The sequence below is a fragment of the Williamsia muralis genome (assembly GCF_002735905.1).
GTDB classification, from domain to species: domain Bacteria; phylum Actinomycetota; class Actinomycetes; order Mycobacteriales; family Mycobacteriaceae; genus Williamsia; species Williamsia muralis_A.
On the sequence record NZ_PEBD01000010.1, the window covers coordinates 1 to 461,373 of the forward strand.

A 461,373-nucleotide genomic window follows, 5' to 3' on the forward strand; every position below is an offset into this window, starting at 1 on the left:
GGTGGACGCCGGCGCGAATACCCCCGGCCGCCCGGCGGAGGTACTCCGGTGGCGCGTCGGGCCTGAACTCGAGCGCACCGGCGTGCACGGACAGCAGGCTCATCCGGTGGGCTAGCACGTCATGCATCTCCCGTGCGAGCCGTTCGCGTTCGGTGGCCCGCGCATTGGCGATCCGCTCGCGCTGCTCGGCCTCGACGGTTCGCGCACGCTCGGCCAGGGAGATCAACAGCTGCCGGCGGTTGCGGACCATGGTTCCCCACCCGACCGCCACCGCAGCCATCAGCGCCCAGAACACGAGCACCGCGAGCAGCGACTCCTGCCCTTCCGGGTACAGCCAGCGGTTTGTCATAGCTGCTACAAAGCTGGCCAGGGCCACCGAGGCCGCGTAACGCATCGGCTTGTGGACGGCGAGCGAGAAGACCGCCAGCAAAGCCACCCCGCCGATGGCAGAGGTGAATCCGGAGGCGACCGTCGTGAGAACTGCCAGAGCCAGCGGCCATCGGCGCCGCCACACCATGGCCACGCAACCCGCCACCCCGACCGCAAGGTCGGCGACGATCATGCCGGAGATGTCGTCCAGGCGTGGGCTGATGGCGACCACACCGATCGCGGCGGCCAGCAGGATCATCAGTACGTCGATCGCGATGTCGCGTTTGCTCCGGCGGCCGATCAAGGGGTGGGGATCGGTTTCCAGTTCGGCGCGTACCGCCCCGGGCATCCAGGCGCCCCGAGCCGTCAGATCATCCCATCCATCCGTCACAGCAGCCCACCGGTTCGCATGGCCCGATCATGCGCGTCGAGGTGGCACCGCGGCATCAGGCAAAAGGCGGAACTTCCGCGGGCGATGAGTTTTGCTTGCAGACGATGTCTGTTGTGGTGTCCGCTCGATGCACAAAACAACTTTGGATCGGAGTCATCATCATGTCCCGCATGCTGTTCCTCAACACAACCGCCACCGACATCCCCGCGACACGCAAGTTCTTCGGAGAGCTCGGATTCGAGTTCAACGAGACCTTCAGCGACGAGAACACCCTGTGCCTGGTGATCAACGAACTCACCGTCGCCATGCTGATGACGCCCGCCCGCTTCCAGGAATTCATCACCGGAGGCATCGCCGACACCAGCAAAGAGCGTGAGGTGCTGATCGCCATCTCCGCCGAATCCCGTGAGGCCGTGGACACACTCGTCGACAAGGCACTGGAGATCGGTGGCTCCAAGTGGATGGACGCGCAGGATCACGGGTTCATGTACGGCCGGAGCTTTCTCGACCTCGACGGCCACGTGTGGGAGGTCACCTGGATGGATCAGTCCGCCATTTCGGGTTAGGACGACATTTCGGGCTAGCTCGGCATCTCTGGCTGAACCGGTTCTTTCACCGACTCCGACGGGCCGGGAGGCACGGCAGGCAGTCCGAACCGGGCGAAGTCGGCCTCCATGGTGTCGGAGAAGAAAGCCACCACATGACCGACGCCGTCGGCGGTGATGTCCAGGACCTGCAATTGGAAGGGCCTGTGCACACCGTCGGCGTCGAGCATGTACAGCCCGAACGCGGGCTGTCCGTTGGCCACCGCCGGCAGCAGCACCATGTCGCCCGCTGCGGTGGCCGGGCAGTTGGAACCGATGAGCGTACCGATGACCTCCGGTCCCTGATACCAACCGGTGAACGGCGGCATCTCCCAGATGGCCTTGTCGGTGAACAACGCGACGATGGCGTCGATGTCGTAGGCCTCGAAGGCCTCGACCCACTTCTGCAAGAGTTCTCGCTGGGCGGCGTCTCCGGGTTCGACCACGGAATCACGCTCCGGTGCAACCTCTTTGAGCTGGGCTCGGGCGCGCTGGAGGAGACTGTTCACCGTTGCGGTGGTCAACCCCAGCGTCTCGGCGACCTCGGCAGCGCGCCACTGGAGTACATCACGGAGGATCAAGATTGCGCGCTGGCGCTCGGGGAGGTGCTGGAGCGCGGCGATGAACGCCAAACGGATGGATTCACGGGACCCCACGACGGTGGCGGGGTCCGCGGTCTCGGACAACGTCTCGTCCGACCCGGCAAACGGCTCGAGCCACGGCACCTCGTGGTCCTCGAGGAGAGCGCCCTGGGGATCCGACGACTCGCCGCCGAGCCCCGAGGGCAGCGGCCGACGCTGCTTGGACCCGAGAGCGGTGAGGCAGGTGTTGGTGGCGATCTTGTAGAGCCATGTACGCACCGAAGCGCGACCGTCGAACCGGTCGTAACCACGCCAGGCGCGGATGAATGTCTCCTGGAGAAGGTCCTCGGCGTCGTGATGTGAACCCATCATCCGATAGCAATGTGCAAGCAGTTCACTTCGGTACGGTTCGGTGACTTCCAGGAAGTCAGAATCTACCGCGGCCTCGATAGTCATGGGGAAAAGGTTACGGGAGCGGTCTGACAACAACCAGGGTTCTTCGGCCATCGACTGCGCCAGGTTGGGAGGTTTTCGGGTGTCCGGTCGAGCGATGGCCGCCGCTCGTGTAGAGGTTGGGGAATGATTCGAGTCGGCACCTCGGGGTGGGTGTATCCGCCCTGGCGAAAAACTTTCTATCCGGAGGGCCTGGCCCAACGCCGCGAACTCGAGTACATCTCCCGGGTTCTGAACTCGGTCGAACTCAACGGTTCCTTCTATTCTCTGCAACGGCCGACCAGCTACCTGAAGTGGGCAGAGCAGACGCCCGACGACTTCCTGTTCTCGGTGAAGGGCCCGCGCTTTGTCACCCATATGAAGCGGCTCGTCGACGTGGACCAGCCGCTGGCCACTTTCTTCGCGTCGGGCGTGCTGGCACTCGGACCCAAACTGGGGCCGATCCTGTGGCAACTGCCGCCCAATCTGCCGTTCGATGCAGACGCACTCACGGCGTTCGCGCATCTGCTGCCGCGAACCACCACGGAAGCAGCCGAACTCTCTACGGGACACAGTGACCGGATCGCCGACCGGGCCTGGACCACAACCGACGCGGAGCGGCCGATCCGTCACGCCCTCGAGGTCCGGCATCCGAGCTTCATGACACCCGAGTTGCCCGACCTGTTGCGCGAGCTCGACATGGCGCTGGTGCTCGCCGACTCGGCGGGCAAGTTCCCCGTGATCGACGAGGTGACCTCCGACTTCGTCTACGCCCGTCTGCACGGCGACACCGAGCTCTACACCAGCGGTTACACCGAGGAGGCGCTCGATTCGTGGGCCGAGCGGTTCCGGGCGCGCGCAGTCGACCGTGATGTGTTCGTCTACTTCGACAACGACGCAAAGGTCAGGGCGCCGTACGACGCGAAAGGGCTGCTCGACCGCTTACTGTGACCTGGCTCGGGTAGCGTTGTCGCTGCGCTCAACAAGCGACGGCGCGCCAGGCAACGACTGGGGTGCATGATGATCGAGCGTTTGGACAAGCTGCAGAGGCGGCACCCCGTCTTGGGTTTCGGCATCGCGGTGATCTACAAGTACGCGGACGATCAGGGCGGATATCTCGCCGTTCTCATGACGTACTACGCGTTCCTCGCGCTGTTCCCCTTGTTGCTGCTTTTGACCACCGGCGTCGGCATCGTGCTCGACGACAATCCCGAGTGGCAGGCGAAGGTACTCGATTCGGCGCTCGGCCAGTTCCCGGTGATCGGCCCGCAGCTCGGCGAACCGCAGGAACTCAGCGGTGGCACAGCGGGAATCGTGATCGGCATCCTCGGCGCCCTGTACGGCGCCTCGGGTGTCGGCCAGGCGGCCCAGAACGCGATGAACACCGTGTGGCAGGTGCCGCGTAACAACCGGCCCAACCCGATCTTCTCCCGGTTCCGCAGCCTGCTCCTGCTGACAGTGCTGGCGATGACCTTGGTGGGTACTGCTGTGTTGTCGACGTTCGCCGGATTACCCGGATTCCTCGGACCTTTGGAGGGGGTGACCATCGGTCTTCTGGCCGTGGTCATCAACTCGGCGGTGTTCACCATTGCCTACCGCCTGAGTACCAGCAACGATGTGAGCTATCGCGATGTGTTGCCGGGCGCGGTCGCGATGGCGATCGTCTGGCAGCTGTTGCAGACATTCGGAACGGTGTACGTCACCCAGGTGGTGAAGAACGCGAGCACCACCAACAGTGTGTTCGCCGTGGTGCTGGGCCTTCTCGCGTTCTTCTATCTCACCTCCATCGCCGTGGTGTTCACTGCGGAGATCAACGTGGTGCGAGTGCATCACCTCTACCCGAGGGCGTTGCTGACCCCGTTCACCGACGCCGTGGACCTCACCCACGGTGACCGGAAGACATACACCCGTCAAGCAAAGGCTCAGCGAGCCAAGGGTTTCGAACACGTCGATGTCACGTTCCGCAAGAACGACGACACCTGAGACCTGTTCGGCGCTTCTGGCGTCAGATGACCCCGTGCAGCGGCGGTGGTGTGTCGTGCAGCATCGAGCGACCGATGTGCTGATACTTCCACCGCACCGGGTCGTGCAAGGTGTGCGTACGCGCGTTGCGCCAGAAGTGATCCAGGCCGAGATCTGCTGCGGCGCTTCGCGTCCCTGACACCTCGAAGAGTGCACTCGACACCTCGTTGGAGGCCCGGTCGGCAACGATCTTCGCCGTCGCCACCGCAATCGAAGCCGCGGCAGCTCGCTCTGCTGTCGCGTCGGCCTCAGCAACGAACGTGGCGTCCACCGCCTCGCCGGCGCTCTTCAGGGTTGCCTCGGCAGAGATCACCTCCACGGCCAACTCGCCGACGCGTTGAATCACCAACGGGTCGTCGATGGCGCGATCGACACCTGCCTCGAACCATGGGCGGCTGCGGTTCCGGACGAAATCTGTTGCAGCAGAGAGAGATCCGCGAGCGATGCCGGCGTCGATGGCCACGTGCAGCAGCTGGGCAAACGCGCCGTACCCGGCTGGGGCGCCCACCGCGCGAGCCCGGGCGACCAACTGGTCGCGGCGCAGGGACACTCCTTCGAACGTGATGGTGCCGCTGCCCGTGGTGCGTTGGCCGAGTCCGTTCCAGTCATCGACGATGCGGACACCGGCGGCGTCGGCGGGGATGAATGCCACGTACTCGCCTTCCTCGAGCCCCGTCTTGTGGTCGGGATCGTCGAGCCGTGCCAGCACCGCGAGCGTATGGGCGTACAGCGATCCCGTGCAGTAGTACTTCGAGCCGTCGAGACGGAGTACGCCGCGGTCCGCTCTGACCGTGGTGGTGATGTCGGCGACGGTCTTGCCGCCCCGCTCGGACTGCGCGTTCGCGATCCGGCTTCCGCCCAGCACCGCCTCGAAGAGATCGCGCTGTTGTGGTGGATCAGCCGCCAGCCGAAGCAGGTTCAAATACACGAAGTGGCTGTGCGGGATCTGCGCGATGTTGGGATCGGCTGTCGCAAGGATGCGGACCACCTCGGCCACGATGCTCGGCGACAGATCTGCACCACCGAAACGGCTCGGCACCGTGATCGCCAGCAGTCCGCTGGCCGACAGCTGATCGATCTCGCGATAGGGCAGTTTGCGGTCGCGATCGCGTGCCACCGCGCCGGTGGCGAAATGTGCTGCCAGGTCGTGGGCCACCGACAGTGCCTGCTCGGCAGTGTCGATGCGAGAAGCGATCGCGGTGCTCACGATGCGCCGACGCCGGCTTCCGCGTCGGCCGCTTCGAGTTCACGAACCAGCGGCAGCACCTTCGCACCGAAGTATTCGATCTCTTCCTGGAAGTGCAGGAAGCCGCCGAGGACCAGGTCGACGCCGAGTCGCTTGTAGGCGACGATCCGCTCGGCGACCTGTTCCGGCGTGCCGATCAGCTTGGTCTTGAACCCATCGTTGTACTGCACGAGGTCCTCGAAGCTCGACTCGGCCCACATACCCTTGCCGTCCGAGGTGGACGCGCCGGCCTGCTGCACCGAATCCCGGAAACCCTCCACTGCAGGACGATTGGCCTTCTCGATGATCTCCCGGAGGGTGTCCCGGGCCTCGGCCTCGGTGTCGCGGGCGATGATGAACCCGTTCAGCCCGAACTTCACCTCGCGGTCGTGCGCCCTGGCGACCGCACGCAGGTCGTCGACCTGTTCGGTGACACCGTCGAAGTCCTTACCGTTCGAGAAGTACCAGTCGGCGAAGCGTCCGCCATTGCTGCGGGCCGCAGTGGAGTTACCTCCCTGGAACAGTTCGGGATTGGGGCGCTCGGGCGTGTTCAGTGGCTTGGGTTTGAGGGTGAAGTCGCGGATCCGGTAGAAGTCGCCACCGTAGTCGACATTGTCCTCGGTCCAGATCTTGCGGATGACCTCGAGGAACTCGGCACTTCTCCGGTAACGCTCGTCGTGCTCGAGCCAGGGCTCACCCAGTGCCTTGAACTCTCCGGCGAACCATCCCGACACGACGTTGATGGCGAACCGGCCGCCCGACAGGTGGTCGGCGGTGGCCCCGAACTTGGCCAGCACCGCCGGATGCCACAGGCCGGGATGGATGGCGGCGATGACCTTGAGCCTTTCGGTGGCCCCCAACAGGGCAAGGCTGAAAGCTGTTGATTCGTGCTGGAACTCGGCACCGTAGGACGCCATGTACCGCACCTGCGACAGTGCGTACTCGAAGCCGTTGTTCTCGGCGGTCTGTGCAAGCTTCTTGTTGTACTCGAAGTCCCAGCTCGTTCGCTGTTCGATGTCACTGGTCACCAGGCCGCCACTGACGTTGGGGACCCAGTAGGCGAACTTGATCTGATCGGCGATGCTTTCGGTGCTCACGGTGCTCCAATGGTTCTGCGAGAGGGGACAATCGGGTTGGGTGAAGGCGGGTTGGGTGAAAGGCGCAATCCGTCAGGACGCGCCGGCCGGCGACAACGACGGCAGGAAGGCTCCCCGGACAGGCTCGGACACCCGGTCATCGGCACTGAGCAGGCCGCGCCGGATGAGCCTCGGGCGCACGCCCTCTCCGAAGTGGTAGGCCTCTTCCACGTGGGGGTAGCCGGACAAGATGAAGTGATCGAGCCCCAGAGCCGCGTACTCCGCGATGCGGTCGGCCACCTCATCGTGCGAGCCGACCAGCGCCGTGCCGGCTCCGCCTCGGACGAGCCCGACGCCTGTCCAGAGGTTCGGGTAGATCTCCAGCGAACGGGCATCGGTACCGCTGCTGAACGCGGCGCCTCCGCCGTGCAGTTCGAGCATTCGCCGTTGCCCTTCTGATTCCGAGCGGGCGAGGTTCTGCTGGGCTCCGGCGACCACCTGAGGGTCGAGTGCACCGAGGAGCCGGTCGGCTTCGGCCCAGGCCTGTTCTGCGGTGTCCCGCGAGATCACGTGCAACCGGATGCCGTAGGAGAGTTCACGACCCTCGTCTGCGGCGAGCCCGCGGATCCAGTTGAGCTTCTCGGCGACGGCGTCGGGTTTCTCGCCCCACGTCAGGTAGGTGTCGGCGTATTTGGAGGCGACGGTTCCCGCAGCCGGGGACGAACCCCCGAAGAACACCGGGGGAAGCGGGTCGGGCTTGCGGGCCAGATGAGCGCCCTCGACCCGCAGATGCTTGCCCGTGAAGTCCACCGGGCCGTCGGAGGTCCACAACTGCCGGATGATGTCGAGGTACTCGCCGCAGCGCTCGTACCGGGCCTCCTTGGACAGGAAGTCGCCGAAAGCGCGCTGCTCCGACGATTCACCTCCGGTGACCACGTTGAGCAGTAGCCGTCCCTTCGACTGCCACTGATAGGTCGCCGACATCTGTGCCGACAGGGTGGGGCTGGTCAGCCCCGGTCGCAGGGCGACGAGGAATTTGAGGGTGTCCGTTGTCTCCAGCAACATCGCGGTGGACAACCACGCGTCCTCGCACCACAAGCCGGTGGGCGTGAGGACGGCTTCGAATCCGTTGACCTCAGCAGCACCGGCAAGCTGGTTGAGATAACGCAGATCGGCGGGCCGGTCTCCGGACATGTCAGAACCGTGACCACCTGCCATCAGGTTCCGTGAGTCGCCATACGTCGGCAGGAACCAATGGAAATGCAGGGACACGGAGGACGCCTTTCTGTCTGTCTGGCGGTTCGTCTGGATCGATCCGAGATCGACGACGCCAAAAACCCGGAGTTTCGAACACAGTGTGGGCGGCGTCGCCGCGGCGATCCCAGGGTTCGGATCGGTGTGATTCCAAGTCGGCGATCGCCGCTGTGGCGGGGCTATTCTCGCCGGTGAGCGCGGTGTCGACCTGCGCTCAGATCGTCACGTCCGCGACCCTGGTCCGTTGGACAGGTGTCGGCGCCGCTGCTACTTTGACCTTCATGACGAGCAACGGCCACCACATCCCGGAGGTCACCTATGTGACCACCGCGCTGGGATGTCGTCTGCCTTTCGCTCGTGTCCTCTGTTGTCGAATGTCCTGACCCGAACCGCCGCGATCGCGGCATCTCTCTCAGACATCTCCCCGCCCCGGCCATCGTTGGTCCTGGAGGCGACAACTCGATGAGGACCTTCGATGACTGCAACACTTGACCACCGCATAGCAACATCTGTTCGCCCGTCCGCTCGGCCGAATGGCCCGACCGGGTCTCGGATCGCTGCGCCTGTTCGGCCGGCTCATCCCCAGTCGGCGCCCGGCCAGACGAAGGCGCCCACCAAGTTCGGCGGAACCCGCGCCGGTACCCACGTCGCGACACCTCAGCTTCATCTGTCGACCAAACCGGCAGCAGTTGTCCTGCGAGCGGCCCGGCTGCACGGCCCGGTGTTCCGCGACGCGGCATCGGCCGCATCGGGGTTGAGTATCTCGACGGTGAACCGTCAGGTCAGCGCCCTGCTGAAGGCCGGGCTGCTGCGCGAGCGCGCCGACCTGGCACCTGCAGGCGCAATTGGTCGTCCCCGCCTCCCGTTCGAGCTGAACACCGCCGAATACCTGACGGTGGGCATCCACATCGGTCTCAAGGTCACCTCGATCACCACCCACGACCTGTTTCACCGGGTGGTGGGCGCGATTCAGATCCCGACCCCGGCTGCCGACACCCCCGAGCAGACCCTCACGTCGATCGGATTGAGTGCGAAACGTTTCCTCTCCCGCTGGCAGAACAAGCGCGTGCTCTGGGCCGGGGTGGCGCTGGCCGGCCGGGTCGACAACGGCGGACGTGTGAGCCATTCCCGTTTGACCTGGCAGTCTGCACCCGTCGGTGAAGTACTGGCGTCGGTGATCGGTCTGCCCATCTCGGTGGCGTCGCACGTCGAGGCGATGGCTGCCGCGGAACTTCTGCTCAACCCGCAAGCGGAATTGCTGGTCGATCCAGGTCAAGAAGGCGGCAGCTTCGTCTACTTCTACGCCCGGGAAACAGTTGGTATCGCCTTCACCGTCGGTGGAAGCGTGTACACCCCCACCGCCGGGCCGCCGGAGATCGGACATTTCCCCGCGGGCCGCACCGAACTGCTCGACCCCCACCGCACCGGTCGCCTGGAACCGACCGTGAGCGACACCGGTGTGGTCGACGCCGCGGTCGCTGCGGGGTTGACCATCGAGACCGTGGATGACGTGCACCAGCTCGCTGCCGCAGGCAACGACGTGGCCCGCGCCATCCTGACCGAGCGGGCCGAAGTACTCGGCCGTGCGGTCGGACTCATCTCTGACATCTTCAACCCCGACCACGTTGTCCTGGGCGGGCAGGCGTTCACGGATGCGCCGTCGACACTCCCTGTGGTGGCCAGAGCTGTTCGCGAAACCTCCGTGTCCGAACGGCGCGACGTGCGCGTGTCACGGTCGGGTGCCACCGTGCAGCAGCAGGCCGCCGGCGCGGTTTCGCTCGATGCGATCTACAGCGACCCGATCGAGGCCTTGGCCCGAACGGTGTAGTTGGCTCGCTGGCGCTCGCGGGCGGGTGGCCCCAGGTCGCGTGCTCTTCCTTCGTCGACTCAGTCGCTGCGCTCCCTCGCTCCTCTGTCCAGAGCACGCGGGGCCACCCGCGACAATCGCTCGCTTTGCTCGCTCACTCAAGACTCCCGGGGGAGCACTGGCGGCGAGCCGTTATCGCAGGCGGGCTCGCGTGTTCTGGACTGACGATGAACGAGCGTCAGCGATGTGAAGAGGAGGGAAGAACTCGCGACCTCAGGCCGCCAGCACGCGAGCGAAGCGAGCCAAAACACAAGCGCAGACTAATCCGTGGTGCGCTTGCGGTAAGCACGCAGCGCGAACGGCGCGAAGATCAGCGTGAGTGCCACCGACCAGAGCACCGTGGAGAGCTCCGGGTTCTGAAGTGGCCACGGGGCACCGGCCGGCGCCGCCGGTCCGTTGCCCCACAATTCGCGCATCGCCTGGACGAGTGACGAGATCGGGTTCCACTCCGCGATGGTGCGCAACCAGGTGGGCATGGGCTCTGTGGGCACAAAAGCGTTGGACAAGAACGTGATCGGGAACAGCAAGGTGAACATCACGCCGTTGACCGCTTCTGGCGAGCGCATCACCGAACCGATCAGGATGCCGAACCAGATCATGGCGAACCCGAATACCAGCACCAGAGCAAAAGCCAACGCAGCCTTGGCGATGCCTTCGTGAATGCGCCATCCGATGAGCAGTCCCGTGATTGCCATGACCACGATGCCGATCGACGAGTGGATCAGCGCTGCGACCGAACGTCCGACCAGAACCGACGAGCGTGCCATCGGCAACGACCGGAAGCGGTCGATGATGCCCTTCTCCAGATCGTTGGTGAGACCGAGCGCGACGATGAATGCGGAGAAGGCAATGGTTTGGCCCATGATGCCGGGCAACAGCCATTCTTTGTAGTCGAATCCGGAGCCAGGACTGATCGACGCACCGAACACGTACGCGAACAGCAGCACGAACATGATCGGCTGCACCGTGACGTCGGACAGCATCTCTGGCTGGCGCTTGGTGTGTAACAGGTTGCGCCGCACCATGACCAGGGATTCCCGGACCAGATCGGGCCGGCCTGCAGCGGATTTCGGGGTGGAGCGGCCGGTGTCGGCCGGTGAAGTGGTGGTGGTCATGACTTGTTCTCCTCGTTGTCGGCGTCCTCGGCGCGGTGTCCGGTGAGGGAGAGGAAGACGTCGTCCAGGCTCGGGCGGGTGAGTCCGATGTCGTCGACTGCGATCTCACTGCGTTCGAAGATCCCGGCGATCCGGGTCAGGTCGGCGAGTCCATCGGCGCTTGCGGTGAGCTGGCGTGCGGACTCCTCGACGAACACCTCGCCACTGTTCTCGCGCAGCAACCTGGTGGCTTCTTCGAGATCGTCGGCATGCGAGACCGTGATGACCAGACTGGCCTGCCCGGCCTGTTCCTTGAGTTGTAGTGGCGTGCCGGCGGCAATGATCTTGCCCCTGTCGATGACGACGATGTCGTCGGCGAGCTGGTCGGCCTCTTCGAGATACTGCGTGGTGAGCAGCAGTGTGGTTCCGTCGTTCACCAGCGATCGCAGCACGTCCCAGAGTTCCTGGCGGCTGCGCGGGTCGAGGCCGGTGGTGGGCTCGTCCAGGAAGAGCACCGGCGGCGAGGCCAAGAGGCTGACCGCGAGGTCGAGCCGCCGGCGCATACCTCCCGAGTAGGTCTTGACCACGCGGTCCGCAGCGTCGGTCAGCGAAAACTGCTCGAGCAGTTGGTCGCCGGACCGGCGTACGTCCTTACGGGGAAGACCGTAGAGGCTGCCGATCATCCACAGGTTCTCTCGGCCGGTGAGCAATTCGTCGACCGTCGCAGCCTGACCTGTGAGGCCCATGTTGCTGCGGACGAGATCCGGGTTCTCCCGTACGTCATATCCTGCGATGCGAGCAGTGCCCGACGTCGGTTGACTCAGTGTTGTCATCATGCGGACCGTGGTGGTCTTGCCCGCGCCGTTGGGCCCGAGTAGTCCCAGGACGGACCCCGGTGGAACTGAAAAACTAACTCCGTCGACGGCGCGGACACCGTCGAATTCTTTGACCAGGTCGATGGCTTCGATCGCCAGGTCGGTGGCCCCCGTGGCAGTTGTCATGCGGGTAACCGTATCCACCGACTCTGACATCGGGCCAGCGCTTTTATCGCCGAGCTGGGTCACGGAACACTCCTCTGGTGCATGGATGCCGGATCGGACAAATCCGGCTTCTGGTGGTCTTCTGTCTTGATCAGGTGATCTGATGGTTCATGTTCAAGTGCGGTTGAAGTCAAGGGCTTGTCCCCCGGTGGTCGGTTCATCTTGTAGTCGTCTGCGACGGCGACTTTCCGTCGCCCTGTGCGGACTTCGTCGCCGAGGCCCGCACCCGGCAGTCGTTTCAGACGACCTGCTGCAGTTTGATCATTGCCCCGAACGGGTCGCCGATCGTGGCGAGTCGTCCGTACGGGGTGTCCTCGGGCGCGGCCACCACGGTCCCGCCGAGTTCGACGGCCTGGGTAACGGTTGCGTCGATGTCGTCGGTGCCGATGTAGATGGTCCAGTGCGATGGGACCTCGGACGGCAGGTAGCCGGAGGCGTCCATGATCCCGGCATAGCCCTCGCCCGGCGCCCTGTCGGGAAGACTCAGCTGGCTGTAGCGGAACTCGTCCGTGTCCCCGAGGCTGACGACGGGGTTGCCGAGCACCTCACCGTAGAACTCGACGGCTCGTGGATAGCCGGTGGTCTGGAGCTCGAAATACGTTGCTGCACCGGCTTCCATGTGCAGCTCGAAACCGGTGTGCTGCCCTGGTTGCCACAGTCCGAACACCGCGCCGTGCGGGTTTGCGCCTGTCTCAGGGTCACCGCCCGGATCCATCACGATCGCCATGGTGCCCTGCTCTGGTATCTCCATCGGGTCCTGGAACACGCTGCCACCCGAAGCGGCGACGGTTTTGACGGCGGCCGCGATGTCGGAGGTCTGGAAGTACGTGCACCAGAAGTCCGGCATTCCCGGATCAGGTTTCGGACCGAGGCCGGCGATCAGCTTGCCTTTGTGGGTGAACTGCGAATACCCGCCAAAGCGCGCGTCCATCTCGGTGTTGTCCCAGCCGAACAGTCGGCCGTAGAAGTCCGCGGCAGCGCCGGGGTCGGTACTCGACAGGTCGAACCAGACCGCAACGCCGTCGGAGTGGGTGGGAACTGGCATTTTTGGCTCCTCGGAAGTGTTGAAAAGGATCTCGGGAAGGTAGACACCCGGCGCCGCCAGAACTCATCGCGTCCGCGCCGAACCGGTTCTTTATCCGCAGATGCGGCTGTGAATGATTGACAGCGCCGCACGCGCGGCGGATCATCGTCAGGTGGGTGATCTCAAGATTCGACAGGCGGCAGAACTCCTCGGCATCAGCGACGACACGGTGCGCCGGATGATCAGCGGGGGCCAGCTACCCGCCCACGTCGACGGCAGCGGCCGTCAGGTGGTCGACGGCACCGACCTGGCCAAGGTCGCGCGAGACCGCGCACCCGAGGTCGTGTCGACCGATGCACCGGTGGCGCGCTCGGCCCGCAACCGATTCGTGGGCCTGGTCACCGACGTTCGATCCGACCCGGTGATGAGCCAGGTGACGTTGCAATGCGGCCCTTTCGAGGTGACCTCGCTGATGAGCACCGACGCCGTGAACGAACTCGGACTACGGCCCGGGGAGGTCGCGACAGCGGTGGTCAAGGCCACCACGGTCATCGTCGAGACCAGGACCAGGTGATGGGTCGGCGCAGATCCACGACGACGGGCCGACTGGCCGAGTCGCTCAGCGTGGTGTTCGCTGTTGCCCTGGTACTCGCAGGGTGCTCGACGAGCGGCTCAGAAGGCGGGCAAGACGGCGAAGCGGGCCTCACCGTGTTCGCCGCAGCCTCGTTGAAGAACAGCTTCACGGCGTTGGCCGACGAGTTCTCCGAGACGCACGGCGGCGTCGATGTCTCCCTGAACTTCGACGGCTCGCAGGCGCTGGTCACCCAGATCGAACAGGGCGCCGACGCAGACGTCGTGGCCACGGCCGACGAGAAGAGCATGGCAAAACTGGGGGAGAAGGTGGTGGATCCGCAGATCTTTGCCACCAATGTGCTCACCATCGTCACCGCGCCGGGGAATCCGAAGAACATCCGTACCCTGGCCGACGTGACGAAAAACGGTGTCACGACGGTGATCTGCGCGGTGAGTGTGCCCTGCGGCAGCGCTACGACCCTGGTCGAGGAGAACACCGGAATCGACATCAAGCCGGTGAGTGAGGAAACAGCGGTGACCGGGGTGCTCAGCAAGGTCCAGACGGGGCAGGCCGACGCGGGACTGGTGTACGTCACCGACGCCGTCGGCGCGGGTGACTCGGTCGCCACTGTCGCCGATCCAGCCCTTGCCGCGGTGGTCAACGCGTATCCCATCGCGACAGTTGCCGCGTCGCGGAACGCGCCTCTGGCACAGCAATTCGTCGACATGGTCACCGGTACGCAGGGGTTGGCGGTACTCGAGCGAATGGGCTTCGGGCCGGCGAGGTGACGGCCTCGCGTTCGGGGCTCAAGGCCGTGCCGCCATGGTTGTACCTGCCGGCCGCCCTCGGCATCGCACTGGTGATCCTGCCGCCCATCGCATTGGCGGTGAACACCCCCTGGGACGACTTCTGGGACAACATCACCTCTGAGTCGTCCGTGGACGCACTGGCGTTGAGCGTGCAGACGGCCGCGATCAGCACCGTTCTTTGCATCCTGCTGGGCGTTCCGATGTCCATCGTGTTCGCGCGGCGCGGTGGCAGCACCGTGCGCGTGGTGCGTTCGGTGGTGCTGCTGCCTCTGGTCCTGCCGCCGGTGGTCGGGGGAATCGGTCTCCTCTACGCCTTCGGGAAGTTCGGCCTGGTGGGCGAACATCTTTCGGCCATCGGAATCGACATCGCATTCACCACCTCGGCAGTGGTGCTGGCCCAGACCTTCGTGGCACTTCCCTTTCTCGTCATCAGTCTGGAGGGAGCGCTGCGCACCGTCGGGGCGCGATACGAACAGGTGGCGGCCACGCTCGGGGCGTCGCCCACCCGCACCCTGTGGAAAGTGACCATGCCACTTGTGTTTCCGGCGCTACTGTCCGGGATGGTGCTGGCGTTCGCCCGTGCGCTCGGCGAGTTCGGCGCGACGATCACGTTCGCGGGTAACCTCCAGGGTGTCACCCAGACTGCTCCGTTGGCGATCTACGTGGAGTCGATCAGTGAACCGGAGCAGGCCCTTCCGCTCTCCGTGGTCCTCGTCGTGGTCGCGTTGCTCGTCGTGGTGGCCGTGCACGTGCGCGATTCGCGGCGGACGGCTGTGCTGTGACCGGCGATCTGGTCGCGTCGCTGCGCAATGAGCTGCCGGCCATCGACGTCGAACTGACTGTTCCGCAGGGGCATACCGTCGCCGTCATGGGCCCCAACGGTGCCGGCAAGAGCACACTGATGAATCTGCTGGCCGGATTGTCGAGGCCGGGTGCCGGACGAATAACCCTGGGATCGCGAGAATTGTTCGGCAACAACACTTTCATGCCTCCACACCGACGAGACGTGTCGATGCTGACGCAGCAGGGACTGTTGTTCCCACACCTCACCGTGAGGCAGAACGTGGCGTTCGGACCGTCGGCGAGGCGCCTGCCAAGAGCTCAGATCAGGGCTCGCACCGACAAGTGGCTCGATGCCGTCGGCGCCACCGAACTCGCGGATCGCAAGCCGGCGCAACTGTCCGGAGGTCAGTCGCAGAGGGTGTCGCTGGCGCGCGCGCTTGCCACCGAGCCGTCGGTGTTGCTGCTCGACGAGCCGTTCAGTGCACTCGATGTGGATGTGGTCCACCGCATCCGGTCGATGCTCCGACAGATTCTCGCGGACCGCGCGCGGATCACGGTGCTGGTGACCCACGATGTCGCTGACGCCGTGACGCTCGCCGACTCGGCGATCATCTTGGCCGAGGGCAGGGTCGTGGCGCGTGGCCCCGTCCGTGACTTGCTGGCCAGCCCGATCAACCAGTTCTCGGCGCAACTCGCCGGACTCAACCTGGTGAGCGGAGTCTGGAACGGTGACGTCCTGGAAGCCGCCGGCTTTGCGGTCTCCGGATTGCTCGACGCGCCGATTGCACCGGGAAGTGCTGTGATGGCGGCCTTTTCGCCGCGCGCTGTCGCCGTCTATCGCGAGCGGCCCAGCGGCAGCCCGCGTAACGCCGTGAAGGCCGTTGTTGTGCAACTCGTTCCGCAGGGCGATCTCGCGCGGATCGACGCCCGGGTTGCTGACGGGACGGTCCTCACCGCGACCGTCACCTGGTCGGCCGTCACCGAGTTGGGACTCGTTGCCGACGACGAGGTGTTCCTGGTGATCAAGGCGAGTGAAGTGACCGTGTACGAGAGTCGGCACTGAAACGCTCACTCTTTCGCGTTGGTAATGAATTGGTTTCCGGCAGCTTGAGTGTTCGGTGGTCGCTTGCCGATGGCCTAGATGCGCCCACACCGATTCTCGGGCATCAGAATATCCCGACACTCATCGGTGATGCATCGAAAGGTGTTACGTTCACTCGACCGGAGAGAACGATGAGACTGCAGTAGCCGGGTGGGTGGCATGGCGTTCGTCGGCGGGGAGGGTACCTGCGTGTCGGCGACTGCCTGTCTGCGCACCCGACAGTGAGCGGAAGGCCAGGCAGATGGCGTTGAACGTGTTGAGCAAGCGTGTAACCAGTAGGTGTGCAATCACATTCGCCGTGGTCACCCTCACTGCGGGAACCATGGCGGCGTGCACGTCGACCGATTCCGGTGACGACTCGAACCACCTGCAGGAACTCAAGGACAAGGGTGTTGTCACCGTGGGGTTCGCGGGTGAGGCGCCCTACTCGTTCGAGCAGGACGGCAATCTGACCGGTGCCACCGTGGCACTGCACCGAGAGATCTTCGGCAACCTCGGAATCGAGACCGTCGAGGGCGTGAACGCCGATTTCGGTTCTCTCATACCCGGATTGCAGGCCAATCGGTTTGATGTCGTGAGCGCCGGCATGTCGATCTTGCCGCAACGCTGCGAGCAGGCCGCGTTCGGCGATCCCGAGTTCAACTACACCACCGCATTGATGGTCACGCAGGGCAATCCCAAGGCGCTCAAAGACATGCAGTCGGTGAAAGACAGCGGCGCCCGATTGGCCACAATGACCGGTGCGGTCGAGTCGGATTACGCCGAGTCCCTGGGGATCGAGAGCACGCAGGTGGCCACGCCGCAGGACGGAATGGATGCCGTCACGTCGGGTCGGGCGGACGTCTTTGCGCTGACCGCCATCTCGCTCAACTGGATGAAGACCAACAACCCGGGCGCGCCGGTCGACGTCACCGAGTCCTTCGTGGCGAACATCGACGGAAAGCCGCAGGTGGGCGCCGGAGCCACGGTGTTCCGCACCGATGACAAAGAGTTGCTCGAGGCGTACAACGCCGAACTGGCGAAGATCACGTCGGATCCGCAGAAGTATCTGGATCTGGTCGGCGAGTTCGGCTTCACAGAAGAAGAATTGCCCGATCCCAACCTGACCACTGCCCAACTGTGTGAGGGCGTTTGACCCCCACCGGAGCGGTATCCCTCCGTGGGTGAGAACTTCGACACCTTCCTGGATGCATGGCCTCGCATCCAGGAAGGCATCCTCACGACGATCTACCTGACGGTCGGCGGCGCTGCGCTTGCCTTTGTGCTGGCCCTCCTCCTCGGTCTTGCCGCGGGGAACAAGTACGTGCTGGTCAGGGGTGTATCCCGCGCCATTGTGGAGTTCTTTCGAGGCACCTCCCTGCTGGTCCAGTTGTTCTGGCTCTTCTACGTGTTGCCACTGCTCGGGTTCCAGCTCGAAGCGATGTTCTGTGGGATTCTCGCCTTGGGCCTGAACTATGGCGCGTACGGCGCCGAAGTGGTCCGTGGATCCATTGCGGCGGTACCTGCCACCCAGTGGGAAGGCGCTGTGGCGCTCAACTTCTCACCGTGGCAGCGGCTGCACCGCATCATCTTCCCGCAGGCCTGGGTCCAGATGTTGCCGCCGCTGAACAACCTGCTGATCCAGTTGCTGAAGGGTAGCGCGCTGGCCAGTTTCGTTCTGCTGCAGGATCTCACGTATCAGATCGAGCAGCTTCGACGAGGGACCGGAGACACGGTGTTCGCGTTCGGGATCGGTCTGGTTCTGTATTTCTGCATCGCCTACGTGCTGACGCTGGTGATGAACTTGCTGGAGGTCCGCGCGAAGTCGCGTCTCGGGGCGGGCCCGTCGATGCGCGAGGTTCTGCGGCTGCGCCCTGAGCGGCCCGGCGAGAGCATCGGGGTGGGCCGATGAATGCGCAATGGAGCTGGGAGCGGGCGTTCGACTCGCTGCCGGTGCTGCTCGAAGGGTTCCGGATCACGTTGCTGGCCACCGTGCTGGGCTTCATGATCGCGGCGGTGTTGGGATTGGTCATTGCGGTGGTGCGGCACAGTGCTCCCAAAGCGGTGACGGTTCCGTTGCGCATGGTCACCGAGTTCATCCGGCTCACGCCACTCGTGGTGCAACTGCTGTTCGCCTATTACCTGCTGCCGCAGTTCTCGGCGTTGCAGATCGGCATCGTTGTACTCGGTATCCACTACTCCACCTACATGGCCGAGGTCTATCGCGCGGGGATCGACGCGGTACCACCGGGCCAGTGGGAGGCAGCGCACGCACTGTCGCTGCCGACGGTGCGCAAGTGGCGGGCTGTGGTGTTGCCACAGGCGATCCGCAAGACCACACCCGCACTGGGGAACTACGCGATCTCGATGTTCAAGGACACCCCGTTCCTCTTCGCCATCACGGTGGTCGAGATGGTCACCGCGGCGCAGCAATACGGCGCCAAGACCTTTCAGTACCTCGAACCGATCACCATGGCCGGGGTCATCTTCCTCATCGCCAGTTACCCCACATCCGTCCTGATCAGAAGACTGGAGAAGCACCTTGCCTACTGAGGGCACGTCGGGCTCGGCGCGCGACAACAACACACCGATGATCCTGTTCGACAAGGTCGTCAAGAAATACGGCGACCATGTGGTGCTCGACCATCTCGACTTCCGGGTCACCCGAGGCGAACGGGTGGCCCTGATCGGCCCCAGTGGCTCCGGCAAGACGACCATCCTCAGGTTGCTGATGACCCTGGAGACGCTGGACGGCGGAGTGATCTGGGTCGACGGCGCACCGCTGACCCACCAATACAAGGGGGACAAGCTGGTTCGTGCGTCCGAGAAGCACCTGCGTGTGGTGCGCGCCAAGATCGGCATGGTGTTCCAGCATTTCAACCTGTTCCCCAACATGACTGTGCTGCAGAACATCACCGAGGCCCCGATCCATGTGCTGGGCCTGAGCAAATCGGAAGCGACCAGCAGGGCGCGCGAACTGCTCGAGACCGTAGGACTGTCGGACAAGGAGGACGCCCACCCGACAAAGCTCTCCGGCGGTCAGCAGCAGCGTGTGGCGATCGCGCGCGCACTGGCCATGGATCCCGACGTCTTGCTGCTCGACGAGGTGACCTCGGCGCTCGATCCCGAACTGGTGGCCGATGTGCTCGGGGTGCTTCGCACGATCGCCGAGACGACGGAGATCACGATGTTGATCGTGACCCATGAGATGGGTTTCGCCCGCGATGTGGCCGACCGCGTCCTGGTGTTCGACGCGGGCAAGATCGTGGAAGAGGGCGACCCTGTCGACATCTTCACCAATCCCCAGCAGGAACGGACCAAGACGTTCCTCAAGGCAGTCCTGTCCAAGTGAAGGCGGCGACGTCGCGAACCGTCGAACGATCAGGACTCGGTGATGTTTGCCGGTTTCCGGTTCGGTTCCAGGCTGCGCGCACGTAACCGCTTGTAGCCCCGCACGTTGAGCGGGCCGACGGACTTGAAGAAGAACCGCTCGTCCTCGACGGCGTTCGCGAACGTCGTGTCGGTGAGTACGGTGCCCGGGCGCGCCGAGCTGGTGAGGCGTGCGGCGATGTTCACCGGCTCGCCGAAGACGTCGCCGAGTCGTGTCAACACGGTTCCGAGGGCAACACCCACCCGTAGCGGCGGCAGGGCGTGTTCGGCCGAGAGGTGTTGTAAGGCAACGGCGATCTCGGCGCCCGCCACCGGATCCTCGGTGGAGAACATCACCGCATCGCCGAGCGTCTTGACCACGTGACCACCGCGCGAGTTGATGACCTCGAACGCGTTCGTCTCGAACGTCTCGAGGAGATCGTCGAGTTCTTCCATCCCGATCTTGCGTGAGAGGCTGGTGTAGCCGACGATGTCGACGAAACCGATTGCCATGGTGCGATTTTCGCCCTCACTCATCGAGAGCGCATTCTGCAGTGCGGCAGACAGGTGGCGGCGCCAGATCAGGATCTGCACCCGCTGGACTGCCTGGAGCATCTGGGCGAGGTCCGGACTGTCGGCGGCCCGCATCCGTTCGGCGATGTGGTGTGCCTGCCATTCGGCCAGCCGGGACATCGTCTGGCCGAGAGCACGTGCCATCCCGATCTCGAAGGCCTCGGGCTGTGCCTCGTCGAGGCCGTGGACGAGTTGTAAGGCCTGGACGTCGTCGGCGGTGAAGAGGGGTTCGTCGGTCTTGTCCATGGCGAACCCGAAAGCGGTCCACACCCGGTCGGCGAACTCGGTCGGGATGTTGAGTGCGGCGGTGACGTCTTCACGGGTGAACAGTCGCTTACCGCCGAGCAGCAGCGATTCGATCGCTTCGGCGGAGACATCCGACTCGTCGGTCATGACACCGGCGTCCGAGAGGGATCGGTTGCCGGAACCAAGGGCAGGCCCAGTACGCCTTTCATCAGGTACGCGAGCAACGCAGGCATCTCGGGTCGAGTCCAGTTGCGACGCAGGCGCATGGCGTCATTGGCGATGGTCAGTGCTGCGTGCACGGTCAGTGCGGCCTCCGGGCCTGGAAGGTCGGTCTCGATCTGCTCGACCAGGTTCACCCATCGTGCCACGTACCGGCGTTGGTAGAGGATGAGTTCGCCATTGTCGAAACCTTCGAGGACGCTCCGGCTGTTGAACGAGACCGACAGGTCCGGAGTGGACGTGAGGACCTGGATGTAGGAATCGACGAGCAGGGAGAGAAGGGCTGCGGGGTTCTCGGCCACCGAGTACACGGCGATCGCGCTGGCCTCGAGGCGGTTGGCGCTGCGCTGGCTGATCGCGATCAGAATCGCTTGTTTGCTCGAAAAGTGCTTGTAGACACTGGGTCCGGTGATACCCACGGCCTCGCCGATCTCATCGACACCCACTGTGGCGAACCCGCGCCGCTGGAACAGTTCGGCAGCCGCGTCGAGGATCTCGTCGCGTCGGCCGGCGGGCTCGGCGAGACCCGCAGGCAGCGGTGCGATCGCGGTCGCGTGATCGGGGGTCATCTCCACCACCCGGCCGACAAGCGTCACCAGGCGTGCGATGGCGCGTGAGTTCGAGATGCGGGTGCGGTGCACGGACACACTGCCGTTGACGCTGAGGATGGTCCACGCCAGTTGGTCGACATCACGTGGGGACAGGTCGGTGCGGTGACCGAAGACCGCCCCCGACCACCGGTGCAGCACCGTGCGTGTGCGCCGGGCGACCTCGTCGTTCTGTTCTGGGGTCAGGTGGGCGGTGGACCAACGCCAGAGCGCTGCCGAGTTCGGATTGGTTACCCCGAGCGCACACAGCTTCTCGATGGCCTTGCCGATCGGGATCTGGCCGTCCGCCGCGGGGGAGAGTGCGGCGTCGGTGCATTGCTCGATGTCCTCGACGCCCGACATCACCGCGGCGAACAGGATCGCCTGTTTGTCGGCGAAATGACGGTAGATGGAGGGGCCCGTGACACCCGCGGCCTTGGCGATGTCCGCCACCGAGACGTGGTCGTACCCGCGCGCCAGGAACAGTTCGGCCGCGCGGTCGACCAGCTGGCGCTTGCGATCGGCGGGCCGACTCTGGCGCTGGGGGCGCGAGACGGGCGTGACGTCGGGGTTGGTGGACATTGTGAATCCACCCTAGCTCATGAAGGCGCTATTGAATGCTGCTCTGTACTCGGGGTATGGTCAAATAAGTTACAGCGCGTTAGCCTCATGTAGCTGGAGGAATATCAGCGAGGCGAGCGCCCGCGAACATCGCAGTTCATTTGAAAGGAAACCTCAGCGTGACTGATGCATACATCTACGAGGCCATTCGTACGCCTCGTGGCAAGCAGCGTAAGGGCTCGCTGCACAGCGTGAAGCCCGTCGACCTCATCGTCGGCCTCATCAACGAACTCAAGGTCCGCTTCCCGGACATGGATCCCGCCGACATCGACGACGTGGTCCTCGGTGTGGTTTCCCCCGTCGGCGAGCAGGGTGCGGTCATCCCGCGTACCGCCGCCCTCGTGGCAGGACTGCCGGACACCGTGCCGGGCACCCAGATCAACCGCTTCTGCGCCTCCGGCCTCGAAGCCACCAACCTCGCGGCCCAGAAGGTCGCATCGGGCTGGGACAACCTCGTCATCGCCGGCGGCGTCGAGTCCATGTCGCGCGTGCCCATGGGCAGCGACGGTGGCGCGATGTTCACCGACCCCGCCACGGCATACGACCTCTACATCGCCCCGCAGGGCATCGGCGCAGACCTGATCGCCACCATCGAAGGCTTCTCCCGTGAAGACGTCGACGCGTACGCCGCCGAGTCGCAGGCGCGCGCCGAGGCCGCATGGTCGGGCGGATACTTCGCCAAGTCGGTTGTGCCGGTCAAGGACATCAACGGCGTCACGCTGCTCGACCACGACGAGCACCGTCGTCCCGGCAGCACCGTCGAGAGCCTGGGCAAGCTGAAGTCGGCCTTCGAGGGCCTGGCCGCGATGACCGGCTTCGATGACGTGGCGCTGCAGAAGTACGTCAACGTGGAGAAAATCAATCACGTTCACACCGGCGGCAACTCGTCCGGCATCGTCGACGGTTCAGCTCTGGTGCTGGTCGGCAGCGAAGAGGCAGGCAAGCGCGCCGGCCTCACCCCGCGCGCCCGCGTCGTGGCCACCGCGCAGACCGGCAGCGACCCCACGATCATGCTCACCGGACCCACCCCGGCCACCGAGCTGGTACTCAAGAAGGCCGGACTCACCGTCGAGGACATCGACGTGTTCGAGCTGAACGAGGCGTTCGCCTCGGTTGTCATGAAGTGGCTCAAGGATCTGAAGATCCCGCACGAGAAGACCAACGTCAACGGCGGTGCCATCGCGATGGGCCACCCGCTCGGCGCAACCGGCGCAATGCTGGTGGGCACCGTGCTCGACGAGCTCGAGCGCACCGGCGGCCGCTACGGCCTGATCACCCTGTGCATCGGTGGCGGCATGGGTGTTGCCACCATCATCGAGCGTGTCTGACCTTCCGGACTTCTTCCCCCTTCGCCAGAAAGAGCTTTGAATACCTATGACTGACAACATGATCGGCTGGGAGCAGGACGGCGACGGCGTCGTTGTGCTCACCATGGACGACCCGAACCAGGGCGCCAACACGATGAACGACCTCTACACCTCGTCGATGGCCGCGACCGTCGACCGCCTCGAGGCCGAAAAAGACAGCATCACCGGTGTTGTGCTGACCTCGGCGAAGAAGACCTTCTTCGCCGGCGGCGACCTCAAGGACATGACGTCCGACCGTAAAGGTGCGGACAAGGCTGAGCTGGCCACCCAGATCACCAACCACACCAACGGGATGAAGGCGGTGCTGCGCCGGCTCGAGACCCTCGGCAAGCCCGTGGTCGCGGCCATCAACGGTGCCGCACTCGGTGGCGGCCTCGAGATCGCGCTGCACACCCATTACCGCATCGCCGCCGACGTCAAGGGCATCAAGATCGGTCTGCCCGAGGTCACCCTGGGTCTGCTGCCCGGCGGCGGTGGCGTGGTCCGTACGGTACGTCTCCTCGGCCTCCAGAACGCGTTGATGAACGTGCTGCTGCAGGGTCCGAGTTTCAACGCCACCAAGGCGAAGGAAACCGGTCTCGTGGATGAGGTCGTCGGTTCGGTCGACGAACTGATCCCCGCTGCGAAGGCGTGGATCTCGGCGAATCCCGAAGCGGCACAGCCGTGGGACACAAAGGGCTACAAGATGCCGGGCGGCTCACCGACCAGCCCGTCGCTGGCCCAGATGCTCCCGGCCATGCCCGCCCTCCTGCGCAAGCAGCTCAAGGGTGCCCCGATGCCGGCGCCGCGTGCCATCATGGCTGCCGCGATCGAGGGCGCCTACGTCGACGTCGACACCGCGGACATCGTGGAGACGCGCTACTTCGTGTCGCTGGTGACCGGCCAGGTCGCACAGAACATGATCAAGGCGTTCTTCTTCGACCTGCAGGCCATCAACGGTGGCGCATCCCGTCCCGAGGGCTTCGAGAAGTACACCGCCAAGAAGGTCGGTGTCATCGGCGCCGGCATGATGGGTGCTGCCATCGCGTATGTCTCGGCCAAGGCCGGCATCGAGGTCGTCCTCAAGGACATCAACATCGAGGCCGCCGAAAAGGGCAAGAACTACTCGGTCAAGCTGGAGGAAAAGGCGCTCTCACGTGGGAAGACCACCCAGGAGAAGTCCGACGCGCTGCTCGCCCGCATCACCCCGACCACCGATGCGGCCGACTTCAAGGGTGTCGACCTGGTGATCGAGGCTGCCTTCGAGTCGGTCGAGGTCAAGCACCAGGTGTTCCAGGAGATCGAGGACATCGTCGAGCCCGACGCGATCCTCGGATCCAACACCTCCACGTTGCCCATCACCAGTCTCGCCGAAGGCGTGAAGCGGTCCGAGGACTTCATCGGAATCCACTTCTTCTCGCCGGTCGACAAGATGCCGCTGGTGGAGATCATCAAGGGTGCCAAGACCTCTGACGCCGTGCTGGCCAAGGTCATCGACTACACCCTGCAGATCCGCAAGACCCCGATCGTGGTGAACGACAGCCGTGGGTTCTTCACCTCGCGTGTCATCGGCACGTTCGTCAACGAGGCCATCGCGGCCGTCGGCGAAGGTGTGGAGCCCACGTTCATCGAGCAGGCGGGCGCACAGGCCGGTTACCCGGCCCCGCCGCTGCAGCTCATGGACGAGCTCACGCTCACCTTGCCGCAGAAGATCCGCAAGGAAACCGAGAAGGCACTCGCGAACGAGGGCAAGCCGGTTCCCCAGCACGGTTCGAATGCGGTGGTGGACAAGATGGTCGACGACCTCGGTCGTCCCGGGCGCTCCGGCGGCAAGGGCTTCTACGAGTACGACGAGAACGGCAAGCGCGTCCGCATCTGGCCGGGTCTGCGTGAGGCGTTCAACTCGGGCACCAAGGAGATCCCCTTCGAGGACATGAAGGAGCGGATGCTCTTCGCCGAGGCCCTAGAGACCGTCAAGTGCTTCGACGAGGGTGTGCTGGAGACCGTGGCCGACGCGAACATCGGCTCGATCTTCGGTATCGGATTCCCCGCCTGGACCGGCGGCGTGATCCAGTACATCAACCAGTACGAGGGTGGCCTGCAGGGCTTCGTCGACCGCTCACGCGATCTGGCATCGAAGTACGGCAAGCATTTCGAGCCGCCGCAGTCGCTCGTCGACAAGGCAGCCAAGGGCGAGAAGTACTGACGCTCCGAGTGATCGAGGGCTGACCGACAGGTCAGCGGCTCAGCTCGTCACGGCCCGGTTCCCGCAAGGGGGCCGGGCCGTTGTCGTACCCGCCGGTGGGTGGGCGGACGGGGGCCAACTCGGGTCGTTTGGGCGACAATCCGTCGCCAAGTGACCTACCTCGCGTGCGCCGGATGATCCAGGGAATGAAAAACGTTCGGGCCCAGAGTGCTTCGCGAGCAATGACCTGGGCTGCGGTCAGCTGAGGGCGTGGCGGCAGCGGTGCGCCCCAATCAGGTTCGCTACCAGCGAGATTCAATGCATGCGCTGCGCCGGCCGCAAACCGGTCATGACCGAAGGGTGATGCGTGCAACCGATCGGGTGACCAGGACCGCGGGTCGAGAAGCACTGGGGCGCTGACGAGGTCGACAAGAACGAAGTCGTAGCCGTCGGCGAACTCGCGCATCATCTGATTGACCGCCAGGAGTCGTGACTCGATCCGCCGCGCGATGGGAACGGTCCTGGCCATATTGGGATAGGTGGAGATCAGCACGGTCGCCGAGGTCCGGGCGAGTTCACGATAGATGAAGTCGAGATCGCGGCGGACCTCTGCGAGTCCGGTGCTGGCAAGCACGTCGTTCATGCCGAGAGGTGCGGCGATCAGGTCCGGTTCCATCGCGAGCGCGGGGTAGAGCTGCTGATCCCGGATCTGGCGCGTTCGGCGTCCGCGCACAGCGAGATTGGCGTAGCGGAAATCGGGATTGTCCCGGGACAGGCGTTCGGCGAGCCGGTCGGCCCATCCGCGGTATCCGGTGACATCGTCACCGTCGCACATTCCTTCGGTCTGGCTGTCGCCGATGGCCACAAAACGTGAATAACTCACCGTGACATTTTATGTGGCGACCCAGCTCTTTCCAGTGCGCCGCTCCGCGCGCACCGCGTCAAGCTGCACGGTTATAGCTCAGAGTCGGGCATTTCGGGCGGGTTCGCAGTTTATCCACAGGCCTATTTCTGCTCCCGAATTGCTCCTGAATTCACCTTGACACCGTTGTAAGGCAAGGGCTACTTTTCGAGTGGCCCAGATCACACCCCGGACTGGGCACGCCGAATGCATTCGCATCCGGCGCACATCCCGTGTAACTCGGAGGGCCTGGCCCGGGCTTGTCAGCCGTGGCCACATGCCGCCGGGAAAGGCATTGAAATGCGCAAGAGAACCAGCCGGATGGCGGCAATGTTTGTCGCGGCGGCGTGTGTCTTTTCCGTCGTCTCCTGTAGCGACGACAGCGGGTCCGACGAAGGCGGCACCACTGCGGCCGCCCCGTCGGAGAGCGGTACCAAGGCGACGGGCACCCCGATCAAGGTCGGATTCCTCAACCCATCGAACGGTCCGATCACCCAGCCAGGAGTAGAGGTCGGCCAGAAGGCCGCGGTCAAGTACATCAACGATTCGCTCGGCGGTGTCGACGGCCATCCGATCGAGGTCACCAGTTGCGCGGTGGACGTGTCCGCGCCCGAGTCGACCATCGGTTGCGCCAATCAGCTTGTGCAGGCGGGTGTCTCCGCGGTCATCGACGGCTACGACGCCGCGTCCAGTGCTGCACTTCCCATCCTCAAGTCGGCGAACATCCCACTCGTCGGCCAGATCCCATTCGATTCGGTGACCGGTTCGTCGGCAGACAACCGCGTCTACTTCGGTCCCCCGCAGGCGTCCTTCCTGGTGGGCGTGATGCAGTCGCTCAAGGCGCAGGGAAAGAACTCCCTGACGCTGGCGAATGTGGACGTCGCAGCCGCGCGGCAGACATTCGAACGCATCCTGATGCCGCTGGGCCAGCAGCTCGGCCTGGACGTGAAGAGCGTCTACTACTCGCCGACCAACCCGAACTACACCGCGCTTGCATCCACGATCAACTCCGGTAACCCCGATGCGGGTGGTCTGATGACGTCGCAGACCGACGCAAACTGCACCAAGCTCGCGCAGTCGCTGAAGTCCGTCGGCTTCAAGAACACCATGTTCCTCGCTGCATGCACCGAGTTCATCGAGACGATGGGTGCACAGGCTGTCGGCGCCCAGACCTACTCGCCGATCTGGCTCGAGCCGGCAAAGGACTCGGCCCCGGCCGAGATGCAGGAGAACCTGGACATCACCAAGAAGTACGTGGATGAGGCAGGCGACTCCGGCGGCTTCTACGCCTACGGCACCTTCTCGACGTTCGTCGACTTCGCCCGGACGCTGAACACCGCCAAGCCGGCCGAGTACACCGGACCTTCGATCCTCGCCGCACTCAAGGGCGTGACCGACTACCAGAGCTGGTTGGGCCCGAAGCTCAGCTGTGGCAAGGCGACCTCGCCGAACTGCACCACCGAGATGTTCGTCTTCGAGGTGGTCGGTGACAAGAAGACCGAGCCCGTCGGCGGCGGACTGACCCAGCCCAACCCGGCTGCACTGCAAGCTATCCCGGGCGCCAGCTAGTCGAAGCCGCTACACGACAGCACAAACCACTGGGGGGTGGATCGCTCGAGACACTCGAGTGATCCACCCCCTGGCCTCGATGCCTTGATCACGCGCATATTCGCCTTGTCACGCAGATCCACACAGTGAGGTGGGCAACGACCCATGAGTCAATTCCTTCAATTCGTCGTCCTCGGCCTGGCGGTCGGGTCGGTCTACTCCGTGTTCGCCACATCGCTGGTGGGCATCTACGCAGCCACGGGTGTCATCAACTTCGCGCAGGGTTCCATCGCCCTGTGGGCGGTGTACGTGGTTGCCGCACTGCGCACCGACGGAACGTTTGTTCTCCCGATCGGGAGCATCAGCCTCGGCAGTGAAGACAGTCCGACGCCGATGGTCCTCGCCATCGTGATCGGTGTGGCCTCTGCTGCGCTGTGGGCGCTGATCGCGCACTACCTCATCTTCCGGCCTCTGCGCCGCGCCCCGGTGCTGGCGCAGGTCGTCGCGTCGGTCGGCCTCATGCTGTTCCTCCAGGCGCTCGTGGACCTGCGATTCGACACCGAATCGCTGATGGCACTGCCGATCCTGCCGCAGACCACCTTCGAGCTGGCCGGGGCCGTCATCAACCTCAGCGACCTCCTGCTCGCAGTCGTGGCGATCATCATCGCGCTGCTCTTCTGGGCCTACTTCAGTCTGACCACCTTCGGGGTGGCCACCCGCGCCGGCTCCGAGGACGAACTCGCGGCACGACTCGCGGGGTACTCGCCCGACCGGCTTGCCGCCATCGTGTGGGTCATCACCGGTGCGGCCTCAGGTCTCATCGTGGTGCTCGGTGCGTACACCATCGGCTTGGATGCGACGAGCTACACGTTCTACATCATCCCGGCACTAGCCGTCGCACTCGTCGGAAGGCTGACGTCGTTCGGGGTCGCCTGTGTCGCAGGCCTTGTGCTCGGTGCGTTCCAGGCCGTCATCCTGTGGGCCGGCACCCTGGAGTGGTGGCCGACATGGGCACAGACCGGTGTCGGCGACGCCGTGCCGTTCATCGTCGTGGTGATCGCGCTGTTCCTGCTGGGCGGCAAGATCCCGTCTCGTGGCTCGCTCGGTGAAGCCAAGATGCCTGCGGTCTTCATTCCGAAGATCCGTCCGATCCCTGTTGTGCTGACGATCGGTGCCGTGGTGGCGGCGGTGCTGTTGACATCCGGCAGTTGGCGTTTCGGAATCGTGACGTCGATGATCCTGTCGCTGATTGCGCTGTCGCTGGTGTTGCTGACCGGCTATCTCGGTCAGATCTCGCTGGCGAGCATGGCGTTCGCGGGTTCGGCAGGGTTTGCCCTGTCGAAGGTGACGACGAACTGGGGCGTTCCGTTCCCGCTGAGCATCCTGCTCTCGGCGCTGATCGCCACCGCGCTCGGAGTGGTCGTCGGCGTTCCCGCCCTTCGCATTCGCGGTGCCCAGCTCGCAGTGGTGACGCTGGCGGCGGCGCTGGCGATCCAGAGTTTCGTGTTCAACAACCCGTCGATCACCCCGTTCGAAGGCAACCTGATCTCCGATCCGAAATTGTTCGGCTGGGACCTGTCGGTGCGCCAAGGTTCGGAACTCACGACCATCGAGTTCTCGATGATGGTCCTCGTGGTGGTTACCGTACTGACCCTCATCGTGATGCGTTTCATGGCAGGCGCCACCGGACGCGCCTTCCTGGCCGTGCGTTCGAATGAGCGGGCCGCCGCGTCGGTCGGAATCAATGTCGCCGCAACGAAATTGCTCGGCTTCGCCCTCTCGGCGTTCCTGGCCGGGGTGGGTGGATGCCTCATCGGGTACAGCCGCGGACAGCTGTCGGCGGCGTCGTTCACGGTGATCATCGGGCTGACCCTGTTGGCGATGACCTACGTCGGCGGGATCACGTCGGTGTCCGGTGCCTTCATCGCCGGCATCATCGGCCCCTTGGGCGTGGGGTATGTGTTCCTCACCCAGACAATCGATTTCGGTCAGTACTACCAGATCATCGCCGCTGGCAGCCTGCTGCTGATGGCGGTGCTGAACCCCGTCGGCGTCGTCGGTGCCGTCAGGGAGACCGTCGACCACATCAAGGCGAGGGCCGGGAAGAACCGGAACAACAACACATCCGGACCGGACACGTCGTCGGTCGCAACATCCGAACCGAAAGCGAGCTCTCATGTCGGCTGAAGCACAGGGCGCACTGCTGCAGGCCCGCAATCTGTCGGTGCGGTACGGCGGGGTCGTCGCCAATGACAACATCACCCTCGAGGTAGGCGCCGGCGAAATCGTCGGACTGATCGGTCCGAACGGCGCGGGCAAGACGACCTTCGTCGACGCCGTCACCGGTTTCACCAAGTCGACCGGTGAGGTGTCGATGGCGGGCGTCCGGATCGACGGACGCCCTCCACACCGGCGACGGGGAACAGGAATGGCCCGAACCTGGCAGGCGGGTGAGCTGTTCGCCGACCTGACCGTCGCGGAGAACCTCGCGGTCGCGGTGCAGAAACCGGGACTCAAGGCGCTCGTCACCGACGTACTCACCGGCTCCAGGCCGCCCGCCGACACGATCGGCGACGCGCTCGCGATGGTGGGTCTGACCGAAGCCGCCGACAAGCGTCCGAGTGAACTGGCTCTGGGCCAGCAAAAGTTGGTCGGTGTGGCCCGGGCGCTCGTCGGAGGCACCAGCATGGTGCTCCTCGACGAGCCCGCCGCAGGTCTGGACACCCATGAGAGTCGAGACTTCGGCAACGAGTTGCGCCGGATCGCCGCCAGCGGAATCGGTGTCCTGCTCATCGACCACGACATGTCACTGGTCCTCGATGTGTGCCACCGCTTGTACGTGCTCGACTTCGGCAAAGTCATCGCTGCGGGACCCCCTCAGGAGATCCGCGACGACCCCAAGGTCGTGTCGGCATACCTGGGCAGTGCCGAGGTGGAGGCCGAAGTAGAGATCGACGAAAACGGACAGTCCGCGGCTTCGCCTGTACTGCAGAAAGGTACGGCACAGTGACACATTCATCTGGGACACATTCATCTGGGACACATTCATCCGGGACAAATCCATCTGAAACCAACCCTTCTGGGACCGAACCCCCGATGCCCGGGTCTTCCGCGACGCACCCTGCCGGGGCGCATGCAGCCGGAACCGACAAGCGCGCCCCGACAACCGGATCCGGCGACCCGGTGCTGACCATCGAGGGCCTCAACGTCGGATACGGCGGTGTGCCGGCCGTGCGCGATTTCAATGCCAGCTTGCGCGCGGGGGAGATACTGGCGCTGCTCGGGCCCAACGGCGCCGGAAAGACCACCACCCTGCTCGCGACGATCGGTGCGTTACCCGTGCTGTCGGGCAAGGTCACCGCACTCGGGCAGCCGCTGGACAAACGCGTCGAGCGCAACGCCCGCCGCGGGGTGACGATGGTGCCGGACAACCGTGGTGTGTTCCACAAGCTCACGGTCTCGGACAACCTCCGATTGTCCAAACGCAAGAACGGTGCCGAGCTGAGTGACGTCTTCGAGTACTTCCCGAAGCTCAAAACCCTCAAAGGTCGGCGCTGCGGCAATCTCTCGGGTGGGGAGCAGCAGATGCTGGCCCTGGCCAAGGCGCTCCTGGCCAGACCGAAGGTGTTGCTCATCGACGAACTCAGCCTGGGTCTGTCGCCGATCGCGGTGAAAGATCTGCTGCCCCGTCTGCGTACCATCGCCGACGAGCAGGACATGGCAGTGGTCCTGGTGGAGCAGCACATCGACCTCGCGCTCGCTATCGCCGACTCGGCGATAGTGCTGCACCATGGCCGGGTTGCACTGTCCGGGCCCGCAAGTGACCTCCGAGGACAACGAGACAAGGTGGAGGCGGCATACTTCGGCCGGGTCGACGGCGACGTCGCGGCCACGCACTAGACACCGATTCGGTGGATGCTGCGTCAGATTCGCGTGGAGGAGGGGCAGTGCCGAAGGCGAGCAGCCAGAAGCGTGGTGGATCTCCTGCCGCGCCGAACCCAGCGAAAGCCGCTGCCCGCAGCACGCGGAACCGTCCCACCGATTCCGAATTGCTCGACGCCGCGCTGTCGGTGATCGCGGACGTCGGCGCCGAACGCGCAACGATGGACATGATCGCCGACCGCGGTGGCACCTCGCGGGTGACCCTCTACGCGCACTTCGGTTCTCGTGACGGGCTCGTGGACGCAGTCATCGACCGGGAGCTGGATGCGCTGACCGCGTGGATGTTCGCCGCGTACGACAAGGGTGAAACCATGGCCTACGGTGACCGGGCGAAGTATTCGGTCGAGTCGCTGTTCGAGTACGCCCGGAAACAACCCGAGGGTTTCCGGGTACTGCTCACCAACCGTGCCGACGACAACGTCCCCGGGCGCAGGCTCTTCGCAGCCCTGGAACCGCGGATTGCGGAACGACTCCGGGCCAACTACGCCGAACGAGGGGTGCAGGTGCAGGCCAGTGCCGACACCCTGGCCTCGCTGCTCCTCGGGATGAGCCTGGACGTGGCCTACCGCGCGGTGATCGTGTCCGGCGCGGGAATCGACGCGGCGTGCGATCTGGCGGTGACGGCGTCACTCGCGGTATTGCGTTCGGTGGAGGTCCGCCAACTCCATGCGATCGACGAGTCGCTCGCAACGCGATGATCCGGCGCGACGAGAACTGACCGTGCGCTCCCCCGAAACAGGAACACGTTCTAATCTAGAGCGGTGGACGTGACATATGAAGAGAGCAAAAGGGAACTGCAGACCGACCAAGGGGTACTGCGATACCACGAAGCGGGGTCGGGTCCGCCGCTGATCCTGCTGCACGGTTCGGGACCGGGTGTCACCGGCTGGCGCAACTACCGCGGCAACATCGGCGTCTTCGCCGAGACCCATCACTGCTACGTGCTCGAGTTCCCGGGCTTCGGGGTCAGCGACGCGGTCAAAGGGCACCCCGTGCTCACCGCCGGATCGTCGGTCATCCGGTTCATGGACGCTCTCGGTATCGAGTCAGCGCCGGTGATCGGGAACTCCATGGGTGGTGTGGTCGGGGTCAACCTCGCCATCAAGAAGCCCGAGCGGGTCAGCAAGCTCGTGACGATCGGGGGCGTCGGCCCGAACGTCTTCAGCTCCAGCCCCAGCGAAGGACTGCGGCTGTTACAGGAGTTCACCGACGGGCCCGACCGGGACAAGCTGGTGCGGTGGCTGACCGCCATGGTCTACGACCCCGCGCTCATCACCGAGGAGCTCATCGAGGAGCGCTGGGAAGCGGCCATCAACCCGGACGCACAGGAGACCGCGCAGATGATGTACGGCTCCGCAGCTTTCGCCATGCAGCAACAATTCATGGCCGCATCGGACACGCCGCCCTACTGGTCCATGATGCACAAGGTGTCCTGCCCGACCCTGCTCACCTGGGGTCGCGACGATCGGGTGAGTCCGCCGGACATGTCGATGGTGCCCATGCGGCTGATCCCGAACGCCGAACTGCACATCTTCCCGAACTGCGGCCACTGGGTGATGATCGAGGCGAAGAAGGCCTTCGAAGGAGCGGTGCTCGACTTCCTGGGTCGGTGAGTCGAGTCGCGCGGCCGGTCGCCGCTGTTGGGTCAGTGGGCGTCAGGTCCGGCGGTGACCACCTGAAGGGCGACCTCCGCGAGCTTGACGTTGGCATCCTGTGACAGTCGTGCCAGCAGGCGGAACGCCTCGTCCGGGTCGAGTCCGTACCGTTCCATGATCATGCCCTTGGCCTGACCGATGATGTCGCGGTTGGTGAGAGCGGCACGGATCTGGTCCCGTTCGCGAACAGCCGAGAACGCGATCGCCGCGTGTGCGGCGAACAGTGAACCGATCGATACAGACTCGTCGTCGAACGCATTCGGCGTCGAACTGTGCAGATTGAGGGCGCCGAAGTTCTCGTTCTCGATGTAGAGGCAGAAGCAGATCATCGACTTGATGCCGAGCTCGTTGGCGCCGGCGGCGAATGCGGGCCAGCGGGAGTCGGTTGCCATGTCGTCGATGCGCACGGTTTCTTCGCTGAGGGCCGAGCGAATGCAGGGACCTTCTCCGAGCTCCTGCTGCAACTCGTCCGACTTGCCTGCCAGGTCACCGATCATCACGGGTGTCTGGACCTGGCCTTTGCCCGTCACGAGCGTGACGCTGGCGTACTCCGCGCCGGGAACCGACTCAACGGCCGACTTTGAGATAGCATGCAAAATGGACTCGGTGTCTTTACTCTCCGACCGCAAAAGCCGCGCCACGTCGGCCATCTGAGCCGACAAGGCGGTGGACGGTGGGTAGATCTGTTGTGACTCCATGTGACCTCATCCTCGCAATGCCGTTTCCCGACGACAGGGAAAGCCTACTTTCCGATGTCAAATTGCCGCGTCTCGACTGACGTGATCATACTGCCCCGCAAATAGCTGCGACGTGGGAATACGTGGCGAGATGGCGATGTGAACGACGACTCTCGCATTCGGTTGTGGCCGTTGAACAAAGGACACCCTGTCGAGTATGTTGGGCGTTCTGGCGCGCGGGGGGATCAACCGAAGGAATTACATGCAGATCAACGCAACCAGCCGTCGCGGCCTCGGCCGACTGACGGTCGCCGTGGCGGGGGCGGTTCTGTATGTGGGCTTTTCTGCGTCCCCGATCGGAGCCGACCCCCTGTGGCCCGGTGGGCCCGAGGTCCCGGGCGTTTCCGCGCCATCGGCCCCCAGCACGAGCCCGAGTACCTCGCCGAGCGAAGACCGCCCACTCGGCCGGGCGAACTTCTCCACACCGACGCTCGATCCCGCTGACGGTGAGACCGTCGGCGTGGCGCAGCCCGTGGTGATCAGGTTCCAAAACGCCATCGACGACAAGAAGACGGCCGAGAAGGCCATTCGCGTCACCACCAGTCCGGAAGTGAAGGGTCACCTCTACTGGGTGGGCCACAAAGAGGTTCGGTGGAAGCCTGAGGAATTCTGGCCCGCCGGCACCGAGGTGACTGTCGAAGCCGGTAGTGCCACATCGAATTTCACGATCGGCAAGTCGTGGGTGGCCACGGCCGACGACAACACCCACACCATCACCGTGGCCGTCGACGGTGAGGCGGTACGCACGATGCCGATGTCGATGGGGTCGAACGACAACCCCACACCCAACGGGATCTACACCGTGGGCGAACGATTCGCCGACATGTACATGGACTCCTCGACCTACGGGGTGCCGGTCGATTCGCCCGACGGCTACCGCACCTACGTCGAGTACGCGACGCGCATCTCCAACAGCGGCATCTTCGTGCATGCGGCGCCCTGGTCGGTGGGACAGCAAGGCAACACCAATGTCTCGCACGGTTGCCTCAACGTGAGCACCGAGGACGGCCGCTGGTTCTTCGAGAACGCACCCAAGGGCGCACCCGTCATCGTGCAGAACACCATCGGCGGAACCGTCGATCCCGCCGACGGCCTCACCGACTTCACCACGCCGTAGACCCCGATCTTGGTGGGTTCGGGCGAGTGAACCCGCAGGTCGCGCTCACCGGAACCCACCAAAAGCGGGGATGCTGGGGTCACCAGATGCGGACGCGGTCCCCGTCGTCGAGATACAGGCCGTCATCGGGGCTGACATCAAAGGCCTCGTAGAAGGCGTCGATGTTGCTGATCACCCCGTTGCAGCGGAACTCCGGCGGTGAATGCGGGTCGATCGACAACCGGCGGATGGCCTCGGCCTCACGGGTTTTGGTGCGCCAGACCTGAGCCCACCCGTAGAACACCCGCTGCAGACCGGTCAGTCCGTCGATCACCGGGGCCGGCTTGCCGTCCAAAGCGATCTGGTACGCCACCAACGAGATCGACAGCCCGCCTAGGTCGCCGATGTTCTCGCCGATGGTGAACTCGCCGTTGACCTTGTACTTCTCGTCGAGGCCCTTGGGGGTGAAGTTGCCGTACTGGTCGATGAGTTTGCGTGTGCGGGTACCGAACTCGGCACGATCGTCGTCGGTCCACCAGTCGACCAGGTTGCCGTCGCCGTCGTACTTGGCACCTTGATCGTCGAACCCGTGCCCGATCTCGTGACCGATGACCGCGCCGATGCCGCCGTAGTTCGCCGCATCGTCGGCCTCGGGGTCGAAGAACGGCGGTTGCAGGATGGCCGCGGGGAAGACGATCTCGTTCATGCCAGGGTTGTAGTAGGCATTGACCGTCTGCGGGGTCATGAACCACTCGTCGTGGTCCACCGGGGCGCCGATCTTCGCGAACTCCCGGTCTTCTTCGTAAGCGCTAGCGCGAGCGATGTTGCCGAACAAGTCGTCCCGTTCGATGCGTAGCGAAGAGTAGTCGCGCCAGGTCGCCGGATAACCGATCTTCGGGGTGAACTTCTCGAGCTTGACCAGTGCCTTCTCGCGGGTCTGCGGGCTCATCCAGTCGAGGTCGCTGATGTTACGGCGATAGGCTTTGACGAGGTTGTCGATCAAGACGTCCATCCGGGCCTTGGCCTCGGGCGGGAAGTGCTTGGCCACATACAGTTTCCCGACGGCGAAGCCCAGGCACTGCTCCACCAGCCCGACCCCGCGCTTCCAGCGGTCGCGGATCACCTCCGAACCGGTCAGGGTCTTGCCGTAGAAGGCGAAGTTCTCGGCGACGAACTCGTCGGACAGGTACGGCGATGCCGAATGCAACAGACGCCACTGCGCCCATGTCTTCCACTCGTCGAGGTCGCGGTCGGCCCACAACGCCGCCACACCTTCGACGAAAGTCGGCTGCCCGACCACCACTTCGCCGAACGTGGTCGCAGGTTCGGTGTGCAGCCCCGAGATCCAGGATTCGACGTCGAAGCCTGCTGCCTGGTCGGTCAATTCGGCAAAGGAGCGCAGGTTGTAGGACAGGTCGGCGTCGCGGCGACGAACCACGTCCCAGTGCTGCGCAGCAATGGCCGTCTCCAGATCCACAACCGTTGCCGCACGCGCTGCCGCGTCGTCGAAGCCGGCGAGTGCAAACATCTTCTCCACGTGTGCGCGGTAGGCGGTCACGGTCTCGGCGTGGTTGTCCTCGCGGTAGTACGACTCGTCGGGCAGACCGATCCCGGACTGCGTGATGTGGATCAAGTATCGATCGGATTGCTTGGCGTCGGTGTCGACGTAGTATCCGAAGAGCCCGCCGATGCCCCGGCGTTGCTGCGCACCGACGAGGCGGGCGAGCTCGGTGCGGTCCGCGGCAGCGGCCAGATCGTCGAGGTCGCCGCGAATCGGCGAGATGCCCACTTCGTTGATGCGGGACTCGTCCATGAAACTGGCGAAGAGGTCGCCGATCTTCTGGGCGTCGCTCCCCGGCGCCGGATCGTTCTCCGCGCACTCGGTGATCAGGTCGCGGACGTTCTCCTCGGCGCGGTCGCGGAGCACATGGAACGCGCCGTCGACGGGACGGTCGTCGGGGATGATGTGCTCGCGCAACCATGCCCCGTTGACGTGCTCGAACAGGTCATCCTGCGGTCGCACCGATTCATCGACCCAGCTGAGGTCGATCCCGGACCTGGGGTCCGACGCGTCGGCGGTGATGGAGGGGGTATCGGTGGAAGAAGTCACCAGACCATCCTGGCACTTGAGCCACTTTTCGTCAGCCGACGGCCGGTGCGGCGTCCTGATGGGCATTGAGCAACAGGTGGTCGAAGCTCTGGCGAGCCGTGTCGTCGATGCTCACCGTGCCCGAGGCAGCAGCGACGATGTTCTGTGCCAGGGTGCGCAATTTTGTGTTCGTCTGCTGGGAGCGCCAGGTGAGCACGTCGAAAGCCCGGTCGGCCGGGATGCCGTAGACCAGCATCAACATGCCCTTCGCCTGCTCGATCACGGCCCGTGATGCTGCGAAGTTCTTGACCGCCGCATCCATCGTCTCTTTGAGCTCGTTGTCGTGACTGTCGGAGAGATCGACGTAGAAGCCCTCGGTGCCGGTCACGGCGCCCGACTCGTCGAGCATCTGGTCGCCGATGACCAGCACGTGCCGAACCCGGCCCTCGCGGTCGATGATGCGGTGACGGCTGCTGAAGGGTCGTCCGTCCCGGACCAGGCCATCGATGGCCTGGGCGACCCGCTCGCGGTCGTCGGGATGTTTGTGGTCGAGCAGGAACTGCGTGGTGGGATTCACCTCGCCGGGACGGTACCCGTGAATCGCGGCGACCTCATCGGACCACTCCCAACGCTGGTCTCTCGCATAGAAGCGGAAACTACCCACCGTGTGGGGGGTGCCACCCAGGACGTGTTCGACGGACTGGCCATCGGTGGGGTTGTTTTCCATGTAGAAGCTCCTCGGCCAACATGCGGACAGGTTTGTAGAACCGTCGCGCTGTGTTGCAGGTTGGCGGCTAACTGAGGCCCACTATCTGGAGCTAAAGATTTTTTAGCATGAAGATGCGATCCATCGCCACACGCCCCGCGGTCGAGTCGCAATTGCGGACACACCCCCGCTCACCGCCTGTGATGCCGAGTGTGGACCACTTGAGAGCCGTCGTCGGCCGATGTCGGGCCTACTACATGCCCGCCAGGGCGTAAAGAGTTGCGAGCGGGCGAACTGTATCTCGTCCTGCCCGATGTCGGCGGGGCTACTGTGGCGCAGTGTTCACGACGACCCTGGTGCGACGGCTTGCGGTGGATCTGTGCCGCGTCGGCGCCCAGAGCTGTTGTCGATAGCCATGTTCGAGCTCGGTTGCGGCTTGTCGGCCGGTGCCTGAGCACGTTCTCCCGTCCCACTTGATCGATTCTTCGGCGCCCCCCGGCCGCCTCGGGGATCAATCGTCTTCCGCTCGATACGAGCCTCCATGTCACCAGGGGTTTTGCAGTGTCAGTAGTGCCAGCCATCTCCGAACCGACCGATCAGGACGGCGACCGGGCCATCACTCCGGCATCGTCGCCCCGTGGGCGGCGCAGCTCGAAGGTGTTGTCGCGCATCGGCTTGCCGGTTCTGTCGCTGATCATCTTCATCGCGCTGTGGCAGCTCGTGGTGAGCCTGAAGATCTGGAACGAGACCCTGGTTCCGGCCCCGAGTGCGGTATGGGATGCCTTCGTCCAGACCTCGACGACCAACGACGGGGTGCGGGGCTACGCCGGCAAATACCTATACGAGCACCTCCTGATCAGCCTCGAACGAATCGCGTACGGCACCGTGATCGGCATCGCCGTCGGTATCGCCTTCGGCTTGCTGATGGGCACGTTCGGCAAGGTCCGCGCGGTCTTCGAACCGTGGATCACGTTCCTGCGCACCCTGCCGCCGCTGGCCTACTTCTCCCTGCTCATCATCTGGCTGGGCATCAACGAAGAACCCAAGATCACCTTGCTGGCCATCGCTGCGTTCCCTCCCGTGGCCGTCGCCACCACATCTGCAGTGCTGGCAGCACCCCAAAGCCTCACCGAAGCAGCAAAAGCGCTGGGCGGCAGCAAGTTCGATGTGATCAAGGATGTGGTGGTGCCGTCGGCATTGCCGGAGACCTTCACCGGGATCCGTCTCGCTGTCGGCGTCGCCTACTCATCGTTGGTCGCGGCCGAGTTGGTCAACGGTCTGCCGGGAATCGGCGGGATGGTGCGAGATGCCGCCAATTACAACAACACTCCGGTGGTGCTGGTGGGCATCGTCGCGATCGGGACCTCGGGGCTCATCATCGACGGTCTGCTGCAACTCATCGAGCGCAAGACCGTGCCCTGGCGTGGTCGCGCCTGACCGACGCCACCTGAACTCCATACAGCAAGTCCCACAGAGAGAAAGAACCCGAACGAACATGAGCGATACAGCCCTGCCCGGACGCCTGCGTCGACGATGGACAACCGTGGTCGCCGCGCTCGCGGCGCTGACCCTGACGCTCGGCCTCGCCGCCTGCTCCGACGACAGCGACAGCGGCAAGACCATCACCATCGGATATCAGGCCTTCCCCAGCGGCGACCTCATCGTCAAGAACCAGAAATGGCTCGAGCAAGCGCTGCCAGACCACACCATCAAATGGACGAAGTTCGAGTCCGGAGCCACCATCAACCAGGCCTTCATCGGCAACTCGATCGACATCGGCGCAATCGGTTCGAGTCCGGTGGCCCGTGGACTCTCCGGTGCCTCGCCGATCGGATACAAGGTCGCGTTCGTCCTGGATGTCGCCGGTGACAACGAGGCGCTCGTCGCCCGGAACGGCACGAACATCAACAGCGTCGCCGATCTGCGCGGCAAGACCATCGGAACCGCGCTCGCATCCACAGCTCACTACAGTCTGCTGGTCGCACTCGAGCAGGCCGGTCTCAAAGCGAGCGACGTCAAGATCGTCGACCTGCAGCCCCAGGCGATCCTGGCGGCCTGGGAACGCGGCGACATCGACGCCGCCTACACCTGGCTGCCGACGCTCGACGAGCTGCGCAAGACCGGCAAAGATCTGGTCACCAGCCGGGCCATCGGTGAATCAGGCAATCCCACACTGGATCTCGGCGTGGTGTCGAACAAACTGATCGAGAGTGACCCGGAAGCGGTCAACGCATGGCGCAAGGTGCAGGCCCGCGCTCTCGAACTCATCAAGTCCGATCCCGCCGCAGCAGCCGGGTTCATCGCACCCGAACTGGGGATCAGCGCCGATGAGGCACTCGGTCAGTTGAAGCAGGGTGTGTACCTGACCCCGGAATCGATAGCGTCGCCGCAGTGGCTCGGCACCCCGGGGGCTGTCGGCAACCTCGCCAACAACCTGCTCAGTGCCGCAGAGTTCCTGGTGGAGCAGAAGCAGATCGACAAGGCGCCCACCCTCGAGCAACTGCAGCAGGCGATCTACGTCGAAGGTTTGCCCGGTGCCTTCGCACAGTGACGCCTCGACGTCGGGTGCGATCCGTCTCGACAACGTCTCGCACCGCTACGGCAAGGGTTCGGACACCGTCACCGCGGTTGGTCCGGTCTCCCTCGATGTCCCGGCCGGGGAGTTCCTCGTCCTCGTCGGGGCCTCGGGGTGTGGCAAGAGCACCCTTCTGCGGCTGATCGCGGGATTCGAGAGGCCCACCGAAGGTCGCGTCGATGTGCTGGGCCGACCACCGACCCCGGGCGACTCGGCGGGCGTCGTGTTCCAGCAACCGCGCCTCTTTCCCTGGCGAACCGTCGGCGGCAACGTGGACCTGGCGCTGAGATACGCCGGTGTCGCCAAGTCGGACCGGCCCGGCCGACGGGACCAGCTACTGGAACGGGTCGGTCTGGAGGGCACCGCCGATCGGCGGATCTGGGAGATCTCGGGCGGACAACAACAGCGGGTGGCCATCGCCCGCGCGCTGGCCGCTGAGAACCCGCTGTTCCTTCTCGATGAGCCGTTTGCCGCGCTCGACGCTCTCACGCGGGAGCGTTTGCAAGAAGACGTGCGTGCGGTGAGCACCGAAACCGGCCGTACCTCGGTGTTCGTCACCCACAGTGCCGAGGAAGCAGTGTTCCTCGGGTCCCGGATCGTGGTGTTGACCAGGCGTCCGGGCCGGATAGCACTCGACATCGAGGTCGATCTACCGCGAGGCGACGTCGACGTCGAAGCACTCAGGAGTTCCTCCGAGTACAACGCATTGAGGTCGGAGGTCAGTCACGCGGTGAAGGCGGCGGCTGTGTAATGGGCTCGCTTCGCTCGCGGGCAGACGGCCTGTGTCGCGTGCTCTTCCTTCGTCGACTCGGTCGCTGCGCTCCCTCGCTCCTCTGTCCAGAGCACGCGGGCCGTCTGCCGGGCGGTGCCACGGCGGTGAGCATTCGGGGAATTGTCTTGCTGGCGCACGGCTTTGTGCCTCGCGCCCGTGTTCAAACATGGGCGTGAGGAACAAACACGTGCGGGAGGTTGGCGCCGATGATGACAGGGTGGTGCGTCGTGCTCGCGGGCGGTGCAAACCTCCAGGTCACCGCCCCAAAGCCGTGTGCATCTCCCAGATGAGGACTTCGGCGTCGGTGTCGGCGGTGAGTCTCTCACCGCCGCCATCGGTGATCCGGACTGCGTCGCCGGCGTGCGCCTGGCCGGTGGATTCGAGATCTACAGACCCCGACGCCACGAAGACGTGGCCCCACGGGAGGTCCGGCAAGGTGATCGATTCGCCGGCCGAGAGCCGCGCCACGTGCAGGGCAGCCGAGCGGTTCGCGATCCGGATCGCCGAGTCGTACTTCGGCATACCCGACGCCACGGTGACGAGCCCGCCCGACTGCAACTGATCGCCGATGTCGAGTTGGTCGTAGCCGGGCTCGATGCCGGGCTCGTCGGGAAGCACCCACATCTGCACGAAGTGCACAGGATCGGCGCCGGTTCCCTGGTGTAGCTGCCAGTTGTCGTTGCGTTCGGAATGCCGGATACCGGTGCCCGCACTCATCCGCTGGGCGAGCCCCGGGTAGATGACGCCGGAATGGCCCATCGAGTCCTGATGCACCAGCGACCCCGACAGCACCCACGTGACGATTTCCATGTCCCGATGAGGATGGGTGTCGAAGCCCTGCTGCGGGGCGACGCGGTCGTCGTTGTTCACCAGCAGCACCCCGTGATGTGTGTTGCCCGGGTCGTAGTTGTCGCCGAACGAAAAGCTGTGCCTCGAATCGAGCCAGTCGATGCGGGTGGTGGGTCGGTCGGCAGCGCGGACCAGTTGATGGAGACTCACCCCAACTATCTTCCGCCTGCTCGGTCGTCGTCGCAAAGGTGGACGAATAGGGCCGAAAAGCAGCTGTTTTAAGGGTAGTTACTCGATTGTGACGGTCTCGTAAGCAAGTCGGAAACTACATTGGTGCCATTCACCCTGTTACAGGAGTGAAAATTGTGACTATGCGTCGTTCCCCCGGCCGTTCCGCGGCCATTGCAGTTCTTGCGCTCGTCTGTGCGCTTGCCGCCACGTCTTGTGGCGCCTTCGGCAAGGAACTCGACACCGGCGCCGCCGCGATGCTGAACCGGTTCGCCGCCGCGATGGAAGACCAGGATTCGGCGGCTGCGGCCGGGTTCACATCGGCGCCGGGACCGGCGGGCACCGCGCTGCAAGCCACCCTCACGGGGATGTCGGCACAGAAGGTCGACGTGAAGGTGGGGCACGCCCAGGAGTACACCGACGGCACCGCGACCTTCGACCTCGAGACCACCTGGCAACTCGGCAACGAGCGCGAGTTCACCACGAAGACGGCCGGCTCGGCGCGCAAGCTGTCCCTCGGCTGGAGGGTGAACTGGCAACCCGAACTACTCGCCGACGACATGCCCGCCGGGGGAAGCCTCCGGAACATCCGCACCGACGCACGGCCCTCCCCGGTGGTACTCGACCGCTCCGGCAAGCCGATGCTCAACCTGCAGACGATCAACGAGATCGTTCTCGATCCCGGCGCCACCCGTAATCTGGGGGCGGCGACCACGGCACTTGCCGGGATCATCGCCCCGCTCGCGCCACTGGTCACCCCGGCCGTGATGACCCAGCAGCTTCGCGATTCGGGTAATCAGCCCGTCACCGTCGTGTCCGTACGCGAGTCGGACATGGTGGCGCTGGCCGGCGACCCGAAGTCGGTGCCCGGTGTGTCGATCCGGAAGGTGCCGCAGCTGGTCCTGATCGACCGGCGACTGGACTCGCCGGTACTCGACGGCGTCCACGACTACTGGCAGGCCATCCGCGACGCCACATCCGGATGGGCGGTCCAGATGCTGGCGCCCGGCCAGAAGCCGCTGCAGCTCGCCGGTGAGCAGGGGCCCGCCGGTCCGAACGTGCCCACCACCATCGACCCGACCACCCAGTTGGACGCCCTCGATGCCGTTGTCGAGGTCGCACAACCGGCGAGCATCCTGGTGCTCGACGCCAAGACCGGGGCGATCCGCGCGTCCACCCGCAACGACCTGGCCACCGAACACGGCATCACGATCGGCAGGCAGTACCCGGCGGGCACGACGTTGGGCCCGGCCGCCAAGGTCATCAACGAGGTTGCCGGATCCGATGATTCGAAGGCGGCCGCGTTGCTGGCCCAACTCGGCCTCGACGTGGACTTCACCATCCCGGGTGTCCGCCCCGAGGGCGGAGGGCAGGGCATCGACGCCAAGCCGGTGACCTTCCGCTCCGAGGACCTCACCGTGTCCGCGCTGAACATGGCGACGCTCGGGGTGGCGATAGCCCGCGGCAGTTCGATCGCCCCGTCCATCATCGTGGGGCAACCGGGCCGGGTCTCCGGGGGAGAGCTCGGGACCGTAGATCCTGCGGTGCTCGGCACGGTCGGCAAGGCCATGCGCGACACTGCGACCACGGGTGATGCCAGCGACCTGACGAATGCGTCCGGAATGCGAGCGCTCGTGGGCACCAACGGCCCGCAGGGTCCGGGCTGGTTTGTCGGCATCTCGGGCAGCAAGGTCTTTGTTGTCTACTGCGAGGGCGAACGGTCGGGTACTGCGGCTCTTGCTGTGGCGCAACGATTTCTGACCCCTCGGGTACATCCGCAGTAGCCCTGCCGCCACCGCGTACTGCAGGCAGTGTCGTTACCCGACGCAGGCCCTACATGTTCAGATACCGGGGATTGGCCACCATCAGACGATCCGTGACAGCGGCGCGTGTGGCGGTGACCACGGCCGGATCGTCGGCACCGATCGACCCGGAGCGGATCGCCAGGGCCAACTCGGCCTCGGTGTCGAAGCCGAGGTCGGAGAGGCGAGTCCGCCGACGTTGCTGCTGAACACCCCCGTATGTCAATTCACGCTCGACGATGTCGAGCACATTGGCGGCGACCCGAGCCTGGAATGCGAGAGCCGGGTCGGAGGCGGTCATCACGGACGCGCGGAGGAACTCGGTGACGGCACCGACGAGTTCCGGGGTGGTCGGTCTGCCGTGCAACTCGGTCCACGGCAGTTCGGTCAACTCGGTCGGAGCGGGGTCGGCCGGGTGACCGAGGGCGAGCAACAGGTCGTGCTCCTGCTCGCAGACCCGCCGGCCGATGGCAGCGAGTTCCACCGACCGGACCTCGCCCGACAGGTGTCGCTGCGCCATCTGGGCGCAACCGATACCCCACCATGCCGTGCGGTAGATCTGCCACCAGCGAACCGCGTCCTCATCCGGCCGCGACCCGCTGACCTGCGCATAACCGTCCAGCAGTTCGTCGATGGAACCGAAACCACCGACCTCGGGTTCGGTACCGAAGCGCCAGCACTTGACCAGCAGCCAACCCAGGTCTTCCCTGGGATCGCCGATGTGGGTGAGCTCCCAGTCCAGGACGGCGGCCAGCCCTCCTTCGTCGACGATCAAGTTGCCGTTGCGGAAGTCGCCATGCACCACTGCTTCCCCGACCGGTTCGGGTTGGTGAGCGGCCAGCCACGCCAACGCGATCTCGGTGACGGCCGACGGTGTGTCCAGGTCGAGGTAGAGAGCGCGCAGATGGTCGAGATCCGCAGTCGGGGCACTGCGTAAGGCCGGTACCGAGCCGAGTGGGATGGAATGGATGCGGGCCAGCGTCCGACCGAGCTCGGACGCCATCGAGGTGCGGGCATCGACATAGCGGTTGTCGCGCAGTATTTTCCGTGGAATGGTCTCGCCGTCGATGTGGTCGGCGATCAGGTACGGCGCGCCCAGTGCTGCACCGTCATCGGCGAAATCCACCACCCGAGGTACCGGAACGCCGGCATCGTGCGCAGCCGCGATGGCCTCGGCCTCCCTCGTCATACCCATCGGGCCGTGACCACCCCCGGGTTGACGACGCAAAACCATCCGCTGCACATGCGCGCCGTGGTGCGCCTCGAACGACCACGTCTCACTGTTCGCCCCGGCTGTCAGTCGCTGCAGATGATCGATCCGGACTCGTTGGCCGAGAACAGTTGTCAGTCGTTCGGTGAGGCGCAGCCCGATGTCGTCGATGCCGGGTTCCATCGGATTCACTCCTGCTTGTCGGTCTTGATCTTGCCGGGCCCGGCGAATCCGAACAGGTAGCCGGCCACCTTGCGGATCTGAACCTCTTCGGAGCCTTCGGTGATCCGGTACCGACGGTGGTGCCGATAGATGTGTTCGAACGGCATGTGCCGGGTGTAACCCATCCCCCCGTGCACCTGGATGGCGCGATCGGCGGCGTCGCAGACCAGCCTGTTGGCCCGGTAATTGCACATCGACACCTTGTCGCTGATCTGCATGTGCGGCAATCGGTCCAGCTCCCAGGCCGTCTTGCGGACGAGGCCGCGAACCATCTCGGCCTCGGTGTGCAACTCGACGAGTGGGAACTGGATGGCCTGCCTGCTCGACAGGGGAGCTCCGAACGTGATCCGCTTGCGGGCGTACTCCACACTGCGGTCGATGCAGTACTGGGCCGCACCGACTCCGGAGGCCGCCTGCCGGATCCGATTCTCGTGGACGAACGTCTGTGCGACCGCAAGGCCTTCGCCTTCGACACCGAAGATGGCCGAATTCGGTACCCGCACATCACTGATGGTGACCTCGGCGTGGTCTGTGGGCATGTTGAACGTCCACCACTGGAAATCGACGGAGAAGCCGGGCAGGTCGGTGGGAACGAAGAACGCCGTGATGCCGCGGGCATCGCCGTCCTTGCCCGAGGTGCGCGCGAACACCACATCGTGGGTGGCGTTGTGCATCCCGGAGTTGAACCGTTTGCCGCCGTTGATGACCCAGTCGTCACCATCGCGCCGGGCGGTGGTCTCCATCCACGTGGCGTCGCTCCCGTGATCGGGTTCGGTGAGACCGAAGCCGATGCGGGCTTCCCCGCGGATCATGGGTTCGAGGAACTCCTCACGCTGCTCAGGAGTGCCGAACTGCATCAACATGTGGGCGAACGGGAAGTTCCCGACGATGGACGACTCGTTCTGGAGATCGTTGTGCAGACCCAAACCTTTGTGCGCCAGATGCTCCCGGATGACTGCCATGACGAAGTTCGACCCGTCACGACCACCGACCTCGGCGGGCAACGCATACCGCAACCACCCGGCGTCATCGGCGAGCCGATGCATCTGGCCGAGCAGCTCTTCCCACTCGCGGCGGGGCACCCCACCGCCCTCGAAATCCGTGCGTGCGTACTCGCGCCGATGGTCGAAGAACCGCATGTTGTCGTCGGCTTCTTGCAGAGGCTTGATCTCCGCCTCGATGAACTCGTCGATCTCCCTGAGTGTCTGCGTGATCGATTCGGGCAGGTCGAAATCCACTGAATTGTCCTTGCTGATCGGTGAGCGGGCGGTTACAGGATCGCGATGGGGTTCAACGGGGAACCGACGGCATTGGTGACGTTCAGCGGCGGGGCGGACAAGAAGAACTCGTAGCGGCCCTCGGCAGCACATACCTCGGCGAGGTCGTCGAGCCACCACACCTCGCCCAAGGTGAGTCCGAGGTCGCGGATCAGCCGGATGTGCAGTGGATACAGTCGGTCGCTCGGGTCCTCGGCGGGCTCGACCTCGGTGGCGATGTTGTCCACTGCCACAGCGGCGATCTCTTTGTGGTGGATCCACTCCACGCAGTCGCGTCCGAGCCCGGGCGATCCGGCCGCCCAGAACTCGGATTTGTCTGCGAGCGAATAGAACCAGGGGACATGCCCGGTACGCAGCAGCAAGATGTCGCCGGTGCCCACCGTGACCCCTTGCTCGGTGGCGCAGGCGTCGAGGTCGTCGGGGGTGATCACGACCCCGGGTTCGAGCCGCTCCACGCCCTGCCACCGGGCTAGGTCGAGCAGGACACCGCGGCCGGCGAGGGAGGTCTTCAGCTGGTGGATGGAGTTCCGGCCAGCACCGCCGCCGGACTCGGTGTTCCCGATCCAGTAGCCGTTGTACATGACATCGTCAGAACAGATGTGGGCCAGGCTGTCCCACTGGGTGCTGCCCTGCAGTGGCATGAAGATGTAGTCGTCGGCGCCCTGGATGCGAGGCGCGATCAGCTGGAGCTGTGAGCCGACCGTGAAGTCGGCGCCGGTGTAGCCGAACAGGTGCACCACCCCAGGCCGACTCGGGTGGACCGGGCCGGAAGCGTCCAGCGGAATTGCACAACTGATCGTCTGTCCCGTACGAATCAGCGCCGCAGCGGCTTTGACCATGTCCGGGGTGATGAAGTTGGCGGTTCCGCGCTGATCGTCCTCGCCCCAGCGACCCCAGTTGTTGGGCGCGGAGGTGTTGACGTAACCAACGCGTTTGCCTTGTTCGTCGACGGTGTAGTCCGGCGGGGTCCAGGCCAGTGACCAGTTGCCACCGTCTTGTGTGCGTCCCATGGTGCTCCTGTCGGGTCGTGAGGTGTCTAGGGTTGCGCCAACTGATCGCGCAGTTTGAATTTCTGCACCTTGCCCACGGCGTTGCGGGGCAAGGCATCGACCACCAGGATCTCTGTCGGCTTCTTGTACGACGCGATCAGCGACTTGCAGTGCTCGGAGATCTCTTCCAGGGTGGGCGGGTCTGCGGGGTCCGAGGGAACGATGACTGCCACAGGGGTTTCGACCCATCGGGGGTGAGGCTTGGCCACCACAGCGACCTCGGAGACCTTGCTGTGTGAGTCGATGGCGTCCTCGACCTCGGCGCAGTAGATGTTCTCCCCGCCGGAGTTGACCATGTCCTTGGTCCGATCGACCACCTTGATGTAACCCTCGTCGTCCATCACGCACAGGTCGTCGGAATGAAACCAGCCGCCCCGCATGGCATCTGCGGTGGCATCGGGGTTGCGCCAGTATTCCTTCAAGACGGTGGGGCCGCGGTACACGATCTCACCGACCTCGCCGACCGGCACGTCGTTCATGTCGGGGTCCACCAGACGTACTTCGACATTCATCAGGGGCTTACCCACCGAGCCGTTCTTCCTGAGTGCGTCCTCTCCGCGCAGAATGCAGGTGGCAGAACTCATCTCGGTCTGGCCGAACACGTTGAAGACCGGCACGTCGCCGAAGGCGTCGGACATCGCCTGCAGCACCGAAGGAGGAGCGGCCGAGGCGCCCCAGGCGATCCGTTCGAGCGAGTAGTCGAGGTCTTTGGCCAGTGCGGCCTCGCAGATGGCCTTCCACTGTGTGGGGACGAAGTAGCCGGCGACCACCCCTCGTTCCGACATGGTCTCGAGCGCCTTGACCGGGTCGAAGTTCAGGACGTCGATGAGAATCGATGTGCCACCGACGAAGACGTAGGCGAGCATCCCCGACAATCCGCCGATGTGGAACAGTGGCAAGCCGGACAACCCGACTTCGCCGTCACCGCTCACCCCTTGCTCGAGGCAGACGTTGATGGTGTTCATCAGCAGGTTCATGTGGGTGAGTACCGCACCCTTGGGCTTCCCGGTTGTTCCCGAGGTGTACATGATGAAAGCGGGCTCGTTCTCGTCGATGTCGATGTCCAGCGAGTCGTCGTCGGACTCCAGGAGGGTGTCGTAATCGATTGCCTGCTCGCCATCCTCATGGTCACCACCGCAGACGACAAGGGTGCGCGATCCCGTTGCCTGCGCTGCCCTGGGTGCCAGCAAGTGGTCGGCGAACAACACCGTGGCGTCCGAATCGTCGAGAACGTAGACGATCTCGGCCACCGACAGCCTGAAATTGACCGGCACGACGATCGCGCCGAGCTTCAATGCGGCGAAGTAGGTCTCGATCAGCTCGAGCCGGTTGAGCATCAGCACGGCGACCCGGTCGCCACGTTCGACTCCGAGGGTCTGTAGTCCCCGGGCCAGCCGGTTGGTGCGGGCATCGAGTTCGCGGTAGTTCAGAAAGCGGCCGTTGTACTCGAAGGCCAGGCGGTCGGGAACTTTCCTTGCGTTGCGAGCGAGCTGATCTCCGTGGGACATACGCCGCCCGGGGGCCGCCGCCACCGTCGTGGTCTCGAAAGTGCTCATGCTGCTCCTCGACGTCGAGCTGGTGAACAAGCGTTCAGCGGCACCGTAACCGATGTCGCGATGAGCGCGCAGCCGTTTGCCGGACTGGCGCTGACGCGCTGCTTCGGCGGCCTTTTCGCATGTGATGGTTGCTAGTGTTGCTATCGCCGGGTTGTTGCCGCCGCCAACTTGGTGCTGACTGAACGTTCAGTGGTGGCCTGTTGTCATCGATGCCCGGCCGGGACGGTGGGCGAGAGATCGGCGGTGAAGGGAGCCTGATGACCGAGCGTCCGAGGGGAAACGACCCCCGCTTCACCATTGACCCGCACTTCACCACGGCTGCGGTCCGGCAGGGTGATGACCCCACAGCGCAGGCGATCCTCAGTGCTGCGGTGCAGATGATCGCTGCACGCGGCTACCACGGGACGTCGGTCCGGGACATCGCAGGATTCGCGGGGCTCAGCGCCGGGAGCATCTACAACCATTTCGGGTCGAAACACGATCTGCTGGTGACCATTTTGGTCCGCGGTGGTGAGGCGCTGGTGGAGAGCACCGAGAAGGCGCTGCTCGACGCCCCGGCGAATCCGGCGGACCGGCTCGATGCGATCGTCCGCACGCATGTGGGCGTGCATGCCGAGAACCCACTCGAGAGTTACATCGGGAACTCGGAGCTGCGCAGCCTCGACGCCGTGGCCCTCGAGCGCGTCATCGCGAGTCGTGATGCGCAGCAACGAATCTTCGATCGGGTGGTGGCGGACGGTGTGAAGCGCGGGGTCTTCCTCACCACCAACCCGACCGAGGCGTCCCGATTTGTCGTCACCGCTTGCACTGCGGTGGCGATGTGGTTTCGGCCCACGGGGCCGGCGAGCGAGGAGCAGGTCATCAAGCGATATCAGGCTGTGGCCCGCGACGCGGTGGGCTACCGCCCCTAAGCCGACAACTGAACGCCGCCCGGGGTCAGCTGTACTTGGTCGCCAGGTATCGAGAGAACGTCTCGCGGCCGAAAGGTGTTCCGGGAACCAGGTTCTCGCCGTCCCTGAACGCCCCGAAGGTCTTTCCCGGAAGCCGCACCGGGAGGTCGGGGCGACGACGACCCGTCACGCGTTTCCACTCGGCCAACAGTTCGCGCGCCGTCCGCTGCTCCGGTCCGCCGATGTCATCGACGCGTCCCATCGGATCGCCGGCCGCCAGGTCCACCAGCCGGGCTGCGACCTCATCGGTTGCGATGGGCTGAAAACTGATCGACGGACACAGCAGAACCGGCGAGAAACGCTGGGCCAGGAACATCTGCTCGACGAACGGATGGAACTGGGTGGCCCGCTGGATTGTCAGTGGGACCGGACCGGCGGCGGCGATCGCCTCGATCTCGAGTCGCTGACGGTAGAAGCCGAAGGGAATCTTGTCGATGCCGACGATCGACAGCAGAACGATGTGTTCGACGTGCGCCTCGGCCGCCGCACTCACGAGATTCCGCGCGACCTCGATGTCATCGCCCCCGTTGGTGGTGGCCAGGTGGATGACGGTGTCGACCCCGTCCATGGCCTCGGCGATGCCGACGCCGGTTTTGAGATCGCCGGCGACCATGCCGTCGCCCGCGCGCCGGCTGAGCGCTCTCACGTCGTGCCCCGCTTGCCGCAGTCGGTTGGTGGTGGGGACACCGATCCGGCCGGTTGCTCCGGTGACCAGATAAGTCGTCATGCTCAAGCCCTTCGTCGTGGTGATCCTCTCGCATCAAAGACCGGCAGCCACCGGCGAATGTGACAAGCTCATGCGGGCAGAAGGGCCGCGAGCGTTCACCAGCAGAGAAACGGCCTGGCACGAAAGGGTGACGTCATATGGTGCAGGAAGCGGGACTGGCCGAGTTCGAGCAGGTCAGACCTCGTTTGTTCGGGATCGCCTACCGGATGATGGGTACGGCATCGGACGCCGATGATGTGGTGCAAGACACATGGTTGCGGTGGTCTCGAACCGATCGATCGACTGTCCGCGACCCGGGGGCATTCCTGGCGACCACAGCGACCCGATTGGCCATCAACGCCCTGACGTCCGCGAGGGCGACCCGGGAAACCTACGTCGGACCGTGGCTGCCCGAACCCGTATCGACCGCCGACGATCCCGCACTCGGCGCCGAACGAGCAGAGGCGCTCGAGATGGCCGTCGTGCGCTTACTCGAACGTCTGGCTCCCAAGGAGCGCGCGGCGTACGTCCTGCGTGAAGCGTTCGACTACCCGTATCGCGACATCGCCGAGCTGCTCGACACCAGCGAGGCCAATGCCCGACAACTCGTGCGCCGGGCCCGCGACCACATCGCCGTCGAGAGGGCGGTACCGGCGGACCCGGACCAGCAGGCGCAGATCCTGGGCGCATTCCTCACCGCTGCGCAGTCGGGGGATCTGGCCGCACTCGAGTCGGTGCTCACCGCGCAGGTGACGGCGGTCAGCGACGGAGGCGGTCTGGTCAGCGCAGCGCGGGTACCCATCATCGGTCGCGTCAAGGTGGCGAGGTTCGTCCTCGGGACACTCGAGAAGTTCTCCGCCGGCGCCTACTCGACGCTGGTGGAGGTCAACGGGTCACCGGCTGTGCTCACGATTCGGGATGGCCGACCCGACACCGTGTTGTCGTTCGACATCGGGGCCGACGGGATCAACACGCTGCTGTTCGTCAGGAACCCCGGCAAGCTGCACGCGGTCGCTGCGTTGTCGTCGTCGATATCCCCCGACGAGGCTGTCAGGTGGTGACCGTCTGGCGACGTCGGGTGAGCACCATGCGTGCCGCGCGCCAGCCGAGCAGGAAGACACCGAGCACGATGGTCGCCACGATGATGAAACTGAGCGCCACACCCTGATGGAACTGCTGGCGCAGGATCATGCCGATGGCCACGGCGCCGACCCACACCAGGACTCCGTCCGGGAACACGCGCTCGGGGTGGAACGGGTAGTCGAAGCCGTGATCGGCGCGCATGTGCGCATACAGGTAGGCGAGCGACCATCCGATCGCGGCGCCCAGGGCAAAGGGCCAGGTGGTGCTGAACAATCCGTGAAGCGACAGGCCTTCGGCATGGTTCATCCGACCGATGAAAGCGAAGACCAGCACCGCGAAGAAGTCTGCTGAGGCGGTGAACAATCGGCGCATAGAGGCCACCGTAGCGTTTTGCCGAGCGGCTCAGCGAACCGAATCGGGGGAATCGGGCTTGTCGTCGGACGGATGGACGACAGGCGGGTCGGGGTCAGAAGTGCCCAGGTTGCGGTCCGTCGACGTGCTGTCCTGGAGCTGGGCGTCGACCTCTTTCTCCATCAGATCGACGTTCTCTTCATCGCGATAGGTGCCCCGGAACATAACGAAGATCACCACCCAGCCGATCAGGGCGACCAGCAGGTAGCTGACCATCCGGTAGACCAGCACCGCGGTCACAGACTCCGCGGCGCCCATGCCGGCGGAGGTCAACGCGGGAACCAGCACGCCGTCCACCACCCCGAGTCCACCCGGGAGAAGGGGGATGGCGGTCCCGACCGCCTTGCTCGCCGCGTAGGCGACCATCAGACCGGCAATGCTCGGCTGTCCGCCGACGGCGTAACAGGCGAATGCCAGACACGCGACGTCGGCGACCCAGTTGAACAGCGACCAGCCGAAGGCGATCGAGGTGTCCTTGGGTTTGAGTTGCACCGCACGCAGTTGCACCAGGATTTCGCGCCATCGGACCACCCCGTGGTCTGCGGCTTTGTCGCGCAGATGATTGATCCACCGCAGGATCGAGACACCGATTCCCTCGATCGACTCCGGATGCCGGGCGATGTACTGGGCCACGAGAGCGAACGCGATGAAGCCGCTGATCGAGAAGATGATGGAGAACGGGCTCGTCTTGGCGCCGGCAAGCAGGGCGCCGCCCAGCCCGAGAACCGCCAGGCCCACCCCCATGAGCAGTCCCGACATCACAACCTGCCAGGAGGCCACGACAGGCGTGGCTCCCCACTTGCGGGTCTGGCGGTAGGTGAAGGCCGGGGCCATCACCTGACCCCCGGGCATGGTCTGACTCAACGAATTGGCGGCAAGGATCACTGAAAGCGATTGCCACTGCTTGATCTTGAGGCCTGCGGACCGCAGGAGTGCTCGTTGGACCTGCGCGAAGCTGTCCATCGACAACATGGAGGCGAGGATGCAGAGCACCACCCATTCCCACTCGATGTCATCGATGTGGACCCAGGTTTCCTTCAGTTTCGGCCACACCAGGTAGGCCTCAACGGCCAGTACCAACAGGACGAGGGCGAGAACCACCCAACGCACCCACCAGAACCGGCGGCGGGCCCCGCGCGTCGCCGTCATGTCCAGCACCTTATCGGGCGGGTGTGCCACGGTTCGGAAATGGTCGGCCAGACGGTGTACTGCCGACGACTTCAGTTGCCCGCGTAGACGGTGTTTCGGGTCTAGTGTTGCCCGGATGAGCGATGGAAAGACCCAGGACAGCGGTGTGCTCGATCGTCATCAGGTACATCCGGTCGTCCGGGCTGCTGCGGAGTGGGCTTGGCGCCTGTTGGTCATCGGTGCCGCCATCTACGCCCTGATGTGGGTGATCAAGTCTTTCGAAGAGGTCTTCGTCCCGATCGGGCTCGCAATCCTGGGCACCGCGCTGCTTGTTCCGGTGGTGGACTGGCTCAACAGGAGGGGGATACCGCGGTCCTTGGCGGTGGTGGGAACCCTCATCGTCGGGATCGGCGCCATCGCCGGGATTCTGACCTTTGTGGTGCAGCAGTTCATCGACGGTGTGCCCCAACTGACCGACGAGGTCACCAAAACGATTGACGACAGCCGAGGTTGGCTCGTCGACGGACCACTGAACTTGAGCCAGGACCAGATCGACCACCTCGGCGACGACGCGATCAAGGTCCTGCAGGACAATGAGGACAAGGTCACCTCCGGCGCGCTGGCCACCGCCACCACGGTGAGCGAGATCGTCACCGGCGCACTGCTGATGCTGTTCCTGATCATCTTCTTCCTCTACGGCGGCGGCCAGATATGGCGTTTTCTCACCCTCGCCATCCCGCAGGCATCACGGGAAAAGGTCTGGGAGGCAGGGCAACGCGGGTTCGGCTCACTGGTCGGCTATGTTCGGGCGACCGTGGTGGTGGCGGCGGTAGACGCGATCGGGATCGGCGTCGGCCTGGCTATCCTGCAGGTGCCCTTGGCATTACCGCTGGCCTCGTTGGTCTTCATCGGTGCGTTCATTCCCATCGTCGGCGCGTTGGTGACCGGCAGTCTGGCGGTGCTGGTCGCGTTGGTCACCCAGGGCTGGGTCGCCGCTGCGATCTCGCTCGCGATTGTCGTCGCGGTCATGCAGGTGGAAAGTCATGTGCTGCAACCATTCCTGCTCGGGCGGTCGGTTCGCCTGCACCCCGTCGCCGTAGTGCTCGGTATCGCGGCCGGCCTGGTGACGGCAGGGATCATCGGTGGGCTCCTCGCCGTGCCGATCATCGCCTTCCTCAACACGGCGGTACGGACGTTGCAGGAGCGGACGGCAGAGGCGCATGGTGTTGCTGCGGCGCGGGAGGCCGCATTGCGAAAACACGGCGATGCCGAGCGTATGTATGAGGCCGAGCCCGATGGCCCACTGTGGGACCAGAAGGATGCTCCCGGTGTCCGCGGCGATGTGGTCGACGAGTCGCCGGTGCCCGGCACGTCCGGTGGTCGTGGCGACCCCGAAACCGGTGGGACAGCGGGCAGTACCGCCGATTCGAGCTGAGTTCGGTGATGACGTACCGTCCTGGGCGGCTCGAATCCCTCACCCGGCGTGACGCCACCACCGACGACGCCGACCCGGTGGCGCCGATGTGGCGGGCGGCGCAGGTTTTTCGCCTCTTGAGCTACATCTACGCCTTGGGTTTCCAGCTCGCCGTGTTCGGGGACTACGAGCGCGTCGCCTGGAGCTGGTTCCTCTTCGCGATCCTGACCTTCTGGACCGGTGTGAGCACCATCCTCTATCTCAAGGGCACCGGCCGCCGATGGCTCTGGGTGGGGATCGAGCTGGTGGTGGTGTGTGCGCTGATCGTCGCCACGAGGTTCATCGCCTCTGCCGACTGGGCGGCGTCGAACCAGTCGTTTCCGACCACGCTGTGGGCGACCAACGCGGTGGTGTCCGCGGCCATCCTCGGCGGACCCCTGATCGGCGCAGCCTTCGGGCTGGCGGTGCGGGTCGCCAGCGCGGTGGCCAAAGGGGGCTACGACCTCAACGTCGGGCGGGACGCGACCGTGGTCGTCCTGCTGGCCGTGGGAGTGGGGGTGGGTCTGGCATCGGTGACCGCCCGCCGCAATCACGTCCGGATCGAACAGGCCATGCGCGTGGCAGCCGCCGCCGACGAGCGCGCCAGACTGAGCCGCCAGGTACACGACGGCGTACTCCAGGTGCTCGCGCTGATCAGTCGGCGCGGGGCCGAGATCGGCGGCGAGACAGCTCAATTGGCGGAGCTCGCCGGCCGGCAGGAGCGATCGCTGCGCCGCCTGATCGCCGACATCGAACCGGCCTTGGTCCCCGGTGAGCCTGCGGAGATCGATCTACGTATGTTGCTCCGGCCCCATGCGAGCGACCTGGTCACCATCAGCGAGCCGGGCGAGCCGGTACCGGTGGATCACCGGCTTGCCGTGGAGTTGGAGGCCGCCGTGGTCAACGCCCTCGACAATGTTCGCCTGCACGCAGGCCCCGGTGTGCGCGCCTACGTGCTCGTCGAGGATCTCGGTGAACAGGTTGTGGTGAGTATCCGCGACGACGGACGAGGCATCGCCGAGGGCCGGCTGTCGCAGGCTGTCGCGGAGGGGCGGATGGGTGTGTCGGAGTCGATCGTGGCGCGGATCCAAGCGCTCGGGGGCACGGCCCGGCTCGACACCGCACCGGGGGAGGGAACCGAATGGGAACTCGAAGTGTCCAAACGGATGGCAGACGGGAACGCGAGCCGGTCCGCAGACGATCAACGGAGGGGTTCTGCTCATGCCTGATGTGTTGCGGGTGATGGTGGTGGACGACCACCCGATGTGGCGAGACGGGGTGGCGCGTGACCTCTCCGACGCAGGATTCGAGGTGGTGGCCACCGCGGACAGCGTGGATTCGGCTGCCCGGCGCGGGGAGGCCGTTCGCCCGGATGTGGTGCTGATGGACATGCAGCTGCCCGACGGCAACGGCGCTCAGGCCACGGTGCGTCTCATCGAGGCGTCACCAGCCACGCGGGTTCTTGTGCTGTCGGCGTCCGATGAACGCGACGACGTCCTCGAAGCGGTCAAGGCCGGAGCCAGCGGGTATCTGGTCAAGAGCGCGTCGAAGGAAGAACTGTTGTCGGCGGTGCGGGCGACAGCCGCCGGCCAGGCAGTCTTCACCCCTGGGCTGGCCGGCCTGGTCCTGGGCGAGTACCGGCGAATAGCACGAGACCCAGACCGCGGCGTTGACGCACCTGCTCTCACCGACCGTGAGACAGAGGTGCTCCGATACGTCGCGAAGGGTCTCAGCGCCAAGCAGATTGCGTCGAAACTGTCGCTCAGCCACCGCACGGTGGAAAACCATGTGCAGGCGACGCTGCGCAAACTGCAGTTGGGCAACCGGGTCGAGCTGACGCGCTACGCCATCGAGAACGGTCTGGACACAGAACCCGGCTGACCTCAGAGTTGGTGTGTCCGAGCCGTCACCGTTTGACGCGGTAGCGCAGGTGGGCCACTCCGGGAGCCTCCAGGACGCGCTCGAGTTCGAGCTGGGGGGTCCCGGCGTCGAAACCGTCGAACAGCCGCTCACCCGAACCCAGGATGACGGGGCTCACCTGTAGGTCGATCTCATCGACGAGGCCCGCCTGAATCGCCTGCCGGGCACACGAAGCACCGCCCGCGATGCTGATGGGGCGTCCATCGGCGACTGCCACGGCCTGCGCGTACGCGGACTCGATGCCGTCGGTGACGAAGTGGAAGGTTGTGCCCTCGAGGGCGATCGGATCATGGGCGTGGTGGGTGAGGACGAACACCGGGCAGTGGTAGGGCGGCTCATCGCCCCACCATCCGGTCCAGTCCGAATCGCCCCAGTCGCCCCGAACCGGCCCGAACATGTTGCGCCCCATGATGGTGGCGCCCATCCCGTCCATCATCTCGGAAACGATCTGCTTGTTCACGGGATGGTCGCTGGCGGGCCCGATGTGCCAGCCGTGCAGCAGCTGACCGCCGACACCCAACGGATGTTCTTCACTCTGATCCGGGCCGGCGACATAGCCGTCCGCCGACATGGACATGGACAGGTTGGTGCGCGGCATGAGTGGTCCTTCTGGTTTCAGGAGCTGACGTGAAGTCAGACTCGTGTGGGCGACAGAACTCATCGGCAAGGTACCGCGACACCTTCCCCGGGCGGTGCCTTCTCGGGCCGCGACTTCTGGCCGGGGTGGTCGCCGGGTCGTGGTAAGTCCCTATGAGTAATGAGTAGAGTTACTCATCCGCCGGGGCGGGGCGTTCGCGACCATCGGTACATGACCGAACCGAATCAGGCCGTCATCAGCCGGCTCTCCGCTGACTTCAACTCGTTGTCGGGTCAATTCGCCCGGGTATCAAGCGAATTACTCGAGCTGGGCAGCGTTCTGGCCCGTTCGTCGCTGGCCGAGCCCACTCACCGTCCAGCCGCAGAGGCGGCTGCTGCACCTGAGGCCGGTGTCCCGGAGGCCGCTGTGCAGTCGCACACCCAGCCCTCACCCAACCCGCAACCACCCCGTGGCGCCCAGACGCCTCGACCGCCCCAGTACCCACTGCCGGGCATGCCAGCCGGCTCGTACGTACCCGGCCGTGCGCAGCAGGTTCCGCCGCAGCAGGTTCCCCCGCAGTATCCGTCGTGGATGATGCCGCAACCCCCGACAACCCTGATGCAACCGACCGCGCAGTTCCAGAATCCCGGAGGAACTCGCCCGGCATCCCAAGGTCCGGCGCCCCAAGGTCCCGCAGCCCAAAGTCCCGCAGCCCACAGTGCCGCAGCCCAGCATCCCGGAGGCCAGAACCTCGCGGCTGCGACGGCGGCGCACTATCGAAGCGCTCTACAAAACCCTGCCGGTCCGCCGCCACCGGCGACGCCGTCGCTCTGGCAACGAATGACCGCTGACCCGGGCGGGGGACTGATCGGGAAGATCCTTGCCGTTGCCGGTGTCGCAGTCACGTTGATCGGTGTGGTGATGATGCTGGTGCTCGCCGCTCAGGCGGGAATCCTGCGCCCGGAGATCCGGGTGGGTGCCGGTGCCGGGCTGGCTGTCGCTCTGGTGGTCATCGCGATGAGGATGTCTACCCGGTCCGGTGGCCGTGTCGGTGCCATCGCGCTGTCGGCAACGGGAATCGCGGCGGCATACCTCGACGTGGTGGCGGTGACACGTTTCTACGACTGGCTCCCGGACTACGGGGGACTGTTGCTGGCCGCCGCGGTCACCTTCGGTGGGCTGCTGCTGGCCCGGCGCTGGGATTCGCAACATCTGGGGCTGCTGGTGCTCATCCCGGTGTTCATCCTCGCCCCGGTGCTCACCGACGGTGCATCACTTCTGCTCATCGGTTTCATGCTCGCGATGTCGATCGCTGCCTTCCCCGTCCAGCTCGGCAAGGACTGGCCGTTGCTGCACGCGGCACGGGTTGTCGCGAGCACATCGGTTCTCACCCTTTGGATCTGCACGATCGCATGGGATGGCGGAAGTCATCTCGCTCTCACCGCCGTGGCGGTCGCTGTGAACGCGGTGTTCGGCGTGGCGTCGTCAGCAGTGTTGTTGCGCACCACTGCCCTTCCCCATCTGGGTGCTCTCCTGGGCTGCGTCACGGTGATCCCCGTGCTGCTGTCCCCGATCGCCTTGAGCAGGCCCGTTTCTGCGGGTCTCATCGCCGGAGCGTCGTTGGCGCTGCTGGCCCTGGCGACGCTAGACCGCACGTTGCCGGTGGTGTCGCGGCACATCTACGCAAGCACGTCGGCTGCCGCAGCGGTCATCGCCGTCGTGGTCGCGTTCGAGGGCCCGGTGGTTGCCCCCGTACTGCTGGCGATGTCAATGGTGGTTGCCGTCGGTGCACGCCGAGACCACGTGGCGCGTTTGATCGCTGTGGTGATCGGGTTGATCGGCGGTATGGCCTTCCTCGTGATCTGCACGCCGGCCGATGTGGTGGAGGCGCCGACAATTGATGGGGGACAGGCCATCTCGGTGATCGTGGGCAGCGTGCTCCTGATCGCCGCCGTGTGGACCAACTTCTGGGCCTGGTACCGGTCGAGCAGTACCCGCCCGTCCGCGGACAATGTTCAGGCCTTCGGCATTCTGTCGGCGCTCATCTCTCTGTATGCGCTCACTGCGCTGACCGTCACCGCAGGCGTCGCGCTCGGCGGACCCGACGGCGGATTCCTCGGTGGCCACGTCGCCGCGACGATCTGCTGGATGGTGGTCGCGGCCACCCTCTTGATCGTCTCGGTCTCGATTGCACGGGGGCACAAGAGTTTCGGTGGACTCAGCCGGAACATGGCCGTCGGCGCGGGGCTCGGCTTGACCGCCGCCGCCGTGGCGAAGCTGTTCCTGTTCGATCTGGCGACCCTGGACGGTATCTTCCGGGTCACCGTGTTCATCGTGGTCGGATTGATCCTGCTCGCAGTGGGTGCCGGCTATGCCCGGGCACTAGGGCAGGGAGCCGCTGAACCCGGCCGACCCGACAGCGAACCCGCGCCCGCCCGGCACTGATCAGAAGCCGGGCGCAGCAACGCGCACAAAAGGGTGACCGTCACCGAACCGGTGGCGGTCACCCTTCGTATGGGCAGGTCAGTTGTCTGACTCGGAGCCGGACGCGGGACCGGGGCCATCGGTGCGGCGGCGCAACAGATCTCGCACGCTGATCTGGCCGTCGCCGGCACCGCGGACGCGTCGGCGCCCGCTCGAGGAGTCGTCCTCATCCGGTGCCGATGCCGGTGCCGATGGCGCCGGCCGTGGCGACGGCGGTGTCGGTGCCGGCGCGGGGTTCTGCGGACGTTGCGCCTGCTCGGGGTTGAGCGAGGCGATCAACGGCTGACCAGCCGGGGTTGCCGGGCCCAGGTCGGGCCGCCGGCGCAGTGGGCTGCTCGGGTCGCCGTCGGATCGGCCCGCGCGCTCTTGCCGGCCCGCGGGCACGCCGCGCGGACTCGACACCGGTGGACCACTGGGCCGCGGTTCGGCCGGGCGAGGGTCCTGTTGCGGTCCGATGCGGTCGGAACGGATCGGCTGCGGACGCGGTGGTCGGCCGGGTTGGCGATGCTGCTCAGAGCCGTTCTCGGAAGGCCCGGGGGTGCCGTTCGCAGGAACGGGGTCACCCAGGCGGATTCCGCCGGCGCCGAGACTCCAACCGCCGGTGTCCGGACGGTTGCGGCGGGCGTTCTCGCGATTGGGTGTGCGCGGCGCAACCGGGTCCGAATCAGGGGCCGGCCTGCTCGGTGCCCGGCGGACGGCGCCGCCCACCGGGGGTTCGCTGGGTCGACCTGGCTGCTGGGGCTGCCCTGGCCGGGCCGGGTCAGGCCTGCGGACCTGGCCGATGCGCCCATTGGTGTCGGCCGGCCTGGAACCGGCATCCGACGTGCTGTCGGTCCACGACGGCGGCTTGCGAACGCCACCCATCGCCGGAACCGGTGTGGCGCGTGGCTGCGGTTCGGAATCCTGCTGTGGCACAGCCCGATCAGGCTTCGGACGGGGAATGGGGCCGGAAGGCCTCGGAGCCGGGGGACGTCCGATCGGACCGGAGGGGCGCGCTAAGGGGGCACCAGCTGGAACCGGTCGACGACCGTCCGTGGCGGGTTGCATCCGCATCGCCGACGTGGGTGCCTCGGCGACCACGGTGCCGGCGCTGCGGGTCCCGCGGACAGCTCGCGCCGCACGACCCGGGTCGTTCTCGTCGTCGAGGATGGTCTCGCCCAGACCGATCTTCTCCTGGATCGCCTTCATCCATTGCGGGGCCCACCAGCAGTCGTCGCCGAGCAGCTTCATGATGGCCGGCACCAGCAGCATGCGGATGATGGTGGCATCGAGGATCAGTGCGGCGATCATGCCGTACGCGATGTACTTCATCATCACGATCTCCGAGAGCCCGAACGCACCGGTGACCACCACCAGGATGGCCGCGGCCGCGGTGATGATCCGTCCGGTGTGCGCGGTGCCGCGGCGGATCGCGTCGGTGGTGCTCGCGCCCTTCTGCCGTTCCTCGACCATCCGGGAGAGCAGGAACACCTCGTAGTCGGTGGACAGGCCGTAGATGATGGCGATGATCAGGACCAGGACCGCAGACATCAGCGGGCCCGGCGTGAAGTTGGCGATCGACGACCCGTGACCGTCGATGAAGATCCAGGTCAAGATGCCCAGGGTCGACCCGAGTCCCAGCGCCGAGACGAGTGCCGCCTTGATGGGCAACACCACCGAGCCGAATGCCAGGAACATCAGCAGGCTCGTCACCAGGATCAGCAGCGCGACCATCAGGGGTAGGTCGTCGAGGAGCGCGTTGATCGAATCCTGCGTCAGGGCAGGTGTTCCCGCGACGTACATGTTGAGGCCCTGCGTGTCGATGTCACGCAATTCCTTGACAGCTTCACCTGCGGTGTTCTGGTCGATGAGACCGGCAGCCAACTCGACGACGTTGCCCTCGGCCTGTGCGCCGTCGAGGGTGAACTCCTTGGTGAAACCGGGGATCTTGTTGGCTTCGTCGGCGATGGTCTGCAGCTTGGCCGCGTCGTCGCTGCTCTCCGGGTTGTACTCGATGACGAGCTTGATCTCTTCGGTGCGCTCGGTCGGGAAGAACTTGTCGAAGTTCTGCTGCGCGATGCGGTTGTCGTTGTTCGGCGGCAGGTACTTCTCGGTGATGCCACCGAACTGGATGTTGGCGAACGGGATGACCAACGCGAGGAGCAAGAGAACGACCGGGATCGCGGTCTTGAGCGGGTGGCGCATCACCCAGCCGGCAAGGCGGCCCCAGAAACTGTCCTCGACCTCTTTCTTGGTCTTGGTACGGCGCAGGAACGAGAAGCCCCACATGTCGATGCGTGGGCCGAGGATGGCCAGGATCGCCGCGAGCACGGTGATTGAGCAGATGGCGGCGAGACTGACCGACGCGATCGCGCCGTAGGCGACCGATTTGAGGAAGCCCTGGGGGAACAGCAAGAGGCACGCAAGCGCGGCGACAATGATGGTCGCCGAGAACACCACGGTCTGGCCGGCCGTCATGACGGTCCGGCGCACCGCGTCCTTGGTGGTGTATCCCTCGGCCAGCTCCTCGCGGAAACGGCTGACGATGAACAATCCGTAGTCGATGGCGATACCCAGCCCGATGAGTGTCACCACCGATTGGGCGAAAATGTTGAGTTCGGTGACGTGGGTGAGCAGCTTCATGATGCCCAGCGAGCCTGCGATGGTCAGGCCACCGATCACCACGGGCAGACAGGCAGCGATGACACCGCCGAAGATGAAGAACAACATGACGGCGACCAACGGCAGCGCGATGATCTCGGCGCGCTTGATGTCTTCGTCCATCCCCGCCGACATCGCGCCGGCCACGGGCTGCAGCCCGGCCATCTCGATGGTCGTGCCGGGTAGGTCGTACTTTTCCGGGAGGTCGTCGAAGAAGGACTCGATCTTCTTGTAGTTGTTCAAGATGGTGGTGTCGTCGTCACCTCGGACACCGATGCTGACGAACCCGTGTTCGCGTGAGGCGTCGAAGAGCCGTGCCTGCACCTGCGCCTGGGTGGCCTTGTCGAAGTCGTTCGCGGCCGGTTTGAACGGGTCCACAATGCCGGGGTCGGTGCGGTCCACAACGTCACCGTGCTGTGCGATCAGGTCTTCGACGATTCGCTCGACCTTGGTGGCGAACGCGGGGTCATCGACCTTGGTGCCCGCCGGCGGCGTCACCAGCATGATGACGTCCGACTTGTGGTCGCGGCCGAGCACCTCGTCACGCAGCTGCGAGCCCTCGACCGAGGGGGAGCCCGGATCGAACCATCCGGACTGACTCAGATGCTTGTTGAGGTCGAGCCCGTAGAGGCCGAGCCCGGCCATCAGGGCAACCATGACCGCGATGACCACAAAGCGCAGCCGGTACACGAAGTTGCCTATGGCACCAAACACCGCAGGTTCCTTTCCGTACTTGCTAGTTCGTCACTCGCTGGTTGAGAGTGGTCGCGCGGGGGACGTCCGTGACGTCGCCGATCGTGCGTCGATGTCACAGCTCGCTCGTCGCTCTCAGGTGGGGCGGCCGGACAGCAGTGCCGACAACGGCCGGAACGGAGCCAGCCACGCGCCTTCTTCGGGCAACGAGTCCAGACTGATCCGGGGCAGGGGCTCCCGGAACACACCTGGAATGTCTTCTAGATCTACAAACTCCAAACTCTCCGACGTCAGTGCCCACGCTGCGTGCTCGCGGAATCCGAGCACCTGCACCGGGACCCCATCGGCGGCGACGTCCTCCAGAAGCTCCCGGAAGGCCTGCCCGTCCGCCGAGGCGACGATCAGACCCGCCAGCCCCACAGTGTGCCTGCGCATCTCGATGTGGTCGAGCATGTCCGAATCCACGTCGCTGTCTTCGTCCACTTTGGGCTTGGCGAAAACAGCGAAACCAACATTACGCAACGCCTCGACCCAGGGGCGCACGACTTCGGCCGTACCAGGGGCGATGTTGGTGAAGACGGTCGCCTCGGGGACCGCGGCGAAGCTCCTGCGGGAACCTGCGGCGCCGTCGACCGACGGCGTGGTGGACGCTGAGATGTCGGCTGTGCGGCCCAGCAGCCAGCGCCCGAGGGCGTCGAACCTGGGCCGGTGAGCTGCGGTGGGCCTGCCGCCGAGGATCGACCCGAGACCCATGTCGAGGTTCGGCGCGTCCCAGATCAGCAGCACCCTGGCTTCCTGGCTGGCCCCCGAGATGGTGTGGGCGACCGAGTTGTCGGGTGCGCTGACGGGCTCGTCCGAATTGGATGCAGGACTCATCGCGGAACCCTTGTGAGAACGAACTCAGTGACCGGGCGGCCTTCGCGTTCGGCGCGTCCCTCGAACTTCGTGACCGGCCGGGCCGTGGAGAACGGCACGGCGGTCTCGGCCGGCACCAGCAGGGACTGACTGCCGAGCACCTCCGCGATCGAGTGGGCGTAGTCGGCATGGTCGGTGGCGATGTGCAGCGCACCGTTGTCCCGCAGCACCTCGGCGATCAGCTCGATGGTGCCCGGTTGCAGCAGACGCCGCTTGTGGTGCCGAGCTTTGGGCCATGGATCGGGGAAGAACACCCGGACGCCGGTCAGCGAGGCGGGCGCGATCATGTGTCCCAGCACGATCACGGCGTCGCCTCGGATGACCCGGATGTTGGTGAGGTTCTCCCGGCCGATCATCCCGAGGAGTTGTGCGATCCCTGGCCGGTAGACGTCGACGGCGATCACGTCGATGTCGGGCTCCTCGGCCGCCATCGCGGCGGTCGAGGTGCCCGTTCCGCAGCCGATCTCGAGGATCAGGGGCGCGTCACGTCCGAACCAGGCCTCGGCATCGATCCGGTCGTTCTCGCTGACCTCTCGACCCACCGAAGGCCACAGCCGCTCCCAGTTGTCCTGCTGAGCGGGCGTGAGACTGCCGCGGCGCGACCGGAAGCTGGTCACCCGAGGGTAGAGACGCGCGCGTTCACGGCGGGCCGCGTCGATCTCGGCCTTGTCCTCAGGAGCCGACCGCTCGTCCGGCGCCGGCAACACACTGCGTTGGGCCTTCGGGTTTGGGCTAGTCACCCGGCCATAGTCCCGCATTACTCACCGATGTGACAGCAGGGGTTTACCAAACCGCGATCAAGCCGTGTTGCGGCGAGGCGGAACCGGGCACCGCAATCGTGCGTCTGACCAGGTGGCAAGGCTCTTCGGGGGAGGAATCACATGTATCGGCACGATGATGGGCCGGCCGACTCTCGGATCGGCGAGTTGATGGACCGACTGCACGCTCTGTGCGACCACCTGCCGGGGGCCGTCGCGTTGCGCCGCGCGGTCGACGATCTGCAGGGTCCGCTCCGGGTGGCCGTCGTGGGCCGATTCGGTACCGGCCGCGACACCGTGGCCCGTGCGCTGAGGCAGTCCTACGATGTCAGCCCGATCGGACCGGGCGACGATGCGGACGACGCCGATGCATGGCTCCACGTGCTCTCGGGCTGGCCCCGGCCGGACGACGTCGCCGCGATCGAGGACCTCGATCCCCGTCGAAGCCTGGTGCTTCTCGGAAAAGCGGACTCGCTGGGGTCATGGCCGGCCGCACGTGATCGCGCAGCGCAATGCGCTGCATCGTTGGGCAGGGCGGTGGTGCCTTTGATGCCGTTGCTGGCGGTACCGGATCTGCGGATGGACGACGTCGACTTCATGGCCGCCATGGCCGCGGCAGGTGAACAGGTGCCGCCGATGCAGGCCGAGTTCCTCGACGCGGGCGGGCTGCACCAGCGCCTGCAACGGCTGTCGTTGCTGCGCAGGCTCGATGCGTACGGCATCGCCAGTGCGCTGGCTCTGCTGAACGGCGGACCCCTGACCGCCGAGGAACTCGCCGCCCGGCTCCACCAGCGCAGTGGACTCGACGCGCTGGCCGACCCGTTGACGGAGTTCGCGTCCCTTGCCGAGCACAGACGTGTCGGACGGGTGGTCGATGAACTCGAGATCATCGCGGCCCAGGGAATCCTGCGGGACGAGATCGAACACATCCTGTCCGGGTCCATGCTGTCGGGAGCGCTGACATGACCACGACCGCGGACCTGCGTGAGATGCGGGCCGTGGTGGCCGGTGTCTCGGCGCTGACCGGATCGTCTATCGGCCAGGTCGATTCGGACGTGGTGATGGTGGCGGGGCTCGGTCGCGTCGGAGTCACCTCGATCGCCGCGGCGTTGGATGCCACAGGCATCCAGGCCTCCGAGTGGTCCGGGCCGGATCAGGTGGATCGGCTGGACGGTGATGTCCACGGAAGCGGCGGCGTCGCGGCCATCGCCCTGCTGATCGTGGATCCCTCATCAGGAGTGGGGGAACCGGAGGTCGAGCTGCTGCGAGCCCTGACCGCCACCGCGCCGATCGTTGCCCTGGTCTGCAACAAGATCGATGCCTTCTGGGATTGGCCCACGTTGCTCAAGGCCAACCGACAGCTACTCGATCCACACGGGCGACTCCCGATCTTCGCCGTGTCGGCCGCGGCCGCGCTCGCCGGTCATCACTCCGGCTCAGGATTCGAGGCGCTGACAGGCTGGCTGCGCGAGCAGATCCATCCCGCCGATCGGCGCGAACGGTTGGCGACCGTGGCCGCTGATCGCACTCTCGAAGCGTTTGTCGAGGACCTGGCCACTGTCGACCACGGCTCGGACCCCGCCGCTGCATTGCTGGACGAGCGGGCAGCGCTCGCCGGCACCCGCGACCGCGGTCGGATGGACCGGTTGGCTGCACTGCGCGCCGGTGCCGGCCAGATCCGCGGTGACGTGACGGGTGCACTCAACTCGACGACACGAACCATCGACGCGGGGGCGACAGCAGCTGCCGCACGACTGAACCGTTCCGGGGAAACGTCGTTCGTGCAGTGGCTCGCGGCCGTGCTGACAGAGCTCCGCACCGGCATCCTCCACCGGCTCGACGACGAGCTCGACGGCCTGCAGGCACGCACGATGCTCGGGCTCGAGGACTCGGCCCCCGCGGCGCCGGCCCGTTCCTGCGAGACGGTGACCGTTCCCGCCCTGCCAGGGCCGCGCCGGGGCGCCGAGGAGGCGTTGCTCGTGGTGTTCGGGGCCTCGGCAGGTCTGGGTCTCGGCCGTCTGGTGGTCACCCCGATGGCGTCGGTCGACACGTTGCAGTGGATCTCGATGCCGCTGACGCTTGTCCTCGGCGTGGTGATCGCGGTGGGGATGGTCCGGATACGTCGGCTGTCGACCCGACGGGCGGCTATGGCGACGTGGGCCCACGACGCGGTCGGTGATGTGCGGTCACAGATCGAGCGGGAGATAGTTCGGCAGGTCTCCAGTGCCGAGTCGGTCATCGGCGGCAGACTCACCCGCCACTACGAGAGGCGGTCGCAAGGGGCGGTCGCCCGGATCGCCGAAGTGGACCGCGAGATCAGGCGGGTGCGGCAGGCGGCGGTCGGTCGTCGCGACGGCGACCTCGCGAAACTTGCAGCTGCGGGCGAGGTACGGGATCGACTCGACCCACTCCTCGAGTCGATCGGACACTGATTCGACTCGACTTCTCTCACTCGGCCCTCGGTGGGCGGAACCGTGCCGACGTGTTCTGCGTCCAACCCACCGGGATACTTTTCTTCGAGGGGCGGGTGGGTGCACGTTATGGACAACGACTTCCTTGCCGGATGCGGCGACGACCAGAATGAGCCGGTGTTCGTCCATCCGGCCTCGGCGCCGCCCATCGACGGCGACTACGACAACCTCTGGATCGTCGAGAACGACAGGGTCTGGGATCTGGGGCCCGCCGACATCGACACCGACGCCGACGGGGTCGCTGATTCGCTCACGAGGCCAGGACCAGCTGGTTTGACCGTCTACACCGATAGTGATCGTGACGGTCAGGTGGATCTGATCACAGAGGTGCGTGGCGACGGCGGTTACAGCTCGCATCGGCTGGACCCGGCGACCGGGGAATGGACAGCCACCGACGCCGGTCGTCTCCGGTAGTTCGGCTGGTCAGCGCGTTGATGGGCCGACTACAATGTTCGTCACTCACACGGTGAGATGTGCCCTGATACACGCCCCGATTGATGCCAGCGGGTACGCCCGAAGTAATCTGAATAAAAGGCCGCCACGGAGGGGCTGACCGGCGCAGACGATGAGCCCATGCGGTTCCTGTGCCCGTCGGTCACCGGTAGGAGAGATGAACATGACTTCAGCAACCATTCCTGGTTTGGATCCCGACAGCGCGCCGACGTCGCACGCCGAACTGTTGGCCTGGGTGCGAGAAGTCGCAGAACTCACCGAACCGGAGCGGGTTGTCTGGTCTGACGGTTCCGACGACGAGTGGGATCGCCTCACCACCCAGCTCGTCGCCGCCGGGACCATGACCAAGCTGGACGAGAAGAAGAAGCCCAACTCGTTCCTGGCCAACTCCGACCCCGCCGACGTCGCACGCGTGGAATCGCGCACCTACATCTGCTCGAAGAACGAGATCGACGCCGGTCCCACGAACAACTGGGTCGATCCGACCGAGATGCGCGCGACGATGACCGAGCTCTACCGCGGCAGCATGCGCGGCCGCACCATGTATGTCATCCCGTTCTGCATGGGACCGCTCGGCTCCGACGACCCCAAGCTGGGTGTCGAGATCACCGACTCCGAATACGTCGTGCTGTCGATGCGTGTGATGACCCGGGTCGGCCCCGAGGTCGTCGCGGCACTGGGCGAGGACCGCTTCTTCGTCAAGGCGTTGCACTCACTGGGTGCCCCACTCGAGGCCGGCCAGGAAGACGTGCCGTGGCCGTGCAACGAGACCAAGTACATCACCCACTTCCCGGAAGACCGCGAGATCTGGTCGTACGGCTCGGGTTACGGCGGTAACGCCCTCCTGGGCAAGAAGTGCTACTCGCTGCGCATCGCGTCGGCCATGGCCCACGACGAGGGCTGGCTCGCAGAGCACATGCTGATCCTCAAGCTGATCAGCCCGGAGGACAAGGCGTACTACATCGCCGCTGCGTTCCCGAGCGCCTGTGGCAAGACCAACCTCGCGATGATCCAGCCCACCATCCCCGGGTGGCGTGCCGAGACCCTCGGTGACGACATCGCCTGGATGCGGTTCGGCGAAGACGGCCGCCTGTACGCGGTCAACCCCGAGTTCGGCTTCTTCGGTGTCGCGCCCGGTACCAACTACAGCTCCAACCCCAACGCCATGAAGACCATGGAGGCGGGCAACACCATCTACACCAACGTCGCGCTCACCGACGACAAGGATGTCTGGTGGGAGGGCCTCGAAGGCGACCCCCAGCACCTCATCGACTGGCGCGGGAACGACTGGACCCCGGACTCGGACACGCAGGCGGCGCACCCGAACTCGCGGTACTGCACCCCGATGAGCCAGTGCCCGATCATGGCGCCCGAGTGGGATGACCCGCAGGGTGTGCCGATCTCGGCGATCCTGTTCGGTGGCCGGCGCAAGACCACCATCCCGTTGGTGACCGAGGCCCGCAACTGGCAGCACGGCGTGTTCATGGGCGCCACCGTCGGCTCGGAGCAGACCGCAGCAGCCGAGGGCACCGTCGGCGCCATCCGCCGCGACCCCATGGCGATGCTGCCGTTCCTCGGCTACAACGTCGGCGACTACCTCAACCACTGGATCGACCTCGGCAAGAACGCCGACGAGTCCAAGTTGCCGAAGGTGTTCTACGTCAACTGGTTCCGTCGCGGCGACGACAAGCGCTTCCTGTGGCCAGGATTCGGTGAGAACAGCCGCGTGCTCAAGTGGATCGTCGAACGCATCGAGGGCAAGACCAGCGGTGTGGAGACCCCCATCGGCATCGTGGCAACGCCCGAAGCGCTGGACCTCGACGGCTTGGACGTCTCCGAGGCCGACGTCGCCGAAGCGCTCGCGGTGAACCCCGAGGAGTGGCGCGGCGAGATCCCGTCCATCGAGGAGTGGTTCGACTTCGTCGGCGAGAAGCTGCCGTCGGGCATCCGGGACGAGTTCGAGGCGCTCAAGCATCGGCTCGGCGCCGATTCTTGATCCTTCAAGTCACTTCTGAACGCGCGCAGGCGAGGCCGCGCCGGTAACATCCCGCGCATGAGGCGAGCGAAGCTGCGCGGTGTATTGGCAACGGCCACAGGAGTTGTCGCGGCCACGCTGGCGGCAGGTTTGATTGCACCCGTGGATGCGGCGGCAGCGCCTGTGGTGTCCGCGAAGTTCCTGTCGACGACAAACCTGCCGTTCGACTGGATTCCGGCGCCCGCCCGCTTCGGGGGCATCTCCGGCATCGACGGTGACGGTCGTGGCAACTACTCGGTCATCACCGACGACACCGGCGCCAACGGACCCGCCCGTTACTTCGACGTCAGCGTTCGGATCAACCGCGACGGCATGTCGGTCGGTGCCCCCGCGCTGGTCGGCGGTGGTGTGGTGCTGGGGCCGAACAACATTCCGATGCTGCCCGGCTCCGGCTACGAGTTCGAGGCCATCAGGCACTACGGCAACTCGTTGATCGTTGCCAGCGATGGGCCCGAGCCCTTCATCCGAATGCTCTCTGCCCCGGGGCTGCACCAGCGGGACCTCGCGCTCCCCGCTGCGTATGTTCCCAAGAAGGGCAGTGGGCTACGGGGGCACCTGGGTCTGGAATCCCTGGCGGTGAGCGAGGGCGGCCTGATCAGCACCATCACCGAGAACTCACTTGCCCAGGACGGCCCACGGCCCACCCTTGCCGCAGGCACCAGCTCGCGGCTGCTGCAGCTACGTGGCGACGGCAGTGTGAGCGGCGAGTTCGTCTATCGCACCGACCCGCTTGCCCCGGGTTCGTCGGGCCGGGCGTTCAAGGGTGTCTCGGAGGTGTTGGCCGTCAACAAGACCGACTTCCTGGTGCTCGAACGCGGCTACGATCCCGCTCGCAACTCCTACGACATCAAGATCTTCTGGACCACCACCAACGGCGCCGACCGGGTCACGGGTAAAGCCGCCCTGGCAGGGCGAGAGAAGGCGATGCCGAAGCACTTGGTCTACAACCTGAGCGGTTTGACGAATCTGAGGCCCGGCAACGTCGAAGGTCTGGCGTGGGGGCCGAGACTCTCGAACAATCGGCGCGCTCTACTCGCGGTATCCGACAACGGCTTCAACTCGCCTGCCGTACCCAACAAGCTGCACGTGATGGCCGTGCAATTCCCTGGCTGACCAGTATTCGCTGGACCGCGACCTCACTCTGCGGTACTACTGCGAGGGGGCCAAATCATCCTCACGGCCGATTCGTCGGCGGGATGTAAGGGGAAAGATCAGGGTGGTCCCCGATGATTCGGCGATGGCATGGCAGTCAGTATTTGTACTGCCGGTAGCCAGGCATCGTGCATTAACTGACCGTGAATGAGAAAGGCCAGACATGACCGCCCCACCCACCGCAGTTGCGGCCCGCGCGACCGATCTGAAGAAGATCTACGGATCCGGAGACACCCAGGTGCATGCATTGGCGGGTGTCACCGCGGAGTTCGTCCGAGGTGAGTTCACGGCCATCATGGGCCCGTCCGGGTCCGGCAAGTCCACTTTGATGCACTGCCTGGCCGGACTCGACACCGCGAGCAGCGGAACGGTGAGCATCGGCGACACCAATCTGACCGACCTCTCCGACAAGCAGATGACGCTCCTTCGCCGGGACCGGATCGGCTTCGTGTTCCAGTCCTTCAACCTGGTGCCGACCCTGACGGCCCGGGAGAACATCACGCTGCCGCTCGACATCGCCGGTCGCAAACCCGATCAGCAATGGTTCGACACCGTGATCGGGCGCCTCGGTATCGCCGATCGTCTGGGCCACCGCCCCAGCGAGCTGTCCGGTGGCCAGCAGCAGCGCGTGGCGTGTGCGCGGGCACTGGTCGGGCAACCCGAGATCATCTTCGGCGACGAGCCCACCGGCAACCTCGACTCCAGGTCATCGGGCGAGGTGCTCAGCATTCTTCGCGCAGCGGTCGACGAGTTCGGCCAGACCGTTGTCATCGTCACCCACGACCCCCGTGCGGCGAGCTATGCCGACCGGGTGGTATTCCTCGCCGACGGCCAGATCGTGCAGGAGCTCCGCAACCCCGATGCCGACGAGATCTTCGAGTACATGAAGAACCTCGACGAGACCCCGTCGACCGGAGGCTTCTCGCGCGCTCCCAAGGAACTGTGATGGCATCGAATGCGATGCGCAAGGTCTCACTGAGAAACCTTGGCGCGCATAAGCTTCGCCTTGTCCTGACTGTTCTGTCGGTCGTGTTGGGTACCGCTTTTGTGGCCGGTTCGATGATCTTCACCGCGACCGTGTCAAGCGCGTTCGACGGGATCTTCGACAAGGTCGCACTCGGTGTGGACACCCAGATCTCACCGGAGGACTCCAATTCGTCGGGTGTGCCCGATTCGGTCCTCACCCAGATCGAGGACAACAAGGCCGAGCTCGGAGTGGCAAAGGTGTTGCCGCAGTACAGCGGTCCGGCCACAATCGCCAAGGCCGACGGGAAGGCATTACAGACGGGCGGCGCCCCCAGTGTGGGCAGCGCCTTCCAGTCGCCGGACCAACGGCTGTCCGACACCGAGAGCAATCTCATCGACGGCCGTGCTCCGGCTGCCCCCAACGAGATCGCCCTCAACGATTCGTCCGCCGACGAGGCAGACCTGAAACTCGGGTCGACCACCAAGGTGGCGGTGGGCCGTGGCAGCGGGGCGCCGATGGAGGTGACGGTGGTCGGCATCCTCGACGTGCCGGGCGCCACCAGCGGATTCACCAGCATCCAGTTTCAGGAGGACACTGCCAAAGACCTGTTCACCGACGGCTCGCATTCTCAGGCGATCGACCTGCAGGCGGTGCCGGGCGTCAGCCCCGAGCAGCTGAAGGAACGAGTCGCAGGCCTGATCGGCGACGACTACAAACTGCGCACCGGCGACCAGGTGCGTCAGGACGAGAAGGACTCGATCAACCAGTTCCTCGACGTCTTCAACTACATCCTGCTGGCGTTCGCCGCGATCGGGCTCATCGTCGGCACGTTCATCATCTACAACACCTTCTCGATGATCGTGGCGCAGCGAGTGCGAGAGTTGGCTCTGCTCAGGGCGATCGGGGCCAGCCGCAAACAGGTCACTCGTTCGGTGCTGCTCGAGGCGTTTGTCGTCGGACTGATCGGCGCGCTGGTCGGATTGGCCACCGGCATCGGGATCGCGGCGGTGCTACGCGCCGTGACGTCCTCGACGGGATTGCCCACGGCGTCGCTGCAGGTCGGTCCGTCGGCGATCATCGCGTGTCTGTTGGTGGGCATCGTGGTGACGATGGTCAGTGCGTATGCGCCGGCCAGGCGGGCCTCGAAGGTGTCGCCCGTGGAGGCGATGCGCGAGAGCCTCACCGATGGTCAGGCGTCACTCAAGGTGCGCACCATCGCAGGCATCGTGCTGGCGGTCATCGCACTGGCGCTGCTGGCGATCGGTGCCTCCGGTGAGGGGTCCGGAGCTGCGAGCATCGTCGGACTCGGTGCCCTGGTGATGATCTTCGCGGTGGTGTTCGCCGCGCCTGCGTTGTCGCGTCCGGCGGTCACCGCGCTCGGTGCGGTGCTGGCCAGGCCCTTCGGCAAGATCGGTCAGCTTGCGCGTACCAACGCTGTCCGCAATCCGAGGCGTACTGCCGCAACAGCTTTTGCGTTGACACTCGGTTTGATGCTGGTGGCGGTGATCGGCACTATCGGTTCGACGTTCAAGGGCACGATCGACGATGCGATCGACACCGGACTGACGGCGAATCTGCTGGTGTCCGGCGATCAGGGAAGCGGGTTCTCGCCACTGGTGGTGGAGGCCATCGCCGAGATCGACGGAGTCGAATCGGTTGTCGGCTTCGGGGGTATCCAGGCCGAGGTCGATGGTCAGGGTGTGTTCGGGTACTCGCCCGACGGTGACATGTACTCGGTCACCCCGTACGAGATGGTCGAGGGTCCGCGAACCATCGAACCGGACGGCATGATCGTCGGCGAACGCACGTCGAAGGAGAAGGGCTGGAACGTCGGCGAGACCATCGAGTTCACCAACTACGACGGCACGGTGGTCCCGGTGAGGGTGACCGGCATCTTCAAGGACAACCCGCTGATCGATCCGTGGGCGATGGGCTCGGATGCCTACGAGAAGCTGATCCCGTCACCGCTGCGGCAAGAAGTCTTCGCCGCCATCAAGACGGTGCCGGGAGCCAACGTGGACGAGGTGAGCGACCGGGTCGAAGATGTCACCGCCGACTACCTGACGGTGAAGATCCGGACGCCTGCCGAGTTCAAGGGTGAGCAGTCATCGCAGATCGACCAAATGCTGAGTGTCCTCTACGGAATGCTCGGGCTGGCGTTGGTGATCGCAGTCCTGGGCATCGTCAACACGCTCGCCCTGTCGGTGATCGAACGCAAACGTGAGATCGGGATGTTGCGGGCGATCGGGATGGCCCGTGCTCAACTTCGGCGGACCATCTACGTCGAGTCGCTGCTGATCGCGATCTTCGGTGCGCTGCTCGGTGTCGTCCTGGGTGTGGCGTTCGGCTGGGCGCTGGTGCGCACCCTGAAGTACTGGGGTCTGGGTGCTCCGGTGTTGCCGTGGAGTCTGATCGTCATCACGCTGGTCGGTGCGGCCATCGTCGGCGTGCTGGCGGCCCTGTGGCCGGCCTCGCGGGCGGCGAAGACCAAACCGCTGGACGCGATCGACAACTAGCCCACGCCACTGCAGACAACAGAACCCCCGTGCCGATCTCGGTGCGGGGGTTTTGTCCGTTTTCCGGTCGGCGCGAGCGGGTAAGCGGGCCGCGCGGCTCGTCCTATAGCGGATTCGTCGGGTCGGCCTTACGGAGCAGGAGCACCAAGTTGGTGCCCAGTACTTCCCGGATCAGCGGCACCTTCATCACCCACCACAGCCGCCCTGGGAGATACCGGGGAAAGGCGGCCACCAGTGTCGCCTCGCTCGGCGGCACCGACCGCGCCCACCGCAGCCCATCGGCGGCGGTGACCTTGAACAACGATGTGCCGTAGAGGTTCTTGGGCCGGTGGCCGTGCTTTCTGGTGTACCAGCGGGCCGCCCGGGCACCGCCGAAGTAATGGGTCAAACCCATCTCGTGGCCGCCGAACGGCCCGTACCAGAGGGTGTAGCTGAGCAGGACCAGGCCGCCGGGACGAGTGACGCGCAGCATCTCGCGGGCCATGGACCAGGGCTCGGCGACGTGTTCGGCGACATTTGACGAGTAGCAGATGTCCACCACGGCATCAGCGATCGGCAGTGCGGTGCCCGACCCGCGGACACCGGCCTGCTGGGGGAGACCGGCGGCATGCATCTCGTCAGGGTCCGGTTCGACCGACACATAGTGGGCTCCGCGGCGCCGGAACACCTCGGCGAAGTAGCCGGGGCCGCCTCCCACATCGAGGACAACCTTGCCGTCGAGGCCGGCCGGGCCGCCGGGGTCGAGGCCCGTGACGCCGCGGTGCAGTGCCTCGATCAACTCCACCGAGTCATCGGCGAGAGCGCCGTAGAAGCGGTCGGGGTCGGACTGCTCGTACCGGAAGTGGTTCAGCAAGGTGGCCGAACGGACCACCGTGGCGCGCTGACGGGCACGGCGGGTGGTGTCTTTCACCAGCGAAACGATACGGGTCGGACGTCGAGGGAGATCCGGCCGCTACCCTGGCCAACAGTGAAAAACGAACAACCTGACAACGTCGCCAACGGTGATCCCACCGCGCCCGTCCGCGAGGTGCTGTTGCTGTGCTGGCGCGACTCCGACCACCCGCAGGGTGGCGGCAGCGAACGCTACCTCGAGCGTATCGGGGCCGAACTGGTCCGCGACGGCGTGCGCGTGACCCTGCGGACGGCCGGCTACCCGGGTGCGGCGCCCACGGAGATCCGTGACGGCATCCAGGTCTCGCGCGGCGGTGGCCGGCTCAGCGTGTACCCACGGGCGCTTGCGGCGATCGTCGCCGGCCGGGTCGGTCGTGGACCGATGGCCGGGCTCGATCCCGACGTGGTGATCGACACCCAGAACGGCATCCCCTTCTTCGCCCGCTGGGTGATGCGCGCGCCGGTGGTGGTTCTGGTGCACCACTGCCATCGCCGCCAATGGCCGGTCGCCGGCGCCGCGATGGGTCGGATCGGATGGTTCATCGAATCCCGCCTGTCACCGTGGGTGCATCGGGATTCGCAGTACCTGACCGTGTCGTTGCCGTCGGCCGAGGATCTCGTCTCGCTCGGTGTGGACGCCGGGCGGGTGTCGGTGGTGCGCGCAGGCACCGACCCGTCACCTCACGTCGATGTCGAACCGGATCCTCGCCGGCTGGTGGTCCTCTCGCGTCTGGTGCCGCACAAGCAGATCGAACACGCGCTCGAGGTGATGGCCCGGCTGGCGTCCACCCATCCGGATGTGACGTTGGACGTGGTGGGCGACGGCTGGTGGTCGACCCGTCTTCGTGAGCGCGCGACCGAACTCGGTGTCGACCGGCGCGTGGTTTTTCACGGGCATGTGAGCGAATCCGACAAGCACCGCATCCTTGCCGGGTCGGCGCTGCATCTGATGCCGTCGCAGACCGAGGGGTGGGGACTTGCCGTTGTCGAGGCCGCCGGGCACGGCGTACCGACCATCGGGTATCGATCGTCTCGAGGGCTCACCGACTCCGTCGTCGACGGCGTGACCGGACTGCTCGTCGACGACCTCGACGAGTTGATCTCGGCCACAGCGGAATTACTCGATGAGCCGGCGCGATGCCGCGAACTCGGCGAGAAGGCGCGAGAACGGGCCGGTGACTATTCGTGGTCGGCGGCGGCTGCCCGGGTGAAATACGTCCTGGCTGAGACGGTCTCAGGGCGACGTGTGTCGGGCCTCGTCAGAGATTGAGTGCCGCACCGGGTTTCACCTTGAAACTCGGCAGGTCTTCGAGTGACACCGTGGCCTCGTAGGTGCGGTCGTAGCCGGTCGCGCTGATCTTCCATCCGTCTGCCGTCCGGATGTAGCGGTCGTTGTAGAACGCCGCTCCGAAGAGCATGAAGTTGAAGTCCGCGACGATGACCCGGTCCTGCAGGTACCACCGGCCCGTGGCCTCGTCGCCGTCGACGGTGATCTCCGGGTGGTCGACTCGATGCTCGGTCAGCACCGCTGCCCCGAGTGACGACTTCATGAAGTCGACGAGTTCGGCTCGGGTGGTGAACGACAGGCTGTCGCCGTAGTCGCCGGTGACGTCTTCGGCCAGGGTGGTCTCGAACTCCTCCCACGCCTTGGTGTCCAAGGCACGGAGATACCGGTATTTGACCTGTTTGATCGCTTCGATCTGTGTGAAGGTTTCGAGCTCGTCCACTGCCTAGAGCCTCTTTCGGTGCGCCGTTCGGTGGGGCCATTTCAGCACAGCTGCGAGTAATCCATTGGCGATTAGCACAATCCACACCAGATGGACAACCCACACTGCGCCCCGCTCGAGTGATGAGGGCCCGCCGATTGCACTGTGCAAACGATCGACGTCCACCCGATAGACGCGCAGATCGGCACCGTCGAACGCGAGGTCGAGTTGGGCCAGGGTGCGCGGCGCCGCGTTGATCGCCGAATCGCCCTCGACGAGAACCCATCCGACTCCCAGTGCTGCGAGCGCCTGCGGTGACGATCCGGCGAGGAGTGCTTCCTCGGCGCGGGTGGCCCGTGAATCGGGTCGGTCGACACTGCGGCCGTCGACGATCAGCTCACCCGATTGCAGGACGTCGGCACGCAGGAGTCTCGGGGCCGGATCCAGGGACACTGAATCGGCAAAGGCGTACCGGCGGTTGGTCCCCACCGGGAGCACAAGCACATCGCCATGTCCGGACGTGATGGTGTCGGCAACGGCGCGCCAGTCGCCGGGGTAGCGGATCGGGGTGAGCGAGTTGCCCACACCCCACGCGAGGTCGGGCAGTGGGGCGACGATCAGCGCGGAGGCGACGACGGCGGCAAACCCCTTGGGCACGTGTCGGCCGGCCGATTGGACGGCTGACGCGGCAGCCAGCGCGTATGCCGGAACCGCGAGGGCGATCCATTTCTGGGTGTCGCGCAGCAGGCCGGTGCCGGGCACCGTATCGACCAGCCATTCCAGGATCGCCATGCCGAACGGCGTGGCCGCGAGGGTGACCAGGACAACCGAACCGACCGCAAGGCCGCACGCTGCCCTGATCACCGGGTTGCGACGGCGGTGCCATAGTCCCGGGAGCCCGGCGAGGACAACAACCAGCAAGGCGACGGTGGCCACCAGCGCCCACGGCGAGGTCCGGCTCTCGGGTACGGCGTCGGCGTTCCACACGCCACCGAGGCCCAGCAGCGAACCGGCCGTTCCGAGCCACGGCTCCGCACGGGCCGCGAACAGCGCGACGGATCCGGGATCAGCCGTACCGGTGCCCGCACCCAGGAACGATGCGGTCAGCCACGGGAGGGACGACGCCGCCCAGAGCACGGACGCGGTCAGCGCCATCCGCCAGTCGCGCCGGGCAAGCGCCGGGATGACCAGACCGGCGAGCAGCGCAAGTCCGGCGAGCAGCGAACCGGTCGGCGTGATCCCGGCGACGGCGAGCCAGCCCGTCAGCACCGACCAGCGAGCCCAGCCGCCACCGCGGCGGACGTCGACCGCGGCGATCAGGATCCATCCGAGCGCTGCGTAGCCGACGAGAAGACTCCACTGGCCCTGCAGAAGGCGTTCGGCCACATAGGGATTCCAGACGGCGATGACCGTGGCCGCCAGCATGCCCGGCGCCCCCGCTGCGGGCAGGACGCGCCGAGCCAGTCGGCCGTACCCGACGCCGGCCAGCACGATGGCCGCGAAAGTCAGTGCCTTGACCACGATTCCACCGTCGATCACGCCGGAGGCGATGGCGATCAGCCAGTCCTGCGGCACGGCCCGCGGCGCAGAATCGGACAAGCCGAGTGCCGAGTCGGTGACGAAGGAGCGGGGAGTGCTGACCATGTCACGGATCAGCAGGTATCCCGGACCGAAGGCGGGCCCGAGGATCGCCATCGAGAGGGCGATGCTGGTCAGCCACAGGCTGAGCCAATGCCTGCGGGTCATGCATGGACCCTAACAAGCGCTATCGGAACACCCTCGCCAGTCGCGAAACGGCCTCACCGATGACCGGTACGGGCGTCTCCCCGAAGGTCAGGCGCAGGTGAGAGTGGTCGGATTCGGCAGGGAACCACGGCGTTCCCTCGCCGACCATGACGCCCTCGGCGTGAGCGGCCGCCGCCACGTCGCGATCGTCGAGTCCGTCTGGGAGTCGCACCCACAGGTGCATACCGCCACGGGGCACCGCAGCGACCTCGATCTGTGGGATCAGCCGCCCCAGCGACCCCAGAAGCGCGTCCCTGCGCTCTCCGAGTGCCCGGCGCACCTGCCGGTTGTGCCGGGGCCACGCGGGGGAGTTGAGGAACTCGACGGCGGCCTCCTGGACGGGGCCGGCCACGTAGAAGTCGTCGAGCATCTTGGCCGCCCGCAGCCGCGCCAATGCGGGTCCCCGAGCGCACAGGGCGGCGACCCGCATCCCGGGCCCGACGGGCTTGGTGAGCGAACGGATGTGCACCACATGGCCATTGGGATCCTGTGCCGTCAACGGCGGGGGCGGGTCACCGTCGATGCCGAGGTACCGCGCGTAATCGTCCTCGATCACGAACAACGAATGCTGTTCGGCCAGTTCGATGATCTGCCTGCGGCGTTCCCCGGCCAGCGTCACACCGCTCGGATTGGCGAACGCCGGCTGCACCACGAGCAGTCGGCTGCCGGTGCGGCTGATCGCATCGGCCAGCAGGTCGGTGCGGATTCCTTTGGAGTCCATGGGCACGGGAATGACCTCGGCGCCATGACTGCGCACGATGGCGATGAGCCCCGTGTACGTGGGGCTCTCGACGATCACGGATTCTCCTGGCCGGATCAGCGCGCGGACCGCCACCGACAGCGCGGTCTGTCCGCCGGCGGTCACGATCACCTCCGACGCGTGGATGCCGTCGATCTCGGATGCGAACCAGCGGCGCAGTTCCGGACTGCCCTCGATGGGGTAGCGGCCCCAGCTCCGAGAACGTTTGATCGCCCGGGTCATGGCGGCGTCGAGGGCGGCGTGAGGCAGCAGTTCGTCGTCGAGATATCCGCCCTTGAGCCGGACGACCTCGGACCCGGGGACACGCCACAGGTCGAGCGTGCGGGAGAGCTCGGGCGGCATCCGGGCGCCCAGTACCGATTCCTGCCACGAGGTGTCGGCCGGCGAGCGCGGTGGCGCCGCGGCTGCGACAAAGGATCCGGCACCTGGTCTGACGTCGACGAGACCTTCGGTGGCGAGATCGCGCAGAACCCGCTGCACGGAGTTCGGCGAGACGCGGTGCTGCTCCTGCAGCGACCGTACCGACGGCAGTCGGGTACCCGGAGTGCTCTGAGTGATCAGGGCACGCAGACTTTCGGTGAGGACCGATACTCCGCTATCGTTGTACATGAAGATAGACGATAACAGTTCGCGATTTTCGGCGATAGCAGATAACGGACGTCGAAAGTCGGCCGCTCACGCCGGCGTGTTGCTGGGTGGTCTCGGGGTGCTGGCTTTCAGCTTCTCGCTGCCTGCCAACAAACTCGCTGTCGCCGGAATCGATGCGGTGGGGGTCACGGTCTGGCGTGCGGCGCTGGCCGGGCTGCTGGCGCTGGCGTATCTGCGGATCGTGGGGGCGCAGCGTCCGGCCCCGCATGACCTGGCCGCATTGCTGTGTTCTGGGCTGGGCGTGGTGGTCGGTTTCCCGCTGTTCTCCTCGCTGGCGTTGGAGAGGATCGACTCGGCGACCGGTGCGGTGATCCTGGGACTGCTGCCGGCCATGACCGCCACATTCGCGGCGTTGCTGGGCGGAGAACGACTGCCGTGGCTCTTCTGGGCCGCGACCGGCGCCGGCGTGCTTGTCCTCTGTGCCTTCCTGGTGTCGACGAGTCCTGATGCTCTGTCCGGATTCGCGCTGAGCTGGGGTCATCTGTGGATGGTGCTGGCGACGGTCAGTGCGGGGTTCGGATACGCGGTCGGCGGAACCCAGGCGAAACGGATCGGCGGGGCGCAGAGCATCTCGTGGTCGCTGGTGCTGCTGCTTCCGATATCGGTTCCGCTGTGCGCGCTCACCGCCGCGACGGGCTCGTTCTCGCTGACCGGCCCGGTGGTGATCGGGATGTTCTACATCACGGTCATCTCCCAGTTCCTCGGGTTCTTCGCCTGGTACGGAGGGCTGGCCCGCGGCGGTATCGCCCGCGTTGGTCAGATCCAGCAGGTGCAGCCACTGCTCACCATCGTGTGGTCGGCGCTGCTGCTGGGCGAACACCTCGACCTGTGGATCTACCCGGTCGGTGTGGTGCTGGGCCTGCTCGTGTGGATCGCGCAGCGGGCGCGATTCCGCGAAGCCGCGCGCGCAGCCCCACCAGCGCCGGCGCCCGTCGCATCTGATGCGAACGAGCCTGTCTCCCTGCGCCGCTGATCGCTCCTGCGAGACTGAACCCATGGCGATGGGTGCGATGGCGGGAGTGGGTGGCGTAGCCGTCGGCACGATGGTCGCCAACATCTGCGCCTACCTCATCCACCTACCGGCCACCCGATGGTTGTCGCCCGCGGAGTACGGCGAGTTCGCAGTGCTGCTCCAGGCGATGCTGGTGCTGGGTGTCCCGGCATTGGCTCTGCAGGTCGTGATCGCCAGGGAGGTAGTGCGTGGGCGTGCGGTGGCCGACCTGATCTCGATCACCCTGCGTACCACTGCTGCGGTGCTGGTGGCCGCGGCCGTCGCCGTACCGGTGGTGATGGCGGTGGCCGATACCGGCCTGGCGGCCACGATCGCAGCTTTCGCCACCGCACCCCTGCTGGTTCTGATCGCTGCCGGCCAAGGCATATTGCAGGGCGGACAACGGTTTTCGGTGCTGTCCTGGGTGCTGGCGGGGGTGGGTGTGGCCCGCACCGTGCCCGGTGTGGTCGCGTTGGCGGTCGGCGCGGGCGCGGCCGGTGCCCTCACCGCAACCGCAGTCGGCGCAGCCATCGCCGCTGCTGTCATCTGGCTGATCGTGTTGGCGGACAAGCCCGCCGACAGCGCGATATCCGAGGGGTTGGCGCTGCGGCTGGTGCTGCACGCCTCGCAGGTGCAGCTTGTGCTGATCGCATTGTCGTCGGTGGATCTGCTCGCCGCCCGGCCGATCCTCGGCGAATACGACGCGGGGGTGTACGCGCTCGGGACGATCGCCACCAAGGCGGCGTTCTGGTTGCCGCAGGCGATCGGCGTGGTGTTGTACCCACAACTCGCAGACGTCGCGAAGACGGCCGGCGCCCTGCGTACCGCGGTCGGGTGGCTCACCGCCATCGCCGCCACCGTGGTGGTCGGTGCGGCGATCTGCGGGCCACTGGTTCCGGTGATTGCCGGTGAGGACTACCGGCCGGTCGCCCCGATACTCTGGTTGTTCGCTCTCACCGGGAGCGCGCTTTCAGTGCTGCAAGTGGGGCTTCTGGCGGCCATCGCGCGCGACCGCACCTGGATCGGCTTGCTGAGCTGGACGGTGCTCGCCGTCGAGGTGGTGCTGGTGATCACCGTCGCACACAGCATCGTCACGCTTGCGGTGATCGCTGCGAGCTGCGCGGTGGTCGGAACGGCGTCGACGCTGGTTGCGCTGACCGTCACCCGGACGCAAGACCGCGGTCGTACTGTGGATGCATGAGCATCCGCCTCGGCTATCAGATCCCCAATTTCTCCTACCCCGGCACCACCGCAGAGCTGTTCCCCACGGTCATCGCGCAAGCGCAAGAAGCCGAAAGATCCGGTTTCGACACGGTTTTGGTGATGGATCACTTCTATCAACTGCCCGGCATCGGAGCCCCTGACGAGCCGATGCTCGAGGCCTACACAGCTTTGGGTGCCCTCGCCACGGCCACCTCGACGATCAACCTGTCGACACTGGTCACGGGCAACACCTACCGCAATCCCGCGATGCTGGCCAAGACCATCACCACGCTGGACGTGGTCAGCGGGGGCCGGGCGATCCTCGGACTCGGTGCCGGATGGTTCGAGCTCGAACACCACGAGATGGGTTACGAGTTCGGGACATTCACCGAACGCTTCGAACGACTCGAGGAAGCGTTGCAGATCATCGAACCGATGCTGCGTGGAGGCAAACCCGAGCTGGATGGCAAGTGGTACCAGGCGCACGGCACCCGCACCTCACCGCTCCTGCGCACCGACATCCCGATCATGCTCGGCGGAGGCGGCGAGAAGAAGACGTTCGGCCTCGCTGCCCGGTACGCCCAGCACCTCAACATCATCGCGGGGGTCGACGAGTTGCCTCGCAAGCTCGAAGCACTCGCGAAGCGATGTGAGGAAGCCGGCCGCGACCGGTCGACGATCCAGACCAGTTTCCTGGCCTTTGTCATTCTCGATCCCGATGGCGACAAGGCACGCGCTCAGGCGGCAGATCTGCTGAAGGCGAGGGGAATCGACCGCGCCACCGCGACGGATGAGGAATGGGCGCAGGCGAACAGCAGGTTCTTCGTCGGTGCGCCCGACGAGGTCGCGGCACAGATCAAGGAACGCGTGATCGATGCCGGAGTGGACGGCGTCACCATCAACATGGTCACCAACGGGCACGTCCCCGGGATGGTGGAACTGGCCGGAAAAGCGCTGTCTCCGCTAGTGAATTAGCCCGATTCGTCGAGCCCGGTGGAGACTACTCGCCGGGCCGGCGCCAGGGCTCGTCGCGATTGCGGCGCAGCGGATCATCCTGTGACTGGGGCGCATCGGACTGAGGCGCACCGGTCTGGGGCACGTCGGATTGCTGCGGCGTGACCCAGCCCGGGTCGCCCGTCTGCGGTTGCTGCGCCGAAGTGCCATCACCGGTGCCTTGCTGATCCATGTACGGATAGTGGTCGCCGACCTCGGCGAATCCGTCCCCGCGGTCGTCGCGCACGGCGGGGATCTGGCGGGTCTGATCCGGGTCGTAGGGCTGTTGCTCGTGCGAACCCACCGGTGCCCCGGCGGCGGGATAGACGTCGCCGCGGTCGTTGCCCCGATACTGCCCGATCAGATCGGTGCGCTGCTGCTCGTTCGGGTCGTACGGCGAATCCGAGGCCGGCGCAGGGGTTTTCGGTCCACCGCGCAGGAGCAACCACACGCCCGCAGCCAGCAGCAGGACGCCGAGGATCCCGATCACGATCGGGATCCAGCGGCCCCAGAGCTTGATCGGATCGTCGAGACTCTTGGCGTCACTGGCCAATTGCTCCTGGGTGCTCTGGTTGTACGAGAAGACGACGTCCAGTGCGGTCAGTTGATAGTCGAGCATCTCCTGTGGGGAGTCCTCGCTGACGTTGAGCTTGAAGTACTGCTGGACGTGCTCACGCTCGTTGATGATCGTTCCACTGACCGGATCGACGTACAGGTCGCGAGTGGTCTTCTGGATCAGCGAGGCAGGCAGCCGGTCGTTGTTCCGGGACCCCGGGAATCCGCCGTACCAGCCGGCGGGCTGGTCGATCGAGGTTCCGGCGAGCTGCTGGTCGTTGGCATCGGTCAGGGTGCTCAGATCCATCTCGGGGACCTCTTGGGTGAAGTGATAGGTCTTCACGCCCTGGATTTCCTGCTCGTCGACGAAGGTCAACGGGTTGGTGGTGCGAGTCGGCAGATCGAAGTAGAGGTAACTGTCGTTCTTCTCGACGCCGAACGGGAACCGGTACTGCAGGCCCTTGCGGTCGGGGAGGCTGACGCTGTTCTCGCCGGCGTCGACCTGCACCTCGCTCTGTCCGCCACCGCTGATCTGAGGCTCGGCGGTCTCGCGGTTGGTGGTGATGCGGTCACGGGTGGCGGTGAGCAGCGAGCTCATGCAGCCGGAGTCGGCTCCGTCGGCGGGCGGGGTGACGGTCTCGTCGCCATCGGTGTACGAGTCGATGCGGACGGAATTGCCTGCCTGGAAGGTGACCTTGTCGGCATCGGCCGGGTCCACCACGAGCACACGTTGCTGATCGGTCAGGTGTGCGTCGGAGACCTCGGCGCGGGGGCCTTCCAGAGAGCATCGGTTGAAGATCTTCGCCGGCAGCGCATCGCTGCCCGAGACACCTTGCTGCGCTTGACTGTCCGACACGCTGGTGATGTCGAGGTCCATCGGCGTCTTCTTCAACGTACCCACGTAATAGAGGGGTAGCGCGATGGCGGCCACCAGCATCAGAGCCCCCAGGAAGATCGCGACTGGTCCGGCAAGGTCTCTGGCAGACATCCGAGGCCCTGTAGCCATACGTCGGTTCTCCTTCAGGTCTTCGATCGGTGCAGCTGGGGGTTTCTTGCGAGACTAACAGCCGAGGTCGGCTGGAACGGGCACGTCAGGACAGGGCGCAACACGATCGGCCACCGGTACATTGGCTGATCATGCGTTCGGATCAGCAGGCCAAGGGCTTCGTCCCCGCGCTCGAGGGAATGCGGGCGCTGGCGGCCATCGGTGTGCTGACCACTCACGTCGCGTTCCAGACGGGTTCGGTGGGCGACGACGTACTGGGCGCGGTCTGGGGTCGCTTCGACATGGCGGTGGCCCTGTTCTTCGCGCTCTCCGGCTTCCTCCTGTGGCGGCCACATGCCGCGGCGGCCCATGATCCGACCGCCAGGGTCCCCGGCGTGGCGCGGTACCTGCGTCACCGGATTCTCCGGATCTGGCCCGCATACGTGGTGGTCGTGGTGGTGGTGCTCAGCCTGCTCCCGGACGCGCGTCCCGCAAGCGCGACGGTGTGGCTGGCCAATCTCACCCTCACCCAGGTGTACGTCCCGCTGACGCTGACGGCCGGATTGACGCAGATGTGGAGTCTGTCGGTCGAGGTCAGTTTCTATCTGCTGCTGCCGTTGTTCGCGTGGTTCCTGGTGTGGTTGCGCGGGCCGCGGGCACGGTGGCGGGTCCCTGTCCTGCTGTCGGTCGCGGTGATCTGTCTGGCGTGGGCGTGGGTGGCCGAACAGCTCCCGCTCGCACAAGGCGTCGAGGCCAAGAACTGGCTTCCGGGTCACATGCCGTGGTTCATCGCCGGACTGGTGCTCGCCGAACTGGTTGTCGGACCCGCGGGCGGGGTGTTGAGCCGGGTCGGGTCGCGCCCGATCGTCATGGCCGTGGTCGCGGGCGGGGCATTCGCGCTCTCGTGTACCGAGCTCGCCGGGCCCACCGGGCTGGCCCCGCTGGCCCCGTGGCAGTTCGCCGTCAAGATCGTCCTCGGCGCGGTGCTGGGTTTCGCGCTGCTCGGACCGTTGGTGCTCGGTGAGCCGCGCCCGCACCGCATCCTCGATTCCGGACCGATGCAGGCCCTCGGCCGATGGTCCTACTCCATCTTCATCTGGCATCTGGTGGTGCTGTCGGCGGTGTTCCCTCTGGCGGGCGTCCTCCCGTTCTCCGGATCGATGCCTGCCGTGTGGGCCCTGACCGTGCTCCTCACGATCGGCATCTCGGCCGCCAGCTACTCGTGGGTCGAAGATCCCGCGCGGCGGTGGCTGCGTGGGTGGGAGGCCAGATCAGCTAGGTCGGCGGCGGCGAATTCGGAGCCGAATCAGCCACCGCGGCACGGCGATGGCATTCCACGCCAGGATCACCAAGGCCAGCACAGCAGGTAGCTGAACCCACCAGTCCCAGCCGTTGTACCCCAGCGACGACCGCCAGGGTCCCGCGGCGAGGCCGAATGTCGCGGCCATCATCAGCGCGGCCACCCACGCGGGCGCACTCCGCCGTATGCGCAGCCGTGGGTGGGTGATGAGCACCGCGGTCTGTGCGGTCGCGACCGCGGCGGCGATCGCGAACCCGATCGGCCCGGTCAGCAGGAACACGGCGGCGCCCAAGAACAACGGGCCCGCCAGAGTTGCCCGCGGAGGGCGTGAAACCGGCAGCGAGACAGGTGTTGTGGTTCGGCGGGGCCAGAGCGTCATCGCGAACAACAGCACCACCAGGGCGAGCCCGACACCGATCGACCACCGATACGGACGGTCAAGAGGAAAGGTGAGGTCGATCGTGCCGGCGTACCCGGCGGGGATGATCCAGCCCTGTTGCCAACCGCCCACCACGATGGGCGTCAGCTCGCGTCCGTCCGCATGTGCCTGCCGGCCGACGTTCTCGCTCTCGGGCACGATCAGCACCCGTTCCTCGGCTGATGATCCGACGGTGACCCTGCGATCGATCGCCTCCCATTCCTGGACGGAAACCGGTGTCGGGACCGCACGTGGTGTGGGAATGGCGGTGAGGCTCACTCCGGCGACGCTGAACGCATCGCCGGGGTTGACCATCAGTTCCTGCTCACTCGCGGGCAGCGTGATCCGGTCGGAGCCGCACGCGGTGGCCCGGATGGGCTCGCCGGAACGCAGCTGCTGAACCGTCGCTGACAGCGAGAAGCGCTGCGCCACTCCGGCGATCGTGAGACCCGGGCCCTGATCGCAGCTCACGTCGATTCGTCGGTCCGGGTCGACCGCCGGTGGCGCATCCCCGAGCACACCGATCTCCGAGATGCCGGTGGGCGACACCTCGGCGAACCCGAGGCTGTTCACGTCGAGCAGCTCGTCCTTCTCGAGCACGGTGATCGTGATCGAGGAGGTGACATGGGGATCGAGTTCGATGGTGCCATCGGCGGGGATGTCACGGACCTGCCTGCCGTTGCCGAGATCGATGGCCAAGCGTTGCGGCCGTGCCGGGAACTCGCCCGGTGGCACAGTGATTCGTATTCCATCGACCTCGCGTGGGGTCGGGAGGGTGAGTCGCAGGGTGGGTCGCTCGGCGGTCGGGCCGTTGTCCCTGGCGATCCAGGTGGTCGTCGGGTCGCCGTCGACCGCGGCCGTGGCGTTGCCCCGCGGATCGGTCACGGCCGATTCCGCGGAGGCGCCTATCGAGCCGAGCCCGGACAGCAGAGCGTTGAGGGCGTCCGACGGATTGGCGGTGACCGTGACCGAGGTGTCCACCGAAGTTGTGGTCGGTACCGAGAGCACCCGACCGAACACCCCTGGTTCCTCGGCCGCCAGACCCAGCCCCGCCGAGCATCGGGTGGCGTCGGGTCCGGGAACGCAGGCCGCGCGAGCAGGCAGTTCCGGGGCGAGAACCCAGCCCGAGACCTGTTGTCCGGCAACCAACTGCGGCAACACCACCCGATGTCGGATGGGGAGATCGCGGGCAGCCGCCGCGTCGCGCAGGGTCACCTCTGAGATCGCGAACTGATTGCCGCCGGTGTTGTCCTGGGTGGCGATTGCCCGGATCTGAACCCACCGGGTGGGTCCGCTCGGCGGCACCACCGTGGCAGGTGTGCCGGCTTTGACCCCGGTGGCGACCGTACTGCCGGCTTCGGTGGTGATGAGCAGGGTGTCCACCTCGGGGCCGAGTGCCTTGCCGACGGTGATGTCGAGGGCCAGGCGCTCGCGGGGGCGGGTGAAGTCGAGCTGCAGATACTGTCCCACCGCTGAGTCGAGACCACGGCTGACCCAGGCGGTGTTGGTGTCGCCGTCGAATGCTGCGGCGGGGGAACTGCCCGGAGCACTTTGCCCCAGTTGCGTTGCATCCGAGGCCGATCCGGACGCGCTGACGTTGAGCTCGCCCGGCTGCCCGTCGAGGAGCCACTCGCCGTGCACCAAGGGTTGGCCGGGCACCGGGTAATCGGGGACGGCGTTCTGGGTCAGGCGCCGGTCCTGTGGGGTCCGGATGGCCGAGCTGTGGTTGTCCACGCGCCCGAAGTCGACCTCGCGATCGGTGGGGGTGTCGGTGACCACCACGGGTCCTTCGGCGAGACCTGCTCGGCGGGCATCGGATTCGAGCAGGGCCGGCCCGAGCGGCGGTTGCCCGGCGAGCGCCGCGTCGTTCTGCAGTGTCGCAAGGGCTTCGGGGCCGCCGGCGACCCGCGGCATCGACGACAGCGGAACAGTCGCGGGCCGGGTTCCCGGGAAGGACACCGTCGATTCGACCGCAAAGATCTGTACAGCAGGCAGTTTCGGACGCAGGCCGTCGTCGGCGACCACATCCTCGATGGTGTTCGGTCCGACATCCGGCCCGAACCGGGCGACCGGCACCATTCCCGGCGATGCCGCGACAGCGTGTTGTGCGAGGAGCGGCCGTGCCGAACGGGAGGTGGACGGATCGAGGTCGGCCCGCACCACCACGTACGCGATGCCCTGCCCGGCAAGGGTCGCGGCCAGTCCGGGCGACGGCCTGCCGTCGGCGATGGCCCGCTGCACCGAGTCCAGGGCGCGGATGGCGCCGGGAGGAGTGAGCGGGATGGCATCACGCACCGCCCACGGCTGTTCGGTGAGCACCTGCAGAGGCTCGTCACGGGTCAGGCCCCAGGTCTGATTCGCAAACGGCGGCCCCGGAACCACCAGTGCGCGCCGATCCTCGTCGGCGCCATGTTCATCGAGCCACGTCGCCGCATCTTTCCAGTACGACGGGATCGCGCGATAGCTCGCGGGCGCGGCCAGCCCGGCGGTCCACACCATCGATCCCGCGGCGAGCAAGGCAACCACCACGACCACTGCGGCTGCCACCGGTCGCGACCGTTCCGGGTGCGCGAACGCCCGACCGGTCTCGCGCCAGCCGACGATGTCCGGCGTCGGCACCCGGGCCAGCAGATGGGCGATGCCCAGGGCCAGCGGGATGCGGATCAGTGGGTCCCACTTGTGCACATTGCGCAGCGGTGCGCCGGCACCGTCGAGGAACACTCTCACCGACTCGGAGATCGGTGAACCGAACTGTCCGGGATAGCCGAGGCAGATGGCGAGCAGGCCGACGAATGCGATGGTGATCAACCGACCGCGACCCGGCATCGACCGCATCGCGAGCCCGGCCAATCCGGCGGCGGCGAGCAGACCGGTGGCGAGGACCGCGTACGGCTGCGTCGCCAAACCGGCGCCCGCGACCCGCTCCGGCGAGACAAAAGGTGTCCATGCGCTGGTGCCCCGGAGGACTTCAGTGAGCGACACCCATTCGGTTGTCACCCTTGATGATTCGATGAAGTCCAGGAACGGGGGGCTGACGCGCGACAGGATCAGCAGTGGGACCAGCCACCACAGGCACGCAAGGGCTGAACCCAGCAGCCACCAGCCGCCGAACCGGAGCCAGCGGGCAGCCGGACCACGCACCGGTGTGTGCAGCAGCCACCACAACGCGGCGACGGATGCGGCGGCCAGCGTGGCGACGGCATTCACCGCACCCATCAATGCCAGTGCGCATGCCGATTGAAAGGCGAGTCGCCGCAACGAGGTCGTCGGCTTTGCTCGGTTCAGCGCGATGACCACAGGCGCGAGCACCCAGGGTGCCAACATCACCGGCAGTGTTTCCGACGAGATGGATCCGATGGTTGTCATCACCCGTGGGCTCAGAACGAACACCAGGGCCGCACAGATGCGGGACCACCGCGACCCCACCCCGAGGGTGTCGGCGAGACGCATGAACCCGACGAACCCGACCCACAAGAGCAGCGCCCACCACAGGCGCTGGATCACCCAGGGCGGTATCGCGAGGAGATCTCCCAGCGCGAAGAACGCGCCGTGCGGGAAGAAGTACCCGTAAGCCTGGTTCTGTACCTGGCCGAGTGGGGCGATCGACGACCACAGGTGGGCCGCGCGCCCGAGAAAGGCGAGGGGGTCGCCGGTCAGATCGAGCTTGGTGTCGGCAGCGATCAGGCCGGGAGATTGAACGAATGACGCCAGCAGCGCCCACAGAGCTGCAAAAAGCAGTCCCCGTTTGGTCAGTTTGTGACTCCGGCGTTGTCCCTGGTGCCGTAGTCCACCGAGCCCTTCACGAATCCGCTGTCGGCGTTGAAGCTGTTGACGTCGGTGGCGGGCTTGTCCTCCGACGTCAGTACTCCACCCAGAAATACCGCCGCGATGGCCACGACCACGCCCAGGAGTCCAGCAACGGCGCCGGCGATCAGGCGGTTGTTCATCATGGCAGCGAAGTTACCACCCGTGCTCTGGCGCGCAGGTCGGCGCGGGTATCCACGCGGCGCTTGGCGCACCCCGCCGGCACCACCAGCACGGGTCGGTGGCAGTGCTTGAGGACATGCTCGGACACACTGCTGTGGAGCAGTGCACGCAGGCCGGACGACCCGCGGGTGCCTGTCACCAATATGTCGACCTCAAGGGTGTCCGCGGCGTCCACCAGCGCACCCCAGACGGTGGAATCGACCTCGGCGAGTCGTCCTTCGGCGCGCAGGCCGGCCGCGATCGCGCGTTCGACTCCCCGGGCGTTGCGGGTGCGGGCGTCCTCATGGAGTGCGTCGTCGATGTCCTGGTCCACGACCGAGTGCAGCACGGGTTGCATGCCTCCGGAGAGTGCGGACAGGCGTGCGCTCTGGTGCACCCCTGATTCCCATGCGGTGACCACGAATGCTCGGTGGGCCGCGAGAAAACGGCCGGCGTAGTCGATCGCGCGGTCGGCATTCTCGGTGCCGTCGTACGCGATCATGATGGTGTCTTGCTTGCCGGTGCCGGACTGACTGGACATGGCGTTTTCCTCCCGTAAGGGCTTGTAAGCCTCAGAATAGCGCTCAATGTAACCCACGTCACACCTTGGTGTCGTGCAACACTCGTGCCATGTTCGCTCGCCCCCGGCCCAGTCCGAACCGACCCCGCACGCGGCCCGAAAGCACGGGCCGACCTGCGCCGATGCGCGTCGGACGGTATCGCCCCGGCCGCGCCTTCGCGGTACTCGCGGTCAGCGTGTCGATGCTCGCCGCATGCGATAGCGGCGACGGCGACGGCGGCAGTGGCCTCAGTTCCACGACGGCGTACGTCCCGTCCTCGTCCACGGTGGCTCCGTCGTCGTCGACGTCCGCCGCGCCGCGCGTGGAGCCGGCAGCGTGCGGCGCACGCGAGTTGGCGGAGATGTCGCCGCGGCGCAAACTGGCCCAGTTGCTGGTCGTCGGGGTGACCGGCACCGAAGATGCCGTGGACATCGTGCGCCGGGAACAGATCGGTGGGGTTTTCATCGGCAGCTGGACGGATCTCGGGATGCTGTCCGACGGCGGGGTGGCGTCTGTGCAGAAGGCGGCCGAGACACCGGTGATGGTGACCGTCGATCAGGAAGGTGGCCGCGTCTCGCGGTTGTCCGGCCTCGGTATCGACAGTCCGTCGGCGCGCGAACTGGCCGCGACGATGTCGGTGGAGCAGGTGCGTGCCCTGGCCAAAGAGCAAGGCCTGCAGATGAAGGAGCTCGGCATCACCGTCGACTACGCGCCCGTCGCCGATGTGAGCGACGAATCCGACGACGAGGTGATCGGGGACCGTTCGTTCAGCGACGACCCGGCAGTGGTGACCCGTTACGCCAACGCCTACGCGCACGGTCTGCAGGACGCGGGAATCATGCCGGTGTTCAAGCACTTCCCCGGTCACGGACATGGGTCCGGTGACTCCCATACGGGAACCGTGGCGACCCCGGACCTCGACGAACTGCAGAACAGTGACCTGGTTCCTTACCGGACGCTGATCCAGCCCGGGGTGGCGGTGATGGTCGGCCATCTGATCGTGCCGGGCCTGACCGGTCCGGACACCCCCGCCAGCATCAGCGAACCCGCGATGTCCTTGCTGCGCGACGGCAGGGGATATGGCGGCAAGCCCTTCGACGGTCCGATCTTCACCGACGATCTGTCGGGCATGGCGGCCATCAGCGCCAAGTACGGCATCGAGAAGGCGGCCACCCTGGCGATCAGTGCCGGCGCCGACATTGCCCTGTGGCTCTCGACCGACAAGGTGCCCGCGGTGCTCGACGCACTGACTGAGGCGATGGGTTCCGGCACTCTGCCTGCCCAGCAGGTCGATGAATCGGTGGTGCGGGTCTTGCGTGCAAAGGGTGAACTCGACTGCTGACCAGAACTCGATTGTTGGCCGTGCGCCGTCGCCACTTGCCGGGCCGCGGCGAACTTACCGGCTGGTAAGGTGACATTCGTCTGAATTCAAAGGGGGTGTGGTCGTCGTGGCCGGAGGAACGAAGCGTTTGCCACGCGCCGTACGAGAGCAGCAGATGCTCGACGCCGCTGTGCAAGTGTTCGCCGCCAACGGTTTTCGGGAAACGTCGATGGACGCGATCGCTGCGCAGGCCAGTATCAGCAAGCCGATGCTCTACCTCTATTACGGCTCCAAGGACGAACTGTTCGGCGCGTGCATCAGCCGTGAAGGCGCTCGGTTCATCGAGGCGATGAGCGCCGGGTTCGACCCCAATCTGCGCCAGCACGACCAGGCCCGCACGGTCATCTACAGCTTCTTACGTTATGTGCACGACAACCGCGAGTCATGGCGAGTGCTCTACCGGCTTGCCAGCGGTCAGGCGAAGTTCGCCGGCCTGGTGGCCGCGAGCCGCGCCCGGCTCATCGAGATGGTCGCCGATCTGCTACGTCGGGGCACCACCGTCCCGCACCCCAGCGACACCGACTTCGAGCTGATGGCCGTAGCGCTCGTCGGGGCCGGTGAGGCTGTCGCCGACCGGATCTCCGAGGGCGACATCGACCTCGACGTCGCCGCCGACCTCATGGTCTCGATGGGTTGGAAAGGCCTGGCGGGCGACCGCCCCTGAACCGACTGCCCCTGACCAAAGATGGTGGGTTCGGGCGAGCCCCACCAGGGGAAATGCTCGCCCGAACCCACCGAATCGGGGTCAGCGGATGGTCGCCGTGAGGTGCGGGTATCCCTTCTTGGGATGTAGCACCGAGAGGTCGAACCCGTCGCCGGTGCGGGTGGTGTAGAGATTCACCTTGGCGGGCAACACGATCGGTTTGCCGAACCGCACGTTGTAGGTGACCTTGTCGTCCAGTTGTCCTTCGAGATTCGCCACCACGCGCGCGGCGGTCCACATCCCGTGGGCGATGGCCCGCGGGAACCCGAATGCCTTGGCGCCCAGGTCACTCATGTGGATCGGGTTGCGGTCGCCGCTCGCGGACGCGTACTTACGAATCAGGCCGAGGTTGGCGACCAGAGTCGCGTCCGGAGGCGCCGGACGACGGTCCTTGGGGGCTTCGCCGCGTTCACCACCGGACAAGCTCGTGCGCTGCTGACTGAGGAACGTCGCGGTCTGGCGGGTGACCAGCTCGTTGCCCACCGAGAACTCGGAGATCGCGTCGACGAGCATCCCCTTGCGGTGCTCCCGCAGATTCTCCGTGTGTGTACGGATGCTCAGCGGCTCGGTCACCGCGACCGGGCGGATTCGTTCGATGGTGTTCTCCACGTGCACCGAACCCACCGCCGAGAACGGGAAGTCGCGGGCGACGAGCAGTTCCATCACGAGTGGGAACTGCATCACGAACGGGAAGGTCAGGGGCAGGGTGTCGCCGAACCGCTGACCGGTGCTGGCGCAGTATGCACGCAGCTGGTCGAGGTCGACCTTCACATCGGACAGGGCGAGTTCGGTGTCGGGAAGGTGCGCGTCGGCCTTGATGGGGCCGGACTTGCCGATACCGGGCAACATTCCGACCACCGCGCGGCGATAGATGTCGGAGGTGGCCGGAAACCCTTTCAGCTCAATGGTTTTTGGCACGTCACGCTCCCAGCATGCTCTGACCGCACACACGCACCACGTTGCCGGTCACCGCGCTCGAGGCCGGATTCGCAAAGTAGGCAACGGTTTCGGCGACATCGACGGTCTGACCGCCCTGCTGCAGCGAGCTGATCCGGCGGCCCACCTCGCGGGTGGCCAGCGGGATGGCCGCGGTCATCGCGGTCTCGATGAAGCCGGGCGCAACGGCATTGATGGTGATCTTCTTCTCGGCCAGAACCGGCGCGTAGGCATCGACGAGCCCGATCACTCCGGCCTTGGATGTGCCGTAGTTGGTCTGACCGCGGTTGCCCGCGATACCGGCGATGGACGACACGTCGATCACGGCGCCACCTTCGCGCAGCGCGCCGGCCTCGAGGAGGTCGTCGACCAGCTGCTGCGGGGCGATCAGGTTCACGCCGATGACCGCGTTCCAGCGGGCGTCGTCCATGTTGGCGAGCAACTTGTCGCGGGTGATACCGGCGTTGTTGACGATGATGTCGATGCCACCGTGACGTTCGAGAGCGTGCTCGGCGAGCTTGGCGCCGGCATCGGGTGCGGTGACGTCGATCGGCAGCGCGGTGCCGCCGACCTTGTTGGCGGTGGCCGACAGCGCTTCACCGGCCGCGGGGATGTCGGCGGCGATCACGTGGGCGCCGTCACGCGCGAGGACCTCGGCGATGGTGGCACCGATACCGCGGGCGGCACCGGTGACCACGGCAACCTTGCCGGTCAGCGGCTTGTCCCAGCTGGCCGGGGCATCCGCATCCTTCTCGTCGACGCGGATGACCTGGGCGTCGACGAACGCGGACTTGGCCGAGAGCAGGAATCGCAGGGTCGACTCCAGTCCGCTCAAACCGGTCTTGGCATCGGGGGAGACGTAGACGAGCTGGGCGGTTGCGCCGTTGCGCAGTTCCTTGCCCAGCGAGCGGGTGAAGCCCTCGAGCGCGCGCTGTGCGACACGCTCGCTCGGGTTCTTGATCAGCTCTGGAGTGGTGCCGATGACCACGAACCGCGCACTGTTGCCCGCCGACCGGATGGTGGGCGCGAAGAACTCGAACAGCTGCGACAGCTCGGACGACTTGGTGATGCCGGTGGCATCGAGCACCGCGGCGCCCAGCTTGTCTGCTCCACGACCACTCGTGTTGTTCACGATCAGCTCATAGTCGTCGGCCAGCAATTCACGCAACGGCTCGATCAGCCGGCCGTTGCCTCCGATCAGGACGGGCCCTGCCAGCGGGGGCTCGCCGGCCTTGTAGCGGCGCAGCGTGGGCGGCTGTGGCAAGCCGACCTTGCTCGCGATGAATGCGCCCGGTCCTGAGCTGACGATGGTCGAGTAAAGGTCGGTGGTTCCTGTGGCAGACACGTGCACTCCCTTTTCTTTGCTTTTGAACGCCTCGCGTACGGCATGTGTGTTGTGTGCACCACCCGAGTCGGGCATATCCCGGGGGCGGCTCGACAACGAACTTACTCGGGAGTAAGAATACGCCATAAGAGCCATCCACAACTTGGGAGATCCACAGTGGTATCGAATAACCAGACCCGTACCGTGCGACCTGTCGCGATCGTCGGCGGCAACCGGATCCCGTTCGCCAAGCAAGACGGGGCCTACGCCAAGGCCGGCAACCAGGACATGTTCACCGCCACCCTCGACGGCCTGATCAGCAGGTTCAGCCTTCAGGGCGAGCGGCTGGGCATGGTGGCCGGTGGCGCCGTGCTCAAGCACGCACGTGACTTCAACCTCATCCGCGAGTCGGTCCTCGGTTCGGCGTTGTCGCCCTACACCCCGGCCTTCGACCTTCAGCAGGCCTGTGGCACCGGTCTCCAGGCGATCTCTGCTGTGGCCGACGGCATCGCGACAGGCAAGTTCGACGCCGGTATCGGCGGCGGCGTCGACACCACCTCCGATGCCCCGATCGCGGTATCCGAGGATCTGCGGCAGTCGCTGCTGGCAGTGAACCGGGCCCGCAGCACCGTCGACCGCCTCAAGGCCATCGCCAAGCTCCCGACGTCGCTGGGCATCGAGATCCCACGCAACGGTGAGCCCCGTACCGGCATGTCCATGGGTGAACACGCCGCGATCACCGCAAAGGAGTTCGGCATCAAGCGGTCCGACCAGGACGAACTCGCCGCAGCCAGCCACAAGAACATGGCGGCCGCCTACGACCGCGGCTTCTTCGACGATCTGATCACCCCGTTCCTCGGGCTCACCCGCGACCAGAACCTGCGGCCGGGAAGCACTGTCGAGAAGTTGTCGACCCTCAAGCCGGTCTTCGGGGTGTCCCTCGGCGACGCCACCATGACTGCGGGCAACTCGACTCCGCTGACCGACGGCGCTTCTGCAGTGCTGCTGAGCACCGACGAGTGGGCTGCGGAGAAGAAGCTGCCTGTGCTCGCGCACCTCGTGGATGTCGAGACCGCCGCGGTCGATTACGTCAACGGGCCCGATGGCCTGCTCATGGCACCCACCTACGCAATTCCGCGTCTCCTCGAGCGCAACGGCCTGACCCTGCAGGACTTCGACTACTACGAGATCCACGAGGCTTTCGCCTCGGTCGTCCTGTGCACGCTGGCGGCGTTCGAGTCCGACGCGTACTGCAAGGAGCGGTTGGGCCTCGATTCGGCACTGGGCAGCATCGACCGCAGCAAGCTCAACGTGAACGGGTCCTCGCTGGCGGCCGGCCATCCGTTTGCTGCCACCGGCGGCCGGATCGTCGCCCAGACGGCCAAGCAGATCAAGGAGAACGGCGGAGGACGTGCGCTGATCTCCATCTGCGCGGCCGGCGGACAGGGCGTCACCGCGATCATCGAGGCGTGATCGGACGCCGGGTATTGCACATCTGAAAAAACTTTCTGGAAGGTGTGTAACGCCCGGCGCCCCTACGGCGAAGTACTTGATAACTCCGGTTGAGCTGCACGACCCCCGACCCTGTAGCTCAACCGGAGCCCTATTTTCCCCGGTGTGACAATCCGCCGGTTTCTCCGGTCGCTCGTCGGCCCGGCTCGTACCGCTCTCGAAGCGAGACTCGTCGCTTCCCGATGTGGCGTCGGCTACATCCGTCCGCTGGACGCAATAAACAGCTGTCTCTTGACGTTTCGAATTTCGCTGTGTGAGTCAGCCGCCCTTGTCGGGCGGGAGATATCAGGAGGTGGACCATGAGTTCCTACTCGCCGCCGGCGACATGGACGTCACCGACGTTCCGTGCCCACACTCGTCCGATCGGCGACGAACCCGGGCCGGGCTGGTCGGGTTATGTGGTGGTCGCGGCAGTCCTCGGACTGCTGGCGTTGATGTTGATCGGCGCCACGCCGAGCTGACGTCCATCCGCCGGGCCCGCCGCGTCTCGGTACCGGCGGGCCCGGCCACTTCCGGTCACACCGCGGGGCACCCGATCACACCGCAAAGGGCGCAGAAACCTCGAACCGGAGACCGAAGTTGTTGAAGGTGAGGGGAAGCGGTGCGTCGGGCGACAGGTGTGGTGTGGAGGTCAGCGTGAAGCGCCCGCCCCGCAGCAGATGGGCGAGAAACGTGCTCGTGGTGAACAAGACGAGGTTCTCGCCGGGGCATCGGGCCGGCCCAGCGCTGAAGGGCACCAGATCCGGGCGTGCTGCGGCTCGGCCGTCGCTCCAGATGTCTGGGGTGAACGTGTTGGCGTAATTCGCCAGCTCGGGGTCCCGATGGAAGACAGGGGCCTGGATGATGACTCCGGCACCGGCTTTGGCCACCTTCGAGCGGTCGTCGCCCCAATAGGTGTCGGCTGTGGTGTCCCGCAGGATGCTGGGCGTGGTGGGCCACAGTCGCACAGATTCGAGCATGCAGTCGCGAAGGAAGTCGTACGTGCGCGGCTCCGCGCCGTCGGATCCGACCTCGGACAATGCCCGCTGCATCTGCTCGGGATGAGTGGCCAGCAGCGCGAGTGCACGGCTCATCGCCATTCCCGCGGCGTCGAATGCAAACAGCCAGTGAGGCATCTGCCCGATGGGGTCGACCGCGGGTGTTGTCGGAATTTCGCTGAGCGCCGCTGCCAGACTTCCGGGGGCCGGGTCGGCGACGTACTGGTACAGCCGCTCGATGAACCGCTCCCGTCTCATCGGATGCGGCCGCGACAGGAATGACCAGTTGCCGGCCGCCCGGAGTTTTCTCAACAGGTCGGTGGTCTGCTCGTCGTCGCGCGCAGCGTCGCCGAACGTGATCCGCCGTACCGCTTTCCACCAGGCGAGCAACAGGTCGTCGGCGCTCATTAACCCCGCTTCTGTCATTCGAGAGAGAAGGACGTCTGCTTCCTGGCCGGCCACGTCCGCGATGGTGCCTGCCATTCTGTGCAGTTCACGCGGGGTATCGAGCGCGGCGACGTTGACCAGTCGTCGTTGCTCACGCAGGTGTCCCTCCGAGATGAGAACCGCATGCGGCTGAAAGGGGTTGAGCGCAGCCTTCTTCTCCCGCGTCGCCGGACTGAACGGATCCGGCGATTCCTCGAGCACCCGCTGGACGTCGGCAGGATCGAGGATCACGAGAATCCGGCGGCCAGGCAGTACCAGCTCGACGGGTCCCGACCCGTACTGCTCGCGCAGTCGCCGTGCGCACTTGAGTGCGGTGGAATCGGCCTGCACACGCTCGAGCCCGGCCATCACGAGCGGTCGGCGCACGATGACACCGGCCGCGATGGCGGCAAAGCTGAGCTGCGCGAGTACGCGCAGGGCACCGGCACCGCGAATCCGGGGTACTGGAGCGGTGTGCCCGGGCGACGTGTGCGCGGATGTCGTCTCGGTCATGGGGTGTGGTCCTCTCTGGCGTGAGCGCTTCGACTTCGAGGAGTCGACCCACTGACGGCTGGCTGAGCTTGCGCGTGACGTGGTGGTCGAATTCCCTTTGGTGACGGGCTCAAACCCGATCCTGGGGGTTTGAAATGGGGCCGTTGTGGGCACACTGCGCCGAGCGCGACGCGCTGTGTGCCCGCATGCCCGTGGGCTCACCGGGGTGACCTACCGAGGTGGACTGTCTGATGCGTGGGGATTCGTCATCGATCCTGTGCCTGTGGTGCGGCTTCGAGCTCGCGGCATCCAGGTTTGCTGGTCCGGCGGCCGCTGCTGCGGTGGCAACCGTGAACGGCTGGTCGGTGAGCGACCACCACACCCTGTGTCCGTCATGCGCCACGGCCTTCGCGGCGATCCAGCAGAACGTCCTGGACGAAGATCGCGACTGCCCAACAACAGTTGGTTAGGGTAACCTTCCCCGCATGGGATTTTCGTTTGCGCGGGTGGTCGAGAACACCGAGCTGAACCCGCGGCTCCGCCGGATCGTTTTCGCCGTACCCGATGTGGCCGCCCTCGACCTGCCTGACCTCGCGGACGAAGTGGTCGGCATCTACTTTCCGACCGCTGGTGGCGGCCGGCCCCCGGCGATGGAGAATCGGGACGGTGTCTGGGGCTACTACGACCAGGAGACCCCGCCGGAGGGTCGCAATTACACGGTTCGCTCTGTCGATCGGACTGCCAACACGATGGTGGTCGACTTCGTGGTGCACGACCACGGCGTCGCCACCTTGTGGGCGCAGGGTGCCCAGGTCGGAGACGAGGTCGGGATGTCCCACGCTCGAGGCTGGTACCGCCCTGAAGTAACCACCGAGTGGCAACTACTGGTCGCCGACCTCGCGGGTCTGCCCGCGCTCGCCCGGATCATCGAAGGACTGTCTGCGCAGGCCCGGGTCACCGCCATCGTGGAGGTTGTCGACGAGTCCGACCTCGACTATCTGCCCCGGCGCGACAACGTGGACCTGATCAGTCTGGTCGGCAGCGGAAACGGTTACGGCGACAGCCGACTCGGCGAGGCAGTCGAGCGGTTCGGTCACCCCGAGGGCCGCGGATACTGCTGGTTCGCCGCCGAGGCGAAGGCATCGCGGGCTGTTCGCAAGCACTTCCGTAAGCAGTTCGGCTGGAAGGCCGATCAGTGCGACATCATCGGCTACTGGCGATTCGACGGGGAAGCCTGGGCCAAGAGGTTCGAGCAGGTCGGTGGTGAGCTGTACGCGGTGTATGCGGCGGCGCTCGCCGACGGCAAGAGCGAGAAGGTGGCTTCGGAGATCTTCGACGACGCGCTCGAACGCGCTGGGCTCTGATCTCGTCGCGCGTCATTCCGCGGTGAACATCGGCCGCCCGGACACCGGGTCACGGCTGATCCGGGCGCGTACGTCGAACACCGTGTGCAGCAGGTCCGCGGTCAGCACGTCGTCCGGATGACCGTCGGCGACGAGTGTGCCGTCGCGCATCGCGACGATTCGATCGCAGTATCGCGCGGCTTGGTTGACGTCGTGGAGCACCATCACAACCGTTTTGTCATGTTCGCGAACGAGTTCGACGATCAGTTCCATCAGATCGATCTGATGCCGGATGTCGAGATACGTGGTCGGCTCGTCGAGCAGCAGCACGCCCGTGTCCTGGGCGAGTGCCATCGCGATCCAGGCCCGTTGACGTTCACCGCCCGACAACGAATCGAGGCGACGTTCGGCCATCGACGTCACCCCCGCCATCGACATCGCCCTGGCCATCACCTCGTCGTCGCGGCGACTGAGCATGGCAAGGGGACCCAGCCGCGGATAACAGCCCTGTTCCACCAGTTCACGAACTCGCAATCCTGCCGGGATCGTGGAGGTCTGCGGAAGGATCGCGAGCCTGCGTGCAACGTCGACCGTCTTGCGCGTGGCGATGGGTTGACCGTCCAGTCGAACTTCCCCATGGCGGGGGGTGAGTACCCGGGCCAGAGCCATCAGCAGCGTGGACTTGCCTGAGCCGTTGGGACCCACCAGTGCTGTCGCGGTACCGGACTCGATCCGCAGGTTCAGGCCGTCGACGACGGCACGTCCGCGATAGCCGAGTTGGAGGTCGAATCCCTCGAGCAGCGGCGGAGTTCGATTCATCTGCGTTCCCTTCGGACGAGCCAGATCAGGTACGGCGCACCCAGTGACGCGGTGACGGCGCCGACCGGGAGGCCGGTGACCGCCGGGCCACTCCCGGGCAGATCGAGTGTGATGCTGAAGGCCAAGAGATCCGCGGCCGACAGACCGATTGCCCCGAGCACCATGCTGACGGGTATCAGATCCCGATAGTCGCCGCCGACCAGGATGCGCGCCAGATGTGGTGCCATCAAACCGATGAACGCCACCGCACCGGCTGCCGTGACGGCCGCTGCGGCCGCGAGCACCGCGACCATCAGCAGCACGAAACGGGTTCGTGCCGTGCGCAATCCCAGACCCGTGGCGGTGATGTCGCCGAGCGAGAGGACATTGACCCGCGAGGATGCGAGCAGAGCAGCCACCCCGAGTACGAGGACCCAGGGCCACAGGGCATTCCAATCGGACTGCGTACGCGCGTTGAGTGACCCGATGAGCCATCGGAGCACCACGCCCATCGGCTGAGCGTCGACGACGAGCAGCAACGAGGTGACTGCGCCGAGGATGGCACCCAACAGGATTCCCGCCACCGCGAGAGACCGTCGGCCGACCAGGTACAGCAAGACACCGGCGACGACCGCACCGACCAACGACGCGATGGCTGCCAATGAGAACGGGGGTGGTGGGGAGCCCTGGTGTGGGAACGCGAGTATGGCGACGACAACACCGAGTGCCGCGCCCGCCCCGACTCCGGTGGTTCCCGGTTCGGCGAGTGGATTGCCGATCACGGCTTGCAGCAGTGCGCCCGAGACAGCAAGCAGGACACCGGCGCCCATGCCGACGAGTACCCGGGGGAGGCGGTACTTGAGGACGATGACCTCGTGTGCGCGGGTCTCCGACGTGCCCGTCAGTACTCGAAAGGTGTCGGCGGCGCCGAGGTCGGAACGCCCGATCAGCAGATGCGCCATCACGAGTGCGACGAGCACGACCGCGCCGCCGGCCAGGAGGGGGAGGGGCCGCAGCAGGTTCGGTTCCCTCATGCCGCCGAGTCCTGGCGGCGTAGTGCGATGAGCAGCGTCGGGACGCCGATCAGGGTGGTGGTGATACCCACCGGGATCTCGGTGGGGTACAGCGCAATTCGGGACAAGAGGTCGGCTGCGGTGAGCAACACTGCGCCCGCGACCGGTGTCAGCCAGAAGACCCGGCGGGCGCTGGTGGTGCGGAGTACCCACCTGCACAGGTGCGGCGCCAGCAGGGCCACGTAAGCCACCGGGCCGCACACGCAGGCGACGACCGCGGCCAGGACACCGGCGCACCCGAGCGCCGACAACCGTGCACGAAACACGTTGATACCCAAACCCGCCGCAACATCGTCGCCCAGCGACAGCGCTGCCACGCGGTGCCGTAAGAACAGGGCTGCCGGCACGGCGACGGCGAGCCAGGGAGCGACCACCGCGACGTGTGGCCAGCCGCGATCGCTGAGGCTCCCCAGCAGATAGCGGAACAGCAATGGCAGGTTGCCCTCGGTGCCCAGGCTCACGAGCGCGATCACGAGTCCAGACGCCAACGCGGTGACCGCCGAGCCGATCAGCAGCATCGTGGTGGGGTCGTGGGTTTTTCCCACCCCCACGAGCACCGTCGAGCCGGCCACTGCGGCGCCGAGCAGTGCGACGTACGGCAGCTGGTGCAGTCCCACCGGCAGCGCGAGCACGGTCACCGCGGTCAACACCACGGCAGCGCCCGAGGACACGCCCAGGAGTTCGGGACCGGCGATGCGGTTCTGCATCGCGTCCTGCATCAAGATGCCCGCCAGGCCGAGGGCGGCCCCGCACATCACGCCGAGCAGGGCTCGCGGCAACCGGGAATCCGCCACGTAGGGGTGCAGGGGATCGGAAGCGTCGGGGAGTGCGGCGAAAGCCTCCAGTGGCGTCACCACCGGATCCCCGGCGCACAGGGCGACCACCACCACAACTGCGATCGCGGCCGTACCCAGCAGCAACGAGCCGAGGAGTCGTCGGTCGGGTCGCCTCTGGGCAGCCGTATTGACAATGGTTATCATTTCGCACAACATCATCTGCAAGGGAGATCGAATGCGCAAGTCCATTGCTCTGTCCACCACCCGCGGCCTCGTCGCGGCCGCATCGGCATTGGCGTTACTGGGGGTGGCAGCCTGCGGCACCGACAGTGAGGAGCCGGCCGCCGAGTCGATCGTCGTGACCGACGCAACCGGCACCACGGTCACCTTGGAGGGCCCGGCCGGCCGAATCGCCTGTCTGACAATGATCTGCGTCGACGCTCTCAAGGAGGTGGGGATCACCCCCGTCGCTTATCGGGAGGATCTGGCGCTCGATGACCGGTTCTTCGGACCCGACGCGGACATGCGAAAGATCACCGGCGGCTTCGGTGAGGAGAACGTGGAAGACATCGCCATGTCCGAGCCCGACCTGGTCATCGGGCTCGGTGGAGTACAAGACGGGCTGCGAGCAGCTGTCGAAGAGTCCGCGCCGTTGTATCTGGTCGATCCGTCCTCGTGGCAGGACTCGGTCGAGTTCTTGCGCACTGTAGGGCAATTGACGGGCAAGCAGGCAGAGGCGGACGCTGCGGCCCAATCGTTTGTCGAGCGCGTCGAAACCGCGCGCCAGAACCGAAGTGACCTCACCACGTTGTCGATGTACGGGGAGCCGGGCAGTCTCGGTGTCGACTCCGTTGAAACGCCGGTCGGTTCGCTTCTTGCCGAGGTGAGCGACTACCCATGGCCTGCCGGTACCGATGCCTTCGCAACCGTGTCGGTTGAGCAGATCGCAGGCGTCAACCCAGATGTCATCTTCGCGCAGGCATTTTCGTCCGGCGATGACGCGGAACCGCTGTCGGCGAGACTGGCGACGAACCCGATCTGGCCCTCGATCGCGGCAGCACAGAACAACCGCGTGGTCGAGGTCGAGGCGAGCCTGTGGGCCACCGGCCGCGGGACCGTGTCGTTGGGCATCGTTCTCGATGAGGTGACGGACGAGTTGGCAAAGTCCTGACGAATGGCGCCACGCTATTGAAAATGATTATCAAATACCCTAGCGTGGGTCCTGGTCGTTCGATGAGCGACCGATTCGGTTGCGATGCAGCCGAATTCACTACAAGCGAAGGAGATTCATGAACGACAATGAGTTCTTCCGTTCCATCCAGGCGCCGGTGAGCCTGGCGACCCATTCCGCGGGCCACAGCAATGCGCTCGTCGAGAACCCGTTCGACGACGCACAGGATTCCGAGGACTGATAGGTCCTCGCATCACCTGATGTGTCAAGAGCCCGCGTGCCATTCGAGTGACGTCCCGGGTGGCACGCGGGACCGGATGAGAAGCGAGACCCGTGCAGCTGTCCCCGAATACCGCCATATATCAAGCACATCAGGGCTTTGTCCTTCGCACCGCCGACGACGAGCACTTCGAACTCACTCTGGGTGGTGACGAGGTGCACGAGCTCTTGTCGGTGCTGTCCGGCGACGCGTCACCTGCCTCGGGCAGGGTCCGTGCCGCCCTGGGCGCGTTGGTCGACGCAGGTCACGTGGTCACCACCGTCGCGCGGCCGACGGTGGCAGTGCGTGGGCAGGGCAAGATCGCGGCTGCGACCTCGAAGAGGCTGGGAGCGCGCGTGTCCGGTGAAAGCGTGAGCGCTGACGTCGTCTGTCACGTCAGCGACGATCCGGTTGATCCGGCCGAGACTGGCGCCGTGGACCTGGCCAGCTATCGCGACGGGATCATCCACGTGATCACGCCGCAGGCGGTCGGTGTCGCGGACGTGGTCGGCCGGCGTCGTGCCTGCGCCATCCATCGTGACCGGATACAGTCGCATCACCGACCGGTTGACGGCGGGCTGCGGCTGGAGTCGACCCTGCATCCGGTGTCTGATCGGGCAGCTGATGTGATCGCAGACCTCATCGTCACCGAGATCGACGAGCGACAGGGTCGGTCGGTCACCGAGTCGCCGACAAGCCGTTCACAGCATCTGCTGACCACTGTCGACCTACGCACCCTGCGGATTGTCCGGCGACCTGTGTTGCCCATTCCCGCTGTGCCGCAATGACTTGTTCGCTGACCGATACCCAGGTCGACGGACTTCACACAAATGTCTTCCTGCCGGACACCGCGCCGAGGTCCGTCCTCATCATCCGCACGCCCTACGATGCCGCCGCCTATCGGGCAGAAGCGCATGCATGGGTTCGTCGGGGAATCGCAGTGGTCACCCAGGATGTCCGGGGACGGCACCGGTCCCGCGGCCGTTTTCGGCCGTTCGAGAACGAGGGGGCCGATGGGCTCGCGACCCTGCAGTGGGTTGCGAGCCGATCGTGGGGCGGCGCACCGGTGATTCTGCACGGCACGTCGTACTCCGCACACTGCGCGGTGGAGACGGCGATCGCTGCGGCAGAGGCGGGGGTCGACGTCGGCGGGGTGTCGGTGGCGGTTCCCGCGCTCGGTCTCGGTGAGACGGCACGCAACATCGATGGATGCTTCTATCTGCAGTCGCGGGTGGGCTGGTGGCTCGAACACGGAGAAGGACCCGAATCGCCCGGCGTCGCAATCCCTGACGGTCTGCTCGACACGCTGCCGGTGGCCGACGTCGGTCGCCGCGCCACACCGCCGATCTCGGCGTGGGAGAAAGTGATTAGAGCTGATCGTCGAGATCGTGAACGCCGTGCCGAGGTTTCGCGGCTGCGCTGTCCGTTGCTTGCCGTCGGTGGCATGGCGGATTGGTTTGCGCAGGACACTGTCGACCTCTGGACGTCCTGGGGTGGCCCGGCGGCGCTGGTCATGGGCCCCTGGGACCACAGTCTGCGCGGCTCCGACCGAGCCCGCCGCATGGAGTCGTGGATTGATGACGTGTGTGCCGGCACCACCACAACCGGCGCGCAGGTGCTCGGTCTTCCTGGAGGAACGGTTGACCTGACCCGGTGGCCGAGCACCGAGGCGTCAACTGTTCTCCCAGGCGGGCGATTTCCCGCCGACCCCACCGATCCCTTCCCTTCGATGGCTCACGGGGCAGACCTCAGCGAGGCGACCGCGCGGCCGGATTGCCTTGTTCTCGACCTGCCGAACCATTCTGACGTGGTCGTCGGAACACCCGCTGTGCGAGTGCATTCGACTGACGCCGTCGGTCACTGGGGCGCTCTGCTCGCCATCCGGCGCAGCGACGGTCGACTCGAACAGACGGCGCACGGTATGTCCACGCACACGACGATCCACCTCACCCCGGTGGCCGCCCACCTCGACACAGGAGAATCGATGGTCCTCATCCTCTTGGCGCATTCCTTCCCTCGCCACGCGCGGGATCTCCAGTCGCGCAACGACCACCTCGCCGGCACCGAAACGCGTGCAGTCATTCGTGAGGTCGAGTCCGTGACGTTGGACATGCCGGCATGAACCCGATTGCGGCAGAACCGAACACATCAACCGTCCTGTCGGCCGAGGACCTGATCGATCCCTATGCTGGCGTCATCCGGGCCCTGCACCCCGTGGACCGGCTCGACGCGATGCCCGAACGGTATGTGGGACTGACCGCCGAGATCGCCGACACCAGAACGCATGGGAACTGGCCGAGTGACCTGGTGTCCCTCGGAACCACCTTCGCCGACGAGGCGGGTGCCCGTATCGCGGCGATCGGCGAGGCCGTCGAGCGGTACTGCGGCAATTACGTGCCGAAAGACCTGCTGCGGGCGACATCTCGGGAGTTACGCAGCGCGGGCGTGCGCCATCTGGGGCCCGATGAACTGAACTTCTTCGCCGAGTGGCAACTCGAGACGCCGAGGTTCCCGTTCGCGCGGTTCACGCATGACACGGTGATCGCCTGGTGTGAGGGCCGCGGTGACGACGGAGAACCGACGCTGGTGCCTGCGTCGTACGTCTATCTCAACTGGCGAACCGGCACCCGTAAGCGCGACCCGTGGCTACACCATCTGAACTACGCGGGCATCGCCACCGGAGCAGGCCTGGACGACGCCGCCGCCCGAGGGTTGCTCGAACTCGTCGAACGGGACTCACTGTCGTTGTGGTGGCATCTGAACCTGCCCGCCCGCGGTATCGACATCGGTAGCGTGCCAGGCCTGGCCGACGACCTCGGTGACACCCGATTACGTTGTCACCTGCTCGAATTGCCCGCTTACTTCGGTGTCCCGGTGGTCGCTGCGGTGATCCACGACCCGGAACTGGGCATCGTGGCGGGGGGCTTCTCCGCCAAGCTCGACCCGGCCGAGACCGCCCGGAAGGCGGTACTCGAAGCCATTCACAGTTGGGTGTTCACGCGGGGCCTGCTGGAGCCCGACGGCTGGGTGTTCGGCTCCATGGAGGCCGGGGTGCTCTCCCGCGCGCTGTATCTGGACCATCGGGCGGACCGCAGTTACCTCGATGCCGCCGGTGTGCGGAGTGAGCATGTCCGCGATCTCGGGGCGCAGGCGCAGGTGTGGCTGGATCCGCTGACGCAGGAAGCGTTGCTGCCGCGCTTCACCGAACCGGCCACCACGGTGGGTATCGACGAACTGCCCACCGGCGACCTCTCGGATCTCGAGCACCGACTGCGAGCCGCCGGCCACCAGATCGTTGTCTGCGACATCACCACGCCCGATATCGCATTGACGCCGCTGCGGGTGGCGCGGGTGTGCGCCGCCGGGTTGATCCCGAACGCCCCGGCGGGGTTCCCCTACTTCGGTCTGCCGCGGTGGCGGGAGGTCGCGCGAGCAGAGGCAACGGGCTGCGATCCGGATGACCCGAACTCGTTGCTGCTGGTGGCCCCTCCGAGCTTGTGAACCCGTTTCGCACATTCGTGGTCGCGCGCGCGATCTGCTGGGCGGGCAATGCCGTCACGCTGGTGGCGCTGCCTCTTCTCGTCTACCAGCATAGCGGCTCGGCACTGTTGTCCGGTGTGACGTTTGCCGTCGAGTCGTTGCCTTATCTGCTGTTCGGGCTCTTCGCCGGCGCGGTGGCGGACCGGTTCGACCGCAAGTCCATCCTGGTTGTCGCCCAGATGCTGAGTGCAGTTGCGCTGGCGTCGATTCCGCTGGCGAATGTCGCTGGGGACGTCCTGATCGTGCACGCCCTCACTGTTGCCTTCGTCGTGTCCACGCTGTTCGTGTTCTACGATGCGGCGTCGTTCGGGGTGGTGCCCGCTCTGGTCGGGCCGGACCGAATAGCTGATGCCACAGGAACATTGGTATCCGTGGGTACCGTCATCGGGATTGCCGGACCGTTGCTGGGTGGTGTGGCGGCCACTGCGCTGAGTCCCGCCGGTGCGATCGCGATCGATGCATGCTGCTATCTGTCTGCGGCGGCTCTCACCGCCACCATCGCGATTCCCCCGAACGCCGTCGAAGTCGTTCCGGGCCGTCGTATCTCGGACCAGATAGGTGAGGGGTTGCGATACATCTGGCAGCAGCCGGTGGTGCGCGCACTGACTCTGGTGGGAATCGGTGTGAGCCTCGCCAACGGCGTGGTGGTCGGACTGATGGTGGTGGTGGGTGTCCGGCGACTGGGCCTGGGTGACGGCGACGCCCGACTGGGTGCGTTGTATGCGGCCACCGCGCTGGGGGCGTTCCTCATCAGCCTCGTCAGCGCGAAGATCCAGCGCGTCGTGGACACCGGGAAGATCACCCTCGCCGGGATCGCCGTGTCTGCCGGGGCGATGCTGCTGTGGGCACAGACGCCCTGGTTTGTCGTCTCGCTGGTGATCCTGGTTGTGTACCAGGCTGCCAACACGATGATCATCGTCAACGGAATCGTTGTGCGGCAATCGATCACGCCCGATGAGTTGCAGTCGCGGGTGAACACTACGGCGCGAATGATCGCCATGGGCGGTACGCCGTTCGGCGCTGCGATGGGTGGGGCGGTGGCGCAGGTCGGCGGTGTCTGTGTGGCGGTGTCCGTCGGCGCGGTGGCCCTGCTGTGTTCAGCCGTTGTCGGCTGGCGGATGGGGGTCGCCCGGCTGCCGCTGCTCGCCGACCTCTCAGCGAGCGCCCACGGCAAAGGCGAGTAGTGGGACCTGGCCGCGCTGCAAGGAGAGCATCTCGCTGATCCGGTTGTCATAGAACCCGGATATCGCGCAGCAGGCGAGGTCGAGTGCGGTGGCGATGAGGTACAGGTGTGCTGCAGCCAAGCCGGCATCGACATGCAGGGTGCGATAGTGCCGCTCAGAATATTTGGTCAGTGTCGCGTCGAGTTCGCCGACGAGAATGACGACAACCGGAGCGCGTCGGGCGAACTGCGGTTGAACGAGCCCCTGTGCGAGTGCGCCGCGTACGTCGCCTGTTCTGCGTCGGAGTAACCGGTGGCGGCCGCGGTCGAACTCGTACACACCCATGGGTATCTCGTCGAGTGTTTGCAGCGCAACCACGTAAGCGGTGGTCGACGGTAGGCCACCGGCGCTGGGGTGGAAGGTCAAGGAGTGCTCCTCGCCGTCGCCGGTTCGTACGGTGCGCTGTGGACCTAGCGCCCACCGCAGTAACGCCGACAGGTCTGGGTGGCCGAGCGGGCCGTAGCTGTACCGCGAGCGCCGGTCGCGGAGGACGCCGTCGATGGGAACCGATGGCGCGTCGGTTGGTTCGCACAGCGTGATCACCCCGTCGCCCTCGGACAGCCGGATCGGCGACACCGGAGGGCCCGAGTCGGTGAGGGCGCTGTGGACTGCGCGTGCGCGCTCAACTCTCGTACCCAGCAGGCCATCCATGACATCTAGTCTAATGACAATCCTCCTTCGCCCTGGCCGGCGTCACACTTCTACTGGCAGGCGATGTCCCGGGGCCGTGACGATGTTGCTGGTTGCTCGACTGCGAGACTCGGGCCCGCTAATGATAATGATTGTCATTAGGTCGTCCAGTGGGTAATGTCCTGAATGCACCGAAAGCCGGTCGCGTATGGAGGCCCGCGGCAGGACACCCTGCCGCGCTTGGACATTGGAGCATCGTGAAGGTCCGTGCATCACTCAAGTCGTTGAAGAACCAGCCCGGCTCGCAGGTTGTGCGCCGTCGCGGCAAGATCTATGTGATCAACAAGGGGAACCCGCGGTTCAAGGCCCGGCAGGGATAACTCGTCGGCGGCAGTTCGGCCGCGTCGGCCGGGGTGAGGACGGTGTCGAGCCGGTCGAAGAAGATTCGCTCCCACACTGTTTGGCCGAGACCCCCGCAATGACCCGGCAGGCCGCTCGACGCCGGGGAGTGGGCGCGTGCGAGCTACTGGGCGGTCGGGTTGTCCTCTGCTGAAGCGGGTCGTTGATCGGCGATTGCCCGAGTGCGCTTGATTGCGAAGACGATCAGGGCAATCGGGATGATCCAGTTCAGTAGGAGGTTGCCCGGGTGCGACCCCGCGAGGTCAGTAGAGGAGGTGAGGATGCCCGCAATGATGTGAGAGACGGCGATGGCAAGAATGACCTCGGCCCACATGAGGCTGATCTTCTTGTTCTTCTCACGGAAAAGTGGCGTATGCCAGAGGCTTTCATCCACACTTTGCCGCGCGTATTGCTCGGTGAAGGGGATGGTGAACGCCGAGACCGCCATGATGGCAGCCAAGACGAAGGTGGATCCACCGCGACCGAAATTCACCAGCGACTCGTCGACTTGGTCATCGCCGACGAGGCCGATCACGGCGATGATCCCGAAGGTCGCGACACCGGCGACGTCGAGGATCTTCCAGCCACTGCGCATGGTCTCGTACACGGTGAGTCCCAGTGCAATCACAAACGCGAGGATCGCGGCCAGCGCGACGTGGTCGGCGCCGGCGCGTTCGGCGACGACAGAGAAGATGATCCAGGGCGCAAAGCCCAGGAACATTGACTTGGCGTTCATGAGAGTCCTCGAAGTGATGTCGGATGTTGAGCAGATCTAACCTCGAAGTACGTTGCCACGCAATGCTTCCAGAGAAAGAAGTCTGCCAGAACCGACATCAGTTCGCGATTGTTCGACGGTATTAGAAGTAGTCGATCAGCAAGAGTTCAATTGCCGGAGATCCAAAAGTCACGTTTTTCAGACACCGTGACTGTTATTCTCCGCTTGTGAATTCAATGGGGGGACGGCGCCGAATCCCGGGTTCCGCGACTGCGGCTGTCGCGTTCCTGTCTGTACTGATACTCATGATCGCGAGCTGTGGCAGCGACGACGACGGCAACACCGCCTCGTCGTCTTCTCCTGTGACCGAAAACGTCTCTGGGACTGCGTCTCCGGATACGTCTGCGGTGGACGGTCAGTACAGCATCCCCGACTTCTACGAACCGCCGACTCCGCTTCCGGAGGGCGAGCACGGTGACATCATTCGCTCGATGGAGGTTCCGGCGCCGGAGGGTGCCCGAGCGTGGCGGGTGCTCTATCTATCCGAACTGCACGACGGAACTGCGGTTGCCGCATCGGGATTCGTCGTGGCGCCCACGGGCCCCGCGCCAGACGGGGGCCGCAAGGTTGTTGCCTGGGCACACGGAACCGAGGGCGGCGGGCGGAACTGCGCCCCTTCGTTGGCGGAGAAACCGGCGGTCGATCTTGTCGACTTCTTCACCTACACCAGTCCGTTCCAGCAGGATGTCGGCGTTCCGGCACTGACGGAGTTACTGGCTGCGGGATACGTGGTGGCGGCGACCGACTACCAAGGTCTGGGAACGCCGGGCGTGCAGCAGTACACCGTGCTCGATTCCGAGGCGAACAATGTGTGGGATTCGGTGAAGGCCGCCCAGCAGATCAAAGAGACGGGCGCCGGCGACGAGATGGTCGTCCTGGGCTGGTCGCAAGGCGGCGGTGCATCGGTGTGGATGGGCCAGAACGCCGAGTACGGTGCACCTCTCAAGTTGCTCGGCACGGCCGCCCTGGCGCCTGCTGCAGACAACGGACCCCAATTCGCTCGCCAGGTTCCGGCCGGCCCGTCGAACGCCACTTCGCCTGCACACGCGGTTGCTCTGCAGCTCAATGTGTTTCGTGGGTTGATGGCCGCCTACCCGGATCTCGAGGCGTCGGGTGTGGTCACCAAAGCGGGTGAGGAAGCACTGGTCGGTGCCGGTGTTCAGTGTGTCAATCACCTTGCCTACGTGATCAACTCGAATATCAACGAGCCCGGACAAACCCTTCTGCAACCCTCCGCGCCACCGGCGGATTGGCAGCAGCGGCTCAACGAGAACACGGCCGGATTTGCCGCCCCCACTGCGCCGGTTCTTGTCATGCAGGGCACCGCCGACACCGTCGTCAACCCGAACGGCACCACGCAATACATCGAACGGGCTTGTGGCTTCGGGAAGCCGGTTGAGTACACAATGTATGAAGGGGCCACCCACCAGACCATTCCGAAGGATGCCAAATCGGAATACGTCTCATGGATCGCAGACCGGTTCGCCGGTGTTCCGCCGCCATCGAACTGCGCACCCCCAGGGAGTCCGCAATCCGCGCCTGCTCCGATTCCCACCCCCAGCCCGCTGATCCCCGCCCCGACCACGAGTACTCCGGGGTCGTGACCACCGGCGCCGCAGGTCGCCAAGCTTGACCCGGTCAGGGTTCGGTCGAGTAGCGTTCGGCGTATGGCTCTCGATCACGGTGACCCCGGCGACGCTCCCTCTGTGCCACCTCCGCTGACGGACATCGCCGACAGCACGCGGCCGTCCGCGGCGGAGGAAGCGCGAACACTCGTCGCGTCCACGAACATCGGGACGCTGGCCAGCCTCACCGCAGACGGCGACCCGTGGGCATCGTTCATCACCTACGGTCTGCTCGACGGGTCGCCGGTCCTGTGTGTCTCGCACATGGCCGAACACGGACGCAATCTTGCGGGCAATCCCCGGGCCAGCATCGCGGTGGTGACACCCAACGCCGAGGCAGACCCGTTGGCCAGCGCCCGCATCACGCTGGCCGGTCATGTGGAGAAGCCGAGCGAGGCCGAGTACGCGGCAGCCCGTCAGGCGCACCTGGACGGGGTCCCCGCTGCGAAGTACTACGTCGACTACAGCGATTTCTCCCTCTGGGTGTTGCGCGTCGAGCGCGTGCGGTGGGTAGGTGGGTACGGCCGCATGGACTCGGCATCCGCCGAGGCCTATGCCGCCGCGTCTCCCGACCCGGTGATCCCCAAGGCGGCCGGCGCGATCGACCACCTCAACAACGACCACCGCGACTCCCTGCTCGCCATGGCCCAGACACTCGGTGGTTTCCCCGACACCACCGAGGTGACCTGCACCGGCGCCGACCGCTACGGACTCGATCTACGCGTCACCACGCCGCGAGGCGTGGCCTACACCCGTGCGGGGTACGCATCGCCGATCGACTCGGTCGACGAATTACGTTCGGCCACGGTGGAACTCGCACACCGCGCACGTGCTGCTCACTAGTTGACGAGCTGTGGATAGAGCGTCTCGATGCCGGCCGACAGGCCGGCCTTGACGTTCGCGCTGATCTCGTCGGCGATCACCTCGTAGTCGCCCGCCGCGAGCCCGTCGTAGGCGAGCCGGACGATGTCGGCGGGATCGTTCTTCTCCGCGTCCACCGCGGCGGTCATCGGTGTGTCGGTGTAGCCGAGGTGCAGCCCCATCACGTGCGTTCCCTGCGCCGCGAGTTCGATCCGGAACGAGTTGGTCGCCGACCAGAACGCGGCCTTGGACGCGCTGTAGTCCGCGGCGAGTCCGATCCAGCTCAGCACCGAGTGCACGTCGAGGAATGCTCCTCCACCGTTTGCGGCCAGAACCGGCCCGAATGTTCGCACCACCTGGATGGCGCCGAAGAAGTTGACCTCGAAGGTTGCGCGGATGGTCTCGATCGATGTGGTGCTCAGATTGTCGCCGCCCAGGATTCCGGCGTTGTTGATCACGATCGTGGTGTCGCTCGCGAGTTCGGCGGCAGCTCGGATGGAGCGGTCGTCGGTGACGTCGAGTGCGATGGGGACGATGCGGTTGTCGGGCCAGTCCCGCGGACTGCGGGCTGAGGCGTAGACCTTCGCGGCCCCGCGGTCGAGCGCCTGTTCCACGAACTCGCGGCCCAGGCCGCCGTTGGCTCCGGTCACCAGGACCACTGCGCCTTCGAAGTCGACGGACATGTTCGTACTCTTTTCTGCTGTCGGGATCTGGCTTTGGTAATCCAAAGCCAGGGGTGATGTGTTTTATTCCGCCAAAGGAGTGACGGACCCTCGTGCGAGGAAGGTTCAGTCCCCTCTTACCTTCGTGGACCACACTGGGATCGTGATCGTCAGTCCGTTGCGTCGCCTCGCGCGTCGAACCGCCGTGCGTCGTCGCGGCACCGGGCGCGCGCCGCGACGTTCGTTGCGCTGGCAGATAACCGTGCTGGCAGGGGCGGTTGTGGCGGTGGCCGCCGCGGTGATGGCCCTGGCCGCTTATCTGGTGGTCAGCGACGGGCTGAACGAACGCGTCGACGACAACTTGAAGTCGCGGGCTCTGTCGGTGACGACCTGGGTGAACCAGGGGATCGAGGTCGAGGACCAGGCATCTCTGGAGATGGTCGCGCAGACGATCCGGTACGGCGACAACGGCATCTTCTTCGGACTCGTGCTGCAGAACGGGCTGACCGTTCGCACCGGTCCCATTCCGATCGGGCCCGGTCAACGCGAAGTGATCGAGGGCAAGCGGGAATCGTCGCTGTCGAATGTCGACGGTCATCGCGTTCTCGCCCAGAGGCTCACCGATGGGGTCACGCTGGTCCTCTCCAAAGACCTGACCTCCACGCATGCAGTGCTGACCCGGCTCGCCTGGGTGTTCGGCATCATCGGCGGGTCCGGCGCCATCCTGGCCGGGGTGGCGGGCACAACGGTCGCGCAGGCAGGCCTACGGCCGGTCGACCGATTGATACGAGCATCTGAACGGGTTGCCCGAACCGATGATCTCCGCCCGATCCAGGTGGCCGGGAACGATGAACTGGCCGGGCTCGCCACCACGTTCAACACGATGCTGGCCGCGCTGTCGGATTCGCGTGATCGGCAGTCGCAGCTGATCGCCGACGCGGGCCACGAGCTCCGGACCCCGCTCACCTCGTTGCGGACAAACCTCGAGTTGCTGATCGCCGCGAGCAAGCCCGGTGCGTCGGCGATGTCCGAAGAAGACATGGCGGAACTGCGATCGGATGTGATCGATCAGATCGAGGAGTTCTCTGCGCTGGTCGCCGACCTGGTGGACGTGGCACGGCCGCCGTCGATGGGGCGTTCCTAGGGCGATCGCGGCAACTTAGGGCGCCCTAAAACTTTCGGCAGGGGAATCGCTCGGCAACCGAAGGTAGGATAGCCTAATCATGTGTTGAACTCTGGGCGGTCCGATCGGCTCACGATCGACACCGGCTCGCGGCTCCCGGTGTTCTTCGTGCCGCCCGTAGAGCCGGTGCGCAGCAAGCAGATCCGAGTCGATGCCGACACCACACCCAAAACGTTGGTCATCCGCACCATCTTCGGGGCCGGGAAGTACACACTGCCGGGCATGATCCTGATGGTCGGGCACTTCGTCGGTGAAGCGCTGGTGCCGGTGGTCATGGGATTGGCGATCGACCGCGCGGTGTCCACCGGCGATGTCGGGTCACTCATCGCCTGGGTTGTCGCACTGGCCGCTGTGTTCCTCCTGCTGTCGCACACCTGGCGGTTCGGTGAGCGTCTGACGATGTACGCGCACGGTCTGGTGGAGCACCAGTTCCGGATGCGGGTCACCGATCGTCTTCTCGACCCGCGGGGGATGGCCGGCCCGGCACGACTGCCGGGCGTCTCCCTCAACATCGCCACCTCCGACGTGATGCGATTGTCGAGCGCGGTGTTCATCGCCGTCTTCCCCATCGGGGAGCTCGCCGCGGTCATCGTGGCGGGCGCCGTCTTGCTGTTCATCTCTTGGCCGCTCGGACTGGCGATCCTTCTCGGGGCGCCGACCCTCCTGTGGATTCTCGACCTGGCGGGTGGACCGCTGCGGGCGCGGACCGAGCACGAACAAGAACTCGCCGGCGACGCAGCGGGCACGGCCGCAGATCTGGTCGCCGGATTGCGGATCGTCAAGGGACTGGGTGCCGAACCCGAGGCCGGCCGGCGATACCGGATGGCCAGCAGTCGGGCGCGCGTCGGTGCAATCCGCGCTGCCGGATCGCAGGGCACCTACATCGGCGTGATGCAGATGGTCTCCGCGTTGTTCGTTGTGGGAGTGGGAATCGCGGCAGGTCTGATGGCAGTGGAAGGGCAGATCAGCTTCGGCGAATTGATCACGGTCGTCGGACTCACCCAATTCGTGATGGGGCCGCTGAACGCACTGGGAACCAATTTCGGCGCCCTCTGGAACAGTGCGGTTCCCTGCGCCAAACGGGTCCTGTCGGTGTTGCAGGCGGAATCGGCGATCGAGTCCGGGTCCGTCCGGAACGCCGAAGGTCCGTTGTCCTTCCACGACATGACGGCCGGGCCGGTCGCCGGATTGACCCTCGAACTACCCCCGGCGGGACTGGTCGCAATTGTCTGCGGCCCTGAGGAAACCGAAGCACTCGTCGCCGTTCTCGCGCGCAAGAAGGCACCCGAGTCCGGCGTCGTGAGGCTCGGTGATGTGGACCTGTTCGACCTCGGCCACGACGTCGTACATCAGCTGGTGCGAGCAGTGCCGCACTCCGCGGATCTCTTCGAGGGCTCGGTGCTCGACAACATCGAGGCCGGAGTGGACGACGATGCCGCTGACCATGATTCCCGCGTCACCCGCGCGATCTTCGCGGCCGCCTGCGACGACGTCGTCGAGGTGTTGCCCGAGGGTCTCGACACCCCGGTGGGCGAGGCCGGCCGCATGCTCTCGGGCGGGCAACGCCAACGTGTGGGTCTGGCCCGTGCGCTGGCTGCGGAGTCGAAGGTACTGATCCTCAACGACCCCACCACGGCGGTGGATTCGGTCACCGAGGCCACCGTCGCGCGGCGGCTCCACCTCACCCGTGAGGGGCTGAGCACGGTGGTGTTCACCAACTCACCGGCGTTCCTCGAAGCGGCCGAACACGTGGTGATCATCTCCGGCGGGTCACTGGTCTACCAGGGTGATCTGGCCGGCGCGGGCCTGCTGCCCGCCGGATCGACCGGGGCCGGCCGATGAGCGCCACGACCGGGGGTGCCACACCTGAGGTCTCGACGGAGAAACTGGCGATTGCGAACTTTCGAGTCACGATGGGCTACCTGGGCGTCGAGGTGCGCAAACAGATCTGGCCCCTCGTGCTGCTCGCCGGAATCATGACGGCTGCAGCGGCACTGGGCCTCGTCACGCCGAGAGCTCTCGGGGAGATCGTCGACATCGCCGACGAAGGTGGCGCCACCGGCGAGATCTGGCGCCTGGCCGGAATCATGACCGCTTCCGCGGTGGGCGCCGCGGTGCTCGCCGGACTCGGGGTCCGGCTGTCCGCGAGGATCTTCGAGACGATTCTGGCTCATCTGCGAGAGACCATGCTGGCCGCCTCGCTACGGCTGCCGCTTGCGCGCGTGGAGGCCGCCGGCAGTGGTGACCTGGTGTCGAGGGCCACCGACGATGTCAGCACCGTGAGCCAGGCCATCGGATCGGTGGTACCCGCCCTTCTCACAGCGACTTTCACCATCGTCGTGACGTTTGTCGGTTTGGCGCTGCTGGATTGGCGTTTCCTGCTGGTTCTCGTGGTGGTCATGCCGGTTTATGTGAACGGTGTGCGGATGTTCGTGAAGAAGGCACCCGCGATGTTTGCCGCGGAACGTGCTGCCACCGCCGAGCGGGCTCATCACGTACTCGGCTCGATCCGCGGGTTGGACACCGTGCACGCATTCGAGTTGTCGCAGTCGCTGAACGGCCGCATCGAGCGTCATTCCTGGTCGGTGGTCCGCTGGTTCATGCGTGCGATCGTGCTGCAGAACCGACTCGGCGCGCGCATCAACCTGGGCGAGTTCGTCGGCATGACAACCATTTTGATCATCGGGTTCGTGCTGGTCGGGTCGGACTCGCTCACCGTCGGCGCAGTGACCGCAGCCATGCTCTATTTCCTGTTGTTGTTCGACCCGATCGGACGGGTCATGTTGCTGGTGAACGACCTGCAGTCCGGCGCAGCCGCTCTCGGTCGCATCGTGGGCGTGATCGAGGAGGCGGACCGCGCGGCGACCATTACGACGGCCGTCGACACCAAGCCGGCCCGGCCGGTGCTGGGGGCGCCGCTGGTCGAGATCCGCAACGTCAGTTATTCGTATTCGCCGGAGCACGAGGTGCTGCACGACATCTCGCTGTCGATCGCAGCGGGAGAGCACATCGCCGTGGTGGGGGCATCGGGCGCCGGGAAGACAACACTGGCCACCATCGTCGCCGGTATCCACAGGCCGTCGCAGGGACGTGTGTTGTTGGGCGGCAGGGACATCACGTCCATCGACCGCACCGAACTGGCGCGTTCGACAGCGCTGGTCACCCAAGAGGTGCACGTCTTCAGTGGCACGCTGGCCTCGGACCTTCGAATCGCCGCGCCGGACGCCGACGATGATCGGCTCTGGGCCGCACTGGATCTCGTCGATGCAGGTCCGTGGGTACGTGCGCTGCCCGATGGCATCGAGACGGTGGTCGGCGAGCAAGGGCACCACCTCACGCCGATGCAGTCGCAACAACTGGCCCTGGCCCGAATCGTTCTGCTCGACCCCGAGATGGCCATACTCGACGAGGCGACCGCGGACGCCGGCAGCGCAGGTGCGGGTGTCCTCGAGGCGTCGGCGGAAGCGGCCTTGCGTGGACGGTCGGCACTCATTGTGGCGCATCGCCTGAGCCAGGCGGCTCGCGCCGATCGCATCGTCTTCATGGAACGCGGACGGATCGTCGAAGTGGGTACACACGCCGAACTCGTCTCGCTCGGAGGTCGTTACGGCAAGCTCTGGCGGGCTTGGTCACGGGGCCGCACACAGAGCTGAGTCTGGCCCACGTCACATTTCGCACGCTTCCATAACTCGCCGGATAAGTATAGGCTTAGTTATAAGCGCGGCGGTACGGTGTGTCGCCCCATCGTCGGAGTCGATTGCGACTTCTCGCGCCTGACATGGCGGCAATGCCGTTGTCCCGGTGGCGTTTCGCCCCGACATCGCGAGTGAGGAGCTGCAGTTGAGTCAGCAAGATGTGTCCACGAGTTTGTCGGAGGAGCAGATCGTTGCCGACATCGCGGGAGCTCTCGGCATGGCTCCCTCCGAGGTCATGCACGACCTGGATCTCCTTGACGCCGGCCTTGATTCGATTCGGCTGATGTCGTTGGTGGAGAAGTGGCGCAGCGCGGGCTCGGCGCACGTCGACTTTCCCGTACTCGCCTCCGATCCGGTGGTCGGCAGGTGGATCGAGGTGTTGCTGTCGAGTGCAGACGACGCCGGCCAGGGCGTTGTCTCATGAAGATGTGCATGGCAACGGTGTCTCTCGGTGGCGGCCTGGAGGAGAAGATCGATGCGATTGCCGCCGCCGGGTTCGACGGTATCGAGTTGTTGGATGCCGACCTTCGAGAGTCGGCGATGTCCCCGGGCGAATGTGCTCGCCGCTGTGCGGACCTCGGATTGACCATCGACCTGTATCAGCCGTTCCGGCGAGCCGAAGGCGTGTCGCACGACGAGTTCGGTGCTGTGCAAGCTCGTTTTCGACGCGAGCTGGAGGTGATGCGGGAGATCGGTGCCGACTCCATTCTCGTGGTCTCCAACACCGATGATGACGCCGACAGCAGCCGTGACCTGTCGGTGGCGCAGCTGTCGGCGCTGGGCGACGTGGCCGCCGAACACGGCATGACGGTGATGTTCGAAGCTCTGGCGTGGGGTACCCACATCAGCCGGATCGCAGATGCGTGGGAAGTGCTGCAGCGCGCCGATCATCCGAACCTGACCCTGGTGGTCGACACGTTCCACCTGATCGCCCGGGGTGAGGACATCGGCATTTTGTCCGAACTCCCAGCCGGTTCGGTGGGATTTCTCCAACTGGCCGATGCGCCTCTGCTCTCCATGGACCTCATGCAATGGAGCCGTGGACATCGCTGTTTCCCCGGCGAGGGGCAGATGAATCTCCTTGCACCGATCGGCACCGTCCTGGCATCGGGGTATGACGGGCCCCTCTCGCTCGAGATCTTCAATCCTGGCTATCGCGAACGCGATACGCACGAGGTGGCCAGGGCCGGGGCAACAGCGCTCGGCGAGTTCATCGAAGAGCTGGGAACACAGGCGAACACCCCGTCTTCCACGTGGACAGTCGATGGCGTGCAACGCCTTTCGTCTCAGGTGGGTTCGCTGTGAGCGGGCTGCGACCATTGGAACTGGACGGGGTCGTACCGTATCCTGCCGACTTTGCCGCCCGGTACCGCGATGAGGGTTACTGGACCGATCAGACGCTGTCCGAGATGTTGTTCGAGACGATCGAACGGTCGCCCGATCAGTTCGCGATCATCGCCGGAGACACCCGGATGACCTATCGCGAGCTCGGGGAGCGGACGCTGGCGTTCGCGGCGGGTTTCGAAGCTCTCGGTGTCGGTCGTGGCGACCGTGTGGTGGTGCACCTGCCGAATGTGCCCGACTACCTGCCGATCCTGTTCTCTCTGTTCGAGCTGGGGGCGGTTCCCGTCCTTGCCCTTGCCGCGCTGCGCAGGCATGAGATCGAGTACTTCGTGGGGTTCACCGAGGCGGTCGCCTACGTCACCGTCGAATCCCACGCCGGCAACGACTTCGGGTCACTGGCGCGGGAGCTGAGACAGTCGTCGGCGGGCCGGCTCCACACCGTCGTCTTGTCCGAGGACGGTGCGGGTGATGATGTGGAGCAATTGCTTTCGCGCGGTCTGTTGGCGCACCGACGCAGATCCCTGCCGTCGGACGTCGCCTTCTTGCAGTTGTCGGGCGGTACCACCGGTCAGCCCAAGGTGATTCCCCACACCCATGAGGACTACCTGGCCTCCGTCCGGGCCAGTGCGGACATCGGCGGGATCACCGATGGCACCGTCCAGCTGGTGGTATTGCCGATGTGCCACAGCTTTGCGATGCGTTCGCCGGGGTTCCTCGGGGTGCTCTACAAAGGCGGCACCGTGGTGCCCGCCCCGAACGGAAGTCCCGACGTCACCTTCCCTCTGATCGAGCAGCACGGCGTGACCGACGTGTCCGTGGTGCCACCGCTCGCGCTCGTGTGGCTCAATTCGTCGCTCAAACACCGGTATGACCTGCGAACTCTGAAGGTTCTACGGGTGGGTGGGGCCAAGTTCAGCGCAGAGGCCGCCCGCCGGGTGCGTTCGGAGCTCGGTGCGACCGTGCAGCAGAGCTTCGGGATGGCCGAAGGGCTCACCACCTTCACCGGACTCGATGAGGACGAAGAGACGATCACCACCCGGCAAGGCCGCCCGACGCTGGAGGCCGATGAGGTGCTGGTGGTGGACGACGAGGGACATGAGGTGCCCCTCGGCGCCTCCGGTCATCTGCTGACGCGCGGACCGTCGACCATCCGCGGCTACTACCGTGCGCCCGAGCACAACGCCGCCAACTTCACCGTCGACGGGTTCTATCGAACGGGCGACATAGTCCGCGCGGACGAGCGCGGCTACCTCACGGTGGTGGGGCGGTCCAAGGACCAGATCAACCGGGGCGGAGAGAAGATCGCACCCGAGGAGGTCGAAAACGTCCTTCTGACATCGGAATCGGTTCACGATGTGTCGGTGGTCGGAGTGCCCGACGAGCTGCTGGGGGAGCGCACCAAAGCGTTTGTCATCCCACGGGAGGGAAGTGACAGGTCGACGCTGTCACTCCCGGCCATCAGGAGATTCCTCACCGACAAAGGTCTTGCCGCGTACAAGATCCCGGACATCGTGGAACTGGTCGACGAGTTCGAGCGAACCGCGGTGGGCAAGGTCAGCAAACGCCACCAACGTGCACGCTGACTTCTCCTTCTACTTAAGTTAGCCTATACTTACCAGCGTGAGATGTGAGGTCGTGTTCCCAATGATCGTTCGAGTTGTCGGTTCCGCTGGGAGTCCGGCAGGAGGAGTCGCGTCATGACCACCGATGAGAGTGCTCCGTTCGATGTGGTGGGCGTCGGTTTCGGACCGGCGAACCTCGCGCTGGCGATCGCGATCGAGGAGTACAACGACCGGGCCCGTCCGGCAGACCGCCTGACGGCGAAGTTCGTGGAGAAACAGCAGCGGTTCGGCTGGCACCGGGGCATGTTGATCCCCGGCACCACGATGCAGATCTCGTTCCTCAAAGACCTTGCCACCCAACGGGACGTCTGCAGTCCCTACTCATTCCTGAAGTACCTGTCCGAGCGTGGCAGGTTGACGGACTTCATCAACCAGCAGAGCTTCTTTCCCACCCGGCTCGAGTTCCACGACTACCTCGAGTGGGCGGCCGCCAAGGTGTCGCTGCCCATCGCCTACGGGACCGAGGTCAGCTCGGTGAACTGGACCGGCGACGTGTTCGAGGTCCAGGTGCCTGGTTCGGTTCCGGTGCGCGGGCACAATGTGGTTCTCGCCGGCGGCCTGCGTTCCAAGGTGCCCGCGGGGGTCACGCAGAGCGCGCGGGTGTTCCACAACCACCGCTTGCTCGAGCACCTCCGGGAACTGCCGCGCATGCGCCATCAGAGACTGATCGTGGTGGGTGCCGGACAGAGTGCTGCAGAGGTGGCCGCCTATCTGCACGAGACGTACCCGGAGTCCGAGATCCATGCGGTCTTCGGCAAATACGGGTACACACCTGCCGACGACAGTCCCTACGCCAACCGGATCTTCGATCCGGACGCTGTTGTCGACTTCCATCAGTCGTCCGACGAACTCCGCGCGCAGCTGCTCAGCTATCACCGCGGGACCAACTATTCGGCAGTGGATCCACCGCTGATCGAGGAGCTGTACCGCCGCGAGTACGGGGAGCGGGTGTCAGGGCGCCGGAGGTTGTTCGTACGTGGTGCGTCGGAGGTCAGCTCGCTGGTCGAGACGGATGACGGGGTCGCCGTGCAGATCCGCCATCGACCGTCGCAGAGCGTCGACGAGTTCAATTGCGACGCAGTCATCTTCGCGACCGGTTTCGAACCGGTCAGTCTCGCCGAGCTGCTCGGCCCGCTGGCAGCGGACTGCGATGTGGACGACAAAGGCCGCCCTATCGTGGACCGTCAATACCGGGTGACCACCGGTGGACGCATCAAGGGCGGGATCTACCTGCAAGGCAACACCGAGCACACCCACGGCCTCACGTCCACCCTGTTGTCGAACCTGGCAGTGCGTTCGGGGGAGCTGGTGGACTCGATCGTCGCCTCGGTCAGGCGAACCGAGGCTGAGCCCACCGTCCACATCACTTCTGAATCGAGCGAGCAGAGAGAAGGCGACTTTGTCTACCAACCCCTTTGATGATGACGAAGGCACGTTCTATGTGCTCGTCAACGAAGAAGAACAGTACTCACTGTGGCCGACGTTCGCGGAGGTACCGCAGGGCTGGCGGATCGTCCACGGAGCGGACGGCCACGCCGGCCGGCAGGAATGCCTCGACTACGTCGACGAGCATTGGACGGACATGCGGCCGAAGAGCCTGCGTGACGCCATGGAAGCGGACGCCGCGAATTCGGATGCCACGGATTCGCGGGCGCGCCACAGCGCTTCTCACTGAACAACTCACAGCTTCTGACGAACCGAGGACAGAAACATGCTCCGTACCCTGGTGAACGGTAAGATCCACCGCGCCACAGTCACTCAGGCCGACCTGCATTACGTCGGCTCCATCACGGTCGACGAGACCTTGATGAATGCCGCCGACCTCGTGGAAGGCGAAAAGGTTCAGGTCGTCGACGTCACGAACGGCGCGAGACTGGAGACCTACGTGATCACCGGCGCCGCCGGTTCAGGGGTCATCTGCATCAACGGGGCAGCGGCTCATCTGGTGAGCCCGGGTGACCTGGTGATCATCATGTCGTTCCTGCAACTCGACGAGGCCGAGGTCATCGTGCACGAACCCAAGGTCGTCCACGTCGACTCGGACAATGCGATCGTGGCACTGGGAAATGATCCGGCGCAACCGGTTCCGGGCGCGACCGATCAACTGTCGAGTCGCTAGACACGATCGACGACCGGCTCGCTCGGCGAGCGCAAGGGAATGTGGTTTGGCGATGGGACGTGGCATGAGGCTCTCGGGTGCGCAATGGGGCGTGTGGTTCGCTCAGGAATTGGCGCCTCGGTCGCCGGTGTTCTCGATCGGGCAGCTCCTGTGGCTGCCCGCGGGGTGCGATGGCGAGATCCTGGCTCGCGCCGTGGGCATCGCCGTTCACGACGCCGACGTCCTGTGGTGCCGTTTCGACACCGGGCCGCAGGGACCGCTGCAGTCGAGGAAGGTGCCGGCTGCCCCGCCGTCGATCGCGGTGCGCAACCACGTGGGCACCGCCGATTCACTTCGGGCACAGGCGCGCACGCGGATGTCCGAGGCGCTACCCCTCGCTGAGGGCCCCTTGTTCGCCGCCACGGTGTGGTCGCTCGACGATGGGCAGACCGTCTGGGAGTTCAAGGCGCACCACATACTGCTCGACGCGTACGGGCTGTCGTTGCTGACCCGTCGGGTGGCGCAGGTGTACACCGCGCTATCGCAGGGTGTGGCCGTGCCGGAGTCGACGTTCGGAACCGTGGCCGAGATGATCACGGCCGAGGACGAATACGAGCGTAGCGATGTCGCCGCGCGCGATGGTGAGTACTGGAGTGCCTTCGCCGAATCGCTGGGAGACTCCGCAGCGTCGCTGGTGCCGGCGTCTCCGAGCGCGAGTATGCCCATCGGCGTGTCCGTGTCGATCGACCGGGAGGTCATCGAGAGGGTCGACGAACTGGCTCGATCGGTCGGCGCCACCTGGGGAGAGGCGATGATCGCCCTCTGGGCCTGGTACGACTCGCATCGGTCGGGCAGTACAAAGGCGACCATCGGGATCCCGATGATGGCGCGGCGCGGGGTGGGCCTGCGTACCCCGATGATGCAGGTGAATGTTCTGCCCGTGTCGCTGGAGATCGATCCACACGGCAACGTGGGCGAGTGGATCACCCGTGCGGCGGCTGCACTCGGCGGCGTGCGCCGGCATCAGCGTTACCGGGGTGAGCGCCTGGCCCAGGTATCTGACGGCGTCAAACCTGCTCTCTCGCAGATCAATCTGCATGTGTTTGACTACCACGCCGATTTCGCGGGAACGGTCGCGGTCACCGAGGAACTCGGCACCGGGCCGGCCGACGACCTCAATCTGTTCGTCTACAACGACAAGGTGAAGGGGTTCGCGCTCGAACTCAAGGCCGACCCCACCCGATACGACGAATCAGAACTGCGGGTGCATCTGCGACGGATCGAGTGCGCCGTCCGCAGGCTGTCGTCGCTGTCGGCCGACGATCGTCTGCGCGCGCTGGTTCCCGCCGACCCCGTGGACACCGAACTGTTGTCGGAGTGGGTGTCCGGGCAACCCGAGGTCAGCCGCGAGGTGACGATCGACGAGCTGTTGCAGACGGCAGCCAGGGTGCATCCGGAGCGTGTCGCGGTGGCCGTCGATGATCGGCACCTCACTTATGCAGAGTTCGATTCGCGGGTGAACCGCATTGCGCGGCACCTTCTTTCACTGGGCGTGCGTACCGGCGACCGCATCGCGGTGATGGCCGCGCGCGACGAGTGGCTTCCCGTCATGCTCGCGGCCGTCATGCGCGCGGGCGCCGTGTACGTACCGGTGGACCCGGACTATCCGGACGATCGGATCGAGTTCCTGCTGCAGGACGCCGCACCGAGTGCAGTGCTGACCAACTGTGGGGACGCGCTCGACATCGGGCGGTTCGCCGAAGTCGTGGGGACGCCGATCATCGACGTCGCGGACCCTGCGGTGGTGCGGGATCTCGACACCGTATCGCCACAACCGGTCGGCGACGCCGACCGCACCCGCAGACTGCTCCCCACCGATGCGGCGTATCTGATCTACACCTCGGGCACGACCGGTCGTCCGAAGGGCGTCATGGTCAGTCACGCCAACGTCATCGCACTGTTCGACGCCACCACACACTTCGACTTCCGCGCCGACGACGTGTGGATCTTGTTGCATTCGTACGCCTTCGACTTCTCCGTCTGGGAACAGTGGGTGCCCCTGACCACCGGGGCGGCGCTTGTTGTCGTCGGCCAGGATGTCCTGCGCGATCCGGTCCTCATCGGAGATGCGATACGCACGCATCGGGTCACCGTCCTCAATCAGACACCGTCGGCGTTCTATGCGCTGATCGACACCGAACAGCACCGGACCGACGACCCGGACCTCGCACTGCGAACGGTCATATTCGGCGGCGAGGCATTGAATACGGCCAGACTCGCGCCATGGCTGGATCGCCACCCGACCACTCCGACGTTGATCAACATGTACGGCATCACCGAGACCACGGTGCACGTCACGCACACCGTGGTGCCGCCGCGCGGCGATGTCGCAGGACCGTCGGTCATCGGGCGGGCGCTGCCCGGCCTGCGTGCCGACGTCCTCACCCCTCATCTGCAGACGACGCCGTTCGGCGTCGTCGGAGAACTGTATGTGGCCGGACCCCAGGTCGGTCTCGGATACCGCGGTCGTCCCTCACTGACCGCAACAAGATTCGTCGCCGACCCGAACGGGTCCGGAACCCGTATGTACCGCACCGGCGATCTTGCGAGGTGGAACGCCACGGGCGAGCTGGAGTATCTGGGCCGCATCGACGACCAGGTCGAGATCCGCGGATTCCGTATCGAACCGGGTGAGGTCGCCGCCGCTGTGCAATCGCATCCGGATGTGACGGCAGCTGCCGTGGTCGCCGTCGATCGGGGTGCCGAATCGAGTGGCGCCGCGAACCCACATGCCGCAGCAGGAACGATTCTCGCTGCCTACTATTGCGCGGCGGTCGAGTCCGACTCCGAAGGACAGCCACTCGACGCCGCACTGCGCGTCTGGGCCGAGACTGCGCTGCCCGCCCACATGGTGCCGTCGGTGTTCGTCCGGGTGGACGCATTGCCGATGACCGCGAACGGCAAACTCGATCGCCGAGCGCTTCCCGCAATAGATCTCGGCGCGCGCAGCGGCCAGGGGCGCGAACTCAGCACTGCCGCAGAGCACATCATCGCCGCGGTCTTCCTCGACGTACTCGGCCTCGATCCGGCGACCCAGCTGTCGGCCGACGACGACTTCTTTGCCCTTGGTGGCGACAGCATCGTCTCCATCGGTGTGGTGTCGCGAGCCAGGCGCGCAGGACTGGTGACCACAGCCAAGATGGTGTTCGAGCAACGCACGGTTGCGGCGATCGCGGCCTCGGCTGTTCCTGCGGTTGATGGCCGTGAGGTCTTCGGACGGGACCAGGCGGCGGGAGGCGGCCACGGCGGCCTCGCTCCGTTGATGCCGATCGTCCATCGTCTGATCGATGTACCCGGATTCGATTCCTTCGCACAGACATTTGTGTTCGTGACCCCCGAGGATCTGACGTGGGAGCGGCTCCGCGACGCGCTCGACCGAGTGGTCGGACGACACGGGGCATTGCGCTCGCGGGTCGCCGGGTCGGGCGAAGCACGCCAACTCGAGGTCGGTGCCGTCGCCGCGGATGCGGCAGACAGGCTCGATCGTGACGAGCGCTTTGATGGACAGCTCACTCGGTGGAGCACCGAGACGTGGCAGCAGCACCTGAGAGAAGTTGCGACCGACCTCGCGGGCGCGCTCGACCCAGCGGCAGGCGTCGTGTGGCGAGCGCGGTGGATCACCGATTCGGCGCGCGCCACAGGGCGCCTCGTCATGGTGATCCATCACCTCGTCGTGGACGGGGTCTCCTGGCGGATTCTCGCCGACGACCTGGCTGCCGCGTCGTCCTCCGATGTGCGCACGCCTGATGCAGGCCTTTCGAGCGCAGGCACCGGGCTGGTGGCGTGGGCCCAAGCGCTCACAAGCCAGGCCGCCGCAGGCGCTTTCGATCATCAGAGACCGCTGTGGCTGGCGATGGCCGGGCAGACCGAGGCCGCTCTCGGGCACCGGCATCTCGATCCGCAGCGTGACACCTGTGCGCATGTGCGGCGCGTGAGTGTGATGATTCCCGCGCTCACCGCGTCCGCGGTACTGACCGACGTCCCGCGGATCGCTGCGGGAACCGTCGACGATGTCTTGCTCGGCGCGCTGTCCTCGGCGCTGTCCCAGTTGTTCACCGATCGTGATGAGATGTCGCACGACGGGATGGTCATCGGGCTGGAGGGTCACGGCCGCGAAGAGGGAGTCGTCGACGGCGCGGATCTGTCGGCGACAGTCGGCTGGTTCACATCGTGGTACCCGGTGCGGCTTCCGCTGCCGCGCAGCGAACTCGGACGGTCCGAAGCCGACGGGCTGCACGGGAAGCGCGCGCTGGATGCAGTCCTGACCGTGAAGGAGACGCTGTCCTCGATACCCGACAAGGGCATCGGTTACGGAGTTCTTCGCCACCTCGCCACCGGACCGGCGACCGGGCTCGCCGCCCTGGACCACCCGCAGATCGCGTTCAACTACCTCGGCCAGTTCCGAGGTGCCGGTGTCGGTGGCGACGGTGAACTGCCATGGCAATCCGCGCCGGAGACAGCCGGACTGGGTCTGCATGCGGCCGACGAGATGCCGGCCCCGGCGGTCGTCGACATCACCGCCAGGGCAGTCGTCTCCGGTTCCGGAGTCGAGCTGCACGCAGATTTCGCCTACGTCGAGTCGGTCATCGACGAAGCCGCAGTGCGTGCACTTGCCGACCGATGGACGGCGGCGCTGGCGGTGCTCGCGGAGTACGCCACCTCCCCACAAGCGGTTGTGGCACACTCGCCCAGCGACTTTCCCCTGGTCGACGTGTCGACGGACGACATCTCGACATGGGAGCGCGATCACGGGGAACTTCTCGGGGTGCACCCACTGACGCCGGCCCAGCGCGGTGTCCTCTTCCACTCAGCCCTCAATACGTCCGGCGGAGTCGACCTGTATACGGCGCAACACGTTCGCGACGTTGCCGGCCCGGTACAGCAGGACAGGCTCCGCGCCGCATGGCGAGCGGTATTGACGAGGTATCCGCAGCTGACGATGGCTGTGCGGACCGCTCACGACGGAACCCCCGTCGCCGTCATCCCGGCGACCGTGGACGAACCGTTGACGGTGATCGACCTGCGGGCGAGTGCGGATCCGGAACACGATGCCGCCACGTTCATCGATGATGACCGGGCACGGGGCTTCGATGTGGAGCACGGCTCACCGATTCGTCTGACGCTGATGCTCACCGCCGACGCAGCAGGTGTTCTTGTCCTCACATCGCACCACGCGGTACTCGACGGCTGGTCAACTCCGCTGCTCGTCCAGGAGCTGCTGCGGGCCTACCAAGCGCCGGAAACCGTTGCCTCGCAGGTGGACGACACGTTCTTCCGTTTCGTGCGCCGGATGGCCGAGTCGGACGCACAGCACGCCATCGACGTCTGGCAGGGACCGCTGTCCGCGGTCACCGAACCGACCCTGGTGGCCGGTGGCTGGCAACCGGACGACACGTCTTTCCCCGACACTGCCGAGACGGTTCTCTCCGCGCCCGTGACCGCCGAACTCGCGAACCTCGCCAAGCGCAGATCGATCACGCTGAACACCGTCGTCCAGGCCGCGTGGGCGCTGACGCTACAGATCCATACGCGTTCGGCGACAACGGTCTTCGGATCGGTGGTCTCCGGTCGGTCCGTGGACGTCGACGGCATCGACACCGCCATCGGCATGTTCGTCAACACCATTCCCACGGTCGTGACCGTCTCACCCGACATGACAATCGATGCAGTGCTCGACACCGTGCACGCCTTCAACGTGGCGGTGCTCGAGGGGCATCAGGTCTCGCTCACCGACATCCACCGTCTCAGCGCGATGCCGGCATTGTTCGACACGCTCGTGGTGATGGAGAACTACGTCAACGACGACACCGTGCTGAGTGAACTGCAATGTGCAACCGGACTATCTCTGAAGCTACGGCAGTGGCGCGATTCGACGAACTATCCGCTCACGCTTCGCATAGTTCCCGCCGCCGAATTGTCTGTCGAATTGTCCTACCACCCTGCCGGTGTGGACGCCGAGGCCGCCCGCAGGATCCTGGACAGCTTCACCCGTGTTCTCGAGGCATTCGGAGCGGGAACAGACACTCAGATCGCGCGACTGAACACCGTGGGCGCCTCGGATGCTTCGGTGATCAACCAGGTCTCGGCCGGACCCGCGTTGCAGGTACCGCCGGACACGACGGTCGATTCGCTGCTGGTCGCGTCTGCGCAGTCCCATCACCACCGGACCGCGGTGGTCCACCGGGGTGTGGAGATGACGTACGCGCAGTTCGACGCGCAGGTGAACCGGCTGGCCCGGTACATGCTCGTCTCCGGTGTCCAGGTCGGTGATCGGGTGGCCTTGATCGGTGGTCGCGATGAATGGTTACCCATCTGCGTTGCGGCCATCATCCGCGCGGGTGCGGTCTACGTCCCGGTGGATCCCGAGCATCCCCGGCGACGCCGGGACCACATCCTGGCCGAGTGCACACCGACCGCCATCCTGAGCACGGTGGCCCCCGAGTTCCTGGGCCCCGACTTCCCGGGCGCCGAGGACGATCTGTTCGGCGACGGACGACTCGTGAACCTCCGGGATGAGTTGACCCTCACCATGATCGCTGCGGTGTCCGGCGAACCGATCAGGGAATCGGAACGAAACCGGCCGTTGCTGGCCGGTGACCTGGTGTACGTGATCTACACCTCGGGTACCACGGGTGCACCCAAGGGTGTGGAAGTGTCGCACCGTTCCCTGGTGAACCGCCTGTCCTGGGGCGCCCATCTCATCGGCGACTGCGACGACGTGGTCGGCGTTGCCAAATCCGGCCTCGGCTTCATCGACGCACTCACCGAGATGCTGCACATCGTTGTGGTCGGAGGCCGGCTGATCGTCGCGACCGCAGACGAGGCGAAAGACCCCGCGCAACTGTCGGAGCTGTGCGCACGAGCGGGTGTCACCGATGTGGTGATGGTTCCGTCGCTGGCTCGCAGCATGGCGGCGTCCGGTGCGTCACCGGGCGGCGTGCGCCGATTGACGGTGTCGGGGGAGCGACTCGATGTCCCGACAGTCGAGCAGCTCACGTCTGCGTGGCCAGACGCGGCGGTGACGAACTTCTACGGCTCCACCGAGGTCACCGGTGACGTGACCACTCACTTGTTGTCGCCGGACGGGGACGGTTCGGTGCCCATCGGCCTTCCCGTGGCCAATTCGGCTGTGCTGCTGCTTGATCCGATGCTGCGACCGACACCCATCGGTGTCGTCGGAGAGTTGTACGTGTCGGGTGCGCAGGTGGCTCGTGGCTATCGCGGGCGAGCCGGTATGACGGCATCCCGGTTTGTCGCCGACCCAGCCGGCTCGGGCGAGAGAATCTATCGGACAGGCGATCTCGCCCGGTGGACCACCACCGGTGTCCTGGAGTACTCGGGCCGTGCCGACGACCAGGTGAAGATCCGGGGCCAGCGTGTGGAACCCGGTGAGGTCGCTGCGGTAGTCGGCTCGCACCCACACATCTCGTCCGCGGCCGTGGTGGCGGTCGAACACCCGGTGTCGGGCACAATACTCGTCGCCTACTACACAGAACCCGGCGCCGAGACGTCCGACGCCCACGCTGTCGGGTCGGTGGCCGACGGGTTCGACGACGAACTGCGCGATTGGGCAGCATCGCGATTGCCCGCCCACATGGTCCCCTCTGCGTTCGTCCGGCTCGATGAGCTCCCGGTGACCGTGAACGGGAAGCTGGATCGAAGTGCGCTGCCGGCAATCGATCTGGGGACAGGCGGTGGACGTGGCCGTCCATTGTCGACGGAGACCGAACACACCGTTGCCGTGCTGGTGGCCGACGTCCTCGGACTCGGGGAAGTCCAGTTGTCGGCCGAGGATGACTTCTTCGTCCTGGGCGGGCACTCGCTGCTGGCCACCCGGCTGATCGCGTTGCTCAACGCGCGATGCGACCGGGCATTGACGTTGCGCTCGGTGTTCGATCACCCCACCATCGCCGGTCTGGCCGGGGCAGTGGATGCGGCGGCGGGTGGCCCCGGTGATTCTTCGGCGTTGCCTCGGCCCGTTGCCGTGAACCGCCCGGAGCACATACCGGCTTCCTCGGGCCAGCAAGCTCTCTGGGCCATCGAGGGCCTCTCGGAAGAGAGCGGCCGGTACGTCGTGCCGGTGAAGTGGTACGTGGAGGGGCATTTCGACCAGGCGGCCTGGGAGCGAGCCCTCGAAGTGGTCGTCTGCCGCCACGAGTCGCTGAGGACCCGGTTGGTGGAGGCCGGGGAACACGGTCTTGTCCAGATCGTGGAACCCGCAGACTCCGTGGGCCGGTGGCTGACCACCGACCATCTGCACCTGGACGGGTCCGATGTCGGCACCGACTGGGACACGGTGGAGAACTGGGTACAGAGTCCGATCTCCCTCGATACGGACATGCCGATCCGCTCGCTCGTCGCAACGCGTGACAATGGCGGCCACATCCTCGCGGTTGCGATACATCATGCGTTTGTCGACGAGTGGTCGATGTCCACGGTCGCGAGCGAGCTCTGGGCAGCGTACGGCGCCCTGAGAGAGAATCGGGAACCGGCTCTGCCGCCGGTTGTGTCGCAGTATGCGGACTTCGCGGTGTGGCAGCAGCAGCTCGTCGACACCGTTGCCTTCGAGCGAGGCACTCAGTACTGGGCCGATACCCTGGCTGGGGCGCCCGAGTTGTCCACCCTTCCACCCGATCGGCCGCGACCGGCAACGCCCACCTTCCAGGGCGGCCACACCGGACTTGTCGTCGACTCGGCGACAACCGCTGCCCTGCAACAACTCTCTGCCGACACCGATTCCTCGATGTTCGTGGTCGTCCACGCCGCGGTCGCTCTGACCTTGCACAGGCTGGGGGCCGATTCGGACATGGTGCTCAGCTCGCCGACCGCGGGACGTCCGGACGCGGCAGTCATGTCCACGGTCGGCTACTTCATCAACACCGTGGCCGTCCGGCACCGCCTGCATCCGATGTGGACGCCGAGGGAATTCCTGAGCGCCACCCGGGAAACAGTGCTGGGAGCTCTCGACCACCAGTTGATCCCTTTCGACAGGGTTGTGGCGGCATCAGGCGTCGGCCGGGTTCCGGGAGTGAACCCGCTGTGTCAGGTGCTGCTGAACATCGTGACCGAGCACGAACAGATCAGAGACGACACCCTCCAGCCCGCCGGGCTGTCCCATTTCGAGAGGGTCGGCGGTGTTCTGAAGACCGTCAAGGCCGACCTCGAACTCGAGTTCCAAGTGCTGAACGGCGTTCTGACGGGTGGTGTCTCGTACGCCGCCGAGCTGTACACACCGGCCTCCATCGACCGTTTCGTCGACGTGTTCACCGCCGTCCTCGACGTGATGGTCCACGCTCCGGACAAGCCGCTGAGTGCTGTCGAGTTCGGCCCCGTGCCGCTACAGGATGCCGGACGCAGCGAGAACCTGGCTGCCGAGCACCCGACCGTGGACGCCATGCTCCAAGCCGCCGCCAGTGAGCGTCCGTCGGAACCTGCGCTGGTCTTCGGAGAACAGACCTACACGTCGGCGCAGTTCGATCAGCGTGTCAACCGGCTGGCCCGCCACCTGATCCGATCCGGCGTCGAGGTCGGGGACCGTGTGGCGGTCCTGATCCACCGGCGCCCGGAGCTGCCCCTTGCAATGGCCGCGGTGGTGCGTGCCGGCGCCGCGTTTGTCCCCATCGACCCCGCCTACCCACTCGAACGAATCCGGTTTTTGATCGACGACAGCGGCGCTGCGGTGTTGATCACCGCCGGTCGCGACGACGATGGCTCGATGTACGGCCGCACCAACACATTTGATCTGGCCGATCCATCGGTGGCGTCGCGGATCGACGCCATGGACCCGGCGCCCGTCGACGATGACGAACGCTCGCGTCGATTGCATGCCGACGACTCGGTCTATGTGGTGTACACCTCGGGCACCACCGGGCGACCCAAAGGGGTCGACATCACGCACCGCGCGTTCGGTGAGCTGATCCGTCGTCGCCAGGAGCTCTGCGAACTGGCTCCCGGTGATGCCGTGATGGCCAGAACGGCAATCGGTTTCGATCCGGCGGCGGCAGAGTTGTTCTGGCCGCTGGCCTTCGGTGGTGTTGTGCACTATCTGGATGACACCCAGTTCGCCGACCCGGTGTATATCGCTGAGCTGTTGAACAACAATCACTTCGCCTGGATCGACTTCACCCCGTCGCTCATGGAGGAGGTGCTGCGGCAGGGCACCCTGACGGAGCTGGCACCCAATGTTCTGTCGCTGGGTGGCGAAGCGGTGCCGTTGTCGCTTGCCCGTGACCTGCACACGAGATTCGGTGTGCGGGCGTGGAACATCTACGGGCCGGCCGAAGCGACGATCGAGGTCGTGCTCGGCCAGTACGACCCCGGCGCCGACCACTCGGACGGGACCCTTCCGATCGGGCGTCCGCTCACCAACACCGCTGCCGTGGTGCTCGATTCGTGGTTGCGCAGAGTGCCGGCAGGTGTCGTCGGTGAACTGTATGTGTCGGGCGTGCAATTGGCGCGCGGCTATCACCGCCGTGCCGGCCTGACGGCCGGGAGCTTTGTCGCCGACCCCCGCGGGTCTGGTGGTCGCATGTACCGGACGGGCGACCTGGCCCGATGGAATGCCGATGGCCTTCTGGAGTATCTGGGACGCGTCGATGATCAGGTGAAGATTCGGGGCCAGCGGGTGGAACCCGGTGAGGTTGCCGCGGTGGTGGGTAGCCACCACTGGGTCGGATCCGCCGCAGTGGTGCCGGTCGAACATCCGGTCGCCGGAGTGACTTTGGCGGGGTACGTGACCGTGCTCGGCGATGGTGCCCATCTGTCCGACGATCTGTTCGCGGAACACCTACGCGAGTGGGTCGGCGCCAGGTTGCCGTCACACATGGTCCCGTCGGTCTTCATGCGTCTGGACGTGCTGCCGACGACTGCCAACGGCAAGGTGGACCGCAGGTCCCTTCCCGCCGTGGACGTGGGTGTCCCGAGCGGCCGGGGACGCGAGCTGGAAACCGATACAGAACGTGTGGTCGCGACGACGGTCGCCGGGGTTCTCGGGGTGGACGCCGACGTCGTGCTGGCCGCCGGTGACGACTTCTTCGCCCTCGGTGGGCACTCGCTGACGGCAACACGGTTGGTCGCGCTACTCAACGACCGGTGTGGGTCTGATCTGACGTTGCGGTCGGTGTTCGATCACCCGACCATTGCCGAGCTCAGCGCCGCCGTGGACGCAGCGATGAAGCCCGCCGCACCGGCCGCACATCCGCAGCCAGGCAAAATCGAACGGCCGGCGCATATCCCGGCTTCGTATGGCCAGCAGGCGCTCTGGGCGATCGGCCAGGCAACCGGGCCGAGCAGCCAGTACGTCATCGGTGATGCGTTACAGGTGGACCCGGGTCTTGATGCGGAGACCCTGCGACGGGCTGTGGTGTCGGTGGTGCGGCGCCACGAAGCGCTGAGGACTCACTTCGACTGGCGTGCGGGAGATCTGGTCCAGGTCATCCGTGACGCACGCGACGCCGACGGTGTTCCGTACGACGTCGTCGACGTAGCGGAGGCTGACGTTGCGCGCACGGCCGGCGAGCGCCTCGGGCGGCCACGTGACGGCTCGGAGGAGTGGCTTGTCGAGTTCGTGCATCTGCGCAGTGCCGGTCGTCAGTGGCTGCTGGTGGCGGGGCACCACATCGTGTTCGACGAGACGTCGTTCGACGTCTTCCTGTCCGATCTCGACCTCGCTCTGCGGGCTGAGAGTGGCGATGACCCTGCGCGACAACAGCTTGCCGACGGTCAGGGACGTCTGCGGCAGTTCGCCGACTGGGCGATCCAGGAACGGTCCGTGCACGACTCGGCAGCGGGCGGGCGCTCCGCCCTCATCGAGCGGATCACGATGCGGCTCGCGGACCACGTGGTGTACCCGTACCTGCCCTACGACCACGCGGGCCCCGGCCGGCCGGCGGCATCGACGGCGGCGGAAGCCGAATGTGTTGTGCCGAAACAACTCGTCGAACAGGTACAACAATTCGCCGCCCGGAGTCGCGTCACGCCGCTGATGCTCCTCAACGCCGCACTGTCTGCGGCGTTGGCATCGCACGGCGCCGCGAACAGGTCCGTCTTCGGTACGCCGGCGACGCTGCGCCAGGGTCCTGATGCCGAGCAGTCGATCGGGTACTACCTCAACACCGTTCCGGTGCCGGTGTCGACCGAACCATCCGCGAGCTTTTCCGACAACGTTGCCGAATCGCGTCGGCTCCTGCTCGAATCCCTCGACGCCCGAGACGTGCCGTTCGAGTTCGTGGCATCGTCACCCAGTCTGCGCGTGAGTGCCGAGAGCACATCGCCGGTCTTTCAGGTGTTGACCGCGTACCGCGCAGCGGTACCTGATGAGTCCCACCGATATCTCAGTCGCGCGATCGATGTCCTCGATGCGGGGCGCTCCGAGTCGGTTGCGAAGTTCGATCTCACCGTTGCCATCATCGACAACGACGGCGCCTGGACTCTGTGGTTCAGCTACGCATCGGCCCTGTTCGAGCCCGCAACCATCGAGAACCTGATGGCGACCACCGCATTCCTGCTGATCGCCGGCAGTCAGTCGCCGACGGCGACAGTGCAGCAATTGTTCTCGGAGTACATCGCACCCGAGCGGTCGCGACCCGGCGGGATGCCAACCGGTGACCCAGAAGCGGAAGCCGTTCTCTCCGAGAGTGTCCGGCTGCCCGCCTCCCGGTTCAGCGTCAGCGACGTACGCGAGGCCGCGTTACGGGTCCTCGGGTGGGGCCTGACCGGGTCCGGCGTTGTGCAGATGCCGCTCGTCGTAGATCGGGATGGACCGCGACCGGCAGCGACAACGCCGTTGATCGTGTGTTCGACCTCCGACGGCGTGCACGCCGACGACTTCGAGATCCGCGTGCCCGGTGACGGCCGCTTCGACCTCGAATCGGTCGGCGTGATCAAGACTCTTCTGTTTGCGGTAATACAAGCCCCTGATGCGGATCGGTTGCAGATCGATCTGCCGCCGACCGATCAGATCGACGCCGAGCGTGACGCTGCGGGCGACCGCGTCGACGACCACAGTGACCGATGGCTGGCCTTCGCAGATGATGTCGACATCGCCGATCCGATCACCCTGGCCGTCGATGACCGAGACCGGCGCATCGGACGCAGAGTCGTGAATGTTGATGCCGCAACCGGACCGGTCGCCCTGGCAGACCTGCGTGCGTCGGTGGTGTCGTCGACGGTGCAGGCCCTGACCTTGATCGATGTCCTGACCCCTGCGGACCTCGGCTCCGAAGGTGTCATCATCGACATCGAAGAACCGTCGCGCGAAGGCATGCGGCAGTACATCATCGGGCGAGCGCGACGGACGTTCCCCGTGTTGGTCAGGTGGGCTTCGGAAACAGGCGATCTCGCCGACGAGACCCGCGACGCCTTGGCGATGACGGCCGCCGAGGCCGAGGGTTATGTGATCCTGCGCGACCACAGCCCCGCGACCATCGGCGTCTTCGACGACCTTCCCGAGGCGCAGATCCTGATACGGCTCCATCACGCGGGTTCTTCTGTGGCGCCTGGCATCACCGCATCACCGGGCGACCACTCGCTGGTGCTCGATGTGGTCGTGGCCGGTACGGAGAGTTCCGGGGTGGCCGTGGCCGTGGATGTCGTGACAACGCTGCCGATTGATGCGGTGGGCCTGGCAGAACGAGTTGCCGCCGCCCTGGCAGCAACCGGATCGGTGGTCGGCCTTCTGACCTCACCCGACCCGTGGGCCGACGGTGTTGTGTACGAACAGATTGCCGCGCCGCAACTGGTGGAGGTCGGTGCGAACCTCACCGAAGAACTGTCGGCAACATTTGGCCAGGTCGCCGAGATCCTTCCGGTCAGTCCGCTCCAGGAGGGTCTGCTCTTCCACCTGCTGACGGCGGAGGCTGCCGACTCGACGGACGTCTATTCGTCACAGTTTGTCATCGACTTCGCCGGCGCAGTCGACCCGGATCGGTTCCACGCCGCGGTCACGGCATTGCTGTACCGCTACCCGAACCTGCGCGCCGGATTCCATGTGCACGGTGAATCCACCTTCCAGATCGTCCAGTCCAAGGTGGAGGTGCCCTGGACGTGGTATCGGCAGGCAGATACCGCCCGGCTCGGGCGCGACTCGATCCTGCAGGACGAACGTCGCCGGCCGTTTGCAGCGGACGCTCCGCCTCTGATGCGGTTCGCCCTGTTGCAGAACGACTCCGAGAGTTGGACGTTGTCCGTCGTCTTCGAGCATCTGCTCATGGACGGCTGGTCGAGCGGCCTGATGTTGGAGGCGTTGTTCACGCTGTACAACGAGATCGATGTCGCCGCCGATGTGGTGCCCGATCGGATCACCCCCGCAGAGCCGTCGTTCCGGGACTACCTGCAATGGCTCCAGACCCGTGACACTCCAACAGGTTACGCAGTATGGGCCCGCGAATTGGGCGGCATCGAATCGCCTACCCTGATCCGTCCAGGCGTCACCGAGCCCGCCCGCGCCTCGCATGCGCGGGACCACGAGATGGATCTCGACGAGACGCTGTCGGCTTCGATACGCGCCGTGGCAGCTGACGCCGGCGTCACCGTTGCGACGCTGCTCTATACAGCGTGGGGTGTGCTGCTGAGCAAGCTCGTGGGCCAGAACGACGTGGTGTTCGGCACGGTGGCCTCAGGCCGCAGCCCGGATCTGCAGGACTCCGACCAGATCATCGGTCTGTTGTTCAACACGGTTCCGGTGCGCACCACGGTGCGCCCGGGAAACTCGGTCCGTGAACACCTACGCGCTCAGCAGCACCGCCAGCTCGAGACGATCGAACACCCCTATGTGCAGCTGTCGCAACTGCACAGCGCGGTGGGCGTGGACCAGCTGTTCGACACGCTGTTCGTGATGCAGAACCACCAGTGGATCGACACCGACGCGCAATGGTCGCAGATCGGTCCGGGCGGCTCGGTCTCGGTGGATGATGTGTCACTGCAGGACGCGACGCACTACCCGGTGTCGATCGCCTGTCACCCCGGCCGAACCATCCATCTCCGATGTGCCTATCGCAGTGACCTTCTCACCGCAGACGAGGTCGCCACCCTGATGGCGCGGTTCGTGCGAGTCGTGCGCGGGTTCGTCAACGATGTGGATGCGCCGATGGCAAGGATCTCGGTTCTGTCGGAGGACGAGGCTGTTGCCGGTGTCACCGCCGGCCTGGTGCGTCAGGACATCCCGACGGAGTCCATAGCGTCGCTGCTGGCCCGTCAGGTGCAGGCACATCCCGACCGGACCGCGCTGGTGTCGGGCCGGACACGCCTCACGTTCGAGGAGATGTCGGCGCACGTCCGCACGCTGGCGGCCGAACTGGTCCGACGGGGCATCGGATCGGAGGACCGGGTGGCCCTGTACCTCGAGCGCGACCACAACATGGCCATCGCGATGTTCGCCGTCTTCGAGATCGGCGCTGCCTACGTGCCGATCGATCCCGAATTGCCGGCTGCCCGAGTGGGATACATCCTCGATGACTCGGAGTCCTCGATCGTGTGCACCTCGGCGATGCTGGCGTCATCCCTTCCCGAGACCGCGCCCGAACTGCTGCTCGTGGGTGAGACCTTGTCCGGGGCCGATACACCGGTGCTTGAGACGGGGAAGCGCGCCGTCGATCCAGCCGGCCTGGCCTACATCATCTACACGTCGGGCTCCACCGGTACGCCGAAAGGTGTTGCGGTCCCGTACGGCGGATTGATCAACATGTTCTACAACCACGTCGAGCGCATCTTCCGCCCGGCCACCGAAGGCCGGGGCGGCGCGCCGATGAAGATTGCGCACACCACGTCGTTCTCGTTCGATGCCTCGTGGGAACAGTTGTTCTGGCTGCTGGACGGACATTCGGTGTACGTCATCAGTGAGAGCATGCGCAAGGATCCTGCTGCGCTGCTGTCCTACTACGCGCAGAACCGCATCGACGGATTCGACGTCACGCCCTCCTACGGTGAACTCCTGGTCGAATCAGGCCTGTTCACCCATACCGAACCCGGCTACGACGGCATCTCGTTCTTCTCGCTCGGAGGAGAGGCGGTCCCGGAGACGTTGTGGATGACGCTTCGTGCGCGGCCCGGTCTGTGGTCGTACAACCTCTACGGCCCAACGGAGTACACGATCAATGCGCTCGGTGCGAATCTCGCCGACAGCGACCGCCCGAATGTCGGCAGGCCGATCTTCAACACGATGGCACTGTTGCTCGACCGGTCGCTCAACCCGGTGCTCGACGGCGTGGCGGGCGAGTTGTATCTCAGCGGTGCCGGAATGGGCCGGGGCTACCAGGGTCGGCCTGATCTGACCGCCGCGTCGTTCATCGCCCACCCGTGGCGGTCGGGCGAACGGATGTACCGCACCGGCGACCTGATGAGGCGTCAGCCCGACGGGTCGCTGGAGTACCTGGGGCGCTCGGACGACCAGATCAAGATCCGCGGGTTCCGCATCGAACCGGCGGAGATCGCCAGTGCCCTCGTCGATCGTGACGACGTGTCGCGCGCGACGGTTGTGGTCCGCAAGAGTTCGTCCGGTAAGGCGTTGCACGCCTATGTCGTTGCCGCGGGGGAGGCGAAGATCGAGGTCTCCGACCTGCGTGATCATCTCGCGGCCCGGCTGCCCGACTACATGGTTCCCTCGGCGATCGGGGTTGTCGAGAACATCCCGCTGACGGTGAACGGCAAGGTCGACGTACGCGCTCTACCCGAGATCGAACTGGCAGAAGAGGTTGCGCGGGAGCCCCGGAGCGAGTTGGAGAAGACGATCGCCGCCGCCGTCGCAGACACCCTCGGGATATCCCAGGTGTCGATCGATGCGGAGTTCTTCAACATGGGTGGTCATTCGCTGCTCGCGATGCGTCTGGCCGGACGCTTGAGCAACACACTGGGTCAACCGATCTCCGTTCGTGCGATCTTCGATCACCCGACAGTGGCGGAGATGGCGGCTGCCATCGACGGCCACGACAGTCCTGGCGACGTCGAGAAGGCACCCGGACTGCCGCGGATCGGCGAGATCGAGCGGCCGGACCAGATCCCGGCTTCTTATGGGCAGCAGGCACTGTGGGTGATCGACGAGATGGCGGGTGCGGGGTCGACCTACACGGTCACCATCCTCTGGCACGTCTCCGGCCGTCTCGAACCTGTTCCGTGGGCCGCCGCCCTGCGTGACCTCGTCGTCCGCCACGAGCCGCTGCGCACCCGACTGTCAGAGGCCGACGACGGCTCGATCGTGCAGGTCATCACGTCGCCGGATTCGGTCGAGCGGTGGATGCAGATCGACCACGTCGACGCAGTCGGATGCAGCGACGACGAGACCGTTGCGCTCATCGAGCAGTGGGGCAGCAGGCCACTGTCCGTTGCTGCGGACTCGACCTTGCGAGGCGTGATCATGCGCCGCGGCGACGACCAGTTCGTTGTCGGAATGGCGTTGCATCATGCGTTTGTCGACGAGGGATCCATCGGCTCGGTGTCCGGGGATCTCTGGAATGCGTACTGCGCACGTCGCAGCGGTCAGGCGCCTGTCTTCGAGCCTCTCGCAGTGCAATTCGCCGACTACGCGGTGTGGCAGCGGTCGCTGTTCGACCAGGGCCGATTCGACGAGTCGGTGCGCTACTGGAACGACCAGTTGGCCGGTGCGCCGGAACTGTCCACCCTGCCTCCAGATCACAGTCGGCCGAGCAGCCAGAGCTTCAAGGGGATCGACCTCGAGATCTCGCTGGACGACGGACTGGTGTCGCGCGTGCGCGAGACCGCGGCCAGGCTGGACGTCTCGATGTTCATGACCCTGCACGCGGCGGTCGCCGTGGCGATGAACCGGCTGGGTTCGGGCACCGACCTCGTGCTGGGATCGCCGACGGGCGGCCGATCAGAGGAGACCGTGGCCAATACGGTCGGCTACCTCGTCAACACGGTGCCGATACGGCACCGCTTGCTTCCACAGGACACCTTCCGAACCGTGTTGCAGCGCACCAGGAACGACGTGCTGACCGCGTTCGAACATCAACGGGTGCCGTTCGACCAGATCGTCGCCGCGGGGAACGGCGCTCACGTCGCCGGCGCGAACCCACTGGTGCAGGTGCTGGTGAGCTATGTCGCCCAGTCCGGCGGATCGCACGAGCGTGACCTCCTCGCGAAAGCCGGCCTGGGCCTGCTCGATCCACTGGGTGGCAGTCTCGGAGTGGTCAAGGCCGACCTCGACGTCTTCTTCGTCGACGACGGCGAGCGGATCGATGCCAACCTGGCATACGCGGTCGACCTCTATGAGGAATCGACGATCAGGCGTTTCATCGAGATGCTGGTGCAGGTACTCGAAGTGGTGGCCGAGGATCTCGACACCTCGCTCGCTGCTGCGCAGCTGCTACCTGTCGACGTCGACATCACCCGATCCGCTCAGGCCCCTGGGGCAACGACCGTCCACGAGACAATCACGGTCGACGGATTGCTACGAGGCGCTGCAGCTGAGTTCGCGTCGAGCGTCGCGGTTGTACACGGCGCGATCGAGTGGTCGTTCGCAGAGCTCGAAGGCCGGGTGAACCGGTTGGCCCGCCATCTGATCGGCGCGGGCGTACACGTCGGCGACCACGTTGCCGTGGTCGCGCAACGGGACGAATGGCTGCCGGTGATGATGGCTGCGGTGTTGCGCGCCGGCGGCGTCTACCTGCCGATCGATCCCTCCTATCCCGAGGAGCGGATCACCTACCTGCTCGAGGACTCTTCGCCGACTGTGCTGGTGACCAACTCGCCAGACTGGAACGGTTCGGCTGGTACCGGCGACATCCCGGTGATCGACGTCCTGGCGATCGGCAGCAGCGCCGAGGAATCGGATGCGCCGATCACGGACGACGACCGGAGCCGACCTCTGTTCGCCGATGACGCCGCCTACCTGATTTACACGTCGGGGACAACCGGGCAGCCCAAGGGCGTTGTTGTCTCGCACCGGGCGCTGGCCAACCGGTTGCAATGGGGCCGCAGACGGTACCCGTTGACCGGGCCGATTCTTGTCAAGACGCCGATCGGGTTCGATGTGTCACTGCCCGAACTGCTCTCGCCGCTGGTGGAGGGGCACGCCGTGGTGGTTCTCGCGGCCGGCGATCATCGCGATCCGTGGAAGATCGTCGACGCGGTGACCCGCCACGATATCGAACGCGTGAACTTCGTGCCGTCGATGGCCGACATCCTCGTGGAGAACGTCGACGCGGACGCCGGGGCCCGGGTGGCCGAGGTCCTGCTCGCCGGTGAGGCACTTCGCTGGAGTTTGGCCGACTCGGTCGAGTCGTCGCTGGGCGCCAACGTCCTCAACATTTACGGGCCGACGGAATCGGGCGAGGTGATGTACTTCGACTGTGGAGCGGTACCCGGTGAACAACGTGAAGGATTTGTTCCGATCGGATGGCCGGTGGCCAATTGCGCTGTGCTCGTGCTTGATCCATGGCTACGACAGGTCCCCGCGGGTGCGGTGGGCGAGCTGTACCTGTCAGGCGCGCAGTTGGCCCATGGTTACCACGATCGTTTCGGGCTGACTGCATCGCGGTTCATCGCAGATCCGACCGGAGTCGGCGGACGCCTCTATCGCACAGGAGATCTGGTGCGAACCGGCGACAACGGTGGCCTGGAGTACGTCGGACGCGTGGACGACCAGGTGAAGATCCGAGGCCAGCGTGTGGAACCCGGCGAGGTCGCCGCAATCCTGGACGGCCACCCCCGGGTGTCGTCGGCCGCCGTGATCGCAGTCGACCACCCATCGTCGGGAAAGACGCTGGCCGCGTATTACACAACGGGCGAGGTCGCTGACGACCCGACTGCGTTCGACGATGATCTGCGCGACTGGTGCGGTTCTCGACTGCCGGCCCACATGGTGCCCACGGCGTTCACCATGCTCGCCGTGTTGCCGGTGACGGCCAACGGAAAGCTCGACCGGTCCGCCCTTCCCGCGGTGGAGGTGAGCGGGCACGGCCGTGACGGGCGGGCTCTGTCACCCGGAACCGAAAGGGCCGTCGGGGAACTGGTGGCGCAGGTACTGGGACTCGGTGACGTCGAACTGTCGGCCGACGACAACTTCTTCGATCTCGGGGGGCATTCGTTCACCGCTGTGCGGCTGGCATCCCGAATAGCTGCGGAGTTCGGTGTGAAGGTGGGTGTTCGCAACATCTTCGAGAGTCCGGTGGTCTCGACGATGGCGAACCTGATCGACCGGTCGACCGATCACTCGGATACCGATCATCTGCGGGACTCCGTGCTGCTGAGGCTTTCTCCGACGGCCGAGGCCGAGTACACCGAGCACCTGTTCTGTGCCTATCCCGCGTCGGGATCAGCCGTGATGTACGACCGCTTGGTGGCCCACGTACCGGACGGCGTGGCCGTGTACGGGCTGCAGAACGTCTCGCTGTTCGAATCCGAGATGGACATGGGCGATCTGGATGCGACTGCGCGCTGGTACTTCGACCTCATCGACCGTGTGGCCGATGGTGGCGACATCCATCTGCTCGGTTGGTCGTACGGCGCGCACTTGGCGTTTGCGCTCGCCAAACTGATCGAGAAGCAGAGCGACTCGAGACTGGTCAGCCTGACGCTGCTCGACTCGGGCCCGACACCGGAACCGGGTTACATCACGGGAGCGATGTCGCTTCAGGAGTCGATCGACGACTTCTGCTACGCATTCAGCATCGACCACCCTGGAGGCTTCTCGACGGTGGACGAGCTCGTGGATCACGCCGTCGATGTGGCGCCGCTGTGGCCGGGGATCGAAAAGTCCGACGTACGAGGCATGTTGAAGTCGGGCGCGACCGCCACCGAGCATCTCGCGAGGCCGACGCAAGGACAGGTACACGCGGATGCTTTGCTGTTGCAGGCAGGGGTGGACGGCAATCTAGACACCATTAACTGGCGTCATCACATCGTTGGAAAGGTGGAATATTCATCGACCATAAAGGGGCATCGAGAGATGCTTGACGACGACGTCGTTGCGGATTGGGGAGATCGGTTGCGCCGGTTCATCTCTGATTCCCGAAGCTGAAAGACCTTTTGATGAACGCTCCGGAACATTTCCGGAGCAAGAATGGAGAACTAGCAATGAAGAAGTCTCGAAGACTGCGGCTGTGGTCGTTGTTGGCCGCGCTGCCACTGCTTTTTGTGGTCCTGCTGACCGGATGCTCGGACGATTCAGACAAGGATTCGGCCTCGGGCGAGACCCGCACGGTGGAATCCGTCGACGGTCCTGTCGAGATCCCGACCGACCCCCAGCGCATCGTGGCGTTGCGTGGCTCGGCAGAAGCACTGCTCAGCCTCGGTAGCGACAAGGTCGTCGGCGTACCGGATCTCTACACGGCCGACTACTTCGGCAACGACACGGCCGCTTGGGACAAGTACCAGAGCCTGCCCAAGGTCGGCACCATCGCGCAACCGGACTATGAGGCGATTCTCGCGCTCGAGCCAGACCTCATCGTCGGCAATGTTCTCGAAAAGCATTGGGAAGCAATCGACAAGGAGAAGCTGAAGGCCATCGCGCCGGTCGTGAACCTCGAGGGCGGGTCATTGCTGGTCACCGACTGGTACGAGACCTTCGACGAGGCGGCCGACATCGCGGGCATGAAGACCGAGGCCGAGGAGCAGAAGCAGCAGTTCCACGCACGCGCCGACGAGATCCACCAGAAGTACGCCGACAAGATCGACGGCACCAAGTTCGTCGCGGTCGCGTCGTGGTCACCGGGCACCTTCTGGGACCAGAACGCCGGAACGTATGTGCCACACAAGCTCGAGGCCGCGGGTCTGACCTTCCCCGCGGGCGAGGGACAGGAACGTTCGTATGAGCAGCTGGGAATGCTCGCCGACTACGACGTGATCGTCTACCCGACACGCGCAGACGGAACCACCACACCTGAGGTGCAGGCGATGCTCGACTCCGAGCTCTTCAAGAGTCTGCCCGCAGTACAGGCCGGACGGGTTCTGGCTGTGGCATACACGGATCCGTTCACCTACGCATCCGGAATGGCCAGCCTGGACAGTTTGGAAGCGCAGTTGGAAAAGCTCCCACAGAAGTGAGTACCTGAGTCAGATCGATGATGGCGCCGGCGTTTGCCGGCGTCATCATTGCGTAGCGGCCTTGCCACCGTCGGAAAGCGAAACGGGAGACGGTCAGGCCCGGTAGGACGCGAACAGATCCCGGCACGCCGGGTAGTGGTCCTCCAGTACGCCGAGTTCGGTGGCCCGGACGAAGTTCGGATGGTCCCGGTAGTTGCCGATGTCGGCGAGTTGCTTCATCCCGTAATAGCCTGCGGCAGCAGAGGAGTGGTTCACGGAGGCCGGCACGGGGCTTCGGTCGAGGGAATCGATGTTGTCCACGAAGATGTCGTGGCAAGCCTGCGTAACCTCCATCGACAGTTCCTCCAGCGTCACGGACTCGGTGAGTGCGATAGCCCGTCTGTCGATGACGTCGCCGGTGTCGATCCCCGCGTCGACGCGATGGAGCGTGACACCGAATTCGTTCTCACCGTTCAGGATTGCGAATACTGCGGCGGCAATGGGCAGGCCCCGATAACGCGGAAGCGGTCCGCCGTGAATGTTCACGATGGTCACGCCGAGTTCCAGGATCGGCTCACGAAAGATGAAGGGATTACCGGTCGAACACACCAGTCCGTCGGTACAGAACTCGTCGATACCGTCAGCCAGCTCGTTGACGTCGTCGGTGCCGGCGCATTCGAGATCGGCCGCCCACGTGGGAACCGCTTCGCCTTCTGGGTGGATGACAACGTCGACCGGTGTGCCCACCGAGGCGGCATGACCGGCGGCACGCCACAGCAGAGCTCCCGAGCCGACCAGAATCACGAGAACATCCCTTCGCTCGCGGTCTTCGAACCCAACCGAACCTAGGGTAGCCTAAACTTCATGACGACTTTCGGGCACCCCGGGGACTCGACCACGATTCAGGTGGACATTTCGGAGCTGCACGACCGATGGAATGATCGGACGACACCAACGACCACGGCAACCGTTCCGGAGTTGTTCGCTGCTGCAGCCCGATCGACGCCCGATGCGCTTGCTCTCGTCGATGGGCCCACCCGACTCACGTACCGCGAATTGTCGGTCAAGGTGGGCGAATTGGCGCAACGTCTACGTCAGTCGGGGCTACCAGCCGAAGGTGTGGTCGCCATCGGTATGTCTCGCTCGGCCGAGATGGTCGTTTCCGTACTGGCCACGATGGCAGCCGGCGGCGCGTTCGTTCCTGTGGACCCGCACTGGCCCGAGATCCGTCGGCGACAGGTGGGCGCCGATGCATCGGTGCACATCGCACTGACAGCTGCGGACGACCGCACGGACTGGGGCGCCGAGACAATCTCGGTGAGCCTCGCCGACTGGCGGTTCGGTGATTGTGTGCCGGACGCGTCCTCGCTGTGCGTGCAGGGGAACCAGTTGGCCTACGTGATCTTCACCTCCGGGTCCACCGGGACTCCCAAGGGGGCGATGATCCGGCACGAGGCGATCTGCGAACGACTTGTGTGGCAACGTGATCAGATACTGATGTTCGGACGAGACGATGCTTCACTGTTCAAAGCACCTCTGGCGTTCGACATCTCGATCAACGAGATACTGTTGCCCCTTGTCTCGGGTGGGTACGTGGTGGTGGCGGCGCCCGGAAGTGAGAAGGATCCTGACTACCTACTGAATCTGATTGCCTCGGAACGGGTCACCTACCTGTATCTGGTGTCCTCGATGCTCGACACCCTGTTGGCACTGGATCGCGATCGCTCGACCACATCGAGCTCCGCGCTGGCTTCGGTCAGGCACATCTGGTGTGGCGGAGAGGTTCTGACACCTGATCTCTTCATGCGATTCCGGCAGCAGTTGTCCACAACGCTCTATCACGGCTATGGGCCGGCTGAAGCGACGATCGGCGTATCGCACGTCATCTACCGCGACGAGGCCGAGAGAATCGCCACGTCGATCGGTCGTCCCAATCCGTACACCCAGTTGTATGTGCTGAACGAGCAGCTCGAGCCGGTTCCGGTGGGTGTGGGCGGTGAGCTCTATGCTGCCGGATTCCTGCTCGGCCGTGGATATGTCGGCAACGCCGAGATGACTGCGTCGAAGTTCGTGTCCAATCCGTTCGACCCCGACGGCTCACGGATGTACCGCACGGGCGACCTCGCCCGCTGGTGCGACAACGGTTCGCTGGAGTTTCTCGGCCGGGCGGACAACCAGGTGAAGATCCGCGGGAGGCGGGTCGAACTCGAAGAGATCGAGGTGATCATCTCAGGCCACCCGCAGGTGCGACAAGCGGTGGTGACACTGACGGGCAATACCGCCGGCGCCGACAGTCTGTCGGCCTATGTGACCCAGAACCCGGGCGCGACGGTGGATGTGGAGAACCTACAGTCCTGGTGCGTCGACAATCTTCCCGACTACATGGTGCCGTCGAACCTGATGGTCCTGGACGCTTTCCCCATCACCGCCAACGGCAAGGTGGACCGCCGCGGGCTACCTGCGATGACCCCCACCCGGCAAGGCGCGTTCATCGCGCCGCGCACACCCCACGAACAGCTCCTGTGCGACATCTTCGCGACCATTCTCGGGGTGGAGAAAGTCAGCGTCGACGACGACTTCTTCGCTCTGGGTGGAGACAGCATCGTGGCGGTCAAGGTTGCCCTGGCGCTGCGGCCGAGGGGATTTCGGCTCCGCTCCCAGGACATCGTCTCTCACCGCACGCCCGAACATCTGGCCACGGCACTCACGGCGTCGGGTCCGGCGACGACGATCCCGACAACCGATGCGCCCCTTGTCGAACTCGAGGACGACGAGTCGGACGAGATCCATTCCCAGGTCGATGGTTTGCGTGAGGTGCTGCCACTGACGGCCGTCCAATCCGGCATCTACTTCCATTCGATCGCGGTGGATGACCACGACCCCTACATGGTTCAGCAGATCGTCGAGTTGTCCGGGCCACTCGATGTTGACAGGCTCGCCGAGGCCGCGGACGCGGTGATCCGCCGACATACGGCACTGGCGGCGGGCTTTCGCACCACACGTTCGGGCCGGGTCATCTCGACCGTGGGATCGACGCCCGCGCCGGAGTTCCGGACGTTGAGTCTTGTTGATGAATCAGACGTGGAGACAGCGCAATTCGTGGACAGGGTTGCCTCTGAGGAACGCAGCCGCACGTTCGATCTCACTCGGCCGCCGCTGATGCGCTACACCCTGATCACCATCGGGGAGGGTCGGTACCGGCTCATCCAGACGGTGCACCATCTGATCGCCGACGGTTGGTCGGTGGCGCTGATCTGGAACGACATCATGGCTGCATATCGCGGCGAGCCGTTAGACTTCAGCGCACCGCAATTCAGCGACTTTTTGAGGTGGTGGACGCAGGGGCGAACGCCACAGAGCGAGGTGGAAGCGTGGAAGAACCACCTCGCCGACATCGGAGATCCGACACTGATCTCCGACCACCTGCCGTGTAGTGCGGGCAATGGTTTCGGTCGGCGCCGTCGTACGCTGGGCCCCGATCACCGGCAGGCACTGACGGCGTACGCCCGATCGCGATCGGTCAGCGAGGGTGCCGTGATGACCGCGGCATGGGGTGTTCTGCTGGGCTGCGTCATGGGGCGGACCGATGTGGTGTTCGGTTCCACCACGGCGGGTCGTGGCGAAGATGTGGACGGCATCGACCGGATCGTCGGGATGCTGCTGAACACCGTGCCCACCAGGGTGCGCTGGACCCAGCGCGACACCATGGACGACGTGGTCCAGAACTTCGTCCGCGCGGAGACCGAAGTGCTCGACCACCAACATGTTCCGCTCCTGGATCTCCATTCGGCGTTGGGTGTTCGCGAGTTGTTCGACACCCTGTTCTCGATCGAGAACCTCGAACGCCCCGAAGATGCCGGCGATCTGCGACTCGGGGCCATCGAGTACATCCAGGCCCCTCACTACCGGCTGACTGCGCTTGTCACGCTGCACGAGTCGGTGTCGGTGGCGTTGACCAACGACCGGGCGGCGATCGACGACGCGGTGGCAGACCGGCTGGCGGATCTCTACCTCGGTGTGGTGGAGCTGATCGTCACCGGATCCGATCGGGGTACCAACGCCTTTCGCGCGATCACCGCGACGTCCCCGGTTGACCATCGCACCGTGGTGGACACCTGGAACCCGCCGTCGAAGACTGCGGAACTGCCAGACTCGGTGGCTGAGCTCATCGAACGTCGGATCGCCGAATCGACGGAGCTGGCGGCCCTGGTTCAGGGTGACGTCACCCTGACCTACGGTCAGCTGGGAGAGCAGGTCAATCGATTGGCCCGCTTGCTGATCGAGTCGGGCGTCGGCCCGGAGGCCCGGGTGGCGTTGCTCCTTCCGCGCTCGCCCGATCTGGTCACGGCACTGCTGGCAGTGATGGTTGCCGGTGGTGCGTATGTCCCGATCGATCCACGTCATCCGACCGAGCGGATCAGCCACCACCTGTCCGACTCGTCCCCGACCGTGGTCCTGGGCACCGAGGCAATTGCGGTAACGCTCCGGAGGGCCGGCGTCGACGTCCCGGGTGAGCTGATCTGTCTGGACGATGCCGCGATCAACGACCGGATGTCAGCATTGCCGGCAGGGCCTGTCGGCGCCGCCGACAGGCGGACCGAGCTGCGCGGGGATCACGCCGCCTACGTCATCTACACCTCGGGGTCGACCGGTAACGCCAAGGCAGTGGTGGGATCTCACACCGGGCTGGTCAATCGACTCGAATGGTCGAAGGCGAGTTGGACCGGCGGCAACGGTTCCCTCGGAGGTGTCCGGCTGGCCAAGAGTTCGATCGGTTTCATCGACGGGTCCACCGAGATCCTGGGTGCATTGTTGGCCGGATGTCGGTTGGTGATCGCCGACGAATCCGAGTTGGCCGACGCGGAGCGCCTGACCGAGCTGGTGCAGAGTCACGGCATCACCCAACTCACCGGGGTGCCGACCCTGCTGCGTGCCGTCGTCGAAGTGGGAGCGGAACGGGTCGGTGGTGTCCGGCAATGGATCTGCAGCGGTGAGGCGCTGTCATCGGCTGTTGTCGACGAGATCAACCGGGCATCACCGGGTGCGAGGGTGATCAACTCCTACGGTTCCTCAGAGGTTGCCGGTGACGTCGCGTTCTCCTCGCGGTCAGCTGCCGACGACGAGCCCATCACCATCGGCGCGCCCGTGCCCGGCAGCCGGATCTACGTGCTCGACCCCTGGCTACGTCCGGTGTCACCTGGAGTCACCGGGGAGTTGTACGTCGGCGGGGCGCAGGTGGCCCGAGGCTATGCCGATCGGCATGCCCTGACTGCTGCCACGTTCGTGGCAGACCCTTTCGGCCCGGCAGGCACCCGTCTGTACCGAACAGGCGATCTGGCCCGCTGGACCACCGGCGGCTCGCTGCAGTATCTGGGCCGCCGGGACTTCCAGGTGAAGGTGAACGGCGTCCGCGTCGAACTCGAGGAGGTCGAGGCCGCGCTCGCCGCTGTACCCGGTGTGGCCGCGGCCGCTGCCACGGTTCACGAATCGGGCGAGTCGAGCCGGCTGGTGGGCTATGTGACGGCGGCAGAGGGCGCGCACCTGGACGGCCGGACGGTTCGCGACGCGGTGACCGCTGTTCTGCCCGTGCACGTTGTACCGATCGTGCTCGTCGTCGACGCCCTACCTCTCACGCCGACCGGGAAGGTAGACCGAAAGGCACTGCCGACACCCGATTTCAGTTCACTGACCACAGCATCGCGAAAGCCCCGTGGCGCCGCCGAGGAGATCTTGGTGTCGGCATTCGCAGAGGCGCTGGGGCTGCCCGCGGTCGGTGTCGACGACGACTTCTTCGACCTGGGAGGCGACAGTATCTCCTCGATCGCGGTGGTTCGGCGGGCCGGGCAGCGCGGTATGGACCTCACCATCCAGGACGTGTTCGCGCTGCGCGCGCCGGCGCGATTGGCAGAGGGTCGAACCGTGGCACCCGACGAGTCGTCCGAGTCGTCCGTGCGACCAGAGCCCGTGCCGGTGGTTCCCCCGGTCGAGCAACATCGGCTCCGTCAGTCCGGTCTCGACATCGGGCAGCACGTGCTCACCGAGGTCGCCGATCTGCCGCACCCTGTGGAGCCCGCGCAGTTGGCGTCGGCGGTCGACACGGTGCTCCGCGAGTTCGAGTGCCTGCGGTGGCGGGTGAACCCTCGTCACCGATTGCTGTGGAACACCGACGTAACCCCGTACGCAGACCGTCTGGCATCGGAAACTGTTGCAACACTGGATCAGTCCGGTACGGATGCCGAAGGCGCTGTCAGGACAGCGCGTGACCAGGTGGTCGAGCGGGTGGACATCACAGCAGGACGGCCACTGCATGTCGCACTCCTGCGGTCTTCACAGGGCGCCCACCTCATCGTGGCCGTACACGGGGTGGTCGCAGACCGGTACACCGTCCACCAGGTGACGAAGCGCTTGACCGCACTGCTGGATGAATTCGACTCCCGTGCGTCGACCATGGGGTCCACCGCGGACGCGACGGCCGCGTTGGCCGAACGTGCGCAGTCTGCCGATGCCGATGCCGCACTGAATGAATCCATCGATCTGCTGCTCGGCATGCCGTCAGCCGACGACGTGGACGGACACGTGGACGGAGACGCCGGTCTCGTCGTACGTGTCGAGAAGCTGTCCGGTCACATGAACAAGTCTGCCGACGCCGTGGAGGCCGCCTTCGTCGCCGCCATCGCGCATGGATCGCCGGCCGTGCGCACGATCGACCTCGAGTGCGACCTGCGGAACCATTTGTCTGTGAACGATATTCACCCCGGCGAACACGACGACCTACCGGGTGCGTTCACCGCCGTGTATCCGGTGCAGGCGCGGATCAACGGGTTCGAACGGCCAACGTATGCACCCTGGTACGACTTGTGGCGCTTCCAGCACAGCGTCGGACGCAAGAAGTTGCGGCGGGCACCCACTGCAGGAGTGCTGCTGACCCGCGTCTTCGGTCCGCTCGCCGATCCCGCTCGGCGGGAGGGTTTCGAGGCGCTCTACGGGGTGGTCGGCCGGTATGCGATCCACGGGGATCGCGTGGAATTACATGTTCTGGCCCCGGACGCCGCCGAGATGGCGGACCGTTGGGCCGCCGCCCTGAACCCGTGACTGTGGCACGACCGACGAAGGAGGAGCCGTGGCCGGTTCGGTGCGCGATCTGACAGTGAGCCCGATCTGTTTGCGCGAGTTCGATGTTCTGCGTGTGTGGGACGTGACGCCGGGGATGCGACGTGTGGTCCTCGGGGGTCCGGCCATCGGCGAGCACACACGCGACGGTGTTGTCCTGCCCCCGGTGCAGACCAGCGGATTCGACGACGACGTGAAGATCATGCCTCCCGACCCGGTCACCGGAGGGTTCCCCTTCGAGGTGCCCCGTAACACCGGTGCGGGCCTGATCGACTGGACGCCGGGCAGTTTCGAATACACCCGTACCTACACCGTGCGCGCCTTCGACGCCGGTGCAGGCGAGTTGACCATCGACTTCGCCCTCCACGAGACCGGACTCGCCTCGACGTGGGCCCGTCGTGTGGTGCCGGGGGAGAAGATCCTGGTCGCCGGGCCCAAGCACTCGGCGGGTCTGCCGACAGCAGCCGATTGGATGCTGATCGGAGGGGACGAGACGGCGTTGCCTGCGATCGGGCACTGCCTCGAGATGCTGCCGCCATCGCTACCGGCAACGGTGGTGATCGAGGTGGCCGACCCTTCACATCGCCAGGAATTGCCCAGCACCGCAGAGGTTCACATCACCTGGCTGTATCGCTGTGAGGCAGATGGTAAGTCGCGACTGGCAGAGACACTCCAGTCGGTGCCGTGGCGCGACGGTCAGCCATACCTGTGGGTCGCAGGGGAAGCCCTGGTGGTCAAGCCGCTCCGCAAGTGGGCCAAGCGAGAGAAGGCGATACCGAAGGAGTTCACCGACATCGCCGGCTACTGGCGTGAGCGGGCGGTCGCCACCGTCGCCGGCGATCCCGAGGTCGTCGACGTCGCCACGCAGGCGCCCGACCCCTTCGAACGCGTCCACGAGTACTCGGAGCTGTTGCCCGCGTGTGCGTTACGCGCAGCAGTGACGCTGGGGGTGTTCGCAGAGATCGACGCGGGTGCGGTCACCGTGCAGGACATCGCCGCTGCTTGCGGGGCACGTCCCGGCCCGCTGCACAAGCTGGTGCGTCACCTCGTGGTGATGGGTCTGCTGGTCCGAGAGGGGAACATCTACTCACTCAGCGAGGTGGGCGCGGTGCTCGCCGACGCCGACACCCCGTGGGTCGAGGGTTTGCGGATGGACTCCGCCGAGACGCAGATGCAGCTGTCGTTCCTCCGACTCCTCGACGTGGTGCGAACCGGTGATCCGGTCGGAATCGGGGGTTTGTCGGTCGAGGATTGGACGGATGACCCCGACCGGGCCGATGGCTATCACGGTGAAATGGTCGAATGGCCGACATATCTCGCGCCGGCGTTGACCGAGGCCATCTCGTTCGACGGTGTGCGCACGGTCGCGGTCGTCGGAGAAGGCGGTGGTCCCTACGTGGACGCGATGCTGCGTGCGTATCCGTCGCTCGAGATCAGTGTTGTGGGCATGCCATCGCTGACCGACCGGATGCTCGGGGATGTGAGCGCCGAGAGGCGACCTCTGGTCGGGCGCGTTGCAGGCAGTCACGTCGCGCCGCTGCAGACGGAGGTCGACCTCCTCGTGGCGGCAGGCGTCGTGGAGACCCTGCCCGACGGTGACGCAGCGGTTGCGCTGACGGCTTATGCGGAGTCTGCCGGACGGGTGGTGATCCCGACTCGGCTGATGGACCCGGAGACCACAAACGACTACGAGACGGAAGAAGATCTTCTCCGGATGTGTGTGTTCGGGTCGGGCTCTCGCACGGAGGCCGAAATGTGCGCTCTCATCAACTCGGTCGGCGTCGGCGCACCGCACGTCGGACCGTTGGGATGGGGCGCTTGCGTCGTCGAATATCGAGGGAACTGCGAACCCATCTAGACTTTTGAACTCTTCGAAGGCTAGCCTTACCTCAATTGGTGGGTGGAGGCCCACGTAAGCCGGGTGAATGCAGGCCATTTCCGCCTCGGCTTCGAATTGAGCTTTGCGAAGCTACGTGGAAGAGGGGTGTATCCAATGGGTGCGGCGCAGCTGAACAGATTTCTCGACAACACGGTTGATCGCCATTTCGGCCGCCCGGCCGTGGCGTGCGGTGAACACGAAACCGACTTCGAGCGTTTTGATGAATCAGTGCAATGGCTGGGCGAAGACCTGTCGTCGCGGGGTATCGGCGCACGTCAAAGGATTGGTGTCTGCGTAAGCGGCGGATGGGAGTTCGTGCTCGCATTCCACGCCTTGGTGCGATTGAACGCCGTGGTGGTGCCGATCGATCCCTATGACGAGACGTCGTTGACTGCCGCTGCCGAACTGGACCTGCATTTTGTTCTCACGCATTGCGCCGAGGACCTTCTTTTCGAAGAGAATGTCGGGCTCATGTGCGAGGACCGAATACCCCCGACATTTGATGTGGCGGAAGAGTTCCGTTTGATCGCAATTTCGCCTCGGTCGCCCCTGCAGGCCGAAGGCGGTCTGATCCTCAACGACCTCGGGTTCCGATTCTGGGATAACCGAGAAGTGACCGACCGGATCGGGGGCCTGCAAACCGATCTCGACCTGGATGCGGACGCTCGTGCCGTGGTCTGTGGCCCGTGGAGTTGCCCCTCCGCGGTGATGCTGGTGCTCGCCTGCGCAGCATCGGGCTCCTGCGTGCATGTTGTCGACCACGTGCACGACTCCGTAGCGGTGCACGATGCGCTGGGTGAGGTTGACGTGTCGGTGGTCTTCGCCCCGCCGCTGGTCATGCACGACCTGATGCGTGCAGCAGACACCTGGACCTGGGGTCCGAGGCGCCTGCGGATGGTCCTGCCCGACGGTGAGGTGCTTCCGGATGTGCTGCTGCGCCGCCGGGGTCTGACCCGTCAGACCTGCGATGACCCGCCGGTCTACCGGTTTGGTCTCGCCGACCGGCATCCTGCGGTTCATGCCGGCTACGGCCGGAGACCAGCAGAATTGCGCCCGGTCTCCTGAAGACCCCGCCGAACTGTCAATTACGCCGAATCGTCAGCTCAGAGCTGCGGTGACGAGTGCGGCCAGGTCGACCTCTTTGCGGTGCTCCAGTGTGGAGACGACGGTTGCCACATCCGAGTCGTCGGGCAGGAAGAGCGACGTGGCAATTGCCGCGATGAGGTCGTCGCGATCAGCCGGCGCAGGGTTCCGGTGGCCCAGCAGAGCAAAGATCTGATCGACCGGCTCTGCCGACTCGCCCACCGAGCGACGTACGACGTCGAACCCGTCCGGTGAGAACTCGAGGAAGATCTCGTCGCCCAGGGCCAGGCCCAGATCGCTGACGAAACGTTTGATGGTTCCCACTCGGGCCTGCACGGACACCCACATCAGCGACTGTGGTTCCAGTCGCGACGGCAGCTTCAACGGATTCCCAGGGCCTACGCCGACCAGGCCCGCGAGGGCTGACGGGATGTTGAATGCCGACCCTTTGAGGTGCGCGCCGGACACCGTTGTGGCCCAACGGATGACGTCACCCTCGCAATAGAGACACCGGGTCTTGGCTGGCGACTTCCTGTGGACGTAGCGTTCGCTGCGCCGGGTCACCACATCATCTCGCGTCACGAACTCCCCGGCCCCCGCGTACGCGCGGATGCTCGATTCGGTGACGTCGTACTTCTCGCTGATCTGCGACACCAGATCCTTGATGCCGATTCTGCCGCCCGCAGCGTCGAGGATGTGGCCGATCTGCCGATGGACCGGCTGGTACTGATCCCCGCCCCATCGTCGCAGTCCATAGGTGGTGCGATCGGTCTTGACGATCCGATCGTCGGTGACCAACGCATTGCGAACACTCGATCGGGAACGTGGCTTGCCGGCGAGCCCGGTCACGATCTCCTCGAATGTGCGGGGCGCTCCGGCGATCGACAAGACCGCGCACACCAAATCCGCGGTGGACGTCGAGCCTTTGACGACGTGGTCGTCGAGCACGGTGAATCCGCTGCTGTTCAACCATCTCGTCGCCTCGGACTCCGACAGGTTCAGTTTCGCGGCCACCATGTCGACCGGGACCAGCGCCTCCTCACCCGCGTGCGCATCGAGGACGTCTCCGACGAGGTCGGCGATCTGCGCGGGGGTGCGGCTGATGATCCACCCGTCCACGCCGGCAAGGTCGTTCGATCCGGCGATGAGCAGCTGTCCCACAGAGACCCCGAGCGCGGGTATCGCGGTGGCGAAGAGTGGCAGGGTCTCGGCCACCCGGGCAGAGTCCGCCACTGGATCGGCCAGTGCCACCGTCTCGGCGAGAAGCCGGCGCAGGTCCACCGAACTCTCCACGGTCTCTGACAGTTGCAGCCGCAGAGTTCGGTCGAGCTGGTTCACCCGCTCGCGCGACAACCCGAGTTCCTTTGCCAGGTCGGCCTGCGTGCGGGGCTTGGCCGCGAATATGCGCTCGTGGAGGATCACCCGATCGCGTTCATCGACGGACTCGATGAACTCGAGCAGGTGAGGATCCGCCAGTACCCGGCCGCCGCTCCGGTCGTCCTCACCGTGTGGTGCCCGGGTCGCCTCGGCCACCAGGGCTGCGAGGACGTCGATGACGGTGGCACGGCTGACCCCAGGCAAGTGCAACAGGTGGCCGGCCGAGTGTGTAAGGACATCCGATACGTCTCGAATGCTGTTGTCGTGCAACGCTGTGACGGCGTGCGGCTCCAACTCGAGCGCGGCCACGGGCGTGCCTCCGGAAACAGTCGGGAAGTCGTCGGCAAGCCTGATGTCCGAGCGATCGGTCACATGCCGCAGCGCAACGAGTTCGCAGAAGCGGCGGAAGTTGTTGGCGTTCAGTGCCTCTGCTGGGCTCCCGTCCAGCCAGGCGTTGGGGATCAGCTCGTCGCTGGCGAGGATCGATGGCCCAGACCGGTACTCCTCGAGCCACGGCAGGAGCATGGGCCAAGCCGTCTTCGAGAACGGCCGCGCCGTGGTCGAGTCGGGCATCAGCAGTGGGCCTTTCGTGGGCTGCGGTCACGGCACGAAGTGGCCGGTCGAGATGGGCGGTAACGGAAGATTAGCCTATCTGTAAACCTGGTTAGTTGCCGCAAAGTTGCCGAACGGGAGGCTCCGGCGCGACGCGGCAAAAGCCGTCCGAACTGCGACGATGCCGCTACGGGCGGGCTGCGGTATGGGATCCCGCTATTGGCACTAAGGTGAGGGTTACCTACTGATAGATGGGGCTGAGATGCAGGACAACGCGTGCCGGGCACGGACGTGACTGTCGGTGCCGACCCCGGCCTCCGGGTGGACCTGACAAAGAGCGCAGATGGTTCGACGGCGCGCCGTCGTGCTCAGGGATTGGCGCAGACCAACACCAGGCGGATGCTCGGCTGGTTTGTCGGGGTCGTCGTCCTGGCCGCGGTCTGCATGCTCAGCATCGCCATCGGCGCCAAGGACGTGCCGTTCTCGACGGTGTGGGATGCGCTGTGGTCGTACGACAACTCCGGCGACCACATCATCGTTCGCGATCTGCGTATCCCGCGCACGATCCTCGGCCTGATCGTCGGGGTCGCGTTGGGCATCGGTGGAGCTCTCATTCAAGCGATCACCCGAAACCCGTTGGCAGACCCCGGCATTCTCGGCGTCAACGCGGGCGCCGCATTCGCCGTCGCCCTCGCGGTCGGGGTGTTCGGAGTGGCGAGCATCTGGGCGTACATCTGGTTCGCATTCGCCGGTGCGGTGGTGGTGATGGTCTTCGTGTACGCGCTGGGATCGATCGGCAGAGGGGGCGCCACCCCGATCCGTCTCACGTTGGCCGGAGTTGCCATCGGTGCCGTGCTCACCGGCATCACGTCGGGACTCATCCTGCTCGATCCGGAAGCCTTCGACCAGATGCGGTTCTGGAATGCGGGGTCGATCGCCGGACGCGGACTCGAGGTGTCGGGTGCGGTCGCGCCGTTCGTTGTGGTCGGACTGCTGCTCGCGTTTGTCATCGCCCGTCCGCTCAACGCTGTTGCCATGGGTGACGACCTCGCGCGGTCACTCGGGGCGAACGTGGCCCGCACCCGGGTCATCGGAGTCATCGCGGTGACGTTGCTCTGCGGAGCCGCCACCGCGGCCGCCGGCCCGATCAGCTTTCTGGGACTGATGGTTCCGCATGTGGCCCGCTGGATCGTCGGGCCTGATCAACGCTGGATCCTGGCGTACACGCTGGTGGGTGGGCCGATCGTGCTCCTGCTGTCCGACGTGATCGGGCGTGTGATCATCCGGCCGGGTGAGATGCAGGTCGGCATCGTCACCGCGTTTGTCGGTGCACCCGTCCTCATCTTCCTGGTTCGACGAGGCAAGGCGAGCGGCCTGTGAGCGTCGACGCGCAGAACCAGGACAAGCCGGCGCTTCCTGGAGATATCGACTTCGGACGTAAGGTCGCCGTGCTGCGCGTGCAGCGTGGCGCGCTGTCGGGGCGGATCGACGTTCGCGCCGTGGCCGTGATCGTGATGCTGGTGGCCGCTGCGCTGGTGGTTGCGGTCTTTGCGCTCGGCACCGGGGACTACCCGGTGTCCCCCGACCGGGTGGTTCAGGCGATCTTCGGTAATGGGTCCCGGATCGAAGAACTCGTGGTGATGGAATGGCGGATGCCGAGGGTGCTGCTGGCCCTGATCCTTGGGGCCGCACTGGGCGTCAGCGGGGCGGTGTTCCAGTCGATCACCCGAAATCCGCTGGGCAGCCCCGACATCATCGGCTTCAACACGGGCGCCTATACGGGCGCACTGGTGGTCCTGCTGATCATCGGTGGCAGCGGCTATTACGACACCGCGGTGGGCGCACTGGTCGGAGGCATGATCACCGCTCTCCTGGTGTACCTGCTGGCCTTCAAGCGTGGTGTCCAGGGATTTCGGCTCATCATCGTGGGAATCGCCATCAGCGCGGTCCTGTCGTCGGTGAACGCCTGGCTGATCCTGCGAGCCGACCTCGAGGATGCGATGTCCGCGGCGGTGTGGGGTGCCGGATCGCTCAACGGACTGGGTTGGACGCAGGCCCGCCCAGCCCTCATCCTGTTGGCGGTCCTCACCCCGCTGCTGGTTCTGGCGTCCTACCGGATGCCGATGCTCGATCTGGGCGATGACGCCGCCAAGGCGTTGGGAATCCGCGCAGAACCGACGCGATTGGTGCTGATCGTCCTCGGTGTCGCACTCACAGCCGTTGCGACCGCAGCTGCGGGTCCCATCGCCTTCGTGTCACTGGCCGCACCACAATTGGCCCGGAGGCTGACCCGCACGCCGGGCGTGGCCATGCTCCCGGCGGCGGTCATGGGCGCATTGCTATTGGTGGCCAGTGACCTCATCGCCCAGCGCGCCTTCACACCCACCCAGCTTCCGGTGGGAGTTGTCACGGTGTCGGTGGGCGGTCTCTACCTGGTGTGGCTGCTCGCCCGAGAGGCGCGCCGCCAATGACCCATCAATCTCGAGACGTCCGATGACGAGGTGCGAACAGTGGACATGAGCAAATTCGCGGACCGAGAAGTACCGTCCGCGACGCGTGGCGGCGACGGGGTGCACACCCGATTGCAGGCGCAGGACGTCACCATCGGCTACGACAAGCGGGTGATCAGCGAATCGTTGAGCGTCGACATCCCAGACGGTGCCTTCACCGTGATCGTCGGACCCAATGCCTGCGGCAAATCGACTCTGCTGCGCGCCCTTTCGCGACTTCTGGCCCCCACCAAGGGCTGGGTGCTGCTGGACGGTAAGGCGATCAGTTCTTATCCGGCCAAAGAGGTGGCGCGCAGGCTCGGTCTCCTGCCGCAGTCATCAGTCGCGCCCGACGGCATCAGGGTCGCCGACCTCGTCGCCCGTGGACGTTATCCCCACCAGAAGTTGATCCGGCAGTGGTCAGCCGACGACGAATCCGCCGTGATCGAGGCGATGACGGCGACCGGCGTGACCGAGCTGTCGGGGCGACTGGTCGATGAACTCTCCGGCGGGCAGCGTCAAAGGGTCTGGGTGGCAATGGTGTTGGCGCAGCAGACTCCGCTGATGTTGCTCGACGAGCCGACGACGTTCCTGGACATCGCCTACCAGATCGACCTGCTCGAGTTGTGTGCCGAGCTCAACAAGACGGGTGGTCGAACACTTGTCGCGGTGTTGCACGACCTCAACCATGCGTGCCGCTACGCCGACCACATCATCGCCATGAAGGCCGGTGCCATCGTGGCGGAGGGTCGACCGGCCGACATCATCACGGCCGATCTTGTCCGCGATGTGTTCGGCCTCCCTTGCCGGATCATCGACGATCCGGAATCGCATACGCCCCTTGTGATCCCGCTCGTCAGACGCTAGCTGTCGCAGGAAAGGACGGCCGAGCAGTGCGTCACTGCACGCGCTCGGCAATCAGGGGCACGACCGAATCGAGCGCGTACTGGATCGACAGCACCGAGTTCGTCGAGTAGGCCCGCGAGATCGTGAGGTCGTCGAAGACGAGATAGCGGCCGGCGGCTACGGCGGGCACCGACTTGAACAACGGGTCGCCTTCGACCTCGGCGGCTGTGCGCTGGATCGGGAAGACCACCACCATGTCGGCATCGAGCAACCGCAGGTTCTCGTCCGCGATGGGGACCGAGAATCCCTTGGCGTCAGCAGGATCGATGGCGGGGTTGGGTGAGAAGCCCAGTTTGACAAGGAATTCGACGCGCTCGGTGTCGGGGGAGTACGCGCCCCACCCCGTCCCGGAACGTGCTGCCACCGTGACCGTCTTGCCGCGGAACTCGGGGTTCTGCCCGGCAACTTCGGTGAACCGGCCATCGAGCTGCTCGACCAGTTCGGTGCCCTTCTCCGGGACGCCCAGTGCTTGCGACACCATCGTCACCTGTTGTTCAAGGGTGGTCTTGTAGCTGTCGGCGCCTGCAGGCAACGCGACGGTCGGCGCGATCTCGGCCAACGTGTCGTATCTCTTCTGGTCTCCAGAACTCTTGGTGTCGAGGATCAGATCGGGTTCGAGTGCAAGAATCTGTTCGTAGGACGGCTCCCGGGTGCCGATGATCTCGGGCGGGTTGTCGTAGAGTCCCTCGGCCCATGGGCCCACACCCTCGCCGCCGAAGTCGAGCCAGTCGCTTGCTCCCGCCGGCTGCACGCCGAGGGCGAGCGCGGTCTCGGCGTCGCCCCATCCGAGTGCGACCACCCGGGTCGGCGGCTTCTCGATCGTCACCGGTCCGAACTTGGTGGCCACGGTGACCGGGTACGCGCCGGTCGACGTACCGGATGTCGGGGATTGCTCCTGATCGCCCTCACCGGAACAGGCGGCCACGAACAAAAGGGCAAGAATGCTGAACACAGCTAGGACACGGCGAAACATGCGATGAGGCTAGCCTATGCTTAGCGAGGCTCAGCAATGGGCAGAGTGACTGGTGTCAGAGACCGTCCGGCGCGGCCTTCGGCAAACACTTGAACCGAGCAAGCGCTCGGTCGTAGGCTGCGTCCGTGGATATCAATGGAGCAAGTGCAGTAGTTACCGGTGGCGCATCGGGGATCGGTGCCGCAGTCGCGCGCCAGCTCGCCGGACTGGGAGCCAAGGTTGTCATCGCCGACCTTCAGGCGGACAAGGGTGAGGCCCTCGCCAAGGAAATCGACGGGGTGTTCGTCAGCGTCGACGTGACCAAGACCGAGCAGATCGAGGCCGCGGTGAACAAGGCGGCCGAGCTGGGACCGCTTCGGGCACTGGTGAACTCGGCGGGCATCGGCTCGGCGCAGCGCACCATCGGGCGTGACGGCGAGTTCTCGTCGGCCCACGACCTGGACGCATTCCGAAAGGTCATCAACATCAACCTGATCGGCAGCTTCGACGCGACCCGCCTGGCCGCGACCGCGATGAGTCGCAACGAAGCCACCGAAACCGGTGACAAGGGCGCGATCGTGTCGATGGCCAGCGTTGCGGCGTTCGACGGCCAGATCGGCCAGGCCGCGTACTCGGCATCCAAGGGCGGCATCGTGAGCCTGACCCTCACCGTGGCACGTGACCTCGCTGCCGCCGGCATCCGGAACAACACCGTTGCCCCCGGGCTCATCGAGACCCCGATCTACGGAACGGGTCCCGAATCGGAGGCGTTCAAGGCCAAGCTGGGAGAGAACGTCCTGTTCCCGAAGCGGCTCGGTACCCCGGACGAACTGGCGTCCATGGTGATCGAACTGATCACCAACTCCTACATGAACGGAGAGGTCATCCGCGTCGACGGCGGCATCCGGATGCCACCGAAGTAGCTCTTCGCGAGAAATCGGTCAACATCGTCCCCCTGGACGGCCATCGAGGGAACTACTCCCTCGGTGCGCCGTCAGGGGGACGATTTCTGTGTGTCAGCTGGTGTATTCGGCGGCGAGTCGCGCGATTTTCTCGGCCCGCTTCAGGCGGGGAGGATCGCTGCCGTCGCGAACCACCCGGCCGCGGGCCTCGAACTCCGACAGGAAGTCGGTGGCCCAGGCGGTGTCTTCCGAGCTGGGGCTGGCGACGCGGTTGATGACCGCCGGCTGAGAGGCGTTGAGGCACAGCTTCCCGGTGAGTCCGAACGCGACCGATGTCGCTGTCTTAGCCTCCAGGACGGCCACGTCGTCGGTGACCGCCGGACCGTCGATGGGGCCTGGCAATTCGGCGACCCGGCTGGCCACCACCAGCCGCGACCGCGGGTACGCCATCACGGCGTCGTCTGCAGCGGTGCCGGTGTCGTGGCGGTAGTCCCCGCTGCCGAACGCGAGGCGCAGGACGCCTCGGGCGCGGGCGATCTCGACGGCGTTCTCCACCCCGACCGCCGACTCGATGAGTGCGATGACAGGGGTGTGGCCGCCGAGGCGGTCGAATGTCTCGCTCGCCTGCGCGGCGGTCTCGGCCTTTGCCAGCATCACACCGGCCAGACCCGGTGCTCCGCGTAGCCGGTCGATGTCGTCGGACCAGAACCGCGTGGTCCTGTCGTTGATCCGTACCCAGGCGGTCGCAGTATCGAGCCAGGTGCACACCCGTTCGCGCGCTGCGCCCTTCGCGCGCGGGTCGACGGCGTCTTCGAGATCGAGGATCACCTGGTCGGCGTCCGATCTGGCGGCGGCATCGAAGTCGCCTTGGGCGGCGTTGACCAACATCCACGAACGGGACAGTTCGGGTGTGACGGATCGGGCGATCGTAGAGGGCATGCCACCAGTGTGGGACCCGGCACAGAAGTGGTCGCCCTTCAGTTCATTACGTTCACCCGTGAACGAAGGGTTGGGCCGCGTGCGATGCAGGAAGGAGCGAGGGAGCGGTGAGCGAAGGGATGGGCCGCGTGCGATGCAGGGAGGAACGAGGGAGCGCAGCGACTGAGTGACGACCGAAGAGCACGCATTAAGGCCCAGCCCGTTGCGAACAGACAATAGAGTGGGCCGCACCTGACGGTGCGGCCCACTCTTTTCAGCGCTTCGGACTAGAAGGAGGCTTCGTCGAGTTCCATCACGTCGTTGTCGATGTTCTCGATGATGCCGCGTGCGGCGGTCAGTTCGGGCAGGACGTTCTTGGCGAAGAAGCTCGCGACGCCGATCTTGCCGTTGTAGAACGCGGTGTCGGCTTCGGATGCACCGTTGTCGAGTGCGGCGAGGGCGACTTCGGCCTGGCGCAGCAGCAGCCAGCCGATCATGAGGTCACCGACGGCCATGAGGAAGCGGACGCTGCCCAGTCCGACCTTGTACAGCTCGGTCGGCTGCTCCTGGGCTCCCATGAGGAAGCCGGTGAGGGTGGCGGCCATGCCCTGGACGTCGTCGAGTGCGGTCTTGAGCAGAGCGCGCTCGGCCTTGAGTCGGCCGTTACCCGCTTCGGACTCGATGAACGAGCTGATCTGTCCGGCGACGTGGGCCAGTGCCTGGCCTTTGTCGCGGATGATCTTGCGGAAGAAGAAGTCCTGCGCCTGGATGGCGGTGGTGCCTTCGTAGAGCGAGTCGATCTTCGCGTCGCGGATGTACTGCTCGATCGGGTAGTCCTGCAGGAAGCCGGAGCCACCGAGGGTCTGCAGCGATCCGATGAGCTGCTCGGACGCCTTCTCGGAGCCGACGCCCTTGACGATCGGCAGCAGGAGGTCGTTGACGCGGAATGCCATCTCTTTGTCGGCACCCGAGACGAGCTGTGCGGCAACCACATCCTGGTGCGATGCGGTGTAGAGGTACACCGCGCGCAGGCCTTCGGAGTAGGCCTTCTGCAGCATCAGCGATCGGCGAACATCCGGGTGGTGCGTGATGGCCACCCGCGGTGCGGCCTTGTCGGTCATCTGGGTCATGTCGGCGCCCTGGATACGCTCCTTGGCGTATTCGAGTGCGTTCAGGTAACCGGTGGACAGAGTCGCGATTGCCTTGGTGCCGACCATCATTCGTGCGTGCTCGATGACGTCGAACATCTGCGCGATGCCGTCGTGCACCTCGCCGACGAGCCAGCCCTTGGCGGGGACGCCGTGCTGACCGAAGGTGAGTTCACAGGTGGCCGATACCTTGAGGCCCATCTTGTGCTCGACGTTGGTGACGTAGACGCCGTTACGTTCGCCCAGTTCGCCGGTCTCGTGGTCGAAGTGGAACTTGGGCACGAAGAACAGTGAGAGTCCCTTGGTGCCGGGCCGTGCGCCTTCGGGGCGGGCCAGCACCAGGTGGATGATGTTCTCGGTCATGTCCTGGTCGGCGGAGGTGATGAAGCGCTTCACGCCGTCGATGTGCCAGGTGCCGTCGTCCTGCTTGACGGCCTTGGTGCGGGCGGCGCCGACATCGGAACCGGCGTCGGGCTCGGTCAGCACCATGGTGGCGCCCCAGCCGCGCTCGGAGCTGATGGCAGCCCACTTCTTCTGCTCTTCGGTGCCGTTGTTGTAGAAGATGTTGGAGAAGCCGGCGCCGGCGGCATACATGAACGTGGCCGGGTTGGCGCCGAGGATCAGTTCGCCGATGGCCCAGTACAGCGACCGTGGGGTCGGCAGGCCGCCGAGTTCTTCGTCGATGCCGAGCTTGTCCCAGCCGCCGTCGGTCAGGGCCTTGTACGACTTCTTGAAGGCCTCGGGAACGGTGACCGAGTGGGTCTCGGGATCGAAGACCGGTGGGTTGCGGTCGGACTCGGTGAACGAGTCGGCCAGCGGGCCCTGTGCGAGGTTGTTCACCTCCCGCAGCATGTCGATGGCGGTCTCGCGATCGAGATCGCCGAACTCGCCACTCGCGAGGACCTCATCGAGTTTCAACATTTCGAAGAGGTTGAACTGGAGGTCGCGGAGATTGCTCTTGTAATGCCCCATTGCAGAATCCTTTGCAATCGTAGAACTGCCGTTGAGAGTGGCGAGTGAGCGCCCATGGGCTCGTTGCACGCTAAGTTACTCACCAGTAACAACTCAAATATACATCCGCATACCACGACGCACAAACGCTGTGTGGAAGAGAAAAGATGATTTGCGCCACTGCGCGGGCGATCAGTGATCTGCGGTTGACCGGCGGCGGAGCAGGCGCAGCCCATAGAGCGCGGCGCCGATGGCGAGAACGCTCACCCCCGCGATCACCGAGGTGACCGGCAGGCTGAATCCGAGCACCAGGCAGCCGATCAGCCCGACCACCGGAACAGCTGCACACCACCACTTCCGTGGCTCCTCGAGAGTGATAGCGCTCAGATTTGCGATGGCGTAGTAGATGAGGACGGCGAACGCGGAGAATCCGATGGCGTCGCGTACGTCGAACGTGGCGGCCAGCACCGCAACGACGATGCCCACGACCACCTCGGCGCGATGAGGGACGTGAAAGCGGAGATGGACCGCGGCGAGCGCCCGGGGCAGATGGCCGTCGCGAGCCATCGCGAGCGTGGTCCGCGAGACCCCGAGGATCAAGGTGAGCAATGCGCCGAGTGCAGCCAGGGCCGCGCCGATGGTGACCACCGGGACCAGTGCCGGCGCGCCCGCAGCGCGCACCACGTCCACAAGCGGGGCGTTCGAGTCGCTGAGCCCATCGGCGCCCATGACGGCCAGCGCCCCTACCGCCACGAGCGCATAGATCACCACGACCACCGCCAGCGCGATCGTGATCGCCCTCGAGATGGTGCGGACCGGATCGCGCACCTCCTCGCCAAGGGTGGCGATGCGGGCGTAACCGGCGAACGCGAAGAACCACAAGCCGGCGGCCTCGAGGAGACCGGTCGCCGACAGACCCGATGTGGGATCGAGGCGTGCGGCGTCGACATCGGGTGAGAACGCGACTGCGACCACCACGGACACGAGCACCATCAGCACAATCGCAACGAGTAGCCGGATCACCCACGCCGACTTCTGGATTCCGATGTAGTTGACCGCGGTCAGTGCCAGCGTCACCGCGACCGCAACGGCGTGTGCGTACTCGGGCCACAGATAGAAACCGGCGGTCAGCGCCATCGCCGCGCACGACGCGGTCTTGCCGACGACAAAACCCCAGCCCGCGAGGTAACCCCAGAACATGCCGAGGCGCTCACGGCCGTACACGTAGGTCCCGCCTGCCGACGGGTACTCGGCAGCAAGTCGCGCCGACGAGTTCGCATTGCAGTAGGCGACAACGGCGGCGATGGCCAGCGCGATCAGCAGGCCGGATCCGGCAGCGCTGGCGGTGGGGGCGAGGGTGACGAAGATGCCCGCGCCGAGCATCGCGCCGAGTCCTGTGACAACAGCGTCGCCGAGTCCGAGTTCGCGGCGCAATTCCGGAGATTGCGGTGTGCCGGTCATGATGCCGGATCCTCCCCGAGCCGCATGCGGGTCAGTATGCCGCACGGCTCAGGCACGATGGACACATGACCGACCTGACCGACCGCACTGATCTGCCCCGAACTGATCTGCCCCGAACTGATCTGCCCCGAACTGATCTGCCTAGACGAGATGAGCCAGGCCACGCGAACACGCCGCTGGTCCGATGGCTCACCGCCGAAGGCGTCGAGCGTGATCTGGCGCCGGCCGATCTCATCGAAATCGGTCACGGTCTGCGAAAGTTCATGCTGCCGTTTCAGTTTGCGATCAATGAGATCGTCACGAAGATCGAGATCCTGCGCGACGAGTTCGCCTACCTCAACGACTACAACCCGATCGAGCACATCAGCTCGCGGGTCAAGACCCCCGAAAGCCTGCTGGCGAAGGCCCGACGCCGCGACATCCCGGTAGACCCCGAATCGCTGGCCAACCGCCTCGACGACATCGCCGGAGTGCGTGTGACCTGCAGCTTCATCTCTGATGCGTACCGGCTCACCGAGCTGCTCTGCGCGCAGCCCGACGTGCGGACGCTGCAGACCAAGGACTACATCGCAGAGCCCAAGCCGAATGGCTACCGTGGCCTGCACACCATCGTCGAGACGCCGGTGAACCTCAGCACCGGCCAGTTGCCGGTGAAGGTGGAGCTACAGGTTCGGACCATCGCCATGGATTTCTGGGCGAGCCTCGAGCACAAGATCTACTACAAGTACGACCGCACCGTGCCGGCTCATCTGCTCGACGAACTGACCGTCGCGGCCGGCACCGCCAACGTGCTCGATCAGCGCATGCAGGCCATCCGCAACGAGATCCACGGTGTGACCGGTGAGCGTTGAATCCTCAGCTGAGGGCTTCGCGTAGATATTGCACGTCGTCGGCGAGACCCTCTTCGGGGGTTTCCAGGATCACCGGCGCGTCGGCAGCCCTGGCGACGGCGACGAGGACATCGGGGTCGATGTGACCGGACGTGAGGTTGGCGTGCCGGTCGCGGGCCGAGTCGAACTCGTCGCGGGAATTGTTGAGGTGGAGCAGGTCGATGCGGCCGGTGATCGCCCTGACCCGTTCGACGATGTCCACGAGGTCTTCGCCCCCGGCCCACGCGTGGCAGGTGTCGAGGCAGAAGCCGGCGTTGTCGAAATCGCCGACCGCCTCCCACAGGCGCTCGATGTTCTCGAGGGTGCGAGCCATCGCGTGGTCGCCGCCTGCGGTGTTCTCGATCAGGATGGGTACGGGAAAGCCACCCTTGTCGGCGGCGCGCTCAAAGAGCTTGCGCCAGTTCTCGTATCCGGTTGCGGCGTCTTCGTCGTCGCGGAGGTGTCCACCGTGTACGACCAACCCGAAGGCCCCGAGGTCGGCGGCCGCCTGGGCCTGGTTGATGACGGCCTGCCGCGACGGCATACGCAACCGGTTGTTGAGGCTGGCGACGTTGATGCGGTACGAACTGTGCACCACGACGTCGATCGGGGAGTCCCGGATCTGCTGGGCCAGGGGGTGCGGCTGGGGCTTACCCCACTCCTGTGGATCGGTGACGAACATCTGCAACACCTCGGCGCCGAGTTCTTCGGCTCTGCCGATGGGATCGCTGTCTTGTCGTACGTGGGCACCAATGCGCATGCATCCACCTTATGGCGTCAGCCCTTATCGCTGAACCACAGGTATTTCCCTGCCGGTGCGAGCAGAGTGGGACTGGTCAATGGGGTGGAGCAACTTTTCTTCGAAAGGTGTTAGACGTGGAACGGTTGAGTGGTCTTGATGCGTCCTTCTTGTATCTGGAGACGCGGTCGCAATTGATGCACATCATCGGGTTGATCGAGCTGGATCCCGAGACGGTGCAAGGGGGCTATTCGTTCGCGAAGATGCGCGACGAGCTGGAACGACGGATCGGGGCGTTGCCGACGTTTCGGCGGAAGGTCCGGGACTCGATCCTCAACCTCGACCACCCGGTGTGGGTCGAGGACCGCAATTTCGATATCGAACGGCACGTGCACCGGGTGGCGGTGCCTGCGCCCGGTGGTCAGCAGGAGCTCGCCGATTTCTGCGCGCACATCGCTGGTGTCCCACTCGACCGCAGCAAGCCGTTGTGGGAGATGTGGGTGATCGAAGGGCTGGCCGACGGCAAGATCGCGGTGTTGCTCCGGATGCACCACGCCGGTGTCGACGGCGTCACCGCCTCGGACCTGCTGGCCCAATTATGCACTCTCACACCGGAACCGCCGGAACTCGACGAGGTCTCCCTGTCCCACACCGCCGGCGACTCGTCGCTGATCGGACTTGCCGCGGACGGCGCTCTTCAGATCGCCAGACGGCCGCTCAGTTTCGCGCGACTGTTGCCCAAGACCGCACAGGTGCCCTTCGAGTGGGTGTCGCGAGCGTTGCGCGGTGAGGCGATGCCGGCCCCGTTCCGGGCTCCGCGGACACCGTTCAACAAGTCGATCACCCCGCATCGCAGCATCGCCTACACGCAGGTGTCGCTCACCGACCTCAAGCGGATCAAGGATCACTTCGGGGTCAAACTCAACGACGTGGTGCTCAGCGTGTGCGCCGGTGCGCTGCGCAACTACCTCGATGATCGTGGTGAACTCCCAGAACAGCCGCTGGTGGCGATGGTCCCGGTGTCGGTGCACGGCGACAACGACGACGACCTCGTCACGCAGGGAACCAACAAGGTGACCGGCATGTTCACCAAGCTGGCCACCGACGTGGCCGACCCGGTGGAGCGCATCACGACGATCGGTGAGCAGGTGCGCAAGTCAAAGGACCATCACGGCTCGATGGACTCGAACCTGTTGCGTGGCTGGGCGCAGTTCATCCCACCTGCCACGATGGGATTGGCAATGAAGCTGTACTCGTCAAACGAATTGGCCGAGCATCATCCGCCGGTGTTCAACCTGGTCATCTCCAACGTTCCCGGACCCGACTTCCCGTTGTTTTACCTCGGCGCCAAGATCGATGCGATGTACCCGCTCGGACCGGTGTTTCACGGCTCGGGCGTCAACATCACCGTCTTCTCACAGAACGGGCAGCTCAACATAGGAGCCATTGCCTGCAAAGAACACGTGCCCGACCCCTGGCCGCTGGTGCGCGCATTCGAACACGAGGTGAAGTCGCTGTTGGAGGCCTGCGATCCGTGACCCCTTGATGCCGCGGGCCTAGACCGGGGCGGTCTCCTTCAGGTCTGCGGTGACGCGCCGTGCTGCGTCCAGGAACTTCGGGATGAACTCGTCGGCTTCGAGCACGCAGCACGCGTGTCCGCCGTTCACCTCGACGGTGAGTACACCGGGGATGCTGTCGGTCAGCAGTCGTTGGCGCTCCACCGGGATCACGCGGTCTCGAAGTGACACCAGAACCGCGGTGGGCACATCGATGTCGGCAAGCCACGGCTGCGAATCGAGAAAGCTCATCCCGTCGCCGAGCGCGCCGAGCCTTGACACAGGGGTGGAGAGGAACTGGCGGAACGCCCAGACGCTGTCGGGGACCGACCGGTCGTCGAGTTTGGCGGCCTGCGGCTGTAGGTGGGGCGGATGGATCAGCTTCATCAACCTGCCAACGTGCTTCATGTTGGTCTGCCGCTTGGGGTCTCGGCTACCGAAGTACGGCCCGGTGGAGCACAGCACCATTGAAGTGACCCGGCCCGGATGCCGCCGCCACACCAACTGCGCGATACCGCCCCCCATCGAGAAGCCGGCGACCGTGAAGGTGTTGATGCCCAGGACGTCGGCAAGCGCGGCGACGTCGTCTGCGCAGTCGTCGAGGTCGAAAGGCTTGTTGCGGATACCGCGGCCATGCCAGCGTTGGTCGAGGGTGATCACCCGGAACTCCTGATTCAGCTGGGGGATCAGCGGGTACCAACACAGCAGTCCGGTGGTGAGGACCGAATGCAGCAAGAAGATGGCCGGCGCGTCCTTGGGCCCGGAGTCGGTGACGAACGTGGAGCCCCGCCCCGGTAGGTGAATCATGTGACCGTGCGGGAGGTCGTGTACGGGGTACGGCTCGATCATCTTGTCGACGCGCGACAGGACCTGATTGCGGACCGATTGCAGCACATTTCGCACCGCACCGACGTTACGGGAAAACAGTCCCAGCGGTCGGCCGGTCAGGTCTTCTCGACCAGGTACAGATGTTCGGTGACGTGGGTGTTCCGTCCGCTGAGGTTTCGGCTGCCACGGAAAGTGTTGTAGCGCTGCGTGATCTCGGTGACCGGACCGACATCGGCGAGGATCTCACGCATCTGTTCCGGCGAGATGTATCCCTCGTCGTTGTAGGAGATCAGGACGAACCTGGTGTCGAGGTCGTCGATGAGACGCGCCAGCAACGGGCCGGCGGTGGACCGCACGTTGTACCCCGAGCGGTTCCAGTCGCGGGGGATGCCCGACACGCGGCTCATCTGCGCGGGCTCCCGGTTCTCGGCGATCAGGTTGAGCATGAAGTAGTTGGAACCGTATGGGTGCTGGTTGTACGGGGGATCGAGATACGCCACGTCCACCGGCCCGATGAGGTCGGGCAGATCGGCGGCGTCGGCCTGGAGGATCTGGCGTTCGGCGTGGTGAACACTCAAGACCGGTGGGGTCAGGACGATCTGTCGGGTGATGCGGCCCAACGCGTCAGCAGCGGTGCCGCCGAACCTCCCGATGCCTGTTCCGCGGTCCTTGTAGAAGCCCTTGAACACCCCGGAAGTGTTGGCGTGCACGGACGCAGCCGAGAGCAGTGGTCCGAGGAGCAGCGACCGCATCGGCTGCGGCCGGGCATGGATCAGGGCAACGTATGCGTCGAGTCGACGGGCGTTGTCCGTGGTGTAGAAGACCCGCTCACCCTGCGCGATTCGGCTGTCGTCGGCGGGTGCGTAGTGGCGGGCGATGAATCCGTCTGTGCGGAAGCCTGATTCGATTTCGGCGTTGATCTCGGCAACGGCAGCGCGGACCGCCCCGTCGTCGATCTCGCTCGCGTTGGTCAAATAGCATTCGCCGATGACGCGCGCGTAGCTCTCGAGGTCGTTGCTGATCACGACGTTCGATCGGGCCTTCGCGAGCCGGGACACCACGCCGCTACCCGAGAACGCATCGAGTGTCACCAACGGCCGGCCGAGCCGCTGTTGCACGGACGCCAGTGCGTCATCGACCATGCCGAGCAGCTGTCGTTTGTTGCCGAGGTAGGTGATCAGCTGTGTGGTCCGGTAGATGACCTCGTCATCTGCAGAAGGGGCCACGGACACAGCCCGAAGCCTATCGCTCACCTGCGGGGGATCCGGCGGTGTCTCGGTGCGCAGCTGTGTCTCGGTGTCTGGGTTTGCCGGTGTGTCAGTCGTCGAGGCAGAGTTCGGTTTCGATGCTGATGGGTACGCCCGTGGCGATCAGCAGTCGGCATGGGGCCTCGGAGTCGCGGTAGAGGTTCAGCCATTGGTGCCCACGGCTGCCATCGGCGTAGACCGCCTCGAGTGTGCGATTGAGCCGCGCCTCGGCTTCGTTGTTGATGATGTAGCGCTGGTCGCCGTATCGCAGATACTTGTTGGGCACGCGGGTAACCTCCACCGGCTTGATCTGTTCCGTCCACGTTCAGTGTGACTCAGACCACGAAATGCGTTCACCGGTTTCATCCGGCAAGATCCGGCAGACTTCGCCTAGGTTGTTGGTGGGAACATTCTGCGAATTCTGGGCGAACAGCGGGTATCGAATGCGTATGCGGGGGCCTCGACGATGAGCACACAGGAGGTCGAGCGGTCCGACGTGGCGTCGGAGAGCACCGTGGACCGGTTGCCGACGCCTTGGTGGCGCAATCTGCGGGTGTGGCGCTGGGTTGCGACAACCCTGTGGGTGGGCGTCGTCGTGGCGCATCTGATCTTCCTCGGCCTCGCGTTCGACCGGACCCGCTTGATCCTGCTGATGTGCCTGGGTCTGGCCGCAGCGAGTATCGGGCGGCGACGGGTCACCACGGTGATCATCGATTGGCTCCCGTTCGCCGGGATACTCCTGCTCTACGACTTCACCCGGAACATCGCCCAGTGGATGGGGATGCCGACGCACTGGTCGCTCGCCGCAGACTTCGACCACATGTTGTTCGGGGTGAATCCGACGGTGTGGTTGCAAGAACGTCTGAAGCAACCCGACACACCTTGGTGGGAGGTCTTCACCAGCGTCGTCTACATGTCGTACTTCATCATCCCGTATGCGGCTGCCGCAGTGTTGTGGCTGCGCAATCGCCACGCATGGCGACGGTACGCAGCCGGCTTCCTGATCATGACGTTCGTGGCCTTGGTGGGATACACCCTGCTGCCCGCCGCGCCCCCGTGGGCCGCCGCCCGGTGCACCTCGGAGCAGGTCGCGGACCATCCGCGCGCACCCGAATGCATGAATCAGCTCTACGCCGATGACGGCGGACTTCTCGGGGAGCTCGAGCCACAAAACGCCGGCGCCCAGCCCTACGTCGAACGCATATCGGCGCGCGGGTGGGAAGTGCTCGACATCCACGCCGCGTCCAACCTCCTCCAGTTGGGTCAGGCGAAAGCAAATCTTGTTGCCGCGATTCCGTCGTTGCATGCGGGGTTGACGATGTTCCTGGCGCTGTTCATGTGGCCTCGCGTGCGTGCACTCGGGCGAACGCTGTTCCTCGGCTACGCCGTTGCGATGGCCTTCACGTTGGTCTACACGGCCGAACACTATGTGCTCGACATCCTCCTCGGATGGGGGCTCGCTGCTGCTGTGGTGGTGGGCGTCGATGTTGTGGACAAGCGGTTGATCGCACGACGGAATCGATCGCCGGTCCCGCAGTCGGTGTGAGTGGCGCGGCCGTTCGACAGCTCGAGGCGGCGGCCTCATGTGGCCACTGAATCGATCACCGCGCGGACGGCCTCTTCGAGTTGGGTCAGGCCGGGTTCCTCGATGGGGTAGTGCCCGCAATTGGTAAGCCGGACAACGGTGTTCGGGCCTGGCACCGTCTCCAGGAACCGTTCGCTGAGCGCGACCGGGGTCCAGCGGTCGGCTCCCGGGTGTACCAGGGTGATCGGCGGACCGCCGTACTGTGCCGGTGCAGTGTGTCGGTAGGTGAACCAGTCGGAGAGGAATCCGAGCGGTACGCGACCGCCACCTCCTCGGGGGTCTGCCGCGCACAGCCGCGTCAGTTCAGGGCTGTTGCTCATGGCGCTCATCCGGGCCGGCCATCGAATCGGCACCATCACGTCGCCCGCCCATCGCGACAACAAGGGGAGAGTGTGTGGAGCGCTCATGCCGAGAGGCGCCCAGCGGGATGCGGCTCCCCGAGCGGAGCGGTCCGTCGGGTCGAGCAGGCAGGTTGCAATCACACCGGCGGGAGCGTTTGTGCGACTGGCTGTTTCGTAGGCCAACATGCCGCCCATACTGGCGCCGAACAACACCAGGGGCCTCGGGTCGGCTCGGGTCTCCTCCGTCACGAAGTCGCACAGCAGATCAACCCAGTCGCCGTAGCGCACCTTCGCGGGGTCGGCGGTCTCGGTGCGTCCGTACAGCGGAAGATCGAGTGCCAGGACGTCTGCGTCGCCGGGGGTCGCGACCGCAGTGAATGGCCACAGCGCACCCGAATGACCGCCGGCTCCGTGGATGACCAGCACTCGCGCCGGCGCGGACGGGTTTTCAGCCCTTGCCACGTGCACGTGGTGACGACCCCACGACCACCAGGTGGCGACCGGTGTCTGCATCGCCGTTCGATAGCGCTGCGGAAGGAATCGGGCGTATTCGGCGACGTCGCTATATTCGACTTCGTTCATCTTCTGAGCATCAACGGAGGTCGAGGGCATGACAACTCGCATTGAGGTCTCATGAGCCGTGCCCGGAAAACGCCTGTTCAGGACCGTTCTCGCTTCATGGTCGACGTGATCCTGGAGGCAGCTACTCGCGTTTTCGACAGCGAAGGTGCAGCGGGGACCACCAACCGCATCGCTGATGTGGCCGGAGTGTCGATCGGATCGCTGTACCAGTACTTCCCGAACAAGCACGCGATCATGGCCGCGCTGGCGTGGAGGCATCTCGAGGAGTCGCGGGCAGCCCTCACGAAGCTGTGCGACCGCTTCGACACCACGGCGCCGAATCGCGCCGAGATGGTGACCACAATGGTCGAGATGGTGGTGCGGCTCAACGGCAGTCATCCCCGCACCTTTGCGGTTCTGCGTGAACACGCACCGCGAACTCCCGAGTTGGTCGAGGCGTTCACCGCCCTCACCGCTGACATGACCGCGCGACTCGTGCCGCACCTCATCCGTACCGGCACACCATCTGCGGACGCCCCTCTGCAAGCCCGCCTGTTGGCGGCCTCCATCGACGGGCAAGTGCATCAAGTGATCGCGACCGCCGTCACTGCCGACGATCGAGAACGATTGTGCGCTGCCATCATTGCAGGTCTGATGGCGACCGAACGGTCGTTGTGATGCCGGCCAGGAGCGGCTGGTCAGCACGCCCGAACGACCCTGGAGATCGACTTTCAGCCACATGAAGGTTGGACGCGGTCGGGTGTCGAAAGGATTCACCCAAACGATCTACATACGAACAGGTGTTCGAATTGATAGCTTGGTGACAGCTGATCGTCCGCAAGACCTGACTCTGAGATACGTGTGACTACGCCACCATTGTGATCCGCTGTCCCAATGTTGTTGTCCCAGTGTTGTTGTCGTGGAGGGGGTGTGGTGATGGCTGTTGTTGATCTGGTTGATGAGGTCATCGGGGTGGGGTTTCCTGATGATCCGGCCGGGGTGGTGGCGGTGGTGAAAGATCTGATCACCGTGCGCAATGCCGTGGACGCGCGGTTGGCGGCGGGTGCGGCGATCATCGACCGGCTCGGTGTCGCCAAGCGTATCGGGTCGACAACGTCAAAGCTGTTGCAGGCCAACGGTGCTACTCCTGGGGCGGCGGCGCGGTGGTTACGCATCGGCACCGGGCTGGCAGGCTTGGACCGTACGGCCGGATACTTTCGGGACGGGTTCCTGTCCGCTGAGCATGTCGATGCGGTGGTCCGGGGTATCGGCCATGTTCGGGGCCGCGTGGTGGGTGTGATGAGCGATGAGTTCCGGGGTGAGGTCGAGCGGAAACTGGTCGCTCATGCGGTCTCTGGTGCACCACCGGCGGAGATCGGGCGGATCGCCCGGGCCGTGGGTAACGAGGTCGCCGGAGAACAGGGTGGGGTGCCGGCCGCCGAGGACGTTTCGTTGAACACTTTGGACTATGCGGTCACCACAGATGGTCGGTTGTCGGGCACGTTTGATGTGGATGCGGTGACCGGCGAGAAGATGATGTCCGCCCTCGACGTGTGGTCCAGACCCCGGCCCGAACCCGACGGCAGCGCAGATATCCGCACACCGTCGCAACGACGAGCTGATGCTCTGCATCAACTCCTCGACTGCGGTGGCGGTGGGCAGGGCTGGGTGTCAGCGCCGAGAACGGAAGTCATGGTGACGTTTCCGGCTGATCATCCCGACCGGGCGTCACTGCGGTGGATGGGTCCGGTCACCGAAGCGACCGCGGCCGCAGCTGCGTGTGATGCCAGCATCACCTCGATCACCCTGGATGGGCAGCAGGTGCCGATTGATTTGAGTCCACCCCGACGCCTGTTTACCGGGCCTGTGCGTAAAGCGATCTTGCTTCGCGATACCTGCTGCATCAAGTGTGGGGCGCCGGCGACCTGGTCGGACTGTCACCACATCGTGCACTGGACTGACGGAGGACCCACGATCCTGGGTAACGGCTGCCTGCTCTGCCGGACCTGCCATCGGGCCGTGCATCACACCGACTGGGAGATCACTATGGGCCTCGACGGACACCCCTGGCTCATCCCACCCGCCGACATCGACCCCACCCGACAACCACTACCGGCCTACAACCGCCGAACCCGCACCCTCGCAGCCTGCTCAGGCTGCCCGACTCGGACTGCTTGACGCACGCTAACCAGCACACCACCGCACCCGACACATCGACGGGACCGCGGACGCACCCTGACAACTCCATAGTGTGAACGGCCGTCGTGTTCAAGGGCCGGGCGGTATTTCATGGTCGAGCCGTGGAGAAGATCTGGTCGTGGAGAAGATCTGGCCGTGGAGAAGGTTGGACTGTGGGAAGGGTCGGCCGTGTTCAGGGTCGGCAGTGGAAGGTTCGGGACCCGGTCAGGTAGTCCGTCGGCTGCGTTGGCTGTGCGACCGATCTGTCCGCTCTGGCCGGTTTGGCTCATTCGGCACGTTGCCTTGATCTGGTCCGTCCGTTGGAGAGGTCATCGGCGGGGTGTGCGAATCGCCCTTGCCAAAGTCGTCCCCGGTGCCGAGGCTGTCCGCGTTGCCACGTTTACGCAGCCGCCAGCCGCCGTTGTCCGTGTCGGATTCGCCGAAGTGGTCGGCGTCCACGGAGCTGTACAACGCAACCAGGACTGCACCCACCACCGCGCCGATGAACCCGATGACGGCAAGCCAGCCCAAGCCGGGCTTTGCGCTGTCGTTGAGGAAGACCACGCCGATGATGCCGGGGCCTGCCGTCTCGCCGACCACGAGCACGGCGGTGACGCCGTTGACCTGACCGAGCTGCAAGGCGACGGTGTGGACGTAGAAGCCGACTGCACCGGCGATCGCGATGGTCCACGCCGCGGGGTCGGTGAGGAGGGTGACGATGTCGAACGGATCGATTCCGCGCAGGATGCGGACCGAGATCGCGATGACACCGAACAGCAGGCCGGCGGCAGCACCGCCGACAATCGCGCCACGCTTGCCGAGCTTGTAGACCGCGAGCAACGCCAGTCCGGCCAGAACGCAGGTGGCGAACAACAGGCCGTAGTGGAAGCTGCGCTGTTCGCCGCCGCCGCCTTCATGCGACGACGACAACCCGAGCGCACACAGTGACGCCACCACCACGCACATCGCGACCCAGTCGCGACCGTGTAGTCGAATGCCCAGCACAGCGGTGCCGACGAGGGCGGTGACGATGAGGTTGGCCGAGACGATCGTCTGCGACAGAAAGAGAGGAAGGAACCGGGCGGCCACCGCGCCGGCGCCGAAGCCGATCACCACCAGCGACGTGCCGAGGATGAACTCGCGGGTCTTGAAAGTGTCGACCGTCGAGGAAACCGAGGGGCCACCTTCGGTGGTCAGCTGGTGTTCTCTGTCGTGCTCGCGAGCGGCAACTGCCGCCTTGCGGGCCCCGAGGGCGCGCAACACGGTCGACAGACCGTAGGCCACGGCCGCCGCACTGGCGAACAAGACACCGATCAGGAACACCCCGACACCCTCCGTCGCCGCCCGGAATATTCGAGGCCCACCCGGCGCCTGTCCGACGGCGAATATAAGCTACCATGTCGCTGGTGAAAGCCATTCTTCGGTTCGGCAGCGAGGCACGATGACCACTCGCAGCGGAAAAAATGTTCTCATCACTTTCGGGCGTTCATTTCTCACCCTCGATCTCGCCAGATTGATGAATGCCGGCGGGCACAATGTATTCATCGCCGATTCGATTCCATTTCCCATCACACGATTCTCGAATTCCGTGCAAAAGGTCTTCCGGGTTCCACGGCCCAAGTTCGAGCCACGCGAATACGTGGACGAAATCGCGCGTATTGTCCGGGCCGAATCGATCGACCTCGTCATACCGATTCACGAAGAGACCGACATCCTCGCGATGGCGCAGGATCAGTTCCCGCCCGAGTGTCGCCTGCTGCTGTCCGATTTCCTGACGGAAAACCGGCTGCACAACAAATACGAGTACCAAGTGCTGCTGGAGACCTTGGGCGTGCCCACCCTGAAGTACGCACAGGTTCGCGATGAGGCCGAGTTGGCCGCGCTGGATTTCGAAAGTCCATTTGCGCTGAAGCAGGTTTACTCGCGAGGTTCACAGCAGGTTTATAAAGTGAATCCCGGGGAAGTACCCGACGGTCTCACATTTGATCCGCTTAATCCGTGGCTGGCGCAGGAGTGGCTCAAAGGTGATAAGTACTGCACCTATTCGGTGTGCCACGAGGGCAGGGTTTACGCGCATGCAATCTACCCTGTGCGATATGCAATCAATGGTCAGTCGTGCCTCAGTTACGAACCGGTGGAACATTCGGGAATAACCGACTGGGTGACCGAACGGGTGAAAGAAATCAATTTCACCGGTCAAATCGGATTCGACTTCATTGAACACCCGGAGCGGGGGTTGTTCACCATTGAATGCAACCCGCGTTCCACAAGTGGCATCTTGATGTTCGAACCCCATAACAGAGTCGACCGCGCATTCTTCGGCGAGAATGACGACGTGATCACCCCTGATCCCGACGTTCGCAAAATGGTCGGACCGGGAATGCTCCTCTACGGCTGGCGCAAATCTGCACTCGAGGGCAACACGCTGCGCGGCTTCGCTCGGGATTTCCGCCATACGGACGAGATCATCACCCGACGCGACGACATCGGTCCTTTTTTGGGCATCCCCTTCGCCTTGAGCAATATCCTCACGAACTCACTCAAGTATCGCGTGGGTTTGGCGGAAGGTTTCATGCACGACCATGAATGGGACGGCGAGCAGATCTGATCGGGCCGTCAGCCTGCGTGCTGACGGCAGAACTCGACGATCCGCTCGACGCTGTCACCTGGACCGGTGAACAACCCGCCATGGCCCGCGCCGTCGATCTGGACGAACGCCGAACCGGGAATGCGGGCCGCAGTCGCTCGAGACAACTCGGGCGGGAAGAACAGGTCGTGTTCGAAGGCCAGCACCAGGGTCGGCACATCGATGGCGGCCAGGTGCTCGGGCAGCGGCTCGCCGGACTTGATCCACTCGTACGACGCGGTCAGCTGGCCGGTGAAGCCGTCCGGGCTCGCCCAGCCTCCATCGGAACCGCTGAGCATGTCCCGCCAGCCGGACACGGTGGCCGGGTCCTGCAGCAACGTGGTGTGCAACGTGGTCATCAGTTGCTCGAAAACCAATACTGCCCGGGGTATCTCGCCGATCTGCTCGATCAGGCTCAGCTCCATCTCGCCGACGAGTGCACCGATCGGGCTGGGCTGTAGTCCGGCGAAAAGGACTGCAGCCTTGACCAATTCGGGGCGGCTGCGCAGCATGGCCTGAGTTGTGTAGCAGCCCATCGAATATCCGATGACGAGTGCGTCGTCGACGCCGAAATGGTCGAGGAGTGACGCGGCGTCGTCAGCCAGGTCGGCCACCGAGTACGGCGAAGGCGGCGCCGAGGACGGAGCCAGGCCACGAGCGTTGTAACTGATCACGGTGAATCCGGCGTCCGCGAGGGCCGGGGCGAGGCCGCAGATGTCCCACACCATAGACGGCATCCCCAGGCCGCCGTTGAGCAGCACAACCGGTCCTTCTCCGACCTTGGTCACGCCCAGTTCGGTCCCGTTCGCCAGCGTTATCGCGTCCATGACCGGCCCTTTCCCATCGCAACCCAGGACATGGTTTATACCAAGCGGGATCTGCTCGCGAAGTCGATCTGCGCAGCTGGGTTGCTGACCGCTGTGACCATCCCGGTTCCGTAAGGGCCCTTCCGGTCGTACAGGGTGGCGGTTCCCACCGAAATCCCGTCGGCGGTGATGTGGCTGTCCGCCTCGATGCCGAGCTCGGCGCCCTCGGGCATGCGCGACAACGCCATGGTGAGGTCGCAGTTGATGTAGCCGATTCCGTCGGTGCCCAGGTTGGTGACAAGACTGGTCGACTCCGCGGACTGCACCGCGTGGACAAACGGTGAGGCGGGCTCGTTCGGCAGCACGGGCATCGCGGTGCTCCACGCTCGTTTGCGCGAGGCATTCTGGTGGCTACCGATATCCCGTGTCCAGTCGGCGTCGCCTGACTGTAGCCACGGGTGTCGAAGCGTGATGTCCTCCGACTCGTCGGTCGGCGGGGTGAAGGTGCCCGACGGTTGCCATTCGGCGCCGGGGGGCGGCGCCGAACGTCGCAGGAACACAGCCGTGGCACGTGCGACGGTGACGTCGTCCTGCCGGACCTCGGCATCGGCGACGATGATTCGCCGACCCGAGCGGACCAGCGACGTGGTGACAACCGTGGGCCGGTTCCGGGCCGCCTTGAACAGGTCGATCGTGATCCGCGCGGGCACGAAGTCCGGATCGGCGAACTCGCGCTCGATGGCGCGGGCCGCCACAGCACAGACGGCCGGGCCGTTCAGTTGATCCGGGCCCCAGGCGCTGCTGGACCACTTGGTCGGTATCAGCGTGCTGTCGTCGTCACCGGGAACAAAAAAGCTACGAGGTTCGGGCACGAGATCGATAGTGTCAGAGCTGGGCCGATGCAAGCGGGGCGGGTGCGGGCGCGGGCGGCAGGTCGCGCCGCGACCGACGACTGATCATCGCGAGTGTGGCTGCGGCAGCGACGGCACCGAACCCGAACATCCAGGGATAGGTGACCCCGGGGATGTAGTCGTGCAGATATGCCAGCGTGGCCGGGACCGCGAACCCGAGATAGGTGAGGGCGTAGTACACCGCTGTCAGGCCGGCGAGATCGCCCGGCTGCGCGATCCGCTGCACCTCGGAGAGTCCGGCGACGAGGGCGATGCCGTAACCGGCGCCGAGCACAACAGCGGCGACCAGGACCGCCCAGATGGTCAGGATCGAGGAGGCGAGCGCTGCCAGCGCCATGCCTGCCACGAGCAGGAGCAAAGCCACCTGACTGGCCCGCGCCGAGTCGGGGCGGTCGATGCGGCGGGCGAGGGCCTGGATGCCGAACCCGCAGCTGAGTGTCACCACGGAGATCAGCGCTGCGAACGCCATGGGGGCGCCGCCGACCTTCGGTGCCATCAGGGTGGGCAGGATGGCCTGGCATCCGATGGCGGCGCCGAAGACCCACGGCGCCAACGGGACAACGACGTACACGAACCGGCGATGGCCCAACGAAGGAATCTTCAGATCGTCTCGTAGGCGTGTCGGTGCAGTAGCTCGCTGACGGGTTTCGGGAACATTCCACACCCACACCGCGCCGAGCAGGCACACGCCCGCGTTCAGGACATAGGACAACACATGAGGCCAGGGCCCCCACTCCGCCAGCACTCCGGCGAGCCCGGCGCCGACGCCGAACCCCGCGGTCAAGCTCATCGCGGCCCGCTTGGCGCCGTTGTCGACGGACAGTTCCTTGATCCAGCTCGTCCCCACCGCCATCGCCAGGCCGATCGCGATGCCACACAGGATGCGGCCCACGGCGAGGAGGGCGACCTGGTCGGCTGCAGCCGCCAGCACCAGCGATCCGGCTGCGGCGATGAGCGCGGCGGGGCGCATGATCGGCCGGCGTCCGAACCGATCGGACAATGGCCCACCGATCAGGAGCGCCGGGATCATCCCGAGGACGTAGGCGAAGAGCAACACATCGACGGTGGGACCGGACAGCTCGTACTCGCTCTTGTAGAACACGAGCAGGGGAGTGAACTCGTTTCCGCCCCAGGCGATGGCGAACATAGCGGCGCTCACGCCGCGCCAGTTCCTCATGCCGGAGGCCTGCGCAGATCATGCACTGCCGCCAGGTGTGCTGCCAGCGAGGCGGCGAACCCGTCGGTGTCACCCGCCTCGATCAGGTCGGTCAATTCGTTGTGATGCTTGATGATTCGCTCCATCTGGGCCTTGTCGCGCAACACCGACGTGCTGGTCATCCGGAGTTGGCGATCGTGCAGGGTGTCGTAGAAGCCGGACAGCAGCGGATTGTTCGCGGCCTGCACGAACAAGCGGTGGAAACCGGCGTCCTCGATGGTGAACTGGTCCACCTCGGCTGCCTCGGCGAGACTCTCGAGCCGGGCGATGCTCTGGCGAAGCGACTCGACGATCGCGCTCCGATCGGTGTGCGCCAACGCTCGGACCGCGGCGGTCTCGACCGCGTGGCGGGCCCCGATCACGTGTTCTGCCTCGTCGGCAGGGACCGGCACGATCAATGCCCCTCGTTTGGGGTAGAGCCGCATCCACCCCTGCGTCTCGAGCCGCAGGAAGGCCTCCCGAACCGGTGTCCGCGAGATGCCCAGGGCTGCAGCGACCTCGCCCTCGCTGATGAGTTCGCCACCGGCCAGCGAACCGGACAGGATTCGGCCCTTGACGTCGCGGTAGGCGCGCTCGGCGGCCGACAGGTTCATGGACACAACTTGTATCTAAGCAGCCGGCGCGCAGTCAGACCAGAGACGCGATGTGTGATCTTGGTCGGCCGGGCGATCAGGGCCGGGCAGTGGGGGCGTGGGCCAAGGCGGCCGCGGCTGCGTCACGCATACCGAGAGCTTTTCGGTGCTGACCTGCTGCAGCGAGGGCGTCCGCGGTCCGGCCGTACAGCTCTGCGGCTTCGGTGTGCCGACCCAGGCCGGACAAGGTGGTGGCCATGTGCCCGACAACGTCGACGGTGTCGGGGTCGGCGGGGCCGTGGGTGAACATGTATTTGGCGAGCAGGTCCCGGCACAGCGGTTCGCACGCCTCCCACTTGCCCAGATGCACCAGACAGCGAATGACGTCGTGCAGGTTGGACAGGCACATCAGCGAGTAGGGCCCTTCGCGCCGCGCGCGGATCTCACGCAGTACCGAGAACTCCGCGAGCGCATGGGTGTACTCGCCTGCCTGGAACAGTTCGGTGGCCTCACGTTGCATCTCGTCGAGCACCCATTCAGTTTGCCGTCCGGACCCGCTGTGCTGGGCCGGAACGGACAAGACAGGCAGAAACGGACAACTCGGGTCAAACGGGCCACCTACGGCAACGCGGTGGTTTCTGCCTAAGGTGACCGGGTGACGCAGCCACAAGACCCCGGCGATTCCCATCGGCACCATCACCACGGTCTTGCGGCCGTCGACCTGCATCCGGCGGTCGCCAAACTCGTGGTGGGGTTGCTGACGGCATGTGCGATCGCAGTCGTCGCGGGTCTGGTGATGCTCTGGCCGAGCGACCGTGACCACGACATACCGGTGCAATTTCAGTCGTCGGGCGGTGGGACGGTAGAGATCGAGACCGGGCAGGTGGTCTCACAGTCGATGGCTGATTGCCTGAACTCACAGGCGGGTCAGGTTTTTGCGGGTGCCGCGACGGTGACGATCGTCAAAGACGGCCCATGCATCCAGAACACGGTGGAACTGACATCCGGGCCCAACAAAGGTGCCAACACGCTGATCGAGGTCCCGACCAACCGGGTGCAGGCCGGACTGCAACAAGACTCCGGGAGCGACGACCTCAGTGACGCCCAGCTGGGCAAGCCCCAACCCGGCCAACCCGACCTTGCCGTCGGCGACTCGATCAAGCTGTCTCGAGCGGCCAGTGTGGACGGTTCGGAGACCTACTCGTTCTTCGACTTCGCCCGGTCCACGTCGATATGGGTGTGGGCGGCGGTGTTCGTGCTGGCCATCGTCGCGGTGGCGGCATGGCGCGGCCTTCGGTCGGTCATCGGCCTGGTGTTCGCATTCGTGGTGCTGTTCGGGTTCACCCTGCCGGCCATGCTGGACGGGGAATCGCCGGTGGCGGTGGCCATCGTCTCGTCGGCGGCCATCCTCTTCGTGGTGATCTATCTGGCGCACGGGGTGAGTCTGCGCACCAGCGCGGCATTGCTGGGCACCCTCGCGTCTCTCATGGTGGCGGCGTTCTTGTCCTGGCTGTCCATCGAAACCATGCACATCTCCGGCCTGTCTCAGGAACAGACCACCAACCTGCAGATCTACAACAACGCCATCTCACTGAACGGTCTGCTACTCGCAGGATTCATCATCGGTGCGCTCGGCGTGCTCAACGACGTCACGATCACTCAGGCTTCCGCGGTGTTCGAGCTCTCGGCAGTGGACCAGACCGGGCCCCTGCACACGTTCAAGGCCGCGATGCGGGTGGGCCGCGACCACATTGCCAGCACGGTGTACACGATCGTATTCGCCTATGCGGGTAGCACTTTGCCGCTGCTGCTGTTGTTCTCGGTGTCGGGGCAGTCGTTCTCGACGCTCATCACCACCGACATGGTGGCCGTGGAACTGGCGCGCTCGTTCGTCGGAGGGATCGCGATTGCGTTGTCGGTTCCGCTGACCACGGCGGTCGCCGTGCTGCTCTCGACACCGGGGGCGCGTCAGGAGAAGGAGACGGTTGCGCAGCCGATCGAACGGCCGCCGGTGCAACAGCCGGCTGAGCAGCCACCGGCGCACGGCAGGCACTGGCTACCGGAGTGAGCTCAGGCAGGTTCTGACACCGTGTTGGTGACCGAACCGATGCGGTCGATGGTGAGGGTGACCTCGTCGCCCGGCGCGATCCAGCGGTCCAATTCCAGGCCGCACCCCATCGGCAGGGTGCCCGATGTGATCAGCTCACCCGAGTGCAGGTTCTCCGACTGACTTGCGTAGGCGACCACTTCGCCTGGGCTGTAACGCAATCCGTGGGTACTGGTGGACGACCACACCTCGCCGTTCACCGAAACGGTCGCCTCGAGCTGGTCGATCACCGGCAGCACCTCATCGGACGTGACCACCACGGACCCGATGGAACTACCGAATGTCTTGGTCTTCACCACGGGTCCGAAGACGCCGCGACGTTGCTCGTCCCACTGGACGTCACGCGCACTGAAGTCGTTGAACACGACGAACCCCCCGATGGCTGCCGCAGCCTTCTCCGGGGTGGCGTCGCGCACCGGGTGGGCGATGATCATGCCGAACTCCAGCTCGAAGTCGAGCTCGCTGCTGTATGCCGGCCACGGCATCGGTTCACCATCACCGATCACCGTGAGGTGATTGCCGGTGTAGTAGACGGGATGGTCGTAGAAAGCGGAATTGGGTCGCAGGGGCGGAAACACCCTGTGTGTCAACCTTTCATAGCCGCGGATCAGCGGGCGGGTTGCGGGCAGATTGCGTTGCACCAGACCATGGGCGGCCTTGGTCCAGTGTTCCTCCCAGCCGAGGAAACATCGCAGCGAACTCGGGTAATACGGGATCGACGGCGCTGGGTCGACGGCTACGCCGACCCCCTTGCGCGCAGCACGGTCAACGATGTCGATGACGGTGGCCCGAGACCGTTCGCCGGTCGCGAGCAGGGCGAGCAGATTTGCGGGCAGGTGGGACAGCTCGTCGAGTCGGCCGCGGGAATCGAGCGCGGCCCGCAGGCTGATCCACGTCTCGGTGGGCTCATGCAAGATGGCAAGCGACCCGGACTCGGTGAGGCGGCGAATCTTCATCGGCTGCGTTCGCGTAACAATTTCCCGGCATCCGCGAAGGCGCGGGCGCGGCGCCCGAAGGTGGGTGGCGCTGGTGCCTCGCCCTTCGACAGCCGGTAGAGGGTGCTCAGATTCAGGACGATGCGCTCAGGGGCGTCCCAGTGCGCATACGGCCGAAAGTCGCTGCTGGTCAAAAGTGTTCGCGCGGCCTGGATCGGAGACCGGCCCGCGTCGAACTGAGCACGCCCCCCTTGGTCGAGCCACGACCAGTAGTCGCGGAGCAACTCGATCTCGGTACGCCCGCAGATAGGGCCGTGGCCCGGAACGTAAGTCGCCGCATCGAGACCGAGCAGATGGTCCAGAGCATCTTGCCAATTGCTCAGTGGGCCATGCCAAATCACCGGTGTGGCCCCGATGAACAGCAGGTCGCCCGTGAACACCACCCCCGAGTCGGGCACGTGGGCGATGACGTCACCGGGCGTGTGCGCGGGACCCAGATCCCGCAGTGACACGGTGCGTCCCCCGACGGTGATGGTGTCGGTGCCGGCGAATGTGTGATCCGGGAGCCGGGGTACCCGGGTGGGGAGCAGTGCCCCTCCGGTGACCCGGCTCATGTAGGAACCCAGTGCTCCGGCCGGCCCGGGCAGTGCCGACGCCACCGAACCGATTTTCGAGAATCGTGCCACCGCCGCGGGTGGGGTGTCTTCCTTCATGGCGTGTAGAGCCGACGCCGAGGTGGTGATGCGCGCCGACGCCGGCAGGGTGTCGTTTCCCCACCAGTGGTCACCGTCGGAATGGGTGTTGACCGCCTCTGTGATGGCCGCCGATCCGACCAGATCCGGCCAGGCTTGTGCGATCGACTCCGCGCGTGTGGTGTCCCAGACCGTGTCGATCACCATCGACGCATCATCGCCCACCACCAGGCCTGTGTTGGTCTGGCCCCAGCCGCCGGGGAGATGCATGAAAGCATAAGTGCCACCGTCGATCTGGGTGAGGCTGTCTTGCCGGACTGGCATCGGTGGTCCTTGCTGGAGGCGGGGGCGAGAGGCGGCAGTGCAATGACTCGACTGTACCGATCAGAACCCGGATCGCGCTGGTACTCGGCGACTACCCGAGCTCCTGCGGGCGATCGACGAGATGAGACCCTCCACCGGACCGCGACCGTACCGGGCAATCCATACGGCCGAGACTGAAACCGCGACCAGTACGAAGACGATCCAGGTGAGCAGCCCCTGCCACGGGTACACGCCGTCGCGACCGCGCTCGGAGAACTGGCACAGGACGAAGATGGCCACGATGTGCGCGCTGTACACGGTGAGCACCATCGTCCCGGTGGCCCGCAGCGGGAAACTGAATCGACCGGGCCGTCGGCAGAGCAACAGGCACAGCCCGATGACCAGCATGCTGATCCCCGCCGAACCGAACACGTCGAACGGGGTGCCTGAATGTGGTTCGGCGCCCAGCATCGCCTGCAGGTCCGACCATTCCCACAGGAAGCCTTCACCCGGGTTCTCCGAGGGCGCGTAGAACTGGGACGGCGTTTGGTGCGTTCCGTCGTCGAAACCCGACAACGCCGCGGAGAGCAGGTAGGAGGCCACGGCGATCCCGGCACCGAAGCCGGCAAGTCGCCGGGCGACCATCGGCGACCGGAGATCCAACCGTCCGATGCCCAGTCCCAGAAGCAGATAGGCCGCCCAGATCAGCCCCGGGTATCCGCCGCTGATGAGGATGTCGGTCAATGCGTTGAACGGCGATCCCCACGCCCCGAGTGCGGCGTGGATGAGCGGCACCAGAAACGGCATGACCACCGCCATCACACCGGCCGCGACGAACAGCGTGGGCGGCGAGACCCGCAGCAACGGCAGCGAGACGACAAACAGGAAGCTGTACATCACCAAGATGATCAGGACCGGGGTGCCCAGCATCTGAAGCAATCCGCCCAGCAAGAAGATGCAACACGCCCGAACCAGCAGCTGATGGCGCGCGACCACGAGCTGTTCGGCCCCGAGAGGGGCGGTGCCGCCGGTGACCAGGGCGATCGAGACCCCGGCCAACACCGCGAAGGTGACGGCCGAGTGGCCGTTGACCACCGAACCCCACGTCTCCGGTTGCGTCCACCGCAGATCGCCGAGGTCGAGAATGTGCGCTGCGAACATGCCCAGTACCGCCAGCGCCCGCGCGATGTCGACGCCAGGTATGCGCGCCGATCGATTGGCCGTCATCCAGTCATCTTCACTTACTGCGCGTGCCCGTGGTTTCCGTGGACACCGAGCTGGGCCACTGTTAGCGTCCGCTGTCATGAGCAGCGACGCGCAGGACATTGCCGACCTCAGGCGGCAGGTGCAGCGACAGGGTGAACTGATCGACGACCTGTACCGCAGGCTGGGCTTGGACGGGCCGCCGGCACCAGCGGCTCCGACCGCCGAGAACATTCCCGCTGAGATCGCCGACGCAATCCGGGCGGGGAAAATGCCACTGGCTCTGAAGCTCTGGCATCAGCGGACCGGGGTCAGTCTCTCGGAGGCCAAGGAACAGGTCGACGCGTTCGCGCGCTCGATGGGCTAGCTGCGTTGCAGCGGTCCCGTCGCGGTCTATATCCGTGAGGCTGCGGTGGCTGACGACCCGGCATCGCTTCGCTGCACCGTGAACGGCTTGCTCATCACCAAGGCGATCGTGACCACGGTGACGACGACGAAGACCGCGACCAGCACCACCACCGGGCCTGGGACATCGGAGACGAAGAAGGCCGGAACGGCGGACAGAGCCGAGAGGAACCGGGTGACGACCACACCGCGGATGGCGTTGCGGCTGTGACGTTTCCAGGCCAAGGCCGCGAAGACGATGGTCAGCAACCCCATGATGGTGGTGAACACCAGCACGCCGATGGGTGGGCCCGCCGCGTCGTCTTCCGGGGCCGGCATGGCGAGACTGATGATGTCGAGAACGCCCAGGACAACAGCAATCGCCAAGCCGATCTTGACCTTCTTGTTCAAATCGAGGGACGTGGTTGCAGAGTTCATCGTGGTGACCGATCGCAGAGAAGGGGATGTGACTGATTCAGGATGGGGCTCTGATTGCCACCGGTCATGGGGGTAGGCACCCAGAGTGCCGGGCAATCGCCGCGTCGGGAGGGGATACAACACCTGGTCAAAGCCGCCTGGCGGGGTCAAACTCGTTCCCATGGTCTCAGTTCTCGTGGTCGACGACCACCCGGTGGTGCGCAGCGGGATCCGTGCGCTGCTGTCGTCGCTCGACGGCATCGAGGTGTGCGGCGAAGCCGAGTCGGGAGCGGCGGCGCTGAGAGAGGCCCATCTGCTCCGACCAGATGTGGTGATCATGGACATCCAGATGCCCGGCGGCGACGGAATCGAGGCGACGCGCAGGATCTGTGCGGCACTACCGGACACGGCAGTGCTGGTTCTGACGATGTTCGAGGACCAGGCGACGGTACTGGCCGCCCTTGCGGCCGGTGCCCGGGGCTATCTGCTCAAAGGCGCCGGACAACAAGAGATCGAACACGCGTTGCATGCCGCAGCCGTCGGCGAGACGGTCTTCGGACCCTCTGTCGCCCAGCTGCTGCTCGATGCCGCCGTCGGAGCGCAGCCGTCTCCCGCGAACGCTTTCCCCCAGCTCACCCCCCGTGAGCTGCAGATCCTCGACCGCATTGCACGCGGAGAGGCAAATGCGGCCATCGCGCGTTCGTTCGACGTCGCCAACAAGACCGTCAGCAACCACATCTCGGCGATCTTCGCCAAACTGCGGGTTGCCACCCGCGCCGAGGCGATCGTGCTCGCCCGCGAACACGGCCTCGGTCGAAGCGCGGCCGGTGGCCCGTGATCGTCCCGGTTGGCGGACTGGTGGTGGCCATCGCGTCGATGATCAGTGGCCTGTGGTTGTTGTGGTGGATGCATCGCCATGACGATGTACCGGGATCGCCTGCGGTCGCTTCCGGGTTCGTGGCCTTCGGTGCGGTACTCGGGACTGCGCTGCTGCTCGTGATCGTCGACACCGGCCCCGGCGACCTGCGGCGCGCCCTCGTTGCCGTGGCCCTCGGACTTGTTGCCCCGCTGACGTTGTGTACGTACCCCAGCCGGGACAGGTCGTCGGTCTCCGACCTCGCCGTCGTCCTGCTGGGGATCGGCGGGGCCGGCATCGTGGTCGGGTCCTGGTGGACACCATTGCTGATAGTTGCGGTACCGGTCTCCGGCACGGTGCTGGTGGCTCTGGTGTGGTGGCGAACCGACAGCTCCACCGGGCGGGACAGACGGTGCATGCTCTGGCTTGTGACCGTGACTGCGACAGCATTCCTCGTTCTCGGACACCTCCTCTTCTTCGCCGATTCCCCCGATGGAGAAGTCTTCCTCGTGATCGCCGCGCTGCTGGCGCCGACGGTGCCCCTGCTCCTGTCTCTCGGCATGACGGTGCCCGACGTGGTCGACATCAGATTGATGATCAGCTGGATCGTTCTGTACGCGGCGATGTTCGAGCTCACTGTTGCGATGTTCTCGGCGGCCACGGTCCTCATCGAGGGAGCCTCGGGAACGCCCACTTCGCGGGCAACCGGAACGCTGATCGCGTTTGTGATCGCGGCGGCATTCGGGCCTGTCGCGGCCCGGCTCCGTGGGGTGGTGGACGAAGTGCTGTTCGGGAGCAGGGGAGACGCGGTACGGACGCTGTCGGGATTGGGTGAGAAATTGTCGGCGGCGGGCGGTCCCGGCAACTGGGTGGTGTCGCTGCAGGAGGCGATCGGCGTTCCGCGAATCGAGTTGTGGGACAACGATCATTGCATCGCGACTGCGGGGTCCGGTGGTGCCGAGGAGTTCATCGTGATGTTGACCGCGGACGGGGATGAGGTCGGCCGGCTGGTGGTCGGGGTGCCCGCCGACTCACGCGGCCTGCACCCGCAGGTGCGATCGGTGCTGCAACTGGTGGCGGCGCCGTTGGCGCGTGCGCTGCAGGGAATCAGCCTGACCGCGGACCTGCGTGAGTCGCGCGGACAGGTTCTGACCGCACTGGAGGAAGAGCGCCGGCGTCTGCGTCGCGATCTCCACGACAGTCTCGGCCCCATCCTCACAGGGGTGGCTTTCACCACCGACGCGGCGCGAAACCACGCATCGACCGATTCGGCCGAGACGATTCGGTTACTGGATACGGTGCGCGCCGAGACGGCAGGCGCGATCGTCGAGATCCGCCGTCTTGTCGAAGGGCTGCGTCCTCCCGCGCTCGACGAGATGGGCCTCGTAGGTGCGGTGACACAGCGTGTTTCGCAATTGCGGACCGCCGATGGCGAACCGCTGATCGTGACGGTGAATGCCCCTGAGAGGCTCCCTCACCTGCCCGCAGCTGTTGAGGTCGCGGCGTTCCGGATCATCGTCGAAGCCGTGAGCAATGTGGCGCGCCACTCGGGTTCGGCCTCGGCGACGGTCGAACTCGGCGTCGTAGGAGGCGAGTTGGATGTGGCCGTGCGCGACGAAGGGCAGGCGGTCGACCACTGGATCCCGGGTACCGGCTTGCAATCGATCCGCGAACGCGGCGAACAACTGGGTGGGACGGTAACGATCGGTTCTGACGGGGGCGGTGGCCTCGTGAGGGTGAGCATTCCGTTTGCGTGAAACCCGGACACCTGCGCCGACCGGCAGCGGAGTTGTAAGTTCTACCCCATGACCAACGCCACGGGCCCCACATCGTCCCGCACCAACGCCTTTGTCCCTCAGTCCTTTCCCGATCAACTCCGCAATGCCGTGCGGGCGGGGCTGATTGCCAGCGCCATCATCGGCATCATCGTCGGGATCGTGGCCCTGGTGTGGCCGGAACCGACGTTGCTCGTTGTCGCCCTGCTGTTCGGGATCACGCTCATCTTCACCGGCGTGTACCGGCTGACCGTTGCGTTTTCGGCCAAGCTGCTGCCGACCTCGATGAGGGTGTTCTTCGGCATCATGGGTGCGATCGTCCTGATCGCGGGCATCATCTGCCTGTTCAACCCCGGTGAGTCGTTGGTGCTGCTGGCCATCGTGATCGGCGTGGGCTGGATCTTCCAGGGAGCGCAGGAAATTGCGGCCGGTCTGGCGGGTGCGCACTACGCGCCGAAGTGGTTCCTGATCGGGTCAGGTGTGTTCTCGGTGGTCGCAGGCATCATTGTGCTGTTCCTGCCGGGCGCGGCCATCGCGACGTTCCTCATCGTGGGTGCGATCCTGCTCGTCGTGGTCAGCGTGGTGACGCTGCTGACACTCCCGCGAGCGGCTCAGACCCCGACCCAGGCTCAGTAGCCGGCTGCCCAGCCTCGGACGTCGGACACGTATTCCATCGAGTTGTTGTACCTGAGCACTGCGGCGACCTGCTGCTCGGGATCACGGAGATCGAGTCCGCCGTCGCACAGGTACCGGCCGGTGGTCAGGGCGGCATCGAACAGGTTCTGGGGATCGATCACACCGTCGCCGTTGCCGTCCGCTGCGTATTTCTTCCAGGTCTCGGGAAGGAACTGCATCGGCCCGACCGCGCGGTCGTAATTGGGGTCGCCGTCGAGTTGACCGCCATCGGTGTCGTGGATGACGTTGTTCCCGGCGAGGCTGCCGTCGAGTACCGGGCCGAGAATGGGCGCGAGCAGTTCGCCGTTGTCGCCGACCTTGCCGTTGTTCGCGTGGGTCGACTCGACCCTTCCGATCCCGGCGATCAGCTGCCAGGAGATACCGCAACCCGGTAGTTCCTGCGCCAGCTTCGAACCGGCTGCGAAATAGGCCTCGTAGTTGACCCGGGGGATCTGACCGCTGGTGACGCTTGCGGGCACGACTTCGGGGGCCGGTGCCGGCGCGGGCGCAGCAACTTGGGTGACCGGCTCGACCACCGGAGCGGTTACGGGAGTCGGCGTCGACGACTGCGGGGCCTGACGGATGTCGGCCACCTGCGTGGTGGAGTCGGTCAGCTGGTGATCGGCTTCGGCGGTTGCTGCGGCGGTGACCAATCCGATGGGTACGAGAGCTGCCAGAGCGAAAGGTGAACGCGACTTTCTCTTCGGCGCTGAATGCTTACCCAACCGGGGACCTCCTGATATGGCCTTTGTCTAGGCCTTTTACGACCGCGCCGACGGTACCCGAAACACGGCGTTAACCGTTATCGATCCGTGACCAATTGGCCGCGCCACCGGGATGCGAACCCGGGTCTTCGCAGGTAAGCCGTTAGCAAATCGAAGTTTGTGATCCTCGCCATACGATCGGGCGGACGTGCTTGTCGAACCGCGGTCGGTCAGAAGCCGCCGAAGTCCCCGCCCCCGAAGTCGCCGCCCCCGAAGTCCCCGCCTCCGAAGTCCCCGCCTCCGAAGTCGCTGTTGCCGTAGTCGCCGCCTCCGAAGTTGCCACCGCCGAAGTCGTCCCCGGACGCGCTGTAATCGGTATCCGCGTTGCCGGGGTCGCCGGGGTCGCCGGGGTCGGTACCGCCGTCACCTGCGTCGAGGCCGTCCTGGTACCCGTCGCCATAACCGCTCTCGAAGGCCTGGGCGTCGTATCCGACGCCGGCCATGCCGCTGAACATGGCATTGAACAGCAGCACCGATCCCAGGCCCCAGGCGCCGGCGACCAGGGCCGGCTTCCACCATGGCTCGGAATACCAGCCGGCGGGGACGGGGCGGCCGGCGACGCGTCCGCCGGGGAAGTAGTTCGGTGTCTGGTCCGACGGCTGGGGTGACGCCGCAACCCGGCGACCTTCGTACTCGATCTCCCGTTTCTCGCTGACTTCACCCGAACTCTTCTGGCCCACCAGCGTGCCTATCTCGGGTCCCGGGTCCATGTCCATCGCTGTCCGGGCGGCTCGTACGTAGTAAAGGCCTTCCAGCGCAGTTTGTTTGGCGAGCTCGGCTTGTCTGGGGGTGGCCGCCTGCTCGATCTGCGACCCGGCCGCGTTGAAACGTTCGGATGCATCGGCAAGTGCGGACTTGGCCGGTTCATTGGAGCCCACGAGGTTGAACACCTGACCGCCGAGCCGCTCGATCGCTTGTCTCGCATCGGCTTTCGCGTCGGCAAGGATGGTTTCGTCGGCGCGGCGACGAGTCGAGCCCTGGTTGCGGGCGAGTGCGACGATGCCGATCACCACAACAATCACCGCGATCAACAGGATCAATTCCATCGGGGGCCTCTCGATCGTGACGAACCAACAGTAGTTCCAGGCTACCGATGTCAGTTGTTCCCACTGCCGGCACGAATTACTCTCCGATTCGCTACCTTGAGGTCCATGTCGGTAGCGGAGCGTATGGTCAGGGACGAGCGCGCAACAACCGAGGAGGCCCTCGCGGTGTTCGACGGGGCCGAGCCCGTCGAGACGGATTTCATGATCGGCACCTGGCGCGGCGCGGAACTGCAGACCGGTCATCCGATGGACGGCATGCTCGTCGCCAGTGGCTGGTGGGGCAAGCAGTTCGTCGACGGGGAGACCGTGCACCCGTTGCTGTTCCCGACTGCGGACGGCAGGGCTCTGTGGGCGCTGGACCCCAAGCGCCTCCCGGTGAGCGTGCTGCTCAACGCTCCGTTGCCGTCGCTGGAGAACCGCTCACTGGGCGGACTGGTGAACGCCGCGCGCCCGTTGTTGCAGACCAAGAAACCGAAGGCCAGGTTGCGGACCACGCAGTACCGCGGCGTCGACACCGCGACGATGGTCTATGACGCGCAGCCGATCAACGACATCTTTCGTCGCGTCTCGGACGACACGGTGCTCGGGCTGATGGACCTGCGTGGCTCGGCCAAGCCCTACTTCTTCTCGCTACGCCGAGACGATTCGCTGCCCGTCCGCGCGAACCGCCGCTGAGTGAAGCTCAGATCCGGTCGAGATCGGTTCTGAGCAGCATCACGTTGTAGTCCGACCAGCGTGAGGCCGTAAAGTAGAGGTACCGGCCATCGGACCCCGGGTGGATGTACGGCGCGTAGATGCCACCTGTGGTCTGCGCGAGGTTGAGAAGGGTCTTCGCGCCGCTCCAGGGTCCTTCGGGTCGATCAGCGGTGCGAAGCACCAGCCGCCCCTGCGATTCGATGCCGTGCAGCATCACGTACTTCTTCAGGTGCTCGTTCCATGCCACCGACATCTCGCTGACGGGTGCGGGAGCGATCGCCTTCAGATCACCCATGGTGTTCGGCCAGTGATCGGCCGAGTTGTTGGAGTAGTACTCGTACTTCGTCAAGTCGAGGATGTCGGCGGCCTTCACCCGGGCGAGATACACAGCTCCGTAGCGGCCGTTGGGGGTGCCGTACTGGTAGATGAAACCGTCGTTGCCGCGCAGGTAGGCGCTCATCTGAAACTTGCTGTTGTCGGCGTGGAGCTGTTCGACACCCTCGATGGTGACCCCTGAGTTCACCCGGACGGTCGCGAGTTCGGGAGTCCAGGTCTGGCCGTTGTCCCGCGAGACCGCGATCGCCGAGTAGTTGGTGTCCCAGCGACCGGGGTTTCCCCACGCCCGGACGGACATGTAGTTGATGTATTGCGTGTCCCCGACCGAGATCGCAGCGGTCGGGATCGTGGTGATCTCCACGGCGGGCAGGTCCAAGGCGTCGATGATCTGCTGCGAGAACCGCGGGCGTTCGGCGGTGACAACCGAACCCGACCGCCGGTTGCCGGGTGCGGGGTCCGGGACCGAGATCCCGTCGGCGAGGTTGACATCGTCCGAACGCAGGAGAACGTTGTGTCGCCATTGCTGACCTGTGGCACCGCAATCGCCGAAGGTGTCCCCGAAGGCCATCAGCGTCTGTCCTGACCCGTTGTCCCAACTGATCCCGAGGTCGGTGCCGGAAATACCGAATCGGTCGAGGGTGCGGTTGTCGCTGCGAGGGCCGGTGACCCAGGAGACGGCCTGCGTGTTGCCACCGACGATGGTCGGGAGCGGTCCCTGCGGCCCGGCGTCGACGTTCCCCGTTCCGCTGCTGCTGCCGAAGTCGCCGATCCCCGGGATCAGGCTCGAACCGTTACCACCCTGGTTCCCGCACGGCGCCGCAGTTGCCGGCGCAGCCAGCGCCACTGTTGTGGCCGCGGTGAGCGCCACCACGATCGACCCGATCGTTGCCGAGCGGAGGGTGGGCATAACTGCTCCTTGTGTGTAACTGGTGTGACGTAAGTGACTGGTGTGGTCACGAAGACTCACTGTTCCACAGGTCCACCGGAAGTCGCGTCTCGCTTCCGCAACGATTCGCCCGGAGTTGTCAGACCAACGCGGCTGCCACCTGCAGGTCTGCGACCAGCGCGTCAAAACCTTGTGCCCGGTCCGCGGACGGCCCCCGCAACAGCGCGGACGGGTGAATGGTGGCGACAACACGCGTCGTCGCAGTGACACCCGGGAGTGCACCGTCGGTAAGAAGATCGAACACCTTGCCGCGGTGCTCGGTGAGCCGAAAGCTGGTGCCCAGCAACGTTTGAGCGGCCGTGGCACCGAGGCAGACCAGTACCTCGGGCCGCACGGTCTCGATCTCGGCCGTGAGCCACGGTGTGCAGGCGACGATCTCGGTTCGTCCCGGCTTTTTGTGGATCCGGCGTTTGCCACCGTCGGCGCGGGTGAACTTGAAGTGCTTCACCGCATTGGTGACGTAGGTGGTGGTGCGGTCGATGTGCGCTGCGGCCAGAGCCTTGTCGAGCAACTTGCCCGCCGGACCCACAAATGGTTCGCCGGCCCGGTCTTCCTGATCCCCGGGCTGCTCGCCGACGAACATGATGCGGGCCCGGGCCGATCCGGCACCGAACACGGTTTGATCGGCGTCGCGATAGAGGTCGCATCCGCGACAGCCGCGTGCGGCGTCCGCTAGTACCTTCAGATCGAGGGTGTCTGGGACGAACTCCTGAGCACCTGGCGCTTTCACCGCAGCCGAATACCCACATCAATCGGAAGGAACACGTCGTGATCGCCGACATCGCAGACCTGCTGGCGCATGTGGCGCGTCTGCGTGAAGGGCGTGAACGGATCATCATCGGTGTGGTCGGGGAGCCGGGTAGCGGCAAGAGCACCGTTTCCCAGGCGCTGATCGACCGGCTGGATGCCGCGGCTGTCACTGTGCCGATGGACGGCTTCCACCTGGCGAACAGCGAACTGCAACGTCTCGGGCGGGCCGACCGGAAAGGTGCCATCGACACCTTTGACGCACACGGATTCGTCAACCTCGTGCAGCGCCTGCGGGCACGGGCCGAGTCCGTGGTCTACGCACCCGACTATGTGCGCGACATCGAGGAAGCCATCGCCGGGGCCATCGCCATCCCCAGCGATACGCCGGTGATCATCACTGAGGGCAACTACCTGCTGGCGACGGACGAGCCCTGGGACCGTCTTCGCGAACTCGTCGACGAGATCTGGTACCTCGACACACCCACGGACGTCCGGGTGGAACGACTCATCAAGCGGCACATACGTTTCGGGAAAACCCCGGAGCACGCGAGACGGTGGGCCCTCGGGCCGGATGAGACCAACGCGCAGTTCATCCGACAGACCCGGGAGGCCGCGGATCAGACGATCGACGTGCTCGCGTTCAGTCGCTCTCTGTGAGCGATCGGGCGCGGGGTCGGGTCAGCGAGTAATCCGCCATGTCCGGGGTACCGAGATAACCCTTGAGGGTGGCCAGATCGAACGGCCACAGATCGACACTGCCGTCCTCTTTGAAGTACCAGCTCTGGCACCCGGTGTTCCACACCGTCGGTTCCAGCGCCGTGCGCACTGCGACGTTGAATCGTTCGGTGGCCGAGGTGGTCACCTCGACGGTGGCCATCTCACCGCGGGCATGTTTTTCGACCCACGCCACGATGTGGTCGCACGTCAATTCCGCGGCCGTCTGCAGGTGAATACTGCCCACCGGACTGTTGGGTCCGAGGATGGTGAAGAAGTTCGGGAAGCCGGGAATGCTTGTCATCGCGAACGCATGCGGGCCCGAGTCCCAGGCTTGATCGATGGTGATGCCGTCGCGGCCGGTCACCGACATCGGCCGCATGTAGTTGTGGGCCCGGAATCCGGTGGCCAGAACGATCACGTCGAGATCGTGATGCCTCCCGTCGACGGTGACGATGCCGGTGGGGTCGACATGATCGATCCGATCGGTGATCACCTCGACGTTGGGGCGTGAGATGGCACGAAAGTAGTTGCCGGACAACACCTGCCGTTTGCACAGGGGCTGATAGTCGGGCCGGAGGCGTTCGCGGAGTTCTCTGTCGCGGATCAGGTACAGGCAGAGCCGCGCGTAGGTCTGGACGGCGGAGCGTTTGAACCCCGGATGGATGGTGAGGTCGGTGAACAGTGCGCTGGCCCGCACGGAAGCCCGATACGAGGCCTGCGCGGCGGACGGAAACCGGTTGAACAAGGCCGTCAAGAACCTCGGCTGCCGCACTGTGGTGGGCGCCCACAGCACCCACTGCGGTGTGCGCTGAAAGACCGCGAGCGATTGGACGGACGGAGCCAACGCACCGGTGAGCTGCACCCCGGTGGATCCGCCGCCGATGATGGCAACCTGCTTCCCGTCGGTTTCGAGGTCGGGGTCCCACCGTGCGGTGTGCACCACCTTGCCGGTGAAGTCGCCGAGACCGGGGATGTCGGGTGTGTTCGGATGATGGAGAACGCCGGTGGCGGCGACGACGAAGTCGGCGGTGAGCCGGTCGCCGGCAGCGGTGTCGACATGCCATCGACCGTCGCGAAAGCAGGCCCCGGTGACCTCGGTGTCGAACCGTATGTGCGGCCAGAGGTCGTGGGTGTCGGCGACGTCGCGGTGGTAGCGGTGAATGTCGTCTCGCGCCGAGAAGACCTTCGGCCAGTCGGTCTTGTTCTGGAACGAATAGCGATACAGCAGCGACGGCACGTCGCACGCCAGTCCCGGATAGCGGTTCCAAAACCACACCCCGCCAACGTCACTGCCCTTCTCCAGGATGGTGAAGTCGTCGAAACCGGCTGCCTTGAGCTTGACTCCCATCGCGAGACCGGACATGCCCGCACCGATCACCACGACGCGGGGATTGCTCACCCCACCGCGCATCTACGTGCCATCAATCTGGAAACCCACCTTGCGAAAGTACTCTTCGAAACCCTCGATGTGGTCACCGAGGTGATGCAGCAGCTTCGCGGTGTCGTGTTCCCACTGCGTGGTCTTGAGTCCTTGGATCTCCACCGCCCATGGCAGTACGGCCCGGCCGCCATCGGCAACCACGTAGGTGAACCGGTCGACGAGAGCGCCGCACCAGAAGAAGTCGGCGAAGGCGAGACGAACCCGGCTGTCCGACAACACCTTCGACCATTCGTACGTGCGGTCGTGCGCGCGTTCGCCGTGGTGTTCGAAGTCCAGGCTCATGCCCCAGCCCACCGTGAGGCTGATGTCGGGCTTGTACGACGCTGTGGCGTAATGGGTGTTGACTTCGAGGCGGTAACCGTCTTTCGAGACGGTCCCGGCGAGCCAATCGTGATAGCTCGGGCCCTGGTGTTTGATCACGTACCAGTCGTCGGGGTCGGAGGCCTGGACGATGCGCCGGAACTCATCGAGTCTCACTGCGCGTTGCCCGCTCTACTTTCCCTCGTCCGACAGCCGGGCGAGGTTGCTCTTGGCTTCCTCGAGTACCTGATTCGCCTCGGCGTCGGGCTCGGACAGGGCATTGCCCTTCTCGCGCAGGTCATCGATGAAGCGTTGTGTCTGATCGGCCAGTTCGGTACTCCCGTGGTCGAGCGCACGCTGCCGCGTCCGTTCTGCCTCTTCGATGAGAGCTGTGATCTCTGGATGCAAAGTCATGTTCACGATGGTTCCACAGAGCGTGCACCTGTTCCGGCGGATCGCCGAATAGGTTATCGATCCATTGCGCTGGGTAGTCGGAGGCAAGGCAACGGCGTCACCGCGGAGTCGTCGTTGATCAGGCGCCCCCGGTTTCACAACATATGGCGGGGGCGCCGCCTCATCTGGTTCTGAGCGTCTGAACTAGCGGGCGCCGGACGGATGGTCGTTCTCGACCAACTGGAGAGCGATCTCGTAGAGACGGATGTTCGACTCCTGGGACAGCTTGCGTAACAGGTCGAATGCCTGGATCGCGTTGACGCTGTAGCGCTCCATGATCATCCCTTTGGCCTGCCCGATGGTGTCGCGGCTGGCCAGCGCGCTACGAAACTGTTCGCCTCGCTGCAATGCGCCCCAGACCGTCGCCGCATGTGCGGCGAAGATGTAGCCGAGGTCGCGTGATTCCTGGTCGAAGGCGTCGGGGTCGTCGGAGTAGAGATTCAAGGCGCCGACTGCGTCTCGCGTGGTGAAGAGTTGGAACGCCGCGATCGATTGGATCGGCGTCTGCTCGATGGCGTCCGCGCAGAACCTGGGCCATCGTGTCTCGTCGTAAAGGTTGCTGATGTAGTAGCTGTCGTGTTCCACCGCCGCGTCGAAGCAAGGCCCCTCGCGGTGCTTCTGCTGCAGGGCGTCGAGGGTCCGGGGAGCCTCGTGGGTGGCCGCCGGCGTGGCAACGTCTCTGTTCTGCCTGGAGACCACCGTGATCCCTGCATAGTTTGCACCCGGGATGTGGTCCACGGCGTTGTGGATAAGCTCACCGAGAGCGGTCGCTGAATCGTTGGGCAGATGCTCGCTCATGTCGCGGGCCAGTTCGGCGATCCGCTTGTATGCGTCATTGTTCTCGGTGCTCATTGCTTGAGCTCCATCCGCTCACAACCGAGCAAGATGCACGATATGGAACTTACTGTAGTCCTGTTGGCTGGTCCCTGACCGCGATCGCCTGGGGTCTCACCGACATCTGCCCCGTGAGGGTGCATCGAGGGCACATTTCCCTCGGTTGACGCTGTCGGGCATGAAGTTGGTGCTCAGCCGCTCTTCTGAAGGTCCTCGCGTACGAGGCAGATGTTCGCCAGATCGTCGAGGGGTAGGGCCAGTACCCGGGCCAGTGCGGCGATGGTGGTGAATGCCGGCGTCGGCATCCGGCCGGTCTCGATCTTGCGGAGTGTCTCCGGCGATATGGCCGCCTCTTGTGCGACTTCGATGAGGGTGCGCTCGCCTCTGGCCTGGCGCAGGTATGCACCCAGGCGCTGGCCGGTGGCGACTTGGGCAGGAGTCAAGGGGAGGCGAACCATGCGGCGAGTCTACCTGGGCCGGTATGAAAATACCGACCGGACGGTTAGGCTGGTATTTAAATACCGAACATGTGCTCGCGAGAGGGATATCTGTGCTGGAACTGAAGACGCCGCGGGAGATCGAGGCGATGCGTGTCACCGGGTTGTTCATCGCCGAACTGCTCGATGACCTCGCCGGGCGTGCCGCCCCGGGGGTGAACCTCATGGATCTCGAACACCGTGCCCGTCACCTGATCAAGGAGCGCGGCGCCGCGTCGTGCTACTGGGACTATTCGCCGTCCTTCGGTCGCGGACCGTTCCGTAACGTCATCTGTCTTTCCGTCAATGATGCTGTGCTGCATGGGCTACCGCATGACTACGTGCTGCGCGATGGTGATCTGCTGAGCATGGACATCGCGGTGTCGATCGACGGGTGGGTTGCCGATTCGGCGCGGAGCCTGATCGTCGGCACCCCGCGTCCTGAGGATGAGCGGCTCATCGAGGCCACCGAAACGGCACTCGCTGCAGGGATCGCCGCTGCGGTCGTCGGTAATCGCCTGGGGGACATCTCGGCGGCAATCGGCGGCGTGGCAATAGATTTCGGCTATCTGGTGAACACCGAGTTCGGTGGTCATGGCCTCGGACGCACCATGCATGAAGACCCACACGTCTCCAATGTGGGACGTGCAGGACGAGGCCTGAAGCTGAAGCCGGGGTTGACGCTCGCACTCGAACCCTGGCTGGCGCAGGGCACCGACAAGATCGTCTACGACAAAGACGGTTGGACCATTCGTTCGGCCGATGGGTCGCGTACCGCTCACAGTGAACACACGATTGCCGTGACCGACGATGGGCCGGTGATCCTGACGAGCCTGGGGCGAGATAGGGCGTCGGCGAAGTAGAGCGAGGGGGGCGAGTGCCGCCGGTGGAGCCGATAACGGGAATCGAGCCCGCGTTCCCGGCTTGAGAGCTGGCTTAGGCATGTCAAACGCGTTGGTAGCGGAGGAGCAGTGATGCGACTCACAAAATCTTAAGTACAGTCAATGTCGAATTGTTTACTCCAAATCCTGCTGGGTATTGCTGTGTTCAAGAAGAACACGTTCGCGGGCCGTTTCGCCCCGACCGCCATCTGACGGAGGACACATGACCAGCAGCCACAATCCAATGCAGCACGGCAACCAGGGCGGCGGCTTCCCGGCCGGACCGGCCGGCGGAGATGTGCGGCAAGCAACCCCAGCGCGGCGCAGCACCGAAACCAAGGCGTCTACCAAGACGAGCGAACTGATCGTGTTCGTTCTCGCCGTGCTCGCGGTAGCCATCACCGCACTCGTCGTGGGCGGAGAAGACGGCAACTCCGACCCGTTCGGCGCCGCCGAGGCTTTGAAGTACATCACCTGGCTGACCATCGGCTACATGATCGCTCGCGGCCTGGCCAAGTCCGGCAGCCACGAAAACTACGACGGGCACTAAGCCGTACGGCACAACCTCGTAATACGCCCCGGCACCCGGTGTCGGGGCGTATTGCGTTGCGCGGCCACCCCGCAACACCCGGCACCTGCCTGGCCGGAGACCCACGAGACGGTCTACCTCCCTGTGGAGGTAGACCTGGCGGGCGAGAAGGCTTGTGACAATTACGGGCACAGGAAGACAGGGCACAGACGTAGGCAGGGCAGGTTCGCAATTTCTGACGACCGGATCGGCAAAGACGTCGCAGCCGGTTGTATTCAACCGATACCACTTCTGACCTGGAGCCGATGACGGGAATCGAACCCGCGTATGCAGCTTGGGAAGCTAATTCTGCGTTGAGACGGGTGTTCGAGCTGTCGCAGCTAGACGCCCTGGCGATGATGCGAATTGCGTTGCGTCACTACGACTATGGGACGGACCCGGTACGGTTTGAGTCGTTTCCGGATCGGCTTGAGTCGGCTGGAGAACGGTCTGGCCTGCGGCCCCTGTGCGGCCCCGAACCGGCGGGCTGTTACTCCTTGCCGAGCCACTCGCGCCAGTCCTCGCGCTTCCCCGACGCCTTCGCCGTGGCCGCGATCGTGATGTGGGTTTTGCATTGCCAGCAATCGAAGGTGGATCGGCTGCGGTCGATATTTTGGCGGGCGTTGCATCGTGGACAGACGACCGCCTTGGTTCCTGCTGAGGCTAGCCTTCAGGTTGCTGGTAACCGGACCGTTTGTAATGCACGAGCCATCCATTGGACGTGATCTCGATTGTTCTCCGGCGGGAATCATCCTCATCAATGGCACTGTTGACCAGGTTTGCGTCTTCGAGTGACTTCACATACGGACGCATTGCTTCACGGCTGGAGAAGCTGAATTGTTCGAACTCGCTCGGGCTGCAACTGCCCCCGAAGATGATCAGCTCGTCAAATAATTGCCAGGTGCGGCCTGTAAGTGAACCAGCATCGGCAGCGTAAGCATCAGCTTGCTCCGTCAGCCAAATCTCAAGCAGGCCCCGACGATCGCTTCCGCCTTGGCCGTTTCGGTCGTACCACTTGGTAAACTCTCCAGCGTGCTTGAGAGCTATTCGGAGATTGCTGTTGAGAATTTTGTATAGGTGTAGGAATCCGTCAGGCTCAACAGGCGGATCAGCCGCAGGCCTACCGAATATTCGCCGATGCGGCGCTGAATGACTTCTGGGACATCGTCTCGATGCAGTGGCGCAAGACGAAGCGGATCGGCGACCCGCCCGGTGAGCCGCGGTGATCCGACCGCTGTTCGCACAATGCCATTTGCTCCGCAGAGGACCCATCGAACCCCTGGGATACTCAAAACACCGTCGCGCATTTCCTCAAGGCGTCGGCGTGCCTCTTTTGACGTTGAAAGCAACTCCATGTTGTCTAGAACGCCGACAAAACCGCCGGCGCTCCTGGTGGGAAATATCGAACGGAGGTTTGAATTGATTAGCTCAATGAGTCCGCCATCGGTGAACCCTGGTGAGGTGCTTGACGCCGTACCGTAGGTACCGCCACCGCCAAATCCGAACGCGCTGCCGGTCCCGCCCCTGGTTGTGTTGACAGGTGAATCGAGCCACTGCCGGAGCGGATTGAGATTTGATATAGGGTACCCCGCCTTTCCCAGACGCTGCTCGTTGTCTAACAGTGCTCTCGCGAGAGATAGGTACACTTTCTGGTCAAAACTACCCGCATCGGAGGTGAGTTGGAAGATGTCATTCATCGGAATGATCAGTGGCTTTCGCAACCTCTCACGCTGAACCATATCCCGGTACGCCGCGACCGCGACGAGGCTTGTCTTTCCTACTCCGCTCGCGCCCTCGATTGATGCATGGGTGTCGTATGACGCCCAGTGATCCTGCAGCTCCTCGACTTCCGCGTCGCGCCCGACCAGTAACCTCGACCCCTCCTCGTTGCCGGGGAGGGGGGGTGTCGCATAGAGGTTTTCGCGGAAGCCGAGCCGTTCCCATACGCTCATATTTGTTGCGCTCTCCTAGGTCAGCGGTGGGCTGACACGGTAGTGGAATACGCGAACGTCGCCGCGGCCCTGTGACCGCTGAAATTCGCTGGAATTCCGTAGAACTATTACTACATCGATCTCTTCGCCGACGTCCCTTCGGGCAACTTCCCATTCGATGCGTGTTTGATTCCCTGTGGACGCTGCCCGCTGGTCGAAGGACGAATACGAAAATGCTCGATCTTCCTTAGTGACATGCATCGACCAACGAAGTTCGCGCCCGCGAGGGTCAGTAGCTGCAAGTTCGAACGCAATGACTTCGCCGACCTCCAATCGGCCATCGTTACCACGGTCTCTGTGGGGATCCATCAGTTTCGGATTGCCGCTTGTGCCTGAACTGTCGCGCGCTGAGTCGATAGAGGAGTAGTACAACGCCGAGCCATCAACGCCACCGCGATATTTGGCGAGTTGGTTCTGAATCTGTCCAGCAGCGCCGGCTAGTAGCAGTCGTTCTGACGGAACAACCGGCCTGGAGTGGCCAATCGTATTTCGCACATCGAAGATGAGGTCTAAGTAGACTTCGGTGCGCTTCCTGTCGTCCATAATTGGACTGACAGCCTCCCAGTTCGTGCTGATCAATTTCTGCAGCTGGTAAATTTCAGTGTAGTCGAGAAGGTCCTGGCTGACGGAAATCCCATCTCGCCTGCGATTTTCCTCAGTACGCCGGTTGGTCAGCTTCTGAACAGCTTCGGTGCCAAGTTGATCCTCCCAGAGGGGCACAGCAACCCGGATCACGTCGCGAAGCGCGGTCTCGGCAGACACCAGTTCTGTGTACGCGTCGACAGTCGTATCGGGAGCGGACTCGTCATTGACGTTCGTCTTGGGCAACACCTCAAGAAACTGGGCCAGCTGAATCAACGCTGCTTGATCGCCGTCAATGAAGATCTCTGCCCAATCGGGTCCATGTTCTGGGTCGTAGACGATCTCGAAGCCGAATCGGCGAACCAATAGTTCGACGTCGGTCGGTCCGCCGCTACTCAACAGCGCGTCGCGTGTCCTGACCGCAAGGTTGTAGTGCGCTCCCGCGTCCAGCGGTCTGTCTTGCTCCGTCACGGTTGCGATTGTTCCACGTGAACCCGACACGCACTGTCGCAGACACGCTCGCGGCCCCTGCGCGGCCCCGAACGTTGGTAGGCACTAAGAAAAACTCGGCGGGAGGGGGTTTGAACAGGGCGTTCGGCGGAGCCGATGACGGGAATCGAACCCGCGTATGCAGCTTGGGAAGCTGCCGTTCTGCCATTGAACTACATCGGCGTGCGGCGTTGGCCGCGAGAGCGATGTTAACAGGCGTACCCGGCAGCGGTGTTCAGCGCTCGGTCTGACGGATTGTCGGACCTCGAACGTATGATCGAATCATGAGTTGGGCGGGGGCCACCACGATGGACGCTGAGGCGTCAGAGTTGTTGTCGCGGGTGCAATCTGGGATTCGTGAGGTGAATCGGGCGTGGGCTCAGCGGCTGGACGACGGCCTTGAGTACTACCGGTACGTCTCCAGCAACGACGACGAGAACGGCACTCGGGCGGCTGCGTGTGAGATTGCGGTCGCTTGGCGATGCACCACCGGGCAGGCCGACCATCTGCTGCGGTGCCGGCGATTGCTCGACCATCTGCCGTCGCTCGCGGACGCATTCGCCTGTGGCGAGCTGAGCATCGAGAAGCTCAAAGCGATCTATCACCGCGCATCCCGCGGCTATCGAGATGCGCTCGTGGATCTGGACGGTGTGCTCGCCGAAGACGCAATGCTGTTGGGTGACAACTCGTTCGCCGAAGAACTGGACCGGCATCTGATGCCGTTCGAGCCGGACGTAGCCGACGATGGTGACCTCGTGGATCCGGCACGGCGGGTGGTGGTGCGCCGGCGCGCAGGTGGGATGGCCAGCTTGATCACAGCATGTACTGCGGAGGAAGCAATCCGGGCAAAGGCTCAGCTCGAAGAGATGGCGCCCGATGATCGTGCCGCGCAAGTGGATGCGGTGCTTGGTGCCATCGCCGATGCGAATGCGGCTACCGACGACGAGATGCCGGCGGCGGCCCAGGCCCGCACCTCAACCGACCAATCAAAACGCGCATGGACCGAATTGGTGGTTGATCTGCCGACAGTGTTGGGATTGTCGACGAACCCCGGCTACCTGCTCGGATACGGTCCGCTGGATTGTGAACAGTCGCGGTCGCTGGCGGGTCGATCGCGGTGGAAGGGCCTGGTAACGATCGGGGAGAAAGCGGTCGCAGCGGTGCTTCACCTGATCAACACTGCCGGCGAAGCGCCGATCACCAGCGAAGACCTCACGGCCGCTCTGATGAACTCGGTCGACGGTGGAAATCGAATCATATTGGGGGAGAAACACATCGGCCCGTCACCGCCGATCAAAGCGTCGGCGACCCCCGATGGCCACGGCGGGTGGAGTACTGCGCCGCCCGGCGCCCTGCGATACCGGCCCGGCTCGAAGCTGGCCCGAATGATCCGGGCACTGGACGGGCACTGCCGCTACCCGGGCTGCGCCGTGCCCGCAGACAAGTGCGAACTCGACCACATCGTCCCGTTCAACCATGCCAACCCGTCGGCCGGTGGATGGACCATCGAGGCAAACCTCGAATGCCTGTGCAAAGAGCATCACGACATGAAGACCCGCGGGATCATCCGGGTAGTCCTGCACGGCAACCGGACGATCTGGTTCAGCACCCGCGCCGGCCAGCGGGTCATGTCCAAGGCTGCGGTTCGCTAGATGACGCCCGAGAAGTCGAGCTGCGCCAACCGCTCTGGATCGGCCACGATGTTCATCGCCACCACACGACCATCGGACACCGTGAACGCGGCAACCGACGACACCGTGTCGCCGGAGAAGGCCAGCACGCCGATGCCGCCGTTCATGCGCACCATCTGCGTCCGCTCGGTGAACCGCTGGAATGTGATCGCGCCCCGGGCCGCAGCCTCAGCGCCCAGCACCTCAACAGGTGCGCGGTCCGCGGACACATCGGTACGGATGACGATGTTCGGATCCAGCACCGCCATCAACGCCTCCAGGTCGCCGCCCCGAGCCGCAGCCGTGAATGCCTCCACCACCCGTCGCTGCTCGGCCAGACCCTGCGACCGCGGCGTCGCCCCCTGCACCCGAGAACGGGCACGACTGGCCAACTTGCGGGCAGCTGCCGGCGACTTGCCCACAATCGGCGCCACTTCGTCGAATGGCATCGCGAACAGATCGTGCAGAACAAATGCCAAACGCTCACTCGGGCTCAGCGTCTCCAACACCACCAACAACGCAACACTCACCGAATCGGCCAGCACCGCCTGGCCCTCCGGATCGTCGGCCGCATCGAGCGGAGCCAAGATCGGGTCGGGCACATGTGCGATCTCCAGTGGCTCCTCCTGGCGAGTTCGCCTCGATCGCAACATGTTCAAACACACCCGCGACGTGATCGTGGTGAACCAGCCCCCGATGTTCGAGATCTCATCGGTGTCGGCGCCGGCCACCTTCAGCCAGGTCTCCTGAACAGCATCCTCAGCCTCGCTGAGCGAACCCAGCATCCGGTAGGCCACCGCTCGCAGATGCCCGCGATTCGCCTCGAACTCGGTGAGCAGAAAATCGTTCGTCTCCATCGGTCACATTCCCCTTCTCCGTCGTGTCAGAGCTATGAACCGCCCGACACGGCCGATGTGACACAACATCGCCGCCCCGATGAAGGAGTCCGCTATGACCGCACGCATGACCAACCCCGCCACCGTTCTGCCGCAGGCAACCAAGGCCATCCCACACCTGTTCGGAGCGATGGACCAAGGCGGTCTGTCGGCCTCACTCCGCGAAATCCTCGCACTGCGGGTCAGCCAGATCAACGGCTGCGCCGCCTGCGTTCACGCCCACGCCAAGAACCTGAAGGCGGAGGAGGAAAGCGACGACCGCATCTCAACCGTGGCCGTCTGGCGCGAATCGCCCTTCTTCACCGAACCCGAACGCGCCGCGCTCAACCTCGCCGAGTACGCCACCCGCCTGGCCGACTCCCGCGGCCACGCAGTACCCGACGCCGTCTGGGACGAAGCTGCCGACAACTTCGACGAGAAGGAACTGTCGGCGATCATCCTGCTGATCGCCACCACGAACTTCTTCAACCGCATCAACGTGACGATCCAGGAACCAGCAGGCACCACCTGGTGAGCGCACCCTGGCAGCTAACCTCTTCGTGTGCTGCTCTCCGACCGCGACATCCGCGCCCAGATCGCTGATGGCCGCCTGGCCATCGAGCCCTTCGACCCCGTGCTGGTGCAACCCTCCAGCATCGACGTCCGGCTCGATGGCCTGTTCCGGGTGTTCAACAACACCCGGTACACCCACATCGACCCGGCCCAGCGCCAAGACGATCTGACGACACTGGTCGAGCGCGAAGAAGGGGAGCCGTTTGTCCTGCACCCCGGGGAGTTCGTCCTCGGATCCACCCTCGAGGTCTGCACGCTGCCCGACGACCTCGCGGGCCGCCTTGAGGGCAAGTCGTCGCTCGGCCGCCTCGGACTGCTGACCCACTCGACCGCCGGGTTCATCGACCCGGGCTTCACCGGACACATCACGTTGGAACTGTCGAACGTCGCCAACCTGCCGATCACCCTCTGGCCGGGGATGAAGATCGGTCAGCTGTGCCTCATCAAGCTGTCCAGCCCGGCAGAGTTCCCCTACGGCAGTGCCTCGGTCGGCTCCAAGTACCAGGGGCAACGCGGACCGACCCCTTCGAAGGCCTACCTGAACTTTTCGCACGAGTGACCTCTGAACGTCACCTGAACCACCCCGGCGCGACAGACATGAACCGTACGCAGATGGGTATGACCAAGCGTATGAAGGTGACAGTTTTCGGTTGTGGCTATCTCGGTGCCACCCACGCAGCATGTATGGCCGAACTCGGGCACGAAGTCCTCGGTGTGGACGTGGACGAAGCGAAGATCGCGACGCTCGTCGCCGGTGAACTGCCCTTCTACGAACCCGGACTGGTCGAGGTCCTGCGCCGCAACATCGACAACGGGCGTCTGCGCTTCACCACCGACTACGACGAAGCGGCGAACTTCGCGGCCATCCACTTCCTCGGGGTCGGAACGCCCCAGAAGAAGGGGGAGTACGCCGCTGACCTCCGACACGTCTACAGCATGGTCGACGAGCTAGCGCCGCGGCTCCGGGGCGAGCACCTCATCATCGGGAAATCCACGGTGCCCGTGGGAACCGCCGCCGATCTGCAACGCCGCGCCACCGCGGGAGCGCACGAGTCGACAACGATCGAGGTTGCCTGGAACCCCGAGTTCCTGCGCGAGGGTTTCGCGATCCAGGACACCCTGCACCCCGACCGCATCGTGCTGGGCACAGATCGCTCCAATGCCGACAGCCACGCAGAAAAGCTCGTGCGCGAACTCTACGCAGACCTGCTCGCCGAGGAGATTCCCTTCCTGCACACCGACCTGGCGACTGCCGAATTGGTCAAGGTCTCGGCGAACGCTTTTCTCGCAACCAAGATCTCGTTCATCAACGCCATCAGCGAAGTGTGTGAGGCGAGCGGGGCCGACGTGTCGATGCTGGCCGACGCAATCGGATACGACAACCGCATCGGCCGCCGATTCCTCAACGCAGGACTGGGTTTCGGAGGAGGCTGCCTGCCGAAAGACATCCGGGCCTTCATGGCCCGGGCCGGCGAACTCGGCGCCGACCAAGCGCTGACCTTCCTACGCGAGGTCGACTCGATCAACATGCGTCGCCGCACAGCCATGGTGGAACTGACAACAAAAGTGTGTGGTGGCAGTCTGCTGGGCGCCAACATCGCGGTTCTCGGCGCGGCCTTCAAACCGGAGAGCGACGACGTCCGCGACTCGCCTGCGCTGAACGTCGCGGGTCAACTGCAGTTGCAGGGAGCCACCGTGAATGTGTTCGACCCCAAGGCAATCGACAACTCACGCAAGATGTTCCCCACACTCACCTACGCCGCGTCCGCGCGCGAGGCCTGCGAGCACGCCGACGCCGTACTCGTCCTCACCGAATGGGCCGAGTTCGTGCACATGGAGCCCGACGAACTCGCACCCGTGGTGCGCAAGACCAACATCGTCGACGGCAGGCGATGCCTGAACGCCGGCCAGTGGATCGCCGCGGGATGGCAGTACTACGCGCTTGGTGGCAACACGAACACCGGAGTTGCCGAACTGGTCAGTCCGTAGCCTTGCGGAGGTAGTCGTCGAGTTGGTGGGCGAGGTCGCGGTCGAGGGCACGGTCAAGGGCGCTGTGAGCTGAGATGGTCGCGGTGCGGCGCATCTCGCCGATCAACTCCGCGGCCCAGTCGCTTTCGGAACCCTCTGAGGGAACCCAGCCCTCACCGCGTTCGGATTCGACCACGTCGCGGCCGGCTGAGATGAGGGTGGAGGCGACAGCGGCCATCTCTTTCTCGACCTTGCCGTGGACGTCGAGGATCTTCGACAGCGTCAAACCCAGTTTGGTGAGCCGTCCGAAGGCGTATACGGTCTCGCGGTCGCGCAACACGTAGTCGTCACCGTCGGCCTCGATCAGGCCGAAGTCTTCAAGGGTCTTGTAGTGAGACGGGTTGCGGGAGTTGAGCAATGACTTGAGGGCCTCGGCCGAGATGGTCTCCGATCGCGCCTTCGACCACGGTTCGGTGACCACCTCCCGGATCCCGAGGACGTCCACGAGGTCGTCGCCGCGTTGCACACCCAGGAGGAAGTCGGCGATGTGCCGAATCGTGAAGCCGCGGTGCAGGAGATCGTTGATCACCTTGAGCCGGGCGAGATGGGTGTCGGTGTAGATCGCGATCCGACCGCGACGCGTGGGGCGAGGCAGCAGCCCACGGTCCTGATACCCACGTACATTGCGCGTGGTGGTTCCCGCGGCGCGTGCGAGGTCGTCGATCCGGTACTCGGTCACCCCAGGATTCTAAACCGGCTACCACGATGCCAGTTCTGACCGTGACATCGATGGATAACACGATCGTCGATGGCACTCAGCGAGCGCACGGACGCGTGCCGACTGCACTGCGGGGGGTGGCTGAACAAGACATACAGGACAGTCCCGTGCAGAATGGCCATCACATGGTTGCTACTGGTGAATGACGACGAGGAGGTCGGGAGCAGTGATCTGGCTCGACCCATCGCTTCTGCGCACGGTTCGTGACCTCCTCCACTCGGCATCCGGCCAGGTCGGACCAGCGTTTGCCCTGATCGATCTCGACGACGGCGGTCTGCGTGGTGCCGCGGTCGACTCCGCCACCGGACAATGCCTGATGCAGCTCGACGACCATGACCTGCAGGGCAGGGCTTTCGACCGCTCGGTGGCCGACTACCTGGTGCGCACCGGCAAGGCTCCGATGCCCGAGAACGCCGAGTGGGCGCGTGAACTGCTCGACCTCATGACCAAGGCCCGCTCAGCGCTCAGCCGCTCCGACGGGACGTTCGTGATGGGCCACGAGTACGTCGGCATGCTGCGGGTGACCCGGACCGACCTCGACGATGCCCTGGCTCCCGCGGTGGCGCGTGCGGTCAGCGTGGCGCGATCGATCGCCGCCGGCTCACCTGCCCCGGTCACGGCCGTGGTCCTGATGCCCGACCACGTGATCTGGCCCGGTCTGCAAGCGGCATTGACCACCGGACTGCATGACCTGCCCGTCCTGGCGATGCATGCGGACGTACCCCTCGCGGTACCGGGACGGCATGCGCGGCCGGCACCGGTCGTCGAACCGGAATCGGAACCCCAGCTCGTGCAAGAACCCGAACCGCCGCCACCGCCCGTGGACAACCGGCGCCAGAACCGGCTTGTGCTGATCGGTGCGGCGCTGCTTGCCGGACTCATCGTCGTCGGCGGCGCCACCCTGGTGGTCGCGCCGTGGAGCGAAGACACGGGTCAGCCGCAGTCCCAGCGGTACCTGCGCACCCCGGAGACGAGCACTGCGGTGGCGGCAACGCCCGCCCCCGCGCAGTCGCCGACGACCGCGTCATCGGCCCCGACCACGACCCCGCCGCCCCTGCCGCCGATCAACACCGAAGCCGCGCTCGCCCCGGTGATGCGCTACACCGCACCCCCGCCGCCTCCTCCGCCGCCGACAACACGGCGCCCGGCACGGCCTGCGCCGAACACGATTCCCAACCCCATTCCGGGATTGCCTCCGATTCTGCTGCCCTGAGTCAGGGTGCGACGCCTCGGCTGATCAAATCGAGGGTCTGGGCGTAGATGAACTCCCAGTGGTTGGTGGTGTCGGGAGGCCCGGCTCCATCGAGTTCCAGACTCACGGCGCCGTGCACGCAAGACCAGATCTGCAGCGTGAGGTCCATCGGCTCGCCGGCCCGGATCGTGCCCGCGGCCTGTCCGTAACGAACGATTTCGGTGAGCGCACCGAGGGCTGCTTCTCCGACTTCGCCCTCGGGCGCGCACTGGCCCGAGAACATGAGCCGGTAGAGCGTCGGTGACTTGTGTGCGAAGGCGCGATAGGTGTGACCGGCGCGGTTCAACCGGACGCCGGGGTCGGAGTCGACAACGCTGCCGATCATCTTTCGTAGTTGCGAAAAGCCCTCCGTGACAAGGGCATTGATCAGACCATCCTTGCCGTCGAAGTGGTTGTAGACACCCATCGGCGCGACCTTGGCCTCTGACGCCACCGCACGCACCGTCAGACCGCGCACGCCGTGGGTGTCCAGTACACGCAGGGCGGCATTGAGTAGTAACCCTCGGACATCTCCGGCAGGGGTCCGTGATGCCGTCCTTGGCGATTTCGATGCCACGCAGTCGATCCTTTCACACCACTTGCACGATCCCTCTTGACATCGCAGTAGCACACTGTTCTTCTAGTATAGAACAATGTACTACAACACTAGAACAGCAACCTACTTCGGGAGAGAGTCGATGAGAAAGACAGAGCTGGTCGAACACAAGACCGCTACCCGGTCGCGCAATCGCTGGTGGGGTCTGGTCGCCCTCTGTGGCGCCGTGCTCCTGGTGATGATCGACAACACCATCGTCAACGTCGCGCTGCCGACCATCAGTCGGGACCTCGGCGCGAGCAACTCGGGACTGCAGTGGGTGGTGGACGCCTACACCCTCACCTTTGCCGGATTACTGCTCACCGCAGGCCATTTCGCCGATCGATTCGGCCGCCGCAAGGTACTGGTCATAGGCATCCTCGGGTTCGCGGCGGTGTCGGTGCTCGCTGCGGAATCGAGCTCGCTCGGACAGCTCATCGCCACGCGTGCGGGGCTCGGATTGTTTGCCTCACTGGTCTTTCCGGCCACCCTGGCCATCCTGATCGGTATCTTCCCCGACCTCAAGGAGCGGGCCATCGCTGTCGGCATCTGGGCCGGCACCACCGGTATCGCCGTGGCCATCGGTCCCGTGCTCGGAGGTTGGCTGCTCGAGCACTACTCGTGGTCGTCGGTGTTCTGGGTCAATCTGCCGATCGCCGCAGCAGTGCTCGTCGGTGTCTACCTCGCGGTGCCCAGCGGCGGCAAAGCCCAGCCGGGTCCGTTCGACCTCACCGGTGCGGTGGCGTCTATCGCCGGCGTGACCCTGCTGGTCTACACCCTGATCGAGGGGCCGAACCACGGGTGGGGATCGCTGCAGACCATTGGTGGATTCCTCGGTGCGGCAGCACTTTTGATTGGATTCGTGTACGTCGAGCTGTGCTCGCGCCATCCCATCCTGGATGTGCGCCTGTTCAACAACCGGCCCTTCGCCGTGGCCTCGGGGCTGATCGCGGTCGCATTCTTCAGCCTGTTCGGGTTCATCTTCCTGATCACCCAGTACTTCCAGGCCGTCAAGGGCTACGGTCCGCTGGAGGCCGGACTGCGCACCCTGCCGTTCGCGATCGTGATGGCCGCGTTCTCGCCGCTCGCGATGGTGTTCGCCCGCAAGCTGGGGCCCGGGCGGGTTGCGGCACTGGGATCATTGACGATGGCCGCCGGGTTCGCCTTGGTTCTCCTTGCAGGCGAAGACGCCTCCTACTGGGGGTTGATCATCTGGTCGATGAGCCTGATGGCGGCGGGCCTCGCCCTGGTGCAGGGGCCGGCCACCAACATCATCACCAATTCCCTTGCACCGCAGCAGGCGGGCGCGGGCTCGGCGGTCAACGACGTGACGCGCGAGATCGGCGGCACCCTGGGGGTCGCCGTGCTCGGCTCGGTGCTGTCTTCCATCTATACATCGGGGATCGGTGACAGGCTCGATGGCAGCGGTCTGCCCCCCGAAGCCCTTGCTGCATCCAAGGATTCGGTGATGGCCGGTGTGCAGGTCGCCTCGTCCATCCCGGGTCCAGGCGGTCAGCAGATGCTCGAGGTCATCCGTGACGCGTTTGTCGACGGGCTGCACGGTTCGGTGGTGGTGGCCGCCGTTGCTGCGGGCCTCGCTGCGCCGATCGCCTGGATCACCCTGCGGACCAGACAACTCGGTGCCGCGGTGGTGGTGGAGGACGATGCGCGTCAGGCGGAGTACTCGTAACCGTCCTTGAGGGCTTTGCGCAGAGACAGGATCGACTCCACCCGGCTGGTCGGTCGGAGGTAGGGCGAATCACCTTGAGCGTTGATGTAGTAGGTGTTCGACCCGGCGCAGCGCGGACTCGCAAAGACCGTGCTGCGCACCTTCTTGCGCATCTTCTCGACGAACTCTTCGGTCTGCTCATCGGTTGCGCTCACCCGGCCCGCGCCGGACTCGACGGCTTTCGCGACAACCCGCACCGCGTGGGTGACGCAGAGTTCGATGGTGTCGAACCACGAGAACCCGATCACGCCGTAGGGTCCAGGCGCCAGGAACAGGTTGGGGAAGTCCGGGACGGTGATGCCCTCGTAGGCATGCATACGTTCCGAGTCCCAGGTGTCGCCGAGATCCTGGCCGCCGACTCCGCGGATGGTGTACGGGAGATCGAAGATCTTGAACCCGGTTGCGAGGATGAGCGCATCGATCTCCAGACGTCGGCCGTCTGCGAAAACGATTCCGCTGCCGGTGATCTCGGTGATGGGCGAAGTCTCCAGGTCGACGTTGTCGCGGTTGAACGTGGGGAAGTAGTCGTTGGAGAACGACGGACGTTTGCAGGCGTAGCCGTAGTGCGGGGTGAGCTTGGTGCGCAGCTCTGGGTCTTTGACCTGACTCCGCAAGTGACGCAGGCAGAGCTTCTCCATTCCCCGAGTGATGGCGGGCAACTGCTTGTTGTAGACCACCCCGAGCGTCTCCGCGATCTCGAACGTCGAGTCAATCAAAAAACGCGGCAGCAACTGCAGTTTCGGCGCGAACCGGTAGACGCCGCGCAGGCGGTCGGGGATCGGCGCGTTCGGTTTGGGCAACACCCAGATGGCCGTGCGCTGCACCACGGTCAGATGTTCGACGTCGGGTGCGATGGTGGGGATGATCTGGATGCCGGTGGCTCCGGTGCCGATGATGGCGACCCGCTTACCGGTCAGGTCGTAATCGTGGTCCCAGGATGCCGAGCGCAGCACCTTGCCCGAGAAGTTCTCCAGGCCGGGCAGCGCGGGCGTGGCCGGGGTGGACAGCGCGCCATGGCAACTGATCAGGAACCGGGCGGTGACGGTCTCGCCGGATGCGGTGGTGACGGTCCACAAATCGGTGGTCTTGTCGAAATCGGCCGCGGTCACCGCGGTGCCGAACCGGATGTGCTCGCGGATCCCGAACCGCTCGGCGATGTCGCGGGCGTACTGCAGCAGTTCCGATCCCGGCGCGAACACCGCGGACCAATCCGGATTGAGCGCGAACTTGTAGGAGTAGGTGACCGACGGGATGTCCACCTCGACACCGGGGTACTGATTGGCCAGCCAGGTGCCGCCGACGTCGTCGTTGCGGTCGAAGATCACGTAGTCGTCGATTCCGCGTTCTTGCAACTTGATCCCGGCAGCGAGCCCGCCGAATCCGGCACCCACGATGGCAACGGTGAATTGAGGTTCGGCCACGATGATGTTCTCCGTTGCTGTTCTGGTTCAGAGGTCGAGACGAAGGTGGTCACCCTCGGCCCGCGAGACGCAGGTGAGCATCACACCGGCGTCGCGTTCTGGTTCGGTGAGGATGTTGTCGCGGTGTTCGACCTGGCCTTCGAGTACCCGGACCTTGCAGGTGCCGCAGAAGCCCTGCTGGCACGAGTACGGCACCGACGGCAGAACCCGGCGGACTGCCGCCAGTGTCGACTCGGTGGCACCGACCGCAACGTCACCGCCGGTGCTGTCCAGGGTCACCCGGAATGGCCGCCCGTCGAGAACTGGTGGCGGAGAGAACCTTTCGAAATGCAGTTCGATGTCGGCTCTGCCCGCCAGTGCGGCACGAATGGAGTTCAGCATGGGGACGGGGCCGCAGCAGTAGACGGAAGTTCCGGGAAGCCCCGGTGAGTCGGCGTCGTCCCCACCGAGAAGATCATGTGCGGTGGGGATGCCGTCGGTGTCGTCGGTGCGCACCGTGATCCGGTCACCGTAGCGGGCCAGTTCGTCGACGAAGGGCAGGGAGTCGACGCTGCGGCCGGTGTACACCATCGACCAGTCCAGGCCCAGCCGCTCGGCGGCCTGCAACATCGGTAGGATCGGGGTGATGCCGATGCCGCCGGCGATGAATCGCAGTCGGCGTGCCGGCGACCCGTGACCGGGCAGTGCAAGGGGAAAGGCGTTGCGCGGCCCCTTGATCCGCAGTAGGTCACCGACCCGGAGCTGGTCGTGAACCTCGAGCGATCCGCCACCACCGTCCGGTATCCGCCGCACGGCGATCCGGTAGTGGTCACGATCGGCGGGGTCGCCGCACAGTGAGTACTCGCGCATACGGCCGGACGGCAGCAGCAGGTCGAGGTGAGCGCCGGCGTACCACGGTGTGAGCTCCCCGCCGTCGGGGTCGGCGAGGGTGAGGGCCACCACGTTCTCGTCCTCGGCCACCACCTCGCGGCCGATGATCCGCACCGTGGTGACGCGGTGGACCTCTTTCGGCACAGGTGTTTTGGTGAGCGTGCTCCACAGCGGGAACCACACCTTGCCGAGCAGTGTCGCGATCCGCATCGCCGGGTCGTGCTGATACCGGTTGTACAGATGCGGCGGCGGCGCCGTCATCGCGGTCGTGTGCGGGTGGTGGCGTTGATTCATGGGTGTGCGGTCCGGGCCGCAGGTGACGTCGCAAGGTAGGCGACGGCCTGAGCCGTCGACCCCACCTCCATCGGGGAGAAGTCGCGCCGGAAGTAACTGAAGGTCGCGAAGACGATGGACCGAAGGGTGGGCAGCAGCCCGTTTCGGGCGCCGGAGAACCATCCGAGCCACAACCGGGGGTAGCTCACCTTGCCGGCCGGGTCGCCATGGGCGATGAAGCGGATGCCGCGGTGGATGACAAAGAGCAACGCCGGCAGAGCGACCAGCATGGCCCGGCCACGTTTGAGATAGCTGTCGCCGAAATAGGTGGCGACATCGTGTGCCACACAACGATGTTCCACCTCTTCGGCGCCGTGCCACCGGAAGAGGTCGGCCATCATGGGGTCGGCACCGTGCTCGTCCCACTTGTTGTTGAGGGCGAAGTCGCCGAGTACGGCGGTGTAGTGCTCGATGGCGGCGATCAGCCATAGTCGCTCGACGAGGTGCTTGTACCGTGCCTTCGCAGTGCCCTTCTCGGAGGGGCCGAGGATCTTACGGAAGATCCACTCCATCTGGCGCTGGAACGGCCGGGGGTCCAGGCCGTTCTCGTCGAGAAACTCCCACAGCACCCGGTCGTGGGCTTCGGCGTGCATCGCCTCCTGCCCGATGAAGCCGCGCATCGCAGCCGCGAGCACCTCGTCCTTCACCAGGGGCAGCGCCTCGTTGTACGTCTGCACGAACCAGCGCTCGCCCTCTGGCAGCAGCAGATTGAGCATGCTGATGACATTGGACGACACCGGATGGTTCGGAATCCAGTGCAGTGGGGTGTTCTTCCACTCGAACTCGACGTTGCGGGCATGCAGTTCAACTGGTCCCGGATCAAAAGCGTGGGTCATCGCCGTCTCCTGTTCAGAACAACTTTGCGCGGGCCATCAGACGCGAGAGCCCGGGTGTGAAGCGGTAGATGCGGTACCAGGCGTGTGCCTCGGGGGTCACCGGTACCACCGCCCTGTTGTTCTCGATTGCCCCGAGGATCGCGGACGCCACCTTGTCCGGCGTGTAGCCGCGGCGGCGGTACATCCCACTCATCCTGTCGCGCAATTGTTGTTGCGTGTCCGCGGTGGACCCGGCGAACTCGGTGGCCGCGACGATGTTGGTGTCGACGATGCCGGGGCAGATCGCAGAGACTCCGATGTGATGCTCGGCCAGCTCGGCCCGGAGGGATTCGCTGAACATCAGCACCCCGGCCTTGGTGGCCGCGTAGCTGCCGAGGCCCTGCTGTGGTGTGAACGCAGCTGCCGACGCCAAGTTGACGATCTGGCCACCGAGGCCGCGTTCCACCATCGCCCGGCCGAAGACCCGGCTGCCGGTGATGACCCCGAGCAGATTGATGTCGATCAGTCGCCGGATCTGTTCATCGGTGGCGTCGAGGGCGTGTCCGGCGAAACCGATGCCGGCATTGTTGATCACGATGTCGGCAACTCCGTGGCGCTTGGACACGTCTGCGGCGAATGCGGCGAATGCGTCCTGGTCGGCCACGTCGAGCCGGTAGGCAGTGGCCAGTCCGCCGTTGGAAGTGATTGCGGCAGCCGTGGTCTCGGCTGCATCGAGGTTGATGTCCGCCACGATGACCTCGGCCCCGTTGCGGGCGAGCAGGATTGCCGTCTCTTTGCCGATTCCGCTGCCCGCGCCGGTGATGACCGCGAGTTTGCCCGACACAGAGGTGTTCGCACCCCGCCGGCGGGCGCGCTCGATGACCGGTGACACCTCGCGCCCGCGGATCGTCTCGATGAAGTCGCCGGCGATCTCGGCAAGGTAGCCGGGGTTCGTGTACGGCAGCCAGTGGCCGGTCTCGGTGTCGCGACGCCAGTGCTTGTCCGTGTAGCGAGGCGTGTTGGCGAAGATTGCACTGCGCAGAGCGATGTCGCGCGTGTTCACCACCTCGAACACCGGAACGGTGGTGCTGCGTGGATCCGGATTCGCCAGTCGCGGACGGATGTTGGCGCGGTAGTACCGCAACCCTGATACCGCGTCGGCACGGAACGTCGGTGCGAAGGTGAGGTTGGCCGGGTCGGTACCTTCGACGGCGGTGAGCAGCCGTTGCCACGTCGCGGGGTGCATGGCGGCGCCGAACAGGGCTTTGGGTACCACCGGGAGCTGGAACACGGCCGTGTAGCTCGACGACACGAGCTGAGAGACCGCCTGTCCCACGGATTTTGGGGTGGGCCGACGCAGTCGCTCACGGGTCCACTCGCCGAGGTGGTCGAGGTTCGGTCCCGACACCGAGATGAACGAGGCGATCCGGTCGTCGGCGCCAGGTGTGCAGACGGCTTCCCACGTCTGGACCGAACCCCAGTCGTGCGCGAGGACGTGAACAGCAACCCCCGGACTGACCCCGTCGATCACCGCGAAGAGATCGGCTGCCAACTCGGGGAGGCGGTAGGCGGCGTCGCCGCCGGGCTTGGCGCTCTCGCCGTAGCCGCGGGTGTCGTAGGCCACCACGTGGTAACGCTCGGCCAGGATCGGCGCCACCGAATGCCACAGATGGTGGGTGTCGGGCCATCCGTGCACGAGCACCACGGTCGGGTGGTCAGATGACCGCTCGCCCAGCTCGAACACGGCCAGCTCCACGCCGTCGCGGATCACGGTGCGGGACCGCCAGGCGGGCTCGGCGGCCTTCTGGTTGCTGTCGATAGCAGTCATCAACTCCCCCTTGAGTGATTGAGTGAGTTAGACGTTACCAGTCGTCACACTTAAATCAAGAGGTGCTGAGCTGCGGTTATGTGGTTTTACTGCTTGTAACTGGCCAAGAAGTTGCCCATTCGCTGCACCGCGTCACCGAGATCGCGTGACCACGGCAACGTGACGATGCGGAAGTGGTCGGGGCTGGGCCAGTTGAATCCGGTGCCGTGCACGACGAGGATCTTCTCGCGAACCAGGAGATCGAGGACAAACTTCTCGTCGTCGTGGATCTCGTGGACCTCGGGATCCAGGCGCGGGAAAGCGTAGAGGGCGCCCATCGGCTTCACACAGCTCACGCCGGGGATCTCGTTGAGCTTCTCCCAGGTGATGTCGCGCTGTTCCAGCAGCCGCCCGCCGGGTAGGACAAGATCCTCGATGCTCTGGTAGCCGCCGAGCGCGACCTGAATGGCGTGCTGACCCGGAACGTTCGAGCACAGGCGGGTCGACGCCAGCATCTTCATGCCGTCGATGAAGCCCTTCGCGTGGTCTTTCGGCCCGGTGATGGCCACCCACCCGGCCCGATAACCACACACCCGGTAGGCCTTGGACAGGCCGTTGAAGGTGAGGCAGAGCAGGTCTGGCGCCAGCGACGCGAGATTGATGTGCTCGGCATCGTCGTACAGGATCTTGTCGTAGATCTCGTCGGCCAGGAGCAACAGCGAGTGCTTGCGGGCCAATTCGACCAGCTGCTTGAGGACTTCACGTTTGTAGACCGCGCCGGTCGGATTGTTCGGGTTGATCACCAGCAGCGCCTTGGTGCGCGGGGTGATCTTCGACTCGATGTCCGCGATGTCGGGGTTCCAGTCGTTGTCCTCGTCGCAGAGGTAGTGGATCGCCTTACCCCCGGACAGCGCCGTCATCGCGGTCCACAGCGGGTAGTCGGGGGAGGGGATCAGCACCTCGTCGCCGTCGTCGAGCAACGCCTGCATGGTCATGGTGATCAACTCGGATACACCGTTGCCCAAGATCACGTCGTCGACGTCGAAGTACGGGAAGTCCGGGATCAGTTCGTACCGGGTGACCACCGCGCGACGAGCCGGCAGCACCCCCAGGGATTCGCTGTACCCCTGGGAGTACGGCAACGCGTGGATCATGTCGCGCATGATCACGTCCGGCGCCTCGAAACCGAACTGGGCAGGATTACCGATGTTCAGCTTCAGGATCCGATGCCCCTCCGCCTCCAGGCGAGCCGCGTGGGCCGTCACCGGTCCGCGGATCTCATAGGCGACGTTGCGGAGCTTCGCCGATTGCTCGAGTGGTTTGAGGTCGCGGTACACCGTCGACACGTGTGGTCTGCTCACCTGCTTATGGTGCCAGCCTTTCGCAAATCGTTTTCGGGTTCAGCGTTTACCAGGACGCTTCTTGCCTGCTGCGATGCCGAATCCCTTGGCCTTGGAGGGGCCTGATTCGGCCAGCGTCCGACTGTCGGCCGGTGCGTCGCCGTTGGTGGCCGCGGCGCCGTTGGTGCTCTCGGTGGTTGCCGGAGCGGCTTCTGCCACCTCGGCAGTTTCGGTTGCCTCGGCGGTCTCCGTGGCTTCAGCCGGCTCGGGGGTCGGTTCGGGCTCCGGGGTCGGTTCGGGCTCGGAGACTGGTTCGGGCTCGGCCTCAGGGGCTGGAGCAGCCTTCGCCGCACCCGGCTTCTTCGCGCCGGGACGCTTGGCCTTCCCGCCGATCGCCAGACCCTTCACGGGAACGGAGGGCGACGGTTCTGATGCCCCACCCTCCGCAGTGCCCTCCGCGGCCGGTTCGCCGACCTCGGGCTCGTCGACCTTCGACGGCTCGTCGGCCACCGGCGCGGGTGCGACATCCTCGTCGGGCTTGCCTGCCCCCGGCTTCGGGGCCCCGGGACGCTTGGCCCCGGGACGCTTGGCCCCTCCACCGATGGCCAGGCCCTTGACCTGAGCGGCCGGCGGCTTCTCGCCGGCCTGGCCGGTGGTGGCCGGCTCTTCGGTGACGGATGTCGCCTCGGACTCGGTCTCGGTAGCGTCGGGTTCAGGCGTCGAAGCCGGCTTGGCTGCGCCGGGCTTCTTCGCTGCGCCTCCGGGCTTGGGTGCTCCCGGCCTCTTGGCGCCCCCACCGATCGACAGCCCCTTGACGGGTGCGGCCTTGGTCTCGGAGGCCTCTGCTGTCTCGGTTGTCTCAGCGGTCGCTGCCGTGCCGGCGGCCTCCGCCGCAGGCTTCGCAGCACCCGGCTTCTTGGCTGCGCCACCGGGTTTCGGTGCTCCCGGCTTCTTGGCGCCGCCACCGATCGACAGGCCCTTGGCGCCTTCGGCTGCGGGCGCGGTCGCCTTCTCGTCGGACGTCGGCTTTGCTGCGCCGCCCGGCTTGGGTGCGCCGCCGCCCGGCTTCGTGGCCGCGCCACCGGGCTTGGGTGCACCGCCGCCCGGCTTCTTGGCGCCGCCGCCGATGCCCAGTCCGCCGCCGACCTTCGGCTTTTCCTTGGTGTCGGTGGCTGTGGCCGCTGCCGCCTTGGCGGGCTCGGCTGCCGGTTCCTTCTTCTCGACAGGCTTGGCCTCTGGTTCGGCGACCGGCGCCGACAATCCCAGCGACGCTGCGCCGAGGAAACGGCCGCCGCGCTTGATCTCGGGGGCGCCGCGCCTGACGGAGTCGAGGATCAGCTGCGCGACGTCGAGCACCTCGACCTTGTTCTCGAGCTCGGTGCCCGAGGTCTTCGCGGTCACGCCGTCGGTCAGCATCACGCGGCAGAACGGGCAGCCGGTGGCCACCTTCTCCGGTGAGGTGCCGAGTGCCTCGTCGACCCGGTCGAGGTTGATGCGCTTGCCGATGGTCTCTTCCATCCACATGCGGGCACCGCCGGCGCCGCAGCACATCGACCGCTCGCCGTGGCGGGGCATCTCGGTCAGGTTGGCTCCGGAAGCGTCCATCAGCTCACGCGGGGCGTCGTAGACCTTGTTGTGCCGGCCCAGGAAGCAGGGGTCGTGGTAGGTGATGTCCTTGTTGACCGGGGCCACCGGGATGAGCCGCTTGTCGCGGACCAGTCGGTTGAGCAGCTGGGTGTGGTGGACCACCTCGTACTTGCCGCCGACCTGCGGGTACTCGTTACCCAGGGTGTTGAAGCAGTGCGGGCAGGTCACGACGATCTTCTTGGCCTGCGCGGGTGCGGTGGCGAACATCTCATCGAGGGTCTCGATGTTCTGCTGCGCCAGCATCTGGAACAGGAACTCGTTACCTGCTCGACGGGCGGAGTCACCGTTACAGGTTTCGCCTTCACCCAGGACGAGGAAGTCCACGGCGGCGATGTCGAGCAGTTCGGCGACGGCCTTGGTGGTCTTCTTCGCGCGGTCCTCGTAGGCGCCGGCGCAGCCGACCCAGAACAGGTATTCAAAGCCTTCGAAGCTCTCGACATCCTGGCCGTACACCGGGATCTCGATGTCCATCTCGTCGATCCACTTGGTGCGGTCCTTGGAGTTCTGGCCCCACGGATTGCCCTTGTTCTCCAGGTTCTTGAACAGGCCCGCGAGCTCGGACGGGAAGTCCGATTCGATCAGCACCTGGTAGCGGCGCATGTCGATGATGTGGTCGACGTGCTCGATGTCGACCGGGCACTGCTCCACGCAGGCACCACAGTTGGTGCAGCTCCACAGCGTCTCGGTGTCGATGACCGCGCCCGTGGTGCCTTCGCTCTCGCCGACCAGCTTGCGCTCGGCCTCGTTGCGGGCTGCCTCGGGAATCGCATCGAGCTTGTCCTGCAGAACGTTTCCGTCGGCGTCGACCAGACCGACCTCGTCGCCGCTGATGTCCTTCTTGCCGCCGGCGAGGAGGTAGGGCGCCTTGGCGTAACCGTGGTCGCGCAGTGAGGTGATGAGGAGCTTGGGGGAGAGCGGCTTGCCTGTGTTCCATGCGGGGCACTGGCTCTGGCAGCGACCACACTCGGTGCAGGTGGTGAAGTCGAGCCAACCCTTCCAGGTGAAGTCCTCGATCTTGCCGGCACCGAATGCGTCCACGTCGGGGTCGGCGGTCTCCATGTCGAGTACCTTGCCGCCCGATGTCATCGGCCTGGCCGCGCCGAGCGCGACCCCGCCGTCGTCCTCACGCTTGAAGTAGATGTTGAAGAAGGCCGAGAAGCGGTGCCACGCCACGCCCCATGTGATGTTGCGGCCGATGACGGCGAGCCAGATCATGCCGGACATCAGTTTGATGAGCGCGAAGACCGAGACCATGGTGGGGCTGGCCGGGAGCAGCTTGGCGACCTGCATGGTGAAGAAGTCAGAGCCGGCATGAGCGTGGCCGTAGGTGGCGATCTTGCCGGCCTTCACGAAGATCATGCCCAGACCTTCGAGCAGCACGACAACCTCGACGAAGTACGCGGCGCCGAAGCGCGAGCCGGAGAACCGGGAGAGCCGCTCGGGAACCCGCGGGTGGTTGAGCTGGCGGATGATGATCAGCGTGACGATGCCGACCACGGTGCCGATGCCCAGAAGCTCATCGAGCAGGTGCCAGGCGAAGGTGTCGCCGAAGATGGGCCAGTGGAACTTGGCGTCGAACGTCTGTCCGTACGCTTCGAACCACAGGAGCGAACCGAGCAGGAACCCGATCATCACCAGCCAGTGCGCCCAGCCGACGGTTCGGAACTTCGCCATCCGTGTGTGGGCGACGAACTCGATCATCATCTGCTTGAAGCGAGGGAGCACCGGCGTGAACCGGGAGTTGTCTTTCTGGCCCTTGGCGATGGTGCGGAGCATCGTCCACACCCCACGGAAAAACAGTGCCCAGCACACCAGGCTTGCCAGAGCAGCAATGGTGCCGATGGTGATCGTCGCGGTGTTCACGGCGTCACGGCCTTTCTCTCTCGAACTGCCCGACTGATACACGTCTCTTACGCGTAGCGGTCGAATCGTTCACCCGGTCGGCCTGATGGCCCCAGATGGGGCCTGGCCCTATCGCAAGCTGTGTGGCGCCCACGGCGTTGTACTGAATCGCTCCAGCGCACGCAGTGTTCTCCACTAGGTACGTTAAGGCCTGGCTGTACCAAGGTTTTGCGCAGGTTGTCCTAAGTTACTGATCGGTAAGGTATTTGTGATGTCCGCCATAAGTCGTTACCGAATTCTACTGCTGATCGGCGCGGGGCTGGCAGGCGTCGAGCTTGTCGTGACCATCGCCAGCACCTGGGTGTACGTGCAGGCGCACGGCCGGACGTCCGAGGCGTCCGAAGCCCCCTCGGCGTCCGTGGCCCTCGTGCTGGGCGCAAAGGTGATCGACGGTGAACCCGATTCGTACGTACGCGGCCGGCTGGACACAGCACTCGCGCTCTACCGCGACGGCCGGGTGCAGCAGGTGCTCAACTCCGGGAACGGCCGCGCGACGGCGGGGAACGAGCCGGCAGTGATGCGCGCTTATCTCCAGCAGAACGGGGTGCCCTCGTCGGACATCATCGACGACCCCGAGGGATACGACACCGCGGCATCATGCCGTCGCGCCCACGACCTGTTCGGGGTGCGGTCGGCGCTGGTGGTCACCCAGGGTTTCCACCTCGGTCGTGCGGTGGCGCTGTGCCGCGACGCGGGTATCGAAGTTCATGGCGTCCTCGCCGAATGTGATTGTCCGACATGGACAATCGCGCGCAATCACCTGCGTGAGACGGTGTTGGCCCGGCCGCGGGCGTTGTTGACGGTGCTGATGAGCTGAGCGACGTCGAACCTGTCCGGCATCGGCAACCGGGCACGACCGGTCAGATACGCCGATCCGGGCATCCGGCGCAGGGCCTCCACGACGAGGAGTGAGCCGGCGAGGGTGCCGAGATACACGACGATGGCCGCCCACGGTGCGCCCAGAACGTCCACGACCCACGCGACGTTGTTGCGTTGCGGGTAGAGGATGAAGAAGATCAGCAACGCATGGACCAGGAAGACGCTGAAGGAGCGATTCGAGGCGTACTTCACCATGCGGTCGAAACGGGGGGTGCTGCGCCGGTGATGGTCGGCCCAGTGCTGGCCGACTGCGTACAGGCACGCCACCGCGGCGACGAGGAACGGGAACAACGTGGGCTGAAAAGCGGCGCTCGCATCGATCGCACGCTGATCATCACCCCATACCCGCCACCAGAAGTTGCCGAGCGCGAACAAACCGGTCACCACCAGTGCGCTGAACAACCACCAGCCCTTGCCCTGTAGCCACAGCCGGATGTCGTCGAGATGGACCGCCGTCACCGCTCCCGCGAACACGAAGAACTGATACGGCACGAAGGTCGCGTAGTAGTGCCACCACACCCCGGCGATGCTCGCAGGTGGCTGCCAGTGCGTGATGACCGCAAAACATGCCCACTGCACTGCGGCACTGACGGCGAGCAGCGCCAGGTGGCGCCCGCGCGTGCGGCGCACCAGCCACAGCACCAGCGGGAACAGCAGGTACACCTGCAGCATCACGAACAAGAAGTACATGTGGAACCCGGACAGGCCCCACTTGAGCAGATCCCAGAACTCGCCGAGGCTGCCGGGGATGTCACCGGTGCGCCCGTGCGCCCACATGTCCTCCACGGCCCAGTAGACAAAAGACCAGATCACAAACGGGAAGATGACCAGTTTCATCCGACGGCGCCAGAAGTCCACCGACCGGAAGTCGACCCGTTCGAAGTTCTGGTACATCAGGACGAAGCCGCTGAGTGCAAAGAACGTGTTGCGGGTGAAGTGGAGCAGCAGGGTGGTCGAGTTGACCGGAACGCTGTCCCATTCGTCTGTTGTCGCGGTCAGACAGTGCACGAAGATGACCAGTGAGAAGGTGGTCGCCCGGATCAGGTCGACGTGGTGCAGATACGCCCGCCTCGCGGTCGGCCGGGACCTGCTGGTGACGGTCCCAGCGCCTGCGGAATCGGCGGGGGTGGTGGCGGTCATCGTCGTACAGCATGCCGCATCCACCTGTGATTTCCCTCCTCGGTGTCTGAGGGATTGGTCACGTCCACCTACTGTCCATGTGGTGTGTAAAGGCTGTGCGAGATGATCCCCGACTGGGACGTGTTGACGTTGTTACTGGTCGCGGCCCTTGCGGCGGGCTGGATCGACGCGGTGATCGGTGGTGGCGGGCTGGTGCTGATCCCGGCGATGCTCATTGCGTTCCCCACCGTGGCACCGGCCACCGCGCTCGGTACCAACAAGCTCGCGGCGATCTGGGGCACCGGTGCGGCCGCCATCGCGTTTTCCCGGGTGACCGCCGTCCCGCGACGCCTCGCCCTCATCTCCGTACCGATCGCCGGGGTGTGCGCGGCCGCCGGTGCCACCGCGGCGTCGCTGGTGTCGGCAGATGTGATCAGGCCGCTGGTGATCGTGCTGATGCTGGCGGTCGGGATCTTCGTCGCGTGCAGGCCCTCGTTCGGCCGGAGCACCGGGTCGGGCGGCCCGCTGACCCGGCGGCAGGTGATCGCCGGATGTATCGCATTCGCGGTGATCGGCTTCTACGACGGCATCTTCGGGCCCGGTACCGGGATGTTCCTCATCATCGCGCTCACCGTGGTGCTCTCCCGCAGCTTCATCGAGAGTGCGGCACTGGCCAAGATCGCCAATACGGCCACGAACTTCGGTGCCCTCGTGGTGTTCGCGATCCAGGGGCATGTGTGGTGGCAGCTCGGGCTGCTCCTCGCGGTGGCCAACGTCGCGGGATCACTGCTGGGATCGAGAACGGTGCTCAATCGAGGGTCGGGGGTGATCCGGGCCGCACTGCTCGTGGTGGTCGTGGTGATGTCGGCCAAGCTCGGCTGGGATCAGTTCGCGTAGTTCACTAGGCTCTGACCCGTGGCAATGAGTCCCGGTGAGGATCAAAACCGACGGTTGCTGCGCGCCCGCGACGCAATGGACCGCGACTATGCTCAGCCACTCGACGTGCCCCGGTTGGCGGCCGTGGCACACATGTCCGCCGCCCACTTCACCCGAACCTTCCGGGCCACCTTCGGGGAGACGCCGCACCGGTATCTGCAGCGCCGTCGCATCGAGCGAGCGATGAATTTGCTGCGTGATCCACTGCTGCCCGTCACCGACATCGCGGCGATGGTGGGATTCGAGAGCCTCGGGACCTTCAGTCGGACGTTTCGAACCGTGGTCGGGGATTCGCCCAGCGGATTCCGGGCCACCGCCACGCGGGTGAAGGTGCCGGGATGTTTCGTCAGGGCGTGGTCGAGACCGAGCAGTTTTGGATAAGCAACGGGGCCACCCCTGCCCCTACCGTTGAGACATGTTCAAAAACATCAGCATTCACTCGGTCATGGTTCTCGATCAGGACGAAGCACTCGACTTCTACGTCGGCAAACTGGGCTTCGAGAAAAAAGACGACGTCGACATGGGCTTCATGCGGTGGCTCACCATCGCGCTGCCCGGCGATCCAGATCGTCAGATCCTCCTCGAGGTCCCGGGCCCACCCGCCCACAGCGAAGAGGTGGCAGCGTCGGTTCGTGACCTCGTCACGAAAGGCGCGCTGGGCGCCGCTGCCATGCTGACCACGGACGACTGCCGAAAGACCTACGAAGAACTGTCCGCACTGGGTGTCGAGTTCACCGAAGAACCGACGGAGCAGCCCTACGGAATCGACTGTGCGCTGCGCGATCCGTTCGGCAACCACATCCGCATCACCCAACCGGCCACGGGTCCGGTCGAGATCTCCGACGAGGACATCGCCCGCTGGAAGAGTGAGGCGTAGGCGGTCTCACCACCAGCCGGGTAATGCCCTCTGCATGTCGGCGGTGAGGGCCGGGACGAGACTGCGGACAAACGTCGCGCTCAGATGGTGGAAGTCGTGCCACAACAGGATGTTCCCGACCACGGCGGGGCAGTAGGTGTCGCTGCACATCGCGTCGGTGTAATCCAGGAAACTCATGTTCGGGAACTGGGGCGCGATGTCCAGTGCGGGGTCGGTCGGTGACATCACCAGCGACCGTTCGACCCCGCACACCGACGGCTTCTTGCCCAGCGCAAGGCATTCCGGCGGACTCTCCTTGCCGACGGCCCAGGGGTTGTCGCGTACTGCGATCACCTTCTGTCCGCGGTCACGGAACTCGGTGAAGATGTCGAGGTAGTCCTCGGGGACGAAGTCGCCGGTGACCTGACCTTCCACCGGGCGAGTGCTGTTGGTGAACACCACGTCTGGTCTGTCCACGGCCAGGCGTGCCATCACGTCGCGCGACCACTCGTTGCATTGGTAGTACTTCTGGCCGAACCAGGTGAACACGTGGTCGGTGGTCAGTGGGCACCCCACCTTGAGGTAGGTGGTCACCTTGAACCCGTGCTGCCTGCCGATCGCGTCGAGGGCGGTGATCCAGTACTCGGCGTGGGAGCCGCCCACCAGAGCCACAGTGCGCGTGGCGTTCACGTCGCCGTACACCCCGACTCTGATCGATCCGTCCTTCCAGCCGGAGATCACCGAGTCGTACGACGTGATGGGCCAATCCTTTTCGACCACCTGCGGACTCGGTTCGGGCTCCACCCGTGGCACCGGCACGCCGTCGAGGAACGCACGTGCGCCGGGATACAGGCGTGGATCGAGATTCTGGGTGTCCACCGTCATGTTCTGCACGTGCCGGTTCCAGCTGACAATGCCCGCCCCCGCGACCACGGTGAGTACCAGCAGGACGGCCGTCAGCACTGTCGCCGACCGCCGCCAAGGAGTCTTTCCGGCCCGGATCGGGGACTCGACGTATCTGGCTGTGGCCCATGCCAAGAGCAGCGAGACCGCGATGATGCCGGCGCCCTCGACGATGTTCGCGCTGTCCTTGTATTGCCAGGTCAGATAGAAGATCAGCAGTGGCCAGTGCCACAGATACAGGGCGTAGGCGATGGAGCCGAGCCAGACGATGGACGGGTGGGCAAGCCACGAACTGACCGCGCCGGGGTCGGTGTTGTCGCCGGGCGCGGTCTGGCGCGAGCCACTCCAGATCAGCAACAGGGTCGCGCCGACGGGCACCAACGCGAGCGTCGACGGATACTGTTGCACCCCGACGATCCACCACCCGCAGCTGATGATGAGTCCCAAGGCGATCAGGCCCACCAGGTTTCGCAGCCACTGCGCCATCTTGAGCCGGGGCATCCACACGGCGAGGAGACCGCCGGCAATGGGTTCCCAGCAGCGGGCGATGGTGTCGTAGTAGTTGAACGGCTGGTTGATCCCGTGCCGGTGGTGGGCCCACGCGAAGGAGATCGCCGCGACGCCGAGCAGGGCGGCGAACACGATCCCGCGGATGACCGGCGGCCGACGGAAGACGTCGAATCTGAGTGCGAGCACTTTCAGGACGCCGCCGAGCGCCAGTGCGGCCAGCAACGTGATCACAAAGAACTGCCCCTGCACCGACATCGACCACAGATGCTGCATCGGACTGTTCGCCGAATCGGCGGCCTGGTAGTCCTGCGATGCCAGGGCGAGGTGCCAGTTCTGGTAGTAGAGAGCCGAGGCGATGGCCTCGTCACCCAGCGGCGACCATCGTGTTCGAGGCATCAGCCACAGCGACAGCACCACGATGAACAGCAGCACCGTGAGAAGCGCGGGGAGGAGTCGTCGCGCGAGCCGCCAGAGGCGTGGCCCAGGATTGATCGCCGTCGACCACCGAGCAGTGGGAGAGCTGGTGGCCAACACGTGTTTGAGGAGTGACGCCACGAAGAAGTAGCCCGACAGGGTCAGGAAGACGTCGACTCCACCGGACACACGGCCGAACCAGATGTGGAAGACGGCCACCAAAGTGATGGCGATGCCGCGCAGTCCGTCGAGGTCGTGGCGGTACTCGGTGGACGTTTTCGACGGCGCACCGGACACGACTGGTGGGTCGGTCATGGTGGCGCTCACCGGGGGAATTGTTCCAGATGTTCACCGTCACGATGAGGTGGCGCTCTGGCCGCCCCCTTGATTTGTTGCCGGGCCGTATCCCGCGGCTCTGAGCATCGACAACATCTCCGACCGGGAGCCGGCGCCGAGACGACGCCGGATCCTCGCCACGTGGTGCTCGACGGTCTTGCCCGAGATGAACAGGCGGGCACCGATTTCGCGGTACGTCAGCCCGAGCAGCAGGTTCCGGGCCACCTCGGCCTCGCGTTCGGTCAACGGGCCGGCGGCCGGTTGTGCGGCATCGACATGCGTTGCGGTGGCCGCGACCGCTGGTGCGCCGACGAGTCGCGCGACCTGCAGCAATGAGGTGGCCGCCTGGGTGTCGTCGACCCGGAGTGCGGCCTCGCCGGCGAGTCGTGCTGCGTCCCAAGGCAATCCGACCTGTTCGAGCGCAGATGCGGCCTTCTTCACCTCGGCCACATCGGGCTGCCCTTGCAGCACCCGCAGCCATGCCCGGCCGGCGTCGGCAAGGGCCGCGCCGAATGGCTCGCCTGCCGCGGCCTGGCCGAGCTGACGCGCATAGGGAACCAGGGCCGATGGGTCGTCCGCGAGAATCGCTGCCTGTACGCCGTACCAACTCCACGACATGGACCACGCCGGAGGCGAACCCAGGGCCGCGAGCAAACGGTCGGCGGCCGTCACCAGGTGGTCGAGTCGCGCTGTGTCCTGCAAGCGGACCGCTGCGAGCCACAACTCGCCGAGGGGGTGCAGTGCGAACAGGTCCACCTCCATCTCGGCCGCCGCGGGTACGGCGTCGCGCCACGCGGCGACCAGAGCACCCATGTCGCCGCGTCGTCGGGCGATCGCCACGGCAAGGGCATGGGCCACCAGCTCGTCCCGCAGGTTCTGGGCCGTGACCTCTCTGAGGATGCCCGCGGCTGTGGTCAGGTCGCCGCCGACCATCGCCGTCCATCCGAGGAGCAGTTGTTCGCGTGGGGTCTGATCGCAATCGCGCGACAGTGCGGCCTTCGCGCCGGCGAGGTCGCCACTGTGCAGACAGAGCAGCGCCGCGACGGCAGCGGCGGACTCGGGTTCGGCCCGGCGGTGCTGTGCGGAGAGGGACACCGCCCGCAGGATCGGTCCGAGGGCCGCAGCCGGCGACGACGTCAACGACGCAAGCAGGCCGGAGCTGAGCAGGGTTCCGCGGGCGTGGTCGGTGGTCGGAGGCGCGGCGCCTGCGGTTGCCGAGAACTCCTCGGCCCCCGGACGATCCCCGGTGGCGAGCAGGGTCAGAACGCCGATCGTGGCATCCGGTCCGGCGGCCTCTGGCCCCAGCCATCGGTAGAGGTCGGCCGACCGCGAATACGTTCCACGCCGTGCCGCGATCGCCGCGCCGATCCGGACGGCGTCACGCCGATCGGACGGTGAATCCGCGGCGAGGATGGTGTCGGCCAATCGGGTGGCGGTGTCGAGGTCACCGGCCAGGGTCGCGGCATCGGCCAGCGGAACCCGGACGACACCGGGGTCGGCGCCGGCTGTGAGCGCTGCGTGCCAGAGGTCGGCCGCCTGGGCCGGGTTGGTGGTGCGGGCGGCCGACAAGAGGAGATCCGCGAGACGGCCGTCGACGACGCCCGAGCGGGCGGCGGCCAGGGCTCCGTCGACGGTCAGGGCCCCGCGGTCGAGCAAGGTGTCCACCAGTGAGCGATGGGTCGACGCGATCTGGTGCTCGCCCCGCACCGCTCGCAGAACCGGGAGAGCGGCGGGGAGGAACTCGTCGGTGCCGGTGAGGAAACCCGAACCACGTGCCCGGTCGAGGGCTTCGATGGCTGCGGTGGGGTCGAGACCCAGCGTGTCGGCGATGGTGTGCGGATCGGGCGACGGTTGCAGGGCCGCCACGGTCAGTACGTCGTGAGTGGTGGGATCAAGCGCGCGCAGCCGTTCGTGCTGCCACTTCGCGATCGCCTCCCGGGCGGCCCGTTCGTCGGCGGCGGGGTCGGCTCGCAGGACATCGAGGGCGGTGTCGATGGCTGCGCGGTTTCCGCCGGCGGTACGGCGGATGACGTCGGCGACGGGTGCGGACACGATTCCGCCTGAACGGGCGATGATCGCGGGCGTGGGCAGCGGGCCCAGCTTGATGTCGGTGCCGAGGGCGGAGAACGTTCGCTGTACCTGCCGGATGTTGTTGTCGGACAAGCGCGGTTCGGCGGCGGCGATCACCGTGAGGTCGCCGCGGTCGGCGAGGTCGGTGAGGCGGCTCAGGCTGCCGGCTTCCCAGTGGTGCACGTCGTCGACGATGACGGCGCAGCCGGGCCGGGTGGCCTCATGCTCCGGGATCGTCGTGAAAACCTGTGTGCCAGAACGGTTCAGAAGGCGACGGCAATGCTGCAGCAGGTCCGATTTGCCGCTTCCGGCGACGCCGGTGACGAACGCGAGTACCGGACCACCGGCGTGTACGGCGGACAGCAACGCTTGTGCGGCAGGCATTCCGGTGAACGCGGTGGCTCCGGGGAGTCGGTTCACCGGACTGCGGCCGACTGCGACATCACCCGCCGATTCCACCGAGGAGTCCACCAACTGCCGCGCCCGTGCCGTCGAGTACCTGGCCCGGCACACCGAGCAGACCGCCACCGGGGTTGGGGGCCGGCGCAGGCGCGGGAGCCGGGGCCGGTGCGGGAGCCGGCGCGGGGGCAGGAGCCGGAGCCGGCGCCGGGGCTGGAGCAGGTGCTGGAGCGGGCGCCGGGGCACCTCCGCCGGGTGCCGGTGCGGGAGCCGGCGCACCGTTCTGCGGAGCGGTCGGGGCACCCGGCGCGGCGGGGGCGGGGGCAGCCGTACCGCCTCTGGGTGCCACCGTCGTCGGCCGTCCGTCGGCGCCGGTGGTGACCGTGCCCGGGGTCCTGCTGCCGGTTCCACCACTCGTGTCGGTCGAGGACCCGGCGGGCGAGCCGTCGGGGGCAGTCGAGGAAGCGGTCGGTGAACTCGTCACCGACGATTCTGCGGCGGCAGGCTTGGGCCCTTCGTCGTCGGTCAGGGCAGTGCCCACCGACAGGCCTCCGGCGGTGAGCAGAGCGATCGCTGCGGCGACGCCGACCACGATCGCGGTGCGCTTGCCCCGCGACATCGAGGTGGGCTCGACCTTGACGGTGCGGGGAGCTGGGGTGAGTGCATGCGCGCCGGCGGGAACGAGGTCATCCGAAGCCGATGCATGCGCCGGCACGACCGCGACCGACGCGGCCGCGGCCGCCTTCGCCGCGGTGTAGCCGATGAGTGCGGCACCGGTGGCGGTGGTGGTCGCCGGGTCGTTGTTGACCGCGACCGGGATACGCAGCATCGACGACGCCAGTTCACTGACCAGCGGGGTGGCCGAACCGCCGCCGGTGAGCAGGACCGTGGAGACTGCGCCCAGCTCGATGTCGGCGAGCTGTAAGGCCTCGATCACCAGGGCCATCGAGCTCGCCAGGGGTGCCCGCAGCAGGTCTTCGAGCTCGGACCGGACGAGCCTGGCCTCGGTGCGGATCCCCGGAAGATCGATGGAGACAACGGTTTCGGTGTCCGAGGACAACGCCTCGCGGGCCGCCGCGCAGCGAACCCGGAGTTCGGCCAGACCCTCCATCGTCGCCGCATCGAACGGGTCGATGGAATCGGTGGCACCCACCGATTCGAGCACGTGACCGAGAACGAGATGGTCGAACTGGGCGCCGCTGATCTCTTCGGACCTCAGTGGACGGCCGACGATCATCGGGTCGGCGCCGGTGCGCACCACCGCCACGTCGAGTGATGAACCACCGAGGTCGTACACCACGGTGAGGCCGTCGAGCTGGCCGTTGTGTTCGGCAAGAGCGGCAACCGCGGCGATCGCCTCGGGAACCACGGTCACCTCGGGCATGTCCTGCCGGGCCGCGGCCGCACGAAGGGCCTCCACGGTGTAGTCCTGCCATTCGTTCGGACAGGCGAGCACGATGACGTCGGCATCCCAGGCGCCGGCATCGGCGGCCAGAGCGGCCATCGCGGCGGCGTACAGATCCTCGCCGGTGTACTGGCGGCCGTCGTCGGTCACCAGGGCAACGGGATCACCCACCCGCTCGGTGAAACCGCCGACCCGGTACGGCCCCGGCCGGTCGACGAGTTCGGGCGAGGCGTCGGGCGCCAACTCCAGAATCGGGCCGCGCACGACAGCAGCATCGAGGCCGTCGTCGGTACCGGGCACTGCAACACATGTGGTGCTGCCGATCTTCAAACCGAGCGATGTGGTCATGGTCTGCCGACTCCTCTGGTGCGCCTACGGCATCGACTCACCCTGTGATGCCCATCTCCCATGATGTCGCCGCAGGTAGGGATGGTGTTACCGGTTCGGCGGGTGGTCGCGGATGTGCGGGGTCGATCCCCTAGACCCCCTAATGCACCGGGGGGCTTCCCCTAACGCCCCCATCAGCTACGAAGGGGGCGTTGGCCCGTTGGGCCGGGTCCGCAGAACTCATAGCGTGGAGACAATCTCAGCGGAACCACCTGGATCCGCCCGGCAACAGGAGAACGCCATGCCCAGCAACGCAGTACTCGATTTCATCCTCGGCCTCCTCCGCGACGAGAAAGCCGCCAACGCCTACTGCCTGAACCCGCAGGGCGCGCTGAACGCGGCCGGCCTGCCCGAGCTCTGCCACGCCGACATCGTCGCCGCGGCACCGATGGTTGCCGAATCCGGATTGTTCGCGGGCGGGTCGCGGTTGACCAACATCATCAATGCCGGCAACGGCGGTGGGGGCATCGGAGCGATCAACGTCGGCGCGATCGGTGGCGGCCTCGCCGTCGGCGGACTGCAGCTCGGGAACATCGACTTCGGCGACGTGAACTTCGGGAACATCGACCTCGGTGGCTTCGAGTTCGGAAACATCGACTTCGGAAGCATCAACTTCGGGAATTTCGGCAACTTCGACTTCGGATCGATCGACCTGGGGAACATCGATCTCGGACTGATCGATCTCGGAGGTCTCGACCTCGGCGGGATCAACTTCGGTGACCTGGACTTCGCCGGGCAGCTCGCGGTGGTGCTGGCGGCGGCTCTTGCCGGTGGTGTGGCGGTCGGCGGTGAGATCGCTGCCGGTCTCGGCGCGGCCATCGGCGCCATCGTCGGCGGCATCCTGGACCTCGGCGGTGGCCTCGGGGCGATCTTCGACCTCGACGGCGTACTGGACATCGGCGCAACCGTGGCAGCTGTCCTCGGCGCCGGACTCGGCGTGACCGGTGAACTGACCGCAGGCCTGGCCGCAGCGATCAACGCCGCCCTGGCCGTGGTCGGTGGCCTCGACCTCGACGCAGCACTCGGTTTCGCCACCGTCATCGGCGGTGCGCTCACCGCGGCGCTCGAACTCGGTGGCGCCCTTGCCGCTGGTATCGGCGCGGCCTTCGGTGCGGTGATCGGCGGCGCGATCGGACTCGGTGGTGCCCTCGCGGCGAACCTGGCCGCCGCGCTCGCGGCCGGTCTCGATGCCGGACTTGCCCTGGGCGCGGCGCTCACCGGCGTCCTCGGCCTCGGTGCCGGTCTGGCTGCGCAGTTCGGTGCCGCACTCGCCGGTGTCCTCGACGTCACCGGCGCGCTCACCGGTGCACTCGCCGGACTGCTCGATGCGAACCTGCTGCTGGCCCTCGCCGGCGGCCTGACGGCGACCCTGCAGGGTGCACTGGCCGCGGCCCTGGCCGTCGGTGGTGACCTCGCCGGAGAGTTCGGGCTGGCCCTCGGTGCACTGCTCGGTGCCGCAGTCGAACTGGCCGGTGCCCTTGATCTCGAGGCCCTCCTCGCCGTCGACGGTGCCCTGGCTGCTGCGCTGGCCGGTGTCCTCGGACTAGGCGGCGGTCTGACCGCCGTACTGGCCGGGGCTCTTGATGCCGCCCTCGGCGCATTCGGCGCGGTCGACCTCGCTGCGCTGCTCGCCGGCGGTGCCGAACTGGGCCTGGCGCTCGGGACCGCTCTGGCCGGTGTGCTCGCAGTCGGCGGGGAGATCGCTGCCGGACTGGGCCTTGCCCTCGGCGGTGTGCTCGGCGGACTTCTCGAAGCAGACTTCGGAGCCCAGCTGGCCGGTCTGCTGGCCGGAGGCCTGGACCTGGGACTCGCACTCGGCGCGATCATCGAAGGAGCTCTCGGACTGGGCGCTGTCGCAGACATCGCGGCCGGTTTCGGAGCTGCGCTGGCCGCGGCCTTCGGAGCCGGCGGCCTGCTGGCAGCCGACCTGACCGCACTGCTCGCCGGCGGACTCACCGCGACCCTGCAGGGCGCGCTTGTTGCCGTGCTGGCGGCCGGTGGTGACCTGGCAGGCGAGTTCGGTCTCGCGCTCGGTGGTGTCCTCGGCGCCGCGCTCGAACTGGCCGGCGCCGCAGATCTCGAAGCCCTCCTGGATGTCGACGGCGCACTGGCCGCGGCACTCGCCGGGGTGTTCGGACTCGGTGGCGGTCTCGCCGCCGGCCTGACCGGAGCGTTCGAAGCCGCCCTCGGCGCCTTCGGCGACCTCGACCTCGCCGCATTGCTCGCAGGCGGAGCCGACCTAGGTCTCGCCCTCGGCACCGCGCTGTCGGGAGTGCTTGCTGCCGGAGGCGATGTGGCCGCCGGACTGGGTCTCGCCCTCGGCGGTGCGATCGGTGGACTGCTCGACGCCGACTTCGGCGCACAGCTCGCCGGGTTGCTGGCCGGCGGCCTCGACCTCGGGCTCGCGCTCGGCGCGATTGTCGGCGGCGCGCTCGGACTGGACGGAGCCGCGGAGATCGCCGGCGTCTTCGGTGGCGTGCTCGAAGCCGCACTCGCCGCAGGCGGCGTGATCGGCGCCGACCTCACCGCACTGCTGGCAGGTGGCCTGGCCACCGAGCTCGCTGCGGCATTCGCCGGAGTCCTGGCCGCCGGTGGCGCATTTGTTGCCGAGTTCGGAGGCGTTCTCGGCGCTGTGATCGGTGCGGTCGGCGACCTCGACGCCGGTCTGGGAGCCGAACTCGTTGCCGGTCTGACCGGCGCACTGGGCCTCGACGCGGTCCTCGACACCGATCTCGGTGCCGAGGTGGCCGCTGCGCTCGCTGCCGGCGGCGCACTTGCTGCCACCGTCGGAGCGACGCTGGGAGCCACGATCGGTGGAGCGCTCGAAGGCGCTCTGGCCGGTGAACTCGCCGGACTGCTCGAAGGCGGCCTCGACCTCGGTGGCGCCCTGGGTGTGGTCCTGGACGGTGCCCTCGACATCGACGGTGGTCTCGCCGGCGAGTTCGGCGCGGTCCTCGGTACCGCGCTCGGCGCAGCCGGCCTGGTCGCAGCCGACCTCGGTGGACTCGTGGAGACAGAAGTCGGTGCCGGGATCGGCACCGCGCTGGGTGCCGGCGGCGCCCTGGTCGGCGGAATCGACGGAGCCCTCGATGCCGGCGCGGCGGGTGGACTCGCCGCCGCTGCTGCCCTGGTCGGCGGCCTCGAAGCTGCCGGTGATGCGGGCATCGCCGGAGGGCTCGGCGCCGGCGCGATCGTAGGCGGCGGTGTGGAGACCGCAGTGGGTGGTGTCGTCGCCGCAGGCGGCGGATTGATCGCCGATGCCGACACTTCGGCAAACGCGCTGCTGGGTGCGGCCACCGACATCGATGCAGGTCTGGTCGGCGCGGTCGGCGGTGCTGCGGGCGGTGACCTCGACGCAGGTGGCGCCATCGGCGGCGTGGTCGGCGGTGACGCCGCAGGCGGTCTGGGACTGGGCGGCGGCGTCGAATCCGTGCTGACCGGCGGGGCCACCGGTGAACTCGAGAACGCGCTCGACGGCGTGGCCGGACTCGGCGGCGGCGTCGGTGCTCCTGCACCGCTGGATCTCACTGCGGACGCGGGTACCGGACCAGCCGAGGTGACCGGGGACGTGGTCGGCGGCGTGACCGGCGGAGTGGCCGACACCACCACCGGAGTGGTCGGAGGAAACGCAGGCGGCTGGTCGGACATCGACGCCGACAACGCATTCGGCACCGGTGACACCGGACTCACCGGGGCGCTCACCGGCGACAGCGGACTGACGGGCGGACTGCTCGGCGGGGCTGACGCCGACACCACCACCGACGGCGGCGGACAGGTCGACGCGGGCGGTGCCCTCGACGACTGACCGACAGGACTCGAACCCGACAACGTGGACGAGGGGTGTTGTCGCTGACCCTGTAACACCATCGGTCCCGCACACGGTTACGTGTGCGGGACCGATGTGGTTGTGTTCTCGGTAGACCCTTCACCATTTCGACGACCAGCAGACCGGATGACCGATGAAAAGCGCCTCAGCATGAAGAGCATCGCCGGATCGTCGGCCGGGCCCGCCGACGGTGCACCCGAAGGCGCGCAGCCGGGCCGGCTGGGCGAGCTGTTGGGCCGAATGGGTCAGATCGCCGCCAAGTCCGGTCGGCAGGACCTGGTGGACCGGCTCGAGGGAGCCCGTACCCGGGTCACCGATCCGCGCGTACGGATCGTGGTGGTGGGGCCGCTCAAACAGGGCAAGAGCCAGTTCGTCAATTCCCTGCTGAACGTCGAGGTGTGTTCGGTCGGCGACGACGAGACCACCGCCGTGCCCACCCTCGTGCAGAACGGGCAGCAGCCGTCCGCCGAACTGGTTCTCGCGCAACCGGGCAGTGACCCCGTGCGCACCCCGTTGCCGATGGACCAGCTCACCTCCGTGACCCCCGACCACCCGCTGGCCGAGGGACGCGACATCACCCGGCTCGAGGTCAACGTCCCCAGCCCGCTGCTGGCCGACGGCCTGGTGCTGGTCGACACCCCCGGCGTCGGTGGACACGGGAACCCGCATGCCGCAAGCACTCTCGGGCTGATCCCATCCGCAGACGCGGTTTTTGTGGTGTCCGACGCAAGCCAGGAGTTCACCGAGCCCGAGATCTCTTTCCTTCGCCAGGTGATGACGCTGTGCCCGACCGTTGCCTGCCTGATCACCAAAACCGACCTGTACCCCCACTGGCGTCAGATCGTCGACGCCGATCGGGCACACCTCGAGCGCGAGGGACTCGACGTCCAGCTGCTGCCGGTGTCGTCGATGCTCCGTTCACACGCACTGCGTCTCGGCGACGACTCGCTCAATGTCGAGGCCGGATTCGTCGAGGTGTACCGGTTCCTCCGCGAGCAGGTTGTCGCTCGGGCCGACCACTCGACTCGCGAATCGGTGGCCCTGGACCTGCGTTCGGTGTCCGAGCATCTGGCCCTCACCCTGGGCAGTGAACTCGCGGCGATGCGCAGTCCCGAGACGGCCGCTGCCGCGGTCGCTGAACTCACCCGAGCCAAAACTGCCGCCGAGGACATGCAGAAGCGGTCGTCGCTGTGGCAGCAGACCCTCACCGACGGCATCACGGACCTTGCCGCCGACATCGACCACGATCTGCGAGACCGGTTGCGCGCCATCACCCGCGAGGCCGAGCAGGCTGTCGACGAAGGTGATCCGGGCAAGGACTGGCCGCAGCTCACCGAATGGCTCGAGGACCAGATCGCGGTGGCTGTCGGCGACAACTTCGTGTGGGCGCACGAGCGGGCGGTGTGGCTCGCCGAACGGGTGGCCGAGCACTTCGCCGACACCGCCGAGGCCAACCTGCCGCGCCTCGACATCACCGACATCACCGACATCGACGGCATCTTCGATCCGGTCACCGAACTCTCCGACCTCGAGTCCGGGAAGGTCGGCATCACCCAGAAAGTGCTGATCGGTATGCGGGGCTCCTACGGCGGGGTGCTGATGTTCGGCCTCATCGGCACCTTCGCCGGGCTCGCGTTGATCAACCCGATCTCGGTCGGTGCCGGACTCCTGTTGGGCACCAAGGCATACAAGGACGACAAAGAGGCGCGCACCAACGAACGGCGGAACAAGGCCAAGGCCTCCATCCGCAAGTTCACCGACGACGTCAGCTTCCAGGTCGGCAAGGAATCCAAGGATCGGCTTCGCCACATCCAGCGGACGTTGCGTGACCATTTCACCCAGGTCGCCGAGCAGTCGGCACGGTCGATAGGTGACTCGCTGCAGGCGGCCCAAGAGGCCGCGGCGATGGCCGGCTCCGAACAGCGAACCCGGACCGCCGAACTCGAGCAGGAACTCAAAGCTGTTGCGGCGCTGCGAAAGGTGGCGTTGCAGCTGGATCCGGCCATCGAGGCCACGGGGGGTGCTGCGGCAACCCCGGCGGTCAGATCGGCATCGGCGGATCGGGCCGTGGAGTGAGTACCCTCGACCGAGCCCGTGAGCTGCTCGACGCCGCCGAGAAGGTGTGCGGAGGTGACCGCTGGGCGGCCGCCCGGCTGGCCGACTGTTCCGACCGACTCGACGAACCGCTGCGCATCGCCATCGCGGGGTCGTTGAAGGCGGGCAAGTCGACCCTGCTCAACGCGATGGTCGGCCAGGACATCGCACCGACCGACGCCACCGAGTGCACTCGCGTGGTCACCTGGTACCGGCGCGGAGTCAATCCCAAGGTCACGGCACGGTACGACGGCGAGCGATCGGCCGGGATCCCCGTGTTGCGCCGAAATGGCCACCTGACCTTCGACTTCGGCGATCTGACCGCCGAACGCGTCGACCGCCTCGACGTCGAGTGGCCGGCGAGGGCACTCCGGTCGATGACCATCATCGACACCCCGGGTACGGCGTCGCTGTCGCGGGACGTGTCAGCACTGACCGTCGACATGCTCACCCCCGAGGACGGTGAGTCGGGCGCGGACGCGGTGGTCTATCTGCTGCGCACGCTCACCAGTACCGACACCGCCTTCCTCAGTAGAATCGGCGAGTCCATCGGCGGTGAGTCCGGGCCACTGGGCGTGGTGGGTGTCGTGTCGCGGGCCGACGAGGTCGGCGCGGGCCGGGTGGACGCGATGATGTCGGCCAAACAGGTTGCGGCGCGGTTCGCCACCGAGCTCGAACGCACCGGCCTCTGTCAGGCTGTGGTGCCGGTCGCGGGCCTACTGGCTCTCGGCGCGCGCACCCTGCGGCAGGTCGAGTACTCGGCGTTCGTCGCGTTGGCTGCCGTTGCGCCCGAAGAACTCTCGCTGGCGATGCTCTCGACAGACCGATTCGTCCGGCCCGAGACCCCGCTGCCCGTCGAGCCTGGTCTGCGTGCGGAGTTGCTCGACCGCTTCGGTATGTACGGCATCCGGATGGCCGTCACCCTGATCCGGCTCGGAACTCCCGATTCACCCACTCTGGCAACCGAACTGGTCGACCGCAGCGGCCTCACCGAACTCCGGCAGATCATCGATGTGCAGTTCGGGCAGCGCGCCGATCAGCTCAAGACCCACACCGCCCTGATCGCCCTGGAACGCATTCTTGCGCACTATGATTCGGCCGAGACAGAAGAGCTGCGCAAGGCGACGGCGCGCATGCTGGCCGATGTTCACGGGTTTGCCGAGCTGCGGTTGCTCGGCAAACTGCGCACCGGGGGAATCCAGTTGCCGCCCCAGGACCGCGACGACCTGCAACGCATCATCGGTGGCTCGGGCATCGAACCCTGGGCCCGGCTCGGTATCGCACCCGACGACAGCGTCGATCTGCATCGCAAGGCCGCGATGGAAGCGGTGCGGCGCTGGCGCACCCGTGCCGCCCATCCGCTGTTCGACCGGCCGACGGCGGTGGCGTGCACGGTCGCCGCCCGCAGTGCCGAAGGTATTCTCGCCGAGCTCGATTCGCAGTGACGACACCGTGACGCGCCTGCGTTTCGACGGCGACATCTCCGGGATGGGCACCACGGCGGGCGTCCGCATCGTCGTCGGGCACTGGCCGTCATCACATCTGGGCGACTTCGCCGACGTCATGGTCGAGTTCGCCGACGGCGACCGGCTGCTCATCGCACCGAGTGATGAGGTGCGCGACTTCGTCACCGCCACCTACCATTTCGACCGCAGCGTGATCGCCGAAGTGACCTACGAATCGAACGGCTCGCGGGTGTCGGTGCGGGCGGGCGATTTGGAGTTGTCATTTGTCGTCGGCGCGCCGACCCTGCTCGGACGGCTGCTGTCACTGATGCCACGTGCCGTGGTCACGGCGCCGTGGTTCTGTGCAATCAGCGACCCGATCGCCCGGGTGTTCCTGCGCGGTGTGCGAACCCGCGGCTCAGCAGGTGGAGGTCGCCGCGAGTATTACGGCGCGCGGGGTCAGCGGCGCATCGAGTCGGTGGTGGCGGGGTGGCAGGGCAACGACCTCGGCGGACTGACCGACGTCGACCCGCCGGTTCGTTTCGGCTTCGGTTCCACCCCGAAGAAGCCTGCGATGACACTGATCACCACCACGATCGACGAGCGCTAGCCCCGGTCGTCAGCGACCCGGTTTCAGCGGCGGATTTCTCAACGACGGATCGGCGCGGCCCTGAGCCATCGGCTGATGGCGGGGGCGAACAGCAGGGCCGTCGCGACGGCTGCTCCTGCCGCAACCGCGAGCGGCAGCCATCCGGCCGCGGCGCCGAGGACGTCGCGGGCCGGATCGATGACCGTCCAGAACGCGACCGCTCCGACCACCGCGACCACACCGATGGTCACCAGCAGGCTCCGGCTGGAGGGAATGCGGTCACGCAGGCGAATGATCCCGAACAGTCCACATGCCAATACGAGGAACGCCACCACACCACTGGCGATCATCGCGATCTTCACGGTGTCGGCGAGTTCGTCCGGGGTTGCCGACAAGTTGTCCTCGGCGAGCGAGCGGGTCAGTTCGGCGCGCACGTCCGCCTGGTCGAAGCCCACCATCGCGGCCGTCACCACCAGGGCCGCCAACGTGAGCAGCCAGATCACCGCCGCGATGTCGAGAACCCGCGGCCGCTCGTCAGGGATCGGTTCGTGCAGCGGTTCGATCCGGATGTCGGGACGGGCCGGACGGGGGCGCGGAGGAATCGGATCGGGCGGTGTCACGGTCTGAGCGTAACGAGCCTGCCGCCCGGGCCGTGGACTTCCGGAGGCAATGGCTCACCTTGAGTCGGATCGACTCAACTATTTGAGATGATCGGGAACAGTTTGTGCACTTGGTCCGTTACACCTCTCGAGAGACCTGAGCCGCCAAGACTCAACCCGGTTTGACGTGAATGGGATCAACCGGTAACAGTTGAGTCGATCGCGCTGAGGTTTCAGACCGAGAACCACAAACGTGAACAAATTGTGCGCGCACGGTTGCGCCGCACTGCTTATAGGAGGCAACAAATGGCTCGTGCTGTTGGAATCGACCTGGGCACCACCAACTCGGTGGTCTCTGTGCTCGAAGGTGGCGAACCCACCGTTATCGCCAACGCCGAGGGCGCCCGCACCACCCCGTCGGTGGTTGCATTCGCCCGCAACGGCGAGGTTCTGGTCGGACAGCCGGCCAAGAACCAGGCAGTCACCAACGTCGACCGCACCATCCGTTCGGTCAAGCGCCACATGGGCGAGGACTGGACCACGTCCATCGACGACAAGAACTACACGCCTCAGGAGATCAGCGCTCGGACGCTGATGAAGCTGAAGCGCGACGCCGAGAGCTACCTGGGTGACGAGGTCGTCGACGCGGTCATCACCGTCCCTGCGTACTTCAACGACGCCCAGCGGCAGGCCACCAAAGAAGCCGGCCAGATCGCCGGCCTCAACGTGCTCCGCATCGTCAACGAGCCCACCGCCGCCGCATTGGCGTACGGCCTGGACAAGGGCGAGAAGGAACAGACCATCCTGGTGTTCGACCTCGGTGGCGGTACGTTCGACGTCTCGCTGCTGGAGATCGGCGACGGTGTCGTCGAGGTCCGGGCGACCTCCGGTGACAACCACCTCGGTGGTGACGACTGGGACCAGCGTGTCGTCGACTGGCTCGTCGACAAGTTCAAGGCGCAGAACGGCATCGACCTGACCAAGGACAAGATGGCCCTGCAGCGTCTGCGTGAGGCCGCCGAGAAGGCGAAGATCGAACTGTCCTCGGGACAGAGCACCTCGATCAACCTGCCCTACATCACGGTCGACGCGGACAAGAACCCGCTGTTCCTCGACGAGCAGCTCACCCGCAGTGAGTTCCAGAAGATCACCAATGACCTGCTCGAGCGCACCCGTGCGCCGTTCCAGGCTGTGGTCAAGGACGCCGGCATCGCCGTCGGCGACATCGACCACGTCGTGCTCGTCGGTGGCTCCACCCGTATGCCCGCCGTCAGCGACCTGGTGCGTGAACTGACCGGAGGCCGCGAGCCCAACAAGGGTGTCAACCCGGACGAGGTCGTGGCCGTCGGTGCCGCACTGCAGGCCGGTGTGCTCCGCGGTGAGGTCAAGGACGTCCTGCTCCTCGACGTCACCCCGCTCTCCCTCGGTATCGAGACCAAGGGCGGTGTGATGCACAAGCTGATCGAGCGCAACACCACGATCCCGACCAAGCGGTCGGAGACCTACACCACGGCAGAGGACAACCAGCCGTCGGTGCAGATCCAGGTGTATCAGGGCGAGCGTGAGATCGCCTCGCACAACAAGCTGCTCGGTTCGTTCGAGCTGGCCGGTATCGCGCCTGCACCGCAGGGTGTCCCGCAGATCGAGGTGACCTTCGACATCGACGCCAACGGCATCGTGCACGTCACCGCCAAGGACAAGGGCACTGGCAAGGAGAACACCATCCGGATCCAGGACGGTTCCGGCCTGTCCAAGGACGAGATCGATCGGATGATCAAGGACGCCGAAGCGCACGCCGACGAAGACCGGAAGCGTCGCGAAGAGGCCGAGACCCGCAACCAGGCGGAGTCGCTGGTCAACCAGACCGAGAAGTTCCTCAAGGAGTCCGACGACAAGGTCCCGGCCGACCTCAAGACCAAGGTCGAAGGGTCGATCGAGGGCGTGCGTGAGGCCCTCAAGGGCAGCGATCTGGGCGCCGTGAAGTCGGCGGTAGAGAAGCTGACCACCGATTCGCAGGAGCTCGGTCAGGCGATCTACGCCAACGCAGCTGCCGAAGGTGACGGCGCTGCCGCTGCCGGCGGGGCCGACGATGTCGTCGACGCCGAGGTCGTGGACGAAGGTGCTGACAACACCGCCGGAGAGAACAAGTGACCGGTCCGGAATCCGATCCGGCGACCGCCACGGAGGAAGCTCCTCCGGCCACGGATGCCGCGGGCGCGCCCGTAGACGGCGCAGACGCGGCACCCGCTCCGGAATCGGATGACACGGTGGATGCGGCCATCGACGACGCGGTCGCCGATGTCGCGGGCTCGGACAATGAGTCCGAGTTGCTCGCCGACCTGCAGCGTGTGCACGCGGAGTACGCCAACTATCGGCGTCGCGCCGAGCGCGAGAAGGTCAGCGCGCAGCAGTACGGCAAGGGTGATCTCATCAAGTCGCTGCTGCCTGTCCTCGACGACCTGGACCGCGCACGTGCGCACGGTGACCTCGAAGCGGGCCCGCTGCGTGCGGTGGCCGATAAGATCACCGAGACACTGACCGCGGCCGGTCTCGCCTCGTTCGGGGCCGAGGGCGACGAGTTCGACCCGGCGCTGCACGAAGCGGTGCAACATGAAGGTCAGGGTTCGAACCCGGTGATCGGGACGGTGTACCGGCAAGGTTTCCGTCTCGGCGATCGGGTACTGCGCACCGCCATGGTCGTGGTGGTCGACGGTCCGGAACCGGCAGTACAGACCCCTGTGGGTCAGACCGACGAAGGATGAGCATTCCGGCCCAGGCGCACCGCGCCTGGGCCGGGATCGCTACCAAGACTTTTTGCACAGAACAAGATTGAGAAAGAGAAGGAGGTGACGCCTGGTGGCTCCTCAACGTGAGTGGCTCGAACAGGACTTCTACAAAGCGCTGGGCGTTGCATCCGATGCGTCCGCCGACGACATCAAGCGGGCCTACCGCAAGCTGGCGCGCGAACTGCATCCCGATGCGAACCCGAACGACCCGGTTGCCGAAGAACGCTTCAAGCTGGTTTCCGAGGCGCACAGCGTGCTGTCCGACCCTGCCAAGCGCAAGGAGTACGACGACACCCGGCGGATGTTCGCCGGCGCGCGCGGTCGCGGTGGTGCTGCCGGATTCCCCGGCGGCTATGGCACCACGGCCGGAGGTCAGGAGTTCAACCTCAACGATCTGTTCGGTGACGCGGCGGGCGGACAGCCCGGCGGCGCAGGTGGATTCAGCGACCTGTTCGGCGGCCTGTTCAACCGCACCGCCACCCCCCGTGGCACCCAGACCCGCAGTCGTCGCGGCAACGATCTGGAAACCGAGACCACGCTGACCTTCAAAGAGGCGGCGCTGGGTACCTCGAAGACCATCACCATCACCAGTTCGGCGCCGTGCACGAACTGTCATGGCAGTGGCGCAAAACCAGGCACCAGTCCGCGGGTGTGCCCCACCTGCAACGGTGCCGGCGTGGTCAGCCGCAATCAGGGCGCATTTGGATTCAGCGAACCGTGTTCGGACTGCCGCGGCACCGGATCCAAGATCGACGATCCGTGCCCGGTGTGTGAGGGCGACGGCGCCACGGTCCGTACCCGCCCGATCACCGTGCGCATCCCGCCCGGTGTGTCCGACGGCGGCAGGATCAGGCTGGCCGGGCAGGGCGAAGCGGGCCTGCGCGGAGCACCGTCGGGCGACCTGTACGTCAGCGTCCACGTCTCACCCGACCGCACGTTCACCCGCAGCGGCGACGACGTGAAGGTGACCCTCCCGGTGACCTTCGCCGAACTGGTCCTCGGCACCACGGTGTCGGTACCGACACTCGACGGCAGCGTCGGGTTGAAGATCCCGCCGAACACCGTCGACGGACGCACCCTGCGGGTCCGCGGCCGTGGCGTCGCCAAACGCGCCGGCGGTGCCGGCGATCTGTTGGTGACCGTGAAGGTCGCAGTGCCGCCCAAGCTCGACGACGCGGCCATCGAAGCTCTTGGCAAGTACGCCGCGGCAGAAAAGGCCAGCGGTTTCGACCCGCGTGCGAATTGGGGTAAGTGATGAGCTCCCGCCGTGAAGAACGTGAATCCGCCGACCAATCGGCGCGGATGTTCGTGATCTCGGTGGCCGCCGAACTGGCCGGCATGCACGCGCAGACACTGCGCACCTATGACCGCCTCGGGCTCGTCACCCCCCAACGCGCGGCGGGTGGCGGGCGGCGGTACTCCAGCCGCGACGTCGAACTGCTCCGCGAGGTGCAGCGACTGTCGCAGGACGAGGGTGTGAACCTTGCCGGCATCAAGCGCGTGATCGAGTTGACCAACCAGGTCGACGCGCTGCAGAGCCGGATCCGTGAACTGGAGGCAGAGGTCGCCGCCCATCGCGCGAGCAGTCGCGGCGAGCTCGTCCCGATGCCGCGAACCAGCGCGTTGGTCGTGTGGAAGCCGCGCCGCGAGCGCGGCGACAGATGAGCACGGCGTCGGCAGGAGTCGACTCCGCCTCGCATTTCGTGAGTTTCGGTAACAGCGCCTTCGATGAGAGCGATACTCAGGTATGAGCCAGGTACTCGGGATTTCGATCACCGACCTGGAGATCGCCTCGGTGGTCGCCGATTCCGGCACCGGTGAGGTATTGGCCCGCAACTTCGTGGAGTTGACGGGCCCTTCTCCTGAGATCGCCTTCGACGCGATCTATCAGTTGGTCGAGTCAGCACCCATCACGCCGTCGGCGATCACCATCGCATGCTCCGACAGCGGAATGCAGTTGGCGATCGACGACATCCTCGCCGCGAAAGTCGTGCCCGACTTCATTCTGCCGCCGAACCCAGCAAATTCCTCGGCCGGGCCGATAAAACCTGCGTGGTTCGCGCGCACGACCGTCGTCGGGACCCCACTCGCGTTCGCCGAGCTCGCGACCACTCAGTTCGGTTCACGCGGTGTTGTGGTGGTGGCCGACCTCGACACCACCGGGGCCCTGTTCACCGGCCAGTCCGTCGCACTCATCGACACCTCGGCCCGCACCGTCGTGGGGGCCAGTGCAGTGTCCGGATTCGGTGAACGGCTTCCGGTCACCGAGCCCGAGGGCGCGCAGACCCTCGCCGACGCGATCGCTGTCATCCCCAACCCCAGCAACGCCGTCCACGGAGTTGTGGTGGTGGGCCCGGGCGCTCAAGTTCCCGGCGTCGCGCCGTCGCTCGAATACGCCCTGCAACTACCCGTGCAGCTGGTGGACGATCCCCAATACGCCGCCGCGAGTGGCGCGGCCATGGTCGCCGCCGCCGCGGTGGGGCACAGTCGCGACAACAACCGATGGGTGCTGGTCTCGGCGAGCGCCGGTGCCGCGCTGCTGCTGGCCGTCGGGGTGATCATCGCGGTCGTGATGACCGGTGGCAGCAACAATCCCGAGACCGTGAGCGACGACAACTCCGTCACCGCCAAGTTCTCGAGCACCAGCACCACCACCCCTGTGACCACGTCGAAGGGGCTGTCGCGCATCTCGTCTCCGACCATCTCGGTGCCCGCAAGCAGCACTCGGACGATCCCGGCTCCGCCACCGGCTCCGCCGACCACCATCACTCAGGCGCCGCCGCCGATCACCGTCACCCAGCCACCACCGCCGGTGACAACAACTGATCCGCCGGAGACCACCGATCCGCCGGAGACCACCGACCCGCCGGAGACCACAACCTCCACGACAACCACTACGCCCGGCATCACCACAACCACGACCACGGTTCCGTAGGCCGGCTACACCGGGTCGTACTGCATCAAGCTCGCTCGGATACCCGCGATGAGCAGGCGTCTCCGGGTGGTGGCCAACATCTCGGGTGAACCCGCGAGCAGCACTTGATGATCGGTCCAGTCGCGGTCATAGCCGAGTACTGCGTCGGCGAGTTGGCCCTGCATCCGTTCCAGTTCGATGGTCTGATCGTGCTCGCTCGGGGTGCTCCACCAGGGATCGGTCTCGTCCTCCACCACGGTGGTGATGGTGAGCCACGGGTTGGTCGCCGCGATCTGCCATAAGAACGACAGATCGTAGAGATCCGCCGGGTACCGCGCACCGTAGAACAGGTGCACCTGAGGCGCGTCGACCCGGCGCGCGAGTTCGATGATCATCGCCCGCAGGGGTGCGAGCCCGGTTCCGCCCGCGATCATCAACACGTCGCGGTCGGGCATCAGGTGCAGGGTCCCGTGGTTCTGTGCGAACGTCCACACGTCGCCGACCTGGGTTTCGGTGACTATCGAGTTGCTCACCGAGCCGCCGGGAACCGCTCGGACGTGGAACTCCAGCTCACCGGCGGGGTTGGCGGGGATGGACGGCGAGAGATGGCGCCATATCCGCGGCCATTGGGGTATCTGCACTTCGAGGTACTGGCCGGCCGAGTAGGTCAGTGGTGTGCGGCTGAGCAGCCGCACGATCGCCAGGTCGCGGGACAACCGGTACTTCTCGGCGACCGTCGCCTGCCACGTGGCCGGACCCTTCGCCGAATGTGCGGCGCCCCGCATCACGCCCGTGGTGAGCATCAGCGCCTGTGACACCACATTTGCGGACTCCTCGTCCCATTGGGGGCCCATCGTCGCAGCGATCTCACGGGTCAGCGCCACGAGGAATTGCTGGTAATGCTCCTCGGTGACCCCGAACTTGCGGTGGTCGCGGCCGAGCTGGCCGAGGAAGTCCAGCAGATGGGGATGGCTGCTGCTGTCGGGGACCGTTTCGAGCACGTAGTCGATGACGCGGAACAGGGTTGCCCGCTGATGGGCCATGTTCGCCGGGAAGAGGTCGCGCAGCTCGGGGTTCATCGCGAACAGGCGCAGATAGAAGTTCGCGGTGAACCGGTCGGCATCTCGTCCCAGCACATCGCGCACCTGCAAGAGCACATGCCGTGTATGGGTACCCACGCCGCGTCGGCCTTCCCTCATCGCGCTGCGAACAACGCCTGTCAGCATAGATACTTCCGCGACAGACCGTATTTTATTGTCCCGCGTTCCGCGCAGGAATGGACTGTCGCATTCGGTCGCGAACTTGCGATCAGTGTGCGTACAACGCTGGGTACAGTCATTCCATGGCAAAAGGACGGGCAGAGGACTCTGCGCGATCCGAAGGGGATACGCGTTTGTCCGGTGGGGCACTCCTGGGGATCGTCCCCGGCGTCATCGACACGCACATTCACCAGTGGGACCCGCTCCGGACCCCGCGTGAGGCGGCAAAGCGCACCCGCATCTACCGGGCGGCGCCGGTACTGGGCAAGGCCATCTTCCGGTATGCCGTTGCCCAGCGCGACCGCGAACTCGTGCTCGACCCCAAGTTCGTCACCCGGCCGTATCTGCCGAAGCACTACTACGCCGACGCTGCCAAGGTGGTGCCGCTGACCGGTGTTCCGGTGGAGTCCGTGGTGCACATGCAAGCCGACTGGCGCACGGACGATCCGATGGCTGCCGCCGCCGAGACCCGCTGGGTCACCAGCCTGCCGTTCGGTCAGGAAGGTGCGCCAGAACTCGGTGCCGTGATCGCCAGAGGTGATCCTCGTGGCCCCGAATTCTCCCAGCAGCTGGACATGCATCTGGAGATCAGTGAGTTGGTCCGCGGCATTCGGTGCATGGCAGCGTGGCACCCCGACCCCAAGGTGCGCAGCTGGGCCGACACCGGCGGGCTGTTCGCCTCGGCCGACTTTCTCGAAGGGTTCGGCGCCCTCGCCGAGCGCAACCTGGTCTTCGAGGCGTGGGTGTACTCCCACCAACTGCGCGACGTTCGCACGCTGGCACGCGAGTACCCGGACACCACCATCGTGCTGAACCATCTGGGCACCCCGGTGGGTTTGTTCGGGCCGATGGGCCAGAGCACCGGTCACACGGCCGCCCAGCGTCACGAGCTGATGCGTGCATGGCGTGAGGACATCAGCGCGGTTGCCCAGTGCCGCAACGTGATCGCCAAGCTGTCGGGCATCGCTTTCCCGTTGCTCGGTTATGGACACCAGCGGTCGGGCAACATCGGCACCCAGCAGACACTGACGAACATGACCGGACCGCTCCTCGAACATGCGGTGTCGGTGTTCGGCCCGGATCGCCTTATGTTCGGTTCCAACTTCCCGGCCGACAAACCCAACGCGTCGATGGCAACCATTGTGGGCACCCAACTCGACGTGCTCGCCCCCTACGGGGAAGACCTGCTACGCAAGGTGTTTCGCGACAATGCCCGCCGGGTGTACTCGATCGACTGATCAATGACTGATCAATGACTGATCAATGACGGATCAATGACTGGGCGGCAGGTTCGCCAGCCGTAGTTGCGACAACCTGTCGTGCACCAGCGGCACCGACGACGCCCCTTCACCGCTGGCGGAGGCCACGCGTTTCATGGATCCGCTGCGAACGTCGCCGACCGCGAAGATGCCGGGGACGCTGGTCTCGAGGAATGCCGGGGGCACGCCGTCCACCCAGAGCTCTTTCGGCACGGACCGTCCGGTCAGCAGGAAGCCGTGGTCGTCGCGGGCGACCTGCGCGGGGATCCAGTCGCAGGTGGGGGCGGCGCCGAGCAGCAGGAACAGGCCGGCCGCCTCGACCCGTTCAGGCGTCCGGCTTCTGTTGTCGCACAGAGTGAGCCATTCCAGATGACCGTCGCCACCGCCATCGATCACCTCGGTGTACCCGCGGACGGTGATGCGCGGGTTGGCCTGGATCTCACGGATCAGGTAGTCCGACATGGTTTCTGCGAGACCGTCGCGCCGCACCGCGATGGTGACCGCATCGGCGAAACGTGACAGGTGCATGGCCGCCTGCCCCGCCGAATTGCCGCCACCGACCACCACGACGTGCTTGCCGGTCATCTCGCGGGCCGCGCTGGTGGCTGCGCCGTAGTAGACCCCGGCGCCGACAAGATCTTCGATGCCACGCACGCCGAATCGGCGGTAGGCCACACCTGTTGCGATCACGATGGTGCGGGCGCACATCTTGGCGTCGTCCACCCGGACGTGGTGGTGGTCGGTACCCACCTCGATGCTGGTGGCGCCGCGACCGCTGAAGAACTGGGCCCCGAACCGGCTCGCCTGGATGCGGGCACGCTGGGCCAGTCGCATGCCGGAGATACCCCGGGGGAAGCCGAGATAGTTCTTGATCATCGAGCTGGTTCCGGCTTGACCACCGATCGCGCCGGATTCGAGCACTGTGGTGGACAGACCTTCGGATGCGCCGTACACGGCAGCGGCGAGCCCGGCCGGCCCCGCGCCCAGCACCACGACGTCGGAGACGGTTCCCTCGGGGATGCTGTCCGCCGAACCGTAGACCGATTCGGCCACCTGCGTGAGAGTCGGCCGCGACAGTGGGGGGCGCCCGGCGCGGGAGAGGATGGGAAACTCCGCCTTGCCTTCGACCGAAGCGAGCAGGGCCCGTCCCGCAAGCGATTCGGGACTGTGGATCTGCACGGGCATGCCCATCCGGTCCAGGAAGTCGCGGATCGCGGAGAGCTCGGATGATGGCCCGTCGGTGACGATCTGGATGAAGGCGACCTCGGGTGCGGCCACCGACCAGCCCCAGTCGGACAGGTACTCGACGATCGCGGTGTGAAACTCCTCGTCGCGCTGCCCCTGCGGGATCGCGAGATAAGTGTCGTACTTGCCGGCGGAGATCTCGCCGCGCAGGTCGTCGAACGAGGTGCCGAACTTGCTGGCCGGGATCAAAGCGATCCGCCGCGCGGTGGGCACCAGATAGCGCATCTTGTGCAGCAGTCGGGACCCGTTCCAGCCCTCTTCGAAGGCGGACAGTTCGGAGACGATGAGCGCCACCGGAACGTCGTGCGCGAGCAGCGTCTTGACGGTCTCGATGGCAGCGGCTGCCGTTTCGGTGAAGACGACGGAGTAGTCGCGGCCGTAGCGGCTGCGGATCTCGTCGACGATGGTGTTGCGGTTGTCTTCGGTGACCACCAGCACGATGGCGGGGGTCAGTCGTTCGCCGGGTCCCAACTCATCTGTGCCCAACTCTTCTGTGCCCAACTCTTCTGGGCTCAACTCTTCTGGGCCGACATCTTTTGGACCCAGTCCTTCTTCGGATGCAAATACGCTCACCGGTCAAATTTAGTAGGTCATTCGGTCCAGCGTGATTCCAAGTGTTTCCCGTGGGCCGTGTGCTGCCAAGAATTGGCCTGCAACTGCCCGTGGAAGGTGTACCGAATGACCCGCAAGATCCGGTTCAACGCGTTCGACATGAACTGCGTAGCCCATCAATCGCCAGGTATGTGGCGTCATCCCGACGACCGGTCGTGGGACTACAACACCCTCGACTACTGGGTTGATCTGGCGAAGGCGCTCGAAGGTGGCGGTTTCGACGGGCTGTTCATCGCCGACGTGTTGGGCACCTACGACGTGTACGCCGGCACCGACGAAGCGGCGATCCGGCAGGGCGCCCAGATCCCGGTGGCCGATCCGCTGTTGCTCGTCTCGGCGATGGCCCACGCCACCGAACACCTCGGGTTCGGTATCACCGCGGGCACCGGATTCGAGCATCCGTATCCGTTCGCCCGGCGGTTGTCGACGCTCGACCACCTGACGCGTGGCCGGATCGGATGGAATGTCGTCACCGGCTATCTGCCCGCTGCAGCCCGCAACATGGGTGAGGTCGATCAACTCGAACACGATGCCCGCTACGACCACGCCGACGAATACCTCACCGTGCTCTACAAGTTGTGGGAAGGCTCGTGGGAACGGGATGCGGTGCGCCGCGACAAGGAGCACGGTGTGTTCGCCGATCCGGCGAAGGTCCACCACATCGGCCACCGTGGAACGCATTTCAACGTTCCTGGTATCCACCTGCACGAGCCATCGCCGCAGGGCTCACCGGTCATCTATCAGGCCGGGGCATCTCCCCGCGGGGTCAAGTTCGCAGCAGAGAATGCCGAGGCCATCTTCGTCGGGGCGCCCACCAAGGACATCTTGCGGACCCTCGTGGAGAACATCCGCGGACAGCTGGTGGCGGCAGGCCGCGACGCCTACGACGCCCGGATCTACACGCTGCTGACGATCATCACCGACGAGACCGAGGAAGCTGCCCAGGCGAAGGTCGCCGAGTACCGGCGCTACGCCAGCGACGAAGGGGCACTGGTGTTCATGTCGGGCTGGATGGGCATCGACCTGTCGCAATACGACCTCGACGAGCCGATCGGCAACGTGCACAGCAACGCGATCCAGTCCGCGGTGGCCGCGTTCAGCCAGGCTTCGGATACCGGCAAGGAGTGGACCATCCGCGACATCGCGGCGTGGGGCGGGATCGGAGGGATGGGCCCGCTGTTGGTCGGGTCGGGAGAGAGCATCGCCGACCAGTTGCTCGAGTGGGCAAACGACACCGATGTCGACGGATTCAATCTCGCCTACGCGGTAACCCCCGGAACGTTCACCGACGTCATCGAGCACGTGGTCCCCGCGCTGGAGGCACGGGGAGCGTACGACCACGCGTACGTGCCGGGAACTCTGCGGCACAAGCTGTTCGGCAAGGGTGATCTGCTTCCCGACCATCACCGAGGTGCGAGCTTCCGGGTGGGCGGCGTCAACTCCACGGTGGACGACTCTCTGCGTTTCGGAGCGGTCGCGCCCGCCTGACAAACGCAGTCGCGACCAGCTCGAGTGGCCTCGAGGTGAACGTCAACCGCACCCGGAATGTGCTTTCACATGCCATGATTCCGAAGAGGTCGCCGATGTCGGCGAGACACCATCAAGCAAGGAGTGGTCGGTCATGTGGGATTCATTCTGGGATTTCATCTGGTACACCGTGGTGATATTCGCGTTCATCGCGTATCTGATGATTCTCTTCAACGTTCTCGCGGATTTGTTCCGCGATCACAAAACATCCGGATTGGTCAAAGCCATCTGGATCATCTTCTTGATCCTGCTGCCGTACATCACCGTGTTCGTCTACTTGATCGCTCGTGGCCGGGGAATGGCAGAACGTGCGGCCGCGTCGCATGAAGCTGCCAGGAAGCAAGCCGACGACTACATCAGGCAGGCGGCGGGTACGTCACCGGCAGATCAGATCGCCCAGGCCAAGGCGCTTTTGGCCGATGGCACCATCGACCAGAACGAGTTCGAGCAGCTGAAAACCAAAGCGCTCAGTTCCTAGTTGGGGCCGGGCCGGACGTAGGGCTCGGTGTCGTCAGGCGTTGGCGACACCGAGCCCGATGCCGAGCATGATCAGGAGCGCCCCGTTGGCGCAATTCCAACGCCGCCGGATCGCGTCGCGCCGCAAAGGCCCCGACAGACGCCCTCCGGCCATCACGACCCCGACATAGACGGCAATTCCGAAGACGACGTCGACCAGCCCCAGAATGGCGAGTTCCAGTGGCAGTGATGCCGTCCCGGTGGCGAATTGGGGCAGCACGCCAGTGACGAAAACGACCGCCTTCGGATTGAGAAGATTGGTCCCGAGCGCATTGCGAAATGCTGTCGCCGGTGACCCCGCGTCACGACCGCGGGAGTCACGGCGAACGATCAGACCGACGCCGAGACAGCACAGGTAGATGGCACCGAGTATCTGGATGATGGTGAGTGCCGCGGGCGCACGCGCGACGAGAAAGCTGACCCCGGTCACCGCGAGGACAATGTGTACCGACAGACCCGTTTGAGCTCCGGCGAGTGCGAGCAGTCCGTCGCGGCGGTTCTCTGTGGACCACCGCAAGATCAGCAGGAAGTCGGGTCCGGGCACCACGTAGGCGACAGTCAGTACCGCGAGATAACCCAGCCAGTCGATAGTCACCGCGGACCGTTGCGGCGATGACGATGCCGATCGACCCGCGCCCGGTTGCCGCATCCTGGACTGCACCAGCGTTGGTTGGGGCGCGCCCGGTGAAAGAACTGACCGCACAAGGGCGCATGACAGACCGCGAGGTTGGCAAGGTCGTCTCGCGCGATGAGGTCGACCACGGCGGCGGCCGCGTGACCCGTCAGCGCGATCGTCGAATCGGTCTGCGCCACAACATGTTCTGCTTGGTGTGCGGTTGTGGTGAGCAATCGGTGAACGGACGCCGCCTGCACCGCGTCGTTGATGTCGCCCACGGCATCGGCAGGCAGGGGCTCTCCGGCCACGGCGCTGTGCAGGATGAGCAGGGCGGCGTCGCGAACAGACCGGAACCGCTCCAAGCAGTGTTCGTCGACGACCTCGGGGCGGGGCATCGGTGCGGGCTCCACATCGAGCCACCCGACGAGATCGGCGGGCGTCGCGAGCAACTCGACCCGTCGGCCGTCCTCGATCCGGACGGTGTTGGCCACGTCGAGGGCCAGGTGATCCCCGAGCCACGGCCACTTCCGCTGCAACGTGTCATCCATGCCTCAGATCGTGCCGATGAAATGGATAGGCTGTCAAAAACCATTACACACCGATCGCAAATGCGAGTGATGTCACGATTGCCGCCAACCGCTTCTGGGGTACTTGGCTGCTGAGTATGTAGGGAACAAGCGATCCAGACGCTCCAATACCGGGGTGAGCCGCCGCAGATCACGTGTTGTCGGTGTCGCGGGTTCCGGGAAATGTCTACCGACGTAGGCCGAGCACATCGATCGTGGCAATCACGGTCCTGACGAACGGTGATCACATGCGGGTTCTTGTTCTGGGAGCGACCGGTTACATCGGATCTCGCCTGGTCCCAGCCCTGTTGTCGAAGGGGCACGAGGTGGTTGCCGCATCGCGGAACCGCAGCAGTCTCGAGCGCTTCGGATGGTTCGACCGGGTGAAGACCATCGAGTTCGATGCGCTCGACGCCGATTCGGTCCGCGACGGCATCAGCTCGGGCGGCGACATCGACGTCATCTACTACCTCGTCCACGGCATCGGACAACCCAACTTCCGCGACGACGACCGTCGGGCCGCAGACAACGTGGCCGCCGCAGCGCGCGATGCGGGCGTCGGACGCATCGTCTACCTCGGAGGCTTCGTCCCCGACGACGCCGAACTCTCCGAACATCTCGAGAGCCGGGCCGAGGTCGGAACCGCTCTGTCGGTCGACGGGGGAGCGGACCTGGTGTGGTTGCGCGCTGCCGTGGTGATCGGCGCCGGATCCACATCGTTCGAGATGGTGCGCTACATGGCCGACCGCCTGGCCGTGATCCCGCTGCCGGCGTGGATGGACAATCCGATGGATCCGATTTCGGTGCGCGACGCCGTGCACTATCTCGCCGCCGCCGCCACCGACGCGGTGCCTCCGGGTGACTACGACATCAGCGGGCCGGAGCGGTCGTCGTACAACTCGCTGCTGTTCGCCTACCTGCGCGAGATCGGTCAACCCAGGGTCGGTGTGCTGCTCCCCAACATCGACGTGCGTTTGGCCGGCTTTGTCAGCGGGTTCATTGTGCCGGTCCCCAGCGGGCTCGCGTCCGATCTGGTGAGATCACTTGACTACCCGATGAAGGCGTCAGAACATTCGATCCGAGACCACGTCCCCGATCCGCCGGGAGGATTGTTGACCATCCGGGATGCAGTGCGCAGATCCGCCGAGAGTCCACTTCCGAAGCCGGTCGACAAACTCCGCGACATCCATCACCTGGCCGACACCGACCCCGACTGGGCCGGTGGCGACCTGATGCGGGTGAAGATCGGGGTGCGAGACCGCTTCGGTCCGGCGTGGAACCTCCTGACCGGGGTCGTCGGCGCGGTGACAGGGCGGCCCAAGTGATCACACTGCCCGAGAAGGTCCAGTTCCTCATCGGCACGATGGAGGACGACTCCAACGACCCGCCCGAGACACGCGCCCAGATGTTGCGCCGCAGGATCGTCGTGGTGGTCACGTTGCTCGTGGGCAGCGTGCTGCTGAGCATCTCGCTGTCGATCGATCCCGGTGACTCGTCGTTCTACCCGATGACCTTCGCCCTCGCGGCGGTCTGGGCCATCGGCGCGGTGCTGTCCGGGCCGCTACACCTCGGGGCCTTTCCGCCGCCGCGTGGCGGGCCGGTGCGTGCCGGCGCGATCGGTGTCGCGGTGGGGCTGGCGCTGGGTGCTGTGTTCGTTGTCGGGGCGTTGGTGGTCCGGGAGATCCCACCCATCGCCGATTTTGTCTCCGATGTGCTCGACCACGCCGATCAAGGCACCTTCTCCCTGATTCTCGCCACCGCCCTCGTCAACGGGGTGGCTGAGGAGATGTTCTTCCGCGGCGCGGTGTACTCGGCCCTCAAAGGCCATGCGCCCGTCATCTTCTCCACGCTCATCTACATCGTCGCCACCCTTGCCAGCGGCAACCCGATGCTGGGCTTCGCGGCAATCCTGCTCGGAGCGGTCAGCGCTCTCGAACGTCGTGCCACGGGCGGCATCGTCGCATCGATGGGTACGCACATCTCGTGGACGATCATCATGGTCTTCGCCCTGCCGCCGCTGTTCTGACCCGAGCCGCTCGGCGCGAAGGCCGCACAAAACAACGAAAGTAGACATCCCAATGGCTGGTGTGAATGTGTCCGTCACGTCGGAGCTAGAACCTGCTGCGGCCTGGAACATGGCGTCCGATCTGAGTCGCTTCGACGAGTGGATGACGATCTTCGCGGGCTGGAAGAGTCCGTTGCCCGCGCAGATCGAAGAAGGCACCGAGGTGTCGTCGCTGATCAAGGTGAAGGGTTTCCGCAACACGATCCACTGGACCGTGACCCGCTACGACGAACCCCGCTTGCTCGAGTTGTCGGGCAAGGGTCGCGGCGGCGTGCGGATCGAGATCGCGCTGAAGGTCACGCCGGAAGGTAAGGGCTCCATCTTCGACCTCGACGCCACTCTCAGCGGCAGCGTCTTGAACGGTCCCGTCGGCAACCTCGTCGCGAAGGTCATCGAGTCTGACGTCCGCAATTCCGTCGCGAATTTGGTTGCGTTGCGCTGATTGTCGGGCCGGGCTGGTCGTCGCTCGGTCTGTAGCCCGAGCGTCTGCCGGCTTGCCGAGCTGACCGCAACCCCAGCTCGCTTAACCGGCCGACGCGTGCCCCGCAGTCCGAGCATGTCCCCGTTTCGCGGCTGCCTGGTACCTCGGCTCGCTTGGCTGGTCGTTGCTCGCTCTGCAGTCCGAGCTTTTGCCAGTCTCCCGACCTGACCTGTGACCCCGCTCGGTCGGCTGGTCGTTGCTCGGTCTGTAGTCCGAGCGTGTGCCGGTTTCCCGAGCTGCACCGCACCCCAGCTCGCATAACTGGCCGACGCTCACTCCGCAGTCCGAGCGTCCCCCGGTTTTGCGAGCTGCACCGCACCCCAGCTCGCATAACTGGCCGACGCTCACTCCGCAGTCCGAGCGTCCCCCAGTTTCCCGAGCTGCACCGAACCCCAGCTCGCATAACCGGCCAAGCTCACCCCACAGCCCGAGCACGTGCCAGTTCCCACAACAAAACCCCCGCACCGGGCAAACCAGTACGGGGGCTTCGGGAAACGTGTCTTACTTGTCAGGCGTCATCGTCTGGCCCTGGGATTCGCGTAGGGCCCGACCTCTCTCGACGAACTTCTGGTCGGTTGCTTCGTTCTTGTCCGACGCCTTGGTGTCACGCGGCGGAAGTTGCAGGCGCTCTTCGGCCGGCAGGCCCGCCTGAAGCTGGCGACCGCGCTCGAGCTCGGAGTCGAACTCGGCACCGAACAGCAACGCGAGATTGGTGAGCCACAGCCACAGCAAGAACACGATGACACCGGCAAGCGCGCCATAGGTCTTGTTGTAGTTGCTGAAGTTCGCGACGTACAGAGCGAACAGGGCCGAGGCGACGATCCAGGTGACGATGGCGAGGATGGCGCCGGCGCTCACCCAGCGGAACTTGGGCTGCTTCACGTTGGGGGTGGCCCAGTAGAGGATCGCGACAACCAGGATCACGAAGATCAAGACCACCGGCCAGCGGGCGATGTTCCAGACGGTGACCGCAGTGTCGCCCAGGCCGATGGCGTCACCGATGGACTTCGCAACCGGACCGCTCACGGCAAGCATGAAAGCAACCGCCGCAGCCATGATCAATGCGATCAGGGTGACGAGCAGCATGACCGGACGCAATTTCCAGATCGGCCGACCTTCGTCGATCTCGTACATCCGGTTCATCGCCCGGCCGAAGGCCCCGACGTAACCGGATGCCGACCACAGGGCACCGACCAGACCGAGCACCAGGGCGAACCCCGCGCTCGGTGCGGCAACGAGTTGTTCAACGGGTCCCCGCAGGGTGTCGACCGCAGACGAGGGTCCGAGGTCATCGACCATTTTCAGAACCGCGTCAGTGGTCTTCTCGCCTTGCCCGAAGACACCGAGCAGCGAAACCAGGGCAAGCAGCGCGGGAAACAGCGACAGCACTGAGTAGTACGTGAGTGCGGCCGCGATGTCGGTGCACTGGTCGCGAGAGAATTCCCGCAGCGTCTTCCGAAGCACGAACATGAAGGAGTGCTTGGTCAGCTGAGTCGGGGATTCGGGCTTGCGCGGATCCTCCGGATCAGGCGATTCCGGATCGTCCCGCACGTCCTCGCGCTGCTTGCTCATGATCAGCTGTCGCCGTTCTTGGCGTCGTCGACCAGCGCTTGCTCGTGTTCGGCCCGCTTCGCCAACTCATCGTCATCGAGGTGTGCCGGCGTCTTCGCGTGCTCGTGGTGATCCGGATTGACCGTTTCGGTCGGGATCATGACGTTGTCCAAGGTGGGGTCATCTTTTGCTGAACTCATGGACGGGGGATAGCCCGGTGGGGGAGGGTTGAAACGCTCACCCGCCAAAATCTGTGCGTTTGCAAAGTTCCACATTGGGAACCTTTACTGAGCGCCTGGCCGCTCTGCTGCGGTCGGCAAAGACAACCGACGATAGGAAATGACTGTGAGTACTACTGCTGCGGCTGTTGAAATCCTGGCTGAACGCTCCACCACCACCACATCGGTGGGTGTGATCGGCTACATCATCATCGGCGGTCTCGCGGGATGGATTGCCAGCAAGTTCATGGGCACCGACAAGCAGATGGGCATCCTGCTCAACATCGTGGTCGGCGTGCTCGGCGCGTTCCTCGGTGGCTTCCTGCTCAGCTTCGCCTTCGACACGGCGAGCGGCGGATGGTTCTTCACCTTCCTGACGGCACTGCTCGGAGCGGTTATCCTGCTCGCGATCGTCAAGGCAGTCACCAAACGCCGATAGAGGGCACACTTCTACCCGGCGCGGGCCACACGGTCCGCGCCGGGTTTGTTTTCTCACCAAGGATCCCGATGACTCAACTTCTGATCGACGACGATTGGACCCCCGAGGCGACCGCGCCGACACCGTCACGGTGGAGCAGGCCATCGTTACCCGGGGACGACCCGTTCTATGTGCCACCGGCCGGCTTCGAGTCCCTGCCCGAAGGCACGCTGCTTCGCAGTCGGGAGATCAGGTTGGCGTTGCTCGGGCTCATCCCGCAGAAGGCCAGGGCCTGGCAGTTGCTCTACCGGAGCAGTGATCTACACCGGAACGCCGAGCCCGCCGTGACGACGGTGCTGCTACCGGCCGGCGCGGACCCGGCCGAAGCCCGGCCGCTGCTTGCGTATCAGTGCGCCATCGATGCAGTGTCGGCAAAGTGCTTTCCGTCGTACGTGTTTCAACAGGGCGCATGGTCACCGGGGAGCGTTCCACCATTCGAGATGTTCATCATCGCGAATGCGCTGCAACGTGGTTGGGCCGTGAGTATTGCCGACCATGAGGGGATGAACGGCTACTTCGGCGCCCCTCGGGAGCCCGGCTATCGCGTACTCGACGGCGTTCGCGCCGCGATGACGTTCGGTCCGCTGGGTCTGGACGCGTCTACACCCGTAGGGGTGTGGGGATATTCGGGTGGCGGCATGGCGTCGTCGTGGGTCGCGGAGATGGCGCCGGAATACGCACCGGAGATCAACATCGTCGGTGCTGCACTCGGTGCGCCCGTCGGTGATCCCGGTGAGACGTACATCCGTCTCAACGGCACTTTGTATGCGGGTCTGCCTGCCCTGGTGGTGGCCGGTCTCCGGCACATCTACCCGGGCCTGGAGCAGGTGATCGAGACGCACGTCGATGACGAGGGTCGCGACCGGTTGAACAAGATCGAGTCGATGTCGACGGTGGAAGCCGTGATCCGTTTCGCCAAGGATGATTTCGACAACTACACCAAGATTCCGCTTGCCGATGTGCTCGCCAAACCCGAGCTCCTCGAGCTTTTCGACGACATCAGACTCGGTGACCGCATCCCGGACTGTCCGCTGCTGGTACTGCACCCCGTGCATGACCAGATCATCGCCGTCGAGGACATCGATGGCCAGGTGGAGCGGTACGAAAAGGGCGGTGCGCACGTCACCTACGTGCGTGACCGCCTCAGCGAGCACCTTTCCTTGATGGTGTTGTCGGCGCCGGTGGTGCTCGACTGGTTGTCAGATCGGTTCGACAACGCGCCACTTCCCGAGTCGGCCCGCAGCACGGTGTGGTCCACGGCTTTCCGGATGGCGTCGCTGTCCGGATTCCTGGGAGTCGGTAGGGCGGCGGCGAAAGCGCTTCTCTCTCGCCGCCTTTGACCGATATACCTCAGCTCTTGACCTGGTCGCGCAATCCTTTCGTGGCCATCTCGAGGATCGTCTTCTGACCACGCTTGATGATGAAGCCGGGAACCGGCGCCTTCGGGTCGAGCATCATCTCGAACTCGACGTGGGTGCCCTTGTCGGTCTCTGTCAGCCGGTATTCGGCGTGCTGTGCCTTCTGCTGCGAACTCTCGACAAGGTCCCAGGTGACGCCCGTGTCCGACCACGTGTAGTCCAGGACCTGGTCGTCGGAGATGCCGAGGAGCGACGCCTTCATCTTGACCCGCTTGGGCCGTCCGTCGGGATGCCGGTCGATGACCTCCACGCTCTTGTGGATCGATGACCAGGACGGCATCGATTCCACGTCGGCGATCGCGTCCAGAATCTGTGCCGGTGTCGCGTCGATGTCAATGCTTGTGCTTCCGCTGACTGCCATGGGAAAACCGTAACGGATCCATCGTCTATGTGACATCAGATATGGGTAAGTTCGTTTGGCGATACGAAAACGCGAGACGCGGCATACTTCTGACGTGTCTCGAGAAGGGGGCCACCGCCGCTAGCGCTGTGCGCGAGAAGGGGGCTGCTGATGCCTTTGATGCCGATCACCGAATCGATGTTCTTGCTGGCCGAAACGCGTGAGCATCCGATGCACGTCGGTGGACTACAGCTGTTTGTACCGCCAGAAGGCGAGGCCGAGGATTTCGGCGAGTTCGTTTACGAAACCTTTTGCAAACAGACTGATGTGGCGCGTCTGTTCCGCAAACGACCCGCTTCGCCCGTGAACGTGATGGGCACCCTGCGGTGGACTCACGACAAAGAGCTCGACTTCGACTACCACGTGAGACGCGCGGTGTTGCCGCGTCCCGGCCGTATCCGTGAACTGCTCAAATACGTGTCTGCGCAACACGGTGGCCTGATGGACCGGCACAGGCCGATGTGGGAGGTCCACGTCATCGAAGGTCTCGCCGATGGCCGGCTCGCGCTCTACACCAAGGTGCATCACTCTCTGGTCGACGGGGTTTCGGCGTTACGACTGCTCGAGCGGGCGCTCAGTACCGACCCAGAGGACCGCAGCGGCAAGGCGCCGTGGGACCCGGCGCTGTTCCGCCGGCCGAAGAAGGACGGCGGATCCCGTGGGTCGATGAACCCGCTGCATCTGGTGTCCGACGGCGTGAAGCTCGCCGGTGACATCGCGAGTCTCGCCCCGGCGGGTCTGCGAATCGGCATGCACGGACTGCGTGATCCGAACCTGGTGTTGCCGACCGGGGCGCCCAAGACGATGTTGAACGTGCCGATCGGCGGGGCTCGACGATTCGCCGCCCAGCAGTGGCCGAAGACCCGGATACGTTCGGTGGCAAAGATTCTCGAGATCTCTACCAACGACGTCATCATCGCGATGTGTGCTGGTGCCTTGCGGTCGTACCTCCTCGACCGGAACGCGCTGCCCAGCGCGCCCCTGATCGCGATGGTTCCGGTGTCGATGCGCGAGGCCGGCGCGGATTATTCGGAGGGCAACGCTGTCACCACGATGCTCTGCAACCTCGGCACCAACGAGTCCGATCCCGCCCGACGGCTGGCCGTGGTGACGGGATCGACGCGGCAGGGCAAACGGATGATCAAGGACCTCACGCCGATGCAGGCGCTGGGGTTCGGTGGTGTGACCATGGCACCGCTGCTGTTCTCCACGGTTCCCGGATTCGTTCGTTACACGCCCCCGCCGTTCAACATCGTCATCTCCAACGTGCCGGGATCGTCGCGGCGGTTGTACTGGAACGGGGCCCGCCTGGACGGGGTGTATCCGGTGTCGATCGCATTGGACGGGCAGGCCCTGAACATCACCGTCACCATGACGGCAGGGAAGGTGAACTTCGGGCTGATCGGTGCCCGCAGCTCCATCCCTCACCTGCAGAGATTGCTGACCCATCTCGAGAACGCGCTGGTGGAGCTGGAGAAGCTGGGTGGCTGAACGGATTCGGCGTTCCCGTCGTCGCCTGACGTGTGTCGGCGCGGCCGTGATCATCGGGATGTCGATGGTGGTGTCGTGTTCCAACGAGGAAGCGGCAACCGATGTGTGCGCGATCCCGTCGGGCCCGAACGGTGGCACGGCCGCACCTGCTGCGACGGCGGCAACCCCCGACACCACCGAGAACCTGTCGACGAATCCTGAGGTGGCGACGGGATATCGCTCGAACATGACTGCGGTGCAGACCACTTCGTTCGCGGCGGCCACGGCCAACCCGCTCGCGACCCAGGCTGCGTGCGAAGTTCTCGCAGACGGTGGCGACGCCGCCGATGCCCTGGTCGCCGCGCAGATGGTGTTGGGCCTGGTCGAACCGCAGAGCTCAGGGATCGGCGGAGGTGCGTTCGCGCTGTACTACGACGCGGACGACCGGTCGGTGCAGGCATTCGACGGCCGCGAGGTTGCCCCGGCCGCGGCGACCGAGAACTATCTGCGATGGATCGATGACGCCAACCGGACCGAGCCCGTACCCGACGCGCGCGCGAGTGGCCGGTCCATCGGTGTGCCCGGCGTCCTGCGGATGCTCGAGATGATGCAGTCCGAGCACGGAAATGCAGAGTGGCGCAGCCTGTTCGAGCCCGCTGTCGCGCTTGCGGACGACGGGTTTTCGATCAGCCCCCGGCTGGCAGCCGCAATCGGCGACTCGGCCACGGATCTCGGCGCGGACCCCGATGCGAGAAGTTACTTCCTGCGACCCGACGGTTCGCCGAAACCTGCGGGGGAGACGCTCACCAACCCGGCGTACTCGAAGACGCTGGGCGCCATCGCATCCGGCGGTGCGGAGGCGTTCTACAGCGGCGACATCGCGCAAGCGATCGTCGCCGAAGCAGGGTCGACGGCGAACGGGATGACCCCATCGCAGATGACGGTCACCGACCTGGCGAACTACGAGGCCAAGGTGCGCGAGCCGCTCTGCGTGCCGTATCGGGACAACCAGGTCTGCGGCATGCCCACACCATCGTCCGGTGGGATCGCGGTGGCCTCGACACTCGGGATCCTGTCGAACTTCCCGATGGATCAGTATCCGCCGACCACTCTCGATCTCAACGGCGGCAAGCCCTCGGTCAACGGCGTGCACCTGATCTCTGAGGCGGAGCGGCTTGCCTATGCCGACCGGGACAAGTATGTCGCCGACTCCGATTTCGTGCCCTTGCCCGGTGGTAGTTCCGAGGCGTTGCTCGACCCCGTCTACCTCAAAGGCCGCGGCGCACTGATCAATCCCGACCGGTCGATGGGTACGGCAACAGCCGGGACATTCGACACCGGCCCGAAGGGCTGGTTCGCCGGAGTGGAACACGGCACCAGCCACATCTCTGTCGTCGACTCCGAGGGCGACGCGGCGTCGATGACAACAACCGTCGAGTCGTCGTTCGGGTCGTTCCACATGGTCGACGGTTTTTTGCTCAACAACCAGATGACCGACTTCTCCGCCGAACCCACCGACCCTCAGGGCGCGCCACTGGCCAACCGGGTCGAGCCAGGCAAACGACCACGCAGTTCCATGGCCCCGACGCTGGTCTTCGAGGCCGCCGACGACGGTCTCGGGCAGCTGAAGATGGTGGTCGGTTCTCCCGGCGGCTCGGTGATCATCCAGTTCGTCGTGAAAACCCTGGTGGGACTCATCGATTGGGGCATGGATCCCCAGCAGGCGGTCTCGATGGTCGACTTCGGAGCCGCGAACTCGCCGAAGACCAATGTGGGTGGGGAGCACCCGAACATCTCGGGGCCCGACGATCCTCTGGTGACGGGGTTGCAGAACCTGGGTCACACCGTTGAACTCGCCGATCAGTCCAGCGGTCTGAGCGCACTCCTGCGAACGGAGACGGGATGGTCGGGTGGCGCGGATCCCCGACGTGAGGGAATCGTCCTCGGCGACTGACCGTTGAACATCCCATGTCACGTATCGGAAGTTCTGACCTGGACGTCTACCCGCTCAACCTCGGTGGCAACACCTTCGGCTGGACCAGCGACGCGGCCGAGTCGTTCGCGGTGCTCGATGCGTTCGTGTCCGCCGGCGGCAACTTCATCGACACCTCCGACAGCTATATGGCGTCGGCGCCCGGGAACGTCGGCGGAGAGTCGGAGACGATTCTCGGCGAATGGTTCACCAAACGTGGCCGGCGCGACGACATCGTCCTGGCCACCAAGGTGAGCCGTCACCCCGAGTTCCTGGGCCTGGCACCCGACAACATCGCGCGTGCGGCCGAGGCATCGTTGCGGCGCCTGAAGACCGACCACATCGACTTGTACTACGCGCACTACGACGACCCGGATGTGCCGCTGGCCGACACCCTCGGTGCTTTCGACGCCCTGGTGAAGGCGGGGAAGGTGCGCCACGTCGGTATCTCGAACTATTCAGCCGCGCGGATCCAGGAGTGGATCGAGGTGGCCGAGGCCAACCGGTTCGCCAAACCGGTTGCCCTGCAGCCTCATTACAGCCTGGTGGCACGGCAACCGTTCGAGGACGAACTACGTCCGCTCGCCGAGAAGTTCGACCTCGGCGTATTCCCGTACTGGGCTTTGGCGAGCGGGTTCCTCACCGGCAAGTACCGCACCGCGGCAGATGTCGCAGGCGTCGCGCGCAGCAAGATCGTCGAACGGTACTTCAGCCCCGAAGGGCTGGCGGTGGTCGATGAGCTCGATCGCATCGCCCGATCTCGCGGCGTGCAGATCGCGACCGTCGCCCTGGCATGGACCCGTCAGCAGCCGACAGTGGTTGCCCCGATCGTCAGCGCCAGGTCACCCGAGCAGCTCGAAGCTCTGCTCGGGTCGGTCGACCTGACGCTGACCGTCGACGAACTGGCCCGACTCGATGACGTCAGTAGTCGTCGTCGCCGTAGATGATGACGCCGCGGAGGTTCTTGCCCTCGGCCATGTCGCGGTAGCCCTGGTTGATGTCCTCGAGCTTGTAGGTGGTGGTCACCAGCTCATCGAGCTTGAGGGCGCCGCTGCGGTACAGATTGAGCAGCTTCGGGATCTGCGTGCGGGGACCGACACCACCGAAGATCGCGCCCTGGACCCGCTTCTGCAACAGGGTGAGTTCGAACAGGTTGAGGTCGGTGGCGACCTGGTCGTACGGTCCCATTGCGGTGACGATGACCTGGCCGCCCTTGCCGGTGAGGGACAGGCCCTGCTGGACGTACTCGCCCCTGACCACACCCATGGTGAGGATGACCGTGTTGGCCATGGCGCCCCAGGTGAGGTCGGCGATGTCGGCGGCGGCTTCTTCCATCGACGCGTAGGTGTGGGTGGCGCCGAAGTCCAGCGCGGTCTTCCGTTTGTCCTCCACCGGGTCGATCGCCACGATGAACCGCGCGCCTGCGTGGGCGGCACCCTGGACGGAGTTGATGCCCACGCCGCCGATGCCGGCAACCACGACGGTGTCGCCGGGCCGCGTGTTACCGATGTCGACTGCTGATCCCCAGCCCGTGGAGACACCACAACCGAGCAAGGCTGCCTTGTCGAGGGGGATGTCTTTTTCGATCTTCACGACCGACGCCTGGTGAACCGTGACGTAGGGGGCAAAGGTGCCCAGCAGGCACATCTGGACCACGGGAGCGCCGTCTTTGGTGACGCGGAAGGTGCCGTCGGAGATCGCCTGGCCGGTGAGCAAGCCGGCACCGAGGTCGCAGATGTTCTGCAGTCCCTTGGCGCACGACGGACACGTGCCGCAGGCGGGGATGAACGCGAGCACGACGTGGTCACCCTCTTCGAGGCCGGACACCCCTGGCCCGACCTTGGTGATGACGCCGGCGCCCTCGTGGCCGCCGAGGACCGGAAGGATCGGGATCGGACTGGACCCGTCGACGACGTGGGCGTCGGAATGGCAGAGCCCGGATGCGGCCAGGCGTACCTGGACCTCTCCGGCGACCGGGTCACCGAGATCGATCTCATCGATCTTCCAGTCGGTGTTCAACTCGGTCAGGATTGCGGCCTTGGTTTTCATCGCGGTGACTCTCTGCTCGCGGCCTGGCACTGTGACCCAGTCCCTGACCATGCACTTGCTGTGACCTATGCCACCTTACTGATGAATCAAGCTGAGTGCCGCGAATCCGTCAGAACCGGAAACGCCTGTGGTCAGTTTCATGGCCGACCGGGCTGAGAGCACCACGAAACAACCTGTTAGTCCCGGCGTGACCATTTCGAAATGGATCGGGCCTGTACTTGGTCCAAGGCCGAACGCAGCACATCGACGTGCCGCGCGCCTTGTGAAACCCAAGTCCCGCACTACCTTTGATCACACAATGTCAGGAGACATCATGTCCGATATCGATCAGTTGATTGCCGAGAATATCAAGAAGTCTTTGGCTGAGATCCCGCATCCGTCGTTGCCGAAGGGCAGCAACATCTATGGGGGGACGAAGTTGTTCCCGGATTATCAGGCTGAGGGTGGGGAGTCCTATTTCACGTTGGTTCATGGGATTGCGCATGAGTCGTCGGTGAGTTTTGTGGCGGTGTTGCAGGCGACGCGGGCGTTGCGTAAGGGGTTTGAGTCGGCGTTGTATTTCTATGGTCCTGGCGCGATCAACTGCCTGGCCACGCGCGGTTTCCCGACGACGGGCGATTCGGGTTTTCCGGGCGAGCAGAACATCAATGATTCGTTGGGGACGTTCATCGGTGAGGGTGGGACGGTGTATTGCTGTCGGTTCGGTTTGGCACTTCATGGTGGCCGTGAGGAAGATCTGATCGAGGGTGTGATCCCGGCTCATCCGCTTGATGTGCAGGATGCGTTGATTCATTACGCCCGTAAGGGTGCCATCATCAACTCCACGTACATGGTCTGAGGACGCCGAAATGACCATCCTCGCAGGCGTTTCCGCGAACTTCACCCGCAATCTCGACCAGAACTACGCGCTGATCGCCACGCTCGCCGACCAGGCCCGGCAGCAAGGCGTCGACTTTCTGGCCCTGCCCGAGGCGGCGATCGGCGGTTACCTGTCGTCGTTGGGCAATCACGGCGACACCGTCAAGAACACCAATCGATCACTGCCGCCGGCGATCTCGGTGGACGGGCCCGAGCTGCAGAAGGTGCAGAGCATCGTCGGCGACCTCGTGGTGGCGATCGGTTTCTGCGAGCTGGCAGACGACGGAGAGACGCGGTACAACGCCGCGGCGCTACTCGATGGTGGTCAGATCTACGGCACCTACCGCAAGGTGCATCAGCCACTCGGCGAGAACATGTCGTACTCCGCCGGAGACGGCTATCCCGTTTTCGAGACGCCGGTAGGCCGTATCGGGTTGCAGATCTGTTACGACAAGGCATTTCCCGAAGCCGCACGCGTGATGGCGCTCGACGGTGCCGAGATCATCGCAAGTCTGTCGGCCTGGCCGGCCGCCCGTACCGCTCGCGCCGACAACCTGCAGGAGGACCGGTGGACCTACCGGTTCAACCAATTCGACATCGCCCGCGCCCTGGACAACCAGGTGTTCTGGGTGGCGTCCAACCAATCGGGCACGTTCGGGTCTCTCGACTACGTGGGTAACGCCAAGGTGGTCGACCCCGGCGGGAACATCCTGGCGACCACTCTGCTCGGCAGCGGCATGGCGGTGGCCGAAGTGGACATCACCGCCGCGTTCGAGCAGATGCGGGGCGGTATGTTCCATCTCCGTGATCGTCGACCGGACGTGTACTCCCGGGTGACCGAACTCGACGAAGCCCGCACCGCGACCTGGCGGGAGTTGGCACATGCCTGAGGCAGCAAAACACATTCCGGTGGTCATCGTCGGCGGTGGGCAGGCCGGTCTGTCGGTCAGCTGGTATCTGGGGCGCCAAGACATCGAGCACCTCGTCGTCGAGGCCAAGACCCCCGTGCACGCATGGTCCGACACCCGCTGGGACAACTTCACGCTTGTGACACCCAACTGGCACTGCCGACTTCCGGGCTGCACGTATGCGGGTTCGGATCCTGATGGCTTCATGAAGCGTGACGAGGTGGTCGAGTGGCTGACCGGCTGGCTCGACACCTTCAGTCCTCCGCTGCGCATCAACACCAGGGTGACCCGGCTTCGTAAGGCCCACGGCGGCGGTTTCGAGCTGACCCTGTTGTCGGAGGCCGGATCGGAGACTGTGACGTGCGACGACGTGGTGGTCGCGACCGGCGGATACCCCGTCCCGGTGGTGCCGCCGTACGCTCCATCTCTGAACCCCGCTGTGGTGCAGCTCCATTCGGAGGAATACCGCAATCCCGAGCAACTTCCCGACGGCTCCGTACTGGTTGTGGGCACCGGCCAATCCGGCGCGCAGATAGCGGAAGACCTGCACCTGGCCGGGCGTCAGGTTCATCTGGCGATGGGCAAGGCGCCGCGCGTTGCGCGCTTCTACCGCGGCCGGGACTGCATGACATGGCTCGCCGATATGGGCGTCTACGACATCGGAGTGCAGGAGTATCCCGGCGGCCAGGCCGCGCGCGAGAAGACCAATCACTACGTCACCGGCCGCGATGGTGGCCGCGACATCGACCTGCGCGAGTTCGCCCTGCAGGGCATGAAGTTGTACGGGCTGCTGGAGAACGGCAAAGACGCAATGCTGGAGTTCGCGCCGACCCTTCGTGCATCACTCGATTCGGCTGACGCCGTGTACAACTCGATCTGCCAGGACATCGATCGGCACATCGAACGCGAGGGCATCGACGCACCGCCGGCGACTCGGTACGAGCCGGTGTGGGAACCGGACTCCGAGCCCGCCTCGCTCGATCTGACCGAGGCGGGTGTCACCAGCATCATCTGGGCGATCGGCTACCGGCCCGACTACCGGTGGATAGAGGCCAGCGTGTTCGACGGTGCCGGCCGCCCGATGCAGACGCGGGGGATCACCGCCGTTCCGGGGCTCTCGTTCATCGGATTGCCGTGGATGTACACGTGGGGTTCGGGTCGGTTCCACGGGATCGACCGAGATGCGGCGCATGTCGCCGCCGCGATCATCGACCGGACCCGTCCCGACACGAACGGCAGCCGGCCGGTGACCGACGGGGCAACACTCGCCACCACACCCTGACGGTTGCTGTGGCCGACGCAGCGATGTGCGACCGTTGACGGGTGAAGGTTCGCATTGGAGTCGGAGTTGTCTCGTCCACGGACCGGTCGCTCGCAGCAGGTCCCGCCCTGGCGGAGCTCGTCGACGAGTCCGAACGACGTGGCATCGACTCGCTGTGGCTGTCGGATCAGGCCTCATCTGCACACCATGTCGATCCGCTGATCGGATTGGCCTACGCCGCGGGCCGGACCGAGAAGTTGAAACTCGGCACCGGGGTGCTGGTCCTGCCCGGCCGCAACCCTGCGCTGGTCGCCGCACAGTTGGCCGGCCTCGCAGCGACCGCTCCGGGCCGGGTTCTCCCGGCGTTCGGCGTTCAACCCGCGACGGTGTCCGACCGGACGATGTACCCCGTACCGCCCGGTCTACGCGGCGCAGTCTTCGAGGAGGCACTCTCCGTGGTGAGGGCGTTGCTCACCGAACCGTTGGTGACCTTCGAGGGCAAGTTCTTTCACCTCGACGAGGCGACTGTGGGGCCACCCCCGGCAAAACCGCTCGACTTGTGGCTCGGCGGGCGCCTCCCGGTCAGCATGAATCGGATCGGGCGACTGGCCGACGGGTGGCTGGGCAGCTTCGTCAGTCCCGGCGAGGCCGCCGACTGTCGACGGCAGATCGAAGCCGCTGCCTCAGAAGCCGGCCGGGAGGTCGAGCCCGATCACTACGGCACGAATCTCATTGTCGCACCGCAGGGTACCGACGACACCGCCGTCGACACCGTGATCGCCGCTGTTGCACGTCGGCGAAAGGATCTCGCCGATCCGCAGCGCCTGGTGTGCCGTGGCTGGGACGAGGCCCGTTCCGAACTCGGCCGTTTCGTCGACGCCGGTATCACCAAGTTCGTGGTGCGCCCGGTGGTGCCCGTCGAGTCGATCGCCGAGTTCCTCGACCAGATGGCCGACGAATTGCTGCCCCTGCAAACCTGAGCACCCAACTCGCCTTCACACTATGGAGTTGTCAAAGAGCAGATCAGGTCAGTTGGCGACGGTGTAGGCGAGCGTTCTAGGCTGCTGCCGGCGTGTTGGTGGTCCGGTGTTGCGCAGGTATCGGGTTTTGTTCGCGGTCAACACTTATGGGCGGCGTGAACCACGGATGCCCATCGTTGCCGATGGCGACGGACCATCCGTGGTGGTGGATCATCCGGTGATGGTGCCGGCACAGTAGGACGGTATTGCTGAGGCTGGTGCTCCCGCCGGCTGACCAGTGCTTGATGTGGTGGGCATCGGTCCATCCGGCGGGCCGCCCGCAGCCGGGGAATGCGCACCCGCAGTCGCGTGCCAGCAACGCTTTACGGATTGCCGGGGTGACCGTGCGATGCTCCCGGCCTACATCAAGCGGTACCCGCTCACCGTTCAAGATCATCGACGTCAACGTCGCATCGCAGGCCAGCATCTGCGCCGCTCGGCCACTGATCGGACCCATCCACTGCAACCGGAACGCGGACCGAAACCCCTTGTCGTCGAGGAAACGGGTGTATTCGTCGGCCGGCGCGGCCGGATCAGGTGGCGCTGCACCTTCCCCGGCCAACTCGCGGGCATCAACGGTCATCGTCAGATGAGGACGCACACCACCGACCGTGGGCCGATCTTCGGCCTGCAGGTACGCATCGATCAACCGCTCGAGCCCCTCCGCCATTCGTTGCGCCGTCGATCGATGGTCAGGTGTGCCGTTCTCGTCCGGAATCGGCCGAGTCAGGGGGTCGAGGCCCGTCAACAGCTTCTCGCCGAGAATCGCATCGACATCGAACCTGCCGCGCATCCGCCCATCGGGACTCTGGCCCAGCGACAGCGTGTTCAGTTCGGTGTTCTCGGCCACCGGCACGCCGCCGGAATCTACAGCCAGGGCGAACGCGTCTCCCCGGGCTCGTTTCCCGATCTCGGCAGGCGTGGCACCCGACCACGCCTGCCCCAACAGACGATTCACGCATGCTTCACGCGCCGGGCCAGGCAACTGCGCCACAGCACGTTCAACATGTGCGATACCCCGCACGATCGCATCGACCTGCTCGCCCGAGAAATCACCATCCGCAGCGTGATCGGCCACACGGGGCAGCGACACCAACGCCCGGCCGACCCGCACCATCCGGTGTGCGCACCCCGGCGCCAGCCCACCGGCCATCAGCAACGACGCGGTAGACGACTCACCAGATCTCTTGGCCACGCCCCGACGGTCCAGTGCGCCCACCCACACCGACAAGACGTGATCAACGAGATGGCGAATCTTGATCAACGCCACCACCTGTCCGGCCAATTCATCATCGGCCTCAGGTGGTGACCCCTGCGCGACCACAGCCAGCGCTGTGCGGATTCCCCCGATATCCATGACGCAACGATAGAACAAACAAGTCGTTCGCACAAGTGTTCGAAAGTATTGATCATGTTGCAGTCCAACGCCTTTGAAGGGAAGGACTTCACCGAATCGTCCAGTCTAACGACCAGGTCTGACATCGTGCCGGGGCCGGCAGGCCAGACCGTGCGGCATCAAGGCATCAAGGCCTCAAGGGGGCCCGCCACCTGTGACCGGGTAGCCGTTGCGGGCGCCTCTGCACTCATCGGTCGGGCGGATCGATTGTCCGGTGACCTCTCAAATCGTGCCCACGCGGCCCACGCAGACCCCCCGATTGAACGGAAGTGATTGGCAGAGGCAAACATTCGGACTGGAAACCAAACGTTCAGCCTGCTACCCGTTTGCTGACGAACCCGGTTTGTCGGTGCTGTGTTGCATCATGTCGACACGCGAGTACAGAAGGAAGGTGACGTCATGACGATTGTGGTGACAACCCCAACCGGTCGGGTCGGGTCGCGAGTGACGCAACTGCTCATCCAGGCTGGGGTGCGTCCGAGATTGCTGGTGCGGGATGCCGCGAAAGTCGCAGCCGCAGTACGTACAAAGGCGGACATCGCGGAGGTGGACCTCGGCGACGCCCCCGCGGTCGCGCGGGCCTGCTCAGGGGCGCGGGCACTGTACTGGGTCGATCCGCCGACCCACGACGATGACCCGGTTGCGGGATATGACCGCATGGGTGCCAGCGCCGCCCGCGCCATCGTGGAGTGCGGCATCGAGCGCGTGGTGTTCCAGAGCAGCGTCGGCGCAGAGGCAAGGCATGGTTTCGGTGAGATCGACGGGCTGGCGAAGACCGAGGAGCGCCTGGACGGCACCGGCGCTGCTGTCACTCACTTGCGATGTGGGTATTTCTTCACGAACTTGTTGATGGACCTGGAGAGCCTACGGAATGGGGTTCTCGCCACCACGCTGCCTCTCGATCAACGGATTTCGTTTGTCGACCCCCGAGATGTCGGCGATGTGGCTGTCGCTCGACTCCTGTCGGTTGATTGGGTGGGGCGCCATACGCAAGGCGTCCTGGGTTCGGCCGACTTGTCGTTCAGCGAGGTTGCAGACATTCTGTCCGCCGCGTCGGGCCGCGAGATCGCTGCCCGGCGGGTATCGGATGATGTTGTGGCACAGCAACTCGCGGGATTCGGGATGACGGCCGCCCAGGTGGACGGGGTTGTCGGCATGTTGCGTGGCTTCCGTGGCAACTTCTCGCCCGAGAACCCACGCGGCGTCATCAGCACCACCCCGACCACGCTGGAGTCGTGGGCATATTCGGTACTGCGGCCGGCCTTGATCGCGATGGACGGGTGATGGGTCAGTCCGCCTCTGCCGCCGCCACCTTGTCCACGAAATCGGTGGCGGGCGGAATGGGGTGACCACATCGACCAATACGCCGTCGGTCCGTCGACAATGAAGAGGTCGTCCGCATGCTCGATGAATTGAGGTCTCGACCGACTTCAGCCTCGATCCCCGGCCGGCCTTAGGATGGGCGACATGGTGATGGCTGACCGGCCCGAGGTCCAGACGGCGTCCATGCCGGTTACTGCTCTGACTGTCGTCGGGCTGGCGGAGAGCTTGCTCAATGGTCTTGCCAGAGTGCCCTTTCGACGCCCGTGGCAGGGTCCCGGCGGTTTGCTGGACAACCTGGGGCAGTCGGTCACCCGCCAGGTTGTCCGATCGTTCATGGGTTACTCGATGGGGCTGCCCATCGAGGAGTTCAGGTCGATGGAGAAGATCCTCGACGACATCTGCCGAGTCGTCATGCCGCCGTTCATCGAACTCACCGACAGCGTCGAGATCACAAACGACACGATCGGCGGAGTCGACGGCATCTGGTGTCGCGCCAAAGCCAGTTCGGATGCCTACGTGGACAATTCCGACGACAAGCAGACGATCGGCGCCACCATCCTCTACCTGCACGGCGGTGGATACATCGGCACGTCCCCGATCATGTACGCAGCATTCGCCGCATCGCTGGTGAAGAACACTGGTTATGAGGTGTTCATCGCCGACTACCGGATGGCACCGGAGTTCCCGTTCCCCGCCGGTGTGCACGACGCGGCAGACGTCTTCCAGGGTCTTCTCGACCGCGGCGTCGACCCGGAGCACCTCGTGGTCGCGGGTGACTCCGGTGGCGGCGGCCTCGCGACATCCCTGATCTCGTATCTACATTCCCGATCGCTGCCCGTTCCGGCTGCGTTGGCCCTGTTCTCCCCGGAGATCGATCTCGAGCTCGATCATCCGTCGATCACCGACAACGCCCAGTACGACATCCTGCCTTGGAACATCCCGGTGACCCCGTACCTGCAGGGCGTCCAGCCGAACGACGAGCGTGTGTCCGCGGTGTACGCCATGGCAGATCCGGAGTGGTTTCCACCGACATTTGTGTGCTGGGGCGGCGACGAGATGTTTCGCGACGGGATCCGGAAGTTCGCCGACGGCTTGGACAAAGCCGGGGTCAAGGTGCACGCGATGGAAGAGCGCGGCATGTTCCATGTGTTCCCGATCCTCATGCCGTGGGCTGAGGCATCCAAGCGCGTGTTCATCGCACTCCACGACCTGGCCGGACGGCACGTCACCCCCGACCACGACGCCGAACAGACCCACTGAGACGTATAGGTGGTCAGTTCGGCGCGACCACACCGTCGACGTACACCCAGCGACCTTCGTGTCTCTCGAACCGGCTCCGTTCATGCAACGTGCCCGCGCCCGAACCTTTGATCCGGTAGAACGCGGTGAACTCCACCTCGCCGACGGAATCGAACAGCGACCCGTGCGACGTTGACTCGACGTCGAGTCGGTACCACCGCGTCGAGGCGTCGAGGTCCACCACCTCGGGCCGGGTACGGGGATGCCAGCTGTGCAGTAGGTAGTCCGCGTCACCCACGGCGAACGCACTGAACCGAGAACGCATCAGAGCCTCGGCGGTCGGCGGTTTACGGATCCGGGACACCAGAGGTCCGCAGCAGTCGTCCCAGATCAGGCCACTGGTACACGGACAACGCCGGGGGCTGGATGGAGGACGGGTCACCGGGTCAGATTAGGCGACGGGTGCGACTTTCCGGGGTGCGGCTTTGCCGAGGTATCACCGGCCGTGAATGGAAGAGCCTGCAAAACGACCGCGTCGATCAAAATCGCCGAATCATTACATCGTTGTCGCGGGTGAACCCATGCCGTGAATACAGCGGTATTGACAGCTCGGTGGGGGAGAGAATCACTTTGCGGTATCCGCGATGCTCTGCATTGCGGAGAACGCAGTCGACCAGCTGCGCGCCGATTCCGGCGCCTCGGTAGTCGGGCCGTACATAAAGGTGGCCGAGATAGCCCCAGCTGCCGGTTGCGCTGGTCCTGGGGCTCGGCATTCGCGTGTATTCGGTCAGGCACACCATTCCGACGGCCTGGTCCGGTGCGTGCGCAACCCAGACTGTGCGTTGGGGGTCGTCGGTCCATGACCTGACGGCCGCGGTGAGACTGGGTTCACCACGCCATGGGCCGATGGCATCGTCAGATTCCTGTGCCCACGACCATCTGAGCTCGGCTACAGCGGATGCCGCCGGGCTGTCAGTAATCAGAATCGACAAGGTTTTAGACCCCTAGAAGACAACCATGCCCCGCTCTGTACAGAGCGGGGCATGATGCAAAACCGTTCGATCCGGCCGTGACGGGTTGAACCCGAGGACGCGGATCGGGGCAAGCGTCGGTTCGAGAACCGAATCAGCCTGCGAGGCCGCCGAGGAACTCAGCGTTGTCGATGAGGAACTGGAAGACGTCAAGCAATGCAAGTTCGAAAGTCGAGGTCATGACTTTCCTTTCGTGTTCAGTTGGACCGTGGACGGGTTGACCACGGTCGGATTACACCGCTGCAGTTCTAGAGTGTGAACCCGGATGACATTGTGGCAGCTTCTGCGAGCCACCGCACGACGAGGGCTGCCATGGGCCGTCGGCGGGCTTTGGTGTCCGTAAGGATTCAATAACATTCTGCGGCAACATAAGTCGCGCCGTCTAATGCCCGTGGTAATGCGGAAGTCGCCTCGTTGTCCCTTGTCGGCGGCCCACGGGTCACCTGTTGTGCACATTGTTTTAACCTACTGTTATTGATCGTGAACCGAGCTAAAGGCCTCTGACCTGGCGCTCGAGGCGTATCGCCCGGCGGGCCGTCAGCGTGATGGCGGCGAAGCCCAGCATGGTCGTGGCTCCGACGACGACCCCGAAGGCCGATGGCGAGAAGAAGGGGAGCGGCATGCCCGACACCGCGATCGCGATCCCGGCCAGAGGTGGGTAGGCGATCACCGTGCCCGCGATTGCCGCGACTGCCACCGCGATCAGAGACTCCAGACGGATCATGCCGCGTACCTGCCGCGGACCCGCACCGAGCAGCTGCAGCAACGCGAACTCGCGACGCCGCTCCGAGGTCATCAGCACCAGGGTGTTGACCACCGCGATGCCGAGGAAACCCAGCAGCACCGCTAGCGCCACGACGTTCACCGAGTCCTGCGCCCGCTGGTCCTGCCGAACGGCCTCGGCGAATCCGTCGCTCCTCATCACGGTCATGCCACCGGTGGCTTCGATGGCCCGCTGCGCCTCGTCGACCCGCCCTGGTGCCGCCGACACCAACACCTGGTCGACCAGTCCGGTCGTCGTGTGCTCTCGTACCTGTGCCGCCGGGAGGGTCACGTCGCCGAAGCCGAGACCGCGGTCGTAGGTGGCGACAACCCGTGGTGTGATCACAGCGCCATCGCCCATCCGTAGCGTCACAGTGTCTCCGACATCCGCGTTCATCGCCGACGACGCGTCGCGGCTGAGCGCCACCGCGCCGTCGGTCAGCTGCTGAAGGTCGCCCTCCCGGACATCGAGATCCATCGTGGCAGTGGCGCTCGCGGCGTCGATGCCTTGCACGGGATACGCCTCGGTGGTCGGGGCCTCGGAACTGTCCGTGGTGAACAGGGCCTTGGTGCGGGTGATCGGGTTCACCGCACGCACCACGTCCATCGAGTCGATCGTCGCGGCGAGTTGGGGGCTGATGCCGCCGGGGCCGGTCACAACCAGATCGGCCGTGGTGCCGCTCTCGGATTGGCGTTCGGCTGCTGCGGTCACGGTGCTCTGGCTGAACAGTTGCACCGCCCCGATCGCGATCGCCAACGCCAGCGGTGTGATCGCCGCGGCAAGGCGGCGGCCATGGGCATTGAGGTTGGCGGCCGCCAACACCGGCCCGGCCGAACCGGTGCGCAGCATCGGGCCGGAGAGCACGCGCATGGCGCCCGAGACGAGGGCCGGACCCAGAAGGGCGAGGGCGATGACGAGGAGAACCGCAGATCCCCCGGCACCGGCCATCGCCGCCGGTCCGGGGATGAAGGCAGGCAGGGTTGCAGTCACCAGCCCGCCCACCCCGGCCGCCAGTCCGAGGATCACGCGGGTCCGGCTCAGCTTCTCCGGCTCGACCGCTGACTCGCGCAGCGCATCGATGGGGTCGAGGCGAGCCGGTCGTCGAGCGGAGACAGCCGCGGCGAGCCGGGCGGTCGCGACCGCGGCGGCGACTGCGACAAGACCCGGGACCGGTCCGTAGGCAAGCGAGAAGTCCGGCGGCACGATCCCGGCGTCGGCGAATCGGCCCCGCAGGACACCGGCCAGCAGGTAGCCGGGTGCCACTCCCAGAAGTGCCGCCACACAGGCGATGGCCCACGTCTCGGCGCCGATCAGTTTGTGTATCTGACGCGGTGTGGCGCCGGTCGCCCGCAGCAGCGCGAAGTCGTGGCGGCGCTGCTGGACCGACAACGACAGCGTGCTCGACACGACGAACACAGCGATCATCAACGCCACCCCGGCAAGTGCCGAGCTGAGCGCCACCAGCTCGCCGCGCGCCGCGCCGATGTCGACGTACTCGGCGTCTGCACGTGCCGCACCGGTGTAGGTGTCCACCTCCACTGCGGGCAGGTGATCACGAATTCGGGAAGCGAGCGTCTCGGCGTCCACCCCGTCCTGTGCGATCAGACCGATCGTCGCCACCGTGCCGGTATGCGGCCAGAGTTGCTGCATCCGGGCGTCGTTCAGGAACACTGTCGCCGGGCGGCCACCGGGTTCGGATGTGGATGTGCCGGCCAGACCCACAACGGTGTACGCGTGGGCGACTCCGCCGTGTCGCAGCGTCACCTTCTGGCCCAGGTCAGCTGCACCCGTCATCACCACCTCGTCCGGTCCGGCCGGTGGGTGACCGGCTGTGATGCTGTACGGCGCGAGAACCGCCGACGACCATCCGTGCGCATCGAACGCGCGCCCGCTGTCGTCGGTGAGGGGAGCGCTGATGTCGCCGACCGCCGACCCGACGCCGGGTAGCGCCGAGAGTTCGGCGACCGTCGATTCGGGAAGCCGCGCGCGTTCGACGTAGGGCTGGTCGACGTCTTCGGTGATGTCGAGCGCTTGCGCAGCCCCGACCACCACGTCGGCGCCGGAAAGGCGGTGCGGTGTGACGCCTCCGCGAATCCCGGACTCGAACAGCACCCCGAGTGCGCATACCAAGAGGGCGGCGGAGAAGACCGTGACGAATACGGCCGTGAAGCTGTTGCGATGTTCTCTCAGGTTCGCGGCTGCGATGCTGCCCATGCGTGAACGTTGCATCACCACTGCCCGAGGTCGGTGAGTGACCGAGCGATGGCCTCGGCGGTCGGTCCTTCGAGGTGGCCGGCCAGGCGGCCGTCGGCGAGGAACAAGACGCGGTCGGCTTGCGCCGCCGCAATCGGATCGTGGGTGACCATCACCACCGTCTGTCCCAGTTCGGTCGATGCACCGCGCAGGAGCCCGAGGATCTGATGACCGGTCCGGCTGTCGAGTGCTCCGGTGGGTTCGTCGGCGAAGATGACGCGCGGTCGGGTGATGAGCGCCCGCGCGATCGCGACCCGCTGTTGCTGCCCGCCGGAGAGTTCGGCGGGACGACGTCGGCTCATCTTCGCGAGCCCCACCGACGCCAGCGCGTGCTCCACGCGCGCGCGATCGGCGGTTCGGCCGGCCAGCAGGAGCGGCAACGTGACGTTCTGCTCGACGGTCAGCGAGGACAACAGGTTGTAGGCCTGGAACACGAAGCCGATGTGGTCGCGTCGGAATGTGGTGCGCGCCTTCTGCTTGAGGGCGCTGATCTCGGTGTCCCCCAGCCAGATCGAGCCACTGGTGGGTTGGTCGAGTCCAGCAGCGCAGTGCAGGAACGTGCTCTTGCCCGAGCCGGAGGGGCCCATGATCGCGGTGAATCCCTGCGGCGGCAACGTGAGACTGACGGAGTCCAGTGCGGTGATCTGGCCACGGCCTGATGAATAGCTTTTGGCGACGTTGTCCAGGCGCAGCGCGGGTGTCGGCGTCAACGATTTCAGGGGTTGAACGGGTGCTGTTGAAGTCATGTCAGCAACGCTATGAATCGGCGAGCCACCGGACCATCCCGCTGGCCACCCAACCAATGGTGTAGCCCGCTATACCGTTTTCGCGCGGTGGTTACGGCATCCTGGAGCGATGAGTCGAAGCGAACAGGCCGCGAAGTGGTGGCGGGCATGTCGTTTCTTGATGGTCGAAGGCGCCGCGGCGGTGGTGTCGTTGGTGTTCGTGTTCGGCGCGCTGATCATCGCGCCGTTGCTGATCCTCTTCGTCGGATGGCTGCTGGTGCCCGCTTACGTGCGGGTGCTGCGTTTCTGGGCCGGCGAGGCGCGTCGTCGCACCGGGCGCTACACCGGCGTCGTGATTCCGGAGCGATACCCTCCGATGGAGGATCGCCTTGGATTCAGCGACCTGCGAACCATGTTGTGGTCATCGCCGTTTCGCCGCGACCTGGCGTGGGTCACCGGCCACGCGTTCGCTGCGCTCGTCGCAGGCTTCGTTGCCGTCGTCCTGCCGCTGGCGGCGATCAACTCGATGTTGATACCGGCGTACTGGTGGGCGATGCCCGCCGACGAGCCGGTGGGCAACATCTATCTGGTCACGTCGTGGCCCCTGGCCGCCACCATGCCGTTCATCGCGCTCGCCTATGCGGTGATCGCGCGGTGGTTGATCCCTGCGTTGGCACGTGCAATCGCGGGCATGGCCGCCAAACTCCTTGCACCCAGGCGTGAAACCGAACTGACGCAACGGGTTACGGCGCTGACCGAAAGTCGGGCCGCGGCGCTCGATGCACACGCCGCCGAATTGCGGCGCATCGAACGCGATCTGCACGACGGTGCCCAGAATCGGTTGGTGGCGGTGGTGATGATGCTCGGTCTGGCCGAACGATCGCTGCGTGTCGACCCTGATCAAGCTCTGCCCCAACTGCTTCGGGCGCAAGACGCCGCATCCGATGCTCTGTCGGAGCTGCGGACCTTGGTGCACGACATCTACCCGCCGATCCTCGACGAGCTCGGCCTCGAGGGGGCGGTTGCAGCTCTTGCCGGACGCTCCTCGATCACCTGCGTCCTGGATGTGCGGAACTTGCTGCGTGCACCAGCCGCTGTGGAAGCTGCCGCCTACTTCGTGGTGGCCGAAGCGCTGACCAACGTGGCCAAGCACAGCGGCGCCGAGACCGTGCATCTGACCATCAGCACTCGCGGTGACGACAACGGGAACACGATGGTGATCACTGTTGTCGACGACGGCCGCGGAGGGGCCGAGGAGACCGCGGGTAGTGGGCTGTCGGGAATCCGCCGCCGGGTGGCAGCATTCGAGGGAACGATGACATTGAACAGCCCTGCAGGCGGGCCGACAGAACTCGAAGTGGAGCTGCCATGCGGATTTTGATCGCCGAGGACGACTCCCTGCTGCGCGAGGGACTCGCGCTGCTGCTGCGTAGCGTTGGTATCGAGGTGACCGCCGCGGTCGCAGATGCCGAGCAGTTCCTCGAGTCGTTCGACGCGGACCCGCCCGACGGTGCAGTGCTCGACGTCCGCATGCCGCCGACGTTCACCAACGAGGGATTGAAGGCGGCCATCGAGGTACGCCGCCGGGTCCCCGACTTCCCCGTGCTGGTCCTGTCCGCCTACGTCGAGGACAGATACGCCGGCGAACTGCTGGCGGGCAGTGCGTCGGGGGTGGGGTATCTGCTCAAGGAGCGGGTCGGCAAAGTCGAGGAGTTCGTCGACGCTCTCGAACGTGTGGTCGCGGGCGGAACGGTGATGGACCCGGAAGTGGTGTCGCAGTTGATGAGCCGTCGCCGAGCCGATGACCCGATCCGATCGCTCACACCTCGCGAATCGGAGGTGTTGCGGTTGATGGCCGAAGGCCTCGGAAACGCCGACATCGCCCGCAAGCTGGTGGTCAGCGACACCGCCGTGAGCAAACACATCGGCAACATCTTCGCCAAGCTCGGACTGACCACCTCTGACACCGGACACCGGCGAGTGCTGGCGGTGCTGGCTCACCTGCGGTCATAGAGACGTTGACCCAGAACGCGATTGCGATCTGCACTACTCGCCTGAGGTCGAAATGATCTGCGAGACTGCCGTGGGTGGATACCAGTTCTGCGTTCGTTTGAGTTGTGCCCGGAGCGCCGACGGTGGCGTGGTCTGCAATATCAGGTCCCGAATGGCCGTGCGGCTGCGTCCGCGGACGTGTGCAACCGTTCCGAGTCGACGGGACCGTCTCGCAAGGGTTTGGGTCCGCGGTCGGCGGGCTTTGTCATAACTGCTGAGAATTGAATCGATGGTGCGCACATCAGCATTGGTGACCGCGGCAATGGGCGATAGGAGTACGGCGAGCGTCGCGGCGTCTTCCATCGCCTGACCACCTCCCTGACCGAGGTTGGGAGTCATGGCATGAGCGGCATCACCCAGTAGGACACCGCGGCCGTATCGGTACGACGAAAGGTCGGCGGCGAGTTCATCGATGGGCAGAAGTGAGATGCTCTCGGGCTCGGTGTTGTGAATCAATTCGGGAATGGGGGAGTGCCAGGTGCCGAACAACCGGTTCAGTTCGGCGACTTCGTCCAGCGCGGACAGGGGTCGTCGCCGTGGCATGCTGGCGACACCGAACCAGTACACACGACCGTCGGCCAGGGGCGCGACACCGAATCGCTTTTGCTCGCCCCAGGTTTCGCCTGCCTCGCCCTGTAGGTCGACCGGCGTGGATGTGATACCCCGCCAAGCGCTGTATCCGGCGTAACGGACGCCGGGGTCGTGGCCCCATCGAGCGCGGAGGCCGCTGTGAAGGCCGTCGGCCGCGATGACGAGGTCGAAGTCTTGCACGCTCGAAGAACCGGGCGGCCGGCGGATGCATACGGTTCCGTTGGCATGAGCGTCGGTCACCTCCGCTGAACATCGGAGGGTTCCAGGCCGCAACTGGGCCAGCAGCATGTGGTGCAGATCGGCGCGGTGAGCAATTCGCAAGTCGGTCACTGCGTCAGACGGGATCGTGGCCAGCCATCGCCCGTCAGGCCGTTGTTGTCCGCTGCGGTAGGCCGAAGCCGTCGGCGACGTGATCGCCTCGAACTGTTCCCTGAGTCCAAGCGATTCGAGTGCACGGAGTCCGTTGCCGAAGACCGACAGTCCGGACCCGCCTGCACGAACCCGTTCCGAACGTTCGAACACGGTGACTGCGGCACCGCTGCGCTGCAACCCGACGGACACACACAACCCGCCGATACCCGCCCCCACCACTGCGACCTTCATGCCGTTCTCCTGCTACACCTGTAGTGCCATTGCCTGCTCGACTCTACAGTTGTAGAGGAAGAGTGCAACATCTGTAGGGTTTTCGCATGACATCAGGAACGGGCAGTCAGTCGCGGGCTGACGTCATCGCCGATGCGGCCATCGTTGTGATCGCCGGGCAGGGATTGCGCGGGCTGACCCATCGCACTGTCGATTCGACCGCAGGAATACCTCAGGGCTCCACGTCGTACTACGCGCCGACGCGGCACGCGCTTCTCGGCCTTGCTGCGAATAGGCTCGCGAAACGCAGCGCGACGAATGCCGACAACATCCTGCTCGACCTCGGCACGACCGTGCCGGATGACGTCGAGGAACGGGTCGGTAGGCTCAGCGCCGCCGCCACCGCACTGATGGACTCATTCGTCGGCCGGCCGGTTGATATGCGCGCCCGCTACGCGCTGCTGATCGAGTTGCCAACGGACGACGCTCTACACAGAGCACTTTCGTCGGCGTCTGCTGTGCAGGCCGGCGCAGCGGACGCCACCGAGCTGGTGCTGTCCCGCTTCGGTGTGAGCAATCCCAGGACACGTACACACGAGCTCATGCGGCTCATCGATTCCCTCGTCTTCACCCAGATCGCGACCCCGTCTCCCGACGCTCGACCAGCAGCGGTCGGTGCGTTGACTGCCTACCTACGCGGAATCATGTGAGGGCGCTGTTCAGGACATCGCAACTGTCGCCGTCGTCAAGATGGGGATTTGCCGCCGAAGAATTTAGAATGCTCGAGCGTGCCGGGCCGCACCCTCGGGAATGTGTGCCCCCGCAATGATTGTATGCAACGGGAATTGCGATGTAATCGGCGGACAGCACGTCGAAAATGCGCGATGGTCGAAATCGAGGGCGCGCCAGGGTTCATTCGTGGGGCCGCCTCGTATGCTGTTGTGTTGAATTCCATGACTTCTCTGCGAAGACCGCCGAAGGCGGGCGTGACCACTCAGTTCGTTCACCGCGACCGACCGCGAGATGTGTTGGCGGGACGCCAGAAGCCCTGCTGCGCGCGCGCTGACCGTGTGCAGTATGGCTGCACACGGCCAGTGACGAGTCGGTCGCCTATTGGTGAGAAGCGGAATCGGCCTAGGCGTCACTGCCGGTGACGATGGTTTCCGCGAAATCCCAAAGCGCATTGTCGATGGACTCGATGAAATAGAAGATGGCAGACAGCATGATGGTCCTTCCCGACCCTTATTATTTTTAAGCCCTGTAATGCAATGAAACGAGATTGATATCTCTGTATCAGAAATACCACAATTGTGGTCGCGGTCACAAGGACGGCGCAACGTCGGCCATGAAAGCACACCGTGTCGAGACGGCCGACCCAACAACTTTTACTTGAGCGGAACAGACTCAACTCTTGGTGCGTTACACCTTCTGAACGGGCACACTAGGAGCCCGTACCTGCTTGTTATTACCGAAGGAAGGTGCACGAGTGGACAGTTTCAACCCCACCACCAAGACGCAGGCCGCACTGTCGGCCGCGGTGCAGGCGGCAGCCGCCGCAGGCAACCCCGATGTCCGACCGGCACACGTGCTCGTCGCGCTGCTCGATCAGTCCGACGGGATCGCTGCGCCGCTGCTCAAGGCGGTCGGCGTTGATCCCGCTCAGGCGCGTACCGCTGCCCAGCAGTTGGTCGACCGGCTACCCAAGGCGTCCGGAGCCAGCTCCACGCCTCAACTCAGCCGCGAGTCAATCGCAGCCGTTTCGGCGGCCCAGCAGCTCGCCGGCGAATTGAGCGACGAGTACGTCTCCACCGAACACCTCGCTGTCGGTTTGGCAACTGGTGACTCCGACGTCGCGAAGTTGCTCGCCAACCTGGGCGCGACTCCGCAATCGTTGCGCGATGCGTTTGTGGCCGTGCGCGGCAACGCCCGCGTCACCACTGCCGATCCAGAAGGCACGTACCAGGCGCTGGAGAAGTACTCCACCGACCTGACCGCGGCCGCACGCGAAGGCAAGCTTGACCCGGTCATCGGCCGCGACACCGAGATTCGCCGTGTGGTGCAGGTGCTCAGCCGTCGCACCAAGAACAATCCCGTTCTGATCGGTGAGCCCGGCGTGGGCAAGACCGCCATCGTCGAGGGACTCGCCCAGCGCATCATCGCCGGCGACGTCCCCGAGAGCCTGCGCGGCAAAACCGTTGTGTCCTTGGACATGGGGTCGATGGTCGCCGGCGCGAAGTATCGCGGGGAGTTCGAGGAGCGCCTGAAGGCCGTTCTCGAAGAGATCAAAGGGTCTGCGGGCCAGGTCATCACGTTCATCGATGAGCTGCACACCATCGTCGGCGCCGGTGCCACCGGTGAAGGTGCGATGGACGCAGGCAACATGATCAAGCCGATGTTGGCCCGCGGCGAGCTGCGACTTGTCGGTGCCACCACACTGAGTGAATATCGCCAGTACATCGAGAAGGACGCCGCTCTCGAACGCCGGTTTCAGCAGGTGTACGTGGGAGAACCCTCGGTCGAAGACGCCATCGGTATCTTGCGGGGGCTCAAAGAGCGCTACGAGGTGCACCACGGTGTTCGGATCACGGACTCCGCACTCGTTGCCGCCGCCACCCTGAGCGACCGCTACATCACCGCAAGGTTCCTGCCCGACAAGGCAATCGACCTCGTGGACGAAGCGGCATCGCGTCTGCGGATGGAGATCGACTCCCGTCCGGTCGAGATCGACGAAGTCGAGCGTGTGGTCCGTCGACTCGAGGTCGAGGAGGTCGCGCTCGCCAAGGAAACCGATGAGGCTTCCAAGGTGCGCCTGGACAAACTGCGCCAGGAACTCGCCGATCACCGCGAGAAGCTGAACGAACTCTCCGCGCGTTGGCAGGGTGAGAAGCAGGCCATCGACGCGGTGCGAGATCTGAAGGAACGTTTGGAGCACCTCCGTGGTGAATCCGAGCGCGCCGAACGAGACGGCGATCTGGGACGTGCAGCAGAGCTCCGATACGGCCAGATCCCCGTCTTGGAAAAGGAACTCGACGCGGCTGCTGCCAAGTCGGGTGCGGTCAACGGCGATGTGATGCTGCAGGAGGAGGTCGGTCCCGACGATGTGGCGCAGGTCGTCTCATCGTGGACTGGTATCCCTGCAGGTCGCATGCTCGAAGGCGAGACCGCCAAGTTGCTGCGGATGGAAGACGAACTCGGATCGCGGGTCGTCGGCCAGAAGCAGGCCATCGAGGCGGTGTCTGACGCGGTTCGCCGTGCCCGGGCCGGTGTGGCCGACCCGAACCGTCCGCTCGGGTCGTTCCTGTTCCTCGGCCCCACGGGTGTCGGCAAAACCGAGCTCGCAAAGGCGCTGGCAGAGTTCCTGTTCGACGACGAGCGCGCGATGGTGCGCATCGACATGAGTGAGTACGGCGAAAAGCACAGCGTCGCGCGGCTCGTGGGTGCGCCTCCGGGCTACGTCGGCTACGAGTCCGGCGGCCAGTTGACCGAAGCAGTTCGGCGTCGCCCGTACACGGTGGTGCTGTTCGACGAGGTCGAGAAGGCCCACCCCGACGTGTTCGACGTGCTGTTGCAGGTGCTCGATGAGGGACGGTTGACGGACGGTCAAGGCCGCACTGTCGATTTCCGGAACACCATCTTGGTCCTCACGTCGAACCTCGGCGCAGGCGGCAACAAGGATCAGGTCATGGCGGCGGTGCGCTCGGCGTTCAAGCCCGAGTTCATCAACCGGCTCGACGACGTGGTGGTGTTCGACTCGCTGACCGAGGAGCAGTTGGTGTCCATCGTCGACATCCAGCTTGGCCAGTTGCAGAAGCGGCTCGCACAGCGTCGATTGCACCTGGAGGTCTCGGACAATGCCAAGAAGTGGCTCGGCACACGCGGTTTCGATCCGCTGTACGGTGCTCGACCGCTGCGTCGACTTGTTCAGCAGGCCATCGGCGACCAGCTCGCGAGGGCGCTGCTCTCCGGTGACATCACCGACGGAGACGTAGTGCCCGTGAACACCAGCGCAGACGGCGAGACGTTGGTTCTCGGCTGACGCAATTCGCTCCACCTGCTTGCGTGCGCTCCGGTTGCAACCGGTGCAAACGTCAGCAGGTGGAGCGATTATTTGTCAGGGGGGCTACCGCACGAAATCGACCTGCACCTCGGTGACCCACTGGCTCTGATCATCTGACATCTCGAGGTAGATCTCCCGACCCTGACCGGTCAGCGTGTAACCCTGCTCGCCGACCCACCGGTTCAGTGTCTGGTAGGTGCTGTCGATCTGATCCATCGACCCGAGGTGGATCATCGAGGCCACTTCGCCGCCGGGGATGTCGAAGGTCTCCAGCCCGGCAACGGAGTCGGCGGCCACCGGGAAGGTGGCGTGTACCCACACCGCGTCGGGTGAGTGTTCGGGTGCCGGAGCGTAGTAGGCGATGCTCGGTCCGATGGGTGTTTGTCCTGCGGCGCCCAGGGCCTCGATGATCCGTGGGTACAGCGGCTGGATCACCGGACCGATGTCTTCGCTGGTGACACTATCGGCCAGGGCCCGAAGGCCGATGGTGGTGGCCGGTTCAACCGTCTTGGTGGTGATGTTGGGTTCTGACATGCTGTCCTCCGATTCGATGAGTCGAAGCCTCGCCTCCACCCGGGCGAGCCGGTGCTGATCCTGACGAATCTGCGACTCGAGTTCGACCTGACGCAACCTCAGCATCGCGCGTAGATCCGCACCGGTCAGCTCGCCGTCGAGGATGCGGCGCACCTGCTCGAGTCGTAGACCGAGGTCCTTGAGCGCGACGATGCGGTTGAGCCGTTCCAGCTGGGACACCTCATAGAACCGGTATCCACTGTGGGGGTCGATGACCTGCGGTGTGAGCAGACCGATCGAGTCGTAGTGCCGCAACATCCGCACCGACACCCGGCCGAGTTTGGCGAATTCTCCGATGGTTTTCATGGCGATCCCCACGTTGCAGGCTGACACGGTGTCAGGGTCAAGCCTGCCGCACCCGCCGATCCTCGGCTTACGAAGTCCGCTCCACCTGCCTGCGTGCGCTCCGGTTGCAATCGGAGCAAACGTCAGCAGGTGGAGCAAATTCTTGTGCGGCGCTGGAGTGACGGCAAAAACCGGGCCGCGCCCGCGAGGGCACGACCCGGTTCTCCGGCCGATGAAGATCAGGCGGCAACCACCGCGGCATTCTGGGTTTCGTCGCCCAGGGCGTGCCGATTCATGCGGATCATGAAGACGGTGACCGCAAGAGCCAGCGCCATGAACCCGGCTCCCCAGTAGAACGCCACGTCATAGCTGTGGATGCTGGCCGAGATGAAGGCCTCTGGATCGACGGGGACGGGCTTTCCGTCTTCGCCGATCCTCGTTGCGCTGCCGGAATCGTTCGAGAACACCTGCGCCACAATCGTACTCAGTAGCGCAACGCCCACCGATCCGCCGACCTGCTGCGCGGTGTTCACCAGGGCGCTGGCCACGCCCGAGTCCTTGACGTCGATGCGGTGCAGCGCCACTGCCTGCATGGCCACGAACACCAGACCCATGCCGAGGGCGATCAGGAGCTCACTGGGCAGCACGTGGGTCAGCCATGACGAGTCGGAGTCCAGTTGGGCGAGGTAGAGATAGCCCAGGACCCCCGAGATGGTGCCGGCGATCATCAGCGGGCGCGGACCGAAGCGCGGCAGTAGCGAGCTGGCCGCCCCCGCTGACACGATCAGAGCGATCGGGAACGGCAGGAACAGGACTCCGGCCCGCAGCGGTGTCTCCCCGAGGGTGTTCTGGAAGTAGTAGCTGAGGAAGAGGAACATCGCGAACATCGCCGTCGGGATGATGAAGGCGACCAGGTAGGCGCCACCGCGGTTGAGTTCGCCAGGAATACGGAGCGGCAGCAGCGGATTCGACGTGCGCATCTCGATCGCCACGAACACGGAGAGCAACACTGCGCCGGCGATGAAGAAGAAGATGGTCGATGCAGCGCCCCAACCGGATTCAGCTGCCTTGGTGAACGCGTACACGATGCTGATCAGGCCGAGGGTCACCGTGATCGCGCCGGGGAGGTCATAGCCACCGGTTCGTTTGGTGGGGATGTCCCGGATCACCAGCCACAGTCCACCGATGGCCGCGATGATCGCGATCGGGGTGTTGACCAGCATGGTCCAGCGCCACGACAGGTACTCGGTGAGCGCGCCACCTGCGATGAGACCGATCGCGGCGCCACCGCCCGACACTGCTGCGTAGACGGCAAAGGCGCGCGCACGTTCACGGTGTTCGGTGAATGTGACGGTGATCAGGGACAGGGCTGCGGGGGCGAGGATGGCTGCGAACACACCCTGCAGTGCGCGTCCGGCGAAGAAGGACATTGCGTCCCAGGCGAATCCGGCCATGGCCGACGATGCGGCGAAACCGGCCAGGCCGATCAGGAACATCCGGCGGCGCCCCAGGTAGTCGGCCATTCGGCCACCCAGTAGCAGTAGACCGCCGAACATCAGGGTGTAGGCGGTGAGCGCCCACTGTCTGTTGGCATCGGAGATGTCCAGGTCGACCTGCGCGTAGGGCAAGGCGATCGTGATGATGCTGGCGTCGAGTACCACCATCAGCTGGGCGAGGGCGATGATTCCCAGCGCCCACCATCGGCGCGAGTCGCCGGTCGACTTCGGTGCGGCCGCGCTGTCTTTCGCGAGCCCGCTGTCAGGTGAATCCTGTGAGATGACGGTGTCGGGTGAAGCCACGAGATCCTCATATCTGAAGAGGGGGTGATTGGGTCCTCGGCAATAGTGGCAGAGTCAGACAGAAGTCGTCAAGTGACAAAATGCGGACATCGCCAATTGGCGTGCTCCGCAGCAATTTTTGAGACGCCGGGTTATCATGTGGACGTGACACTCGCAGAAGCCGCAACTGGCCAGGTCAGGGCCGGTCTTCGGGAACGCAAGAAGGTGCAGACCCGTGATCGGCTGATCGCGGCTGCCCTGAAGTTGTGTGACGAACAAGGCTTCGAGGCCACCACCGTCGACCAGATCTCGGACGCCGCAGACATCTCGCCTCGTACCTTCAACCGCTACTTCGCGACCAAAGAGGACGTTGTGCTCGCGCCGGCCGAGGACATGATCGTGGCCATGGCCGACTCACTCGACGCGCAACCACGCACCGGTAACGAGATCGAAGCGCTGATCAACGCGCAGGTGCAGATCCTCGGTGGACGTTGCCCCGTCGGCTCGATCGACCTCTCACGGTTCGAGACGATGAACCGCATCATCCAGAACGCGCCGGCGGTTAATGCGCGTGGAATGGAGCTCAGCGACAGAAAGTTCCGCAGCATCAGCGACAAGGTCGCCGAGCGGATGGAAGTGCCGGCCGACGACGCGCGGGTGCGGGTGATCGTGTCGGTGTTCATGTCGCTCATGCACATCTCGCTCGACACCTGGCGGTGCGGACAGGTCGGCTCGATGGCCGATTCGACAGTGGCGGCGGACACGCTGAAGGCCACGTATCAGACATTCCGTGAGGTCGCCAAGAACCTCTGAACTCCCGGTCGATGCGGTTGTCCGGGCTCTGTGGTTGGTTGGAAGTGTGGGCACACAGCGATGGCGGGCCGAGCAGGTACTGGCGCTCGCCCCCGACCCGGGTTCGCAGGCGGCGGGCCGAAAACTCTCCGTATCGGCGCCGTGGTCCTCGCGGGGCTGCGCCGACCAGGTGGTGTGGGGGCTCTGCCGAGGCAGCGGTAGAAATCCGTACCAGACGATCGTCGATCTGAGCGGTCCTGCCTACAAGTGCTCTTGCCCTTCGCGGAAGTTTCCCTGCAAACATGCGCTCGGGCTGATGTTGCTCTGGACTGCGGGCGGTGTGCCCGAAGAACCGCAGGTCGCAGACTTTGCCAGACCGTGGATCGAGGAGCGTATAGCGAAAACCGCCGCGGCGCCGTCCCGTCCGGTCCGAGCGGAACCGAAAGATCCCGAACGTGCGGCCCGCACTGCACAGGAGCGAGAACTCCGCGTCGCCGGCGGCCTGGACGAGTTCGAGATGTGGCTCGATGACCAGGTGCGCAGCGGCTTGGCCGGTGCGGAGGCGGATCCCTACCGGCGTTTCGATCCGGTGGCGGCGCGACTCGTCGATGCGCAAGCGCCTGGCCTGGCCCGTCGGGTACGTGAGCTGCCTGTGATGGTGACGGGCACCCGCTGGCCCGAGCGGCTGCTCCGAGAACTGGCGATGCTTCGGTTGCTGGTGCAGGCACATCGATCCTTACGTGACCTCGAGCCGGCGATGGCCGCCAACGTACGCAGGCATGTCGGCTACCCGGTTGCCCGGGCCGACGTGTTGGCGAGCGCACCCGTGAGCGACACCTGGAAGATCGTGGCCGTCCGTGACCGGGATGATGAGCAGCTGATCACCCGCCGGATCTGGTTGTGGGGCAGCGGCACCGGACGACGCGCGGTGGTGTTGTCGTTCGCGCCCACCACGGCCGGGCTCGACGGTCGGTTTCTCGCAGGCATGGTGTTCGACGGCCCGCTGTACTTCTACCCGGGGTCGCCCCCGCTGCGCGCGCTGGTTGCCGACGGCGACCTCGGGATCAGGCCGCCGGATGAGACCAGCTCGGGCGTGCAGTTGTTCGGGGACACCGTCACGGCCGCACTGTCCGACCGTGCAGATGCCATAGCGAAAGATCCTTGGTTGCAGACCTATCCGGTGGCCATCGTCGGGCGCCCCGCCGTCGCTGAAGGCGCCAGGTTGCTCGTCGACGATGACGGCGCGTCGGTGAGCCTCGACACCTCCGACGACCGCTGGTACACCCTGCTGGCCATCTCCGGCGGCCATGCCGTGCAGGTGTTCGGCGAACTGGGACCGGAAGGGCTCGATCCGATTGCAACCGAACCATTTTCGGTACAGCAGACAGGCGCGGCATGAACGCCTGGGACGAATTGGTGTCCGCGGCCACGGTAGGGGTGGGTGGCAAAGCGCTCGAGATGACCGACTTCGACCCGGCCATCGCCGAGCCGGTGGGCCGGATCGACCGCAGAGACGCCGTCGCAGCGGTCTACTCGATCGCGGCCCTCGACACGGTGGCCGTCCGGGCGGGGATGACGGCCGGACCTCAGGTTGACGCGATGGCGCCCGCACCGGACGAAGACCGGCCGATGATGAACGAACGGCTTGCCGGACTGCTCGGTCAGGCACTCGATTCCGGTGAAGAGCTGGCCACCTGGGCCATCGAATCCATGGCCGCCCGCGACCTGCGAGTGCCACCGGCGATGATCCCGGCACTGCTGCAACGCACCGCCAGACAGGTCCGTATCAGACCTGCAGTAGCGGTTCTGGTCGGTGAACGGGGGCGGTGGCTCAGCGATGTCAGTGACATCCCCGGCATCCTCCCGGCCCGTGATCTCGCTGCCGAGCCCGATGTCGATGTCGAGGAGGTGTGGTCATTCGGGGACACACCGACGCGGGTGGAGGTGTTGCGTCGTTGGCGTACAGCGGATTCGGCCGAAGCCCTGCGTCGGCTTCAGGAGACCTGGGCATCGGAGCCCGGTGACGTCAGGGCGGCGTTGCTCGGCGCGCTCGAGGTCGGGCTGTCGTCCACCGACGAGGCATTTCTCGAGATGGCCCTCGACGACCGCAAGGGATCGGTGCGGGCCGGCGCGGCCGGCCTGCTCACCAAGATTCCCGACTCCGGGTTGCAGAAACGGATGATCGAGCGAGCCCGCGCTGTCCTGGTGGGTTCCGGTGGTGGCCGCCGGTGGCGTATCGCACTGGCACTGCCGGAGGGTGCCGACCAGGCCGCTCGCCGTGACGGGATCGACCCCACACCGCCACGGGGAACAGGGGCGGGCGCCTGGCATGCCCGTCAAGTTCTCGAGAGAGCGCCACTGTCGTTGTGGGAGGACATCTTCGGCAAACATCCGGCGTCTCTGGTCGAGGCGGTGGCCGATGACGACGCCGACATCGTCCTCGGTGCCTGGAGCGCTGCCGCCGTCGCGCAACACAGCGCAAGGTGGGCTGGGACTCTGTATCGATGGAAAGGCGCCGAACCCGGATTGGTCGGAGTGCTCGACGAGGCAGAGCGGGGTGAGGCGGCCGTGTGGTGGTTACGCAACCGACGCCCGCCCGGAGCGGTGCTGCCACACCTACCTGTGCCGTGGCCGGACGAGGTCGCCGCGACAGCCCTCAACCTCGTTCTCCGAGAGGCGATCACGGGCTCGGGAACGCAACTCTGGCATTGGCGTGGGCTGGTCGATCACCTGCGAACGGGCCTCCCCGTCGGACCGGGTCACCGCTGGATAGAACAGATCGATGCGGTCACCGACCGGATGAAGGGCGGCTGGCCCCAGTTGCTCGAACCACTCAAGTGGGCGCTGATCCTGCGTGCCGCGATCACCGAGGAGATGAAGTGACAGAAAACGATGCGTCCACGGTGAACACAGACATCCTGCGACCACATGCAGAGCAACTGTATGCGCACGAGCTGGCGGCGCTCGCCGACACCGACGACCGGCCCCGGCCACCACACTGGAATCTGTCCCCAGCAGCGGTGGTGACCTATCTGTTGGGCGGCACGCTGGACGACGGGACGACGATCTCTCCCAAGTACATCGGGCCCCGGCGCCTGGTCGAGGTGGCGGTCGCGACACTTGCGACAGACCGGGCGCTCCTACTGCTCGGGGTACCCGGTACGGCCAAGACGTGGATGTCCGAGCACCTCACGGCCGCCATCAGCGGCCGCTCCACCCTGTTGATCCAGGGCACCGCCGGTACTCCGGAGGAAGCGATTCGCTACGGATGGAACTATGCCCGACTGCTGGCCGAGGGCCCGAGTGAGCAGGCGCTGGTTCCGTCACCGATCATGACCGCGATGCGTGAAGGGAAGATCGCACGCATCGAGGAACTCACCCGCATCCCGTCCGACGTACAGGACGCGCTCATCACGGTGTTGTCGGAGAAGTCGCTACCGATACCCGAACTCGACACCGAAGTGCAAGCGGCCAAGGGATTCTCGGTGATCGCCACCGCGAACAACCGGGACCGCGGTGTGAACGATCTGTCGTCGGCTCTTCGTCGTCGTTTCAACACGGTGGTCTTGCCACTGCCCGCGACCGCCGACGAGGAGGTCGCGATCGTGACGCAGCGCGTCCAAGCCCTCGGGCAGACGCTGGTACTGCCGGAGATCCCGAGTGCGTCCGACGAGATCCGCCGGGTGGTCACGGTGTTCCGCGAACTGCGGTCGGGTCTCACGGCTGACGGCCGGACCCGGGTGAAGCAGCCGTCCGGCACCTTGTCGACGGCCGAGGCGATCTCGGTGATCACGCACGGTGCGGTGATGTCGGCCCACTTCGGCGACGGTGTGCTCCGACCCTCAGACACTGCCGCCGGCATCCTGGGCGCCGTGGTCAAAGACCCGGTCGCCGATGCGGTGGTATGGACGGAATACCTGGAAGCCGTTGTGCGCGAACGCAAGGATTGGGCCGACTTCTACCGCGCGTGCCGAGAGGTCGGATCTTGACGGCGGTGTCGGAACTGAGTACCGGCTCCACGCCACCGCAGGCGCTCGACACCGGGCGTCCCGAAGATGTTGGCCCGGGCACCTACGTGCTCGGGATACGGCACCACGGGCCGGGATCGGCCCGTGGGGTCCTGGCCGAGTTGAGGCGCATCGACCCGGACATCGTGCTCATCGAAGGACCGGCGGATGCCGACCCACTTGTGGGCTTCGTCGGGTCGGACGAGATGTCGCCGCCTGTCGCCATCCTCGCGTATGCGGTAACCAAACCTGCGGTCGCGGCATTCTGGCCCTTCGCTGCGTTCTCTCCCGAGTGGCAGGCCATGCGCTGGGCCGTCGACAATGCCCGGCCGGTCCGATTCTGTGACCTCCCTGCGTCTATGGTGTTGGCCCACAGCGGTGGTGGCCGGAGTGGGACCGAGCCGGCGGACGATGACCTCACCCTCGACCTGGCCGAACCGGGTGGGCTCGACGCGGGTGCCCCCGTACGGACCGATCCCATCGGAGTGCTCGCCGATGCGGCCGGGTACGACGATCCGGAACGATGGTGGGATGACGTCATCGAAACCCGCTCGGACGGTGGAGGTTTTGATGCCATTGCCGAGGCCATGAGCGCGTTGCGCGACGAACTTCCGGCGGTGGGCGATCTCGATGAACGACTGCACGAGGAACGACGCGAGGCGCACATGCGTCAGGTGCTGCGCAAAGCGGTCAAAGAGCCAGGCGTGCAGAAGGTTGCAGTGATCTGTGGAGCGTGGCACGCCCCGGCGTTGATGGGAAAGTTGCCGCCTGCGACAGCGGATGCGAAGGTGCTGCGCGGCACTCCCAAGGTCCGGGTGAAACTGGCGTGGGTGCCATGGACGCATTCGCGACTGGCGTTCGCCTCCGGCTACGGCGCCGGGGTGGTGTCGCCCGGTTGGTACCACCACCTGTTCACACAGCATCAGGACGTGATCACCCGGTGGCTGATCAAGGTCGCACACCTGCTGCGCGCCAGAGACATCGCGATCTCGTCTGCGCACATCATCGAGGCCGCCCGGCTCGCCGAGAGTCTGTCGACGCTTCGCCGGCGACCACTGCCGGGGCTCGCGGAGGTGAGCGAGGCGACCGAGGCGGTGATGTGCGACGGCGACGACACGGTGATGCGACTGATCACCGACGAGCTGGTGATCGGCGAGCAGTTGGGGTCCACGCCCACGGACGCCCCGACGGTACCTTTGGAAGCGGACCTGCGGGCTGTTGCCCGTTCGGCCCGGCTCAAGATCGAACCCATGGTGCGCGAGCTCGTGTTGGACCTGCGCAGACCTCCTGATCTAGCGAAGTCGGTTCTGCTGCATCGGCTTGCGGCCTTGTCGATCGACTGGGGCGTTTCGGAAGAGGTCAGCGGTTCGGGCACCTTCAAGGAGGGCTGGCTGGTCGCGTGGAAGCCCGACTTCGCGGTCGACATCGTGGTCGCATCGGCGTGGGGGACCACGGTGGAGGCTGCCGCGACCAACCGGCTGATCGAACGTGCGGTCAAGGCATCCCGGTTGTCCGGGGTCACCGCCGTGCTCGAGCAGGCGCTCCTTGCCGACCTCCCGGACGCGGTGAGCCAGGTGCTGAACGCTTTACGCGACCGCGCGGCGCTCGACCGCGATGTGGAGCATCTGATGAGTGCTTTGCCTGCCCTGTCGCGGGCCTTGCGTTACGGCGATGTGCGAGGCACCGACATCAGCGCCCTTGCCGACGTCACCACATCGTTGCTGGTCCGGGTCTGTGCGGGACTGCCCGCTGCTATCACCGGGCTCGGCGCGGACGCTGCCGCCGAGTTCCGGACGTTGATCGATCAGGTGCACGAGGTGACTGCGCTGCTCGAACAGGGTGGGGTGGCCAGAGAAGAAGCAGCGAACTGGCGTGGCGTGCTCCGTGGCCTCGCCGACCGGCGGGATCTGCACGGTTCTCTGGTCGGTCGCATCGTCCGAATCCTGCTCGACTCCAGGGAGATCGACGGCGATGAGGCGGCAACGCGGTTGCATCGTGCGCTCTCGGTGGGTGCTGTGCCCGCGGACAAGGCTGCCTGGATCGACGGTTTCATCGGTGGGGGAGGCCTGCTGCTGGTGCACGATCGGTCGCTGCTGGCCGTCATCGACCACTGGCTGGCCGGACTGCCCGACGAGCAGTTCACCGAGCTGGTCCCGTTGCTCCGGCGCACGTTCAGTGTGTTCGAGGCCGGAATCCGTCGCAACATCGCCGAGTCGGTGAAGGGTATCGGCGGAGGTGTGGTGCAGGTGGCGGCTCCGTCGTCGGTCGACCCGGAGCGTGCGGCGCCCGCTGTCGCCGTTGTCGCTGCGCTGCTCGGACTGTCTGCTCCGCAGCCCACACCGCCGGCGGCGAAGGAGGGCTCTGATGTCTCCTGATGAATCAGACCCAGTGGAAGACAACAGGCTTCGACGGTGGCGAATGGTGGTGGGCACTGCGGCGGATGAGCCGCTCGGGACGCCCGATCCCGGGCACATGCAAGGAATGGATCGATCGCTGGCCGCCCTCTACGAGTCGGACCGTTCGCGCAGGGGCGGCTTGGGCGGGTCGGCGCCGTCGGTTGCCCGCTGGCTGGGTGACATCCGAAAGTACTTCCCCTCGAACGTGGTTCAGGTGATGCAGCGGGACGCCGTCGAACGTCTGGGCATCACCAGGCTGCTCGCCGAGCCTGAGTTGATGGATACCGTCGAGGCGAACATCGAGATGGTGAGCACACTGATCGGGCTCGGCAAGGCGATCCCGGAGACGTCGAAGGCATCGGCGCGCGCTTTGGTCCGCAAGGTGGTGGACGACGTCGAGCGCCGAGTGGCCGACCAGACACGTGCGGCCGTCACCGGTGCGCTGAACCGCGCGGCAACCACGCATCGCCCGCGACCGGGTGACATCGACTGGAACCGCACGATCGCCAGGAATCTCAAGCACTATCAACCGGATTACCGAACGGTGATCCCCGAGCACCTGGTGGGGCATGGACGACGAGCCCAGCACCTGGGTCGCGACGTCATCGTGGCCATCGACCAGTCGGCATCGATGGCGTCGTCGATTGTGTACGCGTCGATCTTCGGTTCGGTGCTGGCGTCGATGCGGTCGGTAAAGACCTCTCTGGTGCTGTTCGACACCGACATCGTCGATCTCACAGACGAATTGGAAGATCCGGTGAACGTCTTGTTCGGCGCAACACTCGGCGGTGGTACCGACATCAACCAGGCGATCGCCTACTGCCAGGGGCTGATCACCCGGCCTGCCGAGTCGATCTTCGTCCTCATCTCCGATCTCTACGAAGGTGGGCTCCGGGAGAAGATGCTGGCCCGGGTCGCTGCCATGACAGCGGCCGGCATCCAGGTGATCGTGCTGCTGGCCCTGTCTGACGAGGGTGCGCCGGCATTTGACCGGGACATCGCAACGGCTCTGTCCGCCATGGGGATTCCGGCGTTTGCATGCACACCCGATGCGTTCCCGGAACTTCTTGCGGTGGCCATTGGACGCGGCGACATCGCGGCCTGGGCGACGTCGAAAGAACTCGCGGCGCGTGGGATGTGATCAGGTGGGGGTCCTGTACAACGCCGGCCCGATGAGGATGCGTAGGGTTGAAAGGCAACTACTTCTCGGATCCGGAGGTACCAGGTGCAGCGGCCTTCGCCGCATCCGGGGCGTCGTACCCGCGATCGCCGTGCCGCTTTTGCATCCAGACACCGATGGCCACGATGATGACCGCCGAGATGGTCGACAACGTGATGGCGTCGCGTTGATCGGAGTCGAACGCCATCAGTATCAGCACGGCGACGATGAATACGATGACCAGTCCGGTGAGGTAGGGGAACAGCCACATCCTCACGGCGGGAACCTGATTGCGGGCTCGCATCGACTTACCGAGTACCAGTTGGCTCACTGCGATGGACAGGTACACGAACAGCGCGACTGCGCCGCTGGTGGCCAGCAGGTAGCCGAAGATCTTGTCGGGGAGGACGTAGTTGCCGATGACTGCGAGGAACCCGAGCACCATCGACGCGAGTACGGACACCCACGGCACCCCGTTGGCCGTCAACTTCTTGACCGCGGCCGGAGCCTCGTGCCGTTCCCCGAGCGAATACAACATCCGTGATGCGGTGTACAACGCGGAGTTGAGGCACGACGCGACTGCCGTGAGCACCACTACGTCCATGATCTGCGCTGACGCGGGAATGCCTATCGTCTCGAGCACTGTCTGATACGACCCGTCATCGAGCTGGTTGTAGGGCACAAGGGCCACCACCACGAAGATCGAACCGATGTAGAAGATGCTGATACGCCAGATCACCGAGTTCACCGCGCGTGTGATGCCCTTTTCCGGGTCGGGTGATTCGGCCGCGGCGATGGTGACGATCTCGGTGCCCATGAAAGAGAACATCGTCACCAACATGGCCGAGATGATCGCGGTGGATCCGTTCGGAAGGAAGCCGTCGGGCTCCCAGAGATGGCTGACCCCGCTGGTCTCGGAACCCGGGAACAAGCCGAGGATCGCCACCACGCCGATCGCGATGAACGCAATGATGGCAACAACTTTGATCAAAGCGAACCAGAACTCGAATTCGCCGTAGTTGTCGACACTGATGAGGTTGGTGGCGGTGAGCAACAGTGTGACGGCGAGGGCCCAGATCCACTGTTCGCCGCCGATGAGTTTGCTGAAGATCCCCGCAGCCGCGGTGGCCTCCACAGGGATCACCAGCACCCAGAACCACCAGTAGAGCCATCCGACGGAGAAGCCCGCCCAGCGCCCCAAGGCGCGGTGCGAATAGACCGAGAAGGAACCCGTGTTGGGATTGGCCGTGGCCATCTCGCCGAGCATGCGCATCACCAGCACCACAAGTGTCCCGGCAAGCGCGTACGAGATGATGACTGCCGGCCCGGCCTTCTCGATCGCATTCGCTGACCCGACGAACAAGCCGGCACCGATGACGCCCGCGATCGAGATCATCGTGATGTGCCTGGGTTTGAGGCTGGTGCCCAACGTCGCCGACGTGGCCGATCCGCCGGTGTTCTTCTCGGTGGTGCTCACGATTGAGCGTCCGTGCAGACGTTTCCGTGCCGCAGGATGACGCCTGGCGTCGACACAGCAGGCAGTGGGGTTGTTGTCGGCATGATGATTTGCCCTCTCGTTGCGCTGCGAGAAACTTGTTGCGGAGACTACCCCCTCGTGTCCGGCGCAAACCGCCGACACCCGCCCACCTGTGGTGACTTGTCAGCCCTCGTCGTCCCCGCCGACCGGGTCTGTTTGCGGGAGGTCTGGCGGCTGTGAATGGCTCTGCCGCATGAACCGATGTTCGTGTTCTCTGAGCGCTTCGTCGCGGGTGGCGATGACCTGGGTCCACTCGGCATCAATGGTTTCGCCCACGTGGTTGGCCCGGTTGATCCGCGGGACTTGATCGGGATCGACGTATGCCGGCGGGATCCAGGCGACACGGCCCGCGTCGGTGCCTTCGGTGATCATGACGGTCTGCCACTGGTCAGGGCGATCGCCGATCATCGCGTGATGGGCGGGGCAGGCCGGCACCAGCTCATCGACATTGGTGAGGCCGCCCAGAATCCATGCGTTCACGTGATGGATCTCGGCCCAGGTGGCTGGTTGGCGACAGCCCGGGTGCGAACAGCCACGGTAGGCGGCGAACAACGCCAACCGCTGACCTTGCTGGGCAACGCGTTTCGCCCGTGCGAAGTACAGGACTTCGGCCGAGTGATGTGCGAATACAGCCAACGACTTGTCTGAGCGAGCGGCGAGTTCGAGAGCGTCTTTGACTGGGAGATCCACCCCCGACGCGGTGGTTGCGATGCCCGCCACGTCGTCGAGTTGCTGCTTTGTCATCGTGATGATCACCTGGGCCGGCAACCCACGATGGGACGTGCCCAGAAATTTGTACTCCAGGACAGTGCGCAAGATTGCTTTGAACGCGTCGTGTTGCCGCTGTGCGGTGGTGCGGGTGTCGCGGTGGGCGGCTGACTCGATCAGTGCTTTGTGGTGGCCCGGATCGTCGACGGCTCCGACCGGAGAATCGGGGTCATCAGGATTGTTCATGCCTGGGGCAGCCCACACATCGAGCACGGTCTTGAACAGTGCCAGCGTCTGCGGATCGAGGGTGCCGGTGATCTTGGCCATCAGATCTGCGCCCTGTTCGCCCACACTCAACCCGCGATTGCGTTTGCGGTCCTGCTCATCGGTCAGTGTGCCGTCGGGATCGACCCGCGCCAGCACCCCGCGTCCACACTGGATCAGATCAGTCGGATTCATCGTGCGCGCGTTGTCGACCATCCACGCATCGACAACGTCGAGTACCTCGGGTGCGACCTTGTTGGGGATGTGTTTGCGCACATCAAGCATGACATCCATGTGCGCGAGACCAATTGCTCCCTCTGCCAATGCTTCTGCTGCGGCAGGGCATTTCGGCGGCAGTACCTCGCCCTGTAGGGAGTGAAACCGGGCGACGGCATCCAGTGCCTTCAACCGTGACGATGCATCGCCGCGGGTAACCCGCAACTCACTCATCACGAAGCGGTGCAATGTTGGATGCCCTGCTTTGCGAAATGCGCCCCGATCGGACACTTCGAGTAGCCGTTGTAAACCTTGAAAACAAAGGGCGCGAACAGCTTTCTCGTTCATTCGTGCCAGCTCGCACACCGCCGCGTCGTCAAGATCAGACGAAGACGCGCCCGCTATTTGGTCCAGGACAGAACTCAGGTCTCGATACAGACCCATCAACACCGGCGTCGACGGTGGATCAAGAGAAGTGGTATCGGTCATCGGTTGGTCCCCCCGGGCCTCGATCAACTGATTCCAGTCTACCGTGAAATCGACTATTTGTCGAACACATGTTCGAACAATGAACTCTTTGCGAAGATCTGCCGGGCGCGAGCTTGGCGCCGGTTTGTCGAGGTGCATCGTCCAGCTCAGGTCTTCCAGGTCATACCCGCGGTTCACCGCTTCTCATCGAGTACGTCGCACGGATGCCATGTGGAGTCGACGCAACGTCGGTCTGCACGAGTTCGACGTGGGACAAGTTCTTCCGCAACGGGGTGCCCGCGCCGAGTATCACGGTCGCGATGCGCAGGCGCAGCTCATCCACCCGGTCTGCGCGCAGGAACTGATCAGCGACGTCAGCGCCACCCATGACGACGATGTCCGCGGGTGTCGGCCGACTCCCGGACGGCGTTTAGTGCGGTTCTGGGTCCGCCGGTGACGAATGTGAAGCCGTGTCGGAGTCGCGGATTCTCAAACATCCTGCTTCACAACAATACTCTGAGGTCGGGTGGATTGATTGCGCGCAGCCCCATGCCCGACGTCGTCGTTCCAGGTGTCGGGTGCGTCGAAGGTGCGTCGGCCCATGATCACCACGCCTGTGGCCTCGTATCGACCGGCGAGGATTTGCTCGTTGACGTCGGACTTGTGGGCCATCGCCCAGTGGTGCAGGGCCTCGACCCCGAGCCCCTGCTCGAACCCTGGGGAAGGTCCCGTCGCGTACCCATCCAGTGACATGGTGATGTCCACACAGATCTTGGTCATCTCGTCTCTACTCGTAATCCGGCCCCTCCTGATGTGACCGCCTCGACCGGCGTTTGTCATCGGCGTGCGTAGCATCTGCGGACAGGGGCTGACGACGAAGGGCATGTGATGGCAACACCGTTTGGGCAGGCAGGAACCGCAAAATATGTGCAGCTGACCACGTTCCGTAAAGACGGGACGCCGGTGTCCTCGCCGCTGTGGGCAGCGCTCGACGGCGACAAGTTGCTGATGTGGACAGTGACCGATTCATGGAAGGTGAAGCGGTTGCGCCGCAACCCGGCCGTGGTGGTCCAAGCGTGCGACGTGCGAGGCAAGCAGACGTATGGAGATCCCGTGTCCGGTACAGCCCAGATCCTCGATACGCCGGGCAGCGATCACGCCAGGGATGTGGTGCAGAAGAAGTACGGGCTTCTCGGATGGGTCACGGTGAAGGGGAGCCTGCTGCGCAGAGGCAAGAAGGGCACCGTGGGGCTGGCGATCAGCGCAAGCAGCTGAATGACCCGGGTGCTCCGTCGCCGCCAAAACCGGCAGGCAGGTTGTGTGGGCCCGCCGTTGCGGTAGATTGTCAACAATCTACGAAGACGGAACGCGAGGGGTTTGGGTGCAGTGACTCATGTCCGATGAGATCAAGAAGTCCGGCGGTGCGCGCGGGCGCGTGGCCAGGCCTCGGGTACTCGAACCCCTGGTCCAGGAGTCGACTCCGGCCATCATCGCCCGTCAACTGCGTGCAGCCATCGCCAAAGGCGACTTTCCTCCAGGCTCGCAACTGACCGAATCGGGCCTGGCCGCAGATTTGGGCGTCAGCCGCGGACCACTGCGCGAAGCCATGCAGCGGTTGACGCAGGAAGGACTGCTGGTCAGCTACCGGAACCGCGGTCTGTTCGTGATCACGATGGACGACGACGACATCAGGGACATGTACGTCGCTCGGGCCGCGGTCGAGCGCGCTGCACTCGAACAGGTGATCCTGCGCCGCCCCGACGACGCCGTTGACGTCCTCACCTCCGCAGTCGAGGAGATGGAGCGGCACGCGGACGACCCCAACGGTCCGCAGATCGCGGACGCGGACATGGCATTTCACCACGAACTCGTAGAACTCGCAGGTAGCCCCCGGCTCTCGCGACTGCACGAGACCATTCTCGTCGAGACGCGGATGTGTCTGGGGGCCATGCGAGGCACCTACGTATCCGCCGAAGAGCGGATCTCCGAACATCGCCGCATCGTTTCGGCAATTGCCCAGCGGGACATAAAATCGGCCGACGAACTGATGGTCGACCACATGCGGGACGGGTTGCGGCGAATCATCGCCGAACCGGGTGCCGTATCTCAGTTCGGTGGCGCAGCGATAACGTCGAGTCCGAACGTGTCCGTCGACCGACCGGCACCGGGAAGATAGAACGGGCTTCGGCAACCTGCCGCGGCCACCACCCTCGAGGAGGCCTGCACCGACAAACGCCTAGTCACCTGCTTTCAAAACGCGGAAGTAGCAGGAATCTGTGGGCCTCGAAGACACCAGAGCCCGACGTCTTCAGTTGAAGGGGGTATCAATGAGCCCGAACATCGCGAAAACGAGTTCAGACGTTGCACCAGGATTTCCGGATCCGGATTCACCGGAAGGCAAGAAACTCTTACGCAAAGCCATCGGCGCATCCGCCATCGGCAACGCGACCGAGTGGTACGACTACGGCGTCTACGCCGCCACCACGACCTATCTCACGCAAGCTTTCTTTCCCGGCGACCTCGGGACCATCGGCACGATGCTGGGATTTGCGATCTCATTTGTGCTCCGACCGCTCGGCGGCATGATCTGGGGTCCGATCGGAGACCGGATCGGCCGAAAAGCCGTGCTGGCCATGACCATTCTGCTCATCTCCGGCGCCACCGCCCTCATCGGACTGCTGCCCACGCATGCGGTCGCCGGTGTGTGGGCGCCGATCCTGTTGATCGCCCTCCGGGTGGTCCAGGGATTCTCCACCGGAGGCGAGTACGGCGGAGCGGCAACGTTCATGGCCGAGTACGCGCCGGACAAGAAGCGCGGCCGCTACGGCAGCTTCCTCGAGTTCGGCACACTCGCCGGGTTCGTGATGGGCACCGCCGTTGTGCTGCTGCTCGAACTGGCGCTCAGCGACCAACAGATGGAGACCTGGGGCTGGCGCATCCCGTTCCTGCTCGCATTGCCATTGGGGCTGGTGGGTCTGTATCTGCGAAATCAGATGGAAGACACACCGGTCTTCAAGGAACTCGAGCAGAGGATGAGATCGAGGGCACCGCGTGGACGCGGTTCAAGGATCTGCTCACCAACTACTGGCAGCCCATCCTGGTGATGTTCGGCCTGGTGATCGCGCTCAACGTGGCCAACTACACGTTGCTGGCCTACCAGCCGACCTACCTCAAGACCACCATCGGCATGAGCGAGACCACCGGCACCGTCGTCATCCTGATCGGCGAGCTGGCGATGATGGCGTGTATCCCGTTCTTCGGTGCCTGGTCGGACAAGATCGGCCGCAAACCGATGTGGTGGGGTTCGCTGATCGGTCTGTTCGTGTTCGCGTTGCCGATGTACTGGCTGATGGGGCAGGGCTTCGGCTGGGCCATCGTCGGATTCTTGGTGCTGGGGCTGCTGTACATCCCGCAGCTGTCGACCATCTCGGCAACGTTCCCGGCCATGTTCCCCACGCAGGTGCGGTACGCCGGGTTCGCCATCTCCTACAACGTGGCCACGGCGGCGTTCGGCGGCACGGCGCCGCTGATCAACGACGCGGTCACCGAGAACGAGGGTTGGGAGTTGTTCCCGGCCGGCTACATGATGCTCGCGTGTGTGATCGGCATGATCGCGCTGCCCTTCCTGCGCGAGACGGCAGGCTTCTCGATTCGGGGCACCGACATCCCAGGTGAGGAAACCGACGCCGAGAAGAAGCTGGTGCACAACAACTGACGCACCACGATCGGGCCCGTGGGACGCCGTCGAGGGCTATTCACCCTCTGGCGGCGTCCACGGGGACGATCGTGACCGCTTGCCGCTCAGAGCAGGCGCAGCGCCATCAGTGCGTAAGCCTTTGCGGCGGTGACCAATTCGTGTATCGAGACTGATTCGTCCGGACGGTGTGCCTGATCGTTGAGACCGCCGGGGCCCAGGACGATCGCAGGTATCCCGAGGTCCCGGCTGATGAAGCCGCCGTCGCACGCGGCGGTCCAGCCGGTGATCTCGGTATGACCACCGGCGTCGCCGATGGCGCGAGCGGCCTCGGTGACCAATGGGTTGTCGACGGCGGTCTGAAAACCCGGCATCGACATCGTCACCTCGACGTCCACTGTGATGCCGTCATTGTCGATGCCCGCTTCTGTGATGGCGCCGCGTAACCAGGAGGCCACAGCGTAGGCGTCTTCCCCGGGCATCAGCCGGCGGTCGAAGCTGACGGTCGCATGCGGTGCGACCACCGAGATGCCCTGCCCGCCTTCGATCAGCCCGGTGTTCCAGGTTCCCGAGCCGAGGAGCGGGTCTGGTGAGCTCGCAAGTCGGCGGGCGTCGGCACGGACGAGGTCGATGATCGCGGCGGCGGCGTCGATGGCGTTGCGGCCATCTGCCGGGCGACCCGAATGTGCGGCCCGTCCGGTCACCCGGACCTCGAGGTAAGAGGCTCCGCGGCAGGCGATCACGGTTTCGAGGTCGGTCGGTTCGGCGACGACGCAGCCGGCAAATCGATTCGATCCATCGCTCCGGGTCACAAAATCGCGGATGCCGATGCCGAGGTCTTCCTCGTCGACGGTGCAGACCAATTGGACGGGACCGGGTAGCTTCAATCCTGACCGCGATAAGGCCGCCATCGCGATGACGGCCGCCGCGAGGCCACCCTTCATGTCGGTGGCGCCGCGACCGTAGATCCGCCCCTCTTCGACCGTGGATTCGAACGGATCGCGAGTCCATCCGTCACCGGCAGGTACCACGTCCGAATGGCCGAGGATCATGAGACCGGGTGCGTTGCCGGTACCGGGGAGTGTCGCAGTGAAGTTCGGTCGGCGCGGGGCCACCTCCCAGCTGTCGACGATGAAATCGAGTTCGTCACAGGCCTTGTGGAGTACCTGGACAGTCTGTTGCTCGGTACCGCCGGGATTCTCGCCGCCCGCGTCGATGAGCGAGCAGGTCAGTGCCACCAACTCAGGCTCGCCGATCAGCTCGAGAACAGACCGTTCGGTCATGCCGCCAGTGCCAGATCCAGTGCGGTACGCAGCCGCTTCACGCCCTCGTCGATGCGGTCGGGTGTGCTGGATGCAAAGCACAGTCGCAGCGCGTTTCGGTAGTGGCCACCGGGCGACAACGCCGGGCCCGGAATGAACGCAACACCTTCGGCCAGTGCGATCTCGAACAGTTCGCGGGTGTCGATGCCGGCATATTTCCCTTGCAATGTCACCCAGAGGAAGAAGCCACCCTCGGGATGTGTGGTGGCCACCTCATCGCCCAGATGTGTGTGCAGGGAGGCGATCATCGCGTCGCGACGAATGCGGTACAGGTCGCGCAGCATCACAAGATGGTCCTCCAACCCACCACGCGAGATGTACTCGGCCACGATGTGCTGGTTGGGCACGTTGGTACATGTGTCCATCGCCTGCTTGCCATTGATCAGCAGTTGCCGCAGAGCGGGGTCGGCGTCCACCCATCCGACGCGCCATCCCGGCGCGAGGATCTTCGAGAACGTGCGGACCGAAAAGAGCAGCGGGTCATCGGGACTCAGAGTCCGGAACGTGGGGATGTCCTCGCCGGAGAACCGCAGCAGCGCGTACGGATCGTCGTCGATGATGACCGCGCCCCACTTGTGGGCCAACTCCAGCAACGCGATTCGCCGTTCCAGCGACAAGGTGACGCCACTCGGGTTCTGGAAGTTGGGGATGGTGTAGATGGCCTTGGGGGTTCGATGAGTTCGGGCGACCAGATCCGGTAGCTGGTCCACCATGAGCCCCTCGTCGTCCACCGGCACCTCGAGTAGCTGAGCCCCGTACGACAGGGCGGTGGCGCTTCCGTTGGTGTACGTGGGCGACTCGACGATCACCAGGTCGCCGGGGTCGACGAACAACTTGCAGGCCAGATCGAGTCCCTGCATACCGCCGGTGGTGATGACCAGTCGGTCCTCGGAGGCCGGATCAGGTGTGCCGGCAAGGTATTCGACCAGTAGATCGAGCAGACGCGGCTCGCCCTCGGAAGCGCCGTAGGTGAACGACGTGTGGTCGAGGATGCTGCCGGCTATCTCGCGGAACTCGTCGGCGGGTACCGCCTCGTCGGCGGGCGAACCCATGGCGAATCGGACGATGTCGTGCTTCTGTGCGGCGAGCAGCGACGTCGACGAGTCGATCATCGACCCGACCAGATCTTTGGCCCGGCCGGCCAGCGGGAAGGTGCGGCTGGAGTGGGACAGATCGGTTGCGGTCATGCGGTCACCTCTCACTTCTCATCAGGTCACTTGCGGATCAGGTCTCGCGGAAAGCTGGTGAACGTCTCGACCCCGGTCGCGCTCACCCGCACCGACTCGGACAACTCGAATCCGTAGCCGTCCATCCACATTCCACAGACGATGTGAAATGTCATGTTCTCTTCGAGGATCGTCTCGTCCTCGGTCCGGATGCTGATGGTGCGCTCGCCCCAATCGGGTGGGTAGCCGATACCGATCGAATAGCCGAGCCGAGAGGGCTTTTCGAGTCCGTACTTGGCCAGGGTCCAGTTCCACGTGGACGCGAGCTCACGCGTCGGCACCCCCGGTGCGATGGCGTCGAGAACGTTGTTGAGGCCCTCTGCGGTGGCTCCGGCAACGTAGTCGACATCCTTGTTCACCGGTCCGAGTGACACGGTGCGGGCGAGAGGGCAGTGGTACCGGTTGTGGGCGCCCGTCAGCTCGACCACCACTGCCTCGCCACCGACGAAAGTGCCCTGATGCCAGGTGAGGTGAGGGGTGTCGGCTGCTTCGCCCGTGGGCATCATCGGCACGATGGCCGGATAGTCGCCGCCGAATTGATCGGTACCGGTGATCTGCGCCTGCGAGATCGCCGCTGCCGCATCACACTGTCGCACTCCGATGTCGATGGTGTCGATGGCCGCGCGCATCGCCTCCGAGCACACCATGCCCGCCTGTCGCATCAGCTGCACCTCGGCATCCGATTTGACCGACCGCACCCAGTTCACGAGCTCGAAGCAGTCCACCAGCTTCCACTCCGGGATCGCGTTGAACAGCGCCCGATACGCCTTGGGGGAGAAGAAGTGCGAGTCCATCTCCAAGCCGACGGAGCCACCTCGTGACGCCGGCGCGATCAGATGACGCTGCCGCAAGGCGAATGCCACCCAATCGAACGGATGCACGTGGGGCCTGTGAATGTAGCTCTCTGGGTAGCCGACGATCTGCTCGTCGGGCAGCCAGGTGGTGCGATGCGCACCGCGAGCGTCCATGTCGCGCGCGAAGAACACCATGTCGCCGTCCATCGGTACGAACAACATCTGTGGGGTGTAGAAGGACCACGCGTTGTACCCGATGAGATAGAAGATGTTCGCCGGGTCCGTGACGATGATCGCCGACAGCCCCTGCCGGTCCATCAACTTGCGGACAGCCGCCAGCCGCTGCTCGTATTCGGCGTCGGTGAACAGCTGCGATCCGAGATACATACTGTGTCCTCACACCTTTCGGTGAACGTTCGCGGTTTGCCGGTCTGATCAGGTCCTCGGTATGGCGAGATACTTGATCTCGAGGAACTCCTCGATCCCGACCCGGCCGCCTTCGCGGCCCAATCCGGATTGTTTCACCCCACCGAAGGGTGCTGCAGGGTTGGAGACCAAACCTGTGTTGAGACCCACCATTCCGACTTCGAGTGCCGACGACATCCGCAGTCCACGATCGATGTCTTGGGTGAACAGGTAGCCGACCAGCCCCCACGGAGTGTTGTTGGCCATCTCGATCACCTCCTCTTCGGTGTCGTAGGGGATGACCGGTGCCACCGGCCCGAAGATCTCGGTGCCCATCAGGTCAGAGCGCGGGTCAACACCCGAGAGCACCGTCGGCTGGTAGAAGTAGCCGGCATCGGCACCCTCCTCACCGCCCACCACCACGGTGGCCCCTCGTTCGACCGCGTCCGAGACCAGGATGCGGACCTTGTCGACGGCCTTGCGTTCGACGAGCGGCCCCACCTGGGTGCCCTCGTCCGCGCCGTTGCCGACGTTCAGCGCGCCCATCCGTTCGGCCAGCTTCCTGGCGAACTCATCGGCCACGCTGCGATGCACGAACATTCGGTTGGCCGCCGTGCAGGCCTCACCCATGTTGCGCATCTTGGCGACCATCGCGCCGCCTACGGCCTTGTCGAGATCGGCGTCAGGGCAGACGATGAACGGTGCGTTGCCGCCCAGTTCCATCGACGTGCGCATCACGGTCCGAGATGCCTGCTCCAGCAGCAACTTTCCGACCTGGGTGGATCCGGTGAAGCTGACCTTGCGGGCCAGACCGCTGTCCATCCATGTCTCCACCACAGAACCGGGGTCGTCGGTGGTGACAACGTTCAGCACACCGGCAGGCAAGCCGGCGAGCGTGAGGATCTCGGTGAGGGCAAGCGTTGTGAGCGGGGTGAGTTCGGCAGGCTTGAACACCATGGTGCAGCCGGCTGCGATCGCCGGCCCGATCTTGCGGGTGCCCATCGCCAGTGGGAAGTTCCACGGGGTTATGAGGATGCACGGTCCCACCGGCTCTTTCGTCACCAGGATGCGGTTTACACCGTCGCCGGTGGTGGTGTGACCACCGTCGATGCGGACCGCCTCTTCGGAGAACCACCGGAAGAACTCTGCGCCATAGGCCACTTCACCTCGCGCCTCGGCCAGCGGCTTGCCCATCTCGGTGGTCATGATCAACGCCAGATCCTCCTGTCGTTCGAGGATCAACTCGTATGCCCGGCGGAGGATGTCGCTGCGTGCGCGCGGCGGTGTTGCTGCCCAGCTCTTCTGGGTTGCCGCGGCCGACTCGATGGCCGCAGCGGCATCGGCCTGTGCACCCTTGGCGACGTGGGCGATGACCTCACCGGTGGCGGGGTTCTCGACCGCGAATGTGGCGCCGTCTGTTGCCGGGCCCCATTCTCCGCCGATGTAGAGGCCGGTGGGCAGAGAAGCGATCAGCTCGGCTGCCCGGGCACGCCGTTCGGCGTTCTGGGCGGCGGGTGTGACGGTGGATGTCGTCATGGTCGAACCTCCTCGGTGGTCTCGGATGAATTGGCCGGGTCGAGTAATTCGGCCAGGTGGACCGACTCGACGGCCGGCACGGTGTCGTCGGTGGCAGAGAGGTGCGAAACGGCCATCGCACAACTGAATCCGTCGGTGAGGACCGGTGTGGATTGGTCCCGGGCACGCAGCGCTGGGGCGAGCGCCTGTTCGGCAACGCCCATGCTGACGTCGTAGTGACCCTTCTCGAATCCGAAATTGCCTGCCACACCGCAGCATCCGTCGGCCTGCTCGAACTTGGTCGCCCCCAGTCTGCGCAGGACCGATTGCTGCACGGTGGGCCCGAACGCCGAGTACTCGTGGCAGTGGGTCTGCACGACGACGTCCGCGGGCAACGGCACGGGTGGTTCCCATCCGTCGTCGAGTAGGTGACCGACCTCGTCGGCGAAACTCCGGATCCGTGAAGCCACCCGGCGGGCGACCTCGCTGTGCACCAACTCCGGGAGGTCTTTGCGCAGTGCGGCGGCGCAGCTCGGTTCAGGCACCACGATCGGCCGGTCGGTGCCATCGTCGAGAGCAGCGGCGGTACGGGTCAGCACCTTTCGCGCGTGATCGAGTTGCCCGGTGGAGATCCAGGTGAGCGCGCAACATTGGTCGGCCGAACAGCTCACGGTCTGGCCTCCCGATTCCAGGACTCGCGCCGCGGCACCGGCGACGTGTGGCCGGAACGCCTTGGTGAACGAGTCGACGAACAGCACCACGTCGGACGCCGGGTCGGTGCGTAGACCGGCCATCGCGGTGTGCACCTGTTTGCGGGTGGCGAAGGCGGGCATGGTGCGTCGCGGATCAAGCCCGCCGGCCCGGGATGCGGGACCGGCGAGGCGGCCCGCCAGCATCCTGTTGATGACGGGGGCCAGAGCCGTGGCGGCTCCCAGCCAGGCAGGCATCCAGCCGAGCGAATAGTGCGACAGCGGTCGCAGGCGCCGCCTGTAGTAGTTGGAGAAGAACTCGGACTTGTAGGTGGCCATGTCGACGCCCACCGGGCAATCGGTCGAACACGCCTTGCACGACAGGCACAGGTCAAGCGCTTCGCGGGAATCCTCGTCGCGCCAGCCAGATTCGATGTCGGGTGCGGTGCGAACCATCTCCTGCAGCACACGGGCCCGGCCGCGCGTGGAGTCCTTCTCGTCGCGGGTGGCGCGATAGCTGGGGCACATCACGCCACCGGAATCCGACCGGCAGCGGCCGACACCGATACACCCCTGGACGGCGTGCACGAAGGGGTCCAGGCCCGGCTGCCCATCGCCACGGGTCCCGGGCGTGCCGAGATCAAAACTCGTGCGCCACACGCGGCTGGGCACATCGGCGAGCACAAGATTCGCATCGATCGGGTCCGGATCGACGATGCTGCCGGGATTGAGGATGCCTGCCGGATCCCAGATCCGCTTGAAGGCACCGAAGGCCTCGATCATCTGCGGTGAGTACATCAGGGGCAACAACTCCGAGCGGGCCCGGCCATCGCCGTGTTCGCCCGACAGCGAACCGCCATGACGCACAACGAGTTCGGCGGCGTCATGACAGAACTTCCTCATCACCGCTCGGCCTTGCGCACTGCGGAGGTCGAAGGTGATCCGGACATGCATGCACCCGGCCCCGAAGTGTCCGTACATGACACCGGTCAGTCCGTGGCGGTCGAGTAATGCGGTGAACCCTTCCAGGTAGTCGGCCAGCCTTTCGGGGGCAACGGCCGAATCCTCCCAGCCGGGCCAGGATTCGTAGCTGCCACCGTCACCACCGTCTTCGGGGTTCACCTGCTGGGGTGCCACCAGCCGTGACGACAATCCGGCGCCGTCTTCCCGGATACGCCACAGGGAGACCCGTTGCTGGCGGTCGGGCACGGTCCGGCCGTCCACCAGTCGCCCGTTTGTATAGAGCTTGTCGAGAAGGTCCTGCGCCGCCTGCGGCACGTTCGAGCTGCTCTCCTCGTCGAGATCCACGTACAGCCAGGCATTTCCCTGTGGCAGGCCCACCACGGAGTCGTCGCCTCGACGTGCCCGCATCGTCTCGACGATGCGCTCGTCGATACCTTCGATGGCCGAGGGCTTGAACTCGAGCAGGGTGGGTACGTCGCGGGCGGCGTCCACCACGCTGCGGTAGCCGAGGCAGAGGAGCAGCGCACTGGTGGGCGCAGGCACGAGTCGAACGGTGGCCGAGACCACGATCGCGCAGGTGCCTTCGGTGCCGACCAGGGCGCGGGCCACATCAAAACCGTTCTCGGGCAGCAACTTACCGAGATGATAGCCGGACACCTGTCGTGGGATCCGGTCCATCTCGGTTCGCAGTATGGCCATGTTCGCCGCCGTCAGCTCGCGCATCGCCGCACCCAGTTGGGCTGCCCGGGCCACCGCTTCGGTGTCGGACGGGTCGGTTGCGCTCAACCCGTGGCGGAATGCGGTGAGGCGCAGTCCATCGGCCGTGACCAGGTTCATTGCCTCGACGTGGTCGGTGGTGCGCCCGTGGCGCACCGAGTGGTTGCCGCAGGCGTCGTTGCCGATGGCCCCGCCGACGGTTGCCCGGGACTGGCTCGAGGGGTCCGGTGCAAAGGTCAGTTCACCGTCGGTACGGGCCGCGACTTGTTGCTGCAGCGTGGTGAGCACCATGCCGGCCTGCGCCACCGCGGTCCTGCCGTGCGGATCGACGGAGATGAGCCTGTTCATGTGCCGCGAGAAGTCCAGCACCACGCCGGACCCGATCGCGTTGCCGCCCATGCCTGTTCCGCCACCGCGGGCGGTGAGCGTGAGGTGGTGCCGGTGGCAGTAGGCGGCCACTGCGGCCACCTCGCGATCGTCCCGTGGGAAGACCACCGTGAGGGGCTTGAGTCGGTAGTTCGAGGCGTCGTAGGAGTATTCGGTGAGACGGCGAGACGAGGCGTCGGCGCTCAGCCCGAGCGCTTGTAGATCAGTGGCGACACGGGAGCCGGACAGTTCGGGGTCCATCACCCCCGCTATCCCAGTGCCGCGGTCAAGGCGGCCTCGAATCTGTTCAGACCCGTGGCCATTTCGTCTTCTGAGATCACCAGGGCGGGGATGAGGCGAACAACGTTGCCCATCGGTCCACACGTCAGCGTCAGCAGCTTCTCGGGTATGCACGCCTGCTGCACGGCGGCTGCCGAAACACTGTCGGGCGCGCCCGCATCATCGACGAATTCGATGCCGGCCATCAGGCCGATCCCGCGGACGTTGCCGATCTGCGGGAACTTCGGAGCCAATTCGGCAAGTCCGCGGAGCATCTGATCGCCCCGGATGCGCGCGTTGTCGACGAGGTTCTCCTCGGCGATCACCTCGAGTGTCGCGACGCCCGCGGCCGCGGCGACCGCATTGCCGCCATAGGTGCCGCCCTGGGAACCCGGCCACGCCTTCGCCATCAGGTCGCGGGGTGCCGCGATGGCCGAGATCGGGAACCCGGAGGCGATGCCCTTGGCTGTGATGAGGATGTCGGGAATCAGGCCGTCGGTGTGCTGATGTCCCCAGAACTTGCCGGTGCGCCCGACGCCGGCCTGGACCTCGTCGAGGATGAGGACGATGCCGTATCGATCGGCGCGTTCGCGGAGTCCCTCGAGAAATGCCGGTGGCGTGGGCAGGTATCCGCCGTCACCCAGCACCGGTTCGATGAGAAAGCCAGCGGTGTCATCGGGGGCGACGCGTGAGGCGAACAGGTAGTCGAGTTCGCGGAGTGCGAAGTCGACCGCTGTCTGCTCGTCCCATCCGTACCGGTAGGCGTACGGAAAGGGCGCCATGTGCACGCCGCCCATCAAGGGGGAGAAGCCTGCGGAGAAACGGGTTCCGGCGGTGGTCAGAGTCGCGGCAGCGACGGTGCGGCCGTGGAAACCGCCTTGGAAGACAACGATGTTCGGTCGCGCTGTGGCCATCCGCGCCAGCCGGACCGCGGCCTCCACGGCCTCGGATCCGGAGTTGGCGTAAAAGACTGAGTCGAGCCCGGTGGGCAGATGATCACCGAGCTTGTCGGTCAACTCGAGCAGCGGCTTGTGCATCACGGTGGTGTACTGCGCGTGAATGATCTTGCCGCATTGTTCCTGGGCTGCGGCAACCACTTTCGGGTGGCAGTGCCCGGTGCTGGTGACGCCGATGCCGGTGGTGAAATCGAGGTAGTCGAGGCCGTCCGTGCCGTGGATCCACGACCCCTTCGCGTGATCGACGACAACCGGCGTGGCTTGTTTCAGGGCAGGGCTGAGGGTGGCGCGGCTCATGGGTACACGGTGACGGCAGATTGATGGATTGTCAACAATTGGACAGTCGCCGACGGATGCTCCGCCGGGCTGCCCTAATCTGGGCCCATGGCAACGCCGAACACACCACCGGTGGTCGCACTCCTGGGTCGCGAAGGACTCGCCCCGCCCAGCAACCTGGAGCAGATCCGCAGCATCGCGACCGTGCGTGAATGCACCACCGCAGATCTGGGTGCGGCGCTCGACGGTGCGGACGTTCTGCTGTTGTGGGACTTCTTCTCCGCGGCCTTACGGGACAACTGGTCGGCCGCAGATGACCTCCGGTGGGTGCATGTCTGTGCCGCAGGCGTCGACGCCATGCTGTTCGATGACGTGCGCCGGTCGGACGTGACCGTCACCAACGCCCACGGGATCTTCGACGGGCCCATCGCCGAGTTCGTCCTCGGCTCGATCCTTGCCGAGGACAAGCAGCTGCATCTGTCGAAAACCCTCCAGCGGGAGAAGCGGTGGATCCGCCGCGACACCACCCGGACTGCCGGACGTTCGGTGCTCGTCATCGGGACCGGCGGGATCGGACGCGCCATTGCCCGCCTTCTACGGGCAGCCGGCCTCCAGGTCAGCGGAGCGGGTCGCACCGAACGTGCGCACGACCCGGACTTCGGTGTGGTGCGGGCCACCGCGGACCTGACTTCCTACGTCGGGGACTTCGACGTGGTGGTCGCCATCGCTCCGCTCACCGCTCAGACCGCCCGCATGATCGACGCCGCGGTACTGGCCGCGATGAAACCGACCGCGCACCTGGTCAACGTGGGCAGAGGGGAGTTGGTCGACGAGACGGCGCTCATCGACGCGTTGCGGACGGGATCGGTAGGAGCCGCCTCGCTCGACGTGTTCGAAACCGAGCCGCTGCCCGCCGAGAACCCGCTGTGGGAGATGGAGAACGTGCACATCTCGGCGCACATGAGCGGGGATGTGGTCGGGTGGGGCGATGAACTGGCCGGTCAATTTCTGCAGAACCTGGAGCACTACGTCGCCGGCGAACCGCTGATGAACGTGGTCGACAAGCAGGCCGGCTACGTCAGGGCACGCGAAAACTCCTGACAGAGGTGACAAGTCAGGCCCCGCTGTCGCTATTCACAGACGGATCTCAGACTCGGCTTCTATGTTCGGACACGTGACTGATTCCACGCCGCGTTCGACAAGGGTCGTGACGCTGTTGTGCATCGCCGGCCTGGCGGTTGCAGGCGTGGCCCTGGGTTATTGCGTCCATCTCGGAGCCGAGCGCAGCGATCAGGGCCAGGCGTCGACACAGATCAAGTACGTCACCCCGAGCGAACCGCCGAGTCAGGCCGGAGTGCTGTCGGGCGAGACCACAACCGACGAGATTCCCGAGGCCCTCAGCACCGAACGTTCGAAGGTGGTGCTCTGCACCATCGACAAGATCGGCTCCGACTCCCTCGACGTCCACACCGCCGACGGCCGCAAACAACACTTCATCCTCAGTCCGGACACCCACGTGCAGTCCACCGAGGGCAGCTCGCTCAGCGTCCTCGACGTCGGTGACCTGGTCGTCGTCCGAATGGTGAAGGTCGACGGCACGATGATCGCCGACCTCATCGTGGACGGCCGGGTCTCCGGTTCCATCCCCGAGAACTGACGCCCCCGCGGGGCCCGCTGGGCGAGTGCGGGTCTCGGCAACCTCGCCTGCGTATCGAATCGGACGCCCCACGGTAAGCTGACCGGTGATGACTGCCGTCTACTTCCTGATCGCCGCCCTCGCGCTGGCCGGCGCCCTGGCTCTGCTGTGGCTCGACCGTAAGCGGACGACCGGGGTTCGCCGCGAACGAGCAGTGTGGGGGGATCAGCACGGGTTCAAATACCGCGACTCCGATCCGGCCCTGAAATCGGAGTTCGGGCGGGCGGCGATGGATGTGCCCGACCACATCGAGGTTCAGGATCTGGCCTACGGCAGCTACTACGGCGAAGAGACCGTCGTCTTCGACCTTGCCGAGACCGCCACCATCGTGGCCATCCGCCGGACCACCGAATCGAACGTGACGATCGATCTGCGGCACGAGAAGACTCTCGCGCCGGCCGAGGACGATGTCGAACTGCTCGGCGCGATGGGTAAGAGGGTGATGTTCTCCAGTCACCTCGATGTCGCCCGCCGCGTGTGTGATCGCCGCATGGTCGCCTTGGCCACCAACGCTCCGGACTACATCCAGATCCTCTGGAACGAGGGCGCGTGGTCGCTCGGGTCGATGCCGATCACCAACGACCCCGAACGTCTCGACGTCGCTCTGGAGACCGTTCGTCGCTTCACCGACCTGTTGCGGGTGCTGCCGCCCGTCGTCGATCCGCAGAGCACGCCTGACCCGCGGGACCCGTCGAGTCCCACCGGGCGTGCGCGTCGCGGCCTGGCCGACCCCCGTACCGAGAACATTCGCCGCGAGGATCTGCCACGACCGCAGCGCAATCCGGGGCCGCGGACCGAATCGGGGGCTCACGCCCGCGAGGCCGGCCCGATCCGTCGCAACGAGGGATCAGGCCCGATGACCCGAAGTGCCGGGCCTGTCACCCGTGGACCTGTTCCGCCCGTACGCACGTCAGGACCGATACCGCGCCAGCCCGGTCCGCCGGGGAGCCCCCGACCCGGAGGACCACAGTGACCGTGACCGATCGTGATGGCGCCGACGCGACGCCGGTGGCGCGTGAGCGGTTGGCCGAACTCGTCAAGGAAATCGCCGTGGTCCACGGCAAGGTCACGTTGTCGTCGGGTGCCGAGGCCGACTACTACGTCGACCTCCGGCGAGCGACCTTGCACCACGAGGCCTCTGCGCTGATCGGGATGCTGTTGCGGGAACTGACCGCCGACTGGGACTTCGAAGCGGCCGGCGGACTCACCCTCGGCGCCGACCCGGTGGCGACCGCGATCATGCACGCTCCCGGCCGGCCGATCAACTCATTTGTGGTGCGCAAAGCCGCGAAAGCCCATGGGATGCAACGGCAGATCGAAGGGCCCGACATCGTGGGCAAGCGCGTCCTCGTGGTCGAGGACACCACCACCACCGGCAATTCACCGCTCACCGCGGTGCGTGCCCTACGCGACGCCGGCGCCACCGTTGTCGGGGTGGCGACAGTGGTGGACCGCGCCACGGGAGCCGACGCCATCATCGCGGCCGAAGGTGTGGAATACCGGTCGCTGCTCGGGTTGAGCGACATCGGCCTGGCCTGAGTGAGCCTGGACGAGTCCACCGCCGAGCCTGGGCCCACCGAGTGGGGCGAGCCGGTGGTCGGCAAGGGCCCGTGGTCCGAGGAATACGGCACCGAGCCGCCGACCGATCCACGATACGACCCGACGCTTCTGGCCGACGGTGACCGGCGCAATGTTGTTGATGCGTACCGGTATTGGACGCGCGAGGCCATCATTGCCGACCTCGACGCGCGCCGCCACCCCTTCCACGTGGCCATCGAGAACTTCGGGCACGACGGCAACATCGGCACCGTGGTGCGGACTGCCAACGCATTCACAGCGGCCGCGGTCCACATCGTCGGACGCAAACGCTGGAACCGGCGCGGCGCCATGGTCACTGACCGCTATCAGCATGTGCTGCATCATGATTCGGTGAGTGCCCTGATGGAATGGGCTCGCTCGCGGTCGCTGGCCGTGGTGGCCGTGGACAACACCCCGGGGTCGGTGCCACTCGAGACCGCGGACCTCCCGCGAGAATGTGTGCTGCTGTTCGGTCAAGAGGGACCCGGAGTGAGCGCCGACGCCCAGGCCCACGCCGACCTCACCGTCTCCATCGCCCAATTCGGTTCCACCCGTTCGATCAACGCCGGTGTCGCTGCCGGTATCGCCATGCATGCCTGGATCAGGCAACATGCCGACCTGGGTCAGGCCTGGTAGTCGGCTTCAACAAATCTGCCGGCTTTGTGTTCAGACGCCGGTGTTGCAGTGCCTGCGTTCTGCCGAAAACCCTGCGTACGTGGTGAACAGGTCGAGTTCTCCACAGTGAAGCAGCCATCCCCAGCAACAGCTCGCGGGCAGGTGATGGGCTCAGCATCGACGAGGACATCGTGGAGGTGGGTTCGTTCCGGGTCACGTCGATGGCTCGAACGGTCGCGGACGTGGCGTGCGCTTCCGACTTTGCCGGTGCGCTGACCGTGGTGGATTGCGGACTCCGTCGCGGGGTACCGCGAGCCCAGCTGGAAGGTCTGGCGGCTCGTCTCGTCGGGAGCAGAGGCATCGCCAACTTCCGTAACGCGCTCGGCCATGCCGACGAGAAAGCCGAGACCGCCGGAGAGTCCTTGAGCCGGGCGCGAATGATCGAGATGGGTGACATCCCACTACCGCGGCTCCAGCACGAGTTCTTCTCGCCGGCGGGGAGTTTTTTGGCGCGTAGCGACTTCGACTGGGACGGGAAAGTCATCGGCGAGTTCGACGGAAGAGGCAAGTACACAGCTGACGGCCAGGAAGCCGACGCGTCCTGGCATGCCGAACGCGAACGCCACAATCGGTTGCTCCGTCATGGCTTTGTCGTCGTTCGCTGGGACTGGAAGATCCTTCAGGACCGGAGACGGTTCCGGGCCCTACTTCGCGACGGCCTTCGAACAGGCGGGATCATCTGATCCAGCACAGGCAGGGTTTGCCACCACACGCAGGCGCTACAACGCCTGCAACGGGACACAAAGCCTGCGTTTGGGTGTCCAAGCGGCGGGGCGGGGTCAGCTCGGGGTATCGGAAGGGGCGGTGGTGGGATCTGCCACAGCATCGCCTGAGTTCTGAGAATCGCGGCCGCGCCAGCGCTTGTACAGCTCGGTGATGATCGGGAGGACCGAGACGAACACGATGATCAGGAAGATGATGTCGATGTTCTTCTGGATGAACTCGATCTGGCCGAGGAAGTAGCCGAGCAGGGTGACGCCCGCACCCCAGGCGATGGCTCCGACGATGTTGTAGGCGAGGAACGTCGAGTACTTCATCCGGGCTGCACCCGCTACGAGTGGCGCATAGGTACGGACGATGGGAACGAATCGCGCCAGGAAGATGGTGATGGGGCCGTGCTTCTCGAAGAACTCGTGCGCCTCATCGATGTACTTCTTCTTCAACACCCGCGCATCGGGCTTGAACAGCGAATATCCGAACCGGTTGCCGAGGAAATAGCCGACCTGATCGCCGAGGAAAGCGGCAATGGGGATGGTGAGCAGCAACACCCACAGCGGCGCGAACGGCTCGATCTCGCTCGACTTGGCGGCCACGATCAATCCGGCCGTGAACAGCAGGGAGTCACCGGGCAGCAGCGGGAACAACAGACCCGACTCGATGAACACGATGAGCAGCAGCCCACCGAGCATCCAGGTCCCGAAGGAATTGAGGAGATTGATCGGGTCCAAGAACCCAGGCATCAACGCCACGTCGGTCGTTTGGGCAAGGACAGTCTCCATCACGGGACCCAAGGGTACCGGTTGTTGCTGCCGGGTCCCGCCAGGCGGCGATGTGCCGTACGGCGGGAGGGTGCTCACCGGCGCAGACGGTCCTTGCAATACTGGTCAGCGAAGATCACCGAACCTCGGCTGGAGGCCACATGCCCATCGCAACGCCCGAACAATACGCACAGATGCTCAACGCGGCGAAAGAGGGCGGTTTCGCCTTCCCCGCGATCAACTGCACCTCGTCGGAGACCATCAACGCAGCCCTCAAAGGATTCGCGGAGGCGGGCAGCGACGGCATCATCCAGTTCTCCACCGGTGGCGCCGAGTTCGGTTCGGGTCTCGGTGTGAAGGACATGGTGACCGGTGCAGTGGCGCTGGCTGAGTTCGCGCACGTGGTGGCCGCCAAGTACGGCATCACCGTGGCCCTGCACACCGACCACTGCCCCAAGGACAAGCTGGACACCTACGTGCGTCCGCTGCTCGCCATCTCGCAGGAGCGTGTCGACGCAGGCCAGAACCCGCTGTTCCAGTCGCACATGTGGGACGGCAGTGCGGTGCCGCTGGACGAGAACCTGGAGATCGCCAAGGACCTGCTGGCCAAGGCCGCGTCCGCGAAGATCATCCTCGAGGTCGAGATCGGTGTTGTCGGCGGCGAGGAAGACGGCGTGGAGAACGAGATCAACGACAAGCTCTTCACCACCGCCGAAGACTTCGAGGCCACCATCGAGGCACTCGGTGCGGGCGACTCCGGCAGCCGCTACCTCTTGGCCGCGACCTTCGGCAACGTGCACGGCGTCTACAAGCCGGGCAACGTCAAGCTGCGTCCCGAGGTGCTCAAGACCGGCCAGGAAGTGGCCGTCAAGAAGCTGGGTCTGGCCGACGGATCCAAGCCGTTCGACTTCGTCTTCCACGGCGGCTCGGGCTCGCTCAAGAGCGAGATCGAGGAAGCCCTGAGCTACGGCGTCATCAAGATGAACGTCGACACCGACACCCAGTACGCCTTCACCCGTCCGATCGTCGGCCACATGTTCTCGAACTACGACGGCGTCCTCAAGGTCGACGGCGACGTGGGCAACAAGAAGGTCTACGACCCGCGTAGCTACATGAAGAAGGCAGAGACGTCGATGAGCGAGCGTGTGGTGGAGGCCTGCACCGACCTCAAGTCGGTCGGCAAGTCCATCAGCGCCTGAGGGCCGAGATGAAGACCGGGTAAGCGGTTCCGGTGGGTCAGAGCGCGATACCCACCAGCACCGCCAGTCCGAGCAATATCAACGCAGCGGCGGCACACAAGACCGAGGTATCCACCCGGCGGTGCGGTCGCTGCGTTGTTGTCATCCGGGCCGGGGCAACGATCACTGGCCTCGGAGCGGCTTGTTGTTGCTCGACCGGCATCTGAGGACGGTCCTGGAAAGGAGCGGCCGCCGGCGCCCGGACGCCGTATGGCGCCGACGGCTGCCATGGGCGGCCAGGCGGCTGCGGTGGTCGGGCCGCGGTGTCGCTCGGTCGAGGCGGCGCCTCGAACCCGCTACGTCGAACGGGGCCCGGGGGTCGCTGCGAACGCAATGGGATGGTCGCCGCGTCGATCACACGGTGATGGGGAGGTGGTGATGGCCGGTCCTGCGGTGAGGGCACCGTCCAAGCCTAACGCCCGAACGACCGAGAAGGCCCCGTTGTCACAGTCCGATCAGGCTTTGCAGACCTTCCACTCCCCGTCGATCTTGCTCAGTGTCAGTGCCACGTCGAGCTTCTCGTCAGGAGTGAGTGTCTTGTAGGCGATCACCTCTACGACGGCTCCGTTGCCATCGTTGACGATCTTCGACGCCTTGACACCGTCGACGCCGACCAGTTCGTTGTTCTCCTCTTGAATTCGGTGATCCTCGGCGAACTCCTGGTCGGACATGCTCGTAAAGCGTTGCTGCGCTTCGCCACACGTGATCTGTCGGAGAGTGAAAATGTCACCGTCACGTAGAGCGGTGGTGTATTCGAGTGCCCGCGCGGCCGCGACGTCTGCAGGGACCTCGCTCGTGTCGTCTCCGGAGGCGACAACGGCGATGACCGCCGCGACCACCGCTGCGATCAGGACTAGTGCGGCGAGAGCGAACCACAGACCTTTCCGCGACTTCTTGGGTCCGCCGCCGGTTCGATTCTGCTGGGCGCCACCTGCAGGCGGGATGTACTGCGGCGCCGCCGGTTCCGCTTTCCAATCGGGCACCTGCGCGGACGGCGACCCCGTGCTCGACGGCGACCCTGTGCTCGCATTGGTCGACGACGACGACGACGCCGCCTTCGTGGTGCTGATCCGCTCCGTCGGTTGGTCGGTGACGTCGGCAGGGGTCGCAGCGGCCGCCATCACCTCCGTCTCGTTCTCGTCGGCGGGTGATCCGACGGGCTCGTCCTTCGACGTCGAGGCGGCTTGGGATGCCGAGGATTTCGACGTGGAAACGGCCGGGACCGCGGCAAATTGGGCGGTCACGGCCTCGCTGGGCGCCGGGGCGGGATCGCCGCCGGGCTGTTCCCCACCAGTGTCCTGACGCGACGCCTTCTCGCCCGCCGCGGCCTTCTCGTCCGGCACGATCTCGTCGGTTGCGCCGGTCGTCTCTGCTGGCACCGTCTGCTCGTCTGCGACGGTTTGCTCGTCTGCCGGCACGGCCTCGGCGTCGGCTTCGGCTTCGGCACGATCAGACGTCATCTGTACAGGCGCCTCGGGAGCATCCTGCGCCGCCGGTTCAACGGAAGGTTCGACCGTCTGACTGTCGGCTGTCTGATCGGCAACCGGCTCATCGGCAACGGGCTCATCGGTGTGCGGATCGACCACCTGTGCGCTGTTGTCCTTCGCATCGGCAGGCCGCTCGTCGTCCCCGGACGTATCGGCGGGCTCGTCCGACGCGGCGGCCTCATCCGACACGGTGGTCGGGTCTCCAGCGGTGGGCTGGTCCTCCGCCGGGGCCGGGACGTCGACGTCATCCTCGGCCTCTGCCGATTCGACGGCCGGGTCGGAGCTCTCCTCGCCCTCGGTAGCCGGAGCTTCGTTGACCACGGCGTCGACCACCGGATCCTGGTTTGCTGTTTCGGCGGTGTCGGGGATGGCGGAGGAATCTGCATCTGTGGCGTCGGCACGGTCGTCAGCCGCGATATCAGCCTCCGGCTCGGCAGGGGATTCGGCGGGGGATGTCGGGCGCTCGGCGGGAGTGACACCGGTGTCCGATGTCGACTCCGTGGTTGCGCCCGTCGGTTCGGTCACCAGACTGTCGGCCGAATCGTCGACGGCCCCCTGTGGCGATTCGCCATCGGACCTTCGCTGCGGCAACAGACCCCCCTGTTTTTCCTGCCCTGCGGGAGATGTTGTGGATGCACCGGGGCGTCGTACTGCTTCGGCCCCGCTACCCGATCTTCCTTCGCGGAGCTTACGAACTGCCGAAAAGGCCCTCCGTACAACAGAATTGCCTTCATCGTCAGGATGTGACATCCACCCAGCCCTGTTCCTCGACCGACACTGTTCACAGTGCACGGGAACCCGGCCGACCTTCGGACAGTCACCCCCGCGCAGCGTCGCGCCCACCCTATCGAATGAACTGGCGGCCGGAGGGGTCGCCCGCACCCGATCGAGAGCTGCGACAATGGTCTGATGACGTCGTTCGGAGATCTTCTCGGCCCTCAGCCCACCCTCTTGACCGGAGACGACGAAGCCGAATCGGACCTGTTGAACGGTTCCGACCCGGCTGCGGTCGCCGCCCAGCACCCGACCGCCTCGATCGCCTGGGCATACCTGGCCGAAGCCGCCATGAACGAAGGCGCGACCATCACCGCCTACGCCTACGCACGTACCGGCTACCACCGCGGGCTCGACCAGCTGCGCAGGCACGGCTGGAAAGGGTTCGGCCCCGTGCCGTGGAGCCACGAGCCCAATCGCGGGTTCCTGCGTTGCGTCGCCGTGCTCGCCCGGGCGGCGCAGACCATCGGTGAAGAAGACGAGTACAGGCGCTGCCTCGATCTGCTGAACGAAAGTGACCCGGCAGCCGCCGGCGAGCTCGGACTCGCCTGACACCGGCGGCTCGGGCGGCCGTCTGCTGACTGTTCGCGCGGTGTTCGCCCGCGAACGGTTGCCGGCCCGCGTCCGCGCCCCTATGCATCGGCTGCGCGTGGCGATCTTGCCGATCCTCCAGTGTTCCCTGGCCGCCGGCCTCGCCTGGTACCTCGCCACCGAGGTGTTCGCCCACGAGCGACCGTTCTTCGCTCCAATCGCCGCGGTCATCTCCCTGGGCCTGTCACTCGGGCAGCGGTGGCGCCGCGCCCTCGAGGTGGCGATTGGTGTGACCGTCGGAGTGGCCGTCGGCGATCTGATCATCGCTGCCATCGGCTCCGGTACCTGGCAGATCGTGGTGGTCGTCGCCATCGCGATGGTGGTGGCCATCGTGCTCGACCGGGGTCCGCTGGTGCCCATCCAGGCCGCGAGCTCGGCGGTGTTGGTGGCAACGCTGCTGCCGCCAGGAGGGGTCGACGGGTTTCACCGTGTCATCGACGCCTTCATCGGCGGTGTGGTGGCCATCGTGGTGGTCGCGGTGGTCCCCACCCATCCGGTGCTGCGGGCCCGCCGTGACGCCGCCGGCGTGCTCGCCACGGTGTCCGATGTGCTCGCAGATGTGGCCGAGGGACTGCGCCGAATGGACCGCGACCTGCTGCTCGAGGCGCTCGAAGAGGCGCGCGGAACTCAGCCGGAGATCGATGCGATGCGGTCGGACATCTCTGGTGGGCGTGAGATCAGTGTCATCTCCCCGCTGTACTGGAACAGCCGATCGCGCCTCGAACGCATCACCGCCGTTGCCGATCCGATCGACAATGCGGTGCGAAACGTTCGGGTGCTGGCACGTCGGGCGGCGAGCGCGGTGGACAAGAACGAGCCGATCAAGCTCGAGATCGTCGAACTCATCGTCAGCCTCGCGCACGCGTTCGAGGTGGTCAACGACATGATCCTGGCCGATCCCGGCCAGCAACCCGACCCGGCGTCTGCGGCCAGGGTGTTGCGCAGCATCGCCCGTCGTTCGAAGCCCGAACTGGTCGAGGGCAGTGCGCTGTCGGAGACGGTGATCTTGGCGCAGATCCGTTCCACAATCGTCGATCTGCTGATGGTGTGTGGACTTTCCCGCGTCTCGGCGATTGCCACGCTGCGCTGACAGTTGCGATGCATGCGTGGTCATGCATATATTTGGGGTCCACTGACCGCGAAGGGACACGATGGGCCACACGCACAGCCACGGTCACGCCGGGCACGGCGCCGCTGACGACGGATCCCAGCGCCGACTATGGCCGATGGTGGCCGGGGCAGTCATCATCTCCGTGTTCTTCGCGGTCGAACTGACCGTCGGAATCGCCGTCAACTCGCTGGCGCTGATCGCCGATGCGGGCCACATGCTCACCGATGTGGTCGCCATGGTGATGGGACTGGGCGCTTTGCTGCTCGCCCGGCACGGGAGTTCGAGCGGGGTCAAGACCTTCGGTTGGCATCGCGCCGAGGTGTTCACCGCCGTGGCCAACGCTGTACTGCTCATCGGCGTGGCCGTGTTTGTCCTCTATGAGGCCATCGAGCGCATCGGTACCGATCCCCACGTACCGGGCGGGACCCTGGTGGTGGTGGCGCTCATCGGCCTCGCGGCCAACCTGGTGGTGATGCTGCTGTTACGCGCGGACGCCGAGGGAAGTATCGCGGTGCGCGGCGCGTACATGGAGGTGCTCGCCGACGCCGTCGGGTCGATCGGCGTGCTGGTGGCAGGCGTGGTGACGATGACAACCAGTTGGCCGTATGCCGACCTGGTGGTGGCGGTACTGATTGCCCTGTGGGTCGCCCCGCGCGCCATACGCCTTGCGCTCGACGCGCTTCGGATCCTGGCGCAGCAGGCCCCGGTTCACGTTGACGTGGACAAGATCCAGCGCGAACTCAGCGATCTGGCCGGTGTGACCGAAGTGCACGACCTCCACGTCTGGACGCTGACCACCGGTATGGACGTCGCAACGGTGCACGTGACCGCCACGGCCGACAACGCCGATGTGCTCGCCGCCGCCAGGGAAGTCCTGGAACGCCATGGCCTCGACCATGCCACGATCCAGGTGGATCCAGCCGGAACTCAAGGCGACTGCCACAAGAAAATCACCTGGTAACCGTTGACCGGGCCGAAACCCCCGTCGATCGGGCCGAAACCCCCGTTGACCGGGCCGAAACCCCCGTTGACCGGGCCGAAACCCCCGTTGAGCGGGCCGAAACCTTCGTTGAGCGGGCCGAAATGCGCGTCGGATGGGCCGCGGAGTCCCGCCGTGGCGAGCCGTCAATCCAAGGCCCACGTCAACCGGGCTTTTGAGCCCAGTCGACGAGCTTTAGGGCACGGTCAACGGCGTTATCGGCACGGTCAACGAGAATTAGGGCACGGTCAACGGCGTTATTTGCACGGTCAACGGGGGTTTCGGCACGGTCAACGGCGTTATCGGCCCGGTGGGCGGGAGTTTCGGCCCGGTGGGCGGGGTTGGGGGCGGTCAGTCGTCTTCTGGTTCGATGCGGCGCAGCACCAGGAACGCCCGCGCACCGACGGTGACCGTAGTCGGCGCCGTGAGCGGCTTCTCGGCCTCGTCCCCCGCGACAGTGGTGTCGAGCACCACCTCCCACTGTTCGCCGTATTTGGTGTCCAGCGGGAATTCGATGGGTTCGTAGTGAGCGCTCAGGAACACCATGAACGAGGCGTCGATGATGCGCTCGCCGAAATCGTCGACCTCGGGGATGGCACTGCCGTTGAGGAACAGTCCGACTGCACGGCCGAAATCTGCATTCCAGTCGTCCTCGGTCATCTCGCTGCCGTCGGGTCGTAGCCACGCGATGTCGGGCAGTTTGTCGGCCGATCGATGCATCGGCCGGCCCTCGAAGAAGCGTCGGCGACGGAACACCGGGTGGTTCGCCCTCAACTCGGTGACGCGGCGGGTGAAATCGATGAGGTCCTCGTCGACGTTTTCCCAATCGACCCAGGCCAGCTCGCTGTCCTGGCAGTAGGCGTTGTTGTTGCCGCCCTGCGTCCGTCCCAGTTCGTCACCGTGACTGATCATCGGCACGCCCTGCGACAGCAGCAGGGTGGCGATCATGTTGCGACTCTGTTGAGCACGCAGCGCGAGGATCTCGGGATCGTCGGTTTCGCCCTCTACGCCGCAGTTCCACGAACGGTTGTGGCTCTCGCCGTCGTTGTTGTCCTCGCCGTTGGCCTCGTTGTGCTTCTCGTTGTAGGAGACGAGGTCTCGCAGGGTGAAGCCGTCGTGCGCGGTGATGAAGTTGATGGACGCCGCAGGCCGCCGTCCGGTGTGCTCGTAGAGGTCGGCCGAACCTGTTATGCGAGCAGCGAATTCGCCCAACGTCCCAGGCTCGCCGCGCCAGAAGTCGCGCACGGTGTCGCGGTACTTGCCGTTCCACTCGGTCCACTGCGGGGGGAAGTTGCCCACCTGATATCCGCCGGGCCCCACGTCCCATGGCTCGGCGATCAGCTTGACCTGACTGACCACCGGGTCCTGCTGGACGAGGTCGAAGAAGCTGGACAACCGGTCGACGTCGTAGAACTCACGGGCCAGAGCAGACGCGAGGTCGAAGCGGAAGCCGTCGACGTGCATCTCGGTGACCCAGTAGCGCAGCGAATCCATCATGAGCTGCAGGGCGTGGGGATGACGGACGTTCAGGGTGTTTCCGGTGCCCGTGTAGTCCATGTAGTACTGCGGATCATCTTCGACCAGACGGTAATACGCGGCATTGTCGATTCCGCGGAACGACAGGGTCGGACCCATGTGGTTGCCCTCGGCCGTGTGGTTGTAGACCACGTCGAGGATGATCTCGATGCCCGCCTCGTGCACGGCCTTGACCATCGACTTGAACTCTTGGACGGGGGCAACCCGTGAGTCGCCCCGCGAGTACTTGGAATCGGGGGCGAAGAACCCGATCGTGTTGTAGCCCCAGTAATTCGAGAGACCGCGGTCCTGCAGCACTGAGTCGTCCGCGAAGTGGTGGACCGGCATCAGTTCGAGGGTGGTCACACCAAGGTTCGTCAGATGGTCGAGGATCGCGGGGTGGGCGATCGCGGCGTAGGTACCGCGCAGCTCCTCGGGGATCGCGGGGTGGGTCTGGGTGAGGCCCTTCACGTGGGCCTCGTAGATGACGGTGTCGGCGTATGCGTGGTGAGGCGGACGGTCGACGCCCCAGTCGAAGTAAGGGTTGATCACCACCGACGCAGGCATGTAAGGACCGGAGTCCTCGTTGTTGGGCGTCGACGGGTCGTCGAACATGTAGCTGAAAACCGGTTGCGCCCAGTCGAATTTGCCGTCGATCGCCTTGGCGTAAGGGTCGAGGAGGAGCTTGGCCGGGTTGCATCGCAGACCCTGTGCCGGGTCGTTGGGCCCGTGAATCCGGTAGCCATAACGTTGCCCGGGTTCCACGTCCGGCAAGAAGCCGTGCCAGATGAAGCCGTCCTGCTCGAGCAGATCGATCTGAGTTTCCTCGCCGTCGTCGCCGATCAGACACAGCTGCACACGTTCGGCAACTTCACTGAACACCGCGAAATTCGTCCCGGCTCCGCTGTAATTTGCTCCAAGCGGGTACGCCGCACCTGGACGGATCTGCAACTGGTCCTCCTCGCATCAGCACACGGATTTTTCACACTACGACAGGTTCCGGCGCCGTGCTTGGGGGGCGACTACCCCCTACTTCCAGAAGACAAACAAGTCCCAGCCCCACGACGCCAGAAAGCTGCTGACCCCGGACAATTCGAACAACCAGTACACGAGGTCGAAGAACGCGCGGTTGAGCTGGGGCACCAGCAGGATGACAAAGATCAGCAGGATCCCGAACGGTGCGACCGGCGCCACCGATCGCCGCGTGTTGTCGGACAGGTACGGCTCGATGATCCCGTAGCCGTCGAGTCCTGGGATCGGCAAGAGGTTGAGCACCGCGGCGGTGATCTGCAGCAGGGCCAGCATCGCCAGCGACGACCAGAAGTTCAGTTCACCGATCAGCGCTGCGTTGTCGCGGCCGGAGATGACCAGGAGCAGAACGATGGCGATGAGGATGTTGGCCAACGGGCCCGCAGCGGAGACCAGGCTGCGCTGGGCCCGCGTGAATCCCGACTTGTTCACGTAGACGGCGCCACCGGGAAAACCGATGCCGCCCAACAGGATGATGACCAGTGGCAGCCCGATCGACAGGCCGGGATGGGCGTACTTGAGAGGGTTGAGTGTGAGGTAGCCGCGGAGCTCGGCGCCGCGGTCGCCGAACTTGAAGGCGGTCACGGCGTGCCCGAACTCGTGCAGCGACAGCGAGATCACCCAGCCGCCCACGACGAGCAGGAGCGCCCCGATCACCGCGACGGGGTCGTTGTCCCGGCCTGATGTCCACAGCAGTGCCCCGCCCAGGGCGGCGGCCGCGACCACGGCGAGGAACACCGGACCAGGACGCACCGAGCGGATGATCTCGGTGGTGGTGGTGCTCAAGGGCGGACCAGCTTCCAGTTGACGTGATGGCGGTAGAAGGTCGACCTCTTGACCGGCCGGGTACCGGGGACCCCGTCGCGGTCGACGACCAGTTGTGGCGCGCCGGTCTGGACGGCCCTGCCGGTGAGCCAGGACGAACGCCAGCGACGGTCGAGCTTGGCCCTGACCCCGGGCATCGTCATCAGCGGCTCGATGACAACGCCCTTGGTCCGCCCGCGGTAGAGCAGGTCGTTGTCGACGTAACTCTCGCCGCCGAGGTCGCCGTCGACGCCGCGCTGGTGGGCGCGGCCGAGCAGCACGATGGCTGCATCGTCTCGGACCAGTGGGAGTTCGACGGCGTTGCCGCTCTGGGCCAGTTCGACGGCCGGCGCCCCGAACGGCAGCTCGTAGATCTTGGTGGCGAGAGTGGGGGCGGGCAGGACAAGGGCGACCTCGACGTCGAGACGTTCGACGAGCATGAGTCGTGCGACCACGGCGGCGCAGAAGGCATCGGGCAACTCGGGCCCCGCGACCACGACAACTCGTCGCATGTCCGGGTCGGCCAATGTGGCGGTGACGGCACCGATGATCGACGCACGTTCGCGCACCGCCCGGACCGTGGCGACGCCCGGCGGGATGAGATCGTCGGCCGCGTCTTGCTCGGCGATCACGCGTAGACCCTGTGGCGCCACCGGTCACCTCACTCGTCTCTTCACCTGCGGCGATCATCCTCGTGACGCCCGTCCGCGATCGTACTGGCGGGCACCGCGGATGGGCTCGGCGCGGCACCGAGAGGGTTTGGGCCACCGGGATCGGGTAATCGTCGGTCCGAACAAGTAGGGTTGTCCCACGGTTCGGTGTGTCTACGTCACGCTCGAACCGGAAGGAGCGCATAAATGCCTGCGATCGTGCTGATCGGCGCCCAATGGGGCGATGAAGGTAAGGGCAAAGCCACAGATCTACTCGGTGGTCGACTGCAATGGGTGGTGCGATACCAGGGCGGCAACAATGCCGGTCACACGGTGGTTCTGCCCAATGGGGAGACCTTCGCTCTGCATCTGATCCCGTCAGGCATCTTGACTCCGGGAGTCAACAACGTCATCGGCAACGGTGTGGTCGTCGACCCGGGAGTGCTGCTCACCGAGCTCAGCGGTCTCGAGGATCGTGACGTCGACACCACGGGGCTGATGATCTCCGCCGACGCGCATCTGCTGATGCCGTACCACGTCGCCATCGACAAGGTCACCGAGAGATTCCTCGGGAACAAGAAGATCGGCACCACCGGCCGCGGCATCGGGCCCTGCTACCAGGACAAGATCGCCCGGGTCGGCGTGCGGGTCGCCGATGTGCTCGACGAGAGCATTCTGACCCAGAAGGTCGAGGCTGCGCTCGAGATCAAGAACCAGATCCTCACCAAGATCTACAACCGCCGTGCTCTCGAACCGGCGCGCGTCGTCGAGGAGGTGTTGGGTCAGGCCGACGGCTTCAAACACCGCATCGCCGACACCAGGCTGCTGCTCAACCAAGCACTCGAGGCCGGCGAGACAGTACTGCTCGAAGGCTCACAGGGCACTCTGCTGGACGTCGACCACGGCACCTATCCCTTTGTGACCTCGTCCAACCCGACGTCGGGTGGCGCGGCGGTGGGCTCGGGCATCGGCCCGACCCGGATCACCACCGTGCTCGGAATCCTCAAGGCGTACACCACACGTGTGGGGTCGGGGCCGTTCCCCACGGAGCTGTTCGACGAGTGGGGTGCCTACCTGGCCAAGACCGGCGGCGAGGTGGGCGTCACCACCGGCCGCGCGCGTCGGTGCGGCTGGTTCGATGCCGTGATCGCTCGGTACGCCACCCGGGTCAACGGCATCACCGACTACTTCCTGACCAAGCTCGACGTGCTCTCCAGCCTGGACACCGTGCCGATCTGCGTCGCCTACGAGGTGGACGGGGAGCGGGTGGACGAGATGCCGATGACGCAGACCGGGTTCCACCACGCCAAGCCGATCTACGAGGAGATGCCCGGCTGGTGGGAGGACATCTCACAGTGCCGCACCTTCGACGACCTGCCGAAGAATGCCCAGGACTACGTGCTCCGACTCGAAGAGCTGTCCGGCGCGCACATCTCGTGCATCGGCGTGGGACCCGGCCGAGAGCAGACCATCGTGCGGCGCGATATCCTCTAGCCGACGGCAGGGGCCGTCCCCTGTCGCTCAGCTCACCCGGGCCCGTCCGCGGGACTGATTTGCCGAACCGTCCCACCGGCGTCCGGTGCTGTGATAGACATCACTCCATGGAACAGTCAGTCCTGACTGTTGGGAGGGGTCTCGATCATGGTGGATGCGACAACAAGTGATTCAGGGATGTCTCGGCGCACTCTGCTCAAGGGCGCCGCGGCGGCAACGGGACTGATCGGTACCAGTTTTGTGGTGCCGTCGCTGGTCGGACCGCGCGCCCGTGCGGTCCCACCGACGGGAGTCGGCGGCGGCCGTGAGGTCGCGGTCTTCGGCGGCGGGATGTCGGGACTGGCCGTGGCACAAGAACTCATCGAGCGTGGTTTCTCGGTGACCGTCTATGAACCTGCCTTCCTAGGGGGTAAGGCACGGAGCATGGACGTGCCCGGCAGCGCCGCCGGCGGACGGATGGCGCTGCCGGGGGAGCACGGCTTCCGCTTCTTCCCCGGTTGTTATCAACACGTTCCGGACACCATGGCGCGAATCCCGTTGCCAGGTGGGGGAAACGTCAGGGACCGACACCTCATCAACGTCGAGGGTGCGGTGGTGGCCCTCGACGAACCGGGTTACGCTCCGGTCACCGCACCACAGTCGATCGACGGACTCGTGCAGCACGCCGGCGCCATCGCCGATCTGGACAATCTCCGCAACACCTTGATGACGTCACTGAAGATCGCCGGAGATGTACCCGCCCACGAACTCGCGTTCTTCGTGCAGCGAGAACTCGTCATCGCGACCAGTTGCGAGGAGCGGCGAATCGGCCAGTGGGAGAAGCAATCCTGGATGGACTTCGTCAAGGCCAAAGGCAAATCCGCTGCGTACCAGAAGTATCTGGTGAGTGCCCTGACCCGGGCGACGGTTGCGGCCAAACCCGACATGGGATCGGCGCGCACCATCGGGCAGATCGGACTCGCGTTGGTCACCTCGGCCACCGGTCTGATCTCGCAGTACGCCGGGACCATCGTCGGGGGTGGGGTGGACCGAATCCTCAACGCTCCCACCAATCACGCGTGGATAGACCCGTGGGTGGAGTACTTGCGCGGTCGGGGCGTGCGGTTCGTGATGGGCCAGGCCGCAACCGGTTTCGACGTGCGGGGTGGACGGATCATCGGCGCCCGGATGGCCGGCGACGCCGGTGCCGCCTCGACCGTGACCGCCGACTGGTACGTCGCGGCCATGCCGCTGGACCGGCTCAAGCCACTCCTCCGGCCGGATCTCCTCGCGGCCGCACCGGCGCTCGAGGGCATCAACCACCTGGTCGACGACTGGATGGTGGGGATCCAGTACTTCCTGTCACGGCGGTCCGATGTTGTGCCGAGTCACATCGCAGCGCTGGGCACGCCGTGGGCCCTGACCGGCCTGTTCCAGGCGGCGCCGTGGGAGGTCGACTTCGGTCGCGTCTACGGCGACGGGCGGGTACACGACTGCCTGTCGGTGGACACTCCGACTGGGACACTCCGGGAATCCTGTACGGCAAGACCGCCAAACAATGCACCAAAGAGGAGGTAGCGAAGGAGGTCTGGGCGCAGATGAGCCGCGCTCTCAACCGTGGTTCGAAACCGATCCTGCGCGACGATGAACTGGTGAGCTGGCATCTCGATCCGGGTATCACCTGGGAACCCGCCATCTCCAACGCGACACCGTTGATGGTGAACACCGCCGATTCCTACCGGCACCGGCCCACCGCCGACACCGCAATCTCGAACTTCTTCATCGGCGGCGACCACGTGCGCACGAACATCGACCTCGCGACGATGGAGGGTGCCAACGAGTCGGGGCGGCGGGTGGCCAACGCAATCCTCGACGCGGCAGGTAGCAATGCCGCTCGCGTGGCGGTGCACCCGCTCTGGGAACTCCCGCTGCTGGACCCGTTCAAGCAGACCGACCGCGACCGCTATCGGGCGGGTCTGCCGCACATCATGGACGTGTGAGCCGCGGTAGCATCACCGGATGACCACCGGGCCCGAATCTGATCCTGTCGCAGTCGATCTCGGACCACGGGAGTCCAAGGGCACGCGTAGTCGTAATCAGATACTCGACGCGGCGCTCGAGGTGCTGATCGAAAGGGGTTACGCGCAGGCGAGCACCCTCGCCATCCAGGAGGCGGCAGGAGTATCGCGCGGAAAACTGTTGCATCACTTCCCATCTCGCGATGATCTGCTGATGGCGGCCGTGCATCACCTCGCGAGGGTGCGCATCGAGGATCTGGCCCGCCAGGTCGACTGGCCCGAGGATCCGATCGAGCGGATCTCTCTCGGCATCGACACCGGATGGTCGACATTCCATCAGCCGTACTTCGTCGCGTCCATCGAACTCTGGACCGCCGCGCGGACCAACGCCAACTTGCGCAGTGCGCTGCTGCCGGCAGAACGTGAACTGGGCCCGACCGTCCGTGCCGCTGTCGCGTCATTCCTCGGGCCGGTTCTGACGTCGGCGCCCCGCTACGACGAGCTGTATCCGATCCTGCTCTCCGGCATGCGCGGGGCCGCCATGCCCTATCTGATCGACAGACGCGACCCCCGCAGCGATCCGCATCTTCCACTGTGGAAAACGCTCACAGCTCACTATCTGCTGCCGGGCTGACGGACAAACCTGCAGCTCAACCCGTTTCGTGCGCGTCGCGAACGGTGAGCAAAACGCGCAAAACGCGACTTACGCGCTCAAGCGTGACTGTGACGTGCGCTACCTCAAGACTTCGGATGTAGCGGAGATCACTCCTAGTCCCCAGTCGCCAACCGAGAGCAGCGTTGTCATGTTAGTAGCCTTGGGCCTCCTGATGGTGGCCACCTTCATGTTCCTCATCATGACCAAGAGGACCACTCCGGTGGTGGGCCTCATCCTGGTCCCGATTGCCTTCGGTCTGTTCGCCGGCGCGGGCCTGGGGATCAGCGACATGATCACCGACGGCATCGAGGACCTGGCCCCGACAGCGGCGATGCTCTTCTTCGCCATCATCTACTTCGGCATCATGATCGATGTCGGCCTGTTCGACCCGATCGTGCGCGGAGTCGTCCGGGCGGTGAAGGCCGATCCGGCGCGGCTGGTCGTGGGAACGGCGTTGCTGGCGATGGTGGTCTCCCTCGACGGTGACGGCTCCACCACATTCATCATCGTCACCTCGGCACTGTTGCCCCTCTACCTCAAGCTGGGTGTCAGTCCGGTGGTCTTGACGGTCACCGCGGGTCTGGCGAACGGCACCCTGAACATCCTCCCGTGGGGTGGGCCGACCGCGCGTGCCGCTGCGGCACTGGGCATCTCACCGTCCGAGGTGTTCATCCCGATGATCCCGTCGCTGGTTGTCGGTCTTGTCATCGTCCTCCTGTTCTCCTACCACCTCGGCCTGATGGAACGTCGCAGGATCGGTTCGATCACCATCAAGGAATCGGTGCTGGCCCGTGAATCCGCCGACGTCCTGGTCGGCGGTGGCGGAAGCACCGGCGGCGGCACCGGCAACGGCCGTGGTCGCGGACTGCGTCGAGGCACCGGTGGTTCAGGTACGGGTAATTCGGGCACAGGCGCATTCGGTGCAGGCTCCGATGAGCTCCGGAACACCGATTCGGGTGACACCGCAGACGCCGGCATCGTCGCAGGCGCGCTCGACCCTGATCGCGCCACGTTGCGGCCCAAGCTCTTCTGGATCAACGCGGCGCTGACCGTCGTCCTGCTCGCGGTGCTCGGAATGGACGTCGTCGCCATCCCGGTGCTGTTCATGGCGGCCGCCGGCATCGCGCTGGTGATCAACTTCCCGCACATCAAGGACCAGCAGCAGGCGATCACCAGGCACTCGTCGAGCATCGTCTCCGTGGTGGCCATGGTCCTCGCGGCGGCAGTCCTCACCGGGGTCTTCGCAGGCACCGGCATGGTGGAGGCGATCGCACAGTGGCTGACCTCCGTGCTTCCTGATTCGATGGGACCGCACCTGGCCGTCATCACCGGCCTCCTGTCGATGCCGTTCACGTTCCTCATGAGCAACGACGCCTTCTACTTCGGTGTGCTGCCGGTGCTCTCGGAAACCGCCGCCACCTACGGGATCACCCCCGCCGAGATGGCACGAGCCTCCATCACAGGCCAGACCGTGCACATGCAGAGCCCGCTGGTTCCGGCGATCTTGTTGCTGGTGTCGCTCGCCGGGGTATCGCTGGCCGATCACCACAAGAAGGTCCTGTGGCGCGCTGCTGCGGTCTCGGTCGCGATGCTCGTGGTCGGCACCCTTGTGGGAGCCATCCCCATCTGAGCGACAACTCGATCGCCGACCTGATGGCACACAACGTGGGCACCCGCCGGATGGCGGGTGCCTACGCTGTGTTCATGCGGTTGCGAAACCAGGTCCTGCTCCTGCAGGTGGTGGTGATCCTGGTCAGTCTCGGGGTCGGCTTCGGCATCGTGATCTCCGGCAGCGACGACAAACTCCGGGAGGAGTACGGCCAGCGCGCACTCGCCATCGCCAGATCGGTGGCGACCGATGATCAGGTGCGCGCCGAGGTGGCCGCGGGCAGCGGCGACTCGCTCGACCAGAACGCCCTGGCCGACGGACCGCTCCAAGCCCAGGCAGTCGCCGTCGCCGACCGCACCGGCGCCCTCTTCGTGGTCATCGCCAACAATCGTGGACTGAGGCTTGCGCATCCCGACACAACCGAACTGACCCGCCCCCTCAGCACCGATCCGCGCCGGGCACTCGGCGGTCGAGAGGACCTGGCCACCGACCGTGGAACGCTGGGCGAATCGGTGCGCGCCAAGGTGCCGGTTTTCGCCCCGGACTCCACCGAGGTCGTCGGGCTCGTGAGCGTCGGGATCTCCACGGAGAAGATCAGCGACGACCTGCGCGCTGATGTGATCGCCCTTGTCCTCATCGCACTTGCCGCGCTCCTCACCGGTGTCATCGGCTCGGTGCTGCTCGCGCGGCGGTGGCGTCGCCTCACCCTCGGCCTGGAACCGGATCAACTCGCCGAGCTGGTGCGTGAGCAAGGGGCGGTGCTGCACTCGATCGGTGAAGGTGTGGTGGCCATCGACCCGTCCGGTGTGGTCCGGGTGATCAACGACAAGGCGCGCACCCTGTTGGGCGTGTCCGCCGACATCGGCACCCCGGTCACCGAGGCCGGTCTGACCGCACGCGTGCTGGAGGTCGCGACCACGCCGGTGCAGACTCCGCGGTCTGCCGCAGTGGGTGACCGTGTGGTGCTGGTCAGTTCCCACCGGGTGCGGCGCGACGGCACAGATCTCGGCATCGTGCTGTCGGTGGTGGACCGCACCGACGTGGAAGCGCTTACCCGACAACTTGATTCGATCAAGTCGATGACCGACGCGCTGCGAGCTCAGCGACACGAATCGGCGAACCGGATGCACGTCACCGCCGGGTTGCTGAGGCAAGGCGAAGCCGGCGCCGCGCTCGACTATCTGGACGAGGTGATGGGCACGGGTCCGTACGGCATCGACCTGCCCGGCAGCGAGAACATCAACGAGCCGCACCTGCGCGCATTCCTCGACGCCAAGGCCGCCTCGGCCCGCGAGCGCGGCGTACTGCTCACGCTGGGTCCACAGACGTTGGTCTCCGGCACATTGCAGGACCCGGTGGTCGCGACGACCATCGTGGGCAACCTCATCGACAACGCCATCGAGGCCGCCTCCGGCGGGACAACAGAGGCCGCCTCCGGCGGGACACCCGCCCAGGTCGAGGTGGAACTGATCGTCGCAGACGACACCTTGCTGGTGGTCGTGTCGGACTCCGGACCAGGTGTAGGGCTCGCCGATCCGCAACAGGTCTTCACCGAGGGCGTCACCACCCACAAGGACAACTCCGTGCCCGGCGGACGCGGGATGGGTCTGGCACTGTCACGCCAGCTGGCGCGAACCCGCGGCGGGGACCTGACGCTCGTGGACGCGGGCGGCGACGCCCGGCAACCCGACAACGTCCTCGGTGGCGCCGTCTTCGTCGCGCGGCTGCCCCGGATGCTGAGCCCCCACGAACCAGCCGAACCGCTGGACGAGGAGCCGGTGCGATGACAGCCCGGGAGTTCAAGGTGCTCATCGTGGACGACGACTTCCGGGTCGCCGGCCTGCATGCGTCCATCGTCGAGGCCGTGGGTGGGTTCTCGGTGGCGGGCACAGCCGGCGGTCGTGAGCAGGCCCGGTCGATCCTCGCCGAACAACCCGACGTCGACCTTGCTCTCATCGACGTCCACCTGCCCGACGGATCCGGTCTCGAGCTGGCGAATCAGATCGGCTGCGACACGTTTGTCGTCAGCGCCGAGACGGACAGCGCCGCCATCCGGCGCGCGTTCCGCGGTGGGGCGCTGACGTACCTCATCAAGCCGTTCGAGAACACCGAACTCGCGCGTCGCCTGTCCGCGTACGCCCAGTACCGGCGCATCCTGGCCGCCCCCGCGATCGACCAGAGCACCGTCGACGCCGCGGTCAGCGCATTGCGGTTCGGCCGCGTTGCCCGGGAGAGCGCCGAAAGTGGTTCTCACACAGAGCAGCTGATCCTGGGGGCGTTCGCGCAATCAGGCCAGGTGATGTTCGCCGACGAGGTGTCCGCGGCGGTCGGCATCTCCCCGCCCACCGCCCGCCGGCATCTCGCCCACATGGTGGCATCGGGGAAGCTCGCGATGCGCCTGCGCTACGGCGCCACCGGCAGGCCCAAACAGGAGTACCGCCTGCCTGGTGAGGGCCGATCGGCAGTAGATTGACCTGCGTGAAACCCACTCGCACCACAACGGAACGCCGATGAGGCTCTGGCGGCGCGAGTCGGACTACGGATCCATCCTCCTGGGGTCCACGCAGGACTCCGTCCACAAGAAGCGGATCCGGATCCAGCTCCTGATCTCCGTCGGTGTTCTCACCGCCAACGCCATCGGTGCCGGCATGGTGATCCTCCTGGTGACCATCGGCATCCCGGAGCCGAGCGTGTTGCAGTCCGGTCTGTGGTGGGTCAACTTCATCGTGGTGCCGGTCTATGTGTCACTGGCGTTCCTGATCGGGCTGTGGGTGGGCACCACCCGGGTACTGCGACGACTCCGGTGGGCATTGCGCGACGAACCGCCGACGGCGGCCCAGGCGCGCGCAGCACTGAAGGCGCCCGCACTGCTCACCAGGCTGCAGGCCGCACTGTGGGTGGTGGCAGGCATCCTGTTCACCACCGCATACGGGGTCTACGACGCTGCCCTCATCCCCAAGATCGCATTCGTGATCGGGCTCTCGGCGGCAGTTGTGTGCGCCATCGCATATCTGCTGACCGAGTTCTCCCTCCGGCCGGTGGCGGCGCAGGCTCTCGAAGCCGGGCACGTCCGCGCTGCCCGCCGCGGCAGTCTGCGCACCCGCGGAATGCTGACCTGGTCGGTGGGGTCGGGCATCCCCATCGTCGGGGTGATGCTCGTGGTCATCTTCGGGCTGCTCCGCGACGACACCACCAAGGTCGACATCTTCATCGCCGTCACGGTCCTGAGCGCCACCGCACTGTTCACCGGGTCGATCCTCAACTTCCTCAGCATGGACAGTATCGTCGCGCCCATCCGTACCGTCCGGCAGGGGATGAGCCGGATTCGCAGCGGAGACAACGACGTTCGGGTGGTGGTCTTCGACGGCACCGAACTCGGCGACCTGCAGGCTGGCTTCAACTCCATGGTCGCCGGTCTCGGAGAACGCGAGCGCCTGCGCGACCTGTTCGGCCGTCACGTCGGCAAGGAGGTTGCCGAGGCCGCCTTGGCACAGGACCCCGAACTCGGCGGCAGCGAACAGACCGTCGCAGTGCTGTTCATCGACGTCATCGGCTCCACCACCTTGGCCGCCACCCGCCCGCCCGCAGACGTGGTGAACATCCTGAACCAGTTCTTCGCCGTGGTGGTGTCGACCGTCGAGAAGCACGACGGACTGGTCAACAAGTTCCAGGGCGACGCGGTGCTCGCCGTCTTCGGGGCCCCGATCGGCCTGTCCGACGCCGCCGCGTCGGCCCTCGTCGCCGCCCGCGAGATCAGTGACGAACTGGCCATCAAGGTGCCGCAACTTCAGGCGGGCATCGGGGTGGCCTACGGCCCGGTGGTCGCGGGCAACGTGGGTGCCATCCAACGTTTCGAGTACACCGTCATCGGCGACGCGGTGAACGAGGCCGCCCGTCTCAGTGAACTCGCGAAAAAAGACCCGCGCCGCCCTCTGTCCTCGGGCCGCGCGGTCGAGGCGGCGTCGAAAGCAGAAGCGGCACAATGGCACCACCAGGATTCGACGGTGCTACGTGGACGCTCCGAAGCCACCGAGGTGTACGCGACCCAGACGTCGCCCGACTGACACACCGCTCGTCACAACTGCTTCCGGCTGTCGACTGTCACAACTGCTTTCGGCTGTCGCCGAGACCTTCTGCGAGATCGAGCTGCCGCAACGCGCTCCGAAGCACCTCGTCGTCGATCCGCCCGCGGTCGCGTTCGTCGATGAACACCTCGCGCTGAATCTGGATGAGCTCGTTGCGGATCCGGTTGTACGCCTCCGTCGGACTCTCGCCGATCTCGTCGGAGTCCCGGCCCAGTCCTTCCCACGCAAGGTTCTTGCGGGCCCGGATCCAGTGCTCCAAGATCTTCACCTGCTCCAGGCGGGCGTCGCCCTCGGGTATCTCCGCCTTGATCTGCTCGAGCCGCGCGAACGCGGTCCGGCCGGCGCGGTCCTGGGCGCGGGCCAGGCCAACGAGATCTGCCTGCCTCTCATCGCCCTGCACACCGAGCCACCTGATGAGCAGTGGCAGCGTGGTCCCCTGCAACAACAGGGTCCCGACCACCACCACGAAGGTGAGGAACAAGATCGCGTCGCGGGCCGGGAACTGTGAACCGTCGTCGACGGTGAGTGGAATGGCAAAGGCCGCAGCAAGACTGACCACCCCGCGCATCCCGGCCCACGACACCACGAACACCGCGCCGGGCTGTGGATACGGTTCACGCTCACGTATTCGTGGGAACAGCCGGGCACCGTATGTCGCCCCGAACACCCAGACGATGCGGATCGCGATGGTCGCGGCGAACACCGCCGCCGCGGCCCAGCAGATCGCGGCCGTCGAGCGGTCTCCCAGCCCTTCGATGACCTGAGGGAGCTGGAGTCCGATGAGCAGGAACACAAACGACTCGAGGATGGCGTCGATCGAACGCCAGACGGCGGTGTCCTGCAAGCGGGTCGCGTACCCCTCGCGCACCGACCGCTGGCCCAGATAGAGGCCCGCCGCGACAACCGCGATCACACCCGATGCGTGGATCTCCTCGGCGACGAAGTAGATCGCGAATGGCGCGATGATCCCCAGGGCCGTCTCCATCGGGGGATCGGTGAGGAAGTGGCGCATGAAGGCGACCGCGAGCCCGGCAGCGAGTCCCACGATCAGGCCGCCGACGGCAGCGATCAGGAAAGCCAGGATGCCGTCCCACACGGTGGTGGTCGCGCCCACCGCCGCGGCCAGCGCCAAGCGGTAGGCCGTCAGGGCGGTGGCGTCGTTGAGCAGGCTCTCGCCGCCCAGCAGCGTCATCACGCGCCGGGGCAGGCCCAGACGACGCCCGACGGCCTGCGCAGACACAGCATCGGGCGGCGCGATCACCGCACCCAGAACGAAGGCGGCGGCCCAGGGGAGGTCGGGGACCGCGTAGTACGCGACCACTCCGACCCCCGCGGTGGTTGCGAGCGGCAGCCCGACCGCCAGCAGTCCGACCGCGCGCACGTTCTTGCGCAGCGCCACATAGGAACTGTCCAGGGCCGCCGAGTAGAGCAGCGGCGGCAACACCGCGAACAAGACCAGCTCCGGTTCCAGGGTGAACTCGGGAAGACCTGGGATCCAGCCGAGCCCCAGCCCCACCACCACCAGCACCAACGGGGCAGAGAGGCCGAATCGGCGACAGATGGCGGCCAGGATCACCGCGACCACGGCGACGATCAACAGTCCCTCGTCCACCGCCCGAATTCCTCCCTCAGCGCACACCCGACCGAACCAGCCAAAGATACGGGAGAATGGAACTGTTCTCGCCGCAGACGTCTCCCGCCGCCGAGGCCTGCGGCCTGAGCCCGCTCGCGAACCACATGAGGAAGGACCTGATGCGCAACCCCATCCGGTCGGTCATGCACCGCAACATCAAACCGTCCACATTGCTCGCCGACGTGGCGGACGAACTGTGCCCCGAACTCGTCCAGACCAGTGAGGATCCGTCGGCGGACCCACCCGTGGACTCGCAAGATGCATGCCAGGACTGCGTTGCCGAGGGGGTCGATCACTGGGCCCACCTTCGTAAATGCCTGACCTGCGGACACATCGCCTGCTGTGATTCGAGTCCCCGCAAGCACGCCACCGCACATTTCAAGTCCACCGGGCACCCTGTGATGCGTTCGGCCGAGCCCGGCGAGACGTGGCGCTGGTGCTATCGGCATGCCCAGATGGGCTGACCCGGCCCCGGCAGTCCGCGCCCGGTGATCGTCAGGTGTAAAACGGCCGACCGAAGGCGCTAGCCTTAGCCTTGTGACTACCAATACCTCGGGAAGCGGCGTTGTCATCTCTGCCGTGCCCGACCGTATCGGCACTCCGTTGACCCCGGACGCCACCAAGGTGATGTTGCTCGGCGCCGGGGAACTCGGCAAAGAAGTGATCATCGCCTTCCAGCGGCTCGGCGTCGAAGTGGTTGCGGTCGATCGTTATCCGAACGCTCCGGGCCATCAGGTCGCCCACCGCTCACACGTGGTGAACATGACCGACCCGCGCGCGCTGCGTGCCGTGATCGAGGCCGAGCAACCCGACTTCGTGGTCCCCGAGATCGAGGCCATCGCCACCGAGGTCCTCGTCGAGGTACACGAAGACGGTCTGACCGAGGTGATCCCCACCGCGCGTGCCACGGCCCTGACGATGAACCGCGAGGGCATCCGTCGGCTCGCCGACGAGAGGCTGGGTCTTCCGACGTCGCCGTACGCGTTCGCCGATTCGGCCGACGAGGTCCGCGCCGCGACCAACCGGGTCGGGTTCCCGTGTGTGGTCAAACCGGTGATGTCGTCGTCGGGCAAGGGCCAGAGTGTGGTGCGCGGGCCGGACGAGGTCGACCGGGCCTGGGACCACGCCGTCGCCGGCGGCCGCGTCCAGGGTGGACGGGTCATCGTCGAAGGTTTCATCGACTTCGACTACGAGATCACCCTGCTGACCGTGCGCGCCGTCGATCCGAACACCGGGCGTCTCGGCACGTACTTCTGCGCACCGATCGGGCACCGTCAGCAACAGGGCGACTACGTCGAGTCGTGGCAGCCTCAGCCGATGAGCGAGACCGCGCTGGGCGGCGCCACGTCGGTGGCTGCACGCATCGCCGCGGCGCTCGGCGACGGCCGGCTCGGTGGCCGCGGCATCTTCGGTGTCGAGATGTTCGTCAAAGACGACGACGTGTACTTCTCCGAGGTCAGCCCTCGACCGCACGACACCGGTCTGGTCACCCTCGGAACCCAGCGGCTGTCGGAGTTCGACATGCATGCACGCGCGATCCTGGGATTACCGGTGGACGTCACGCTGGCCTCGCCGGGAGCATCAGCGGTGATCTACGGCGGCCTGGACGAACCGGCGATCGCCTTCGAGAACGTCGCTGCCGCCCTGGCTGTCCCGGAAACGGACATCCGGTTGTTCGGCAAGCCCGAGAGCTTCGCCCGTCGTCGGATGGGTGTGGTGATCGCGACTGCGGACGACATCCAGACCGCCCGCGCCCGGGCCGGTGAAGCGGCCCGTCTGGTGCGTCCGATCAGCACGTCGCCGCAGGCCGACACCCGTGCGGCGCCCGCGATCCGCGAGGAACCGCCGCGTGAGTCGACCCCTCCCGATCCAGGGATGACACGCGTCACCCGACGGCCGCCGGGAGCGCAGGCCTCGCCGCCCAGGACTCCGGCCCCAGCTCAAGCCGGACCGCCCGCCGGACCCCGGCTGAACAAACCCGCCGGCTCGGGCGACGAGAACCGGTAGCGGGGAGAACACGTGCCATTTGTCGGCGAGGTCATCGTCGCCCTGGTGATCTTTCTGGGGTTGTGCGGTGTTGTGGTGCCGGTGCTGCCCGGACTGAGCCTCATCTTCGTTGCCATCGGGGTGTGGGCGTTTGTCGTCGGCGGCGCGGGTTGGCTGGTGTTCGCCGTCGCTGCCGCGTTGCTCGGCGTCTCGGCCATCGTGAAGTACGTCTTCGCGAACAAGTCGATGAAGGACTCGGGGGTGCCCGGCCGAACGGTGGTCCTGGGCGGTCTGCTCGGGATCGTCGGGTTCTTCGTGATCCCGGTGGTGGGCCTGCCGATCGGGTTCGTGCTCGGAGCATTTCTCGCCGAGTGGGCGCGGCTCAAGAGCATCGAAGCGGGCTGGCGTGGAGCCATCGCCGCGACGAAGGCCGCGGGACTTGCCATCGTGATCGAACTGGCCGGCGCCCTGCTTGCCGCGTCGCTGTGGCTCGGAGCGGCGTTCGCTTTCTAGTGCGCCGGCGGCCGGGTCAGCGTTTGCGCCCGATGGGAACGATCATCGGCCCACCCGACACCGGGTCGGTGAGTACCTGCGATGACAACCCGAAGGCCTCCTGCAACAGATCGGTTGTGATGACGTCGGAGGGCGTCCCCTCTCGGATGATCTCTCCCTCCCTCATCACCACCAGCCAATCGCTGTAGCGCACAGCCAGATTGAGGTCGTGAAGGACCATCACCACGGTCTTGCCGTGCATGCGGCACAGGTCGTCGACGAGGTCGAGCACATCGATCGAATGTGACAGGTCGAGGTAGGTGGTCGGCTCGTCCAGCATCACCACATCGGTCTGCTGTGCCAACGTCAACGCAATCCAGACCCGTTGTCGCTGACCACCGGACAGCGCGTCGATGGTCCGCTCGGCAAGGTCGGTGCAGTCGGTGAGTTCGAGCGCCTGCGCGACGGCCACCTCGTCTTCCGGCGACCACTGCTTGTACCAGGACTGGTGGGGGTGACGACCTCGCGAGACCAGGTCGACAACCGTCAAACCCTCTGGGGCAACGGGGTTCTGCGGTAGCAGCCCGAGAATCTTGGCCACCTCTTTGGTGCGCAGCGTCGCGATGTCGCGGCCGTCGAGCAGCACCTGTCCTGCGGTCGGCTTGAGCAGACGTACCAGCGAGCGCAGCAGCGTTGATTTACCGCACCCGTTGGGACCGACGATGGTGGTGACCTTGCCGTCGGGGATCGAGATGTCGAGATCGTCGATGATGGGTCGGTCGCCGTAGCCGACCTGGAGGCCGGTGGCCGCGATGCGTCCCGCGGACTGTTCCGAGTACAGGGCACTCATACCGAGGCCTTCCGGTTGATCTGGACCATGAGGTAGATGAGGGCGGGGCCACCGATGCCTGCGGTGACGACACCGACGGGTAGCCCGGCCGGCAACACCGTGCGGCACAACAGGTCTCCGCCCAACACGAGACACGCACCGGTCAACCCTGCGGTGATCGGTCCCGGGACTTCCGCCCGGGTGAGCCGCATCGCGATCTGAGGTGCGAGCAAGGCGACAAACGCGATCGGTCCGGCGGACGAGACGCAGACCGCCGCCACGATGACCGCGACGATGAGGATGAGCGCCGACACCGGGTTGGCGCGAATACCGAGCCCGCGGCACACGTCCTCGCCCAGACTCAGGATCGCGAGATTTCGTGACTGGGTGAGAACGATCAGGATGGCCGGGATCAGCACGATCAGCGGGGGCCACACCGCTTTCCAGCCCGCGCCGGACACCGATCCGACGATCCACAGCTGCGCCCGCTGCACCTGGTCCACATTGGCGCGGGTGAGCAGATAGGCGATCACGGCCTGCAGACCCCACGTCAGTGCGACGCCGACGAGCACAAGACGGATGGGGTCGATGCCCTTGCGCCACGTGAGGACGTACATCGCGGTGGCGGTGAGAAGTCCGCCGAGCATGGCCGCCACGGCGAGCCCGAGGTCGGCCAGCCACGAGGCCCACGTGGATCCGAAGGCGATCACGGCCACCGCGGCCGCACTCGCCCCGGAGGTGATGCCGAGCATGTCGGGCGTCGCCAAGGGGTTGCGGGCGATCACCTGGGTGAGTGCGCCGGACATCCCCAGACCCATCCCGACCAGCAGACTCACCAGCCCGATCGGCAACTGGGTGTCGAAGACGACCACGTTCTCCGCGCGGGTTCCGCCACCGAGCAGGATCCGCCCGACATCGATCGGGGACATCGGGAAATCGCTGGTGCCGATGCTGACCGCGAACAGGACGACGGCCAGCGCGGCCAGCACCAGCCCGACGCCCGTTGCCCACGGCCGCACGATGAACGAGCCACCGGCCACCCGCACCGTGGTGCGGCGCAAGTGCCGGGCCGGCAGCGGTGCCGGCTTGTGCTCGGGGGGATCGGCCACTGCGGTCATGCCGCCACCGACTTCACGGTCATACCGCCACCAACTTCTTTGCGCGTACCAGGGCGATGAAGAACGGGGCGCCGACGGCTGCCAGGACGATGCCGGCCTGGATCTCGCCGGGGCGGGCGATCATCCGGCCGAGCACGTCGCAACCGACAAGGGCGACGGCACCGATGAGCGCTGAATACGGCACCACCCAGCGGTAGTCGGGGCCGGTGAAGAACCGGGCCACGTGCGGCGCCACCAGGCCGAGGAACACGATCGGCCCGCACGCTGCGGTCGCCGACCCGACGAGCAGGGTGATCGCGAGGATCCCGACGATCCGCACCTGAACGATCCGCGAACCCAAGGCCTTCGTCATCTCGTCGCCCAGGGACAGGATGTTGAGGAAGAAGCCGCTGGCGATGGCCAAGATGAGCCCGGGGATGACGAACGGCAGCGTGGCGAGGATGACGTCGAAACCGCGTCCGGCCACCGACCCCACCTGCCAAAAGCGCCAGGCTTCCAGCGATGCGGTGTCGATCAGGACGATCGCAGACGTCAACGCCACCAGCATCGCCGAGAGTCCGGTGCCGGCGAGAATTAGCGTCAGTGGGCTGGCGCCCTTACCCACCGACGCGAGGAAGAACACCAGCGACGAGGCCACCATCGCGCCGAGCAATCCGAAACCCATGTACTGGATGGGTGTGGTGATTCCGAGAACGTAGACACCGGTGACCACTGCAAACGCAGCGCCCGCGTTGACGCCGAGGATGCCCGGATCGGCCAGTGGGTTGCGCGTGTGGCCCTGTGTGAGCGCACCTGCGGCGCCGACCGCAAGACCGACCACCAGGCCCAATACGGTGCGCGGGATGCGCAGGTCGTGCACGATTCCGACGGCGTCGGGCGCTCCCGGAACGTTGTCTGCCCACAGTGCGTCCCAGACCTCGGGCAAGGGGATGACGCGGGACCCGATCGCGATCGAGGCGGCGCAGACGATGGCCAGGAGGACCAGCAGCAGTACCACCCCGGGTATGCGTCGCGATGTGTTGACCAAGATCTACGGGACCTGTCTTGTGTAGTTCAATGCATGTGTATGCGGTAACTGTGTGCGGGTGGTCGGTGTCGGCGTGACGACGTCGACGGTAGGCAGGTTACCCTAACCTTCTCCGCTACTGCGAAATGTTCCTGCGGTCCACGGCGTTTGGATCACGGAACGGTAACGAATCGCAGACACGGTGTTTCTTATCTGTTTCTTGGCTAACACTCAGGCTGTCATCAGGCGATAACCTCATGAGTCACATCCGTGGCCAGACCTGGAGGAGTGAAGAATGAAACAGAAGTTGATTCGCGCCGCCGCAGCCGTAGCCGCGACTGTGGGTATTGCCGCAGGCAGCGTGGTTGCTGCCGCACCCGCGCAGGCCGCCCCCGTGGGCCCCTTCGACCTCGACCTCACCGGCGGCGTCAGTTGCGAGTGGGGCAAGCCCGGTGATCCCTGGGTCAACGCCTGGCACACCAAGCGCTGGATGAAGGTCACCGCATACGGCCGCGACTGGCCCAACGTCACGCTCCAGGAGTTCAACGGCGCGCAGAAGTTCGCCCCGGTCCTCAAGAAGGGTCAGTCCCTGACCATCGAGACCAAGTGGTTCGGCTGCTTCCCGACGTCCATCTCCGGCTACACGATCTCCAGCGAGATCGACCCGCTGCAGAACAACATCGGCTACTGGTTCAGCGTTCAGAGCATCCCGAACTGACGCTCGCACCCAGCACCCACCACGGCGGGTGAACGGCACCACCATGCGATCCCTCTCCCGGACACGATCTGTCTGGGGGAGGGATCTTTGCGTCTCCACGTGCGCGTGTTGCCAAAGGCCTTGCGGTTGACGCAGCGTCAACGGGCACAGTGGTTCTCGACCGCCTGAGGAGGCCGAGATGGATCATCCGATCGGGGAGATCGCCCGTAGTTCGGGCGTCACGCCGCGGACGCTGCGGCACTACGAGCAGATCGGGCTGCTGCTGCCGTCACGGACGGGCGCCGGCGGCATCCGGTACTACGACTCGGCGGCAGTGGTCCGTCTGCAGCGCATCCTGATCTTGCGCGAGTTGGGTCTGTCGCTGCCGCGAATCGCCGACGTGCTTGCCGGACAACAAGATCCACGAACAGCGCTCGGGGAACTCCTCGCGACACTGCGGTCTCGCCGCGACACCATCGATGCCCAGATGTCGTCGGTCGAACACACCATCACCCACTTGGAGAAGGGACTCGACATCATGCCCACCGACGCATTCGCCGGATTCGACCACACCGCTCATCGCGAGGAGGTCGGAAGTCGTTGGGGCGCTGACGCCTACGAGACATCCAATCGCTGGTTTCGCTCACTCGACGATGAGCAGCGTGCAGACTTCGCTGCGGAACATCGGGACATCGCTGCACAGTGGATCGAGCTCGTCGATGCGGGGGAGGATCCGTCGGGGGAGCGAGCCCGCCACCTTGCAACCGGCCATCTGGAGTGGCTCGCACTGAGTGGTGCCACAGTGTCGGCCGACTACGTGCGCGGCCTCGGCCAGATGTACGTCGACGACGAACGGTTCGGCAAGAACTACGCACCCAGTGGCGTCGACCATCGCCGGTACGCGGAGTTCGTGCGGGATGCGTTGGCGTTCGCTGTCGAATGAGGGGTTGGCTCTGCGAGTTTGGTGAGCTGGCAGTTTCGCTCGCTGGGTGAACTGGCAGGTGCGCGGTCTGTAGGCCGAGCGTCGACGAGGTTGGTGAGCTGGCGGATGTGGCCGCTCGGCTAACCGGCAGATGCGCGCTCCGTAGACCGCGCTTCTGCGAGGTTCGCGAGCTGGCGGTTGCGGTGGCTCGGCTAACCGGCAGGTGCGCGCTCCGTAGACCGCGCTTCTGCGAGGTTCGCGAGCCGGCTATCCCGGTCGCTCCGATAGCCGGCGGATGCGCGGTCTGTAGTCCGAGCGTCGACGAGGTTGGTGCGCTGGCAGTTTCGGTCGCGTGCTGACCTGGCAGATGCGCGCTCTGTAGTCCGAGCTACGACGAGGATGGCGAGCTGGCGGATGTGGCCGCTCGGCTAACCGGCAGATGCGCGGTCTGTAGTCCGAGCTTCGGCGAGTTTCGCGAGCCGGCAGTTACCGCCGCTCACTGACCTGGCAGATGCGCGCTCTGCAGTCCGAGCGTCGACGAGGATGGTGAGCTGGCGGTTGCGGTGGCTCACCGAACTGGCGGATGCGCGCTCCGTAGACCGAGCTACGACGAGGATGGCGAGCTGGCGGATGTGGCCGCTCGGCTAACCGGCAGATGCGCGCTCTGTAGACCGAGCTTCGGCGAGGTTGGTGCGCTGTCAGTTTGGTCGCTCACTAAAGCAGCAGGTGCGCGCTCTGTAGACCGAGCTTCGGCGAGTTTCGTGAGCTGGCAGTCTCGGTCGCTCACTAAAGCATCAGGTGCGCGGTCTGTAGGCCGAGCGTCGGCGAGTTTCGCGAGCCGGCAGTTACCGCCGCGTGCTGACCTGGCTGATGCGCGCTCTGCAGGCCGAGCTACGACGAGGTTCGCGAGCCGGCAGTTACCGCCGCTCACTGAACTGGCGAAAGCGCGGTCTGTAGACCGAGCTTCCGCAACCCAACCCCAGCCTCAGGCCCTGTTGACCTTGTCGGGTTCAGAGGCTGCGAGCATGTCCTCGCGCTCGACGACCTTCACGCGTTCACGGCCCTCGGCGGCTCCGAGTGCGCGTTCGTGCTCGTCGAGCCGGTACCAGCCGTCCCAGGTGGTGAAGGCGACGTTTTTGTCCTCGAGGTACTTGATGATCGCGTCCTCGCCGGGCTCGGCCGGTTCGAGGAGCTTGCCCTCGTGCATGTCATCGAGCAGGCAGTCGACGGTCTCGTTGGCGTCGCCCTTGGTATGCCCGATGAGGCCGACGGGTCCGCGCTTGATCCAGCCGGTGGTGTACATGCCGGTCATGTGGGCGCCGCCCGAGAAGATGCGGCCCGCTTCGTTGGGGATGACGCCGGCCTGGTCGTCGAACGGGATCTGCGGCAGGTTGTCGGAGAGGTAGCCCACGGCCCGGTAGACCGCACCCAGTTCCCAGTCGGTGAAGTTGCCGGTGCCCTTGACGTTGCCGGTGCCGTCTAGCTCGGTCCGTTCGGTGCGCAGGCCGACGACCTTGCCGTCGTCGCCCAGGATTTCCACGGGCGACTCAAAGAAGTGCAGGAACAGCTTGTGCGGGCGGCCCTTGGGGTCGCGGATCGCGTACTGCTCGATGATGGTTGCGACCTGATCGGTGATCTTCGACGACCGGCGCGCGACGGTGGAGCCCTCGTCGTAGTCGATGTCCTCGGGATTGACGATCACGTCGATGGTGGGCGAGTGGTCGAGCTCTTTGAGCTCGAGCGGGGTGAACTTGGCCTGAGCCGGTCCACGGCGTCCGAACACGTGGACCTCTGTGGCCTTGTTGTTCTTGAGGCCCTCATAGACGTTGGCGGGGATCTCGGTGGGCAACAGTTCGTCGCCGGTCTTGGCCAGCACGCGCGCCACATCCAGGGCGACGTTGCCGACACCGATGACCGCGACCTTCTCGGCCTCGAGCGGCCAGGTGCGTGGGAAGTCGGGATGCCCGTCGTACCAGGCCACGAACTGCGCGGCGCCGTAGGAGCCGTCGAGGTCGATGCCGGGCAGGTTCATCGCCCGGTCATCGGTGGCACCGGTGGAGAAGATGACAGCGTCGTACATCTGCTGCAGGTCTTCGAGGGCGATGTCGCTGCCGTAGTTGACGTTGCCGATCAACCGGATCTGCGGTTTGTCCAGCACCTTGTGCAGCGCCGTGATGATGCCCTTGATGCGCGGATGATCCGGTGCCACGCCGTAGCGGATCAGGCCGAACGGTGCCGGCATCCGCTCGAACAGATCGATCGAGACACCACGGTCTTTGGCCTTCTCCGACTTCATCAGGGCATCAGCGGCATAGATGCCGGCCGGACCGGCACCGACGATGGCCACGCGAAGCGGACGGTTCTGATCGCTCATGAGTCGGAGTGTCTTTCTCGTTCTGTTGGGGGTCGCTGCCGAAAGCCGGGCGACCTGCCTGGTGCTGGCGTTGTGGACAGTCTGCCCACCACGGTAGGCGCTGGACCTGGCCGGAACAAAAAACCTCATCCCAGACCAGGTCCAGCCACCTCTGATTCAGCTGAACAGTGCAGTCAGGCGACTACTTGCCGAGCTGCGGGGCGATCTGGTCGACAGCCCACGGGATGGTCAGCACGGTCGGCACCGACATCGCGGTTCCGGTCTGTTGGTCGAGGTAGATGACGCCCCCGCGCTTGACGATGTCGAGGTTGTTGAAGACCGGGTTCGTCTTCATCCGCTCGTTGGAGCCCTCCCAGTCGATGGCCACGACCTGGTCGAGGTTGTTGAGCAGGTTGAGGTTCTCGTTCGAGATGGTTCCGTAGAAGCCGCTGGTCACGAGCTGCTCGAGTTCCTTGGGGAACACCTGGCCCAGGTTGGTCAGCATCTGTCCGCGACCGTCGCCGGGGCCGTAGATGGAGATGGAGCCGTCGGTGCCGGCGATGATCACGGCCGACTTCTTGCCGACCATGTTCGGGTACTGCGCCTTGGCGTCCTCGAACTTCTGGTTGGTCTGGTCGATCAGTTCCTGGGTCTTCTCGGGCATGCCGACTGCCTTGCCGATCTCGGCGGTGGATGCGGCCCATGGGATCAGCCAGTCCTGGTACTGCGCTTCGCGTACGAGGGTGGGTGCGACCTTCTTGAGGTTGTCGTACTGCTCTTGGGTGACCGCGTTGTTCACCGCGACGATCATGTCGGGGTTGGTGGCCAGTGCCTTGGCTATCTCACCGTTCAGATCCTGTGCGGCCAGTCCGAGGACCTCGGGGGTGTTCTCGGCGATGTACTTCTCGTTCCACGGCGCGATCGCGTTCTTACCGGTCGAATCGCCGAACGGCACGATGGTGGTCGGCATGATGCCGAGAGCCAGCAAGATGTCCGAATCGCCGGGGCCGAGCGTTGCGATGCGCTTGGGCTCGGTCTCGATGGTGGTCTCGCCGAGGTTGTGGGTGATGGTGACGGGCAGGGCGCCGGCTTCCGCGGAGACCGAAGCACCTGAGCTGTCACTGTCTTCGTCGGGAGCCGAGCATGCCGCTGTTCCCACCAGGGCGGCGACGGCCACCGTGGCGACGGCCGTGCGGGTGAATCCGCGCGACAACCGGGTTGTCTTGATACGCACTTTTGTTGTCCTTACGTCCGGCAATCCAGAGGTCGAGTTCGCCCCCGACGGCGTCGATCAAGTTAGGATTGGCTCACCAATATCGGGATCAGCGTCTCACGGCGGCGCGGCATCCGGCAAATGCGGGTTATAAGCTCGCGACCATGGCATCAAGGAACTCCGGGACGTCCGGTGAAGGTGGTAAGTCGGGGCCGCCGAGCGATGACGAACGCCGGACCATGTGGCCGTTTCTCATCGCGGTGGCGATCGTCGTACTGACACTCGGCACCATCGCCGTCACCTATGTGGTGCGCCCGGCGGACGAACGGCTCACCGAAGAGGCCAAGGTGGCCCGCTCCATCAACGACCACTACACCGCGAAGAACGCCGTCAATTACTCGAACTTCCGTGCCGCGACCTGTGCAGCAGACCTCTCATCGGTCGACTTCCCCACCGAGGACGAGTTCACCATCGAGAACACCGACGCCCGCGAGGCCGACGGGGCCATCGAGATCGATGACATCTCCGAGACGGTAGTCAACGGCAACCGTGCAACCGCGAATGTCCACTGGTCTCGCAAGGAGAGGACCGAGACCCAGATCATCGGGGTGGTGCTGGTGAACGAAGAAGGCGACTGGAAGGTGTGCTCGTGAGCTACGCAGGAGACATCACGCCCGAGCAGGCGTGGACGATTCTCTCGGAGAACCCCGACGCCGTGCTGGTGGACGTGCGAACCAAGGCTGAATGGAGTTATGTCGGCATTCCCGACCTCACCGAGCTGGGCAAGCAGACCGTGCTGATCGAGTGGGTCACATTTCCTGACGGACAACGCAATCCGGATTTCGTCGGCCAGCTGCGCGAGGCCGGCATCGCCGACGACCAGCCGGTGGTGTTCCTCTGCCGTTCCGGTCAGCGGTCGATCGGTGCCGCAGAGGCCGCCACTGCTGATGGGGTCTCCGAGGCGTACAACGTGTCCGACGGATTCGAAGGCGGCCTCGATTCGGCCGGTCATCGCGGGGCCGTAGGTTGGAAGGCGCTGGGGCTGCCCTGGCGCCAATCCTGAGGAACCGGCTCACCGGCCGGGGTACTCATCTGCCATGGAGGAACATGTGATCAGCGAACTGCCCGACGGGGTGTCGCCGGATACGCTCGCAGTTCGCGGCGGTCTCGACCGCTCGGGGTTCGAGGAGACATCCGAGGCGATGTACCTCACCTCGGGCTACGTCTACTCGTCGGCTGCTGCAGCTGAGCGCGCCTTCACCGGCGAGGACAAACGGTTTGTGTACTCGCGCTACGGAAACCCCACGGTCGCGATGTTCCAGGAACGCCTCCGACTGCTCGAAGGTGCCGAAGCCTGCTTTGCCACCGCCAGCGGAATGGCCGCTGTGTTCGTCGCCCTCGGTGCGCTTCTCAAAGCCGGGGACAGGCTGGTGGCAGCACGGAGTCTGTTCGGGTCCTGCTTCGTGGTCTGCAACGAGATCTTGCCGCGTTGGGGTGTGGAGACCGTCTTCGTCGACGGCGAAGACCTCGAACAGTGGGAACAAGCGCTCGCGACACCGACGACCGCCGTGTTCTTCGAGACCCCGTCCAACCCGATGCAGACGCTCGTCGACGTCGAGAAGGTGTGCGAGCTCGCCCATGCGGCCGGCGCAAAGGTGGTGCTGGACAACGTCTTCGCGACACCGCTGCTGCAGAAGGGGCTCGATCTCGGCGCCGATGTGATCGTCTATTCGGGCACCAAGCACATCGACGGTCAGGGCCGGGTGATGGGCGGAGCCGTCCTCGGCGACGCCGAGTACATCGACGGTCCGGTGCAGACCCTGATGCGGCACACCGGACCGGCGCTCAGCCCGTTCAACGCGTGGACCCTGCTCAAGGGTCTCGAGACGATGCGGCTGAGGGTGGACCACTCGGTGGCCTCTGCGCTCCGGATCGCGGAGTTCCTTCAGGAGGATCCGCGCGTCGCGTGGGTCAAATACCCGTTCCTGCAGTCGCATCCGCAGTACGACCTGGCCACCCGGCAGATGTCCGGCGGCGGTACGGTCCTCACCTTCGAGTTGGCCGACCGCGGGTCGGTGTCGGGTAAGGCAAGGGCCTTCGAGGTGCTCGACGGGCTGAAGATCATCGACATCTCCAACAACCTCGGGGACTCGAAGTCGCTGATCACCCATCCCGCCACCACGACTCACCGGGCGATGGGCCCAGAAGGGCGCGCCGCGATCGGGCTGTCGGACTCCGTGGTCAGACTGTCGGTGGGACTCGAAGGTATCGACGACCTGCTGTATGACATGGACCAGGCGCTCTAGCGGCGTCATTGCACGGCACCGGCCCCGGTGCCTTCTTCGGATCGGAGGGTGGAGACATCCTTTCCTCATTGGTCGACTGGGTCATCTCGGTTGTCGAGTCCACTCCGCCCTGGGCCGTGTATCTCGTTGTGTGGGGGGTCATCTACGGAGAGGCCGCCGCGCTGATCGGCCTGATCCTCCCAGGTGAGACCGTTCTGCTGGCGGGTGCCGTCGCTGCCGCCATCGGTCCGACGAACATCGGCTGGCTGATCACCGGCGCCTGCTTCGCCGCGGTGCTCGGCGACTGGACCGGCTACATGCTGGGTCGACGATCAGGGGAACGGATAACCCACTCCAGACTGGGCTCGTGGATCGGTGAGGAGCGCTGGAACCGCGCCGAAGAGCTGATCCGCAACGGGGGTGTGGTGGCGGTGATCGGGGCGCGCTGGATCGGTTACGTGCGCACGGTCACGCCGTTTGTGGCCGGGATGAGTCAGATGCCCACCAAGCAGTACCTTTTCGCGAACGTCCTGGGCGGCGTCGTGTGGGTGGTGGTGGTCGGGGTGACCGGATACGCAGTCGGCGAGACCATCGGGGCCACCTTGCTGCTGTACCTGGGGTTCGCAGCGGCCGTGGTGGTTCTCGGGTACTTCGCCTTCCGCTGGTGGCGTCAGCGCGACAAGTCCGAAATAGGCTCTACCAGCGCCGAATAACATTCACCCGGGGTTTTATTTGACACGGCAATTATTCCGGCGACATCGTTGTTGACATGGAGGGCCGACCCGCTTCGGCCACCAGTTCTCACCTCTCGCCCGGAAAGGAAACGTGCCCGGCCATGGCCTCCACGCGCGATCCGCACACGGTTCTGGCCGAGTTCGTCCACGCCCGGTCGGGTGACACCGTCGTGCTCGCCTCCGATGCGGATGACGCGGTGCGAAAGGTGGTCGACGCGGCACCCGGGCAATCCGTGGTGCTCGACCTGACGGCCGGTCTCGGAGACCGTCGGACCGGGGACCACGTCGGCGACAGAGTCGTTGCCGCTCAGGTGGATCTCACCACCACGCTCGCCGCCCTGGACCGCGAGCTCTCCGTCCGGCCTGCGGCACTGCTGATCGTCCCGGGTGTTGCCCCGTCCACCGGTGAGGTGCTGCCGCTGTCGAAGCTTGCTGCGGTGGCCCATCGCCATGGGGCCCGGCTCCTCGTGGACGCAAGCGAATTGGCGGCCCGACGGGTGATCAACATGACCAGCCACGGCATCGACTACGTCGTGTTCGCCGGGCGACACCTGGCGGGCGACGGGCCGGCCGCACTCGTCGGGCGGACAGATTGGTTGAGCGGCGTCGTCGGTGTCGACGCGGAGCCGTCTGCGCTGAGCGGGTTCGCAGAGGGTTGCAACAGGGTCGCGGGCCTGGGTTTCGAGTGGATCGGGCTGCACGAACAGGCGCTGTCGGACACTCTCGACGAGGCGCTCCGACGGCTGCCCGGCACCCGGCGGCTCCGGCTGTGGGCAGACGTTCCCGATCGTGTGGGCATCGCCTCGGTTGCGGTCGCTGGCCGCGAGGCTCCGTTCGCACTTCGCTGGGGTTTCGAGACCGGTCGGTACGACGTTGCGCAGCAATTGGATTCACTGGCAGATGTGGTGTTCGAGCAGGAGAAGTCATGACATATGAAGCCGTCGGTGCACCACGCAACCGGCCAGAACTGCTCGTCGCCATCGACGGCGACGACAATCCCATCGCATGGAGTGGTCCTCGTCCGCGCGACGCGCATGCGGGGGTGATCCGCCGGATCCGCCAGCCAGAACTGCGTGGCGGGATCCGGGAGAGAACTCAGATGCGAGCGGCGTGGACCAGCCTGGGCAATGAGCCCGCCGATCTTGTCGTCGCTCTCGAGATCGATGTGCTGATCGCCGACGATGCCGCGACCGCACGAGCAAAACTGTTGCGACTCGGTGAGTCGAGGTTCGGGGACACCGTGCGCTACGTCGGCACGGCCAATGGCCTGCTGACGCTGATCCTGGACATCTACACCGCCGAGGTCGCCGATGCGGTTATCCTCCGGCCCATCGATTCCGCCGCTGGATCGGCCGACGACTCGGTTGACGGCGGCCGGAGCAGCGCCGCTTTGATCGCCGACCAGGTGCTGCCGCAACTGACCAAGAGGTCTGTCGCGGCCTGAGCCTGTCGTCCGCTACCGCGAAAGCCGTAAAGGTGCTTCAGCTTTCGCCGTGTTCCCAGCGGTTGACGATCTGTTCTCGGGCACTGTCCGTCAGTTGACCGAAGAGTCGGAGCCTGGCCATCCCGCCGTCGGGGTAGATGTCCATGCGTGCTTCGGTGAGCGGTCGGTCCACGTCGACGAGGAAGCGGTGCCGGGTGTCCGGTTGCAGTGGAGTCCGCGGAACGAGTTCGAACCACTCGCCGTTCTCGCCGTCGCGACCACGGATCATCGCCGACCCCGGGGCGTTGCCGAGGAAGTAGCTGGTGTCGAGTTCGGCCAGACCTACGGTGGCCTCACCCGCCAACTTCACCTGCACCCAGTCGTTTCCGCAATCGCGGCGACGTGAGGTCTCCCATCCCTCACCCATGGTGCGGGCACGACCCGGCATCAGCAGGTTGTTCGGCGATCCGTAGAACATGTTGGAGCACGAGGTGATCATGCCGCCGTTCTCCAGCGCAGCGAGGTCGAAGTGCCCATACGACAGGAACTTCGGATCGGGGACACCGCGTCCGTGCACGCGGAAACGGGCAACTCCTCCGTCGGGATAGATCGAGAGCCGCACGTGGGTGAACCGTTCCTTGGCGTCGACACGGAACGGGTTGCGGGTGTCGCCGTTGACCTCGACGCGGTCGACGATCGTTGTCCACTCGGTTTCTTCGATCAGCTCCAACGCGGTCGGAATACCTTCCACCGCAGCAGCTTCCACAGAGATGTAAGGCGGGTAATTTCCCACGAACCACGATGTGTCCACGACGACGCCGTAGATCACGCCGGGAACCCCGAGCCGGACGATGGCCTGGTCGACGCCGTCTTCGCGACGCCGCCGGGTTTCCCAACCGTCGTAGACCTGACCTTTGTGACCAAACGTTGCGGGCTGGTACTCGGCCGCCGGGGTCTTGATCAGGTTCTGGGCTTCGGCGAACAGGTCGTCATTGGCCCATATCACTGCTCCGCCGAGGGCACGCAACGCCAGATCCGGCATGGAGGTGAAGTGCGGGCGGGAGGCGGGCGGAGAGGGTGTCACGACATCTGAGGTTAGTGTGCCGGGGTCTGCGGGGCGAACCGGGCGGCGCCGATGGTTGCAGATTGCAACCGTCCCAGAGCATACTTGCAACGCACAAGTAGTTGCTGTGTGAAACTCGTGCTGCCGGCTAGATTGATGCGTTTCGTGGGAAGGCTCGTTGCAGAAGATGTCCCGCTCGGACCAGGTTGATGATTTCATCGAGGTGCTCGCCCGATACGCACGCATCCGCGACCGACTGGCCGCCACCCGCCTGCGCACCCCGGACGGCATTGTCGAAACGGCCGCCTACCAGTGCTTGTTCCGGCTGGCCGACAAGCCGTCGCGCTCGGGCGAACTGGCCGAGGCCCTGTTCGCCGATCCGTCCACCATCAGCCGCCACGTCGCTCACCTGGTACGCCTCGGCTATGTACGTCGCGAGGCCGACCCGCAGGACGGGCGTGCCACGATCCTGGTGGCCACCGACTCGGGCCGCGAGCGGGTGGCTGCGCTGCGTCAGCGACGCGGTGAGGAGCTCAAGTCGTTGATGTCGGATTGGCCCGACGACGACATCGACACCCTGATCCGCTTGATGGGCCGATTCGTCGACAGTGCCGAAGATGCATTGACCTGTGCTCCAGCTGAGAGGCAACCGAATTGACCGACACCCCCGCTTCCGCTCCGGCCGGGAGCGCTGAGCTGTCGCACAAGAAGATCCTGACGATCCTCGGCGGACTGATGCTGGGGATGTTCCTGGCCTCACTCGATCAGACCATCGTCTCCACCGCCATCCGCACCATTGCCGATGACCTGCAGGGCTATTCGCTGCAGGCGTGGGTGACCACCGCGTATCTCGTCACGGCCACCATCGTGACCCCGCTCTACGGCAAGTTGTCGGACATGTACGGCCGCAAGAAGCTGTTCATGACGGCCATCACGATTTTCATCATCGGTTCGCTGCTGTGCACCACCGCGACCTCGATGTATCAGCTCGCGGGGTACCGCGCATTGCAGGGACTCGGTGCCGGCGGCCTGATGTCGTTGGCGCTCACCATCGTCGGTGACATCGTGCCCCCGCGCGAGCGGGCGAAGTACCAGGGATATTTCCTCGCCGTCTTCGGCACCTCGAGTGTGGTGGGCCCCGTGCTCGGTGGCCTGCTCGCCGGCCAGGAGTCGATTCTGTTCGTGTCCGGCTGGCGTTGGGTGTTCCTCGTCAACGTGCCGATCGGTCTCATCGCCCTGGTGGTGGTGTACCGCGTACTGGACTACGACCAGATCAGAGGCGCCCGCCGGCGGGTGGACTGGTCGGGAGCCGGGCTCCTGGCGCTGGGCGTGGTCCCGTTGCTGATCGTCGCCGAACAAGGCCGCGAATGGGGCTGGGGCAGTGGGTGGGCCATCGCCTGTTACACGGCCGGTGTGGTGGGCACGGCAGGGTTTGTCTACGTCGAGCACCGGATGGGCGAAGCCGCCATCATCCCGTTGCGCATCTTCCGGAACCGGATCTTCGCGCAGGGCATCGTCATCTCCGTGGTGGTCGGCATGGTGATGTTCGGCTCGATCTCGATGCTGCCGCAGTACTTCCAGGTGCTGCGAGGGTCGAGCCCCACGGTCGCCGGTCTGCAGATGTTGCCCATGGTCCTCGGTTTGATGATCGCTTCGGTGGCATCCGGACAGCTCATCTCCCGCACCGGCCGCTACCGGATCTACCCGATCGTCGGGTCGATCCTCATCACCGTCTCGACGTTCCTGCTGCATCTGTTGAGCGTGGACACCCCGGTAGCACTGGTGATGACCCTGGCCTTCTTCCTCGGCTTCGGACTGGGCAACCTACTTCAGCCGATGACGCTGGCCTTGCAGAATGTGTTGCCGCCCAAGGACATGGGCGTCTCCACCGCGTCGGCCACCTTCTTCCGCCAGATTGGTGGAACGCTCGGCGTGGCGGTGTTCTTCTCGATCCTGTTCTCGCTGATGGGGCCCAACGTCACCGATGGGCTCAAGGACAGTGCGGACACCCCTGAGTTCAGGCAGGCCGTCGCGACCGCCGCGCAGAGTCCGGACGCGCAGGTCGCCGCATTCGGGAAGGGCCTGATCGCTGCGGCCGCCGACCCGGATGCCCAGACCGGCAGTGTCATGGACGACACCTCGGTGATCTCCGAACTGCCCGAACCGATCTCGCGACCGATTCGCGTCGGGTTCGCCGACGCGATGGACACGGTGTTCTTGACCGTGTCGATCGTCTCGCTGATCTCGCTTGTGCTGGTGTTCTTCTGGAAAGAGGTTCCATTGCGGACCAAGTCGGGGATGCAAGCAGCCAAGGACGAGGCCGAGGCCGAATCCTGAGGCCGATTCCTGAGGCCGAACGCGAGCAGGGCCCGACTCCGTGGAGTCGGGCCCTGCTGTGCTGCGGGTGTGAGTGCAGATCAGCCGCGAGAGGGTTCGTTCGCCTCGTGCGGTTGAGCCTTGAGTCGCTCGATGGCTTCCTGCGCCACCTTCTCGGCGTCGGCCTTGCCGGTCCAGCCGCCCGCCGTGACCTCTTTGCCCGGCTCGAGATCCTTGTAGTGCTCGAAGAAGTGCGCGATGGCCTTGAGCTCGAACTCGGGCACATCATCGATGTCCTGGATGTGGTCCCAGCGCACGTCCTTCGCCGGAACGGCCAGCAACTTGTCGTCGCCGCCTGCCTCATCGGTCATCCGGAACATGCCGACGACCCGGGCCCGGACGATGACGCCCGGGAAGACCGACTCGGGCAGCAGGACCATGGCGTCCAGGGGGTCGCCGTCTTCGCCGAGGGTGTTGTCGATGAATCCGTAGTCCGCCGGATAGCCCATCGACGTGTACAGATAGCGGTCGAGATAAACCTTCCCGGACTCGTGATCGACCTCGTATTTGTTGCGTTGTCCTTTGGGGATCTCGATCGTGACGTCGAAGTCCACGCTTCCTCCTGATGCATTCAGCGAATCCGGTCCGAAAATCGACTCAACGATACTGTGGACACAACGATCCGCCGCGCTCGGCGGCACAATTGACCGGAGGTATCGGTGGCAGGCACTTCGCTGAGCCGCAAAGGACTGTGGTGGACGCTCGTTCCCGTGGTGGCTCTCATCGCTGTGGCAGCCATTGCGCTGGTCATCGCCTTCCGCGTGGACGACGGCTCCGACGCCCTCCCCGCGGGTGCCTCACCCCAGCCACCACCGGCGTCGCTGACACCGAGGATCAATCCGGTACGTGCGGACGCGCCTGCGCCGACACCCGCAGGAGTGCGAACCGAACTCGCGCAAGCGTTGGCCAACCCGGATCTCGGTGAGTTGAGTGGCGAGATCTCCGACGCCCTGACCGGCGCCGAATTGTGGTCGACGAATCCGAATCGCGCGCTGATCCCGGCATCGACGATCAAGGTCCTCACCGCATCGGCTGCCTTGTTGGCACTGCCGCACGAGCAGAGGGTGACCACCACCGTGGTCGCCGGCGCGGGCGGACAGGTGATCCTCGTGGGCGCAGGCGACCCGACGCTGTCGGTGCAACCGGACGGTCAGGACACTTTCTTCACCGATGCTCCGCGGATCAGCGCGCTGGCCGACCAGATTAAGAAGGCCGGCGTCGACGTGACCTCGGTGGCCGTGGACACCAACGCGTTCAGTGGTCCGACACTGGCGCCGAGCTGGGATCCGGCCGACATCGCGGCCGGGAACATCACCCCGATCGAATCGCTGATCGCCGACTCGGGCCGTAATGATCCGCTCTTCATCGATTCGCCGCGCACCTCGACTCCGGCCCTGACCGCCGGTGCCGCTCTTGCCGACGCGCTCGGAGTGGACGCGGCACCCACCGAGGCGACTGCACCGGCGAATGCCCGGGTGATCGCCCAGGTGCAGTCGGCGCCTCTCGTGACGCGCCTCGGGGACATGATGCGAGCCAGCGACAACGTGCTGGCCGAGACCGTCTCCATCGAGATCGCGAAGGCCACCGGTGGTCGCCCGACGATGGCCGGTGGCATCGAGGCGGTGCGTAAAACGCTGAGCGACTACGGCTTCAACATGAACGGAACCGTGTTCGCCGACGTCAGTGGGCTGTCCGAGGACAATCGCGTCTCGGCGGCCCTGCTCGATCAGGTGGTCAACGCCGGCGCCGGAGACGCACAGCCCAAACTGCGGCCCCTGCTCGACATGCTCCCTGTCGCAGGCGCCACCGGCACCCTCGCCGAACGTTTCGACACCCAGAACAAGTCGGGTGCCGGCTGGGTGAGGGCCAAGACGGGAACACTGACCGGAGCGAGTGCGTTGGTGGGTGTGGTGCAGACGAGAGAAGGCCGGGTCCTGAGTTTCGCGCTGATGTCCAACGGGAGTTCGCCAGATGCGGCCCGCCCGGCGCTCGATGCAATCGCAGTGGCACTGCGGGAATGTGGATGCCGATGAGTATCGACTGGCAACTCGCCGCGACGGTGGGTAAGAAGGTCGCCCGTCCCGGGCCTGTCACCACCGACTACACGATCAATGCGGCGCAACAGGAACTCGCACGGTCGTCGGCCGCTGCCGAAGGCCCCGTTCGTGAGGTCACGGGATTGGCCGACGGTCTGGCCGTGCCCGCGGCCCAGATCCTCGACCGCGGTGGTTGGATCGAGGCCGCTGCGCTGTCGATGTCGGCGATGCTCGAGGGGGCTGAGCCCGACGGAAAGCCGGGGATATCCGGACGCGTCGCCGGCGTCCAGGCCGGCGGACTGCTGGCACTGCTGTCTGGCGCGATCCTCGGGCAATACGATCCGTTCACCGCCAACCCGGATACCGGCTCCGACGGGGTCTTGATGCTGGTGACGCCCAACATCATCGCCGTCGAACGGTCGTTGCGGGTTGTACCCTCGGACTTTCGGTTGTGGGTGTGTCTGCATGAGGTGACGCACCGGGTGCAGTTCTCCGCCAATCCGTGGTTGCGCGATTACATGTCGTCCAATGTCGAAGCCCTGACCGCCGAAACCGCGGAATCCGCGGGTGAATTGGTCACGCGGATCAGTGCGGCGATGCGCAGCGACCAGCCTCGGGAAAAGGGCATCGTCGGTGCGATGCAGTTGTTGCAGAGCCCTGAGCAATACGAGGCATTCACCCGGATGATGATGCTCGGAACACTTCTCGAGGGCCACGCCGATCACGTCATGGATGCCGTCGGACCGCAGCACGTCCCGACCGTCGACACGATTCGCGCGGCATTCGACAAACGTCGGGGCCGGCCGCAGAATCCCGTGCAACGGTTGCTGCGTGTGCTCCTCGGAATGGACGCCAAACTCGCTCAGTACATTCGCGGCAAGGCGTTTGTCGATGAAGTCGTCGGGACCGTGGGCATGACCCGCTTCAATGCGATCTGGACGGGGCCGGAGACCATGCCGCTGCCCGCCGAGATCGAAAAGCCACGATTGTGGATCGACCGGGTGTTGTGAACCCCGGGGTGAGCTCGGGCGCCATCGCCGAGGTCACCGGCGCCGTGGCGTCCTTCGCCCAGGATCATCTCGACGGGACCGTTGTTTGCGTGGGGTTGTCGGGCGGGGCGGATTCGCTGGCACTCACCGCCGCTGCCGTGCGCGCCGGCCTGGAGGTGCACGCCCTGGTGGTCGACCACCGACTCCAAGAAGGCTCGGCCGCGGTCGCCGACGTGGCGGCGCAGTCGGCCTGGGCGATGGGCGCGCAGGCCACGGTGCTCCCCGTGGACGTGGTGGGTCGTGGTGGTCTCGAGGCGGCGGCACGCCGTGCTCGCTATGCCGCACTCGACGAGGCGCGCGCGGGCAGGCCCGTCTTACTCGCGCACACCCTCGACGATCAGGCGGAGACCGTTCTCCTCGGCCTCGCCAGAGGGTCTGGGCCGCGGTCCATCGCCGGGATGCGTGCGTGGACTCCGCCGTTCGGTCGCCCGTTGCTCGGTCTGCGGCGCGCTGACACGGTGGCCGCGTGCACCGACCTGGGGTTGTCGCCGCATCACGACCCGCACAACACCGACCCGCGGTTCACACGGGTCCGGTTGCGTACCGAGGTGCTGCCCCTGCTGGAGCAGGTGTTGCACGGCGGGGTCGTCGAATCGTTGGGTCGCACGGCATCACAGTTGCAGGACGACATCGACGTACTCGAGGACTTGGCCGACGACGCCGCCGGTGTCATCGGCGGAGACGAGATCGTCTGCGCGGAGATGACCTCGATACCGGCAGCGATCCGGCGGCGACTGCTGCGTCGCTGGCTCGTCGCGCAGGGGGCGACGGAACCGACCGGCTCAGTGGTGAACGCAGTCGACGCCCTTGTGGTGCGGTGGCGTGGCCAAGGGCCGGTCGCGGTCGGTGGGAACCCCGATCACAGGCTGGAGATAGCGCGACGCGGCGCCCGACTCGTGGTCGAACGCCGCGTGCGTTGAGCTGTGTTCCGGCAGCCTCAGTTGGCCGGCGGGACGAACGGGGAGTTGATGGTGTTGAAGAACTGGATGGCGGCACCGATGAGGACCGGTCCACCCACGACGATGGTTCCGACGACGCCTCCGATGCCGGCTCCCGTCACGATGCCGGGCAGACACCCGACGATCCCGGCGGGCAGGCCCACCACGCATCCGATGATGCCGCCGACGATGGTCCCGACGAGACCGCCCACCGCTGATGCGGTGTTGATGCTCTGACTCAGGGTCTGCATCGCCTGCATGTCGCGCTGCTCGCGGGTGGCCGGAGCCGCTGCCTGCTTGCGTACGGCGTCGCTGACCTTGATGGGTTGAGCGGCCGCAGCGTCGCGGACCGGCGTCAGGGTCGCGGTGCGGCCGTTGATGTAGGCGTTGATGGGGAATTGCTTGTCGTTGAGGTTGTAGGCGAGGGGAATGCTCGCAGCGACATTGCCTTTGTTGTCGACGATCTGGAATTGACCGTCCGAGGTGCGCAGCGAACCGATGTCGGTCTTCAACACGACGTGGTCGCCGACGATATTCGCCGAATAGCCGATGTCTTTCGCGGGCGGGGCCGCATTCGCCTGCGTTGCCGTGACCACGCTGGCGGTGGTGGCCAGGACCAGCATGGCCGAGACCACTGATTTCCGAAACCTCATTGACTACAAATCCCCTCTGATTGCTTGAATGCCCGCCCGAACCGATTTCGATCCCCACATCGAAACAAGCAGAGGCGACGTGACCGGCCCCTGGGCAGAGGGGATGGTGACGCTATGTAATGACCATGTGTTCTCAGGCAACGCAATGCTAACGGTCGCCAAATGGGAGTTTGGCCGAAATGGGGACAATTCGCAAAACAAACGAGAAGTCGCCACGAAAAGCCATATGGCTGTCGCGAATTGGTGTCATTCGTTGGGTCTACACAGCTGCCGGCCGACGGCTGCGCGACCCGGGCTGCGGCCGTTGAGGCATGATGATGTCCGTGAGCGAACAGCGCGATCCATATGGGGACGACATCGAAGCAGTTGTGGTCACCGAGGAGCAGATCCAGCGGCGCATCGCCGAGCTCGCCGAGACGGTGGCGAACCGGTACCGGGACACCCCGGATGACCTGGTCCTCATCGGTGTCCTCAAGGGTGCGGTGATGTTCATGACCGACTTCGCACGGGCGCTGCCGATCCCGTCGCAGCTCGAGTTCATGGCGGTGAGTTCCTACGGGTCCTCGACGTCGTCGTCGGGTGTGGTGCGAATCCTCAAAGACCTCGACCGCGACATCCACGACCGCGACGTCGTGATCGTCGAAGACATCATCGACTCCGGGCTGACGCTCTCGTGGCTGGTGAAGAACTTGCGTACCCGCCACCCCAGGTCGTTGGAGGTCTGCACACTGCTGCGTAAACCCGACGCCGTGCGGGTGGACGTACACGTCGAGGATGTCGGCTTCGACATCCCGAACGAATTCGTGGTCGGGTACGGGCTCGATTACGCCGAGCGGTACCGGGATCTGCCGTACGTCGGTCGGCTGAACCCGAACGTCTACTCCGATTAGAGGTTCGGTTCGGTGAGTGCGGTACAGACGGCAGAAGGTGTCCGGACCGGTCGACTCGATCCGGTGCAGGTGACCCGGGATGCGCTGTCACGGATAGCTGATCGCGACGGTTCCATCGGCGCATTCGTCAAGGTCCGTGCCGGCAAGGCCGTCGCCGAGGCGGAACTGCTGACGGCCCATCCGGATCTGGCGAAGCTGCCCTTGGCCGGCGTGCCGGTTGCCATCAAGGACAACGTGTCCGTCGCAGGCGAGCCGATGACCGTGGGGTCGGCCGCAACAAGTCGAGCACCTGCGCTCAGTGACCACACCGTGGTCCGCAGGCTTCGAGCCGCCGGCGCAGTGGTCATCGGCCTCACCGCCGTACCCGAGCTGTGCTTGTGGGGCACCACCGACAACGAGCTGACCGTGACACGCAACCCGTGGAATCCGGCGCGAACCCCAGGCGGCTCGTCGGGTGGAGCGGCTGCGGCGGTGGCCAGCGGGCAGGTCGAGTTGGCGCACGGGAACGACGGCCTCGGCTCGATCCGCATCCCTGCCGCCGATTGCGGATTGTTCGGTTTCAAGCCCGGCCTCGGAGTGGTGCCCAGCGAGTTCGGCGGCAACGGCTGGTTCAAGATGAGCGAGAACGGGCCGCTTGCCACCACGGTTGCCGACGGCGCACTGATGCTCGGGGTGATGGCCGACGACATGGCCCTTGCCGCCGCCGGGACGGACGCTGACCCTGGGAAGCTCAGAATCGTTGTGGCGCAGAACTTTCCGCTGGCCGTGGGTCGGACGGACAAACATTTTGCGCAGGCGGTGTCCAGTTGCAGCGCAGTGCTCGCCGATCACGGCCACAGGGTGCCGCAGTCCAAGCTCCCGTACCCGAGCAATCCGGCGCCGCTGTTGCTGCGATGGCTGGCAGGGGCTGCAGCCGACGCGGACGACTTCGCCAAGGCTGGTGGCGATCTGTCGAAGTTGCAGTCGCGCAGCAAGATTCACACGTCGCTCGGCAGGGTGGTGCAACGCTTTGATCTGGTACACGACGTCCAGGCCAGCACCATCGAGCAGAAGGTGCTCGCCTACCTCGACCGCAACAAGGCCGACGTCTTGATGACCCCCGCCCTCGCAGCCCCACCCCTGGAGGCGAAGGCGTGGAGCAGCAAGAGCTGGGCGGCCAACATGTGGGCGAACATCAACTACGCGCCGTTCCAGGGACTGTTCAACCTCCTCGGATGGCCTGCGATGTCGGTGCCGTTCGGTGTGCACCCGGTGTCCAAGACCCCGGTCGCCGTCCATTTCGCCGGCCGCCCGGGATCCGAGGCAACCTTGCTGAAGCTCGCTGCCCAGATCGAGGCCGCCCGTCCCTGGCAACGAGTAGCTCCCGGGTACTGACGGCTGCGCACTGCGCGAGCGTCGCCGACGTCCAGCGCGCGAAACTCGTCGTTGCGCTGTCTGTAGTCCGAGCTTCCCCAGGTTTCGCGAGCGTCGCCCACGCCCAGCGCGCAAAACCCGCCTTCGCGATCCCCGCAGGCCGAGCTTCCTCACGTTTCACGAGCCCACTAACCGGCCCGCTCCCGCACCTCCGCGCGCACGCTCCGCAGACCCGCGACTGTTTTCGCCCACGGGGAACGCGCGACCACGATGAATCGTTGACGGGTAGCCTGATGATTCAGACATCCCGACTGGAAGGACGCGCCGAAATCACAGAGGGCCGATAGTGGCCGTCGGGGTCGGCTGACACACCTCAATGAACCGCAAGACTGTCTTTCGCAACCTGGCGATCGTGGCCATCATCGTGCTGGCCATCTGGGGCTGGACCGTGCTCCGCGACAACAATCGTGACTACAAGAGTGTCGATACCTCTGTGGCGATGACGCAGCTCAACACGAAGAACGTGTCCGAGGTGCAGATGGACGACCGCGAGCAGACGCTACGGATGACGCTCAAGGACCCGTCGCAGGCCGGCGGCGACAAGAAGATCTCCGCCAAGTACCCCGCCCGCACCACCGAAGAGGTCTTCGACCGCGTCGACGCCTCGGGTGCGAAGTATCAGACGAACGTCAACCAAGAGTCGTTCCTGATGCAGATGCTGATCTTCATCCTTCCGCTCGTCCTGCTGTTCGGCCTGTTCTTCTTCGTGATGAACCGGATGCAGGGTGGCGGCAAGGGCGGCGTGATGGGCTTCGGCAAGTCCAAGGCCAAGCAGCTGAACAAAGACATGCCGACCACCACGTTCGCCGATGTGGCAGGTGCGGACGAGGCGGTCGAAGAGCTCTTCGAGATCAAGGACTTCCTGCAGAACCCAGCCCGCTACCAGGCCCTGGGAGCCAAGATCCCCAAGGGCGTGTTGCTCTTCGGTCCTCCGGGAACCGGTAAGACGCTTCTCGCCCGCGCGGTCGCAGGCGAGGCCGGTGTGCCGTTCTTCACCATCTCCGGTTCGGACTTCGTCGAGATGTTCGTCGGTGTCGGTGCCTCACGTGTGCGCGACATGTTCGAGCAGGCCAAGAACAACAGCCCCTGCATCATCTTTGTCGATGAGATCGACGCCGTCGGACGTCAGCGCGGCGCCGGCCTGGGCGGTGGACACGACGAGCGCGAGCAGACCCTCAACCAGTTGCTCGTCGAGATGGACGGATTCGGTGAGCGTTCCGGCGTCATCTTGATCGCGGCCACAAACCGGCCCGACATCCTCGACCCTGCTCTTCTGCGTCCGGGCCGTTTCGACCGCCAGATCCCAGTCGGCAACCCCGACATGGCGGGCCGCAAGGCGATCCTCAACGTCCACGCACAGGGCAAGCCGATCGACGCCGACGCGGACCTCGACGGTCTGGCCAAGCGCACCCCGGGTATGTCGGGTGCCGATCTGGCGAACGTCATCAATGAGGCCGCACTGCTGGCCGCCCGCGAGAACCGCACCACCATCACCGCCGAACTGCTCGAAGAGTCCGTCGACCGTGTGGTGGGTGGTCCGCGCCGCAAGAGCCGCATCATCAGTGAGCACGAGAAGAAGATCGTGGCGTACCACGAGGGCGGGCACACACTCGCCGCGTGGGCCATGCCCGATCTCGACCCGATCTACAAGGTCACCATCCTGGCTCGCGGACGTACGGGCGGCCACGCTCTTGCCGTTCCGGAGCAGGACAAAGACCTGATGACCCGTTCGGAGATGATCGCCCGTCTGGTGATGGCGATGGGTGGTCGTGCTGCCGAAGAGTTGGTGTTCCACGAGCCGACCACCGGAGCGTCCTCCGACATCGACCAGGCCACCAAGATCGCTCGAGCCATGGTCACGGAGTACGGCATGAGCGCCCGGCTGGGAGCCGTGCGTTACGGGCAGGAGCAGGGTGACCCGTTCCTCGGCCGCTCGATGGGTTCGCACGCCGACTACTCACCGGAGGTCGCCAGTGAGATCGACGACGAGGTGCGGCGCCTCATCGAGGCCGCTCACACCGAGGCGTGGGCCATTCTCACCGAGTACCGCGACACCCTCGACGAGCTCGCCACGCAACTCCTCGAACGCGAGACCCTGACCCGCAAGGATCTCGAGAAGATCTTCGACAAGGTGGTCAAGCGTCCGCGCATCACCACCTTCAACGACTTCGGCGAACGCACCCCGAGCGACAAGCCGCCGGTGAAGACGCCGGGTGAGCTCGCCAAGGAGCGCGGCGAGCCCTGGCCGCCCGAACCCCCGAAGTCGCCGGAGCTGGCGAAGGTCGGACCGTCGCACATGCAGCCCGGTCCGGGTGAGCTCCCGCAGCAGCAGTATCCGCCGCAGTCACCGGGCAACCCCTACCCGCAGCAAGGTGGGCAGGCAGGTGCTGTCCCAGGAGGCACCCGTCCCGATTACGGCGCCCCCGCAGGTTGGTCGGCGCCCGGCTGGCCACCCAACGGTGGGCCGAACGGCGGACAGGGCCAGAACGGCGGCACGGGGCAGAACGGTGCAGCGGGCCACAACGGCTCCTACCCGGCAGGCAACCCATACGGGCAACCAGGCAATCCGTACGGTCAGCCGGGTAGCCCCTACGGCCAGCCCGGGTCTTATGGCCGGCCACCGAATGGTCAGAACGGCCATGGCGGGCACAACGGGAACAACCAGGGTGACGGCGGGAACGGCGGTCACGGCCAGAATGGGCATTCCCCGAATGGACAGAATGGACAATGACACAAGAGACCAGTGGGGCGCCCGCCAAGAACGGTGCGATTGCTCCCTTTGACGCCGAGCGTGCCGAACGTGCCGTACGTGAACTGCTCATCGCCGTCGGCGAGGACCCGGACCGCGACGGTCTGAAGGAGACGCCGGCAAGAGTGGCACGTGCTTACGTCGAGATGTTCGGGGGCCTGCACGTCAACCCCGACGACGTGCTGGCGACCACGTTCGACGTCGGACACGACGAGCTCGTGCTGGTCAAAGACATCCCGATGTATTCGACCTGCGAGCACCACCTGGTGTCGTTCCATGGTGTCGCGCACGTTGGTTACATCCCTGGTCCCACCGGCCAGGTGACCGGCTTGTCCAAGTTGGCGCGTCTGGTCGACCTCTACGCGAAACGACCGCAGGTCCAGGAACGATTGACCACCCAGATCGCGGATGCGATCGTTCGCAAACTCGATCCGCGCGGTGTCATCGTGGTGATCGAAGCCGAGCACCTGTGCATGGCGATGCGTGGAATCCGCAAGCCGGGCGCCACCACCACCACCTCTGCGGTTCGCGGTCAGTTCAAGACAAGCGCGGTCTCGCGGGGCGAAGCCCTCGACCTGATCTCTCGCTGACCCGCGCGACCACACCAGGAGCATCGTGAGGGGCCGGCATCACCGAAAGCCCCGGCGACCTGACGTGGTCGGCGTCGTGATGGGGTGGACGGCGTGAGCACCATCATCATGGGCGTCGTCAACGTGACGGCCGATTCTTTCTCCGACGGTGGCCGGTACCTCGATACCGATGCCGCCATCGCCCATGGGTTGTCGCTGGCGGCGCAGGGGGCCGACATCATCGACGTGGGCGGGGAGTCCACCAGGCCCGGTGCGCACCGCGTCGACACCGGTCTCGAGATCGCCAGGGTCACACCCGTCATCAAAGGCCTGGCGGCGCAAGGCGTTCGGACTTCCGTGGACACCATGCGCGCCGAAGTCGCCGACAAGGCGATCGCTGCGGGCGCAACTGTGGTCAATGACGTGTCCGGGGGACGTGCCGATCCGGACATGGCGAGAGTTGTCGCCGGGGCGGGTGTTCCGTGGATCCTGATGCACTGGCGTCCTTCCGACCCGTCGTTTGTCCACCGGACCGGCGAGCCCGGCGTATATCGCGACGTGGTGGCCGAGGTCAGCGGGGAACTGCTGGCGCAGGTCGATGCGGCCACATCTGCCGGTGTTGATCCCAGTGCGTTGATTCTCGATCCTGGTCTCGGATTCGCGAAGACGGCCGAGCACAATTGGGCCCTGCTGCACGCATTGCCGACCCTGGTGGGACTCGGATTCCCCGTACTGATCGGGGCGTCACGCAAGCGTTTCCTCGGTACCCTGCTCGCCGATCGAGACGGGAACCCGCGCCCGCCGGATGGCCGCGAGATCGCCACCGCCGCACTCACCGCACTCGCCGCCGCAGGAGGTGCGTGGGGTGTGCGGGTACACGATGTGCGCGCCAGCCGCGATGCGGTGCTGGTCGCCGATGCCTGGCAGGCGGGCGGGCCGCGCGGCGCCGACACCGGTCCGACCACGTTCTCCGCAGGAGGCGCTGTAGCGAAAGGGCACGATGGCTGATCGAATCGAGTTGCGCGGACTGAAGGTTCGGGGCAATCACGGGGTGTTCGACCACGAGCGGCAGGACGGACAGGACTTCATCGTCGACATCATCCTGTGGGCCGACCTGCGGGTGGCCGCGGCGACGGACGATCTCGCCGACACCATCGACTACGGGGGACTGGCGCACACCGCCCACGACATCATCGCCGGTACACCGCGCAACCTCATCGAGACGGTGTCGGCCGAAATTGCCGACAAGATCTTGCTTGATCTCGACGCCGTCTTGGCGTGTGAGGTGACATTGCACAAGCCTTCTGCGCCAATCGACCTCACGTTCGACGACGTGGCGGTCGTCGCCCGCCGATCCCGCAAGGGGATGCAGTGAGCAGTGCGGTGCTCTCGATAGGGTCCAACATCGGGGACCGGCTGGCCCATCTGCAGTCGGTCTGCGACGGTCTCGGCGACCGGGTGGTGGCGGCCTCGCGGGTCTACGCCACCCAACCGTGGGGCGGGGTGGAGCAGCAGGATTTCCTGAACGCGACCCTGCTGGTCGACGACGACGCCCGGACCGCACGCGATTGGCTGGACGTGGGTCAGCATCTCGAGAACGAGGCGAGGCGGGTGCGCGACCAGAGGTGGGGGCCACGAACTCTCGACGTCGACGTGATCTCGGTGTCGGACGACGGGGCAGTTGTCGAGTCGACGGATCCGGTGCTGACCTTGCCCCACCCGCGTGCCGCTGAACGGGCATTTGTCCTGATTCCCTGGCTGGACGCCGACCCCGGAGCGGTGCTCCGTCATCGCGGTTCCGATGTTCCCGTGTCGGATCTGCTGGCCGCACTGACACCGGCCGACCGCGACGGGGTTCGACTCACCGAACACACGCTGACCACCGCCGGTACCGACGCAGGGAAACAAACGTGACGAGCCGCAAGTCCGATCCCGGCAGCGACAACGCGATGGGCCCGACCCGTATCCGAGATCTCGCCATGCTCGCGATTGTGGTAGCGGTTGTGGTGTTCCTGGTGGTCCGGGTCAGCTACGGATCCCTGCCGCCGCTGCCCCTGCTGGCCGGCATCGTGCTGTATGTGCTTGCCGCACTTGAGGTTGTCATCGCGTTTGTGGTGCGAGCCCGGGTGAATGACCGGGAAATCGGCTCGCACAGCGGCCAATTGCATCCGATCACGGCGGCGCGCGTGTTGGCGCTGGCCAAGGCGTCGGCCATTCTCGGTGCTCTCGCCGTCGGCGTGTGGACCGGAACGCTGGCGTATCTACTCACCCGGCAAGACGATCTCGCGGCGGCAGATCATGATCGCCCGGGAACGATTGTCGGCCTGATCGGAGGCGTGCTGCTTGTCGGTGCGGCACTCTGGCTCGAATACTGCTGCCGAACGCCGGACGATCCCTCGGACGACCTGGCCACCTGAGAGCCGCGGCATCTCGCGCGCGATGTGCGGATCTCTCGACAAACACGACCGATAACTGGACTTGCCGCACCAGATGGCAAACGCGACTCAGTCGGGCAGGTAAGTTTGCCACCATGACCACCTCTGCCGGCCGATCGGCTGATGCCAGAAGAGCCCGCCGTGGTCCTGGTCAGTGGTTGCTCGGTGTGCTGCTGTTGTTTGCGCTGGGCTCCAGCATCTTCATGATCTTCACCTCGGAGATGAGCATCGCCGCTTCGCTGGCCGTCATCACCGCGTTGTGGGCGGCCGTCATCGGCGCCATCCTGGTGACGAAGTATCGTCGGCAGGCTGATTCCGCTGACGCGAAGGCCCGTGACCTCCGACTGGTCTACGAACTGCAGCTCGAGCGTGAGATCTCCGCTCGCCGCCAGTACGAACTGGGCGTCGAGTCGCAGGTGCGCAAGGAGATCGGCGAACAGTCGGGTGAAGAGCTGTCCGCGCTGAAGGCGGAGCTGCAGTCCTTGCGGTCGAGCCTCGAGCAGCTGCTCGGGGAGCTCCCGGACGAGCGGATCGCTCTGGTCCGTGAACGTCTGCCGGAGCTGGAGACCCGCGCGAACCGCCACGAGGGGTCGGGCAATCCGTACGCTCCGGCCGGCTATGCCGATCAGCATTTCCCGCCGGCGCCTCTGGTCCCTGATGACGGAACCGTCGCCGAACGCGATTTTGCATCCACGGCGCCCCCGGCTGATCGCCGGCGCGACGACAACCCGAACGAGAGCACCCAGGTCATCCCGGTGGTGTCCGATGAGGATCCGGTGCCCGTGGAGCCTGCCGAGGCAGACGACGCGGCCGACACCGATGAGTCGCCCGACGCCGGTGAGCAGGATGCGGTGACGTCGGACCACCCCGGCGACACCACCAACGCGCAGACACCGTCTGGCCGCCATGCGGGTAGCCGGCGTCGCGCCGATGGGGCAGCACCGGAGGTCGTCGCGGCCGAGGACGTGGCCCGTACCGCTGGGCCGCAGGTGGCGGGCGCGCACGAAAAGCGTGCTGAGGAGGCGGACGGAACGTCCGAGGCGCAGGTCGAGTCATCGGCTCCCGGGCCGTTCGTGGACGAAACCCCCACCGACGAGTGGGAGGTGGCCGTACCCGCGGAAGGTGGCATCCCCAACGCGCTGCTGGCCGATGATGACGAGCAGGCCGCGGACCATCCAGGCGCACATGCGTCCGGACGCTCGGTGTCGGAGTTGCTCACCCGATTCGAATCATCGGCACCTGCCGGTGGACGCCGTCGCCGTCGTAGCTGATCGCCCACGTCCGATCGGGTGAGCCCGATCACAGGCATTGGCAATATGTGTCCGCCTGGTTCTATTCTCGCTGCGAGACGTCTGGTACCCGTGCCTGACACATCCCCAGCCGAGTTCGACTCATCGGCCAGGGGAGAAGTCAGAGGGACTGGAACGAATGGAGGACGACGGTGACCTCGACGGGGATTACGAATTGGCCCGCGCCTGCCCGCCTGACGGTGGGTGTCGTGTCGGCGGGTCGCGTGGGAACCACCATCGGTCAGGCCCTCGAACGTGCCGAGCACGTGGTCGGCGCCGTCGCTGCATCGTCTCCCGCCTCGCGCGCACGCGCGGCACAACGCCTCCCCGAGTCCGAGATCCGCGCCGTGGCCGACGTCGCCTCACAATGCGAACTCCTCGTCATCGCGGTCCCGGACGACCGTTTGGCGTCTGTCATCTCCGATCTGGCGGAGTCAGGATCGGTGCGGCCGGGAACCATCGTCGCCCACACTGCGGGCGCACACGGTGTACGCGTGCTCGATCCGCTCACCGACATCGGAGCGCTCCCGCTGGCGTTGCATCCGGCCATGACGTTCATCGGGACGGAAGAGGACACGGACCGGATCCGCAACTGCTGCTTCGGTGTCACTGCCGCGGACGAGGTGGGGCTGGCCATCGGACAATCGCTGGTGCTGGAGATGGGCGCCGAACCGGTCCGCATCGACGAGAAGGACCGCACCCTCTATCACGCTGCACTGGCCCATGGCGCGAATCATCTTGTCGCGCTTGTGTGTGACGCCGTGGCGGCGCTGCGCAAGGTGGTCGACGGCCAAGATGTGCGCCCCGAACGGATCTTGGGGCCCCTGCTCACAGCGGCGCTCGACAACAGTCTGCAGATCGGCCCGAAGGCGTTGACCGGCCCGGTGGCTCGCGGCGACGCGGCGGCGGTGGCCCGGCATCTGCAGGCGCTGACGGCCGCTGATCCGGGCATCGCGGAGGGATACCGGGCGCTGGCCCGCCGCGCCGCCACGTATACCGATCCACCACCGGACCTGGTCGAGTTACTCGGCGACGACCACTCGGCGGACCACAACTCAGGGGACGACGACTTCGAAATTGATGACAGACGGGACGAACATCGATGACCACTGGTGACCTCGCGGGCCAGAAACGTTTCACCGCTGGGCAATTGACGGTCCATCGTGATCCTGCGCTGCTGAACAAGGTCAGCCGTGCCCTGCGTTCGACGGGTAAACGGGTGGTGCTGGTTCCCACCATGGGCGCGCTGCACGCGGGGCATCTCGAACTGGTCCGTGCCGCCAAACGCAAGGGCGACGCGGTGGTGATCGCCTCCATCTTCGTCAACCCGTTGCAGTTCGCCGCGGGCGAAGACCTCGACGCCTACCCCCGGACATTCGACGAGGACTGCGATCTCCTGCGGGCGGCCGGCGTCGAACTGGTCTTCGCCCCGAGAGTCTCCGACATGTATCCGACGGGACCTCGCACCACCGTGCACCCGGGAACACTTGGCGAAGAGCTCGAAGGTGCTTCCCGGCCAACGCATTTCGCAGGCATGCTGACCGTGGTGCTCAAGTTGCTGAACATTGCCGCGCCGATGGAGGCCTACTTCGGGGAGAAGGACTACCAGCAGTTGGTATTGATCCGGCAGATGGTCACCGACCTGAACCTCGACGTACAGATCGTCGGCGTTCCCACCGTGCGCGAAGCAGACGGATTGGCCATGTCCTCGCGCAATCGGTACCTCGATCCGGCTCAGCGCGAGCTGGCGACAACCCTGTCGGCTGCGCTGATCGCGGGCGCCTATGCGGCCGCCGGGGGAGAGCAGGCCATCCTCGACGCGGCCCGCGGCGTTTTCGACCTGCACCCGGACATCTCGGTCGACTACCTCGAACTGCGCGGCCCGAACCTCGAGGAACCGCCGGCCCGAGGCGACGGCAGACTGCTGGTCGCCGCGCGAATCGGCTCAACCCGGCTCATTGACAACGTGGGTGTCGCGATCGGCACCGGTTTCGTCGAAAGAGGAGAGAACCCAGCATGATCCGCACCATGATGACCTCGAAGATCCACCGCGCCACGGTGACCCAGGCCGATCTGCACTACGTCGGATCGGTCACGGTCGACCAGGACCTGCTCGACGCCGCCGGTCTGCTCGAGGGTGAACAGGTGACCATCGTCGACATCGACAACGGCGCCCGGTTGGTCACCTACACGATCTCGGGTCCCCGCGGGTCCGGGATCATCGGTATCAACGGCGCCGCAGCACATCTCGTGCACCCGGGCGACCTCGTCATCCTGATCGCCTACGGCGGACTCGATGAACGGGAGATCCTCGAGTATCAGCCCAAGGTGGTGTTCGTCGACGAATCGAACCGCATCGTCGAACAGGGTGCCGACCCGGCCCACGCTCCGGCAGGTTCAGATCTGCTCGATCCCCGCCACCCGGTGCTGTCGAGCACCCCCGCCTGACATGTTGCTCGCACTGGACGTCGGCAACACGAACATCCACCTGGGTGTCTATGCCGGCATCGGGGCCAATTCCCGCCTGGTGCGCGACTGGCGGATGAGGACCGAGTCGCGCATGACCGCCGACGAGCTTGCGCTGACCATTCGTGGCCTCCTGGGGCCGGACGTGGAACAGGTCACGGCCGTTGTCGGGCTGTCGACGGTGCCGTCGCTGCTGCGCGAGATGCGGGTGATGGTCGGCAAGTACTTCGGGGCCGGACCGCACGTGCTGCTCGAACCCGGTGTGCGAACCGGGGTTCCGCTGTTGGTCGACAACCCCAAAGAGGTCGGGACCGACCGCGTCGCCAATGCGCTCGCCGCCTACTCGGCCTATGGTCGCGGCTGCATCGTGGTCGATTTCGGAACCACGACCCTCGTCGACGTGGTGTCGGCGAAGGGCGAGTTCCTCGGCGGGGCGATCGCCCCGGGCATCGATCTGGCGGTCGAGGCCCTCGCCGTCCGGACGGTGACGCTACGCAAGGTCGAGCTGTTGCCGCCGCGCTCGGTGGTGGGAAAGAACACGGTCGAAGCACTGCAGTCGGGCATCCTCTACGGATTCGCAGGTCAGGTGGACGGGCTCGTGTCTCGGGTGCGGCGTGAAGTGCCGGGGTTCGACGGCGACGACATCGCGGTGATCGCCACCGGCTACCTCGCCCCGCTGGTCTTCGATGAGTGTGTGACGTTGCAGCACCACGAGCCCACACTGACGCTCGACGGGTTGCGGCTGGTGTACGAGCGGCAGCGCGATGCCCGGGCAAAGGGGCGTTCGGCAGGCTCGCGTCCGGACTGAGGCGTTGTCGCGGTCGGGTGACGGTGGTGCGATCGTGATCGCTGTGGCACAATCTCCACCGTGATCACACGGAGCTGTCAGGAGTGTTGTCGGGGCTGAAACGCCTCTTGATGACCCCTACGCCCGTTCTTCGGCCGTTCTGCTGCCGATCATTCACGAAAGCACCAGCCATGTCTGTGCTCACCGCACCCGTACCTTCTCTGTCCAGCCGACCCACGTCGGCATATCCCGTTGCACCGCTGTCCGTGGCGGCGCACGACGTCGATTCCCTACTCCGCAGCGGTGCTGTGGCCATCGACATCCGCAGCCAGCAGGAACGTGACCGGGACGGAATCGTTCTCGGCGCGTTGGCAATTCCCGCCGATCAGATTCTCGACCGCCTGATCCCGGGCTCGAGGGAGACACTTCGTTGCGCTGACGCCTCCAGCCGTTGGCTTCTCATCGGGGTGGATGGTCACGACGCCGAGATGCTCACCTGGCACCTGCAGGCCGCGGGAGTGCCCGGCGCCCGGTTTGTTGCCGGTGGCCAGACGGCGCTCGCCCGTTCGACCGACCGGCGGCCGGTCGCCGGTCACACCGAACGCGAGTGGAGCATGTTCTCCGCGCACTGATCACGCGCCGACCTGGCGACCCGTCGAATATGGCCAACCAAGGTTCGGCCGCTAGGGTCGTTGGCGTGAATGAAGCCCGTGGCCAAGGCCGGAAAAATGCAGCAGTCGACAACACCGAGGACCAGACCCCGGAGCAGTTGCGAGTTCGGCGTGAGAAGCGCGATCGCATCCTCGCCGAGGGTGGTCAGGCCTACCCCGTGTCGGTTCCGCGCACCCATTCACTGGCCGAACTCCGCGCGAAGTACCCAGACCTCGAGCCCGACACCCAGACAGGTGAGGTCGTCGGCATCGCCGGCCGGGTGATCTTCATCCGCAACACCGGAAAGCTGTGCTTCGCAACACTTCAAGAAGGCGACGGCACGCAGCTGCAGGCCATGATCAGCCTGAACGGCGTGGGTGAGGAGTCGCTGGCCGCCTGGAAGTCCGATGTAGACCTCGGTGACTTCGTCTTCGTACACGGCGAGGTGATCAGCTCACGTCGCGGAGAATTGAGCGTGCTCGCCGACACGTGGCAGATGGCGAGCAAGGCGCTGCGCCCACTTCCGGTGGCGCACAAGGAGATGAACGAGGAAACGCGTGTCCGCCAGCGGTACGTCGACCTCATCGTGCGGCCCCAGGCACGCGAGATGGCGCGAACACGCGTCGCGGTCCTGCGGGAACTGCGGGCAGCGCTGGAGCGGCGGGGATTCCTGGAGATCGAGACACCGATGCTGCAGACACTGCACGGTGGTGCGGCCGCGCGGCCGTTCGTCACCCATTCCAACGCGCTCGACATCGACCTCTACCTGCGCATCGCCCCAGAGTTGTTCCTCAAGCGGGCTGTGGTCGGCGGTATCGAGCGGGTCTTCGAGATCAATCGCAACTTCCGCAACGAGGGCGCCGACAGCACCCATTCGCCCGAGTTCGCGATGCTGGAGACGTATCAGGCGTACGGCACCTACGACGACTCGGCGACGATGACACGTGAGGTGATCCAGGAAGTGGCGATGGCCGCCCTCGGCACCCTGACCCCGGAGATGGCCGACGGATCGATCAACGATCTGAGCGGGGAATGGAGGTCGGTGGAGATGTATCCCTCGCTCTCCGAGTCGCTCGGGATCGAGATCACCCCGGCCACGACAGTCGAGAAACTGCTCTCCATCAGCGCCGATGTGGGGCTCGAGATCCCGGCAGGCAAGGGCTACGGCCACGGCAAGCTCGTCGAGGAACTCTGGGAACACCAGGTGGGCGACGCGTTGTCGGGGCCGGTATTCGTCCGCGATTTCCCGGTCGAGACATCGCCTCTGGTACGTGAGCACCGCGACAAGCCGGGTGTGAGTGAAAAGTGGGATCTCTATGTCCGTGGGTTCGAATTGGCAACCGGTTATTCCGAATTGGTCGATCCGGTGATTCAGCGGGAGCGGTTCGTCGACCAGGCCCGTTTGGCTCGGGCCGGTGATGATGAGGCAATGGTGCTCGATGAAGAGTTTCTCGCGGCGATGGAGCAGGGCATGCCGCCGACCACCGGTACCGGAATGGGCATTGACCGACTTCTGATGGCTCTGACGGGTCTCGGCATTCGCGAAACCATCCTCTTTCCACTCGTCAAGCCGCAGCAATGACGTTACTGGAAAACACTTCCTCTTATTAGCGTTGACGGTTCATTCGCGCTATGCTGGCGGCCGATAGGCGGCCACCATGAATATTGTTCGTTTGCGTTGTGTGCCGGAACTGTCAAAGTTGGATCCGGGAGCCATCAGAATGGAGCATTATGGCTAAGAAGGTAACCGTCACACTCGTAGATGATGTTGATGACAGCAAGACAGCGGATGAGACCGTGGAGTTCGGCGTCGATGGCGTCACCTACGAGATCGACCTGTCCAGCAAGAACGCTGACAAGCTGCGTGACGACATGGCGAAATGGGCTGAGCACGCCCGACGTGTGAGCGGCCGTAAGCGCGCGAAAGGGATCGCCACCAAGGCGTCTGTGGATCGCGAGCAGACAGCGGCAATCCGTGACTGGGCCCGTCGTAACGGCCACCAGGTGTCATCGCGCGGGCGTATTGCCGCTGATGTCGTCGAGGCTTACAACGAGGCGCACTGACGCATTGAACTGACCACAACTGTAGTCAAAATGACGGGCGGCCCGAGGAATCGGGCCGCCCGTCATTTGTTTCTCCCGTGGTTGCCTTCGAATTGTATTAGCGCGCATTCAGAAAAGAATCGAAAACATTTATGACCGTCGCGATCATTTGTGAACTTGTGTGACAATCCGTTGTCCCTTTCGAGTTACGGATAGTCGAAGTGAGACAAACTGTTCATCAGCTGAACAAAGCTCGCGAAGGCGGCCATAGCCGAGTTCAGTGCAGTTCGCGCTTGAGGATCTTGCCGGCGGCATTGCGCGGGAACTCATCGATGATGATGACCGAACGCGGAGTCTTGAAGTTTGCGAGTTTCTGACGGCAGTGCTCGATGACCGACTTTTCGTCTACGGACGCGCCGGGTGACAACGTGAGGTAAGCGCGCCCCACTTCTCCCAGTCGCTCATCGGGTACCCCGACGACGGCAGCCTCGGCCACCCCGTCGATTCTGGCGAGAACCTGCTCGACTTCCGCGGGGTACACATTGAATCCGCCGCTGATGTACATGTCTTTCAGGCGGTCCGTGATGGATAGATTTCCGCGCTCGTCGATTGTTCCGATGTCGCCCGTGTGCAGCCAGCCGTCGGCGTCGATCGCCTCTGCGGTGGCCTCGGGGTCGTCGAGGTAGCCGCGCATGACCATCTTGCCGCGGGCAAGCACCTCGCCGTTCTCCGAGAGCTTGATCTCCATGCCCGTGAACGGGCGGCCGCACGTGTTGGCCACGGTCTGATCGTCGTCGTCGGGTGTGCAGGTGGTGACGAAGCCGCTCGCCTCGGTCAGGCCGTAGGCGGTGATGACGGTCTCGATGCCGAGGTCACGTTGCATCCGCTCGACGAGCACCACCGGCACGATCGCGGCGCCGGTGACTGCCAGCCGCAGTGGCGAGAGGTCGAACTCGGGGCGCTGCGGAGCGTCGAGGATCGTCTGGAAGATGGTCGGGGCGCCGGGGAACACGGTGGCCTTGCGTTGCTCGATCAGCCGCATCGCGGCATCGGTGGAGTACACCGCCAGTGGGATCATCGTGGTGCCCATCAGGGTGCACACGAGGATTCCGGCCTTGTAGCCGAAGGTGTGGAAGTAGGGATTCACCATCAGGTAACGGTCGTCGGTCCCCAGGTTCCCGTTGGTGGCCCATGCTCGAGCGCCGGCGACCGTCTGCTGATGCTCAGCGAGGGCTCCCTTGGACCTGCCGGTGGTCCCTGAGGTGAACAGCACGTCGGAGATGTCGGTGGGAGCGACCGCAGATGCACGTGCGTCGGCTTCAGCCCTGCCTTCGTCGGTTGCTGCACAGAGGAAGTCGTTCCAGTCGACAGCGACAGCACCCCGATGGTCATCGGCCTCGAGTCGCACGCGGATGGCCACGGCCAGGTCCGATGCAGCGGCGAGGTCACCGCCCGCCTCGGCGCACAGCTGCTCGACCCGGTCGGTGCCGAGGAATCGGCCGACCACGACGATCGCCCGGGCCTTGGTGCGCTGAACGATCTCCAGCGCCTCCGCCGCGGTGTAACGGGTGTTGAGTGGGACGAGGGTGGCGCCGGCGAAATGGGCGCCGAGCGCGGCGATGGGCCAGTGGAAGCTGTTCGGTGCCCAGATGGCGACCCGGTCGCCGGCCTCGATGCCCTCCGCGATCAGGCCGGCCGCGAAGGTGCGCACGACGCCGAGGAGGTCGGACCAGGTCAGTTCGACCGTCTCGCCCCACTGGTCGTCGATGATCGCCAGATCGTCCGGCCACAATTCCGCGGCTCGGCGCAAGGCTTGCGGTGTGGTGGTGACGGCGTCGACGTCGAGCCGGTCTGGGGTGGGCTGATCTGCTGAAATGGACACGATTCCTCCCGGAGCTCACACCTGCGTAAAAGGCTAGTACCACCTGGTACAGCGCAGGTTCCGAAGCCAAAACCTAGCACTTGCTTGGGTGCGCTAACCGAGCAAGTGCTTGGTCGGTTACGCTGGTTCACATGACGGCGATCAACCTCGCTGACCGAGGCGTGGACCTGGGTGAATGGGATGGTTCGGCGGCCGATTTCGCGGCTGCCGTACGACAGTGGCTCGACGACAATCTGACCGGCGAGTTCGCGAACCTGAAGTCACGCGGCGGCCCGGGCAGCGAACACGAGTTCTACGGGCCGCGGCTCGCGTGGGACCGGCTGTTGGCCGCCTCGGGATGGACGTGCCTCGGTTGGCCCGTGGAACACGGCGGCCGCAACGCGTCCATCGAGCAGCGCATCATCTTTCATCAGGAGTACGCCCGGGCGGGCGCGCCGGCCCGGGTCAGCCACGTGGGCGAGGAACTGCTCGGCCCGACGCTGATCGCCTTCGGGACCGAGGAACAGAAGAAGCGTTTCCTGCCGGGCATCACCACGGTCGACGAGTTGTGGGCGCAGGGTTACTCCGAACCGGGTGCGGGGTCGGACCTGGCGAACATCTCCACCACCGCCACACTCGACGGCGACAAGTGGGTCATCAACGGGCAGAAGATCTGGACCTCGCTGGCACACGTCGCGCAGTGGGCATTTGTGCTGTGCCGCACCGAGCCGGGGTCCTCGCGTCACAAGGGTCTGAGTTTTCTCCTCGTGCCGCTCGATCAACCCGGCGTCACCGTTCGGCCGATCCAGCAGCTCACCGGTACCTCCGAGTTCAACGAGGTGTTCTTCGACGACGCCACCACCGAGGCCGGCCTTGTCGTCGGCGAACCCGGTGAGGGCTGGAAAGTGGCGATGGGTCTGCTCGAGTTCGAGCGGGGTGTGTCCACGCTCGGCCAGCAGGTGGGCTTCTCGCGCGAACTCGAACACATCGTGGAGATGGCAAAGGCCAACGGGTCGGCGAACAGTCCGGTGATCCGTGAGCGGATCGCCCGGGCATGGCTCGAGCTCCGGGTGATGCGGGCCCACGCACAACGCACACTGGCCGTGGTGGACACCGGCGGCGCCGGGGGAGCGGCCTCGGTGTCGAAGTTGTTGTGGGCCAACTGGCATCGTGACCTCGGCGAGCTCGCGATGGCGGTCCAGGGGGCACCCTCGCTCATCGCACCCGATCGCACCAGCGAGGGTGAACCCAACAACATCTTCGAGCCGGACCAGGTGGAACTCGACCAGTGGCAGCGGCTGTTCTTGTTCACCCGCGCCGACACGATCTACGGCGGTTCGAATGAAGTGCAGCGCAACATCATTGCCGAGCGGGTGCTCGGATTACCTCGAGAGGCACGACCGTGACAGTTCAGCAAGGTTCCAGTCCGCTGGCGACGCCGCCGGAAGAGATCCCAGGTCACGGTCTGCTCGCCGGCCGCAAGGTCGTGGTCACGGCCGCCGCGGGCACCGGGATCGGATTCGCCTCCGCGCGCAGGGCTCTGGCCGAGGGCGCCGATGTGCTGGTCAGCGATTGGCACGAGCGCAGGCTCGGTGAGACCGTGGACAAACTCAAGGGAGAGTTCGCCGACCAGACCGTCGCGTCCGTGGTGTGCAACGTGCAGAAGACCTCAGAGGTCAATGCCCTGATCGAGTCCGCGGCTTCCGAACTCGGCCGTATCGACGTGCTGATCAACAATGCCGGGCTCGGTGGTGAGACCCCGGTCGTCGACATGGACGACGATGAGTGGGACCGCGTCATCGACATCACGCTGAACGGCACCTTCCGCGCGACCCGCGCGGCGTTGCGTTACTTCCGCGATGCACCCCATGGCGGCGTGATCGTGAACAACGCGTCGGTTCTCGGCTGGCGTGCACAGCACAGCCAATCGCATTACGCCGCAGCAAAAGCCGGGGTGATGGCCCTGACCCGGTGTGCGGCGATCGAAGCCGCCGAGTACGGCGTGCGAATCAACGCGGTGGCGCCCTCCATCGCCCGCCATCCCTTCCTCGCAAAGGTCACCAGCGAAGAGCTGCTCGCCGACCTCGCCTCGCGCGAAGCCTACGGACGCGCCGCCGAGGTCTGGGAGATCGCGGCGACCATCGCGATGCTCGCCAGCGACTACACCACCTATCTCACCGGTGAAGTGGTCTCCATCTCCAGCCAGCGGGCCTGACCCAACAGATCGAACCGCATCGTTTTTTGATCGAAGGAGTACACAATGTCCAAACCTCAGGCGTACATCGTCGATGCCGTACGCACGCCGGTCGGCAAGCGCAACGGCTCACTGGCCAAGGTGCACCCTGCCGATCTCGGCGCGCACGTCATCAAGGCGACGCTCGAGCGCACCGGCATCGACCCGATGGTCGTCGACGATGTCATCTTCGGGTGCGTGGACACCATCGGGCCGCAGGCCGGCAACATCGCCCGAACCGCTTGGCTCACAGCCGGTTTGCCCCTCGACATCCCCGGCACCACCATCGATCGCCAGTGCGGGTCGTCGCAGCAGGCCATCCACTTCGCCGCGCAGGCCGTGATGAGTGGCACGCAGGACGTGGTGCTCGCCGGCGGCGTCCAGAACATGAGCGCCATCCCCATCTCGGCCGCCATGCTGGCCGGCGTCCAGTACGGATTCGAAGGCCCGTTCAAGGGATCGGTCGGCTGGGACGAGCGGTTCGGCGATGCCGAGATCTCCCAGTTCGCCGGCGCCGACATGATGGCCAAGAAGTGGGACATCAGCCGCGAAGACATGGAGCAATGGGCGCTGCAGTCGCACCAACGTGCGCGCCGCGCCATCGATGAGGGCCACTTCGCGGCCGAGACTGTGGCGCTCGGCGACTGTGTCGTCGACGAATGCCCCCGCGAGACATCGCTGGAGAAGATGGCCGGACTTCCGGTACTGGCCGAGGGCTCGTCGCTGACGGCTGCTGTCGCCTCCCAGATCTGCGACGGCGCATCGGCTGCACTCGTGGTGTCCGAGGAAGCACTCAAGCAGTACAACCTCACACCCCGCGCTCGTATCCACCACATCTCGGTGCGCGGCGACGACCCCGTGATGATGCTGTCTGCGCCCATCCCCGCCACCAAGTACGCGCTGGAGAAGAGCGGCCTGAGCATCGATGACATCGACGTCATCGAGATCAACGAAGCCTTCGCCCCGGTGGTGCTCGCCTGGCTCAAGGAGACCGGCGCCGACCCGGCCCGGGTCAACCCGAACGGCGGCGGCATCGCCCTCGGACACCCCCTCGGCGCCACCGGCGCCAAGCTGTTCGCGACATTGCTACACGAACTCGAGCGCACCGGAGGCCGCTACGGCCTGCAAACGATGTGTGAGGGTGGCGGCACCGCCAACGTCACGATCATCGAGCGGCTCTAGTCATGATCGGCGGTGAGCCACGGTGTGAGGGTGGCGGCACCGCCAACGTCACGATCATCGAGCGGCTCTAGTCGAGCTCGCGTACCTCCTCTTTGCCCCAGGGTCACTGGCGCCTCAGGTGTGAGTTGGCGCATACTGGTTTGCGACATACTTGGAAAATCGTTCCAACGTTTCGTGTGTAACCAAGGGCAATTTGGAGGTCCGCGTTATGACCAAACCGGCAGACGTAGCTAAAAAGCAGGTCACAGAGCAAAAGTCAGCCGACACGCTGTCGCTGCAGGAGTTGCTCGAGCTGCAGCGGGCCGCGTTCCTGCGTGACGGAATTCCCGACGCGCAGACTCGCATCGACCGGATCGTCCGCCTCCAGGCCCTGTTGCTCGACAACGCCGAAGAGCTCGCCGAGGCGTTGAATGCCGACTTCGGGACTCGACCACGCGAGTTGTCGATGGCCGCCGACATCGCCGGATGCATGATCGACCTCTCGCATCAGAAGCGGCATGTCACCAAGTGGATGGAGACGTCCACCCCGGGCAAGCTGATGGCCCGGGCGGGATTCCGCCAGGAGGTCCGCCACGACCCCAAAGGTGTGGTCGGCATCATGGGTCCCTGGAACTTCCCCCTCAACCTGATCATCGTGCCGGCGGGTTCGGCGTTCGCTGCGGGTAACCGCGTGCTGGTGCGTCCGTCGTCCGTCACCGCCAGGACAACCGCGGTCCTCGCCAAGCACGCACCGAGGTACTTCAGCCTTGAGGAGTTCGCCGTGCTGACCAGCGCTCACGGCGGCGGTTCGGATTTTGCCAAGCTCGAGGTCGACCACATGTTCTTCACGGGCTCGCCGGATGTGGGTCGCTCGGTGGCCGCGGAAGCCGGCAAGAACCTTGTGCCCGTCACGCTCGAGCTCGGCGGTAAGAACCCGGTGATCGTCGACATCGACGCCGACATCGAGCAGGCGGCCAACCGCATCGCCGATGCGCGGCTGGTCAACGGTGGTCAGGTGTGCCTGTGCCCCGACTACGTGTGGGTGCCAGAAGCGAAGCTGGGGGAGTTCACCGACAAGGTGTTGGCTCGCTGGCGCAGCAACCTGCCGTCGATCAAGGACAACCCGCAGTACACGTCGACCATCAACGAGAAGAACTTCAACCGGATCGTCGACCTCATCGACGATGCCGTGTCACTCGGTGCCACCAAGCACCAGGTGATCCCGGCAGGCGAAAGTCTTCCGGACGCCGAAGCTCGGAAGATTCCGCCAACCCTGCTCACCGGAGTGAAGGCCGGGATGAAGATCGAAGAGGACGAGGTCTTCGGCCCCGTGCTCACGGTCTACCCCTACCGCGATCTCGGCGAGGTGATCGCCCACGTCACAAGTCATCCGAATCCGTTGACCATGTACTGGCACGGTGACCGCAATGAGCGATTCGCCAAGATCGCCGACGCCACCCGGTCGGGTTCGATCAACGGAAACGACTTCGCCATCAACATGTTCGGGCCGGATCTGCCGTTCGGCGGTTCAGGCCAGAGTGGCATGGGCAGCTACCACGGCAAGTATGGGTTTGACACCTTCTCCCACACCCGGGCGGTGGCGTTCTCGACGTTGAAGATCGCGGTCTCCGAGATGATGTCGGCGCCGTTCACGGCCAAGGACACCAAGAACGCCAACGCGCAGTTGAAGTTGTGGAAGTTCTTCAACGCGCGGGCTCGTAAGAAGCTGGGACACTAGCTCTACCGACGGATCGCATGCCACCCGCTTCGTGCAGATGGGACGCCTGAACAACCAAGCGCTTGCTAGGCTTGAGCCCTTGGAGGTGAGGCGGGTGGCGGCGACCCGAAAGCGGATCGAAACAGAGTCAGGCCAGGCGGACAGCCGGACCAGAACGTCGCGGCGCGACGAGTTGCTGACGGTGGCGAGTTCATTGTTCGCCGAGCGCGGGCTGCGCACCACAACCGTGCGCGACATCGCCGACAGCGCCGGCATCCTCTCCGGCAGTCTGTACCACCACTTCGATTCCAAGGAATCGATGGTCGACGAGATCCTGCGTGGTTTCCTGGACTCGCTCTTCGACACCTACCACGAGGTTGTCGCGGCGGGTATGCCCGCGCGAGAGACGCTGCGCGCGTTGGTTGTTGCCTCGTTCGAGAGCATCGACCGCGACCACTACGCCGTCGCCATCTATCAGGACGAAGCCAAGCGATTGTCCACGCAGGGCCGCTTCGCCTACATACGCGACCGCAATGTCGAGTTCCGCACCCTGTGGAAGGACGTGCTCAATCGTGGTGTCGCCGACGGTAGTTTCCGCAGCGACCTCGACGTCGAGCTGGTCTACCGGTTCATGCGTGACACCGTGTGGGTTGCGGTGCGCTGGTATCGGCCCGGTGGTGAGCTGACCGCACATCAGGTGGCCGAGCAGTACCTCAGTGTGGTGCTCGATGGGATCATTCCGCGCTGACGTGGCACTCTTGTTGCGATGCTGCACATGCGGGTGGTTACGCCGACCGAGCTCACCGAGCAGATCGTGGAGATGCTGATCCATGACTCGGCGGTCAGCAACGTCGCCGTGTTCGCCGGTTCGTCGGTCAAACCGGCGGGCGATGTGCTCGAGGTCGAGGTCGCCCGTGAGGGTGTGAACGAGATCATCGACGAACTGCGGGATCTGGGAGTGCATCGGTTCGGGTCGGTGCAGATCGCTCGAGTGCCGACCTGGATGTCGCAGAAGGCTTTCGACGCGGAACGCGTCACTCCTGGCGCGAGTGCGGACGCTGTGGTGTGGAGCGAGGTCACCCAGCAGGCGTACGAGGATTCCGAGTTCAACTGGACGTTCTCGATGTTCATGTTTCTCGCGACGCTGCTGTGCGCGATTGCGATTCTGCTGAACTCGACGATTCTCCTGATCGGCGCGATGGTGCTCGGCCCCGAGTTCGGTGCGGTCGCTGCTCTGGGAGTTGCGCTGGTGCGCCGGCGGTTCGGGTTGCTGCGGCGCGCGGTGGCCACCTTGAGCGGCGGCTTTGTTCTCGCCATCGTTGCCACCACGATCTTCGCGTCGATCGCTCGCGCACTGGGGTGGATCACGGTGATCGACGTGGTGGAGGCTCGGCCGGACACCGAATTCATCTACTCACCCGACAAATGGTCGTTCATAGTGGCAATGCTTGCGGGTGCCGCTGGTGTGCTGTCGCTGACGTCGGCGAGGCTCGGTGGCTTGTCGGGGGTGTTCATCTCTGTCACCACAATTCCGGCCGCGGGCAACATGGCGTTGGGTATCACGTTCGGTCTCGGCGGCACCGTGGTGGGCAGTCTGGCGCAGTTGCTGATCAACTTGGCGGGGATGGCCGTTGCGGGGTGGCTCACCTTGGCGTTGCAGCAGGCGAGTTGGCAGCGGTTGTCTGCCTACCGGGCGAGGGTGTTGAAGAACCGGTCACTCAGGCAGCCTCGACCGCCGGAGATGTGACCGTCCTCGCGGCGTCGAATCCGTGCGGCCGTGTGGTGAATGTTTGCCCGTATTGGGTTGTCCAGGTGATTGTTCCGTCGGCGTGCATCCGCGCCATCCAGTAGCCGAGTGTTTTACGTTTGTGGTCGGGGCGGCAGATGGCGCCGAGGTTTTGTTCGATGGTCCAGCCGCCTGATCGGGGGTCGGCATGGTTGAACGGGATGAGGTGGTCGATTTCGCATTCGGATGCCGGTGTGGAACATCCTGGGGTCCGGCAGGTGCCGTCGCGCGCGATGATGGCCTCGCGTAAGGCTTGTGATGGTTGGTAGGTGAGTGCGCCTAGGGGTGGTTCGGGGAGTCCGCCGTGGCCGTCGGGTGGCAGCAGCCCTGGTGGTGGGGCGGTGACGCCTGGTTGACGATGACGACCTCGGGCGAATTGGTCGGCTTCTTTGTAGAGGCCTTGCCAGGTGGCGTCGGCGGCTAGTTCGCGTGCGAGTGCGGGGTCGATGACGCCGTATCCGTCGATGGTGGGGACCTGGCCGGTCAGGCCGGCCAAGGTGGCTGCGTCGGTGTGGATTTTGACTATCGGCTTGGGTGGGGCGGGTAGGGGTTCGCGGTGCTTTTCGGGGCATTGGTCGCGTTCGCAGGTGCAGTCGAGGTGTGTGTGTCCGCGCATGACGGCGACGAAGGCGTCGGCGCGTTGTTGGTGGGGTTGGCGGCGATCGCGGGTGCATAGGGTGCCGGTGACTGCGGTGATTCGTGCGTCGAGTTCGGCGGCTTCGGCTGCGGTGATGGTTGCGGAGATGTGGGCGAGGCCGTTGAGGTCGCGGGAGGATCGGTAGTCGCGGTGCGGTTCCATCGCTTTGCGTCGTTCTGCTGCCCCGTCGGGGTCGACAGCGATGACCATCCGGTCGAGTTCGTTGCGCAGGACTGAGCGTGAGAGACCCTGCTGGGCAATCAGTATGGCTTCGGGTTCGACGCGGTCGAGTAACTCGTCGTCGAGACCCTGGACCGCTGTGACGATCTCGCGTACATGGGTGAATCCGATGTCGCCGGCTTCGAACGCCGCACGTGTCTGATGGAATCGATCGCGCAATTGTAAGCCGTTGTCGATGAAGATGCCGGCCATGGTGCGTGAAACATCGAGCAGCAGGGATACTTCGACGACCGGAATGCGTGCGGCTTTGTCCAGGTCGCCGGAGATGGCGAGTTCTTCCTGTACCCGTAGTGTTGCCAGCTCGACGACGTCGGCGATCGTCTGCGCGAACCGGCGGTTCTCCTCGCGTGGAACAGTTCTCAATCCCTCGGCCAACTGTGTGACTCGAGTTCCCCCCTCGACCAACGCCATACGACCACTTTAGCGACAGGGTCTGACATTCGAATTACCAAGAGGCCCAGCTCCTGGGTCAGTTTCGCAGCCCTTCTGGGCCGGTTGAGGTCCCTTTCGGGCCCTGGCACGGCTGCGATTTGCAGCTTTCCGCCTTTGTACTAGCCATAGCGCCAAGAAGTTGCGGCGGTCAGGGGCGACAAGACGGCGGCCGTATTGCGTGCCGGGGCCGTAGGGGCGTCCTCCCGGATGTGAGCGCGCAGCGAGGCGACCTGTGCTTTGATTTCGTCGTGAGTAACCGCGATACGGCTGACCGGGCGATCTGGCCATACATTGCAGTGGCACTAATCGGTGTGGCGGGTGTCGCAATCTTCCTTGGTTATTGGGTCCACCCATCGCTGGAGGCATGGAGATTAGCTGCGGACTTTAGCAAAGGGGTAGCTTGGCCTCTGGCTGCCCTAGTACTAGCTCTGCTCTTCCGACGGCCAATCAAGGACGTGCTGCAGATTCTGATTGGCCGATTGGCTGAGGGTGATTCGTTCGAAGCTACATTTCCTGGGGGCCACCTGCGCGTGGAGCGCTTTCGCCCTGAGGTGGGACAGTCGAAGGTCGCGGAGGCGATTGACGCTGACGGTCCTCCGGCTGACCAGCCTGATCCTCCCGTTCCGTCCACAGGGGGTCCAGATGCTGGCCGCCCCGACAGATTAATCGATATCGATCCGGACATGGCGATGTTGAAGGCCTTCATTGAACTGGAGACCGTTGCGCGGAGCAAGTATTACGATCTGGGAATTGCATCGAAAGACAAAAAGAGCAACTTCGGTCGACGCCCCTTCTCGGTCGCTTACTTAATTCCTCACCTGGATGCTCCCGTTAGAGAGGCAGTCCTCTACCTAAGAGGCGTTCGCAACGGAGTTGTCCACGGCACCGAATCCGGCTATTCCGAAACCGAGGCTAGCGCCTACGTTCGACAGGCCAAAGCAATTACTCACATTCTGCGACACAATCGAGGAGCCATCCTCTGGTAGTGCCGCAGGCTCAGGTGCTTCGATGCGACCGTTCGCGATAGGTATTGGAGTGCGTAGCCCTAAAGCAAGTCCGGTCCCATTGTCAGTTGGGCTCAGACCCCCGGACTGAACTTCCCCAGGCGTTCAAGATTTGTCCACGCCGACAACATGATCGACTGAACCAACTCGTCGCAGCTGGGGAGGTCATCGATCATTCCGACCACCTGACCCGACGCCAGCACACCGGCTTCGGCGTTGCCCTCGACGAGTCCGGCGCGCAACAACATCGGGGTGTTGCCGGCCATGATGATCTGCTGCCAGGTGCGCTCGCCCGACTTGCGCATGGTGCGCCCGTCTTTGAGCATCACTGACCACTTCATGCCGGTCATCTGCTTGAACTTGTTGGCGTTCTTGGCTGCGGCCGCAAGCGCGGTGGGGGCGCTGCCCGACTCGAGCTTGTCGACCAACTCGGTTCGCAGAACCCGGTGCGGCATTCCGTCGACCTTCTTCGACACCACCGTGTCGCTGAGCCCCCGGCTCAGGTATTCCTTCTTGACCGCGTCAGGTACCGCACTGTCAGACGTCAACAGGAAGCGGGTGCCCATCGCGACACCCTCGGCGCCGTACGACAGGGCGGCTACAAGTCCGCGGCCGTCGAAGAAACCGCCGGCTGCGACCACCGGAATGCCCTCAGGTCCAAGCGCATCGAGAACGCTGGGCAGGAGCAAGGTGGTGGCGACCGGTCCTGTGTGTCCGCCACCTTCGCCGCCTTGCACGATGACCGCGTCGGCACCCCAGGACGCCACCTTCACCGCATGCTTGGCCGCACCGATGGACGGTATGACCACAACGCCGTGGTCTTTGAGCTTCTTGATGAGGTCAGGCTTGGGCGCCAACGCGAACGAAGCGACCTTCACCTTCTCGCGGATCAGCAGGTCGATCCGCTCTGGCGCGTCGGTGGCGTCGGCACGGATGTTGACGCCAAAAGGCTTGTCTGTCAGCGACTTCGTCTTCAGAACGGCAGCTTCGAGTTCGCCATAAGTCATCGTTGCCGACGCAAGAATGCCAAGACCGCCGGCATTGGATGTCGCCGACGTCAACGATGGCCCCGATACCCAGCCCATGCCGGTCTGGACTATCGGGTACTTGATCCCGACCAGCTTGGTGAATCGGGTGGCAAGCGCCGGCGCAGGAGCCGTCATTTCGCGGCCTCGACAGGCTTGACTTCCTTCTCCCGCAGCCCCTTCGGGTCGAGGACCTCGCGGATCAGGCGCAATTCCTCGTCGGACGGGGTGCGCGTCACGCCGGCCTCGGCGAGACCCGCGACCTCGAAGCCGGTGTTCTCGGCGACCTCATCGGCGCTGACCCCGGGGTGCAGGCTCAACGCACGCATCGTGTGGTCGGGACCGTTGAAGTCGAAGACCCCGAGGTTGGTGACCACTCGATGGATGTCGAGGAAGCGGTACGCCGGGTTCGCCGGGTCGACCTTGTCGTATCCGACACCCGACACCACGTCGACAACCCCGCCGAACACTCTGGCCGAATGCTTGGCGACCCAGTAGCTCGTCGGGTGGTTGATGGTGTTCCCGGGCGCGCCGCGCACACCGAACATCTGACGGGTCGGCTGCTGCAGTGGACCGAACGCCGACAGGTTCTGATTGCCGTAGCGGTCGATCTGGTTGGCGCCCATCACCACATGGCGACGACCCGACGCGACCACGTCGAAGACCTTGCGGAACGGCATCCAGCCCTCGATCGGACCACTGGCGCCCACAGCGGGGGTGTCGGCGAAGATCAACGCCTCGCCGTCGGTGATGAGCAGGTCGGGCTCGCTCGTCAGGCGGGCGAGGCGGGCACCGATGAGCGGGGTGGTGGCCATCGGGGAGGCCATGGTCTCGCCGGCGCCCGAAAAGATCTCGGCACAGGCGATCACACAGATCTCGGCCCGGGTGACGTTCGATTCGGTGGAACTCGCGGGTGATGTCACTGTGCGGCCTTTCGTTCGGCGTTCCATGCCTCGACCTCTTTTTGGTACTGCTCTTCGTCGACGGCGAGGAATCGGTCGGAGAACTCTTGCCAACTGGCAGGGTCTTTGGCGGACTCGGCGTAGAAACGCTGGAACGCCTCGTCGCGTTTGTAGTCGCCGGCGAAGGTGAAGTGAGCGCCGTTCGGCGTGTGCACCACCCGGTCGACGTTCAGCCGATTGAGCAGAAGTCGTTGCACGGGAACGGCTGCCACCAGCTCTTCGGTGCTCACCAGCTTGTCGGTCTCGAGGTAGCGGCGCTTGGCGGCACCGCAGTACAGGTCGTCGAAGTAGGGGTCGACGCCGGTGTAGGCGGCGTTGCCATGCTTGTCGGCGATGTCGAGATGCACAAACGCCGCATCCAGTTTCAGGGCCGGCATCGCGACAAGGGTCTCGCTGCGTCCGTCGGCGTCGGGGTACGGCGAGGTGACGGTTTCGAGTTCACCTTCCCAGAACTTGAGCACGTCCGATCCGAGTCCGGCGCGGATGGGCAGGAACGGAAGGCGCGATGCGGCGGCTTCGAGTCCGCACTTCACCATGCCCTCATCCATCTCACGCACGGTGATGGCGCCGGTGGTACGGGCGTGGGCGAACCACGGGTCGTAGAACGGCGGCGAGTCGAGCGAGACGAAGCCGTAGTATGCCTTGGTCACTTTGCCTGCGGCACAAAGCAACCCGAGGTCAGGGCCACCGTAGGTGACCACGGTGAGGTCCTCGACGTTCGATCGGGCCAGGGCCCGCACGAGTGCCATCGGCTTGCGTCGCGAACCCCAGCCACCGATCCCGATGGTCATGCCGCTCTCGATCTCGCCGACGATGTCGTCGAGACTGCTGGTCTTGTCGGTTGCCACTGTGTTCAGGCCCCTTTACTCGTTGCGCTTTTGGGCTTTCCGGTCTCCACGAAGGCGTCGCGGTGTTCGTCGGCGACGCCGGCGAGGTTCAGCTCGAACGTGAATCCCTGTTCCAGGCGGTAACTCGTCTTCACATCGACCGGGTCGATACCGTTGATCGCTTCCTTTGCTGCGCGGATCACGCGGGTGTCCTTGGCGGCGATCTTGCGGGCGATCTCCAGCGCGGCCTCGTCGAGCTCGGCACGCGGCACCACCTTCTGCACCGACCCGAAGTGCTCGAGTTGCTGGGCGGTGACGTTCTGCGCCGTGAAGTACAGGGTTCGCATGGTGTGCTGCGGGACGAGGCGTGCGAGATGGGTGGCTGCTCCGAGCGCACCGCGGTCGACCTCGGGAAGTCCGAACACGGCATCGTCCGAGGCGACGATCACGTCAGCATTGCCGACCAGGCCGATGCCGCCGCCGACGCAGAAGCCGTTGACCGCGACGATGACCGGCACCTCGCAGTCGTAGACCGCGGCGAAGGCGACCGCACATCCCCGGTTGGCGGCGATGAGGGCGTCGTATCCCTCGGTCGCCTGCATCTCCTTGATGTCGACTCCTGCGTTGAAGCCGCGACCCTCGGCCCGCAGGATCACCACATGGGTGGCGCGGTCTCGGCCCGCGGCCGTGATGGCCTCGCCGAGTTCGAACCAGGCCGCCGATGGCAAGGCGTTGACCGGGGGGAAGTCGACCGTGACCGTGACTATCCCCGGTTCGACCGTGGTGGTGGTGATGGGCATCGATGCTCCTCGCGTACCGTCGGGCTGTAGACCAACCAAGCAATTGCTTGGTACTTTAACACCGAACGAACCGAGCGAAGCGGGAGACTGAATGGACCTGGAGCTGTCCGGGCGGGTTGTGCTGGTCACCGGTGGTGTCCGGGGAGTCGGTGCAGGTATCAGCTCGGTCCTCACCGGGCTGGGTGCCACGGTGATCGCGTGCGCGAGGCGCCCTGCCGACGACCCCGATTCCGCCCCGTATACCGAGTTCGCGAGCTGCGACATCCGCGATGCCGAGGCGGTTGCAGCGATGCTCGACGACATCGTTGCTCGGCACGGCGCACTCGACGCCGTGGTCAACAACGCGGGCGGGTCACCCTTCGCCCTTGCGGCCGACGCATCCCCGCGTTTCCACTCCAAGATCGTCGAGCTGAATCTGCTCGCGCCGCTTGTTGTCGCACAGGCCGCTCACCGGATCATGCTCGGTCAGGAACGCGGCGGATCGATCATCAACGTCTCCAGCCTCAGCGGTCACCGACCCTCACCGGGCACCGCGGCGTACGGCGCGGCCAAAGCCGGGCTCGATTCACTGACCGGTTCGCTCGCCGTGGAATGGGCGCCGCGGGTGCGGGTGAACTCGGTTGTGGTGGGCGCTGTCCAGACCGAACTGGCAGAGCTCCATTACGGCGACGAGGAAGGCATCGCCGCGGTGGGACGCACAATTCCCATGGGGCGCATGGCAGTACCCACCGATGTGGGTAACGCGGTGGCATTTCTCATCTCCCCCCTGGCCGAGTACGTCACCGGGTCGACGGTGGCCGTGCACGGTGGCGGCGAACGACTGGCTTTCCTGGACGCCGCGACCGCGGACAACTCTGTCCACGCGCCGACGTCCTGATTTATTCACCGAACCAACAACAAACTTCGAGGAGCGAATTGATGAGTGGAATCGTGGCCGGCCGAGTGGTCATCGTGACCGGTGCCGGACGGGGGATCGGTCGCGAACACGCGCTCGCCTATGCGCGCGAAGGCGCCAAGGTCGTGGTGAACGACATCGGCGCGGGGCTCGACGGGTCGACCACCGGCGAGAGCCCGGCCGAACAGGTTGTCGCAGAGATCAAGTCGTCGGGCGGCGAGGCAATTGTCAACGGCGACGACGTGGCCGACTGGACCGGTGCGCAGAACCTGGTGAACACGGCCATCGAAACCTTCGGGGCACTGGACATCCTGGTCAACAACGCCGGTTTCCTCCGCGACAAGATGCTGGTGTCCATGAGTGAAGAAGATTGGGACAACGTCATCCGGGTGCACCTCAAAGGCCACTTCGCGATGTTGCGTCATGCCGCCGCGTACTGGCGCGCCGAGTCGAAAGCCGGCAATCCGCGGGCCGCTCGTGTGATCAACACGTCGTCGGGCGCCGGTCTGTACGGCTCTGTGGGACAGGGGAATTACGCGGCCGCAAAGGCTGCCATCGCCGAACTGACGATCCAGGCTGCCGCCGAGATGAAGGCGTACGGCGTGACGGTGAACGCCATCGCGCCGTCGGCCCGCACCCGCATGACCACCAGCGCAGGTGACGCGATGGCCGCGCAGATGGCGCCGCCCGAGGACGGTTCCTTCGACACGATGGACCCGGCCAACGTGTCCCCACTGGTGGTATGGCTCGGCTCCGAGGAGGCCGGCAGTGTCAGCGGGCGGGTGTTCGAGGTCGAGGGCGGGACCGTCTCGGTCACCGACGGCTGGCAGCGCAGCGTCAAGCGGGACAAGGGCGCTCGATGGGATCCGGCGGAACTCGGACCGGTTGTCACCGACATCCTCGCCGAGGCACCGACACCGATGCCGGTCTACGGTGCCCGATGATCCGGGGGCAGAAGCGATGAGCTCCGACGCCGACCTGATCGCCGGCGCGAAAGCCTATGTGGACGCTCTGGCAAGCCACGACCCGTCCGGCGTACCGTTTCACCCCGACTGCGTTCGTATCGAGATGGGCGTGAAAACGGGGCGCAGCGGTGATCATCTGCGCCGCAGCCTCAGTCGAGGCCCGCAGTACAAGGTCATCCACGCGATCACCGAGTTCCAGGCTCGGGTGGAAGGCCGGACCGTGCACGTCACGTTCTACGTGAACGTCCAGCCCAAACCACTCGGCCTGCGCTCCAAGGTCATCGAGAGCTTCGAGTTCGACGAGGCCGGACAGATCAAGAAGATCGTTGCCAAGTTCGGCGTGCCGCACCGCTGAGCAGTGAACGACATGACAAAGACGCTCCACCCAGAACTCGGGGGAGCGTCTTTGTGGTCTGACGGGTAGAACTCAGGAGCTGGGAGCCCGGACGACCATGGGGACGCCGGGGAAGTACGCAGCCAGCTCAGAGCGTGAACGACGAAGGGCTGCCGTGCCGAACCCGCGCTTGCGGTGCTCGGGTGCGATCCAGATCCGGACATCCACCTCGCCGCCCGACAGCTCACCGAACACGATGCCCACCTTGTCGTCGCCTTCGACGGCCACGAGCCACACGGCCTCTTCTGCCTTCATGCGACTGCGGGCGGCGGCGATCTCGTCGTCGATGCCCGACGCGGGAGTGCCGCTCCCGTCGCCCGCGGCCCCGACATCGGAGGTGCGTGCGGCGAAGAGGTCGGCATCGCTGTCATCAAAAGGCCGCAGCGTCAACGTTTCTGCGGTGGCCGCGGGACGTTCGGTCTGCGTGAACGTGAGCTTGCTGTTCAAATCTTCGAGCTCGGCTGCGTTGGCCCGCCGCGCCGACACGGTCAGGCGGTCGAACGACATCCCCAGCACCGCCTCGGCGCCGATGGTGGGCACGGAGAGGAGGTTCGCGATGGCGGAAACGGCTGCGGACCGGTCTTCGGCCTCCACGATGGCATCGAGCACTTCGTGGCGGCGTTCGAAGGCGGCCTCGAGGGCAGCGGTGATGTCACGGCGGGTGGCGGCACGGTCTGGATCAGTCATACCCCGATCCTATTAGGGATCGGCCGGTGCGGTCAGCCGGAGTACGACTTCGTGAAGACCTGAGTGGGATCTCCCGTGGCCAGGTCCACCGTGAACACCTGCAGATCCACACCCGAGGCCGTGATGTCCATCGTCATGAACCCGCGGTCACGGAAGTTCTCGTACAGTGCCGGATGCTCTTTGGACGAGCGGTCTTCGACTGTCTTGGCCGCCGCACCCGACACCAGCTGACGTGTTCCCTTGGAGGCGATGGTGGGGTCGAAGACCTGCAACGAATGGTCGTGACCGGACATGAAGAAGTGGAACCGCCCGGCGATCTCCTGCTCGAAGAACTCTTTGACCAGCACGCCGTTGATGGGAGGTATGGGGATCCCGTCATATCCACCGGCGCTGCCGTGCGGCCCGTTGTTGATGTACGGGTGGTGGGTGCACGCGATCTTCCACGTGGCCGTCGATGCCGCGACAGCCTCACGCAGCCACTTGCGTTGCGCCGTCATGTAGGTCCCGTTCGGCTCCCAGTAAGGCGCCAAGAACGGTGGGATATAGGCGGCGATCGGATTCAGGTCGAGGACAAAGAACTCGACGACCGGCGCCTGCTCGGGAACGGCCACCGAGTAGTAGCGCCGCGGCATGTACCAGCGGCTCGACCGCGAGTGGTAGGCGACCTCCGCATCGCCGCGCAGCAGCCAGCCACCGTCACCCGGGAAGACCGCGGTGGTGTCGTGGTTGCCCAACGCCATCACCCACGGGAAGTCGAGGCCGGTGTTCGGCTTCTCGAACTTCTCCTCGAACTGTTTGTCGTCGGGTCCGTTGGGGCCCGACTCGTAGATGTTGTCGCCCAGTCCGATTGCCAGTCCGAACGGATTCTGCGCGTGCAGCGCGCGAGCGGCCTTGGTGACCGCGTACTGCGGGGCTTCGCCGGTACCGGCATCGCCGGTGATCAGCACCCGCACCGACGAACCGGTCTGGGGAAAACCCGGCCGACCCGACGGGAGGCCACCAGCTCGCGCAGGTCCGGACAGGACCAGGCCTGCGCCTGCGGCGGCGGCCGATCCGGCGAGGAAGGTACGCCGGCGGATGCCGTTGTTCGGCGAGGACGGGGTGTTGGTCATCAAGGAATCCTAGGTCGGGCCGGTACTACTGGGCTGGTGAACCAGAGGGCTGCACGCGCTGCGTGCCGCTCGGCACCCGCCACGACTGGCCGTAGCGCTGTCCCGATCGCGGGTCGGCGCGGTTGTTCACGAAGAACCAATCCATCTGTGTGGCAGCCGGAGTCACCGTCAGGACTGCGTAACCGTGCGCGTCGGTGTCGACCCAGCGGATGTGCCGGTTGATGTTGGTCATCGCCACGGCCGCGGCCGCTCCCACCGTGTACTCGGGCGCGCCGACGATGTCGTCGATGTTGTTCGACGTCACCGAGGTCACCACGAGTTCGGTGCCGACCGTGCCCGCCCCGGGGTAGTTCGCGGCGTCCACGGGCACGTCGCAGGCAAACGACATGTGGATGTCGCCGGTGATGAACACGGTGTTCTCGACGTGGTTGTCGCGCAACGCCTTGTGCAGACGGTCGCGGTCGGCGGTGTAGCCGTCCCACGCGTCGGAGTTCAGTGGGATGCCGCCCTTGGGCACACCGAGCAGGTCGGTCAGCGCTGCCGTTGTGGCCGGCTCCAGCGGGGGGATCAGGATCGGACTGATCATCACCGGGTTGCCGACGATCTTCCACCGCGTGGGGGAGGACACCACGCCGTTGGTGAGCCACGACATCTGTGCCGAACCGGTGATGCTCGCCGAGGTGCTGTCGACCTTGTTGGACAGCATGGACTGTTGTTCGGTGCGGTAGGTGCGCAGATCCAGCATCGAGATCTCGAGCAGATTGCCGTACCGCAGGCGCCGGTACAGATGGCGACCACCGGCGTCGGCCTCCGGACGCACCGGCATCCACTCGAAGTAGGCCTGCTCGGAGGCTGCCTTGCGCGCAGGCCAGTCGCCTTCACTGGCGTCGTGGTTCTCGGCGCCTCCGGCGTAGGCGTCGTTGGCCGACTCATGGTCGTCCCAGGTGCAGATCCACGGCAGGTCGAGATGCGCGGCCTGCAGGTCAGGATCGGACTTGTACTGGCCGTGCCGAGTCCGGTAGTCGGCCAGCGACACGATCTCGTGCAGAGGGTCGTGGGGGCGCACGACGCCGGTGCCCCCACCGAATTCTGCAGTGCCGTACTCGTAGATGTAGTCGCCCAGATGCACGATGGCGTCGAGCCCTGGCTGAGCCGCGAGGTGCCGGTAGGCACTGAAGTAGCCGGCTTCCCAGTTGGAGCACGACACCACGCCGAAGCGGACCTTTGCCACGTCCGCGGCGGTGGCGGGGGCGGTCTTCGTCTGACCCACCGGCGACATCGAACCGGCGGCCGGCCCACCGGTGACGTGGAACCGGAAGTGGTAGTTGGTGTTCGGGGACAGGCCGCCGGCATCGACCTTCACGGTGAGGTCTTGCTCGGGGCCGGTGGTGGTGACGCCGGACGAGACCACGGATCCGAAGTCGGGTGAGGTCGCGACCTCCCAGCGGACGGTGGTGGATGCACCCGTGCCCGATCCGGGGACGGCATCGGGTGTGGGGGTGACGCGGGTCCAGAGGATCACCCGGTCGGGCAGTGGGTCGCCGGACGCCACACCGTGACGAAACACGTTACCGCTCGGGGCTTTCGTTCCGTCGGCTGTAGCACTGCCCGCGTAGACCGTGCCCAGGACGCCGACCGCGCCGATCGCGGCTCCGCCCAGGAAAGTTCGTCGGGAGGGGCCGCTGACGGGTGGACCTGAGGTCAGGTGGTCAGCCGATGAGGCGGAGGCACTGGCGCGTGAAGACTCTGGAATCGCAGACATGTCGCCTCGAATCCTGACACACCAGTTCCACCGACCATCGCGCTTCTTCGAGAATTTCAGGCGCCCCGGGGATGAATTCTTGTCCGCCCGGCCGCGCCGCTGCGCGACACCGGGCTCATTTCCGTTCGCAGATGATCACCGGGATCTTGCGTTCGGTCCAGGCCGCGTAGTTGTCGAAGTCGGCGTACACCTCGACGAGTTTGGGCCAGAGGCGCGCCCGTTCCTGGTCGTCGGCCTCACGCGCTCGCATGGCTACCGTCTTGCGTCCCTCTTGGATGCTCACATCGGGATTGGCCTTGACGTTGTAATACCAGGCCGGGTTCGACGCCATCCCACCCTGCGAGGCAACGACCACCACGTTGGCGCCGTCACGCAGATAGAGAAGCGGCACCGTGCGCGGTTTGCCCGATTTGCGGCCCATTGCGGTCAGCAGGATGACCGGAGCAGGTTCCTTGAACCCGGCTCCCACCCGCCACTTCGACCCGATACGTCCACCGGTCAACTTGTAGATCTTGGTGTTCGCCCGTGACCCGAGTTTGACGATGGTACTGACGGCCTTGCTGTTGAGCGCCTTGGGAGCTTCCTGTTGTGGCACGCGACCTCAGATCCGCTCGATGATGGTTCCGGTGGAGAGCGCCCCACCCGCGCACATCGTAATCAGAGCCGTCGAGTTGTCGGACCGCTCGAGCTCGTGCAGTGCAGTGGTGATCAGTCGCGACCCGGTGGATCCGACGGGATGGCCCAATGCGATCGCGCCGCCGTTGACGTTGACCTTGTCCATGTCGGGTCCGTGGACCGCGGCCCACGAGAGCAGGACGGACGCGAACGCCTCGTTGACCTCGAAGCGGTCGATGTCGTTGATGCTCATCCCGGCCTTCGCCAGGACCTTCTCGGTGGACTGCACGGGCCCGTCGAGGTGGTAGTACGGCTCGGCGCCCACCAGGGCCTGGGCGACAAAACGTGCGCGCGGCTTGAGGCCGAGTGCCTTCGCCTTGTCCTCATCCATGATCAGGATCGCGGCGGCGCCGTCGGAGACCTGCGAGGACGTGCCGGCCGTGTGGATTCCGCCTTCGATGACCGGACGGAGTTTGCCGAGCGACTCAAGCGTGGTGTCGCGCATCCCCTGATCGCGGTTCACGTCGAGGATGTTGCCGGTGAACTCGCCCTCCTTGGTGCGTTCGGGAGCTTTGACGCCGAACACCTCGCGGTCGAACCGACCCTCGTCCCATGCCTGCTTGGCGAGACGCTGGCTGCGTTCACCGAGTGCGTCGACGTCGGCGCGGGTGATGCCCCGCCGGGTGGCGATGCGTTCGGCCGCCTCGAACTGGTTGGGCATGTCGATGTCCCAGGACTCCGGGCGACGTTCGCCTGCGCCTTCGAGCATGACGTTCGCACCCAGCGGCACCGTGGTCATCGATTCGACACCGCACGCGATGCCGACGTCGATGGTGTCGGTGGCGATGAGGCCGGCGATCAGGTGATTGGCCTGTTGAGCCGATCCGCACTGGCAGTCGACGGTGGTCGCGCCCACCTGCCACGGCAGCCCGGCGTGCAGCCAGGCCGTGCGCGTGACGTTGTTGGACTGCGCGCCCACCTGCATCACACATCCGCCGATGACCTGCTCGATCTCCGACGGGTCGATCCCGGCCCGTTCGATGACGGCTCGTTGGGTGAGCCCCAGGAGCTCGGCCGGATGCAGTCCGGACAGCCAACCGGCCCTCTTCCCGATCGGGCTGCGAGTAGCCTCGACAATCACCGGTTTTCCCATGTCAAATCCCTTCGAATGCAGATGTCTGATTCCAAAACTAGAACAAGTTGCCAACTGGACACAAGTCCTATTTCACCAGGTAGTAGCCACTGTGACGCATCTTGCTCTACCATCGACTAGAACACGTTCATGTCTAGCATTTAGGTGGTTGCAATGACGCAGGCCGAGAAGGTTTGCCCTTTCGCGGAAGGGTTCGACTTCACCAGCCCAGACCTGTTGGAACAAGGCATCCCGGTCAAGGAATTCGCGGAGCTGCGTAAGACAGCGCCGGTGTGGTGGAACGCCCAGGAAGAAGGAAAGGGCGGCGGCTTCCACGACGGTGGGTACTGGGTCGTCAGCAAGCACGAAGATGTGCGCGCGATCTCGAAGAACAACGAGAACTGGTCTACCGCCGAGAACGGCGTGATCATGCGTTTCGAGGACTCGATGACGCAAGAGCAGCTCGACGTCACCAAGGCGCTGCTGATCAACCACGACCCGCCCGAGCACACCCGCCTGCGCAAGCTGGTGGCGAAGATGTTCACCCCGAAGGCGGTGCACGCGCTCGAGGAGAAGCTCGAGGATGCGTCGCAGAAGATCGTCAAAGACGCCGCTGCCAAGGGAACCGGCGATTTCGTCGACGACGTCGCGGTCAACCTGCCGCTGATGGCGATCGCAGATCTCCTCGGTGTCCCCGAGGACGACCGCGAGAAGCTCTTCCACTGGTCGAACAACATGATGAACGCCGACGACCCGGAGTTCAACGAGGTGGACCCTGAGTCGGGGCTCACCCCGGCTCAGCTCTCGTCGGCCGAGATCCTCGGCTATGCGTACACGATGGCCGAAGATCGCAAGAAGTGTCCGGCCGATGACATCGTCACCGCACTCGTCAACGCCGACATCGACGGCCAGTCACTCGACGAGATCGAGTTCGGCTACTTCGTCATCCTGCTGACCGTCGCGGGTAACGAGACCACCCGTAATGCCATCAGCCATGGCATGAACGCGTTCCTCGACAACCCGGAGCAGTGGGAGATCTTCAAGCGCGATCGCCCCGCGACCGCCGCGGACGAGATCGTCCGTTGGGCCACTCCGGTCAACGCCTTCCAGCGCACGGCCCGTCACGACGTCGAACTCGGTGGTGTGACCATCAAGAAGGGTCAGCGCGTCGGCATGTTCTACGGCTCGGCCAACTACGACGAGGATGTGTTCGAGAACCCCTTCGAGTTCAACATCCTGCGTGACCCGAACCCGCACGTCGGATTCGGTGGCCACGGCGCGCACTACTGCGTGGGTGCGAACCTGGCCCGCATGGAGATCAACTTGATCTTCAACGCGATCGCCGACCACATGCCCGACATCACCAAGCTCGCCGAGCCGCGCCGTCTGCGCCACGGCTGGATCAACGGTGTGAAGGAATTGTCGGTCAACTACGGCACTGCCTGAGTCGCACGATCTACGAGAGGCCCCGGACGACACGTCCGGGGCTTCTTGTGTTCTGGCAGAGCGACATTCACGGACGAACGCCCGGCGACGTGACCCGCGCGATGACCTGTTCGTGACTGGCTGTGTAGCCGAGGTATTCGAACTCGATGCCGGTGCGACTCACGAACTCCTGCCATGCCCGGTACTCGTGCTGCTGCCAGCCCGGGTAGTTGAAGAACTCGTCGAACACGATGATCGTGCCTGCCATCAGCCGCTGTCCGACGAGACCGAGCACCGTTGCGGTGGATGAATAAAGGTCTGCGTCGAGGTGCAGGAACGACACCGGCTCGCGATGGGCGGTGAGGAAATCGGGCAGCGTGTCCTCGAACAATCCCGGTACCAACTCCGCCCCGGGAACGTCCGGCAACGTGTCCTGCGCGAACTCGCCGGCGGCGAAGCCACTTCGCCACGTGTCCGGCAGTCCTGAGAAGACGTCGAATCCATAGATGCGGTGCTCTGTTTTCAGTTCTGCGGCAATGATGTTCAGGGTGGTACCGGTCGCGACCCCGAATTCCAATGCCATACCAGGGATGTGCACCTGCGACAGCGCGTACCGCAGTGTGTCGTGAGGATGCCAGAACTGCGGAGCTTTGGGCAGGTGCGCGAGGACGAAGTCACCTGATTGGCGAGCGGCATCTGTGTCCATCACGTGGGTGAGGTCGCGGCGGACCTGCTGTTCGAGGTGATTCACCCGGCGATGCAGTGCAACGACTTCTTCTCGGGTCTCCGAGAGCAAGTCCATTGTCTGCCTGTGAAACTGCTCGACGAGTGCGTTTGTCTCCCGGCTCGAGTCGTCGACCACCTCGGACACAGCACGCTGGAGTTTTTGTCTGGCACCACGCCGCACACGTTCGAACATGAGCCCTATGGTGCCAGCCATCACGCGCAGGCCGGCACCACTGGACCTTCGGGCGTTTCCGTGGTGCGGACCTCAGGCCTTGCGCACCGAATTGATCGTCTTCTCCACTTCCCAGAACGCGCGCAGAGCGGCCAGCGAGCCGTCCGGGTTGGCGCGGTAGGTGAAGACGCCACGTGCCTCGGAGATGTGGCCGTGGATGTGGGTGACGATCTTGCCGATGTAGGCAACCTCGTTGCCACAGATGATTTCTTCGTCGAAGACGAACTCGATGCTCTCGGTGGTGCCGATCGACAGATCCCAGAAGTGACTGATCCGGTCGTGGCCGGTGAATCCGATGCCCTCTTCGTCGAACATCGAGGGACCCACCGGGTCCTGCACGATGCCGTCGGGTGCAAAGAGCTTCACCCAGGCGTCCTTGTCCCGCGAGGCGACGTATTCGCGCGAGCGCCGTCCGGCGACAACCGCGGGGTTGTTCTCCCGATCGATGTTGAGGTACGCCGGTTCTGCTTTGGTCACGAGATCTCCGTAGGTTGGTCCAGCAGGCGGTCGGTCAGTGGGTGGGCTTGTCCGCGCCCACGAGCCACATCGAGAAGTACTGCGAGCCACCGCCGTACGCGTGGCCGAGTGCCTTTCGCGCGCCCACCACCTGATGGTCGCCGCCCTTGCCCTGCACCTGGATGGCCGCCTCGGCGAAGCGGATCATGCCCGAGGCCCCGATCGGGTTGGACGAGAGCACTCCGCCCGACGGGTTGACCGGCAGTTTGCCGCCGATTGCGGTCTCGCCTGCCTCGGTGAGCTTCCAGCCTTCGTTCTCGGGCATGAACCCGAGGTTCTCGAGCCACATCGGCTCGAACCACGAGAACGGCACGTAGATCTCCGCGGCGTCGATCTCCTCGAGGGGATTGGAGATGCCGCCGGCCTTCCACAAAGCGGCGGCGGCGTCGCGGCCTGCCTGTGGACTGACGGTGTCGCGATGCGAGTAGGACAGCGGTTCGGTGCGCATCGCCGACGCGTGAATCCATGCCACGGGGATACCGTCGGCCGCCTTGGCGTCGGAGGTCTCCTCGTCGCCGATCACCACGGCACAGGCGCCGTCCGATGACGGACACGTCTCGTCGTAGCGGATGGGATCCCACAGCATCTGCGAGCTCATCACCTTCTCCACGGTGAGGTCGGGCTGATGCAGGTGGGCCAGCGGATTGAGTGCACCGTTCTGACGGTCCTTGGCAGCGACGATCGCGCCGATGTGCTCGGGTGCACCGGAGCGGCGGATGTAGGAGCGTACGTGCGGGGCGAAGAACCCGCCTGCGCCTGCGCCGACAGGCATGGTGAAGGGAACCGGAATCGACAACGCCCACATGGCATTCGACTCGGACTGCTTCTCCCACGCGATCGCGAGCACCCGGCGGTGAACACCTGAGGTGACCAGGCTGGCTGCCACGTTTGCCGTCGAACCGCCCACCGATCCGGCGGTGTGCACGCGGATCAGCCGTTTGCCCTCGGCGCCGAGCGCCTGGGCCATGGCGAGTTCGGGCATCATCGTGCCCTCGAAGAGGTCGGGGGCCTTACCGACGACAACGGCGTCGATGTCGTCCATCGTCACCTGCGCATCGGCCAGCGCCTTGTCGATCGCTTCGCGGCACATCCCGGCCATCGACACGTCGTGGCGCTTGGCCACGTACTTGGTCTGCCCGGTGCCCTGCACCGCAGCCCGATACCGGCCCATCAGTTCTTGCCTTCCATCTTGACGACCATGTTCTGCTGCAGCAGCGGTCCGCTGCTCGCGTGGGCCAGTGCGGTGTCGGCGTTGCCGGCGAGAATCGTGCTCGCGGCGAAGCCGATGCGCTCGAGGCCCGCGGAGAACAGCGGGTTGGCTGCCAGTGCGCCGCCCGACGGGTTGATGATCGTCGAATCATCGAGTCCCAGCTCGTTTTTGAGAATCAGTTCCTGATGCGTGTAGGACGCGTGGAGCTCGGCGACGTCGACCTTGCGGTTGTCGCCGAGGACGGCATCGCCGGCGAGCTTGGTCGACGGTGACCTGGTGAGATCCCGGGCACCGAAGTTGGGCGTGTCGATCCGGTGGTCCCAGCCGGAAATCCATGCGGGACGGGCCACGAGCTGCTTGGCGCGGTGTTCGCTGGCGAGGATGATCGCAGCGGCGCCGTCGGTGTAGCGGCAGACATCATGTGCCCGAAGGGGATCGGAGACGTAGTCGGACGCCAGCAGATCCTCCACCGAGCGGTCGGTGCCACGCGCGGCCACGGCCGCCATGTCCGCTTCGGTCCATGCTCCCGAGTCGAGGCCCGCGCGGGCCTGCAGGGCTGCGAGCGAACGGGCGTCCGGCCACAGGGGGGCGACGGTGTGCGGGTCGGTCTGCAACGCCAGCACCTGGTCGGTGTGCGATGCCGAAGGCTTGCCGAATCCGTAGGCCAGAGCCACATCCACCTCGCCGGTGGCGATCTTCACCCATGCCTCGTACAGAGCCCACGCGGCGTCCATCTCGACGTGCGATTCGTTGATCGGCGGAACAGCCCCGATCGAGTCGATCGCGGAGATGAACGAGAACGCGCGCCCGGCAAGGTAATCCGAGGACCCCGAGCACCAGAAGTCGATGTCGGTGCGGGTGATGCCCAGCTCGGCGTAGAGCTTCTGGAAACAGGGCACCAGCATCTCGACGCCGTTGGTGGTGCCGAATGTCTCGTCGACGTGTGGACTGTGCGCGAATCCGATCACTGCGATCGGCGGCATGTCGCGGTATGTGCTGCTCACAGGTGGTCCTTGTACGAGTCGTAGTCGGCGTCGGGTTCGCCCGTCGGCCGGAAGTGGCTGATGTTTCGCAGGGTGTAGTCCCATTCCTCGCGGGGGCGCCACACGGCTTCCACACGAAGACCCATGTGCACCTCACTGGCCTCGATGTCGAGGATCAGGTGCAGGAACGGGATGTCCGAACCGTCGAGGAGAACGTAGGCGGCAACGTACGGCGGTTTGATCTGCTGACCGAGGAACGGCACGTTGACGATGCAGAACGTGGTGACGGTGCCCTTGTCCGACACCTCGACGACCTCGCCGGTCGGGTTGCCGTCGGTCGGGTCTGCGCCGCGGGGCGGGAAGTAGACCGGCGCGTCGGGACCGGTGCGGCCGCCGTACAGCTTGCCCTCTTTGAGTCCCTGCAGATACCAGGTCTCTTCGATCGAGGCGGTGTGGTTCATGGTCAGGGCGATCGGCGTGGTGATCATCACGCCGGGATGCGGCACCTCGGCCGTGTTGTCCGGTACCGATGCCACGTCGTCGCCGGGGGCGAAGTGCGCGATGTCGTCGATGCGGCCGGTGCGCTCGGTGTTCCAGACGGCGTGCACCCGCATCCCGGTGCTCAGTTCGTCGGGGGAGTCGACGGCGACTGCATGGAGCAGGCTGGTGTCCGCCCCGTCGAGTTGAATCAGAGCCCATCCGAAGGGCTTGGAAAGAGGTTGTCCCTCAAACGGTTCGGCCATCCAGGTCCATGACTTCACGGTTCCGGTCGGCGATACCTCGACGAAGTCTTCGATCCGTTTGTGCGTACCGGGGTCGAACTCGACCGGGGGTACGTAGACGGTCCCGTCGGCGGATCGACCGCCGATGACCTTGCCGTCGAGCAACCCCTGGGCGAACCGCCCGAGTACCGGCCCGAGGGACCGGGTGTAATCGAAGGAGTTGCTCAACGGTGCGGACAGAACTGGATCGCTTGGATCTTCGATCGGGGCGACTAGGGCTGCGAATCCGGCAGATATCTGGTTCACGCTCACGGAATCGAGTAGAACAGGTTCTAGTTATTCTCGCAAGGAGTTGACCGAACAGGAGGTCGCGGCCATGAAGCTCGGTCTGCAATTGGGGTACTGGGGGGCCGCGCCGATCCCGGACGCGCCGGCTCTCATCGCCGCGGCGGAGGCCGCTGGATACGAGGCGGTGTTCACCGCCGAGTCGTGGGGTTCGGATGCCTACACGCCGCTGGCGTGGTGGGGGTCGCAGACGTCCACCATCAAGCTGGGTACCGGCATCGCGCAGCTGTCGGCGCGACCACCGACATCGGCCGCCATGCACGCGCTGACGCTGGACCATCTCTCGGGCGGCAGGCACATCCTCGGACTGGGTGTGTCGGGTCCGCAGGTGGTCGAGGGATGGTACGGGGAACCGTTCGCCAAACCACTCGCGCGCACCCGCGAGTACGTACAGGTGATCCGCGACGTGCTCGCGCGTGAAGACCGCGTGACCAACCCCGGGCCGCACTATCCTCTGCCGTACCCGTCCGATGCGCCGGGATCGACAGGGCTCGGCAAGTCGCTCAAGCCGATCACCCATCCTCTACGCAGTGACCTGCCGATCTGGCTCGGGGCCGAGGGGCCCAAGAACGTCGCGCTGTCGGCGGAGATCGCCGATGGATGGCTGGCCATCTACTACACCCCGCGGCTGTCGGACATGTACGAACAGTGGCTGGCCGAAGGCTTCGCACGGGCGGGGGCGCGGCGCACCCGCGACACCTTCGAAGTCGCGGCCACCGTGCAGGTCGAGATCACCGACAACGCGGCCGCGGTGATCGACGCCTACCGGCCGTCGACGGCGCTGTACGTCGGCGGTATGGGCGCCAAGGAACAGAACTTTCACGCCGAGGTCTACAAGCGGATGGGCTACGAAGACGTGGTCCGGGACATCGGGGAGAAGTTCCTGTCCGGAGCCAAGGAAGAGGCCATCGCCGCGGTTCCCGACGAGATGGTCCTCGAGACGTTGATCGTCGGTGATGAAGACGAGGTGCGGTCGCAGATCAAACGGTGGGAACAAGCCGGCGTCAGCATGCTGATGGTGACCACCCGCGACGTCGACCAGATCACCCGGTTGGGCACTCTCGTCTGAGTGAACATGTTCTAAAATTTCGCCGCGCCCGGGTGACGCACGGGTTCGAGTCTCGCGCACTGGTTCAATCCGGCGCGCGAGGCACACGGCAGTGCGCCAGCCGCGACTACGCCGCGGGCCATCGCGCACGAGAACTCACGGTGTTGTTCTTCGCGCGGCAGTGCCCGCAGCGTCGGAAGCGCAAAAATTCCTGGCGCGAGCGCATAGACGATGCCCGCCCGTAAGGCGCTTCGTATCTCGCTCGGTGTGTACCCGAGCCCCATCAGCTCACCGCGGGTGACCGCGCCATGCCATCGAGTTGTGTCCATGACACCAGCGTGACGTGCCGCGGTGGACCGGGGTGCTCCTCAACGCCACCTTCTGTGGATAACCCGGTGGCTGTGGAGATCGCTCTCGCACGGTCTCGTGTACTGCGCACTGGTTTGAACCGGTGCGCGAGGATCCAAACGGTGCGCGAGGATGAAATGGGGCGTCAGCGACGACGGATACGCAGGCGTAAACCGTCGGGCATGAGAGTGAGGCGCTCGGTGATCGACAACTCGTAGTCGGGGTCGGCGGGTTCGAAGTCGTATCGTGCGATGAATCGCGCGAGCATCAGAACCGACTCGTGGAGGGCGAATTGCCTTCCGATGCAGGCACGTTCGCCGGTGCCGAACGGCTTGTAGGAGTGGGCGGGACGCTTCTTGACCTCGGAGGCGGCGAACCTGTCGGGGTCGAAACCCAGCGGGTCGGTCCAGACCTCGGGGTCGCGATGGACCTTGGGCAGGTGGACCACGGCCCAGTCCCCGGGCGACATCTCGTACCGGCCGCCGACAACCGTCGGCTCGATCGGCCCGCGGGTGAACCCCGGAGCCGTCGGCCACAATCGCAAGGCTTCGTCGACCACCCGCCGGACGAACCGGAACTTCGCGACCTGCTGGAACTGGGGTGCGGCTTCGCTGTCGCCGAGGATCTCGTCGACCTCGGCCTGTGCACGCTCGAGAAGCTCGCGATCTCGGGCCAGGTAGTGCAGCGCGAAAGACAATGTTCCTGAGGTGGTTTCGTGGCCCGCGACCAAGAATGTGACGATCTGGTGGCGGATGTTCTCGTCGTCGAGTGCGGCCTCGCCTCGATCGCGGTTGGCACGCAACATGATCGCCAGGAGATCTACCTCGCCTTCGTCGGCGCGGCTGCGGCGTTCGGCGATCAGGTCGTCGAGCATGGAGTCGACGTAACGTTTGTGCCGTGCGTTCGCCCGATGGAGCAGCGAGACAATCGGTTTGGATCCCGGTAGCCCCGACAACCCGCCCGTGCGCCTGCCGGTCTTGAGGCCGGCGACCATGGCCAACACGAAGTCGTGAGGCGTTTCGCGTTCGAATGAGCCGAGGTCTTTGCCGAATGCGGCGCGGCTGATCGTTTCGAGCGTCAGGCGGGTCATGTCCGGGGCAACGTCGATGATGTCGCCGCGACCTTCCCAGAAGTCGAAGAGTTCGTCGATGGCCGACACCATCAGCGGGTGGTAATTCTGCATGGCGGTCTTGCTGAATGCGGGCATCAGGAGGTCGTGTGCCAGACGCCAGCTGGGCTCATCGGTTGTCGCCGTGAACAATCCGTCGCCGGCGAAATCTCGAAGCGCTGCGATTGCCGGCGTGAGTACCTTCTCGAACCGGGATTCGTCGCACAGTTCCCTGGTGAGTTCGGCGGACCCGATCATGACGAAGCGGTGGCGGAAGACCCGGAACTGCGCGATCGGCCACACACCCGCGGGCCAGTCGAGCATGCTGACGACGGGACCCTCGGGGTCGACCGAACGAAGATCCCCGACCACGGGCAGCCGGCCCGGGGGATGCGGGAATTGATCTGCCCACGTGTTGGGCCCCACCAAATCGTTCAGCGTGCCGAGATCGGTGCTGGTCACCATGTCCGCCCCCTATTGAATCGAGATCCAATAGCCATGGTGGTCCGCTATTGAACCCGTGTCAAGTAGTATTCGGCTGCATGGGTGTGAGAACGCGGATGTCGCCGCAACAGCGGCGTGCCCAGCTACTCGATCTCGGCGCCGAGTTGTTTGCCGAGCAGCACTACGACGACGTCCACATCGAACGGGTCGCGGAGCTGGCGGGGGTCTCCCGCGGGTTGCTCTACCACTATTTCCCGACCAAGCGTGCCTTCTTCGCCGAGCTGGTGCGACGCGCCACCGAGCGGATGCTTGCCGACACAGCACCCGATCCGCAGCTGCCGCTCCTGGAGCAACTCCGCCACGGGATCGACGCCTATCTGGCGAGTTGCCGAGCCAATCGGCATGGCTCCCAGGCGATCTATTCGGGGGCGGCGAGTTCGGATCCCGCGGTGATCGCGCTGATCGAGAAAGCGACCAGGGCACAGGAGGACCGAATACTGGCCGTGATCGATCCCGGACGCGACCACCCGGAGCTCCTGCGCATCGCCGTGCACAGCTGGCTGGTGATGCTGAGGACCGCGTGTCACGCATGGCTGGCGAGTGAGGACATCTCCGTCGGCGATGTCCGGCAGATGGCCGAGCACGCCCTCCTCGGTGCCCTGGCCGGCCTGCCCGACCATGCTCGCGCCGGCGCGATGGCACAGCTGCTCGACATCAACGGGGCATGACGCAACGGCCTCGCGTTGTTTCTCCAGAAGCTGAATGCCGGTCGACCGAAATCGGAGTGACGCACCGACATCGCGTATTTTTCTGACCGGGCATTTTGTGGTTCGACGTCCGGTTACCGATCAACGGAAGCGTATTTGAGGCACAAAAGTACATGTGTGTAGCGCCACGTCTCCGGTGAGCGATAGAGAGGCTTAGATACTGTGATCGCGACGAAAGGTGCGGCAATTGAAAATTGTTGAAAATCAGCGGAGCAAGAAGTCGAAGGCGGCGCATGTGGTTGCGGCCGTTGCTTCTAAGAGCCCGGCGGTGGTGACGGCAAAAACCGCCTACAAAACCGGAAAGACCACGACGTCGGTGCTACCGAAGTTGATCGGTCTGGGAATCGCCGGCACCGGGTTGGCGCACTTTGTCGTTCCCCAGGCTTTCGAATCGATCACAAAGCCGGCCTTTCCCGAGAACACGCGTGAATGGATTTACGCGAATGGTGCAAGCGAGACGTTGATCGGCCTCGCCATCTCCGACAGCCGGTCCCGCGTTTACGGTTTGGTCGGGTTGGCTGCATATGTCGGATTCCTCGGCAGTCGAGTCGTGCGGGCCTGAACGCACATCCATGAACGCCGACGCTCCAGTACGTAGATCCAGAGGGCGCCCCAAGGTCGAAGGCCTGGCGGATCAGCGGCGTACCCAGATCATCGAAGCTGCTTTTCGGGTGTTGACCGAGCGTGGCTACGAGGGCACGAGTATCGCCGAGATCGCGCAGGAAGCAGGTATCGGTCAGGGCACCGTCTATCGGTACGTGAGCAGCAAACGTGAACTGTTGGACCACGTGTTCGATTGGGCGGTCGAGCGATTGTTCCACTCGGTGGATCCGTACTCGATGCTCCAGGACGAGCCGACCTCTCCGACCGAGCTGCTCCGACGGTTCCAGATCATCGCCGACCGTCTGTACGACCTCATCGACGAAGATCCCGCGATGCTGAGGCTGATCGGGGTGCAGGCCAGCGCCATCGACAAGGAACTCAAGGCCAGGGTTGTAGGCCTCGAGGGAATGCTGAATGCCGTTGTACTGCAATCGCTCACACAGGCGATCGAGCACGGATGGCTGGTGTTGTCCACGGCTCAGAAGCCGGTGGTCGCCCGGATGCTGATGATGATGTCGCTTCCCGGCGTCGTGATGTCGCTGCGGCGCGGCATCGATGTGGCACAACGCGGCCGGTACGTCGACGGCGCAGCCGAAATTGCGCTGCACGGAATACTGAAACGATAGAAAGGCTGGATGAAACAGTGGTGCAGCCTACGGTGCGCTCGGATACCCGACGCACCCGGAAGCGTCGGATCCAACTGCTGGACGCGGCACTGGACACGTTCGTCGAGCGGGGATACAGCGATGTCGGAGTCGCCGAGATAGTTGCCCGGATCGGTTGCAGCCACGGCACTTTCTACAACTACTTCGACAACAAGCGCGACGCCCTCGATGCATTGCTGTCACGCGAACTCGCCGAGATGGTCGCGGTGGCCGAGTTGCACCGTCCGCGTCCGCGCACGCGCGAAGAGTTCATCACCGGGCTCGGTGAGCTGGTCGGACGCCTGCTCGAATATGCGCTCGAGCGCCCGCACGTCTTGACGTTCCTCGCCATGGAGGCCCCGGGTATCGACGCGGCCGCGATGGAGACATTGGCAGGCAGCTACGCCCAACTGGGGCATCTGTGTGGGCAGTACATCCGCCACGGCATCGAGGACGGCTATCTCCGGGACGGACTCGACATCGACATCGCAGGCGAAGCGGTGCTGTCGTGCCTGATGGGCGCGGTTCTGCCGATCATCTTGGACAACAGTGCGGTGGTCGACATCGATGCCACCGCCGCGACGGTGGTCGAGTTCGTCTGTTACGGGTTGAACGGACTGGACGCGACCACCGCGGCAGGTATCGCTACTGGCCGGTGAACTCGGGGATTCGCTTCTCCGCGAACGCTTTCGGTCCGATCTTGGCGTCTTTGCTCATGAACACCTTGACGCCGAGTTCGGCGTCGATCTTGAACGCGTCCTTCTCGTGCATGCCCTCGGTGTCGCGAATGGCCTTGAGGATCGCCTGCACGGCGAGCGGCCCGTTCGCGGCGATCTGCGCGGCGATGTCGAGAGCTTTGTCGAGTGCGGTGCCGTCCGGCACCACGTGGCCGATCAGTCCGTAGTCGAGCGCTTCCTGGGCGGTGATGTGCCGGCCGGTGAGCAGTATCTCGGCGGCAACGGTGTACGGAATCTGCCGGACCAGGCGGACTGCACTGCCGCCGAGGGGGTACAGGCCCCATTTGGCCTCGGACACACCGAACTTCGCGCGCTCGCCGGCAACCCGGATGTCGGTGCCCTGCAGGATCTCGGTGCCACCGGCGATCGCGGGGCCCTCGACGGCTGCGATGACGGGCTTGGTCACCCTGCGGCCCTTGAGGAGGGAGTCGAGCATGTTCGGATTGAAGCCGCCGCTCTTGAATGAGTCACCGGGAGCGGACTTGTTCATGTTCTTCAGGTCGGCGCCGGCACAGAAGTAGCCACCCGCGCCGGTCAGGATCACGGTGCGGATCTCGTTGTCCTCATCGGCCTGGTCCCAGGCCTCTCCCATGATGGCCAACATGTCGCCCGACAGGGCGTTGCGGACTTCGGGCCTGTTCATCGTGACGATCAACGTGTGATCGCGCTTCTCGACGAGACAGTGGGGGGCGGAATCAGACATCTGGGCTCCTGAACGATGGCATGACGACGTGACGAAGGCCGTGTGATGCGGATCTCGCCCCGGCCTTGCCACCGAACGGTAACACGTTCTAGTTTTGGGGGTATGGCTTACAACATCGCCGACCTGATCGAGCATGCCGTCGACCTGATGGGCGACCGCGTGGCTCTCGAGACCGACGGCCGCAGCGAGACCTACACAGAACTGGAACAGCGGGCCAACGGGCTGGCGCACACCCTTCGGGCGCTGGGGGTGGCGCCCGGCGAGTCGGTGGGCCTGTACAGCAGAAACGGTATCGAGGCCGTCGAGTCGATGGTCGCGATCTTCAAGGCGAGGGCCGTGATGGTCAACGTCAACTTCCGGTACGTCGAGAGCGAACTCGAACACATCCTCACCGACTCCGACACCAAGGTGCTCATCGTCGAGCGCCAGTACGTCGACAAGGTGGCGAACGTGTTGTCGAAGGCGCCGAAGCTGCGGGCCGTAATCGTCATCGAAGACGGGTCAGATCTCGACATCTCCGCCGTCGACGGGCTGCCCTATGAGAAGGCGGTTGCCGACGGCGGAACCGAGCGCGACTTCGAGGCGCGGTCGGACGACGACATCTACATGCTCTACACCGGCGGAACCACCGGCAACCCCAAAGGCGTCGTCTGGCGCCAGGAGGATGTGTTCCGGGTACTCGGGGGCGGGATCGACTGGTACACCGGTGAACCCATCAACGACGAGTGGCACTTCGCGAAGACGGGTGCCGAAGGTGGGCAGCTCGTCCGATTCCCGATCCCGCCCTTCATCCACGGTGGCTCCCAATGGGCCGTGTTCCAGGCGCTGTTCGGTGGCGGCAAGGCAATCGTCTATCCGGAGTTCGGGGCACACCAGACGTGGGAGATCGTCGAACGCCACAAGGTCAACGTCATTTTCATCACCGGAGATGCCATGGGACGCCCCATGATCGACGCGCTCGGCGAGAAGGACTACGACCTCAGCTCGGTGGTGTCGGTGGCATCGTCGGCCGCGTTGTTCTCGGCATCGGTCAAGGATCAGTTCATCGACAAGTTCCCGAATGCGATCATCATCGACGCGATCGGATCGTCGGAGACCGGGTTCTCGGGGATGGGGATCATCTCCAAGGAGACCTCCCACAGCGGCGGCGGTCCGCGCGTCAAGGCCGACCTGTCGACAGTTGTTCTGCGCGAGGATGGTTCGATCATCGAACCCGGCAGTGGCGAGATCGGCATCCTGGCCCGAACCGGGCACATCCCGCTGCGGTACTACAACGATCCGGTGAAATCGGACAAGACATTCAAGGTCTACGACGGTGTCCGGTACTCCATTCCGGGTGACCAGGCCCGGGTGGAGGACGACGGCACCGTGACGATGCTCGGCCGCGGGTCGGTGTGCATCAACTCCGGTGGCGAGAAGATCCACCCAGAAGAGGTCGAATCGGCCCTCAAAGCCCACCCTGACGTCTTCGACACCGTTGTGGTCGGTGTGCCCGACGAACGGTACGGGCAGCGGGTCGCCGCGGTGGTGGCCACCCGCGACGGCGTCCGCCCGTCGCTCGAAGACATCAACAAGATCGCCCGCCAGGACATCGCCGGGTACAAATGCCCGCGCTCGGTGTGGTTCGTCGACGAGATCAAGCGGTCGCCCGCCGGAAAGCCGAACTACCGGTGGGGAACCGAGATCACCGAGTCGCGGCCTGCCGACGAAAACCTCTCCACTTCTTCACGAAAGGCCTAACCGGTGCGTACCTCCCTGTCAGACGAGTTCGGGATCGAATACCCGATCTTCGGTTTCACACCGTCGGAGCATGTCGCCGCTGCGATCAGCCGGGCCGGCGGAATGGGCGTGCTCGGTTGCGTCCGGTTCAACGAGGCGGACGAGCTCGACGCCACCCTGGACTGGATGCGCGAGAACACCGACGGCAAACCGTTCGGCGTAGATGTGGTGATGCCGGCGAAGATCCCCACCGAGGGGTCGCAGGTCGACCTGGATTCCATGATCCCGCCGGAGCATCGTGCATTCGTCGAGCGCACTCTCGACGATCTCGGAGTGCCGCCGTTGCCAGACGGTGACCGGGTGAGTGCAGGCGTTCTGGGCTGGCTGCATTCGGTGGCGCGTTCGCACGTCGATGTCGCGATGACCCATGCCGACAAGTACGGGCAGATCAAGCTCATCGCCAATGCCCTGGGGTCGCCGCCCGAGGATGTCATCTCGAACGTGCACTCCCACGGGGTGAAAGTCGCCGCGCTCGCCGGCGCCAAAGAGCATGCGCTGCGCCATGTCTCGGCCGGGGTCGACCTGGTGATCGCGCAGGGGCACGAGGCGGGCGGTCACACCGGTGAGGTGACGTCCATGGTGTTGTGGCCAGAAATCGTTGACGCCGTAGGGGATGCGGCGCACGTGTTGGCAGCCGGAGGGGTCGGCAGCGGTCGTCAGATCGCTGCCGCGCTGGCCATGGGCGCCACCGGGGTGTGGATGGGCACCTACTGGTTGACCGCCGCGGAGTACCAGCTCGGCGTGCGGGGCGCCGGGCCGTCGGTGATCCAGCAGGCGATCCTGAACGCGACGTCACGCGACACCGTGCGCCGCCGCATCTACTCGGGCAAGCCCGCCCGACTGCTCAAGACGAAGTGGACCGACGCCTGGGATGCCGAGAACGCGCCCGAGCCGCTGCCCATGCCGCTGCAGAACATCTTGGTGGCCGAGGCACACGCCCGGATCTCGGGTGCCGACGACCCCGGTGTCGTCGCCATGCCCGCGGGTCAGATCGTCGGCCGGATGAATGCCATCACCCCGACCGAAGAACTGATCAAGGGCCTCGTCGACGAGTACGACGCCGCCGTCGATCGTCTGGAGAAGGCCCGCCACTGACCGAACCGCAGACGTTTGCCGAAGGGGCGATTCGCGCATCCATGTCATGGAGCGAGAGTCGCCCCTTCGACATCCGACGAGAGGTGAGTCCATGACCCGTGACGCCGATCTGAGCCGTTTCATCGAAGCCCAGGAGCCCGTCTACGACCAGGTGGTCGAGGAATTGCGGTCGGGGCGAAAACGCACACACTGGATGTGGTTTGTCTTCCCGCAGATCGACGGGCTCGCGCACAGTTCCACGGCAAAGCACTACGCCATCGCCGATCTGCGCGAGGCGCGGGCATATCTCGCGGACGAGGTGCTCGGACCGCGTCTGTACGAGTGCACCCAGTTGGTCGCCGACATCGACGGGCGGTCTGCCGAGGAGATCTTCGGCCACCCGGACAACCTGAAACTGCGTTCGTCCATGACCCTGTTCGCTCAGGCCAGCGGTACCAACGACGTCTTCACGGCTGTCCTGCACAAGTACTTCGGTGGGGAACCCGATACCCGCACCCTCGAGCTGCTGGGCTGAGACTGACCCGCGCATGTGAGCCGAAGCGCGACCTGGAATGGGGGTGAGGACGCCGACCCATTTCTGGGGACGGGTGTGATCAGATATGGTTCCAGCCATCGGCTCACCGAGTTCCGGGAGTCGTCGGCGCAGGAGGCACAACCATGGCTGCACAGGATTCACCGCTGGTGCTCTCCGAGCGCGTCGAGACCGAGTCCGGCGCCACGGCGCTGATCACACTGAACCGGCCTGACGCGCGCAATGCGCTGACCGGGACGTTGATCGTCGCACTCCGTGAAGCACTTGCCGACGCAGACGCCGACGATTCTGTGCACGCGGTGGTGCTCACCGGTGCCGACCCGGCGTTCTGTGCCGGTGTCGATCTCCGGATGCTCGGTACCGAGGGCGGCTGGGACGAGGTCAACGTTCCTGGCGTGCCACTGGGATTTCCGTGGATACCGCTACGCAAACCCGTCATCGGCGCGATCAACGGTGCCACCGTCACCGGAGGCCTCGAACTCGCACTTGCGTGCGACATCCTCGTCGCCTCCGAGCGTGCCAGGTTCGCCGACACGCATGCCCGGGTCGGGATGATGCCCGCCTGGGGCCTGACTGCTCGGCTGCCCGCCGCGGTGGGCTGGGGCTTCGCCCGCCGAATGAGCCTGAGCGGCAACTTCGTCGACGCACCGACGGCCCTGCGGGTCGGTCTGGTCACCGAGGTGGTCCCACACGAAGACCTGATGTCGTCCGCGTTGTCGCTCGCGGCAGACATCGGCAACAACAACCAGCGTGCGGTGTCGGCGCTTCTCTCGTCGTATCGCGAAGCGCAGCAGCACGAACTAGACGCCCAGCTGGCCACCGAGGAACACAACTCGACGGCGTGGATGGCAAGTTTCGACCCGGCCCAGGTGGCCGCGGCACGCGACCAGGTGATGAGTCGCGGCCGTCAGCAGATGAATTGAGGAGATCATGGGCAGTCCCATCCAGCGAATGGTGTCGGTGAAACGCGGTCGAACCGGTCGCGCGATCACGTTGCGCGACAAGGTTGTCGTGATCACGGGCGGTGGCCGGGGAATCGGTCTCGCCACGGCAGAACTGCTGCAGGAACGCGGGGCCAAGGTCGTCCTGGGTGACATCGACGAGGAAGTCGTCGGCAAGGCGGCGGCAAATCTCGGCTGCGAGGGTTACCCGCTCGACGTCACCAGCGACGAGTCGTTTTCCGCATTCCTCGACCGGGTCGACAAGGAGTTCGGCCGGTTCGACGTGCTGATCAACAACGCCGGCATCATGCCGACCGGTCCGTTTCTGGAATTCTCGGACTCATTGATCAAGCGCAACTTCGAGATCGATCTGCTCGCCGTTGTTCGCGGTAGCCGACTCGCGGCGCGGCGGATGGTCGAGCGCGGACACGGCCAGATCGTCAACGTGGCGTCGGTTGCCGGATTGGTGCCGCTGCCCGGACTCAGCATCTACAGCGCCGCCAAGGCCGGCGTCATCGCGTTCTCCGAGGCCCTCGACGGGGAACTGAGCACGCAAGGCGTCCGGGTGCTCACGGTGATGCCGAACTTCACCAAGACCGGCCTCATCGACGGGTTGCAGACCACCGCACTGATGCCGCCCATCGAGCCCGATGACGTTGCGGCGCAGATTGTCCAGAGCATCGAGACCAACCGCGACCGCGTGGTGATCCCGAGGCAGAGCATGGCGACCCTGGGGTGGATGGTGACCCCGCGGTTCCTCAAGAACATCTACGGTCGACGCTTCGGATTCGATTCCATGTTCATGGCCTACGACCAGGACAAGCGATCCAAGTACCTCGAGCGGGTCACCCGTAGCTAGCCGATGATGGTGGCTTCGGGTGAGGCCCACCTGGGCGAATGCTCACCCGAACCCACCACTATCGGGGGTTGGCGGCGATGTACTTGAGATCACGGCCGTCGCGTACCCAGGTGGGGGGCGCATCGTCGGAGGCCAACGTGCGCTTGAGGATCTTGAAGGTGTCGGTGCGGGGAAGGTCGTCGACCAACCGAACGCGGGTGGGCCACTGCTTGGGACCGAGGTCTGACTGTGTGGCCAGAAAACCGGTCAACTGGTCGGCCGTGAGTCCCGGCGCCACCAGCGCCGCCGCGAGTTCGTCACCGACGTCGGCCCGTACGCCGTACACGGCGGCCATGGCGATCGATTCGTGGCGTAGCAGCACCCGTTCGATCGGGCCGGTACCCATGTTCTCGCCGTCCACGCGGACCCAATCACCGAGTCGCCCTGCGAAATACACGTATCCTCGGTCGTCGACGTAACCGAGGTCGCCGGTGTGATAGATGCCGTCGCGCATGCGTTCGGCGTCGGCGTCGGGGTTTCGGTAATAGCCGGTGAACAGTCCGCCTCCCGCGCTGTTGACGATCTCTCCGACGGCTTCGTCCGGGTTCAACAGCTCACCGTGCTCACCGAATCGTGCTGTCTCGCATACCGTGCCTGTGTCCGGGTGACGAACCTCGGTGGGCGGGACCAGGGGACCGAGCGCCTCGGGCGGAGTGTCGGGGGTACGGGTGATCGAGACCCCACCCTCGGTGGAACCGAACCCGTCGATCACCGTGACGTCGAAACGCTCTGTCACCGCAGTGATGTCAGCAGGCGACGCCTCGTTGCCGTACAGGATTCGGAGTGGGTTCTCTTTGTCGTCCGGACGCGGTGCGGTTGCCAGGACGTACGACAGTGGTTTGCCCACATAGTTCGCGTAGGTCGCGCCGAAGCGGCGGATGTCATCCAGAAACGCACTGGCCGAGAACCTTCGGCGCAGGGCAATCGACGATCCGCCCGCCACCGCGACCATCCACCCGGCGATGATCGCGTTCGAATGGAACATCGGCATGGACAGATAGGCAACGTCTTTTGGTCCCAGTCCGAACCTGGAGGACAGCATGGAGCCGCCGACGGCGAACTTGCGATGACTGCACTGCACCGCTTTGGGATCCCCGCTGGTCCCCGAGGTGAAGATGAGCATGAGCACTGTGTCGGGGTCGCAGTCGCTGAACGTCACGGGGGCATCGACGTGGGGCTCGAGCAGCCGGGACCATTGCGGGGAGTCGACGTCCAGAACGTGAACTCCGTCCAGATCGACATCGGCCAGCAGGCCCGCGGTCGCGTCCTCGACGATGACAACCTGACAGTCCGCGGTGTCGATGTCCCCGGCCAGCGCGGCGCCGCGTCGGGTGGGGTTCAGGCCCACGATCACGATCTCGCCCATCACGGCGGCCGCGAGCAGATAGCTGAACTCGGGGATGTTCTCGAGCAGGAGCGCAACATGCCGCGGCTTGCCCTGTTCGAGCAACCCGTCGAGCGCGGCCGCCCTTGCCGCAGACAGGCGCAGATGGTCACGCCAACTGATGAATTCGTTCTCGAAGTACAGCCCCGCATCGTCCACGTTCGCGAGCGGCGCCAGCATTTCCCCTACCGTGCCGGGACCATCTGCCATTGTCATAGGGCGTCTCGGGTCTCAGGCGGGTTCGGCGGCCAGAGCCGCGCCGATGCGCCGCAATTGGACAGGCGCCGATCCAAGCGCGAACTCGTTCTGCTTGGCGTGCAGGAAGTAGCGGTGCAGCGGGTGATCGACATCGATCCCGACGCCACCGTGCACGTGGACAGCGGTGTGTGCCACCCGGTGGCCGGCATCGGCGGCCCAGAACTTGGCCGTGGCAAGCTCTTTGCCCGCTTCCAGATGTTCGGACACCATCCAGGCGGCTTGCAGGGTGGTCAGCTTGAGTCCACGGACGTCGATGTAGGCGTCGGCGAGCCGCTGCGCGACAGCCTGGAACGACCCGATCGCCCGGCCGAACTGTTCGCGCTCGCGACCGTAGTCTGCCGTGAGTTCCAGAGCCCGTTCGAGCACCCCGGTTTGCTCGGCGCACAGGGCCAGAGTCATCCGGTCGCGGAGAAAGGCGACCGCAGCGGTGCCGGCGGATCCGAGCACGCGGGAGCGGTCGACCCGGACCCCGTCGAGTTCCACTGCGGCGCTGGGCGTCAACCCGGTGGACGGGGTGGGTGTGATGGTGACGCCCGGGGTCGTGGCATCAATCACGAACACCGAAACCCCATCGGGGCCCTGAGCGTTGACCACCACGGCATCGGCGACCTCGGCGTACGGCACATTCACCTTGAGCCCTCGAAGAATCCAATCGTCGCCCTCGGCGGTGGCCGTGGCGACCGGCTCGAGTGGGTCGTCGGCGAGATCCTCGTCGAGCGCCACGGTGATCAGCTTCTGACCCGACACCAGATCCGACAACCACTGCTGCTTGAGGGCGTCGGTCCCGAACTCGGCGATGGCGGGAATCGCGGCGATTGCAATCGGACCAAACGGAACCGGGGCCAGAACTCTGCCGAGCTCCTCGGCAACCGCCACGTTGTCGACGATGGTGAGCCCCGCGCCACCGACCTCTTCGGCCAGTTCGACCCCGAGTAGCCCGGAAGACGCCAGCTGCGACCACAACTCTCGGTCGAAGGCAACCGTGGTGGCCCCAGCCGAGGTGTCACCCTGCAGTTGGACGAGCCGGTCGGTGGTCACCAGCTTTTTGGCGATGTCGCGGGTGAGCCCGGCGAGATCGGTGGTCTGTTCACTGCGATGAAAATCCATGGTGTGCTTCCTGATTCCTCGGGGAGACGGTGGCGCCGCCGGAAGTGGTGCCTGCCAGGGTCGGTTCGGTGGCGATCCGGACCGGTCAGCGGCGGGCGGGGGGCTGGCCGAGGGCGAGCATCGCGATGATGTCGCGCTGGATCTCGTTGGTGCCGCCGCCGAAGGTCAGGATCAGCGATGAGCGGTGGAAACGTTCGAGTCGACCACGCAGATGTGTGCCTGCGCTGCCCTGACGCAGTGTCGCCGAAGGCCCCAGGACCTCCATCAGCAAACGGTAGGCCTCCGTGGCGAACTCGGTGCCGAAGACCTTGGTGGCCGAGGCGTCTGCGGGCGACGGTGATCCGCCCCCGGTGGCCTCGGAGGCGATGTTCCAGTTGATCAGCTTGAGGAACTCCACCTTGGCGTGCACCTTGGCGAGATTCATCTGCACCCACTCGTTGTCGATGACCCGCTGGCCGCGAGCATCTTTGGTGTTCTGCGCCCATTCGACCGTCTCGCGCAAGGCGGTCTGGATCGGTGCGGCGCTACAGAGTGACACCCGTTCGTTGTTGAGCTGGTTGGTGACCAGCGGCCAACCGCCGTTGAGTTCACCCACCAGGGCGTCGGCGGGTACCCGGACGTTCTCGTAGTAGGTGGCGCTGGTGTCCACACCGGACATGGTGTGCACAGGTGTATAGGAGAAACCTTCGACGTCGGTCGGGACGATGAGCATCGAGATGCCCTTGTGCTTCTTGGCCTCCGGATCGGTACGGCAGGCCAGCCAGATGTAGTCGGCGTATTGGATGAGGCTGGTCCACATCTTCTGGCCGTTGATGACGAAGTCACCGCCGTCCCGGACGGCGGTGGTGCGCAGCGACGCGAGATCGGTGCCTGCGCCTGGTTCGGAGTAGCCGATGGAGAAGTGCACGTCGCCCGAAGCGATCGGCGGCAAGTACTTCGCCTTCTGCTCCTCGGTGCCGAAGTGCATGATCGTCGGTGCCACGGAGTTGATGGTCAGGAATGGCACCGGCGCACCGGCGATCGCCGCCTCGTCGGTGAAGATCAGCTGATCCATCATCGAACGGTCCTGGCCGCCGTACTCTTTGGGCCAGCCCAGAGCCAGCCAGCCGTCGCGCCCCATCTCGCTGACGACCTCGCGATAGACATTGCCCTCACCGAACTCGCCAGACGTCGATGAGAGTGCCGCTCGTCGCTCCGGCGTGATCAACTTGGAGAAGTACGCCCGGAGTTCGCGCCGAAGTTCCTGTTGCTGGTCGGTGTAGGCAATACGCATCGGTGCTCCAAGGTTCGGGTGCGCGTGGGAGCCGACCGGGCCAATCCGGTCGCGCTCTTCTGTAACACGTTCTAACCTGTAAGTTGGCTGCCCGTCAACAAGTGGCCACCGTGGCCAGGCGATGGAAGGAAACTCATCTCATGAAGATCAAAGCCGATTTCGATCTCTGCGAGTCCAACGGTGTGTGCGTGGGGATGGCGCCGGACGTTTTCGATCTCGACGACGACGACTACCTGGTGATTCTTCAGGAGGACGTTCCCGAAGAGCGGCGCGAGGAAATGCGCCAGGTGGTCGGCAGTTGCCCCAAGTCGGCTCTGTCGATCGAGGAATGACCGGCGGTTGCGGGCGTGCGTCGGATCGCTCGCAACCTGTGAATATCTTCAAACATTTGGCACGGAGTGAGAACACGTTCTACATTTGCGAGCAGACGTAGCCGGGAACCGCGGCCTGAGTGCGGCCCCGCGCAGCAACGCCGAGATGGAGGACGTTCGTGAGTGATCTGGATGGTCGCGTAGCCGTTGTGACCGGAGCTGGTGCGGGCCTGGGTCGCGCCGAGGCGATCGGCCTCGGTGCACTCGGCGCCACGGTGATCGTGAACGACCTCGCCGGCGCCCTGGACAAGAGCGACGTGCTCGACGAGATCAAGGCCGCCGGCGGGGTGGGAGTGCCTGTCACCGGCGACATCTCGGATTCTGCGACGACCACCGAGATCATGCGGGTCGCCACCGAGGAACACGGTGGCCTGCACGTCGTGATGAACAACGCCGGCCTCGTACGGGACAAGATGTTGTTCAACATGACCGACGACGACTGGGACCTGGTGATCCGCGTGCACCTTCGCGGACACTTCCTGATGAGCCGCAACGCAGGCGCGTACTGGCGCGCCCAGTCCAAGAAGGCCGGCGAGCCGGTGTTCGGCCGGCTGATCAACACCTCGAGCGAAGCCGGACTGACCGGCCCTGTCGGACAGGCCAATTACGGTGCGGCAAAAGCCGGTATCACCTCGCTGACCTTGACGGCCGCGCGCGGGCTGTCCGCCTATGGTGTGCGTTCCAACGCCATCTGCCCCCGTGCCCGCACGGCCATGACCGAGGGCACCTTCGGTGAGGCGCCCGACGGCACCGTCGATCCTCTGTCCACCGACCACGTGGTCACCCTCGTGCAGTACCTTGCCGGTCCGGACTCCGATGGGGTCAACGGTCAGGTGTTCGTCGTCTACGGTCCGAAGGTCACCCTGATGGCGGCGCCCACGGTGGAGCGGACGTTCGAGGCGGGCGGCGACGCCTGGGACCGATCGGATCTGTCCAAGACAATGTCCGAGTACTTCGTCGGACGCGATCCGGACGCCACGTTCTCGGCCGGCAAAGCGCTGTTCGGTTAGCGCCGCAAACCTTGTTGACCGGGGGTTTCGACACTCCCTGTGAACGCTTCGAATTAGCCGATTCGAGCAACTGGACATGTGATAAGTTCGCGACGAACCACCTGGAACTGCAGTAATCCCTCACGGATCGGACCGGTGGAACGTGTTATAAAACGAAGGCGTCGGGGATGGCTTCGAAGGGGAAAACTTCCTAATTGACAGTCTGACGATTCCTCCACATCAGAACTAGAACACGTTATGATCGAGCAGCCTCGTTCGATCCAGGTCTTTGCCGCAGTTAAAGGAGAGTTGGTGAACCGTAGACTGGCTGTCCCGTTCGAGAGCGTGGGCGATTTCGTGGCGATGAGCGTCAGTGCGGCACGTGAACTCTTCCGCCCGCCGTTCCAGTGGCGCGAGACGATCGAACAGTCGTGGGCGATCGCCCGGGTGTCGATGGTCCCCACTGTCCTCGTGGCGATACCGTTCACCGTTCTGGTGAGTTTCACCCTCAACATCTTGCTTCGCGAGCTCGGCGCACAGGACCTCTCCGGCGCGGGCGCGGCACTGGGCACCATCACCCAGATCGGCCCGATCGTCACCGTGCTGATCGTGGCAGGCGCCGGCGCCACGGCCATCTGCGCCGACCTCGGAGCCCGAACGATCCGCGAAGAGATCGACGCGCTCCAGGTTCTGGGCATCGACCCGATCCACCGCCTCGTCGTTCCCCGCGTGATCGCCTCCACGATGGTCGCCATCCTGCTCAACAGCCTGGTGTGCACCATCGGCATCGGCGGTGGATTCGTCTTCTCGGTGTACCTCCAGGACGTGAACCCGGGTGCGTTCATCGCGAACCTCACTCTGCTCACCGGTTTTCCGGAACTGATGATCTCGATGGTGAAGGCGGCGCTCTTCGGACTCGCGGCCGGACTCGTCGGCTGTTACCGCGGTCTGCACGTTGCCGGTGGCGCCAAGGGTGTCGGCGACGCGGTCAACGAAACCGTGGTCTATTCATTCATGGCGTTGTTCGTGGTGAACGTGGTCGTCACCGCCGTGGGCCTCAAAGCGACGGCAGGGTAGCAGCGATGATTCTTCCGGAAACCGTCCGACTACGCTCAACTCGCGTGGCGTTCAAACGAGCCAGCGGTGGTTGGGACCGGATCGGCGACCAGGCGTTCTTCTACTGGGACAGCCTGATCAGCATCCCCCGTGCCGTCCGCGGCTACAAGAAGGAGACGCTCCGGCTGATCGCCGAGATCAGCATGGGTTCAGGCGCTCTCGCGATGATCGGCGGCACCGTTGTCGTGGTCGGATTCCTCACCCTGTTCACCGGCGGAACCATCGCGGTGCAGGGCTACAGCTCGCTGTCGAACATCGGTGTCGAAGCCCTGACCGGATTCTTCTCCGCGTTCATCAACGTCCGTATCGCCGTCCCGGTCATCGCCGGTATCGGTCTGGCCGCCACGATCGGGGCCGGTGCCACGGCCCAGCTCGGCGCCATGCGGGTCAGCGAAGAGATCGATGCCCTCGAGGCGATGTCCATCGCATCCATCCCGTATCTGGTCAGTACGCGCATCGTCGCCGGACTGATCGCGATCATCCCGCTGTACTCACTGGCGTCGGTGGCCTCGTTCCTGGCAAGCCGATTCGCAACGGTCTTCTTGTACGGGCAGTCCTCGGGCGTCTACGACCATTACTTCTCGACATTCCTCATATCCACCGACATCCTCTGGTCGTTTGTGCAGGCGATCTGTATGGCCGTGGCCGTCATGATGATTCACACCTACTACGGCTTCAACGCCTCCGGCGGACCGGTCGGGGTCGGCATCGCGGTCGGTAACGCGGTGCGCGCCTCACTCGTCGTCGTCGTGGTCATCACGTTGCTGACGTCACTGGCGATCTACGGCGTCGACGGAAAGTTCAACCTTTCGGGGTAGCCATGTCACAGAGAATCGAACGACCCCAATGGGCCAAGAAGCTCGCGGCCACCTCCATGGTGGTGGCGCTGATCGCCGTCTGTGCGCTGGCCGGTCTCCAGTTCCTGGGCAGCTTCTCCTCGACAGTTCCGGTGACGTTGACCTCTGATCGTGCCGGCCTGGTCATGAACCCCGACGCCAAGGTGCGGCTTCGCGGCGTGGTGGTCGGCCGGGTGGGTGACATCAGTGAAACAGCAGACGGCGTGACGCTGAAGCTGAACATGAACCCCGACCAGCTGAAGTACATCCCGGCGAACGTTCACGCGGACATCAAGTCCAACACGGTATTCGGTGCGAAGTCGGTCAACCTCGAGATGCCCGAGGATCCGTCCAAGGCGCGGCTCTCCGGTGGCTCGACGATCGAAACCGACCACGTCGTGGTGGAACTGAACACCATCTACCAGCGACTGGTCGACGTGCTCGCCGAGGTGCAGCCGGAGAAGCTGAACGCCACCATCGGGGCGATCGACACTGCGCTGTCCGGCCGGGGTGAAGAAATCGGCCAAGGATTCGCCGACCTCTCCGATCTGCTCCGCAAGACCAACCCGCACCTCGATGCCCTCAGCCGCGACATCGAGGCCGGCGCCGAGTTCACCAACGTCTACGCCGATGTGATGCCTGATCTGCTCAAGGTTGTCGAGAACTTCACGTTCACCGGAAACACGTTGCTGGACAAGTCGTCCGACCTCGACGCACTCCTGATGAACGTCACCGGAATGGCAGACACGATCAACGGGGTGATCGCACCGTCGAAAGCGACGATCATCTCCACCCTGTCCAACCTGAACCCCACCGCGGCTCTGCTCGGCTACCAGGCACCCGGCTTGGCCTGCTTCATCAGCTCCACCGCGGCAGCAGGGCAGAAGGCCCTCCCGGTGTTCGGCATCGAAACCGGTTACGTGGCCTTGAACGCCGGACTGCTGCCGGGCAAAGAACCGTACCGGTACCCGGAGGATCTGCCCCGCGTGAACGTGGACGGCCCGCCGACTTGTCAGGACGGTTTGAGCGATCCGGATTCCGCGGCGCACACCGACTTCTACGTCGGCGACAACGCGGCATTCCCGTATCAGCCACGTACGACGCCGAAAGCCGATCCCACCAAGCTCTTCCAGGTCATGTTCGGACCGGTGCCCCGTGGTTGAGACATATGAGGTTCCATCGATGACCCAGCAGAACAGGAAGGTGTGAGGTGGCGGTCTCGAGAGAGCGTGCGTTTCGCGCCACCGTCATCAAGCTGGGTAGCTTCGCCGTGGTGATGCTGCTCATCTTCGTTGTGCTGGTCGTGGTGTTCAGCCAGTACCGGGGTGGATCCAGTTTCGGGTACAAGGCCACCTTCACCAGTGCCTCACAGCTCAAACCAGGCAGCAAGGTCCGCATCGCCGGGGTCGAGGTGGGCAAGGTGGGCTCGGTGGGCCTCAACCCCGACAACGAGGCCGTCGTCGAGTTCGATGTGAACGAGAAGTACCGCCTGCCGGAGTCGGCCCGGGCGCTGATCCGCTACGAGAACCTCACCGGTGACCGCTTTCTGGAGATACAGGAAGGTACCGGGGATCCCTCGGCTCTGATCGGTGACGGCGGATCCATCCCGATCGGTCAGACCGAGCCGGCGCTGGACCTCGACAAACTGCTCGGCGGGTTCAAGCCTCTCTTCCGCACCCTGAATCCCGAAGAGGTGAACGAACTCTCCGCGTCACTCATCCAGGTGTTCCAGGGCCAGGGACCCGCGTTGAGTGAGTTGCTGCGCAACACAGCAACATTCACCGACTCGTTGGCCGATCGGGATCAATTGATCGGGGAGGTGATCGACAACTTGAACACGACGCTGGGCACGATCGATGCCGACAACGCCGGCTTCGACAGTTCGCTCGACCAACTCCAGTTGCTGATCTCCGGGCTGGATTCACAACGCAATGTGATCGGTGAGGCGGTGACAAACGCCTCCGAGGTCACCAACGACCTCAACGACGTGCTGGCCACCAATCGCGCCGACCTCAAGTCTCTGATCACGGCCACCGGCGAGGTCTCGGACGAAGTGCTCAAGGGTGAGCCCTACGTCCGCGGGTTGATCAGCCGACTGCCGGGAGACTTCAAGGCACTGTCGAATCTGGGCAGTTACGGTGCGTGGCTGCAGATCTGGCTGTGCCAGGTCAACTTGATCTTCACTGCTCCCGGCGGCCAGGAAATCGTGTGGAACAACATCGACACCACCGGTGTGAAACAGAACCCGGGTGGGAGGTGTGATCCGAAATGATGGCAGCGCTGTTCAAGGGTCAGCGGACCACCGCGGACGAAGCGGATGAGGCCCGCCGCAAGAAGCGTGGCGAACCGGACCGCGCTCGTGTCGGATTCATCGGTGTGCTCATCGCCGCTCTCGTCGTGATCGTCGCGCTGCAGATGGACAAGTTGCCCTTCCTGGCGAACGGCAGTGTGTACACGGCGTACTTCGATGACGCAGGCGGCCTGGCCAGCGGTGACATCGTGGTTGTCTCCGGTGTCGACGTGGGTGCCGTCCAGGGCATCGCGCTTGCAGACACCGATGACGGCAAGAAGGCCAAGGTCACCTTCAACATGAGGGACACGGTCCGGGTGGGGGCGGACAGCCAGGCTGCGATCAAGACCGAAACCGTTTTGGGCAGGCGCAATCTCACGTTAATCCCGCATGGCACCGGGCAGCTCAAGCCGGGCGACGAGATCAGTAGTCGCAACACGGTGGCGCCTTACTCGCTGACCGACGCGCTCGAGGGTGCAACCGACACGATCGCCGAGACCGATACCGATCAACTCAATGACGCGCTGAACACGTTGACCGACACGTTCTCCGACACCCCGCAATCGGTCCGTTCGGCTGTCGATGGTGTCGCGCGCCTGTCCAAGGCCATCGCCGACCGCGACGAGTCGCTGGACCAATTGCTCAGTCGCGCATCGTCTGTCACCGACGTCATCGCCAAACGCAGTGGCCAGATCAACACGCTGCTCACCGATGCCAATGCTTTGCTGGGCGAGTTGCAGGCCCGACGGTACGCGCTCGGACAACTGATCTCCGGTACCGAGAACGTGACCGCCCAGATCAGCGGGTTCATCAACGACAACAATGCCCAGCTCAAGCCGGTGCTCGAGAAGCTGAACGGTGTCTTGGCGATCCTGCAGGACAACCAGGAGACGCTGGCGCAGACCCTCGACGAACTCGGCCCCTACGCCAACACACTCGGCGAAGCGGTGGCGAGCGGCCCGTATTTCTCATCGCTCGTCGGAATCCCGACCTTCGGCGACTACACCGAGGTGTTCTTGAACATCATGCAGCAGAAGTACCCAGAGGCCTATCGCGCCTTCCAGTTCGCGTTCCCGATCCCGCCGGTCATCTCGACCCGACCGGATGCGGCCAATGACCCGAACTCGACGATCGCGCCGGCTCCGCCGCCCCGCTACCCAGGACCGAACGGGTGATGGGCATGGGACGGTTGAGCAGGCGATTCTGGCAGGCGATTGCCATCGTGGTGGCTGTGCTGATCGTGCTGGTGGTGGTTTATGTGGGCTTCCAGAAGGTGGCGTACAAGACCTACACTGCCTATTTCGCGAGCGTGAACTCGATGTACGAGGGTGACGCGGTGAAGATTCTCGGTGTCACCGTCGGGTCGGTCGGGAAGATCACCCCCCGCGACGGCGACGTGAAGGTGGAGTTGAAAGTCGACCGCGACCAGACGATCCCGGCCGACGCCGAGGCGTTGGTGGTCGCGCAGTCGCTGGTGTCGGGTCGTTTCGTGCAACTGACCCCGGTATACGAGGGTGGTCCGGCGTTGAAGGACGGGGGCGCGATCCCGATGGAACGCACCGCCGTGCCCGTCGAGTGGGACGACATCAAGTCCGAATTGACCAAGCTGACCGAGGCCGTGGGCCCAGACGGAGCCGATCCGGGTTCTGTGGCCAGGGCAGTCGATGTGGCGGATGCGAACCTCGACGGCAACGGCACCGCCATTCGTCAGTCGCTGCAACAGCTCTCGGACGTGACCAGCACCCTGGCGGACGGCCGCGACGACCTGTTCAACACGATTCGCAATCTGCAGGCGCTGACCGAGGCGCTGTCTCAGAGTCACGAACAACTGGTGCAGTTCAACGGTCGCATTGCATCGGTCAGCCAGGTGCTGGCCGACAACACCGAGAGTCTCAACGGTGCGTTGACCAATCTCGACACAGCACTCAGTGACGTCAAGTCCTTCATCGACACCAACGGGGCCACCCTCAGTGATTCGGTCGCCCGGCTCGGTGACGCCACCAACGTACTGGCGCAGAAGGATGAAGAGATCAGGGGGCTGCTCCACTCGGGACCGACCCAGTTGTCGAACTTCTACAACATCTACAACCCCCTGCAAGGGTCCCTGTCGGGCATCTTCGGTCTCGGCATGGGCGGCAACCTGATCAACTTGCTGTGTGGCACGATTCAGGCGAACGACCGCCCCGGCCAGGAAGGTGATGTCGAGAAGTGTGTCGACGTGCTGGCTCCGGTTCTCGCGTCGATCTCGGTCAATTACCCTCCAGCACTGATCAATCCGGTCACCGGAGTCGACGCCAGACCTGACCAGATCCAGTACCAGAACGCCAGTGTGAAGGCCAGGGCGCAGCAGAGTATCCGCGATCAGGATGCCGAGACGCGCAAGAAGTACGACAACCCCGGCCTCGCGCAACTCCTCGTCCCGTTCGGGGGTGAGGGCTGATGCGTACCGGTTCATCACGAAAGTCGGCTCTGCGCAGCATTTTCGGGGCAGTGGTGGTCAGTTCGGCGCTGGTGGCGTCGGGGTGTTCGTTCGACGGGCTGAACTCGTTGCCGGTGCCCGGTGCCGAGGGGACCGGCGCGGGCTCGTATGAGCTGAAAGCGCTGATCCCGAACGCGGCCAATCTGGTTCAGAACGCACCTGTGCTCATCAACGACGCGACGGTCGGCAGTGTCGGCAAGATCGAGGTGAAGAACTGGCAGGCAGAGTTGACGCTGCGGCTGAACGAGGGCACGCAGGTCCCAGTCGGCTCGTACGTCATGGTCGGTCTCACCAGCGTGCTCGGGTCGTTGAACCTGCAGATCGTGCAGCCCGAGGACGCCGACAAGGGGACCATCGCGCCCGGCGGCCAGATCCCGGCGGCGGACTGCCCTGAGCAGTCCAACATCGCCCAGCCGACCAACGCCGAGCCCATCCCCGACATCAACTCGGCGCAGCAGGTGTCCGCGTGTACGTATCCGACCACCGAGCAGGTTCTCAGCTCGCTGTCGGTGGTCCTCAACGGCGGCGGACTTGCGCAGGTCGGTGACATCGTCCACGAGCTCAACACCGCCATGGCCGGACGGCAGGACGTGCTGCATGATCTGGTGCCACGTCTGAACACGCTGGTCGGCGAACTGAACGTGCAGCGCGAGAACATCATCCGGGCGATGGAAGGCCTGGATCGGCTCACCGGCCAGATCAACGAGCAGACCCCGGTGGTCGAACGGGCGCTGGCCGACGGTCCACGGATCCTGAAGCTGCTCGTCGACCAACGGGTGAACTTCACCGATGCGTTGGGGGCCCTGAGCCGGATGAGCCGCACCACGGACGACATCTTGAAGGCGAACTCCGAGGACATCCAGGTGGTTGTCAGCAACCTCGTCCCGGTGCTCGATCAACTGCAGTCCACCGGTCCCTCGTTGACTCAATCGCTGGGAATCCTGCTCACCTTCCCGTTTGCCGAGTCTGCGATTCCGCAGGTGGTCCGCGGCGACTATCTCAACGCCGTGATCAACCTCGACCTCACATTCGGCAGGTTGCAGCGTGGTGCCCTTGCGAGTGTTGGTGTCGCGAGCCAGTTCTACGGTCCCGAAGGGATGTTCGGTAAGCCGGCCGGCGCCGCGGGCAGAGGTGACGACCCCTTCACCGGGCCTCTCGCCGAAGCTCCGCCTGAGACGAGTCCGACACTTCCGATTGCGCCCCAACCGGAAGCGCCTGTCGCCGATCAGTCACCAACCGGGGAGGAGGGCCCATGAGGATCACTCCGTTTGTCCGCATGCAGCTGATCATCTTCTCGATCGTGACGACTTTGGCCATCATTGCCGTCGCCGTGTTCTACATTCGGGTGCCCAGCATGGTCGGCGTCGGCGAATACAACATCGAGGTGGAGTTGCCCAGTACCGGCGGTCTTTACCAGAACGGCAACGTCAGCTACCGCGGGGTCGACGTGGGCAAGGTGCAGTCGGTGACCTTGACCGAAGAGGGTGTGACAGCAAAACTCTCGATCAACTCGGACACCAAGATCCCCGACAACTCCACGGCATCGGTGCACAGTGTCTCGGCCGTCGGCGAGCAGTACCTCGAGTTCATGCCGAAGCCAGGCATCGAGTCGACCGGCAATCTGCAGGACGGTGCCGTGATCGAGGGCGGGACGGTCCCTGTCGAGGTCGGTACGCTGCTCGACCAGGCCAACGGTCTGCTCGAACGTGTCCAGGACACACAGCTGCGCCGGGTGATGGACGAGGCCTTCAACGCGTTCAACGGCACGGGTGAGGACCTGCAGCGACTGCTGGACTCGATGGCCCTGCTCGTGGGTGACGCGAACAAGAACTCGGATGCCATCGTCAAGCTCATCGAGCAGGCGGCGCCGCTGTTGGAGACGCAGACGGCGACGGTCGACGACATCCGCGCCTGGACTGCGAATCTTGCCAAGGTGACAGATCAGCTGCGGGCCAACGACCCTCAACTGCGGGATATCCTGCAGAAGGGTCCGGGGGTCGCAAAGCAGACCCAGGAACTGTTTGCGTCGATGAATCAGACGCTGCCCCTGATGTTCTCGAACCTGAACACCACTGCTCGCACCCTTGCGATCTACCACCCGAACCTCCGGCAGATCGTGGTGATCTACCCTCGGTTGATCGCCTCGCTCATCACCGCGCTGAACACCGAAGACGCCCGTAACGGCGCCAACGTCGACTTTGCGCTGGGATTCCAGGATCCGGGTACCTGCACGGTGGGGTACCTGCCGATGACCCCCGATCGCAACGCATCGGCTCAGACCCCCCGTGATCTGCCCCCCGGAATGCTGTGCCGGGTGCCACAGGACTCCAACCTCGGTGTGCGCGGTACCCGTAACTTCCCGTGTGTGGAGATCCCCGGCCGGCGGGCGTCGACGCCGGAGGAGTGCCGGACCGGCTACGTTCCCATCGGTGAGAATGTGCCCCTGCCGCGCGGATTGCCGGGAATCGATGTGCCGCAAGGGTTCCTGACCAATGCCGGACCGGGCGCCGACGACGGTAGCCCGTCCGTGTACGCCACGACCTACGACCCGGTCAGCGGCGACTACATCGGTCCCGACGGAAAAACCTACAATGCCGGAACCGGGTCTGCGACGACCCAGAGCAATTCTGGTACGAGTGGTGGAACCGGTACAACGGGTACCGGGGCGCAACCGCAGGAAGACAACAGCCAATGGCAGAGCCTGATCACGGGAACCGTGAGGTGACGGGACCCGGAGACGAAGCGGAGCGGAGCTCGACCAACGGGTCCGGAGACGAAGCGGAGCGGAGCTCGACCAACGGGTCCGGAGACGAAGCGGAGCGGAGTTCGACCAACGGGTCCGGAGACGAAGCGGAGCGGAGCTCGACCAGTGTTTCCGGAGACGAAGCGGAGCGGAGCTCGACCAACGGGTCCGGAGACGAGGCAAAGCGGAAGCGCCGGCGTGCGAGCCGGGCCGCCGGGCCTCCGCAGGAGGTCGGGAAGACTGAGCCGGCGACGAATCCAGGTGTAGCGGACGGGCAGGACCCGGGCGATGTGCCTTCTCCCGGAGACAAACCGGGCAAGGTGAAGCCGACCGGAAAGCCGGTCAAGTCCGCACCGGTGGGACGCAAACGTAAGTCAGCTCCCACTTCGCCGGCGTCCAAGGCCGCGTCCGATGATGTCAGCGGACCTACGGATTCGTCCACGGACGACGACGTCGTCGTCTCGACGGGGGTTTCCTACCGCGAACGTCGATCGGCGGCTCGCGGCGATTCCGGTCGGCCACGTAAGACCAAGGGACGGATACGCAAGGCGGATCGGCCCTCCACGGCTGCGAAGAAGCGTGTGGGTCTGCGCGGGATGGGTGTGGTCCTGGCTGCGATCACCGCCGTCGGTCTGATCGCCGCGATGGCTGTGGCGTCCACCCTGTTCGTGCTGGGCACCAAGAAGATCGACGACCGCAATGAGCTGAGGGCTGAGTACTCGGCTTTCGCGCGGCAGATGGTCACCAATCTGACAACGTTGAATCCGCAGAACATCGATGGCGCGATCAAGTCCTTCCAGGACGACACGAGTGGCAAGGCGATGGAGCAGGTCGGCCAATCCGTCCAGCAGACCGTCAACATGATCAAGTCGGAAGACGTGTCGACCAAGGGCGCGGTGATCTCGGAGGCCGTCACGGCGAGTGACAGCAGTACCGCGTCGGTGATCATGGTCTTCAGCTGGGAGATGAACCAGCCCAACGTGACTGACCAGCAGACGGTGTTGCAGGTGTTCAGATGGAAGTTGGAGATCACGCGTATCAACGGTGAACTCAAACTCACCAACGTCGAGTGGGTGACCTAGATGTCGCGTCGATTCTTGTTGTGGACGGTGTCAGTGCTGACCGTCTGTCTGCTGGTGGCCGGTGCCATCATCACGACGATCGTGGGTCTGCACTACCGAGACACCAAACTCGCCGAGGACGCCCGCGGCGATGCGCTGGAGGCAGGCAAGCAGACTGCGACGTTGATGTTCGGTTACCAACCGGACAATGTCGAGCAGCACGTGGCCGATACGCGGAAGTCGTTGTCGGGCCCGGCTGAGCAGCAGTACGACGAGATCATCAAAGAGGCGAACCTCGTTGCGGAAGTGCAGAAGCAGCAGGTCAAATCTGAGGTGTCGATTCAGGACGCCGGTGTTGTCACGTCGAGCCGCGAGAAGGCGTTACTGCTGATCTTCATGAACCAGTCGGTCACCAAAGGCGGTAAGGATTTGGTGTCGGTCAACGCCAGTCGGCTGCAGTACTCGATGGAACGGTCCGGCGACAAGTGGCTGGTGACCAACATCGACATCCTCACCGACGATTCGGTGAAGGCCCGACTGGCGGAAGAGGGCGACAAGCCCGGTGCGTCGTCGGTGCCGGTTCCGGTGCCATCGCAACCCGCGCCTCCCCAGAGCCCGGCACCTGCCGAGACGCCGGTGCCCACTCCCTGAGCGGTATTGGCCCTACTCATCAGTCAGGCCCCCCGATCGTGAATCGGGGGGCCTGACTGATGTCGGAGGGTCTGGCATTTCCTCCGGTTTCGGTTACTTCCTCCGACTGCAACCGAAGGTTCTGAGTGCAGTCGGAGGGTTTGGTGCTTTCTTCGGTGTCGGCGGTCGAGTCGTCCGAAGTCGGAGGGTCTGGCATTTCCTCCGACTTGGGTTACTTCCTCCGACTGCAACCGGAGGATCTGACTGCAGTCGGAGGAAGTGCGAACTAAGCGTTCGGGTCGTAACCCATCGGGAGGATGACCGACTTGTGTTCGAGGTACGATTCGAGCCCCTCTGGACCGTTTTCGCGCCCGATGCCTGAGTTCTTGTAACCACCGAACGGCGAGCCGGGGTCGATGGCGTACCAGTTGACGCCATACGTTCCGGTGCGGATCTGTGCGGCAATCTCCAAACCGTGCTCGACGTCGGCGGTCCACACTGTGCCGGCGAGGCCGTAGTCGGAGTCGTTGGCGATGGCCACGGCTTCTTCTTCGGTGTCGTAATCGATCACAGAGATCACCGGGCCGAAGATCTCCTCGCGGGCGATCGTCATGTCGTTGGTGACACCGGTGAAGATGGTCGGGCTCAGGTAGTAGCCGGACTCGAGGCCTTCGGGGCGGGTGCTGTCGAGAATTGCTGTGGCACCAGCCTCTTTGCCCTGACGGATGTAGTCCTCGACCTTACTGCGCTGCTTCTCGGTGATCAGTGGTCCGAGTTGGGCCTCCGGATCGTCGGGGAGGCCCGGCTTGAGCAGCTTCGCCGCTTCGACCATGGCGTCGACGATCTCGTCGCGCTTGCTGCTCGGAACCAGGACGCGGGTCTGCGCAACACACGCCTGCCCCGTGTTCATCAGACCGGTGAAGGTGAGCATGCCGGCGATCTCGGCCGGGTCGGCGTCGGCGAGCACGATGGCCGCCGATTTGCCGCCCAATTCGAGTGAACAGCGCTTGAGCTGCTCACCGCATGCCGCACCGATCGCCTTGCCTGCGGCGGTGGAGCCGGTGAAGGTGATCTTGTCGACGTCCGGGTGTGCGACAAGCGCTTTGCCCGTGTCCGGTCCGCCGGGAACCACGGAGAGCACGCCTTCGGGCAGGCCGGCCTCGGTGAACAGTTCGGCGATCACGTTGGCCGACAACGGTGTTTCCGGGGCGGGCTTGAGAACCACCGAACAACCGGCCGACAATGCGGGTCCGAGTTTGTTGCAGATCAGGAACAGCGGCACGTTCCAGGCGGTGATGGCGCCGACGACCCCGACGGGCTCACGGGTGATCTGCGTCTTGCCGAACAGACCGTCGCGGTACTCGTGCCAAGTGTAATTGATTGCGGCCTTGGCATATTCGCGAAGCACGCCGGTCGCCGGGAGCTGCTGCAAGGTGGCGACGGCTGACGGGGGCGCCCCCATCTCCGACGACACCAGTTCGGCGATCTCGCCGCCGCGTTCGTCGATGAGGTCGGCCACTTTGGCGACCACAGCGGCCCGCTCTTCGGGGGTCTTGTTGCGCCAGACGCCGGAGTCGAAAGCCGCTCGGGCCGTCCGAACTGCGGTGTCGACATCGGTCTCGTCGGCGAGGGGAGTGCTACCGACACGTTGGCCGGTGGCCGGCGAATAGACCTCGAGGACATCGGTGGAGTGGGCGCTGGTCCACTTGCCGCCGATGTAGAGCTCTGCGTAGTCACGCGAGGTGGTGGGTGCCGCGTCAACGGTGTCCGTCATTGGTCCTCCAGTTGGTTATCACTTCAGCCCAATGTTAGAACACGTTCCAGTTTTGCGATACGAGTCTGATCTTTCACTTCGTGCCGAAAAGGGGGTGGGTTGGCTCGCGATGTCGGGAGCAGCTCGGTCTGTAGGGCGAGCGTGGGCGGGTTTTGTGGAGGCAGCGCCATGCCCGCTCCACTACCGTCACACGGGTGGAGGTATCCGACGCCCTGCTGGCCCAGGTGGCGGCGCGGTTGCGGGCGGCGGGTTGCGTCTTCGCGGAAGATGAAGCCCGGATCCTGGTGAGCGCAGCCCTCGACACCGGCACGCTCGAACAGTTGGTGCGACGCCGGGTGGGCGGTGAGCCTCTGGAGTACATCGTCGGAGCGGCCGAGTTCGGTGGACTGATGGTGACAGTGCTGCCGGGTGTGTTCGTTCCGCGCCAACGGTCTCTGTTGCTGGTCGACGTCGCGGCGGACGGAGCGCCGCCCGACAGCTTGGTCGTGGATCTGTGCTGCGGCTCGGGGGCACTGGCCGCGCTGTACGCGGCGCGATTTCCGGAGGCGCAGATTGTCGCCGCCGACATCGACCCGGTGGCGGCCGAATGCGCGCGAATCAATCTGGCGGGTCGCGGCGAGGTCTTCTGCGGCGACCTCTTCGAGCCGTTCCCTGAACACCTTCGGGGACACGTGAATGTGTTGATGTGCAATGTGCCGTACGTTCCCACGGCCGCCATCTCGACCATGCCCCCCGAAGCCCGGGACTTCGAGCCGGCCGCGAGTCTCGACGGCGGCCCCGACGGCCTCGACCTGATGCGCGAGGTCGTCGCGCAGGCGCCGGGGTGGTTGGCGCCACGCGGCCGACTGGTGATGGAAGTGAGTGCAGCGCAGGTCGATTCGGCCCGAACAGTGTTCACTCAGGCCGGGCTCACGCCGTCCGTCCACTTCGACGCCGAACGCGGTTCCACCGCGGTGGCAGGGGTCAGGACGGGGTGACGTCCAGGACCACCTCGAACTCGAGCAGGTCTGCACCCGAGGAGACGGGCTTGGCGCGCTCGCCGGCATGTGCTTCCCGTGCGGGCCCCGCCGCCCACGCCTGGAAGTCCTCTTCGGACTCCCACTGGGTCACCACGAAGTAGCGGTCGTCGCCCTTGACCGGTCGCAGCAACTGGAAACCGAGGAAACCTTTCGAGCCATCGACACTGTGGGCGCGATGGGCAAAGCGCTTCTCCAGTTCGGGTCCGGCGCCCTCGGGAACGGAAATCGCATTGATCTTCACAACAGCCATGGCGATCACCCTACCGGCGGAGTGTCCTACTCAACTGTTCCCTGCGGCTGCCATGCGTGCCTGCTCCGGCCGCCGGTGGCTCTGGTCGCAGTCCTGCCCCGACGCAGCCGATAAGGTTCTACCCCGTGAGTGCGGACGTGGGTTTCATCGACTACGGCGGGATGCCGACGCGTCCGCCGATCGTGCTGTTGCACGGGTTGATGGGTCGAGGCCGGACCTGGCAGCGCCAGATCCCCTGGCTCCGCAGGTACGGACGGGTGTTCGCCTACGACGCGGCGTGGCATCGCGGAACGAAGAGCATCGAAGAGCCGACGCCCGAAAACCTGTGCACCGAGCGGTTTGTCGGTGACCTGGCCGAGGTCCTGACGTGGATCGACATGGGTCCGGCCGTTCTGGTGGGGCATTCCATGGGCGGCCTGCACGCATGGTGTGCCGCTGCGGACTACCCCGAGCTGGTGTCTGCTCTGGTGATCGAAGACATGGCACCGGACTTTCGTGGTCGCACCACGGCGGGGTGGCGCCCATGGTTCGAGTCGTGGCCGGACCGGTTCGAGACACTTGCGCACGCGCAGCAGATGTTCGGAGAGGTGGCCGGCCGCTACTTCTACGAGGCATTCGACGACGGCGCGCTACACGGTCGTCTCGACGTGTGGGCGCAGATCGCCGAAGAGTGGGGTCGTCGTGACTTCTGGCAGCAGTGGGATGCGGTGGCGGTACCGAGCCTGCTGCTCGAGGCCGAGAACAGTGTCACCCCGCCAGGTCAGATGCACACCATGTCGCAAGCACACGAGAACGCAATCCTGTTGCGGGTCAAAGGGTCCGACCACCTGATCCATGACTCCGCGCCCGACGAGTACCGCGGCGCGGTGGAGGCATTCCTGTCCGGACTGACGTGATCGGTCCGGCGATCATCCTTCGCCGGCCAGTGCGAACCGCCCATCGTCGGTGATCTCCGCCAATCCATCGACGAGCAGTGAGTCGAGCGCACGATCGCGCTGTGCCGTGTCGGTGGTCCACACCAGATCGAGTCGTGCCCGCTCGACAGGGATGTCGCTGCCCCGCAACACATCCAACAGCAGGCCGCGCACCTGACGGTCGGTTCCGGCGAACTTCTGCACCTTGCGGGCAGGCCCATCGTGCGCGGGTCGTCCGGCCGCGACCCACCGGCACCCGGTGAGAGGGCAGAGCTGGCAGCGAGGGTTCTTGGCGACGCAGACCAGCGCACCCAACTCCATCAGGGCTGCGGAGAAGCGGGGCGCACGTGAGTCGGCGGGTAACAGGCCCGCGACATCAACGAGGTCGGTGCGTGCTGGGTTGCCGGGTTCAGCACGGCCATGGACAGCCCGGGCGACGACCCGCCGGACATTCGTGTCGACCACAGGCACCGACTGACCGTAGGCAAAGCACGCGATGGCGCGGGCCGTGTAATCGCCGATGCCGGGCAGCGTGAGCAAGACGTCGACATCACTGGGGACCACGTCGCCGTGCTCGGCGGCGAGTACGGCCGAGCACGCGTGCAGCCGCATCGCGCGGCGGGGATAGCCGAGCTTGCCCCACGCCCGCACCACTTCGCCCACCGGGCTCGCGGCCATCGCCGACGGGACCGGCCACCGTTCGATCCACTGTTCCCAGATCGGCGCCACCCGTGACACCGGCGTCTGCTGGAGCATGATCTCGCTGATCAGGATGTGCCAGGCCGTGACGTCCCGACGTCGCCAGGGAAGGTCGCGTTCGGCGTCATCGAACCAACTGAGCAAGTTGGTGGGCGGGACCGGAGAGGGGGAGTGCAGAATGTCAGCCATGGCTCAAACAACCCCCGCTCAGGCATGGAAATCGCTGCGTGAAGGCAATGAACGCTTCGTGGCAGGCAAGTCGCTTCATCCCAGTCAGGGTATCGAGGACCGCGCCCGGCTCGCTGCCGGGCAGCATCCGCGAGCGGTGCTCTTCGGGTGCGCCGACTCGCGGGTGGCAGCGGAGATCATCTTCGACCAAGGGCTCGGCGAGATGTTCGTGATCCGGACGGCCGGGCACGTCATCGACTCGGCGGTATTGGGCTCGATCGAGTACGCCGTGGAGGTCCTCGACGTGCCGCTGATCGCCGTCCTCGGTCACGACAGCTGTGGTGCCGTCCGGGCGACACTGGACGCACTCGACGACCTGCAGATTCCCGGAGGATTCATCCGCGACGTCGTCGAACGCGTCACGCCGAGCATCCTGGCGGGACGCAGCGAAGGTCTCACCCGCGTCGACGAATTCGAAGCCAGGCATGTGAAGGAAACCGGCCGCCTGATGGTTCAGCGCAGCCGGATCATCTCCGACAAGATCGAGAGTGGCGAACTGGGAATCGTCGGACTCACATACGAACTGGCCGAAGGTGTGGTCCGTCTGAACGGGACGCTCGGCGAGATCGGCGAGGATCCGGAGATGCCAAGCCTGGCGTCGTGAGCAACCGCCCTTGAGATGTCTCGCACAGAGGTTAAATGCGACACGCCGCGCGAGGTGAGCCGGTGGCCACCGCCGTGCCACTAGCGTCGGGGTGTGCTAGATCCTCAGGGCCCCCTGCCGCCGGAAATTTACTGGCGCCGACGCGCACTCGCGGTCGGCGTCCTGGTGGTGGTGCTTGCCGTGATCATCGGACTCGTCTTCTGGGTGACCGGTGACGACAACGGAAAGAACACGGCCAACAGCACCGAGCTGAATGCCTCGTCGAGCTATGCGCTGCCGTCGGCCTACAACGATCCGTCGGCATCGCAGTCCGCGGTTCCCGGTGGCGGTTCGGGTGGAACCGGCGGAGGAAACGTCGCCGGTGCGAACCCCGATCAGCCCGGTGCCTCAGGTGCTCCCGGTATCCCGGGCGGCACCCCGGTCGGGGAGACCCCGCAACCTGTCCCCGCCAGCGGACTGTGCCCCGACCAGAACATCTCCGTGGTGCTCTACACCGACAAGCCGGCATACGTCGAGGGCGAGCAGCCGATCTTCACCATCGCCATCACCAACGCAGGGCTCTCCGACTGCACCCGCGACGTCGGCAAGGGCATGCAGAACGTGACCGTGCTGAACCTCGCAGGCGACCGCCGCATCTGGTCGTCCGGCGACTGCGCGCCGGTCGAAGGCGTCAACAACCAGCTCCTCAAGCCGGGGCAGCAGGTCAAGGACACCATCGACTGGTCCGGTACCACCAGCAGTCCCGGTTGTGAGACGCCGCGCCAACCCGTTGCTCCGGGCGCCTACCAGGCCGTCGCGAAGATCGGTGAGAAGCCGAGTGCCCCGATCACGTTCAACGTGAATCGACCGAACGCGCAGTAACTTTTGGCTCGCTCCGCTCGCTTGTCGGTGTGGCCTCGGTCGGTTGTTCTTCCCTTCTCCTCACATCGCTGCGCTCGTTCGTCGGCAGTCCAGAACAACCGGGCCACACCTCCGTGACATCTGTCGGTGTGGCCGGCACGCGCGAGCTCTTCCTGCGTCGACTCCGTCCAGAGCACGCGCGCCACACTTCCGGGGAGAACCGTGCGGCGCGCAGTTACTAATCGAACCGTTCGATGCTGGATTCGGCGAGCCGCGACAAACCCTCGCGAATGTGCCGGGCCCAGATGCTGCCGATGCCCTCGACCGCTTGCAGGTCCGCGGCGGTGGCGGCCAGTAGCGCTTGTAGCGTTCCGTAGCTGCGGACGAGCCGGTCGATGTGAGCGAACTGCAGACGCGGGATTCGGGCCAGCAATCGGTAACCCCGCGGGCTCATCGCGGTGTCCTGGGCGTCGATCGTGTTCGGGTAGCCGAACGCCCGGGCCAGTGCGGTGAGGTCCAAAAGATCGGTGTCCGTGAGGTTTTCGATGGCGGTGAGGGCCTGCTCGACCTCCATGGTGCTGGCGGGCTCGGGACTGGCGAAGTAGTCGCGCACCACCAGTTCGCGTTGAGAGTCGTTGTCGCCCACCAGCTCTTCGAGCTGCAGCCGCAGCTGACGGCCGTTCACGCCGAGTTCGAGAACGTAGTGCTCGATCTCCTCGGACACCCGGCGCACCATCTCGAGGCGCTGCACAACGGTCATCGCATCGCGCAGCGTTACGTAGTCTTCGATCTCTGATCGTGAAAGTGCGGTACTGACCTCGTCGAGTCGAGTCTTGTATCGCTCCAGAGTGGCGACAGCGAGGTTGGCACGAGAGAGGATCGCGTCCGATCCCTCGACGACATAGCGGATTCCGGCCACGTAGGCACTGACGATGGACATCGAGGCGCTGACCGAGATCACCGGGTAGCCGGTCTGGATGGCGGTGCGTTCGGCAGAACGATGCCTGGTGCCCGATTCTTCGGTCGGGATGGACGGGTCGGGCACCAATTGCACGTTGGCACGCACGATTCTGGCGCCGTCGGTGGACAACACCACCGCACCGTCCATCTTCGACAGCTCGCGCAATCGGGTCGGAGCGAACGCGACGTCCAGATGGAAGCCACCGGCACAGATCCGTTCGACCTCGGGGTCGTGCCCGATGACGATCAAAGCGCCTGTGCGGCCACGCAGGATGCGTTCTAGGCCGTCTCGCAGCGGAGTGCCGGGCGCCAGCCGGGCAATCGTGGTGCGGAGCAGGTCCGAGGCCGGAACCTCAGCCATGAGGCGCCTTTCTGTTGTCCATGAGATGGAGACTAGATTAGCTGTCTGTGAAAACAACTTTCGTGCTGCCCGATGAGCTGGTCCCGGCAAGCCGTTCGGCCAAGGCCCCGGCGCCCGGTGAAGTGGTGCGGGCGCACAACCCGATGTGCTTCGGCTGTGGTGACCGCTCCGAGGCCGGTCTGCACATGAAGGCGATCGCGGGCGAGGGCACCGACGTCACCGCCCGGATGCAGGTGGAGCCCCGATTCGAGGGCGGCCCCGGCGTCATCCACGGGGGCATCCTCTCGACCGCGTTCGACGAAGTGATGGGTCTGACGCACTGGATGGTGGGCGCGATTGCGGTGACCGCGCACCTGGAGATCGACTTCGCCAAGCCCATCCCGGTGGGCAGTGAACTACGGCTCGAGGCCGAAACGGTCGGCACCGTTCGGCGCAAGCTGTATTCGCGTGCCGTTGCCTACCTGGGCGACGACACCGAGCCCGTGGGAGCCGCACACGCGATCTTCGTCCAGATCAAGCCCCTGGAGCATTTCAAGGACAGCTTCGAGGCGAGTGGTGCGGCCGAGTTCTACGGTGAGCGCATCGCCCGCCATGACCGGGGAAGCAGCAGCGTCTAGAACCGGTAGGGGCTGGCGGGACCTTTCAGTGCCGTTCGCATGGCGGTCTGCAGATCGGCCACCTGGGTGATCTTCATGCCCGACGGAAGATCGAGCGAACCTGCCGGGACGATGGCGTGTTTGAAGCCGAGTCGCTTGGCCTCGGCCACCCTTTTGCCGACGCCGGCCACGCGGCGCACCTCGCCCGCAAGGCCGATCTCGCCGATGGCGACCATGGACCCGGGCAATGATCGGTCGGCCAAAATCGAGCTGAGCGCCAAGGCGACCGAGAGGTCGGCCGCAGGTTCGCTGAGTTTCATCCCTCCGACGGTGGCCACGTAGACGTCCTGGTCGTGCGTGGGCAGGTGGGCGCGAGCCGAGCAGACCGCCAAAATCATTGCGACCCTTGCCGAATCGAGTCCGACAACCGCACGCCGCGGGTTGGCAAGACTCGATTTCGAGACCAGGGCCTGCACTTCGCCGACCAGCGGCCGTTTGCCGTCCATGGCAACGGTGATCGCGGTTCCGGCGACGCCGATGTCGCGGTGATGCAGGAACAGTCCCGACGGGTCGGTGACCTCGTGGATGCCGTCTTCACGCTGTTCGAAGCAGCCGACCTCATCGGCCGCGCCGAACCGGTTCTTGATGCCGCGGACCATCCGCAGGGTTGAATGCTTGTCGCCCTCGAACGAGAGGACCACGTCCACGAGGTGCTCGAGGGAGCGGGGGCCGGCGACAGTGCCGTCCTTGGTGACGTGCCCGACCAGGATCACCGCGATGCCCGAGTTCTTTGCCAGTGAGGTCAAAGCCGTTGTCACCGCACGGATCTGGGTGACACCACCGTTCACGCCGTCGACGTTCTGGGCCACCATCGTCTGCACCGAGTCGACGATCATCAGCGATGGCATGACCGCCTCCGCATGACCTAGCACCGCGCCGAGATCGGACTCCGCGGCGAGGAAGATCTCGTCGTGTACCGCCCCCGTGCGTTCGGCGCGCAGGCGCACCTGGCCGGCGGACTCCTCTCCGGTCACGTACAGCGCGCGTTTGCCTTGCAGCGCCCAACGTTTGACGGTTTCGAGCAGGAGGGTGGATTTGCCCACGCCGGGTTCACCGGCGAGCAGCATGACCGAACCGGGGACCACGCCGGTGCCGAGGACGCGATCCAGTTCTCCGATGCCGGTGGGAAAAGCTGCGGTGTGGCTGACGTCGATCTGACTCATCGGCCGGGCGGGTGCGGTCGGGATGGTCGCGACCGTGGCGGACTTACCGCCGCCTATGCCCGCTCCACCGCCGGTGGCCATGGCGACCGCGTCGACAGAGCCCCATTCACCGCATTCCGGGCAGCGGCCCACCCATTTTGCGACCTGGTATCCGCAGGCGCTACATCGATATGTCGATTTGGGTTTGGCCACCGCGCAACTCTAGCCACGGTGACCGACACCCAACCGCCGGAGCGGACTAGTGGCCTCCGCCGTGGTCTTCTTCGACCACGCCGCGGGCCTTGTCCTGGCGGGGCAGCAGTGGCCCGGCGTCGACCGGCACGTTGAGGGTGGTCTCACCGGCCTGCTGGAAATCGAAGGTCAGCGGGACCGTGAGGCCCGGTGTGATGGTCTTCGCGGCGCCCGTGACGGTGACGGTGATGCGCTTCTCGCTGGGGTCTTCTGGTTCGGCGCTGGTGGTGAGCAGCAGTCCCGGCGTGCCGGCCCGCAGCGACTTGGTGGCCGGGATCTCGGTGGGACCGTCGATGGTGACCTTGCCGTCGCCGTTGGCGAACTCGATGCTCTCGAGCTTGTCGGCGACATCCGGACTGGTGTTGGAGATCAGGAACGACATCTCGAGCGGCCCGCCGTTGGCGAAGGCAACATCTCCGGACTCGGGGAAGACAACCGCGACGTCGCGCAAGGCGAGCGGGCCGACGGTGGCCGAGTTGCCGTTGACGGCGGAGGCCTGGTTGGCGGTCTGCGAGGTCTGGCCCGCACCGCACGCGGTGGTGCCGAGTGCCAGACCGGTCGCGATCGCCCCGACAGCGATGGCCGAAGCCACCCGGCGGCGCCGGACATTACGGGCCGGCCCAAACTCTCGTTCCACCGAAACTCTCTCCACTGACACCGGTTTTCCTCCGAGGTAGGTCCTGATGCTGCGCCCGCTCGTCAGTCGGCTCAGGTGGCCCGAGAACCCGCTCAGTTCGACTGCGCAGTGCGTGCACTACGGAGCGTAGTGGGCCGGTCGCGAGAAATCGCGATGGGGTGCCGAAATCGCTGCAGACCGAGCTCTCGGACGAGGTCCCCCAGAGTTCGTCGGCGATGGAGTTCGGGCAGTGTCCCAGCACACTTTTCAGGCATCGTCAAGGCTCGCGAAACCACCTCTACGTCGCTGACCTGCACCGTTGTCTGATGACGCGGGAGCCCCCGTGCTAGACTCGGGGAATGGAAAGGGGCATGGAACATTGAATTTCAAAGTTGGTGACACCGTTGTCTACCCCCATCACGGTGCTGCCTTGGTCGAAGACATCGTGACCCGAACCATCAAGGGAGAGGCCGTCGAATACCTCGTTCTCAAGGTGGCGGATGGTGACATGACGGTCCAGATACCTTCCACAAAGCTCGAATATGTGGGTGTGCGTGATGTGGTCGGAGAAGAAGGTCTCGGGAAGGTGTTCGATGTGCTTCGCGCACCGCACACCGAGGAGCCGACGAACTGGGCCCGCCGTTTCAAGGCGAACCAGGAAAAGCTGATCTCCGGTGACATCATCAAGGTCGCCGAGATCGTGCGTGACCTCTGGCGCCGTGAGCAGGACCGTGGACTGTCCGCGGGTGAGAAGCGGATGCTCACCCGGGCACGCCGCGTTCTCGTCGATGAACTCTCGCTCGCGCAGAACACCAACGACGAGAAGGCCTCCATCATTCTCGACGAGGTTCTCGCCGCCGCTTCGTAGACCGGGCATCTGGTCGTCTTGGCATCTACTGTCGCGCTGATCCCGGCTGCCGGTCGCGGAGAGCGGCTCGGTGCCGGATTGCCCAAGGCATTCGTCGACCTCGCAGGCCAATCCATGCTGCATCGTGCTGTGCGCGGTGTGCAGGCCAGCGGGGTCGTCGAGCATGTGGTGTTGTCGGTCCCGGCCGGTCTCGTAGACCAGGTCCGGTCGGACTTTCCCGAGGTGACCGTGGTGCCAGGTGGCGCTCAACGAGGTGACTCGGTGCGAGCGGCGCTGGCCGCCGCCCCCGCTGCAGACGTGGTCTTGGTGCACGATGCGGCCCGCTGCCTCACCCCGCCGACGTTGTTCGTCTCGGTCGTCGAGGCCGTGCTCGCGGGGGCCCGGGCCGTGGTCCCGGGGACTCCCGTCACGGACACCATCAAGTCCGTTGATCCTGCCGGTGTGGTCACCGGAACCGTCGACCGCACGCGTCTACGTGCGGTCCAAACCCCTCAAGGCTTCGACTTCGATGTCTTGACCTCGGCATACGCCGGCGCTGACGGCGACTTCACCGACGACGCCGGGCTCGTCGAATCCCAAGGCGTCGCGGTCCACACCATCGCGGGAGATCCCTTGGCTTTCAAGATCACCACCCCGTGGGACCTCCGCCTCGCCTCCTGGTTGCTGGCCGACGAGGCACGAACGTGAGGGTGGGCATCGGTACCGACGTCCACCCCGTCGAGCAGGGCCGGCCGTGCTGGATGGCCGGGCTGCTCTTTGCTGACGCGGATGGCTGCGCCGGTCACTCCGACGGGGATGTCGCCGCCCACGCCCTGTGCGACGCCCTCCTCTCCGCCGCGGGACTCGGCGATCTGGGTTCGGTGTTCGGAACCGGACGTCCGGAGTGGGACGGCGTCAGCGGCGCCCGCATGCTCGGCCACGTCCGCGGACTCATCGAATCTGAGGGTTGGCGCGTCGGGAACGCGGCAGTGCAGGTGATCGGCAACAGGCCGAAGATTGGGCCCCGCCGCGCAGAGGCCCAGCAGGTGCTCACCGAACTCGTCGGCGGGCCGGTGTCGGTGTCTGCCACCACCACCGATGGCCTCGGACTGACCGGTCGTGGTGAAGGCATCGCCGCCGTGGCCACAGCCCTGCTGCTTGACCAGTAGGATTGCCGATCGTGACCCTGCGCCTCTACGACACCGCCGCCCGAGATGTACGTGACTTCACGCCACTGCGTCCTGGCCATGCGTCGGTCTATCTGTGTGGCGCCACTGTGCAGGGCATTCCTCATATCGGTCACGTGCGCAGCGGCATCGCGTTCGACGTCCTGCGCCGCTGGCTCACCCACGAGGGCTACGACGTCGCGTTTGTGCGCAACGTGACCGACATCGAGGACAAGATCCTGACCAAGGCCGCCGATGCGGGCAGGCCGTGGTGGGAGTGGGCTGCCACTCACGAGCGCGAGTTCAGCCGGGCCTACGACCAGCTCGGTGTGCTGCCGCCGTCTGCGGAGCCGCGGGCGACGGGGTTCATCACCCAGATGGTCGAGTACATGGAACGCCTCATCGACCGCGGTCACGCCTACGCCTCCGACGGCAACGTCTACTTCGACGTCCAGAGTCTTCCCGAGTACGGATCGCTGTCCGGGCATCGCCTCGACGACGTCCATCAGGGTGAGAGCGCCGGGACCGGGAAACGCGATCCACGCGACTTCACCCTGTGGAAGAGCGTGAAGCCAGGCGAACCCTCGTGGCCGACACCGTGGGGCCGCGGGCGCCCGGGATGGCATCTCGAATGCTCGGCGATGGCCACAACCCTCCTCGGTCCGGAGTTCGACATCCATTGCGGTGGAATGGATCTGGTGTTCCCGCATCACGAGAACGAAGTGGCCCAGAGTCACGGGGCGGGAGATCCGTTCGCGCGCTACTGGTTGCACAACGGGTGGGTCACGATGGGTGGGGAGAAGATGTCGAAATCTCTCGGCAACGTGGTCGCCATCCCGGCGATGCTCCAGCAGGTCCGCGCTGTGGAATTGCGTTACTACCTCGGCAGCGCGCACTACCGGTCGATGCTCGAATACTCACCACGTGCTCTCGAAGATGCCGCCGAGGCGTACAAGAGGCTCGAATCCTTTGTGCACCGGACGGTTTCGCGCGTCGGCGATGTTCCCGTCGGTGAGGTGACCGCGGAGTTCGCAGCCGCTCTGAACGACGACCTCGGAGTGCCTGCGGCACTCGCGCAGGTCCACGGAACGGTCAAGGCCGGCAACACTGCCCTCGAGAGCGGTGACCACAAGACCGCGCTGGAATCGGCATCGGCGGTGCGAGCCATGCTCGACGTGCTCGGCGTAGACCCGTTGGCAGAGAACTGGGCGGACAGCCGCGATGACACTTCGCTCACCGCTGCGCTCGACGTTCTCGTCCGGGCAGAACTCGACCGCCGTACCGCGGCTCGGGCGGAGAAGAACTGGGCCGTGGCCGACGAGGTGCGCGACCGGCTGGCCAAGGCCGGGATCGACGTGACAGATACACCGGATGGACCGCAGTGGTCGTTGACGGACAAGTAGAAAACGACACAGAACATGGAGTCCGACCGGTGAACCACGAGGCAACGGCCCGAACCACGGGTCCATCGGCCCGACCTACCGAAGGGGCTGGTAACTGATGGCCGGCAATTCCAAACGCAAGGGCGCGATCCGCAAGGGTGGCACCAAGAAGGGGCAGACCGTCGGATCCGGCGGTCAGCGTCGGCGTGGTCTCGAAGGCAGGGGGGCGACCCCGAAAGCCGTTGACCGGCCCTACCATTCGGCACACAAGCGAGCCAAGGCAGCGGCGAAGACCTCGTCTGCAGGTGCCGGTCGTCCGCAGCGCAAGGCTGCCGTCGAAGGACCCGAATACGTCCTCGGACGCAACCCGGTGGTCGAGTGCCTGCGGGCTGGTGTCCCCGCCACCGCGCTGTACGTGGTGCTGGGCGCCGACGCGGACGAGCGGGTCACCGAAGCCGTCCAGATCGCCGGCGACAAAGGCATCGCGATCCTCGAGGTGCAACGGCCCGAACTCGACCGGATGAGCTCGAACGGCATGCACCAGGGCATCGCCCTGCAGGTACCGCCGTACCGCTACGCCCACCCCACCGACCTGATGCAGCAGGCCATCGACAGCGGTCAGCCACCCTTGCTGGTGGCCCTCGACAACATCACCGACCCACGTAACCTCGGCGCCGTGATCCGTTCGGTCGCCGCGTTCGGCGGACACGGTGTGGTGATCCCGGCTCGCCGCAGCGCCTCGGTCACCGCCGTCGCATGGCGCACCAGTGCGGGTGCGGCCGCTCGACTGCCCGTCGCGCAGGCCACCAACCTCACCAGAACACTCAAGGAGTGGGCTCAGTCAGGTGTGCAGCTGGTCGGTCTCGACGCCGACGGCGACGTCACCCTCGATGACTACGACGGTTCGGGCCCCACCGTGATCGTGGTCGGGTCCGAGGGCAAGGGGCTGTCGCGGCTGGTTCGCGAGTCGTGCGACTCGATCCTGTCCATCCCGATGGCCGGCGACGTCGAAAGCCTGAACGCCTCGGTCGCCGCTGGTGTGGTCCTCGCGGAGTTCGCTCGCCAACGTCGCTCCTGATCCACCCCGAACTGTGGCCTTCTGGCGACCAAAAGACCAGGTCGCGGCCGCCAGAAGGGCACACTATCGGGGGGCGGGGAGGAGCCTGGCCATCGCGAGCTTGAGGACGACGCCGACGGCGATGATGATGAGACCGACGGTGGTGCTGAGCGAGTCGGTGATCAGGCCGGCGATGCCGGTGACGATCACGAAGATCGGCACCCAGTCCCACAGACGTGCAAGCGACTGGGGGCTGACGTCCTCGCCGCGTTTTTGGGCCTCGCGGTCGGTGGCATAGTCCGGATAGAACTCCGTGAACGACAACGCGAAGATCGTGCCGGCGAGTTGGATGATCCATCCGGTCCAAAAATTGCCCGAGTCGTCGAGCACGGCATCGCCGTAGAAACCGGCCGCGGCCGCCACACCGAATCCGATGACCCACGACCACGTGATCATGTAGTTGATGTGCAGGAACAGCGGGTTCTTCCACAGTTCTTCAGGAGTACTTTCCTTGGCGTACTGCAGGGTGAACGGCTGGCGGATGAGAATCGACCCGAGCGCGAACGACACCAAGGCGATGTTGGTCATCTCACCGCCCCAGTGTTCGAGCCAATTGATGAGTCCGTCGGAACCGAATTGTGCAAGCAGTACCAAGACTGCGAAATAGGTGACGTCGAATGCCTCTAGGAACTTGATCGAGCTACCGCGTCGATGGCCACCGAGGACGAGCAGCAAGGACAGGCCGAAGGCCGCTGCCGCCGCTTCCTCGAAGCGGCCCGGCCCGGTGATCAGGGCCATCAAGATCCAGGGGGACATCCCGGCGAATGGCGAATCGAGAAACGCAGAAAGAACCCGACGGGATTTCGAAGGTGAGATGACCGGGTCGGCTGCAATGTCGCGATTGTTCGGACTGTCGGTCACGGTGTGCCCATTCTGAGTCGATGGATGATTTCGGATAGAAGAATATGATTTCGCGGTGATGGTAACGCTGAATCGCCGGCGTCACAGTAGATGCCTTCAAGCAGGGTCCGCACCGAGGAAGTTGAGGATCACCGGATTGACGACATTCGGGGTCTCGATCGGGATCAGGTGCGTTCCGGGAAGCACTGCCAGTCGTGCATTCTGCAGATTCGCAACGATGTCGAGGCTGTGCGCCACCGTCACCTCGTCGTGGTCACCCTGCATGACCAGCGTCGGTGCGCTCACGCGCGACAGCGATGCCAGGTCCATCTCGGGTTCGCTCGCAATCATCGTGGTGGTCTTCTCGAATACGACCGGGAAATGTTCATCGCCGTCCGGTGAGGTCTCCGCGTAGTCGGACCGTAAGAATTGCACGATCTCCGAATCGATGTCGTCGAGGGAGTCGAGTAATCCGCCGCTGGCCCGTCCGGACGAGTTCAGGTATTGCCCCAGGACGACCATCCGGTTCACCAGGTCGGGACGCTTGAGGGCGACGAGAAATGCGATGACGGCACCGTCGCTCCAGCCGACCAGGTGCGCCGGCCCGCCGACGATCCCGTCGAGATAGGCGATGGTTTCTTCGGCCATGTCCTCGTAATGGAACTCATCGGTGACGTCGGCGCTGTGTCCGTGACCATGCCGCTCGGGGGCGTAGACCGTGTAGCCGGCATCGACGAAGGGCTGGAATTGTCCGCCCCAATCCGCGGCCGAGGAGAACGCGCCGTGCAGTAGGACCACTGCGTCGCCCTCGCCGGCCACCTGATGCCACACCGGCGTGTCGGCAGACGGGTGGTTTATTTTGACGTATCCGGTGTACTCGGTGGTCATACGTTCGAGTTTTTCAGATCACCGGCCGTGTCGTGTTGCGAATGAGCGCGATAGCGGGCGAGTGACCGCTATTGGACCGATAGGGTCGAAATCATGGTGAGTACTAGTACGAGGGTGACCCTGTCCGACGGGGTTGTCGAGGGTGTTCGCGACGGCGACATCGTCCGCTGGCGTGGCATTCCGTTTGCCGCACCCCCAGTTGGTGACCTGCGACTGCGAGCACCCGCGCCCGCAATCGGGTGGGAAGGTGTGCTCAAGGCCGACAGCTTTCGGAACGCTGCGCCGCAGAACCCGAAGTATGCGCTGGTCGAGCGCGGGCGCAAGCAACCTGTCAGCGAAGACTGCCTGACGGTCAACGTGGTGGCACCGGCACGCACGTCGAACAAGCCGCGGGCGGTGATGGTGTTCATCCACGGCGGTGCGTACATCCTCGGATCCACCGCCACGCCGCTCTACTACGGCCACGACCTCGTCCGGCGCGGCGACGTGATCTTCGTGTCGATGAACTACCGGCTCGGTCCGCTGGGCTATGGGGACTTCACCAAATACTCCACCCCGGAACACCCGTTTGAGACCAATCTGGGTTTGCGTGACCAGGTGGCCGCGCTGCAGTGGGTCAAGGACAACATCGCCGACTTCGGAGGCGACCCCGACAACGTGACGATCTTCGGGGAGAGCGCCGGTGGCAACGCCGTCACCACGCTGATGGCCACCCCGGCGGCCGGCGGCCTGTTCCACCGCGCCATCGCCGAGAGTTCTGCGCCGATGCTGACGCTGCACCAGCACTACGCGCAGCGATTCGCCGACAAGATGGGCGAATTGCTGACCGCCGACACCGGCATCTCGGACGTGGCCGAAGCCCTTGCCTCGGCGTCGCTGGCCGACATCGGCCGCGCCGGGCATCGGTTGGCCAGGTGGGTCACCAGGGACACTCCCGGTCTGCTGCCGTTCGGGCCCGTCGTCGACGGCGACTACCTGCCCGTGGCGCCTGTGGAGGCCTTTGCCGACGGTTCGGCCCATCAGGTACCGATGATCATCGGTACCAACAAGAACGAGGGAACACTCTTCAAGCGTCTGCCGCAGGGCATGTTGTCCACCGAAGAGGTCATCACGGAGATGTTCGCCAACACCGAACCCGACGCACAAGATCGAATCACGGCTGCCTACAACGGTTACCCCAGTCCGCGATCAATGGTGCAGTTCGGCGGCGATTACATCTTCTGGGTGGGCAGCGTCGCTGTGACACAAGCACATTCCGAGCACGCGGCCACCTACGCTTACCGGTATGACTACTCACCGAAGGTGATGAGGTGGCTGGGTCTGGGGGCCACCCACGCGTCCGAACTGCTTGCCGTCTTCGGCATCTACCGCGGTAAGGCCGGCCGGCTGCTGACCCAGCTCGGCGATCGACGAGATGCCCTGCGCGTCACCGGTGAGGTGCAGGATCAATGGCTCGCGTTCGCCAAAACCGGCGAGCCGCTGCCGAGTTGGCCCCGTTACACACCGAAGGTGCGCGCCACCAGGATCTTCGACAAGCACTCCTACGTGGAGGTTGACCCGATGCGGGCACGGCGCGAGGCATGGGACGGGTTCGGCGACTACGCTGCGAAGGTCCCCGGCGCCGAAGCCGCCGAGGAAACCCTCGAGAACGTGTGACGGCCGCACGTCGGTGAACATCTGAAGCTGGGAGATGCGAATGCGTGTATTTGGCTCCGCGACCGAGGTTTTGACTGCTGTCGGGAGCGAGTTGGGCAGCAGCGAATGGATCACGGTGACCCAGGAGCGAGTTGACCAGTTCGCCGAGGCGACCGGTGATCACCAGTGGATCCACGTGGACGTCGAACGCGCAAAAGCGGAGAGCCCGTACGGCGGCACCATCGCCCACGGGTTCCTGAGCCTGTCTCTCCTTCCGATGCTGGGCGCGCAGATCTACGGGTTCGAGGGTGTGAAGATGGCCCTGAACTACGGCAGCAACAAGGTGCGTTTCCCGTCTCCGGTCCTGGTGGGATCGAAGGTCCGGCTCACCACCACCCTGGCCGAGGCGACCGACCTCGGCGATGGTGCGATCCAGATCGTGTTCGGTCACACGCTTGCCGTGGAGGGCACGGCCAAACCCGCGGTGGTCGCGGAGATGGTTGTCCGGGTTGTGTTTTGAGGTGTGCTGCGTGGCTGTGCACGGTCGTGGCCGCGATGATCGTCGTCGCCGGATGCGTCGGGTCTGACCCCGACCCGGCGGTGACCACCGAACCGGCCGTCGGCGAGTCGACGACAACAACGGCCCCGACAACACCGGTCGGGAGCGCGATCACGCCGTCCACCCCTGCGTATCTGCCACCGTTCATCGACCATGTGGCCTGGACGCAGACCGAGCAGGGCCCGAGTCTGCAGGTGTTTCCCACCGAGTCGGGACGCAACACGCAGGGCACGGGCGATCTGAACGCCAGCTGGGCCGAGGTGGTCGGGCTCGACCCCACGGCCGACACCCCGGGGATGCGCGACCAGTACGCCTGCCACTGGCGGTTCGCCCGGATAGTAGACCCGGACAAGACGAGCTGGAACCTGGAACCGTGGCGCCCCGTGGTCACCGAGTCGGAGATGATCTCGACCCGCTGCAATCCCGGCGGCGCCGAGGAATCAATTCCCTGACGTCGTCACGGACCGGACCACCTGACCGACGCGCAGCAGTCCGTGTGGGTCATGTTGCTCTGCGAGGGCTCCGAGCCACACCAGGGTGTCCTCGTCGTAGCACCGCGCCAAACGGGCCGGCCCGGTACCCGGTGCGAAGTTGGGCAGCTCACCCACCGACCACGGCGCCACGGCGTCCAGTACGGCGCTCGCATGGGCGGGCACGTGCTCGGCGATCGGCGGCACGAGTGCACCGATCACCATCAAGTTGAACGACGCGCTGCGATGGCAGAAGGCGCTGCGTTGGGCTGCCGGCCGCGACATCGCACCCCCGAGCAACCGGAGTTCGACGACCACCTGAGGCGAACCCGATTGAGGGCCGGTCAGCGCGATGAGGGAGTCGATGGCATCGTCGCTCAGCTCGCCGAGCAGCGTGCTGCGTTCGTGCGTCGGCATGGGGTCGACGGGATCGGCGTGGATCGCCCCCATCGCCGCGTACGGCATCGGCGCCACTGCGTCGATCAACGCTGTTGCGGCGGTGCGGATCGGCGCGAACAGGGCTTCGGCAGCAGCCGGTTCTGCAAGAGATGCGTAGCGGACCGCGAGCGTCAACTTGCCGGCCAGCTGTGGCGGCACGCCTGGCAGCGGAGGCAATTGCAGCAGGGCAATCGAGGTGTTCGTGTCCTCGGGAAGACCCGCACTCCAGTCGCGCCAGACCCGCAGCACGTCGGCAGCGTCGGAACCATCGAAGTAGACGGCGCCACCGTAGATCTCCGATATGGGCAGCAGCTCGATCTCGACCGAGGTGACGATCCCCAGCGTGCCTTTCCCGCCGCGCAGCCCCCAGAACAGTTCGGCGTGGTTGTCGGGGGTGACCTGCAGGACCTCGCCGCGCCCGGTGACCAATTCGAAGGATCGGACATGATCGGACGACAGGCCCACACTGCGCACCAGTGGGCCGATGCCGCCGCCGGTCAGGAAACCGATCACACCCACGTGGGGCGCTGAGCCGGCCAGGGCGGCGAGGCCATGTGCTGCGGCCGCGTCTATGACCTGCTGCCACCGCACGCCGGCACCGACCCTGGCCGTACGTGTCTGCGGATCAACCACGCAGCCGTTCAACTCGGCGGTGTGCACCAGGATCGTCCCCGAATCGATCGGCAGAGCGCCGTGCCCGGTTGCCTGCACGGCAACCGTCAGCCGGAGACGCTCGGCCACCCGCAACGTGGCCGCGACATCGGCGGCCGAGGTGGCGAACACCACTGCGCACGGCTCTGACGGCACCGAGACGTTCCAGGGCGTCGCGCGGGCGTAGTCGGGATCAGCAGGACCGGCGACCACACCGGACACGGCGGCGCGCAGTTCGGTGGCCGGGTCGGCGTGGGTGCTCTCGGTGGTCGTGGTCATCTTGTGTGGACGCCTCTCGTCATCGGGGAAGTCGATGGCAACAGGTTGCGTCACATCACTTGGCATCTGCTTGGCGACGAGTCCAAGAAAACCTCAAGAAGTAAGCCGAATCCGTTTGGTGATCCCGGTGCAGGGTCCGCGTCAGGCCTGCTCACGCGCTGTGCGCACGTCGTCGAGGAGGCCTGCCATACCGAACTCGGCCGCCCGGGTACCGATGTCGTCGAGTTCGTCGAGATGTCGTTCGGCCGACGGACGCAGCTGCCACTGGAGAAGGCGGCAACGAAGAAGGGTCGGTTGCCCGCCGTTGCGCTCGGCGACCTCCGCCGCCACCGCCACTGCCTCGGTTGCGGCAGCGGTGTGGCCCAGCAACATGTGAAGCCTGGCGAGGGCGAGGTCCACAGGGCCGACGGAACTGAGCTGACCGATCACGCCGATGCACCCGGTGAAGGGTTCGAGTTCGACGATGAAGTCTGCGGCGAAGTCGGTCAGCTCGAACTGCGCCACCAGGTGGGCGAGAGCCGTTGCGTGACCGAGCGTGTGCCACACGTGTGCCCCGCGGGTGTCTTGCCGCTGCCGGATGAGTTTCTCGGCCAGGTTCCGGTCGACCGGAGCACCGGGGACGGTGGCCAATCCGGCCGCGATGACGCCGATCATGTCGGTGTCCT

General features: G+C 65.3%; 394 protein-coding genes, 1 tRNA gene and 2 pseudogenes (1 of these 397 only partly in view). 234 read left to right on the forward strand and 163 right to left on the reverse strand.

The features are described 5' to 3' along the window. Window positions 1-760: histidine kinase (locus tag CSW57_RS13925; protein WP_148666407.1), on the reverse strand; the 760-nt coding region annotated here is incomplete at its 3' end. Window positions 761-921: 161 nt separating this feature from the next. Here CSW57_RS13925 and CSW57_RS13930 point away from each other — a divergent pair. Further along, window positions 922-1,326 (forward strand): VOC family protein, encoded by a 405-nt coding sequence (locus CSW57_RS13930; protein ID WP_099384453.1) that lies wholly within the window; start codon window positions 922-924, stop codon window positions 1,324-1,326. Window positions 1,327-1,340: 14 nt separating this feature from the next. Here the strand turns inward: CSW57_RS13930 and CSW57_RS13935 are convergent, their stop codons facing one another. Beyond that, a complete protein-coding gene (locus CSW57_RS13935; protein ID WP_099384454.1) occupies window positions 1,341-2,381 on the reverse strand; it encodes a sigma-70 family RNA polymerase sigma factor in 1,041 nt (346 codons plus the stop codon). A gap of 123 nt (window positions 2,382-2,504) precedes the next feature. Here CSW57_RS13935 and CSW57_RS13940 point away from each other — a divergent pair, with 123 nt between their 5' ends. Next, window positions 2,505-3,308 carry a DUF72 domain-containing protein gene (locus tag CSW57_RS13940; RefSeq protein WP_099383402.1) on the forward strand — a complete coding sequence of 268 codons (804 nt, stop codon included), beginning with the start codon at window positions 2,505-2,507 and terminating at the stop codon, window positions 3,306-3,308. A gap of 69 nt (window positions 3,309-3,377) precedes the next feature. Next, window positions 3,378-4,340, forward strand: coding sequence for a YihY/virulence factor BrkB family protein (locus CSW57_RS13945; RefSeq protein WP_099384455.1), 963 nt, complete (start codon window positions 3,378-3,380; stop codon window positions 4,338-4,340). A 22-nt stretch (window positions 4,341-4,362) separates the two neighbouring features. On the opposite strand, the gene CSW57_RS13950 is transcribed toward CSW57_RS13945, so the two are convergent. The 3 genes from CSW57_RS13950 to CSW57_RS13960 form a co-directional block, all read right to left on the reverse strand. Beyond that, window positions 4,363-5,586: an SfnB family sulfur acquisition oxidoreductase gene (locus tag CSW57_RS13950; protein ID WP_099383403.1), complete on the reverse strand. Its 1,224-nt coding sequence runs from the start codon at window positions 5,584-5,586 to the stop codon at window positions 4,363-4,365. Continuing rightward, entirely contained in the window at window positions 5,583-6,701 is a 1,119-nt protein-coding gene (gene sfnG / locus CSW57_RS13955) for a dimethylsulfone monooxygenase SfnG (protein WP_099383404.1), read from the reverse strand. Before sfnG ends, CSW57_RS13950 begins: the two co-directional genes overlap by 4 nt. A 72-nt stretch (window positions 6,702-6,773) precedes the next feature. Beyond that, the gene (locus CSW57_RS13960; protein WP_062796753.1) at window positions 6,774-7,952 is read right to left on the reverse strand and encodes an LLM class flavin-dependent oxidoreductase; all 1,179 of its coding nucleotides are present in this window, start codon (window positions 7,950-7,952) and stop codon (window positions 6,774-6,776) included. Between the two features lie 457 nt (window positions 7,953-8,409). On the opposite strand from CSW57_RS13960, the gene CSW57_RS13970 reads away from it, so the two are divergent. After that, window positions 8,410-9,762: an ROK family protein gene (locus tag CSW57_RS13970; protein ID WP_099383406.1), complete on the forward strand. Its 1,353-nt coding sequence runs from the start codon at window positions 8,410-8,412 to the stop codon at window positions 9,760-9,762. A gap of 299 nt (window positions 9,763-10,061) precedes the next feature. On the opposite strand, the gene CSW57_RS13975 is transcribed toward CSW57_RS13970, so the two are convergent. From CSW57_RS13975 to CSW57_RS13985, 3 genes are all read right to left on the reverse strand, one after another. Then, on the reverse strand, window positions 10,062-10,916 hold the full coding sequence (locus CSW57_RS13975; RefSeq protein ID WP_030175186.1) for an ABC transporter permease: 855 nt from the start codon (window positions 10,914-10,916) through the stop codon (window positions 10,062-10,064). After that, window positions 10,913-11,896 (reverse strand): daunorubicin resistance protein DrrA family ABC transporter ATP-binding protein, encoded by a 984-nt coding sequence (locus tag CSW57_RS13980; RefSeq protein WP_023962413.1) that lies wholly within the window; start codon window positions 11,894-11,896, stop codon window positions 10,913-10,915. Before CSW57_RS13980 ends, CSW57_RS13975 begins: the two co-directional genes overlap by 4 nt. Before the next feature lie 277 nt (window positions 11,897-12,173). Beyond that, entirely contained in the window at window positions 12,174-12,980 is an 807-nt protein-coding gene (locus tag CSW57_RS13985) for a VOC family protein (RefSeq protein WP_099383407.1), read from the reverse strand. 112 nt (window positions 12,981-13,092) lie between these two features. On the opposite strand from CSW57_RS13985, the gene CSW57_RS13990 reads away from it, so the two are divergent. The 8 genes from CSW57_RS13990 to ehuA all read left to right on the forward strand — a co-directional run bounded on the left by CSW57_RS13990 (window position 13,093) and on the right by ehuA (window position 19,558). Next, on the forward strand, window positions 13,093-13,533 hold the full coding sequence (locus CSW57_RS13990) for a TOBE domain-containing protein (RefSeq protein WP_189339266.1): 441 nt from the start codon (window positions 13,093-13,095) through the stop codon (window positions 13,531-13,533). Further along, on the forward strand, window positions 13,533-14,321 hold the full coding sequence (gene modA, locus CSW57_RS13995; protein ID WP_099383408.1) for a molybdate ABC transporter substrate-binding protein: 789 nt from the start codon (window positions 13,533-13,535) through the stop codon (window positions 14,319-14,321). Before CSW57_RS13990 ends, modA begins: the two co-directional genes overlap by 1 nt. Then, window positions 14,318-15,124 carry an ABC transporter permease gene (locus CSW57_RS14000; protein WP_099383409.1) on the forward strand — a complete coding sequence of 269 codons (807 nt, stop codon included), beginning with the start codon at window positions 14,318-14,320 and terminating at the stop codon, window positions 15,122-15,124. The genes modA and CSW57_RS14000 overlap by 4 nt, the downstream gene beginning before the upstream one ends. After that, a complete protein-coding gene (locus CSW57_RS14005; RefSeq protein ID WP_099383410.1) occupies window positions 15,121-16,188 on the forward strand; it encodes a sulfate/molybdate ABC transporter ATP-binding protein in 1,068 nt (355 codons plus the stop codon). Before CSW57_RS14000 ends, CSW57_RS14005 begins: the two co-directional genes overlap by 4 nt. Before the next feature lie 361 nt (window positions 16,189-16,549). Further along, window positions 16,550-17,362 carry an ectoine/hydroxyectoine ABC transporter substrate-binding protein EhuB gene (gene ehuB / locus CSW57_RS14010; protein WP_370624005.1) on the forward strand — a complete coding sequence of 271 codons (813 nt, stop codon included), beginning with the start codon at window positions 16,550-16,552 and terminating at the stop codon, window positions 17,360-17,362. A 24-nt stretch (window positions 17,363-17,386) separates the two neighbouring features. Beyond that, window positions 17,387-18,118: an ectoine/hydroxyectoine ABC transporter permease subunit EhuC gene (ehuC, locus tag CSW57_RS14015; protein ID WP_099383412.1), complete on the forward strand. Its 732-nt coding sequence runs from the start codon at window positions 17,387-17,389 to the stop codon at window positions 18,116-18,118. Then, the gene (gene ehuD / locus CSW57_RS14020; protein WP_099383413.1) at window positions 18,115-18,759 is read left to right on the forward strand and encodes an ectoine/hydroxyectoine ABC transporter permease subunit EhuD; all 645 of its coding nucleotides are present in this window, start codon (window positions 18,115-18,117) and stop codon (window positions 18,757-18,759) included. The genes ehuC and ehuD overlap by 4 nt, the downstream gene beginning before the upstream one ends. A 37-nt stretch (window positions 18,760-18,796) precedes the next feature. Continuing rightward, on the forward strand, window positions 18,797-19,558 hold the full coding sequence (ehuA, locus tag CSW57_RS14025) for an ectoine/hydroxyectoine ABC transporter ATP-binding protein EhuA (protein WP_099383414.1): 762 nt from the start codon (window positions 18,797-18,799) through the stop codon (window positions 19,556-19,558). Between the two features lie 29 nt (window positions 19,559-19,587). Here the strand turns inward: ehuA and CSW57_RS14030 are convergent, their stop codons facing one another. Both CSW57_RS14030 and CSW57_RS14035 read right to left on the reverse strand, forming a co-directional pair. Continuing rightward, window positions 19,588-20,541, reverse strand: a complete 954-nt coding sequence (locus CSW57_RS14030) for an adenylate/guanylate cyclase domain-containing protein (RefSeq protein ID WP_099383415.1) — start codon at window positions 20,539-20,541, stop codon at window positions 19,588-19,590. After that, a complete protein-coding gene (locus tag CSW57_RS14035; protein WP_099383416.1) occupies window positions 20,538-21,782 on the reverse strand; it encodes a TetR/AcrR family transcriptional regulator in 1,245 nt (414 codons plus the stop codon). Before CSW57_RS14035 ends, CSW57_RS14030 begins: the two co-directional genes overlap by 4 nt. Before the next feature lie 158 nt (window positions 21,783-21,940). On the opposite strand from CSW57_RS14035, the gene CSW57_RS14040 reads away from it, so the two are divergent. Both CSW57_RS14040 and CSW57_RS14045 read left to right on the forward strand, forming a co-directional pair. After that, window positions 21,941-23,149, forward strand: coding sequence for an acetyl-CoA C-acetyltransferase (locus CSW57_RS14040; protein WP_099383417.1), 1,209 nt, complete (start codon window positions 21,941-21,943; stop codon window positions 23,147-23,149). A gap of 46 nt (window positions 23,150-23,195) precedes the next feature. After that, window positions 23,196-25,373: a 3-hydroxyacyl-CoA dehydrogenase NAD-binding domain-containing protein gene (locus CSW57_RS14045; protein WP_099383418.1), complete on the forward strand. Its 2,178-nt coding sequence runs from the start codon at window positions 23,196-23,198 to the stop codon at window positions 25,371-25,373. 31 nt (window positions 25,374-25,404) lie between these two features. Here CSW57_RS14045 and CSW57_RS14050 read toward each other — a convergent pair whose 3' ends face one another. Then, window positions 25,405-26,235, reverse strand: a complete 831-nt coding sequence (locus tag CSW57_RS14050) for an SGNH/GDSL hydrolase family protein (RefSeq protein WP_099383419.1) — start codon at window positions 26,233-26,235, stop codon at window positions 25,405-25,407. A 318-nt stretch (window positions 26,236-26,553) separates the two neighbouring features. On the opposite strand from CSW57_RS14050, the gene CSW57_RS14055 reads away from it, so the two are divergent. The 6 genes from CSW57_RS14055 to CSW57_RS14080 all read left to right on the forward strand — a co-directional run bounded on the left by CSW57_RS14055 (window position 26,554) and on the right by CSW57_RS14080 (window position 33,356). Further along, entirely contained in the window at window positions 26,554-27,822 is a 1,269-nt protein-coding gene (locus tag CSW57_RS14055; protein WP_223249259.1) for an ABC transporter substrate-binding protein, read from the forward strand. 144 nt (window positions 27,823-27,966) lie between these two features. Then, the gene (locus CSW57_RS14060; protein ID WP_099383421.1) at window positions 27,967-29,988 is read left to right on the forward strand and encodes an ABC transporter permease; all 2,022 of its coding nucleotides are present in this window, start codon (window positions 27,967-27,969) and stop codon (window positions 29,986-29,988) included. Continuing rightward, entirely contained in the window at window positions 29,978-30,811 is an 834-nt protein-coding gene (locus CSW57_RS14065) for an ABC transporter ATP-binding protein (protein ID WP_099383422.1), read from the forward strand. The genes CSW57_RS14060 and CSW57_RS14065 overlap by 11 nt, the downstream gene beginning before the upstream one ends. Window positions 30,812-30,897: 86 nt before the next feature. Continuing rightward, entirely contained in the window at window positions 30,898-31,701 is an 804-nt protein-coding gene (locus CSW57_RS14070; RefSeq protein ID WP_099383423.1) for an ABC transporter ATP-binding protein, read from the forward strand. Between the two features lie 47 nt (window positions 31,702-31,748). After that, window positions 31,749-32,441, forward strand: a complete 693-nt coding sequence (locus CSW57_RS14075; RefSeq protein WP_099383424.1) for a TetR/AcrR family transcriptional regulator — start codon at window positions 31,749-31,751, stop codon at window positions 32,439-32,441. Between the two features lie 63 nt (window positions 32,442-32,504). Further along, complete coding sequence (locus tag CSW57_RS14080; protein WP_099383425.1) at window positions 32,505-33,356, forward strand: alpha/beta fold hydrolase; 852 nt, start codon at window positions 32,505-32,507, stop codon at window positions 33,354-33,356. Between the two features lie 32 nt (window positions 33,357-33,388). On the opposite strand, the gene CSW57_RS14085 is transcribed toward CSW57_RS14080, so the two are convergent. Then, entirely contained in the window at window positions 33,389-34,096 is a 708-nt protein-coding gene (locus CSW57_RS14085; protein WP_223249260.1) for a GAF and ANTAR domain-containing protein, read from the reverse strand. 241 nt (window positions 34,097-34,337) lie between these two features. On the opposite strand from CSW57_RS14085, the gene CSW57_RS14090 reads away from it, so the two are divergent. Beyond that, the gene (locus CSW57_RS14090; RefSeq protein WP_099383426.1) at window positions 34,338-35,252 is read left to right on the forward strand and encodes a L,D-transpeptidase; all 915 of its coding nucleotides are present in this window, start codon (window positions 34,338-34,340) and stop codon (window positions 35,250-35,252) included. Window positions 35,253-35,331: 79 nt separating this feature from the next. Here the strand turns inward: CSW57_RS14090 and CSW57_RS14095 are convergent, their stop codons facing one another. Together CSW57_RS14095 and CSW57_RS14100 are read right to left on the reverse strand one after the other, a co-directional pair. Further along, window positions 35,332-37,341, reverse strand: a complete 2,010-nt coding sequence (locus tag CSW57_RS14095; RefSeq protein WP_370623963.1) for a M13 family metallopeptidase — start codon at window positions 37,339-37,341, stop codon at window positions 35,332-35,334. A gap of 31 nt (window positions 37,342-37,372) precedes the next feature. After that, window positions 37,373-38,047 (reverse strand): PAS and ANTAR domain-containing protein, encoded by a 675-nt coding sequence (locus CSW57_RS14100; protein ID WP_099383427.1) that lies wholly within the window; start codon window positions 38,045-38,047, stop codon window positions 37,373-37,375. A 540-nt stretch (window positions 38,048-38,587) separates the two neighbouring features. Between CSW57_RS14100 and CSW57_RS14105 the strand changes: the two genes are divergently transcribed. Genes CSW57_RS14105 through CSW57_RS14115 form a run of 3 tightly spaced genes read left to right on the forward strand, consistent with a single transcriptional unit; the run spans window position 38,588 to window position 41,352 of the window. Continuing rightward, the gene (locus tag CSW57_RS14105) at window positions 38,588-39,463 is read left to right on the forward strand and encodes an ABC transporter permease (protein WP_370623744.1); all 876 of its coding nucleotides are present in this window, start codon (window positions 38,588-38,590) and stop codon (window positions 39,461-39,463) included. Window positions 39,464-39,521: 58 nt separating this feature from the next. Then, window positions 39,522-40,577, forward strand: a complete 1,056-nt coding sequence (locus tag CSW57_RS14110; RefSeq protein WP_023962458.1) for a taurine ABC transporter substrate-binding protein — start codon at window positions 39,522-39,524, stop codon at window positions 40,575-40,577. Beyond that, on the forward strand, window positions 40,561-41,352 hold the full coding sequence (locus tag CSW57_RS14115; RefSeq protein WP_223249261.1) for an ABC transporter ATP-binding protein: 792 nt from the start codon (window positions 40,561-40,563) through the stop codon (window positions 41,350-41,352). Before CSW57_RS14110 ends, CSW57_RS14115 begins: the two co-directional genes overlap by 17 nt. Window positions 41,353-41,628: 276 nt before the next feature. Here the strand turns inward: CSW57_RS14115 and CSW57_RS14120 are convergent, their stop codons facing one another. After that, complete coding sequence (locus CSW57_RS14120; protein WP_223249262.1) at window positions 41,629-42,372, reverse strand: pirin family protein; 744 nt, start codon at window positions 42,370-42,372, stop codon at window positions 41,629-41,631. 161 nt (window positions 42,373-42,533) lie between these two features. On the opposite strand from CSW57_RS14120, the gene CSW57_RS14125 reads away from it, so the two are divergent. Next, entirely contained in the window at window positions 42,534-44,174 is a 1,641-nt protein-coding gene (locus CSW57_RS14125; RefSeq protein ID WP_099383428.1) for an NTF2-like N-terminal transpeptidase domain-containing protein, read from the forward strand. A gap of 49 nt (window positions 44,175-44,223) precedes the next feature. Here CSW57_RS14125 and CSW57_RS14130 read toward each other — a convergent pair whose 3' ends face one another. Genes CSW57_RS14130 through CSW57_RS14145 form a run of 4 tightly spaced genes read right to left on the reverse strand, consistent with a single transcriptional unit; the run spans window position 44,224 to window position 49,506 of the window. Further along, a complete protein-coding gene (locus CSW57_RS14130) occupies window positions 44,224-45,585 on the reverse strand; it encodes a phosphotransferase family protein (protein WP_099383429.1) in 1,362 nt (453 codons plus the stop codon). Between the two features lie 5 nt (window positions 45,586-45,590). After that, on the reverse strand, window positions 45,591-46,862 hold the full coding sequence (locus tag CSW57_RS14135) for an acyl-CoA dehydrogenase family protein (protein ID WP_099383430.1): 1,272 nt from the start codon (window positions 46,860-46,862) through the stop codon (window positions 45,591-45,593). 32 nt (window positions 46,863-46,894) lie between these two features. Further along, window positions 46,895-47,911 (reverse strand): cyclase family protein, encoded by a 1,017-nt coding sequence (locus tag CSW57_RS14140; protein ID WP_099383431.1) that lies wholly within the window; start codon window positions 47,909-47,911, stop codon window positions 46,895-46,897. Between the two features lie 26 nt (window positions 47,912-47,937). After that, window positions 47,938-49,506, reverse strand: coding sequence for an AMP-binding protein (locus CSW57_RS14145; RefSeq protein WP_099383432.1), 1,569 nt, complete (start codon window positions 49,504-49,506; stop codon window positions 47,938-47,940). 257 nt (window positions 49,507-49,763) lie between these two features. Between CSW57_RS14145 and CSW57_RS14150 the strand changes: the two genes are divergently transcribed. Further along, window positions 49,764-50,417: a TetR/AcrR family transcriptional regulator gene (locus CSW57_RS14150; RefSeq protein WP_099384461.1), complete on the forward strand. Its 654-nt coding sequence runs from the start codon at window positions 49,764-49,766 to the stop codon at window positions 50,415-50,417. 25 nt (window positions 50,418-50,442) lie between these two features. On the opposite strand, the gene CSW57_RS14155 is transcribed toward CSW57_RS14150, so the two are convergent. Then, window positions 50,443-51,183, reverse strand: a complete 741-nt coding sequence (locus CSW57_RS14155; protein ID WP_099383433.1) for an SDR family oxidoreductase — start codon at window positions 51,181-51,183, stop codon at window positions 50,443-50,445. A gap of 137 nt (window positions 51,184-51,320) precedes the next feature. Between CSW57_RS14155 and CSW57_RS14160 the strand changes: the two genes are divergently transcribed. Next, window positions 51,321-52,223: an RNA polymerase sigma-70 factor gene (locus tag CSW57_RS14160; protein ID WP_099383434.1), complete on the forward strand. Its 903-nt coding sequence runs from the start codon at window positions 51,321-51,323 to the stop codon at window positions 52,221-52,223. Here CSW57_RS14160 and CSW57_RS14165 read toward each other — a convergent pair. Beyond that, window positions 52,213-52,617 (reverse strand): DUF3054 domain-containing protein, encoded by a 405-nt coding sequence (locus tag CSW57_RS14165; RefSeq protein WP_099383435.1) that lies wholly within the window; start codon window positions 52,615-52,617, stop codon window positions 52,213-52,215. The two genes, CSW57_RS14160 and CSW57_RS14165, sit on opposite strands and share 11 nt — an antisense overlap. A 30-nt stretch (window positions 52,618-52,647) precedes the next feature. Beyond that, the gene (locus CSW57_RS14170; protein ID WP_099384462.1) at window positions 52,648-53,805 is read right to left on the reverse strand and encodes a lysylphosphatidylglycerol synthase transmembrane domain-containing protein; all 1,158 of its coding nucleotides are present in this window, start codon (window positions 53,803-53,805) and stop codon (window positions 52,648-52,650) included. 115 nt (window positions 53,806-53,920) lie between these two features. Here CSW57_RS14170 and CSW57_RS14175 point away from each other — a divergent pair, with 115 nt between their 5' ends. The 3 genes from CSW57_RS14175 to CSW57_RS14185 are packed head-to-tail and all read left to right on the forward strand — an operon-like array spanning window position 53,921 to window position 57,118. Continuing rightward, complete coding sequence (locus tag CSW57_RS14175) at window positions 53,921-55,219, forward strand: AI-2E family transporter (RefSeq protein ID WP_099383436.1); 1,299 nt, start codon at window positions 53,921-53,923, stop codon at window positions 55,217-55,219. A gap of 8 nt (window positions 55,220-55,227) precedes the next feature. After that, window positions 55,228-56,466, forward strand: coding sequence for a MacS family sensor histidine kinase (macS, locus tag CSW57_RS14180; protein WP_099383437.1), 1,239 nt, complete (start codon window positions 55,228-55,230; stop codon window positions 56,464-56,466). Then, window positions 56,459-57,118: a response regulator gene (locus tag CSW57_RS14185; RefSeq protein ID WP_099383438.1), complete on the forward strand. Its 660-nt coding sequence runs from the start codon at window positions 56,459-56,461 to the stop codon at window positions 57,116-57,118. The genes macS and CSW57_RS14185 overlap by 8 nt, the downstream gene beginning before the upstream one ends. 25 nt (window positions 57,119-57,143) lie before the next feature. Here the strand turns inward: CSW57_RS14185 and CSW57_RS14190 are convergent, their stop codons facing one another. Then, window positions 57,144-57,755, reverse strand: coding sequence for a dihydrofolate reductase family protein (locus tag CSW57_RS14190; protein ID WP_099383439.1), 612 nt, complete (start codon window positions 57,753-57,755; stop codon window positions 57,144-57,146). A gap of 210 nt (window positions 57,756-57,965) precedes the next feature. Between CSW57_RS14190 and CSW57_RS14195 the strand changes: the two genes are divergently transcribed. Next, window positions 57,966-60,179, forward strand: coding sequence for a DUF2339 domain-containing protein (locus CSW57_RS14195; protein ID WP_099383440.1), 2,214 nt, complete (start codon window positions 57,966-57,968; stop codon window positions 60,177-60,179). A 78-nt stretch (window positions 60,180-60,257) separates the two neighbouring features. Here the strand turns inward: CSW57_RS14195 and CSW57_RS14200 are convergent, their stop codons facing one another. The 3 genes from CSW57_RS14200 to trmB form a co-directional block, all read right to left on the reverse strand. Next, entirely contained in the window at window positions 60,258-63,572 is a 3,315-nt protein-coding gene (locus CSW57_RS14200; RefSeq protein ID WP_099383441.1) for an MMPL family transporter, read from the reverse strand. Window positions 63,573-63,686: 114 nt separating this feature from the next. Beyond that, on the reverse strand, window positions 63,687-64,427 hold the full coding sequence (locus tag CSW57_RS14205; RefSeq protein WP_099383442.1) for an NYN domain-containing protein: 741 nt from the start codon (window positions 64,425-64,427) through the stop codon (window positions 63,687-63,689). Continuing rightward, window positions 64,424-65,224 (reverse strand): tRNA (guanosine(46)-N7)-methyltransferase TrmB, encoded by an 801-nt coding sequence (gene trmB, locus CSW57_RS14210; RefSeq protein ID WP_099383443.1) that lies wholly within the window; start codon window positions 65,222-65,224, stop codon window positions 64,424-64,426. Before trmB ends, CSW57_RS14205 begins: the two co-directional genes overlap by 4 nt. A gap of 123 nt (window positions 65,225-65,347) precedes the next feature. Between trmB and CSW57_RS14215 the strand changes: the two genes are divergently transcribed. From CSW57_RS14215 to CSW57_RS14245, 7 genes are all read left to right on the forward strand, one after another. Next, complete coding sequence (locus CSW57_RS14215) at window positions 65,348-66,190, forward strand: hypothetical protein (protein WP_099383444.1); 843 nt, start codon at window positions 65,348-65,350, stop codon at window positions 66,188-66,190. Then, window positions 66,187-67,656, forward strand: coding sequence for a hypothetical protein (locus tag CSW57_RS14220; RefSeq protein WP_099383445.1), 1,470 nt, complete (start codon window positions 66,187-66,189; stop codon window positions 67,654-67,656). Before CSW57_RS14215 ends, CSW57_RS14220 begins: the two co-directional genes overlap by 4 nt. Window positions 67,657-67,764: 108 nt before the next feature. Next, the gene (locus CSW57_RS14225; RefSeq protein WP_099383446.1) at window positions 67,765-68,109 is read left to right on the forward strand and encodes a DUF6802 family protein; all 345 of its coding nucleotides are present in this window, start codon (window positions 67,765-67,767) and stop codon (window positions 68,107-68,109) included. A 202-nt stretch (window positions 68,110-68,311) separates the two neighbouring features. Next, the gene (locus tag CSW57_RS14230) at window positions 68,312-70,144 is read left to right on the forward strand and encodes a phosphoenolpyruvate carboxykinase (GTP) (RefSeq protein WP_099384463.1); all 1,833 of its coding nucleotides are present in this window, start codon (window positions 68,312-68,314) and stop codon (window positions 70,142-70,144) included. Window positions 70,145-70,201: 57 nt separating this feature from the next. After that, window positions 70,202-71,296: an esterase-like activity of phytase family protein gene (locus tag CSW57_RS14235; RefSeq protein WP_099383447.1), complete on the forward strand. Its 1,095-nt coding sequence runs from the start codon at window positions 70,202-70,204 to the stop codon at window positions 71,294-71,296. Window positions 71,297-71,498: 202 nt separating this feature from the next. After that, window positions 71,499-72,281 carry an ABC transporter ATP-binding protein gene (locus CSW57_RS14240; RefSeq protein WP_099383448.1) on the forward strand — a complete coding sequence of 261 codons (783 nt, stop codon included), beginning with the start codon at window positions 71,499-71,501 and terminating at the stop codon, window positions 72,279-72,281. Then, entirely contained in the window at window positions 72,281-74,818 is a 2,538-nt protein-coding gene (locus CSW57_RS14245) for an ABC transporter permease (protein ID WP_223249263.1), read from the forward strand. The genes CSW57_RS14240 and CSW57_RS14245 overlap by 1 nt, the downstream gene beginning before the upstream one ends. Window positions 74,819-74,921: 103 nt before the next feature. Here the strand turns inward: CSW57_RS14245 and CSW57_RS14250 are convergent, their stop codons facing one another. Further along, window positions 74,922-75,728 (reverse strand): class I SAM-dependent methyltransferase, encoded by an 807-nt coding sequence (locus tag CSW57_RS14250; RefSeq protein WP_189339268.1) that lies wholly within the window; start codon window positions 75,726-75,728, stop codon window positions 74,922-74,924. A gap of 57 nt (window positions 75,729-75,785) precedes the next feature. Between CSW57_RS14250 and CSW57_RS14255 the strand changes: the two genes are divergently transcribed. Next, complete coding sequence (locus CSW57_RS14255) at window positions 75,786-76,979, forward strand: glycosyltransferase family 4 protein (protein WP_099383449.1); 1,194 nt, start codon at window positions 75,786-75,788, stop codon at window positions 76,977-76,979. Here CSW57_RS14255 and CSW57_RS14260 read toward each other — a convergent pair. From CSW57_RS14260 to CSW57_RS14270, 3 genes are read right to left on the reverse strand one after another with little or no spacing between them, the layout of a single operon-like run. Further along, complete coding sequence (locus CSW57_RS14260; RefSeq protein WP_099383450.1) at window positions 76,969-77,436, reverse strand: nuclear transport factor 2 family protein; 468 nt, start codon at window positions 77,434-77,436, stop codon at window positions 76,969-76,971. The two genes, CSW57_RS14255 and CSW57_RS14260, sit on opposite strands and share 11 nt — an antisense overlap. Window positions 77,437-77,439: 3 nt before the next feature. Then, window positions 77,440-79,161 carry a hypothetical protein gene (locus CSW57_RS14265; RefSeq protein ID WP_099383451.1) on the reverse strand — a complete coding sequence of 574 codons (1,722 nt, stop codon included), beginning with the start codon at window positions 79,159-79,161 and terminating at the stop codon, window positions 77,440-77,442. Between the two features lie 19 nt (window positions 79,162-79,180). Next, window positions 79,181-80,569: an aminotransferase-like domain-containing protein gene (locus CSW57_RS14270; RefSeq protein ID WP_099383452.1), complete on the reverse strand. Its 1,389-nt coding sequence runs from the start codon at window positions 80,567-80,569 to the stop codon at window positions 79,181-79,183. On the opposite strand from CSW57_RS14270, the gene CSW57_RS14275 reads away from it, so the two are divergent. From CSW57_RS14275 to CSW57_RS14285, 3 genes are read left to right on the forward strand one after another with little or no spacing between them, the layout of a single operon-like run. Further along, on the forward strand, window positions 80,568-81,581 hold the full coding sequence (locus CSW57_RS14275) for a DMT family transporter (protein WP_099383453.1): 1,014 nt from the start codon (window positions 80,568-80,570) through the stop codon (window positions 81,579-81,581). The two genes, CSW57_RS14270 and CSW57_RS14275, sit on opposite strands and share 2 nt — an antisense overlap. 22 nt (window positions 81,582-81,603) lie before the next feature. Next, complete coding sequence (locus tag CSW57_RS14280) at window positions 81,604-82,800, forward strand: polysaccharide biosynthesis protein (protein ID WP_223249264.1); 1,197 nt, start codon at window positions 81,604-81,606, stop codon at window positions 82,798-82,800. Beyond that, entirely contained in the window at window positions 82,797-83,777 is a 981-nt protein-coding gene (locus tag CSW57_RS14285) for an LLM class F420-dependent oxidoreductase (RefSeq protein WP_099383454.1), read from the forward strand. The genes CSW57_RS14280 and CSW57_RS14285 overlap by 4 nt, the downstream gene beginning before the upstream one ends. Window positions 83,778-83,802: 25 nt before the next feature. Here CSW57_RS14285 and CSW57_RS14290 read toward each other — a convergent pair whose 3' ends face one another. Further along, complete coding sequence (locus CSW57_RS14290; RefSeq protein ID WP_189339269.1) at window positions 83,803-85,338, reverse strand: DUF3068 domain-containing protein; 1,536 nt, start codon at window positions 85,336-85,338, stop codon at window positions 83,803-83,805. A gap of 149 nt (window positions 85,339-85,487) precedes the next feature. Between CSW57_RS14290 and CSW57_RS14295 the strand changes: the two genes are divergently transcribed. Beyond that, window positions 85,488-86,705, forward strand: a complete 1,218-nt coding sequence (locus CSW57_RS14295; protein ID WP_189339270.1) for an acyltransferase family protein — start codon at window positions 85,488-85,490, stop codon at window positions 86,703-86,705. On the opposite strand, the gene CSW57_RS14300 is transcribed toward CSW57_RS14295, so the two are convergent. The 3 genes from CSW57_RS14300 to CSW57_RS14310 are packed head-to-tail and all read right to left on the reverse strand — an operon-like array spanning window position 86,607 to window position 91,560. Beyond that, window positions 86,607-90,860 (reverse strand): alpha-(1->3)-arabinofuranosyltransferase, encoded by a 4,254-nt coding sequence (locus tag CSW57_RS14300; RefSeq protein ID WP_317615616.1) that lies wholly within the window; start codon window positions 90,858-90,860, stop codon window positions 86,607-86,609. The genes CSW57_RS14295 and CSW57_RS14300 overlap by 99 nt on opposite strands. After that, window positions 90,803-91,003 carry a DUF2613 domain-containing protein gene (locus tag CSW57_RS14305; protein ID WP_023960227.1) on the reverse strand — a complete coding sequence of 67 codons (201 nt, stop codon included), beginning with the start codon at window positions 91,001-91,003 and terminating at the stop codon, window positions 90,803-90,805. The genes CSW57_RS14300 and CSW57_RS14305 overlap by 58 nt, the downstream gene beginning before the upstream one ends. Continuing rightward, entirely contained in the window at window positions 91,000-91,560 is a 561-nt protein-coding gene (locus CSW57_RS14310) for a universal stress protein (protein WP_099383457.1), read from the reverse strand. The genes CSW57_RS14305 and CSW57_RS14310 overlap by 4 nt, the downstream gene beginning before the upstream one ends. 161 nt (window positions 91,561-91,721) lie before the next feature. Here CSW57_RS14310 and CSW57_RS14315 point away from each other — a divergent pair, with 161 nt between their 5' ends. Together CSW57_RS14315 and CSW57_RS14320 are read left to right on the forward strand one after the other, a co-directional pair. Further along, window positions 91,722-92,921 carry a glycoside hydrolase family 3 N-terminal domain-containing protein gene (locus CSW57_RS14315; RefSeq protein ID WP_099383458.1) on the forward strand — a complete coding sequence of 400 codons (1,200 nt, stop codon included), beginning with the start codon at window positions 91,722-91,724 and terminating at the stop codon, window positions 92,919-92,921. A gap of 106 nt (window positions 92,922-93,027) precedes the next feature. Then, on the forward strand, window positions 93,028-93,624 hold the full coding sequence (locus CSW57_RS14320; RefSeq protein WP_099384467.1) for a TetR/AcrR family transcriptional regulator: 597 nt from the start codon (window positions 93,028-93,030) through the stop codon (window positions 93,622-93,624). Between the two features lie 81 nt (window positions 93,625-93,705). Here CSW57_RS14320 and CSW57_RS14325 read toward each other — a convergent pair whose 3' ends face one another. Both CSW57_RS14325 and CSW57_RS14330 read right to left on the reverse strand, forming a co-directional pair. Further along, window positions 93,706-94,581, reverse strand: a complete 876-nt coding sequence (locus tag CSW57_RS14325; RefSeq protein ID WP_099383459.1) for a MaoC/PaaZ C-terminal domain-containing protein — start codon at window positions 94,579-94,581, stop codon at window positions 93,706-93,708. A 1-nt stretch (window position 94,582) separates the two neighbouring features. After that, entirely contained in the window at window positions 94,583-95,944 is a 1,362-nt protein-coding gene (locus tag CSW57_RS14330; protein WP_189339271.1) for a 3-oxoacyl-ACP reductase, read from the reverse strand. A 156-nt stretch (window positions 95,945-96,100) separates the two neighbouring features. Here CSW57_RS14330 and CSW57_RS14335 point away from each other — a divergent pair, with 156 nt between their 5' ends. Then, the gene (locus CSW57_RS14335) at window positions 96,101-97,396 is read left to right on the forward strand and encodes an acetyl-CoA C-acetyltransferase (RefSeq protein ID WP_099383461.1); all 1,296 of its coding nucleotides are present in this window, start codon (window positions 96,101-96,103) and stop codon (window positions 97,394-97,396) included. 338 nt (window positions 97,397-97,734) lie between these two features. After that, window positions 97,735-97,896 carry a hypothetical protein gene (locus CSW57_RS24480; RefSeq protein ID WP_189339272.1) on the forward strand — a complete coding sequence of 54 codons (162 nt, stop codon included), beginning with the start codon at window positions 97,735-97,737 and terminating at the stop codon, window positions 97,894-97,896. A gap of 75 nt (window positions 97,897-97,971) precedes the next feature. On the opposite strand, the gene CSW57_RS14340 is transcribed toward CSW57_RS24480, so the two are convergent. Next, complete coding sequence (locus CSW57_RS14340; RefSeq protein WP_099383462.1) at window positions 97,972-99,351, reverse strand: cytochrome P450; 1,380 nt, start codon at window positions 99,349-99,351, stop codon at window positions 97,972-97,974. Window positions 99,352-99,815: 464 nt separating this feature from the next. Between CSW57_RS14340 and CSW57_RS14350 the strand changes: the two genes are divergently transcribed. Beyond that, window positions 99,816-100,694 (forward strand): siderophore-interacting protein, encoded by an 879-nt coding sequence (locus CSW57_RS14350; protein WP_099383464.1) that lies wholly within the window; start codon window positions 99,816-99,818, stop codon window positions 100,692-100,694. 12 nt (window positions 100,695-100,706) lie between these two features. Here CSW57_RS14350 and CSW57_RS14355 read toward each other — a convergent pair whose 3' ends face one another. Genes CSW57_RS14355 through CSW57_RS14365 form a run of 3 tightly spaced genes read right to left on the reverse strand, consistent with a single transcriptional unit; the run spans window position 100,707 to window position 103,524 of the window. Further along, the gene (locus tag CSW57_RS14355; RefSeq protein WP_099383465.1) at window positions 100,707-101,492 is read right to left on the reverse strand and encodes an ABC transporter ATP-binding protein; all 786 of its coding nucleotides are present in this window, start codon (window positions 101,490-101,492) and stop codon (window positions 100,707-100,709) included. Then, the gene (locus tag CSW57_RS14360) at window positions 101,489-102,505 is read right to left on the reverse strand and encodes a FecCD family ABC transporter permease (RefSeq protein WP_099383466.1); all 1,017 of its coding nucleotides are present in this window, start codon (window positions 102,503-102,505) and stop codon (window positions 101,489-101,491) included. The genes CSW57_RS14355 and CSW57_RS14360 overlap by 4 nt, the downstream gene beginning before the upstream one ends. Next, window positions 102,502-103,524 (reverse strand): FecCD family ABC transporter permease, encoded by a 1,023-nt coding sequence (locus CSW57_RS14365; protein WP_189339273.1) that lies wholly within the window; start codon window positions 103,522-103,524, stop codon window positions 102,502-102,504. The genes CSW57_RS14360 and CSW57_RS14365 overlap by 4 nt, the downstream gene beginning before the upstream one ends. Before the next feature lie 31 nt (window positions 103,525-103,555). Here CSW57_RS14365 and CSW57_RS14370 point away from each other — a divergent pair, with 31 nt between their 5' ends. The 6 genes from CSW57_RS14370 (at window position 103,556) to CSW57_RS14390 (ending at window position 109,474) form a co-directional block, all read left to right on the forward strand. Then, a complete protein-coding gene (locus CSW57_RS14370; protein ID WP_189339274.1) occupies window positions 103,556-104,491 on the forward strand; it encodes an ABC transporter substrate-binding protein in 936 nt (311 codons plus the stop codon). 118 nt (window positions 104,492-104,609) lie between these two features. After that, window positions 104,610-104,732: a streptamidine family RiPP gene (gene amiA, locus CSW57_RS24785; RefSeq protein WP_023960198.1), complete on the forward strand. Its 123-nt coding sequence runs from the start codon at window positions 104,610-104,612 to the stop codon at window positions 104,730-104,732. Between the two features lie 92 nt (window positions 104,733-104,824). Next, complete coding sequence (locus CSW57_RS14375; RefSeq protein WP_099383468.1) at window positions 104,825-105,538, forward strand: hypothetical protein; 714 nt, start codon at window positions 104,825-104,827, stop codon at window positions 105,536-105,538. After that, window positions 105,535-106,872: a CocE/NonD family hydrolase gene (locus CSW57_RS14380; RefSeq protein ID WP_099383469.1), complete on the forward strand. Its 1,338-nt coding sequence runs from the start codon at window positions 105,535-105,537 to the stop codon at window positions 106,870-106,872. Before CSW57_RS14375 ends, CSW57_RS14380 begins: the two co-directional genes overlap by 4 nt. Next, window positions 106,869-108,251 carry a YcaO-like family protein gene (locus CSW57_RS14385; protein ID WP_223249265.1) on the forward strand — a complete coding sequence of 461 codons (1,383 nt, stop codon included), beginning with the start codon at window positions 106,869-106,871 and terminating at the stop codon, window positions 108,249-108,251. Before CSW57_RS14380 ends, CSW57_RS14385 begins: the two co-directional genes overlap by 4 nt. Then, entirely contained in the window at window positions 108,248-109,474 is a 1,227-nt protein-coding gene (locus CSW57_RS14390) for an MFS transporter (RefSeq protein WP_099383470.1), read from the forward strand. Before CSW57_RS14385 ends, CSW57_RS14390 begins: the two co-directional genes overlap by 4 nt. Here the strand turns inward: CSW57_RS14390 and CSW57_RS14395 are convergent. Beyond that, window positions 109,445-110,164 carry a SagB family peptide dehydrogenase gene (locus CSW57_RS14395; RefSeq protein WP_099383471.1) on the reverse strand — a complete coding sequence of 240 codons (720 nt, stop codon included), beginning with the start codon at window positions 110,162-110,164 and terminating at the stop codon, window positions 109,445-109,447. The genes CSW57_RS14390 and CSW57_RS14395 overlap by 30 nt on opposite strands. Before the next feature lie 236 nt (window positions 110,165-110,400). On the opposite strand from CSW57_RS14395, the gene ykgO reads away from it, so the two are divergent. Beyond that, window positions 110,401-110,523: a type B 50S ribosomal protein L36 gene (ykgO, locus tag CSW57_RS14400; RefSeq protein WP_023960188.1), complete on the forward strand. Its 123-nt coding sequence runs from the start codon at window positions 110,401-110,403 to the stop codon at window positions 110,521-110,523. Window positions 110,524-110,666: 143 nt separating this feature from the next. Here ykgO and CSW57_RS14405 read toward each other — a convergent pair whose 3' ends face one another. Then, the gene (locus CSW57_RS14405) at window positions 110,667-111,278 is read right to left on the reverse strand and encodes a hypothetical protein (protein ID WP_099383472.1); all 612 of its coding nucleotides are present in this window, start codon (window positions 111,276-111,278) and stop codon (window positions 110,667-110,669) included. Between the two features lie 284 nt (window positions 111,279-111,562). On the opposite strand from CSW57_RS14405, the gene CSW57_RS14410 reads away from it, so the two are divergent. Together CSW57_RS14410 and CSW57_RS14415 are read left to right on the forward strand one after the other, a co-directional pair. Continuing rightward, on the forward strand, window positions 111,563-112,921 hold the full coding sequence (locus CSW57_RS14410; RefSeq protein ID WP_189339275.1) for a lipase family protein: 1,359 nt from the start codon (window positions 111,563-111,565) through the stop codon (window positions 112,919-112,921). 63 nt (window positions 112,922-112,984) lie between these two features. Beyond that, a complete protein-coding gene (locus CSW57_RS14415; protein ID WP_099383474.1) occupies window positions 112,985-113,785 on the forward strand; it encodes a HugZ family pyridoxamine 5'-phosphate oxidase in 801 nt (266 codons plus the stop codon). Here CSW57_RS14415 and CSW57_RS14420 read toward each other — a convergent pair. Next, on the reverse strand, window positions 113,782-114,486 hold the full coding sequence (locus CSW57_RS14420; protein ID WP_099383475.1) for an SDR family oxidoreductase: 705 nt from the start codon (window positions 114,484-114,486) through the stop codon (window positions 113,782-113,784). The two genes, CSW57_RS14415 and CSW57_RS14420, sit on opposite strands and share 4 nt — an antisense overlap. Window positions 114,487-114,628: 142 nt before the next feature. Between CSW57_RS14420 and CSW57_RS14425 the strand changes: the two genes are divergently transcribed. From CSW57_RS14425 to CSW57_RS14475, 11 genes are all read left to right on the forward strand, one after another. After that, complete coding sequence (locus tag CSW57_RS14425; RefSeq protein WP_143696542.1) at window positions 114,629-115,609, forward strand: histidine kinase dimerization/phospho-acceptor domain-containing protein; 981 nt, start codon at window positions 114,629-114,631, stop codon at window positions 115,607-115,609. Window positions 115,610-115,690: 81 nt separating this feature from the next. Next, window positions 115,691-117,490, forward strand: a complete 1,800-nt coding sequence (locus tag CSW57_RS14430) for an ABC transporter ATP-binding protein (protein ID WP_223249266.1) — start codon at window positions 115,691-115,693, stop codon at window positions 117,488-117,490. Further along, the gene (locus CSW57_RS14435) at window positions 117,487-119,301 is read left to right on the forward strand and encodes an ABC transporter ATP-binding protein (RefSeq protein ID WP_099383477.1); all 1,815 of its coding nucleotides are present in this window, start codon (window positions 117,487-117,489) and stop codon (window positions 119,299-119,301) included. The genes CSW57_RS14430 and CSW57_RS14435 overlap by 4 nt, the downstream gene beginning before the upstream one ends. A gap of 187 nt (window positions 119,302-119,488) precedes the next feature. Continuing rightward, window positions 119,489-119,767, forward strand: coding sequence for a phosphopantetheine-binding protein (locus CSW57_RS14440; RefSeq protein ID WP_223249267.1), 279 nt, complete (start codon window positions 119,489-119,491; stop codon window positions 119,765-119,767). Between the two features lie 8 nt (window positions 119,768-119,775). Further along, a complete protein-coding gene (locus CSW57_RS14445; RefSeq protein WP_223249268.1) occupies window positions 119,776-120,648 on the forward strand; it encodes a sugar phosphate isomerase/epimerase family protein in 873 nt (290 codons plus the stop codon). Next, window positions 120,645-122,270 (forward strand): (2,3-dihydroxybenzoyl)adenylate synthase, encoded by a 1,626-nt coding sequence (locus CSW57_RS14450; RefSeq protein ID WP_099383479.1) that lies wholly within the window; start codon window positions 120,645-120,647, stop codon window positions 122,268-122,270. Before CSW57_RS14445 ends, CSW57_RS14450 begins: the two co-directional genes overlap by 4 nt. Before the next feature lie 114 nt (window positions 122,271-122,384). Then, window positions 122,385-123,728, forward strand: coding sequence for a lysine N(6)-hydroxylase/L-ornithine N(5)-oxygenase family protein (locus CSW57_RS14455; protein ID WP_099383480.1), 1,344 nt, complete (start codon window positions 122,385-122,387; stop codon window positions 123,726-123,728). After that, window positions 123,709-123,984 carry an MbtH family protein gene (locus CSW57_RS14460; RefSeq protein WP_099383481.1) on the forward strand — a complete coding sequence of 92 codons (276 nt, stop codon included), beginning with the start codon at window positions 123,709-123,711 and terminating at the stop codon, window positions 123,982-123,984. The genes CSW57_RS14455 and CSW57_RS14460 overlap by 20 nt, the downstream gene beginning before the upstream one ends. A 36-nt stretch (window positions 123,985-124,020) precedes the next feature. Next, a complete protein-coding gene (gene panD, locus CSW57_RS14465) occupies window positions 124,021-124,428 on the forward strand; it encodes an aspartate 1-decarboxylase (protein WP_099383482.1) in 408 nt (135 codons plus the stop codon). 64 nt (window positions 124,429-124,492) lie between these two features. After that, window positions 124,493-145,438, forward strand: a complete 20,946-nt coding sequence (locus tag CSW57_RS14470; RefSeq protein WP_189339276.1) for a non-ribosomal peptide synthetase — start codon at window positions 124,493-124,495, stop codon at window positions 145,436-145,438. 56 nt (window positions 145,439-145,494) lie between these two features. Next, window positions 145,495-146,463, forward strand: coding sequence for an ABC transporter substrate-binding protein (locus CSW57_RS14475; RefSeq protein ID WP_189339277.1), 969 nt, complete (start codon window positions 145,495-145,497; stop codon window positions 146,461-146,463). A 93-nt stretch (window positions 146,464-146,556) separates the two neighbouring features. Here the strand turns inward: CSW57_RS14475 and CSW57_RS14480 are convergent, their stop codons facing one another. Beyond that, window positions 146,557-147,246, reverse strand: a complete 690-nt coding sequence (locus CSW57_RS14480; RefSeq protein ID WP_099383485.1) for a formyltransferase family protein — start codon at window positions 147,244-147,246, stop codon at window positions 146,557-146,559. A 60-nt stretch (window positions 147,247-147,306) separates the two neighbouring features. On the opposite strand from CSW57_RS14480, the gene CSW57_RS14485 reads away from it, so the two are divergent. The 3 genes from CSW57_RS14485 (at window position 147,307) to CSW57_RS14495 (ending at window position 156,496) form a co-directional block, all read left to right on the forward strand. Next, complete coding sequence (locus CSW57_RS14485) at window positions 147,307-153,534, forward strand: non-ribosomal peptide synthetase (protein ID WP_099383486.1); 6,228 nt, start codon at window positions 147,307-147,309, stop codon at window positions 153,532-153,534. A 28-nt stretch (window positions 153,535-153,562) separates the two neighbouring features. Beyond that, a complete protein-coding gene (locus CSW57_RS14490) occupies window positions 153,563-155,410 on the forward strand; it encodes a siderophore-interacting protein (RefSeq protein ID WP_099383487.1) in 1,848 nt (615 codons plus the stop codon). A 135-nt stretch (window positions 155,411-155,545) separates the two neighbouring features. After that, the gene (locus CSW57_RS14495) at window positions 155,546-156,496 is read left to right on the forward strand and encodes an AMP-binding protein (RefSeq protein WP_099383488.1); all 951 of its coding nucleotides are present in this window, start codon (window positions 155,546-155,548) and stop codon (window positions 156,494-156,496) included. A gap of 33 nt (window positions 156,497-156,529) precedes the next feature. Here the strand turns inward: CSW57_RS14495 and CSW57_RS14500 are convergent, their stop codons facing one another. Then, window positions 156,530-158,464, reverse strand: coding sequence for a sigma factor-like helix-turn-helix DNA-binding protein (locus CSW57_RS14500; RefSeq protein ID WP_143696543.1), 1,935 nt, complete (start codon window positions 158,462-158,464; stop codon window positions 156,530-156,532). Between the two features lie 378 nt (window positions 158,465-158,842). Here CSW57_RS14500 and CSW57_RS14505 point away from each other — a divergent pair, with 378 nt between their 5' ends. The 3 genes from CSW57_RS14505 to CSW57_RS14515 are packed head-to-tail and all read left to right on the forward strand — an operon-like array spanning window position 158,843 to window position 161,799. Next, window positions 158,843-159,823 carry an iron chelate uptake ABC transporter family permease subunit gene (locus tag CSW57_RS14505; RefSeq protein WP_189339367.1) on the forward strand — a complete coding sequence of 327 codons (981 nt, stop codon included), beginning with the start codon at window positions 158,843-158,845 and terminating at the stop codon, window positions 159,821-159,823. Next, window positions 159,820-160,914 carry a FecCD family ABC transporter permease gene (locus CSW57_RS14510; RefSeq protein ID WP_223249269.1) on the forward strand — a complete coding sequence of 365 codons (1,095 nt, stop codon included), beginning with the start codon at window positions 159,820-159,822 and terminating at the stop codon, window positions 160,912-160,914. Before CSW57_RS14505 ends, CSW57_RS14510 begins: the two co-directional genes overlap by 4 nt. Before the next feature lie 45 nt (window positions 160,915-160,959). Next, window positions 160,960-161,799, forward strand: a complete 840-nt coding sequence (locus CSW57_RS14515; RefSeq protein ID WP_099383490.1) for an ABC transporter ATP-binding protein — start codon at window positions 160,960-160,962, stop codon at window positions 161,797-161,799. Window positions 161,800-161,830: 31 nt separating this feature from the next. On the opposite strand, the gene CSW57_RS14520 is transcribed toward CSW57_RS14515, so the two are convergent. Beyond that, a complete protein-coding gene (locus CSW57_RS14520) occupies window positions 161,831-162,811 on the reverse strand; it encodes an ABC transporter substrate-binding protein (protein WP_099383491.1) in 981 nt (326 codons plus the stop codon). Window positions 162,812-162,936: 125 nt separating this feature from the next. Between CSW57_RS14520 and CSW57_RS14525 the strand changes: the two genes are divergently transcribed. Then, window positions 162,937-163,713 carry an SDR family NAD(P)-dependent oxidoreductase gene (locus CSW57_RS14525; protein WP_099383492.1) on the forward strand — a complete coding sequence of 259 codons (777 nt, stop codon included), beginning with the start codon at window positions 162,937-162,939 and terminating at the stop codon, window positions 163,711-163,713. Window positions 163,714-163,806: 93 nt separating this feature from the next. Here the strand turns inward: CSW57_RS14525 and CSW57_RS14530 are convergent, their stop codons facing one another. From CSW57_RS14530 to CSW57_RS14540, 3 genes are all read right to left on the reverse strand, one after another. Further along, entirely contained in the window at window positions 163,807-164,631 is an 825-nt protein-coding gene (locus CSW57_RS14530) for an HpcH/HpaI aldolase/citrate lyase family protein (RefSeq protein WP_099383493.1), read from the reverse strand. Window positions 164,632-164,897: 266 nt separating this feature from the next. Next, window positions 164,898-166,730, reverse strand: a complete 1,833-nt coding sequence (locus CSW57_RS14535) for an acyl-CoA dehydrogenase (RefSeq protein ID WP_023960138.1) — start codon at window positions 166,728-166,730, stop codon at window positions 164,898-164,900. A 171-nt stretch (window positions 166,731-166,901) separates the two neighbouring features. Beyond that, on the reverse strand, window positions 166,902-168,170 hold the full coding sequence (locus CSW57_RS14540; RefSeq protein WP_099383494.1) for an APC family permease: 1,269 nt from the start codon (window positions 168,168-168,170) through the stop codon (window positions 166,902-166,904). Between the two features lie 65 nt (window positions 168,171-168,235). Between CSW57_RS14540 and CSW57_RS14545 the strand changes: the two genes are divergently transcribed. Next, complete coding sequence (locus CSW57_RS14545) at window positions 168,236-169,021, forward strand: GTP pyrophosphokinase (protein WP_099383495.1); 786 nt, start codon at window positions 168,236-168,238, stop codon at window positions 169,019-169,021. A 4-nt stretch (window positions 169,022-169,025) separates the two neighbouring features. Here the strand turns inward: CSW57_RS14545 and CSW57_RS14550 are convergent, their stop codons facing one another. Next, a complete protein-coding gene (locus CSW57_RS14550) occupies window positions 169,026-169,799 on the reverse strand; it encodes a deoxyribonuclease IV (RefSeq protein WP_099383496.1) in 774 nt (257 codons plus the stop codon). A 116-nt stretch (window positions 169,800-169,915) separates the two neighbouring features. Between CSW57_RS14550 and CSW57_RS14555 the strand changes: the two genes are divergently transcribed. Continuing rightward, complete coding sequence (locus CSW57_RS14555; protein WP_099383497.1) at window positions 169,916-171,316, forward strand: WS/DGAT/MGAT family O-acyltransferase; 1,401 nt, start codon at window positions 169,916-169,918, stop codon at window positions 171,314-171,316. 18 nt (window positions 171,317-171,334) lie between these two features. Here CSW57_RS14555 and CSW57_RS14560 read toward each other — a convergent pair whose 3' ends face one another. From CSW57_RS14560 to CSW57_RS14570, 3 genes are all read right to left on the reverse strand, one after another. Then, window positions 171,335-172,183 carry an alpha/beta fold hydrolase gene (locus CSW57_RS14560; protein WP_099384474.1) on the reverse strand — a complete coding sequence of 283 codons (849 nt, stop codon included), beginning with the start codon at window positions 172,181-172,183 and terminating at the stop codon, window positions 171,335-171,337. 95 nt (window positions 172,184-172,278) lie between these two features. Beyond that, window positions 172,279-173,388 carry a DNA adenine methylase gene (locus tag CSW57_RS14565; protein WP_223249270.1) on the reverse strand — a complete coding sequence of 370 codons (1,110 nt, stop codon included), beginning with the start codon at window positions 173,386-173,388 and terminating at the stop codon, window positions 172,279-172,281. A 91-nt stretch (window positions 173,389-173,479) separates the two neighbouring features. Continuing rightward, the gene (locus tag CSW57_RS14570; RefSeq protein WP_023960130.1) at window positions 173,480-173,695 is read right to left on the reverse strand and encodes a hypothetical protein; all 216 of its coding nucleotides are present in this window, start codon (window positions 173,693-173,695) and stop codon (window positions 173,480-173,482) included. Between the two features lie 180 nt (window positions 173,696-173,875). Here CSW57_RS14570 and CSW57_RS14575 point away from each other — a divergent pair, with 180 nt between their 5' ends. Beyond that, on the forward strand, window positions 173,876-174,955 hold the full coding sequence (locus CSW57_RS14575) for a phosphatase PAP2 family protein (protein WP_099383498.1): 1,080 nt from the start codon (window positions 173,876-173,878) through the stop codon (window positions 174,953-174,955). Window positions 174,956-174,990: 35 nt separating this feature from the next. Here CSW57_RS14575 and CSW57_RS14580 read toward each other — a convergent pair whose 3' ends face one another. Beyond that, on the reverse strand, window positions 174,991-175,917 hold the full coding sequence (locus tag CSW57_RS14580; protein WP_099383499.1) for an alpha/beta hydrolase: 927 nt from the start codon (window positions 175,915-175,917) through the stop codon (window positions 174,991-174,993). Between the two features lie 51 nt (window positions 175,918-175,968). Between CSW57_RS14580 and CSW57_RS14585 the strand changes: the two genes are divergently transcribed. Beyond that, window positions 175,969-176,574: a TetR/AcrR family transcriptional regulator gene (locus CSW57_RS14585; protein ID WP_099383500.1), complete on the forward strand. Its 606-nt coding sequence runs from the start codon at window positions 175,969-175,971 to the stop codon at window positions 176,572-176,574. Window positions 176,575-176,832: 258 nt separating this feature from the next. After that, window positions 176,833-178,074 (forward strand): HNH endonuclease signature motif containing protein, encoded by a 1,242-nt coding sequence (locus CSW57_RS14590; protein ID WP_099384476.1) that lies wholly within the window; start codon window positions 176,833-176,835, stop codon window positions 178,072-178,074. A 225-nt stretch (window positions 178,075-178,299) separates the two neighbouring features. On the opposite strand, the gene CSW57_RS14595 is transcribed toward CSW57_RS14590, so the two are convergent. Next, window positions 178,300-179,397, reverse strand: coding sequence for a DMT family transporter (locus tag CSW57_RS14595; protein ID WP_223249271.1), 1,098 nt, complete (start codon window positions 179,395-179,397; stop codon window positions 178,300-178,302). Window positions 179,398-179,515: 118 nt separating this feature from the next. On the opposite strand from CSW57_RS14595, the gene CSW57_RS14600 reads away from it, so the two are divergent. Then, window positions 179,516-180,682, forward strand: coding sequence for an ATP-grasp domain-containing protein (locus CSW57_RS14600; RefSeq protein WP_099383501.1), 1,167 nt, complete (start codon window positions 179,516-179,518; stop codon window positions 180,680-180,682). A gap of 8 nt (window positions 180,683-180,690) precedes the next feature. Here CSW57_RS14600 and CSW57_RS14605 read toward each other — a convergent pair whose 3' ends face one another. The 5 genes from CSW57_RS14605 to CSW57_RS14625 form a co-directional block, all read right to left on the reverse strand. After that, the gene (locus CSW57_RS14605) at window positions 180,691-181,527 is read right to left on the reverse strand and encodes an alpha/beta fold hydrolase (RefSeq protein ID WP_099383502.1); all 837 of its coding nucleotides are present in this window, start codon (window positions 181,525-181,527) and stop codon (window positions 180,691-180,693) included. Window positions 181,528-181,562: 35 nt separating this feature from the next. Continuing rightward, on the reverse strand, window positions 181,563-182,378 hold the full coding sequence (locus CSW57_RS14610) for an acyl-CoA thioesterase domain-containing protein (RefSeq protein WP_099383503.1): 816 nt from the start codon (window positions 182,376-182,378) through the stop codon (window positions 181,563-181,565). Window positions 182,379-182,391: 13 nt separating this feature from the next. Further along, window positions 182,392-183,594, reverse strand: a complete 1,203-nt coding sequence (locus tag CSW57_RS14615) for an MFS transporter (RefSeq protein ID WP_099383504.1) — start codon at window positions 183,592-183,594, stop codon at window positions 182,392-182,394. Continuing rightward, entirely contained in the window at window positions 183,591-184,226 is a 636-nt protein-coding gene (locus CSW57_RS14620) for a GntR family transcriptional regulator (RefSeq protein WP_023960122.1), read from the reverse strand. The genes CSW57_RS14615 and CSW57_RS14620 overlap by 4 nt, the downstream gene beginning before the upstream one ends. 76 nt (window positions 184,227-184,302) lie before the next feature. After that, window positions 184,303-184,737: a tetratricopeptide repeat protein gene (locus CSW57_RS14625; RefSeq protein WP_099383505.1), complete on the reverse strand. Its 435-nt coding sequence runs from the start codon at window positions 184,735-184,737 to the stop codon at window positions 184,303-184,305. A gap of 123 nt (window positions 184,738-184,860) precedes the next feature. On the opposite strand from CSW57_RS14625, the gene CSW57_RS14630 reads away from it, so the two are divergent. Then, window positions 184,861-186,273: a YibE/F family protein gene (locus CSW57_RS14630; RefSeq protein WP_099383506.1), complete on the forward strand. Its 1,413-nt coding sequence runs from the start codon at window positions 184,861-184,863 to the stop codon at window positions 186,271-186,273. Between the two features lie 2 nt (window positions 186,274-186,275). Here CSW57_RS14630 and CSW57_RS14635 read toward each other — a convergent pair whose 3' ends face one another. Genes CSW57_RS14635 through CSW57_RS14645 form a run of 3 tightly spaced genes read right to left on the reverse strand, consistent with a single transcriptional unit; the run spans window position 186,276 to window position 189,469 of the window. Beyond that, a complete protein-coding gene (locus tag CSW57_RS14635; RefSeq protein ID WP_099383507.1) occupies window positions 186,276-187,268 on the reverse strand; it encodes a fumarylacetoacetate hydrolase family protein in 993 nt (330 codons plus the stop codon). Next, on the reverse strand, window positions 187,265-188,263 hold the full coding sequence (locus CSW57_RS14640; protein WP_099383508.1) for an MBL fold metallo-hydrolase: 999 nt from the start codon (window positions 188,261-188,263) through the stop codon (window positions 187,265-187,267). Before CSW57_RS14640 ends, CSW57_RS14635 begins: the two co-directional genes overlap by 4 nt. Before the next feature lie 60 nt (window positions 188,264-188,323). Then, window positions 188,324-189,469, reverse strand: coding sequence for a DUF418 domain-containing protein (locus CSW57_RS14645; protein ID WP_189339278.1), 1,146 nt, complete (start codon window positions 189,467-189,469; stop codon window positions 188,324-188,326). Between the two features lie 76 nt (window positions 189,470-189,545). On the opposite strand from CSW57_RS14645, the gene CSW57_RS24485 reads away from it, so the two are divergent. Beyond that, entirely contained in the window at window positions 189,546-189,812 is a 267-nt protein-coding gene (locus CSW57_RS24485) for a hypothetical protein (protein WP_189339279.1), read from the forward strand. 26 nt (window positions 189,813-189,838) lie between these two features. Here CSW57_RS24485 and CSW57_RS14650 read toward each other — a convergent pair whose 3' ends face one another. Beyond that, window positions 189,839-190,267: a hypothetical protein gene (locus tag CSW57_RS14650; protein ID WP_099383510.1), complete on the reverse strand. Its 429-nt coding sequence runs from the start codon at window positions 190,265-190,267 to the stop codon at window positions 189,839-189,841. A 160-nt stretch (window positions 190,268-190,427) separates the two neighbouring features. On the opposite strand from CSW57_RS14650, the gene CSW57_RS14655 reads away from it, so the two are divergent. The 3 genes from CSW57_RS14655 to CSW57_RS14665 are packed head-to-tail and all read left to right on the forward strand — an operon-like array spanning window position 190,428 to window position 193,513. Further along, complete coding sequence (locus CSW57_RS14655) at window positions 190,428-191,084, forward strand: response regulator (protein WP_099383511.1); 657 nt, start codon at window positions 190,428-190,430, stop codon at window positions 191,082-191,084. Beyond that, window positions 191,081-192,859 (forward strand): sensor histidine kinase, encoded by a 1,779-nt coding sequence (locus CSW57_RS14660; RefSeq protein ID WP_099383512.1) that lies wholly within the window; start codon window positions 191,081-191,083, stop codon window positions 192,857-192,859. Before CSW57_RS14655 ends, CSW57_RS14660 begins: the two co-directional genes overlap by 4 nt. A gap of 48 nt (window positions 192,860-192,907) precedes the next feature. Continuing rightward, complete coding sequence (locus CSW57_RS14665; RefSeq protein ID WP_099383513.1) at window positions 192,908-193,513, forward strand: HdeD family acid-resistance protein; 606 nt, start codon at window positions 192,908-192,910, stop codon at window positions 193,511-193,513. Here the strand turns inward: CSW57_RS14665 and CSW57_RS14670 are convergent. Together CSW57_RS14670 and CSW57_RS14675 are read right to left on the reverse strand one after the other, a co-directional pair. Then, entirely contained in the window at window positions 193,507-194,277 is a 771-nt protein-coding gene (locus CSW57_RS14670; RefSeq protein ID WP_099383514.1) for a lytic transglycosylase domain-containing protein, read from the reverse strand. The two genes, CSW57_RS14665 and CSW57_RS14670, sit on opposite strands and share 7 nt — an antisense overlap. 209 nt (window positions 194,278-194,486) lie before the next feature. Then, on the reverse strand, window positions 194,487-195,362 hold the full coding sequence (locus CSW57_RS14675; RefSeq protein ID WP_099383515.1) for a hypothetical protein: 876 nt from the start codon (window positions 195,360-195,362) through the stop codon (window positions 194,487-194,489). Window positions 195,363-195,467: 105 nt separating this feature from the next. On the opposite strand from CSW57_RS14675, the gene CSW57_RS14680 reads away from it, so the two are divergent. Continuing rightward, window positions 195,468-196,037 carry a DUF4334 domain-containing protein gene (locus CSW57_RS14680; RefSeq protein WP_099383516.1) on the forward strand — a complete coding sequence of 190 codons (570 nt, stop codon included), beginning with the start codon at window positions 195,468-195,470 and terminating at the stop codon, window positions 196,035-196,037. A 7-nt stretch (window positions 196,038-196,044) separates the two neighbouring features. Here CSW57_RS14680 and CSW57_RS14685 read toward each other — a convergent pair whose 3' ends face one another. Together CSW57_RS14685 and CSW57_RS14690 are read right to left on the reverse strand one after the other, a co-directional pair. Next, window positions 196,045-197,301 (reverse strand): DUF4185 domain-containing protein, encoded by a 1,257-nt coding sequence (locus CSW57_RS14685; protein ID WP_099383517.1) that lies wholly within the window; start codon window positions 197,299-197,301, stop codon window positions 196,045-196,047. A 118-nt stretch (window positions 197,302-197,419) separates the two neighbouring features. After that, window positions 197,420-198,070, reverse strand: a complete 651-nt coding sequence (locus CSW57_RS14690) for a UdgX family uracil-DNA binding protein (RefSeq protein ID WP_099383518.1) — start codon at window positions 198,068-198,070, stop codon at window positions 197,420-197,422. Between the two features lie 38 nt (window positions 198,071-198,108). On the opposite strand from CSW57_RS14690, the gene CSW57_RS14695 reads away from it, so the two are divergent. Further along, window positions 198,109-198,747: a nucleoside/nucleotide kinase family protein gene (locus CSW57_RS14695; RefSeq protein WP_223249272.1), complete on the forward strand. Its 639-nt coding sequence runs from the start codon at window positions 198,109-198,111 to the stop codon at window positions 198,745-198,747. On the opposite strand, the gene CSW57_RS14700 is transcribed toward CSW57_RS14695, so the two are convergent. The 5 genes from CSW57_RS14700 to CSW57_RS14720 all read right to left on the reverse strand — a co-directional run bounded on the left by CSW57_RS14700 (window position 198,731) and on the right by CSW57_RS14720 (window position 202,293). Next, on the reverse strand, window positions 198,731-200,218 hold the full coding sequence (locus CSW57_RS14700) for a flavin-containing monooxygenase (protein ID WP_099383519.1): 1,488 nt from the start codon (window positions 200,216-200,218) through the stop codon (window positions 198,731-198,733). The two genes, CSW57_RS14695 and CSW57_RS14700, sit on opposite strands and share 17 nt — an antisense overlap. Continuing rightward, on the reverse strand, window positions 200,219-200,725 hold the full coding sequence (locus tag CSW57_RS14705) for a hypothetical protein (protein WP_023960101.1): 507 nt from the start codon (window positions 200,723-200,725) through the stop codon (window positions 200,219-200,221). Between the two features lie 15 nt (window positions 200,726-200,740). Further along, on the reverse strand, window positions 200,741-200,962 hold the full coding sequence (locus CSW57_RS14710; RefSeq protein ID WP_030175790.1) for a hypothetical protein: 222 nt from the start codon (window positions 200,960-200,962) through the stop codon (window positions 200,741-200,743). A gap of 183 nt (window positions 200,963-201,145) precedes the next feature. Next, window positions 201,146-201,853, reverse strand: coding sequence for a GAF and ANTAR domain-containing protein (locus CSW57_RS14715; RefSeq protein ID WP_099383520.1), 708 nt, complete (start codon window positions 201,851-201,853; stop codon window positions 201,146-201,148). Between the two features lie 173 nt (window positions 201,854-202,026). After that, the gene (locus CSW57_RS14720) at window positions 202,027-202,293 is read right to left on the reverse strand and encodes a helix-turn-helix domain-containing protein (protein ID WP_030175798.1); all 267 of its coding nucleotides are present in this window, start codon (window positions 202,291-202,293) and stop codon (window positions 202,027-202,029) included. Between the two features lie 92 nt (window positions 202,294-202,385). Here CSW57_RS14720 and map point away from each other — a divergent pair, with 92 nt between their 5' ends. After that, window positions 202,386-203,174, forward strand: coding sequence for a type I methionyl aminopeptidase (gene map, locus CSW57_RS14725; RefSeq protein WP_099383521.1), 789 nt, complete (start codon window positions 202,386-202,388; stop codon window positions 203,172-203,174). 241 nt (window positions 203,175-203,415) lie between these two features. Further along, on the forward strand, window positions 203,416-203,742 hold the full coding sequence (locus tag CSW57_RS14730; RefSeq protein ID WP_223249273.1) for a hypothetical protein: 327 nt from the start codon (window positions 203,416-203,418) through the stop codon (window positions 203,740-203,742). 1,061 nt (window positions 203,743-204,803) lie between these two features. On the opposite strand, the gene CSW57_RS14735 is transcribed toward CSW57_RS14730, so the two are convergent. The 3 genes from CSW57_RS14735 to CSW57_RS14745 all read right to left on the reverse strand — a co-directional run bounded on the left by CSW57_RS14735 (window position 204,804) and on the right by CSW57_RS14745 (window position 207,005). After that, complete coding sequence (locus CSW57_RS14735) at window positions 204,804-205,712, reverse strand: ATP-binding protein (RefSeq protein WP_099383523.1); 909 nt, start codon at window positions 205,710-205,712, stop codon at window positions 204,804-204,806. A 15-nt stretch (window positions 205,713-205,727) separates the two neighbouring features. Beyond that, window positions 205,728-206,804, reverse strand: a complete 1,077-nt coding sequence (locus tag CSW57_RS14740; RefSeq protein WP_099383524.1) for a hypothetical protein — start codon at window positions 206,802-206,804, stop codon at window positions 205,728-205,730. Window positions 206,805-206,934: 130 nt separating this feature from the next. After that, window positions 206,935-207,005: transfer RNA gene (locus CSW57_RS14745), tRNA-Gly, on the reverse strand. Window positions 207,006-207,106: 101 nt separating this feature from the next. Here CSW57_RS14745 and CSW57_RS14750 point away from each other — a divergent pair. Beyond that, entirely contained in the window at window positions 207,107-208,474 is a 1,368-nt protein-coding gene (locus CSW57_RS14750) for an HNH endonuclease signature motif containing protein (RefSeq protein WP_143696544.1), read from the forward strand. Here the strand turns inward: CSW57_RS14750 and CSW57_RS14755 are convergent. Then, window positions 208,471-209,349 (reverse strand): sigma-70 family RNA polymerase sigma factor, encoded by an 879-nt coding sequence (locus CSW57_RS14755; RefSeq protein ID WP_099383526.1) that lies wholly within the window; start codon window positions 209,347-209,349, stop codon window positions 208,471-208,473. The two genes, CSW57_RS14750 and CSW57_RS14755, sit on opposite strands and share 4 nt — an antisense overlap. A gap of 94 nt (window positions 209,350-209,443) precedes the next feature. Between CSW57_RS14755 and CSW57_RS14760 the strand changes: the two genes are divergently transcribed. From CSW57_RS14760 to CSW57_RS14770, 3 genes are all read left to right on the forward strand, one after another. Continuing rightward, on the forward strand, window positions 209,444-209,902 hold the full coding sequence (locus CSW57_RS14760; protein ID WP_099383527.1) for a carboxymuconolactone decarboxylase family protein: 459 nt from the start codon (window positions 209,444-209,446) through the stop codon (window positions 209,900-209,902). 27 nt (window positions 209,903-209,929) lie between these two features. After that, complete coding sequence (gene dcd / locus CSW57_RS14765; RefSeq protein WP_099383528.1) at window positions 209,930-210,499, forward strand: dCTP deaminase; 570 nt, start codon at window positions 209,930-209,932, stop codon at window positions 210,497-210,499. A 71-nt stretch (window positions 210,500-210,570) separates the two neighbouring features. Further along, window positions 210,571-211,929 carry a UDP-glucose dehydrogenase family protein gene (locus CSW57_RS14770; RefSeq protein ID WP_099384478.1) on the forward strand — a complete coding sequence of 453 codons (1,359 nt, stop codon included), beginning with the start codon at window positions 210,571-210,573 and terminating at the stop codon, window positions 211,927-211,929. Here CSW57_RS14770 and CSW57_RS14775 read toward each other — a convergent pair. Continuing rightward, window positions 211,919-212,647, reverse strand: coding sequence for a MerR family transcriptional regulator (locus tag CSW57_RS14775; RefSeq protein WP_099383529.1), 729 nt, complete (start codon window positions 212,645-212,647; stop codon window positions 211,919-211,921). The genes CSW57_RS14770 and CSW57_RS14775 overlap by 11 nt on opposite strands. A 181-nt stretch (window positions 212,648-212,828) precedes the next feature. On the opposite strand from CSW57_RS14775, the gene CSW57_RS14780 reads away from it, so the two are divergent. Then, the gene (locus tag CSW57_RS14780) at window positions 212,829-213,899 is read left to right on the forward strand and encodes a hypothetical protein (protein ID WP_143696545.1); all 1,071 of its coding nucleotides are present in this window, start codon (window positions 212,829-212,831) and stop codon (window positions 213,897-213,899) included. Between the two features lies 1 nt (window position 213,900). On the opposite strand, the gene CSW57_RS14785 is transcribed toward CSW57_RS14780, so the two are convergent. Continuing rightward, window positions 213,901-214,494: a TetR/AcrR family transcriptional regulator gene (locus tag CSW57_RS14785; RefSeq protein WP_099383531.1), complete on the reverse strand. Its 594-nt coding sequence runs from the start codon at window positions 214,492-214,494 to the stop codon at window positions 213,901-213,903. A 121-nt stretch (window positions 214,495-214,615) separates the two neighbouring features. Here CSW57_RS14785 and CSW57_RS14790 point away from each other — a divergent pair, with 121 nt between their 5' ends. After that, window positions 214,616-216,202, forward strand: a complete 1,587-nt coding sequence (locus CSW57_RS14790; RefSeq protein ID WP_099383532.1) for a DHA2 family efflux MFS transporter permease subunit — start codon at window positions 214,616-214,618, stop codon at window positions 216,200-216,202. On the opposite strand, the gene CSW57_RS14795 is transcribed toward CSW57_RS14790, so the two are convergent. The 6 genes from CSW57_RS14795 to CSW57_RS14820 form a co-directional block, all read right to left on the reverse strand. Beyond that, the gene (locus tag CSW57_RS14795; protein ID WP_223249274.1) at window positions 216,184-217,662 is read right to left on the reverse strand and encodes a flavin-containing monooxygenase; all 1,479 of its coding nucleotides are present in this window, start codon (window positions 217,660-217,662) and stop codon (window positions 216,184-216,186) included. The two genes, CSW57_RS14790 and CSW57_RS14795, sit on opposite strands and share 19 nt — an antisense overlap. A 27-nt stretch (window positions 217,663-217,689) precedes the next feature. Continuing rightward, window positions 217,690-218,826: a PDR/VanB family oxidoreductase gene (locus CSW57_RS14800; RefSeq protein ID WP_099383534.1), complete on the reverse strand. Its 1,137-nt coding sequence runs from the start codon at window positions 218,824-218,826 to the stop codon at window positions 217,690-217,692. After that, the gene (locus tag CSW57_RS14805) at window positions 218,823-219,701 is read right to left on the reverse strand and encodes a metal-dependent hydrolase (protein WP_062796975.1); all 879 of its coding nucleotides are present in this window, start codon (window positions 219,699-219,701) and stop codon (window positions 218,823-218,825) included. The genes CSW57_RS14800 and CSW57_RS14805 overlap by 4 nt, the downstream gene beginning before the upstream one ends. 13 nt (window positions 219,702-219,714) lie before the next feature. Beyond that, entirely contained in the window at window positions 219,715-221,508 is a 1,794-nt protein-coding gene (locus CSW57_RS14810) for an SDR family oxidoreductase (RefSeq protein WP_099383535.1), read from the reverse strand. An 86-nt stretch (window positions 221,509-221,594) separates the two neighbouring features. Next, window positions 221,595-222,848, reverse strand: a complete 1,254-nt coding sequence (locus CSW57_RS14815) for a pyridoxal phosphate-dependent aminotransferase (RefSeq protein ID WP_099383536.1) — start codon at window positions 222,846-222,848, stop codon at window positions 221,595-221,597. A gap of 39 nt (window positions 222,849-222,887) precedes the next feature. Continuing rightward, window positions 222,888-226,337, reverse strand: coding sequence for a (Fe-S)-binding protein (locus CSW57_RS14820; RefSeq protein ID WP_099384479.1), 3,450 nt, complete (start codon window positions 226,335-226,337; stop codon window positions 222,888-222,890). A 250-nt stretch (window positions 226,338-226,587) separates the two neighbouring features. Here CSW57_RS14820 and CSW57_RS14825 point away from each other — a divergent pair, with 250 nt between their 5' ends. After that, the gene (locus CSW57_RS14825) at window positions 226,588-227,193 is read left to right on the forward strand and encodes a SanA/YdcF family protein (protein ID WP_099383537.1); all 606 of its coding nucleotides are present in this window, start codon (window positions 226,588-226,590) and stop codon (window positions 227,191-227,193) included. Here the strand turns inward: CSW57_RS14825 and CSW57_RS14830 are convergent. Beyond that, window positions 227,133-228,395 (reverse strand): acyltransferase, encoded by a 1,263-nt coding sequence (locus CSW57_RS14830; protein ID WP_099383538.1) that lies wholly within the window; start codon window positions 228,393-228,395, stop codon window positions 227,133-227,135. The genes CSW57_RS14825 and CSW57_RS14830 overlap by 61 nt on opposite strands. A 102-nt stretch (window positions 228,396-228,497) precedes the next feature. Here CSW57_RS14830 and CSW57_RS14835 point away from each other — a divergent pair, with 102 nt between their 5' ends. From CSW57_RS14835 to CSW57_RS14845, 3 genes are read left to right on the forward strand one after another with little or no spacing between them, the layout of a single operon-like run. Then, window positions 228,498-229,271: a TSUP family transporter gene (locus tag CSW57_RS14835; protein ID WP_099383539.1), complete on the forward strand. Its 774-nt coding sequence runs from the start codon at window positions 228,498-228,500 to the stop codon at window positions 229,269-229,271. A 24-nt stretch (window positions 229,272-229,295) separates the two neighbouring features. After that, a complete protein-coding gene (locus tag CSW57_RS14840; RefSeq protein ID WP_099383540.1) occupies window positions 229,296-229,691 on the forward strand; it encodes a helix-turn-helix domain-containing protein in 396 nt (131 codons plus the stop codon). A 34-nt stretch (window positions 229,692-229,725) separates the two neighbouring features. Then, window positions 229,726-230,187 carry a VOC family protein gene (locus tag CSW57_RS14845; RefSeq protein ID WP_099383541.1) on the forward strand — a complete coding sequence of 154 codons (462 nt, stop codon included), beginning with the start codon at window positions 229,726-229,728 and terminating at the stop codon, window positions 230,185-230,187. Window positions 230,188-230,193: 6 nt separating this feature from the next. Here CSW57_RS14845 and CSW57_RS14850 read toward each other — a convergent pair whose 3' ends face one another. From CSW57_RS14850 to CSW57_RS14860, 3 genes are read right to left on the reverse strand one after another with little or no spacing between them, the layout of a single operon-like run. Continuing rightward, a complete protein-coding gene (locus tag CSW57_RS14850) occupies window positions 230,194-232,308 on the reverse strand; it encodes an acyltransferase family protein (protein WP_099384480.1) in 2,115 nt (704 codons plus the stop codon). Window positions 232,309-232,347: 39 nt separating this feature from the next. After that, window positions 232,348-234,858, reverse strand: coding sequence for a LuxR C-terminal-related transcriptional regulator (locus CSW57_RS14855; RefSeq protein WP_143696546.1), 2,511 nt, complete (start codon window positions 234,856-234,858; stop codon window positions 232,348-232,350). Further along, window positions 234,842-236,551 carry an Hsp70 family protein gene (locus CSW57_RS14860; protein ID WP_099383543.1) on the reverse strand — a complete coding sequence of 570 codons (1,710 nt, stop codon included), beginning with the start codon at window positions 236,549-236,551 and terminating at the stop codon, window positions 234,842-234,844. Before CSW57_RS14860 ends, CSW57_RS14855 begins: the two co-directional genes overlap by 17 nt. Window positions 236,552-236,831: 280 nt before the next feature. Between CSW57_RS14860 and CSW57_RS14865 the strand changes: the two genes are divergently transcribed. The 4 genes from CSW57_RS14865 (at window position 236,832) to CSW57_RS14880 (ending at window position 244,565) form a co-directional block, all read left to right on the forward strand. Next, complete coding sequence (locus tag CSW57_RS14865; RefSeq protein WP_099383544.1) at window positions 236,832-240,395, forward strand: IniB N-terminal domain-containing protein; 3,564 nt, start codon at window positions 236,832-236,834, stop codon at window positions 240,393-240,395. A gap of 147 nt (window positions 240,396-240,542) precedes the next feature. Continuing rightward, on the forward strand, window positions 240,543-242,492 hold the full coding sequence (locus CSW57_RS14870; RefSeq protein WP_223249275.1) for a dynamin family protein: 1,950 nt from the start codon (window positions 240,543-240,545) through the stop codon (window positions 242,490-242,492). Further along, on the forward strand, window positions 242,489-243,955 hold the full coding sequence (locus CSW57_RS14875; protein WP_099383545.1) for a dynamin family protein: 1,467 nt from the start codon (window positions 242,489-242,491) through the stop codon (window positions 243,953-243,955). The genes CSW57_RS14870 and CSW57_RS14875 overlap by 4 nt, the downstream gene beginning before the upstream one ends. Before the next feature lie 7 nt (window positions 243,956-243,962). Next, a complete protein-coding gene (locus tag CSW57_RS14880; protein WP_099384482.1) occupies window positions 243,963-244,565 on the forward strand; it encodes a hypothetical protein in 603 nt (200 codons plus the stop codon). Between the two features lie 38 nt (window positions 244,566-244,603). On the opposite strand, the gene CSW57_RS14885 is transcribed toward CSW57_RS14880, so the two are convergent. Next, window positions 244,604-245,164: a hypothetical protein gene (locus CSW57_RS14885; protein ID WP_099383546.1), complete on the reverse strand. Its 561-nt coding sequence runs from the start codon at window positions 245,162-245,164 to the stop codon at window positions 244,604-244,606. A 285-nt stretch (window positions 245,165-245,449) separates the two neighbouring features. Between CSW57_RS14885 and dnaK the strand changes: the two genes are divergently transcribed. The 5 genes from dnaK to CSW57_RS24490 all read left to right on the forward strand — a co-directional run bounded on the left by dnaK (window position 245,450) and on the right by CSW57_RS24490 (window position 250,864). Continuing rightward, the gene (dnaK, locus tag CSW57_RS14890) at window positions 245,450-247,294 is read left to right on the forward strand and encodes a molecular chaperone DnaK (RefSeq protein ID WP_099383547.1); all 1,845 of its coding nucleotides are present in this window, start codon (window positions 245,450-245,452) and stop codon (window positions 247,292-247,294) included. Continuing rightward, on the forward strand, window positions 247,291-247,905 hold the full coding sequence (gene grpE, locus CSW57_RS14895; protein WP_099383548.1) for a nucleotide exchange factor GrpE: 615 nt from the start codon (window positions 247,291-247,293) through the stop codon (window positions 247,903-247,905). The genes dnaK and grpE overlap by 4 nt, the downstream gene beginning before the upstream one ends. A 94-nt stretch (window positions 247,906-247,999) precedes the next feature. Then, entirely contained in the window at window positions 248,000-249,184 is a 1,185-nt protein-coding gene (gene dnaJ / locus CSW57_RS14900; protein WP_099383549.1) for a molecular chaperone DnaJ, read from the forward strand. Further along, the gene (locus CSW57_RS14905; protein WP_023957654.1) at window positions 249,184-249,594 is read left to right on the forward strand and encodes a heat shock protein transcriptional repressor HspR; all 411 of its coding nucleotides are present in this window, start codon (window positions 249,184-249,186) and stop codon (window positions 249,592-249,594) included. The genes dnaJ and CSW57_RS14905 overlap by 1 nt, the downstream gene beginning before the upstream one ends. A gap of 82 nt (window positions 249,595-249,676) precedes the next feature. Continuing rightward, window positions 249,677-250,864: a hypothetical protein gene (locus CSW57_RS24490; protein ID WP_189339280.1), complete on the forward strand. Its 1,188-nt coding sequence runs from the start codon at window positions 249,677-249,679 to the stop codon at window positions 250,862-250,864. Window positions 250,865-250,869: 5 nt separating this feature from the next. On the opposite strand, the gene CSW57_RS14925 is transcribed toward CSW57_RS24490, so the two are convergent. Next, on the reverse strand, window positions 250,870-252,021 hold the full coding sequence (locus CSW57_RS14925; protein WP_099383553.1) for an FAD-binding oxidoreductase: 1,152 nt from the start codon (window positions 252,019-252,021) through the stop codon (window positions 250,870-250,872). A 164-nt stretch (window positions 252,022-252,185) separates the two neighbouring features. Between CSW57_RS14925 and CSW57_RS14930 the strand changes: the two genes are divergently transcribed. After that, window positions 252,186-253,340 (forward strand): amidohydrolase family protein, encoded by a 1,155-nt coding sequence (locus tag CSW57_RS14930; protein WP_099383554.1) that lies wholly within the window; start codon window positions 252,186-252,188, stop codon window positions 253,338-253,340. Window positions 253,341-253,373: 33 nt separating this feature from the next. Here CSW57_RS14930 and CSW57_RS14935 read toward each other — a convergent pair whose 3' ends face one another. Beyond that, window positions 253,374-255,092 carry an FAD-dependent oxidoreductase gene (locus CSW57_RS14935; RefSeq protein WP_099384483.1) on the reverse strand — a complete coding sequence of 573 codons (1,719 nt, stop codon included), beginning with the start codon at window positions 255,090-255,092 and terminating at the stop codon, window positions 253,374-253,376. 192 nt (window positions 255,093-255,284) lie between these two features. Here CSW57_RS14935 and CSW57_RS14940 point away from each other — a divergent pair, with 192 nt between their 5' ends. After that, on the forward strand, window positions 255,285-256,706 hold the full coding sequence (locus tag CSW57_RS14940) for an LLM class flavin-dependent oxidoreductase (protein WP_099383555.1): 1,422 nt from the start codon (window positions 255,285-255,287) through the stop codon (window positions 256,704-256,706). Window positions 256,707-256,839: 133 nt separating this feature from the next. Continuing rightward, complete coding sequence (locus CSW57_RS14945; RefSeq protein ID WP_099383556.1) at window positions 256,840-257,223, forward strand: SHOCT domain-containing protein; 384 nt, start codon at window positions 256,840-256,842, stop codon at window positions 257,221-257,223. Window positions 257,224-257,256: 33 nt separating this feature from the next. On the opposite strand, the gene CSW57_RS14950 is transcribed toward CSW57_RS14945, so the two are convergent. Further along, window positions 257,257-257,856 carry a LysE family translocator gene (locus CSW57_RS14950; RefSeq protein WP_189339281.1) on the reverse strand — a complete coding sequence of 200 codons (600 nt, stop codon included), beginning with the start codon at window positions 257,854-257,856 and terminating at the stop codon, window positions 257,257-257,259. Then, entirely contained in the window at window positions 257,853-258,425 is a 573-nt protein-coding gene (locus tag CSW57_RS14955; protein ID WP_099383558.1) for a CGNR zinc finger domain-containing protein, read from the reverse strand. The genes CSW57_RS14950 and CSW57_RS14955 overlap by 4 nt, the downstream gene beginning before the upstream one ends. Before the next feature lie 266 nt (window positions 258,426-258,691). Here CSW57_RS14955 and CSW57_RS14960 point away from each other — a divergent pair, with 266 nt between their 5' ends. From CSW57_RS14960 to CSW57_RS14970, 3 genes are read left to right on the forward strand one after another with little or no spacing between them, the layout of a single operon-like run. Further along, entirely contained in the window at window positions 258,692-259,768 is a 1,077-nt protein-coding gene (locus CSW57_RS14960) for an NAD(P)H-binding protein (protein ID WP_099384484.1), read from the forward strand. Beyond that, window positions 259,765-260,469, forward strand: coding sequence for a CPBP family intramembrane glutamic endopeptidase (locus CSW57_RS14965; RefSeq protein ID WP_223249276.1), 705 nt, complete (start codon window positions 259,765-259,767; stop codon window positions 260,467-260,469). The genes CSW57_RS14960 and CSW57_RS14965 overlap by 4 nt, the downstream gene beginning before the upstream one ends. A gap of 52 nt (window positions 260,470-260,521) precedes the next feature. Beyond that, a complete protein-coding gene (locus CSW57_RS14970) occupies window positions 260,522-260,950 on the forward strand; it encodes a type II toxin-antitoxin system Rv0910 family toxin (protein ID WP_099383559.1) in 429 nt (142 codons plus the stop codon). 540 nt (window positions 260,951-261,490) lie between these two features. On the opposite strand, the gene CSW57_RS14975 is transcribed toward CSW57_RS14970, so the two are convergent. Then, window positions 261,491-262,561: a YihY/virulence factor BrkB family protein gene (locus tag CSW57_RS14975; protein ID WP_099383560.1), complete on the reverse strand. Its 1,071-nt coding sequence runs from the start codon at window positions 262,559-262,561 to the stop codon at window positions 261,491-261,493. Window positions 262,562-262,563: 2 nt separating this feature from the next. Continuing rightward, entirely contained in the window at window positions 262,564-262,740 is a 177-nt protein-coding gene (locus CSW57_RS24495; RefSeq protein ID WP_189339282.1) for a hypothetical protein, read from the reverse strand. A gap of 139 nt (window positions 262,741-262,879) precedes the next feature. Here CSW57_RS24495 and CSW57_RS14980 point away from each other — a divergent pair, with 139 nt between their 5' ends. Together CSW57_RS14980 and CSW57_RS14985 are read left to right on the forward strand one after the other, a co-directional pair. Then, the gene (locus tag CSW57_RS14980; RefSeq protein ID WP_099383561.1) at window positions 262,880-263,197 is read left to right on the forward strand and encodes a GlsB/YeaQ/YmgE family stress response membrane protein; all 318 of its coding nucleotides are present in this window, start codon (window positions 262,880-262,882) and stop codon (window positions 263,195-263,197) included. A gap of 68 nt (window positions 263,198-263,265) precedes the next feature. Continuing rightward, a complete protein-coding gene (locus tag CSW57_RS14985) occupies window positions 263,266-264,576 on the forward strand; it encodes a lipase family protein (protein ID WP_099383562.1) in 1,311 nt (436 codons plus the stop codon). A 10-nt stretch (window positions 264,577-264,586) separates the two neighbouring features. Here the strand turns inward: CSW57_RS14985 and CSW57_RS14990 are convergent, their stop codons facing one another. Further along, the gene (locus tag CSW57_RS14990) at window positions 264,587-265,015 is read right to left on the reverse strand and encodes an SRPBCC family protein (RefSeq protein WP_099383563.1); all 429 of its coding nucleotides are present in this window, start codon (window positions 265,013-265,015) and stop codon (window positions 264,587-264,589) included. A gap of 150 nt (window positions 265,016-265,165) precedes the next feature. Between CSW57_RS14990 and CSW57_RS14995 the strand changes: the two genes are divergently transcribed. The 3 genes from CSW57_RS14995 to CSW57_RS15005 all read left to right on the forward strand — a co-directional run bounded on the left by CSW57_RS14995 (window position 265,166) and on the right by CSW57_RS15005 (window position 269,443). Beyond that, window positions 265,166-266,545, forward strand: coding sequence for a WS/DGAT/MGAT family O-acyltransferase (locus tag CSW57_RS14995; protein WP_099383564.1), 1,380 nt, complete (start codon window positions 265,166-265,168; stop codon window positions 266,543-266,545). Window positions 266,546-266,609: 64 nt separating this feature from the next. Then, the gene (ggt, locus tag CSW57_RS15000; protein WP_099384486.1) at window positions 266,610-268,478 is read left to right on the forward strand and encodes a gamma-glutamyltransferase; all 1,869 of its coding nucleotides are present in this window, start codon (window positions 266,610-266,612) and stop codon (window positions 268,476-268,478) included. 14 nt (window positions 268,479-268,492) lie between these two features. Further along, window positions 268,493-269,443, forward strand: a complete 951-nt coding sequence (locus CSW57_RS15005; RefSeq protein WP_099383565.1) for an aldo/keto reductase — start codon at window positions 268,493-268,495, stop codon at window positions 269,441-269,443. On the opposite strand, the gene CSW57_RS15010 is transcribed toward CSW57_RS15005, so the two are convergent. Continuing rightward, the gene (locus CSW57_RS15010; RefSeq protein ID WP_099384487.1) at window positions 269,418-270,545 is read right to left on the reverse strand and encodes an NDMA-dependent alcohol dehydrogenase; all 1,128 of its coding nucleotides are present in this window, start codon (window positions 270,543-270,545) and stop codon (window positions 269,418-269,420) included. The genes CSW57_RS15005 and CSW57_RS15010 overlap by 26 nt on opposite strands. 313 nt (window positions 270,546-270,858) lie before the next feature. Between CSW57_RS15010 and CSW57_RS15015 the strand changes: the two genes are divergently transcribed. The 4 genes from CSW57_RS15015 to CSW57_RS15030 are packed head-to-tail and all read left to right on the forward strand — an operon-like array spanning window position 270,859 to window position 274,552. Beyond that, window positions 270,859-271,383 carry an MSMEG_0572/Sll0783 family nitrogen starvation response protein gene (locus CSW57_RS15015; RefSeq protein ID WP_062795209.1) on the forward strand — a complete coding sequence of 175 codons (525 nt, stop codon included), beginning with the start codon at window positions 270,859-270,861 and terminating at the stop codon, window positions 271,381-271,383. Window positions 271,384-271,393: 10 nt separating this feature from the next. After that, entirely contained in the window at window positions 271,394-272,293 is a 900-nt protein-coding gene (locus tag CSW57_RS15020) for a carbon-nitrogen hydrolase family protein (protein WP_099383566.1), read from the forward strand. After that, window positions 272,286-273,593 carry an MSMEG_0569 family flavin-dependent oxidoreductase gene (locus CSW57_RS15025; protein WP_099383567.1) on the forward strand — a complete coding sequence of 436 codons (1,308 nt, stop codon included), beginning with the start codon at window positions 272,286-272,288 and terminating at the stop codon, window positions 273,591-273,593. Before CSW57_RS15020 ends, CSW57_RS15025 begins: the two co-directional genes overlap by 8 nt. A 41-nt stretch (window positions 273,594-273,634) precedes the next feature. After that, complete coding sequence (locus CSW57_RS15030) at window positions 273,635-274,552, forward strand: TIGR03854 family LLM class F420-dependent oxidoreductase (RefSeq protein WP_223249277.1); 918 nt, start codon at window positions 273,635-273,637, stop codon at window positions 274,550-274,552. Window positions 274,553-274,628: 76 nt separating this feature from the next. Here the strand turns inward: CSW57_RS15030 and CSW57_RS15035 are convergent, their stop codons facing one another. Next, window positions 274,629-275,948, reverse strand: coding sequence for an HNH endonuclease signature motif containing protein (locus tag CSW57_RS15035; protein WP_099383568.1), 1,320 nt, complete (start codon window positions 275,946-275,948; stop codon window positions 274,629-274,631). Between the two features lie 438 nt (window positions 275,949-276,386). On the opposite strand from CSW57_RS15035, the gene CSW57_RS15040 reads away from it, so the two are divergent. After that, window positions 276,387-277,271 carry an NmrA family NAD(P)-binding protein gene (locus CSW57_RS15040; RefSeq protein ID WP_099384489.1) on the forward strand — a complete coding sequence of 295 codons (885 nt, stop codon included), beginning with the start codon at window positions 276,387-276,389 and terminating at the stop codon, window positions 277,269-277,271. A 183-nt stretch (window positions 277,272-277,454) separates the two neighbouring features. After that, window positions 277,455-278,570 carry an alpha/beta hydrolase gene (locus CSW57_RS15045; protein WP_099384490.1) on the forward strand — a complete coding sequence of 372 codons (1,116 nt, stop codon included), beginning with the start codon at window positions 277,455-277,457 and terminating at the stop codon, window positions 278,568-278,570. Between the two features lie 13 nt (window positions 278,571-278,583). Here the strand turns inward: CSW57_RS15045 and CSW57_RS15050 are convergent, their stop codons facing one another. The 4 genes from CSW57_RS15050 to CSW57_RS15065 form a co-directional block, all read right to left on the reverse strand. Further along, window positions 278,584-278,991 (reverse strand): YchJ family protein, encoded by a 408-nt coding sequence (locus tag CSW57_RS15050; RefSeq protein WP_099383569.1) that lies wholly within the window; start codon window positions 278,989-278,991, stop codon window positions 278,584-278,586. A gap of 97 nt (window positions 278,992-279,088) precedes the next feature. Then, window positions 279,089-279,541, reverse strand: a complete 453-nt coding sequence (locus CSW57_RS15055) for a GNAT family N-acetyltransferase (RefSeq protein ID WP_223249278.1) — start codon at window positions 279,539-279,541, stop codon at window positions 279,089-279,091. Window positions 279,542-280,070: 529 nt separating this feature from the next. Beyond that, a complete protein-coding gene (locus CSW57_RS15060) occupies window positions 280,071-282,557 on the reverse strand; it encodes an ABC transporter permease (protein ID WP_223249279.1) in 2,487 nt (828 codons plus the stop codon). Window positions 282,558-282,571: 14 nt separating this feature from the next. Then, window positions 282,572-283,342, reverse strand: a complete 771-nt coding sequence (locus CSW57_RS15065; RefSeq protein WP_099383570.1) for an ABC transporter ATP-binding protein — start codon at window positions 283,340-283,342, stop codon at window positions 282,572-282,574. A gap of 109 nt (window positions 283,343-283,451) precedes the next feature. Here CSW57_RS15065 and CSW57_RS15070 point away from each other — a divergent pair, with 109 nt between their 5' ends. After that, on the forward strand, window positions 283,452-284,702 hold the full coding sequence (locus CSW57_RS15070; protein ID WP_099383571.1) for a sensor histidine kinase: 1,251 nt from the start codon (window positions 283,452-283,454) through the stop codon (window positions 284,700-284,702). Next, the gene (locus tag CSW57_RS15075) at window positions 284,690-285,334 is read left to right on the forward strand and encodes a response regulator transcription factor (RefSeq protein ID WP_099383572.1); all 645 of its coding nucleotides are present in this window, start codon (window positions 284,690-284,692) and stop codon (window positions 285,332-285,334) included. Before CSW57_RS15070 ends, CSW57_RS15075 begins: the two co-directional genes overlap by 13 nt. Before the next feature lie 33 nt (window positions 285,335-285,367). Here the strand turns inward: CSW57_RS15075 and CSW57_RS15080 are convergent, their stop codons facing one another. Beyond that, window positions 285,368-286,567, reverse strand: coding sequence for an FAD-dependent monooxygenase (locus CSW57_RS15080; RefSeq protein ID WP_099383573.1), 1,200 nt, complete (start codon window positions 286,565-286,567; stop codon window positions 285,368-285,370). Window positions 286,568-286,653: 86 nt separating this feature from the next. Between CSW57_RS15080 and CSW57_RS15085 the strand changes: the two genes are divergently transcribed. Both CSW57_RS15085 and clpB read left to right on the forward strand, forming a co-directional pair. Further along, window positions 286,654-287,256 carry a TetR/AcrR family transcriptional regulator gene (locus tag CSW57_RS15085; RefSeq protein ID WP_099383574.1) on the forward strand — a complete coding sequence of 201 codons (603 nt, stop codon included), beginning with the start codon at window positions 286,654-286,656 and terminating at the stop codon, window positions 287,254-287,256. A 776-nt stretch (window positions 287,257-288,032) separates the two neighbouring features. Beyond that, window positions 288,033-290,582, forward strand: a complete 2,550-nt coding sequence (gene clpB / locus CSW57_RS15090; protein WP_099383575.1) for an ATP-dependent chaperone ClpB — start codon at window positions 288,033-288,035, stop codon at window positions 290,580-290,582. Window positions 290,583-290,666: 84 nt separating this feature from the next. On the opposite strand, the gene CSW57_RS15095 is transcribed toward clpB, so the two are convergent. Together CSW57_RS15095 and CSW57_RS15100 are read right to left on the reverse strand one after the other, a co-directional pair. Further along, window positions 290,667-291,482 (reverse strand): MerR family transcriptional regulator, encoded by an 816-nt coding sequence (locus CSW57_RS15095; RefSeq protein WP_099384493.1) that lies wholly within the window; start codon window positions 291,480-291,482, stop codon window positions 290,667-290,669. A 218-nt stretch (window positions 291,483-291,700) separates the two neighbouring features. Next, complete coding sequence (locus CSW57_RS15100) at window positions 291,701-293,260, reverse strand: MFS transporter (protein ID WP_223249280.1); 1,560 nt, start codon at window positions 293,258-293,260, stop codon at window positions 291,701-291,703. A gap of 144 nt (window positions 293,261-293,404) precedes the next feature. Between CSW57_RS15100 and CSW57_RS15105 the strand changes: the two genes are divergently transcribed. The 6 genes from CSW57_RS15105 to CSW57_RS15130 are packed head-to-tail and all read left to right on the forward strand — an operon-like array spanning window position 293,405 to window position 301,575. Continuing rightward, window positions 293,405-294,052 (forward strand): TetR family transcriptional regulator, encoded by a 648-nt coding sequence (locus tag CSW57_RS15105; RefSeq protein ID WP_223249281.1) that lies wholly within the window; start codon window positions 293,405-293,407, stop codon window positions 294,050-294,052. A gap of 46 nt (window positions 294,053-294,098) precedes the next feature. Then, a complete protein-coding gene (locus CSW57_RS15110) occupies window positions 294,099-295,430 on the forward strand; it encodes an SWIM zinc finger family protein (RefSeq protein WP_099383577.1) in 1,332 nt (443 codons plus the stop codon). Further along, a complete protein-coding gene (locus tag CSW57_RS15115; protein WP_099383578.1) occupies window positions 295,427-296,914 on the forward strand; it encodes a DUF5691 domain-containing protein in 1,488 nt (495 codons plus the stop codon). The genes CSW57_RS15110 and CSW57_RS15115 overlap by 4 nt, the downstream gene beginning before the upstream one ends. Continuing rightward, window positions 296,911-298,020, forward strand: coding sequence for an ATP-binding protein (locus CSW57_RS15120; protein ID WP_099383579.1), 1,110 nt, complete (start codon window positions 296,911-296,913; stop codon window positions 298,018-298,020). Before CSW57_RS15115 ends, CSW57_RS15120 begins: the two co-directional genes overlap by 4 nt. After that, window positions 297,936-300,413 (forward strand): DUF5682 family protein, encoded by a 2,478-nt coding sequence (locus CSW57_RS15125; protein WP_370623967.1) that lies wholly within the window; start codon window positions 297,936-297,938, stop codon window positions 300,411-300,413. The genes CSW57_RS15120 and CSW57_RS15125 overlap by 85 nt, the downstream gene beginning before the upstream one ends. Next, entirely contained in the window at window positions 300,403-301,575 is a 1,173-nt protein-coding gene (locus CSW57_RS15130) for a VWA domain-containing protein (RefSeq protein WP_099383580.1), read from the forward strand. Before CSW57_RS15125 ends, CSW57_RS15130 begins: the two co-directional genes overlap by 11 nt. A gap of 58 nt (window positions 301,576-301,633) precedes the next feature. Here CSW57_RS15130 and CSW57_RS15135 read toward each other — a convergent pair whose 3' ends face one another. The 4 genes from CSW57_RS15135 to CSW57_RS15150 all read right to left on the reverse strand — a co-directional run bounded on the left by CSW57_RS15135 (window position 301,634) and on the right by CSW57_RS15150 (window position 305,566). Next, complete coding sequence (locus CSW57_RS15135; protein WP_099384496.1) at window positions 301,634-302,989, reverse strand: amino acid permease; 1,356 nt, start codon at window positions 302,987-302,989, stop codon at window positions 301,634-301,636. A 264-nt stretch (window positions 302,990-303,253) separates the two neighbouring features. Next, window positions 303,254-304,945 carry an HNH endonuclease signature motif containing protein gene (locus tag CSW57_RS15140; RefSeq protein WP_317615617.1) on the reverse strand — a complete coding sequence of 564 codons (1,692 nt, stop codon included), beginning with the start codon at window positions 304,943-304,945 and terminating at the stop codon, window positions 303,254-303,256. Window positions 304,946-304,967: 22 nt separating this feature from the next. Further along, window positions 304,968-305,174 carry a dihydrofolate reductase family protein gene (locus CSW57_RS15145; protein WP_099383582.1) on the reverse strand — a complete coding sequence of 69 codons (207 nt, stop codon included), beginning with the start codon at window positions 305,172-305,174 and terminating at the stop codon, window positions 304,968-304,970. 101 nt (window positions 305,175-305,275) lie between these two features. After that, complete coding sequence (locus CSW57_RS15150) at window positions 305,276-305,566, reverse strand: hypothetical protein (RefSeq protein WP_099383583.1); 291 nt, start codon at window positions 305,564-305,566, stop codon at window positions 305,276-305,278. 108 nt (window positions 305,567-305,674) lie between these two features. Here CSW57_RS15150 and CSW57_RS15155 point away from each other — a divergent pair, with 108 nt between their 5' ends. From CSW57_RS15155 to CSW57_RS15165, 3 genes and pseudogenes are all read left to right on the forward strand, one after another. Further along, on the forward strand, window positions 305,675-306,061 hold the full coding sequence (locus CSW57_RS15155) for a PPOX class F420-dependent oxidoreductase (RefSeq protein WP_099383584.1): 387 nt from the start codon (window positions 305,675-305,677) through the stop codon (window positions 306,059-306,061). Between the two features lie 118 nt (window positions 306,062-306,179). Beyond that, on the forward strand, window positions 306,180-306,962 hold the full coding sequence (locus CSW57_RS15160; RefSeq protein ID WP_099383585.1) for a GntR family transcriptional regulator: 783 nt from the start codon (window positions 306,180-306,182) through the stop codon (window positions 306,960-306,962). Window positions 306,963-307,113: 151 nt separating this feature from the next. Then, window positions 307,114-308,501 (forward strand): annotated as a pseudogene (locus tag CSW57_RS15165) (MFS transporter). An 86-nt stretch (window positions 308,502-308,587) separates the two neighbouring features. Here the strand turns inward: CSW57_RS15165 and CSW57_RS15170 are convergent. Genes CSW57_RS15170 through CSW57_RS15195 form a run of 6 tightly spaced genes read right to left on the reverse strand, consistent with a single transcriptional unit; the run spans window position 308,588 to window position 318,009 of the window. After that, window positions 308,588-309,763 carry a M20 family metallopeptidase gene (locus CSW57_RS15170; protein ID WP_099383586.1) on the reverse strand — a complete coding sequence of 392 codons (1,176 nt, stop codon included), beginning with the start codon at window positions 309,761-309,763 and terminating at the stop codon, window positions 308,588-308,590. Next, on the reverse strand, window positions 309,760-310,989 hold the full coding sequence (locus CSW57_RS15175; protein ID WP_099383587.1) for an aminotransferase-like domain-containing protein: 1,230 nt from the start codon (window positions 310,987-310,989) through the stop codon (window positions 309,760-309,762). Before CSW57_RS15175 ends, CSW57_RS15170 begins: the two co-directional genes overlap by 4 nt. A 26-nt stretch (window positions 310,990-311,015) precedes the next feature. Beyond that, window positions 311,016-312,209 (reverse strand): M24 family metallopeptidase, encoded by a 1,194-nt coding sequence (locus CSW57_RS15180; RefSeq protein ID WP_030172377.1) that lies wholly within the window; start codon window positions 312,207-312,209, stop codon window positions 311,016-311,018. Between the two features lie 48 nt (window positions 312,210-312,257). Next, complete coding sequence (locus tag CSW57_RS15185) at window positions 312,258-313,763, reverse strand: NAD-dependent succinate-semialdehyde dehydrogenase (RefSeq protein WP_099383588.1); 1,506 nt, start codon at window positions 313,761-313,763, stop codon at window positions 312,258-312,260. Next, complete coding sequence (locus CSW57_RS15190; RefSeq protein WP_099383589.1) at window positions 313,760-316,738, reverse strand: FAD-binding and (Fe-S)-binding domain-containing protein; 2,979 nt, start codon at window positions 316,736-316,738, stop codon at window positions 313,760-313,762. Before CSW57_RS15190 ends, CSW57_RS15185 begins: the two co-directional genes overlap by 4 nt. A gap of 8 nt (window positions 316,739-316,746) precedes the next feature. Next, the gene (locus CSW57_RS15195; RefSeq protein ID WP_099383590.1) at window positions 316,747-318,009 is read right to left on the reverse strand and encodes an aspartate aminotransferase family protein; all 1,263 of its coding nucleotides are present in this window, start codon (window positions 318,007-318,009) and stop codon (window positions 316,747-316,749) included. Between the two features lie 87 nt (window positions 318,010-318,096). On the opposite strand from CSW57_RS15195, the gene CSW57_RS15200 reads away from it, so the two are divergent. The 6 genes from CSW57_RS15200 (at window position 318,097) to CSW57_RS15225 (ending at window position 322,620) form a co-directional block, all read left to right on the forward strand. Beyond that, window positions 318,097-319,089 (forward strand): D-2-hydroxyacid dehydrogenase, encoded by a 993-nt coding sequence (locus CSW57_RS15200; protein ID WP_099383591.1) that lies wholly within the window; start codon window positions 318,097-318,099, stop codon window positions 319,087-319,089. A gap of 73 nt (window positions 319,090-319,162) precedes the next feature. Continuing rightward, on the forward strand, window positions 319,163-319,645 hold the full coding sequence (locus CSW57_RS15205; RefSeq protein ID WP_143696549.1) for a hypothetical protein: 483 nt from the start codon (window positions 319,163-319,165) through the stop codon (window positions 319,643-319,645). An 88-nt stretch (window positions 319,646-319,733) separates the two neighbouring features. Beyond that, window positions 319,734-320,657, forward strand: a complete 924-nt coding sequence (locus CSW57_RS15210; RefSeq protein WP_099383593.1) for a hypothetical protein — start codon at window positions 319,734-319,736, stop codon at window positions 320,655-320,657. Window positions 320,658-320,659: 2 nt separating this feature from the next. After that, complete coding sequence (pyrE, locus tag CSW57_RS15215) at window positions 320,660-321,223, forward strand: orotate phosphoribosyltransferase (protein WP_223249282.1); 564 nt, start codon at window positions 320,660-320,662, stop codon at window positions 321,221-321,223. Next, complete coding sequence (locus CSW57_RS15220; RefSeq protein ID WP_099383594.1) at window positions 321,224-321,898, forward strand: TrmH family RNA methyltransferase; 675 nt, start codon at window positions 321,224-321,226, stop codon at window positions 321,896-321,898. Between the two features lie 170 nt (window positions 321,899-322,068). Continuing rightward, window positions 322,069-322,620: a hypothetical protein gene (locus CSW57_RS15225; protein WP_099383595.1), complete on the forward strand. Its 552-nt coding sequence runs from the start codon at window positions 322,069-322,071 to the stop codon at window positions 322,618-322,620. A 96-nt stretch (window positions 322,621-322,716) separates the two neighbouring features. Here CSW57_RS15225 and CSW57_RS15230 read toward each other — a convergent pair whose 3' ends face one another. Further along, window positions 322,717-323,436 carry a VTT domain-containing protein gene (locus CSW57_RS15230; protein WP_099383596.1) on the reverse strand — a complete coding sequence of 240 codons (720 nt, stop codon included), beginning with the start codon at window positions 323,434-323,436 and terminating at the stop codon, window positions 322,717-322,719. 140 nt (window positions 323,437-323,576) lie between these two features. Between CSW57_RS15230 and fbaA the strand changes: the two genes are divergently transcribed. After that, window positions 323,577-324,614: a class II fructose-bisphosphate aldolase gene (gene fbaA, locus CSW57_RS15235; RefSeq protein ID WP_099383597.1), complete on the forward strand. Its 1,038-nt coding sequence runs from the start codon at window positions 323,577-323,579 to the stop codon at window positions 324,612-324,614. A 37-nt stretch (window positions 324,615-324,651) separates the two neighbouring features. On the opposite strand, the gene CSW57_RS24300 is transcribed toward fbaA, so the two are convergent. Together CSW57_RS24300 and CSW57_RS15240 are read right to left on the reverse strand one after the other, a co-directional pair. Then, on the reverse strand, window positions 324,652-325,056 hold the full coding sequence (locus tag CSW57_RS24300) for a hypothetical protein (RefSeq protein WP_143696550.1): 405 nt from the start codon (window positions 325,054-325,056) through the stop codon (window positions 324,652-324,654). Between the two features lie 52 nt (window positions 325,057-325,108). After that, on the reverse strand, window positions 325,109-326,665 hold the full coding sequence (locus CSW57_RS15240; protein WP_099383598.1) for an Rv0361 family membrane protein: 1,557 nt from the start codon (window positions 326,663-326,665) through the stop codon (window positions 325,109-325,111). Window positions 326,666-327,049: 384 nt separating this feature from the next. Between CSW57_RS15240 and CSW57_RS15245 the strand changes: the two genes are divergently transcribed. From CSW57_RS15245 to CSW57_RS15255, 3 genes are all read left to right on the forward strand, one after another. Next, entirely contained in the window at window positions 327,050-327,466 is a 417-nt protein-coding gene (locus CSW57_RS15245) for a DUF3151 domain-containing protein (protein ID WP_023955555.1), read from the forward strand. After that, window positions 327,429-328,595, forward strand: coding sequence for an FUSC family protein (locus tag CSW57_RS15250; RefSeq protein WP_223249283.1), 1,167 nt, complete (start codon window positions 327,429-327,431; stop codon window positions 328,593-328,595). The genes CSW57_RS15245 and CSW57_RS15250 overlap by 38 nt, the downstream gene beginning before the upstream one ends. Window positions 328,596-328,656: 61 nt before the next feature. Next, entirely contained in the window at window positions 328,657-329,577 is a 921-nt protein-coding gene (locus CSW57_RS15255; RefSeq protein ID WP_099383599.1) for a cation diffusion facilitator family transporter, read from the forward strand. A 369-nt stretch (window positions 329,578-329,946) separates the two neighbouring features. Here the strand turns inward: CSW57_RS15255 and glgX are convergent, their stop codons facing one another. The 3 genes from glgX to CSW57_RS15270 all read right to left on the reverse strand — a co-directional run bounded on the left by glgX (window position 329,947) and on the right by CSW57_RS15270 (window position 333,596). After that, window positions 329,947-332,061 carry a glycogen debranching protein GlgX gene (gene glgX, locus CSW57_RS15260; RefSeq protein ID WP_099383600.1) on the reverse strand — a complete coding sequence of 705 codons (2,115 nt, stop codon included), beginning with the start codon at window positions 332,059-332,061 and terminating at the stop codon, window positions 329,947-329,949. A gap of 78 nt (window positions 332,062-332,139) precedes the next feature. After that, complete coding sequence (locus CSW57_RS15265; protein WP_099383601.1) at window positions 332,140-332,925, reverse strand: site-2 protease family protein; 786 nt, start codon at window positions 332,923-332,925, stop codon at window positions 332,140-332,142. Further along, the gene (locus tag CSW57_RS15270) at window positions 332,922-333,596 is read right to left on the reverse strand and encodes a hypothetical protein (protein WP_223249284.1); all 675 of its coding nucleotides are present in this window, start codon (window positions 333,594-333,596) and stop codon (window positions 332,922-332,924) included. Before CSW57_RS15270 ends, CSW57_RS15265 begins: the two co-directional genes overlap by 4 nt. Window positions 333,597-333,800: 204 nt before the next feature. Here CSW57_RS15270 and CSW57_RS15275 point away from each other — a divergent pair, with 204 nt between their 5' ends. From CSW57_RS15275 to CSW57_RS15305, 7 genes and pseudogenes are all read left to right on the forward strand, one after another. Beyond that, a complete protein-coding gene (locus CSW57_RS15275) occupies window positions 333,801-335,087 on the forward strand; it encodes an adenylosuccinate synthase (protein WP_099383603.1) in 1,287 nt (428 codons plus the stop codon). Window positions 335,088-335,234: 147 nt separating this feature from the next. Beyond that, a pseudogene (locus tag CSW57_RS15280) lies at window positions 335,235-337,066 on the forward strand (hydroxysqualene dehydroxylase). Between the two features lie 19 nt (window positions 337,067-337,085). After that, window positions 337,086-337,718, forward strand: coding sequence for a TetR/AcrR family transcriptional regulator (locus CSW57_RS15285; protein WP_099383604.1), 633 nt, complete (start codon window positions 337,086-337,088; stop codon window positions 337,716-337,718). A gap of 169 nt (window positions 337,719-337,887) precedes the next feature. Continuing rightward, the gene (locus tag CSW57_RS15290; protein WP_099383605.1) at window positions 337,888-339,369 is read left to right on the forward strand and encodes a CitMHS family transporter; all 1,482 of its coding nucleotides are present in this window, start codon (window positions 337,888-337,890) and stop codon (window positions 339,367-339,369) included. A gap of 74 nt (window positions 339,370-339,443) precedes the next feature. Next, complete coding sequence (locus CSW57_RS15295; RefSeq protein ID WP_099384498.1) at window positions 339,444-341,135, forward strand: sensor histidine kinase; 1,692 nt, start codon at window positions 339,444-339,446, stop codon at window positions 341,133-341,135. Continuing rightward, a complete protein-coding gene (locus CSW57_RS15300; protein ID WP_099383606.1) occupies window positions 341,132-341,821 on the forward strand; it encodes a response regulator in 690 nt (229 codons plus the stop codon). The genes CSW57_RS15295 and CSW57_RS15300 overlap by 4 nt, the downstream gene beginning before the upstream one ends. Window positions 341,822-341,858: 37 nt before the next feature. After that, window positions 341,859-343,412 (forward strand): adenylate/guanylate cyclase domain-containing protein, encoded by a 1,554-nt coding sequence (locus tag CSW57_RS15305; protein WP_099383607.1) that lies wholly within the window; start codon window positions 341,859-341,861, stop codon window positions 343,410-343,412. 37 nt (window positions 343,413-343,449) lie between these two features. Here the strand turns inward: CSW57_RS15305 and CSW57_RS15310 are convergent, their stop codons facing one another. Then, window positions 343,450-345,045, reverse strand: a complete 1,596-nt coding sequence (locus CSW57_RS15310) for a Na+/H+ antiporter (RefSeq protein WP_099383608.1) — start codon at window positions 345,043-345,045, stop codon at window positions 343,450-343,452. Between the two features lie 164 nt (window positions 345,046-345,209). Here CSW57_RS15310 and CSW57_RS15315 point away from each other — a divergent pair, with 164 nt between their 5' ends. The 3 genes from CSW57_RS15315 to CSW57_RS15325 all read left to right on the forward strand — a co-directional run bounded on the left by CSW57_RS15315 (window position 345,210) and on the right by CSW57_RS15325 (window position 347,565). Continuing rightward, window positions 345,210-345,530 carry a UBP-type zinc finger domain-containing protein gene (locus CSW57_RS15315; protein ID WP_099384499.1) on the forward strand — a complete coding sequence of 107 codons (321 nt, stop codon included), beginning with the start codon at window positions 345,210-345,212 and terminating at the stop codon, window positions 345,528-345,530. A gap of 73 nt (window positions 345,531-345,603) precedes the next feature. Further along, window positions 345,604-347,073, forward strand: coding sequence for a formate-dependent phosphoribosylglycinamide formyltransferase (gene purT / locus CSW57_RS15320; protein ID WP_223249285.1), 1,470 nt, complete (start codon window positions 345,604-345,606; stop codon window positions 347,071-347,073). Between the two features lie 12 nt (window positions 347,074-347,085). Next, window positions 347,086-347,565: a DUF456 domain-containing protein gene (locus CSW57_RS15325; RefSeq protein WP_099383609.1), complete on the forward strand. Its 480-nt coding sequence runs from the start codon at window positions 347,086-347,088 to the stop codon at window positions 347,563-347,565. A gap of 16 nt (window positions 347,566-347,581) precedes the next feature. On the opposite strand, the gene CSW57_RS15330 is transcribed toward CSW57_RS15325, so the two are convergent. The 3 genes from CSW57_RS15330 to CSW57_RS15340 are packed head-to-tail and all read right to left on the reverse strand — an operon-like array spanning window position 347,582 to window position 350,518. Further along, entirely contained in the window at window positions 347,582-348,394 is an 813-nt protein-coding gene (locus CSW57_RS15330; RefSeq protein ID WP_023961672.1) for an ABC transporter ATP-binding protein, read from the reverse strand. Then, the gene (locus CSW57_RS15335; protein WP_099383610.1) at window positions 348,391-349,491 is read right to left on the reverse strand and encodes a FecCD family ABC transporter permease; all 1,101 of its coding nucleotides are present in this window, start codon (window positions 349,489-349,491) and stop codon (window positions 348,391-348,393) included. The genes CSW57_RS15330 and CSW57_RS15335 overlap by 4 nt, the downstream gene beginning before the upstream one ends. A 19-nt stretch (window positions 349,492-349,510) precedes the next feature. After that, the gene (locus tag CSW57_RS15340; RefSeq protein WP_099383611.1) at window positions 349,511-350,518 is read right to left on the reverse strand and encodes a FecCD family ABC transporter permease; all 1,008 of its coding nucleotides are present in this window, start codon (window positions 350,516-350,518) and stop codon (window positions 349,511-349,513) included. A 274-nt stretch (window positions 350,519-350,792) separates the two neighbouring features. Here CSW57_RS15340 and CSW57_RS15345 point away from each other — a divergent pair, with 274 nt between their 5' ends. Together CSW57_RS15345 and CSW57_RS15350 are read left to right on the forward strand one after the other, a co-directional pair. Further along, window positions 350,793-351,215, forward strand: a complete 423-nt coding sequence (locus CSW57_RS15345; protein WP_030172470.1) for a hypothetical protein — start codon at window positions 350,793-350,795, stop codon at window positions 351,213-351,215. A gap of 178 nt (window positions 351,216-351,393) precedes the next feature. Continuing rightward, window positions 351,394-352,137 carry a MerR family transcriptional regulator gene (locus CSW57_RS15350; protein ID WP_099383612.1) on the forward strand — a complete coding sequence of 248 codons (744 nt, stop codon included), beginning with the start codon at window positions 351,394-351,396 and terminating at the stop codon, window positions 352,135-352,137. A 964-nt stretch (window positions 352,138-353,101) separates the two neighbouring features. Here the strand turns inward: CSW57_RS15350 and CSW57_RS15355 are convergent. Next, a complete protein-coding gene (locus tag CSW57_RS15355; RefSeq protein WP_099383613.1) occupies window positions 353,102-354,490 on the reverse strand; it encodes an FAD-dependent oxidoreductase in 1,389 nt (462 codons plus the stop codon). 181 nt (window positions 354,491-354,671) lie between these two features. After that, the gene (locus CSW57_RS15360; RefSeq protein ID WP_223249286.1) at window positions 354,672-355,703 is read right to left on the reverse strand and encodes an ABC transporter substrate-binding protein; all 1,032 of its coding nucleotides are present in this window, start codon (window positions 355,701-355,703) and stop codon (window positions 354,672-354,674) included. A 143-nt stretch (window positions 355,704-355,846) separates the two neighbouring features. On the opposite strand from CSW57_RS15360, the gene CSW57_RS15365 reads away from it, so the two are divergent. The 6 genes from CSW57_RS15365 to CSW57_RS15390 all read left to right on the forward strand — a co-directional run bounded on the left by CSW57_RS15365 (window position 355,847) and on the right by CSW57_RS15390 (window position 360,145). Continuing rightward, window positions 355,847-356,335, forward strand: a complete 489-nt coding sequence (locus tag CSW57_RS15365) for an Rv0361 family membrane protein (RefSeq protein ID WP_143696551.1) — start codon at window positions 355,847-355,849, stop codon at window positions 356,333-356,335. After that, window positions 356,332-356,745 (forward strand): rhodanese-like domain-containing protein, encoded by a 414-nt coding sequence (locus CSW57_RS15370; protein ID WP_099384502.1) that lies wholly within the window; start codon window positions 356,332-356,334, stop codon window positions 356,743-356,745. The genes CSW57_RS15365 and CSW57_RS15370 overlap by 4 nt, the downstream gene beginning before the upstream one ends. Window positions 356,746-356,779: 34 nt before the next feature. Beyond that, complete coding sequence (locus CSW57_RS15375) at window positions 356,780-357,988, forward strand: O-succinylhomoserine sulfhydrylase (protein WP_189339285.1); 1,209 nt, start codon at window positions 356,780-356,782, stop codon at window positions 357,986-357,988. A gap of 68 nt (window positions 357,989-358,056) precedes the next feature. Further along, window positions 358,057-358,680, forward strand: coding sequence for a DedA family protein (locus CSW57_RS15380; protein ID WP_197038012.1), 624 nt, complete (start codon window positions 358,057-358,059; stop codon window positions 358,678-358,680). Window positions 358,681-358,802: 122 nt separating this feature from the next. After that, entirely contained in the window at window positions 358,803-359,630 is an 828-nt protein-coding gene (locus CSW57_RS15385) for an aminotransferase class V-fold PLP-dependent enzyme (protein WP_189339286.1), read from the forward strand. Beyond that, window positions 359,627-360,145, forward strand: coding sequence for a hypothetical protein (locus CSW57_RS15390; protein ID WP_099383616.1), 519 nt, complete (start codon window positions 359,627-359,629; stop codon window positions 360,143-360,145). The genes CSW57_RS15385 and CSW57_RS15390 overlap by 4 nt, the downstream gene beginning before the upstream one ends. 37 nt (window positions 360,146-360,182) lie before the next feature. Here CSW57_RS15390 and alc read toward each other — a convergent pair whose 3' ends face one another. Continuing rightward, window positions 360,183-361,208 (reverse strand): allantoicase, encoded by a 1,026-nt coding sequence (gene alc, locus CSW57_RS15395; RefSeq protein ID WP_099383617.1) that lies wholly within the window; start codon window positions 361,206-361,208, stop codon window positions 360,183-360,185. A 166-nt stretch (window positions 361,209-361,374) separates the two neighbouring features. Between alc and CSW57_RS15400 the strand changes: the two genes are divergently transcribed. Next, window positions 361,375-361,845 (forward strand): MarR family winged helix-turn-helix transcriptional regulator, encoded by a 471-nt coding sequence (locus CSW57_RS15400; RefSeq protein WP_099383618.1) that lies wholly within the window; start codon window positions 361,375-361,377, stop codon window positions 361,843-361,845. Then, window positions 361,842-363,524 carry an MDR family MFS transporter gene (locus CSW57_RS15405; protein WP_099383619.1) on the forward strand — a complete coding sequence of 561 codons (1,683 nt, stop codon included), beginning with the start codon at window positions 361,842-361,844 and terminating at the stop codon, window positions 363,522-363,524. The genes CSW57_RS15400 and CSW57_RS15405 overlap by 4 nt, the downstream gene beginning before the upstream one ends. An 80-nt stretch (window positions 363,525-363,604) precedes the next feature. Here the strand turns inward: CSW57_RS15405 and CSW57_RS15410 are convergent, their stop codons facing one another. Beyond that, entirely contained in the window at window positions 363,605-364,117 is a 513-nt protein-coding gene (locus tag CSW57_RS15410; protein WP_099383620.1) for an inorganic diphosphatase, read from the reverse strand. A gap of 105 nt (window positions 364,118-364,222) precedes the next feature. On the opposite strand from CSW57_RS15410, the gene dacB reads away from it, so the two are divergent. Genes dacB through tilS form a run of 3 tightly spaced genes read left to right on the forward strand, consistent with a single transcriptional unit; the run spans window position 364,223 to window position 367,568 of the window. Next, the gene (dacB, locus tag CSW57_RS15415; protein ID WP_099383621.1) at window positions 364,223-365,596 is read left to right on the forward strand and encodes a D-alanyl-D-alanine carboxypeptidase/D-alanyl-D-alanine endopeptidase; all 1,374 of its coding nucleotides are present in this window, start codon (window positions 364,223-364,225) and stop codon (window positions 365,594-365,596) included. After that, window positions 365,593-366,609: a zinc-dependent metalloprotease gene (locus CSW57_RS15420; RefSeq protein WP_223249287.1), complete on the forward strand. Its 1,017-nt coding sequence runs from the start codon at window positions 365,593-365,595 to the stop codon at window positions 366,607-366,609. The genes dacB and CSW57_RS15420 overlap by 4 nt, the downstream gene beginning before the upstream one ends. Continuing rightward, on the forward strand, window positions 366,606-367,568 hold the full coding sequence (gene tilS / locus CSW57_RS15425; RefSeq protein ID WP_223249288.1) for a tRNA lysidine(34) synthetase TilS: 963 nt from the start codon (window positions 366,606-366,608) through the stop codon (window positions 367,566-367,568). The genes CSW57_RS15420 and tilS overlap by 4 nt, the downstream gene beginning before the upstream one ends. A 17-nt stretch (window positions 367,569-367,585) precedes the next feature. Here the strand turns inward: tilS and CSW57_RS15430 are convergent, their stop codons facing one another. After that, window positions 367,586-368,239 (reverse strand): hypothetical protein, encoded by a 654-nt coding sequence (locus CSW57_RS15430; protein ID WP_143696552.1) that lies wholly within the window; start codon window positions 368,237-368,239, stop codon window positions 367,586-367,588. 317 nt (window positions 368,240-368,556) lie between these two features. Here CSW57_RS15430 and hpt point away from each other — a divergent pair, with 317 nt between their 5' ends. The 16 genes from hpt to CSW57_RS15510 all read left to right on the forward strand — a co-directional run bounded on the left by hpt (window position 368,557) and on the right by CSW57_RS15510 (window position 383,552). Continuing rightward, window positions 368,557-369,129 carry a hypoxanthine phosphoribosyltransferase gene (gene hpt, locus CSW57_RS15435; RefSeq protein ID WP_030172532.1) on the forward strand — a complete coding sequence of 191 codons (573 nt, stop codon included), beginning with the start codon at window positions 368,557-368,559 and terminating at the stop codon, window positions 369,127-369,129. Window positions 369,130-369,141: 12 nt separating this feature from the next. After that, on the forward strand, window positions 369,142-370,503 hold the full coding sequence (locus CSW57_RS15440) for an amidase (RefSeq protein WP_099383624.1): 1,362 nt from the start codon (window positions 369,142-369,144) through the stop codon (window positions 370,501-370,503). A gap of 355 nt (window positions 370,504-370,858) precedes the next feature. Then, window positions 370,859-373,273 carry an ATP-dependent zinc metalloprotease FtsH gene (gene ftsH, locus CSW57_RS15445; RefSeq protein WP_099383625.1) on the forward strand — a complete coding sequence of 805 codons (2,415 nt, stop codon included), beginning with the start codon at window positions 370,859-370,861 and terminating at the stop codon, window positions 373,271-373,273. Continuing rightward, window positions 373,270-373,881 (forward strand): GTP cyclohydrolase I FolE, encoded by a 612-nt coding sequence (folE, locus tag CSW57_RS15450; RefSeq protein ID WP_099383626.1) that lies wholly within the window; start codon window positions 373,270-373,272, stop codon window positions 373,879-373,881. The genes ftsH and folE overlap by 4 nt, the downstream gene beginning before the upstream one ends. A gap of 108 nt (window positions 373,882-373,989) precedes the next feature. Continuing rightward, window positions 373,990-374,868: a dihydropteroate synthase gene (gene folP / locus CSW57_RS15455; RefSeq protein ID WP_099384505.1), complete on the forward strand. Its 879-nt coding sequence runs from the start codon at window positions 373,990-373,992 to the stop codon at window positions 374,866-374,868. Further along, window positions 374,861-375,235: a dihydroneopterin aldolase gene (gene folB / locus CSW57_RS15460; protein WP_099383627.1), complete on the forward strand. Its 375-nt coding sequence runs from the start codon at window positions 374,861-374,863 to the stop codon at window positions 375,233-375,235. Before folP ends, folB begins: the two co-directional genes overlap by 8 nt. Further along, the gene (gene folK, locus CSW57_RS15465; protein ID WP_099383628.1) at window positions 375,232-375,774 is read left to right on the forward strand and encodes a 2-amino-4-hydroxy-6-hydroxymethyldihydropteridine diphosphokinase; all 543 of its coding nucleotides are present in this window, start codon (window positions 375,232-375,234) and stop codon (window positions 375,772-375,774) included. The genes folB and folK overlap by 4 nt, the downstream gene beginning before the upstream one ends. A gap of 35 nt (window positions 375,775-375,809) precedes the next feature. Then, window positions 375,810-376,277, forward strand: a complete 468-nt coding sequence (locus tag CSW57_RS15470) for a DUF3180 domain-containing protein (RefSeq protein WP_099384506.1) — start codon at window positions 375,810-375,812, stop codon at window positions 376,275-376,277. Between the two features lie 113 nt (window positions 376,278-376,390). After that, window positions 376,391-377,566: a DUF6779 domain-containing protein gene (locus CSW57_RS15475; protein WP_099383629.1), complete on the forward strand. Its 1,176-nt coding sequence runs from the start codon at window positions 376,391-376,393 to the stop codon at window positions 377,564-377,566. A gap of 170 nt (window positions 377,567-377,736) precedes the next feature. Continuing rightward, complete coding sequence (locus tag CSW57_RS15480; RefSeq protein WP_223249289.1) at window positions 377,737-378,690, forward strand: Rossmann-like and DUF2520 domain-containing protein; 954 nt, start codon at window positions 377,737-377,739, stop codon at window positions 378,688-378,690. Then, window positions 378,687-379,604: a pantoate--beta-alanine ligase gene (panC, locus tag CSW57_RS15485; protein ID WP_099383631.1), complete on the forward strand. Its 918-nt coding sequence runs from the start codon at window positions 378,687-378,689 to the stop codon at window positions 379,602-379,604. Before CSW57_RS15480 ends, panC begins: the two co-directional genes overlap by 4 nt. After that, on the forward strand, window positions 379,601-380,032 hold the full coding sequence (gene panD / locus CSW57_RS15490) for an aspartate 1-decarboxylase (RefSeq protein WP_099383632.1): 432 nt from the start codon (window positions 379,601-379,603) through the stop codon (window positions 380,030-380,032). Before panC ends, panD (CSW57_RS15490) begins: the two co-directional genes overlap by 4 nt. Window position 380,033: 1 nt before the next feature. Then, on the forward strand, window positions 380,034-380,858 hold the full coding sequence (locus tag CSW57_RS15495) for a type III pantothenate kinase (protein ID WP_099383633.1): 825 nt from the start codon (window positions 380,034-380,036) through the stop codon (window positions 380,856-380,858). Window positions 380,859-381,028: 170 nt separating this feature from the next. Beyond that, complete coding sequence (locus CSW57_RS15500; protein ID WP_223249290.1) at window positions 381,029-381,469, forward strand: hypothetical protein; 441 nt, start codon at window positions 381,029-381,031, stop codon at window positions 381,467-381,469. Between the two features lie 29 nt (window positions 381,470-381,498). After that, window positions 381,499-383,070, forward strand: a complete 1,572-nt coding sequence (gene lysS / locus CSW57_RS15505) for a lysine--tRNA ligase (protein WP_099383634.1) — start codon at window positions 381,499-381,501, stop codon at window positions 383,068-383,070. A 149-nt stretch (window positions 383,071-383,219) separates the two neighbouring features. Next, window positions 383,220-383,552, forward strand: a complete 333-nt coding sequence (locus CSW57_RS15510) for a histone-like nucleoid-structuring protein Lsr2 (protein WP_099383635.1) — start codon at window positions 383,220-383,222, stop codon at window positions 383,550-383,552. 256 nt (window positions 383,553-383,808) lie between these two features. Here CSW57_RS15510 and CSW57_RS15515 read toward each other — a convergent pair whose 3' ends face one another. Continuing rightward, on the reverse strand, window positions 383,809-385,413 hold the full coding sequence (locus CSW57_RS15515) for a FadD3 family acyl-CoA ligase (protein WP_223249292.1): 1,605 nt from the start codon (window positions 385,411-385,413) through the stop codon (window positions 383,809-383,811). A gap of 131 nt (window positions 385,414-385,544) precedes the next feature. Between CSW57_RS15515 and CSW57_RS15520 the strand changes: the two genes are divergently transcribed. From CSW57_RS15520 to CSW57_RS15545, 6 genes are all read left to right on the forward strand, one after another. After that, on the forward strand, window positions 385,545-386,798 hold the full coding sequence (locus CSW57_RS15520) for an acyl-CoA dehydrogenase family protein (RefSeq protein WP_099383636.1): 1,254 nt from the start codon (window positions 385,545-385,547) through the stop codon (window positions 386,796-386,798). Further along, window positions 386,795-387,607 carry an SDR family oxidoreductase gene (locus tag CSW57_RS15525; RefSeq protein ID WP_023961152.1) on the forward strand — a complete coding sequence of 271 codons (813 nt, stop codon included), beginning with the start codon at window positions 386,795-386,797 and terminating at the stop codon, window positions 387,605-387,607. Before CSW57_RS15520 ends, CSW57_RS15525 begins: the two co-directional genes overlap by 4 nt. Window positions 387,608-387,652: 45 nt before the next feature. Further along, window positions 387,653-388,807 (forward strand): acetyl-CoA C-acetyltransferase, encoded by a 1,155-nt coding sequence (locus CSW57_RS15530; RefSeq protein ID WP_030172582.1) that lies wholly within the window; start codon window positions 387,653-387,655, stop codon window positions 388,805-388,807. A gap of 208 nt (window positions 388,808-389,015) precedes the next feature. After that, window positions 389,016-390,524, forward strand: a complete 1,509-nt coding sequence (locus CSW57_RS15535; RefSeq protein ID WP_099383637.1) for an aldehyde dehydrogenase family protein — start codon at window positions 389,016-389,018, stop codon at window positions 390,522-390,524. A 94-nt stretch (window positions 390,525-390,618) separates the two neighbouring features. Further along, complete coding sequence (locus tag CSW57_RS15540; RefSeq protein ID WP_317615598.1) at window positions 390,619-391,251, forward strand: TetR/AcrR family transcriptional regulator; 633 nt, start codon at window positions 390,619-390,621, stop codon at window positions 391,249-391,251. Between the two features lie 18 nt (window positions 391,252-391,269). Beyond that, a complete protein-coding gene (locus tag CSW57_RS15545; RefSeq protein ID WP_099383639.1) occupies window positions 391,270-392,250 on the forward strand; it encodes a DUF389 domain-containing protein in 981 nt (326 codons plus the stop codon). Here the strand turns inward: CSW57_RS15545 and CSW57_RS15550 are convergent. Further along, entirely contained in the window at window positions 392,222-393,577 is a 1,356-nt protein-coding gene (locus CSW57_RS15550) for an HNH endonuclease signature motif containing protein (protein ID WP_099383640.1), read from the reverse strand. The genes CSW57_RS15545 and CSW57_RS15550 overlap by 29 nt on opposite strands. A 230-nt stretch (window positions 393,578-393,807) precedes the next feature. On the opposite strand from CSW57_RS15550, the gene CSW57_RS15555 reads away from it, so the two are divergent. After that, complete coding sequence (locus CSW57_RS15555) at window positions 393,808-394,584, forward strand: hypothetical protein (protein WP_099383641.1); 777 nt, start codon at window positions 393,808-393,810, stop codon at window positions 394,582-394,584. Window positions 394,585-394,676: 92 nt separating this feature from the next. Here CSW57_RS15555 and CSW57_RS15560 read toward each other — a convergent pair whose 3' ends face one another. Genes CSW57_RS15560 through echA20 form a run of 4 tightly spaced genes read right to left on the reverse strand, consistent with a single transcriptional unit; the run spans window position 394,677 to window position 398,216 of the window. After that, window positions 394,677-395,765 carry an NAD(P)H-dependent flavin oxidoreductase gene (locus tag CSW57_RS15560; protein WP_099383642.1) on the reverse strand — a complete coding sequence of 363 codons (1,089 nt, stop codon included), beginning with the start codon at window positions 395,763-395,765 and terminating at the stop codon, window positions 394,677-394,679. Then, a complete protein-coding gene (locus CSW57_RS15565) occupies window positions 395,762-396,550 on the reverse strand; it encodes a CoA-transferase (protein ID WP_030172601.1) in 789 nt (262 codons plus the stop codon). The genes CSW57_RS15560 and CSW57_RS15565 overlap by 4 nt, the downstream gene beginning before the upstream one ends. Next, window positions 396,547-397,437, reverse strand: coding sequence for a CoA transferase subunit A (locus tag CSW57_RS15570; protein WP_099383643.1), 891 nt, complete (start codon window positions 397,435-397,437; stop codon window positions 396,547-396,549). Before CSW57_RS15570 ends, CSW57_RS15565 begins: the two co-directional genes overlap by 4 nt. A 5-nt stretch (window positions 397,438-397,442) precedes the next feature. After that, a complete protein-coding gene (echA20, locus tag CSW57_RS15575; protein WP_099383644.1) occupies window positions 397,443-398,216 on the reverse strand; it encodes a (7aS)-7a-methyl-1,5-dioxo-2,3,5,6,7,7a-hexahydro-1H-indene-carboxyl-CoA hydrolase in 774 nt (257 codons plus the stop codon). Between the two features lie 91 nt (window positions 398,217-398,307). On the opposite strand from echA20, the gene CSW57_RS15580 reads away from it, so the two are divergent. Genes CSW57_RS15580 through CSW57_RS15590 form a run of 3 tightly spaced genes read left to right on the forward strand, consistent with a single transcriptional unit; the run spans window position 398,308 to window position 400,431 of the window. Continuing rightward, window positions 398,308-399,093, forward strand: coding sequence for an SDR family oxidoreductase (locus CSW57_RS15580; RefSeq protein WP_099383645.1), 786 nt, complete (start codon window positions 398,308-398,310; stop codon window positions 399,091-399,093). A 41-nt stretch (window positions 399,094-399,134) separates the two neighbouring features. After that, window positions 399,135-400,055, forward strand: coding sequence for an SDR family oxidoreductase (locus tag CSW57_RS15585; RefSeq protein WP_099383646.1), 921 nt, complete (start codon window positions 399,135-399,137; stop codon window positions 400,053-400,055). A gap of 16 nt (window positions 400,056-400,071) precedes the next feature. Beyond that, entirely contained in the window at window positions 400,072-400,431 is a 360-nt protein-coding gene (locus CSW57_RS15590; RefSeq protein WP_099384509.1) for a nuclear transport factor 2 family protein, read from the forward strand. Between the two features lie 72 nt (window positions 400,432-400,503). Here CSW57_RS15590 and CSW57_RS15595 read toward each other — a convergent pair whose 3' ends face one another. From CSW57_RS15595 to CSW57_RS15615, 5 genes are all read right to left on the reverse strand, one after another. Next, a complete protein-coding gene (locus tag CSW57_RS15595) occupies window positions 400,504-401,157 on the reverse strand; it encodes a GNAT family N-acetyltransferase (RefSeq protein ID WP_023961176.1) in 654 nt (217 codons plus the stop codon). A 32-nt stretch (window positions 401,158-401,189) separates the two neighbouring features. Then, entirely contained in the window at window positions 401,190-402,269 is a 1,080-nt protein-coding gene (locus tag CSW57_RS15600; RefSeq protein ID WP_099383647.1) for a metallophosphoesterase, read from the reverse strand. 25 nt (window positions 402,270-402,294) lie between these two features. Further along, window positions 402,295-404,031 (reverse strand): alkaline phosphatase D family protein, encoded by a 1,737-nt coding sequence (locus CSW57_RS15605; RefSeq protein WP_099383648.1) that lies wholly within the window; start codon window positions 404,029-404,031, stop codon window positions 402,295-402,297. A gap of 115 nt (window positions 404,032-404,146) precedes the next feature. Further along, window positions 404,147-404,626, reverse strand: a complete 480-nt coding sequence (locus CSW57_RS15610; protein WP_099383649.1) for a nitroreductase family deazaflavin-dependent oxidoreductase — start codon at window positions 404,624-404,626, stop codon at window positions 404,147-404,149. A 6-nt stretch (window positions 404,627-404,632) separates the two neighbouring features. Further along, window positions 404,633-405,799, reverse strand: a complete 1,167-nt coding sequence (locus CSW57_RS15615; RefSeq protein WP_099383650.1) for a steroid 3-ketoacyl-CoA thiolase — start codon at window positions 405,797-405,799, stop codon at window positions 404,633-404,635. A gap of 153 nt (window positions 405,800-405,952) precedes the next feature. Here CSW57_RS15615 and CSW57_RS15620 point away from each other — a divergent pair, with 153 nt between their 5' ends. After that, a complete protein-coding gene (locus CSW57_RS15620) occupies window positions 405,953-407,224 on the forward strand; it encodes a cytochrome P450 (RefSeq protein WP_099384510.1) in 1,272 nt (423 codons plus the stop codon). A gap of 67 nt (window positions 407,225-407,291) precedes the next feature. Here the strand turns inward: CSW57_RS15620 and CSW57_RS15625 are convergent, their stop codons facing one another. From CSW57_RS15625 to CSW57_RS15645, 5 genes are all read right to left on the reverse strand, one after another. Continuing rightward, window positions 407,292-408,122 (reverse strand): TylF/MycF/NovP-related O-methyltransferase, encoded by an 831-nt coding sequence (locus CSW57_RS15625; RefSeq protein ID WP_099384511.1) that lies wholly within the window; start codon window positions 408,120-408,122, stop codon window positions 407,292-407,294. Between the two features lie 72 nt (window positions 408,123-408,194). Then, the gene (locus CSW57_RS15630) at window positions 408,195-408,638 is read right to left on the reverse strand and encodes a nuclear transport factor 2 family protein (protein ID WP_023961186.1); all 444 of its coding nucleotides are present in this window, start codon (window positions 408,636-408,638) and stop codon (window positions 408,195-408,197) included. A 34-nt stretch (window positions 408,639-408,672) separates the two neighbouring features. After that, window positions 408,673-409,848 (reverse strand): thiolase domain-containing protein, encoded by a 1,176-nt coding sequence (locus tag CSW57_RS15635; protein ID WP_062797183.1) that lies wholly within the window; start codon window positions 409,846-409,848, stop codon window positions 408,673-408,675. Beyond that, window positions 409,848-410,870 carry a thiolase domain-containing protein gene (locus tag CSW57_RS15640; protein ID WP_099384512.1) on the reverse strand — a complete coding sequence of 341 codons (1,023 nt, stop codon included), beginning with the start codon at window positions 410,868-410,870 and terminating at the stop codon, window positions 409,848-409,850. The genes CSW57_RS15635 and CSW57_RS15640 overlap by 1 nt, the downstream gene beginning before the upstream one ends. 17 nt (window positions 410,871-410,887) lie before the next feature. Beyond that, on the reverse strand, window positions 410,888-411,904 hold the full coding sequence (locus CSW57_RS15645) for a Zn-ribbon domain-containing OB-fold protein (protein ID WP_099383651.1): 1,017 nt from the start codon (window positions 411,902-411,904) through the stop codon (window positions 410,888-410,890). A gap of 64 nt (window positions 411,905-411,968) precedes the next feature. On the opposite strand from CSW57_RS15645, the gene CSW57_RS15650 reads away from it, so the two are divergent. Continuing rightward, window positions 411,969-413,006, forward strand: coding sequence for an LLM class F420-dependent oxidoreductase (locus tag CSW57_RS15650; RefSeq protein WP_099384513.1), 1,038 nt, complete (start codon window positions 411,969-411,971; stop codon window positions 413,004-413,006). Window positions 413,007-413,017: 11 nt separating this feature from the next. Here CSW57_RS15650 and CSW57_RS24305 read toward each other — a convergent pair whose 3' ends face one another. Together CSW57_RS24305 and CSW57_RS15655 are read right to left on the reverse strand one after the other, a co-directional pair. After that, window positions 413,018-413,314, reverse strand: coding sequence for a type IV toxin-antitoxin system AbiEi family antitoxin domain-containing protein (locus CSW57_RS24305; RefSeq protein WP_143696553.1), 297 nt, complete (start codon window positions 413,312-413,314; stop codon window positions 413,018-413,020). A 164-nt stretch (window positions 413,315-413,478) separates the two neighbouring features. Beyond that, the gene (locus CSW57_RS15655; protein ID WP_099383652.1) at window positions 413,479-414,906 is read right to left on the reverse strand and encodes a cytochrome P450; all 1,428 of its coding nucleotides are present in this window, start codon (window positions 414,904-414,906) and stop codon (window positions 413,479-413,481) included. Between the two features lie 77 nt (window positions 414,907-414,983). Between CSW57_RS15655 and CSW57_RS15660 the strand changes: the two genes are divergently transcribed. The 4 genes from CSW57_RS15660 to CSW57_RS15675 all read left to right on the forward strand — a co-directional run bounded on the left by CSW57_RS15660 (window position 414,984) and on the right by CSW57_RS15675 (window position 417,558). Next, on the forward strand, window positions 414,984-415,613 hold the full coding sequence (locus CSW57_RS15660; RefSeq protein WP_099383653.1) for a TetR/AcrR family transcriptional regulator: 630 nt from the start codon (window positions 414,984-414,986) through the stop codon (window positions 415,611-415,613). A gap of 307 nt (window positions 415,614-415,920) precedes the next feature. Further along, window positions 415,921-416,214 carry a hypothetical protein gene (locus CSW57_RS15665; RefSeq protein ID WP_099383654.1) on the forward strand — a complete coding sequence of 98 codons (294 nt, stop codon included), beginning with the start codon at window positions 415,921-415,923 and terminating at the stop codon, window positions 416,212-416,214. A gap of 10 nt (window positions 416,215-416,224) precedes the next feature. Next, window positions 416,225-416,881 (forward strand): TetR/AcrR family transcriptional regulator, encoded by a 657-nt coding sequence (locus CSW57_RS15670; RefSeq protein ID WP_189339287.1) that lies wholly within the window; start codon window positions 416,225-416,227, stop codon window positions 416,879-416,881. Between the two features lie 20 nt (window positions 416,882-416,901). After that, entirely contained in the window at window positions 416,902-417,558 is a 657-nt protein-coding gene (locus CSW57_RS15675; protein WP_189339288.1) for a TetR/AcrR family transcriptional regulator, read from the forward strand. On the opposite strand, the gene CSW57_RS15680 is transcribed toward CSW57_RS15675, so the two are convergent. Further along, on the reverse strand, window positions 417,545-418,339 hold the full coding sequence (locus CSW57_RS15680; RefSeq protein ID WP_099383656.1) for a crotonase/enoyl-CoA hydratase family protein: 795 nt from the start codon (window positions 418,337-418,339) through the stop codon (window positions 417,545-417,547). The two genes, CSW57_RS15675 and CSW57_RS15680, sit on opposite strands and share 14 nt — an antisense overlap. A 102-nt stretch (window positions 418,340-418,441) precedes the next feature. Between CSW57_RS15680 and CSW57_RS15685 the strand changes: the two genes are divergently transcribed. From CSW57_RS15685 to CSW57_RS15705, 5 genes are all read left to right on the forward strand, one after another. Next, complete coding sequence (locus tag CSW57_RS15685) at window positions 418,442-420,079, forward strand: acyl-CoA synthetase (protein ID WP_099383657.1); 1,638 nt, start codon at window positions 418,442-418,444, stop codon at window positions 420,077-420,079. A gap of 3 nt (window positions 420,080-420,082) precedes the next feature. Beyond that, on the forward strand, window positions 420,083-421,213 hold the full coding sequence (locus CSW57_RS15690; RefSeq protein ID WP_099383658.1) for an NAD(P)H-dependent flavin oxidoreductase: 1,131 nt from the start codon (window positions 420,083-420,085) through the stop codon (window positions 421,211-421,213). 91 nt (window positions 421,214-421,304) lie between these two features. Next, window positions 421,305-421,727: a DUF1810 domain-containing protein gene (locus CSW57_RS15695; RefSeq protein WP_099383659.1), complete on the forward strand. Its 423-nt coding sequence runs from the start codon at window positions 421,305-421,307 to the stop codon at window positions 421,725-421,727. 143 nt (window positions 421,728-421,870) lie between these two features. Continuing rightward, on the forward strand, window positions 421,871-422,668 hold the full coding sequence (locus CSW57_RS15700) for an enoyl-CoA hydratase (RefSeq protein WP_099383660.1): 798 nt from the start codon (window positions 421,871-421,873) through the stop codon (window positions 422,666-422,668). A gap of 7 nt (window positions 422,669-422,675) precedes the next feature. Next, complete coding sequence (locus CSW57_RS15705) at window positions 422,676-423,545, forward strand: SDR family oxidoreductase (RefSeq protein ID WP_223249293.1); 870 nt, start codon at window positions 422,676-422,678, stop codon at window positions 423,543-423,545. A gap of 58 nt (window positions 423,546-423,603) precedes the next feature. Here CSW57_RS15705 and CSW57_RS15710 read toward each other — a convergent pair whose 3' ends face one another. The 3 genes from CSW57_RS15710 to CSW57_RS15720 form a co-directional block, all read right to left on the reverse strand. Then, the gene (locus CSW57_RS15710; RefSeq protein ID WP_223249294.1) at window positions 423,604-425,148 is read right to left on the reverse strand and encodes a long-chain-fatty-acid--CoA ligase; all 1,545 of its coding nucleotides are present in this window, start codon (window positions 425,146-425,148) and stop codon (window positions 423,604-423,606) included. 51 nt (window positions 425,149-425,199) lie between these two features. Continuing rightward, complete coding sequence (locus CSW57_RS15715) at window positions 425,200-426,333, reverse strand: acyl-CoA dehydrogenase family protein (protein WP_099383662.1); 1,134 nt, start codon at window positions 426,331-426,333, stop codon at window positions 425,200-425,202. An 85-nt stretch (window positions 426,334-426,418) separates the two neighbouring features. After that, the gene (locus CSW57_RS15720; protein ID WP_099383663.1) at window positions 426,419-427,606 is read right to left on the reverse strand and encodes an acyl-CoA dehydrogenase family protein; all 1,188 of its coding nucleotides are present in this window, start codon (window positions 427,604-427,606) and stop codon (window positions 426,419-426,421) included. Between the two features lie 140 nt (window positions 427,607-427,746). On the opposite strand from CSW57_RS15720, the gene CSW57_RS15725 reads away from it, so the two are divergent. The 12 genes from CSW57_RS15725 to CSW57_RS15780 all read left to right on the forward strand — a co-directional run bounded on the left by CSW57_RS15725 (window position 427,747) and on the right by CSW57_RS15780 (window position 440,142). Beyond that, entirely contained in the window at window positions 427,747-427,938 is a 192-nt protein-coding gene (locus tag CSW57_RS15725) for a ferredoxin (protein WP_030172694.1), read from the forward strand. 158 nt (window positions 427,939-428,096) lie between these two features. After that, window positions 428,097-428,987 carry a 3-oxoacyl-ACP reductase gene (locus CSW57_RS15730; protein ID WP_099383664.1) on the forward strand — a complete coding sequence of 297 codons (891 nt, stop codon included), beginning with the start codon at window positions 428,097-428,099 and terminating at the stop codon, window positions 428,985-428,987. 291 nt (window positions 428,988-429,278) lie between these two features. Further along, on the forward strand, window positions 429,279-430,043 hold the full coding sequence (locus CSW57_RS15735; RefSeq protein ID WP_031333039.1) for an MlaE family ABC transporter permease: 765 nt from the start codon (window positions 429,279-429,281) through the stop codon (window positions 430,041-430,043). A gap of 5 nt (window positions 430,044-430,048) precedes the next feature. Further along, window positions 430,049-430,900, forward strand: a complete 852-nt coding sequence (locus CSW57_RS15740) for an MlaE family ABC transporter permease (protein ID WP_099383665.1) — start codon at window positions 430,049-430,051, stop codon at window positions 430,898-430,900. Window positions 430,901-430,902: 2 nt separating this feature from the next. After that, window positions 430,903-432,081 carry an MCE family protein gene (locus CSW57_RS15745; RefSeq protein ID WP_099383666.1) on the forward strand — a complete coding sequence of 393 codons (1,179 nt, stop codon included), beginning with the start codon at window positions 430,903-430,905 and terminating at the stop codon, window positions 432,079-432,081. A gap of 47 nt (window positions 432,082-432,128) precedes the next feature. Beyond that, window positions 432,129-433,190 (forward strand): MCE family protein, encoded by a 1,062-nt coding sequence (locus CSW57_RS15750; RefSeq protein ID WP_099383667.1) that lies wholly within the window; start codon window positions 432,129-432,131, stop codon window positions 433,188-433,190. Next, window positions 433,190-434,383, forward strand: coding sequence for an MCE family protein (locus CSW57_RS15755; RefSeq protein WP_099383668.1), 1,194 nt, complete (start codon window positions 433,190-433,192; stop codon window positions 434,381-434,383). The genes CSW57_RS15750 and CSW57_RS15755 overlap by 1 nt, the downstream gene beginning before the upstream one ends. Then, window positions 434,383-435,648 (forward strand): MCE family protein, encoded by a 1,266-nt coding sequence (locus tag CSW57_RS15760; protein WP_099383669.1) that lies wholly within the window; start codon window positions 434,383-434,385, stop codon window positions 435,646-435,648. Before CSW57_RS15755 ends, CSW57_RS15760 begins: the two co-directional genes overlap by 1 nt. Then, complete coding sequence (locus CSW57_RS15765; RefSeq protein ID WP_099383670.1) at window positions 435,648-436,943, forward strand: MCE family protein; 1,296 nt, start codon at window positions 435,648-435,650, stop codon at window positions 436,941-436,943. Before CSW57_RS15760 ends, CSW57_RS15765 begins: the two co-directional genes overlap by 1 nt. Next, entirely contained in the window at window positions 436,940-438,412 is a 1,473-nt protein-coding gene (locus CSW57_RS15770) for an MCE family protein (RefSeq protein ID WP_099383671.1), read from the forward strand. Before CSW57_RS15765 ends, CSW57_RS15770 begins: the two co-directional genes overlap by 4 nt. A gap of 308 nt (window positions 438,413-438,720) precedes the next feature. Further along, complete coding sequence (locus CSW57_RS15775; RefSeq protein ID WP_143696554.1) at window positions 438,721-439,512, forward strand: hypothetical protein; 792 nt, start codon at window positions 438,721-438,723, stop codon at window positions 439,510-439,512. Beyond that, a complete protein-coding gene (locus tag CSW57_RS15780) occupies window positions 439,513-440,142 on the forward strand; it encodes a hypothetical protein (RefSeq protein ID WP_099383673.1) in 630 nt (209 codons plus the stop codon). It abuts the gene before it with no gap. A gap of 265 nt (window positions 440,143-440,407) precedes the next feature. On the opposite strand, the gene CSW57_RS15785 is transcribed toward CSW57_RS15780, so the two are convergent. Then, window positions 440,408-441,895: an aldehyde dehydrogenase gene (locus tag CSW57_RS15785; protein ID WP_099383674.1), complete on the reverse strand. Its 1,488-nt coding sequence runs from the start codon at window positions 441,893-441,895 to the stop codon at window positions 440,408-440,410. 194 nt (window positions 441,896-442,089) lie between these two features. Here CSW57_RS15785 and CSW57_RS15790 point away from each other — a divergent pair, with 194 nt between their 5' ends. Continuing rightward, window positions 442,090-442,872 carry a putative protein N(5)-glutamine methyltransferase gene (locus CSW57_RS15790; RefSeq protein ID WP_223249295.1) on the forward strand — a complete coding sequence of 261 codons (783 nt, stop codon included), beginning with the start codon at window positions 442,090-442,092 and terminating at the stop codon, window positions 442,870-442,872. On the opposite strand, the gene CSW57_RS15795 is transcribed toward CSW57_RS15790, so the two are convergent. After that, window positions 442,859-443,164, reverse strand: coding sequence for an antibiotic biosynthesis monooxygenase family protein (locus CSW57_RS15795; protein WP_099384517.1), 306 nt, complete (start codon window positions 443,162-443,164; stop codon window positions 442,859-442,861). The two genes, CSW57_RS15790 and CSW57_RS15795, sit on opposite strands and share 14 nt — an antisense overlap. 161 nt (window positions 443,165-443,325) lie before the next feature. Between CSW57_RS15795 and CSW57_RS15800 the strand changes: the two genes are divergently transcribed. After that, window positions 443,326-444,060, forward strand: coding sequence for an alpha/beta fold hydrolase (locus tag CSW57_RS15800; protein WP_099384518.1), 735 nt, complete (start codon window positions 443,326-443,328; stop codon window positions 444,058-444,060). Window positions 444,061-444,072: 12 nt separating this feature from the next. On the opposite strand, the gene CSW57_RS15805 is transcribed toward CSW57_RS15800, so the two are convergent. Beyond that, window positions 444,073-444,966 carry an A/G-specific adenine glycosylase gene (locus CSW57_RS15805; protein ID WP_099383675.1) on the reverse strand — a complete coding sequence of 298 codons (894 nt, stop codon included), beginning with the start codon at window positions 444,964-444,966 and terminating at the stop codon, window positions 444,073-444,075. On the opposite strand from CSW57_RS15805, the gene CSW57_RS15810 reads away from it, so the two are divergent. Further along, window positions 444,965-445,609, forward strand: coding sequence for a carbonic anhydrase (locus CSW57_RS15810; RefSeq protein ID WP_099383676.1), 645 nt, complete (start codon window positions 444,965-444,967; stop codon window positions 445,607-445,609). The two genes, CSW57_RS15805 and CSW57_RS15810, sit on opposite strands and share 2 nt — an antisense overlap. A 93-nt stretch (window positions 445,610-445,702) precedes the next feature. Continuing rightward, window positions 445,703-446,470, forward strand: coding sequence for a hypothetical protein (locus CSW57_RS15815; protein ID WP_099383677.1), 768 nt, complete (start codon window positions 445,703-445,705; stop codon window positions 446,468-446,470). Between the two features lie 217 nt (window positions 446,471-446,687). Here CSW57_RS15815 and disA read toward each other — a convergent pair whose 3' ends face one another. Then, the gene (gene disA / locus CSW57_RS15820) at window positions 446,688-447,770 is read right to left on the reverse strand and encodes a DNA integrity scanning diadenylate cyclase DisA (RefSeq protein ID WP_023961255.1); all 1,083 of its coding nucleotides are present in this window, start codon (window positions 447,768-447,770) and stop codon (window positions 446,688-446,690) included. Between the two features lie 47 nt (window positions 447,771-447,817). Here disA and CSW57_RS15825 point away from each other — a divergent pair, with 47 nt between their 5' ends. Then, on the forward strand, window positions 447,818-448,387 hold the full coding sequence (locus CSW57_RS15825) for a PaaI family thioesterase (RefSeq protein WP_099383678.1): 570 nt from the start codon (window positions 447,818-447,820) through the stop codon (window positions 448,385-448,387). Here CSW57_RS15825 and radA read toward each other — a convergent pair. Further along, on the reverse strand, window positions 448,384-449,781 hold the full coding sequence (gene radA, locus CSW57_RS15830) for a DNA repair protein RadA (RefSeq protein WP_099383679.1): 1,398 nt from the start codon (window positions 449,779-449,781) through the stop codon (window positions 448,384-448,386). The genes CSW57_RS15825 and radA overlap by 4 nt on opposite strands. 46 nt (window positions 449,782-449,827) lie before the next feature. Continuing rightward, window positions 449,828-450,457, reverse strand: a complete 630-nt coding sequence (locus CSW57_RS15835; protein ID WP_143696555.1) for a hypothetical protein — start codon at window positions 450,455-450,457, stop codon at window positions 449,828-449,830. 358 nt (window positions 450,458-450,815) lie between these two features. Here CSW57_RS15835 and CSW57_RS15840 point away from each other — a divergent pair, with 358 nt between their 5' ends. The 5 genes from CSW57_RS15840 (at window position 450,816) to rlmB (ending at window position 454,909) form a co-directional block, all read left to right on the forward strand. Then, complete coding sequence (locus tag CSW57_RS15840; protein WP_020107769.1) at window positions 450,816-451,304, forward strand: CarD family transcriptional regulator; 489 nt, start codon at window positions 450,816-450,818, stop codon at window positions 451,302-451,304. 18 nt (window positions 451,305-451,322) lie between these two features. Continuing rightward, window positions 451,323-451,991 carry a 2-C-methyl-D-erythritol 4-phosphate cytidylyltransferase gene (gene ispD, locus CSW57_RS15845; protein ID WP_099383681.1) on the forward strand — a complete coding sequence of 223 codons (669 nt, stop codon included), beginning with the start codon at window positions 451,323-451,325 and terminating at the stop codon, window positions 451,989-451,991. Continuing rightward, window positions 451,988-452,452 carry a 2-C-methyl-D-erythritol 2,4-cyclodiphosphate synthase gene (ispF, locus tag CSW57_RS15850; RefSeq protein WP_099383682.1) on the forward strand — a complete coding sequence of 155 codons (465 nt, stop codon included), beginning with the start codon at window positions 451,988-451,990 and terminating at the stop codon, window positions 452,450-452,452. Before ispD ends, ispF begins: the two co-directional genes overlap by 4 nt. A gap of 11 nt (window positions 452,453-452,463) precedes the next feature. Then, a complete protein-coding gene (gene cysS / locus CSW57_RS15855) occupies window positions 452,464-453,852 on the forward strand; it encodes a cysteine--tRNA ligase (protein WP_099384519.1) in 1,389 nt (462 codons plus the stop codon). 97 nt (window positions 453,853-453,949) lie between these two features. Then, window positions 453,950-454,909, forward strand: a complete 960-nt coding sequence (rlmB, locus tag CSW57_RS15860; protein WP_099383683.1) for a 23S rRNA (guanosine(2251)-2'-O)-methyltransferase RlmB — start codon at window positions 453,950-453,952, stop codon at window positions 454,907-454,909. A gap of 63 nt (window positions 454,910-454,972) precedes the next feature. Here rlmB and CSW57_RS15865 read toward each other — a convergent pair whose 3' ends face one another. Together CSW57_RS15865 and CSW57_RS15870 are read right to left on the reverse strand one after the other, a co-directional pair. Continuing rightward, window positions 454,973-455,809 (reverse strand): hypothetical protein, encoded by an 837-nt coding sequence (locus CSW57_RS15865; protein ID WP_189339289.1) that lies wholly within the window; start codon window positions 455,807-455,809, stop codon window positions 454,973-454,975. A gap of 96 nt (window positions 455,810-455,905) precedes the next feature. Further along, window positions 455,906-456,676: an alpha/beta fold hydrolase gene (locus tag CSW57_RS15870; RefSeq protein ID WP_099383684.1), complete on the reverse strand. Its 771-nt coding sequence runs from the start codon at window positions 456,674-456,676 to the stop codon at window positions 455,906-455,908. 93 nt (window positions 456,677-456,769) lie between these two features. Between CSW57_RS15870 and CSW57_RS15875 the strand changes: the two genes are divergently transcribed. From CSW57_RS15875 to CSW57_RS15885, 3 genes are read left to right on the forward strand one after another with little or no spacing between them, the layout of a single operon-like run. Beyond that, window positions 456,770-458,332 carry a carboxylesterase/lipase family protein gene (locus CSW57_RS15875; protein ID WP_099383685.1) on the forward strand — a complete coding sequence of 521 codons (1,563 nt, stop codon included), beginning with the start codon at window positions 456,770-456,772 and terminating at the stop codon, window positions 458,330-458,332. 40 nt (window positions 458,333-458,372) lie between these two features. Further along, window positions 458,373-458,831, forward strand: a complete 459-nt coding sequence (locus CSW57_RS15880) for a MaoC family dehydratase (protein WP_030172773.1) — start codon at window positions 458,373-458,375, stop codon at window positions 458,829-458,831. Between the two features lie 35 nt (window positions 458,832-458,866). Then, window positions 458,867-459,322: a DUF2599 domain-containing protein gene (locus CSW57_RS15885; RefSeq protein ID WP_099384520.1), complete on the forward strand. Its 456-nt coding sequence runs from the start codon at window positions 458,867-458,869 to the stop codon at window positions 459,320-459,322. Here CSW57_RS15885 and CSW57_RS15890 read toward each other — a convergent pair. Both CSW57_RS15890 and CSW57_RS15895 read right to left on the reverse strand, forming a co-directional pair. Beyond that, window positions 459,311-460,708, reverse strand: coding sequence for an FAD-binding oxidoreductase (locus tag CSW57_RS15890; protein WP_099383686.1), 1,398 nt, complete (start codon window positions 460,706-460,708; stop codon window positions 459,311-459,313). The two genes, CSW57_RS15885 and CSW57_RS15890, sit on opposite strands and share 12 nt — an antisense overlap. A gap of 141 nt (window positions 460,709-460,849) precedes the next feature. Next, a protein-coding gene (locus tag CSW57_RS15895) for a BTAD domain-containing putative transcriptional regulator (RefSeq protein ID WP_099383687.1) crosses the window boundary here: on the reverse strand, window positions 460,850-461,373 show its 3' portion. 2,938 nt of this gene lie beyond the right edge of the window; the window shows 524 of its 3,462 coding nt (coding positions 2,939-3,462); the start codon falls outside the window, past its right edge; it ends in the stop codon at window positions 460,850-460,852.

Coding starts and splice junctions, on each gene's coding strand:
- CSW57_RS13930 (WP_099384453.1), top strand. CDS start 922: ATGTCCCGCATGCTGTTCCTCAACACAACCGCCACCGACATCCCCGCG.
- CSW57_RS13935 (WP_099384454.1), bottom strand. CDS start 2,381: ATGACTATCGAGGCCGCGGTAGATTCTGACTTCCTGGAAGTCACCGAA.
- CSW57_RS13940 (WP_099383402.1), top strand. CDS start 2,505: ATGATTCGAGTCGGCACCTCGGGGTGGGTGTATCCGCCCTGGCGAAAA.
- CSW57_RS13945 (WP_099384455.1), top strand. CDS start 3,378: ATGATCGAGCGTTTGGACAAGCTGCAGAGGCGGCACCCCGTCTTGGGT.
- CSW57_RS13970 (WP_099383406.1), top strand. CDS start 8,410: ATGACTGCAACACTTGACCACCGCATAGCAACATCTGTTCGCCCGTCC.
- CSW57_RS13975 (WP_030175186.1), bottom strand. CDS start 10,916: ATGACCACCACCACTTCACCGGCCGACACCGGCCGCTCCACCCCGAAA.
- CSW57_RS13980 (WP_023962413.1), bottom strand. CDS start 11,896: ATGACAACTGCCACGGGGGCCACCGACCTGGCGATCGAAGCCATCGAC.
- CSW57_RS13985 (WP_099383407.1), bottom strand. CDS start 12,980: ATGCCAGTTCCCACCCACTCCGACGGCGTTGCGGTCTGGTTCGACCTG.
- CSW57_RS13990 (WP_189339266.1), top strand. CDS start 13,093: ATGATTGACAGCGCCGCACGCGCGGCGGATCATCGTCAGGTGGGTGAT.
- modA (WP_099383408.1), top strand. CDS start 13,533: ATGGGTCGGCGCAGATCCACGACGACGGGCCGACTGGCCGAGTCGCTC.
- ehuB (WP_370624005.1), top strand. CDS start 16,550: ATGGCGGCGTGCACGTCGACCGATTCCGGTGACGACTCGAACCACCTG.
- ehuD (WP_099383413.1), top strand. CDS start 18,115: ATGAATGCGCAATGGAGCTGGGAGCGGGCGTTCGACTCGCTGCCGGTG.
- ehuA (WP_099383414.1), top strand. CDS start 18,797: ATGATCCTGTTCGACAAGGTCGTCAAGAAATACGGCGACCATGTGGTG.
- CSW57_RS14030 (WP_099383415.1), bottom strand. CDS start 20,541: ATGACCGACGAGTCGGATGTCTCCGCCGAAGCGATCGAATCGCTGCTG.
- CSW57_RS14035 (WP_099383416.1), bottom strand. CDS start 21,782: ATGTCCACCAACCCCGACGTCACGCCCGTCTCGCGCCCCCAGCGCCAG.
- CSW57_RS14045 (WP_099383418.1), top strand. CDS start 23,196: ATGACTGACAACATGATCGGCTGGGAGCAGGACGGCGACGGCGTCGTT.
- CSW57_RS14055 (WP_223249259.1), top strand. CDS start 26,554: ATGCGCAAGAGAACCAGCCGGATGGCGGCAATGTTTGTCGCGGCGGCG.
- CSW57_RS14060 (WP_099383421.1), top strand. CDS start 27,967: ATGAGTCAATTCCTTCAATTCGTCGTCCTCGGCCTGGCGGTCGGGTCG.
- CSW57_RS14065 (WP_099383422.1), top strand. CDS start 29,978: ATGTCGGCTGAAGCACAGGGCGCACTGCTGCAGGCCCGCAATCTGTCG.
- CSW57_RS14070 (WP_099383423.1), top strand. CDS start 30,898: ATGCCCGGGTCTTCCGCGACGCACCCTGCCGGGGCGCATGCAGCCGGA.
- CSW57_RS14085 (WP_223249260.1), bottom strand. CDS start 34,096: ATGGAGTCACAACAGATCTACCCACCGTCCACCGCCTTGTCGGCTCAG.
- CSW57_RS14090 (WP_099383426.1), top strand. CDS start 34,338: ATGCAGATCAACGCAACCAGCCGTCGCGGCCTCGGCCGACTGACGGTC.
- CSW57_RS14100 (WP_099383427.1), bottom strand. CDS start 38,047: ATGGAAAACAACCCCACCGATGGCCAGTCCGTCGAACACGTCCTGGGT.
- CSW57_RS14110 (WP_023962458.1), top strand. CDS start 39,522: ATGAGCGATACAGCCCTGCCCGGACGCCTGCGTCGACGATGGACAACC.
- CSW57_RS14125 (WP_099383428.1), top strand. CDS start 42,534: ATGCGTCGTTCCCCCGGCCGTTCCGCGGCCATTGCAGTTCTTGCGCTC.
- CSW57_RS14130 (WP_099383429.1), bottom strand. CDS start 45,585: ATGGAACCCGGCATCGACGACATCGGGCTGCGCCTCACCGAACGACTG.
- CSW57_RS14140 (WP_099383431.1), bottom strand. CDS start 47,911: ATGGGACGCACACAAGACGGTGGCAACTGGTCACTGGCCTGGACCCCG.
- CSW57_RS14145 (WP_099383432.1), bottom strand. CDS start 49,506: ATGAGCACTTTCGAGACCACGACGGTGGCGGCGGCCCCCGGGCGGCGT.
- CSW57_RS14150 (WP_099384461.1), top strand. CDS start 49,764: ATGACCGAGCGTCCGAGGGGAAACGACCCCCGCTTCACCATTGACCCG.
- CSW57_RS14155 (WP_099383433.1), bottom strand. CDS start 51,183: ATGACGACTTATCTGGTCACCGGAGCAACCGGCCGGATCGGTGTCCCC.
- CSW57_RS14160 (WP_099383434.1), top strand. CDS start 51,321: ATGGTGCAGGAAGCGGGACTGGCCGAGTTCGAGCAGGTCAGACCTCGT.
- CSW57_RS14165 (WP_099383435.1), bottom strand. CDS start 52,617: ATGCGCCGATTGTTCACCGCCTCAGCAGACTTCTTCGCGGTGCTGGTC.
- CSW57_RS14170 (WP_099384462.1), bottom strand. CDS start 53,805: ATGACGGCGACGCGCGGGGCCCGCCGCCGGTTCTGGTGGGTGCGTTGG.
- CSW57_RS14175 (WP_099383436.1), top strand. CDS start 53,921: ATGAGCGATGGAAAGACCCAGGACAGCGGTGTGCTCGATCGTCATCAG.
- macS (WP_099383437.1), top strand. CDS start 55,228: ATGACGTACCGTCCTGGGCGGCTCGAATCCCTCACCCGGCGTGACGCC.
- CSW57_RS14185 (WP_099383438.1), top strand. CDS start 56,459: ATGCCTGATGTGTTGCGGGTGATGGTGGTGGACGACCACCCGATGTGG.
- CSW57_RS14190 (WP_099383439.1), bottom strand. CDS start 57,755: ATGCCGCGCACCAACCTGTCCATGTCCATGTCGGCGGACGGCTATGTC.
- CSW57_RS14195 (WP_099383440.1), top strand. CDS start 57,966: ATGACCGAACCGAATCAGGCCGTCATCAGCCGGCTCTCCGCTGACTTC.
- CSW57_RS14205 (WP_099383442.1), bottom strand. CDS start 64,427: ATGAGTCCTGCATCCAATTCGGACGAGCCCGTCAGCGCACCCGACAAC.
- trmB (WP_099383443.1), bottom strand. CDS start 65,224: ATGCGGGACTATGGCCGGGTGACTAGCCCAAACCCGAAGGCCCAACGC.
- CSW57_RS14215 (WP_099383444.1), top strand. CDS start 65,348: ATGTATCGGCACGATGATGGGCCGGCCGACTCTCGGATCGGCGAGTTG.
- CSW57_RS14220 (WP_099383445.1), top strand. CDS start 66,187: ATGACCACGACCGCGGACCTGCGTGAGATGCGGGCCGTGGTGGCCGGT.
- CSW57_RS14225 (WP_099383446.1), top strand. CDS start 67,765: ATGGACAACGACTTCCTTGCCGGATGCGGCGACGACCAGAATGAGCCG.
- CSW57_RS14230 (WP_099384463.1), top strand. CDS start 68,312: ATGACTTCAGCAACCATTCCTGGTTTGGATCCCGACAGCGCGCCGACG.
- CSW57_RS14235 (WP_099383447.1), top strand. CDS start 70,202: ATGAGGCGAGCGAAGCTGCGCGGTGTATTGGCAACGGCCACAGGAGTT.
- CSW57_RS14240 (WP_099383448.1), top strand. CDS start 71,499: ATGACCGCCCCACCCACCGCAGTTGCGGCCCGCGCGACCGATCTGAAG.
- CSW57_RS14245 (WP_223249263.1), top strand. CDS start 72,281: ATGGCATCGAATGCGATGCGCAAGGTCTCACTGAGAAACCTTGGCGCG.
- CSW57_RS14265 (WP_099383451.1), bottom strand. CDS start 79,161: ATGACCCGCAGGCATTGGCTCAGCCTGTGGCTGACCAGCATCGCCCTC.
- CSW57_RS14275 (WP_099383453.1), top strand. CDS start 80,568: ATGAAGATAGACGATAACAGTTCGCGATTTTCGGCGATAGCAGATAAC.
- CSW57_RS14270 (WP_099383452.1), bottom strand. CDS start 80,569: ATGTACAACGATAGCGGAGTATCGGTCCTCACCGAAAGTCTGCGTGCC.
- CSW57_RS14280 (WP_223249264.1), top strand. CDS start 81,604: ATGGCGATGGGTGCGATGGCGGGAGTGGGTGGCGTAGCCGTCGGCACG.
- CSW57_RS14285 (WP_099383454.1), top strand. CDS start 82,797: ATGAGCATCCGCCTCGGCTATCAGATCCCCAATTTCTCCTACCCCGGC.
- CSW57_RS14290 (WP_189339269.1), bottom strand. CDS start 85,338: ATGTCTGCCAGAGACCTTGCCGGACCAGTCGCGATCTTCCTGGGGGCT.
- CSW57_RS14295 (WP_189339270.1), top strand. CDS start 85,488: ATGCGTTCGGATCAGCAGGCCAAGGGCTTCGTCCCCGCGCTCGAGGGA.
- CSW57_RS14305 (WP_023960227.1), bottom strand. CDS start 91,003: ATGATGAACAACCGCCTGATCGCCGGCGCCGTTGCTGGACTCCTGGGC.
- CSW57_RS14310 (WP_099383457.1), bottom strand. CDS start 91,560: ATGTCCAGTCAGTCCGGCACCGGCAAGCAAGACACCATCATGATCGCG.
- CSW57_RS14315 (WP_099383458.1), top strand. CDS start 91,722: ATGCGCGTCGGACGGTATCGCCCCGGCCGCGCCTTCGCGGTACTCGCG.
- CSW57_RS24480 (WP_189339272.1), top strand. CDS start 97,735: ATGAGTTCCTACTCGCCGCCGGCGACATGGACGTCACCGACGTTCCGT.
- CSW57_RS14340 (WP_099383462.1), bottom strand. CDS start 99,351: ATGACCGAGACGACATCCGCGCACACGTCGCCCGGGCACACCGCTCCA.
- CSW57_RS14350 (WP_099383464.1), top strand. CDS start 99,816: ATGGGATTTTCGTTTGCGCGGGTGGTCGAGAACACCGAGCTGAACCCG.
- CSW57_RS14355 (WP_099383465.1), bottom strand. CDS start 101,492: ATGAATCGAACTCCGCCGCTGCTCGAGGGATTCGACCTCCAACTCGGC.
- CSW57_RS14360 (WP_099383466.1), bottom strand. CDS start 102,505: ATGAGGGAACCGAACCTGCTGCGGCCCCTCCCCCTCCTGGCCGGCGGC.
- CSW57_RS14365 (WP_189339273.1), bottom strand. CDS start 103,524: ATGATAACCATTGTCAATACGGCTGCCCAGAGGCGACCCGACCGACGA.
- CSW57_RS14370 (WP_189339274.1), top strand. CDS start 103,556: ATGCGCAAGTCCATTGCTCTGTCCACCACCCGCGGCCTCGTCGCGGCC.
- amiA (WP_023960198.1), top strand. CDS start 104,610: ATGAACGACAATGAGTTCTTCCGTTCCATCCAGGCGCCGGTGAGCCTG.
- CSW57_RS14380 (WP_099383469.1), top strand. CDS start 105,535: ATGACTTGTTCGCTGACCGATACCCAGGTCGACGGACTTCACACAAAT.
- CSW57_RS14385 (WP_223249265.1), top strand. CDS start 106,869: ATGAACCCGATTGCGGCAGAACCGAACACATCAACCGTCCTGTCGGCC.
- CSW57_RS14395 (WP_099383471.1), bottom strand. CDS start 110,164: ATGGATGGCCTGCTGGGTACGAGAGTTGAGCGCGCACGCGCAGTCCAC.
- CSW57_RS14405 (WP_099383472.1), bottom strand. CDS start 111,278: ATGAACGCCAAGTCAATGTTCCTGGGCTTTGCGCCCTGGATCATCTTC.
- CSW57_RS14410 (WP_189339275.1), top strand. CDS start 111,563: ATGATCGCGAGCTGTGGCAGCGACGACGACGGCAACACCGCCTCGTCG.
- CSW57_RS14415 (WP_099383474.1), top strand. CDS start 112,985: ATGGCTCTCGATCACGGTGACCCCGGCGACGCTCCCTCTGTGCCACCT.
- CSW57_RS14420 (WP_099383475.1), bottom strand. CDS start 114,486: ATGTCCGTCGACTTCGAAGGCGCAGTGGTCCTGGTGACCGGAGCCAAC.
- CSW57_RS14435 (WP_099383477.1), top strand. CDS start 117,487: ATGAGCGCCACGACCGGGGGTGCCACACCTGAGGTCTCGACGGAGAAA.
- CSW57_RS14445 (WP_223249268.1), top strand. CDS start 119,776: ATGGCAACGGTGTCTCTCGGTGGCGGCCTGGAGGAGAAGATCGATGCG.
- CSW57_RS14455 (WP_099383480.1), top strand. CDS start 122,385: ATGACCACCGATGAGAGTGCTCCGTTCGATGTGGTGGGCGTCGGTTTC.
- panD (WP_099383482.1), top strand. CDS start 124,021: ATGCTCCGTACCCTGGTGAACGGTAAGATCCACCGCGCCACAGTCACT.
- CSW57_RS14470 (WP_189339276.1), top strand. CDS start 124,493: ATGAGGCTCTCGGGTGCGCAATGGGGCGTGTGGTTCGCTCAGGAATTG.
- CSW57_RS14475 (WP_189339277.1), top strand. CDS start 145,495: ATGAAGAAGTCTCGAAGACTGCGGCTGTGGTCGTTGTTGGCCGCGCTG.
- CSW57_RS14485 (WP_099383486.1), top strand. CDS start 147,307: ATGACGACTTTCGGGCACCCCGGGGACTCGACCACGATTCAGGTGGAC.
- CSW57_RS14495 (WP_099383488.1), top strand. CDS start 155,546: ATGGGTGCGGCGCAGCTGAACAGATTTCTCGACAACACGGTTGATCGC.
- CSW57_RS14500 (WP_143696543.1), bottom strand. CDS start 158,464: ATGCCCGACTCGACCACGGCGCGGCCGTTCTCGAAGACGGCTTGGCCC.
- CSW57_RS14505 (WP_189339367.1), top strand. CDS start 158,843: ATGCTCGGCTGGTTTGTCGGGGTCGTCGTCCTGGCCGCGGTCTGCATG.
- CSW57_RS14515 (WP_099383490.1), top strand. CDS start 160,960: ATGAGCAAATTCGCGGACCGAGAAGTACCGTCCGCGACGCGTGGCGGC.
- CSW57_RS14520 (WP_099383491.1), bottom strand. CDS start 162,811: ATGTTTCGCCGTGTCCTAGCTGTGTTCAGCATTCTTGCCCTTTTGTTC.
- CSW57_RS14530 (WP_099383493.1), bottom strand. CDS start 164,631: ATGCCCTCTACGATCGCCCGATCCGTCACACCCGAACTGTCCCGTTCG.
- CSW57_RS14535 (WP_023960138.1), bottom strand. CDS start 166,730: ATGGGGCATTACAAGAGCAATCTCCGCGACCTCCAGTTCAACCTCTTC.
- CSW57_RS14540 (WP_099383494.1), bottom strand. CDS start 168,170: ATGACCGGCACACCGCAATCTCCGGAATTGCGCCGCGAACTCGGACTC.
- CSW57_RS14545 (WP_099383495.1), top strand. CDS start 168,236: ATGACCGACCTGACCGACCGCACTGATCTGCCCCGAACTGATCTGCCC.
- CSW57_RS14550 (WP_099383496.1), bottom strand. CDS start 169,799: ATGCGCATTGGTGCCCACGTACGACAAGACAGCGATCCCATCGGCAGA.
- CSW57_RS14560 (WP_099384474.1), bottom strand. CDS start 172,183: ATGATCGAGCCGTACCCCGTACACGACCTCCCGCACGGTCACATGATT.
- CSW57_RS14575 (WP_099383498.1), top strand. CDS start 173,876: ATGAGCACACAGGAGGTCGAGCGGTCCGACGTGGCGTCGGAGAGCACC.
- CSW57_RS14580 (WP_099383499.1), bottom strand. CDS start 175,917: ATGAACGAAGTCGAATATAGCGACGTCGCCGAATACGCCCGATTCCTT.
- CSW57_RS14585 (WP_099383500.1), top strand. CDS start 175,969: ATGAGCCGTGCCCGGAAAACGCCTGTTCAGGACCGTTCTCGCTTCATG.
- CSW57_RS14590 (WP_099384476.1), top strand. CDS start 176,833: ATGGCTGTTGTTGATCTGGTTGATGAGGTCATCGGGGTGGGGTTTCCT.
- CSW57_RS14600 (WP_099383501.1), top strand. CDS start 179,516: ATGACCACTCGCAGCGGAAAAAATGTTCTCATCACTTTCGGGCGTTCA.
- CSW57_RS14605 (WP_099383502.1), bottom strand. CDS start 181,527: ATGGACGCGATAACGCTGGCGAACGGGACCGAACTGGGCGTGACCAAG.
- CSW57_RS14615 (WP_099383504.1), bottom strand. CDS start 183,594: ATGAGGAACTGGCGCGGCGTGAGCGCCGCTATGTTCGCCATCGCCTGG.
- CSW57_RS14620 (WP_023960122.1), bottom strand. CDS start 184,226: ATGAACCTGTCGGCCGCCGAGCGCGCCTACCGCGACGTCAAGGGCCGA.
- CSW57_RS14635 (WP_099383507.1), bottom strand. CDS start 187,268: ATGAAGATTCGCCGCCTCACCGAGTCCGGGTCGCTTGCCATCTTGCAT.
- CSW57_RS14640 (WP_099383508.1), bottom strand. CDS start 188,263: ATGCCAGTCCGGCAAGACAGCCTCACCCAGATCGACGGTGGCACTTAT.
- CSW57_RS14645 (WP_189339278.1), bottom strand. CDS start 189,469: ATGACGGCCAATCGATCGGCGCGCATACCTGGCGTCGACATCGCGCGG.
- CSW57_RS24485 (WP_189339279.1), top strand. CDS start 189,546: ATGAGCAGCGACGCGCAGGACATTGCCGACCTCAGGCGGCAGGTGCAG.
- CSW57_RS14650 (WP_099383510.1), bottom strand. CDS start 190,267: ATGAACTCTGCAACCACGTCCCTCGATTTGAACAAGAAGGTCAAGATC.
- CSW57_RS14655 (WP_099383511.1), top strand. CDS start 190,428: ATGGTCTCAGTTCTCGTGGTCGACGACCACCCGGTGGTGCGCAGCGGG.
- CSW57_RS14665 (WP_099383513.1), top strand. CDS start 192,908: ATGACCAACGCCACGGGCCCCACATCGTCCCGCACCAACGCCTTTGTC.
- CSW57_RS14675 (WP_099383515.1), bottom strand. CDS start 195,362: ATGGAATTGATCCTGTTGATCGCGGTGATTGTTGTGGTGATCGGCATC.
- CSW57_RS14680 (WP_099383516.1), top strand. CDS start 195,468: ATGTCGGTAGCGGAGCGTATGGTCAGGGACGAGCGCGCAACAACCGAG.
- CSW57_RS14685 (WP_099383517.1), bottom strand. CDS start 197,301: ATGCCCACCCTCCGCTCGGCAACGATCGGGTCGATCGTGGTGGCGCTC.
- CSW57_RS14700 (WP_099383519.1), bottom strand. CDS start 200,218: ATGCGCGGTGGGGTGAGCAATCCCCGCGTCGTGGTGATCGGTGCGGGC.
- CSW57_RS14710 (WP_030175790.1), bottom strand. CDS start 200,962: ATGACTTTGCATCCAGAGATCACAGCTCTCATCGAAGAGGCAGAACGG.
- CSW57_RS14715 (WP_099383520.1), bottom strand. CDS start 201,853: ATGAGCACCGAGAACAATGACGCATACAAGCGGATCGCCGAACTGGCC.
- CSW57_RS14720 (WP_030175798.1), bottom strand. CDS start 202,293: ATGGTTCGCCTCCCCTTGACTCCTGCCCAAGTCGCCACCGGCCAGCGC.
- CSW57_RS14730 (WP_223249273.1), top strand. CDS start 203,416: ATGACCAGCAGCCACAATCCAATGCAGCACGGCAACCAGGGCGGCGGC.
- CSW57_RS14735 (WP_099383523.1), bottom strand. CDS start 205,712: ATGAGCGTATGGGAACGGCTCGGCTTCCGCGAAAACCTCTATGCGACA.
- CSW57_RS14750 (WP_143696544.1), top strand. CDS start 207,107: ATGAGTTGGGCGGGGGCCACCACGATGGACGCTGAGGCGTCAGAGTTG.
- CSW57_RS14755 (WP_099383526.1), bottom strand. CDS start 209,349: ATGGAGACGAACGATTTTCTGCTCACCGAGTTCGAGGCGAATCGCGGG.
- CSW57_RS14760 (WP_099383527.1), top strand. CDS start 209,444: ATGACCGCACGCATGACCAACCCCGCCACCGTTCTGCCGCAGGCAACC.
- CSW57_RS14770 (WP_099384478.1), top strand. CDS start 210,571: ATGAAGGTGACAGTTTTCGGTTGTGGCTATCTCGGTGCCACCCACGCA.
- CSW57_RS14780 (WP_143696545.1), top strand. CDS start 212,829: ATGACGACGAGGAGGTCGGGAGCAGTGATCTGGCTCGACCCATCGCTT.
- CSW57_RS14790 (WP_099383532.1), top strand. CDS start 214,616: ATGAGAAAGACAGAGCTGGTCGAACACAAGACCGCTACCCGGTCGCGC.
- CSW57_RS14800 (WP_099383534.1), bottom strand. CDS start 218,826: ATGAATCAACGCCACCACCCGCACACGACCGCGATGACGGCGCCGCCG.
- CSW57_RS14805 (WP_062796975.1), bottom strand. CDS start 219,701: ATGACCCACGCTTTTGATCCGGGACCAGTTGAACTGCATGCCCGCAAC.
- CSW57_RS14810 (WP_099383535.1), bottom strand. CDS start 221,508: ATGACTGCTATCGACAGCAACCAGAAGGCCGCCGAGCCCGCCTGGCGG.
- CSW57_RS14825 (WP_099383537.1), top strand. CDS start 226,588: ATGTCCGCCATAAGTCGTTACCGAATTCTACTGCTGATCGGCGCGGGG.
- CSW57_RS14830 (WP_099383538.1), bottom strand. CDS start 228,395: ATGACCGCCACCACCCCCGCCGATTCCGCAGGCGCTGGGACCGTCACC.
- CSW57_RS14835 (WP_099383539.1), top strand. CDS start 228,498: ATGATCCCCGACTGGGACGTGTTGACGTTGTTACTGGTCGCGGCCCTT.
- CSW57_RS14840 (WP_099383540.1), top strand. CDS start 229,296: ATGAGTCCCGGTGAGGATCAAAACCGACGGTTGCTGCGCGCCCGCGAC.
- CSW57_RS14845 (WP_099383541.1), top strand. CDS start 229,726: ATGTTCAAAAACATCAGCATTCACTCGGTCATGGTTCTCGATCAGGAC.
- CSW57_RS14850 (WP_099384480.1), bottom strand. CDS start 232,308: ATGACCGACCCACCAGTCGTGTCCGGTGCGCCGTCGAAAACGTCCACC.
- CSW57_RS14860 (WP_099383543.1), bottom strand. CDS start 236,551: ATGACCACATCGCTCGGTTTGAAGATCGGCAGCACCACATGTGTTGCA.
- CSW57_RS14865 (WP_099383544.1), top strand. CDS start 236,832: ATGCCCAGCAACGCAGTACTCGATTTCATCCTCGGCCTCCTCCGCGAC.
- CSW57_RS14870 (WP_223249275.1), top strand. CDS start 240,543: ATGACCGATGAAAAGCGCCTCAGCATGAAGAGCATCGCCGGATCGTCG.
- dnaK (WP_099383547.1), top strand. CDS start 245,450: ATGGCTCGTGCTGTTGGAATCGACCTGGGCACCACCAACTCGGTGGTC.
- CSW57_RS14905 (WP_023957654.1), top strand. CDS start 249,184: ATGAGCTCCCGCCGTGAAGAACGTGAATCCGCCGACCAATCGGCGCGG.
- CSW57_RS24490 (WP_189339280.1), top strand. CDS start 249,677: ATGAGCCAGGTACTCGGGATTTCGATCACCGACCTGGAGATCGCCTCG.
- CSW57_RS14930 (WP_099383554.1), top strand. CDS start 252,186: ATGGCAAAAGGACGGGCAGAGGACTCTGCGCGATCCGAAGGGGATACG.
- CSW57_RS14940 (WP_099383555.1), top strand. CDS start 255,285: ATGACCCGCAAGATCCGGTTCAACGCGTTCGACATGAACTGCGTAGCC.
- CSW57_RS14945 (WP_099383556.1), top strand. CDS start 256,840: ATGTGGGATTCATTCTGGGATTTCATCTGGTACACCGTGGTGATATTC.
- CSW57_RS14955 (WP_099383558.1), bottom strand. CDS start 258,425: ATGGATGACACGTTGCAGCGGAAGTGGCCGTGGCTCGGGGATCACCTG.
- CSW57_RS14960 (WP_099384484.1), top strand. CDS start 258,692: ATGCGGGTTCTTGTTCTGGGAGCGACCGGTTACATCGGATCTCGCCTG.
- CSW57_RS14970 (WP_099383559.1), top strand. CDS start 260,522: ATGGCTGGTGTGAATGTGTCCGTCACGTCGGAGCTAGAACCTGCTGCG.
- CSW57_RS14975 (WP_099383560.1), bottom strand. CDS start 262,561: ATGAGCAAGCAGCGCGAGGACGTGCGGGACGATCCGGAATCGCCTGAT.
- CSW57_RS24495 (WP_189339282.1), bottom strand. CDS start 262,740: ATGAGTTCAGCAAAAGATGACCCCACCTTGGACAACGTCATGATCCCG.
- CSW57_RS14980 (WP_099383561.1), top strand. CDS start 262,880: ATGACTGTGAGTACTACTGCTGCGGCTGTTGAAATCCTGGCTGAACGC.
- CSW57_RS14985 (WP_099383562.1), top strand. CDS start 263,266: ATGACTCAACTTCTGATCGACGACGATTGGACCCCCGAGGCGACCGCG.
- CSW57_RS14990 (WP_099383563.1), bottom strand. CDS start 265,015: ATGGCAGTCAGCGGAAGCACAAGCATTGACATCGACGCGACACCGGCA.
- CSW57_RS14995 (WP_099383564.1), top strand. CDS start 265,166: ATGCCTTTGATGCCGATCACCGAATCGATGTTCTTGCTGGCCGAAACG.
- ggt (WP_099384486.1), top strand. CDS start 266,610: ATGGTGGTGTCGTGTTCCAACGAGGAAGCGGCAACCGATGTGTGCGCG.
- CSW57_RS15005 (WP_099383565.1), top strand. CDS start 268,493: ATGTCACGTATCGGAAGTTCTGACCTGGACGTCTACCCGCTCAACCTC.
- CSW57_RS15010 (WP_099384487.1), bottom strand. CDS start 270,545: ATGAAAACCAAGGCCGCAATCCTGACCGAGTTGAACACCGACTGGAAG.
- CSW57_RS15015 (WP_062795209.1), top strand. CDS start 270,859: ATGTCCGATATCGATCAGTTGATTGCCGAGAATATCAAGAAGTCTTTG.
- CSW57_RS15020 (WP_099383566.1), top strand. CDS start 271,394: ATGACCATCCTCGCAGGCGTTTCCGCGAACTTCACCCGCAATCTCGAC.
- CSW57_RS15025 (WP_099383567.1), top strand. CDS start 272,286: ATGCCTGAGGCAGCAAAACACATTCCGGTGGTCATCGTCGGCGGTGGG.
- CSW57_RS15035 (WP_099383568.1), bottom strand. CDS start 275,948: ATGGATATCGGGGGAATCCGCACAGCGCTGGCTGTGGTCGCGCAGGGG.
- CSW57_RS15040 (WP_099384489.1), top strand. CDS start 276,387: ATGACGATTGTGGTGACAACCCCAACCGGTCGGGTCGGGTCGCGAGTG.
- CSW57_RS15045 (WP_099384490.1), top strand. CDS start 277,455: ATGGTGATGGCTGACCGGCCCGAGGTCCAGACGGCGTCCATGCCGGTT.
- CSW57_RS15060 (WP_223249279.1), bottom strand. CDS start 282,557: ATGGGCAGCATCGCAGCCGCGAACCTGAGAGAACATCGCAACAGCTTC.
- CSW57_RS15065 (WP_099383570.1), bottom strand. CDS start 283,342: ATGACTTCAACAGCACCCGTTCAACCCCTGAAATCGTTGACGCCGACA.
- CSW57_RS15070 (WP_099383571.1), top strand. CDS start 283,452: ATGAGTCGAAGCGAACAGGCCGCGAAGTGGTGGCGGGCATGTCGTTTC.
- CSW57_RS15075 (WP_099383572.1), top strand. CDS start 284,690: ATGCGGATTTTGATCGCCGAGGACGACTCCCTGCTGCGCGAGGGACTC.
- CSW57_RS15080 (WP_099383573.1), bottom strand. CDS start 286,567: ATGAAGGTCGCAGTGGTGGGGGCGGGTATCGGCGGGTTGTGTGTGTCC.
- CSW57_RS15085 (WP_099383574.1), top strand. CDS start 286,654: ATGACATCAGGAACGGGCAGTCAGTCGCGGGCTGACGTCATCGCCGAT.
- CSW57_RS15095 (WP_099384493.1), bottom strand. CDS start 291,482: ATGAAAACCATCGGAGAATTCGCCAAACTCGGCCGGGTGTCGGTGCGG.
- CSW57_RS15115 (WP_099383578.1), top strand. CDS start 295,427: ATGAACGCCTGGGACGAATTGGTGTCCGCGGCCACGGTAGGGGTGGGT.
- CSW57_RS15125 (WP_370623967.1), top strand. CDS start 297,936: ATGGACGGAATACCTGGAAGCCGTTGTGCGCGAACGCAAGGATTGGGC.
- CSW57_RS15130 (WP_099383580.1), top strand. CDS start 300,403: ATGTCTCCTGATGAATCAGACCCAGTGGAAGACAACAGGCTTCGACGG.
- CSW57_RS15135 (WP_099384496.1), bottom strand. CDS start 302,989: ATGATCTCGATCGCGGGCGTCATCGGTGCCGGCTTGTTCGTCGGGTCA.
- CSW57_RS15140 (WP_317615617.1), bottom strand. CDS start 304,945: ATGCACCTCGACAAACCGGCGCCAAGCTCGCGCCCGGCAGATCTTCGC.
- CSW57_RS15145 (WP_099383582.1), bottom strand. CDS start 305,174: ATGGGTGGCGCTGACGTCGCTGATCAGTTCCTGCGCGCAGACCGGGTG.
- CSW57_RS15150 (WP_099383583.1), bottom strand. CDS start 305,566: ATGACCAAGATCTGTGTGGACATCACCATGTCACTGGATGGGTACGCG.
- CSW57_RS15155 (WP_099383584.1), top strand. CDS start 305,675: ATGGCAACACCGTTTGGGCAGGCAGGAACCGCAAAATATGTGCAGCTG.
- CSW57_RS15160 (WP_099383585.1), top strand. CDS start 306,180: ATGTCCGATGAGATCAAGAAGTCCGGCGGTGCGCGCGGGCGCGTGGCC.
- CSW57_RS15170 (WP_099383586.1), bottom strand. CDS start 309,763: ATGACCGAACGGTCTGTTCTCGAGCTGATCGGCGAGCCTGAGTTGGTG.
- CSW57_RS15175 (WP_099383587.1), bottom strand. CDS start 310,989: ATGACCGCAACCGATCTGTCCCACTCCAGCCGCACCTTCCCGCTGGCC.
- CSW57_RS15180 (WP_030172377.1), bottom strand. CDS start 312,209: ATGTATCTCGGATCGCAGCTGTTCACCGACGCCGAATACGAGCAGCGG.
- CSW57_RS15185 (WP_099383588.1), bottom strand. CDS start 313,763: ATGACGACATCCACCGTCACACCCGCCGCCCAGAACGCCGAACGGCGT.
- CSW57_RS15190 (WP_099383589.1), bottom strand. CDS start 316,738: ATGGACCCCGAACTGTCCGGCTCCCGTGTCGCCACTGATCTACAAGCG.
- CSW57_RS15195 (WP_099383590.1), bottom strand. CDS start 318,009: ATGAGCCGCGCCACCCTCAGCCCTGCCCTGAAACAAGCCACGCCGGTT.
- CSW57_RS15200 (WP_099383591.1), top strand. CDS start 318,097: ATGGCAACGCCGAACACACCACCGGTGGTCGCACTCCTGGGTCGCGAA.
- CSW57_RS15210 (WP_099383593.1), top strand. CDS start 319,734: ATGACTGCCGTCTACTTCCTGATCGCCGCCCTCGCGCTGGCCGGCGCC.
- CSW57_RS15230 (WP_099383596.1), bottom strand. CDS start 323,436: ATGGAGACTGTCCTTGCCCAAACGACCGACGTGGCGTTGATGCCTGGG.
- fbaA (WP_099383597.1), top strand. CDS start 323,577: ATGCCCATCGCAACGCCCGAACAATACGCACAGATGCTCAACGCGGCG.
- CSW57_RS15245 (WP_023955555.1), top strand. CDS start 327,050: ATGACGTCGTTCGGAGATCTTCTCGGCCCTCAGCCCACCCTCTTGACC.
- CSW57_RS15255 (WP_099383599.1), top strand. CDS start 328,657: ATGGGCCACACGCACAGCCACGGTCACGCCGGGCACGGCGCCGCTGAC.
- CSW57_RS15275 (WP_099383603.1), top strand. CDS start 333,801: ATGCCTGCGATCGTGCTGATCGGCGCCCAATGGGGCGATGAAGGTAAG.
- CSW57_RS15285 (WP_099383604.1), top strand. CDS start 337,086: ATGACCACCGGGCCCGAATCTGATCCTGTCGCAGTCGATCTCGGACCA.
- CSW57_RS15290 (WP_099383605.1), top strand. CDS start 337,888: ATGTTAGTAGCCTTGGGCCTCCTGATGGTGGCCACCTTCATGTTCCTC.
- CSW57_RS15295 (WP_099384498.1), top strand. CDS start 339,444: ATGCGGTTGCGAAACCAGGTCCTGCTCCTGCAGGTGGTGGTGATCCTG.
- CSW57_RS15300 (WP_099383606.1), top strand. CDS start 341,132: ATGACAGCCCGGGAGTTCAAGGTGCTCATCGTGGACGACGACTTCCGG.
- CSW57_RS15305 (WP_099383607.1), top strand. CDS start 341,859: ATGAGGCTCTGGCGGCGCGAGTCGGACTACGGATCCATCCTCCTGGGG.
- CSW57_RS15315 (WP_099384499.1), top strand. CDS start 345,210: ATGCACCGCAACATCAAACCGTCCACATTGCTCGCCGACGTGGCGGAC.
- CSW57_RS15330 (WP_023961672.1), bottom strand. CDS start 348,394: ATGAGTGCCCTGTACTCGGAACAGTCCGCGGGACGCATCGCGGCCACC.
- CSW57_RS15335 (WP_099383610.1), bottom strand. CDS start 349,491: ATGACCGCAGTGGCCGATCCCCCCGAGCACAAGCCGGCACCGCTGCCG.
- CSW57_RS15345 (WP_030172470.1), top strand. CDS start 350,793: ATGAAACAGAAGTTGATTCGCGCCGCCGCAGCCGTAGCCGCGACTGTG.
- CSW57_RS15350 (WP_099383612.1), top strand. CDS start 351,394: ATGGATCATCCGATCGGGGAGATCGCCCGTAGTTCGGGCGTCACGCCG.
- CSW57_RS15355 (WP_099383613.1), bottom strand. CDS start 354,490: ATGAGCGATCAGAACCGTCCGCTTCGCGTGGCCATCGTCGGTGCCGGT.
- CSW57_RS15365 (WP_143696551.1), top strand. CDS start 355,847: ATGGCATCAAGGAACTCCGGGACGTCCGGTGAAGGTGGTAAGTCGGGG.
- CSW57_RS15375 (WP_189339285.1), top strand. CDS start 356,780: ATGGAGGAACATGTGATCAGCGAACTGCCCGACGGGGTGTCGCCGGAT.
- CSW57_RS15385 (WP_189339286.1), top strand. CDS start 358,803: ATGGCCTCCACGCGCGATCCGCACACGGTTCTGGCCGAGTTCGTCCAC.
- CSW57_RS15390 (WP_099383616.1), top strand. CDS start 359,627: ATGACATATGAAGCCGTCGGTGCACCACGCAACCGGCCAGAACTGCTC.
- CSW57_RS15400 (WP_099383618.1), top strand. CDS start 361,375: ATGTCCCGCTCGGACCAGGTTGATGATTTCATCGAGGTGCTCGCCCGA.
- CSW57_RS15420 (WP_223249287.1), top strand. CDS start 365,593: ATGAGTATCGACTGGCAACTCGCCGCGACGGTGGGTAAGAAGGTCGCC.
- CSW57_RS15430 (WP_143696552.1), bottom strand. CDS start 368,239: ATGAGGTTTCGGAAATCAGTGGTCTCGGCCATGCTGGTCCTGGCCACC.
- hpt (WP_030172532.1), top strand. CDS start 368,557: ATGTCCGTGAGCGAACAGCGCGATCCATATGGGGACGACATCGAAGCA.
- ftsH (WP_099383625.1), top strand. CDS start 370,859: ATGAACCGCAAGACTGTCTTTCGCAACCTGGCGATCGTGGCCATCATC.
- folE (WP_099383626.1), top strand. CDS start 373,270: ATGACACAAGAGACCAGTGGGGCGCCCGCCAAGAACGGTGCGATTGCT.
- folP (WP_099384505.1), top strand. CDS start 373,990: ATGGGCGTCGTCAACGTGACGGCCGATTCTTTCTCCGACGGTGGCCGG.
- folB (WP_099383627.1), top strand. CDS start 374,861: ATGGCTGATCGAATCGAGTTGCGCGGACTGAAGGTTCGGGGCAATCAC.
- CSW57_RS15470 (WP_099384506.1), top strand. CDS start 375,810: ATGGGCCCGACCCGTATCCGAGATCTCGCCATGCTCGCGATTGTGGTA.
- CSW57_RS15475 (WP_099383629.1), top strand. CDS start 376,391: ATGACCACCTCTGCCGGCCGATCGGCTGATGCCAGAAGAGCCCGCCGT.
- panC (WP_099383631.1), top strand. CDS start 378,687: ATGACCACTGGTGACCTCGCGGGCCAGAAACGTTTCACCGCTGGGCAA.
- panD (WP_099383632.1), top strand. CDS start 379,601: ATGATCCGCACCATGATGACCTCGAAGATCCACCGCGCCACGGTGACC.
- CSW57_RS15495 (WP_099383633.1), top strand. CDS start 380,034: ATGTTGCTCGCACTGGACGTCGGCAACACGAACATCCACCTGGGTGTC.
- CSW57_RS15500 (WP_223249290.1), top strand. CDS start 381,029: ATGTCTGTGCTCACCGCACCCGTACCTTCTCTGTCCAGCCGACCCACG.
- lysS (WP_099383634.1), top strand. CDS start 381,499: ATGGCCAACCAAGGTTCGGCCGCTAGGGTCGTTGGCGTGAATGAAGCC.
- CSW57_RS15510 (WP_099383635.1), top strand. CDS start 383,220: ATGGCTAAGAAGGTAACCGTCACACTCGTAGATGATGTTGATGACAGC.
- CSW57_RS15520 (WP_099383636.1), top strand. CDS start 385,545: ATGACGGCGATCAACCTCGCTGACCGAGGCGTGGACCTGGGTGAATGG.
- CSW57_RS15530 (WP_030172582.1), top strand. CDS start 387,653: ATGTCCAAACCTCAGGCGTACATCGTCGATGCCGTACGCACGCCGGTC.
- CSW57_RS15535 (WP_099383637.1), top strand. CDS start 389,016: ATGACCAAACCGGCAGACGTAGCTAAAAAGCAGGTCACAGAGCAAAAG.
- CSW57_RS15545 (WP_099383639.1), top strand. CDS start 391,270: ATGCTGCACATGCGGGTGGTTACGCCGACCGAGCTCACCGAGCAGATC.
- CSW57_RS15550 (WP_099383640.1), bottom strand. CDS start 393,577: ATGGCGTTGGTCGAGGGGGGAACTCGAGTCACACAGTTGGCCGAGGGA.
- CSW57_RS15560 (WP_099383642.1), bottom strand. CDS start 395,765: ATGACGGCTCCTGCGCCGGCGCTTGCCACCCGATTCACCAAGCTGGTC.
- echA20 (WP_099383644.1), bottom strand. CDS start 398,216: ATGCCCATCACCACCACCACGGTCGAACCGGGGATAGTCACGGTCACG.
- CSW57_RS15580 (WP_099383645.1), top strand. CDS start 398,308: ATGGACCTGGAGCTGTCCGGGCGGGTTGTGCTGGTCACCGGTGGTGTC.
- CSW57_RS15585 (WP_099383646.1), top strand. CDS start 399,135: ATGAGTGGAATCGTGGCCGGCCGAGTGGTCATCGTGACCGGTGCCGGA.
- CSW57_RS15590 (WP_099384509.1), top strand. CDS start 400,072: ATGAGCTCCGACGCCGACCTGATCGCCGGCGCGAAAGCCTATGTGGAC.
- CSW57_RS15595 (WP_023961176.1), bottom strand. CDS start 401,157: ATGACTGATCCAGACCGTGCCGCCACCCGCCGTGACATCACCGCTGCC.
- CSW57_RS15600 (WP_099383647.1), bottom strand. CDS start 402,269: ATGACCAACACCCCGTCCTCGCCGAACAACGGCATCCGCCGGCGTACC.
- CSW57_RS15605 (WP_099383648.1), bottom strand. CDS start 404,031: ATGTCTGCGATTCCAGAGTCTTCACGCGCCAGTGCCTCCGCCTCATCG.
- CSW57_RS15615 (WP_099383650.1), bottom strand. CDS start 405,799: ATGGGAAAACCGGTGATTGTCGAGGCTACTCGCAGCCCGATCGGGAAG.
- CSW57_RS15620 (WP_099384510.1), top strand. CDS start 405,953: ATGACGCAGGCCGAGAAGGTTTGCCCTTTCGCGGAAGGGTTCGACTTC.
- CSW57_RS15625 (WP_099384511.1), bottom strand. CDS start 408,122: ATGTTCGAACGTGTGCGGCGTGGTGCCAGACAAAAACTCCAGCGTGCT.
- CSW57_RS15635 (WP_062797183.1), bottom strand. CDS start 409,848: ATGGGCCGGTATCGGGCTGCGGTGCAGGGCACCGGGCAGACCAAGTAC.
- CSW57_RS15640 (WP_099384512.1), bottom strand. CDS start 410,870: ATGCCGCCGATCGCAGTGATCGGATTCGCGCACAGTCCACACGTCGAC.
- CSW57_RS15650 (WP_099384513.1), top strand. CDS start 411,969: ATGAAGCTCGGTCTGCAATTGGGGTACTGGGGGGCCGCGCCGATCCCG.
- CSW57_RS24305 (WP_143696553.1), bottom strand. CDS start 413,314: ATGGACACAACTCGATGGCATGGCGCGGTCACCCGCGGTGAGCTGATG.
- CSW57_RS15655 (WP_099383652.1), bottom strand. CDS start 414,906: ATGGTGACCAGCACCGATCTCGGCACGCTGAACGATTTGGTGGGGCCC.
- CSW57_RS15660 (WP_099383653.1), top strand. CDS start 414,984: ATGGGTGTGAGAACGCGGATGTCGCCGCAACAGCGGCGTGCCCAGCTA.
- CSW57_RS15670 (WP_189339287.1), top strand. CDS start 416,225: ATGAACGCCGACGCTCCAGTACGTAGATCCAGAGGGCGCCCCAAGGTC.
- CSW57_RS15680 (WP_099383656.1), bottom strand. CDS start 418,339: ATGTCTGATTCCGCCCCCCACTGTCTCGTCGAGAAGCGCGATCACACG.
- CSW57_RS15685 (WP_099383657.1), top strand. CDS start 418,442: ATGGCTTACAACATCGCCGACCTGATCGAGCATGCCGTCGACCTGATG.
- CSW57_RS15695 (WP_099383659.1), top strand. CDS start 421,305: ATGACCCGTGACGCCGATCTGAGCCGTTTCATCGAAGCCCAGGAGCCC.
- CSW57_RS15700 (WP_099383660.1), top strand. CDS start 421,871: ATGGCTGCACAGGATTCACCGCTGGTGCTCTCCGAGCGCGTCGAGACC.
- CSW57_RS15705 (WP_223249293.1), top strand. CDS start 422,676: ATGGGCAGTCCCATCCAGCGAATGGTGTCGGTGAAACGCGGTCGAACC.
- CSW57_RS15710 (WP_223249294.1), bottom strand. CDS start 425,148: ATGCTGGCGCCGCTCGCGAACGTGGACGATGCGGGGCTGTACTTCGAG.
- CSW57_RS15715 (WP_099383662.1), bottom strand. CDS start 426,333: ATGGATTTTCATCGCAGTGAACAGACCACCGATCTCGCCGGGCTCACC.
- CSW57_RS15720 (WP_099383663.1), bottom strand. CDS start 427,606: ATGCGTATTGCCTACACCGACCAGCAACAGGAACTTCGGCGCGAACTC.
- CSW57_RS15725 (WP_030172694.1), top strand. CDS start 427,747: ATGAAGATCAAAGCCGATTTCGATCTCTGCGAGTCCAACGGTGTGTGC.
- CSW57_RS15740 (WP_099383665.1), top strand. CDS start 430,049: ATGATTCTTCCGGAAACCGTCCGACTACGCTCAACTCGCGTGGCGTTC.
- CSW57_RS15745 (WP_099383666.1), top strand. CDS start 430,903: ATGTCACAGAGAATCGAACGACCCCAATGGGCCAAGAAGCTCGCGGCC.
- CSW57_RS15755 (WP_099383668.1), top strand. CDS start 433,190: ATGGCAGCGCTGTTCAAGGGTCAGCGGACCACCGCGGACGAAGCGGAT.
- CSW57_RS15760 (WP_099383669.1), top strand. CDS start 434,383: ATGGGCATGGGACGGTTGAGCAGGCGATTCTGGCAGGCGATTGCCATC.
- CSW57_RS15765 (WP_099383670.1), top strand. CDS start 435,648: ATGCGTACCGGTTCATCACGAAAGTCGGCTCTGCGCAGCATTTTCGGG.
- CSW57_RS15770 (WP_099383671.1), top strand. CDS start 436,940: ATGAGGATCACTCCGTTTGTCCGCATGCAGCTGATCATCTTCTCGATC.
- CSW57_RS15780 (WP_099383673.1), top strand. CDS start 439,513: ATGTCGCGTCGATTCTTGTTGTGGACGGTGTCAGTGCTGACCGTCTGT.
- CSW57_RS15785 (WP_099383674.1), bottom strand. CDS start 441,895: ATGACGGACACCGTTGACGCGGCACCCACCACCTCGCGTGACTACGCA.
- CSW57_RS15795 (WP_099384517.1), bottom strand. CDS start 443,164: ATGGCTGTTGTGAAGATCAATGCGATTTCCGTTCCCGAGGGCGCCGGA.
- CSW57_RS15800 (WP_099384518.1), top strand. CDS start 443,326: ATGCCGACGCGTCCGCCGATCGTGCTGTTGCACGGGTTGATGGGTCGA.
- CSW57_RS15810 (WP_099383676.1), top strand. CDS start 444,965: ATGGCTCAAACAACCCCCGCTCAGGCATGGAAATCGCTGCGTGAAGGC.
- CSW57_RS15805 (WP_099383675.1), bottom strand. CDS start 444,966: ATGGCTGACATTCTGCACTCCCCCTCTCCGGTCCCGCCCACCAACTTG.
- disA (WP_023961255.1), bottom strand. CDS start 447,770: ATGGCTGAGGTTCCGGCCTCGGACCTGCTCCGCACCACGATTGCCCGG.
- rlmB (WP_099383683.1), top strand. CDS start 453,950: ATGGCCGGCAATTCCAAACGCAAGGGCGCGATCCGCAAGGGTGGCACC.
- CSW57_RS15870 (WP_099383684.1), bottom strand. CDS start 456,676: ATGACCACCGAGTACACCGGATACGTCAAAATAAACCACCCGTCTGCC.
- CSW57_RS15875 (WP_099383685.1), top strand. CDS start 456,770: ATGGTGAGTACTAGTACGAGGGTGACCCTGTCCGACGGGGTTGTCGAG.
- CSW57_RS15880 (WP_030172773.1), top strand. CDS start 458,373: ATGCGTGTATTTGGCTCCGCGACCGAGGTTTTGACTGCTGTCGGGAGC.
- CSW57_RS15885 (WP_099384520.1), top strand. CDS start 458,867: ATGATCGTCGTCGCCGGATGCGTCGGGTCTGACCCCGACCCGGCGGTG.
- CSW57_RS15890 (WP_099383686.1), bottom strand. CDS start 460,708: ATGACCACGACCACCGAGAGCACCCACGCCGACCCGGCCACCGAACTG.